Consider the following 458416-nt stretch of genomic DNA (forward strand, 5'->3'; position numbering starts at 1 on the left):
CTGGGGGGCGGGGAGATGTGTAAAAGAGCCGGCCCGGGGGGGCGGGCGGGGGGGCGGCGGCGTGTTCGCGCGTTAGAACGCGCTCAGTGCCGTGTTCAGGTCATGTGAGAACGACCAGTCGGACAAGCGACCACAAAGAGGAGTGTCCGCCGAGCACACGCCGCGGCCCGCCGGCACGCCCTCATGGGTTAGTCGGTAGCGGTGTGGTCGTCTAGTAGCGGCACGAGGAAACCCTTGTGCTGCCCGTAGATGATGTAGATACAGTCATCGCAGACCACCCGGTTTCCGCCGCCCGGATCGTAGATGAATCCGCCGTCACGGCCGACGCCGCGGCTGCACTCGATGCACAAACTGCCGAACTGGTTCCGTTGCATTCGACCGTCCCCTGGCGCTCGAAGATCCTTACCGCGTCTGCCAGCGTAGCGCCGCCCACGAGCCCCTCTGAGGACATCCGACAGGTACGGTTAGGCCATGATTGCGGCGGTCGTGTTCGATGTTGGTGAGACGCTGGTCGACGAGACGCGGGAGTATGGAACCTGGGCTGATTGGTTGGGCGTACCTCGTCACACGTTCGCCGCGGTCTTCGGTGCCGTCATCGCCACTGGACAGGACTACCGCGAGACGTTCCAGGTATTTCAGCCAGGGTTCGACCTTGCTCAGCAGCGGCAGGCCCGCGCTGATGCCGGCCAGCCCGAGCACTACGGCGAAGAGGATCTGTACCCCGATGTTCGTCCGGCCTTGGGCAAACTGCGTGACATGGGCGTTTGGGTTGGCATCGTTGGTAATCAGACGGTGCGATCCGGTCAGATTCTGCGGAGCTTGAACCTCCCTACCGACTTTATTGCGACGTCAGATGATTGGGGCGTGGAGAAGCCGACGCCCGAATTCTTCGACAAGGTCGTAGAGGTTGCGCCCTGCGAAGCTACCGAGATCATCTATGTCGGTGACCGAATCGACAATGATGTTGCGCCAGCGAAGAAGGCCGGAATGCGAACTGCTTACATTGAGCGGGGACCTTGGGGATGGATCCACCGCGATAAGCAGGAGGTCGCAGACCTCTCAGACTGGCGGATCCGCGACCTCACCGAACTGCCGGAGATCGTTGCGGCAGAGAACGATTCAGCCCGCTAGCCGACGAGCGAATTGACGGTGGTGTGCCAGTCGTACAGCCGGTCATCAAGGGCGCGGACAGCGGGGATGGAATCCCACTCGCGCAGTGACTGACGAACGGCTTTCACCCGATCCATCGCCGTCGCGTACCAATTCCGCCCTAGCAAGTTGAGCGCATCTTCGAGGTACGAGCAAGCTGAAGTTGGGTCGCGCTCCAGCACCGCGGCGGCGGCGATATCCGCGAGGTAGATCGATCGCTGTTTGATGGCCTCGTCCGGTAGGTCGGCAAGTACTTGCTCTAACGTCTCGCGTGCTTCGCGGCCGCGCCCGGCAACCATCAGCGTATTGCCCTTGAACCCTGCCAGTCTGATAGGCGAAAACCAATCCAGCCAGGCGGGTGAGGGATTCGATTCTGGGTTGTGCTCTTCGTAGGTTTGTTCCGCATGATGCACGAGGCTCAGTGCCCTTCGTGTATCGCCGAATCGGGTTTCCACTTCCGCCTCTACCGCGTCTAGCCAGGCCACCATCTCGGCGTTGGCATCGCCGCGCCGCGCGAATGCGCGGGCGGCCCTCATCTTATCGCGTGCTTCCTCGGCTCGCGATGGGTCCTCGGAGAACGCGGGTGCAAACGCCATGTGCGCAAGAGCAGCGGCTCCAAGAAGCAAGTCGTCAGCCTGATGCGCTGCTTGGAGAGCAAGTACGAGGCTTGGTTGGGACAGGTCTGGTTGCTGGAGGTCGAAGAACTCGAGACGCCCGGCAAGCAGGCTCGATTCTGAAACAGCGCGAGCCAGAAGCGGTTTCGCCGATTCTGGCACTTGCGGTAGCAAGTCTGCGCCCAAAGCTGCGTGCTCGGCGACTGAACGGTGAAGACGTGCCGCCGGGATGGACCAGTAGAGATGCCGGTGCGCCACAGTCACGGCCATGAAGTCGTTCGCGACTGACCCTGGCAGTGTGGACGTCGGCGCAGTGAAATGCCGAGTTGCCCACGTATCCGTGAATCCTCCGGAGGTGGGTCGACTGGCGCCTGCTTGCTCGGACCACGGCGGGGTGAACCCTAGTTCGGTTACTGGCCGTTTGAACAGCGCTTCCAGTGCAGTCGCATGTTCTGGATGAGGCCAAGGTGGCTCTGCTGACTCCCAGCGACGCACAGTCCTGGCATTGATCGACACCCGCAGGCCGATAGTCCGCGCGGTCTCGTTCAGCGCATCGGCGAGTGCGGACTGGGAGCGATACCCCAGAGCTTGCCGAGCGGCACGTAGCGCGGCGTTTCCTGAAGTCGTCATGGTCGCAGTCTAGCCCTCAATGAGGACCTCGATCTCCTCGGGGTACCTAAAACGGCCTATCTATGTCCTCTAATACGGCCTTTTTTAGGGCGTCCGCCGGAGTGATTCTGCTTACACCAACGTTTTCCAGCCTTTTCACCCTCAAGGAGGTGTTCGGTGGTCAGCAGAGATCTTCCAGTCCCCGATCCACGTGCGGCGCGCGATCTTATCAGCCTGAAGAAGGCCGCTGCGCTTGTCGATGTCGAGCCAAAGACGATCCGAAACTGGATCTCAGCGGGCCTGTTGCAGGGCTACAAGCTCAACGACCAGCTGTGGCGAGTCGACCGGCGCGAAGTGCTCGATCTTGCACGGCCCGTCGCCATCGATGCTTCGGATGGTGTGGCATGAGGCCCCGCACGGCTTTGGCTGTCGTCGCGCTGGTGTCAGTCGTGGTGACGATGGTTGTCGCACCGGGGGTTCTGGCCGTGACTGTGTTCGTCCTTGGGGCGTACCTGCTGTTGCAGGCGCGGCCGCGATTGCGGGGTCGGCGATGACCGCGCCGTGGCGGCAGGACCCGCCGCAGGGGTACACGGTCACGCATTTCGATCGGGGCCGCGGTGGTCACAACCCGTTGCATTCGATGGCGGGGCCGGAGTTCACGGGCGTCGGTGCGGTGTACGCGCCGTTGGGTGTTTTGCCGCCGGTGGTGCGGCTCGGTGTGCTGGTGGCGCTGCTCCTGGTTGCGATGGCTGGATGCACGGCGGCGTGGGTCGATTACAAGCACTACACGCCGTCGCCGAGCATCTGCCGTTCGGTGAACTCCGGAGTGCCAGCCGAACGGCCAGGGATGTGTGTACCCGCGTCCGTTGCGGGGGTACCGCGATGAACGCCTGGAAGATTGAGCAGCCCGAACTGGCGTCGGCGAAGGCCGAGTACGAGCGGATCTCGACTGTGCACGAGGTCCTTTACGACATGTCGATGGCCGCTTCAAATGCCTTGCAAGCCAAGGATTACGGCGAGTATGCGAACGAGGACGCCAAACACGCCCATTGCGACGCGTTCCAGCCGTCGGTGAAGAAAGAGCAAGCCGTCGCATACGACCGAATGCTGGTCGCAAAGTACGGCCGCGAGGTCGCTGATCAGATGCGTGCTCAGGCTGCTGAACGATCTGCAGCTCTGCATGCGGAGCTGGACAGGCGGGTCAAGATGCGCCGGATCGAGCGGTCGCGATGAGTCAGCACCACAAACGGAATGAGCGCTACGGCGCGCTTGAGTTGCAGCACCGCGCGGAGATCATAGGTGGCCTGCGTGATGCCGGCCTGGATTACGGGCGGATTGCTGGCACGCTCGGTGTCTCGTTGAGCAAGGTCGAAAAATGCCTCGGGGAGGCCGCCGCCTTGCGTGCGCAGGGTCTGACCAAGGCCGAGATCGCCGACGTGATTGGTGTCCCTCAGGGGTCGGTGGGCCGGCTGCTCTCGACCTTGGGTAGCGCCACGATCACCCAGCGACAAAATCAAGTTCTCGCCGTGACCTCCGAAATGCGCGGCATGCAGGTCGATCTGATCGCGGACTTCCTTGATGTCGAGCTGAGCACCGCCTATGACATCGTGCGGGTCCTGGTCAGGAACGGATCGTTGTATCCGCTCACGCGCGTTCAGCAGGGCAAGGCGTGGGCTTACCCCAGGCCGCCGATCCCGCAGCGCTACCTGGGGTGGCGACCCAAGGACTGGGCGCCGTCGCTGATGTACGCCAACCACGACCGCGCGGTTGCTCAGGCCCGCATCATGCTGGTCGGTTCCGACCCACAGCGCTGGATCTCGGAGCGGCAGCTGTATCGCCGCGCCGAAGAAATCGCCGCCGCTACCCGGGCTCCGGCGCAATTCAGCTCGGGGCGTGAGCCGAAAGAAGGCCGACCGCACATCCATGACGGATGGGTGCTGCGCCGAGTCGGCGGCGAATTGCAGTGGTGGGCCGTCGAAGTCGAGCTCACCCGCAAAGGACCGCGACACATGGATGTGGCGATGCGGGGCGCAATCCGTGCCGCGCGGGATATTCCCCCGTTTCAGCAGGCCGCCGAGCTTGTGGGTCTGCTCTACCTGTGCCGCACCGCCAGCGTCATGGACGGCGTCTACGCCGCCGCAGACCGGCTCCCGCCCGAGCTCGCCGCTATCGCTCTCGATTTCGAGGCTCGCGACCTCGATGACGACTGGGGTCGATTTCTGACCAAACGAGCCGAGCGCAAAGCGGTCGAAAAGGCCAAGCGCCACAACGCTCGTCGCATTGCCAAGGACGCATCATGAGCAACTCGAATTGCCAACCCATCCTCACCCCGACCGATTGTGATCCGCTCGGCACCAGCACCGCGACCCCCACTTCGGCAGCACCAACCGCTGTGAAGGAGGCACCGGGGACTGGGCTCATCCAGCCGGAGGCGCCGCCGATCAAACAACTCGATGGTGTGCCGCTGCCGGACATGTCAGAAATCGCGCACGCTGCGACAACCGCAACGGTATGCGGGGTGGTGATCGTGGCAATGCTGGTCATGATCGTGGCGGTGGCCGCGAGGTGGCCGCTGGCGCCACATCGGTTGCGTAACTTCGCGATTGCCTCACTGCTGTTGCCCGCGACATCCGTGCTGGCCGGTGGTTCGTGGTCGGTGCCCGCGGTGTTGTTCGTGGCCGGCGCGTCTCGCGTCAGCGACGGCGATTGGGCCGGACTGCGGATGATGCTCGCGCTCGGTGTGCCGTTCGCGTCGCTGATCGCCGCTTATTGGTGGGCGAAGTTCGTGCACAAAACCAACAGCGTTGGTCTGAAGTCGCTCGGTCGTACCGAGCGGGTGCAGCAGGCGATTGCGGCGCGGAAGTTCCACGCCGCGGCCCGCGCGGCGAAGCTCGGCGCTCCCTACAGCGCTGGGGATTCGATTGTGTTGGGGCCGCTGGCCGACCGCACGACGTCGAACCCGTTGGGGGTGTGGTCGGAGCTGACCGCGCGCCATCAGTCGTGGCTGGCGATCCCGCACAAGGAAGCTCGCCGCCATCTCGGGATCTTCGCCACGACCGGTGCGGGCAAGACCGAGCTGATGAAGCGCTACGCGCTGGCGATGTTCAGCTACGAGTGGCGGGCCTGGCAGCAGTGGAGAGACGTGCCAGGGATGCGGCGCAAGCATCCACGCCCGCTGCTGGCGGTGATCTCGTGCAAGGGCGGCGAGGACGACCGCGATCTGGGAATCGAATTGCGCGCCAACGCGATCGCGATGGGCATCAATCCTGAGCGGATCGCAATGATGCCCCTGGCGGACCGTCTCGACATCTGGAACATGCCCGCCCGCGACCTGCGCGCGGTGTTGTCCGAGTTGCTCAGCGCCGGTGAAGCGAGCACGTCGGAAGGCCAGCATTTCGATGAGATCCGGCGTCGCATCGTGTCGCTGGTCGTGGACGCCCCGGTCGGCGCGCCGCGCAATTCGTCGGAGTTCCTGGAGCGGCTGACCGAGGAGAAGCTGCTCGACATCTGGGGCAACGCCCCGGATGTGAAACGCATGATTGACGCCGCGCAGGCGGAGAAGACCCCGCAGCTTGATGACGCGTTGATCAAGTGCACCAACCTGTTCGAGCTGTTGCAGGACCACAACGGACACGTTGTGTTCGACGGCGGCAAAGACATCAACGACCTCGACGTGCTGTATGTGACCGTGCCGGGGCTGGACAAAGACGCCGCCCGCGCCCAGGTCGCAGCGATCCTGCGCCTGATCATGCAGCGCGCCGGACGTACCGCCAAAGATCAACGCCGCTCGGTCACGGCCGTGCTGGACGAGGCAAGCGCGTTGACCACCAAGAAGGGCTCGATCGGGCTGGAGGAAGTCCTCGAACGTGGTCGCTCTCAGGGCGTGGCGATGGTGTTGTCATCTCAGTCGCCTGAGGGCGTGGCCCCTGATCAGTGGTCGCTGAACCGCCTGTTGAAAGCCTGTGCCGGCGGGGTGATCATCGGCTACTGCGAGAACGCCGGGGACCTGTGCAAGCACTTCGGTTCGATCCGCCGGATGCTGCCATCACGGCATTTGATCAAAGGTCAGCGCCACGGCGACGAAGGCCAAGTCAGCGTCGGTGAGATGTGGCTGGTCGATCCTGACCGGGTCCGCCGCTTCGACACCGGCCAGGTCGTGTACGCCAAGGCCGGACGAGCTCAGTGGGGTCAAGTCATCCCCGTCGATCGCAGCGAACTCTCCCCGCTTCCCGGAACCGCCGCAGCAGCTGCTGCGTCCACGTCGGCCGCCAAAGCTGCTGCCTGACCAATTTTCCTGATTCAGCCAATTCGATTGTGAGGCAACCGTAATGCGCATCATCCGTAACAACGACGACAACGACAAAGACCCGGAGGACTTCGAGCCGAACGACCCGAAAGACCAGGGGGAGAAGCTGGCCGATGAGGTCGCGGACTTCCTGGCGGCCGTCGCCGAACGAGCACCGTTCCCGACCGGACAAGACGCACCGGCCCCAGCCGGGCAGTCGGTGAAACCCGAGCTGCGCCTGGTCAAGACCGACGACGTCCCGGATGCCCGTGACGAGGCGATCGTTGCTACTGCCGGCGGGCTGCGGCCGCGGCTGGTACGCGCCGGGGCAGGCGGCTCGGCCGTGGTGATCGTCGTGGCGGTGTTCGCGGCCTGGGGGGAACCACCGGCCGTGGCCGTCCCGATCACGGTCTACGGCGCCGGATGGATGGCCTATCTGTGGTGGAACGCCGCTCTGCGTCCACCGATCCCGCAAGCCATCGCCTTCGTCACCACGGCGACCAGCCGGGCTACCGCAGCCCTCTTCCGTGCCTTCTTCCGCGGCTTGCGGCGGGCCTACGAGCGCGTCGACGCGGCTCGAACCCGGCACGAAACCACCCGCACGGCAACCACATAACCCCATCACCCGAAAGAGACAAATGACGATGTACGACAACCAGAACGAGCCGATCCTGCCCATCCCGTCAGACCTCTACCTGGAGGTGGGGGAGGTCCAGGACCAGCTGGACGATATTCAGCGCAAGCTGGCCGATCTCCAGCATCGGTACCACGAGCTGAGTCGGTCACCCCGATCGCTGGACGTCGACAACCTCGGCGAGCCGACCAGCCCTCTCTATGCAGTCCAGATGACGGAGGGCTGGCTGGCCAGCGCCGACAGCAACCTGTGGCGAGCCAGTGAACAGCTCAGCCGGGCACGCGGCTACGCCAGTCGGTTGAAGCTCACCGAGCAAGCCTGCCAGCAGCGAGAACAGCAACTCGCACAACGCCACCCACCGATCGAACGCACCAGATAACCAGCACCCTGAAAGGACCACAGTCATGTCTGAGATGGACGAAATCGCCAGTGAAGCACGTAGGTTCGTCGCCTCGATGAGTGCTCTGCTGCGCCAGCACTCCCAAGCCTCGAACTGGTTGGAACGCAGCTTGATTCGCCGCGACATCAAGCGGGAATGGCGGGCCAAGCTCAAGGAGCAACGTGCCGAGCGAACCCATCAGTTGAGCTGGACCGGCCACAGTATCGATAACTACCGCATGCATGCGCTGGCCGCCGCGCAGCGTCAGAACGATCCGCGCGTGGACGAGGACCGGCGCCGCCGCGACGCCGACGCGCTGACACGGCATTACGCAGACAAGCGAGACCGCATCCTGGGCAACGAGCACCTCACCGAGGTCGAAAAAGGTATTGCTCTCGATGGTCTGGACGCCGCGACGGTGTTCCCTGAGTACAAGCCGGGCGAGTTGTTCTCCCGGGCGCACAAGGTGCGCGGCATCGAAGCGTTGCGCTACCGCGCGCAGGTCGCACGAGCACGCGACACCGCGAGCATTCCTCGCCCGCAGCCACGGCCGATGCCCCACGTCGACGCCGGATCCCGAAACCGCGACGAGCAACTCGAACGGCTACACACTCCAGCACCGGACCGGGACCCCGCCGTAGTCGATGACCGGAAGCCGTTCGTTGCCCTGGTCGGACCGGCCGACGTGATCCACCTCGAAGAGCACGAGTACGCGTCGGTGCCGCATCAGGACCGGGATCGTTTGCAGCGTTTCACCACTCGCGAGCAAGCCTATGAGTGGACGCTGACTCAACTCGATACCTACCGGACGACCAGCAGCCGTGCCGGGCAGGACTTCACTGCTTCCATCCGCGAGCTCGGGCGCAGCAACAGCAGCCAAATCGTCAGTGGCCCGCTCGGGATGGTCACCGACGAAGTCCGCGGCCTGTACGGCGAGCACCAGCGCCGCCAGGACCACGCACGCCAGGCAGGCCAGCCACAGGCCCGCCCGGCCGGCCAACCGCCCGACACCAGCACGGATCAAGACCGGTTCGCTGAGATCGAGCGCCGACTCAGCGAGATCACCGCCGACCGGGACCGATTGACCAACCGCGTCGGCATATTGCAGCGCGGACTGGACGCGGTCACCGCCGACCGCGACGAGGTCAACCGCAAACTCGCCAACGCCAACGGGCAGATCGAGGCATTGAAAAACCGCAATCTGCGTATGGCCGCCGAGATCGAAGAACTGCGTCAGCAACCAACGGTGGACCGGCTCGCCGCGGAACGGGACCGCTATAAGCGTGAACGCGACGAAGCCGTCGCCAAACTCGCCCAGCAGACCCCACGCGAGCAGCGGTACGGCAGCCGTGAACGGGTCGAGTTCGACAAGCTCGGCAACACCGAGCGCTGGTCACGCCAGGCAGAGACCGCCGACGACCCGCAAGCACAGGCCGACGCGGCCACGCGGCAGGCGTACGGCCGCGCCATCGCCGAGCAGATGTCGGCTGACTTCGCCAAGGTGCATGGCGATATCTACGACGAGCCAAAGCTGTGCGAGTTCGCCCGCGAATGGCTTGCCAACGCCGCAGAGCAGCACCGCGAACGGAAGACCAACGGTACCGAGCGAAACGGGCAGCAGCGCAACGGAACCGAGCGGAGCCGTTGACATGGATAACCGTCCATCACCGCTGGGCATGGCAACCGAAACCATCCGACGTGCTCGGCTTACCGTGGCTCAACACGCCACCGACCGCGCCGACGCCGCCGAACTGCTGAAAATGCTCGGCCTGATCAGCGAGCCGCCGACTCAACAGCAGCCGAAACTGCAGCCGGTGCGGAACCCCGGCAGCTGCGTGAAATGCGGTGTGACGACCGGCGATCCACGTGCCGCCGGTCACGGCGGTGCTCGCTACGGCGGCCGCGGCCGCTGCGACGCCTGCTATCAGCGACTCGTCCGCGCCGAGCGCAAAGCAGCCCAGGGGGACCGGACTCCGCAGCGCCGCGTGATCGAACGGAGCCGCTGAGATGGAACGCGAACACGAAGAAGCCATGCGCGTCGACTTCGCCGAACTGGTTCGGCTCCGCGATGAGGTGTTCCACGCCGAGGACTTGGGACAGCCCGCGAGCGAGATCGACCGACTCGCTGATCAGCGCTACGACATCGATGCACGGTGGCTGGGTAGTCCGCACCACGAGGACTGGAGGTACTTGCACACCGCGTACAACGACTGGGTACGCGCCCCGGAAGCCACGCGGCGTTTCCTCGACTGGATCGAGCACTACCGCGACCTCGGACACGAGCAGGTCTCCCAGGTGCAGCAGCGAAGCCTGGAACAAGCCCGCGAACTGGCCGGGGAGACCTTCCAGGTCGACTACGAACGCAACGCCCCCGATGTCGCACGGTTCACCCCGGACACGCCGGTACCGGTTTTCGGAGCTGCCCGGCAGCGTCGCGGGATCGAGCGGGGGCGGTGAACTCGTGGAACCGCAACAGGCGCAAGGGCGTTCGTGGCAGATCATCACCACCGCGTTGGATCGCACGATGGGTACTGGCAAGGGCTCACAGTCTGGCTGGGTGCGCTACCTATGCCCCGTCCACGAAGCCGACGGGCACCACCACAACCCGTCACTGGGTGTCCGCTACGACCCGAGCCAGTCCAAGACGATCGTGCGTTGCTTCGCCGGATGTGACGACCGGGACGTGCTGGCGCGGTTGGATCTTCGGGTCCGTGACATGTTCGACCGGCTCCCCGAACGCGACCCCAACCGCCGCAGCCCGCGGACTCAACCGCGCACCACCACCAGCGAGCAGCAGCTCGCACCGGTAGAACGGGCGATCCAGGCCGCCCGATTCCCGATTCCAGCACGGCGGGACCTCGGAACCCAGACCGGCCCGGCGGCGAACGTCGACACATACGTCTACCGATGGCCGGACGGACGTGTCGAAGGCGCGGTAACCCGCGTGCACACCCCGCACGAGTACGGATATGCCAAGTCGTTCTGGCAGGCACGCTGGACCGGGACCGCATGGGAGCCGGGAGGTTTCGCGCCGATCCCATGGCGGCTCAACCACATCCGCGAAGCCCTCGACACCGGCCGCGAAATCTTCGTGTGTGAGGGCGAGAAGGACGTGCAGCGTGCCAACCAGGCCGGGCTGATCGCCACCTGCAACGCCATGGGCGCAGGCAGTTGGAAGCCAGAGCACGCGCGCTGGCTCGTCGGGGCGGGGCGGGTGATTGTGGTCGCCGACCGCGACTGTCCCGGCTACCGCCACGCCGCCAAAGTCGCCGACACCCTCGCCGGCCGGGTCGGAGAAGTCCGGGTCCTGCAAGCCCGCAGCGGCAAAGACCTCGCCGACCACTTCGACGCCGGGTACCAGCTCGAAGACCTCACACCTGTCCCGTACCTGGACCGACCACAACAGCCAAGGTTTCGGCCAGCAGGCCGGACCCGCAGCCGCTGAACACCATTCACCGAAAGGAAACATTCTCATGAGCATCGACTACAGCCAGCGATTCAAGGCCGCGGCGAGCAAGCCGCCGAGCGCGTTCGGTAAGAACACCCCACCCAACACCACTATTTACGGCCGCATCGTAGAGATCGGCGAGCAGCCGAAGCTCAAGTTCAACGGCGCCCCCGGTGAGGTCGACAAGGACAAGAAGGGCAACCCAGTCCTGCAGCTGTTCATCACCATCGACACCCCCGCCGGACCCCGCAACCTGTACCCGACCTGGCGGATGGAACAAGCCATCGGCACCGCCCTGGAAAAGGCCGGCGCCGGAGCCTTCGAGATGGGCGCCGTGCTCTCGGTCACCTACGTCGGACAGGACCCGAACGACGAACGCGCCAAGCTCTACACCGCCGTCTACACACCCACCGGCACGAACGGCGGTGCATGAGCCGTGACCGGATATGACTCCGGTGACGAGGCGGGGCGCAGCAACGATGCTGCGCACCGCCGCGCACCCGATGTCAGTGCACACGAGGCTGGTCCGTCGCCGAGGGCGGGGCCGGTACTGCTGTTGGCGTTACCGGCGTTCGTGGCGATCTGGTCCGGTTGGGTCGGGCTTGGTGAGCTGACCGGGTTCGGTCCGGTGCATCCGCTGCCGGGTATCGCCGACGACTTCACGATCAACACCGCGATTACGCTGCCGATCGGGATGGAGGCATACGCCTCCTACGCGCTGTATGTGTGGCTGTCCGGTCGGGTCCGCTCGGACCGAACCCGCAGCTACGCCAAGTATTCGGCGTTCGGCAGCCTCGTGTTGGGTGCGGTGGGGCAAGTTGCTTACCACCTCATGCAAGCCGCGGGAATGAGCACGGCACCGTGGCCGGTTACTGTGCTTGTCGCCTGTCTACCCGTTGTGGTTCTCGGAATGGGTGCGGCGCTGGCGCACATGATCGGCCGTGAGCACCATCATTCACCGACCGTGCGCAGTAAGCCGGAACCGGTGCACAGCTCCGAACCAGTCCGCACCATGTCAGTGCGGGAAGTGCACACCGAAACTCGCTCGACGTCGACGGAACTGACCGAATCCCGCGTAGCGCGCGAACTCGAACCAGTCGAATGCATCGAAATCGAGGCCAGCGCAGCGCCCGATCATTGGTCATTGGTCGCCGACCGCGTGTGCGGAGCAGACCCCGCCGGGCGCCGCGATCCCCGCAAGGTCGCCGAGATTCTGCGCCTGCGCCACGACCACGGCTGGTCACACGCCCGCATCGCCGAGCAAGTCGAACTCAGCTCATCAACCGTCACCCGAACACTCACCGCCGCCCAGGAATACACCAGAACAGAAGGAACCTGATCATGACCGACACCAACGCCCGAGAAGTATGGGAGCTGACCGAGAACGCCTGGTATACAACGGAAGACGTTGCCGCGGTGCTCAAGGTGGATCCGTCGAGCCTGCGACGCTGGCGCACAGCCCGCCCACCGCAAGGCCCGCCATTCGTTCATCTATCCGATCGAGTGACGCGGTATCTCGGCGCCGACGTTCTGGCCTACCTCCAACGCAACCGCATCGACCCGACGGCGGCGTGATGGGCACCGACCCAGTTCGATTGATTCCGCTCGGGGTAGAGATCCGAGCGGACATCGAAGAACGCAACCGCGCCACGCCATTCCGCGCACGAGTGCGATGGACCGATCCCATCAGCAAGGCGCGGCCGTCCAAGTCGGCAGCCTTCGACACACGCGAAGAAGCCGAGGAGTGGGTAAGCAAGATCCGAAGTGCCGCAGCCCGCGGTGTCGACCCGAAGGCCGCGACCGCCACGCTCAAGGACTACGGCGACGACAACTGGGCCGCAGCCATGCGCGGACTTGAAGAGAAGACAGCGGGGGATGCCTACTTACCAGCCTGGAACCGCCGCGTAGTACCGGCACTCGGCCACATCCCGGTCACCATGATTACCGCAGGCCTTGCCGACCGTGCAGTCATGGGCTGGATCGCTGACGGCGTCAGCAAGTCAGCAGTAAAGAACAGCTTGGCAGCGCTATCCCGCGTGCTGGACCAGGCAGTCCGTGACGAAGTGATCGACCGGAACCGAGTCGAGGTCAGCGGTTGGCAACGCCAGTACGAACGATACGAGGACGAACTCGATGACCCCCGATCGCTCGCGCTCCCGGACTGGCTGACACTGACCAATCTCGCCGACGCGTTGGTCGCCGCGTCGGCCGACGGTTACCGGGGCTGGGGCGACGTCGTGATCTTCGCGGCGTGCACCGCGGTGCGAATCGGAGAAGTCTCCGGATGCCGGGTCGACGATATCGACACGACGGAATGGGTCTGGCGGCTGCGTCGGCAGACGTCACCCGGTCCGGGCGGACTGAAAGACAAAGGCACGAAAGGCAAACGGTCGAGGCGGATTCCGATCATCGAGAACATCCGCCCGCTGGTGCTCAAGCGGATCCAGGCCGCCAACAGTCGACCGGACGCGCGATTGTTCGTCGGCCCGCGTGGTGGCCGGATACAAACCGGTGTGCTCCGGAAGGCGACGCACTGGCACGAGGTCGTTGCGAAGCTCGGCTACGAACACCTGCGTAGGCACGACCTCAGGCACACCGGCCTGACCTGGTTCGCCGACGCCGGCGTCCCGCTGCATCGACTCCAGCAGATCGCCGGACACACCGACCCACGGATTACGCAGAGGTATCTGCACCCCGACATCAAGGCGTTGCAGAACGACGGCGATCTGTTGTCGAGGTTCCTCACCGCGCCGCACGGCGGGCCGCAGATTCCGGAGCTGCTGGCGGCCATGGACAGCGAACGGTCCCCAAATGGTCCCCAACTCCGGATCGTCAAATGAGAAAATCCCCTCCGACCGCAGGTCAGAGGGGATTTTCTTGGTCGGGCTGACAGGATTTGAACCTGCGACCACCTGACCCCCAGTCAGGTGCGCTACCAAGCTGCGCCACAGCCCGTTCCGCGCCCATTGCTGGGCGCTCGAAGAGATTACCTCAGGTACCCCCGGGGTAGCGAATCGCCTGGTGAGCGGCGTGGCGAGGGGGGTGAGTGGGGCGTGAAAGATGGTCGGGCGCAGGGGGTGTGACGGAGGAGGGGGGTGGGGGGCGGATTGGTGGCGAGCAGTGGGGGCATTACGCATAGTACGAATGGGCCGTGCGGTGTCGGCGGACCGGAAGGAGAGGGCGGGTATGAGTCGGGAGCGGCGGCTGGTCGAGGCGTTTGTGCAGTTGGCGGACTCGCTGGTGGAGGAGTATGACCCGGTGGACGTGGTGCAGGAGCTGCTGGATCGGGCTGTCGACCTGCTACCTGTCGATACCGCGGCCGTGCTGTTGGCGGGGGAGGACGGGGAGCTGAAGGTGCTGGCTTCGACCAGTGAGGCGACGCGGTGGCTGGAGTTGTTGCAGATCCAGGCGCAGGACGGGCCGTGTGTGCAGTCGTATCGCGACAGCGAACAGGTCATTGTCGAGGATCTGGAGGAGGTGCGCGACCGGTGGCCTGCGTTCGCGAAACAGGCTCTGCTGGAGGGCTTTCGGTCGGTGTATGCGTTGCCGCTGCGGTTGCGGGCGGACCGGGTGGGGGCGCTGAATCTGTTCAGCACCGGCGAGGGACATATGACGGAGGACGATCTGCTGGTGGGGCAGGCGCTGGCGGATATCGCGAGTATCGCGATTTTGCAGGCTCGGCTGCTGGCGGGCCACCGGACGGTCAACGGGCAGTTGCAGTCGGCGCTGCAGAGCCGGGTGGTGATCGAGCAGGCGAAGGGGATTCTGGCCGCGCACGGCGACCTCGATCCGGAGACCGCGTTCGACGCGTTGCGTGGCTATGCCCGCACTACGCGCGGCCGGCTACCGGATCTTGCGCGCGCCGTGGTCGACCGCACCGTCGACGTGAGCAAGATCCTGGATCGCCGCCGCTGAGTTCACAGCCGTTCGTGCACGGTGAGCAGCAGGTGGTCGAAGCGGGTGCGCAGCTCGACCACCTGCCCGTCGAGCGTGTTGACCTCGGAAACGAGCTGGGTGGCCAGGGTGCGCAGTTTGGTGCCGGTCTCCTGGGACCGCCAGGTGAGCACCCGGAACGCCTGGTCGGCGGTGATGCCGTAGATCAGCATCAGGACGCCTTTGGCCTGTTCGATCGCGGCCCGCGCGGTGTACAGCTCGGGGAGCGCGCCGTTGAGGGTCTGTCTGCGGTCTTCTTCGAGCGTGTTGGTGATGTCGATGTAGTACCCGGAGGTGCCGATCACGTGTCCGTCGTCGTCGGCCATGTCGTCGCCGACGACGAGGACGTGGTGCACGCTGCCTCTGGTGTCGATGATGCGGTGTCTGCTGCAGAACGGTTCGCCGGTTTCGAGGGTGCGGGCGAGGGTGTTCGCCACCTGTTCGCGGTCCTCGGGGTGCTTGTGTGACAGCAGCAGTTCGGTGGACGGCCGCACCACTCCCGGTTCGTAGCCGTGGATGAGCGCGACCTCGTCGGACCATTCCCAACGCTGGTCGGCCAGCCAGAAACGGAACGTCCCGGCGTTTTGTGCGCTGCCCGCGCCCAGCACTTCCTCGACCGGCCGCACTGTCTCGGGCCCGATGACGCCGGCGTCGCCCACCAGCGCGGCCGGACCCCCGGCGGGAAAGCCGCCGCCCTCCGGCGTGACTTCCGGAACATCAACAGACTGATCCAACAACCTGCCCCTCTCCACCTCGACCGATATCGGTACTGAAAACGGTCGGCTGACGGGGGCTGGGGCAGCGCGTTCCGGTCGATTAGATTACCCCGGCACACCGACAGCTCGTCGGGAAGGCGCACCGAGTTGGCGCGAGGGCCAGCAAATGTGTCGTGACCTAGGGGTAGCGGTGCCGGCGAGTCGTTCGGGTCCGCCAGTGCGGTGCCGAGCTGGGTTGCGGCACAGTGATTCTCGATCAAGCCCGCCGGGCGACAGTCAGCACATCGGGCACCAGCGCGTCCGGGAGGGGCCTGCGTACCGGTCGCTGCTCGGTGACCCGGAAGCCCGCGTTCTCCACCAGCAGCCGCATCTCCGCAGGCGAGGGGAAGTAGGCGACGTTCTGAATCGGCTGGGGCTGCAACAATCGGGCGAACCGACTGCGCGGATTGTTCAGGACGATCGCGAGTAGCCCGCCGGGTGAGACGATCCGGTGGAACTCCGCGAGCGCTGCCGCATGATCGAAGAAGTGAAAGGCATGGGTGGAGACGACGGCGTCGACCGCCCCGTCGGGCAGACCGAGGTCTTCGGCCCGTCGATTGATCCAATTCACCTCGGGGGAACGCGCTTTCGCCTGCCGGAGCATGCCGGCGGAGGCATCGCAGCCGTACACCACCTCGGCCGCCAGCTCCTGCTGGATGCGCGACGCGAGAATGCCGGTGCCGCAACCGACATCGGCGATCCGGTGGATCCCGGCCCGCCGCAGCTGGTCGATGATCTCGTCCTGCGGCGGCTGGTAGGCGACTCGCTGAACCAGGGGAGTGTTGTAGACCCGGGCAAGCCGATCCCAGCCGGAGGTGACGAGGCTGTTGAAGGCCCGAGTCGGAGCGTGCGGCATGGGCGTCCCTTCTGGGTGACTGGCCTCGATCCTAAATTGTCTCAGACAATTTAGGAAGTCTGGGTCGGATTACCCGACGCGGCGGTGGCGCTCAACGGTTTCGCGATGTCCTCCAGCGAACGACCCTCTGCCCGTACGCCATAAGCCAGCTCGACCAGCCCGGCGGCGAACATCGCGGTGGCGCCGATGGCGAAGGCGAGCGCGGTCTTGCCGGGATCACCCTCGGCGGCCAGCTTGGAGAACACCAGCGGCCCGGCCACACCACCCGCGACGGTGCCGATCGCGTAGAAGAACGCGATGGCCATGGCCCGCGTCTCCATCGGGAAGATCTCGCTCACCGTCAGATACGCCGCGCTGGCGCCGCAGGACGCGACAAACAGCACCGCCGTCCAGCACGCGGTCAACGTCACCGCCGACAACACGCCGGCCTGGAAAAGCCATGCGGTGCCGAACAAGAGAACCGCCGAGCCGAGGTAGCAGCCCGTGATCATCGGCTTGCGTCCGATCGTATCGAACAGCCGGCCGAGCAGCAGCGGGCCGAGGAAGTTGCCGAAGCAGATCACGGCGAAGTAGTAACCCACCCGATCGTCGGCCACATGAAACGACTTCGACAGGATGAGCGCGTAATTGAAGGTGATGGCGTTGTACAGAAACGCCTGCCCGATGAACAGCGCGAGCCCGAGCACGCTGCGCCGCGGATAGTGCCGCACCATCACCGCGGCGATCTCGCGGAAGCTGATGGTGCGTCGCTGGTGGATCTCGATGCGCTGATCCGACACATCTTCGAGTTCGCGACCGGTGTCGGCACGCACCTGCTTTTCGATGTCAACGACGGTCCGCTCGGCCGCGTCCTCCCGCTCGTGGATGAACATCCAGCGCGGACTCTCCGGTACGTGACGACGCACCACCAGAATGACCAGCCCGAACACGGCGCCCAGCGCAAAGGTCAAGCGCCAGCCGATGTTCGCCGGAAACAGGTTGGTGTTCAATGCGACGACGGACAGCAGTGAGCCGCCGACGGCGCCGAGCCAGAACGTCCCGTTGATCACGATGTCGATGCGTCCGCGATATTTGCGCGGGATGAGCTCATCGATCGCGGAGTTGATCGCCGCGTATTCGCCGCCGATGCCGAATCCGGTGAGGAAGCGGAACAGGATGAACCACCACACCGAAAACGACACTGCGGTAAGCGCTGTCGCGATGAGATACACGGCGAGGGTGATCAAGAACAGCTTCTTGCGGCCGAATCTGTCGGTGAGCCAACCGAAGAACAGCGCGCCACAGCCCGCGCCCGCGACGTACATGGCCGCCGCGATGCCGGAAACCTGTGCGGCCGTGATGTTCAGGCCGCTCCCCGGCTCGGACAACCGGCTCGCCACGCTGCCGACGACGGTGACCTCTAGGCCGTCCAGGATCCAGACGGACCCGAGCCCGATCACCACCATCCAGTGCCAGCGCGACCACGGCAAACGATCCAGTCGCGCCGGAATGTCGGTCGAAATCGTCTTCACAGGCCACCCCTCTTCGGTCGATGCGGACCGTTTACCCGGCGAAGAGGCGACTATTCACTCGCGTGTGCGGGTGGCGTTGCTCCAGGTCAGAGTGGTGAGCACCCGCAGACGGGCGGATCGAGACAGGATTGAGCTACCCTGCGCAGAAGTGAAACCTGTTACAGAAAGTGGCCGCGCGATGAAGGTGATGTTCGCACTCTGGGACGCCGGCGATCTGCTCGCCGACGAACTGACCGCACGATTGGCCGCCGCCGGAACTACTGCGCTACAGGTGAACATCGCCGACGCCGAGGTCTCGAACGCCATGCTCCGGCTGACCACCTTCGATGAGCCGGTAGCCGCGGTGGTCAGCGCATGGATATCCGAACCGCGCGAAACCGAAGCCGTCACAAAAGTTCTCGCTGAGGTCGCGAAGCGGGTCGCCGGCTGGCACGTCGAGGAAGCACGCCCGATCGAGCCGCCCGCCGTCCCGCTCGGCCAGCGGGCGCCGGGCCTGGCCAACCTCGCATTTCTCCGACGACCGGACACGCTCCCGCACACCGAATGGCTGCATCGCTGGCGCGACAAGCACACCGAAGTCGCCATCACCACTCAGGCGACCTTCGGCTACGTCCAGAATCTCGTGCTCGACCGCGTCACGAACGACGCCCCCGACATCGCCGCGATCGTAGAGGAACTCTTCCCCATCGAAGCGCTCACCGACCCGCACGCGTTCTATGGCAGTGCCGGTGACAATGCCGAACTGACGCGCCGAATCGGCCGAATGATGAAGAGCGTGGCCACTTTCGGTGCCGACCGCGACATCGACGTCGTACCGACCAGCCGCTACCTGCTGCGCTGAGCCGACCCGGCGGCACTGCCCTGCGCGGCCGCACTGCCCTGCGCAGTCGCACTGCCCTGCACGACCGCGTTGCTCTGCACAGCCGCATTGCTCTCCGTGGCTGCGTTGCTCTGCGCAGTCGCATTACCCTGCGCGGCCGCACGGCTCTGTGTGGCTGCACTACCTTGCGCCACCGAAGCGCGCAGCGCCGAGCGCGCCGCCCGAACAGCCGGATGGTCACCGGTGCCCCGCCGATACGCCAGCAATGTCCGCCGCCGCGTCGTCAACGGCGTCAGCGTGACCTCCGCCGGACACGTCAACGCGCCGAGCTCCGGCACCAACGCCACCCCCTGTCCCGCCGCGACCAGCGCGAGCACGGTGCCGAAATCATCGGCGTGATGACGCACGTGTGGCGTGAATCCCGCTGCCTGACAGGCACGCACGGTCATCGTGTGACACAACGTGTCGGGAGTGCCTGCGATCCACGAGGTTTCGCGATGCGCGCCCAGCGACGCGTCGGACAGCGCTGCCAGATAGATGGTTTCCTCGAGCAGCGGCTCGGTATCGAGCGCCGAATCCGGCTCGACGGGCACATAGTCGTACTCCTGCACCAGCGCTACGTCCAGGGTCTCGGCCCGCAGCGCGGCGGGCGCGGTCGCCGGATCCAGTTCGGTCACCATCAGTTCCAGCCCGGGATGGTCGCGACTCAACGCGACGAGCGCGGGGGACAGGATCGTCCGGACGGCAGTCGGGAAAGCGCCGATCCGCAACGTCCCGGTGAGTTCGGCGCGGCTGGTGGCCAAGTCGGCGGCGGCCTGCTCGAGCACCGCGAGGATCGTCTCCGCGTGCTCGACGAGGGTGCGCGCGGCCGGGGTCAGCGTCACCCGCCGCCCGGTCCGCTCCAGCAGCGGCACACCGGCTTCGCGTTCGAGCGCGCTGAGCTGCTGGGAGACGGCGGAGGGCGTGTAGGCGAGCGCGTCGGCGACCGCCGCGATGGTCTCGCGATGCGCCAGCTCACGCAGCAGCCGCAACTTCCGAATATCGAGCATCAGTTCACCTTATGCTCGAATGTAGAAACGTGAACTGGACCTGAAGGTTCAACGAGGTCACGCTTGTATTCATGACGCTCGCAGGCCTCTTCGTCCCCCTGGTCACCCCGTTCACCGCGGACGGCGCGCTAGCGGCCGATGCACTGGCGGGCCTGGCACATTCGGCACTCACCGACGGCGCGACCGGTCTGGTCGCCCTCGGCACCACCGCGGAAACCGCGACCCTGAACGCCGCCGAGCGCAACCTCGTCGTCGAGATCTGCGCCCGCGCGTGCCGAGAACACAACGCCCCCTTGATCGTCGGCGCCGGATCCAACTGCACCGCTGACTCGATCGACGCACTCGCCGGCCTCAGCTCGCACATCACCGCCGCGCTCACCGTCGTCCCCTACTACACCCGCCCTTCCGAAGCCGGTGTGCTCGCCCACTTCCGCGCCCTCGCGGCCAGCAGCCCGGTCCCGCTGGTCGTCTACAACATTCCGTACCGCACCGGCCGCACCCTCGGCGCCGACACCTTGCGCGAGCTCGCCGCGGAGCCGAACATCATCGGCGTCAAACACGCCGTCGGCGCCATCGACGACACCACCATCGAGCTGATGCGCACGCGCCCAGGCGATTTCGCCGTCCTCGCCGGTGACGACCTGTACGCCGCACCGCTGCTTGCCCTCGGCGCGACCGGCGGCATCCTCGCCTCCGCGACCCTCGCCACCGCCTCGTTCGCCGCCCTGGTGACAGCTTGGCGTGATGGGCCGATCGACGAGGCCCGCGCCATCAGCCACCGCCTCGCCGCGCTGTCCGCAGCCCTCTTCGCCGAACCCAACCCCTCCGTCATCAAGGCGGTCCTGGCCGCCGAAGGACGTATCCCGAGCCCGGCCGTCCGCCTGCCGCTGCTCCCCGCAAGTGCCGCGGCAACAGCGGCCGCCCGCGCCGCCCTGGAATTCTGTTCTGCTGAATCCACCCAGAAATTGCTGGTGTAGGAGGCGAAGAGATGGAACGCTGAAGCGGTGACTCAACCTCCGGATACTCAGGCTACGGGGCCTGATCCGACCGCCGACAAACTCGACGCGGCGGTCTTCAAGGTGGCAGGCGTGGTCGTGCTCGGCGCGATCATGTCGATCCTCGACATCACCGTCGTCAATATCGCGCTGCCTACTTTCCAAGCCGAGTTCGGCACGAGCTACGCCATCGCGGCGTGGACGATCACCGGCTACACATTGGCGCTGGCCACCGTCATTCCGCTGACCGGCTGGGCGGCGGATCGGTTCGGCACGAAACGCCTCTACATGGCGGCGCTGACGTTCTTCGTGCTCGGCTCGGTGCTGTGCGCCACCGCGTGGAACATCGAGTCGCTCATCGCGTTCCGGGTGATCCAGGGCATCGGTGGCGGCATGCTGATGCCGCTGGGCATGACGATCATGACCCATGCGGCGGGCCCGCAGCGGGTCGGCCGGGTGATGGCGGTGCTCGGGGTGCCGATGCTGCTCGGTCCGATCTGCGGACCGATCCTCGGCGGCTGGCTGATCGAATTCCACTGGCAGTGGATCTTCTTGATCAACGTGCCGATCGGCATCATCTCGCTGGTCTTGGCGCAGGTGATATTCCCGGCGGACAAGCCGGAGCCGTCGGAGTCGTTCGACTTCCTCGGCATGCTGCTCGCCTCGCCCGGGCTCGCGCTGTTCCTGTTCGGCGTCTCGTCCATTCCCGGTGAGGGAACGGTGCTGGCGACGAAGGTGTTGCTGCCGGCGATCATCGGCTTGGTTCTCATGGTGGCGTTCGTCTTCCACGCGCTGCGCACCGAACATCCGCTGATCGATCTGCATCTGTTCCGCAACCGCGCGCTGACCTTCGCGGTGCTCACCATGGTGCTGTTCGCCATCGCATTCTTCGGCGGGGCGTTGCTGCTGCCGACCTATCTGCAGCAGATCCGCGGCGAATCGGCACTGATGGCCGGCTTGCTGCTGATCCCACAGGGTTTGGGCGCGATGATCACCATGCCGGTCGCCGGACGGCTGGTCGACAAGATCGGGCCGGGCAAGATCGTGCTGGTCGGCATCACGCTGATCGCGTTCAGCACGGTGTTCTTCACCAAGCTCGGCGTGGACACCTCGTACCCGATCATGCTCGGCGCGCTGTTCGTGATGGGTCTGGGCATGGGTTGCACGATGATGCCGATCATGACCGCGGCGATCCAGACGCTGAGCCATCAGCAGGTCGCCCGCGGCTCGACCTTGATGAACATCGTGAACCAGACCGCGGGCTCGATCGGCACCGCGGTGATCTCGGTGGTGCTGACCAACTTCCTGAACAAGGAGGAGTTCGCCAAGCCGGCGATCGCGGCCAACGCCAACCCGGAGTTCGCGAGCCAGCTGCCGCCGGGCGTGCTGGAGACCGGATTGAGCCAGGCCGCAACGGCATTCAGCCACACCTACATCGTGGCGCTGGTGCTGACCGTGCTCACGCTGGTGCCGGCGTTCTTCCTGCCGCGGACCAAGCCGAAGAATCCGGAAGCGGTCGACGCGATCGCCGCGGTGCACGTCTGACAGCCGCACACTGTCTGGTTTCCCGCACACCGACTTGCCGAACTGACACGCGTGCGGATGTCAGAAGTAGTGCGGCAATGCGGATACCGGCAGCAACGTCTGCGGACTGAGCGGTGGGGACTGACCGGGATCGAGGCGCGATACACATCGCGGCTCGATCCCGGCGTCCGGCGGCTGGGGTCAGCCGGGCAGATCTTCGATGGTTGCCGCTTCGTTCCTGGACAGGTTGATGCCCAGGTTCGCCGCGGCGCGCTCCAGATCCTCGTCGTCGCCGTCGCGCATCTCGATCGCCATGCCGTCCGAGGACAGCACTTCGACGTTGAGGCACAGCGACTGGAGTTCTTTCAGGAGCACCTTGAAGGACTCCGGAATGCCCGGCTCCGGAATGTTCTCGCCCTTGACGATCGCCTCGTACACCTTGACCCGGCCCACGATGTCGTCGGATTTGATCGTCAGCAGTTCCTGCAGAGTGTAGGCCGCGCCGTAGGCCTGCATGGCCCAGCACTCCATTTCGCCGAAGCGCTGACCACCGAACTGCGCCTTACCACCGAGCGGCTGCTGGGTGATCATCGAGTACGGGCCGGTCGAACGGGCGTGGATCTTGTCGTCGACCAGGTGGTGCAGCTTCAGGATGTACATGTAGCCGACCGCCACCGGATAGGGGAACGGTTCGCCCGAGCGCCCGTCGAGCAAAGTGGCCTTGCCGTCCGGACCGACCATCACCTCGCCGTCGCGATTGGGTAGCGTCGAGCCGAGCAGACCGGTGAGCTCCTCGTCGCGCGCGCCGTCGAATACGGGCGTGGCTAGATTGCTGTTCGCGGGTGCGGCGAGCAGTTCCTCGGGCAGTGTTTCGGCCCAGTCGGGTGCGCCTTCGACTTCCCAACCGGTTTTGCCGATCCAGCCCAGGTGGGTCTCGAGGATCTGGCCGATGTTCATTCGGCGCGGCACACCGTGGGTGTTCAGAATGATGTCGACGGGCGTGCCGTCGGTCATGAACGGCATGTCCTCGGTCGGCAGGATCTTGCCGATAACACCCTTGTTGCCGTGGCGACCGGCGAGCTTGTCGCCGTCCTGGATCTTGCGCTTCTGCGCCACGTACACGCGCACCAGCTCGTTCACGCCCGGCGGTAGGTCATCGTCGTCCTCGCGCGAAAAGACCCGAATGCCAATAACTTTCCCGGATTGGCCGTGCGGCATCTTCAGTGAGGTGTCGCGCACCTCGCGCGCCTTCTCCCCGAAAATGGCGCGCAGCAACCGCTCCTCGGGAGTCAACTCGGTCTCGCCCTTCGGGGTGACCTTGCCGACGAGGATGTCGCCGTCACGCACCTCCGCGCCGATCCGGATGATGCCGCGCTCGTCGAGGTCGGCGAGCACGTCATCGGAGATGTTCGGAATATCGCGGGTGATCTCCTCGGCGCCCAATTTCGTGTCGCGAGCGTCGACTTCGTGTTCTTCGATGTGGATCGAGGTGAGCACGTCCTCCTCGACCAGGCGCTGGGACAGGATGATCGCGTCTTCGTAGTTGTGGCCTTCCCACGGCATGATCGCGACGAGCAGGTTCTTGCCCAGCGCCATCTCGCCGTTCTCGGTGCACGGACCGTCGGCGAGGACTTGCCCCGCTTCGACTCGCGCGCCCTCGTCGACGATCGGGCGCTGGTTCACGCAGTTGCCCTGATTCGACCGGTCGAACTTGCGCAGGCGATAACTCTTGCGGGTGCCGTCGTCGGCCATCACCGTGAGGTAGTCGGCCGAAACCTCTTCCACCACACCGGGTTTTTCGTTGACGACCATGTCGCCGGAGTCGATGGCCGCGCGTAGCTCCATGCCGGTGCCCACCACGGGGGCCTCGGAACGGATCAGCGGCACCGCCTGCTTCTGCATGTTGGCGCCCATCAGCGCGCGGTTGGCGTCGTCGTGTTCGAGGAACGGGATCATGGCCGTCGCGACCGAAACCATTTGGCGCGGTGAGACATCCATGTAATCGACCTCGGCGGGGGAGACGAACTCGACTTCGTCACCGAAACGCCGCGCGAGGACCTTCTGCTCGACCAGTCGCCCCTGCGCGTCGACCGGCGAGTTGGCCTGGGCGCGGATATAGCGTTCCTCTTCGTCGGCGGTCAGGTAGATCACCTCGTCGGTGGCCCGGCCGTCGACCACCTTGCGGTACGGCGTCTCGATGAAGCCGAAGGGGTTGACCCGCGCGAACACCGAGAGGTAGCCGATGAGACCGATGGTCGGGCCTTCCGGCGTTTCGATCGGGCACATGCGGCCGTAGTGGCTGAAGTGGATGTCGCGGACCTCGATGCTGGCCCGTTCCCGCGAGAGGCCACCCGGGCCGAGCGCCGTGAGGCGGCGTTTCTGGGTGAGCCCGGACAACGGGTTGTTCTGGTCCATGAACTGCGACATCTGCGAGGTGCCGAAGAACTCCTTGATCGCCGCGCTCACCGGGCGGATATTGATCAGGGTCTGCGGGGTGATCGCCTCGATGTCCTGGGTCGTCATCCGTTCGCGCACAACACGTTCCATGCGGGACAGGCCGAGCCGGACCTGGTTCTGGATCAGCTCGCCGACGGTGCGCAGACGTCGGTTACCGAAGTGGTCGATGTCGTCGACGGTGATCGGAAGTTCGACGCCGTCCGGCGAGTTCATGGCCTTGTCGCCGCGGTGCAGGCGGGCCAGGTACTCGATGATGGTGACGAGATCTGTTTCGGTCAGCGTCATCTGGTCGATGTGCAGGCCGAGCTTCTTGTTGACCTTGTAGCGGCCGACGCGGGCCAGGTCGTAGCGCTTCTCCTTGAAGAACAGGTTTTCCAGCATGTGCTGCGCGGACTCTTTGGTCGGCGGTTCGCCGGGCCGCAGTTTGCGGTAGATGTCGAGCAGCGCTTCGTCGGTGCCGGTCGTGTGGTCTTTCGCCAGCGTCGACATCATGATCTCGGAGAAGCCGAAACGCTCGGCGATCTGCTCCGCGGTCCAGCCGAAAGCCTTGAGCAGCACGGTGACCGGCTGACGACGCTTGCGGTCGATGCGCACACCGATCGTGTCGCGCTTGTCGATGTCGAACTCCAGCCACGCGCCGCGCGACGGAATGACCCGGGCGCTGTGCAGGTCCTTCTCGGTGGTCTTGTCGACCGAGTGGTCGAAGTAGACGCCCGGCGAACGAACCAGCTGCGAGACGACGACGCGCTCGGTGCCGTTGATGATGAACGTGCCCTTGTCGGTCATCATCGGGAAATCTCCCATGAAGACCGTCTGGCTCTTGATCTCACCGGTGTTGTTGTTGATGAACTCCGCGGTGACGAACAACGGCGCCGCGTAGGTCATGTCCTTGTCTTTGCACTCGTCGGCGGAGGCCTTGACCTCTTCGAATCGCGGGTCGGACAGCGACAGCGACATCGTGCCTGCGAAATCTTCGATCGGCGAGAGCTCGGCGAGCACCTCTTCGAGGCCGCCCGCCGAGTTGTCCTGGCCGCGGGTGGCGGCGCGGGCCCGCCACTGCGGCGCGCCGATCAGCCATTGGAATGAATCGAATTGGGGGTCGAGCAGCCCCGGAACGTCGAGCGGCTCACGAATTCTGGCGAAAGACACCCGCTTCGGTGCGCCGGGGACACCGGCGATGACCTGGGCGTTGTGGGTGGCTTGGTGCGGGGAGACTGACACGGTGCGTCCTTCCACGACCTCATGCTGATGAATTGCGTGTGATCGCCTACCCGAACGGAACTCGCACACCATAGGAAGTGAGGACCACGGTATCGGTGGTGATCACAACGGATTGGTTCGTGGGGTCGGACAGGAGGCAGCCAGCGCAACGCATCAAATTACTCGCATATTCGCGGCAGCACAATAGGCATTCGATAATCGGGCACATGGGAGAGCCACTTCGAATGTTTTCCTCTGTGGGAATAGTAACTCCGGGATGTTGCCCGCGTCAAGACTTTCGGCGAAATCAATGTCAGAAGTCGGGCCGCGGCTGGCGTTACGGGCCGACCTCGTCCAGAAAGTCCAGCACGAGCGGGCTTGCGATGGCACGGAATTCGTCGAAGTAGGCGTGCCGTGCGCCGGCGATCAACCGCATGCGAGCGTGCGGGATGCGCTCGGCGAGCAGCGGCGCGTTCGCCGCCGGATTGAAGCGGTCCTCGGTGCCGTGCACGATCAGGGTGGGAGTTGCGATGTCCGGCAGCACATCCCAGGCGTCGTGCCGGTTGCTGGCCATCAGGTGCCGTCGTTTGGCGTAGGCGGGCATGGTGGGATCGCCGACGGTGTTGTACGGGCCGGACGTGCGCGCGAGCCACTCCGGGGTGTACATCAGTTCCAGCAGGGCCTGATCGGCTGCGTTTTGGTCGGGCTGAACGAGCGACCGCCGAATCTCGGGACCGCGTTCGATGCCGTGTCTGCCGCCGGGGGAGGTGCAGCCCAGGACGAGGCCGTGCACCCGTTCGGGATGGCGGGCGGCCAGCCATTGCGCGACCCGGCCACCCATCGACGTGCCGTACACCGCGGCGCGTTCGATGCCCAGGTCATCCAGCACCGCGACCACGTCGTCGGCGAAACCCGCTGTGCTGTAAGGCTCGTCGGGCTTGTCGCTGTCGCCGGTGCCGCGCCAGTCGAGGGTGACGGTGCGATATCGGGTTTCGAAGTCTTCCCGGATGCCGTCCCACCAGTGGTGGTTGTTGGCTTGCCCGGCGAGCAGGAACAGCGGTGCGCCCTCGCCCGCAATCTGATACGCGAGGCGAACTCCATTGGCGGCCTTGGCATATGGCACGGTATCGGTCCTATCGCGTCGGTGGGTCGGTGGGGCGCAGGCCGTCTAGGACCAGTTGCAGGCAGCGGCGCCATGCGGGTGAGCCGGTCGCCTCGCCGAGCAGCGACAGTGCCCACACCAGATGCACCACGTCGTCGTCGGTCGCGTCGGCGCGCACCGCACCCGCCTGCCTGGCCCGGTGCAGCTGCGTCGACAGGTGTGACATGCCGCGGTGGCAGGCCTCGGTGAGCTGGGCGGCGGCGGGATGGTTACCGGTGAAGGCCTCGAGCAGCCCGCGGTCGGCGGTGAACTGGTCCAGCAGCTCCTCGATGAAGCCGCTGAATGCCAGCCACGCGTCCGGTTCGGCGGCTGCTCGCGCGGCGAAGTCTTCCATCGCGGCGAGCCGGGCGGGCAGCAGTGCGTCGATGAGCGCGTCGCGGTGCGGAAAGTGGTTGTAGAGCGTGCCGATGCTGACCCCGGCCCGGCGCGCGATCTCCTCCAGTGAACCGTCGAGCCCTTGCTCGGTGAACACACCCGCGGCCTCCCGCAACAGCTTCTCGCGATTGCGGGCCGCGTCGCGGCGCAACGGTTTGGTCATGGTGACCATCCTACAAAAGTCGAGGGGCTCCTCGATTTCGTGCTAGGTTTTTAAATCGAGGGGCCCCTCAGTTTAGGAACAGGAGATCGTATGTCCAGCACACCCACGGCCGTGATCATCGGCGTCGGACCCGGACTCGGCATGTCCATGGCGCGGCGATTCGGCAGCGAGGGATTCCGGGTCGCGCTGGTGTCGCGCAACGACGCACGCCACGAGGGCTATCTGAAAGACCTTGCCGCGCAAGGTGTCGACGCCACCGCCCACGCGGCCGACGTCACCGACCGGGCTCGCCTGAAGTCGGTTGTCGCCGACATAGCGAGTGAAGGCGACATCGAACTCGCTTACTACGGACCGGCTCCGGCGCATCACCCCGTTCCACTGACCGAAATGGACGCCGATACAGCGCGATCCGCGTTCGACTGGATCTGGCCGGCCGTCGACATGGTGCACGACGTGCTCCCGGCCATGCTGGACCGCGGTTCCGGCGCCTTGCTCTTCGCGGGCGGGCTCTCCAGCGTCCGGCCGATGCCCATGCTCGGTCACCTGGCGCTGCCCTCCGCCGCGCTGCGCAACTACGCCGTCACGCTGCATGCAGCCCTCGCCGACCGTGGCGTCTACGCGGGCACCCTCACCATCGGCGGTCTCATCGAACGCGGGGATATCCACAGCATGGTGACGGCCGATCCGGACCGCTACGGATCGCCCAACGGTCACACCCTCGATCCCGACCGGCTCGCCGACACGGCCTGGGATATGTACCGCAGCCGGGACCGGGCGGAGGAAGTGTTCGACGTGTTCAGCGGCTGAAGGTACCGCTCAGCCGTCGGTGAGGATTTTGGCGGCGGCTTCCAGCCCCTCGGCGGTACCGACGACCACCAGCAGGTCGCCTGCGGCGAAGACGAAGTCCGGGCCCGGTGAGGGGATGACCGCACCGCCCCGCATGATCGCCACGATGGAACACCGTGTCCGGCTGCGCATCTCGGTATCGCCGAGCGGGCGGCCGGCATAGGGGGAGTCATCGAGAATCAGCAACTGCCGGGTATTCACGCCGTCGAACTCGCGGTGCTCGTCCCGTAGCTGCGCGATCAGCTGCGGGGCGCCCAGTAAGTTGGCCAGCGCGGCCGCCTCCGACGCCGACAGCGGAATCTGATCCGTGGCTTCCGGATTGTCGGCTTTGCTGACGATCAGATAGATCGTGCCGTCCTTGTGATCGATGACCCCGATCCGGCGGCGACCGCCCTTGACCGGAAAGTCCTTGCGCACACCGATACCCGGTAGGCGCGTCACTTCAACGTTCACCACACCAGCGTAACCGCGCCGGTCACGTGAGGTGTGGTCATGCTTATTCATCATAACCGATCGGTCGTTCACATTATATTTTTGCAGGTAGCCGGCCCAGGCCTGCGCCGCGCCTGGGCCGTTCGCACCTGTGCGCTCGGGTCAGTCCGAGGGGCCCGCGAGGTGATAACGCACCGTCGGGCTCCAGAGGAAGAAGCCGTTGACGCCCGCGTCGTTCGCGGCGTCGATCTGCGCACGCACCTCGGCGGGTCCGTAGTTCACGCCCAGGCTGAAGTCCTGCAACCACGGGACGATCTGGGCGCCGGTGCCCTGGGTTTGGGTGCGGAAGTCCTGCAACGACCGGAAGGTGATGTCGTAGGGCTGGGCGTTCGGGTTGGCGACACCGTATTCGCCGGGGTTCCAATGGGAGGGGTACACCATGGGGGCGATGTAGTCGACGTACTTGGACATCAGCGGAATGTCCTGGGCGATCTGATCGGGACGGGTGGAGGCGATGCCGAACACGGCGGCACTTTGATCAGCGCCCGCATCACGCACCGGATCGCGGCTCTCCCTGAGGAACTCGGCGATGGAGACGGTCGGCGACACCGTTGCGCCGGGGAAATGCATCTGCGACAGTGCGCCGTCCGGACGCCGGATGTAGTCGTACATGATGCCGTCGAAGCCGAGTTTCGCCCCCTCGACCGCGAGATCGATGTTGTATTTGCGCATCTCGGGGTTCGCGAAGTTGGTGAAGGCGATCGGGCCGTACTTGCTGGAGTACGGCTGACCCGAGGGGGTTTGCACGACCCAGTCGGAACGCCCTGTCTGCCAGGCCCATTCGGCCATCGTCTTGTCCCGGAAAGCGACGATCCGGCCGACTACGCGGATGCCCATGTCGTGTAATTGCCGCAATGCCGTGGGAGCGTCGTAGATCGGGGTGACCGCGCCCGACTCCCGGGCGAGCGGTACTTGGGAGTCGTAGCCCACGACGCCGTCCTCGTCCTTGATGTCGAGCTGCACGGTGTTGATGCGTCCGTCGCGGGCCATGGCCAGCACATCCTCGCGCAGCCCGTCGTCCGCCCAGCCGTATGCCGTCACGTGGACCGCCTTGATCTTGGGCTGTTCCACCGCTGCCGTGATCGCCGCGGTGGTTCGGTTTCCCGCGCCGTCGACGGCAACGACCTCGGCGCCGGTCTGGATCCGGGGCAGGGTTATCTCGAACGCGCCGTCGGCGGCCGGGGTCACCGACTGGGCGCCGACCGAGACGCGTTCGGCGCCTTTTGCCTTGCCGCGCAAAGTAACCGGCTGGCGGTAGGAAGTCACGCCCGCGGGTTGGGTCAGTTCCAGGGCCGGTGGCTCGTTGTCCACCGTGAATGTCTTGGATACGCCGGGGCCGGTGCGCAGGAAGCCCAGCACGCTCGGCGGGATCTCGGCGGTGAATTTGTGCTCGCCATCGGGCAGTGCGCCGGGGCGGTACACCACGGTATTGCCTTCGACGGTGCCGGCGACCGGCGCACCATTGAGCTCGAGTCGCATAGCGGCGGGGTCGTGTTCACCCGCGTCCACCCGCAATGTCGTGGCGGACAGGGTAGTCGCGCCGATCAGCGTGTTCGGGAGGCCGGCCAGGCTCAAGCCCTTGGGTTCGGTACGCACCCAGCTGAGGGTCACAGAAGCGACAAGAATTGATAAGACTGAGATAACCAGGACCGCCGCCAACCGCCGGTGTCCTGTAACGCCTAGTCTTTCTAGCAACGCGCACACCAACTTTCGTCCGAAGATGATCAACTATCGCGGGTTCGGCCCGCGGCCGTCGCTACTTTGCCGGTGTTTCATGTGCAACGAAATGGTCGCGCTCCCGTACTGTTCGCGCGGTGGCGATGAACGCGACCTACGGTGTTCGAGTTATGTTGTCGGTGCTGGTGTGCACGGCCGCGGCCTGCACGGCGGACGCCGAACCAGTCGATCCACAGCGTGCGCTAGCGGAAACGCCGCCGCCCGCGAGCAGTCCGCCGCCCGATCCCGCCGCGGTGGGCGCCAACGAGCTCGGCGTCGTGCCGATACTGATGTACCACCAGCTGGCGGCCGCGCCGGACAGCGAATACGACCAGACGCCAGCCAAATTCCGCGCTGAGCTCGATCGGCTGTATCGCGAGAACTACCGTCCGGTGACCGCCGCCGCGTACATCTCCGGCGCCGTCGACCTCCCGGCCGGCACCCATCCGGTGGTGCTCACCTTCGACGACTCCACCCTCAGCCAGCTCACCTTCACCGCGGACGGTCAGGTCGCGCCCGACACCGCCATCGGCATCCTCGAACAGTTCCGCACCGAGCATCCCGACTTCGCGCCCACCGCAACGTTCTACGTCAACAATGAGCCGTTCGGCAATGATCCGCGCGCGCTGTCCTGGCTGGCCGAACACGGTTACGAGATCGGCGCGCACACCGCGAGCCACGCGAACCTCGCCCAGCTGGACAGCACCGGAGTCCAACGCGAGCTGGCAGACAACGTGCGCGCCATCGGGTCGGCGGCGCCCGGTCGGGTACGGACAATGGCGTTGCCGCTCGGCATTTCCCCGGCCGACCGGGCCCTGGCCACGGCGGGTAGCTGGGACGGCACGAACTATGCGTTCGAGGGCGTGATGCTGGTCGGCTCGAACCCGGCGCCGTCGCACTACGGTGACCTCGATCCCACGGCGGTGCCCCGAATCCGTTCGGGCGCAACGCCGGTCGACTTCGACTCCACCTACTGGCTGGACCGGCTCGCCGCGGATCCGCAGCAGCGTTACACCTCCGACGGTAATCCACAGCAGATCTCCTTCCCTGCGCGCTTATCCGGGACACTGAATTCGCGGTGGTCGGGTCAGGCGAAGCCGTACTGAGTGACTGTCGCTGGTGCCCAGTCCTTTACGTCAGCTGTATGGGTGGGCGGCTGACGTAAAGGACTGGCGGGGGATCACCGCGGCGAACGAGCCGCGAGCTGGTCGAGCGCCGCTACCATCCGGTCGATTTCGGCGCAGGTGTTGTAGAAGGCGAACGACGGACGCACCGTCGCCTCCAGGCCGAGCCGGCGCAGGATCGGTTGCGCGCAATGATGACCCGCGCGGACCGCGATGCCCTGCTCGTTCAACGCCCGGCCGACCTCGATCGGCTCGTAACCGTCCATGACGAAGGAGAGCACGCTCGCCTTGTCGGCGGCGGTGCCCACCAGCCGGACCCCGCGCACCGCGGCGACCCGGGGTGTCGCGTACTCGAGCAGGTGGTGCTCGTAGCGCGCGATGGCGTCCATGCCGAGACGTTCGACGTATTCGATGGCCGCGCCGAGCCCGACCGCGTCGGCGATATTGCCGGTGCCCGCCTCGAAACGTCCCGGTGGCGGTTGGAACAGTGAACGCTCCAGGGTGACGTCGCTGATCATGTTGCCGCCGCCCTGCCACGGTGGAACGTCTTGCAGTATCTCGGATTTTCCGTAGACCACGCCGATTCCGGTGGGCCCGAACAGTTTGTGCCCGGAGAACACGAAGAAGTCGGCGCCGATCGAGCGCACGTCGATGCTGGTGTGCGGGACCGATTGGGCGCCGTCGACGAGGGTGACCGCCCCGGCGCGCTGTGCCTCGGCGACGATCTCGCGCACCGGGGTGATGGTGCCGAGGGCGTTCGAGACATGCGTCACCGAAACGAGTTTCGTTCGATCGGACAGCAACCTGGTGTATTCGCCGAGCAGCAGCTCGCCGTTGTCGTCCACCGGAATGACCTTCAGCTGCGCGCCGGTCTCGGCGGCCAGCATCTGCCACGGGACGATGTTCGCGTGGTGTTCCAGGTGCGAGATGATGATCTCGTCGCCTGCGCGAATGTTCTTGCGGCCCCAGGTCTGTGCGATCAGGTTGATGCCCTCGGTGGCGCCGCGGACGAAGATGATCTCCTCGGCCGAGGACGCGCCGATGAACCGGGCCACGATGTCGCGGGCCTGCTCGTAGGCGTCGGTGGAGCGCGCCGCCAATTCGTGTGCGGCCCGGTGGATGTTGGAGTTCTCGTGCTCATAGAAGCGGGTGATGCGCTCGATCACCGACCGCGGCTTCTGCGTCGTCGCGGCGTTGTCGAACCACACCAGCGGATGGCCGTTCACCTGTTCCCGCAGGATCGGGAAGTCGTTGCGCACCGCGTATACGTCGAACGGTGGGTGCGCGTCCGGCAGGTAGGTCGGCGCGGTGGTGCCCGTTGATGTCGGCGCATCCAGGAAGTAGAAGCTCGGTGTCGCGGACGACGTGGGTTCGGGAAAACGTTGCGGCGACAGCACTTCGCGCAACGACGGTATCGCGGTCAAGAACGGGTCGTTGTGGATGCCCGAGGTACTGACCGGTGGGTGCGCGGATTGTCCCGCCGCGTCGGCCATCGGCACGTCGCGTCCCCAACCCGGCACCGACGGCGCAGGTGTGCTGCCACCGGGCGGTGTGGTGCCCAAAAGCCCTTGTGCACCTGATGATGTGCGGCCGCCAGGGGCAGTAGTGCCGTACACACCCGGGACAGATGGTTCCGCCGTGCGGCCACCGGGCGTAGTGCCCGAAACCTCCTGTGCGCCTGACGTTGCCGTCACCGGCGGATGTCCACCTGGGTGCGGCGCGCCCGAAAACCCGGGTGCACCAACCGCCGTCGCCGTCGGCACCGGAGACGGTACCGGCACGTTCGGCGGGGAGGTCGGTAGATCCGGTTGTGCCACACTCGGGCCCATCGGTGCGGCGGGGAGTCCCGCCGACGCCGACGGCAGCGCCGAGAAGAAGGCTCCGGCAAGGCGATTCAGCGTCGCCTCGTCCGGCAGCATCCACTCGGCGCCGCCATCGTCGGATGGGCGCGAGATGTCAGCTCCGGTAGGTCGGTGCGTAGTCATGGAACTTGCCCACCTCGGCTCCGTCGAGCACTGCTACCGCGTCGTCGGTCAGAATCGCCAGCGAGCAGTACAGCGACACGAGATACGACGCGATCGCGCTGCGATCAATACCCATGAACTTCACCGAAAGACCCGGTCCCTGTTCGCCGGCCAGGCCGGGCTGATAGAGACCGACCACGCCCTGCCTGGCTTCGCCGGTGCGAATCAGCAGGAACTTGGTCTTGCCGCGATCCACCGGAACCTTGTCCGACGGAATGATCGGAATGCCACGCCAGGTCAGGAACTGTGACCCGAACATGCTCACCGTCGGCGGCGGCACACCGCGCCGGGTGCATTCCCTGCCGAAGGCCGCGATGCCCTGCGGATGAGTAAGGAAGAACCCGGGTTCTTTCCACACCTTCGTGATCATATTGTCGAGATCGTCGGGCGTCGGCGGTCCGGCGATCGTCGCCAGCCGCTGCTTTTTCGCGGCATTCGCGATGAGCCCATAGTCAGGGCTGTTGATCAGCTCGCCCTCTTGGTGCTCTTTGATCGCTTCGATGGTGAGCCGCAACTGCTGAGCAATCTGGTCGTGCGGGCTCGAATACAAATCTGAAACGCGCGTGTGCACGTCGAGAATCGTGTGCACCGCTTTGAGTCGATACTCGCGCGGGTCGCGTTCGTAGTCGATAAATGTCTCCGGCAGCGGAGACTCGTCGAAGTTATCGCACTGAATATCGACGGTTTGTTCGTGGGTTACCCGGTTGCGCCGGTAGATACCGGCCTCGACAGGAACCCAGTTCAGCAGATGAACCAACCACCGTGGGGTGATCGACTCCATCTGCGGAACGGTTTTCGTGGCATTAGCCAGTGTCCGGGCAGCATCATCGCCCAGCGCAACAGGCCGTGGAACAGCTTTCGTCATCGAACCACCTCGGGATCGGCAAATCCACCGTTACCAGCTCGATCATGCTAATCCTCGGTTTCCGTAATGCCTGTATCGACCCCATTGCCCGCCTTTCTCCGCGCGGCGCGGGTATCGGCGGGCTTACCGCGTGGTGCGTTCGCCACCATTGACCGCGAGCACCTGACCGGTTACCTGCCGGGCGGCGGGTGAGGCGAGATAGTGCACCGCGGCGGCTATATCGTCGGGAACGCCGGGGCGGCGAGTATGGGTGGCGGCGATCAGGGATGCGCGCCGTTCGTCGGTCAATTTGTCGCGGAAGAACTCGGTGTCGGAGATGTAGCCGGGCGAAACGACATTCGCGGTGATGCCGAGCGGGCCCAACTCGGCGGACAGTTGGGTATTCCACGAGGCGAGTCCGGCTTTGGCCGCGCCGTAGGCGCCCGCGCCTTTGTCCGCGGCGATCGAGCCGATGTGCACCACGGCGCCGGGATTCGTCAGCCGGTCGCGCAGCGCCGAGGTCATCAGCACGGCGCTGATCAGATTGGCGTCCAGGTTGGCGCGCCAGGCGGCGGCCAGGCTCCGCAGATCGGCCGGCGCGTTCAGGTCGAAGTCGGTATTGCCGCCCGCGTTGTTGACGAGCACGTGGATTTCGCGGGGGAGTTGGTCGACCAGCGTCTCGATCTGCGCCGGATCGGTGGCGTCGCAGACGTAGGCTGTCGCGCCGAGTTCCGCGGCTGTGGCGTGCAGCGGCTCGGCCCGGCGCCCGGTGATCACCACCGAGTCGCCCTCCGCCGCGAAGGTGTGCGCGATAGCCCGGCCGATGCCGGTGGCTCCGCCGGTTACCACGATGTTCCGTGCCATGTGACTCTCCTTCATCGGGTATGTTTAGACCTAAACGTAGCCGTTGTTTAGGTCTAAACGCAACTGAGGAGTGGCATGGACGAGAACGATCCCGTCGACGCGATCGCCCTGGCTTGGCGGCGGGAGCGCCCGGGCACGCCGGTCGACGGCATCGGCGTGGTAACCCGAATCTGGCACCTGGCCAAGCTATTCGGCGACGACCGCCGCCGAGTGCTCGCCGCCGAGCACGCCGACACCGCCACCCTGGACCTGCTCAGTGTGCTCCGCCGCAGCGGCCCGCCCTACCGCCTGACCACCCGCCAACTCCAAGACCACACCATGCTCACCGCAGGCGCCATCTCCCAGCGAGTAGCCCGGGCCGAAGCCGAAGGCCTGGTCACCCGCTCACCCCTGGACGACGGCTCCCGCGCAGTCGTCGTCGCTCTCACCCCGGCCGGCCACGACCTCGTCGAACGACTGGTCGACCAGGTCCTGGGCCGAGAAGCAGATCTGCTCTCCGGCTTGACCCCCGAACAGCAGGCCGACCTGACCGACCTACTGCGCATCCTGCACCAGGACCTGATGTCCCGCCTCGGCAACCGGAAGATCACTCAGGTCGGTTCAGCGGATGCGTAGATGTCGTTGAATCTGTTGTGCAGCAGCTGAACCGGTGCGATGCGCCCGACGGTGCGGAGCGTTGGGGTGGTCGGCCAGGTGAGTGCCAGTTTCGCGGCGAGAACTCCGTTCAGCGCAAGGCAAGGGCGAGGAAGAAGTCGACTCGGTCTTCGAGGCGGGAGAGGTCGCGGGCGGTGAGTTCTTCGATGCGCTGGATGCGGTAGCGCAGGGTGTTGACGTGGACGTGGAGGAGGTCGGCGCATTTGGTCCAGGAGCCGGAGACCTCTAGGAAGGTTTCCAGGGTGTGGACGAGGTCGGCGCGGTTGTCCTGGTCGTAGGTGGTGAGGGGGTCGAGGAGGCGCAGGCGGAACATGCGGCGGACCTCGTCGGGGACCGAGGCGAGCAGGAGCATGTGGGTGGCGAGTTCGTCGTGGCCGACGACGCTGGCGGGCTGGAGGCGGCCTGCGGCCATGCGGCGGGCGTAGCGGGCTTCTTCGACGGCGCCGCGCAGGCCTTCGCCGTCGACCACGCCGCTGACGCCCACGGATAGTCGGCTGCCGCGTAGCCCGGGCTCCAAAGCGGTGACGGCGCGGTTGATTTCGTCGATGACGGGGGTGTCCGGTCCGGCGGGGATCAGCGCGATCGCCTCGCCGTCCACGACACCGGCGGCAGGCCTTCTGCCGTAAAGGATTTCGCGCAGCAGCACGCGTAATTCGCCGGGCCGCAGCGTGTCGTCACCGGCGGCTGCGACGGCGATGTAGGTCTCGGCGGGCCCCAATCCGGTGAGTTCCAGCCGCGAAATGATCTCGGTCGGTTTGGCATCCGAGACGATGAGCTCGATGAGTTCCTGCGCGAGCCGACCCTCAGCGCTCTGCCGGTCGTCCTGGCGGGCACGTTCCAGCGACACCACGGCGGCGAGTTCACCGGCCAGTGCGCGCCGCTCCTCCGGCCACTCGGTGTAATCGCCTTCGAACACCAGGAACCAGTCCGCGGCCCGCGAGGTGCGATGCTCGTCCACCGCGAACAGGGAGAATCGGCTGCCCTCATGCAGCAACGCGCACGGCAGGCGACGGGCGCTGAGAAACGCGGTGGTCACCTCGACCGGCGGCGCGGTGGCGGGCCCGGCCACTGCCCGGCCGGTGGAGGACACGACCCAGCAGCGCATGCCGAGGTCGCGTTCGATGAGCTCCAGCACCGAGCCGAGCCCTGCACCCGAGACGAGCTGGCGGTGCCGGTCCAGGATCGCGGTGAGATCCGCGGCCCGTCCGGTCGACAGGTTGCGGGTGATCTGCTCGGTGACCGCGGCGAACGCGACCGTCTCCGGTACCCGGAACAGCGGAATCCGGTGCTTGCGACAGGCCTCGACCACGTCCGGCGGCGCACCGCCGTACCTGGCGTCACCCGCGGCCATACCCGCGACCCCGGCCTGGGCCAGCGCGCGGACGAACACCTCGCTGTCGGCGGGATCGTGGCGCCACTGCATGCCGGTGAGCACGAGCTCGCCGCCGGAGAGGTAGCGGCCGGGGTCGAGCATGTCGGTGGTCACCACCCAGCGCACGAACCGGTCCAGCTCTTCCTCGCCGGTGACGAGCTCTAGTCCCAGGTCCGCCATGGTCAGCAGTGATCGAAGGCGCACGGTGCGAAGGCTAACAGTCGCACCCCTGGTGAAGGCCCTTGGACATTCGCACAAAGAGTTGGTTGTGAACTGGCGCACAGTTCAGATTTCTCGTTTCTAGCTGCGGTGTTCCCCGGCGGGTGTACTTGCGGAACAGATTGGCGAACCCCGACAGGAGGTCAGATGGCAGGCGACATCGGATGGCTCAACTCGTTGCCGCCGGACCGCGCCGTGCAGGAACTACTGACCTGCTGCGCGTCCCGGCAGTGGGCGCAGAAGGTGGCGGCCTCGCGGCCCTATCCGGACGCCGCGAGCGCCACCGCCGCGGCCGTCGCCGCGGTGTGCGAGCTGAGTTGGCCGGATGTCGAGGAGGCGCTGTCGGCGCATCCGCGCATCGGTGATCGGGCCAAGGCCGAGCTGTCCGAGCGGGAGGCCGCGTGGTCGCGCGGCGAACAGTCCGGCGCCGCGACCGCCGACGCCGCCGTGCGGGCCGAGCTCGCCGCGGGGAACCGGGCCTATGAGGACCGGTTCGGTCACGTCTTCCTGATCCGCGCCACCGGCCGCAGCGCCGCGGAGATGCTTACCGAGCTGCGCAAGCGCCTGGCCAACTCGCTGCTCGACGAACGCATCAAGGTGCAGAGCGAGCTCGCCGACATCACCCGGCTGCGGGTGCGGAAGCTGCTGGGGGACAAGTGAGTTTGTCCACCCACGTGCTGAACGCGGTGACCGGGCGGCCGGCTGCCGGACTCAGGGTCCAGCTGTCCCGCGCCGACGGAACCGTGCTCGCCGAACGGCACACCGACGACGACGGCCGCGTCAAAGACCTGCCGGCTCCCGAAACCGGCACGCACCGGCTGACTTTCGACACCGCCGAGCTCAGCCCCTTCTACCCCTCGGTCGCCATCGACTTCACCGTCGCCGACCCGGCGGCGCACTACCACGTGCCGCTGCTGCTCAGTCCGTATTCCTACTCCACCTATCGAGGTAGCTGAACAATGTCGATCAAGCTCGGTCCGAACCGATATGGCAAAGCGGAGACCCATGTCGTCGGCGTGACGAAAAACGGTGGCGTGCACGAGATCCGGGATCTCAATGTCGGCGTCGCGCTGTCCGGCGACATGGACGAGGTGCACCTCACCGGCGACAACAGCGCGGTACTGCCGACGGATACGCAGAAGAACACCGTCTTCGCCTTCGCCAAGGAGCACGGCATCTCCTCGCCTGAGGCGTTCGGTGAGCTGCTGGCCCGGCATTTCGTCGACTCGCAGCCGACCATCCACCACGCGCGGGTCAGCGTCGAGGAGTACGCCTGGGAGCGGATCGTGCTCGGCGCGAGCAACGAGCAGCACTCGTTCGTTCGCTCGGGCCAAGAGGTGCGGACCGCGCGGGTGCACTACGACGGCGAAAAGTCTTGGGTCGTCGCGGGTTTGCAGGGCCTGGTGGTGCTCAACTCCACTGGTTCGGAGTTCCACGGGTACCTGAAGGACAAGTACACGACGCTGCAAGAGGCCTACGACCGCGTCCTGGCCACCGAGGTCAACGCGGAGTGGCGCTATATCGGCGAGCCCAGCGACTGGGACAAGACCTACCGCGAGGCCAGGCGCGCCATGCTGGAGGCGTTCGCCGAAACCTACAGCTACTCACTGCAACAGACCCTCTACGCGATGGGCGAGCGGGTACTCGCCGCCTGCGCGGAGATCGGTGAGGTCCGGCTGTCGCTGCCCAACAAGCACCATTTCGTCGTCGACCTGTCTGCCTTCGGGCTGACCAACGACAACGAGGTGTTCTACGCGGCCGACCGCCCCTACGGCCTGATCGAAGGCACCGTGCTGCGCGAGGACGCGCCCGCCGCCGGACCGGCGTGGGAGTGACGATGGACTTCTTGCGACCCACCAGCTGGGCGGACGCCCTCGACATCAAGTCGAACCGCCCGGACGCCACCCCCATCCAGGGCGGCACCGACATGATGGTCGAGCTCAACTTCGACAAGGGCCGCCCGAGCGCCCTGCTCGACCTCAATCCGTGCCGGGAGTTGTTCGAGTACAGCGAGATCGACGGCAAGCTGCGCATCGGCGCGGGTGTGCCGTACGTTCGGATCATCAACCGGCTCGGCAACCGGCTGCCGGGCCTGGCTCAGGCCTCGCGCACCGTCGGCTCGCCGCAGATCCGCAACCGCGGCACCGTCGGCGGCAATCTCGGTGCCGCCTCACCGGCCGGGGACACCCATCCGGCGCTGCTCGCGGGCGACGCGGTGATCGAGGTCGAGTCGGCCGGACGCGGCACCCGGATGATCCCGATCGACGACTTCTACGTCTGGGTGAAGAAGAACGCCCTCGAACCCGACGAGCTGATCCGCGCGATCTGGCTGCCGCCCGCCGAAGGGCCGCAGTATTTTTCGAAGGTCGGCACGCGCAACGCCATGGTGATCGCCGTGTGCTCGTTCGCCGTCGCGCTGTATCCGGGCACCGGCACCGCGCGGACCGGCATCGGCTCGGCCGGCCCGACGCCGTTGCGCGCGCGGCCCGCCGAGGAATTCCTTGCCGCACAGCTGCCTTGGCACGATCCGGCTCCGCTCTCCGACAGTGTGCTGCGTGAGTTCGGCGCGCTCGTGTCGGCCGCGGCGGCCCCGATCGATGACGTCCGCGGCACCGCGGACTACCGCAAGCACGCCCTGTCGGTGCTGGCCCGCCGCACGCTGGGCTGGGCATGGACCGACTACCTGACAGAAAGGAAGGCAGCCTGATGCGCGTGACCTTCGACGTGAACGGCGCCACGGAGACCGTCGACGACGTATGGGAGGGCGAGAGCCTGCTCTACATGCTGCGCGAGCGGATGGGCCTTCCCGGCTCCAAGAACGCCTGCGAGCAGGGTGAATGTGGTTCCTGCACGGTGTATTTGAACGGCACGCCGGTGTGTTCCTGCCTGGTGGCGGCCGGTCAGGCCGAGGGCTGTTCGGTGCGGACGGTGGAGGGCCTGACCAAGGGCGCGCAGCTCGACCCGATGCAGGAGGCGTTCGTCGAGGCGGGGGCGGTCCAATGCGGTTTCTGCACACCGGGTCTCATCGTGCAGGCGCACGACCTCATCGAGCACAATGCCGATCCTTCCGATGCGGAGATCCGCGAGGCACTGGCCGGAAACCTCTGCCGCTGCACCGGATACGAGAAAATCCTGGATGCCGTGCGGCTCGCGGCACAGCGAAAGGCGGCGGCGCAATGAGCAAGACTGTTATCGAAAACGCGTACATCGCACCGGTCCTCGGGCCGGAAATCCCCTCCGGTTATCTGGTGATCGCCGACGGCAGGATCGAATCTCTCGGTGCGGGACCGGCGCCCATCGTGCCCGACGCGCAACGCATCGACGGCACGGGTTGCCTGGTCACCCCGGGTTTGGTCAACACGCACCACCATCTGTACCAGTGGGCGACCCAGGGCATGTTCCAGGACTCGACGCTGTTCGAGTGGCTGACCGGCCTGTACCGGACTTGGGCGCGGATGGACGCCGACGTCGTCTACGGCGCGGCCTCGGCCGGTTTGGGCTGGATGGCGCTGACCGGCTGCACCACGAGCAGCGATCACCACTATGTGTTCCCACAGGGGCGCGGTGACCTGTTCGACGCCGAGGTGCGGGCCGCGCGCGAGCTCGGCATCCGGTTCCACCCGTGCCGCGGCTCGATGGACCGGGGTCAGTCCGACGGCGGGCTGCCGCCGGACGAGGTAGTCGAGGATCGCGACGCGATCCTGCTGAACACCGCGGAAATCATTGATAAATATCATGATCCGTCGTTCGACTCGATGCTGCGCGTCGCGGTGGCGCCGTGCTCACCGTTCTCGGTGAGCGAAGGGCTGATGACCGACGCCGCGTCGCTGGCACGCAGCAAAGGCGTTCGCCTGCACACCCATCTCGCCGAGACGCTCGACGAGGAAGAACACTGCCGCGAACAGATGGGCTGCACGCCGGTCGAATACATGGAGAAGCTCGGCTGGCTCGGCGACGACGTCTGGTTCGCGCACGCGGTGCACCTGCACGATGCCGACATTCGACGCTTCGCCGAGACCGGCACGGGCATGGCGCATTGCCCGAGCTCCAACGCCCGGCTCGGCGCGGGCATCGCCCGGATCACCGACCTGCTGGCGGCCGGAGCCCCGGTCGGCCTCGGGGTGGACGGCGCGGCCTCCAGCGAATTGACCTCGCTGGCCGGTGAACTGCGCCAGACCATGCTGTTCCAGCGGGCGGTGCACGGTCCGACCGCGCTGACCGCGCGCCAGGCCCTCGAGGTCGGCACCCTGGGCGGTGCCCGGAACCTGGGTCGCCAGTTGGAGATCGGCAGCCTGGAGCCGGGCAAGCTGGCCGACATCGCCATGTGGCGGGTCGACGGGTTCCGGGCCGCGGTCCAGGATCCGGTGTGCACGTTGGTCTTCGGGCCGACGCCGCCGCTGGCTCGGCTGCTGGTAGGAGGCCGCACCGTCGTGGAGAACGACGAGCTGCGCACCGTCTCGCACGACGCGGTCGGCCGGGCCGGCGCGGCCGCGCGGAATCGCCTGCTAAAGGAGGAATCTCGATGACCTCGGCTCGAACCACCCGTTTCCCCGGTGAGGTCGCCGCGCCCGGCAAGGGCGGCGTCGGCGAGAGCCCGCTGCGGCCGGACGGCACCCTCAAGGTGAAGGGCGAATTCGCCTACTCCTCGGATCTGTGGATCGACGGCATGCTCTGGGGCGCGACCCTGCGCAGCCCGCATCCGCGCGCCCGCATCCTGCGCCTCGATATCGGCCCCGCGCTGAAACTGCCCGGCGTGCATGCGGTGCTGACCCACGAGGACGTGCCCGGCCGCAAGATGTACGGGCTGGACCACACCTGGGACCAGCCGGTGCTCGCCATCGACGAGGTCCGTCACCACGGTGAGCCGATTGCCCTGGTCGCGGCCGATCATCCCGAGATCGCCCGGCGCGCAATGGAAGCCATCGTGATCGAGTGGGAGGTGCTGGAGCCGATCACCGATCCGCTCGCGGTGGTCGCCGACCCGGAGCGGCACAAGGTGCAGGAGCGCGGCGGCATCACCCGGTATCAGCCGGTGCGCGTCGGCGACATGGAGGTCGGCCGGGCGCTGGCCGACGTGGTGATCGCCGAGGATTACGAGGTCGGCATCCAGGACCAGGCGTTCCTCGGCCCGGAGTCCGGCCTGGTGGTGCCCGCCGAGGACGGCGGCCTGGACTTCTACGTCGCCACCCAGTGGATGCACTGGGACCTCACGCAGATCGGCCCCTGTCTTGACCTGCCCGAGGACAAGATGCGGATGACGCTGGCCGGCGTCGGTGGCGCGTTCGGCGGCCGCGAGGACCTGTCCATGCAGATCCACGCGGGCATGCTGGCGCTCTACACTGGCAAGCCGGTCAAGATGATGTACAACCGCGAGGAGTCCTTCTTCGGGCACGTGCACCGGCATCCGGCGCAGATGCGCTACGAGTACGGCGTCACCCGGGCCGGGAAGATCGTGTTCGCCAAGGTCCGGATCGTGCTGGACGGCGGGGCCTACACCTCCGCCACGCTCAACGTCACCGGCAACGCGGCCTCGCTCGCGGTGGGTCCCTACGAGATCCCGAACCTCGAGATCGACGCGTACGGCGTCTATACGAACAACCCGCCGTGCGGCGCGATGCGCGGATTCGGCGCGGTGCAGGCGTGTTTCGCGCACGAGTCGATGATGGACAAGATCGCCGAGGCGGTCGGGCTCGACCCGGTGCACGTGCGGCAGATCAACGCCGTGAGCCAGGGCTCCAAGATCGCGACTGGGCAGGTCGTGCACGCGCCGATGCCGATGGCCGAGATGCTCGGGCAGGCGCGCGACATGCCGCTGCCCGCGCCGCTGGATGTCGCCGATATCCGGAACCTGCCCGGTGGCGCCTCGCAGACCACCCACGGCGAGGGCGTTGTGCGCGGCATCGGCTACGGCGTCGGCATCAAGAACATCTGCTTCTCCGAGGGTTTCGACGACTACTCCACTGCGCGCGTCCGGCTGGAAGTCATCGGCGGCGAACCGGTCGCACTGGTGCACACCGCCGCGGCCGAGGTCGGCCAAGGGCTGGTCACCGTCGAAGCGCAGATCGCGCGCACCGAGCTCGGCGTCGAGAAGGTCACCATCCATCCGGCCGACAACCAGGTCGGCAGCTCCGGCTCCTCGTCGGCCTCCCGGCAGACCTATATGACCGGCGGTGCGGTGAAGGCCGCGTGCGAGGCGGTGCGGATGCGCGTACTCGCCCTGGCCCAAGGACGTTTCGGCGCTACCCGCGGGCTCGGGCTGGTCGGCGGCAAGGTGGTCTCGCACACCGGCGAGGTGTATGCCGCGCTCGTCGATCTGCTCGGTGACGAAATCATCGAGGAGACAAGGGAGTTCCATCACAGGCCGACCACCGGCATGGATCCCGTGACGGGCCAGGGCGACAGCCACACCCAGCTCGCCCTGTGCGTGCACCGGGCCGTGGTGGACGTCGACACCGAGCTGGGTTTGGTCAAAGTCGTTGCGCTGGACGCCGTGCAAGATGTCGGAAAGATCATGAACCGCTTGTCGCTGGAGGGCCAGATCCACGGTGGCTCCGCCCAGGGCCTCGGCCTCGCGGTCATGGAGGAAATTCAGGTCCGCGACGGAAAGGTGCTCAACCCGTCGTTCACCGACTACCTGATCCCCACCATTCTCGATATGCCGCCACAGCGGCTGGAGATTCTCGAAAACGCCGACCCGCACGCCCCATACGGGCTGCGCGGCGCCGGAGAGCCACCCACGCTCTCCTCGACTCCCGCGGTCGTCGCGGCCATTCGGGACGCATGCCGTTCCGCGGGAGGAACCGTGCACATCAACCGAGTGCCGGTGCGTCCGGAAGACATCATCCGGAGCAGTTGATCAACAGGGGTTGTGTCTGTCACGCGGGCACCGTGCCGAGAACGGCATCGCCTGCGTGACAACGCAACACAGACCCCACAACAGCAGAACCGAACCACGCGATCCGGCCATGACGGCCGGTTCGTAGGTCGGCTATGCCCCGAGGAGGGCACGCCAATGACCCAAGTCCAGACCCACTCCTCCGTCCCGGAGCCGGTCACCGGAAGATCCCCGCTCGACCGATTCTTTCGGCTGAGCGAACGCAAGACCACCGTCTCCCGCGAAATCCGCGGCGGTATCACCACTTTCGTGGCGATGGCCTACGTCATCCTGCTCGTCCCGCTGATCATCGGCGGGGTCAAGGATATCGACGGCAACACCCTGAGCATCGCTCAACTCACCACCGCGACCGCGTTCTCGGCCGGGCTCAGCACTATTCTGATGGGCCTCGTCGGCAACGTACCACTCGCCCTGGCGGCCGGCCTCGGTGTCGTCCCGGTGGTCGCCTTCCAGGCGGCGCCGCACATGACGTGGCCGCAGACCATGGGCCTGGTGGTGCTGATGGGCGTGGTCATCGTGATCCTGGCCGCGACCGGCCTGCGCACGATGATCATCAATGCCATTCCGCTGTCGCTGAAGAACGCGATCGGCGTCGGCATCGGCATGTTCATCGCGATGATCGGCCTGGTGTCGGCGGGCGTGGTCGGTCACGGTGCGCAGACCGGTCCGCCGGTCACGCTCGGCGCCGGTGGGCACCTTTCCGGGTGGCCGGGAGTGATTTTCTCCGTCGGATTGCTGCTGATGCTGGCACTGTTCATCCGAAAGGTGCCCGGTGCCATCCTGATCAGCATCGCCGTCGCCACGGTGCTGGCCATCGTGGTCAACTCGCTGGCGAAGGTCGATCCGAAGACCTGGGGTCCGGTGGTGCCGGAGACGCCGAAGGGATTCTTCGCCGCGCCGGACTTCGGGTTGGTGCTCGATATCGATCTGCTCGGCGGATTCGCCAGGGCGGGTGGGCTGGTCGCCGGCGTCGTGCTGTTCACGCTGGTGCTCACCGGGTTCTTCGACGCCATGGGCACCGTGTTCGGGGTCTGTGACGAGGCGGGTCTGCTCGACGAGCGCGGCACCATGCCTGGTCTCGGCAAGGTGCTGACCGTCGACGGGATCGGGCAGGTCATCGGCGGGGTGAGCGGCGGCGCGGGCAACACCGTGTACGTCGAGTCCGCGACGGGTGTCGGTGAGGGCGCACGTACCGGGCTAGCCAGTGTGATGACGGGTGCATTGTTCTGTCTCGCAGTGCTGTTCACCCCGCTCGCGGCCGTGGTGCCGATCCAGGCCGCCGCGCCGGCGCTGGTGCTGGTCGGTGCGCTGATGATGACCCAGGCGCGCAAGATCGACTGGGCCGACCTGGAAGTCGCCGTGCCGGCCTTCCTGACCATCGTGCTGATGCCGTTCACCTACTCGATCACCAATGGGGTCGGTGCGGGCGTCATCGCCTATGTGGTGATCAAGGCGGCGCGGGGCAAGTTCAGCGAGATCCACTGGCTGATCTGGGTGGTCGCGGCGGTCTTCGCCGGGTACTTCGGCATCGCGGCCATCGAACTGATGCTCGGCGGATAGAACGGCGGAAACAATGCGTGACCTCGCGGCAGAGCTCCTGCCCTGGCATACGGCGGGTAAGACCTACGCCGTGGCCACCGTGATCGGCGTCAGCGGCAGTGCGCCGCGGCCGCCGGGCGCCGCCCTGGCGGTGGACGCCGAAGGTGTTGTCATCGGCAGTATTTCCGGTGGCTGCGTCGAAGGCGCGGTGTACGAGCTCTGCCGCGAGGCCCTGCGCACCGGGCAGCCGGTGCGCGAAACCTTCGGGTACAGCGACGACGACGCGTTCGCCGTCGGGCTGACCTGTGGGGGCAAGATCGAAGTGTTCGTGCAGACCGTCACGCCCGCCGAGCACGACACGATCGAGGCGTTGCTGCGGTCCGCCGAGCCGGTGGCACTCGTGCGCGACCTGAACACCGGGGCTGCAATGGCTTTGGGGCCGTGGTGGACGCTCGGGGTGAAGTTCGATCCGGTAGTGGTGGCCGAAGCGCGGGCGATGCTCGACCTCGGAGCTACCGGCGTGCGCGTCATCGGTTGCGGCGAACGGGAATTGACGGTCTTCGTGGAATCGTATGTACCGCCGCCACGCATGATCGTGTTCGGCGCAATAGATTTCGCGGCAGCCGTGACGCGGATGGGCCGGTTTCTCGGCTATCACGTCACCGTCTGCGACGCCCGCCCCGTGTTCGCCACGCCGGCTCGATTCCCGGACGCCCATGAGGTCGTCGTGGGGTGGCCAGACCGGTACCTCGCGCGCACCACGGTCGACTCCCGGACCGTGCTGTGTGTGCTTACCCATGATGCGAAGTTCGACATCCCGTTGCTGGAGAAGGCCTTACGGCTGCCAGTGGCCTATGTCGGTGCGATGGGTTCGAGGCGCACCCATGAGGATCGCATGGCCAGTCTGCGCGCCGCCGGTCTCTCGGAAGCCGAACTGGCGGTGCTGCATTCGCCGATCGGACTGGACCTGGGCGGGCGCACGGCCGAGGAGACCGCCGTCGCCATCGCCGCGGAGATCGTGGCGGTCCGGCGCGGCGGCTCGGCCCGGCCGCTCAATACCACCGACGGAGCTATCCATCGGGATCTGGTGCCGACCCGGTGAAGGTATTCGGCTGGAGCATCATACGAAATCGACTTCGGAATGCTCGATCAGCTTTGGGTTGATCTCATCTATCCGAACCACGCGTAATCCACGCATACTTGATGAAATTCGATACAAAGGACCCGATAATGCCGTTGATTTTCCTGAACGGTTCCGCCATGCGCGGAGGGCCGCTCAACCATCTGTTGAACGGTGCGCCGTTCGCCGGTGAGGCGAAAACCGCGCCACGCTACCGATTCTTCTCGGTCGGCGACCGTTTTCCCGGCCTCGACCCGTCGCCGGATGGCGGCTACTCGATCACCGGCGAACTGTTCGACGTGCCGCTCGACGTCCTGCGCGAAAGCCTGCTACCTGCGGAACCGCCGGAGCTGGAGCTCGGCGCGATCGAGCTGGACGACGGCAGGTCGGTCCTGTCGATGGTATTGCGCAGGCCGCCGACGTCGTACCCGGAGCTGATCGACATCACCCGCATCGGCAGCTGGAAGAAATATCGAGAAGGAGCTGAATGAAGCATCACGCAGGGGAGTCCGGTCTCCCGAGATTCGACGTCAATTGCTCTATTCTTTTCACCGATCTGCCGCTGCTGGAGCGTCCGGCCGCAGCCAAGGCAGCCGGTTTCGACGCGGTCGAATTCTGGTGGCCCTTCGGCGAAGATCCCACGCCGGGGGACAAAGAGATCGACGCGTTCGTGCGCGCTATCGACGACGCCGGTGTGCAGTTGGTCGGGTTGAATTTCATCGACCTTATTCCGGTGGGCCGCGGCCTGGTTTCCGTGCCCGGTGAGATCACCCGGTTCCGCGACAACATCGAGGTAGCCGTCGGGATCGCCGAGCGTACCGGTTGCCGGGCGCTGAATGCCCTCTACGGCAACCGCATCGCGGGGGAGGACCCGGCGAAGCAGGACGAACTGGCCCTGGAGAACCTGCGGCTGGCTGCTCGCGCTGCCGCCCGGATCGGCGCCGCCGTCCTGGTCGAGGCGCTGAATGCGCATGAGTCGCCGCACTATCCGATCGTCAGCGCCGAGCATGCCGTGCGCGTGATCGAGCAGACCGGCGAGCCGAACGTGCGCTTCCTGTGCGACCTGTACCACCTGGCGCGCATGGACGAGAACCTGATCCAGGTGATCAAGACCTACGCGCAGCACATCGGCCACGTGCAGATCGCCGACGACCCGGGCCGTGGCCGGCCGGGGACCGGTGAACTCGACTTCGGCACGCTGTTCCAAACCCTCGCCGCCGCAGGTTATGACGGCTGGATCGGCCTCGAATACAAAGACCCCGAGCTTGATTGGAAGTGGATGCAGGCATGAGCAGTATCGGTTTTATCGGCTTGGGGATCATGGGTAGCCCGATGGCGGGCCACCTCGTCAAGGCCGGGCACGAAGTGACCGGCTACGACATCGGCCCGAAGGGACTCGAAAAGCTCAAGGAAGCGGGCGGTTCCGCAGCCGCCAGTGTCGCCGAGGCCGTCCGCGACAAGAACATCATCATCACGATGCTGCCGCAGGACGAGCACATCGAGCAGGTCTTCCCCGAGATCGTTGAGCACTCCGTCCCCGGATCGCTCTACATCGACTTCTCCACCATCACCCCGAAGACCGCCAAGTGGACGGCCGAGCAGGGCAAGAAGAACGGCCTGCGGGTGCTGGACGCCCCGGTCAGCGGCGGGGAGAACGGGGCGATCAACGCGGCCCTGTCGATCATGGTCGGCGGCTCCGAGGCCGACTTCGCGGCCGCCACCCCGATTTTCGAGGCGGTCGGTAAGACGTTCGCGCTGGTCGGCGGCAGCGGTGCCGGCCAATGCGTCAAGGCGGCCAACCAGCTCGTCGTCGGCGGCACGTACGCCTTGGTTGCCGAGGCGATCCTGTTGATGGAGAACCTTGGGGCGGACGCGGCCAAGGGGCTCGACGTGCTGGCCGGTGGTCTCGCGGGCAGCAAGATCCTCGAGCTCAAGCGCGAAACCATGCTGGCCCGCAACTTCGTGCCCGGTTTCCGGATCGACCTGCACCACAAGGACATGGGCATCATCCTGCAGGCCGCCCGCGAGGCCGAGGTGTCGATCCCGATGGGTGCGCTCACCGCGCAGCTGATCGCGGCGGGCCGCGCCATGGGTTACGGCTCGCTGGACCACTCCGGTCTGCTGCTGGTCGCCGAGGCGCTGTCGGGTCGAGGCGAGGCATGAGAATGCCCGCGCCGTCGCCCGCGCGGCACGAAGTCTGCGGCATCCGGCTGCCCGACGGCTGGGTGCGCAGCGAGAAACCTGCCGACCGTGCGAAGTCGCACGCGATGCAAACACGCAATACAAGCCAGAACAAGGAGCGTTGACCATGGCACGGATGCGTACCGTCGACGCCGCGGTCCTGATTCTCGAAAAAGAAGGCGCGACACAGGCGTTCGGGCTGCCCGGCGCGGCGATCAACCCCTTCTACAGCGCGATGCGCGCGCACGGTGGCATCAAGCATGTGCTCGCGCGGCACGTCGAAGCGGCCTCGCATATGGCCGAGGGCTATACCCGCGCCACGGCAGGCAATATCGGCGTCTGCATCGGCACCTCGGGGCCCGCGGGCACCGACATGATCACCGGGTTGTACTCGGCCAGCGCCGATTCCATCCCGATCCTGTGCATCACCGGTCAGGCGCCGGTGGCGAAGCTGCACAAGGAGGACTTCCAGGCCGTCGATATCGCCTCGATCGCCGCGCCGGTCGCCAAGTGGGCGGTCACGGTATTGGAGCCCGCGCAGGTTCCCGGTAGCTTCCAGAAGGCCTTTCGACTGATGCGGGAAGGCAGGCCGGGCCCGGTGCTGATCGACTTGCCGATCGACGTGCAGCTCGCCGAGATCGAGTTCGACATCGACACGTACGAGCCACTCGTGGTGCATCGGCCCGCGGCGACCCGGGCGCAGGCCGAGAAGGCCATCGCGATGCTGAACGCGGCCCAGCGTCCGCTGCTGGTCGCCGGTGGCGGCATCGTGAATGCCGACGCCGCCGAACTGCTCGTCGAATTCGCCGAACTGACCGGTGTTCCCGTGGTGCCGACTCTGATGGGCTGGGGCACGATCCCCGACGATCACGCGCTGCACGCGGGCATGGTCGGCTTGCAGACCTCGCACCGGTACGGCAATGCCACCATGCTCGAGTCGGATTTCGTGCTGGGTATCGGCAACCGGTGGGCCAACCGGCACACCGGTGGCGTCGAGACCTACACCAAGGACCGCACTTTCGTGCACGTCGACATCGAGCCGACCCAGATCGGGCGGGTCTTCGCCCCGGACTTCGGCATCACCTCCGATGCGGGCGCGGCACTGCAAGTGTTCATCGAGGTTGCCCGCGAGCTCGCGGCGGCCGGCGAGCTGCCCGACCGCAGCGACTGGGCGGGGCAGGTCCGGGCGCGAAAGCAGCTCGGCCAGCGCAAGACCCACTTCGACAACGTGCCGATCAAGCCGCAGCGGGTCTACGAGGAGATGAACCGGGCGTTCGGGCCGGAGGTCCGCTACGTCAGCACCATCGGGCTCTCGCAGATCCAGGCGTCGCAGCTGCTGCACGTCTACAAGCCGCGGCATTGGATCAACGCGGGGCAGGCCGGACCACTGGGCTGGACGCTGCCCGCCGCTCTCGGTGTCGCGACCGCCGATCCGGATTCGACGGTGGTGGCGCTTTCCGGTGACTACGACTTCCAGTTCCTCATCGAGGAATTGGCCGTCGGCGCCCAGTTCAACATCCCGTACATCCATGTGCTGGTGAACAACTCGTACCTGGGTTTGATCCGGCAGGCGCAACGCAACTTCTCCATGGACTACTACGTTCAGCTCGACTTCGACAACATCAACAGCCCCGAGGTGGGCGGCTACGGCGTCGATCACGTCAAGGTCGCGGAAGGGCTGGGCTGCAAGGCTATTCGGGTCTTCGAACCGGACCGGATCGGTCAGGCGCTGGAAGACGCCAAGAAGATGATCGTCGAACACCGGGTGCCGGTGGTCGTCGAATGCATCCTCGAACGCGTCACCAACGTGTCGATGGGTTTGGAGATCGACAACATCGTCGAATTCGAGGAACTGGCGCAGTCCGCCGCGGACGCGCCCACTGCCACCGTCGCCATCGAACCGGAGCCGGAACCGGTCGGAGGCGGCAGGTGAGCGGGCCGGACGCGCCCCGCTCGAAAGATGTGCGCGGCGGGTGGCGCGATGGCCATTGCGTCGTCGCCCCCGACAAGTTCAAGGGGTCGCTGACCGCGCCTCAGGTCGCCGCGCACATCGTCACCGGACTCCGCCGGGTACGCCCGGACCTCCCCGTCGTCAGCATGCCGGTGGCAGACGGGGGCGACGGTACGGTCGACGCCGTCGTGGAGTCGGGCTTCGTCCGCTTTCAGACGAGCGTCGCCGGGCCGCTGGGATTGCCGGTGGCTGCTTCGTTCGCGATGAGGGGCGAGGCGGCCGTGATCGAGCTGGCGGAAGCGTCCGGCCTGCGTCGGCTGCCTATTCGGCCGACCTTCCAAACCGCCATGACGGCAACGAGTTACGGCACCGGCGAGCTGATCCGCGCGGCCGCCACCCGCGGCGCGCGCCGGGTCGTGCTCGGTCTCGGCGGCAGCGCGTGCACCGACGGGGGAGTGGGCATGATGTCGGCGCTCGGCGTGCGTTTCCTCGACGACCACGGTCGCGAGCTGCCGCCGGGCGGTGCGGCGCTGAGCCGGTTGGCGCGCATCGATGCCAGCGAGATGCTGCAGGTGCCGGTGATCGTCGCGTCCGATGTGGACAATCCGCTGCTCGGGCCGCGCGGTGCCGCGCACATCTATGGCCCGCAGAAGGGTGCGCGGAGTAACGACATCGACGAATTGGAGTGGGGCCTGGCACGTTTGGCCTCAATCGTCGAACGTGACCTCGGCGCCGACGTCGCGGACCGGCCGGGCGCCGGTGCCGCGGGCGGGGTCGGTTACGCCGCGCTCGCCTTCCTCGGCGCGACGGTGCGGCCCGGCATCGAGCTCATTCTCGAGCTGATGTCGTTCACCGAACAGATCGAGGGGGCCCGGCTGGTGATCACCGGGGAGGGCTCGCTCGATCCGCAGACTCTGCACGGCAAAGCGCCGGTCGGGGTCGCTCGAGCCGCGGCAGGCGCCACCGTGCCGGTCGTCGCGGTGGCCGGCCAGCGCTCGCTCACCGGCGAGCAGCTGCGCCGCGCCCACATCGAGCAGGCGTACGCGCTGACCGACCTCGAACCCGACCCCGAGGTCTGCATGGCGAACGCGGGACCACTGTTGGAACGGCTGGCCGGTGAGATCGCCGGGGCCTGGCTGGGAGCGAGTGCTCATGCATGATCTGGTCATCCGATCCCGGCGGGTCGCGCTGCCGGAGGGGATCCGCGCGGCCGCGATTGCCGTGCGGGACGGGAAGATCGTGGCGCTGGCGGACTACGAGGCGGTGCTGCCCGCGGCGGCGACCACTGACCTCGCGGATCTCGTCGTGCTGCCGGGTCTGGTGGATTCGCATGTGCACGTCAACGAGCCGGGGCGGACCGAGTGGGAGGGTTTCGCCACGGCGACCAAGGCGGCCGCGGCGGGCGGGGTGACCACGATCGTGGACATGCCGCTGAACTCGCTGCCGCCGACGGTCACTGTGCCGTATTTGGAGACCAAGCGGTCTGTTGCGGCGGGGCAGTGTCATGTCGATGTCGCGTTCTGGGGCGGTGCTATTCCTGGCAACCTGGCGTCGCTGCGGCCGTTGCACGAGGCGGGCGTGGTCGGCTTCAAATGCTTTCTGTCACCGTCCGGGGTGGATGAATTTCCGCCGCTGGGGCTCGGTGAGGTCGAGCAGGTGATGCGGGAGCTCGCGGCCTTCGACGGACTGCTGGTCGTACACGCCGAAGATCCGGTGCGGCTGCATGATCCGGTCGACGGGTCGTATCGCGCGTTCCTGGATTCGCGGCCGGGGGCGGCGGAAAAGGCTGCGGTGCAGGAGGTTATCGCACTGGCCGAAGCGACCGGCGTGCGCGCGCACATCCTGCATGTCTCGGCGGCGGCCTGTCTCGAACCGCTGGCCGCGGCGCAGGCGCGTGGGGTGCGGATCACCGCGGAGACCTGCCCGCACTATCTGACGCTGTCGGCGGCCGAGGCGTCGTCCACCGCGTTCAAGTGCTGCCCGCCGATCCGTGACGCGGGTAACCAGGACGCGCTGTGGCAAGGCCTGGCCGACGGCGTGCTGTCCTGTGTGGTCTCCGATCATTCGCCGTGCACGCCCGAGCTGAAGGAAGGCGACTTCGCGACCGCCTGGGGCGGCATCTCGTCGTTGCAGATCGGGTTGCCCGCCGTGTGGACCGCAGCCGCCGAGCGCGGCTTCCGGCTGACCGATGTGGTCCGCTGGATGGCCGCCGCACCCGCCGAACTGGCCGGGCTGTCGCACAAGGGGCGCATCGCGATCGGGTGCGACGCCGACCTGGTGGCGTTCGATCCGTGGGCGCCGATCACGGTCGATCCGGGCGCGCTGGCGCACAAGAATCCGGTCACGCCCTACGGCGGGCGGGAACTGCGCGGGCTCGTGCACGCTACTTGGCTGCGCGGGCGGGTCGTCGGCAACGGTCACCCGCCCGCGGGCAGCCTGATCTCCTTGCACCACAACCGGATAGGGAACCATGTCTGACTTCACCAACCTGCCCGACCTGGCGCTGCGCACGCACCGCGCCGGGGTGGTCGCCGCGAGCGACGAGTCGTTCGAAGAGCGGGAAAACCTGATCAACCCGTGGGAACCGCGGTTCGCCGAGCACACCTTCGGGCCCAAGGGCCAGGAGTACGACGGCTGGGAGACCCGCCGTCATCGCGGGCCCGGCCACGACTGGGCGATCATCCGGCTCGGTATGCCCGGGGTGATCCGTGGCGTTGTCGTCGACACCGCCTGGTTCAAGGGCAACTACCCGCCGTTCACGTCCGTCGAGGCCTGCCGCGCTCCCGGCTATCCGTCACCGTCCCAACTGGATTCGGCCGAGTGGGTGGAGATCGTGCCGCGCAGCGCACTGGGCGGCGACGCGAAACACGAACTCCCCGTTGCCGACGACCGCATCTTCACCCACGTCCGCCTGAACATCTACCCGGACGGCGGCGTCGCACGGCTGCGCGTGCACGGCGAGGTCGTCCCGGACCCGACCCTGCTCACCGGCCTCACCGTCGACCTCGCCGCCCTCGAAAACGGCGCTCGAACAGTGGCCTGCTCCAACATGTTCTACTCCGCGCCCGACAACATGCTCTCGCCCGGCCTGGCCCGCAACCAAGCCGAAGGGTGGGAGACCGCGCGCCGCCGTGACAACGGAAACGACTGGGCTGTCGTCGAACTCGCGGCCCAGGGTGTACCGGCGCTGATCGAACTCGACACCACCAACCTGCTGTTCAACGCCCCCGGCGAAACCCGCATCCTGGGTATCGATCACCAAGGCCCCGAGCCCCTGCCGCCCACCGACGACCCCGCCTGGTTCGAGTTGCTGTCGAGGACAACGCTGCAACCCGACACCCCGCACCGGTTCCGGCTCGCGCCGTCCACCCGCCCGGCCACGCATGTGCGCGTAGACATCTATCCGGACGGTGGTATCGCCCGGCTGCGCGTGCTCGGCGCGCTCACCGCCGCAGCCGAACGTGCGCTGAACGCCCGCTGGTTGTCGAACGGGAACTGAACTCGCGCGACCGCCCCTGACATCAGGGGCGGTCGGCGGCCCGGCACGCGCGGTAGTGTCCGATCATGTCGCACCTTTTTGTCTGTTGCGCACGATGACCGTCTATGACGCGACGGGGCGGACGTATGCGCTGACCCGGCGGCCTGATCCGCGGATTGCCGAGGCTATCGGGGTGGCGCTGGATGGCATGGCGTCGGTGGTGAATGTTGGTGCGGGGACTGGTTCTTATGAGCCGGGCCGGACGGTGCTGGCGGTGGAGCCGAGTCGGGTGATGATTGCTCAGCGGCCGGTGGGGGCGGCTCCTGCGGTGCGCGCGGTTGCCGAATGCCTGCCGGTGGGTAGTGGGGCGGTGGATGCGGCGTTGGCGGTGCTGACTATTCATCACTGGGGTGATCTCGAGCAAGGGGTGGCCGAGATGGTTCGGGTTGCGCGGCGGCGGGTTGCGATTCTGACTTGGGATCATGCGGTGTTCCGGGAGTTCTGGCTGGTTCGGGACTATTTGCCTGCGGCTGCGGTGACGGACGCGAGGCTTGCGGTGTCGCTGGGGCGGCTCACGGGATTGCTGGAGGATCCTGAGGTGCAGGTGGTTCCGGTGCCGCATGATTGCGTCGACGGGTTCGGGGGTGCCTACTGGCGTAGGCCTGAGGCGTATCTCGACGAGACGGTGCAGGCGGGGATGTCGATGCTGGCGCTCACGCCGAAACCGATGCTGCAACAAGGGTTGTCGCGATTGAAGGAGGACCTGGAGACCGGCGCATGGCAGACCAGATACGCCGACCTCCTCGAACGGCCGCACCTGGATCTAGGGTATCGGCTCGTTACCGCGGACCTGCCGGGTTGAGAGGTCACCCGCCAGGTCGCTCGGCGGCAGGGCTCATCGAATGCCGGCCGACTCCAGCAGGCGGGAATGCCCGATCTCGCGGCCGATCCGGACGAGCAGCTCGGCCGTCAAAGCGGGATCGCGCGCGGTGTCTCGATCGGTGTAGTCGGTCAGCGCGTAGACCTCGGCGAAACCTGTTCGACCCCACCGAGTTCGAGGCACTTCGTTGCGCCCCGCGACGGCGATGACGGGTACCGGCCTGGCTCGCCCTGCGACGGCAGCGGGTAACTTTCCGTGCTCGGACTGCGTATCGAGGCTGCCCTCACCTGTGATGACCAGATCCGCTTGGGCGCAATGGCGATCGAAGTCGAGCAGGTCGAGGAAGAACTCGGCCCCGGAGGTCATCCGAGCGCCGAGCAGCATGGCGGCGAACCCGAGCCCGCCCGCGCTGCCTGCCCCCGGGGATGCGGCACAGCGCGCGGCTTCCGGAAAGCTGTTGCGAGCCAATGCGTCCACCATGTGGCGCAGGCCCCGATCGAGCAGGCGTACCTCCGTCGGATCAGCCCCTTTCTGCGGACCGTACACGGACGCAGCACCTTCGGGCCCGGTCAACGGATTGGTGACGTCGGAGGCGAGCACGAGGTCGACCGACGGTAGGCGTACCGCCGCCGAGGTATCGATCGAGGCGATGTCGAGCAGCGCCCGCCCACTCGGCGGCAAGATTCGCCCGGTCTGATCGGTGAACCGAAATCCGAAGGCGGTCAGTAATCCCATGCCGCCGTCGGTGCCTGCGCTGCCACCGAGCGCCAGCACCACGCGGCGCGGCGACAGTCGCAGTGCTTGCCGAATCGCCTGTCCGAAGCCGAGACTCGACGCGTCCAGGGGTCGCATCCGCCCGCCGGGCAGCGTGGCCAGCCCGCAGGTGCCGGCGACCTCGACGATCACCGTGTCGCCACGGACCGCCATGGTGGCACGGCGCGGCGTCCCCACGGCACCGGCGACGGTGCACGCCTTGCGGGAGAACCCGGCCGCGACGGCGGCGTCGACACTGCCGTCACCACCGTCGGCGAGCGGGAGCTCCGTACTGTCGACGCCGGCCCCGGCCAGCCCCTCGGCCAGCCGGCGCGCTACCGCCGCGGCGGTCAGGCTCCCCTTGAACTTGTCGGGCGCGACCAAGACCCTCATGCGTCGAGCACCCTGATCAACGTCGCCGCCGAGATCACCGTGGTCACCCCGCCGATGCGCGTCGAGATCTGCGCGAACGGCATCAAATTCATCCGGTTCGAGGCCGAAAGGATTGCCACATCACCGGTTCCGCCGAGACCGCTGTGGCACACGGTGACCAAGGAGGCGTCGACGGGATACATGCCGATCGCGCGACCGACCCAGAAGCCGGTGGCCGCCATCGCGAGTACCACGGCGACACAGGCCGCCACGTAACCCACCGACAGCACACCCATGATGCTCTTCAACGGCAGATACAGCATGCCGAGACCGATCATGGTCGGGTAGATGAAGTATCGCGAGATGACGGTGTAGATGCCGCGCACACTGTCCTCGACGGCGGGCGGGAAGACATTGAACAGCTTGCAGAACACCGACATGACGATCACGAGCACCGGCGCCGGTAGATGCACGAACTCTTCCAGCAGCGTGGCCAGGACGAACAGGCCACAGATGAGCAGCACGCCGAGCGCGTGGTTGCGGGCGGGGAAATCGGGCTGGGGGATCGGCGGGGCCGCGAGGGGATCGGTGGGCACCTTCACCAATTGACCGCCACCGTCGAGTTGCGGGCGCCGGTCACCGAGTCTGCGCAACAGCCCGGCGGTGATCACCGCGGCGATATTGCCGATGATCGCGGCTGGAATGAGCTCGGCGACATAGCTTCCCGGTGAGCCACCCAACGCCGACGCGTAAGCGGAAGAGAGCGGGATGACCCCCTCGCCGATGCCGCCGCCGATGATCGGCACCACGATGTAGAACAGCGCCCGATGGAAGCTGTAGCCGAAGGCCATGGCGACGCCGATGCCCACCGAGACCGCCGCGGCCGTGCCGAGCACGAGCGGCGCGAAGATGCGGATCAACCCGCCGACCATCACCTTCCGGCTCATCCCGAGGATGCTGCCGACCACCAGGGTGCAGATGACGAAGTAGAGGAAGTTGGCCTCCTTCATCAACGAGTTCACCGCCGCCAAGGTGTTGTCGTTGAACGCGCCGAAGTACACCAGCACCGAGGGCGTCATCAAGCAGATGAGCGCGCCGCCACCGATTTTGGAGATCACCGGCAGCCGGTTGCCCAACGGGCCGAGCAGCATGCCGAGGCCGACGATCACGGCGAGCCCGCCGATCATGTTCTCGGGTATGGCGTCGAAGAGCCCGGCGGCGAGCACCCCTGCGGTCAGGATGACCGGGACGATCAGCGGCATGCCGTCGAGGGTGGGCAGCGCGAACGACCGCGCGGGGCGTGCTTGCAGACTCATGACCGGCTCACGGGCGCCATCGACGTCGCGGACTCGAGCTGCGCACGCACCTGTCCGCCAACGGATTCCGTCGTCTGCGACCCGCCCATGTCCGGCGTCAACGCCGACTCGCCGCGGGAGAGCACTGTTTCGATGGCCGCCAGCACGGCGTCGGCGGCGTCCTGCTCGCCGAGGTGCTCGAGCATCATCGCTCCGCTCCAGATCTGGCCGATCGGATTGGCGATGCCCTGTCCGGCAATGTCGGGGGCCGAGCCGTGCACGGGTTCGAAAAGGCTGGGAAAGAGGCGCTCGGGGTTGATGTTTCCGCTCGGCGCGATGCCGATGGTGCCGGTGCACGCCGGGCCGAGGTCGGACAGAATATCGCCGAACAGATTGCTCGCGACGACCACGTCGAACCAGTCCGGGTGCAGCACGAAATTGGCCGTCAAAATATCGATGTGATACTTGTCGACCTCGATGTCGGGGTAGTCCACCGCCATCGCCGCGACGCGTTCGTCCCAATAGGGCATGGTGATGGAGATGCCATTGCTCTTGGTCGCCGACGTGAGGTGCCGCTTCGGGCGTCGCTGGGCTAGTTCGAAGGCGTACTTCAGTATTCGGTCGACGCCAGTCCTGGTCATCACGGTCTCCTGCAACACCGTTTCCCGGTCGGTGCCCTCGAAAATCTTGCCGCCGATGCTCGAGTACTCGCCCTCGGTGTTCTCCCGGACCACGTAGAAATCGACCTCACCGGCCTGCCGACCGGCCAGCGGGCTGGTGATGCCGCGCAGCAGCCGGACCGGTCGCAGGCTGACGTACTGGTCGAAGTGCCGCCGGAACTGCAGCAGGCTGCCCCACAGCGAGATGTGGTCCGGCACCACCTCGGGCCAGCCGACGGCGCCGAAGTAGATGGCATCGAATCCGGCGAGTTCGTCGAACCAGCGGTCCGGCAGCATTTTCCCCGTCGCCACATAGTATTCCGCGCTCGCGAAGTCGAATTCGGTGAAATCCAGGGTGAAGTCGAATGCCGCGGCGGCCGCCTCCAAAACCCTGACTCCCTGTGGCACGACTTCTTTGCCGATACCGTCGCCTGGAATGACCGCAATTCGGTGAGTTGCACCCATCGTCGCGTGCTCCGATCTTCTCGATAGCGCCCCTGTATTCGTTGTCTCGGGGTCGGTCACAACGGTAGGCTCGGACATTCCGCGGCAAAAGCACGGAACGCGAAAGAGACTGTTTCCGGAATGGAAAAGACGAGGAGGTCGCCGTGCCCGGCGCGTCCACCGACGACGTGACCTTTTTCGATATCGTCGCCCGCTCCCGCAGCCTGACCGAGGCGGCGCGGGAATTCGGCGTCTCGGTGTCGTCGGTCAGCAAACGGCTCGCGCAGATGGAGGCGCGGCTTGGCGTACTGCTGGTGCAACGCAGTACGCGCAGGCTGACGCTGACGCCGGAGGGGGAGCGCTACGCGGCCGGGGCGTCGGTGATCGCCGCCCAGCTCGAGGAGCTGGAGGACTCGATCGCCGAGCAACGGCACGAACTGCGCGGGCGGGTGCACGTCCGGTCGACGATCGGCCTGGGGCGGGCGCACATCTCGGCGCTGCTCGCGGATTTCGTCGAGCGCAATCCCCAGGTGCAGGTGGACCTGGAGCTGTCGGCGCTGCCGCTCAATATCGCGGGCACCGGCTTCGATATCGATATCCGGGTCGGCGTGCTGCCGGATTCGCGATTGACCGCCACACGCCTGTGGGTGAACCGCCGGGTGCTGTGTGCGTCACCGGAGTACCTGCGGCGCAACGGATCACCCGCGACGCTCGACGAACTCGATCAGCACAACTGCATCATCCTGCGCGAGAACGAATCCGACTATGCGCTGTGGCGGTTCGAGAGTGGCGGAAAGGAACTCGCGGTCCGCGTGGCGGGCAATCTGATCAGCAACGACGGCGACGTGATCACCCGGTGGTGCCTGGAGGGGCGCGGATTGGTGATGCGCTCGCTCTGGCATGTCGACCCGCTGCTGCGGGATGGTTCGCTGGTCCAGGTGCTGCCGGATATCCAGACGCCCAGCGCCGACATCTCCGCGCTCTACGCTGCCGCCGCACCGCTGCCGCGCCGAACCCGGGCTGTCATCGATCATTTGAAGGCCGGGCTCGGCCGTCGCATCACCGGCGCGGCGCGGTAGCAGGAGCTCCTGTGCCGCAGCCTGTTTCAGGCGTACAGCGCGACGAACTTGTCCAGCGACCGCTCGATATCGCCCTTGACCGCCCGTGCCACCCCGGCACCGATGGGCCCGAACAGCGGCCTGCCGCCGAGCTCGATATCGACGGTCACCTCCGAGCCGTCGCCCTTCGGCGCCACCAGCAGTTCGAGACCGAGCTTGGTGCCGCCCTTGCCCGCTCCGGTGAGCAGCAGCCGGCGCGGCGGTTCAGCCGCCTTTACCGTCCAGGTCACCCGGTTCCGGAGTCCCTTGACCGAGGCGACACCGACCAGCTGGGTACCGACGGTCAGCTGCTCGGGCACCTCGCTGCGCCAGGCCTCGTGCATCGTCAGCCACTTGTCGAGATCGGCCAGGTTGGACGTGTGCGACCACGCGTCCTCGGGCGAGATCGGCACATCCACGGAGACCTTCAGCTTTGCCATGGCCGCATAGTATCCGGTACCCGGGGTTCGGCGTAGTTGATGTGGGCCGGCGACGGTCCGGGTACCTGCAGACACCTGCTGGCGCACCGTGCGCGGAACCTTCGAACGCGGTCGGGCGACATGTGGGCAATCTTCAGGGTGGTGGCGCGGCGGACGACTCGGGTGCCGCGGGCCTAGAACAAACTGGACAGGCCAGCAAACTTCCGCGCGGAAGTAAACCGAATGCCCTGTTCTGTCAGGCCTTTCCGGACGACATGCCGATAGGCACGGTTGACAGCCTGTCCGTGATATGCGGGACCATTGATAGATCGGATGATGTGTCCTTTACCCCGACATCGGAAACGTCGCTGGTCAACGCGTGGCAAGCGGTCGTGATCGCCAGTGGCGCAGCATTATTGCGCATCGCGCGGCACCCGTCATCTGTTGTCTGCAAACGCAATCATGTGACCCGATCTGGCGAGAACTAGTTGCATTGCTGCTAATGTCGGTCCGTCGGGTTCTGGTAACTGTTCGGACACAATCTGTTGTTCGGCGGTTGCCGGTCCTCCGACGTGGACCAGATCCGACCAGGGTGTGCTGGTCGGCGTCGCGAGGAAGGCGAGACGAACCACCATGACAGACAGTCGATGCGGCCTCGTGCATCCGCACTCGCAAGTGCTCCCAATCCTCGGCGCCAATCGACGACGAAAGAACTGATGAATCAAGATATCGCCGTGGTGCTTTCATGGGTCCTCGCCGCCGCTCTCGTCGTGGTGACAGCGGTGGCGTTGTACGCAGTGCATTACGCCAAACAGCAGCGAGCCAGAGCCGAAGCACTCAGCAGAGAGCAACGAGCCGCCGAAGAAGCCGTCGAACGCTTCGCGACGACCACGATGCCGTCGGTAGCGGAGTCGATCAGACGTTTCGACAGCCCGGCCCCTACGGTCGAAGTGCCGCCGGGCCTGGAGAACTCGCGCATCGCGCAGGTGTTGCGATGGATCGCCGAGCGTTACGCCGACGACCTGAGCCTGTTGCGGTCCGAGACCAGGGAACACGCGAACCACGAGGCGCAGCAGGCGATCAAGGCCGCCGAGGAGGCGGTGCGCGCCGAGGTGTCCAACGCGTCCAGACAGGCGACCAGCGCGGCCGTGCGCTCGTTCGGCACGTCGGTGGTCAGTCTCGGCGCCGACGTCAGCCAGGTGGTCAGCGCCGCGCTGCGCGAGCACCGCAAGGACGAGGTGTACGAGACCCTCACGCGCATCGACCACACCGTGCAGCAGATGATCCGGCAGGCGCAGTCCTACGTGATCGTCTGCGGTGGCCTGCCCGGCAGGCGCTGGCCCGCCCAGTCGCTCACCGACGTGGTCGGCGGCGCGGTCGGCCGCGTCCGCGACTACCTGCGGGTGCGACCGGGCCAGCTCGACCGGGTGGTCATCAGCCGTGCGGTGGAACCGCTCGTGCACACGCTGGCCACTCTGCTCGACAACGCGTTGCGCTACTCCCCGCCAACGTCTTTCGTGGATGTCAGCTTCCAGGAAGGGCACCACGGCGTCACCGTGATCATCGACGACGCGGGCGTGCGGATGAACGCCGAGCAGATGGAGGAGGCCAGGCAGGTGCTCGCGCACGAGCGCTCGGTCGACATCCACCAGCTCGGCCCCGCGCCGAAGGTCGGCTTCCCGGGTATCGCCGCACTGGCCCGTCGCTACGGCTTCACCGTCTACATCGACGGCCCGAACGTCTACGGCGGCATGCGGGCGATGGTCTACATCCCCGAGGCCCTGCTGATGACCCCGCAGCCCGGCCAGGAGGTCGCGCCCGCGCGTGAGGTAGAGGTCCCCGCCGAACCCGTTCCCGCTGCGGTCCACGCGAGCCCCGCGCACAGCGCACCGCAGAGCGAAGAGCCCAGTGAGAGTGAGCCATTCGCCGTGCACGAGATCACCAGCGGCGGCTTACCGAAGCGGCGCCGCCGGACGGTCGCGCTCGCCCCGGTCGGGCCGCGCACCGAACCCGGCCTGGCCCGCCCCGACGTAGCCGCGGCCTGGCACACCGGTTCCAAGAGCGGCCGCGCAGCCGCCACCGATCAGTCCGACAACTCCGATCACACGGAAGGGATGACATCCTGATGGCCACACCCGTGACCGACAGCAGCAACAAGCTGGGCTGGCTACTCGAAGACCTCAATGTCCCGGGCGTCAGATTCGCGGTACTGCTATCCGAAGACGGGTTACGGATCGCGCACTCGGTCGGCATCGAGCGCGACCAGGCGGAGCGTTTCTCCGCCGCCGCGTCGGGCCTGCGGTCACTGGGCAAGGCCCTCGGCGAGTTCTGCGGCGAGGGCGACAACGGTGTGCGGCAGAACATGACCGAGTACGACCAGGGCATGATCCTGATCACCGCCGCCGGTGACGGTGCGCTCCTCGGCGTGGCGACCACCCCGGAGATCGACGTGGCACTCATCGCGCACCGGATGAACGAACTCGCGGGCCGGGTCGGGCACGAGCTGGGGAGCCAGCCGCGCAGGCGTGTTGATGGTGGCGAATTGCCATGACACCACGGTCCCGGCGTGATCCCGATTTGGTTCGGGCATACGTGCGCACCGGGGGACGCACTCGTCCCACCCGCGAGTTGGACCTGGTCACATTGGTCCGAACCGCAAAGGACCCGTCACCCGGTGTCGCGCCCGATGCACGCCGGGTCATGAATCTCTGTAGCCGCCGGGGCACGCTATCGATCGCCGAGATCGCCGCGTACCTCGACCTGCCGCCGTCCGTGGTGAAGATCGTCGCGGCCGATCTGATGGACGGCGGACACCTGGTCACACCTACCCCGGCGGAGAACCTGCCGGAGATCGCTCTGCTCGAGGAGGTACTTAATGGGCTCCGTGCTCTCGCCGTCTGATCGTCCAGTCGACTATGTGCCGGAGACCGTTACCCGTTCTGTAAAGCTGTTGGTGGCAGGCAATTTCGGTGTGGGCAAGACCACCTTCGTGAGCAGCGTCTCGGAGATCGAGCCGCTGCGCACCGAAGAGACGATCACCGAGGCCAGCGTCGGCGTCGACGACATGATGGGCCTGCCCGGTAAATCCCAGACCACCGTCGCGATGGACTTCGGTCGCATCACGCTGAATCCGCAACTCGCGCTGTACCTATTCGGCACCCCGGGCCAGCAGCGGTTCGTGCCGCTGTGGGAAGAGCTGGCCCGGGGTGCACTCGGCGCACTGGTGCTGGTCGACACCAGGCGCATCGAGAAGTCCGACGAGGTGCTCTCGGTGTTGGAGGAGCGCGGGGTGCCGTATTCGGTGGCGGTCAACCAGTTCGAAGGTGCCAAGCACTTTCCGCTCGGCGAGGTCCGGGACGCACTGGATTTGACGCCCGACACCCCTCTTACTTCTCTGGACGCGCGTGACCGGGGCACCTGCTTGCGGTCCCTGATCACGCTCGTCGAATTCCTGTTCTACCGTCAGGAGTCACGTCTTTGAGCACGCCTTCGCGTACTTGCCCGGTTCAGCACGGATCACCGATCGACACCGATGGCCCCCGTGTCTCGCTGTACTCGGAAGAGTTCGCCGCCGACCCGCACCGCGCCTACCGCGAGATGCGCCGCCAGTACGGCTCGCTGGTGCCGGTGAACCTCGCACCCGACGTACCCGCCACGCTGGTGATCGGCTATCACACCGCGTTGAGCATCCTCAACGATCCCGAGCATTTTCCGGCCGACCCGCGCACCTGGCAGAAGGGTGTGCCCGGTGAGTGCCCCATCCTGCCGATGCTGGAGTGGCGGCCGAACGCGCTGCGCAGCGCGGGGCTGGAACACGAGCGCTACCGGCAGGCCAACGTGGCCGCCATCGCCGAGGTCGACCTGCACGGCCTGCACGCCACCGTCGAGCGAATCGCGATCCCGCTGATCAATGCCTTCTGCCAGGACGGTGCCGCGGACCTGATCAGCCAGTACGCTTTTCCGCTCACCTTCGCGGTGCTCAACGCCACGCTCGGCTGCCCGCCGGACATCGGCCAGCAGGTCGCGACCGGGATGGCCGCGATCTTCGAGGGTGTGAACGCGGACAAGGGCAATGCGATGCTCACCGACGCGCTGTTCGAGCTGGTCACCACGAAGCGCAAGGAGCCGGGCGACGACATCACCTCCCGACTACTAGCGCACCCCGCCAGGCTCGACGACGTGGAGATGATTCATCAGCTGGTCACGTTGTACGGGGCGGGGATCGAGCCGCAGCTGAACCTCATTGTGAACACGCTGCTGCTCATGATGACCGATGATCGGTTCGCGGGAAACGTACTCGGCGGCAGTCTTTCGACCCGCGACGCACTGGACGAGGTGCTGTTCACCGACCCGCCGATGGCGAACTACTGCGTGTCCTACCCGCGGCAACCGATCTTGATCGATGGCGTGTGGCTGCCCGCGCATCGGCCGGTGGTGATCAGCATGGCGGGCTGCAACAACGATCCGTCCATCAGCGTCGGCGAGTACGTCGACAACCGCTCGCATCTGGCCTGGAGTGTCGGGCCGCACTCCTGTCCCGCCAGGTCGATGGCCTACCTGATCGTGCAGGACGCCATCGATCAACTGCTCGACGCACTGCCCGAGTTGGACCTTGCCGTACCGGCAGATGAATTGTCTTGGCGGCCAGGACCTTTCCATCGAGCGCTGGTGTCGCTCCCGGTAGTCTTCCCTAGGTCACCACCGTTGAACGTGTTTTAGGAGGACCCCGATGGACACCGAGCCGCTAGTCCTGGACCCGGCCGGCACCGACATCCAGGGCGAGGCCGCCCGGCTGCGTGAGCGCGGGCCGGCGACCCTGGTGGAGCTGCCCGGCGGCGTGCGCGCGTGGTCGATCACCGACGCCGACCTGCTCAAGCGGCTGCTCGTCGATCCGAAGGTGTCCAAAGACGCCAGGCAGCACTGGCCGGCCTTCGCCAAAGGCGAAGTGCCGCAGGACTGGCCGCTGTTCCTCTGGGTAGCGGTGAACAACATGTTCACCGCCTACGGCACCGATCATCGGCGGCTGCGCAAGCTGGTGGCGCCCGCGTTCACGCACCGGCGCACCGAGGCGATGCGGCCGCGGATCACCCGCATCGTGCAGCGGCTGATCGACGAGTTGGCGGCGGTGCCCGCGGGTGAAGTGGTGGATCTGCGTGAAGGTTTCGCGTATCCGGTGCCGATCGAGGTCATCTCCGAGCTGATGGGGGTCCCGGAGTCGCTGAACCCGGGCCTGCGCACCTGCGTCGACGGTATCTTCGACACCTCGCTGACTCCGGAGCAGTCGCAGGCCAACTACATGGAGATGTATCGCATCCTCGCCGAGCTGGTGGCCTACCGGCGGGAGAACCCGAGCGACGACATGACCAGCTTGCTGGTCTCGCATCGCGACGAGGACGACGGCTCGCAGCTCACCGAGCAGGAGCTTATCGATACGCTGCTGCTGGTGATCAGCGCGGGCCACGAGACCACGGTCAACCTGCTCGACCAGTCGATCTACGCGCTGATCACCCGGCCGGAGCAGCGGGCGACGGTGCTCGAGGGCAAGGTGGGCTGGCCGGAGCTGATCGAGGAGTCGCTGCGTTTCGAGGCGCCGGTCGCGCATCTGCCGCTGCGGTTCGCGGTGGACGACCTCGAGATCGAGGGCGTGCGGATCGCGAAGGGCGAGCCGATCCTGCCCGCCTACGCGGCGGCCAACCGGGATCCGAAGGTACACGGGGAGACCGCCGACGAGTTCGATGTGACCCGGGCGACCAAGGACCACTTGGCTTTCGGGCACGGCGTGCATCACTGCCTCGGTGCGCCACTGGCCAGGCTGGAGGCCGCGATCGCGTTGCCCGCGCTGTTCGAGCGGTTCCCGAACATGCGGTTGGCGGCGGACCCGGCTGAGCTTGGTGCTGTGGCGAGCTTTATTTCCAACGGGCACGGCAAGCTGCCGGTGATTCTGCAGCCTGCGGAGTAGTCGAGCGGCGCAACGTTATTCGAGTGAGGGATGCCGTAATCGTGCGGCATCCCTTTCGTATGTCCGGGCTAGGTCTTACGAGCCAGACCGGTGACGATCAGTTGCTCCCAGACCGACAGCGCACGGTCCGGCGCCGACGTGTCGACCGGCACCAGATCGGGTCGCCACTGCGCGCAGGGCACGATGCCGGGGTCGAGGATCTCCAGGTCGCCGAACAGGGCCTCGATCTCCTGGTCGGTCCGCCAACGGCCGCGTCCGAAGGTCGACTGCAGCTTCTCCTCGGCGACGGCCGTCTCCCGGTTGCCGCCCGAGCGGAAGTGCGAGATGTAGATCAGACTGCCCGGCGTCAGCTGCTCGGACCAGTAGCGCACCACGGCGGCCGGGTCCTCGTCGTCGTTGAGGTGGTGCAGGATGGCGCTGAAGATGACGGCGACCGGCTGGTCGAAATCGATCCGGTGGACGACTTCGTTGTGCTCACGGATGGATTGCGGGTCGCGTAGGTCGGCCTGGAAGACGGTGGTATCGGCGTCGGTGGCGAGCAGGGCGCGGCCGTGCGCGAGCACGATGGGATCGTTGTCGACGTAGACGACTCTGGCGTCGGGTGCGTAACGGTGCGCGACCTGGTGCACGTTGTCCGCGGTGGGCAGGCCGCTGCCCAGGTCGATGAACTGCCGCACGCCGTCGCGGGCGATATCGCGGACGGCGCGGACCAAGGCCTGCCGGTTGGTGAAGGCGATGGCCACCGAGCCGGGCAGGTTGTTCTTGAAGTGGTCGCCGATCGCGCGGTCGACGGCGAAGTTGTCCTTGCCGTCGAGCAGGTAGTCGTAGACCCTGGCGATGCTCGGCTTGGATTGGTCGATCACGTGCGTCAGGTCGGTCATTTCGTGCCCCCTCGTCCGATGCTGTTGTCGGTCTCATCGTAGGAGTCCTGGTGCGGCGAGGGACGCGCTTCGGTGCCGAATTGTATTTGACCACAACGTGTTTCATTCAGCGACCGGTTGCGGAGGTATCGCCGGACGTTTGCTTGCCGGGGGCGGCGGGTAGGCGATCAAGGTCCCGAATCCAAGGAGGTCACCCATGAGTTCAGACAGTTTCGTCGGCCGGCTACGCAGTGTGGTGCTGGATTGCCCGGAACCACGCAAGCTCGCGCAGTTCTATGTCGACCTGCTCGGCCTCGAACTGACCGATGACGAGGACGACTCGTGGGTCGTCACCGTCGACAGCGAGGGCAGGCGCATCGTTTTCCAGCGGTCGCCGGAGTACAAGCCGCCGCGGTTCCCGGATCCCGAAGCGTCGCAACAGATTCACTTCGATGTCCTGGTCGACGATATCGAGGCGGCCGAGCCGAAGGCGCTCGCACTCGGCGCGAAACTGGTGCAGCCCAACGACGATGACCAGTTCCGGGTCTACGCCGATCCGGTGGGGCACATCTTCTGCCTCATGTGGCTGTAGCTTTTGCGGGGCTCATCGGCAGCCGGTCAAGGTGGCCGACGCCAGCTCGGCCACCACATCGCCGACTTCTCGACGCTTGCGAAAAGCGTTGAGCTGCCGCATCGCTCCGTTGCCTCGGACCAGGACGGCGGTGAGGGAGTCGGTGACGAGCCTGCGGTCGCCGAGTTCGTCGAGTGCGGGACCGACGTAGTCGATGAACTCGGCGATGAGGTCGCGGGCGGGCACGATGCGGCCACACATCGGGTCGAGCAGGTCGCCGTCGAGTCCGGTGCGGGCCGCTTTCCAATAGGCCGCGCGCAGCATCTCCGCGCTGACGGACGGCGCAGAACGGTGCTGGGCCAACGACATTCGGGCGGTCAGCACCGCCGCGCGGACCAGCGTGGCGAGCAGGACGGTCTCCTCGGTCGTCGCGGGCACATCGCTGACCCGGATCTCCACGGTGGGGAAGGTCGACGAGGGGCGGACGTCCCAATAGACCATCTTCTTGTCGAGGATGCTGCCGCTGGACAGCATGATGGCGACCATGGCGTCGTAGTCGCGGGCCGACTCGAAATAGGGCGGTGGGCCCGCGCTCGGCCAGCGCCGCCACAGGATGCTGCGCCAACTGGCGAAGCCGGTGTCGGCGCCGCGATAGATGGCCGAATTGGCGGTGAGCGCCAGGAACAGCGGCAGCCACGGCCGCAGGAAATTGCTCACCTGCAAGGCGGTATCGCGGTCGGGTACCGCCACATGGACATGGCAGCCGCACAGTCCCTGCTCATGGGCGAGCATGCCGAAGGATTCGGCGATCCGCTGGTAACGCGGGGTGTCGGTGACCGGGAACTTGTTCGGGACGGTCGGCGGAATGGCGACCGCGAGCAGCAGTGCGCCGTTCTTCTCCGCGCAGGCGGCGACGCCGCAGCGTAGGTCGCGCAGTTCCTTGGCCAGTTCGGCCGAGTCGGTGTGCACGCCGGTGCTGGTTTCTACCTGGCAGCGGGTGAGTTCGAGTTGCAGATCGATGCCGAGTTCGGCCGCGGTTTGTGCGACCTCGACGTTCTTAGCGGCGGGCGCACCGGTTTCGGGGTCGGCGAGTAAGAATTCCTCTTCGACGCCGACTGTCGCCGCGGCTGCGTCCATGGCGGGGGAATACCCATCATTCGAGGTCGTACGCGTGTCGCGGTGCTCGCGCAGAGCACCGCGAGACCGCTCGGTCTCGCGGGTCTCCGCAGCAGTACGTGCCGGAGTCGTCAGATACCGATCACGTCTAGCATCAAACGAACCCAGTGGCTGACCATCCCGATAATCATCGGACTTCTCCTTTCACCACCTCGCCGGAACTGCGTCGTAAGCACCAGATTGCCGCAGCGCGGCGCGCCCCAAACGGCGATCGACCGGACGTCCACCGGACAACTCGTTCACCGCGCTGTCAGCTTGCGCCAGCGTTGCGGGGCGTCGCCGTAGCGGCGGTGGAAGGCGCGGCTGAACGCGGCATCGGAGGTGTATCCGACGTCGGTGGCGATGCGGGGGACCGGGTCGGTGGTGGAGCGCAGCAGTTCGGCGGCGCGATCGAGGCGGCGCTGGTGACGTAGGCCGAGGGGGCTCGCCCGAGTAGCCGGGTGAAGCGTTCGGCGAAGGCCGAACGGGACATGCTGGCGGCCCTGGCCAGTGTCGTGACGGTCCACGGCTTGCTCGGGTCGCGGCGGGCACCATCCAGCCCTGAGGGCGGGTGTTTATGCATCGGCGTTTCTCAGGGTGACGCACTCGGGTTTCTCAGGTCCGGTCAGCAGACTGCGTGGGCGTGAGTCATCTGGAGTTGCCGTTTCTCGTGCTGTTCGGCACGATCCTCGCCCAGCCGCTCGGTCGGCGGCTCGGCGTGGCCCCGGCCGTGCTGATGACGGTGTTCGGTTGTGTGCTTGCCTTGATCCCGGCGGTGCCCGATGTGCGGGTCGCGCCGGAGTTGATTCTGCCGCTGTTGCTTCCGCCGCTGCTGTACGCGGCGGCGCGGCGCACCTCGTGGCGCACGTTCGCGCAGAACTGGAGTGCGATCGCGCTGCAGGCGTTCGGGCTGGTGATCGCCACCGCGGTCGTGGTGGCGGTGGTGGTGCATCTGTGGCATCCGGCGGTGCCGCTGGCCGTGGCATTCGTGCTCGGCGCGCTGGTGGCACCGCCGGACCCGGTGGCCGTCGGCGCGCTGGCCGGTCGGCTCGGGCTGCCGCGGCGGCTGGTCGCGGTGCTGGAAGGGGAGGGGCTGTTCAACGATGTGACCGCGATCGTGCTGTACGGGATCGCGGTGCAGGCGGTGGTCACCGGGCAGTTCTCCGCGTGGTCGGCGGCGCTGGACTTCGTGGTGTCGGCGGTGGTCGGTGTCGCGGTCGGGTTGGTGTTCGGCTGGGGCGGCAGCCGGTTGATGCGGCGGCTGGACGAGGCGGCGTGGCAGGTGGCGCTGGGATTGGCGCTGCCGTTCGCGGCCTATCGGCTGGCCGAGGCCTGGGGCGGGTCGGCGGTGCTCGCGGTGCTGGTGTGCGCGCTGTATCTGACCGACGCGGCCAGCGATTTCGGTGACAGCGACTATCGGCTGGTCGGGGACTCGTTCTGGGCGATCATCGAAATGCTGGTCACCGGAATCGCTTTCGGGCTGATCGGACTGGAGTTGGCCACCGTGCTGCACGATGTAGGGCCGGAGTGGCCGCGCTTCCTCGGGGTGTCCGGCGCGGTGATCGGTGCTGTTGTCGGGGTGCGGCTGGTCTGGTTGATGGGGACGTGGGCGGTGTTCGGTCGCTGGTGGCGGCGTAAGGAGGCGGACGAGCCGTATACCTGGCGGGAGACGATGGTCACCTGGTGGGCGGGGCAGCGCGGGGTGGCCACGGTGGCGTTGGCCTTGGCGGTGCCGTTGACCACCGAGTCGGGGGCCGCGTTCCCGTGGCGCAACGGAATCTTGTTCACCGCTTTTGCTTTGGTGTTGTTCACTTTGCTGATTCAGGGGCCGACGTTGTCGCTTGTGGTGCGTGCGACGGGAGTTCGGGTCGATACCGAGTCGGAGCGGTTGATGGAGCGGCAGCTGTGGACTCGGATTCTGCGTGCGGAGCTGGCCCGGCTGCAACAGGTCGCGCAGACGGAGGACCTACCGGACGAGGTGTACGACCGGTTGCACGTCGGGATCGAAAGGCGCTTGGCACGAGCCGATCCCGAAGCGGCCGACGACGCGAAGGCGGCGGCCGAGGGTAGTTTCGGGCTGAACCGCAAGCTCGATCGGATCAATCAGGAGGTGCTGGCGGCGGGGCGTACCGAGGCTATGGCTGCGCGGCGGGAACCCGGGGTGCCGCCGGATCTGGTCGATCGGGTGATGCGCCGGCTCGACCTGCGCTCGCCGTAGCGCTGCGCATTACCATCGGTTGCCTGAGCGGGCGACACGCGGACTTCGGCTGGTCGAGGCGTGTGGGCCGTCTTCGCATCCCTATAGCAAACAGCCCGGCGAAGCTCCCGAACGTCGGCGCGGTCTGCTGCTACCGTCCGACACCGTGACTTCGGACAGCGTGGAAGCAGCCCGATCGGACCGTCGTCTCGGCCTGCGCATGTGGCTTCTGCCGGTGGTTGTGCTGGGCGTGTTCATGGCGCTGCTCGGCACGATGTATCTGGCGTACGTGGTCGATCCGGAAGAGAACATGCACGACTTTCCGATCGCACTGGTGAATCAGGACGTCGGTGACACGATCGGCGCGCCGGGGCAGGAACGGCGGGTGGTCTTCGGGGACGAGGGCACCGAGGGGCTGAAGAAGGCGGGGGCCGCGGGCAAGATCGACTTGCAGCTGGTCTCCGCCAATGAGGCGTCGCTGCGCATGCAGGACAACAAGGTGTACGGCACGATCCTGATTCCGAGCGACTTCAGCAAACGGCTGGGCATCCTCGGGGTCGGTAGCGTGATTCCCGGCGATATCGAGCGGCCGATCATCACGTTGCAAACCAATCCGCGCAGTGGCGCGTTCGTGACCGAGATCGTCACGCAGATCGGGACGCAGGCGCTCGATCAGGTGAACACGCAGGTCGGCCAGCAGTTGACCGAGCAGGTGCGGGCGCAGTTGACACCCCCGCCCGGCGGGCCGCCCGCACCCGAACTGAGTGGCGCCAGCCGGGTTGCGCTCGCCGAGCCGCTGCAGATCGTCACCGAACCGTTCCATCCGTTGCCCAGCGGCACCGGGCAGGGGCTCACGGCGTTCTTCTACGCGCTGCTGCTCCTGCTGGCCGGGCTGGTCGGCTCGATGACCATCCACACGATGATCGACGCGCAACTCGGCTTCGTGCCCACCGAGTACGGGCCGTGGTTCGTGCATTTCCCGCCGACGCCGATCTCGCGCTTCCACACGCTGCTGATCAAATGGGGCGTCATGGTGGTGACCGCGAATGTTGTTGCGGGGGTGTTCCTGCTCGTCGCGAAGGCGCTCGGCATGCCGCTCGATCATCCGCTCGGGCTCTTCCTCTACAGCGCGCTGGCCATCATCGCCGTCGGCGTCACCGGACTGTCCGTGCTCGCGGCCGTCGGGTCGGCGGGCCTGCTGATCAACCTGATCTTGTTCATCATTCTCGGGCTGCCCTCCTCCGGTGGCACCGTGCCGATCGAGGCGACGCCGAAATACTTCAGCTGGCTGGCGTCGTTCGAGCCGATGCACCAGGTGTTCCTCGGGGTGCGCGCGATCCTCTACTTCGACGCGAGCGGTCCGGCGGGGCTCAGCAGGGGTGTCTGGATGGCGGCCCTCGGACTGGCCATCGGTCTCGTGCTCGGCGTGGTGATCACGCGGTGGTACGACTTTAAAGGCTTGCGCCGCAGTGGAACCGGTCGTGCGGTAGCGGAGTAGCACGTCAGGCCGGGATTCCGGGCTGGTGCCGGGCTTGTCCGTTCCTGCCTCGATAGGCGGGGGTTCTGCGTACCCTGGGTCGGCGAGTCGTCCGTCGACCGCAGGTCAGCCGAATCCCTTCGACCAGAGAGCGTTTCGTGACTACTGCCCAGTTTTCTTTTCCGGTCCGCGATGTCGAGCGCAAGGTGCTCGACCGAGTCGCCGAGTTGGCGGAGGGGTTTCGGGCCGTCGCGGCCGAGTACGACGAGCGGGCCGAAATTGCGGTGGGGCACCTGACGGCGCTACACGACGCGGAGGTCGATCGGGCGGTATTACCCGAGCACGTAGGCGGTCTCGGGCTGAGCTACTCGGCGTTCGGGCATCTGGTGTGCGTGCTCGCGAAGGCGGATCCGTCGACGGCGACGATCTGGACGATGCACGCGGGGGCCGGGGTCGCGCTCGCGGAATTCACCGAGGAAACGCTCGGCTCGTTCTTCGCCGACGAGTTCCTCGCGGGCAAGCGTTTCGCCAACGCGCTGTCCGAACCCGCCAGCGGGAACCGGTTTCTCAATCCCCAGCAAGACGCCTTCCCCGTCGCGGGTGGTTGGTCGCTGACCGGGGCGAAGCGATTCGTCTCCGGTTGCGAGATCGCGGAGTATCTGTTGGTGAACGCGCGGGTCGACGACGTGCCCGCGTTCTTCGGGGTGGTGCCCGACGAGACGGTGTCGACCATTCCGATCTGGGACACCCTCGGCCTGCGGGCGACGCGCAGTCAGCTGCTGTCCTTCGACAACACCTTGTTGCGGGCCGAGTATCGCGGCCGGGCACCAGGGTTCGGGGATTTTGCGGTGATCCCGGCCGGACTGCCCGCCATCTCGCTCGGCATCGCCGACGCGGCGCTGGACGCGCTGGTGGAGCACGCGCAGTCGCGGGTGATCCTCGGTAAGCCGCTGTCGCATCAGCAGTGGGTGCAGTACGAGGTTGCCGACGTGCAGACCAAACTGGCGGCGGCGCATGCGTTGTACGAGCGGGCGCTGTGGGAGGCCGACAACGGGGTGCCGAGTTTCTTCCCGAATCTGTCGCGGGCGAAGTATCTCGCCAACAAGGTCGCTGTGGATGTCGCGCAACTGGGTGTGCGGGTGGGTGGTGCGTCGGGTTATCTCAAAAAGTCGCCCATCCAACGCCATCTGCGTGATGCCGAGGCGGGGCAGCTGATGGCGTACTCGACCGAGGTGATCGCCGGTGAGATCGGCAGGTCAGTGCTCGGCGTGCCGGAAGGCGAGTAGCCGGATCCACGGTGCTCCCGTTCGGCGTTTCGATCAGCCGATCGAAGCTGAAAATGCAAGGGCGGCATGCCCGCTGGTGTTCATCGGGCGCTGGTCGAATGGCCTGGCATCGTTCGCCAGGGAGGACACGTCATGACCAGCACCGACACACATGCCAACGAGCCGGCCACACGCGCCAACGGCGCAGGCGCGCGGGCCGACGCCACCGTGGCGTCCCGCGTCGACGAACTGACCACGGTATTCGAGCGTGGTCTGCAGGAGAACCTGGGCGTCGGCGCGTCATTGGGGATACGATTGGAGACCGCGGGGGACGGCTATACGCGGTACTACCTGGATCCGAATCCGGCCACCATCAACGCCATGTTCACCGTGCACGGCGGGGTCATCGCGACCCTGATGGACACGGCCATGGGCAGCGCCGTCTTCACCAAACTCGGTGACGGCGTTGCCTATACGACGCTGGAGCTCAAGGTGAACTTCATTCGTTCGGTGACGCTGGATGGTTCGCGACTCACCTGTGAGGCCAACGCGATTCACGTCGGCAGGCGGACCGCGACGGCCGAGGGCCGGATCGTCGACGGCAACGGCAAGCTGATCGCGCACGGGTCGACCACGATTCTGGTACTCAACCCGGAGAAGTGAGCTGTGCCGAATGGCTCTGCCCCCGAGACACTCTCGGTGGGCAGGGCCATTTCGCTGCTGAGCTCAGGCGACGGTGCGGCACTCCTCGATGAAGTGCACCAGCTCGTCGAGCCGATCGGTGCGAGCGTCCACCGCGCGATCGATCACCTTCACCAGGTGCTCGTACGCCTCGGTGTGGTCGTAGGCCGCCACGTCGGCGATCTTCAATGCCCAGCGCCAGTACCCACGCATGGTGTCGGCCAACGGCATTCGGAAGTTGGCGATCACGTCGCGGATCGGTTCGACCGTCGCGTCACCGTGCACCCGCAGGTACCGGCCGACCACGTCGGCCATGAAGCTGAAATGCCGTGCCTCGTCGCGGGCCAGCCGCGCCAGCACCGAGGCGAGCACCGGGTCGTCGACCACGTCCCGCAGATGCTGGTAGTACATCTGCGTGGCCTTCTCCTGCACCAGCGCGTAAGCGAAGAACTGCACCGGATGGTCGTAGGGCAGGTCGAACGGTTTCTGCCCCTCGATCGCCAATTCCGTACGCAGCGCGCCACGTTCGGCGATACCGGCCGCCTCCTGATAGCGGGTCAGTGCGCGTGCGTGCGTGTCCTCCTCCAAGGCCCAGCGCACGGTGAAGTGGTACAGCTCGCGGTTATGGATGAAGGCGGCCCGGTCGACGGTGTCGTCGACCGGGAAATACCGGTGGTACACCTCGAAATAGCCGGGCAGGTGGTCCTCGATCAGCGTGACGAACTGCACCGCCGACCGCTGCCCTTCGGTGAGCCTGCCCGCGTCCGCGCGGGACCAGTCGAACGCGGTCTCGACATCCCAGGAGCGGGCGGCGGGGGAGGCGGCGAGGAAGCCGTCGACCGCCGCGGTCACCTCGTCGACCGGGATCAGTGTCGATTCGATATCCATGTGCCTCTCCTGACCCTCAGCGGGCGTTACGGCACGTCAGTGCGTAATGTTTTGTGGTGTAGCCCCATCCGGCGTTGGCGATCTCCAGGTAGTGCCGCAGTTTGGCGGCCAGGCCCGGCCCGTGCGCGTCGATGCGGTCGGCGGAGGCGTACACGTTGGCGATCCAGTCGTCGATGGTGCGCCGGTAGTGGTCGGTGAGATCGTCCACCGCGATGATCGAGAAACCCGCGTCCTCGGCGGCGGTCACCAGGTCCGACAGCGGACGCAGATCACCCCAGCCGAAGATGTCCTCGCGCACGAACTCGGTGCCGGCCCGGGTGTCGAAAGCGGTGCGCGCCGAGGCGTTTCGGAAGCAACTCTCCGAGACATACAGCGTGCCGCCGCGGCGCAGCACCGTGCGGGCGCGCCGGAAGACCTCGCCGAGATCGGGCATGTGCACGATCGAACCGAGCAGGGTTACCGCGTCGACGCTGCGGTGCGGCAGGTCGAGCTGTTCGAAATGGCCGACCCGGGTATGGACCCGCTCGGCGACTCCGCGCGCCGCCGCCTGCTCCGCGATGTACTCGTGCTGGCGCGGTGCCGGGCTGATACCCAGTGTGTCGCAGCCGAACTCCTCGGCCATGAACAGGATCAGCGAACCCCAGCCGCAGCCGACGTCCAGGAGTCGCTCGCCGCCGCGCAGGCTGAGCCGGTCGGCGACGAACCGGAGCTTGGTGCGCTGCGCCTGCTCCAGGGTGTCGGTGTCGGCGGTGTACAGCGCGGAGCTGTACTTGCGCAGCGGGTCGAGGAACTGGCCGAAGATGTCCGGATCGAGATCGTAGTGCTGGTTGGTGTCGGCGGTGACGGTCATGCGGCCGCCTCGCTCAGCGTCCGATCCACGACCTCGACGACATCGTTGAGGGTGGACAGGCCGAAGACGTCCTCGTCCTCCAGCTCGATGTCATAGGTGCGCTCGATCTTGGCGACCATGCGCAGCACTCGCACGGAGTCGACGCCCGCCATGCCACGCAGGTCGACGTCGGGCCGCAGGTCGGCCTCGGCGATGCCGGTCTCGGCGGCGGCGATCTCGGTGACGGTGCGCAGGATGTCGGCGGGATTCGTCATGAGTGAACTCCATTCATAGACAAGGTATTCGCGGCGGACAGTGCGTCGGAGAGCAGGGTGACCTCGTCGTCGCCCAGGGTGAGCTGGTGGCGCACATCGTCGAGCGCGAACCGCTGGTAGGTGGCGGTGGAGGTGGCGCAGACGGCGCCGTTGCCGTCGAGGATCTCGGCGGCGGCCTGGATCGGCCGGTCCGGTGCCGGTGCGGACAGTGTTGCGACACAGCGGTATTCGTGGTCCACGAGCAGTGGCGTGAGGAACCGGGTGCGCTGGGACACCGTGAAGGCCGGGTAGTTGCGCGCGAGCACGATGAGATTGCCCATCACCTCGTCGCAGATCACGCCGATCAGGCCGCCGTGCACGACACCGGGATACGACTCGAACGCACGGCCGAGCCGGAAGCCGGCCTGCAAGCCGTCCGGGTGCGGGGTGAAGGCCAACCGGAGGCCGCTCGGGTTGTGTGGTGAGCAGCCGAAGCAGTGGTAGTCGGGGATGACCGACCACGGGACCTGGACGGTCGCCGCGGCCTGCGATGTGGGCTCGGGCAGGTCGACGTCCTCGACGGCAAGGGAGCGGTCCATGGCGCTAAGCGATCGCGTCGGCCAGTGCGCGGCGGACCTTGCCATTGCTCGACAGGTCCAGTCCCGTCATGTTGGCGAAGGTGCGGCGTACCTTGTCGTGCAGTACTTCCAGCTCGCCTTCCGCGGCGACCTGCTCGAGGAACAGCTCGAAGCCGGTGTCGATGGTCTCGTGGTCGCCGAGTTCGCTGATGCCGGCTTTGAAGGTGCTCACCGGATGTTTGATCTTCGCCTCGGAGCTGTACACGTACAGCGTCTCCAGTACCGAGGGCAGCTCCTCCGGACGTTGTGCCAGTCGCTTCGTCGCGTAGTGGATGAACTCGCGTGCGTGGCCCGCTTCGTCGCGACTCGCGCTGAGCAACAAGCCTTTCAGGACCGGCTCCTGCACCCAGGCGGCTACCGCTCGATAGATGTGGTTCACCGTGAGCTCGGAGATGATGTTGGTCGCCAGCGTGGCCGACGGCGTGCTGCCGGGGGCGTACGGCTCGCGCATGGCGTCGACCGCCTTGTCGTCGACGCTCTCGCCGACGGCACCGAGCCAGGCGCGAAACGCGTAGTGGTGCTGCACTTCCTGGTAGCCCCACACCACGGCGAAGGTAGAGAAGTCGTAGTCGTCGACGAACTCGTTCATGAAGCCGTGCACGGCGGCGATGACGTTGGACTCGCCCATCGTCGCGCTCTTGGCCAGGGTCACGTATTCGGGGCGGACCAGGGCGCGGTCGACGGTGTCGAGGTCCAGGTCGGCCAGTTTCCAATGCAGGCGCTCGTAATGGCGGAAGACTTCATAGCTGTGCACCGGTGACTCCAGTTCGGTTGTTGGCGAATAGCCTTGGTGGTCAGTGCTTTCGAGTGGCGACCAGCTCGCGGGCGGCGAGGCGCTGCAGCTTGCCGCTGCTGGTCCGGGGAATGCTGCGCGGTGCGACCGGGTACACCTCGACGGCGGCCAACCCGAGTTCGGCCGCGACCCGCGCCTTGATCCGGTCGGCGAGGGCCGCGGCGGCCGCGCCGGTCAGTTCGGTCTCGGCGATCAGGGCGATCACGTCGGCGCCGTCGGGGTCGGTGGCGGCGGTGCAGCGGCCTTTGAAGACACCGTCGAGGTCGCGGACTGCCGCCTCGACGTCCTGGGCGTAGTAGTTCACGCCGCGCACGGTGATCATGTCCTTGGAACGGCCGGTGACGAAGAGTTCGCCGTCGCGCAGGTAGCCGAGGTCGCCGGTGCGCAGCCAGCCGTCGGTGAACAACCCGGCGACCGTTTCTGGCGCCGCGGTCAGATATCCGTCGGTGACCGATGGGCCCTGGATGAGGATCTCGCCGACCGCGCCGTCGGGCAGTTCGTGGTGTTGGTTGTCTTGCTGACAGTCGGGCTGATCGCTGTGCTGGCCGACAATGCGCAGCCGCAGTCCGTCGACGGCGGAACCGACGCCCGCTACCGCCCGCGCGCCCGGTGCGTCCGGGGAAACACGCTGTGCCTGTGCGTCATCCGCGAGCGTCGCTCGATCGACCCACTCGAACAAGGGTTCTCGGCCCAAGGGCGGAAAGGCGACGGCGAGTGTGGCTTCGGCCATGCCGTAGACGCCGAACATGGTCGTCGGAGCGAAGCCCGCAGGAGCGAAACGTGCACAGAACGCGGTGACCACGTCGCGGGAGATCGGCTCGGAGCCGTTGAACGCGATCCGCCAGTGGCTCAGGTCGTAGTCGGGCACCCGCTCCGGCGGTATCGCGGCGAGCAGCGCCTCGTAGCCGAAGTTCGGCATGGCGGTGATCGTCGTACCGCTGGTGGCGAATTCGGCGAGCCAGCGCGCCGGATCCTTGACGAACGCCATCGGTGACCAGACGTGTGCGGGGATGCCGCGCAGGATGGCCGACAGGGTGCCGAACAGGCCCATGTCGTGGAAGAGCGGCAGCCAGAACCCGCCGGTGTCGGCCAGGTCCAGTGCGATGCCGGTACGGATCGCGGCCAGGCCGCTGAGCACGTTGTGGTGGGTCAGGCGAACGCCCTTGGGTGTGGCGGTGCTGCCCGAGGTGAACTGCACGATGGCGAGGTCGTGCGCGCTGAGCACGGGCAGCGGGACGTCGTCGGTGTCGGTTGCGCTGAGTAATGTTGCAGTGTCGATCAATTCGACGTCGACCGCGTCTCCGAGGAGCGCAGCCAGGTCCGCGAATCGGTGCGACATGAGCACCTTGCGCATGCCCGCGGCCGCGACGATGGCGGCTAATTTTTGCGGGTAGCCACCCAGGTGTCGCGCACCCGCGGGCAATGGCAGGGGAGTGGCCGCGCCGCCCGCCGCCGCGATCCCGAACAGGCTGGTCAAGAACTCGGGTGCGTTGGGGCACAGGATGCCCACCGGCTCGCCGCGCGCGACGCCGCGGCGAACCAGTGCGGCGGCGGCCACGCGGGAGCGTCGGTCGAGCTCGGCATAATCCACGGTCTCCGACACCGACCAGAACGTGGCGGGCACCGCCGGGTGTCCGGCCGCGATCTCGGCCATGCGGCCGTGCAGGGTTTCGACCGATTCCGCAGAATTCATGACTGCCACGACAACAGCGAATTGTGACGGCGCCTTGAACTGATTGTGAATTGCGGTGTTCGATAAAGAAGCGCGATCAACCAATCACAGTGCACGATAAAGGATTTCGACTATTGCTCGATAGGAACGGGTGATCGCCGCAGCTTCCGGCTGTCGGGAAGGCCGACGATGGACGCGAAATTACTTGCACAGCCGGGAATTACGTGGCGCTTATTTTTGCCGGCGCCGTCCTTTCTGTTCAGTTATCCAGCTATCCAGGAGTTGCCGGTGAGTTCCGACCATTCGGCGGTCGAGGAATTGACCCCGGTCCAGCTGGCGGTCATCGAGAGCGTCGCACCGCACATGCGGCACAACCCGTATGGCAGCTATGAGGTGCTGCGCGGTGCGGGTCCGTTCGTACCGGGTCCGCACGACATGCAACTGGTGACCAGCCACCACGAGGCGCAGGCGATCATGCAGGACCCACGCTGGAGCCATGCGGAGGAGCCGCAACTGCTGCACGGTGACAGCGATGTCGAGCTACCCGGGTCGTTCCTGTGGATGGAGCCGCCGGACCACACCCGGCTGCGCGGGCTGGTGAGCAAGGCGTTCACCGCGCGGACCATCAGCGGCATGCGGGAGCGGGCGGAGCAGCTGGTCGAGGACCTGATGGCGAAGATGCTCGCCGAGCGGGATGTCGATCTGCTGGACGCGCTGGCTTATCCGCTGCCGCTGACCATGGTGTGTGAGCTGCTCGGTGTACCGGCGGAAGCGCATCAGCATGTGCGCGAGATCTCCACGAGTATTGCGCGTGGTCTCGATCCGGACGTGCTGCTTTCGCCGGACGAGCTGGCCGCGCGGACGGCCGCCGTGTACGCGTTCCTGGACTTCTTCGGCGAATTGGTGGAGGAGCGGCGTAAAGCCCCGCGCGCGGACCTGATCACGGCGCTCGTGCAGGCCGACGACGCGGGTGCTCGGCTGACGTCCACCGAATTGCTCGGCACGCTGCTGATCCTGGTGGTGGCCGGGCACGAGACCACGGTGAACCTGATCGGCAACGGGGTGCTCGCGCTCATCCGCAATCCGGACGAGTTCGAGCGGCTGCGGGCTTATCCAGAACTGTGTGAGCCCGCGGTGGACGAGGTGCTGCGCTACGACGCGCCGGTGCATCTCACCACCAGAACCGCACACGACGAGATCACCCTCGCCGGCCGCACTTTCGCGCCGGGGGACGCGGTGATCGTGCTGCTCGCCTCGGCCAACCGGGATCCGCTGGCGTTCGCCGAGGCCGATCGCTTTGATATCGCGCGGTACGCGCGGGGCCGAAAGTCCGAGCGGCACTTGTCCTTCGGTCTCGGCCTGCACTACTGCCTGGGCGCGCCGCTGGCGCGGCTGGAGATGCAGGTGGTGCTGCGCGCGCTCGCCGAGCGCGTCGGCGTCATGACTCTGCTGGAAGAACCGCCGTACCGGCCGAACGTGGTCGTGCGCGGCATGTCACAGCTTCGCGTCCGGCTGGAGGGCAGATGAGACCGGGTCGCGCACTGATACAGGAGCCACGAGGAGCACTGCTGTCCCCGCCGATGTCACCTTCGACGCGTTCGCGCCGAGCGAACGGGCCGACCCGTATCCGGCCTATCGCCGGGTGCGGGACGCCGCGCCGCTGTTCCCCTACGCCTTCGGCGATGTCCCGGTCACGTTGATCACCCGCTACGAGGAGTGTGCCGCGATCCTGACCGGCGCCGACTGGGGGCACGGGTACGCGGCGGGCATCAGCCCGTTCCGCGACACCACCGCCGCGATTCCCGGCTCGTTCGTCCGGATGGACCCACCCGAGCACGGCCGCTACCGCAAGCTGGTGGCCAAGGCGTTCACGCCGCGGGTGATGGCCGAGATGGTGCCACTGGCCGGGCAGGTGGTACACGATCTGATCGCGGCGGCGGTGCGGCGCGGCGAGCTCGATGTGCTGAACGACCTGGCCGTGCCGCTGGCCGTGGCGATGGTGCCGGTGCGGCTGCTCGGCGCCGACCCGGCCGACGGCGCGCTGTTCCGGCAGTGGCAGTTGGCGATCGCCCGGGGCAGCGACCCGGATTCGCTGCTCGGCGCGGACGAGGTGGCCGCGCGCGGCACCGCGGCGATGGAGTGTATGGGGTACTTCGCGCGGCTGATCCAGCAGAAGAAGGCGAAGCCGACGCCGGATCTGCTCGGCACCTTGGTCGCGGCGAGTGCGGACGGGCAGCTGACCGAGCCCGAGGTGATCGGCATCGCGCTGCTCACGCTGGTCGCGGGCATGGAGACCTCGATCAATCTGATCGGCAACGGCATGCTCGCGCTGCTGCGCAACCCGGAACAGCTGGCGCTGCTTCGGGACAACCCGGCGCTGATCGGGCCCGCGCTGGAGGAGATGCTGCGCTACGACGCGCCGACGCAGTTCACCATTCGGGTCGCGCTGGCGGACACCATGGTCGGCGAGCATCGGTTCCAGCGGGGCGACGGCGTGGTCGTGCTGACCGCGTCCGCCAGCCGGGACGAGCGGGTCTTTCCCGGCGCCGACACCTTCGACGTCACCCGATACGTCGGAAACCGGCCCGCTCGTAAGCATCTCGGGTTCAGCCTCGGCATCCACTACTGCGTCGGCGCGCCGCTCGCGCGGATCGAAGCCGAGGCCGCGATCGGCCAGCTGCTCGCGCAGGCGCCGAAGCTGGCGTTGGCCACCGAGTCGGTCGAATACCAGCCGAGCCTGATCCATCGCGGCATCATGGCGCTGCCGGTGACGCTGTGACCGAAGGGCGGCACGCGGTCGTGCTCGGTGCGGGCATCGCCGGATTGCTGGCGGCCCGTGTGCTTTCCGAGCATTTCGCGCAGGTGACCATCGTGGAGCGGGACAGCGTCGAAGGGACAGGCGTCCGACGGGGCGTGCCGCAGGCACGGCACCTGCACGGACTGCTCGATCGTGGGCGCACCATCATCGAACAGCTGTATCCGGGATTCACCTCCGAGCTGGCCGGGCGCGGCGCGACCACCGCGGAGGCGCTGGTCGGAACTCGCTGGTACGTGGGCGGATTGCGGATCGCGCCGACGTCGACGGGGTTGACCTCGGTGATCGCGACCAGGCCGCTGCTGGAATCCGTGCTGCGGCAACGCACGCTGGCCACGCCCGGTGTTCGGCTGTGCGAAGGGGTGGCCGGTGGGCTGATCGGCGACGCCGATCGGGTGCGCGGGGTGTCGGTCTCCGGTGCGTACGGCGCGCAGGCGCTCGCGGCCGATCTGATAGTCGACGCGACCGGGCGTGGCTCGCGGGCGCCGATGTGGCTGACCGCCATAGGTGCGCAGGCACCGGCGGAGGAGCGGCTCGAGGTCGACCTGGGGTACGCGTCGCGGATGTTCCGGCGTACGCCGGGGCAACTGGGCGGTCAGTCGTCGGTGATCATCTCTACCGGCGCGAACGGCCGTGGCGGCGGGGCGGTTCGGGTCGAGGGTGACCGCTGGCACGTCACGCTGGCCGGGATGCTCGGTGACCATCCGCCGACCGATCCGGACGGGTTCGCTGCGTTCGCGCGCAGCATTGCGGCGCCGGACATCCATGAACTCGTGACATCATCCGAGCCGCTCGATGATGCGGTGCCGCATCGCTTTCGGGCGCCAGTGCGCCGCCGGTTCGAGCGGCTCGCCGCAGTGCCAGCGGGGTTTCTGGTGCTCGGTGACGCGCTGTGCAGTTTCAATCCGCTGTATGCCCAGGGGATGGCGGTGGCAGCCCAGCAGGCGCTCGCTTTGCGTGATTGTCTCGCGGACGGTACTGGATCGGACGAGTTGCCTGCCAGGTTCTATTGCGCCGCAGGCAAAGTGGTGGACGTCGCCTGGCAGCTCGCCGCGGGCGCGGACCTGAGCCACCCCGGTGTGCTCGGCCCGCGCACCCTACAGACCCGCCTCACCAATGCCTACGTGGCGCGTGTTCACCGTGCCGCGCATGTCGATCCGCTGGTCGCGCGGACATTTTTGCGCGTGGCCAACCTGGTCGAGCCGCCGACCGCGCTGCTGGATCCGCGCATGGTGCGTCGAATCATGCTGCGCGGCAATGGCAAAGCTGCCGGCGTCGCAGAATTCGGCGGGCAGACGTTCGCCGACCGTACCCCGATCCTCATCGAGCCGACGAGGTGACGCTCCGCATCGTCGCGGGCAGGCACCTCCCTATCCATTCCGAACGCTGACGCATTCCGAACGACCGGTGGCACCGTGGCCGGTGCACCGTACAGGAGGGACCACTCGACATGGATTCGTCGCACGCGAGCACGGCTGTCGCGGAACAGGATTCCGTACAGACCGCGATCGCTCACTTGTTCGGCCCCGAAGGCCGAGCCGACCCGTATACGCCCGCTCGGGTGCTGCGGGAGGCCGGCCGACTGCACCAGACCCCGCTCGGCCATCACCTGCTGACCCGCTACGAGGACTGCGTCGCGGTGCTGTCGACCACCGCGTGGAGCCACGCGGAAGAGGCCGCGATGATGCACCCGACGGTGTCGCCGGAGGACGCACCCGAGGAACTGCCCACCTCGTTCCTCTGGATGGAGCCGCCGGACCACACCCGGCTGCGCAATCTGGTGACCAAGGGCTTCACCCCGCGCATGGTGACCAGGCTGCGGCCGCGCATCGAGGAGCTCACCGAGCAACTCGTCGACAAGGCTTTGGCGGCAGGCGAATTCGACCTGGTCGAGTTCATCGCCTACCCGCTGCCGCTGATCATCGCGTGCGAGCTGATCGGTGTTCCGCCGGAGGCCTACAACCAGGTGCACCAGTGGTCGCAGGATCTGGCGCGCGGTTTCGACCACGACTACACGCTGCCGGAGGAGGCGTTGCGGGCACGCAGCGCTGCCTCGCGCGGATTCATGGGCTACTTCCGGGAGTTGCTCAACGAACGGCGCATGGATCCGAAGGATGATCTACTGAGCGTGCTGTCGCAGGTCGAGGACCGTGGCGATGTGCTGACCGAGCAAGAGTTGCTGGCCACCTGCATCACGACTTTCGTGGCCGGGCACGAGACCACCGCGAATCTGATCGGCACCGGCATGCTGCAGCTGATGCGCAACCAAGATCAGATCGCCGCGTTGCGTGCGCGGCCCGATCTGTGTGCCGCGGCGCCGGACGAACTGCTCCGGCTGGAGCCGTCGGTGCAGATCACCACCCGGGCGGCGACCAAGCCGATCACGGTGGCCGGCCACGACTTCGAGCCGGGTGATGGCGTTGTGGCGCTGATCAATTCGGCCAATCGCGACGATGACGCGTACACCGACCCGGATCGGGTCGATGTGGCGCGGTACTCCGATCCGATGAACCCGGCCAAGAAGCATCTCGGGTTCAGCCTCGGCATCCACTACTGCCTGGGCGCGCCGCTGGCCCTGCTGGAGATGGAGGTGCTGCTCGAGGTGTTGCTGCGTAAGGTGCGGGATATCGAGGTGCTGACCGACACGCCGCCGTACAAGCCGAATGTCGTGATCCGTGGACTGGAGTCGTTGCCGACGCGAGTTACGCCTGTCTAGTCGGCCTCGGGTCGAGATGGGAGGCCCGGTGCCGGAGGGCACCGGGTCTTCTCGCTCATGCCCCGGGGCAGAGTCGTCTCGGTGCGTTGTCGGTTTCGAGTTTGGCGTCGACGCAGCCTGCGGGAAGGTTTGCGTAGCTTTGCGTGCCGAAGTTGGCGGTGACCGTCAATGTGCCGTCGCCGAATGTGCTGCGTTGCACCAGATGATCTGCGGTGAGCCACTGGAAGTCGGTCATCGGTGCGGTGCCTGCTGCTTCGTGTAGCGGTGCGAAATACTGTTGCAGGCGGGCGATCTCGGCACCGTGGGTGGTGAGTTGCTCCTGGTCCAGTACCAGGTTCAGCGGGGTGTTGTTCAAGATCGAAGTCAGTGCTCGCATCGTTTGTTGTTGCGGCAGTTTGTAGTACGGCAGTTCCCAGCGGTCCAGGTTGATCACCGAGTCGTGCAGCACGGTTTCGTACAGTGGGACCCGGTAGGCCGGGGCGAACATGGCCTTCGCTACGGCTGCGGGTAATTCGGCGGGCTGGAAGAAGTTGCGTGGGGCGCGCGCCGGGGCCCAGCCGCCCCAGGTTTCCTTGTCTCGCTCCGCCTTCCACAGCAGATCCGAGACCGGTGTCTGGGAGCCGTGGCTGTACGCGAGCACCGTGCTCGCCCATGCGCCTGCGGATTCCGAGCCGAGCACCTGCTTGCGGTCCTCGGCCAGGGCGCGCATGCGGGCCAGCCGGTTGGTGCGGTCCTGCTGCTGGTTCATCGGGTGGTCGGGGGTGTAGTCGTCGAAGAACTCGCCTGCGGCGTCGACGTCGAGGAAGTAGGTGTTCGCGCCGTTGGCGGTGATGCTCGCGTACCTGTCGTCGAGCAGGCGCGGATGCTGTGCCAGGGCTTGGGAACTGAGGTAGCAGCCGCGATTGCCGAAGCCGGTCTGCGGCTTGCCGTCCGCGTTGTGCACGCAGCCGGTCGGCCAGATCGGGTCGGGCCAGCGAGAGCTCGGGTTGTCGGCGGTGGCCGGGTCCTGGGCGTTGGCGTACGAATCGTAGGGCCCGGCAAGGTATCCGGCTTGTTTCGCGGCGTCGATGGCTGCGCGGGTCATCGGGTCGTCGCCCGCGTCGTAGCCGAGCCACATGCGGGTCAGGCCGAGGTCGCGCATCTTGCGGATCGCGTCTGGGGTGCGGCCGTCGCCCCAGAGGTAGGCGTGGAAAGCGCCGAGGAGCTGGGAGATCGCGGGGTTCTGCTGGATCTTGTCGGTCAGGGATTTGAATTGGCCGTGTTGCATGAGCCAGGCGCGATAGTCCTTGGCCGCGGCGACCGGTGACGCGTCGGTCAGGGCGAAAGTGACTGCGTAGTCGCGGGTATCGGCTCTGGCCGCGAAGTCGTGTTCGGCTGTTGCGCGGAGTTTCCCGTCGACTGAGGTGACCGTCAAGGTGGTGCCGATGTCGGTGGGGGCGAGGTAGCTGACGCCGCGGTCGCCGATGCGGTAGCCCCAGAACGGCATGGTCAGCCCGGAGGTCAGGTCGAGGGGGCTGTCGACGAGGGTGGCGTCGGGGGAGTTCCAGAAGGGGTCGTCGACGGGGAGCGACAGTCCCTCGCCGCGGGGGAGCTGGAGGGCTGCCGCGGCGGGGTCGGTGCCGGTGACCGGCCAGGCCAGGCGCTCGTCGCGGTCGCTGTGCAGGACGACGCGGAGGCGGCCGTCGGCGGTGTCGGCGGAGGCGGTCATGCCCTTGTCGGGGTAGGTCCAGGTGGCCAGGTCGCCGGTGATTCGGATCGGACCTGCGGCGCCCAGTCCGGGCGCGCCCGCTGAGATTGTGATGCGCGCGCCGTCGTCGACCAGTCCGGTGATCGCCAGTGATGCGGTGTCCACGTCTGCCTGGCCGCCGGCGATCGGCACCAGTACGTGGTCGCCGCGTTGCTGTGGTCGCGTGTTGTCGGGGTTGCTGTCGCAAGCGGTGATAGTGAGGCCCGCGATCAGTAGAACGGTGGTGAAGGCGATACCTCGGTAGGTGTGTTCGATGCTCCGACGTCTCATGCCCGGCACGTTGCCGAAGCCGGATGAGAGTTCGATGAGACGACATGAGGGTCCCCGGCCTGCGCGGATCCGATCCGTAGTATCCGGAAGATGCGCGTGTTGGTGGTGGACGACGAGGACGCGGTCCGGGAGGCGCTGGTGCGCGCGATGGACAGCGAGGGTTATGAAACCCGCGCCGCGGGGGACGGTGCGGCCGCGCTCGCCGAGATCCAGCGGTGGCAGCCGGAGGTGGTGCTGCTGGATGTGCTGATGCCGTTCATGGACGGGCTGACCGCGTGCAGGCAGCTGCGGGCGCGGGGGGATCGCACGCCGATCTTGATGCTCACCGCCCGCGATGCGGTCGCCGATCGGGTGGACGGGCTCGACGCCGGCGCGGACGACTACCTGGTCAAGCCCTTCGATTTGGAGGAACTGCTGGCCAGGGTCCGTGCGTTGGTTCGGCGCACCTACCCCGACGACGGTGCCGTGCTCTCCTGCGCGGATTTGGTCATGGACACGACCGCGCACGAGGTTCGACGGGGTGCCCGGCTCGTGGAACTCAGTCGCACTGAGTTCGCGCTGCTGGAGGTGCTGTTGCGCAACGAAGGGCAGGCGCTGCCGCGGGAGACGCTGATCGAACGGGTCTGGGGGACCGGGGTGGGCTCGACGTCGAACTCGCTCGAGGTTTACATACGGTATCTGCGGCGCAAGCTGGAAGCCGACAACGAACCCCGGCTGATCCACACTCTGCGCGGGATCGGCTACCGGCTGGCTCCGCCGTGAGGCTGCCGGGTTCGCTGCGCGCCCGTGTCGCGCTGTTCTGCGTGGTTGCGATCGCGGTCGCGCTGGCGGGGATGGGGGTGGCGGCTTATGTCGTGGTCGCGCATGAACTCGACCGTTCGCTCGATCTCGGGCTGCGCCGGGAAGCCACCCGCATCAGCCGCACGGTGGCCACCGACCCAGAGGTGGCCACGGCGTCCGGGCCGTGCCGGTATCTGACCGCGCCGAGCTGCGTACAGGTGGTGGGCGCGGACGGGCGGATCGTGTCCGAGCACGACCCGAACCAGCCGCTGCCGGTCGATGCGGCTACCGCGGCGGTAGCGGCAGGCACGCGACCGGCGTACTTCAGTGATATCCGGCTCGACGGGTATCCGCTCCGGATGTACACCGCGCCACTGCGTTCCGGTAGTGCGGTGCAGATCGCGCAGCGCGCTGATCCCGTGGATACGAGCCTGCGCCGGGTCGCTTATGCCCTGCTGGCCGCGGCGGCGGTCGGGACGTTGCTCGCCATCGGGGTGGGGTTCGTTGTCGCTCGCCGGGCCGTCGCGCCGGTCACTACGCTGACCAGGGCCGCCGAGCGCATCGCGAGGACCAGGGACCCGCGCCAGCACATCACCATCGCCGGGCCCGACGAATTGCGCAGCCTGGCAAGCAGTTTCAACACGATGCTCGACGAGCTCGATCAAGCGCTGAGTGCTGAGCGGAATTCCCGTGCGGCGCAACACCGTTTGATCGCAGACGCTTCGCACGAACTGCGCACACCGCTGACGGCGCTGCGCACCAACATAGATCTGCTGCGCCGGGCCGCCCGCCTCAGCGGCGAGCAGCTCGACGAAACAGTGTCTGCCTTGCGTATTCAGTCCGAGGAACTCTCCGGTCTGGTCACCGATCTCATCGACCTCGCGCGTGCGGACGACCCGGCCGCCGCGCCGGAATCCTTCGAGGATCTACGGCTCGACCTGTTGGTGGTGGACTGTGTCCGGACCGCTGAACGGCACTGGCCGACAGTGACATTCGAGTCCGAGCTGGAGCCGGTCACCGTCAGCGGTGCGCATGCTCGGCTCGTCCGCGCCGTCACCAACCTGCTCGACAATGCCGCCAAATTCAGTCCACCCCAGGGTGTTGTCCGCATTGTGTTGCGGCACAACGCATTGACTGTCCGCGACCATGGGCCGGGCATACCGCCGGAGGATCTCCCGCGGATCTTCGATCGCTTCTACCGCTCCACGACTGCGCGGGCGAAGCCCGGATACGGTCTCGGCCTGGCCATTGTCCAACAGGTAGCGGCTCTGCACGGCGCCGATGTCGCCGCCGAATCCGCTCCGGGCGGTGGCGCGCTCTTCCGGCTCACCTTTCCGTCGGCGGACTGAGCCACCGGAGGATTTCCGCTTCTTCGAAGATCCCCAGATTTGCCGCTGGCGTGCTGGGCTCGGAAGGAGAAATATAGGCGTGCAACCGCCAGCGGGAGCGGCGATTCGAAGCCGGGCCGCGTCCGCTGTTCGCCACGAGATGGGAGCGGACTGTGCACGAGGTCACCGATACCCCTGAGGCGCCGCCCGGTGCGGCCGCGGATGAGCTCGCGGAGCGCTACACCTGGGAGATCGTCCATGACGGGGTGACCGTTGATTCGGGGGAAAGCCGACTAGGCGAACCACATCCGCTGACCGGTAGCACTGCGGGGCAGTACTACGAGGTCGCGTGCGGACTGTTCGAGCAGGCCTGCGACACGGTGGTAGAGGAACATCGGTACGAGGTGATGATGGCGCGCGTCGACGGGAACCCGGAACCGCGCCCGGTCACCGTGGTCACGGTGCTGCTGCGTTATGCCGACGGCAGCGTCGCGATATCCATGACGGCCCATCCGCGGCATCGGCCGATCACCGACAAGGACATGACGGAGTATCGCGAATACCTGGAGTGGGCCGAAGAAGACCACCGCCGCTTTCTCCAGCGCAAGGCACTCACCGACGAAACCTTCGACCTGCCATGGGAATCCACCGAGGAGGAATGGGTTCCGGACGAAACGATCGATCAGACCGACCCGCGGTTGACCCGGATCGCCGAACTGGAAGGCGAAGCCGCCGACATTCGCGCCGAGGTCTTCGATCCCGATCATTGCCGCGAACTTCGATTCCGTGCCGAGGAGAAGCTGCGTGCGGCGCACGCCGCCGCGGTGGAGGCGGAGGCCGGCGGGGACGACGCGGCACTGGCCGCGGCCGAGCGGGAAGTTCTTCGCCGCACCGAACGTCTTGCCCGGTGGACGACCCTGCTTGCCGAAACCACTGCCGCGTACCTGCAGGCCGCGGCGCTCGACGCGGAGGCCGCCCAGGTGCGGCGCGCGATCCAAGCCGACAACCAAGAGGCCGAAGCCGGATCGGTGAGCGAAGGCGAGTAACCGGGCGTGACGCTGTTTCCGGTGCCTGCCGAGCGATCGGCAGGCACCGGGGTCGTTTACAGCGCGAGTAGCGCTCGGTGGCCGATGCGGGGATCGGCCAACGGGCGCAATGCGATTCGCATCAGGGCGAGGGCGTTGTCGTCGCCTGCGATGCGGTTCGCTTTCAGGGCCCCGCAGGCGAGACACTGGTGCACCAGCTGCCATTCGCCGTTGTCGCGGGCGGACATGCTCACCGCTTCCATCCGGCCCCGGCACTGCTCGGCCCGGTCGCCGGGGACGCGTCGGTCCACGTGGCGGCTGGACAGGCAGTGCGGGCAGTGGTTGCGGTGGGCGGTGCCCGGCGCGGTGACCGGTACGTCCATGCGGCAGCCGACGCAGCGGAACGCGTCGCCGGATTCGCCTGCGCGACCGTGCAATACGTCCTTGGTGCGTTGTGGGCGGCGGACCGCCGGTTTCCGTCGTGGCATGTCGCACCTCCCTACAGGTCGCCGAAGACTTCGAGTGGGAACGGAGGTTCGGCGAGCGGGCGGACCGCCATGCGCATCAGGATGAGCTGGTTGTCGTCGCCGCACACGGGGTGCAGCGCCAGCTCGTGACAGCGGGTGCAGCGATGGACCACGGCCCATTCGCCGGTACGCAGCACGGCGATCGACAGCGGCGCCATTCTGGCGCGGCAGTCGGAGGTGCCACCCTCGACGTGGTCATGGGTGTGCCGTGAGTTGAGGCAGCTCGGGCAGTGGTTGCGCCAGCTGTTGTCCGGCGCGAGTGTGGCCACGACGAGGCCACAGCGCACGCAGGTGAAGGTGTCGGTACGCAGCGATGCGCTGGGACCGTGAGAGGTGTTGTCTGACACCCGGATTACTCCTTTGCTGAGGGCTTGATGCAGTTACAGCAGGAGCAGGCCGAGCGCGCCTCGGAAGTATTTAGCGGCGGTTGGCTGTGCGGGCGTGGGCGGAACCGGTGCGGCTCGGCGCCACGCGATGAGGCGCGCTCGGCGCGGTCCGGGTCATAGGCACTCTTTCTTCCGTGGGCCGTCAGCCCGGGCAAACCGATCTCTCGGGCGCTCTACCAGCGCGGCGGCAACCGTAGCAACGGGTCGGTCGCCGTCGCCACTGATTTTGCGGGCGGCCTCGCTGTCCGGTCGGCGATGGTGATTTCGGCCGACCGCTCGGCGACCGTGCGCGGCAATGACCGGGCCGGCCTATATGGAGGTTGCCTGCGGATCAGCGCGGTAGTTCCGGACGACGAGCGTCAGGCTGCCTGCTGCCGCGAGCGCCGCCACGGCGAACATCGAGGGGTAGGTGAAGCCCACCTGCTCGTGGACGAACGACAGCAGGGCGGGCACGCCGAAGCCCAGATAGCTCACCGAGTAGAAGACTGCGGTCAACCCGGCCAGATCGGCTGGGGTGGCGATGCGTTCGATCTCCTGGAGCCCAGCGACCAGGCCGATGCCGTATCCCGCGCCGAGTACGACGGCCGTTGCCAGGGTCGCCCACAGTGTCAGTGCGCCGGAAGCCCAAGCCGCCGTGATCATTCCGCAGGTGACGAAGGCCAGCGAGACGACCGCTGCGCGTGCGGTGCCGGGTTTGTCGATCCGCCGGGCCACGGACTGGATCGCGAAACCGCAACTGAGCGTGACGACTCCGACGAGTGCCGAGAACGCGATCGGTGCGCCGTGGATATGCGGCGCCATCAAGGTGGGCATGACCGCGTACGCGGTGCCGGCGGAGGTGAACAACCACAGCGCGACCGGCAGTGCCACACAGCGGAATCGGCGGTGTCCGGCTGCGGGTACCTTCAGGTCATCGCGTAAGCGGCCCGGGTTCTCTTGGGGGACTACCGTTTCCGCGGCCCGCGCCACCCACAGTGTGGCGACCAGGCACAGCGCGACGTTGATCAGATAGGCGAGGGTGTTGGGCCACGGTGCCCACTGTGCGAGCACTCCAGCGAATCCCGCGCCGACCGCGAAGCCGCCGGTGAGGCTCATGGCCGAGCGACGCGCGCCGGTGCCGCCGGGCAGCGCGGGACCGAACGGTGGTTGCGCGAGTTCCTTCAACCAGCTGCTGCCGACCGCCATGGCCAGTCCGAGCGCAATCCCGCACAGCACCCGACCGGCGGAAAGCGCAGGCACAGAAGCGGATCCGAAGGCGAGCAGCAGCGAGCCCGCCGCACTGATCAGCGGGGCCGGACGCAGCAACGCGCGGCGGCCGTACCGGTCGGACAGCGGCCCGCCGATCAACAATGCGGGCACGATGCCGAGGACGTAGTAGAACAGCAGCAGATCCACTGTGGTGACGGGCAGGCCGTGGTTTTTGTACATCACCAGGAGCGGGGTGAATTCGTTGCCGCCCCAGGCAATGGCGAACATCGCGGCGGCGACACCCCACCACGCCTTCGTCGCGGGCTTGGTGGGGGTGGGCCGGAGGGCGGTGGTCAGCGTCGTCATCACAGCCCCCGTAGCTCTAGCTGGTGCACGCCGGAGAGGTGCTCGGCCAGTGCGGTGGCAAAGCGGTCCACCTCTCCGGCTTCGATCAGATCAGCCAGGTGTGCGTGCTGCTCGATGATGCGGTCGATGTCGATCGGGCCGCGGCGTTGCGCGACGCTGTTCATTCGGCGCTGCCGTTCGCGCAAGGAGTCGTAGAAGCTCGCCAGTAGCGGGTTGCCCGCCGCTATCACGTATGAGCGATGGAAGTCGGTGTCCACCAGGGCGAACTGGTCGAGGTCGCCTGCCGCGGCGAGCTCGCGCTGCCGGTCGAGCGACGAACGGAACAGTGACGTCAGGGCCGTTCGGTCGGTGCCGGCCAGCGCACGCACCGCGGCGGCTTCGACGACATAGCGGGCGTAGGCGACGTGCTCGGCCTCGTCGGGCGGGATCGGCACCACCAGCGCGCCGCGCTTGGGGTAGAGCTTCATCCAGCCTTCGGTTTCCAGTCGCAGAAAGGCCTCGCGCACGGGGGTCCGCGACGTGCCGAGCTCGGCGGCTATCTCGCCTTCGCTGATGAGTTCGCCGCCGGACAAACCGCCGGTCAGGATGCGTTCCTTGACCTCGCGGTAGGCATGCTCAGCTGATGAATACGTCTTAGACACAAGTTGTATCTTAGGCAGGAACTATCGCGAACCGACTGTGAGGTTTGTTACCGCTGGAGTGGGGTGCACCTGGCCGGACGCTTTGCGGGTTGCGCGTGGGACCTCCTACTGAGGACATACGCGAGGCGGAGGGTGGGCGCTGGGCGGAGTGGTGAGCGCGGCGCCCGGGTGAGCGGGGCCGGGAGGTGAGCGCAGGGTCGACGGGGATGTGCGGGCGAGCCTTCAAACAGCTGCGCTCGGCCTGCTGGTCGAACATCTTGCGGGCGAGGCCCGCCAAGGCCGATCTGTTCTGAGGATTCAACCGCATAGCGGCTAATCTAGAGAATTATCTTCATATATCTAGACCTGATCGTGCATGATCTTCATAATTTGACCTGTAACGGTCCATATTATGCGGATCGACTATCGACATCCACTGACATTGACATCCATCGACATTCAGGAGCGCAGGTGAAGATCGGGGTCCCCCGCGAGGTCAAGAACCACGAGTATCGGGTTGCGATTACCCCGGCCGGTGTGCACGAGCTCGTTTCCCGCGGGCACGAGGTGTACATCGAGACCGGTGCCGGTCGCGGGTCGGCGTTCGAGGACGAGGCATACACCGTCGCAGGTGCACGGGTGCTGAACTCCGCCGACGAGGTCTGGGGCACCGCCGAACTGGTGCTCAAGGTGAAAGAGCCGGTGGCCGAGGAGTATTCACGCATGCGGGAAGGTCAGGTGCTGTTCACGTACCTGCATCTCGCGGCCTCCAAGGAATGCACCGATGCGCTGCTGAGCTCGGGCATCACCTCGATCGCCTACGAAACGGTCACCGGCAGGGACGGATCGCTGCCGCTGCTCGCCCCGATGAGCGAGGTCGCGGGCCGGCTGGCCCCGCAGGCGGGCGCCTACCACCTGATGCGCAACGGCGGCGGCCGCGGCGTGCTGATGGGCGGCGTGCCCGGCACCCCGCCCGCCAGTGTGGTCGTGATCGGCGCGGGTGTCGCGGGCGGCAACTCGATCGCCATCGCGCACGGCATGCGCGCCGAGGTGACCGTGCTCGACCTGAACATCGCCCGGCTGCGCGAGATCGACGCGCAGTACAAGGGGCAGGTGCGGACCATCATGTCCAACCGGCTCGAGGTCGAAAAGGCGGTGCGCGAAGCCGATCTGGTGATCGGCGCGGTGCTGGTGCCCGGCGCGAAGGCGCCGACGCTGGTGTCCAATGATCTGGTCGCGCAGATGAAGCCGGGCTCGGTGCTCGTCGACATCGCCATCGACCAGGGCGGCTGCTTCGCGGATTCGCGACCGACCACGCATGCGGACCCGACCTACCGGGTGCACGAGTCGGTGTTCTACTGCGTCGCCAACATGCCCGGCGCGGTGCCTTACACCTCGACCGTCGCACTCACCAATGCCACTCTGCCGTACGTTGTTTCGCTGGCCGAGCACGGCTGGCGCGAGGCGGTGGCGGCGGATCAGGGCCTGGCGAGCGGTCTCAGTACGCATGGTGGTGTGCTGCTGTCCGCTTCCGTCGCGGCCGCGCACGGTTACGCGGCCGAAAGCCTGGTTGCGTAACACGTTTCGCAGGGGCGGCCGACCGGTGGGTCGGCCGCCCTTGTCATGTCGTGGTGTTCGTGCGCGGCCGCATGTGCTCGAAGATGAGGATCGTCTCGGTGGACGCGACCGCCGGATGCTCGCTCAGGTTGTTCAGCACGAACCGGCGCAGCTCGTCGGTGTGCGAGGTGGCGACGTGGATCAGGTAGTCGTCGGCGCCCGCGATGAAGTACACGTTGAGCACCTCCTCGAACTCCGACATCTGCTCGCCGAACTGGGCCAGGTGCTGGCGGGCGCTGGCTCGCAGCCGCACCGCGATCATGGCTTGCAGGCTGCGGCCGAGCGCGGCTGGATCGATGTCGGCATGGAAGCCGCGAATGACGCCGCGCTCGACCAGGGCGCGCACTCGCCCGAGGCAGGTGGACGGGGCGATGCCTGCCGCGGCGGCGAGCGCGTTGTTCGTCATCCGGCCGTCGCGCGCGAGCTGGTCGAGCAGAATCCGGTCGATATCATCGATCGGAACACCGGCCGGCGGGTGGATCGGCGGTGCGGGTGGAGTCGAGCCGCCGGGTGAATCATTCTTCCGCATTCCTCGACGGTACAGAATCTTGTTCGTAAATCCTGCCTTAGTCCTGAATTATCTTCGATAAATCTGAAATGTTACTGTGCTCACTCGCGCCACGAGGTGGCGGGGAGGCCGTTGAAGAAGTCTTTTCCGGGCAGCACGCGTAGTCGCCACGGGCGTAAGCGCAACAGGCTGACACCCGGTGAATCCGGCCCGTTCCAACCCGGAACGCCGATGCCGCCCGGGTCGTAGCCGAGCGGTGGGGGTGTGCTGCGGAAGTGCTCCCACAATCTGGTCTTGGTCTCGAGGTCGCCCACCCATTCGGCGGCGCACTCCGCCAGGCAGGTGTCGTGCGTCGGGACCCAGTAGTTGCAGGACACGTACGGGCTGTGTGCGAGGTGGGCCAGCTTGGCGGGGGTCTGACCAGTGAAGATCCAGCCCGTCAGCTCCTGGCCGTCCCACTCCCAGATCGGATGCAGGACGCGGCTGCGCGGCCGACCGGCCGGATCGGTCGTGGACACGGTGCACCAGACGATGCTGTGCGCGAGCTCCACGAAACGTGGTGCGATATCGCCCAATTCGGTCACATCGGCCACCATAGCCGCCGAACGGTGTTTCAGCCCAGTGGACGGGGATGTGGGCGAGCCTGCTCGAGCTGAGCGGCGACCGTGAGGATGGTCGTTTCGCCATTGCTCGGGCCGACCAGCTGAACCGCCAGCGGCAGGCCGTCCGTGCCGACGCCCGCGGGCAGGGACGCCGCCGGGTGACCCGTCACGTTCCACAGCGCCGTGTAGGCCACCATCGGGATGGACCGCAGTTGCGCGCGCACCGTATTCGCGCCGTCGAGCACACCGATGTGTGGCGGGCGGCCCGCGAGGGTGGGGGTGAGCAGCAGATCGCAGTCGGCGAAGACACGATCGGCCTTGTGCGCCACGGCTTCTCCCTGCCGGATCGCCCATTCCACGACGGGCCGCCGGGCCCAGGCGCCCAGCGCGACGGTCTGGCGGGTGCGGCGTTCGAGCAGTTCCGGATGCTCGACATGGTCGACTTCGGCACGGACCCCGCCGAAGAACTGCGGGAAGAAGGCGTGCAGGGACTCGGGGTAGTGCGGATCCACCTCGAAGACGGAATGACCGAGATCGGCAAGGAGTTTCGCGGTCTCGAGGACCGCGCGTACATGCTCCGGGTCCGGCTTCGCCAGTGGGGAAGGCGATTTCGTGCTGTACCCGATCCGCAGGCCCGTGGTGGTTTGCCGCGCGGCCTGTTCGAATGACATCACCGGATCCGGTGCGGTGAACCGGTCGCCGGGTGTGTTGCCGCGGATCACGTCGTTGACGACCGCGGAGTCGAGCACGCCGCGGGTCAACGGCCCGGTCACGCCCAGCGCCCACCAGAGATGCTCGAAGGGCGCGACCGGCACGCGTCCGCGCTGAGGTTTGAGGCCGAACAGGCCGCAGCAGGCCGACGGGATGCGGATGGAGCCGCCGCCGTCACCGCCGATCGCCACCGGGACCAGGCCCGCTGCGACCGCCGCGGCGGAGCCACCGCTGGAGCCGCCGGTGGTCCGGGTTCGATCCCACGGATTGCGGGTCACGCCATATGTACTCGACTCGGTAAACGGCCACTGGCCGAACTCGGGCATCGTGGTCTTACCGACGATGACGGCACCGGCGGCCCGCAACCGGCGCACGACTTCGGCATCGGCCTGCACGGGGGTCGAGTTGGCGCGGGTGCCGAAGGTGGTCACCGAGCCCGCGACATCGATCTCGTCCTTGATCGCGATAGGAATGCCGTGTAGCGGGCCGACGGCGCCTGCGGCGCGCTCCCGGTCCCGCTCGATGGCCTCGGCGCGAGCCTGTTCGTGGTGCACGCGGGTGAAGGCATTGAGGTCGGCGGCCGCGTCTATGGCGTCCAGCGTGGCGGCGACGAGGTCGTGCGTGGACAGTGCGCCCTGCTCCAGCAGCGCACGCTGTTCAAGCACACCCGCGGATACGACGTCCTCGAGATCCATCTGCCACCGCTCCTCTCGGCCACGCCGCCTCGCGTGACCAGCACGACCGAGCCGTCGTGCCGCAGCCCCGACAGTAGATAGCCGTATGACCATTTCGCAATCAATACGGATGCGAATCACAGAGAGTTCAGTGTTCTGGCGAATTGAGTGCGCGAGATGTCGGACCTGTACCAGGCCTTGTGGTAAAGACCCAGGTCAGAGCGGATTCGGTATGCCGAGCGGGGTTTCCAGAAAAGCGCCGCCGATATGCTGCGGCGCAGTTGCCGCCGCGGCGAGAATCTCCGGAGCGAACTTCTCGGCGTCGTCGAGACTGCGGTAGCCGAGCTCCTCGGCCTCGCGCAGAGAGACGACCGCGCGCGAATTCTTCGACACGCCCCACAACACCCGGAAGCCGGGGCTGTTCGCGCTCAGGCACGCCTCGAACAATCGGGCGCAGTCGTCGGGGGACAGCCACAGCGACAGTCCGCGCACATCATTCGGCCGCTCGAAGCACGAGCCGATCCGGATGCACAGCACGTCCATGCCGAACCGCGAGTGATAAAGGCTGCCCAGGGCTTCGATCGCCGCCTTGCTGAATCCGTAATAGGTGTCCGGTCGCGGCGGTGCCTCGCCGGCAATGCCGCCCGGGCCCGCTTCGCCGACTACCCGGTAACCCACCGCGTGATTGCTGGAGGCCAGCACGATGCGGGAGATGCCCGCTTGGGCCGCAGCCTCCAGAACCGTATGCGTGCCATCGACATTCACCGTGAGCACGCGTTCCCAGCTGTCCTCGCGGCTGATCCCGCCGAGATGGATGATCGCGTCCACGTCCCGGCACGCGGCGGCCATGGTGCCGGCGTCGGTCAGCGACCCGGTGACGATCTCCACTCGCTCTTCTGCGGTGGGAGTAGGGAGTTCGGTCAAATCCAAGAGGCGCAGTATGCGATCGGAGCGACGTAGGCGCGACCGCAGCAGAGTGCCGATACCGCCACCCGCGCCGGTGACGAGAATCCTGTGCGGACTCAAGCGGGACCTCCGTCCGATACGTTGCCGAGAAACAAGCTGGGTGGGTGGCCATATGGCCAACCCACCCAACCGGCCCGAGGAGCTGGCGTCGGTGCCCCTCGGAGTTCCTTCAGATCACCTCGGCTGTCTCCGCCGAACCCTTGCGCTCCAGCTTGGAGTGCGTGCGCGAGTAGGCGAAGTACACCGCGAGTCCGACGACCAGCCAGACCGCGAACCGCGCCCAGGTCTCCCACGGCAGCGACCAGATCAGGTACAGCGAGAAGCCGATGCCGATCAGCGGGACCACCGGCATGAACGGCAGCTTGAACTCCCGCGGCTCATCGGGCCTGGTGCGTCGCAGCACGATCACGGCGATCGAGACGACAATGAAGGCCATCAGGATGCCGATGTTGGTGAGCTCGGCGACCACGGTGATATCGAGCAGACCGGCCATCACCGCGGCGCCGATACCGACGATCCAGGTCACCCTGGTCGGCACCTTGCGCACCGGATGCGTCTTGGCGAACCACTCGGGCAGCAGCCCGTCCCGGCTCATCGCGTACCAGACGCGGGTGACGCCGAGCATGAAGGTGAGCACCACGGTGACGATGCCGACGATGGCGCCGATCGCGATGATGTTCGCGATGCCGGGCATGCCGACCGATTCGAAGGCGGTGGAGAAACCGCTCGTCGGGCTGATCTCGGTGTACTTCTGCATACCGGTGAGCACCAGCGTGGCCAGCACGTAGAGCACCATCGCGATGGCCAGCGAGTAGAGGATGGCCTTCGGCAGGTGCTTCTTGCCGTCGGTCGACTCCTCGGCGGCCGTGCTCATCGCGTCGTAGCCGAACACCGCGAAGAACACGGTGGCCGCGCCGGTCCACACCGCGGCGCCGCCGAACGGGAAGTACGGGGTGTAGTTCGAGCTGTCGATGTGGAAGACACCGAGCACGATGATCAGCACGACCAAGGCGACCTTGATAGCCACCGCGACGGCCTCGAATCGGCCGACGCTGCGGATGCCGCGCGACAGCAGCCATGCGGTACCGAGGCAGAACAGCATTGCGAACACGTCGACCACATGGCCGTCGCCGGTGCCGCTGGCACCCAGCATCCAGTTGGGCAGATCGATGTTCACCTGCTCGAGCAGGAACTTGAAGTAGCCGGAGACGCCGATGGCGACCACCGCCGCCACGGCGATGTACTCCAGCAGCAGATCCCAGCCGATGAACCAGCCCGCGAGCTCGCCCAGCGACACGTAGCCGTAGGTGTAGGCGGAACCGGCCTTCGGCACCATGCCGGCGAACTCGGCGTAACAGAGCGCGGCGGCGGCGCTGGCGACACCGGCGATCAGGAACGAGATCAGCACCGAGGGACCGGTGACGGAGTTGGCTACCGCGCCGGCGAGGGTGAAGATACCCGCGCCGATGATGCCGCCGACGCCGATCGCCGTGAGCTGCCACAGGCCGAGCGACCGGGCCAGCTGCTCATCGGCAGGGCTGTCGTCATCGATCTGCCCCATGGGTTTGCGGCGCAGCATTTGACTGCGCAACTCCGCAATGGACATGTGCTTCCTTTCGTCCTCCGCGCTCCGCAACGATGCGTAACGCAGATCACACACTTCGAGCTGTGGTTACTAAATACGACCACAGCGCGACTGTGATCGGCGAGTTGGCCAAATATTGTTCAGCGTGCTTGGCCAACCGGACGGGCGCGGTGCGACCGCGCCGCCCGTCAGCGCTGACTACCGGGTTTCAGCGAGCGCAAGAAGAACGCCACATTGGCCGGACGCTCGGCCAGCCTGCGCATGAAGTAGCCGTACCACTGGTCGCCGTAGGGCACGTAGACACGCAGATGGTTGCCCTCGTCGACCAGCCTGCGCTGCTCGGCGTCGCGGATGCCGTACAGCATCTGGAACTCGAACTCGTCGGGTTTGCGATGCGTTGTCTCGACGCAGTTGCGCGCGGCCTCGATGAGCGCCGGATCGTGCGTGGCGACCATCGGGTAGCCGTCGCCGAGCATCAGCAGGCGCAGGCAACGCAGGTAGGACTCATCGACGTCGGCCCGGCTCTGGAACGCGACGGAAGCCGGTTCCTTGTAGGCGCCCTTGCACAGCCGGATCCGGGAGCCGGGGCCCGACAGATCGCGGCAGTCACCCTCGGTGCGGCGCAGGTAGGCCTGCAGGACCGTGCCGAGAGTGGGGAAGTCGGCCCGCAGTTCACCCACGATGCCCAGGGTGGAGTCGGTGGTCGTGTGGTCCTCGGCGTCGACGTTCACCCAGACGCCGGCCTCTTGGGCCGCCGCGCAGATTCGGTGCGCATGCTCCAGTGCGATCGCGTGCCCGTCCCGAGGCAGCGACTGGCCGAGCGCCGACAGCTTGAGTGAAACCTCCAGCGGCCGCACAGATTCTGTGTCCGCAGTGACATCGAGTCGAGCCAGTGCGGACAGCATGTGCAGGTAGTGCGTGACCGTGGTGCGGGCCTGCTCGATCTCGGTAGTGTCCTCACCGAGATAGTCGATGGTGACGTAGCGGCCGGAGCCGAGCAGGGTTTCGACCGCGGCCACCGCCTGGTCCGCGGAGTCGCCCGCGACGAATCGATCGACCAGCTTCTTGGTCGTCGGCATCCTGGTGATGGTGCGCTCCATGCGCGGCGAACGGGACGCGGCCAGCATGGCGGGCCGCAGCAGAGCGGAGAAGGCCATCAGAGCTCCTGGTGCGGGTAGCGGTGATCGGTGGCCGGGACGAACGTTTCCTTGATGGTGCGGGCGGAGGTCCAGCGCAGCAGGTTCTGTGCCGAGCCTGCCTTGTCATTGGTGCCGGAGGCGCGCGACCCGCCGAAGGGCTGCTGGCCGACGACGGCGCCGGTGGGCTTGTCGTTGATGTAGAAGTTGCCCGCCGCGAAACGCAGGCCCTCGGTGGCGGTGGCGATCGCCGCGCGGTCGTCGGCGATGATCGCGCCGGTCAGCGCGTAGGGCGAACCCTTGTCGACCAGGTCGAGGGTCTGCTCGAAGGAGCCGCGGGCCGAGTCGTCGTAGACGTGCACGGACAGGATCGGGCCGAAGTACTCGGTGTGGAACGCCTCGTCGGTGGGGTCCTCGCCGAGCAGGACGGTCGGGTCGACGAAGTAGCCGACCGAATCGTCGGCGTGCCCGCCCGCGGCGATCGACAGACCCGGGGTGGCCTTCGCACGAGCGATGGCCTCGGCGTTCTTGTCGAAGGCGCGCTTGTCGATCAGCGCGCCGCCGTAGTGGCTGAAATCGGTGACGTCGCCATAGCTCAGGGTGGCGACCTTGTCGAGGAAATCGCGGCCCATCTTGGCCCACACCGACTTCGGGATGAACGCGCGGGAGGCGGCCGAGCACTTCTGGCCCTGGTAGTCGAACGCACCGCGGATCAGGGCGGTGGTCAGCACGTCGGGATCGGCGGAGCTGTGCGCGACGACGAAGTCCTTGCCGCCGGTCTCGCCGACCAGACGGGGGTAGGCGTTGTAGTCGGCGATATTCGCGGCGACCGAGCGCCACAGGTGCTGGAACGTCGCGGTGGAGCCGGTGAAGTGGATGCCGGCCAGTCGACGGTCGGCGAGGGCGACATCCGAGACCTTCGGTCCCGCGCCGTTCACCAGGTTGATCACACCGGGCGGCAGGCCGGCGGCCTCGAGCAGTTTCATCGTCCAGTACGCGGCGACCGACTGGGTCATCGCCGGCTTCCAGACCACGGTGTTGCCCATCAGCGCGGGGGCGGTCGGCAGGTTGCCCGCGATGGCGGTGAAGTTGAACGGGGTGATCGCGTAGACGAAACCGTCCAGCGGGCGGTACTCGACCTTGTTCCACACGCCAGGGGAGGAGATCGGCTGATCGGTGAGGATCTGGCGCGCGAAATGCACGTTGAAGCGCCAGAAGTCGACGAGCTCGCACGGGCTGTCGATCTCGGCCTGGTACGCCGTTTTCGACTGGCCGAGCATGGTTGCGGCGGCGATGGTTTCGCGCCACGGTCCAGCCAGCAGATCCGCGGCGCGCAGGAACACCGCGGCTCGGTCCTCGAACGACAGCGCGCGCCAGGCGGGTGCGGCGGCGGTGGCCGCGGCGATCGCGTCCTCGACGTCGCTGGGCTTCGCGGTGGTGAGGGTGCCGAGCACGGCGGCGTGCTTGTGCGGCTGCACAACGTTGATCGTCTTGCCCGAACTGCGCCGGTGCTCACCGCCGATGACGTGGTGCACCTCGGTCTGGGTCGCGCCGAGTTCGGCCAGTTTCGCCTGCAACCGTGTACGTTCCGCACTACCGGGGGCGAAGGTGCCGACCGGCTCGTTCACCGGCCGCGGTGTGGACACGATGGCGTCCATGGTTCCTCCTGCTGGATGTGGCACTTGTGAGGTCAGCCGAAGTCAACACCGGAAAAGGTCCCGGGAAATGGGCCGAAAGGACAAAGATGGGATGAGTGTGTTGTCGAGTTGGCCGAAAGGCGTAGACGTGGCTGTTGATAGTGGGCTTGTTGCCGCGGACATCGACCTGTTCGGTTTGGCGCAGATCGTTGCGCAGAATGCCGGTGGCATGGTGTCGATCGAAGACCCGCAGTCTCATGTGCTGGCGTATTCGGCCTCCGATGAGGCGGCCGATCAAATGCGGGTGATGTCGATCTTGGGTAGAGAAGGGCCGCGCGAATACTTGGCGGTCCTGCGGAAGTGGGGAGTATTCGACCGGCTGCGACGGACCGACGAGGTCATCGATGTGCCGGAGCACGAGGAGCTGAACATCAAGCGCAGGCTCGCGGTGAGCATCCGGCATCCCGCCGACGGTGCCGCGCGGGCGCCGCGGGTGCTCGGCACGATCTGGCTGCAGCAGGGTGCTCGGCCGTTCAAGCCGGACGCGGCGGAGATTCTGCGGGGTGCCTCGGCCATCGCGGGCCGTCTTATTTCGCGCAGCCTCGACGCGCCGTCCACCGAAGCGTTGCTCGTGCAACGGCTTTTCGGTGAGGGCGGGTCCGTCGATGTCGCGTCTGTGGCGAGTGCGCTGAACCTGCCGATGACCGGGCCTGCCGCAGTGGTCGGCTTCGCGCTCACCGCCACCGAGAGCGCGCCCGCCACTGAACCTTCCGCGCTGGGCAGCATGCTTCGCCTGCGCGCCAGTTCATTTCGCAACGACTCGGTGACGGCCACCCTCGGCGAACGGGTGTATGTGCTGTTGCCGAGTTACAAAGCCGCGCACGCCGTTACGGCGTGGACGCGCCAGCTGGTCGAGCAGCTCGAATCCAAACGGGGGCTGGCGCTTCGCGCGGCCATCGCCTGCCCGGTGCCCGACCTGAGCAGCGTCGCCGGGGCCAGGCGCGAGGTCGACCGGGTCCTCGACAGCACCATTGCCACCTACCCCCGCGGCCGGGTCACCACCCTGGCCGAATCTCGCACCGCGGTGCTGCTCGGCGAAATCCTCGACCTCGTCGGTACCCGCTCCGAACTGCATGACCCGCGCTTGCGGACCCTCTCCGAGTACGACCGTAAACATTCGGCGAGTCTGCGGGAAAGCGTCGACATCTACCTGCGCGAACACGGCGATGTTCGCAACGCCGCCACCGCACTTCAGGTCCACCCGAACACGTTGCGCTACCGCATTCGTCGCGTCGAGGAGATCCTCCGCATCGACCTCACCGACCCTGCCGACCGGCTACTGCTGGAAATCCAGCTCGCCCTGCACCGTCGTGAACACGGTCGAGAAGGCGGGGCCTCGACTCGCTGATCGGAGGTGATTCGACGTGCGCGAGTTGCCGCGCATGGCCAAGGGCCAGTATTTCGAGGCCCTGCTGGGTGTTTCGCTGGATGCGGAGTTGCTCGATCGAGCGCTGACGCACCGTTCGTTCGGGCACGAGCATGACGTGCCGCACAACGAGCGACTGGAGTTCGTGGGCAGCGCAAGCGTAGGTGTCGTGGTCGTCGAGGCGCTGTACGGTCGGCATCCGGATCTGCACGAGCGGGAGCTGTCCAGGCTGCGGCTGGCGATCGTCAATGAGCACGCGATCGCCGAGGTTGCCCGCCATCTCACCCCGGGTGGGTTCGGCCGTTATCTGCGACTCGGGCGCGGCGAGGCGGCGACGGGCGGGCGCGACAAAGACATCATTCTTGCCGGCGCGCTGAAGGCGGTCATCGGGGCGGTGCAGGCGCAGTTCGGATATAGCGTCAGCCATGCGCTCGTGCTCCGCTTGTTCGAGTCGGCGATCGAGGATGCCGGACGTGGCGGACCGGGGCCGGGGCCGGACTGGAAGACGAGCCTGCAGGAGTTCACCTCGATGCAGGGGCTCGGAGTGCCGGAATACGTTGTGCAGCAGCAGGATGCAGTCCGTGAGCAGCGGTTTGCCGCCACCGTCGGCGTCGGTGGAGCGATGTTCGGCCCGGCGCACGGGCGGAGTAAGAAAGAGGCGCAACAGCGGGCTGCTCAGCTGGCGTGGAGCACGTTGACGCAGAATTCGAGCGAGAAGAACGGTGTGCCGGACAGTGGTTCCGGCGCGCGGGAATCGCGCGGGTAGACGGCTGCGGCGAGCTTGCCTCGCGATGGGCGCGATGCAATACTCGGGGAGTCCTCACCACCTGGTTTTCCCCCATGGGAGTGGGCGTCTGATCCGACGGTCCGTCCACTGTTGTAGGGGATTATCGCAGCTGGTGTTGTTCTTCGTTATGCCAGGAGAACAACGCCATGTCTGCGCCCATGGTTCTGCTGTCCATCACTCCGCTGACACTGTTTGCCGTCGCCGCTCTCATTCGGCGCGGTAGCGAATCCGTCGCGATCGTTCTCGCCACTATCGCGGCTATCTATACCAGCGATGCCGAGCGTGGCCGCCGTGCGCTAGCGGCCCTGCGAATACTGCTTCAGGAGAAGCGAAATCGGCATTCACTCACTAGGCGGTCAGATCGGGGGAACTAGCACTTTCCCTTGGCCGCGTCCCGGATTCCGGCAATGGTCGACTGGCGGTCCGCTTCGCTGAGAGTCGACCATTGCGGGGACTGGGGGAGTAGCGCGATTGTGTCCTCTGCCGTCCTGTTCGCGGACTCCTCGCTGGCGGCCTTCAACTTGCTCAATACCGGCAGGTAGTTCTCGCACGTCTTACCCCGCACCACGTCGTTCGCCGCGGTTGTGGGCGCGGCATCGGTGCTTGTCGTAGAACTACACGCCGACAACGCCAGCGCAACCCCAACGGCCAGCAGGGCAATGCTTTTCATCACGATCTCCTCATCAGAAGGGGGAGCCCCTCCCCGCCCCTACCGCCCTCGTCCACGCGACAGCGGGCTCGCTGCTCGTTCAGTGCGCGACCGTCGCAGAGTCGGTCTGTCGCACGTCGAATGTTCAGGGGACAGACACCGTAGCCGCTGGTTGCCAGACTCGGGTGAATACACGACAGCGGGTCTAGGCGGCGCGGAGAACCACCTCTACACCCCGCGACACGGTGGGAGCGAATATGGCCGACGAGAAGATCTGGCTCGAACGCGAGATCAAGCGGTTGGAAAGCGAGTCGGCGCGGTTGGAAGGTTGCGTACGGCAGCGTCGTGCTGAGGTTCATCGAGCGAGCACCTCCCGCGACAGCCAACATGCGCAGGGACAGTTGGCGAAAGCGGAGGCCGACCTGCGAAACACGAAAACTGCGCTTGCGAGTTACCGGCAGAACCTGCGCCGATACTGATAGGTCGCAAGGGGTTTGAGTGTTTCCCCTTGCTGTGTTCAGGCCTTCAGCAAGCGGTACACGATGAAGGTCGGCACTCCGACGAGTCCAGCAAGTTCGTCGGGCCAGCGTTCGAGCGCCTCGGTGCTCGGTTGAGGTTCGGCTACTCGGTCAACGACAAAGCCAGCCCGGCTGAAGTCCGTGATGACAGCAGACAGCGGGCGGCGCCAGAAGTGTTGGGTGACTTCGACGCCGTTCTTGGTCCAGGTATCGCTGACGAGTTCGGTATCGAAATACCCGCCATGTTGGGTCGGCAGCGCTGGCCCGAACGGATGATCTGCGGACAGCACCATCCAACCTCCCGGACGTAGTGCAGACGCGAACGATCGCAGCGGAATCGTCCAGTCACGTAGGTAGTGCAGCGTGAGCGAGCATGTGATTCCGTCGAACGAATTCGGTTCGACCGGAAGTGGTTCGGCCAGATCGGCCACAAAGAAGCGGCCACCACGCCCTGCACACCGCCGGTCGGCCTCTTCGACCATTCGTGGACTTACGTCGACTCCGGTCACTTCCGCACCAGCATCGAGCAGCCACTCGCATTGTGCGCCGGAGCCACAGCCGGCGTCGAGGACTGCCGCCCCGTCCAAAGGGGTGGGCACCAATGCACGGACAGCCGGCCGTTCCAGTCCTCCGTTGAAGGGCCCCGCGTCGGTCGCGGATGACCACACCGGTGCCAAGCGGTCGTACTCCGCACGGGTGTGGCGGGCATGCGCAACTGGGTCGGATGACAGGGCTGTACTGGACGACAGAGCCGGATCGCACGGCATATCCGAAGACATGGGGACATCATGACAGTCCGGTCGTCCCGGCTGGCGTCGCACTGACGCCAGCCCCGAGCGGCTCACGCAGCGCCGATCAACCGCTGTTCTTGCCGCGTCCGCTCATGCTTTGCATTCTCCTCGTGCTGTTTTCGCTCATAAATACGCGAGAGCGCTTCGGCGAGGAGTTCGCCCGGGCGGTGACGATTGTTGATTTGGGGCCGTCCACTGGGATTGATGTGTGGTGGTCCGATCCACGCGACCCGCCCGGGATGCGCCGATTCCGGTCCGAGGACCACCGTTTTCCAGCCGCCCGGGCCGTCATGAACCAACGCATGGCACTGGTCGCAAGCCAGCGTCTCGTTGCCGATATCGGTCGGCCCACCCTTGTTCCAGTCTGTGACGTGGTGAATGGCGCACACACTCGCAGGAGCATCACAACCGGGACGCGAGCAGCCGCGTACGGCAGCGATCAACGCCAATCGCTGTGCGGCGGAAGCCAAACGTTTGGTGCGTCCTAGATGCAACGGCAGACCGTCGGTGTCGAACACCATCAAGAACGGCTCCGACTCCGCAGCCAGTTTCAGTGCCTCGCTGATCGGAACCATGCCGCCGGTCGCGGTGGTCGCGACCCCGGCGGCTTTCTCGACATCCGCGATGTTCATCGTCAAGATCGTCGAAACCGGAAGTCCGCGATGCGCTCCCAGCTTCTCCGGCGCGACACAGTGCCGCAGCAACGCGAGCAACCCGTCGTGGGTGCGTTGCGCAGCGCTGCGCGCGTCGCGCCGAGCGGCGGCAGCAAGTTGATCTTGATCCACGAACCCGTCTTCTCCCGAGGGGCTTTCGGGATCATCCGGGTTGTTCATGCCGGGTCGGGCGAGTTTCGCCATGCAAGGGTCCAGCAGTGCCCGCAGCGTCGGGGTTATTTCACCCTTGATCGGCGACATCCCGTCCGCACGCTGACGGCCGATGGTGATCCCCCGCATGCGGGCCCGGTCGGTATCGTCGGTGCGTTCCCCGTCCGGGTCCAGGTAGGCAAGAACAGCCTCGCCGACCTTGCCGATGTCATCGGGCGACCCGGTCCGGGCGAAGTCCGCCAGAAGTTGTTCTGCAGCTTCGAATTCCGCATTCGCCGTCGAACCCGGCACGCGCTTCATCACCGCTGCGATCTGACGCGCATGGTCAGCCGAGATCTCACCGTCGACTTGCGCGGCGGCGGTGCTCGGCAAGCGCGGTGCCCGCACCTCGCCGGCCATGTCATGCCACGACCCGAGCGACAACGCCGCAGCTACCCGTGCGCCCGCCTCAGCGTTGGAAAGGCGCAGCGTGTGCATCAGAAACTTCTTAGCGGTGCCGGTTCCCGTCTGGCTGGGCAGGTTTCGGTCCGAGGCTTCCACGATCAGCCGATGCCCGACCGCCACCAGCCTCCGAGTGGCCTGCTCGACATCACACAACAACTCGATGATCTTGTCGTCCGACATGGCGGTCAACGGCCGTTCGAGAAGGTCGGCAACAGCACCCAGCAGCGGATCAGCGACCCGCCCCTGATGCTCTTCACCGCTCGAACTCATGTACTAGACCCTATCGACCCGAGCCGAAGAGGTCCATAGAAAACCGCATCTGATCTGCGGTTTTTCACAAAATGCGTGTGAACACCCCAGCGCCGCCGACCTATTCCCCATTTCGACTGGGGAGCGACGATAGCGGCCTGCCGTGCAATGCTTCGATGGATGTTCGGAAAGTGGTGGCAGACAGCACGGACGATGCGAAGGTCCGGTCCGATTACCGGATCTTTGGTACTAGCCGCCGGTTTGATGATTTCGAGTTCGGCGGCGCAGACCACGGCGCGACCGGATACGCCGGAGGAGTCCGCGCTCACCGTCACCCTGCCTGATCCAACACTCGACCAATCGGTCGAACTCCCGCAGACCGACCTGGGTACTGACACCGGCGACCTCGGCGAAACCGGCACGGGCACAACCGAAGAAGACCCGCTGGCCCTCGACCCACCCATCGAGCCGCTGGATTCCATACCGTCGACAGATCCGCTGGACTCGACGCCGATCGAACCGGTGGACTCGACGCCGATCGAACCCGTGGACCCGGCGCCACCCATCGATCCCGTGGCGACGTCCACCGATCCGCTGGACGCCGCGTCCACAACAGAGGTGCCGACGACCACAGACCCGCCCTCTTCGACCACAACAGAGACGCAGACACCCACGACCACAACAGAATTCCCGAGAATCCCCTTGGAGCTGTCGATCGAGGTGACGATCGACATCCAAGGCAGGCCGGTCCCGTGCGCCACCTGCCCACCGCTGCCCACCTCATCGACTCCCCGTCAGTCAGACCTCTGCCGGTCTACCTCGCCACAGCTGACAACGCAGCGTCCCACCACATCACCATCGACGACTACCACCACACCGCCCCGAACCTCGACCACGACAACAAGATCCACTACGAAGCAGTCGATCGAGTCCGGCCGCACGACGACACCGACAACTAGCCGGACCGTAACCTGCCACCCCACGCCGACGACTACCTCGACAACCAGCCCGTCCCGAACACCCACTGTCACAACAAGTCCCACCCGAACACTGCAATCCACCCCACAGTCGACCCAACCCACCACGCCACGCCGGTGACCTCCCACCCGCCGAACGGCCCGCAGTACAAGACCGCGGGCCGTCGCATCAATTGCGGGACAAAAACATTCAGCAGCTGAACGCGTAGGTCGTACCAGCCGACGTAGCAATGCCGGTCCGAGTGTCGACCACAATCACCGTCGCCGCACGATCCCGCGGGATCTGGCAGCGTACATCGGCCAGCGCCGCGGTCTCCCTGGGCAAGTTGCCGTTTCCATCGGTTTGCCGATCGCCGAGCGCCCGCAAACCATTGGTGTTCACCCCCGCCGCATAGAACTCCAGGCGGGCGTTCGGCGACAGCCCACTGGCCTTGTCCACGAAGAGCCAGCCACCGAGCTGATGCTTCTGCGTGCGCACATGCACCTTCCCAGCCGGCAACTGCGACGCGTCGGCGAAATGCTGTGCGCCCTCGCTGTTCTGGGCCCGAGCGCGGTCCCGGCGGTCGGGTGTCACGCAGACATGGTCGGCAGGCCGCGTCTCCCGCCAGACGAACCCTTGTTTACAAGTATCCGGACCGTAGGCGCCACCGTTCGGCGAACGCCGGGCACCGGCCTGAGCGTTCTCGGCGTACGCGGTGTCCCGGTCGCCGGGGCGCACGCACACGGTGTCGCCGTTGTAGGCATCTCGCCAGACGAATCCTTGCTGGCAGGTGTAGGGCCCGTAGGGCAGCGCGGACGCCGGCGCGGGGAGGAGGGCGCCGAAACCGGCCACCGCCGCGATTCCCAGCGCGATGGGCAGTACGCGCAGGGGGCGAGGTACGGAGGTGCGGAACATATCGTGGTCCTTTCAGGCATTGACCAGCCGGTTTCGGCTGAGAACCACTGTCGCCGCACCCACCAACGGCCCACTAACGACGCACCAACGGCTGACCTCAGTCCGGCGGCACCAGGGTGAAGGTCAGCGCGTAATCCCCGATCCGGATCACCGCACCGTCGGTGAGCGCGACGCTGTCCACGATGCGCATGCCGTCGACGAAAACTCCGTTCGAGGACAGCAGATCCTTGATCACATAGGTGAGCCCGTTGTGCAGGATCGCCGCGTGGTGCCTGCTGACCTTGCCGTGTTCGAGCACGATGTCGTTGTCCGGCAGCCGCCCGATCCGGGTGATCGTGCCCATGATCGCGTAGGTGTCGCCGGAGCGTTCGCGCAGCAGTGCCGTCGGCCCGCCGGAGCTCTGATCGACGATGGTCGTCGCACGCAACGAGGCCACGGCGGCTTTCGCGCGAATGTCCACAGGTTCCTGCCGGAGGATGCGCCCCTCCAGCTCTCGGATGGGCAGGCTGGGGTCGATGCCGAGCTCATCGGCGAGGCTGGCCCGCAACCGGCGCGCCGCGTCGAGTGCGTCGGACTGGCGCCCGTCCACATACAACGCGGTGATCAGCTGCTCCCACAGCGGTTCGCGCAGCGGGTACTCCGCCGCCAGCAGCGCGAGCTCGGAGACGACGGCCTCCGCTCGCCCCTCCGCGATATCGGCCTCCGCCCGCGCTTCGATGGCACTGAGCCGATCGTTGTCGAGCGCCGCCGCATAGGAGTCGGCGAAACCGAGCCCGCGCAGATCCGCCAGCACCGGCCCGCGCCATTGGCCGAGCGCGCTGGACAGCAACTCGCTGGCAGTCCGGAAACGCCCCGCACTCAGCGCCCGCACACCGGCCTCTTTGCGCACCCGGAACCGCTGCACATCACTGGCTCCGTCGGCCACCGCGACCCGGTAGCCCGAACCCACCTGAGCGAGTATCGTGCGCGCGTCGAGTCCATTGTCGCGCAACGGCTTCCGCAGATTCGACACGATCGTGTGCAGACTCACCTTGATGTCCGGCGGCGGGTTGTCCTCCCACACCGCCTGCGCCAGCGCCTCCACCGACACCGGCCGATTGGCGTTGCACACCAGATACGCCAGTACCGCCCGCTGTTTCGGACCACCGAGGGACTGCCCGACCCCGTCGATCGTCAGTTCCACCGCGCCGAGCACGCCGAACCGCGCGCGAGTTTCGGGCATAGCGGCACTCCTCACGACGTGACACCGTCCACACGTCGCCTGTGAGCGTACCGAGCCAACCTGGCCGGCAGAGCGGCAATCACGCAAGAAACGCGCGTCCCGATACCCTTCCGTGCGCGGTGTTATGCCTGGCCCGCAACGTTTTCCGGCGCCACCCGGAGCATCGGGGGCTTGCTCTCCGGTGTCCGATCGGGGATGCTGGATGGTCACGGGATTCGCGATAGCACACTCCACCTCGCGACCGGGGCCGGTTCACCTGCCCGCAACGGTCCCGGCAACATCTGTGCGATCGCGGTTCATCCGGGGTTACCCGACGCCGCTTACCTTTCGGGGTACGCGGAAAAGGAGCCGGCGGCATGGAGTTCCGACATCTGGTTTCATTCATCACGATTGCCGAAGAGCTACATTTCGGCCGCGCAGCGCAGCGCTTGCATCTCACTCAGCCCAGTCTCAGTGCCCAGCTGCAGAAGCTGGAGAAGTCGTTGGGCGTGCAACTGGTCGCACGCAACTCGCACGAGGTCAAGCTGACCCCGGCGGGCCGGGAATTCGAGAGTCAAGCCCGGATCATCGTGGCCCAGATGGACCGGGCCGCCCAGGTCGCGAAGGCGACCGCGGAGGGGCGCGCAGGCACCCTCAACATCGGTTACAACCTGCCCGCCAGCAGACATGTGCTGCCGGACGCGTTGATCAAGATGACCGAGCAACACCCCGATATCGTGGTGTCGCTGTGGGAGAAACGCACCGGGCCGCAGCTCGCTGCGCTCGCCGACGGCTCACTCGACCTGGCACTGGTGTACGGCCACCCGAGCACCACGGATTTCCGGTATCGCCGGCTGCTGCACCGGGTCCCGCTGGTGGCGGTTGTCGGCCGACGACATAGGTGGGCCGACCGGCCCGGCGTGCCGTTCGCCGAACTGGAAGGCCAGGAATGTGTGCTGTTCGCTCGCGAACAGTGTCCGGCCATGTACGACTCCATCTTCCGTGCGGCCGCGGACACCAGGATCACCCTCTCGGTCGCGCAGACCGCGGACGATCCCGGCGCGACCGCGCACATGGTTTCGGTGCGCCCGCTGGTCGGCTTCGCTTCGCTACCGCGGGCGATTTCGATGGGTATGGGTGCGCCGGGCAGCAGCTCGGTGGCGGTCAAATTGCTCGATCCGGTGCCCACCTTGGATTTGTTCGCGGTGTGGCGTGCGGACGAGACCAATCCGGCGGTATCGCTTTTCCTGGAGTGCGTGGCATCCCCGGAACCGGCACGCATCGATATTGCCCGCGCGTTGTCGGCCTAGTCTCGTCGATAGGCCATGACATTCGCGCGGTAGGAACCGCGATATCGTCCGGACGGTAATTCGGTGCGGGCGACCACAATTCAACATTGTGAACACACTGTCTGTCACCGCGGTGTCCAGCACCGAGAATGGAATCGACCTTCCGGACGACGCGAGTTTGTACTCGGTGATTTCCGGTGCGGCCGCCGAACACCCGCAGCGACTTTCGCTGTGCGGCGCGGACGGAACGCAACTCACCTGTGCCGATGTCGACCGGCAATCCCGCGCGTTGGCCTCGGCGCTGGCGGCACGCGGCGTGGCGGCGGGGGATCGGGTCGCGATCCTCGGCCGCACCAGCTTGGAGTGGGCGCTGCTCGACGGCGCGCTGCTCGCCCTCGGCGCCGTCGTGGTTCCGGTATACCCGACCTCCTCGGCGTCGCAGATCGAGCACATCCTCACCGACAGCGGCAGCGCGTTCTTCGCCGCCGAGGACGAGACCGACGCGGTGCGACTGAAAGCGGCGGGCGCGGGGGAGGTGTGGACGTTCGCCCAACTCGCCACCTGGGCCGCCGGTGCGGTAGACCCCGATCTCGCCGACCGCATCGCCGCGGTGCGCGCCGACGACCTCGCCATGATCGTCTACACCAGCGGCACCACCGGAGTCTCCAAGGGCTGCCTGATCACCCACCGCAACATGTTCGTCTCCTCTGTCAACACGGTGCGCCAGACCGGCGCCATGTTCGACGGCACGACCGTGCTCGCCCTGCCGCTATCGCACGTGTTCGGCCAGACCATCCTGTTCGCCTGCCTGGCGGGCGGCAGCCGCACCCATCTGCTGCCCGGCATTCCCGACCTGGTCCCGGTGCTGCCGACGCTGCGCCCGACCTTCCTGGCGCTGATCCCGTTCGGGCTGGAGAAGATTCGCAAATACTGCCGCACCATGCTGTCCGGCACCGAGGAGCAGGAGGCCGTGGCGCGCGGCCTGGACGTCCTGCGCGGGCAGGGCACCCTCGAGCCGTCCGACCATCCGGTCGCGGCCGCGCTCGGCGGCAGACTGCGCCACGTCATCTCCGGCGGCGCGTCGCTCGACGATTCGACCACCGGCTTCTACGCGGGCTGCGGTGTGCTGTTGCTGAACTGCTACGGCCTCACCGAGGCAGCGACCGCGGTGACCGTCAGCGAACCGGAGACCAACCGCCTCGGCACGGTAGGTAGGCCGATCCCCGGCACATCGGTGGCGATCGCCGAGACCGACGGTGAGGTGCTGGTGGCGGGCCCGCATGTCTCGCCGGGCTATTGGGGCGCGGCGGCCGACCAGTCCGTCGTCGACGCGCAAGGCTGGCTGCACACCGGCGACATCGGCGAACTCGACGCCGAAGGTCACCTGCGCATCACCGGCCGCAAGAAGGAGATCCTGGTGACCTCTGGCGGCAAGAACGTCGCGCCCGCACCGCTGGAAGACCGGGTGCGGCTACACCCGTTGGTGAGCAACTGCATGGTCATCGGCGACGGCCGCGACTTCGTCACCGCGCTGGTGACCCTGGATCCGATTCAGGTGCTGCGCTGGCGTGACAATGCCGCCGACCGTGATCTCACCGCCGCCATCCAGTCCGCGATCGACGACGCGAATTCCCTTGTCTCCCGGCCCGAGTCCATTCGAGCATTCCGCATCGTAGACGGTGATTTCACCGTCGAGGACGGATTGTTGACTTCCTCACGGAAACTGCGCCGGGCCGCCATCGCGGCGGCGTATGCGGCCGATATCGATTTCCTCTACCGGTCGCGCCAACCCGCGTTATAGCGCTACCCGATCGGGTGCGGACTGCGTAGATAGCCCACGCCGATCGCCCGATGAATTACGGCTGCCTCCGGTGGTTTTCCCCCTGGGTCGGCCACAGACTCGATTTCAGTATTCGACTACCGGAAAGTGATGCCACCATGTACGACGTCATTGTTGTCGGAACTCGGGTCGCGGGTGCTCCGCTGGCCATGCTGCTCGCCAGGCAGGGCTACCGGGTCCTCGCCGTGGACCGGGCGACCTTCCCCAGCGACACCCCCTCGACCCACTACATCCACCAGGCCGGCCTCGGGCTGCTGCAGTCGTGGGGCCTGCTCGACGAGGTGGTGGCGTCGGGCACCCCGCCGATCCGTCACCTGAACTTCTCCTACACCGACATCGTCATCAAGGGCTTCGCCGATGTGTCGGCCGACGGCATCGACGCCGTGTACTGCCCGCGCCGCACCGTGCTGGACAAGATCCTGGTGGACGCCGCCGGTAACGCGGGCGCCGAGGTGATCAACGGATTCACCGTCAACGAACTGGTTTTCGACGGCGACCAGGTGGTCGGCCTGCGCGGCCAGGTCGGCGACGGCGCCGAGCAGGAGTTCCGCGCCAAGCTGGTGATCGGGGCCGACGGCGCCAACTCGACGGTCGCGAAGGCGGTCGGCGCCGAGGTGTACGAGGGGTCCTCGGCGGCGTGCTTCATCTACTACTCCTACTACGACGGCGTCGACTGGGGCATGCAGCACCGCACCGGCTTCGGCGAGCAGCAGTTCGCCGCCTGGCCGACCAATGACGGGCTTTCCCTCGTCGCGGTGATGCGCAAGCGGGACCGGTTCCGTGAGTTCCGCACCGATCCCGACGCGGGCGTACAGGAGATCGTCTCCCAGATCGACCCGGAACTCGGTGCGCGCCTGCAGGATACGGGCAAGCGGGTCGAGCAGTTCCGGCCGATGCTGTACCCAGACAACTACCGCCGCCGCTCGTTCGGTCCCGGTTGGGCGCTCGTCGGTGACGCGGGCTACCACAAGGATCCGTTCACCGGCTGGGGCATCACCGACGCCTTCAAGTCCGCGCAGCTGCTGGCCGACCTGGTGCACCAGGGCCTGTCCGGTGCTCGTCCGATGGCCGAGGTGCTCGCCGAGTACGAGCGCGAGCGCGACACCCAGAGCGCCAGCACTTACGAACTGACGCTGAGCATTTCGGAGCTCACGCTGACGCCGTACTACGACTCGGTGTTCCGCGCCACCAGCTACGACGCCGAGTACACGAAGGGTTTCTTCGGCTTGATCGCCGGCATCTACTCGCCGGAAAAGTACTTCGGCGAGCAGGAGCTGGCCGACCTGTACGAGAAGGTCGACTTCCCCATGGCCGCACGGCATGTCACCAAGGATGGGGTCACCGCATGAGCATCCCCGGCCTGACGGCCTTGGGGGACAGTTTTGTCGAGGGCCGCGGCGACGCCGCGGCCGGGGGCGGCTACCGCGGCTGGGTACCGAGGCTGGGCGGCCAGCTCGGCCTGCGCCCCGCCGCGGTGCGCAACTTCGGCGTGCACGGCGCGACGACCACCGTCGTCGTGGAACAGCAACTGCGCCGGGCTGTTTCGGCCAGAGCCGCGCTCGTCGGCGTGGTCGTCGGCGTGAACGATCTGGTCAGCGACTTCGACGCCGACCGCTTCGAACGCAACCTCGCCACCATCTTCGCAACGCTGCGTTCCAGCGGCGCAACAGTTTTCACCGCCAGCTACCCGGACATCCCGGCCCGGCTGCCGGTCCCGGACAACTTCCGTGCGCTGCTGCGCGCCCGGTTCGACTTCGCCAACACCGTGCTCGCCGATGTCACCGCCGACACCGGCACCCTGCTGCTGGATATCGCGACCCAGCCCGACTGGGCGTCGCCCGAGGTGTGGACCGCCGACGGCCTGCACCCGAGCTCGCTCGGTCACCACCTGTTCGCCGCGGGCGCGGCCGAGCTCATCGCGTCGCGCACCGCGACCACCGTCGCCGCCTGATCTTTCCATCCGGTTCGAGAGGAACTTTCGTGACAGACGACAGACGCCTGGCGCGCAACCCGATCGCCATCGTCGGGATGTCCGGGCTGCTGCCCAACGCGCACAACCATCGTGAGTACTGGCAGAACATCGTCGACGGCGTGGACTGCACCACCGAGGTGCCCACGTCCCGATGGAGCCTCGACGACTACTTCGACGCCGATCAGGACGCCCCGGACAAGACGTACTCGCGCCGCGGCGCTTTCCTGCCCGACATCGAGTTCGACCCACTGGAGTTCGGCCTGCCGCCGAATCAACTCGAGGTGACCAGCACCATGCAGACGCTGAGCCTCGGCGTGGCGCGTGATCTGCTCATCGACGCCGGTGCGGTGGATTCCCAGTGGTACGACCCGGGCCGGACCGGCGTGGTGCTCGGCACCACCGGTCCGGTGCCGCTCATGCATCCGCTGGCCGCACGGCTGTCCACGCCGGTGCTCAAGGAGGCGGCGCGTTCGGTCGGACTGTCCGATACCGACGCCGACGCGATCGCGGACAAGTTCGTTGCCGCGTTCGCACCGTGGGAGGCGAATTCCTTCCCCGGCCTGCTCGCCAACATCACGGCGGGCCGGGTCGCGAATCGGTTGGGCCTCGGCGGCATCAACTGCACCGTCGACGCGGCCTGTGCGGCATCGCTGGCGGCGCTGCGGACGGCCATCGCCGAGCTGCAGGACGGCCGGGCCGACATGATGGTCACCGGCGGCGTGGACACCGAGAACACCATCTTCATCTACCTGTGCTTCAGCAAGGTCGGTGCGCTGTCGTCGAGCGGGCAGATCAGCCCGTTCGCGGCGGACGCCAACGGCACCCTGCTCGGCGAGGGCATCACCATGCTGGCGTTGCGCAGACTGGAAGACGCACGGCGCGACGGCAATCGCATCTACGCGGTGATCCGCGGTCTCGGCTCGTCGAGCGACGGCCGGGCCAAGAGCATCTACGCGCCGCGCGCCGGCGGCCAGCGGGTGGCGCTCGATCGGGCCTACGCCGACGCGGAGTGCTCGCCCGCCGATGTGGCGCTCATCGAGGCGCACGCCACCGGCACACCGGTCGGCGACAAGACCGAGCTCACCGCGCTGAAAGGCCTGCTGTCCGACGCCACTTCGGAGCCGCGATTCGCCGCACTCGGCAGCGTGAAATCCCAGATCGGCCACACCAAGGGCGCCGCGGGCACGGCGAGCCTGATGAAGCTGGCGTTCGCGCTGCACCAGAAGGTGTTGCCCGGCACCATCAATGTGTCGGCGCCCAATCCGGAGATCGCCGCCGCGGACGCCCCCTACTACGTCAATACCCGCACCCGTCCGTGGATCCGGGACCCGCAGCGCCCGGTGCGCCGGGCCGCCGCGTCGGCATTCGGCTTCGGCGGCACCAACTTTCACGTAGTGCTGGAGGAAGCCGACGCGGCGCGCACCGAGCCGGTGCTGCACCGGACCGCGCAGGCACACCTCTGGCACGCCCCCGACGTCGCTGCCCTGGTGGACGCGGTGCGCAGTGTCGACCCGGTCGACGGTGGTGACATTCCGGAAGACCACGCGCGCATCGGATTCGTATCCGTGGACGACGACAACGCCGCGCATCTGCGCGCACTCGCCGTCGACGAGCTGGTGCGCAGGCCGGACGCGGCGGCCTGGGATCACCCGGAGGGCGTGTACTTCCGGGCCGCCGCGCTGCCGGACCGCAAGGTCGGCGCACTGTTCGCCGGCCAGGGCAGCCAGTACGTCGACATGGGACTGGATGCGGCACTGAACATTCCGGTGGTCGGCGCGGCGTTCGATGTGGCCAACACCGCGTTCGCCGGTGCGCCGACCCGGGTGTCGTCGGTCGTCTTCCCGCCCCCCGCGTTCGACGAGGACACTGCGCGGGAGCAGGAAACCGCCTTGCGCCGTACCAAATTCGCGCAGCCCGCGATCGGTGCGCTGTCGGCCGGGCAGTTCCAGACGCTGACCGGGTACGGGTTCCGTGCCGACGGCTACCTCGGCCACAGCTTCGGTGAACTGACCGCACTGTGGGCCGCAGGCGCACTCGGCACCGAGGAGTTCTTCGAGCTGGCCAGGGCGCGCGGCGTGGCGATGACGCCCGAGGAGGGTGTCGAAGCGGGCACGATGGTGTCCCTCGGCGCCTCCAGGGCCGTCGCCGAGGAGCTGATCGACGGTGTCGAGGACGTGTGGATCTGCAACCACAACGCACCCGACCAGGTCGTCATCGGCGGCGGCACCGAGGGTGTCGCCGCGGTGGTCGCGCGCAGCGCCGAGCGTGGCGTCGCGACCAGGGCACTGCCGGTCTCCGGCGCGTTCCACACGCCCTACGTCGCGCACGCGGTGGCTGCGTTCGCGAAAGCCACCGCGACGGTGTCCATCGGCGTGCCCAACGCACCCGTCTACGCGAACACCCCGGACGCCCAATACGGCGACGACAGCGCGGCCAACCGCACGCTGCTCACCGAACAGCTCAGCAAGCCGGTCGAATTCGCGGCGGCATTGACGGCGATGCGCGCGGCGGGCTGCACGGTGTTCGTCGAGTTCGGCCCGAAACAGGTGCTCACCTCCCTGGTGCGGCGCACCCTCGGCGACGACGTGGTCGCCATCCCGACGGACTCCGGCCCGATCGGCAACAGCGATCTCGCGCTGGTCCGGGCCGCGGTGCGGCTGGCCGTGCTCGGCTTCGGCCTGCACGGGATCAACCGGCATGCGGCACCGATCGCGGTGCGTCACAAGCCGAGTCGCCCGATGACCGTGACGATGTCTGCACCCGAATACGTGCCCGAGAGCCGGCGCACGGCCTACGCCGCGGCGCTCGACGACGGCTACCGGGTCAGCGTGGCGGCGCCGACCACCCCCACACCTATCGACACCGTGGTCGATCACCGGCCCGAAACACCGGCCGTGGCGCAAACGTTCACCGAACCAACGGAGACCACCGTGTATCAATCCCCGCAGCCCTACGATCCAGGCGCGGACGCATTGGACAGTGCGCTCGTGCAGCACCTCCAGACGCACCGCCAATTCCTCGACGGGCAGTTGGACATGGCCCGCGGACTCGCCGGTGTGCTCGGCAACGGGTCGCTCGACGAGGCGACGGTACGCGCTATCGAAGCCGTGAAGGATCACGGTGTCGCGATCAGCGAAAGCCATTCGCGGGCCAGCGATGTGCTCGCGCAACTGGCCGAGCTGGAAAGCGGTTTCGCACCGACGCCGCGGGTGACGGCCCCGGCTACTCGTCGGGTGGCGTCTGCTCGGCAGCCCGCGATCGAGTCCGCTCCGGAGCGTCGGCCGCTCGCCACGGCCCCGGTGGCGGCCGAACGTCAGCCGGTGGCACCGATGGAAAGTGTTGTGGCGCCGGGAGTAACGGATCATCGACCGGTGGAAACCGCTGCGGCCCAGGTCGGCTCGGAGCCGCAACGCAACGGCCACGGTTCTCACACCGAGCCGGCCCAAGCGAACGACCAGGTTACGGCCGCGGCGCTACGGCAGGCGTTGCAAGAGGTGGTAGCTGAAAAGACCGGCTACCCGGTCGAGATGGTCGACCCATCGATGGATCTGGAGGCCGATCTCGGCGTCGACTCGATCAAGCGCGTCCAGGTGATCGGCGCGCTCCAGGAACGTTTCCCGCACCTGCCGAACCTCGGCCCGGAGCAGCTCGGCACGCTGCGCACGCTCGACCAGATCGCAAGCCTACTCGGCGAGACTGCGCCGAACGGAGCCTCATCCAGTCCGAATGGAGCAGCAGCTGCTCTGAACGGAACGACCCAGTCCGACCTTCCCGCCCCTGCGGCGCCAACCGACGCGCCTGCGGCACCGATCGCTACGGGATCGCCTTCCGGTGACATCCTGCGCCGCGCGCTGCAAGAAGTGGTAGCCGAGAAGACCGGCTACCCGGTCGAGATGGTGGATCCGTCGATGGATCTGGAGGCCGATCTCGGCGTCGATTCGATCAAGCGGGTCCAGGTGATCGGCGCACTACAGGAACGGTTTCCGGACTTACCGAACCTCGGCCCGGAACAGTTGGGCACGCTGCGCACCCTGGATCAGATCGTCGACGAGCTCGCCACGTCGGTGGGCGGTGATGTCCACCCAAAAGCTGAGGCCGCGGCCGAAACGCCGCGGCACGCCGTCGAACTGATCACCCTGCCCCCGCTCGACCGCGCCGACGCGCCCTACCGGGAAGGTGCCACGGTCGCGCTGCTGGATCTCACCGGCGCGGCGGAGCCGGACTGTGCCGCACTCGAATCCGCGTTCGGTGCGCTCGGCTGGGTGGTCCACCGAGTCGACGGCTCGGGGGATTTGCCGGAACTCACGTCGGTAGATATCTGCCTCGTGGTCGTCGGTGGTTCCGCCGACTGGGACTCGGCCCAGCGCTGGATCGCTGCAACCATCCTGGCCGCCGGTCAGGCCGTGCCGCTGTTGCGGCAGACCGACAAGCGGGCCAGCTTGGTGACAGTGACTCGCCTCGACGGACAGCTGGGCTTCGCGGGCACGGCTGACCCGGTGAGCGCCCTGCTCGCCGGAGTCGGCGGCATCGTGAAAACGCTTGCGGCCGAGCAGCCGTCGCTGTTCTGCCGCGCAGTGGACCTAGACCCGGCACTGGCGCCGGAACAGCTCGCCGACCTCGTGACGGCCGAATTGTTCGACGCGGCACGAGATACCCTCGAAGTCGGGATCGACGCGACAGGTCAGCGGTCGACGCTGATGCCGAGCGCTTACGCACCTGCCGCCTCCGTCACCATCGTGCGGCCCGGCGCCGAGCAGCAGCCGAGCCTACTGTCGGCAGCGGATGTTCTGCTGGTCACCGGCGGCGCACGGGGCGTTACGGCGACATGTGTCACGGCGCTCGCGCAGCGGTGCGAGGCGCGGTTCGTGCTCCTCGGTCGCTCGCAGCTGAACCCAGAACCCGACTGGGCAGCAGGCGTTTCCGAGGCCGAACTCAAGCCCGCAGCGGTCCGCGCCCTGGCCGGTACCGGCGCGAAACCTCGCGAGATCGAGCGCGCGTGCGCCGAAGTGCTGGCCGCCAGGGAGATTCGGGCGACGCTGACCGAATTGAGTTCACGAGCCGAGTATCTCGCGGTGGATGCCACCGACGAGGCCGCGGTCCGTGCCGCACTCGCGCCGTGGCGAGACACCATCACCGGTGTCGTTCACGGGGCCGGGGTGCTGGCGGATTCGATGATCACGGACAAGACCGCCGAATCCATCGCGCGAGTACTGGAGCCCAAGATCGCCGGACTGGCCACCGTACTGGCTGCCCTCGGCGAACTGCGGCACCTGGTGCTGTTCACCTCGGTGGCCGGCCTGTTCGGCAATGCGGGCCAGGCCGATTACGCGGCCGCGAACGAGGCCCTGTCCCGGTTCGCGGTGAGCTGGCGGCGCCATCATCCCGACTGCCATGTCACCGCGATCGACTGGGGCGCCTGGGACGGCGGCATGGTGACGCCCGCGCTCCGCGGTCACTTCCTGAGCCGCGGTATCGCACTGCTCGACCCCGAGGTCGGCGCGGCGGCGTTCACCGAGCAGTTCACCGCGGACCACCGCGAGGACGTCGTGGTCCTCGTCGGCCCCGCCAACGGCCTGTCCGGTGACACTGCGGTCGAGCCGGGCCCAATGCGCGCTATCCGGAACATCACGGGGCTCACCGACGATCCGATCATCCAGGCCCACCGCATCGGCGACCACATCGTGCTGCCCGCCACCTTCGGGCTCGGCGCGATGATCAATCTCGCCGAGCGCAGCCTGGTCGGACAGACCGTGGTCGGCGTCAGGGACTTCCAGGTCCTGAAGGGAATCGTGTTCGACCACCCGGTGGCGGAACTGGAACTGGAACTGGTCCCAGGGAAAGCCGAGGCGGGCCGGACCGTGATCGAGGCGAGCATCCGCGGCGACAAGATCCTGCATTTCCGCGCCACCCTGTTGCTCGCCACCGAAACCGGCGAGCCGCCGTTCCAGCCGATCCCGAGCGGACCGGCGGGCGAGGGCAATATCTACCGCGACGCCATCCAGTTCCACGCCCCGGCGCTACAAGGCCTGCGCCTGGTGCGGGCCGCCGACGACGCCCTCGTGTTCGAATGCTCGCTCCCGGCAACGCGAGTGGCCGACGGTGCCTACGCGGGCCACCTGCACGACCCGGTCCTCGCCGACCTGATCCTGCAGGGCCCACCGGTACTCGGTCACCGCCTGCTCGGCGGCGCCTGCCTGCCCCTCGGTGTCGGCGGGGCCGACTACTACCGTCCGCTGCCCGCGGACGAGCCCTTCCTGCTCACGGTGGACAACCCGCGCACAGGACGGGTCGACGCCCGCATAGACGCCACTGCGACAACCATGGAGGGCACAGTGCTGCAACGTTTCTCGGACGTCACCGTGGTGACGACGCCGGACCTGACCGCGAAGTTCCAGACCTCGGTGCGGCGGTGGATGGCATGACGATCCTCGAATTCGACGGCATCGCCTTCGATCCGGTGGGCGTTGGCCCAGGGCGGGCCGGTGACGGCACACGCATACCTCGCTCGCCGCGAAACGAGCCGCCGCAGGATGACTCGGCTGTCCGGGAACACGAACCGGTGGCTGGTGCGACGGCGACCGAGAGCTACCCGACCACCGCGGCGATGCCTGACCAGACCGCTGCGTCAGCTGACCGGCGCATCGCCGAGCCGACCGAAGCCGTCGACAGCGGTGCCCGAGTTCCGCACCCGCTCAGTGAGATTCGAACCGGCGTGGTTACCGCCCACCGCGCGGCATTGGCGGCCCAGTTGGCGCTGCAGCGCGCGGTGTGGCAACGCACCGTGCGCTCGGCGTCCCTTGGCGCGATCACCTCCGCCGGTTCAACTGTGGTCGAGGCCGAACCAGTAGCTACCGCATCCGAATCAGCGTTCAAGCCGCTGGCCCGCAGCCGACGTGCCGACCTGGATGCGGCCGCGCTGCAGCGGCTCACCGAGGGCGACGTCGTCGGTGTCTTCGGCACCGACCATCAGCGCCCCGGCGTGACCTCGGTGGCCAGGCTCGCCACGACGGGTCCGCTGATCCTCACCGAAGTCACGACGATCGAACTGCGCGGTGGCACCGGAAAAGGCCGTGTAGTCGCACGATTCGACGGCGACGCCCGCGCGGCGGCGGTGCAGGCGGCGGAGGTGTTCGCCCTGTTCACCGGCTTGCCACTGTGCCTGTCCGGCAGCACCCTGGCCGCGCAGGTCAGTGGTTCGCCCGCCGGGCGGTCCACCGGAACGGTGGACCTCGTCGTCACCGAGATCGACCTGATCCCACGACCACACGTCGCCGCAACGGCGAGTATCGCTGGTACACAGGAGAACTTGCAGGTCACCGTCACAGCAGTCGAGCCGGCGGGCGCCGGCGTAGGCCCGGGCGAAGCCGCACCGGGCCTGCTGCTCAACGAATTCCACATGACGCACCTGTCCCGCGGCGATCAAAGCATCGCCATGGGCCCGGAATTCGCGGAGTACACCGGCGTCCGGGCAACCCGCCTGCCCACCGGTGGACTGCTGCTCGTCGACCGGGTGCGCGAGTTCGACGGTGCGCGAGGCCGATTGGACAGCGCCGCATACCGCACCGAGTACGACTCACCCGCCGACTCCTGGTACTACGGCGACACAGCCAACGAGTCGATGCCGCACTTCGTCTACATGGAAACCTCGCTGCAGGCCGCCCTGCTGATGGGTTACTACGCAGGCCCGACGCTCACCCAGCCCGGCGTCACCCTGAGTCTGCGCAACCTCGGCGGCACGGCGACGGTACTGCGGCAGATCGACCTGCGCGACAAGACGATCGACCAGTCTTCCCGGCTGCTGTCGACCACCATCCTGCCCGGCTCCTCGCTACAGACGTTCGACTACACACTGAGCGTGGACGGCGAACCGTTCTACACCGGCGAGACCATGTTCGGCTACTTCAGCGACGAAGCCCTGGCGAACCAGACCGGCCTGGACGCCGGACAGTCCGCCCCGACCTGGCTCGGCGAGCATCCGGACGCACGGACCCGCACCATCGACGTGGCCACGCGCCGCGCCGACCCGCACGCCCAGCTGTGTGCCCGCCGGACCTTGGCCTTGATCGACCACATCGACGTGGTCGACGGCGGCGGCAAATACCAAGCGGGCTACCTGCATTCGCTGCGCGCGATCGACCCGTCGGACTGGTACTTCGACCGGCACTTCCATCTCGACCCGGTGATCCCCGGTTCGCTCGGTGTGGAGTCGGTCATCCACGCGGTGCAGGAGTGGCTGCTCGATGCCGGATTCGCCGACGAGCTCAGCGATCCGGTCTTCCGCATCCCCGCCGACATCCCCTTCAGCTGGCGCTACCGCGGCCAGTTCCTGCCCACCGACGGCACGGTGGAACTCGAGGCGCACATCAAGGAGGTGCGGCGCACCGCACACGGCGTCACCGTCATCGTCGACGGCTCGCTGTGGAAGCCCGGCCTGCGCATCTACGAACTCATCGACCTCGCGGTCGAACTCGGCGAGCGAGAGGGCGGCCGATGACCACGTCCCGGATGGGTGTCCTCGCGGAGACCGCCGACGACATCACCGCCTTGCTGCTCGACGTGCGGCGGCCGTGCTGGATCGTGCGCCACGACGGCCGGGTGGGCGCGACCTCGGACGAGGGCATCGTCGCCCGCTCGGAGGTGCTCACGGCGGTCGCTCCACTACCGCCGGAGCTGCTCGGTGACAAACAGTTCCACGCCACCCATGGCGTCCGTGCCGCCTACGCGGCCGGCGCGATGGCCAATGGAATCGCCTCTCCGGCACTGGTTTCGGCGATGGCGCGGGCAGGCTACCTCGCCTCCTACGGTGCCGCAGGCGTGACGCCCGCGGCGGTGGATGCGGCACTGGCCGAGCTCAGCGCTACGTCGCGGGGAAAGCCGTTCGCCTGCAACCTCATTCACAGTCCGTCCGAACCGGCGCTGGAGCGGGCGATCGTAGATTCCTGTCTGCGCCATCAGGTGCGGTGTGTGGAGGCCTCGGCCTTCATGGACCTCACCGCCGAGGTCGTCCGCTACCGGGTCGCCGGGGTCGCAGTGGATCGGCATGGCCAGCTCGAGGTCCGGAACCGGCTGATCGCCAAGGTCTCCCGCGTCGAGGTCGCCGAGCCGTTCCTGCGCCCGGCACCGGCGAAGCTGCTGCGCCGACTGGTCGAGGCCGGTGACGTGACGGCCGAGCAGGCGCGGCTGGCCGAGCGGGTGCCGATGGCCGACGACATCACCGCCGAGGCCGACTCCGGCGGCCACACCGACCGCAGGCCGCTGCTGGTACTGCTGCCGGAACTCATCGCCGCGCGCGATCGCAGCACCCTGCCCGCCGCCGCGGCCGTGCGCATCGGCGCCGCAGGCGGTATCGGCACACCAGCCGCCGCCGCTGCGGCGTTCGCCCTGGGCGCCGCCTACGTGGTGACCGGCTCGATCAACCAGGCCGCCCGCGAGGCCGCCCAGTGCGACACCACCAAACAGCTACTGGCCCAGGCGGATTTCGCCGACTGCACGATGGCGCCGTCCTCCGACATGTTCGAACTCGGCGTGCAGGTGCAGGTGCTGCGCCGAGGAACCATGTTCGCCGCCCGCGCGCAGCGGCTGTACGACACCTACCGCGCCTACGCCGGCCTCGATGACATTCCCGCGGATCTGCGCCGCGAGCTCGAGGCGACGCTGTTCCGGCGACCACTGGACGCGGTGTGGCAGGACTGCGTCGGCTACTTCACCGAGCGTGACCCGGCGCAGTTGGTCGGCGCGGCCGAGGATCCGAAACGCAAGATGGCCCTGGTGTTCCGGTGGTATCTGGGTCTGTCCTCCGGCTGGAGCATTCGTGGTGAAGCCGACCGCGTCGCCGACTACCAGGTGTGGAGCGGGCCCGCGATGGGCGGTTTCAACAACTGGGTCGCCGGCACCTATCTGGCGGCGCTCAGCAATCGGCACGTCGCCGATATCGCCGACCAGATGATGCTCGGCGCCGCCTACCTCACGCGCATTGCCCAGCTACGCACGGCGGGCGTACGGCTACCCGCCGGCTGCACCCGATTCGTTCCGCGACCGATGGAGCAACGATGACGACCCTCGAAACCGGGCCGGACACCCGGACCTCCTGGATGGTGTGCCCGTCCTGCGGCACCATGATCTACGCGAAGCGCTATGACCGGGCCGGCCGCGTCTGCCCGGACTGCGACGGTCACGGCGTGCTGACCGCCGACCAGCGGATCGCTTCGCTGGTCGATCAGGATTCGGCCCAGCGCCTCGAACCGGCCGCGACGGTGCGAGATCCGTTGGGATTCAGTGACTCCCGCAGCTATGCCGAACGGCACGCGGAGGCGCGGCGCCGCACCGGGATGGCCGACGGCATCAGCTGCGTGCGCGCGACCATCGGCGGCGCCCCGGTTGTGCTGGCGGTCATGGACTTCCGCTTCCTCGGCGGCAGTCTCGGCACTGCGGTGGGGGAGGCGGTGACCACCGCCGCGGAAACCGCGCTGTCCACCCGCGTGCCACTCGTGCTGGTCACCGCGTCCGGTGGCGCGCGCATGCAGGAGGGCATCCTGGCCCTGATGCAGATGGCCAAAACCAGTCAGGCCCTGCGCGATCTGGACGATGCCGGTGTACTCACCATCTCGGTGATCACCGACCCCACCTACGGCGGCGTCGCGGCCTCCTACGCCACCTCCACCGACATCATCATCGCCGAGCCCGGTGCCCGCCTCGGTTTCGCGGGCCCGCGGGTGATCCAGCAGACCATCGGCGAAACCCTGCCCGCCGGCTTCCAGACCGCGGAGTTCCTGCTCGACCACGGCGTGGTCGATATGATCTGCCACCGCTCCGCGCTGCGGGACCGGCTGGCCCGGCTACTCGCGCTGGCCGCGGACAGCCCACGGCGGATCGAATTCGTGGCGGCCACACCGCCGGTGCGGACAGATCCGGCAAAGCTGCCTATCCGGGACGCGTGGCAAAGTGTGCGCGCGGCAAGGGAGTTGGCTCGCCCGACGACACTGGACTACCTCGCGGCAGCGTTCGACGAGTTCGTGGAGCTGCACGGCGACCGGCTGTCCACCGACTGCCCGGCGATGGTCACCGCACTGGCCCGCCTCGATGGCGCACCGGTCGTCGTGATCGGAACACAGAAGGGCCACACCGCATCCGAGCTGTCCAAGCGCAATTTCGGCATGCCGACACCGGGCGGCTATCGGAAGTCCGCACGGGTGCTGCGGCTGGCCGCGAAGCTCGGCGTTCCCGTGATCACCCTGATCGACACCGCAGGCGCCTACCCCGGCGTGTCAGCGGAGGAACAGGGCCAAGCGGTCGCGATCGCAGAGTCGTTGAAATTGCTTGCCGGACTGCCTGTTCCGGTGGTCGCCGTGGTGACCGGGGAGGGCGGCAGCGGGGGAGCGCTCGCCCTCGGCGTCGCCGACCGGGTGCTGGTGCTGGAGAACGCGGTCTACTCGGTGATCAGCCCGGAGGGGTGTGCATCGATCCTCTGGAAGGACGCATCCGCCGCCCCGCGTGCGGCGGCCGCACTGCGGGTCGACTCGACCTCCCTGCTCGAACTCGGCGTGGCCGATGCGGTCGTGCCGGAACCCGACGGCGGCGCACACCGTGATCCGGCCGCCGCTGCCGCCCACCTACGCCAGGCGCTGCGGCACGCCGTCGCCGGCCTCGGCGCGCTGCCCGTCCGGCAACTACTCGACCAGCGCCACAAGCGCTTTCGGGCCTTCGGCCTGCCCACGAACCATCAGGAGATGTCATGACCACCGCGACGCATCGCGACTCGAGTAGCAGTGGCGAACGGGAGACCGACGCGCCGATGTCCGTGGCACCCGAGCCCGTCGGCCGGGCGCTGCCCGCGACCGACGCCGACCATGCCCTCGCGGTACTGTCCAGGCACGCGCTGTCGGTACGCGCGCAGACGGCACCCACATCGGTGACGGTTGCCAATGGTCCACTGATGCTGCGCATCAGCTGGGACGCGGCGTCCGCGCCGACGGCCGCGACACCGCCCCCGACCGACGCACCTGCCCCCGCGCCCGGCGAAACAACCACGGACGCCACTACTTTCACCGTAGTCTCGGAAACCGTCGGCGTCTTCTACCGCTCCCCGGAGCCGGGTGCCGCACCGTTCGTCACCGAGGGTGACCCGGTGCGCGCGGGCCAGCAGATCGGCATCGTCGAGGCCATGAAGCTGATGATCCCGGTGACCGCGACCCGCGAGGGCCGGGTGGCCGAATTCCTCGTCGACAACGGCGAAGCGGTCGAACACGGCGCACCCCTGCTGGTGCTCGAGGTGGTGCGGTGACCACCCGGACGATCCGCAAGGTACTCGTCGCCAATCGCGGTGAGATCGCCGTCCGGGTCATCCGGACCTGCGCCGAACTCGGCATCGGCACGGTCGCGGTGTACTCGGTCCCGGATGCCGATTCCGCCGCGGTACGGCTCGCCGATCAAGCGGTCCGGATCGGACCCGGTCCCGCCAAACGCAGCTACTCCTACATCCCGGCGATCATCGAGGCCGCCAGGGCGACGGGCGCGGATGCCATCCACCCCGGATACGGATTCCTCTCGGAGGACCCGGATTTCGCGGAGGTCTGTGCCGCCGAGGGGTTCGTCTTCGTCGGCACGCCCGCCGCAGTCATGGCCGAGCTCGGCGACAAATCGACCGCACGCGCACTGATGGCCGGGGCCGGTCTGCCGCTGCTACCGGGCAGCCGCGAACCGCTCGAAACCGCCGAGGAGGCACAGGCACTCGCCGGCGGCATCGGCTACCCGGTGATCATCAAGGCGGTCGCCGGTGGTGGCGGCCGCGGCATGCGAGTCGTGCGCGATCCGGCCGATTTCGCGGGCGCGTGGCAGCAGACCCGCGCCAACGCCACCGCCGTCTTCGGCGACGGCAGGCTCTACGTCGAGCGCTACCTCGATTCCGCACGGCACATCGAGGTGCAGATCCTCGCCGACAGCCACGGTACGGTCGTCCACCTGGGCGCGCGAGACTGCTCCCTGCAACGCCGCCACCAGAAGCTCGTCGAGGAATCGCCCGCTCCCGGCCTGTCCGACGAACTCGTCGCGCGCATCGGCGCCGCCGCTGTGCGCGGCGCGCAAGCTGTGGGTTACGTCGGCGCGGGCACCTTCGAGTTCCTGCTGGACCCCGAGGGCCGCTTCTACTTCATGGAGGTGAATTGCCGCCTCCAAGTAGAACATCCGGTCACCGAGATGGTCACCGGCATCGACCTCGTCGCCGAACAGCTCAAAATCGCGTCGGGGCTACCACTGACCCTGTCCGCCGAATCCGCCACCGCGCGCGGCGTGGCCATCGAATGTCGCATCAATGCCGAGGACCCGACCCGCGAATTCGCGCCTGCTCCCGGCACACTGACCGAGTGCGTCCTGCCCGGCGGCCCGTTCGTCCGCATCGACACCCACGTCGGCCCCGGCTACGCCATTCCACCGCACTACGATTCCCTGCTCGCCAAGATCATCGTCTGGGCGCCGGACCGCCCGGCCGCCATCGCCCGCATGCGCCGTGCCCTGGCCGAAACCCGGATCAGCGGCACAGGCATCGCCACCACCGCCGAGTTTCTGCACGACATACTCGACCACCCGCGCTTCCGCGCCGCCACCCACGACACCGCACTCATCGGCACTGCCACCAGTTCTGGGGGCACCAGGATGGCCAGTTGAATTGCCACCTACGGATCCGTAGGCTCGCGGAGGTTGTCGCGCTGGCGGTCGTGCTCGAGCCAGCGCCAGGTGAGCCAAAACGTCTGAGGGGTAACGCAAATGGGGAGAAATCTCACCCAGCTCGAGCTGCTCACGGAGCTCGAGCCCGTCGCCGAGGAGAACGTCCATCGGCATCTGTCGATGGCGAAGGCCTGGCACCCGCACGACTACGTGCCGTGGGACGAGGGTCGTAACTTCGCCGCGATGGGCGGTGTCGACTGGGACCCGAGCCAGTCGCAGTTATCCGAGGTCGCCAAGGCGGCGATGATCACCAACCTGCTCACCGAGGACAACCTGCCCTCCTACCACCGGGTGATCGCGGAGAACTTCTCGCAGGACGGCGCGTGGGGTACCTGGGTCGGCCGCTGGACCGCCGAGGAGAACCGGCACGGCATCGTGATGCGCGACTACCTGGTGGTTACCCGCGGCGTCGACCCGGTCGAGCTGGAGAACGCGCGAATGATCGCGATGACCACCGGCTTCGATCCGCTGGCCGTCGCCAAGTACGGCACCATCGACCCCAGCGAGGTCCCCGATGCCGGGTTCCTGCTCGGCGTGGCCTACGTGACCTTCCAGGAGCTCGCCACCCGCCTGAGCCACCGCAACACCGGCCGGGTGTGCAACGACCCGATCGCGGACAAGATGCTGCAACGCATCGCCGCCGACGAGAACCTGCACATGATCTTCTACCGCAACATGTGTGGCGCGGCCCTGGACCTCGCGCCCGACCAGGCGATCGAGGCGATCGCGTTGACGCTGATGAACTTCCAGATGCCGGGCGCGGAGAACCCGAACTTCCGCCGCTACGGCGCGCTGATGGCCAAGCACGCCATCTACGACATGCGCCAGCACCTCGAAGACGTGGTGATGCCGGTGCTGCGCATCTGGAAGATCTTCGAGCGCAACGATTTCACCGCCGCCGGCGAGCAGACCCGCGAAAAATTGGCGGAGTACCTTGCGAAATACGAGCGGGACATGCTCAAGTTCGAGGAGCGGCGCGATCGCATCGCGGCGCGCCAGGCCGGCAAGCGCGACTCGGCGGCGCTCACCACCACGCTGCGCTGAATCCGCAGCCGGGTTCACAGACCAGGCACAGTTCGGCGAGGGTGTCGCGGAGCGCTACACCCTCATGCCGCAGCGCTTGAAGGCTGGTCTGCTTTGCCCGGGACTTGAAGGCGCGGCAGGGCGACGAGCAAAACGACGCCGGTGAGGATTCGCCAGACCACGAAAGGATCGATGGCGAGGCGTTCGGCGGTGCCCGCCCCGAGGCCGAGATGGTCCGGGGCGAGGCTGGCGACCATGCCGAAGACGGTGACGACGATCAGCGCGAGAGTGGCTGCGGTGTAAGCGCGATGATTTCGGTAGAGGCGAGCCACCACGAGCATGATCGCGAGCCCGGACAGTAGTTCCAGATAGGCGCCCGCCGGGTGGAGTACCGCGCGTAACTGGTTGCCGCCGGGTACTTCACCCGCACTGCCGGGAAAGGTCCCGACCAGAACGATGCCGACGCAGTTGATCACGGCCAGGTAGGGGATTGCCCGTCCGGCTGGGCTTTTGGGCAGCAAGGGAAGCAGCAGCAGGGCCGCCCCGAGCACCAGCACGCCGAGCAGCACGAACTCAGTGGACATCAGCGCGTGCCACGGTGAACAAATGTAGCGGGGCGTCGTGGCCCCGTATTGCGCCATGTCACCGAAGCATTCGGGCACACCGAGATCGCTGATCATGTTCTCGGACCAGCTGTAGGAGTGCGGTTCCTGCCATCGGCCGCCGACGACGAGCTGAGCGACGTAATAGGTGACGGTCAGGATCAGCAGCGCCGCACCGGCTTTCAACCGGCCGGTCATGCGCGGCAGGTCGTGGCCGGCACGGGCGCACCCGCGAAGCGGTCGTTGATCCACGCGGTCACCAGATCGCCGCGGGCCCGCCAAGCCTCGTGCCCGCCCGGCAGCACATGGTCCACCAGGTTGATGCCGAGCCCACACATATCGGCGACGGCCTGGTTGCCCCACGCGGTGTTGACCAGGTCGTCCTTGTCACCGCGCGAGATGAACGTCGGAATGTCGGTCGCGACCTTGGGCAGGTTCCCTGCGGCTTCGTAGTCGGCGAGCGCCTGCCGAGCCGCGTCGTCGACGAACTGCGCGGCCGCGGGTGTCGCAGCCTGTCCGACGGCGAAGTCCTTCAGCGTGGACTGCCCGGTGCAGAGTCCTTCGAGCCGCGGCGCCGCGGAGAGCAGTGGTCCGTGCAGGACCTTGTCGTAGGAGTAGTCCGGGTCGTCGTAGCGAACCGCCGCCACCAGGTAGGGCAGCAACAGATACTGGCCGATGGTCAGCGTCTGCGACTCCGCGGCCAGCGCCAGTTCGCTGCGCAGCGCGGGGGACAGCAGCACATTGCCGAGAATCTTCAGCTCGGGCGCGTAAGTCTTCGCGGTCTCCGCCGCGGACTCGGTGGCCCGCCCACCCTGTGACAATCCGACGAGCACAACCTCTTTGGACACCGGCAGGCCGAGCTGTTGCGCGGCCCGGACCGAGTCGAGCACGTCGTATCCGGAGGACTGCGCGTGCAGATACGGCGCCGAGCCAGGGCCGTCGAGACCTTGATAGTTGGTCATCACCACAGCCTTGTGGGCGTCGAGCAGGTTGGCGACCGTGACGTCGTTACCGAAGAGCCCGGGATCACTGGTCGGCGCGCAGCCGGTGGCAACCCCGGAGGTGCCGTGCCCGTACGCGACCAGCGGCCAGCCCCCGTCCGGCGCGGTCCCCTTCGGCAAGTACACCGCGCCCGACACCTCAATGGGTGTGTTGTCCGGAGAGGTCGAGACGTACCGGAAATAGGTCGCCGACTCCGCGGCCGCCGAGATCTTGGGACCACCATTGGTCAGCGGCCGCTGCGCGAGCAGCGTGCCCGGCTTTTGCGGCGCTTCGGCCGCGGTATCCGAGGAAGATCCGCAACTCGCGGCGACCAGCACCGCGGCCGCCGCCAGCGAAACCCACGTCAACGCTCTCTTCGGACGCACGTCCCATTCGCTCCTTCGACTCTGCCGCGCACCGTTCTCGATCCCCCGCATAGTCACCGCCGTGCATCGGGCCCGCGCTGCTCGGCGCCGGTCGACGCACCTGCCGTGACAGTCCAGCAAGATCAGGATGTCCTGTGATCGCGGTCTCCGCACCGCCGAGTGACCGGAATCTCAGTTTGCCGATCGATTCGTTACCGACCAGCTGAAACTACTTAAGCCCCGACCGGACGAAGGCGTTCACGATGTGGCGCTGCAATAACAGGTAAAGCACCAGCACGGGCAGACAGGCCAGGCTCGCCAGCGCCATCATCGGCCCCCACTGATCACCCTCGGTACCCATGAAGCTGCGCAACCCGAGCTGGAGAACGCTGTTGGACTGCCGCAGCACCACCGCTGGCCAGAAGTACTCGTTCCAGGCATTGATGAACAGCAGGATGCCGAGCGCGGCCAGCGCGGGCCGCAGATTGGGCACCACCACGGTCCACAGGATGGACCAGGACGAGCGCCCGTCGATCTTGGCGGCGGCGACGAGTTCCTTGGGAAAACTCGCCATGTGCTGCCGCAGCAGCAGCACCGCGAGCGCCGAGCACAGCGTCGGCAGCACGACGCCGATCAGCGAGTTGATCAGGCCCAGCTGGGTGAGCAGTACGTAGTTCGGCAGCATGGTCACCTGGAACGGCACGAGCCAGGTGCCGACGAACGCGAGATACAGGACCTTCTGGAACCGGAACGTGTACATCGCGAACGCATAGGAGGCCAGCAGCGCCACGAGCAGCTGCCCCGCCGCGGACAGCGCCGCGATGATGAAGGTGTTGCCGATCAGCCCGAGCACGTCGACCTTCGCGGCGGCGTCGGTGTAGTTGGCGAACGAGATCGGCCACGGGATCGGGGACAGCGAGGTGACGTCCTCCGGCCTGCGCAGCGACGTCGCGAACAGCCAATAGATCGGGAAAATACACACCACGGCGGTCACCGCGAGCAGCAGATGGCTGCCCGCGCTGCGCAGTCGCTGCGCGGTCTCGGGCAGTCGATCAATCATCATGGAAGGCAACCTTTTCCGAGATCCACACCAGGATCCCGGCGATCACACCGAATCCGGCGAACAACAGCACACCTGCCGCCGCGCTGAGCCCGGCGTCGAAGCTGTGGAAGGCGTAATCCCACAGCAGGTAATAGATATTCGTGGTGGCCTGCGCGGGACCACCCTGTGTCATCGAGTCGATGAGCGGGAAAGTCAGGATGGGACTGAGCAATACGGTGGTGAGGACCAGGAACATCACCGTCGGCGACAGCAGCGGCAGGGTGATCCAGCGCCGGATCTGCGCCGGACTCGCGCCGTCCACTCGCGCCGCCTCGTGGTAATCACCACTGATGCCGGCCAATCCGGCCCACACCACCAGCACCGAGAACCCGAGCAACTGCCAGCCGGTGATGCCGATGATCACCAGGTGCGCGGTGCTCACGTCGTAGACCCAGTTGCGCTCCGAGTCGAGCAGCTGATCGACGAACCCGCTGCCGGGATGCAACAACCACCGCCAAACAGCCGCTGCCGCAACAGGAGCCACCAGAAACGGCACGAAGATGAAGGCCTGATAGATCGTCCGCGCCCGTCCCTGTACCCGCTGGCTCGCCAGCGCGATGAGCACCGGCAGCAGCACGGTGAACGGCAGCATGCCCACGATCAGCGCACCCGTGCGACCGAGCGAGTTCCAGAACGCCGGAAGCTCCATCAGCCGTTCGTAATTGGCGGTACCCACCGGCTTCATCGGCGAGGTCGGCAGCAGATTCCACGAGTAGGTGGACAATTCGAACGCCTGCACCAGCGGCCGGTAGGTCCAGACGACGAGCAGGAACAGCGCGGGCGCCAGATACAGATACGGCACCACGAGCCGCCCCGCCCGGCGGAACCGGGCGAGGCGGCGCGGCGGCGCCGGGGCAGCGACCGGCGCGGCCACCTCCTCGGTGGCGCGGGGGATGTCGAGGACGAACATCGACCTACCCGGCCTCCGCCGCGGCCAACGCGGCGAGCTGTTCGAGCACGTCCTGTTCCGTTCTGTCGTAGAGGGTTTCGGCCGGGGTGGCCTCGATCGCGGTGGCGACCAGGGTCGAGCCGAGCAGATCGATCCGGCTGTAACCGAAGCCGAGCAGCCCGCGGTGCCGTCCGATCGGCGCGATCGGATCGATCCGATACGACAGCGCCGGGCCGATCCAGACCGGGATGCCGCCGAGCGCGGCCGCACCGGTCAGGTGGTTGTGCCCGCAGATGATCAGCCGCACATCCGATCCCGCGAGCACTTCTTCGAGCAGTTCCGGCTGTTCGAGCCGCAGATACTCGGTGGTCGCGATCGGCGACGGGATCGGCGGGTGGTGCAGCACGAGCAGCGTGCCGTGCCGTGCGGGCTGCCGCAGCTGCTCGGCCAGCCAGTCCAGCTGTTCGGGCTCCAGCCGGCCGTCGTGGCGGCGCGGGGTGGTGCTGTCCAACGCGATCACCCGCAGCCCCCCGACCTCGGTGACCTGATCGTGGGTGAAGTCGGGATCTGCGGTGGCGGAGTCGCTATCGAGCAGCTCGGTGCCGAAGGCCGCGCGGTCGTCGTGATTACCCATCACGTACACCGTCTGCGCGCCCAGCTCGGCGGCGACCGGCTCGACCGCGTCGCGCAGCCGCCGGTACGCCTCCGGCGACCCGTTGTCGGTCAGGTCACCGGAGAGCACCAGCGCGTCGATCCGCTGCTGCGAGGCCCGCAGCTGTTGCAGGACGTGCGTGAGGTTTTCGTAGGTGTCGACCTTGCCGTGCACCCGTTCCCCGGCGGGCCGGATGTGGGTGTCGGTGAGCTGGACGATCGTGACCGGCGGGTTCATGACGCGGGCAGCAGTTTGGCGGCCTGCTCACGGGCGGCGCTCAGGGTGGACTGGGGATCCTTGCCCTGGAACACGATCGCCTCGACCGCGTCCATCATGCCGTCGCGGATCTGCAGGTAGTTGGTGCCCGGCATGGAGATCCACGGCTCCATGTTCGCCAGCTGCGCGACGTTCGGGGCCAGCAGCGGATTCTTCGCCGACCACTCCTTCAGCCCGTCCGGATCGTCCATCAGCCCCGTGCGTAGCGGCAGATAGCCGATGCCCTGCGAGATCTTGGTGTAGGCGGCTTCGCTGGTCAGGAACTTGATCAGCTCCCAGGACGCCCGCTGCTTGGCCGGGTCGTTGGACAGGATGTGCAGGGAGGCACCGGAATTCGTCGGCACCGTCGGCTTGGCTCCGAAGCTCGGCATCGGCGCCGAGCGCAGGTCCCACTTGTCCTTGGCGCCGGTGGTGAAGGTGCCCTGGATCGCGCTGGTCTCCAGGATCATGCCGATGTCGCCGCGCGCGAACGCCTCGTACCCCTGCTTCTGGTTCAGCTTCGGCATGCTGCCCGCCTCGACGAGCTGTTGCTGCTGCCGCGCGACCTCGACCACGGGCGCGTCGGCGAAGGTCAGCGTCTTGCGGTCCTCGGAGATCACCCGGCCACCGTTGGACCGGACCAGCGACTGGAAGCACCAGTCCTTGGCGGTCTTGGTCAGGCAGTCGACGTAGATGCCGCCTTTACCGGTCTTCCCGGTGATGGCCGCCGAAGCCTCGGCGACCTGCTGCCAGGTGCTCGGCGGCTTGGCCGGATCGAGCCCGGCCGCGGTGAACAGCGAGGCGTTGAAGTACAGCACCGGGGTGGAGAATACGAACGGCACGCCGTAGGTGTGGCCGTCCCAATCCGCGAGGGTCCTGGCCTTCGGCGCGTACGGGTGCTTTGCCCCGTCGAAGTTGCGCTGTACCTCCTGCTGGGAGACCAGCGTGTCCAGCGGCTTGGCGCCCAGCTGATGGATGGTGTAGTCCAGGTCGCTGAAGCCGAGCTGCGCGACGTCCGGCGGGGTGCCTGCGACCGTCTGGTTCTGGATGCTGGAGATCGTATCCGTGGCCGGGTTCGGGCTGTTGCCCTGCGGCTTCTGCGCCGTCACCTTGATGTTCGGGAACTTCTTGCCGAAGTCGGCGATCAGCGTGTTGAAGGTATCGGTCCACGCGCCGGCGAGCCCGTAATTGTAGGACTCGAACACGATGGACACCTGCTGATCCGGTGTCAGGTCCGGGATCTGCGCGGTGCTGGAGTTCGAATCGGTGCTGGTGCTCCCGAGTCCGCCGCAAGCGCTGAGCGCGACGGTGGTTGCGAACACCATGCCCAAGATGGGCGCGGTGCGTTTCACGGTGTTCTCCTCATTATTGGGGGTGTCGGACGGCGTTGTCACGAGTCAGGCGACAGCGACGGGTTCCTCGACGCTGTCGGCTACCGAATCCCGCTGCGGCTCTTGCCATGTCATGCGCAGGCCGGTTGCTGGATCGAACAGGTGGAGGTGGGCGGGATCGACGCGCAGCCCGATGCTGTCGTCGGCATGCACGTCGGCGGGGCGCGGCGCGCGGACGCAGAGCGTGTGGTCGCCGGTGGTGCAGTGGATCAGTTCCTCGCTGCCCAGGTTTTCGACCATGGTGACCCGGCCGCGGATGTGTGCGGCGGTCGCGTCGATGCGCAGCTGCTCGGGCCGAATGCCTGCGATCACCTCGAGGTTCGCCCCGAAATCAGCAGCGGTGATAGCCAATTCGACGTCGATGCCATCGGCCACCAGGAACAGCCGGCCGTCTCGTTCGGTGACCACCCCGGGGAACAGATTCATCGGCGGTGCACCGAGAAACCCGGCGACGAAGGTGGACCGCGGCCGGTCGTACAGCTCGGTCGGCGTGCCGACCTGCTCCACCTGTCCCTCGTTGAGCAGCGCGATCCGGTCGGCCATGGTCATCGCCTCGACCTGATCGTGGGTGACATACAGGAACGTCGCCCCCAGCCTGCGGTGCAGTGCGATCAGCTCCGCGCGGGTCGCACTGCGCAGTTTGGCGTCCAGGTTGGACAGCGGCTCGTCCATCAGGAACGCGCCGGGATCACGAACCATGGCGCGGGCCAGGGCGACTCGCTGCCGCTGCCCACCCGAGAGTGCGGCGGGCTTGCGGCGCAGCAACTCGTCGAGCCCGAGCACGGCGGCCACCTCGGCCACCCGCTCGGCGATCTTCGAGCGCGGAGTGTGCCTGGCGCGCAGCGGAAAGCCGATGTTCTTGGCCACCGTCAGATGCGGGTAGAGCGCGTAACTCTGGAACACCATCGCCAGATCGCGTTGCTGCGGCGCGCGGTGCGTGATGTCGTTGTCGTCCAACAGGATCAGGCCGTCGGTGGGATCTTCCAGGCCCGCGATCATCCGCAGCAGCGTGGACTTGCCGCACCCGCTCGGCCCGAGCAGCACCAGAAACTCGCCGTCGGCGATGTCGAGGCTCACCTCGCGCACCGCGTAGGTCGCGCCGAATTGCTTCGACACCTTGTCAATTCGCAGTCTTGCCACCAGTTCTCCTCAGCCGGGCAGTTCGCCGGCGACAATCCAGGTCGCGACACGGGCCGCGATCGCCGGGGAATCCTTGACCCAGGTGAAGTGATCGCGGTGCGCGACCGGCGAGTCCTCGTCGATGTGCCACTGGGTGACCCGGGCCTTCGGCATCCGGGAGACCAGGAAGTCGACATTGGACTTCGGGCCGAGCACATCCTCGGACAGCGAGATGACCAGTACCGGCGCCGTCATGTCGCGCAGCAGCGAGTTGTACTTGCGCGCTGAACCTTTCGGCCGGTAGAAGCTGGTCAGCGAGTGCATCGCCCAGTCGCGCATCACGCCGCCCGGCATGGGCGCGGGGATCAGCACGCCGCCAGGCCAGTGGCCCTTCCAGCGCGACACCAGCCCGATCCACTGGATCTGACTCAGCGCCTCGAACCAGCGCCGCGGGCCGAACGCCCACCAGAACACCGTGCCGGTGCCGATGACGGTCACCCCGGCGACACTCTCGGGTTCGGCGGCGGCGAACAGCAAGGCCACCTGCCCGCCGAGGCTGTGGCCGAACAGGTGGATCGGCGCGTCCGGGAAACGCTGCCGCACCGCGCCCACGATCGCGGGCATGTCGATCTCCAGCATCTCCCGATAGCCGAAGTCGCGGTGCAGCCCGAGCTCGGGCTGAGCCTCGCCGTGCGCCCGCAAGTCGCAGGTGGTGACCGAAAGCCCCTGGGCATTGAGCTCTTTCGCCAGCAGCAGGTAGTTCTTCGCCTTCATCGCCATCGCGGGCAGGATCAGCACCACCGGCGCGTCGGCCTTCTTGGCAGGCAGGAAACGGACGGTGAAGGTGACACCGTCGGCGGTCGAGACCGTCGTCGATTCGAGCGCCGCGAACTCGGCGCCTTTCTTTGCCGCCGTAGTCATCGGCCGGACTCCGGGATCGTCACGTCGCAGACGTAGTCGAAGGTGAACTTGGCGACGACCACGTCGCTGTCGTCCACCAGCGCGGCCTTACCGGACAACTCGAAGCGATTCGACACGGTCGCGGCCAGCACCTCGGCGAGCTCGCGCTGGTCGACGGTGGCGATCGCGCGGATCCGGCCGATGGCGGGCTTGCGGTAGGACGCCGTGCCTGCTCGCAGCACCAGGCGCTCGATGGTGGACAGCCGGGGTGCGGCCGCGCCGACGAACGCCGCCGCGCCACCGATGTCGGCGGCGGTGAACAGGGCGCCCGCGTGCACGGTGCCCATGTGATTGCGGACGGAGTCGACGGCCGGGATCTCCACGACGGCCCGCTCCGGGCTGATCTCGGTGATCCGGGTGCCGACGTGGCGGCCGAACGGCACCATGTCCTGCGACACGGCCCGCAGGTATTCGTAGTCGACGGCGGCACCGTCGAGTTCGGGGTAGGCGGCGGCGAAACCGGCTAGCTCTCGTGTGGTCATGCGGTTCTCCCTTCAGCGATTACGCGGTGGCTTGCAGCGCTTGTGCGGTGTGTCATCAGCGATGACGCGGTGTCTTCAGCGATGGCGAAGTGCCGTCAGCGATTACGCAGCGCGCGGCGAGCGATGGACCAGCGCAGCACTTCCGACGGCCCCTCGTAGATACGGAAAGCCCGCGCCTCCACCAGGAATCGGGCGACCAGGTAGTCCTCGCAGACCCCGAGGCCGCCGTGCAGCTGGACGGCGCGGTCGAGCACCCGCCAGACCGCCTCGGAGACGAAGGTTTTCGCGATCGACGCGTCGTGGCGCGCCTGCGACGAGGTGGGACCCTGTGCGTCGATGGTCTCCGCGGCGGTGCGGATCACGCCGCGCGCGGCGGCGATGTCGATCTCATTGTCCGCGACCAAACCCTGAGCCAGGCCGTGCTCGGCGATCGGGATGCCGAAAGATGTTCGGGTACTGATGTGTTCGATGGCGAGCCGGTGCGCGCGCACCGCCAGTCCGAGCCAGTTCATGCAGAACACCAGCCGGGACGGGGCGAGCCGCACCTGGGCGAGCACCAGTCCCTGGCCGACCTCGCCGAGTACGGCGGAGTCCGGCACCAAGCAGTCGACGAAGGTGACCTCACAGTGTCCGCCCGGGGCGCTGGTGTGGTCGAGCGTCGGCATCCGGCGCCCGACCCGCAGACCCGGGTTGTCCTGGTCCACCAGGAACATCGTCGGCCCGTCGCCGGTGCGCGCGACGCAGATGGTGAACGCGGCTCCCTGCGCGCCCGTGGTGAAATGCTTGGCGCCATTGATGACCCAGCCGCCGTCGGTCTCCTCGGCGACCGTCTGCAACATGCCGGGGTCGGAGCCGGCGCCGGGGGCAGGTTCGGTCATCGCGATCGCCGAACGCACCTCACCGGACGCCAGCGGCGCGAGGTAGCGCTCCTGTTGCTCAGCGTTCGCTACGTGGGCGAGCAGATGGATGTTGCCGTCGTCGGGCGCCCAGGCGTTCACCGCGATCGGCCCGAGCAGGCTGGCCCCCGCCGCCTCCAGCACCTGGGCCTGGGCGCGGGTATCCAGGCCGAGCCCGCCGTACTTCGGGTCCGACAGCGGCCCGAACACCCCCGCCTCCTTGGCCTTCTTCTGCAGGTCGAGGCGCAGCGCGTCGTCCATCACCCGCCCGTCGACGATGACCTCGCGTTCCACCGGAACGACCTGGTCACGAATGAACCGGGTGGTCTTGTCCACCAATTGCCCCACAGTCGTCATGGCGCAAGTTTCAGGGCGCCACCCCGGCGGCGTCGGCGGCGATAGTCAACGTCGATTGTGCGAATCGACTGCTGATTCGCCCATCCCGTAGCCAGCCGATGTCCGAGACGGTGAGCGAGAGGACGACCGCAGGTGAGGGGACGAGATGACAGAGTTTCCGGTACGGGTGTCGGCGCGCCGTGACGAGGCCGAGGGAGTGTTCTCACTCGAATTGGCCGCACCCGACGGCGGAGAGTTGCCGAGCTGGACGCCCGGTGCGCATATCGATGTGGCAGTAGGCGCCGCGGGTGTCCGGCAATATTCGCTGTGTGGTGATCCGGCGGTGACCGATCGTTGGCGCATCGCTGTGTTGCACGAGCCGGCCGGTCGAGGCGGCTCGCAGCATCTGCACAGCACTGCGCTACCCGGTAGCATGCTGCGAGTTTCGCTGCCGCGCAACAATTTCGAGCTCGTTGCGCGCGAGAGCTATGTGTTTGTCGCGGGTGGCATCGGAATTACGCCCATCATGCCGATGCTGGCTGCCGCCGACGCCGCGGGCGCACACTGGTCGCTGTACTACGGCGGCCGATCCCGCGGGCACATGGCCTTCGCCGACGAGCTCGCGACCACATATCCGGCCGCGCGGCTGCTGCCACAGGATCAGCACGGTCTTTTACCCATCGCCGACATCCTCGCCGAGCACAGCGATGCCGTCGTCTATTGCTGTGGACCCGAACCCTTACTCGCGGCGGTGGAGGCGGAGGGGGCGCGGTGCGGGATACCGGTGCACCTGGAGCGGTTTGTGCCACGACCGATGGAATTCGCGCCGAACGGCTCGTTCGAGGTCCGATTGGCAAGCAGCGGTAGAACTTTCCGGGTCGGCGCGAATCAGTCCATCGCCGACGTACTGGAGCGGGCCGGCATCGGCCTCGTCACCTCCTGCCGCGAAGGTACGTGCGGTACCTGCGAAACAGCCGTTCTCGCCGGCGATATCGACCATCGTGATTCGCTACTCACCGCGGCGGAGCAGGATCGTGGCGACACGATGATGCTGTGCGTCTCCCGAGCGCGGTCGGACCTGCTCGTCCTCGACCTCTGACCTGCCGCCGCGGGGTTTCGCTGTGTTGCGGGTGTCGATCGGGCGGATTCGTGCTATCGAGGACGGATGAAGCCGACTCGGTCGTCGTATGACGTGGTGGTTGTGGGTGGTGGTCACAATGGGTTGGTGGCCGCCGCGTATTTGGGGCGGGCCGGACGGTCGGTGCTGGTGTTGGAGCGGCAGGCGCGTACGGGGGGTGCGGCGGTGTCGGCCTCGGTGTTCGACGGGGTGGGTGCGCGGTTGTCCCGGTATTCGTACCTGGTGAGTTTGTTGCCGCGGCAGATCATCGATGAGCTGGGGCTGGCGTTCGTGACGCGGCGGCGGCGGATCTCGTCGTACACGCCGGTGAAGGCGGGTGGGCTGCTGGTGGATACCGGGTCGGCGGAGCGTACGCGCGAGAGTTTTGTGCGGCTCACCGGTTCGGATCAGGATTTCGTTGCGTGGCAACGGTTTTACGCGAGGACGGGACGGCTGGCTGAGCGGGTGTTTCCCACGCTGACGCGTCCGTTGCCGTCACCCGCGGAGCTGCGCCGAGTGGTCGACGACGACTTCGCCTGGACCGCGTTGTTCGAACGGCCGCTGGGGGAGCTCATCGAGTCGGAGTTCGTCGACGACACGGTGCGCGGTGTCGTGCTCACCGACGCGTTGATCGGCACGTTCACTCAGGCGCACGATTCGACGCTGCGCCAGAATCGCTGCTTCCTGTATCACGTGATCGGTAATGGCACGGGGGACTGGGATGTGCCGGTGGGTGGCATGGGCGCGCTCACCGATGCGCTCGCGGACGCGGCCCGCGCTGCGGGCGCGGAAATTGTCACCGACTGCCCGGTCACCGGGATCGAAACCGACGGCCGCGCGGCGGAAGTGAGCTACCAGGACGGGGTGGTCGGCGCGGGCCACGTGCTGGTGAACGCCGCGCCGCACGAGCTCGCCCGGCTGCTGGGCGCACCGGCGGAACCGAAACCCGAAGGCGCGCAACTGAAAATAAACATGCTGCTCACCAGACTGCCCCGGCTGCGGGACAGTTCGGTGGATCCGAGGGAAGCGTTCGCCGGGACTTTCCACATCGGCGAGTCTTATTCGCAGCTGGACCGGGCCTACGGCGAGGCCGCGATCGGCCGGATCCCGTCGGCACCGCCGTCGGAGATCTACTGTCACACACTGACCGACCCGTCGATCCTGTCCCCGGAGCTGGCCGCACAGGGCGCCCACACCCTCACCCTGTTCGGATTGCACACACCAACAAAGCTTTTCGCCAAGGACCCAGCGGGTGTAAAGGCCGAACTCGTGAAAGCGACCATCGCCCAGCTGGATTCGGTGCTCGCCGAGCCGATCAGCGAGTGTCTGGCCGCGGACGAGCACGGTGCACCGTGTCTCGAGGCGAAGACCCCGCTCGACCTCGAACAGGAGGTCGGCCTCCCCGGCGGCCATATCTTCCACCGCGACTTGGCTTTCCCCTACTGCCCCGACGACGACGCGACCGATCCGGCCGTGCGCTGGGGCGTCTCGACCGGCCACCGCAATGTGTTCCTGTGCGGCGCGGGCGCGGTCCGAGGCGGCGGTGTCAGCGGCATCCCCGGTCACAATGCCGCCATGGCCGTCCTCGAGCCGCACCCGTAACGTCAGACCTTCGGGGCCAGCGCGATCTTCGCGCTGCGTCCCGGGCTCTCGGTGGCCACGGCCGCGTCGGCCGCCGAATCCAACGAGTAGGTAGCTTCGACATCGAGCCGAAGCACCCCCTGCGCCGCTGCGGACACGAGTTCGCCGATCAACCGCCTGCGGTCCTCGGCCGAGGTCTCCTCGATCCGCTTGGAACCCCAGAAACCCTTCACCACAATCTGCTTGAAGATGAGTTCGCCGGGACCGAGCGTCAACGGCTGACCGGACAGCGCACCGAACGAGATCAGCTGCCCCTTGGGTGCGAGCAAGGCCATCGCATCGCTGGCCGCCCGCCCACCGACCTGATCGACGGCACGTACGATCGGCGCGCCGGAGGTGGCGGCGACGGCCTCGTCCCGCCAGCCCTCGGCCTCCGTGTCGAACACCGGCTCGAAGCCCGCCGAGCGCAAGGCCTCGACCGATTTCGGCCCGCGCACCAGGTTGAGCACGTTGATACCGCGTTGCCGCGCAAGCACATTGACCAGCCGTCCGACCGCGCCGTTCGCCGCGTTGACGGCGATCCAGTCACCCGCAGCCACCTCGAGATCCTCCAGCAGCATCAGCGCGCTGAGCGGCATGGCGAGCAACTGGGCGGCGGTCTCGTCGGACACCGCACCCGGCACCGGCACCACCTGAGCGGCCTTGACGACGAAATAGTCGGCCCACACGTTCTGCGCGCCGGACACGGTAACCCGTTGCCCGACAGTCAATCCGGTCACCCCGGCGCCGAGCGCGTCGACCCGGCCGACCCCTTCGGTCCCCGGGATCGCGGGCAGCGGCGGCTTGTAGCCGTACACCCCGCGCACGATCGCCAGGTCGTGATTGTGGATCGGCGCGAGGACCAGCTCGAGCCGCACCTCACCCTCGCCCGGTTCGGGCAGCGGCCGTTCCGCCACGGTCAGTACGTCTTTGGGCTCGCCGAAACTCTCGATGACTACCGCACGCATGCTTTGCTCCTTCGTTCAGTCTTCGGCGACAACGACGTCGACGTCGATGTTGCCGCGGGTGGCGTTGGAGTACGGGCACACCTGGTGCGCCTTGTCGGCGAGGGCTTGGGCTTCCTCGCGGGACAGATGCGGCAGCGACACCTCGAGGGTGACCGCCAGGGCGAACCCGCCCGCGTCGTTCGGTCCGATGCCGACCTTCGCGCCGACGGCGGAGTCGTCGATGTTCGCCTTGGCCTGCTTGCCGACCAGCCGCAACGCCGAATGGAAGCAGGCCGCGTAACCCGCCGCGAACAGCTGCTCGGGATTGGTGCCCTGGCCGCTGCCGCCCATTTCCTTGGGCGCGGCCAGGTCGACGTCGACCTTGCCGTCGGTGGTGCGCGCGTGTCCGTTGCGGCCGTCGCCGGTCGCCAGGGCTTCCGCGGTGTAGAGGATCTGCATGTCTATTCTCCTTCGTTCGATGAAGCCGGCAGTTCGCTGGCTGCAGCCAGTGCGACGGTGAGCCTGCGCAGCGTTTCGCGCAGCGCCAGGAACTCGTCCATGGACAGGCCGCAGGCCGCGGCCATTTCGGCCGGTATATCGCGGGCCTGGGCCCGCAGCTCGCGCCCGCGTTCGGTGAGCTGGATATCGACGCGTCGTTCATCGGCGGCCGAGCGCCTGCGCTGCACCAGGCCCGCCGCCTCCAGCCGCTTGAGCAGCGGAGACAGCGTGCCGGAATCCAACGCGAGCGCCTGGCACACCTCGCCGACGCTACGCCCGTCCCGTTCCCACAGGGCGAGCATCACCAGGTACTGCGGGTAGGTCAGCCCGAGCCGTTCCAGCTTCGGCCGGTAGACCGCGGTCATCGCCCGGGATGCCGCGTACAGCGGGAAGCAGATCTGCTCATCGAGGGTCAGATGATCGGTCATGTCCAACAACGTAGTCCGCAATTATATTGTGCACAACCAATCTGGCGGTGTTCCCGGTCACTGCCTGCGATGTCGAAGGATGCTGTGTTCCCGGTCACCGCCTGGAACGACGAAAGATGTAGAGTGTCGGAGCCCACTGGGCTGGCGAGAAGCGCCCTCCGCGCGTTCGGCGGAACGCGCGACTCGTGTCCAATCTGACTCTTCGGTGTTTATGTCGTAATTCGCCGACGCGGGCCCTTGGACGCTTGTACAGTCAGCCGCAAGTACCACCTCTCGAGGAGCCGCATCATGGTCCGCGAAAGCGATCGGCTGATCCGCACCGATGTACCGCATTCCGCACGAATCTGGAATTACTGGCTCGGTGGTCAGGACTTTTACGAAGTCGATCGGATAGCCGGTGAGTCGGGGGAATCGGTGTATCCCGAAATCGGCACCATGGCGCGGCAATCGCGCCGGTACTTGATACGGGTGGTGCGTTACCTCGCCGCCGAGTGCGGCATCCGCCAGTTCCTCGACGTCGGCACCGGTCTGCCCACCATGCAGAACACGCACGAGGTCGCACAGGGTGTCGCGCCCGACTCCAAGATCGTCTACGTGGACAACGATCCGCTCGTCCTCGCCCATGCCCGCGCGTTGTTGATCAATACGACCGACGAAGGCGTGACCGCTCTGATAGAAGCGGATTTCCACAACACCGATCAGGTCGTCACCGAGGCGCGCAACATTCTGAACTTCAACAAACCGATTGCCGTGATGTTCATGGGCGTTCTCGGCCACGCACGCACCTGGGACGACGTTATCCGGATCACCGGCGCGCTGCAGGAAGCCATTCCGTCCGGAAGCTATTTCGCGATGTACGAGGGCACCAACGAAGATCCCCGGCTGGTTCGCCTTTCGGATTACTACTCCAAAACCGGCGCCGTTCCGTACTATGTGCGCAGCGTCGACCAGGTCCGCGAAGTCTTCAAGAATCTCGAACTCGTGCCGCCCGGCATCGTTGCGGTCAATCACTGGCACCCCGACAACCCAGAGGCCGCGAACGAACCGCCCTCGGCCGCATGGGGCGGCGTCGGCCGCAAAACCTAGGTGACCCGGCCGCCGATGCGATGCGTGAGGCTGTCCGCGGTGATCCGCACCCGCCCGGCCAGCGGCGCCCAGTCGGCCGGGCACGGCGTGGCCTCGCAGTGATGGCGCAGCGTGACGCTGATCGCCGCGATCGGGCGCTGGTTGTGGTCGAAGACGGGATAGGCCACCGAGGCGAAACCCGGTGTCACATGGCCGTCTTCGCACGCCCAGCCGCGCTTGCGCTCGGTGGCCAGGATGCTGCGCAGCGACGCCAGCGAATTGGGTCCGCGCTCGGTACGGCGGACGAACGACGACGCCGAGGGGAACAGCGCGCGGATCTGCGCGGCAGGCAGGTAGGCGAGGATCGCCCGGCCACAGGCCGTCAGATGCGCGGGCAGCCGCACCCCCACATTGGTGACCAGTGTTTCCGGCCGCGACGGGCGTTCCTTGATGAGATACAGCAATTCGTTGCCGTGCAGCACCCCGAGGTGCGCGTTGTGACCGACCTCCTCGACCAGTTCGCGCAGCAGCGGCCCGGCCAGCCGCTCCAGCGGATCGTGGCGCAGATACGCGGAGCCGAGTTCGAACGCGGCGATGCCGAGCCCGTAGCGGCGCTCGCTGGGCAGCCGGGTGACGAAACGGGCCGCCTCCAGCTCGCCGAGCAGGTGGTATGTGGTGGACCGGGGCAGCCCGAGTTCGCGCGCGATCGTCGAGGCGGAGATGGGTCCGGCCCGGCCCGCGAGTAGTTGCAACACCGCCAAGCCGCGGCGCAACGCCGGGACGTCGCTGCTCGTTCCCATGCCATCTCCTCGGCGAGTCTTGGATATCAGACAGATTCGGACCGACCCTCATTCTCCACTGCCCGCCGCGACGGTGGAATGGTGCCCATGCCCGAAACTGCACAGCTACCGACCGTCGCCCTCGATGGACCGTTGACCGGGGAGCAGGTCGTCGCTGTCGCGCGACTCGGCGCCAAGGTGCACCTGAGTGCGGCCACCGAGGACCGGCTGGCCGCGGCCCGGGCGCACGTCGACGCGCTCGCCGCGGGCACCGTGCCGACCTACGGCGTGTCTACCGGCTTCGGCGCGCTGGCGACCCGCCACATTCCCGAGGAGAGTCGCACCGCCCTGCAGCGTTCGCTGATCCGCTCGCACGCGGCCGGGGCGGGCCGGCCGGTCGAGCGCGAGGTGGTTCGCGCGCTGATGGTGCTCCGGTTGCGCACCCTGGCGACCGGCCACACCGGGATCCGCCCGGAGACAGCGGCCACCCTCGCCGCGCTGATCAATGCCGACATCACCCCGATCGTGCACGAGTACGGCTCGCTCGGCTGCTCCGGTGACCTCGCGCCGCTGGCCGCGGTGGCCCTCGCGCTGATGGGTGAGGGCGAGGTCATCGATGCTGCCGGGAACGTGACGGACGCGGCAACGGCCTTGCGCGCCAACGGCATCAAGCCGGTCGTACTGGCCGAGAAAGAAGGGCTGGCGCTCACCAACGGCACCGACGGCATGCTCGGCATGCTGACCCTCGCGCTCGCCGACCTGCACATGCTGCTCGACATCGCCGACCTCACCGCGGCCATGAGCGTGGAGGCGCTGCTCGGCACCGACCGGGTGTTCGCCGCCGACCTCCAGGCGCTGCGCCCGCACCCGGGCCAGGCCCGCTCGGCCGCGCGGATCGCCGCCGCCCTGGCCGGTTCGGAGATCGTGGCCAGTCACCGTGGGCCGGACTGCAATCGGGTGCAGGACGCCTACTCGCTGCGCTGCGCGCCGCAGGTGCACGGTGCGGCCCGCGACACCGTCACGCACGCCGAGCTGGTCGCCGGCCGCGAATTGGCCTCCGCCGTAGACAATCCCGTGGTGCTCGCGGACGGCCGGCTGGAATCCAACGGCAACTTCCACGGCGCCCCCGTCGCCTACGTGCTCGATTTCCTCGCCATCCCGGTGGCCGACGTCGCCAGCATGGCCGAGCGCCGGACCGACCGGATGCTCGATGTCGCACGCTCGCACGGCCTTCCGGCGTTCCTCGCCGCCGACCCCGGTGTCGACTCCGGGCACATGATCGCCCAGTACACCCAGGCCGCCGTGGTGAGTGAGCTCAAGCGCCTGGCGGTGCCCGCGTCGGTGGACTCGATCCCGAGCAGCGCGATGCAGGAGGATCACGTGTCGATGGGCTGGTCCGCCGCCCGCAAACTGCGCACCGCGGTGGACGGCCTGACCACCGTGCTGGCCGTCGAATACCTCACGGCCGCACGGGCACTGGACTTCCGTGCGCCGCTGCGCCCGGCGCCCGCCACCGCCGCGGCCCGCGCGCTGCTACGCACGAAGGTCGACGGCCCCGGCCCCGATCGCCATCTCGCTCCCGAGATCGCCGCGGCCGAGGCACTGATCCGCTCCGGCGAACTCACCCGCGCGGTCGCCCCCCACCTGGCGTCCTCGAACGGGTCCTGACTTTTCAGACATGTGCCGCGGCGCTGCCCCGCTCGCGGCCGAATTTCATCGGAGGTTGGTTCTATGAGTCGGATAGTCCGGGCGGCGCGCGGCGCGCAGCTCACTGCCAAGAGCTGGCAGACCGAGGCGGCGATGCGGATGCTGCACAACAATCTGGACCCCGAAGTGGCCGAGCGGCCCGAGGATCTGGTGGTGTACGGCGGCACCGGGAAGGCCGCCAGGAACTGGGCCAGCTTCGACGCGATCACGCAGAGCCTGAGCACCCTGGAGGCCGACGAGACGCTGCTGGTGCAGTCGGGTAAGCCGGTCGGCGTGTTCCGCACGCACGAGTGGGCGCCGCGTGTGCTGATCGCGAACTCGAATCTCGTTGGCGACTGGGCGAATTGGCCGGAGTTCCGCAGGCTCGACGCGCTCGGGCTGACCATGTACGGGCAGATGACCGCGGGCTCGTGGATCTACATCGGCACCCAGGGCATCCTGCAGGGCACCTACGAGACCTTCGCGGCGGTGGCGGACAAGCGTTTCGGCGGTACCCTCGCGGGCACGCTCACCTTGACCGCAGGCCTCGGCGGCATGGGCGGCGCGCAACCGCTGGCGGTCACCATGAACGACGGCGTCGCGCTGGTCATCGAGTGCGACCCGGCCCGGGCGCAGCGCCGGGTGCAGGAACGCTACCTGGACGAGATCGCGACCGACCTCGACGACGCCGTGATGCGGGTGACGAGCGCGCGCAGGCAGCGAAAAGCGTTGTCCGTCGGCCTGATCGGCAACGCCGCCGAGGTGCTGCCGGAGCTGCTGGCCCGCGGCCTCGACCCCGAGATCGTCACCGACCAGACCTCCGCGCACGACCCGCTCGCCTACCTGCCGCGCGGCATCGCGGTGGAGGACTGGACCGACTACGCGACGAAGAAACCCGACGAGTTCACCGAGCGGGCCCGCGAATCGATGGCTGAGCACGTCGACGCCATGCTCGGCTTCCTGGACAAGGGCGCCGAGGTCTTCGACTACGGCAACTCCCTGCGCGGCGAGGCCGCACTCGGCGGCTGCGAGCGGGCCTTCGACTTCCCCGGCTTCGTCCCCGCCTACATCCGCCCGCTGTTCTGCGAGGGCAAGGGGCCGTTCCGCTGGGCCGCGCTCTCCGGTGACCCGAAGGACATCGCCGCCACCGACCGCGCCATCGTCGACCTGTTCCCGGAGAACGAGTCGCTGCGCCGCTGGATCCGGATGGCGAGCGAACGTGTTGCCTTCCAAGGGCTCCCGGCCCGCATCTGCTGGCTCGGCTACGGCGAACGGCACCTGGCCGGCTTGCGCTTCAACGAAATGGTCGCCAGCGGTGAGCTTTCGGCGCCCGTGGTGATCGGACGCGACCATCTCGACTCCGGCAGCGTCGCCTCCCCGTACCGCGAGACCGAGTCGATGGCCGACGGTTCCGACGCCATCGCGGACTGGCCGCTGCTGAACGCGCTGCTCAACACCGCGTCCGGCGCGACGTGGGTGTCCATCCATCACGGTGGCGGCGTCGGCATGGGCCGGTCCATCCACGCCGGGCAGGTCTGCGTGGCCGACGGCACCGAACTGGCCGCGCAGAAGATCGAGCGTGTGCTCACCAACGACCCTGGCACTGGCGTGATCCGGCACGTCGACGCGGGCTACGAGCGCGCCACCACGGTGGCCGCCGAGCGCGGTGTCCGCATCCCCATGCACGAGGCGCCGTGAACCACACCGGCGAGCACGGCACGACAGGAGTAGCACGGTGGGCGTGAACGAGCTGATGGGCGAGATCGCCGGCGTCGGACGGGACGCCCGGCGCGGCGGCTACTCCCGGCACGTCTACGACTATGCCGACTTCGAGCTGCGCGACTGGTTCATCGACCAGGCCCTCGACAGCGGACTGGACGTGAATACCGACCGCAACGGCAATATCTGGGCTTGGTGGGGAAATCCAGGCAGCGACGCGGTCGTCACGGGAAGTCATCTCGATTCGGTGCCCGGTGGTGGCGCCTACGACGGTCCGCTCGGCGTGGCCAGCGCGCTCGCGGCAGTGGAGATATTGCAGGGCAAGGGTTTCGCCCCGGCCAAGCCGCTCGCCCTGCTGGTGTTCGCGGAGGAGGAGGGCGGCCGATTCGGCGTGCCGTGCCTCGGTTCCCGGTTGCTCACCGGTGCCATCGACGCCGATCGTGCGCGAAACCTGCGCGACACCGACGGCGTGACGCTCGCCGAAGCGGCCGTGAAGGCCGGTCACGACCCGAAGCGTTTCGGTGCCGACCCCGAATCATTGGCCCAGATCGGCTGTTTCGTGGAACTGCACGTGGAGCAGGGGCGCGGGCTGATCGAGCTGGATAGTCCGGTCGCCACCGGCAGCAGCATCATCGCGCACGGGCGCTACCGATTCTCCTTCTCCGGGCAGGGAAATCACGCCGGCGCCACCCGGCTCGCCGATCGGCACGATCCGATGCTGCCCGCCGCGACGGTCGTGGCGGCCGCGCGCCGGGCCGCCGCCGCGATGAACGACGCACGCGCCACCGTCGGCAGGCTGGTGCCTACTCCCGGCGGCACGAATGTCATCGCATCCACCGTCGATCTGTGGCTGGACGCCCGTGTTTCGGGGGAGGGCCGCACCGCGGTACTGGTCGAGGACATCACCGAGGCGGCGCGCGCGGCCGCCGAGGCGGAAGGATGCGAGCTCACCGTCACCGAGGAGTCCTACTCGGACGACGTCGTTTTCGACGAGACGCTCCGGAGCCGAATGGACAAGGTGCTCGGCGGAGTACCCGCGCTGCCGACCGGCGCGGGCCACGACGCCGGCATCCTCGCCGCGCACGTTCCCTCCGGCATGCTGTACGTGCGCAACCCGACCGGCATCAGCCACGCCCCCGAGGAGTACGCCGAACCCGCCGACATCGACAGCGGCGCACAGAGTCTCGCACGGGTGCTCGAGGAACTGGCCGGATGACCGTCTACTGGGCGGAACACGCGTGGCTGCCGGACGGACCGGCCGCGGCGGTGGCGATCGAGGTGCACGGCGCGGTGATCCGGTCGGTGACCCGCGACGCCGACCGGACGGGCACGGTGCTGCCCGGCCTGACGATCCCCGGCTTCGCCAACGCGCACTCGCACGCCTTCCACCGTGCGCTGCGCGGCCGCACCCAGCACGATCAAGGCACGTTCTGGACCTGGCGGCAACGTATGTATGCCGTTGCCGCCCAACTGAATCCCGACTCCTACTACCGGCTGGCGCGCGCGGTGTACGCCGAGATGGTGCTGGCGGGATACACCAGCGTCGGCGAATTCCACTACCTGCATCACGCGCCCGGTGGCGCGCGGTATTCGGATCCCAACGCGATGAGTGCGGCACTCGCGGCGGCCGCCGACGACGCCGGTATCCGACTGACCCTGCTCGATACCTGTTATATGGCAGGAGGATTCGGTGTCGAGCTGGACGAGCAGCAACTTCGATTCAGTGACGGCACGGTAGACGCGTGGGCCGAACGTGCCGCAGCGTTCACGCCGAAACCGGAGCTGGTGCGGACCGGCGTTGCGGCGCACTCGGTGCGTGCGGTGCCTGCAGCGGCCCTGCCGGTGATCGCCGGTGCGGCCGAGGGTCGCCCGGTGCACGTCCATCTCTCTGAGCAGCCCGCCGAGAACGCTGATTGCCTTGCCGCACATGGCTGTACACCGACCGCACTCTTGGCGGAGGCCGGCCTGCTCGGCCCGCAAACGGTCGCGGTGCACGCCACTCACCTCACGCCCGCCGACATCACCCTGCTCGCCGACCACGGCACCCGCGCGTGTTTCTGCCCCACCACCGAACGCGACCTCGGCGACGGCATCGGCCCGGCCCGCGCGCTCTCGGACGCCGGCGTAGGCCTGTGCCTCGGCACCGACAGCCACGCGGTGATCGACGCCTTCGAGGAGTGGCGCGCGCTCGAACTCGACGAGCGCCTCGCCAGCCGCGCCCGTGGTCGGTTCAGCCCCGCCGAGCTCTACCGCGCCGCCACCGACCACGCGTCCATCGGCTGGCCCGAGGTCGGCCGGATCGCCCCCGACGCCGCCGCCGACCTGGTCACCATCGATCTCGACTCCCTCCGCACGGCGGGCACCGCACCCGCCGCCGCCCTGTTCGCCGCGACCGCCAGCGACGTCCGCTCGGTGCTCGTCGCGGGCCGCCCCGTCGTGTCCGAACACCGGCACCTGCGAGTCGAACGTCCGGAAACCGTGTTGCGCGAAGAAATCGAGGCACTGTGTCGACCCTGATCACCGGTATCGGCGAACTCACCACCAACACCGAGGACGGCCCGCTGCACGACGCCGCGGTCGTGCTCGACGGCGACCGCTTCGCCTGGATCGGCCCGGCGGCCGCCGCCCCCGCCGCCGACGATCGCATCGACCTCGACGGCCGGGCCGCCCTGCCCGGCTGGGTCGACAGCCACACGCATCTCGTCTTCGCCGGTGACCGCACCGCCGAATTCGAGGCGAGGATGGCCGGGCGGCCGTACCGCGCGGGCGGTATCGCCACCACCGTCGCCGCCACCCGGGCCGCCTCGAACGACGAGCTGTCGGTCAACCTGGCCCGCCACATTGCCGAGGCACGCAGGCAGGGCACCACCTGCCTCGAAACCAAAACCGGCTACGGGCTCAGCGTCGCCGACGAACTGCGCTCCGCCCGGCTCGCCGCGGCCGCCGCCGACGAGGTCACCTTCCTCGGCGCGCACCTCGTCCCGTCCGACATGGCCGCCGACGCCTACGTCGACCTGGTGTGCGGCGAGATGCTCGACGCCGTCGCCCCCTACGTGCGCTGGGCCGATGTCTTCTGCGAGACAGGCGCTTTCGACCAGGCCCAGTCCGATCGGGTGTTGCGCGCCGCGCACGACCGCGGCCTCGGCCTGCGCGTGCACGGCAACCAGTTGGGGGAGGGCCCCGGCGTCCAACTCGCGGTGCGCCACGGCGCCGCGAGCGTCGACCACTGCACCTATCTGACCGACGAGGACATCGAAGCGCTCGCCGCCTCCGACACCGTCGCCACCGTGCTACCCGCCTGCGACCTGTCCACCAGGCAGCGCCTAGCCCCGGCCCGTGCCCTGCTCGACGCGGGCGCCACCGTCGCACTGGCCACCAACGCCAACCCCGGCAGCTCCTACACCACCTCGATGGCCTTCTGCGTCGCCACCGCCGTACTGCAGATGGGACTTTCGATAGCCGAAGCCGTGCACGCCGCCACTGCGGGCGGCGCGCGGGCACTGCGCCGCGACGACGTCGGCGTCATCCGGGTCGGTGCCCGAGCGGACCTCCAAGTCCTCGACGCCCCCTCGGTCACCCACCTGGCTTACCGCCCCGGCGTGCCATTGACTTACGCGGTCTGGCGGCTGGGTCGTGCGGTCCGCGTCCCGATGTTCGACTGAAGCGCTGAACGCGAATCCTGTTCGTTTACAACGACTCAGGTCGCTGACCACCCTGCGTGTATCTCGCTGATTCCCGTCCGCTGTGCCACGCACACGGCCACCTGGTGCGGCGCCCGGGACCAGCCGGGGCGCCGCGGACCAGATGGCCGCTGGATCGGTCGCCGCCAACCCGACGCCGACCGATCCGAGAACGCACGAATGGCGATCGGTGGGTAAACCACCGATCGCCGGTCGTGCTTTATGAATACGTCACCGCGAGAGCGAGTTACGCAGATCGGTGATCGTGGCGCGACGCTCGTAGGCGATCCAGGCGAAGATCGCGGCGAGCACCAGCGGGAAGATCGCCATCGCCGGCTTGTCGGCGATGAACGCCTGCGTAGCGGCGGCGAGCACGGTGAGCACGGACAGACCCGCGGCAGCCAAGGCACTGAGCCGCGGCACCATCAGACCGATACCACCCGCGACCTCGACAACGCCGATGAAGATGAGCAGCCCGAGCGGGATGGTCAGGTTCTCGGGGGCGTTCTCCATCAGCTTGTTCGGGATAACGAGCTTCGGCCCGCCCGAGGCGATGATGAAGAACAGGCCGAGCAGGATCTGCAGGGTCCACAGCACCCGGTCACGGACCTTGCCCGGACGGTAGGTGGCGTTGTCGGAGAAGTTGGCGGCGGGGTTCGCGGTGGTCATTTCTGGTCCTTCTGGTCGGTCGCGCTGGGTTGGAAGCGCGTTCAACAGATAGGACGGAGCCCCGCACCAGAACTAATCGCTGTCCGCGAAAAACTTTCTGAAACTCGTTAGGGCCCGGTCTGCGCGCTATGCCACTCCGACGGTTGAGGAACGACCACCGGACCGCTCGGCGTCGGCGGTCACGTGGACGTCAACCTGTCGGATACCGCCCATGCCGGGCTCGCTAGGGATCTGTCGCGGCGGGCGTCCGAGCGAACTCAACCCACGATGTTGAAGAGAACGATGGCCAGCGGGATGCCGAAACCGGAGATCAGGGCGCCGATGGCTAGGTCGCGGTTGTTCTGCTGGATCTTCGGGGTGCGGGTGAGGGCGATGATCGCCAGGGGGATGGCGAGGAAGAAGGCGCCGATGAAGCCGAGTACCCATGCGACGGCGGCGAGAACGTTGGTTTTGTAGCCGAGGTCGCTGGAGCTTGGTGGTAACCGACGGCCCGTTTCGTCCGTGCTGACATCGCGTGGCATTTCTTCGAGCATGAGCCCTGTCCTCCCGACTGCCGCTCATGTGAAACCACGATGACTCCCCGTCGGCAGCTCCCATCGAGACCTTATACCGAGCAGCGGGTTTCGTGTGCGGCGATGCTCAGCGCGCCGGGAAGCGAAGGACACGATCGTCGTTCGGGCCTGGATCACCGCGCCCATCGGTGTTGGAGGTGGTGAGCCAAAGTGCTCCGTCGGGCGCAACCATGACTGTGCGTAGCCGACCGTATTTGTCCTGCAGGACATCTCGGGGCCGACCGAGGGTGCCGTCGCGCAGCGGCACGGTCCACAATCGGGCACCGCGCAACGCTGCGACATAGAGTGTGTCACCGGCGATCGCGATGCCGGAGGGGGAAGCCTCCGCGGTGGTCCACGTCGTCAAGGGTTCGACGTATCCACGATCCGTGCCGCCCATCCCTTCGACCGCAGGCCAACCATAGTTGCGTCCCGGCTCGATCAGATTGATCTCGTCGAATCGGTTCTGCCCGAACTCCGCCGCGAAGAACCGCCCGGTGCGGTCCCACGCCAGCCCCTGCACGTTGCGATGCCCCAGGCTGTACACCGGCGATCCCGGAGTCGGATTGCCTTGCGCAGGTTTACCTTCCGGCGTCAGCCGGAGGATCTTCCCATTGGGGCTCGAGGGATCCTGCGACCGCGAAGTCTGTCCCGCATCGCCGGTCCCCACATACAACATCCCGTCCGGCCCGAACGCGATCCGCCCACCATTGTGATTGCCGGCCTTGGCAATCCCGTCGAACACCACTTCCGGCCGTCCATCGAGCCGAAATCGTACGATCCGATTGTCGGTGTCGCCGGTGAAATAGGCGTACACGTAGCGGTTTTCGCTGTACAGCGGTGACAACGCCAATCCGAGCAGCCCACCTTCACCGCGCGCGACGACACCGGGCACCTCGTAGACCTGTTCCGGCGGGTGCCCCGGCCCGATCCGCAGAATCCGCCCGGTATCCCGCTCGGCCACCAACGCGTTGCCGTCGGGCAGGAAAGCCAGCCCCCACGGCACTTCGATCCCGTGCGCGATCTCCTCTGCGGCTCCGAGATCGGCCGCGCCCGAGGGCTCACTGGGCGCGGTACTGCGCACCGTCGGGGGAGCGGGTTCGGTGCGGTCCGCGCTGTCGCACCCGCACAGCACGCCGACCACCAGAAATACAGCGCCCACCACACCGAAAGCACGCCGACGCGCAAACATGACATTCCTATTACCCATGTGGGCACCTCCGACACCATTTCCAAGGCCCGCGGCGCGCGGGCCGAAGCCGCATCGGTTGGCCGCGCAGCACGGGCGGTAGCCTGACCCAGTCTTGTCCCCGAACCACGTTGAGGTCATGGAACTTCGTCAACTGAGGTATTTCGTCGCGGTGGCCGAGGAGCTACATTTCGGCCGGGCGGCGGAACGACTGATGATTGTGCAATCGTCGGTCAGCCAGCAGCTCGGCCGGCTCGAACGCGAGCTCGGTGTCGTGCTGCTGGAACGCTCGCCTCGTAGCGTCCGGCTCACCGAGGCCGGGGCGGCGTTCCTGCCTGCCGCGAAGAAGGTGCTCGCGGCGGAGAAGCGCGCACGGACCAGCGTCGCCGACTTCCTCACCCCACCGACCGTGCTGCGCCTCGGGACCAGCCGGGGGATGGGTGAACGGCTGGAGCGGCTGCTCGTCGCGCTCAAACAACACGCACCGGGTGTGAAGGTGGAGTTGACCTCGGCGGCTTTGGGTCAGCGACTGCGCAAAGTGTCCGAATACGAATGGGACGCCGCCTTTCTGCGCGGCGAGGTGACGGCGCCGGAGGGCGTGGAGCAGATCCCGGTGTGGTACGACGAACTGGTCGTCGCGCTGCCCGCCGACCATCCCTCGGCCACCGACCGGTGTGTCGATCTCGCCCAGCTCGCCGAGCTGCCGCTCTACCTGACCAACCGGCAGAACAACGCACTGCTCGACGATCTCGTGCTGACCGCCTGCGGCAAGGCCGGATTCGAACCGGTCTTCGGCCCCGAGCAGGTGTCGATCCAGGACACCCTCGCTGCACTCGGCGCGGGCGCCGCAGGCTGGACCGTGCTCTACGCCCCGCACGCTCGCCTGCTGCACAGCAGCCGGGTGGCCTTCCTGCCGGTCTGCACGCCCGGCGTGCTCGCGCTGCCCACTGTGCTCGCTGTGCGCACCAACGCCATGGAGCGGTTGCAGCCGCTGCTGGCGGCCTGCCGGGACGTCGCACTCGGCGATCAAGCTCCGTAATCACCGTCGGCCTTGTGCCGAACGGCGGTCTTGCGCTAGGTTCTAAGAGAACGAAACCGTACCGTTCACGTGGAGGATCTGTGGTCAGGGGCGCGGAACGCGAGCAGGCGATACTCACCGCCACCGTCGAGCTGCTCGGCGAAATCGGTTACGCGGCAATGACAATGGACGCCGTCGCCGCTCGGGCGCAGGCGAGCAAGGCGACCATCTATCGGCGGTGGCCGGGAAAACCGGCCCTGGTGAAGGCCGCGATGGACGCGCACGACGCGGCGTACGTCGCGGAGATACCGGACACCGGGACGGTGCGCGGCGACCTGATCGCGGCCCTGGTCGCGTTGACCGCGCAGGTAGACGACCACTACGTGACCATGATGACGGGCCTGATGCACGCCATGCGCGTGGACACCGAACTCGGCGACGCACTGCGCGCCCACGTTGCCGACGAGGATCTCGGCCCGTTCCGCACCATCGTCGACCGCGCCGTCGCGCGCGGCGAACTGCCCGAGGGCACCGCAACCGAACTGGCACACCAGGTATCGGAGGGCCAGATCATGCGCCGGATGTTCCTCGGCGAGCCGCTCGACCGAGCTTTTCTCACCGACCTGGTCGATGACCTACTCCTCCCGATCCTCACCCGCACGTTTTCGACGAAGGAAGACAGATGACGACCACGCAGGTCCTGATCGTGGGCGCCGGCCCCACCGGGCTGACGCTCGGCTGCGAGCTGGCCCGGCGTGACATCGACTGCCTGGTGGTGGACAAGGCGCCGCGGCTCTTTCCTGGATCGCGCGGAAAGGGTTTACAGCCAAGGACTCTGGAGGTCTTCGATGATCTCGGTGTGCTCGACGCGGTGCTGGCGGCGGGCGCGCCGTTCCCGTCGTTCCGCATGTACCAGGGCACACACGTGCAGTGGACGCGAACACTGCACGACATGCTGGGGATCGCACCGGTCGAGCGTGTGCACGGCGTGCCGTATCCGGACGCGTGGCTGCTGCCGCAGTGGCGCACCGACGAACTACTCAGGGACCGGCTGCTCGAACTGGGCGGCCGGATCGAAATGGGCACGGAGCTGGTCGATTTCGTCCAGGACGACACGGGCGTCACGGCGACGCTCAGCCGCAACGGCACACTCGACCGAGTACACGCGCGGTATCTGGTCGGCGCGGACGGCGGCGGCAGTTTTGTGCGCAAGGCGCTCGGCGTCGGCTTCGAGGGTGAAACCTTCGAGACCGAGCGGACATTGATCGGCGACGTGAGAGCCGAAGGGCTGACCGGCACCTACTGCCATGTCCTGACCACCGGCGATGTGCAGGAACGCTTTTCGCTGTGGTCGATGCCCGGGACCGACTACTACCAGTTCGTCGCTTCGATGACCGCCGACGAGGTGCCCGAGCTGACGGTGGCGGCCGTGCAGAAGATTCTCGACGAGCGATCCGGCCGATCGGACATACGGTTGTTCGACCTGAATTGGATCTCGGTGTACCGCGTGAATGTCCGTATGGTGGACCGCTTTCGGGTGGATCGGGTGTTCCTGGCGGGCGATGCGGCGCACGTGCATTCGTCGGCCGGTGGGCAGGGGCTGAACACCAGCATCCAGGACGCCTACAACCTCGGCTGGAAGTTGGCGGCGGTGCTGTCGGGCGTCCCGGACGGTTTGCTCGACACGTACGAGGACGAGCGGTTTCCGATCGCGGCACAGGTCCTCGACGTGACGACTCACTCGCATCGCCGCAATTTCCGCGCGCCGGAGCCGGGGCAGGGGAGCCCGGACATCTTCCAGCTGAAGCTCAATTACCGTGGCGGGCCGTTAGCGGTGGATATGCGCGAGAACCCCGGCGCGGTGCGGGCAGGTGATCGTGCGCCCGACGCTCAGTGCGCGGAGGGCCGCCTGTTCGATCTGTTCCGCGGTCCCCATTTCACGCTGCTCGGGTTCGGTGCGGATACTGCCTCGTCGGTCGCTGAAGTCGTTCGTGGGCAAGGTGATCGGGTCCGAGCTCGAGTGATCGAGCCGGGCATTGCCACCGACGCCACATTTGCCGTCGGGGCGGCCTTCCGCAACTACGACATCGATCCGGCTGGACCAGGCGCGCTGGTACTGGTCCGCCCCGACGGCTACATCGGCGTTGTGGCAACAGATCCCGCGCCGATCCAGAACTACCTGATTTGGTGACCCGCAGCCCGATCAGCCCAGATGTTCTCCGTACCAACCGAGTACACGCCGCCAAGCCTCCTCGGCAGCCACCGGCGAATAACGTGGCCCGGTGTCATTGAAGAACGCGTGATCGGCATCCGGCGCGACCCAGATTTCGTGCGGCGTGCCCGCCCGCTCGAGTGCGGCCGTGGCGGCCTGGCGGGTCGCGTCGATGCGAGCGTCCTTCGCCGCGTAGACCCCGAGCACAGCGGCTTTCGACGCAGCGAAGTCGCCGTTGTCGGGAAAGGGCCCGTAGAAGGGAGTGGCAGCGGCGAGAGCGGACGGCCCGGCGGTCAACAGGAGCCAGGCCAAGCCACCGCCGAAGCAGAAGCCGGTGGCGCCGAGCTTCTTACCCGGCACCCGCCGCCCGAGTTCGTCGAGACCGGCGCGCAGGTCGGCGAGCAATTGCTGTTGCGGGGTTTTGCTGAGCTCGGCGGTCGCGGCCGCCGGATCGGTGAACGCCGCAGTGCCACCCTTCGCGGACAACAGGTCGATGGCGAGAGCCGAGTATCCGGCTCCGGCGAATCGCCCTGCCACCGAACGAATATGGTCGGTGAGGCCCTTGTTCTCATGGATGACGAGCACGCCGCCGCGCGGCTCCGGACTCCCGGCCCAGGCGCCCTGCAATTCGCGATTGTCCGGTCCAGGGAAGGTAATCGGCGTCGTCGGCAGCGCGGAGCTCGACCCTGGCGGCGCGGATGTCGTTGTGGGAGAAGATGGTTGCAAGCTGGCGGGTTGGTCGTTGTCCCCACTGGAACAGGCGGCGAGCAAGGCGGCCGCCGCCGGAACCCCGAAACCGAGTAGCCCGAGGCGGCGTAGCGCCTCCCGGCGATTCAAGAGGCCGTCGGCATGATCGGCGGCGATTTCTTCCGCGATATAGCGCTGCAGCGGCGTCATGCCCACCAAGGTAGGCCTCGCCGCAGCACTCCGCGTGGCTTTGCGGGCAACGGCGCGACTGAGCCGCACGGGCAGTGTCGGCCCGGCGACATTCTTAAACCCAACCGCTTGGTATCTCCACGCCGAATTCGGGCAAATGCGATATCGCACAACCGGATAGCCGCCCCGCGTCAACCCGACAAACCGGCCGGGCCGCACCTCCCGGACATTTGCGAACAGATTGCTATGTTGTGCCTCGACATTGCGAAGCCCAATCAATAAGTGGCACATCGGTCGAGGAGAAGGATGTTTTCGGGGCAGCAAGTGGCACAACGGTTTGTCCGCGCGGCTCGACTGGCGACGGTTCTTTCGATAGTAGTGGTTGGCGGCGGGTTTGCGGTGGGCTCGGCCACGGCGCACCCCGGCACACACAGCGAACGCTGGACGGCACTGCACGACGGCCCACAGCCGTACGCCGACGTGCACATCGACTGGGACGTGCCGATCCGGATGAGCGACGGCGTGGTACTGAAGGCGAATGTCTACCGCCCGGTGAACGCGGACGGCGTGGTCGAACAGCGCCCACTGCCGACCATCGTGAACCTCACGCCGTACACCAAACTGATCGCGAACCTGGTCGACTCGGCGCTGGCCGCACCCGGTCTGCAGCCGCTCGTGCTGGACGCACTGCGCCGGATGAACCTATCGGGGACGCCGATCAGCGGCTTCGGCGATCTGCTACACGCGCTCGACGGCGGCACCGTGCAGACCGTACTCGGCCTCGATCGGAACCTGATCCGCAGCGGATACACGCTGGTCGTCGCCGATGTGCGCGGCACCGGCTTCTCCCAGGGCACCTGGGACACCCTCGGCGCCCGCGAACAGCAGGACACCCGCGAGGTGCTCGAGTGGGCCGCGGTCCAGCGGTGGTCCACCGGCAAAGTCGGCATGAGCGGCGGCTCCTACGCGGGGATCAACCAGCTCCGCGCGGCCGAGAACGCCCCGCCCGCACTCAAAGCCATCTTCCCGGTGGAGCCGGGCAGCGACCTGATGCGCGACGTCGTCGCGCCGGGCGGCGGTGTCGGCACCCCCTTCCTGCCGCTCTGGCTGAGCAATGTGAACCAGTCGAAGCTGATCCCCGACGTGCGCTCGATGCTCGACGGCACCTTCGACTGGCGCTGGTTGAGCGACCGTTTGGCCGATCCGTCCACCAACGTCGACCTGCTGACCCAGGCGTTGCTCACACCGTCGCTCGACCAGATCCCGCAGACACTGGCCGCCGCGCTCGACGACGACAGCGACTTCCGGCAGGCCATTATGGGCCATCCGGAACGAATCACGGTGCCCACCTTCGTCTATGGCGGCTGGCACGACATCTTCGCCAACAGCGCGACCACCCTCTTCAACGCGATCCCGTTGCCTGCCAACCAGAAACGCCTGCTGGTCGGCGACACCTATCACGCGAACCCCGGCGCGGGCACCGGCGCGCCCGGCGCCCCCGCCCGACTAGACGTCTTGCAGCGCGTGTGGTTCGACAAGTGGCTCAAGGACATCGACCACGGCATCGACGGATTCGGCCCGGTGACCGTCTGGGAGCAGGGCGGCGGCTGGGTCACCATGAAACAGTTCCCGCAGACCGACATGACCCATCGACGGGTCTACCTGTCCGCCGAGCCCAGCGGCACCGCCGAAAGCGTGCACGACGGATCCCTGTCCGCGACCAAGCCCGACGCACCTCGCACGCTGACCGTCTCCCCCGGCCTCACCGCCGTCTGCTCCCGCGACACCGCCCAGGGCGCCGCAGGCATCACCGCGGTATTGGATATGTGCGCCAAGGACTCTCGCATCGCCGAACGCAACGCACTGACCTTCACCAGCCCACCGGTCCCCGAACGGACCACCCTCTCCGGCCCGATCAACGTGCACCTCAACACCGTGCACGACGCCACCGACGGATACTGGGCGGTCACCGTGAACAACGTTGCGCCCGACGGAACTTCGACCGTACTGAGCACCGGCCAGCTCACCGCGTCGATGCGTGCCGTGGACGAGGCGAAGAGCACCCGCGCACCCAACGGCGACTACACCGCCCCCTACAACCCGATCACCCTCGACACCCTGCTGCCCGTAGTGCCCGGCGAACCCGTCACCCTGGACATCGCCGTCATCCCGATCCAAGCCGTACTCCAACCCGGACATCGACTACGCGTAGACGTCTTCGCCGGAAACTCCCCCAAGGGACTGCCTTTCCGGCCCTTGCTCAACAACACCGAACTCAAACCGCAGTCCCTGCAACTGGATCCGGCCGCACCGAGCTTCGTGAACCTGCCGACCGACAGGCCGCTGGTGTGAGGGTGGCGGGGTGCCCCAGGCGGGAGTCGAACCCGCTCCAGGCCGCTTTAGAGGCGGCTGCTCGGCCGTCGAGCTTCTGGGGCTGATATGGGGTGACCGGCACGCCGGGCGGCCGGCCACCCCATGATGACCGATCAGGCGGTGTCCGGATCGTCGATCCGGTCCCGCAGCTCGGCGTTCGCGATCCCGGCCCTGGCGGCCTTGTACTCCTCGGCCGTCAGGTATCGCCCGAGCTCGTCGAGCGTCCGCAGCACGAACCGTTGCGTGACGACCCGGCGGTTCAGCACGTCGAGCGCGGCGGCCTGCCGCAAAACCTTGCGCTGCAGCCAGCGGGTGGCCGTGGGCAGGTCCCCGGCGAGTTGGGCGCGCAACGCGTCCCGCTCAGCGGCGAGCTCGACGAGTTGGGCGCGCAAGTCGCTCAGCTGGGTATCGAGGGAAATAGTCATTTTCTCACCTCCCCTCGTTCAGTAAAGGCGAGAGGGAGGTGGGCGACCAGCCGGCGGGCGGCTGGTTCGAACGCGGCGGCCGTCAGTGCACCGCCGAGGTCGGGCTCGTGCACGCTGACCAGCCGGTGGCCGGCCGCAGCGGCGTCCGCACACAGCCAACCGAGCGACAGCTCGTCAGGTGCGGTGAGCACGACCAACACGTTCGAGGTGGCGTGCCAGTCGACGACCACGTCGGGATACGCGACGGCGAAGTCGAGCGCGGCGTGTAACACCTGCGCGACCTGTATCCCCGGTGCCAGATCGGCGCGGGTGACGAGGTAGAGGCGGTGGGGCGGAACCTAACGGTGTGGCACGAGATCGATGGTAGCCCAGCGAGGTCTACGGCGCGCGTGAGTTTCCGGTCCCGGCGACGACCCAGTCGGCATTGCTTGCCGTTCAACGGGTTTCGGGCCTGAAGGGACTGCCCCACACGACCAGACCGCCCTCGATCGTTGATCAGGTGCGGGCCGCGCGGACGATGCGCGCGTTCAAGAGCTCTGGGTCCGGGCCGACCTCGGTGCGACCGATGTAGTCCGCGAGCAGATCTGGTGCATTGTGGTCGTCCACCTCGGTGAATCCTGCGGCCCGGAGTTCCGCGGTCATCTCAGCGCCGGTGAAGTAGCTCAGCCACGGCTCGCCGAGGTCGGCGACGCGCTCCGACCTGGCTTCGAGCGTCGCCCGATACTCGGGGGCGGCGGCCGATGACGGGCAGAGGTAGTCGGCGACCACGTGCATCGGTGTCGTTTGGTTCCCGAGGTAGCGCAGCGTCTCCCGGACGGTGTCGCGGGCCAGATACATCACGACGCCGAGCCAGACGAAGACCGCCGGCTCGTCGCGTGCAAAGCCTGCTGTCGCCAAACCGTCGGCGAGCGTAGCGGTTTCGAAGTCGACCGGCGCGAATGTGAGCGAAGCTGGGACCTCGATTCCCGCTTGCGCCAAGCGCTCGCGCTTCCACGTCTGCGTCGCGGGATGGTCGACTTCGAACACGCGTAGGTCGACATGCGGGTTGCGGTAGGCGAAGGTGTCCAGGCCCGCGCCGAGGATCACCGCCTGCCGCACCCCGTCCGCCGCCGCTTCGGCGATGGTGTCCTCGGCCAAGCGGGACCGCCCCGCCACCCACAGTCGCCGTAACCGTCGCAGCCCGGCGTCAGCACTCGATTCGCCGGGCGTGGCGACTGCCGCCTCGCTCAGTTCCTCGGCACGCACCCCGGCGATCGCCGCCGCCAGCGGGTCGATCAGCACCCGTGGCTCGGGTGCGACCTGGTGGTAGGCGCGGGCGTAGGCGGTGGCGAGGGCCGTCCGGCTGGGCTGTCCGGTCTCCATGGGGCGTCCGATCTCGCTGCGGTCAGAGCTGCGCTTGCACCTGTTCGGCGATCAACTCGAGGTGGTCGAGGTCGGCGAGGTCCAGAATCTGCAGGTAGATGCGCTGTGCACCGATCTCGGCGTACCGGCCGATCTTGTCGACCACCTCGGCGGGCGAACCGGCCAGCCCGTTGGTCTTCAGCTCGTCCACCTCGCGGCCGATCGCCGCGGCCCGCCGCGCCACCTCGGCATCGTTGGCGCCCACACAGGCGACCAGCGCATTCGAGTAGACCAGGTCGTCGGCCCGGCGTCCCCGCGCCTCAGCCGCGGCGCGAACCCGCCCGAACTGGGCGGCGCTGTCCTCGATCGAGGAGAACGGCATGTTGAACTCGGTCGCGTACTGCGCGGCCAGCCGCGGCGTGCGGGTGGCGCCGTGCCCGCCGATCAGCACCGGCACGGGATCCTGCACCGGCTTCGGCAGCGCGGGGGAGTTGGTCAGCTGGTAGTGCTCGCCGTCGAAGTCGAACTTGTCACCCGGCTTCGTCGACCACAAGCCGGTAATGATCGCGAGCTGCTCCTCGAACCGCGCGAATTTGTCTGCGGGAAAAGGGATTCCGTAGGCGGCGTGCTCCTCGGCGAACCAGCCGCTGCCGAGCCCGAGCTCCACCCGCCCGCCCGACATCTGGTCCACCTGGGCGACCTGGATCGCCAGCGGTCCGGGCAGCCGGAAGGTCGCGGCGGTCACCAGCGTGCCCAATCGGATCCGTTTGGTCTCCCTGGCCAGCCCGGCGAGGGTGATCCAGGCATCGGTGGGGCCGGGCAGGCCATCCGCGCCACCCATCGCGGCGTAGTGGTCGGACCGGAAGAACGCGTCGAATCCCAGGTCCTCGGTGGCTTTGGCCACGGTCAGCAACGTGTCGTAGCTCGCACCCTGCTGCGGCTCGGTGAAGATGCGCAAGTCCATGATCACCATGGTGCCCGAGGACGTTTCCATCCGGTACGGCCGGGGGTGCCGCGATGATGGGGTGCGGATTGGAGAGTGTCGATGAGCGATTCTGTTTCGGGGATTGTGGCGTATCCGGTGACGCCGTTCAGTGCTGACAGCGGCAAGGTCGATGAGGCGGTGCTGCGCGCGCTGGTGGATCGGCTGGTCGACGCAGGAGTGGATGCTGTTGCGCCGCTGGGGAGTACGGGGGAGAGCGCGTACCTCGACGATCAGGAGTGGGCGACGGTGGCCTCGATCTGTGTGGAGCAGGTCGACGGGCGGGTGCCGACCGTGGTCGGGGTCTCGGAGTTGACCACGGCAGGAACGATTGCCCGTGCGAGGCTCGCCGAACGGCTGGGCGCCACAGCACTGATGATGTTGCCGGTGGCGTATTGGCGGTTGACCGAGAACGAGCTGCGCAGGCACTTCACCGCGGTTGCCGATGCGGTAGCGCTGCCGGTCATGGCATACAACAATCCCGGCACCAGCGGCATAGACATGTCGCCGGAGTTTCTGGTGGATCTCGTTGCGGCCGTGGACAACATCACGATGATCAAAGAATCCAGCGGTGATATCGCGCGGATGCGCCGGATCGCGGAACTCGGTGGGATGAGCGTGCCGTTCTTCAACGGCAGTAATCGGCTCGCGCTGCAAGCATTCGACGCCGGAGCGGTGGGATGGTGCACGGCCGCAGCATGTTTGGTGCCTCAACCGATCGCCGAGGTGTGGCGGCTTCTGAAAACTGGCGAAACCGATTTGGCGACAGAGCGTTTCGACCAGATGGAACCGCTGCTCAACGCATTGACCCGTGGCGGACTACCGAGAACCGTCAAAGCGGGACTGCGTTCGCTCGGCATCGATGCCGGCGACCCGAGGCCGCCATTGCTGCCGGTGGACGACGATACCCGCCGATCGATCGCGGAACTCATCGCTGCGGCAACGCGATGACGCCGCGCTGAATCTCGAACGAGCCGGGCTGTGTCTAGCGCCCTCGTACCCTTCGGACTGGGTTGCCGTAGTTCAGACACGCACCCCGGCCGGACTGGTTGTAGTGCCGACGGGCCCCGGCCGGACTGTTGTGGTGCTGGCACGCTTGGTCGGACTAGCTCGTGGTGTCGGTATGCGTGGTTGGACCGGTCATAGTGCCGGCATGTGCGGCTGAACCGTCATAGCGCCGACGCGCCCGACCAGGCCGGGTTGCGCCCGCGCTACTGTCGGATCGGACACGCCGCACCATCGTCACTCGGTGCGCGAAAAGCAAAGGAGCCGATGTGCCGGAACGAGACCTGCCTGTCGTCGTGGTGATGGGGGTGTCGGGGTCCGGCAAGTCGACGGTCGGCCGCGCGGTAGCCGCCGAACTCGGCGTCGAATACGCCGAGGGCGACGACTTCCATCCCGAGGCAAACATCGCGAAGATGGCGGCCGGAATCCCGTTGGATGACGACGACCGGTGGCCCTGGCTGGACGCGGTTGCCGCATGGATGGCCGAACGCGGCGAGCGCGGCGGCGTCATCACCTGCTCAGCACTCAAACGCGCCTACCGTGACCGACTGCGCGCCGCGGCACCCACCGCGTTCTTCTTGCATCTCACCGCGCCTCGCGAAGAGCTCGCGCACCGAATGACCGGCCGCACCGGACATTTCATGCCGTCGAGCCTGCTCGACTCGCAGCTCGCCGCGCTCGAGCCACTGTCCGACGACGAGCGCGGCACGGCTGTCGACGCGACCGAAGATCCGGCGGAGCTGGCACGGGAGACGGCGGCAGCGTTGCACGGGTGACGTGGCAGTCGGACGCGCGTGAGGACGCGGGAGCCGGACGCGCGTGAGGACGCAGCAGTTAGAAGCGCGTGACGACGCGCGGCAGCCGGACGCGCGTGACGACGCGGCCGACTACCCGAGCGCGCGGCCGACTACCCGAGCGCCACCTGATCTACACTTCGCCGTCAACTCTTCGGCAATCGCCCCGCAGAAGTCGGCGAGATCATCGGGATTGCGCGAGGTGATCAGCGCCCAGCCGTTCTCAGCGGAACGCACCACCGGTTGATCGACCCACCGCCCGCCGGCGTTGTTCACATCCGTGCGCAGCGAAAAGTACGACGTCATCGTCTTGTCGGGCGTGAGCTCAGCCTCGACGAGCAACCATGGCCCATGGCAGATCGCGGCAATCGGCTTACCCGCCGCGGCGAACCCCTTGGCCAGCTCGACCGCCCGATCTTCCGCACGCAACTTGTCGGCGTTGACCGTGCCACCGGGCACCACCAGCACGTCGTAGTCCTCGACCTCGATCTCATCGAACGCCGAATCCGGCTGCACGGTGACGTCCTTCTCGGTGTCGTGCTCGAACGTCTGCACCTGCTCGTTCTTGGGCGCGGCATGCACGACGGTGGCACCTTTTTCCTTCAGCTCGCGCTGCGGTACCAGCAGCTCATCGCGCTCTACACCCGTGTTCGACGTGATGATCAGTACGCGCGTCCCATTCAGTTCGTCCGACATGCCGACTACTCCTTTCATTCGTCCCAGGAGTAGGCGTGCCGCGAAAACGGAAAGCTAAACCCGCTGACGGCCACCGAGTCGGGAAAGCACCGCGAAGGCCGCCTCGGTGCTGCGACGCGGACCGCAGGCTGAGCGCAGGTCAGGCACCGCGAACCGCAGGCTCGAGCGCAGGTCGGGCACCGCGGACGGGTCGCGATCGCGATCACGTGCAGGTTCCGCCCGACAAACTCGCCAGGCAGACCCCGGAGATATCCGAGATCAGCAGCCCCGCGCCGACGAGCAGCGAGCCCACCGCGACCACCCCGAACAGCCCGACCCACAACAACCCGGGCAGGTGGGTGAGGCGGGCGAGCTGGTCGGCGTCGGAGGCGACGTCCTGCTGGTAGCGGCTGCGCAACTGCCGGGAGCGTCCGCGCTGCAGTTCGATCACCGGCCGTGCGCCCGCGAGCAACAAGAACCAGGCGCCGAGGTAGGCAAAACCCGCCTGCAGCGTGTCGGTGCCGAACCAGGACACGGCGAACACCGTCGCACCGACCGCGAACACGGTCAGCATGCCGTAGACATTGCGCGTCATGATCAACACCCCGGCCAGCAGCGCGATGGCGGTCCAGAGCATCAGCGTGATCCGGCTCGCGCCGAGCAGCGCGGCGAATCCCAGCCCGAGTAGCGGCGGCGCGGGATAGCCCGCCATCGTCGTGAGAATCATGCCGAGCCCGTAGGGGTTTCCGCTCGACACGGTGAGACCCGAAGGGTCCGAATGCAATCGGATGCTGTTGAGCCTGCGCCCGGTGAGCAGCGCGACCAGCGCGTGCCCGCCCTCATGCGCGATGGTCACGATATTGCGGGTGAACCGCCACAGCGGGCTGTACCCGACCAGTACGAGCGCCACCACTGCGGCGCCTGCCACCAACCACCACGGCGGCTGGGTCTGGGTTGTCGTCAGGCGGTCGACGATGGAGGTGCCACGTTCGCCCCATTCGGCTCTGTCCACCGCCGCACTCTAACGGTTACCGCCGCGCCGGGCGCGCCTCAACCGGCGGCGGACATCTCGGCCTGGAGTTGGCGCTTGTAGATCTTTCCGGCATCGTCGCGGGGGAGTTCGGCCACGATCCGCAGCGCCTTCGGCACCTTGTACGAGGCGAGCTGCCCGACCAGCGCCGCGCGGATACCTTCCTCGGTGAGCTCCGCGCCGGGACGCGGAACAACTTGCGCGGCAACGGCTTCGCCGAGATCGCCGGCGTGCGGGATACCGAACACCGCGACATCCTCGACACCGTCCAGCGCCATGATCGCGTTCTCGATCTCGGCGGGATAGATGTTCACCCCGCCGGAGATGATCAGCTCACTGGACCGCCCGGTGAGATAGAGGAACCCGTCGTCGTCCAGGTAACCGCGGTCGCCGACACCGAGGAAACCCGGCACTGGGCTCGCCGACTCATCGGTGTCATGGAGATAGCGGAACCGCGGCCAGTAATCGGCGCCGCGTACGAACACCTGACCGGTCTCGCCCGCGGGCAGCGGCTCGCCCGACTCATCGACGACCACCACCGCCGCACCATCCGCCGGACGGCCGACGCTACCCGGATGTGCCAGCCACTCTTGGGCGGAGATCCAGGTGATCGTGCCCGCTTCGGCACAGCCGTAGTACTCGATCAGCGCATCCCCGAACCAGTCGATCGCAGCCCGCTTCACCGCGGGCGGACACGGTGCCGATGAGTGAATGATGTGGGTCAGGCTGGACACGTCGTAACGACTGCGCACGTCCTCGGGCAGCGACAGCAGCCGGGACAGCATGGTCGGCACCACCTTGGCCTGATTGATGCGGCGCTCGTCGACCAGTCGCAGGAACTGCTCGGCATCCCAGCGCGTCATGATGGTGAGGTTGGTGCCCACCCGCATCGCCAGCGTCGCGATCCCGTTCGGGCTGGCGTGATACAGCGGCCCCGGGATCACCGCTTGCCCGCGCGGCGTGAGTCCGAGCCGTTTGGCCGCGCTGCCCGCAATCGTCAACCACTGGTGCGGTGTCATCCGTTCGCGCAGTACACCTTTGGGACGCCCGGTGGTGCCGGAGGTATAGATCAGTCCGGTGGAGTCGTCGCGCGCGCCCTCGATGCGGCCCAGCGGCTCGGGGTGACTGTCGATCCACTGTTCCAGGGTCGGATGCCTGCCGGTCGGCTCGGCCAGCGCCACGTCCAGGCCGGCCTCGGCGAGTAGTTCGCGTGGCATGGCGATCTCTAGAATGGTCGTATCGCCCTGCGGCACAGCCCGTTCCACGATATCGACGAACTCGGTGTGCGCGACCACCAGGCAGGCATTGCTGTCGCCGAGCACGTGCGCGACCTCGGGCACCTGCCAGCGCGTATTGATCGGCACCGCGTTCGCGCCGCACGCCGCGACGGCCAGGGACACCTCGAGGAACTCGATGTCGTTGCGGACCATGATCGCCACGCGGTTTCCGGGCTGCACTCCCGCCTCCGCGAGCGCGGCCGCCAGCCGCCCCGCGCGCTGGTGCGCCTCGGCCTGGGACCGAACGCGTCCCGCACAGGTGATGGTCGGGGTCGATGAAGCATCATCCATGATTCGCAGTCTGCCACTCCGTCAGCAACCTCGTAGCACAAGCGGGTCACGAGGTTTTGGTGAGGGTTCCCGTCATGTCGCCGAGTACTCCGTGGGTGGTGTACGACAACGTGCCGTCGGACTGTAGCCGGACGGTGGTGGTCGCCCCTTCGTCGTTGCAGCCGCCGCCGTCCTCGGTGAGCCGGGCGGTCAGCGTGAGTGTGTCCGACGACGCATCCGTGAGTGTTTCTGCTCGTCCGCATTTCAGCCCGATGACATTTCCGGTGTTGGCCGAACTGCCGATCTCCGTGCCGAGCGCTCCCTCGTTGAGCGTCAGGACGATGTCGTAGCTACCGAGTTTGTCCTCCACGACGCCCTTCCATTCGCCGATGAACGCGTCCGGGACGTCGGCGGCGGGAGTGCCGGGGGAGTCGGTGTATTGGGTGGCGGAACCGCCGGGACCGCGGGCGATCTGTTTGGTGATCACGAAGGCGGCGATTGCGACTGTGAGGCACAGGGCGAGCGCGGCGGCGATCAGTGCGGCGCGACGCTTCGGGCGTGGTGCGCGGCGGGCTGCGGGGTGCTGCGAGTCCGGCGGAGTAGTCGAGACATCTTGTGGGCTACGGGAATACGTCTGGCCGGACGGGTATGCCGACTGTCCGGCGGTGAAGGTCGTGTGTCCGTGCGACTGCGCGCTGGGTCCCGACAGGTGTGTTGCCTGCCCTGGCGAGTGCGCGGTCTGCCCTGACAGGTGCGTTGTCTGCCCGGACGGGCGCGCGGTTTGTCCTGGCGGGTGCGTTGGCCGCCCGGGCGAGTGCGTGGTTTGGCCTGGCGGGTGCGCGTTCTGCCCCGGCGAGTGCGCCGCCTGCCCTGATGGGTTCGCAGTGTGCCCTGGCGGCTGCGCCCTTTGTTGCGGTGCACCCGGCTGTTCCGGCGGACGCGCCGCACCCGGCGGCTCGCCTGCATCCTGCCCCCACGACCGCGGTGCGAGTTCCGCCTGCCCGAACCCGGGAAGACTGGTGGCGGCCCGCACATTCGGATCCAGAAACGCCTGGGCCACCGTGTCAGCGGCGCGCGCCGAATCCACGTCCGTCTTGCTCAGCGACTCAGGCACATCGAACGGCCCGGAGTCCAGATCGAGCAATTCCACTGCGCGCCTGCTGACCTCCTCCAGCGCCGGACCGGGCAACCAACCGCCGCGGCCGGGGATACCGAGGGCCTGCAGGTCGGCGATGATCCGCTCGGGGGTCGGGCGCGCGGCCGGGTCCTTGGTGAGGCAGGCCCGGATCAGCGGCCGCAGTCGATCCGGCACCCCGTCGAGCTCGGGCTCCTCATACACCACCCGCCACAGCATCTGCACCATCTCGCCGACCCCGAACGGTCCGCGCCCGGTGGCCGCAAACACCAGCACCCCGCCGAGCGCGAACACATCGCTCGCCGGGCCGACCGGACTACCGGTCACCTGTTCCGGACACATGAATCCCGGTGAGCCGATGACCTTTCCGGTGGTGGTGAGCTGACTGTCCTCGATCGCTCGCGCGATGCCGAAGTCGATCACCTTGGGCCCGTCGAGGGCGAGCAGCACGTTGGACGGTTTGAGGTCGCGGTGCACCAGCCCCGCCGCATGCACGGCGACCAAAGCCTCGGCCAGTCCGTGCGCGAGCACCAGCAGCGAGCTTTCGGTGAACGGCCCGTACTCCTCGACCGCCTCGGTCAGCGAGAACCCCGCCACGTAACCCGTCGCCAGCCATGGTGGGTTCGCATCGACATCGGCATCGAGCACCTGCGCGGTGAACCGCCCGCCGACCCGTCGCGCCGCGGTCACCTCGCGGCGGAAGCGCACCCGGAACTCGTTGTCGCCGACCAGGTCCGGCCGGATCACCTTCACCGCGACGGTTCGCCCACCGGAATTTCGTCCCAGATACACCCGGCCCATGCCGCCCGCACCGAGCACGCCGAGTAGCCGGTAGTCGCCGATCCGGGTCGGATCGTCTGCGCCGAGCGGTCGCATCGCGATGCGGCTCCCTTCGAATGTCGAACATCGAAAGGTTACCTACCGCTTGCCACGCTGTCTGGTGCAGTTGACCGATTCACCAGGCCTGCGTCGCCGTGTCGCGCCTACGTGGCCGTTGCGCTGGACATCGGCGCCGAACGATCGTGCCGCACATACCTGGCCAGCAGGAAAGCCGCGATCGCCGCGGGGATGTTCATGAGCACGCCGTACACCGCGCCCGGCACCGCCATCGCACCGTTGTGCAGCACCGAACTCGCGATGGCGATGGCGATCGCACCGTTGTGAATACCGATCTCCATGGCCGAGGCGATCGCCTGATCAGCATCGATCCCGAACACCCGCGGCACGAAATACCCCACCGCCAGGCTGATCACGGCGAACAACAGACTCAGCGAAGCAAGCTTGCCGATGTTCTCGGTGAGCGTGCTGAAGTTCTTCGCCACGGCGGCGAGCACGACCAGCGCGAGCACCACGATCGAGAGGATCTTGACGTTTCCGCGCATCCGCTCGGCCCACGTGGTGAACCGGCGGTGCACCCACATGCCGATCGCCACCGGCACCAGCACGATCGCGAACACCTGCGCGAACTTGTCCGGCCGCAGCCCGAACGACCCGTCACCGTCCATGAACCGGCTGAACGCGAACGCGACGATCAACGGCATGGTGAACACCGCCAGCACCGAATTGATCGCGGTGAGCGTGATGTTCAGTGCCACATTGCCGCCCGCGATGTGGCTGAACAGGTTGGCCGACGGCCCGCCCGGCGACGCGGCCAGCAACAGCATGCCCACGGCGAGCGCCCCTTCGAGGCGGAACAGATAGATCAGCCCGAGGCAGACCGCGGGCAGCAGCACCATCTGACAGAGCAGCGCGATCACCGCGGCTTTCGGATAGCGCAGCACCCTGGCGAAATCGTCCACGGCCAAGGTCAAGCCGAGCCCGAACATCACCAAGGCCAGGGCCAGCGGCAGGAACACCGCGAAAATCGTTGAACCCATGCGGATCTCCTCCTCAGCCGAGCGGCCGGCCCACACGCAGCCGACACCGAGTGACGACGTTATCGATCCATGGCGCGCGTCGCCAGTCCAAATACTGAGGGCAGAGCATTAGGGTCGCCGCTGATTTACGCGGTGACGACCGCGCCGTCGGCGGCCGATCGGCGCGCGGATTCCAGCACGCGCAGTGTGGCCACGGCGTCGCGCGGGTCGACCGGAACGGGCCCGCCATCGAGCAGTGCGGTAGCCAGTGCTGCGTAGAAGGCCGGGTAGTCGCCCGCGATGGTGGGGACCGGCTCTACGGCGGATTCGGCACCGAAGACACCCCAGTGCTCGGATTCGACTGTGCCCCAAGGCTTGCCGTCGTCCGGGCGGCGACCGGCGCGCAACGCGCTTTCCTGCGGATCCAAACCGTAGCTGACATAACCCGCCTGGGAACCGAGCACCCGGAAACGCGGACCCAGTTGCGGCGCAACAGCACTCATCCAGAGGTGCGACCGAACGCCCGAGGTGTGCGTCAACGCGAGGAAAGCGTCGTCATCGGTCTGCACACCCGCACGCCGCTGATCCAGCTCGCAGTACACCGTTGCCACCGGACCGAACAGCGTCAGCGCCTGATCGATCAGATGACTGCCGAGATCGAAGAGCAGCCCCGCGCCGTCGGCGGCGCCGCCCATCTCCCGCCAGCCGCCCTTCGGCACCGGCCGCCAGCGTTCGAAGCGCGACTCGAACCGCCGCACCTGCCCGAGCCGCCCCGCCTCGGTCAGGGCGCGCATGGTCAAGAAGTCGCCGTCCCAGCGACGATTCTGAAAGACAGTCAGCGCCAGCCCGGCTTGCTCGGCTCGGTTGACCAAGTCCTCGGCCTCGGCGACCGACACCGCGAACGGCTTGTCCACCACGACCGGCAGACCCGCCGCCAACGCCTGCCTGGCCAGCGGAGCATGCGTGCGGTTGGGGGTAGCAATGACCACGAGATCTATTCCAACGGGATCCGCGAACAGTTCGTCGGCGGTAGCGACTACCCGCACGCCGGGATGTTCCCGCTCGGCCTGCGCCTTCCGCTCGGCCGACGAGGTGACCACCACCGCCACCCGCAGCCGCGGATCGGCCGCGATCAGCGGCGCATGGAAAACCGACCCGGCCAACCCGTACCCGAGAACAGCGACCTGGAGCGTCATGTCCTCGACGCTAGCGGATCGTCCCAGGAATCCGGGTCACGCCCCGAGCGAGCGGCGGGCGACCGAGATGGGCGCCGAGTGCTCCCTCACCACTGCCCGTCGGCAACTGTGAAGCAACCTTAGTCTTGCTTACGACCTCGCCCGCCTTGCGACCCTTCGGGCCGACGGGAGTACAGATGCTTCCATTCGGAAATAGGTCTGCCGCAGTGCATTCCGTGACCGCACCGGCCCGTAGCGGCTGGTTTTACGCCGTATTCTCCCCGGAATTATCGGCAATTACCCAGCAAATCTGTGAGCAATCTTAAAGCGTTTCCTAACGGGCAAAACGGAAATAACTCTGCGTGACAGAGGTCACGAACGTGCATTTCACCGATGCGTATTCCCGCTAGTTACCGCCAATTCATGGGCTCTGAGGTGGAGCTTTACGGAATATTTGCAATACACCCAGTGACCTGCTGCAACGTGCCTTCAGTTGCTCGATCTCGGGTTTGCTGTCGAAATACTGGCCAACCTCACCTACGTTTGAAATGTCGCTTAGTCAATGCTGATAAGGCGTTCTATATCGCCCCTTCTGTAGAACCAACGGAGGCCGCACATGCGTGTGCCGCTGATTACGGCGAAGAAAACTCGGACAGAATTGACGTCCCGGATCCCGGGCAAGGTGGTGCCACGCCTGTCCACCGACATGCTCACCCGCCTGCCCGTCTCGGTCGCCAGGCCCGGCTTCGCCCCGCGCAGCCTGACCGCCGGGATCCTGCACCTCGGCTGCGGCTCCTTCCACCGCGCGCACCAGGCCCTGGCAACCCAGCACGCGATGAACGAGACCGGCGATCCACGCTGGGGCATCACCGCCGTCGCCATCAACCGCCCGACGGTCGTCGACGCGCTGCGGGCGCAGGACCACCTGTACACCACGCTGCTGCACGAAGACGGCGCGGCGCGGGTGGAGGTGGTCGGCTCGATCACCGAGGCCGTGCACGCCCCGACCGACCTGATCGGCGTGCCGCAGCGCATCGCCGATCCACGCGTCAAGATCGTGACCCTCACCGTCACCGCGAGCGGTTACTGCGTATCGCCGGTCACCGGCCGGTTGGAGGTGGACTGCCCCGGCGTCCGCCACGACGTCCGGTTCCCGACCAGGCCGATCACCCCGATCGGCATGCTCGCGCAGGGTCTCGAGCTGGTCCGCCGACGGGGCAGCACCCCGCCGGTGATCATCAGCTGCGACAACCTGTGCGCGAACGGCAGCACCCTGCGCCGTGCCGTCATCGATTTCGCCCTGCTGCGCGACGATCACCTCGCCGAGTGGATCGCCAGGCACGTGCAGTTCCCGAACAGCGTGGTGGACCGCATCGTGCAGCCGACCGCGCCCACCGACGCCGCGGTCGCCCGCAACTGGCTCGGCGGCATCGAGGACCTCGCGCCGGTCTCGGCCGAGCCGTTCATGACCTGGACCATCGAGGATTTCGACGGCGAGCGCCCGCAGTGGGAACTCGGCGGCGCCCAATTCGTCGCCAACGTCAAGGATTACGAGCTCGCCAAGCTGCGGCTGCTCAACGGCACGCACATGCTGCTCGCCTACCTCGGCGGCGTCGCGGGCCACCGCACCATCGCCGACGCGACGGCCGATCCGGCGCTCGCGGCACTGGCCTGCCAGTTCATGCTGGACGAGCAGGGGCCGACGCTGGCCCTGTCGACCCCCGAATTGCGCAGGACCGTAGACGATTTGATGCGCCGCTTCCGCAATCCGGCCATCGCCCAGGACATGACGCGCATCGGCCGCAACGGCTCGGACAAGATGATGCCCCGGGTCGTCGACGCCCTACGCGACAACATCGCCGCAGGCAGGCCGACCCCCGGCGCGACCTTGCTGATCGCCGCGTGGATACGGTGGTTCACTGCGAGCCGTGCCCCCGGCGCGGTGATGGAGCTGATCGACCCGAGGGAAGATTCGCTCGCGGTGCTGGTCGACGCCGACCCGCATCGCTGTGCGCAGGCGTTCTTGCAGCGCACCGATATTTTCGGCACGCTACCGGAGCTGGAGAACGTGCAACGGCAGGTCGGTGACGCCCTGGCCGAAATGACCCGCGACGGTGTCACGGCCGCGGTCCGGCGCCGGTTGGCGCCGCAGTCGGAAGGGAGCAACGGGTGAACACCGAAAGCCCTGTTCGCGCAGTAGTTTTCGATATGGACGGGTTGCTCATCGACTCGGAGAGCCTGGCGATGGAGTCGCTGGTCAGCGCCGGCGCCGAGCTCGGCTACGAGATGGCACCGGAGTTCTGTCGCAGCATGATCGGCGTGCCTGCCGACCGCTGCCGCACGCTCGCCGCGGCCGCATACGGCCGGGGATTCCCGCTGGAAGAGTACTTCGACCTGCACGAGGTGCACCTACGCCAGCTCGTCGACGGCGGCAGGCTGACCACCAAGCCCGGAGCGGTCGCGCTGCTCGACGCACTCGACGCGCAAGGCGTGCCGAAGGCGATCGCGACGTCGTCGTCGCGGGAGCGCGCCGACCACCACCTGCAACTGGCCGGCATCGCGGACCGGTTCGACGTGGTCGTGACCCGGCAGGACGTGACCAAGGGCAAGCCCGACCCCGAGCCGTATCTCAAGGCGATGGCCGCGCTCGGCGGCGAGGTGGAAACCACACTAGCGCTGGAGGATTCGACCAACGGCCTACGCGCCGCCTGCGCCGCGGGCCTGCGCTGCATCCTCGTTCCCGATCTCGTGCAGCCGACCGACGAGTCCCGCAGGCTCGCGCACCGGCTGTACCCGGATCTGCATCAGGTCATCGAATACCTCGCGGTCGCCAATGCGGCCTCGACCGCGTCGACCGCATAAGCGAGACTGTTCCGAGCTAACTCGAATCTGTCGGCGGACCTGAAAAGGATCTCTCGTGGTGCGGATAGCTCGACCTGTCTTTGTTCTGTGTGCCGGAATCGTGGTGGGTGTCGCCGGATGCGCCTCCGACGGTGGTGCCGGGTCATCGGAGACCCGCGTGCGCAATGCCGCGCCGACCACCTCGAGCGCGCCCGTCCGGTGCGGCGTCGACCTTTCGGCGCCGGTGATCCAGTCGGCCATCGCCGCGCTGCCCGCCGAGCCGGCCACACACGCGCCGTGGTCCACCGACCCGCGCGGTTTCGAGGGGAACTTCGACCCGTGCGCCACCTTGTCGACCGTGATCATCACCGTGCAAGGGGCGACGGGGAGTTCGCCGAACCAGGCCTTGCTGTTCCATAAGGGCGCCTACATCGGGACCGCGACCCCCGAGGCGCACGGGTTCACGTCACTGGACGTCGACCGCACCACCGACGACACCGTCGAACTGACCTACAAGACGCCCGGCAGCTGCAACGCCTGCCCGGACGGCACCGTCACCCACGTCCAATTCCGTTGGGAAGGGCAGAAAGTGCGGATGATCGGTACGCCGCCGAAGTAGTCGTACGGTTGGTGTGCCGTACATGGCGTGCTGCGCCTATACCGCACGACCTCTCCGCACCCGGTTCGATGTGTCGCATTCGGGGCGCGGTGTGCTCGCACGACTTGATGCGCGGCACTCCTACTGTTTGCCGCACACTTTTTGATTTGCCGCACACAAATTCGCATGCGATTTCTTGTGCGGCAAATCAAAAAGTGTGCGGCAATGGGCTTGTCCCGCTTATGGTTCCGGCTCGTCCGACCAACGCTGCACCCACACCTGTAGTGGTGCGAGTGCTGCGACGAGGTCGAGGCCGTCCGCGCTGAGCTGGTAGCCGTTCGGTTCCGCGGCGATCACCCGCGCCTCGCGGAGTTCCCGCAGCCGATCGTTGAGCACGCTGGCCGATACGCCGCCGCACAGCGTCTGCAACTCCCGGAACGTCACCGCCCGCCCGTCGCGCAACTCCCACAGCACCCGCAGTGTCCACCGCCTGCCCAGCAGATCCAGCAGCACCATGATCGGACGCCCGGTCTGTGACCCGCGCACCGGCCCGCCGACGGCCGGAGTCTTGCCTGCTTCGGATTCCGAAGCTACCATCGCCACCATCCTTGCTCTTGTTTTCGAAGCAAGGATACAACGCAGTCCGACATGAGGATCGACCATGAGCACCGAATCTGTTCCGCGCATCACGCCACTATCCCCGCCATACGCTCCTGATATCGAGGCGCAACTCCGCAAATGGATGCCACCCGGTTCGGCCATCGAACCCCTGGTCCTGTTCCGCACCCTCGCCCTCCATGACGACCTCTTCAGCCGAATGCGCCCCCTCGGCGCAGGCATCCTCGGCCACGGCCGCCTCCCGCCCCGCGACCGCGAGATCGTCATCCTCCGCACCTGCGCCCGCGCCAACGCCGAATACGAATGGGGCATCCACGCCGTACTCCAGGCCCCCGAGGTCGGCCTGACCCCCGAACAGATCGACGCCACCGTAGGTAACCCCGACCACCCAGCATGGTCACCCAACGACACCACCCTGATCCGCCTGGTAGACGAACTCCACGACACCACAACCATTTCCGACACCCTGTGGCCAGACCTGACCAGCCACTACCGCGACGACCAAATCCTCGAACTGATCACCACCATCGGCTGGTACCGCCTCCTCAGCACGGTGATCAACACCGCCCGCCTCGACCACGAACCCTGGGCCCGCCGCTTCCCTGAATGATCCCCGCAGCCCGCATTCGGTTCCAGCCTGGCCAGCCGCCGAATACTCCCGCGCGGACCCCAGGCTCGCCAACCTTCGGCAACAACGTCAAATCCCTCCAAGGACGCTGAGTCAAGTAACCAACCACCCCCACCCGCTAGCCACCCCGGCCAGCGGGTCACCTCCCGCCGACATGACGTGGGTTGCGTGCTCTTGACTGATGTTGCAGCGTGCGTCATGAGAGTGCACGGTGCGTCAAGACCCCCGATACGCTCGCATCGCTGCGCCGGCGCCTACGTTCAGACTGTGTTCACGGCTCGGCTCGTATGTTCTACGGGTGCTTCGAGTTCTGATCCTGTTGGTTGCCACTACTGGCTTGGCTGACTGCCGCTGAGTACTCCTGTTCCGGGCGGCCGGTGCTGCCGTAGCGCAGGCTCATGCGGAGGGTGCCGGTGCCGACGAGGGTGGCGAGGTAGCGCTGGGCGGTGGCGCGGGAGATGCCGATGGCGGTGGCTACCTCGGCAGCGGAGAGGGGGTGGCCTGCTTCGAGGATCGAGTGCAGGACAAGGTCTTTGGTGGGGGAGGCGACGGTGGTGGGGGCGCTGGCGGTGGTGGTCGGGCGGAGGGCTTGCAGGGCGGCGTCGACGCGGGCGTTGTCCACCTGCGGGGCGGTGAGGATGCGGCGGTAACGGGCGTAGGCGGCCAGCCGGGCGGCGAGTTCGGTGTGCGGGAAAGGTTTGACAAGGAAGGCGAGCGCACCGGCGGAGAGCGCGGCGCGCACTGCGGTGCTGTCGGTGGAGGCGGTCAGCACCATTGCGTCGCAGCGTAATTCGCGCACGAAGTCGATACCGGAACCGTCGGGCAGGTAAACGTCGACTAGAGCCAGGTCGACCGGGCCCGCCGCCAGCACCGCACGCGCCGCGGCCAAGGTGTTGGCAGTCCCCGCGACGGCGAAACCCGCTATGGAGTCGACGATTCCGGCATGCAGGTTGGCGACACGAAAGTCGTCATCGACGACGAGAACAGTCAAATCTGATGGAGCCATGACACCTTGCTGTCTACGAGCACTTCGGGAATGCGGGCATTGAATTCGGCCCCGGTCAGCGGGGGAGTATCGCCGCGCGGGCTGGCCAGCCGCACGTCGCCGCCGTGCGTGCGGGCGATCTGGCGAATCAACGCGAGACCGACACCGCGTCCGCCGGGGACGTCACGGCTGTCGCGGGTGGAGGTCCCCTCGGTGAACAGCACATCGATCAGCTCCGGCGCGACACCGTCGCCGCTGTCGGCCACCACGATGTGCAAAGTCGAATCTTCCTGCACAAGTTCGACTTCCACCTGCTTGACCGGATTTTCCGAGGCCAGCACCGCCTCGATCGCGTTGTCGAGCAGGTTGCCGAGCACGGTCGTCACGTCGACGGGATCGACTAGGCTGCCGTCCACCCAGGTGTTCGGCCCGAGGACCAGTTCGACGCCGCTCTCCCGCGCGTGCGCCGCCTTCGCCGCGAGAAACGCTTGGAGATAGGCGTCATGGATGGCATCGATACCGGGCGCGGCAGCCCCGAGCGGCCCCGCACCGATCATCTCGTCGATCGACCGCGACGCCTCCTCGGTCCGCCCACCGTGCAAAAGCCCGCTGATCAGGTGCATCTTGTTGGAGAACTCGTGCCGTTGCGCCCGCAACACCGTGCTCATCGACTGCACCGCATCGAGCTGACGGGTCAAGGCCTCCACGTCGGTACGGTCGCGCACGGTCAGCACCGCACCCAGGTCGCGCCGGTCCCGATGCACGGGCCGCGCGGCCACCACGACGATGTGTGAACCGACGGTCGCCGACGCGGGTTGCTCGTCGAGCCCACGGAAAACCTCCAGTACCCGTGGCGTCAGCCCGATCTCGTCCACCGGTCGCCCGATCTCCGCATCGATCCCGAGCAGCCTGCGCGCCTCGTCATTGACAAACGTTGTACGCCAAGAAGAATCGACCGCAAGCACGCCACGCCCGATTCCGTGCAACACCGCGGCCTGGCCGCGCACGAGCTCAGCGAGTTCCGCGGGCTCCAACCCGAGCGTCAGCCCCCGCCAACGCCGCGCCAGCAGCATTGATCCCGCGATCCCCACCAAAAGCGCTGCACCGACCAGCAAACCGGCGGTCCGCAAGTCGTCGAGCAACTGATCACGCACCGCCTCGGTGGAAATGCCGACGCTCACCGCTCCGACAATGCGGTCCGAATCAGGTTCGAGCACCGGCACTTTCGCCCGCACCGAGTCACCGAGCGTGCCGCGCTCCTCGGCGATCACCTCGCGCCCGGCCAGCGCACCGGAGGGATCGGTGCTCACATGCTCGGTGAGCCGCGCCGCGTCCGGGTGCGCCAGCCGAATCCCGGAGTCGTCGGTGACCACCACGAACAACGCGCCGGTCCGCTCTGTCGTGTCGACGGCGATCCGTTCCAGCGGCCCGGCGGCGAGCCGCGCGCGCAGTAGTGGGTCGGCGCTGATCGCCCCGGGCGCGTACCGGGTCACCTCGTCGCGCACCACGGGATCGGCGGCCACGGTGCGCGCGATCGCGAGGGCCCGCTGCCCGTATCCGTCGCGCAACCGTTGATCGCTGAGGTAACCGAAGACCGCGAAGGCGACGCCGAGGGTGAGGGTGACCACCACGATCTGCAACAGCAGAACCTGCGTCCTCAATCGCACGGCCCGCGCGCCCTCAGTGGCCATTGGCGCAGCATAGACCACCGCGCCGAGCGTGAGCAGAATGCGCAGAACTAACGAATCGGCACTTTGCACGGCTTGTGCGCACAAGCTCCGCGGTGTGACCCGGCCCACGTACGTTCGCTCTACCTCGATCTCGCAGGAGCTACCCCATGACCAACCCACTCATCGAGCTGCGGAGCGCGACGAAGCGTTTCCCCGGCACCGGTGGCGGCATCCACACCGCCGTGCAGAACCTCGACCTTGCGGTCCGCCCCGGCGAATTCGTCGCCGTGGTCGGCCCGACCGGCTGCGGTAAGTCGACCACCCTGTCCCTCGTCTCCGGCCTCGAACCCGCCTCGGCGGGCCGGACGCTGGTGCGCGGCAAGGACGTCACCGGCATCCCGGACGGCATCGGCTACATGTTCCAGCTGGACGCGGTGCTGCCGTGGAAGACCGTGCTGGACAACGTCGCCCTCGGCCCGCGCCTGCGTGGCGCGTCGAAAGCCGATGCGCGGCAGCAGGCTTCGGTGTGGGTGCACAAGGTCGGCCTGGCCGGGTTCGAGACCTACTATCCGCATCAGCTGTCGGGCGGCATGCGCAAGCGCGTCGCGCTGGCGCAAACCCTGGTCAACGACCCGGAGATCCTGCTGATGGACGAGCCGTTCAGCGCGCTCGATGTGCAGACCCGCCAGCTCATGCAGGACGAACTGCTGCGCGTGTGGGCAGGCACCGGTGCGGCCGTCATCTTCGTCACCCACGATCTGGAAGAGGCGATCGTGCTCGCCGACCGGGTGGTCGTCATGACGGCGAGCCCGGCGACCATCTGCGGCGACTTCCCCGTCGCGCTGGACCGCCCGCGCAATGTCGAAGAGGTGCGGCTCACCACCGAGTTCCGCGATATCTACAAAGAAATCTGGGAAACGCTGCGCGACGAGGTCGATGCGGCTCGAGCCAAGGGAGCCTCCCGTGTCGCATGACGTCCTCGAAAAGGATGCCGCCCCGGCGCCGGTGCCGGAGAACGAGACGGAGGAGCAGATCCTCGCGCGGGTGCGCACCAATGCCCGGCGCGTGCGCCTGCGCACCTGGGGTTTGCGCATCGCGCTAGTCGTGCTGTGGCTCGGCTCGTGGGAGCTCACCGCCACGCTGTGGATCGATCCGTTCTTCTACTCGAAGCCGTCGCTGATCTGGGAACGCTTGGTCGAATGGTTCACCGAGGGAACCCAATTCGGTTCGATCTGGCTGCAGATTTTCACCACCGTGCAGGAGGCCGTGCTCGGCTTCTTGATCGGCGCGGTCGCGGGCGTGGTGCTCGGCACCCTGCTCGGCCGCAGCCGGTACTGGGCCGACGTGCTCGCGCCGTTCATCAAGGCGCTCAACGCGGTTCCGCGCATCGTGCTCGCGGCGCTGTTCATCATCTGGTTCGGCCTCGGGCTCAGCTCGAAGGTCGCGACGGTGGTCGTGCTGGTGTTCTTCGCGGTGTTCTTCAACGCGTTCACCGGCGCCAGGGAGGTGGACGGCAACGTCATCAACAACGCGCGCATCCTCGGCGCCGGTAAACGTCAGGTGCTCACCGCGATCGTATTGCCGAGCGCGACCACCTGGATCCTGTCCAGCCTGCACACCGCCTTCGGCTTCGCCTTGATCGGCGCGGTCGTGGGTGAATACGCCGGTGCCAGTAAAGGTTTGGGCCTGCTGATCAGCAACGCCCAGGGCACCTTCGATTCGGCGGGCATCTACGCGGGCATGATCATCATCACGGTGATCGCGCTGCTCGCGGAGTGGGGGATCGGCCTGGCCGAGGGCAAGCTGCTGAAATGGCGTCCCTCGCAGGCACAGTCGAGCCACGGGATCTGAGCGATGAGGTATATCAAGAACTCCGCGATCGTCGTCCTCGCCGTAGCGGCGCTGCTGACGGTCACCGGGTGCCGCGAGTCGCGCACCATCCCGATGTCCGACGGGCGACCGCAGATCACCATCATGGTCGGCGGTTTGGAGAAGGTGATCTACCTGCCCGCCATGCTGACCAAACAGCTCGGCTTCTTCGAGAAGAACGACATCGACGTCTCACTGCTCGGTGAGCAGTCCGGGGCCAACGCCGAAACCGCCTTGCTGACCGGCGATGTGCAGGCGGTGGTCGGTTTCTACGATCACACCGTCGACCTGCAGGCCAAGGAGCAGTGCCTCACCTCGGTGGTGCAGTTCGCCGATGTGCCCGGTGAGGTGGAGCTGGTGGCCAAGGCCGATGCAGGCACCATCAAGTCGGTGCGCGATCTACGCGGCCGCAATCTCGGTGTCACCTCGTTCGGCTCGTCGACCGACTTCCTGACCCAGGCCCTCACCGGGATCGAGGGCATGACCACCAAGGATTACACCAGGGTGCGGGCCGGCGCGGGGCAGACGTTCATCGCGGGCATGAACCACAACGGCATCGACGCGGGCATGACCACCGATCCGACGGTGGCACAGATGGTCAACTCGGGGGAGGCGGAGATCCTGGTCGACATGCGCACCGAGGCGGGCACCCGTGCGGCGCTCGGCGGGCTGTACCCGGCGACCTCGCTGTACATGCGTTGCGAGACAGTCGAATCGCACCCGGACATCGTGCGCAAGCTGGCGGCGGCCTTCGTGCAGACGTTGCAGTGGATCAAGCAGCACACCCCGGAAGAGATCGCCGCCAAGATGCCGCCGCAGTACGCGAACGCCGGAAAGGACCTCTACGTCCAGTCGATCCGTGACTCGATCGGCATGTTCAACGGTGACGGTCTGATGAAACCCGAAGGGGCGCAGAACGTGCTGAACATTCTCGGCAAGTACTCGCGCAATGTGGCGCCGGTGCGTGACCGGATCGAATTGGAGAAGACGTACACGACGAAGTTCGTGGAGGAGGCGCTGCGCACCAACCAATAGCGCGGTAGCTGTTCAGGTCCCGCGCTCCGGTTTCGATGGAGCGCGGGACCTGCTGTTTGTGTCGCCGCAGCCGGCTCTCTGGCTGCTCGGCGCGCGCCGGTGGCTGGTCCGTCGCCTCGCTGCTCGACCTTGCGTGCCGGATGACCCCTTGACGGACGGTTATCGTTTGATAACCTGGAGTCAGAGGTTATCAAACGATAACCATGCAGGGAGGTCCAGTATGTCTACGCTCATCACATCCGGCACCGCGGAAATTCTCTCGGCGCTGCAGGAGTATCGCGGCGACGATCCGCCCGCGCTCACCCTGCCGCCGAGCGCCTACACCTCACCCGAACTGTGGGAAATGGAACGCGAGCGGATCTTCAACCGCTGCTGGTATCTCGTCGCGCACGTCGATCAACTCGCCACCACCGGTGACTACGTCGCCGTCTCCATCGCCGGCGAACCGGTGGTCGTCACCCGCGCGAAAGGCGATGCGCTGCATGCTATGTCACCGATCTGCCGGCATCGGCTGATGCCACTCGTCGAATCCGGCACGGGCCGTACCGACGCCTTCACCTGCCAGTACCACCTGTGGAAGTACGGGCTGGACGGGCGGCTGCGCGGTGCGCCGTACATGAGCGGCAACAAGCAGTTCGAGCCGAAGGACTGCCGGTTACCGCAGTTCGCGGTCGCGGAATGGAACGGTTTGGTCTTCGTCAATCTCGACGCGAATGCCGACCCGATCGGTGCTCACCTGGACCTGACCGCACACCAGTTCGCCAACTATCGGTTGAACGAGATGGTGCAGGTCGACACCTGGTCCTACGAGTGGCAGACGAACTGGAAGAGCGTGATGGAGAACGGCCACGAGAACTACCACGTCATCGGGCTGCACCGGGAGACGCTCGAGCCGTTCATGCCGGGCGGCAGTGACATGTTCGTCGAGCAGTACTCGCCGTGGGTGCTGCATGCCAGGATCCCGTTCGCCGCGTCGGTAGCGCCGGAGGTGTTGATGCTCAACGAGATTCAGCAGGCCAACGGCATGGTGCTGCTGACCTTCCCGTCCAGCGCCTTCATCGGGACCGGTGACCAGGTCGTCTGGTTCAGCTTCCTGCCGACGGCCATCGATCGGGTGCATGTCGTTGGCGGCGTGCTCACCATGCCCGAGCTGGTCGGTGTGTCCGAGGCGGTGACCAGAACTCAGCAGGCGGCCACCGCGATGATCAACAACGAGGATCGGTTCGGGCTGGAAGCCGTCCAGCGCGGCGTCTCCTCGCGGTTCGCCGAACGCGGGCACCTGAGCCCCAAGGAACAACCGGGTGTGCTCGCGTTTTATCGGAACCTGGCGCACGCAATGCTCAGCGACGAACCGAACGGCCGTTAACCTGAACCGTATGCCCGCGGAAACTACCCGATCGAGCCCAGCGGCCGAACGCATTCTGCGCACTGCCGCCGAGCTCATCGCGGTGCGCGGCTTCTCCGCCACCTCCACCCGCGACATCGCGGCCGCGGTCGGGGTGCAGCAGCCCGCCATCTACAAGCACTTCTCCGCCAAGGACGACATCCTCGCCGCGCTGGTCCGGCTCGGGTTGGAACGACCACTGGCGCTGGCCGACGAACTGGCCGCCGTGTCCGCGCCCGCCGTGGTCAAGCTGCACCGTTGGCTGCGGGAAACGCTGCAACACCTGCAGGACTCGCCGTACGTCCTCGCCTCGATCCTCACCTCGCCGGAACTCCAGCGGGAACGGTTCATCGACGAGTTGGAGCTCGTCACGCGGCTCGATCGGGTGGTCATCGCCATGGTCGAGGCGGGGCAGCGCGAAGGTGATGTGCGGGCGATGAATCCGGTGTCCGGAGCCCGCTTGGTCCAAGCCTTGTTCGACGCGCTGGCGCTGCCGGAGATTGCGGTCAGCCCCGCGGAGATCGTCGAGTTCGCGCTGATCGGGCTGCTCGCCGAGCCCGGTCGACTGGCTGAGATTCAACGGGCCGCGGACGAACTGGTGGTGACCGAACCGGTGCCGATGTCCTGATCTGTGGGGTACGTGTCCTTGTGGACATTTCCCGGCTGTTCGAGACTGAGTGCATGGAGTCCAGTGGTGACGTGGTGGTCGCGGTGTCCGAGGGTGTATTGCTGCTCGACGTCGCCGGGCCGGTTCAGGTGCTGCACTGGGCCGGGCATCGGGTGCGGTTCGCCTCGCCCGATGGGCGGGACGTGTGTACCGACATCGGTATGCCACTGAGTGTTTCGGGTGCCGTCGAGGATTTGGCGGGTTCCATCGATACGCTGCTCGTGCCCGGATATGCACCGGAACAGCCGGTTCCGGCCGACCTCGTGCACTCGGTGCGCGTGGCTGGTGCGGGAGCGCGCCGGATCGCCTCGGTCTGCACCGGAGCGCTGGTCCTTGCCGAAGCCGGACTGCTCGACGGTCGCCGGGCGACGACGCACTGGTTGGCCTGCGCTCAACTGGCGCAACAGTTTCCGGCCGTCGAGGTCGACCCGGATGCCATCTTTGTCCGGGACGGATCGGTGATCACCTCGGCGGGCGTCACCGCGGGTATCGATCTTGCGCTCGCCCTGGTGGAAGAGGACCACGGCGTCGAGGTGGCACGCTCGCTCGCCAAACACCTGGTGGTGTTCCTGCGCCGTCCCGGTGGGCAAGCGCAATTCAGTGTGCGGGCCGGCATCGGGATGCCACGCAGCAGTGGGCTGCGCAAGGTCGTCGATGCCGTCGCCGCGGACCTGTCAGCCGACCACAGCCTGGCCGCGATGGCCGGCCGTGCCGCACTCAGTGAACGCCACCTGAGCAGGCTGTTTCGGCAGGAAACCGGTATGACGCCCGCGCAGTACGTCAAGCAGGTGCGTGTGGACGCCGCGCAAGTACTGCTGGAGACGAGCGACGAGCTAGTCGCCGCTATCGCTAGGCGCAGCGGTTTCGGATCCGAAGAGACCATGCGGCGCACCTTCGTCGAGGTGCTCGGCACGACACCGAGCGACTACCGGGGTCGATTCCGCACCACCACTCCCTGACTTCACACCTTCGAAATCCGATCTGTCTCAAGGAGTTCAGCCATGTCCTTATCCCGTCGCGCCGCCATCGGTGTGGGAATCGCCGGAACCGCCGCCGCCCTGTCGCAGACATCCGCAGCGGGCCAACCGAACCCGCTCCCGCTACCGGCGACCCCGTTGGCGGACAAGGCAACCGCGTTGATCGACCGGACCTTGACGCCAGCCCTGCGCAACCACAGCGTGCGCGGCTTCTTCTTCGCCCGCGCGGTCGCCGACCGGCACGGCCTACGCCCCGGCACCGACTACGACGAAGAAACCATGTACCTCATCTGCGTGCTGCACGACGTCGGCCTTGCCGAAACCCCCAGCAGCGACCAACGATTCGAGATAGACGGCGCCGACCAAGCCGCGTTGTTCCTCGAAGCCAACGGTGTCACCGACACCCGAGTCGACACCATCTGGGACGCCATCGCCACCCACACCACCGGCTTCACCGATTCCCCCGTCTACCGCCGTCGCCGTCCTGCGGAATCCTGGCTGGCCGTAGAGGGCATCGGCATCGACGTAGCCGGCAGCCCTACTGACCTACCCCCGGGCTACGCCGACCAGGTCCACGCCACGTACCCCCGCCTGGGTGGCACCCGAGTGCTCACAGAAACCATCGAAGCCCAAGCCCTGGCCGACCCCCGCAAGGCGCCTCCGGCCAGCCTGGCCGGGGAAATCCTCCGGCTGCGTCACCCGGAGATCGCCCAGTTGAGTTGGGACGACATCGTGGCCACCAGTGGATGGGACGACTGATCGGAGCGCGATACCCGGGAAGGCGCTAGTCGAATGGCTTGCAGCGGTAGGCGTTCACGGACGAATCGCAGTCGCGCTCCTTACCGCTCCGACGACTTACTGTCCCGACGTCGCAGCGATTCAATGACCCACCGTCGCTCGACGTGAAAGTGGGGCGCCCTATTGGGCGCCCCACTCAGGTGTGTTCAGTCGTCAGCTGCTCGCCGGTGCGGCGTCGACGGTGTCCTTCGCCTTGAGCTCGGCCTTCCATTCGCGGAAGCCTTCTTCGGTGCGTCCGCGGCGCCAGTAGCCCGAGATCGAGGCGGCCCATTCGGCGGTGACGCCGCGTTCCCGGCGCACATAGCGGCGCATGTCGTGCATGACGGCCTGGGCTTCGCCGTGAATGAAGACCTGGACCTGGCCGTCGCGCCAGGGTGCCTTGCGGACGCTTTCCGCGAGGACTTCACCCGGCGACTGGGTGCCGCGGTGCAGCCAGGTCAGCTCGATGCCCTCGGGCTTCTGCAAGGGGAGCTCGTCGTCGGGGCCGGCGACCTCGACGAACGCGTAGCCGACGGCGGCCGGGTCCATCGCCTCCAATGCGGCGGCGATGGCAGGCAGTGCCGCCTCGTCACCGGCCAGCAGGTGCCAGTCGGCGTCGGCGCGGGGGGAGTAGGCGCCGCCGGGGCCGTACATATCGATGGTCTCGCCGGGCTGAGCCGCCGCGGCCCACGGTCCCGCGATGCCCTCGGCGCCGTGGTACACGAAATCGGCCGCGATCTGGCCTGCGTCCCGATCGACCGAGCGGACGGTGTAAGTGCGCAGCACCTCGATGCCGTCGCGCTCGAAGATGAACTTGACGTAGGCATCGGTGAACTCGTTGGTCTGGAACGCGGCGAAGCCGGGGCCGCCGAGGTGCACCCGGATGAGGTGCGGGCTGAGCCACTCGGTGTGCTGCACGGTGAGGGTGGTGCGGGGTCTGGCCATAGGTAGTCCTCCCACTATCAACAATTAGGGTTACCTTACTTACCCTACTCCGAGTTGATCTCGAACGAAATCACGCGGTGTTCGGCTCATCGTGCGAGCAACCGCTGACGAACCCGCCGCGGCGGTCCAGGATGACGACCATGACCCAGACCGTGCCGACGCCGACCCACCTGGTGCAGCAGCGTTACCGAGACCCCGAGCCTACCGAACCCGCCCGGTGGAACGAGGTATTGCAGGTGCTGCACGAGCATCGTTCGGTGCGGCGCTATCTGGCCGATCCGGTGTCCGACGACACGCTGCGCCTGCTGGTTTCGGCCGCCCAGTCCGCGCCGACCTCGTCGAACCTGCAGGTGTGGAGCGTTATCGCGGTGCGCGACCCGGAACGCAAAGCGCGGCTCGCGGCGCTGTCGGGCAATCAGGCACACATCGTGCAAGCGCCCGTACTGCTGGTCTGGACAGCCGATTTCGCGCGCGTGCGTCAGCTCGCGGACGACCGGAACGCCGCGCTGGACGGCGCCGACTACCTCGAATCCAGCTACGTCGGATTCATCGATGCAGCCCTGGCCGCACAGAACGCGGTCGTCGCCGCGGAATCCCTCGGCCTCGGCACGGTCTATCTGGGCGCGCTGCGCAACAACCCGGAAGACGTTGCGGCGGAACTGAAGCTGCCCCCGCAGGTGTTCGCGGTCTTCGGTCTCGTCGTCGGCCACCCCGATCCGACCGAGGATGCCAGGGTGAAACCGCGGTTGCCCCAGGCTGCGGTACTGCATCACGAGACCTATGACCTCGCCGGGCAGCGCGAACACGTCGCCGACTACGAAGACAGAATCGCCGAATTCTATGCCGAGCAACAACTCTCGCACTCCTGGGCCGAACGTGTACTGGCCCGGCTCGGCTCCGTGGCCGGACTCGGTGGTCGTGACCGGTTGCGCAAGTCGCTGGAGAATCACGGCTTCCACCTGAAGTGACGGTAGGTCTCGCGTGACCTCCGCGAGCAGAGTCGAAGCAGCGGATGGGGTCCGCCATGGTCTTGCGCGTGGCATCCCACCCGGTGGCTGCGCGCGTCACCCGTGGTGCAACCGGCCGCGCCCCGCTGGATCCACGAAGATCACCCGCGCACCGATTCCCAGCAGTGCTGACCCCATAGATCTGCTCGGCGAGTAGCGAGGCACTTGACCTGCGGTGTTCCCCTTATCGACCGCCGGGAACTACGCCCGCGCCCACCGGCACCGGTAGCGTGACGTGCTGATCGGTCCCGAAACATGCGATGATCCCATGTCATGTGTCCGGGGTCACCGACCGACGATCCCGGGCGTCGCGTCGTTGCCGCACGAGAGAAGGACCGCACTATGACAGCCGCCGACAGTCATTTATCGGACGCTGGAACGCACGATTCGACCGGCACCGGGGACTCGGAGGGCTATTCGCGCGGCCTGAGCCCGCGCACCATTCAGATGATCGCGATCGGCGGCGCCATCGGAACCGGCCTGTTCTACGGCGCGGGCGGCGCGATCGAAAAGGCCGGACCGGCCCTGATCCTCGCCTACCTGGCCGCGGGCCTGGCGATCTTCGTGATCATGCGGGCACTGGGGGAGTTGCTCACCTATCGGCCGGTCTCCGGCAGCTTCGCCGAGTACGCGCACGAATTCCTCGGCCGCTACGCGGGTTTCGTCACCGGCTGGTCGTACTGGGCGGTGTGGGTCGCCACCTGCATGGCCGAGATCACCGTCGCGGGCAAGTATGTGCAGTACTGGTTCGACATCAAGCCGTGGATCACGGCGCTGGTGGTGCTCGCGCTCATGTTCGCGGCGAACCTGATCTCGGTGCGGCTGTTCGGTGAGGGCGAGTTCTGGTTCTCCGCCATCAAGGTCACCGCGATCATCGGCATGATCCTGCTCGGTATCGGCGTGCTGACCATCGGTTTCGGCCACGCCGCGAACCCGACCGTCACCAACCTGTGGGCCGACGGCGGCGTGTTCCCGAACGGCTTCGGCCAGTCGCTGCTGGTGTTGCAGATCGTGCTGTTCGCCTACGTCGGCGTCGAGCTGGTCGGCGTCACCGCCGGTGAGGCGCGTGAACCGCGCAAGACCCTGCGCAAGGCGATCAATACGCTGCCGTTCCGGATCGGCCTGTTCTATGTCGGTGCGCTGCTGGTGATCATGTCGGTGTCCAGCTGGCGCACGTTCCGGGAGGGCAAGAGCCCGTTCGTCGAGGTGTTCCAGCAGATCGGCATCCCCGGCGCGGCGGGCATCATCAACTTCGTGCTGCTGACGGCCGCGCTGTCGTCGTGCAACTCGGGCATCTACTCGACCGGCCGCATGCTGCGCACCCTGTCGCTGCACGGCGAAGCCCCGTCCGCGCTCAGGAAACTGAGCTCGCGCCACGTGCCTTACGTCGGTATCTCGGCGTCGGCGGCGATGATGGTCATCGGCGTGATCGTCAACATCATCTCCCCGGACAAGGCGTTCGCTTACATCACCTCGGTGAGCACCATCGGCATCATCTTCGTGTGGGGCATAATCCTGGTCTGTCACCTGATCTACCGCGCCAGGGTGGCCCGCGGTGAGCTCCCCGCCGCCGACTATCGCCTGCCCGCCGCGCCGTACACGACGGTGCTGGCGCTGGCGTTCCTCGCGCTGGTGGTCGTTCTGCTCTTCTTCACCGAGAGCGGCCGCACCGCCGTCGTCGTCGGCGTCGTCTGGGCGGTGCTGGTATCCGCCGGCTACCTGGCTCTGACTCGCCTCGGAAAGACCGGCGAGGCAACGGATCCCGCTCGCGAGTCCGCCGCACGCTAGTCCGCGACAGCCGCATACCTTTCGATTTCCCGCATACCGAATCGCATCCGATTCCGTATGCGGGAATCCGGATGTGTGCGGCTCAGCCCAACTGTCTGGGTTACTCGCGTTCTGCTCGTGATCGCCGTTGCTTCGGGGTCCTAGCAGGTAGCGAGCCCGGCGCGGGAAGGAAGAAGTTCAGCACGAGGCGGGTGATGTCGGCGAGGAAGCGTTCGCGAGTGACCGGCGGCTGATCCAGGACGTACCGGATGGCCAGGTGCTCGACCGTACGGACCAGCATCCAGGACGCCGCCGCAAAGTCCACATCGTCGGGCAGCGAGTCGCGATGCATGGTCAACGCGACCCGGGCCAGGTCGCCGATCTGCTGCTCGAAGGCGAAGACGGTGTTGTCGCCGCTGAGCCGCGGTGTCTGCTCGATGACCGCGCGCAGCAGCGCCGGATGGCTGCCCAGCGCGTCGAGCAGCGCGGAAATCGTTGCCGGAACGGCAGTTTCGGGCGGCTCGTGCAACTGCGCGAGCACGCTGCTGTGCACCCGGGACGCCACCTCGCTGTTGTAGCGGTCGATCACCGCGGTGACGATGGCGTCCTTGCCCGGAAAGTATTGGTACAGCGAGCCGGGACTGATGCCCGCGGCGTCGGCGATCCGGTTGGTGGACGCGCCGTCGTAGCCGTGTTCGATGAGCACGGTCTGCCCGGCATCGATGATGCGCGCCACCATGGCGCGAGAGCGCTGCTGCTGCGGCGTTTTCCGCGTCTTCGGTGGCATCAGAAGACGAATTGAACGCGAGTATTTATTCGTGTCAGCATCGTTTCATGGTTGCACACAATGACGTCGTGCACGAGAGCCCCAGTGCGCCCGTGCCACTCGGTCCGGACTCGTTGACCTGGCGAATCTTCGGTTCCCTCTACTTCGCGCCGAGCGGACTGTTCCTCGGCATGGTGCAGAACATGCATCCCGGCCTCGGCGCGGGCGTGGAGTACCACTCCGCGATCCAGGACGAGTTCTATCAGCGGGTGCTGCGGTCGGCGTACCCGATCGTCGGCGTGGTCTTCGACGGGCCGCGGGCCGAGCAGACCGCACGCGAGATCGTGAACTACCACCGCACGATCAAAGGCACCGACGCGCAGGGTCGCCGGTATCACGCCCTCGATCCAGGCACCTTCTATTGGGCGCACGCGGTGTTCTTCGTGCAGACCCTGCGCGCCGGCGAACTGTTCATGGGCGGCCTCTCGCCCGCACAACGCGAACAGCTGTGGCGCGAGCAGTACCAGTGGTACGAGATGTACGGGATGAGCATGCGGGTGGTCCCGAAGAGCTGGCCGGAGTTCCAGGACTACTGGAAAGACATGTGCGACAACGTCTTGGAGCCGACCCGGGCCGCCTGGGATGTGTACCGCCTGGCCGAGAACGCTCCCGTACCGCCGTTCCCGGTGCTGGACATGCTGCCGAAACCGCTGTGGGAGAGAATGGTTCGCCCGTTCGGCACGCGGTTCTATCAGTTCGTCACCGTCGGCCTGTGCGATCCGTCGATCCGGCGCACCATGGGCTTCACCTGGACCCGCCGCGACCAGTTCTGGTTCGACCGCTGGTGTGCGCTGTTCACGGCGATGAACCGGGTGACCCCGGACGAGATCCGCTACTTCTTCCCCCGCATCCGAGCCGGGCGCCGCCGCGAACGCGGCTTGCGACCCGCGACGTTGCCACCGCCGGAGGCCCCTGAATTGCTCTGGCCCGCAACCGAGCACCGCGACGACCCCAAACACTATTGCCCGGTCCACGCCGATCACGGGTCGACCCCCGCCACGAAATTCCGGCAACTGACAGGATTTTGACCGATGCTGGACGTGAACACCGCCGCGCACCCCAATGACTATTACTACCGCCCCGGCATGCCGCTGCGACCAGCACCGCCGCGCGCCGTAGCCAGCGAATTATGGTACGAGCCAAGGAAATCGATACTGTCGCCGTGGCTCGATGTGCGCCCGGTCCCGGCCGAAACGCCACGCACCAGGCTGATGGCCGACCATCTCTGGCAGGGCGACGAACCGATGGACCGGCTCGTCGCCGCGTTCGGCCGGATCGGCACGGCGGAGGGTCGTCGCTTGCTCGAGCACGCCCTCGACCACGGCATCGATACCCTGGACGACCCGCCCCTGGAACTGGTCGCGTTGTTCGCCACGCTCGACAACCCGCCCGACTGGTACGACCCCGACCTCTGGGAATACGGCCGCCAACTGTGGATCAACGTTTCCACGTCCGGCAAACTCGCCATGGGCGTGCAGGACTTCATGGGCACCTTCGTCGGCGCGGAAGTCGCCTCCGCGACCGGGGCTACCGGCCGGTTCGTCAACGACCCGTATCGGCGAAACCTGGAAACCTCCACCTGGTTCCGCAACGTGACGGTACGTGGCGGTATGGACCGCTGGTCACCGGTCTTCAAAGACACTGTGCGCGTGCGACTCATGCACGCCCAGGTGCGCGCCGGGCTGCGCCGGGCTTGGGGCGCGGATCATTTCGCCGAGCACGGCAACCCGATCTCCAACAGCACCATGATGGGCGCGGCGGTCACCTTCGGACTGTCCCCGATGTGCTTCGACCACGCCCACGGCCGCAAATGCACTGAGCGGCAACTGGATGCGGTGATGCACTACTGGGCCTACATCGCCTACGTGTTCGGCGTCGCGGATGAACTGATCCCGCGCACGGCCCGCGAAGGCATGGAGATGTCGGACTACATGGTCGCGACCGCCGGTGTCGCACCGGAGTGGACGGCGAACATGGCCGGTGCGGCCACCCACCGCCTCGCCGGTGGTACAGGCGTCGTCGACCGGCTGAAAGTGCAAGCCACGGCACCGCTGCTCGGCCTGCTGACCTATTTCAGCAGCGAGTCGCTCGTCCGAGAGTTGCTCCGCAGCACGCCATTACGCGACGTACCGGTCCAACCGTGGGCCACACTGACGGGTGTCGCCGCAGCGCTAGACGTCCGCCTCCGAGCACTCGACGACGCACTCCCGGGCGCCCACAGCCGCATGCAGCGCCGCGCGGCCGCCGACGACCCGGTCTGGCGCCGCAACACCAAGATCGCCGCGCTACTCGCCGCCCGCGTCGGCATCTACGGCACCCCCTACGACCAACACGACAACTCGGCCACCGGCCTGCCCCGCTGCCCGATCCGATGACCCACCAACCCCCACCACTCGTAGTCGACCTGCACCGATCCGGCCGCACGCTCATCGTCCCACCCGCGCTGACCGTCCTCGAAGCCTTGGAGAACGAGGGCGTCACCATCGACTCGATGTGCCGAGCAGGCCTCTGCGGCACCTGCGAAACCATTGCCCTATCCGGAACCGGCACCCGACCCGACTGCTACCCCCACCCACTCCGCCTCTGCACCACCGCCCCCGGCACCCTCACCCACCTGGTCCTCGACCTCTGACCGGAGCAGCCCGGCCTCAGCGGGCGGCGACAGACGCGCGACTCGCCGAGCCGCGCCCGTTCGGTGCGCTCAGGAGCGGTGTTCTGGGCGAACTAGGCGTCACGTCGGCCAGGTTCGCGTGGGCGCGAGCTGCCCGGGATGTGTCGGCCCGTGTGGGTAAGTACGTGACGCTGGCACGTCGAGGTCGTTGTGGCACAGCCATTCCAGCTTCGGCTCAGCGGCACTGCGCTTCCGCTCTGCAGTCGCGAACGGCGGATTGTCAGGAAGCAGCAGGCCGATGGCAGCGNAGCCCCGTCCCCGCCCTACCCCTGCACCTCAACCACACCCCCGCTGCCGCCAGACGCCGCACTCTTTCTCGGGATCGGCACCCTTCTCGGGATCCGCACCGACTGGACATGACACCACCCCACCCGCATTCCGCCGCCATGTCCCACGAGCGACCCGCCCCAGCGCCGAGCGGTACCTGACGGCGGCTCCACTCGCACTTGTCCACCACTATGTCCCGCACGCCGCCCAACCCTGCTTCGTGCGGGACAGGGCGGCGGCACCACTCGCACCTCTCCGCCACTAGGTACCGTTGATCATGAACCCACCTGAGGCTGGGATTTTCAGGTAGTCGACTACGCAAACGCCAACCCGCCAGCAGTACGAGAATAGAGCTGTTGGAATCGTCGGGGCCTGATGAGGATGTGTGCCATGGTCACCGTTCGTATAGCGACGTTCAATCTGGAAAACTTCGACGAGACGCCGAACCCCACCCCGTTCGAGCCGACCCTCGCCGACCGCATCGCCGTGATGCGCCCGCAGATCGACCGCCTCCGCGCCGACGTGCTGTGCTTGCAGGAGGTGAACGGCCAGGAGCGCCCCGGACAACCGCGATCGCTGCTCGCCCTGGCCGAACTACTCCAGGGCACCGCACTGGCCGGCCGCAATGTCGTGTCGACGGAGAAGGCGAACGGTGAGGTGTTCGACGAACGCAACCTCGTGGTGGTCACCTCCCTGCCGGTCACCGCCCGCGCCCAACTGCTCAACGACCTCGTCGCCGCCCCGCTCTACCAGGTGTTGACCGCGAATCCCCCTGCGCTGCAACCACAGACGATCGGCATCGAACGCCCGATCCTGCACGTGGAACTCGACCTGCTGGGCGCCCCGCTGCACGTGATCGTGGTGCACTTGAAGTCGAAACTGCCCACCGACATCGCGGGCCAGAAGCTCGACCGCTTCACCTGGCGCGACGCGGGCGCGGCGGCCGAGGGTTCGTTCCTGTCCGGCATGAAACGAATGAGCCAGGCCGTGGAGGTCCGGCGTTTGGTCGACCAGATCCTCGACCAGGACCCGAACGCTCGCATCGTGGTGGCCGGTGACTTCAACTCCACCACCGACGAGGTGCCGCTGGTCGCGATCCTCGGCAATGTCGAGGACACCGGCAACGGCGCGCTGGCCGGCCGCGTGCTGGTGCCGCTGGAGAACACCATCCCCGAATCCGCGCGCTACTCGCTGTTCCACCACGGCACCGGCTACATGCTGGACCACCTGCTGGTCACCCGCAATCTCCTTGCTCACTACCGCGGCACGGAGATCCACAACGAACTGCTGCACGACGAGTCGGCCGACTTCGCGACGGACAAGAAGTTCCCCGAGTCCGACCACGCACCGATCGTCGCGACCTTCGAGTTCGCCTGACGTAGCCGAATCCCGGCCGGACTTCGGCACTCGGCCTAGCTGACGACGGTCTTCCGACTCGGCATGCACGCCGCAGCCAGCACCATCACCCCCGCCATCACCGCCACCGTGATGAAGACCAGATGCACCGCCGACGACAGGATCGCGGGCACCGGATGATCGGTGTCGCCGACCCGGGCGTTCACGATCGCGCCGAACACCGCGACACCCACCGCACTACCGATCGACCGCGCGAACATATTGGCCGAGGTCACCACCCCCCGCTCGGTCCAGTCCGCGCTCGTCTGCGCCGCGATGAGGGTCGGCGTCGCGACCAGACCCATGCCGACACCGATCACGAAACACGACCCGGCAACCTGCCACAGCGTCGAATCCTCGGTGATCAGCAGCGTCGTCGCGGCACCGATGGTCGCCAGTCCGCTGCCGATCAGCGCCGTCAACCGGAACCCGATGCGCAGGTACACCTTTCCCGCCTGGGACGCGGCGATCGGCCAGCCGAGGGTGAGCGCACCGACGGTGAGTCCCGCGACGAGCGCACCGGTCCCGAGCACGCCCTGCGTGAATGTCGGTACGTACGTGGTCAATCCGACCAGGATGGCCCCGACCAGCACCGAGACCAGGCTGCTCGTGATGACCACCCGCCGGGTGAATACCCACAGCGGCAGAATGGGATTGGCCGCCCGCCGCTCGACCAGACCGAACAGCACGAGCAACACCGCGCCGCCGGCGAAGATGCCGATGCTCGCGGGGGAGTCCCAGGCCCAGGCCTGTCCACCCTCGAGCAACCCGAGGATCAGTGCACCCGCGCCGATCGTCAACAGCGCGGCACCGAGGTAGTCCACCTGTTGCTTGCGGCGCGGCGCGCTCTCGGTGAACTTGCGCAGCAGCATCCACGCGGCCACCGCCGAGAGCGGCAGGTTGATCAGGAAGATCCAGCGCCAGCTGAGGTAGTCGGCGAAGACGCCGCCGAGCAGCGGCCCGGCCACCGACGACATGGCCCACACACTCGCCAGGTAACCCTGCACCTTGGCCCGCTCGGTCAGTGTGTAGAGGTCACTCGCGATGGTCATCGTCATCGGCTGGATCGCACCGGCGCCGATACCCTGCACCGCCCGGAAGATGATCAGCCCGAGCATGCTGGTCGCAAGCCCGCACAGCAGTGAGCCGAGCGCGAACACCGCGATCCCGAACATCAGGACCGGCTTACGACCGACCGTGTCGGCGAGCTTGCCGTAGATCGGCACGGTGACCGCCTGCGCCAGCAGATAGATGGAGAAGAGCCACGGGAACTGGGCGAAGCCGCCGAGCGTGCTGGTGATGGTCAGCACCGCGGTGGCGATGATGGTGGAATCCAACGCCACCAGCCCGGTCGACAGCATCAGCGCGCCGAGGATGGCGCCTCGCTCCGATCGGAAGCCGACGGACGATGCCACTGTCTCGGTCGCCACGCGCGCGGCCCCTCTCGTTTGTTCGACTAACCATCATCACGAACGTATCGCGATGTCAGCTATTCCCGCCTGGAATTTTCCCACCCCTCGGGACCGGCGCGCGGCGGGAAGCGGCAGTGAGCACCATGCGGCCGAGACCGGCGATGTTGGACTGCCGTACATATGGAGTTGGACTACTGCACATGTACGGCAAACAATTAGCAATCAAATTGACGTTACTCGCCGTTCCGCTGAACTGTGCCGAATGTTGCCGGTAGTTGAATGCACTGCGGTGAATGGTTAACGACGTTTGTCCGACCGGGTGAAATCGGGCGAAAAAACGGCGCGAATAGGACGTTCCGCCCGTGTCGAATGCGGAGGCCCTTACTCCGTATAAATCCGGTGTCCCAGCTCACAGGCGCTTCCAGGTGGAAGCTGTAGACAGTTATCTCAGTACGGTTGTACTGTCTGCCGATGTGTTCAGGACGACGCTGTAGGTAGGTGGTGTTAAGGCTCGGGTAGTTGAGCATTTCACTGATGTTTCCTCAGCGTCGAAATGAATCGTTGTCCTAAGCGTGAGGGCGCGGACGACCCCAATCCATTCAATCTAGATACCGACCCGACCGGATAGTGAACGGGGCCTCCCGATGGAAATCTTCTGCATAATTCTGCTTGTCTATCTCGTCTTCGCGGAGCCATTCTTCGAGATATTCTCGGTCCGCGTCTTCACGCGTGAGTTCGGTACGCGATCCGACGCGCGCGTGCGCCTGTACCAGGGCGGCGTCTTCCGGACCTGGGCCACGCTGGCGGTCATCCTGGTGGGGTTCGCGGTGAGCGGCACCTCGGTGCACGAGCTCGGGCTGACCCACTTCGACTTCAGCGTCTTCCGCGGCTTCTCGCTCGCGGAGAAGATCATCAGCCTCGCGATCGTCACCATCTACGTGTCGTATCTGTTTGGCCCCGTGCTGATTCCGCTGCTCGGCGGGCAGCGCGGCAAGGAGTGGATCGCGAGCAAGATCGAGTACGTCGTCTTCATCACGCCGGAGACCTCCATCGAGCGGTTCTGGTGGCTGGCGAACTCCTTCAGCACGCCCGCCGAGGAGGTCGTGTACCGCGGCTTCACCATCTACGCGGTCGCGCTGCTCTGGCCGGACCTGCCGTTCTGGATCCTGATCATCGTTGCCGGTGGCGTCATCGATGGTCTGCGGCACGGATTCCGTCCGGCCGTCTCCGCCCAGGTGATATTCGGTGGCGTCGCGCTGGCGCTCACCTACAAATTGACCGGTGCGATCTGGCCGACCATCGCGGTGAAGCTCTTCCACGACCTGCGCGTGCTGGCATTCCCGCTGGCCCAGGCTCGCCGGAATCTGGCCGCGCGTGGATTGTCCGAAATTCCCGGGAAAACCCTGAGTGACCACAATGTCCCCGCCGTCGCGGACAATACTGAAAATTCAGTAGAGCCACGTACTTCTGTTTCTACGTAGTAGGGATAGTGCTTAGATGTCTGCAGAAATGGCCCGTCGGACGGCCGACGAGATCAGTTTGTTTCTCACCGAAACACTCGGGGATTTATTGGACATTGCCACCGATGATGTCGCGCTGAGTGAGCCATTCGCGAGTTTCGGGCTCACCTCGGCGGTGGCGCTGGTATTCGTGGGCAAGATCTCCACCTGGATGGGTAAACCACTCCCGCCGGATCTGCCCTGGGAGTATCCCACCGTGCACGCCCTGGCCGAAGGGCTCGCGGCGGCGCAGGACAGCACCGAACCGGTAGCGCCGGATGCCAGGGATCGGGAGCCCGAAGTCGGGGGGCGCCCGGTGCGGGACAACACGGCGCAGGAGCCGGTGGCCATCATCGGCATCGGGTGCTCGTTCCCCGGACTGCGCGGACCCGAGCAGCTGTGGGAAACCCTGTGGCACGGCCGGGAATTGGTCGGCGAAGCGCCGGAGGCCAGGCACGACTGGCCGCCGTCCGGCACCGCGCGTGGCGAGCGCCGCCGGGCTTGGTTCGGCGCCTTCCTCGAGGACCCGTACGCGTTCGACGCCAACTACTTCGGCATCGGTGACGCCGAGGCCGCGGCGATGGACCCGCAGCATCGTCTGCTCGCGGAGACCGTGGCCGACGCCTTCGAGGACGCGGGCGTGCCGGTAGAACGGCTGGCCGGCACCTCGACCGGCACCTTCGTCGGCATCACCGCGGGCGATTATGCCCGCGGCATGGGCGAGGCCGCCGAGTCCGGGATGCCGATCGCCGCCGTCACCGGCAATGCCAGCAGCATCGCGGCAAACCGCCTGTCCTACCTCTACGACCTGCGCGGCCCGAGCGTCAGCGTGGACACCGCCTGCTCGTCGTCGCTGGTGGCCCTGCACATGGCGTTGCGCAGCCTGCACGACGGCGACTGCGAGGTCGCCGTGGTCGGCGGGGTGAACATGACCCTCGACCCGCGCGTCACCGAGTCGCTGGCCGACGCGGGCATGATGGCCGCCGACGGGCGCTGCAAGACCTTCGATGAGAGGGCCGACGGATACGTCCGCGGCGAGGGCAGTGCCGCCGTCGTACTCAAGCCCCTGTCGCAGGCGGAGCAGGATGGCGATCGTGTATATGCGGTGCTGCTCGGTTCCGCGATAAACCAGGACGGCCGTACCAACGGCCTGACCGCGCCCAGCTACCAGTCCCAGGTCGACGTGCTGCGCCGCGCCTATCGACGGGCCGGTGTGCACCCCAGCGACGTGCAGTACATCGAGGCCCACGGCACCGGCACCATCCTCGGCGACGCCATCGAGGCCCGCGCGCTGGGCGCCGTCTTCGCCGAAAACCGCAGGAGCGAAGACAAATTCCTGGTCGGTTCGGCCAAGACGGTGGTCGGCCACCTGGAGGCCGCCGCGGGCATCACGGGGCTGGTGAAGACCGCCCTGGCGCTGCACCACGGGCAGGTGCCGGCGAACCTGAACTTCGAATCGCCGAGCAAGCACATCGCTTTCGACGATCTGCCGTTCGACGTGCCTGCGGCGAACCAGGATTGGCCGCACCGTAGTGGCCGCGCGCTGGCGGGCGTGAGCTCCTTCGGCTTCGGCGGCACCAACGCGCACGCCGTCCTGACCGGCCCGCCCGCACCGGCGGCACGCCCTGCGGCGACCGAAAAGCCCTACCTGCTCAGCATTTCCGGCCGTAGCGAGCAATCGACGCTCGACCTGGTCGACAGCTGGATCGATATGCTGCGCGACGGCACGGCCGCCCCGATCGCCGAACTGGCACAGACCTCGACCGCGCGCCGGGCCCAGCACCCGTTCCGGGTAGCCGTCGCCGCACGGGACCACGCGGACCTCGCCGAACAGCTCACCGCCATCTCCGGCGGTTCGCTGCCGCTCGGCGCCGCCGCGGGCCGGGTGCCGCGCAGTGGCCCGGGCAAGGTGGGCTTCGTCTTCACCGGCCAGGGCAACCAGTGGGTCGGCATGGGCCGCAAGCTTATTCGGCACCAGCCGGTTTTCCGTGACGCCCTGCTCGCGGTCGATCGCGAGTTGCGGGTCGAGCTCGGCTGGTCCACCTTCGCCGTGCTGGACCGGGGCCGAGACGAGGAAGCCCTCGCCGACACCGGCACGGCGCAGCCGGTGCTGTTCGCCCTCCAGGTCGCCCTTGCGGCGCTGTGGCAGTCGTGGGGTATCAAGCCCGCCGCCGTGGTGGGGCACAGCGTCGGTGAGGTCGCCGCCGCGCACGTCAGCGGCGCGATCGATCTGCGCACCGCGGCACAGATCATCGCGGCTCGTGCCAAAGCTACTGGCCGCCTGCGCGACAACGGCTGCATGGCCGTGGTCAACCTGCCCGCCGCGGAACTCGAACTGCCGCAACGGGTCTACCTCGCCGGCACCAACGGGCCGAAGTGGACGCTGATCTCGGGCAACACCAGCGCCGTCGACGGTTTCCTGGCCCGCCTGGACGGCGAGCAGGTGATGACCCGTCGCCTGCCCGGCCGCTACGCCTTCCACTCGCCGCTGATGCGCGACTGCCTGCCGGAATTCGCGGCCGACATGCCGTGCATCCAGCCCCGCGAGGGCAGCATCCCGTTCTTCTCGACCGTCACCGGCGGCCGGGTCGACGGCGCACAACTGAACGGCCTCTACTGGACCGATCAGGTGGTGCGCCCGGTGCAGTTCGCGGAGGCGGTGGGCGCGATGATCGACGCCAACGTCGGCTCGTTCATCGAGATCGGCCCGCACCCCGCGCTCAACGGCATGCTGAAAAGCCTGCTGCGCCATCATGACCGGGCCGGGGTGGCGGTGCCGTCGCTGGTCCGCGACGTGGACGACCTCTCGGTGATGCTGGCCGCCCTCGGCGAACTGCATGTCCGCGGGCACGAGGTGCGCTGGGCCGGCGTGGACGCGGCGCAGCGACCGCAGGCCCGGTTGCCGTTGTATCCGTTCGAGCGCAAGTCGTATCGGATCGTCGGCGGCGTGCCGAATGTCGAAGCCGCCCCGGTGTCGCGTGCGACGACGGATCTGTTCACCGCCGACGTCGACTATGTCGCGCCGCGCACCGAATACGAGCAGGTGGTCGCCGAGATGTGGGCCGAGCTGCTCGGCCTGGAGCAGGTCGGCGTGTTCGAGAACTTCTTCCGCATCGGCGGGCATTCGCTGGCCGCCACCCAGTTCGTCCGCAGACTCCGCGAACTCTTCGAGATCGAGTTCGCGCTCCGGCGCATGTTGCAGGAGCCGACCGTGGCTCAGGTGGCGGCGGCACTGGAGGAGCTGATGGTCGAACAGGCCGATGCCGCCCTTTTGGAGAGCGATCATGAACTCACCGGCTAGCAGCCTGGCGTTGGCGCGCCTGCGGGAACGTCGCGCCGCGGGCATCTCCACCACCACTGTTCCGCTGCGCGAGGGCGCGGGGCCGTTCCCGGTGACGCCCGCACAGCGTGGCATCTGGCTGCACGAGCAGCTGGCCGGCCATGCCGCGATCTACCATGTGCCGCTGGGCATTCGGATCACCGGACCGCTCGATGTCGCGGCACTGCACGCGGCCGCCGACGCGGTGACCCACCAGCAGCATGCCTTCCGCACGGTCTTCAAGGAGACATCGGAGGGCTTGCGGGCCGAGGTCGTCGAGGCCACGGGCGCCGACTGGCAGACGCCCGACCTGCGCTTGGTACCCGCGAAAGCGCGCGCGGCGGCGGTCGATCAGCTGCTCGAATCCCTCGCCGTCGCCCCGTTCGACCTGGCGGCCCGGCCGCCGGTGCGGTGGGCGCTGATCCGGCTGGCCGAGCAGGAGTGGATCCTCGCGGTCGTCGCGCACCACCTCGTGCTGGACGGATTGTCGATCGCGCTGCTGATCGATCAGCTGTGGGCGGCCTACGGCGCCGCCCGGCACGACGCGGCGAGCATCCTGCCCGTCCCGCCGCGTCAGTACGCCGACTACGCCGTGTGGAGCGCCGAACATGGCGCGCCCGCAACGCAAGCGGCGGCGGTCGAACGCCGGGCCGCACTGTTGCGTGGCGCCCCGCCGCTGGACCTGTCCATCGGTCGCCGCCCGCGGCGCGTGGGCAACACCGGTGCGCGGGTGGAGACTTCGTTCCCCCGTCAGGTGACCGAAGCAGTCCGCGCCTCTGCCGCGGCCCACGGCGTTCCGCCGTTCGTCTTCCTGTTGGCCTGCTACGAACTGACTTTGGCGCAGCGCACCGGCCAGCGTGACTTCTGCATCGGCATCCCGATGGCGGCCCGCCCGTACGCCGAACTCGCGAAAACCATCGGGCACTTCGTCAATACCGTCCCGGTCCGCGCCGACCTCACCACCGGACAGACCTTCCGCGAGCTGCTGCACCGCACCCGCGACACAGCGATGGCGGCCTACGACGACGAGACCGTCCCGTTCGAGCAGATCGTCGAGGCCATCGGCGGACCGTGGGATCCGGCTTACAGCCCGGTCTTTCAGACACTGTTCGTGCAACAGGTGCTGGAGCGACCTGACCTGAGCGAGTGGGGCCTGACCGTCGAATGGCACACCATCGACACCGGCGCCACCCTCTACGACCTGGTCATGCACGTCGCCGAGACCGGCTCCGAGCTGGTCTGCCACCTGACCTACAACGCGAAACTGCTCGATGCGACGGCGGCAGCGGACCTGGCGCAGGACTTCCTGACCCTCGCCGCCGCGGCGGCCACCGCACCGGAGACACCGGTCGACGACCTGCTCGCCGCACTGCCGGTACGCGAGTACACGATGAACGACGAAGCGGCCGAATCGGATTCGGCCGACTCGGCAGAGGTCGTTTTCGAAGCCCCCATCGGCGAGCGGGAGACCCGGCTCGCGGCCCTCTGGGCACAGGCGCTGGAGCGCACCGACATCGGCCGCCACGACGACTTCTTCCTGCTCGGCGGCACGTCCCTCGCGGCAACCCGGGTGATCTCGCAGATCCTCGACGAGTTCGGCGTGAGCATCTCGCTGCGCGAGCTCTTCGAGAGCCCGACGATCGTGACGGCCGCCCGGCTGATCGAAACGGCGTCCGCGGAACAGGATTCGCTGTCCCCGCTGCAAGCCGCGCCGCGCACCGACGGCGAGCTGCTCGCGGTGTCCTATGCCCAGGAGCGCCTGTGGTTCCTGGAGACCCTGGATCCCGGCAACGCGACCTACATCATGCCCGGCGGCTTGCGGCTGCGCGGCGAGCTCGATGTCGCCGCGGTGGAGAAGGCCCTAGCGCTGGTGGAACAGCGGCACGAGGTGCTGCGCAGCGTGTACCGGACCACCGAGGACGGTCAGCTGCGTCAGGTGGTCCGCCCGTATTCGCCACGGCCGCTGGAGTTCACGGATCTCAGCACCTTGCCGCCCGAACAGCGCGGCGACGCCGAGGCTGAGCTCGCGGCGAGCGTCTACCGTGCCCCGTTCGATCTGGCCGAGGGCCCGGTCTGGCGCTACCACCTGATCAAGTCGGCCCCGAACGAATACCTGCTGGCCATCGCGCTGCACCACATCGTGTGTGACGGCTGGTCCGTTGCCGTACTGAGCCAAGAGGTTTCGGCACATTACCGCGCAGAGGTCGCGGGCGTGGCCGCACCGCTGCCGCCGCTGGTGGTGCAGTACGCGGACTACGCGGCCTGGCAGCGCGGCAATGCCGACCGGCTCGACGGGCAACTGGAGTTCTGGCGGACCGAACTGGCCGACCCGACGGTCACCGAGATCCCCGGCGACCGGCCACGTCCGGCCCGCCGCACCTCCCGCGGCGCGGTCGAGCGGCTGGCCGTCGACCCGCAGGTGATGGCCGAGGTCCGGGCGCTCGCGGCCCGCAGCGGCGTCACCACCTTCGCGGTGCTGCTCGCCGCCTTCTACACAATGCTGAATCGGTATACCCGCCAACAGGATCTGATCGTGGCCTCGCCGATCGCGGGCCGCACCCGGTCGGCCGTCGAACCGCTGGTCGGCTGCTTCCTCAACACCTTGGCCCTGCGGACCGAGATCGACCCGGAGGAGACCTTCACCGCACTGGTGGCCCGCGTCGGCAAGACGGTCCTGTCCGCACATGCCAACCAGGACTTGCCCTTCGAGAAGGTCATCGAGGCCATGGTGCCGACCAGGGACATGAGCCGCACCCCGCTGGCCCAGGTCATGTTCAACTACTTGAACACGCCGCCCCCGTCTCTCGATATGGCCGGCCTCGACGTCGAACTCGTCGACGCGCCCCGCACGACTGCCAAGATGGACTTCGATCTCACCGTCGACGAGACCGACGGCCCGACGAAGCTGACTCTGGAATACAGCGCCGACCTCTACGACGCACCGACTGCGGTTCGGGCACTGCGGCATTACGCGACGGCGCTCGCGAGCATCGTGGCGGAACCCGATCAGCGCGTCGGTGAGATCGGCCTGGCGGACCCCGACGAGGTTGTCGCCGAGGCGGTCTGGGCACTGCCGGGTACCGCGATGGTGCCCGAGGCGGCCCCGGACGAACTGTTGATCGACCGGCTGGACACCGTAATCGACCTGCGCGGCAGTGCCCCGGCGTTGCGGGCGGGGGAGCGCAGCACGAGTTTCGCCGAACTCGACGCGATCACCGCGGTCATCGCCAAGAAGCTCATCGGCGCCGGCCTCGACGGCAGCCGCGTCGCGCTGCTCTACGACCACACGCCGGAGAGTTTCGTCGCCGTCTGGGCGGCCTTGCGTGCGGGTGTCGCCTACGTTCCGCTCGACCCGCGCGCACCGCAGGCCCGGCTGATCGAGATCATTGAGGAGGCCGATGTCTCCGCGCTGCTGTGCGATCCGTCGCTGGCGGAGCTGGGCCGTTCGATCGCCGGTGGGGCGCATGTCTTCCCGGTCTCCGGGCGTGCCGAACCGGACCCCGCCGTGAGCACGATCCTCACCAACGACCTGTCGACCTGGGCGAAATCCCACATCAGCGCCGACGACCTCGCTTACATCCTGCACACGTCCGGCTCGACCGGCCGCCCGAAAGGTGTGGCGCAGAGCCGCGGCAACGCGCTGGCCCACGCGGTCACCTACGCGCGGCGACTACGCATCGGACCCGACGACGTCGTGGCCGCGCCCGCCCGCTACACCTTCGATGCCGGCGTGCTGAACTCGTTCGGCGCCGCGGTGGCGGGGGCCGAGCTGTACGTGATCGACCCGCATCTGTTCAGCCCCGCGGGCCTGCGCGAGGAGATCGAACGCGCCGGGGTCACCGTGCTGCACTGCACCCCAACGCTTTTCCGCTACCTGCTCAGCGACACCGACGGGCCGTGGGTACCCGCCGAGCTTCGATTGGTAGCGCTGGGTGGCGAAGAGGTGGTCCGCGGCGACGTCGTCGACTTCGGCAAGCACTTCACGCCGGCCTGCCGACTGGTCAGCCTGTACGGGCCGTCGGAATGCTCGGTCGCCTTGCAGCACATCATTTCTCCCGAGGACGCCGACCGCGCCGGGGTGCCGATCGGACACCCGGTCGAGGGCGTCGAGGTGGAGCTGGTCGACGGAAGTGGCCGCCCCACCGAGGTTTACGGCGAGATCGCGCTGCGCAGCTCACACGTGGCCATCGGTTACTGGCACCGGCCGGAACTCACCGAAAAGGTGTTCGGCACCGGCCCCAACGGCATTCCGTTCTACCGGACCGGCGATCTGGCGCGCCGGCTGCCCGACGGCACGCTGGTGTTCGTCGGCCGCAAGGACCGGCAGGTCAAGATTCGCGGCCACCGGGTGGAACCGGGCGAGGCCGAGACGTTCCTGCGATCGCACTCGACGGTCGGCGAGGCGGCCGTGGTGCTGGACACCGAGGCCGACGTACCGCGGCTGGTCGCCTACCTCACTCAAGACGGCCCACTGGAGCCCGACTACCTCGAGCTGTCGGCGTTCTTGCGTACCCGGTTGCCGGACTACATGATTCCGTCGGCCTACATGGTCCTCGACAACCTGCCGCGCGGCCTCACCGGCAAGCTCGACCGCGCGAAACTGCCGAAGATCGCGCCCGCCGCGGCACCGGTGTTCACTCCGCCGGGCACCGAGCTGGAGCGGATCGTCGCCGAGGTGTGGGCGCAGGTGCTCGACCGCGAGGTCGGCCTCGGGCAGAACTTCTTCGACCTCGGCGGTCATTCGCTGGCGCTGGCCAGGGTGCGTGGCCTGCTCGAGCGCCGCCTCGGCGTGGAGCTGGCGATGACCGACCTGTTCGCCGCACCGACCGTCGACGGGCTGGCGAAGTCGCTGGCCGGTCGGACGGCCCCGCAGGACGATACGGACCGCGGACAGGACCGGCGCGCGGCCGCGGCCCGTCGCCGGGCACACCGCCAGGCCACCGAGACCCGGCCCGACAGCGTTGGGAGCCAGCGATGACCCACGACGACAGCGAGTTCCGGGTCGCGGTGATCGGCATGGCGTGCCGATTCCCGGACGCGGACACCGTCACCGAGTACTGGCGCAACCTGTGCGAGGGCCGCGAATCGGTGCGCCCGCTCGCGCCGGAAGCCTTGCCGGCCGACCCGCCCGCCGGTTACGTGCACGCGGGCGCGCTGCTCGCCGACGCCGACAAGTTCGACGCGGAGTTCTTCGAGATGACCCCGCGCGAAGCACAACTCACCGACCCGCAGCACCGCCTGTTCACGCTGTGCGCCTGGGAGGCGCTGGAGGACGCGGGCCACATCGCGGCCGAAGATCCCACGCCGGTCGGTGTTTTCGCGGGCGCGGGCATCAGCACCTATCTGCTGCGCAACCTGGTCGGCCATGCGAGCGTGTTCCAGAGTCCCAGTTCGCAGCTGCACGCGTTGCACGGCAACGCCTCCGACTACATGGCCACCAAGGTGTCCTACAAGCTGAACCTGACCGGTCCGAGCGTCGCCGTGCAGACGGCGTGTTCCACCTCGCTGGTCGCCGTGCACCAGGCCGCGCAGGCGCTGCTCGACTTCCAGTGCGACGTGGCGCTGGCGGGCGGTGCCAGTGTGCAGGTGCCGCAGGAAGCCGGGTACATCTACGAGGAGGGCTCGATCCTCTCCCCGGACGGTCACTGCCGAGCGTTCGACGCCGACGCGGGCGGCACCGTCTTCGGTTCGGGCGTGGGCGTTGTCGTGCTCAAGCGGCTCGCCGACGCGCTCGCCGACGGCGACCACATCCACGCAGTCATCCTGGGCTCCGCGGTGAACAACGACGGCGCCAACAAGATCGGTTACACCGCTCCGGGCATCGCGGGCCAGCGCGCCGTCATCCGGGAAGCGTTGTCGGCGGCCGGAATCAGCGCAGACACCATCGGCTACGTCGAGGCGCACGGCACCGGAACCAAACTCGGCGATCCGATCGAGGTATCGGCGCTGAGCGCGGCGTATCGCGAGCACACCGACGCGAACCAGTACTGCGCGCTCGGCTCGGTGAAAGCCAATGTCGGCCATCTCAATTCGGCGGGCGGCGTCGCGGGGTTCATCAAGGCGGTGCTCGCCGTGCGGGAGGGCCGAATCCCGGCCAGCCTGCACTACACCCGGCCCAATCCCGAAATAGACTTCGCGGCAAGCCCGTTCTTCGTCAACACCGAACTGCGGACCTGGTCCGATGACGTGCGCCGGGCAGGCGTCAGCGCCTTCGGTATCGGCGGCACCAACGCCCATGTGATCGTGGAGCAGCCGCCGACGCCAAAGCCTGCCGCCGTGCAACCCGGACCGCGCGCACTGTTGATCTCGGGCCGCACCGCCCAGGACGCCGACCGCATCGCTGTCCGGCTCGCCGAGCACCTGCGCGGCACCGACGCCGAACTCGCCTCCGTCGCTAACACTTTGGCGCAGGGCCGCCGTACCTTCCCGCATCGCCGCGTGGTCGTGGCGAGCACAACCGCAGAGGCCGCAGCTGCACTAGGAAAGCCGGCAGCGGGGGAGGCCATGCCGTCTCCCGCTCTCGCGTGGCTGTTCCCCGGCCAAGGCGTCGCGCTCGGCACCGCCGTCCTCGAACTCGCCACGACCGTCCGGCAATTCGGTGACCGATTCCGCGAATGCGCGGACATCCTGCGCGACCGCACCGGCTTCGACCTGGAGGCCGCGGTGCGCACCGGCGACGGCACCGAACAGACCCAGGTCGCGTTGTTCGCGGTCGAGTACGCACTGGCCGGAATGTGGCGTGAGTTCGGCGCCGAACCACGGGAACTGCTGGGCCACAGTCTCGGCGAGCTGGTCTGCGCCACCCTCGCGGGCGTCTTCGAGCTGTCCGACGCGCTGGCCCTGGTGGTCGAGCGCGGCCGGATCATGGCGGCGGCCCCGCCCGGCGGCATGCTCGCCGTCTCCAAGGGCGTGGACGTGATCGCCGCCCGCCTGCCGGAGGACGTGTGGCTCGCCGCCGACAACTCCGCCACTCGCTGCGTCGTGGCCGGCGCACCCGCGCCGCTGTTCCGGTTGGCCGGTGAGCTGTCGGAGGAGGGCGTGCCGAGCTCGCTACTGCCCGTCGGGCACGCGTTCCACACGCCACTCATGGATGAGGCCGCCGCCCGCTTCGCGGAGCTCGTGCGTGGCGTGCCGCGCCAGGCCCCGCAGATCCCGTTCTGGTCCAACGTCACCGGTGCGCCGATCACCGCCGAGCAGGCGGTGGACCCCGCCTACTGGGCTCGGCAGATGACCAGCACGGTGCGCTTCCGGGAAGCCGCCATCGGCCTGGTCGGCCGAAATCAGGGGACGGTCGCGCTGGAGGTCGGCCCGGGTAAGTCGCTGGTCTCGTTCCTGCGCACTGCCGATCGAGCAGCGGCGGCGGTCGGCAGCCTCGGCACTGGCTCGGCCGAGACCACGATCGTGGACGCGGCGGCACGACTCTGGTTGTCCGGTGTCACGGTGAATTTCGACGCCATCTACGGCGGCGAGACACCGGCCACCGTCAGCCTGCCGACGTATCCCTTTGCCCTGAAACGCTATTGGGTCGACCCGCCGGAAGCAGTACCCACCCGGCGCTTCGACACCGAGCGCCCCGCCCCGGCGGCCCCGGTGAAAAGCGAGGACACCGCACCAGACGACGAGGACGACTTCGTGGTCTCGGTGCGCAACCGGGTCGTCTCGGTCTGGTGCGCGGCGCTCGGTGTCGAGCAGATCGCCGACGACGCGAATTTCTTCGAGGCGGGCGGCGATTCGCTGCTCGCGGTGCACGTGGCGACCCAGCTGCGCGCCGTCTTCCCGTTGGAACTCGCCCTCGGCGAGCTGTTCGCCGCGCCGACCGCCGCGGGGATGGCCGACACCATCGCCGCACATCTGATGCAGCGGTTGGACGACCTGTCCGACAGCGAGGTCGAGCAACTGCTCGAGCAGCCGGGGGCGGCCGAAGAACGGAGCAACAATGCCTGAACTCGTCGATTCGGGTGCGTCCCGCCGCGCGTTGCTGCGCCGCTGGGCCGCCGGTGGCACGCCGCGCGCCGGCATCCCGCGCCGCCCCGATCCCACTGCCGCCGCGCCGCTTTCGGCCGCGCAGCAGCGGATCTGGTTCCTGGAGCAGCTGTTTCCCGATCGGGCGACCTACACCATGCCGCTGGCGCTGCGCCTGCGCGGCCACCTCGACGTCGCGGCCCTGCAGGGCGCGCTGTCGCTGGTCGTGGCCAGGCACGAGTCGCTGCGCACCAGCATCGAAGTGCGCGACGGTGTTCCGGTGCAGGTGGTCGGGCCGGTGGCGCCGCTGCCGATGACCATGGTGTCCCCGGCGCAGCTGGATGCGCAGCGACCGCTTGCCGACGCGATCGCGCAGGTGGAGCAGTTCAGCCGGACCGTGTTCGACCTGTCCGGTCAGTTGGTCGAGGTGCTGCTGGTGCGGTTGAGCGAGGACGATTCGATCTTCGCGGTCGCGATGCACCACATCATCTCCGACGGCTGGTCGCTCGGGGTGTTCGCCACCGAACTGATGTCGGCCTACGCCGACTTGACCGCAGGCAGGCATCAGCCCGAACTGCCCGCTCTACCATTGCAATACCCGGACTACGCGACGTGGCTCCAGGATCTCGCGCAGCAGGACAAGTTCGGCGCCGACCTCGATTACTGGCGCGGCGTGCTCGGCGACGAACCGCCGCTGGTCACCTTCCACCCCGACCGTCCGCGCGCGCTCGAGCCGGAAAACCGTGGCGCCAGAGTGCCGTTCACCCTCCCGGCGCCGGTGCTGTCGGGGCTGCGGCAGCTGGCCGACGAGGTCAGGGTGAACGATCGCCCCGCCACCTTGTTCATCGCGCTGATGGCCGGATTCAAAGCGCTGCTTCGTTATTACACCGGCGCGGAGGACATCACCGTCGGCACGCCGATCGCGGGTCGCAACCGGCCGGAGATCGAGCCGCTCATCGGGTTCTTCGTCAACGCGCTCGCCTTGCGGACGGATCTGTCCGGTGCGCCGACGTTCCGCGAGCTGCTCGCCAGGGAACAGCGCGTCGTCTTCGACGCGTTCGATCACCAGGAGGCGCCGTTCGACCTCGTCGTCGAGCATGTGCGGCCCGATCGGGAACTCAGCCACTCGCCGCTGTTCCGCACGGCCGTCGTACTCCAGAACACCGCACTGCCGGAGCTCGCGATTCCCGGCCTCAGCGCCGAATACGTCGAAGTCCATTCGGGCACCACCAAATTCGATGTGCTGGTGACCCTGCGCCAGGTCGGTGCGGAACTCGTCGGCGCCTTCGAATACGACGTCGACCTGTACGACGAGCCCACCGTCGCCGCCATCGCCCGGCACTTCGTCGCCCTGCTCACCGCCGTGGTCGCCGAGCCCGACACCGCGCTGCCGGAGCTGGACTTCCTCGAGCCGGTCGAGCGGGAACGCGCCTTGGCCGCGGCACTGCCCAGCGAGCCCGCCTTCGAGCCCGCCCGGACGCTGCACGAACTCTTCGCGGCGCAGGCGAGCCAGACCCCCGACGCGGTGGCGCTCACGTTCGGCGACAGCACGTTGAGCTACGCCGAGCTGGCGACCGCCGCCGATCGGCTGGCCCAGCGCCTGCGCGCCCGCGGTGTCGGCCGTGGTTCGTTCGTCGGCATCCACCTCGAGCGGTCCGCCGAGGTAGTCGTCGCGATCCTCGCGGTGCTGCGGGCCGGTGCTGCTTATGTGCCGCTCGACCCGATGTATCCGGCCGACCGGATCGAGTTCATGATCGCGGATTCCGGTGCGCGACTGGTGATCAGCCACAGCTCGCTGGTCTCGGCGGCGGCATCGGGCCCCGAGCTGCTGCTCATCGATCAGTCGCCGGACGAGAGCGTGGCCGATCTGCCATTGGCGACGGCCGAACCGCACGACCCGTGCTACGTCATCTACACGTCGGGCTCGACCGGCGTGCCCAAGGGCGTGGTCATCGAGCACGCCAACGTGGTTCGCCTGTTCTCCACCACCAGGCGCTGGTACGACTTCGGCCCGCAGGACGTGTGGACGATGTTCCACTCGTACTCCTTCGACTTCGCCGTCTGGGAGATGTGGGGCGCGCTGCTCTACGGCGGCAGGTTGGTCGTGGTTCCCGGCTCGGTCAGCCGGTCCACCGCGGAGTTCGCGGAACTGCTTGCGCGCGAACAGGTCACGGTGCTCAACCAGACTCCGTCGGCGTTCACCCAACTGCTGCGTGCGCTGGAGAACGCGCCGAGCACGGAGCTGTCGGTGCGCTGGGTGATCTTCGGTGGTGAAGCGCTCGATCTGTCCACGCTCACACCATGGTTCGACCGCTACGGCGAGTCCGCGCGGCTGGTGAACATGTACGGCATCACCGAAACGACCGTGCACGTCACCTATCGCGAGCTCACCCGCGCGGATGTGGTGTCGGCGGCGGGCAGCCTGATCGGTGTCCCACTGCCCGATCTCGGCGTGCTGATCGTCGATCCGGCGGGCCGCCCGGTACCCGATGGGGTGGCAGGGGAGATGCTCGTCTCCGGTCCCGGCGTCGGGCGCGGCTACCTGAACCGTGACGACCTCACCGCCGAACGTTTCGTGGAAAGCCCGGTGCTGGGCGGACGCCGGGTCTACCGGACCGGCGATCTCGCCCGCCGCAGGGCCGACGGCGATCTCGAATACCTCGGCCGGATCGATCAGCAGGTCAAGGTGCGTGGTTTCCGCATCGAACTCGGCGAGATCGAGGCCGCGATCACCGCGCACCCCGGCGTCGACCAGTCGGTGGTGCTGGCGCGCAAGGACACCGGCGGAAACCTCTCCCTGGTCGCCTATTTCACCCCCGGCGACGCGACCGCCGACGCGGCCGACGCGGAACAGGATCAGGTCGCCAACTGGCAGATCGTCTTCAACAGCACCTACCGCCAAGGCCACGAGGGCGCCGCCGATTTCGATATCTCCGGTTGGAACGACTCCTACACCAACGCCGCCATCCCCGAGGAGCACATGCGGGAATGGGTCGAGGCCACCGTTGCCGCGGTGCGCACGCTCGCACCGCAACGAGTCCTCGAAATCGGCTGCGGCACCGGCCTGTTGCTGTCCCGGCTCGCGCCGCAGTGCGCGGTCTACGACGCCACCGACGTCTCCGCCTCGGCCATCGAGAACGTGCGGACCAAGATCGTCGCGGGCAACCGGGACCTGGAGCACGTCCGGCTGGACCTGTGTGCCGCCGACGAGCTGCCCTACGACGTCGCGGGCCCGTACGACGTCATCCTCATCAACTCGGTGGTGCAGTACTTCCCGAGCGCCGACTATCTGACCCGCGTGCTGGAGTCCGTGGCCGGCCTGCTCGCCCCCGAAGGCGTGCTGTTCGTCGGCGACGTCCGCGACCTCACGCTCAGCGAGTCGTTCCACGCGACCGTCGAGGCGACCAACGCGCCGTCCGCCGGTGCCGCCGAGCTCGCGCCCGCGGTGCGGGCCGCCCTCGACAGGGATGCTGAATTGGTAATCGCGCCACGGTATTTCGAGGAGTTCGTGGCCGCGCATCCGACGCTGACCGGCTCCAGGATCCGGCTCAAGCGCGGCGAGTACCTCAACGAGATGTCCCGATTCCGCTACGACGCGGTGCTGTACGCGGGCGAACGCGGGCTACCGGTGCGGCCGAAACTGCTCGACGCCACGACAACGCCGCAGCAACTGGCGGACCTGCTCGAGCGCGACCGTCCCGCAGCGGTGCTGATCGCCGATGTCCTCGACGCCCGGGTGGCCGGTCCACTGGCGGTGGTCGGCGAGTTGCAGCGCGGCCGGGCCGGCGCGGCCCAGATCCGTGCCGCTCTCGCCGATTCCGGTGGCGTGAGCCCAGAGGACTACTTGGCCCTAGCCGATCAGCTGCCGTACCGCTTCGAGGCGCTGCGCCGGCCCGGCGGCCGATACGACGTCGTGGTGACCGGCTGGGATGTCGCCTTGCCGTCGATCCCGGCGGCCCGCGACGCCGAATGGCCGGACGATCTCTTCATCTCGGATCCGTTGCGCGTCAAGGTACGTGACGACCTGGTCGTCGATGTGCGTGCGCACCTGGCCCGGCGACTGCCGCAACACATGGTGCCCGCCGCAGTGCTCGTGCTGGACGAATTCCCGTTGACCACCAACGGAAAACTGGACCGTCGCGCACTGCCCGCCCCGGTCCTGCGCCGCAACACCTTGGAGTACGAGCCGCCGCGCACCCCGCTCGAACAGCGGGTCGCGGGCGTCTTCGCCCACGTCCTCGGCATCCCGCGGGTGGGCCGCGAAGACAACTTCTTCGACCTGGGCGGCCACTCGCTGCTGGCGGCGCAGCTGATCCTGCGGCTGAAACAAACCTTCGGCGAAGACATTCCGCTCGGCTCACTATTCGCCCGGCCGACCGTGGCCGGTGTGGTCGCTCTGCTCGCAGGGGAGACCGCGGCGGCGGAATCGATCGACCTCGAGGCCGAGGTGGCCACGGCGATCGAATCATGGCCTGCCGCACCGTGGACCGCCACACCGCCCAGCACGGGCGAGGTGCTGCTCACCGGCGCGACCGGCTTCGTCGGCGCCTTCCTGCTCCATGAACTCCTGGCGCGCACCGACTCCCGCGTGCACTGCCTGGTGCGGGCGGACAGCAAAGAAGAGGGCCTGGCGCGACTGGCCGCCACCTTCGACAGCTACGAGCTGCCCCGCGCGGCCATCGACCGGGTGATCCCGGTCCTCGGCGACCTGGCCGAGCCACGACTCGGGCTGTCCGAGAAGCAGTTCCTGCTGCTGGGCCGCACTATCGACGCGATCTACCACAACGGCGCGCAGGTGAACTTCGCGCTGCCGTACCGGGTGCTGGCGGCGGCCAATATCCAGGGCACCCAGGAGCTCATCACCCTGGCCCGAACCAGTGGCGCCCCACTGCATTTCGTGTCGTCGCTGTATGTGCTCGGCCCCGGCGACGCGGTCGACGGCCGGGTCGCGGCACCGCTGCCCGCCCAGGATCCCACCCAGCTGTCGCTCGGTTATCTACAGAGCAAGTGGGTGGCCGAACGGCTGGTCACCGAGGCGGGCGAGCGCGGCCTGCCGGTGAGCGTGTTCCGGCTCGGCCGCATCGGCGGCGGCAGCCGCACCGGCGCCTGCCAGACCAGCGACTTCTTCTGGCTGCTGGTCAAGGCCAGCCAGGAGGTGGGTCTCGCGCCGGAGGTGGACTTCGCCGTCGACCTGGCGCCCGCCGACTTCACCGGCGCGGCCATGGTCGAACTGGCCCGCAATGCCGAACCGGGCCCGCACATCTACCACCTGCGCAACCCGCAGCCGTGCAGCTTCACCGACGCGATCGGCTGGCTGCGCGAAAGCGGCTGGCCGGTGCGCCTGGTCGCCCTCGACCAGTGGCGTGACGCGATCGCCGCGCACGCCGCGAGCGCGGGCCCGGGATCGGCATCCTTCAGCGTGCTCAGCCTGCTGAGCGCCAACGGCGGCCTCACCCCGCTGATCCAGTTCGACGTCGACCAGGCCGTCACCGCACTGGATCGGGTCGGCGTGCAGTGCCCGCCGGTCTCCCGTGACCTGTTCATCCGCTACCTGGATTACTTCCGCAAGGTCGGCTTCCTCGCCGCGCCGTCACCACAGGAGGTCGGAGTATGACCACAACACTGCTCACCGGGGGCGCGCTCGAGTACGACACGTTGGTGCGCGCGCTGACGAACCAGGCCGCGCGGCGACCGGACCGGGTCGCGTACAGCTTCCTGCACTACCCGGATTCGTCGTCCCAGCATGGCGAGACCGAGTCGCTGACCTACGCCGAGATCGACCGTGCGGCACGGGCATACGCGGCCACCCTGCTTCAGGTCGCACGCCCCGGCGACCGTGCGGTGCTGCTGCTACCGCCGGGCCTGGAGTACGTGAAGGCGTTCTTCGGCTGCCTCTACGCCGGGATCATCGCGGTGCCGCTGTATCCGCCGAGCGCACACAACTCCAACGGGCGCATCGACGCCGTCTGTGTCGACGCCGACCCGGCCTGCCTGGTGACCACCGACGGTGCGCTGGCCAATGTGACTGCCTGGCTGGACAATTCGCCGACCGACACCACCCGCCTCATCGTGACCACCGGCGAGGTGGACGAGAAGCTCGCGATCGACTGGGAACCCGTCCTGGTGGACCGCGAGCAGATCGCCCTGCTGCAGTACACGTCCGGCTCCACCCGCACGCCCGCCGGGGTGATGGTGCCGCATCGCGGACTGCTGGACAATGCCAGGCAGGTCTACGAAATGATGTACCACGTCGGCATTTCCGCCGACGAGGAGGTCGGCTTCGTCAGCTGGCTGCCGCTGTTCCACGACATGGGCCTGATGGTCGGGGTGATCATGCCGATCATCAACGGCCATGGCGTGGTGCAGATGTCGCCGACGTCGTTCCTGCGCAGGCCGCAGCGCTGGCTGCAGGCGATCAGCGACCACCCCGCCCAGGTCTTCGCGGCCTCGCCGAACGTCGGCTACGAGCTGTGCGCCGAACGTATCGGCCCCAAGGAGCTCGAAGGCATCGACCTGAGCCGGTGGCGGTATGCGCTGTCCGGCGCGGAGCCGGTGCGGGTGAGCACCATCGAGAAGTTCCATGCCGCCTTCGCCGACCACGGCCTGGCGCGCTCGAGTCTGATCGCCGGGTACGGGCTGGCGGAGTCGACCCTGATCGTATCGGTGAACTGGCGAACCTTGTCCGGCGTGCAGACGCTCACGGTGGACCGCGACGCGCTCGCCTCGGGCCAGGTGGTGGTAGCCCAGGACGGCGCGAGCATCGTCAGCGGCGGTGCCGCGGCACCGGGCACCACCATCCAGATCGTGGATCCGGAGACCAGGGAGCCGCTGCCCGAGGACCGGCTCGGCGAGATCTGGGTCGCGGGCCCGGCCGTCTGCACCGGCTACTACAACCGGCCGGAGGAGACCGAACACACCTTCCGCGGCGAACTCGCGCCGCGCGACGGCAAGTACTACCTGCGCACCGGCGACATCGGCTTCCTGCACGACGGCGAGGTCTATCCGACCACCCGGCTCAAGGACCTGATCATCATCGACGGCCGCAATTACTACCCGCCGGACCTGGAGGACGCCGCCGAGCAGGCCCACCCCTTGGTGCTGCCCGGTCGCTGCTCGGCCTTCTCCGTCGAGGTCGGTGTGCAGGAGAAGATCGTAGTGCTCATCGAGGCCAGGATCCCCGCCGACGACGAAGCCACCGCGCAAGAACTGCGGAACGCGGTGCGCCAGGCCATCTTCACCATTCACGACGTCGGCGTGCACGAGGTGGTGCTGCTCGGCCCCGGCGCGATTCCGCGCACGTCGAGCGGCAAGATCCAGCGTTCGGCGTCGCGCACCGCCTACCTCGACGGCACGCTCCGGGGTGCCAAATGACCACGGCCCTCGCTCCACACGGTGACAAGCTGACCTGCTTCACCGCGGCATTGGCGAGCGCACTGGTGGCCAGGGGCGAAACACAGTGGTGGCGGCCGCTGCTCGCGGGCGGCCCGACGCTCGCGGTGAGCCCCGCCGAGGCCGCCCTGCTGCTGTTCGAGCACGATGCGACCCCGCCGTTGCCCGCGCTCGGCCTCCGGGTGAACGGCACGGACGACTGGGCGACGGCCTATCACGCGCTCGAAGAGCAAGTGGCCGAGCACGGTTCGGCGGTGCTGCTCGCCGACATCTTCCACCTGCCGTGGCAGCACGGTTACCAGCGCTGGCACGCCCCGCACTGGCTGGCCATCGTCGAGACCCTCGACGGCTGGGTCGTGGAAGACCCGCTCACGATGACCACCGAGCTCGGCAAGCAAGCCGGGCAACGGGTCCCGGTGCTCTCGGCGGCGGAACTGCGCGACTGGTCGGTGGGTCTCGGCGCGGACGACACCGTCGCACTGCTGCGGGAACGGGCGATGGCCGGTTCCAACGCGATCCATGCCGGCCGGACCTACCGGTGGCTCGAATCCCATCCGGTCGCGCCACTGTCACCGCGCGAGGACCGTCTCGTCGGCGGCGATGCACTGGTGGCATTGGCCAGCCGCTACCAGTTCGCCTCGACACCAGATGACTTCACACAGCTGGACGATTTGTGGCAGGCGCTTCGCCAGCGTGAACTACTACTGTGGGCGGCCGACCTCGATCCCGAACTGCTCGATGCCGATGGTCGTGACCACTGGGAACGCGCGGTCACGCAATGGCGCAAACTGCCGCCGCTGCTGATGCACGCCCGGATGCGCGCCGCCGGGGGCCGCACTGTGCACACCGCGCACATCGCCGAGACGCTGCTGTCGCTGGCGGAATTCGAGGGTAAGCACCTGGCCTTCGCGCACCGTCCCCGCACGGCGGGGGAGTAGCCATGGCAACCGATGTGGCAGTGCAGCTTTCCCCCGCCGACGGCTACGTGACGTGGACGCAGCGGGCGAAAGCGCTTGCGCGCGAACCGGGTACGCCCGGCGTCGCGGTGCGGATGGCACTGCTGGCCACCTACACCACCGACTTCCTCGCCGAACTGCTGCCCGTGGCGGGCGCCAGGGCCGGATTGACGCCGGAACTGCTGTCCTTCCCGTTCGGTCAGGTCGAACAGGTGCTGCTCGCGCCCCAAACACCGTTCCGTGAGGGCGATTACGTGGTGCTGGCCGGTACCCACCACGACATCACCGGCACGGTGGACGAGACCGTCAACCGCTGGGTCGGCCTCTGGGACGCGGCCGCTCGTTCCGGTGTCCGGGTCGTCCAGCTCGGTTTCGCGCCGCCCGCGGTGGACGCTTACGGCCCGGCCGCCTGGCGCGCACCGCAATCGCTGTCCCATCGGGTGCGGGAGATCAATACGCGGCTCGCCGAGCACGCTGCGGGCCGAGTGCTTTTCGTCGACGTCGAGCAGCTCGCCGCCCAGGTCGGCTTGCGGCAGTGGGAAGACCCGCGCAGCTGGTACCGGGTCCGCCAGCCGTACGCACCGGACAGCCTGCCCTGGCTCGCCGCGGCCATCGCCGACACCATCGCCGCCGACCGCGGCCGTTCGGCGCGCTGCGTGGTCGTCGACCTGGACGGCACCCTGTGGGGCGGCATCCTCGGCGACGACGGCATCGACGGCATTCGCGTCGGCACCGGCGCGGACGGCGAGGCGTTCGCCGACTTCCAGCGTTACCTGCGCGCACTGACCGAGCGCGGCGTGCTGCTCGCGGTGGCCAGCAAGAACGATCGTGACCTCGCACTGCGTGCCATCGCGGAGGCGCCCGGCATGGTGCTGCGGGTCGAGGACTTCACCCACATCGTCGCCGACTGGCGGCCCAAATCCGAACAGCTGCAAGAGATCTCGGACAAGATCCGGCTCGGCCTGTCGAGTTTCGTCTTCGTGGACGACAATCCCGCCGAATGCGCCCAGGTGGTCGCGGCACACCCGGAGGTGCGCGCGCTGTGCCTGCCCGCCGCCGCCGCGAAGTTCGCCCCCGAACTGGCGGCGCTGCCGTGGCTGCACCCGGGCTCGCTGTCCAGCGAGGACTTCACCAGGCAGCGCTCCTACCAGGCCCTCGCCGCCGCCGAGCGGACTGCGACGGACAACCTCGACGAGTTCCTGGCCGGCCTGGAGATGGTGGCCACCATCGAGCCGATCAACAGCACCACCCTCGACCGGGCCGCGCAGCTGATCGCCAAGACCAACCAGTTCAACCTGACCACCCGCAGGCACACCCAGACCCAGGTCCGCAAGATCGCCGAGGACCCACAGTGGTTCGCGGCCACGCTGCGCCTGCGGGACCGCTTCGCCGACCACGGCATCGTCGGTGTGCTGCTCGCCGAAGACCTCGGCGGTGCCGTCGAGATCGATACGCTGCTGCTCAGCTGCCGGGTGATCGGGCGGAACGTGGAGAACAATCTGCTGGCCGCCGCCGCCGAATGGGCGCTGGCACAGGGCAGTTCGCGACTGGTGGGCCGGTATCTCCCGACCGCCCGCAACGCGCTGGTGCGCGATCTGTACCCCGGGCACGGCTTCGCGCTGGACGCGGAGTCCGAGCAGGGGTCGGTGTTCGGTTACGACCTTTCGGGCGGCGTGCCCGCACGCAGCCCGCATGTGCGAGAGGCGCAGGTGCAACATGGCTACTGATCTGATGGAACAGTTGCTCGAGCTGTTCGCCGAGGTGGTCGGCGAGCCGGCCGCGCACGGCCCCGACACGGTGCGCGCGGACATGGACACCTGGGACTCGCTCGCCCAGGTGCGGCTGGTCTACGCGGTGGAACGCGCCTTCGGCGTGGAACTTCCGGAGCGCACGCTCACCTCGGAGCCGTCGCTAGCCGAGATCGCCGCCATCGTGGCGGCCGCACGGCAGGAGCGGGTGTCATGAACAGCAGGGTGTTCCGGGTTACCGATACCGATGTGGCGACCTACGCCGCCGCGGTCGGCGATCGGAACCCGCTGCACGTCGACAACGACTTCGGCCACCGCTCGCCGTACGGCAGGCCCGTCGCGCACGGCGCACTGGTGGTCACCCTCGCCTTGGCCGCGCTGGCCGAGACCACCGATCCGATGGCGGTGCGCGATATCCGGGCGACGTTCCGGCAGCCCACCATCCCCGGTCGTCGCTACGAGGTCGACTGGACGGTGTCGGAGAGCGAGGCTCGCGGCCGGGTCAGCTTCGGCGGCATCGAGGTGGTCGGCATCCGGTGCAGGCTCGGCTCGGTGCTGCCGTGGTGCGGTCCCGCCGCCGAGGACGAACCGCGCCGCGACGCCCCGCGAGTACTCGGATTAGCCGATGTGGCAGGCGATTCCGCGCAGTCACCCGGCCAGGAGCGCGGATCGTACTCCGTGGACTATCCGCTCATCGCGGGTCTGGTGTCACGAGTCATCGGCGGTCGTGTTCCCGAACATGTTGCGGCGGTGCTCGGTTGGGCCAGCTACTGGACCGGCATGTGCACGCCGGGCCGGGACGCCCTGCTCGTCGCCTGCACCGTGGTGTTGCACGGATCCGGTTCCGGCGCCGTGGCATTCGAGACCGCCGAACCTGAGGTGGACCGGCGATCCGGGCTGGTCACCTTGCGCGCGGGCATGCGCTGCGGAGCCAGTGCCGATGTCACGGTGCAGAGTCTGATCAGGGAGTCGGTGCCCGGCCCGGACCCGGCCGAACTCGCCGCGGTGCTGCCGCCGTCGGACGCGCTGGCCGGGCGCACCATCCTGGTCGTCGGCGGCAGTCGGGGGCTCGGTGCCGCGGTATCCCTGGGTTTGGCGAGTCAGGGCGCGCGCGTGCTGGTGAGTTGCACCCGGGCGCCCGAGGTGCTCGCGGCGGCCTCACACGCCTACCGGGATCGTTTGTGGCCGGTGCTCGCCGACGCCAGCGACGGCTACGCGCTGGGCGCCGCACTCCCGGAAGGTCCCCTGGACGGCGTGGTTCTGCTTGCCGCACCGGCCATTCCGACGCTGCCGCTGGCACCGGACGCGGTCGAGACCGCCGCACAGTTCATGGCGGCGAGCACCCGGCTGGTCTTCGCCCCGCTCTCGGTGTGCGTGCCTCGGCTCCGCAAAGGGGCGACGGTGGTGATGATCTCCTCGGAGGCGGTACTCGCGCCACCACGCTGGTGGCCGCACTACGCGGCGGCCAAGGCGGCCGTCGAGGGTCTCGCGGAATACGTTGCGCGACACCATCCCTGGAACGTCGTGGTGGTGCGGCCACCGCGACTCTGGACCGACCTGACGAACACGCCGGGCGGACGTGCCGTGAGCAATCCCATCGCACCGGTCGCCGCCGACATCGTCAACGCGTTCTCCGCGCAAGACGTTGTCGCCGGGGAAGTCTCGGTGCTCGGCGCCGCCGGTTGGGGCGCACCATGGCCAATTCTGAGTGAGGAGGTGCGGGATGCTGGAGATCGCCGACCTGAACAAGTCGTACGGTAAGAAACAGGTCCTCACCGGTATCGATCTGACCGTGCGGCCCGGCGAGATCGTCGGACTGCTCGGCCCCAACGGCGCGGGCAAGACCACGACGGCCTCGATCGTCTCCGGTCTGACCGCCGCCGATTCCGGCACGGTGCGCATCGACGGCATCGACATCCGCAGCAAACCACGTCAGGCGCGGCGCAAACTCGGCCTCGCGCCGCAGGAACTCGGCGTGTACCCGACACTGACCGCCGAGGAGAACCTCATCTTCTTCGGCAGGCTGATGGGCGTCGGTCGCAAGGACCTCACGGCCCGCATCGCCGAGGTCGGCGAGCGGCTCGGCGTCACACCCTTCTTACAGACGCGGGCGCACCAACTCTCGGGTGGCCAGCAGCGGCGACTGCACACGGCGATGGCGTTGCTGCACGAGCCGGATGTGCTGTGGCTGGACGAACCGACGGTCGGCGCCGATGTTTCGGCACGCCAGGACCTGCTCGCCGAGGTGCGCAACCTGGCCGATCAGGGTGCCGCCGTCGTGTACGCGACGCACTATCTGCCCGAACTCGAGGTGCTCGACGCGCGTGTGGTCGTGCTGCACGAGGGCCGGATCCTGGCGCAGGGCAGTGCCGCGGCTCTGGTGGAGCAGTACGCGCAGGCGGCGGTGAGCCTCGAATTCTCGGCGGCCATCCCCGCGAGCCTCGGCGGGTTCCTCGCCGCGCCCGGCGCCGCGGTGCTGGAGTCGAAGCGGTTGAACATCCCGACCAACACCCCGGGACAGCTGCTCGCGCAGTTGTTTGCCACCTTGGACACCGACACCGACCAGCTGCTGGCCGCGGAGATCCATCACCCCAATCTGGAAAACGCCTACTTGGCGATCATGCGCGCGGCGCAGGACGCGGTCGACCAGCCCGTGGAAGGAATCCGAGATGCTGTTGCATGACTCTGCCGTCGATCGGGTACGCGCGTTGTCCTGGGCGGATCTGCGCCGCATCCGTTCCGACCCGGCCCAGCTGATCGTGATGATGGTGCTGCCCATCGGCATGATGGCGTTCTTGACACCCGCGAACCGGGCGCAGCTGCGGTTGACCGGATACTTCGACGCCACCGGCATCGAACAGTCGGGACCGGGCACGATCGTGCTGTTCGCGTTCTTCATCACGACCCTGCTCGGCGCCTCGTTCTTCCGCGAACACGAGTGGGGGACCTGGGATCGGTTGCGGGCCGCGCCGGTCCGCGCGGTGGAGGTGATCCTCGGGAAGTCGTTCCCGTCCGTGCTGTTCTCGGTGTTCCAGCTGACCTTCTTGTGGTTGGTCGCGTTCACGCTGTGGGACCTGCACAGCAAGGGTTCGACCTGGCTGCTCGTTCCGCTCACCGCGTCGCTCGCCGTCGCCACCTGGGGGTTCGGCATCGCACTGGTCTCGTTGTGCCGGACCATCGATCAGCTCGCGATCATGGCGCAGGTCGGCTCGCTGGCCATCGGTGGTCTCGCCGGCACGATCACCCCGCGCGACACCCTGCCCGCCTGGGCCCGCGCGTTGTCGCCGTACACGCCGCAGTACTGGGCGCTGAAGGGATATCAGGACGTCATCCTGCACGGCGCCGGGTTCGGCGACATCGTCAAGCCGTGCCTGATCCTGCTCGCCGTCGGCGTCGCGGGCGGACTGGTCGCCCTGTTCAAGTTCCGGCTCAACCACAGCAAAGTCGGCCGCAGTTGACGCGCTACTCGATCGGCTGGGTGATCGCGTTGTGTTCGTCGTTGATCAGGTGAAACGCGGACGCCAGATCGTCGAGCGCGGTCTGCCAGAGCGGTTCGGTGCCGTCGCCGTGCGGGTTGCCGCTGCTCAGTGAGAGCAGCACCTGCGCGGCCTCGGCGGCCCTGGCCGCGGCGTCGAGCAGCACCGGGGCCTGGTCGGAGGTGTCGCGCGGAGCCAGCGCGTCGATCCGGTTGTGCAGCCAGTGCGCGTCGAAATGGGCCTGTTCGGTGGCGTTTTCGCCGTCCAGCGCGGGCTGGGTGCTCGCCGCGGTCCAGCGCCTGGCCAGCTCGTTCTGATCCGGCGCGTTGGTGACCGCGGTGCGCAGTTCACTGCTGAAGACCCGTTGCAGCAGCGCCGCCAGTTTGGCGCGTTCGACCGCAGTGTCGTTGTGCGCGGGGACATCCATCTCGCCCGGGTCGATATGCAGCACCGCGAGAATTGCCCTCAACTGCGCGATCGTGGCCACTCAACCCCTGCCTTGTCATGACTCGCCGAGCTGCTCTCGGCTACCACCCGACCCCCGGTATACCGAACGATTAACTAAATGATAGCCGCACGGTGTCAACGCGGCACCGCAAACGCCGCGCGAATGCTACGGCCGTGTCGGCGGTCATGGCCTGCTGCACAACCGATCTCGCGCACGCCTAGTTGTGCCTTGAATCACCGCCACCCCGCTGGCTGATATAGAACGATCCCTCTAATATGGATTTATGAGCAATCGGGAAGTAGTAGAAAAGTTCTATCTGGCAACACAATCCGACGACGCGGCCGCGATCCTCGACGCGCTGCACCCGCGGTTCACGGCCCGCATCGCACCCGGGATGCCCAGCGTCACCGACACCGCGCCGGAAGGTCCGATGGCCGCGCTGAACGGGGTGTGGGGGCCGGTGTTCGGTGACTTCGAGGTCGCGCCGTTCGCCGAGACCTGGTACGAGGCGCAGGACGATGCCGTGATCGTCACGGGGCATTACCGCGGCACGGCGCGCGCGACCGGCAAGGCGGTGGATGCCGAGTTCGCGCACGTCTGGCACATTTCGGATGGGAAAATCAGTGCGTTGCACCAGTACACCGACACCTGGTCTTGGCGCACGGCCTTGGCCGAGTGAGGTGTGCCGCGACGGTTGTGCGGACGGCGCTGCATGCAGGGGCCGGGCTGGACCGGACCTCAGGTGTGCCATGGTGACCTCATTCCGAAACAACGATGCCTACACATCTACGTTCGGTTTGGTCCCCCGTCTGGATTGACGGCACGCCGAAGCAATATCGGCGACCTGGTCGCCTCAGCCTTCGGAGTCGGCCGTCGCCACCATGTCGAGCACGAGATCCTGTAATAGTCGGCGCGTCGCATGCGCCTGCGCGATCAACGCCTCCGACGACTCCCCTTCCGCCAAATCGACCAGCTGATTCATCAGATGGCAGAGGGCGACCAGCCTTCGTACGGCTTGCCGCCGCTCACCGCAAGTGAGGTCGGTACGCATACTGTCCCCATCGCGCCACACCGCCCCACCGTTTCGGCCGCCACGCCGTGCGCAACCCCCGCCGCCGAGTTGCTGGTCGCTACTACGGGGTGAGGTCCAGGACTGCGGCTCCGGTGGCGAAGTCCGTTGGTGCCGAGGTGTGGTCGTGCACGATGAGCCACTGTCCGTCGCGCTTCTGGAAACAGGCGGTCCAGCGGAACCAGAGGTCGGTCTGCTGGCCGTCGGCCATGGTGCCCATCATCCGGTTGAGGCTGCGGCTGAAGGCGAGGTCGCCGCCGATGGTGATGTCCAGGTCGCGGATCTCGAAATTGATCGGGCCGGCGAAGTTCTGGAACGTCTCCTCCCACGGTTTGCGATAGGCGTCGGTTCCGACGAAGCGCAGCGGCGGCACGATATCGAACGACACCGTGTCCGCGGAATGGATCGCCATGGCCGCGTCCACATCGCGGTCTCGGAACGCCGCCACCCACTTATCGATCACGCCCCGGATCTGCGCCTCGTCCGTCCCGTTCGCGATGTCGGTCATCATTCCCCTCCAGCTTCCCCGCCGAACCGATCAGCAGGCACGTGTGGTCGAAACCCACCCTGCCAGACCCCACCGACAGATTCGGCCTGCCACTAACCGGGCTGCCAGAACGTGAGGTCATTGCGCGGGTGCGCCGCCACCCACTCGGAAAGGTCGCTGCCGGAACGGAGCCCGCCATCGATGACGGCGCGGTAGATGTCGATGGATGGGCACCGCGGGATCGCTCCGCGCTGCATCAGCGACTTCAGCTCCAGAATCGTGCGCCGGGTTTCCGGGGTCAGCGCGTCGCGCAGCGGACGCACCAGTTGCGCGGCGCACGGCCCGGGGTGGTCGCGGGCCAGCGCCCACATGTCGATCTTCCAGTCGGTGCCGTCGGCGGCGCGGTAGTCGAGCCGCCAGTACAGCCCTTCGTCGGCGTCGTCCAGGTGGTTACCGAACCGCGCCTTGCGCACCTCGTCGAGCATCGCGCAGTCCCGCAACACGGTGAAGCCATCCTCGATCCGTGGTGTGTCGCAATAGATCTCGACGTCGATATCGGGCGCCAGCGCCAACTCGCAGGCCACCGCGCCCACCAGGACCGGCGACCCGAACTCCTGCCAGCGCTCGAAAAGCCGCAACCGGCCGAGGATCTCGTGCGCTTGCCTGACCCGTTCCCGGCTCTGTTCGAGGACATCGGGCGCTTCCGGACTCACGCTGCCGACAATACGACAGCGGCGGGCCACTCAGCGTCGATGGACCTCGACCGCGGCGCGCACGCCACTCTCCAGGGCGCCTTCGATCCATGCGGTGTCGAGGCTGGTGTGGTCGCCGGCGAAATGTGTTCTGCCTTCGACCGTTCGGGTGGCGCCGTGGTGGTCGTGCAGCTGGCCGGGGGTGGGGATGGCGGCCTCGCCGAGTGCGTAGCGGGCACGCACCCAGCTCTGGGTCAGGCCGACGCCGGTGAATTCGGTGTCCACGCGCGGGCCGAAGAGTTCGCGCAGCCCGGCCATCGCGAAGTGGATGCGTTCACCCTCGGTGAGCGAATCCCAGCGCATCGCATCGTCGGCGAAGGTGTAGGACGCCAGCACCACGCCGCCGTCGGAATCCTCGACGTGCGAGGGGAAATAGAGGTTCCGGCTCGGCGAATCGGTGACGCAGCGGCCGCCGCGGAACCCGGTCGGTCCCTGTTCCCAAAACCGAGTCTTGAACTCCAGCAGCACTTTTGTCGCCGCGTCGTGGTGCAGTTCGATGATGGCCCGGCGCTTGCCGTAGGACAGCGGGGGGTCGAAGGTGCAGAACCGGGCGGCGGTGAGCGGGATGGCCACGATCGCGTAATCGGCCTCGAACGACTCGACCGGACCGGTCGGCTGACCGTCGGAGCTTTCGTCGCCGGTCTCGCCGGTGGTCCAGACCCGCACGCCGTGCTCGGTCTGTTCCAGCCGGGTCAGTCGTTTACCCATCAGGATGGCGGGCCCGAGCCGCGCGGTCAGGGCGTCGGTGAGCGAGGCCATGCCGCCCGCCAGTTCCCAGTAGGTGGCATCGGAGGGGATGAGCGTGTGATCGACGAGCGGAAAGACGACGCTGTGCCGCAGCCGGGCGGTCAGATTCTCCAGCGTGCCGACCGCCTCGATACGCTCCTTCGGCCAGCCCTGCTCCCTGAGATAGCGCCGCAGGGAATGGTTTTCGTAGGTGTGCAGCAACTCGGTCCACCCCTCGACCTGCCGCTCGATCGGCTGGTCGGCCGACAGCGCGACCTGACGCAACGCGGCACCGAGGATTTGACGGCTGGCGGTCGTCAACCCGCAGCCGAAGCCCGCGTGCACCGCGCCCGGGTTCGCGGCGTATTCCCCTCGGGTGGTGGTCATTCCGTTGACCCTGAGCAGACCGCGCCCAGCCGAGGGCGGCGGCACGTAACGCTGCCTCGGCCCGTTGGACCACTCCTCGCCGGTGCGCGATCGATAGAACACCGGGGGAGCCGGGGGAGTGGGCGTTTCCACGAGCACGTCGGAGTTGTAGAACGGCCTGCGCAGCACCCCGAGCTTGTCCGCGAGCGCCAACACCATCGGGTGCGCACTGGACAACCGCATCGCCCCCGCCTCGGCGTGCAGGGCGGGATCGGTGAAGACGCCGCGAAATGTCTTGACCCGCCCACCTGTTCGATTCCCGTTGGCCTCCAGCACCGTGATCTGATGTCCCGCCTCGGCCAGCAGGTTCGCCGCGCTCAACCCGGCCGGCCCGGCGCCGACGACAATGATCCTTTTACGCCTGTCCGTCGCGGGCAGACCGCTATCGATGAGGATCTTCAGATAGTCCAGCGTGCGGTCGTTTCCGTGCTCATCGACCCCGAGCAACTGCCGCGCGAGCACCGCACTGCGCTCACGTCCGGCGCTCTCGGAGGAGGTCGGCGCACACGCCGCCGCCGCGAAAGCGCCGGAAGCGACCAAGGTGCCGCGCATCAGACGGCGCCGCGAAACTCCACTCTCTGACAACCCGAACCCTCCCGCACCGTGGAGCCGCTCCGCCATGACGGCCGCAGACGGTACCCGAATCCACAGGTCGCACCGGCGAACTCGACTCCCCGGCCGGTGGCTAGGGCGATTCGCGGCAGCAGATGCACACTGCCAGTCAACTTTTCGCTGATCGGTGATAGAGCATCCGGGCCCGTGCCGCATCGAGCGGTTTGTCGCGGTGCAGTGGCAGGAAGTGCTCCAGCTGCCATGCCTGCGCACCGGCCGCCTGCCGGTTGGTGGTGTGCGCCCACGGCGGATAGACGCGGAAGGCCCGTTTCCCACCGGTGCCCGCCGTCGCGAGGACTCCGCGTTCGTGCAGCACTTGTGTGGGAAACACGAACTGGCCCAACTGGTCTCGCTCCCGAGTGCTGATGACGAAGAGGTCGATGGGATCGGTATGGTCGAAAGGCTGGATCGGCCCACCCGGGGACCGCTTCCACACGGTGACGAATTGCCCGACTTTGGTGGGGGTCGTCTTGGCCGCGCGGAACCGGATCGAGCGGCCGTCGACGGTGAACGAGTGGGCGGCGTACGCGGCGCTCTCTGCTTCGGGGATCGGTTGGGAGCAGGCGAACCCGCAGGGGTCGTAGACGAGCGCTTTCGCGGTGTGCAGGTCGCCATCGACGATGGTCGTCGACCATGGCGTCAGGTCGGCGGGCAGTAGGTCGGTGGCGTGCTCGCCGTTCATGATCACGCGCTCACCTTGGCATGGGCCACCGACAGAACTCGGCGGCCGCCATGGCCGAGCCGGACCGTCTCGAAGCTGGTACAGCAGTCGCGCCATGCTTCGCCAGTGCGGGGGAGTGCTCCCATTCCGGGCGGGTAGCGCTGTCGCGGAATTCAATTCCATTGCGGGGTATGCGTGCGGGCCAGCACTATTCCGGTATGCGTTTCTCGATCAACATTCCGAACTTCGGGGACTTCGCCGATGCCAGGACGGTGGCGATGGCGGCTGTGGCGGCGGAACAGGCGGGCTGGGACGCACTGTTCATCTGGGACCACGTGGTGCACGACAAGGTGGAACGGCGGGGGCAGCCGTTCGGTGATCCGTGGATGCTGCTCACCGCGGCAGCGTTGGCGACGTCCCGGATCGGGCTGGGTACGCTGGTCACGCCGGTGGCGCGGCGGCGGCCGGAGCAACTTGCTCGTCAGGTGGCGACGTTGGACTCGCTCAGTGGCGGCCGGGTTATTTTCAGCGCGGGCCTCGGTGGCCCGGTTGCGGATGAATTCGGCAGTTTCGGGGAGCCGACCGATCCCGTTGTGCTCGCCGAGCGACTCGACGAAGGTCTGGAATTGTTGCAGCGCTACTGGTCCGGTGAACGAGTCGACCATCTCGGCAAGCATTACGAGGTCCGGGACGTCACGTTGCTGCCTGCCTCGACGCAGCAGCCCCGTCCGCCGGTCTGGATCGGCGGGTTCTGGCCCCGTCGGCGTCCGTTCCGCCGAGCCGCGCGTTGGGACGGCGTCGTGCCCCTGTTCACCGGTGCGAGCCACGGGCATGTACCACCCGTCGATGAGTTGCGTGATGTCGTCACCTATGTGCACGAACACCGAAAAGAACATCAGGACAAGCCATTCGAGGTCGTGGTCGGCGGCGTCAGTCCGGGCGATCCCGACAAGGCGCGAGACCTGATCGCCCCACTCGCCGAGGCGGGCGCGACCTGGTGGGACGAACGTCAGCTGATGACCACCGACGCCCTGCACCGCCTCGCGCCGATCATGCGGCGCATCAACCAAGGCCCACCCACCCTCTGACGGGCGGGCCACCAGCCGAGGCGGCCGCCTCCGCCACGGCTACCATCGGACGCGATGCATATCGACTTGATGCTCGATTCACTGGACGGGCTGTCCGTGGGGGACGCGTTGGGTGCGGAATTTCCCGTCATGCGACGGTCGATTCCGGATCTCGGCACCGACAACCTCCCGGCCGGCCCGTGGGGGTGGACCGACGACACCGAAATGGCCTGTTCCGTGGTCGCCGAACTCGGCCGGCACGGCGGCATCGACCAGGATCGGTTGGCCGCCGCGTTCGCGCGACGGTTCGACCCGCGCCGTGAGTACGGCTTCATCGCCGTCAGCACGTTGCGGCGTATTCAGCAGGGTGTGCACTGGCGGGAGGTGTCCGGCGCGGCATACGACAACCAGGGTTCCTGTGGCAACGGTGGCGCCATGCGGGTCGCCCCGCTAGGCGCCTTCTATGCCGGGGACCCGAAAAGAATTGTCGCCGAAGCGGTCCGGTCGGCCCAGGTGACCCATATGCATCGTGAAGGTGTGCTCGGCACGGTCGCGGTGGCGCTTGCGGCCGGGCAAGCCGGGCACGCCCGGTTGAACGGAACTCGGCCCACGCCAGCGGAATTCATCACCGCCGTGCTCGGCCACCTAGACGACGGTGAGACGACCCGCCTGATTCACCGTGCCCGCGCCCTGCTCGGCGCCTCCGTAGCCGAGGCCGCGGCCGAACTGGGCAACGGTTCTCGGGTCACCGCGCAGAACACCGTGCCGTTCACGATGTGGGTCGCCGCAACACATCTGCACGACTATCGGACCGCGATCACGACATGCATTGCGGCAGACGGAGATATCGACACCACCAGCGCCATCGTGGGCGGAATCGTCGCTGCCTACACGGGTACCGCCGGAGTGCCGCAGTACTGGCTCGCCGCACGCGAACCGTTGCCCGACTGGTTCGATCCGCCACGTCGACCCAAACGCTCCGGCATCGGTCGCGTGCGGAACTGGTTGACCGGCGCATCCTGAGGTGCTCGGCTGAGCTGCGGGTCCCGCTGCCGGGTCCGCAGTTCGATTACTCTGACGACGTGGGGTTTACCGAATATGCGCCAGGTGACGTCGTCTACTTCCCGGAGGGGCCGTTCAGCGGTGTCTGCGCGGTGGTCCGGGCGGTCGACACCGGTGGCGCGAAGCTGCGCATCGACTTCGGTGAGGGCGCGGTCCACCGGGAAGGAAATGTGCTCCGGGAGCGGCGGCACAGTCTGACCGTGGGGTTCGACGAGATCGAGCTGGTTTAGGCGCGCGTGTCCGCAAACGCTGCGCGGTCCACCGGCATCTCCGGTCGTTCGGTCGCCGTGCTCGGCACGCTCGCCGTGGGTCTGGTGGCCGCTTTCGTCGCTGCTCCGGGCAAGCTGGCGGCGAACGGCTCGAGCGAAAGCTTCGGCGATGAAAGCAGCCTTCGCGCAGCCCTTCGCGTGGCGTTCGTCGAATATTGGAGTTCCGGCGACCGGGACTTCCCGCCTGCCTTATCGGATGTCGTCGATTATTGGTTCCGCTACCACGTGGTCAAAGCCCTGATAGCAGCCGTTTTGCTGATCGTGCTCGTCGCACTCGCCGTGCTGCTCTGGCGGGCATTCCTGCGGGGTACCCGAAACAGCCCGGCTCTCGCCTCAGCAGGCGGACTTGTCACGCTGCTCGCACTCGCCTCATTGGTGCTGGTAATGGCCAACATCCAGGGTGCGGTAGCCCCCTTCTCCGCACTGCTGCCGATGCTGACGACCGGCGCACCCGACGGACTGCTCGCCGACACGCTCGACCAGATCCGCCTGCAACTCGCCGACTCCCTGAGCGCAGGTGGCCGAACCTCGCCTGCCCTCGACGTGATGATCAGCGACTTCGCGCGCTACCACGTGGCCATGGCCGTGATCGCCGCCGTCGCAGCCCTCGTCCTCATCGCGATGAGCATCGCGTCATGGACAGCGTTCGCGCGAACGACCCTGTCGGACAGACGATCCCGGCGTGTCTGGGGTTCCTTCGGCGCGCTCTTCACGGTGGTGACGCTGGCCCTACTCGTCATCGCCGCGGTGAACACGTCCACCGCCGCCGACTCGGCCCCCGCCCTCCTGGCCTTCTTCGAGGGCGGCTGGTAAACCCCCTGCGTCCGTAAAAGGTTATGCCACAACGCAAGTCGCGGTAAGGCGACAAATTCTGGCACTCGGTGGTGTTGCCGCGTGAAAACCTCATGGCACCAATTCGTCGCCGTCGCCATGATGGCTGTGTGTCTTCGTTCAGCTTGGTCGAGCCGCCGCTGTTCACCCGCCTGCGGAAAGCCTCCAGGGTGCTGATAGCCGGGGCGGGTGGCGGATTCGACGTATACGGTGGCCTGCCGCTGGCCGTGGCGCTCGAGGGGCTCGGCAAGGAGGTGTTCCTGGCGAACCTGTCGTTCAGCGACCTACGCCGCACCCCGATCGATGACTGGCTTGCGCCGGGAGTCGCCGCCGTGCATCCCGACATCGACGGCAATGACGACTACTTCCCCGAACGCACCCTGGCACGATGGCTGGCGAGCACCGGTCGCACACCGATTATCTACGCCTTCCCCAAATCCGGCGTCCGACCTCTGCTGGCGGCGTACCGGGCGCTGATCGATCACCTCCGGGCCGACGCTTTGGTGCTGATCGACGGCGGCACCGACATCCTGCTCCGCGGCGACGAGGCCGCGCTCGGCACACCGCACGAGGACATGACCAGCCTCGCGGCCGCCGCGGCGCTGGCAGACATCGACCGCCTCGTGGTGTCGGTCGGCTTCGGTATCGACACCTATCACGGCGTCTGCCACGCGCACGTACTGGAGAATCTCGCTGCACTGCAACGCCAGAACGCGTTTCTCGGCGCACTCTCCATACCGCCGGACAGCCCGGAGGGCGCGGCCTACCTCGCCGCCGTCCGGCACTCCGTGACCGATACCCCGTTGCGCCCCAGTATCGTTCACTCCCAGATCGCGGACGCGTTGCGCGGCGAATTCGGCGATGTGCACGCCACCACCCGCACCAACGGCACCGAACTGTTCGTGAATCCACTGATGGCGATGTACCTGACCATCGATCTTCCGGCGCTCGCCCACAGCGTCGAATACCTACCGCTGCTTGCGCAGACCGAGCACGCCTACCAGGTGGTGCAGGTCATCGAAGCGCATCTGTCGGCACGCCCGAATCCACGTCCGCACTGCCTCATTCCGCACTGACGCCGGTTCATGACGGGATGGGCAGTGGTCGCCGCGGCACCGGCTCGGCGACGACGATCGATGTGGTCGTCTGCCCGAACATGAGGAACCCGTCGAGTATCTCCTCGAGTTGAGCGATCGACGGCCCGTGCACCTGGAGGAGGAAGCAGTCTTCGCCGGTGATGCGGAAGCACTGCACCACCTGCGGTGTATCGCGAGCCGCCGCAACGATTTTCGGCAGCTGGCCGGGCCCGGGTCGGATGCGCACCAGGGCGGTCACCGGCATGCCGAGGGCGGCCGGGTCGACCTCCATCCGGAAGCCGGTGATCACGCCGTCGCGTTCCAGTCGCTGCACCCGTTCGGTGACCGCGGGCGCTGACATACCGACGCGGCGGGCGAGCTCGGACATGGACAGCCGTGGATCCGCGTGCAGCTCGTTGAGCAGCCGCACGTTCACCGCGTCCAGCAGCCGTGATCGCTCGGTAAAGGAATCTTGGCCATTTTGCCTCGGTTTTCCAGCCAACTCACGCCTTCTTCCTGGAAAGTGCCATTCCGGTGACCGGTGTTTCTTAGGAAGATACTCCGCATGACAACACCGTCCGGGCTCGCTACGCAGCGAACCGCACCGCGGGTGCCGGCGTCGGCCTACTTCGGCATCAGCGCGATTTTCCACTATCTGGGGCCCGCCTTCGCCGTGCTGCTGTTCGCCCGCGTGGACGTGCTCGGCGTGGCCTGGCTGCGAATCGCCGCCGCCGCAGTGGTTTTCGCGGTATGGCGTAAACCGTGGCGGCTGGTTCGTCGGCTCACACCGGAACAGCGGTGGGTACTGCTCGGGCTCGGTGTGGTGCTCGCGACCATGAACGCGACGTTCTACCTGGCCATCGACCGGCTGCCGCTGGCCACCGTCGGGGCGATCGAATTCCTCGGCACGATCGTGCTCGCCGCGATTGGTATACGCAACGGGCGCAACGGGATCGCTCTCGTGCTCGCCATTGCCGGAGTGGTCACGTTGGTCGACATCCAGTTGGCCGGTGCGCCATGGGGTTTCGTCTTCGCCTTCGTGAACTGCGCGCTGTTCATGCTCTATGTGGTCCTCGGTCACCGCATCGCGAACACCGGTGAGGGACTGTCCGGCGTCGACCAGCTCGCCGCCGCGATGCTGATCGCCGCAGTCGTCGCGACACCGTTCTGCCTCGGCGCGGCCATCCCCGCCCTCACCAGCCCGGCGGCGCTGCTGGCCGGCGTGGGCGTCGGCGTCTGTTCGTCGGTCATCCCGTATGTCACCGACCAACTCGCCATGGCCCGATTGCGCCGCCATACCTTCGCATTGATGCTGAGCATCCTGCCCGCCGTCGCGACGGTGATCGGCATCTTGGTGCTCACCCAGATACCCACCCTCCAGGAGTTGACCGGCATCGCGTTGATCGCCGGCGGTGTCCTGATCCACCAAGAAAGCAAGGAGTAACGATGGAGTATCGCCGGTTGGGCACCTCCGGTCTCACCGTGTCCCGGATCTGCCTCGGCATGATGAGCTACGGCAGCCCCGACTCGTGGGCCTGGATGCTCGACGAGGATGCCGCGGCACCGATCGTGCGGCAGGCCGTCGAGTCGGGCGTGACGTTCTTCGACACCGCGGACATGTACTCCGACGGGGCAAGCGAGTTGATCACCGGCCGGTTGCTCGCCCAGCTGTTTTCCCGCCGCGACGACTACGTGCTGGCCACCAAGGTCTACTTCCCGATGGGCTCCGGCCCGAACGACAAAGGCCTGTCCCGCAAGCACATCATGTCCGCCATCGACGCCTCGCTCGACCGGCTCGGCGTCGACTACGTCGACCTGTATCAGATCCACCGCTGGGACAACGAGACTCCCATCGAGGAGACCATGCACGCCCTGTACGACGTCGTCGCCGCCGGCAAAGCCAGATACATCGGCGCCTCCAGCATGTTCGCCTGGCAGTTCGCCAAAGCGCAGCACGTCGCCGAAACCCACGGCTGGACCAAATTCATCTCGATGCAGAACCACTACAACCTCGCCTACCGCGAGGAAGAGCGCGAAATGATCCCACTCTGCCGCGACCAGGGCGTCGGCATCATCCCCTGGAGCCCCCTGGCCCGCGGCCTGCTCACCGGCTCCCGCGAACGAGGCGGCGGCCAGACCACCGTGCGCTCCGGCACCGACCCCATCGCGGACGCCATGTACACCGACGACGACTTCGACGTAGTCGACGCGGTACGCGAGATCGCCGCCGAACGTGCCCTCCCACCCGCCCAGATCGCCCTCGCCTGGCTACTCGGCCGCCCCGGGGTGACCGCGCCGATCGTCGGAGCAACCAAGATCCGACACCTCGAGGATGCAGTCGCCGCGGTCCCGATCCGGTTGAGCGAGAAGGAGATCGCCACACTGCAAGCGCCGTACCGTCCGCACCCAGTACTCGGCCACCAATAGCGTTGCTGTGGAAGGGCGTTCATACCGAGGCTCGGGTGTGCACTTCGCCCGCGCCCGCGCCCGCGCCCGCGCCCGCGCCCGAAAGACGCTGCCGGACCCACACACGTCCCGAGAAACGATGCGAGTCAGCAGACGCTCGCTGCGGCGCGCCTTCCAGCATCGCCGGACAGGCGGGACATGGCACCGCCAAACTCCAGTAACCGCGCCCTGACGTCCCGCTGGGTGGGCAGCGGCCCGCCGGACGCGACATGGCGGCGGCAAACGCGAGTAGACGCGCCCTGACGTCCCCCTCTGCGATGAGCAGCCCACCGGAACGGGACAGGACGGCGGCGAAGCGCGAGTGGCCGTGCCATGATGTCCCGCTCGGTGGTCAGCGGCCCGCCAGACGGGACAGGACGGCGGCGAAGCGCGAGTGGCCCCGCCCTGACGTCCCGCTCAGTGATCGGCGGCCCGCCGGACGGGACATGGCGGCGGCAAACGCGGGTAGCCGCGCCCTGACGTCCCCCTCTGCGATGAGCAGCCCACCGGAACGGGACAGGACGGGCGGCGAAGCGCGGGGTCCGCGTCCTGATGTCCCGCTCGGTGGTCAGCGGCCCGCCGGGCGGGACATGGCGGCGGCGAAGCGCGAGTGGCCGTGCCCTGATGTCCCGCTCGACGATGAGCGGCCCGCGGGACGGGACATTGCGGCGGCGTAGCGCGATTGCCGCTGTGGCTGGCCTTCGGAGCGGGAACGCTACTGCCCGAGTGTCTTTCGAGGCCGAACCGATCGCTTACGTTCGGCTGCATATCCGACCTTCAGGCGCTTGTCGAGGCGCAATCTTGCGCGAGGCGTGACCGACCGCCGATCTCGTCCGAGCAGTGGTCCGCGAGCTCAGTTCTGCAGGGCGTCTAGGTCGCGATGTCCTCGGCCGACTCCAGCGCCCTCATGAAGTGGGTGAGCAAGGGCCAGGGAAGGTTCATCTCGCCGTGCGGGGTCAGCACCACCCGGTCAACCGTGGCCGGAGTGAACGGGCCGTTCGGTGTGCGGTCCGGGACGATAACGTCCAGGTAGTGGTTGGCGTTGGGATCCGGGTCCGGAACACAGAGTTCGTAGCACCATGCGTCGCGATCGCTGAAGTAGAACGAGTTGACCTCGAATCGCTGGTCTCCGTAGTGCCAGGCGTTATTGGTCCGCCTGATATCGCCGACCACCTCAGCGGATTGGTTCTTGGCGAAGATATCTCCGGAGGCTTGCACATAGTCGCGGAACCGGCGCAGGACCAGCCATGGGATCGACCCAGGCCCGAAGCTGACCACAACGTCGCGCTGAGACTTCGGGACGAACAGGCCCTCGTCGGGAGTCTCGTCCGCGATGCTGACATCGAGGTGCGGCCCGGTGCCGGGCGGGCCGGTAATCCCTTGCAGTGCATAGATCCAGGCGTCGTCGGTCAGGCAGTAGTACGAGCTGACCTCGTACAAATTGCCGCCGTGCTCCCAGATCTCCACACCGGCAGCATCGCACGGAACCGTCGGCGGCGCGGGTGGGTCAGTCCGGGCTGCTCAGCGGGAGCCGGCTGACTTGATCAGAGCGAGGGGCGGGAATCCTTGTGCAGGACGCGAATGATTCTCGAAGCGGCGAGTCCTGAGGCGAGCGCGAGCAGTGCTGTGATGGCTCGGCTCCCTCGGTTGCCGATCGAACGGTAACGGGCTGTGCCGCCGCGGATTTCGATGTAGCCCATGGCGCGTACGTCTGCACCGCCACCTTCGGCTCCGTCGCTGGATCCGGTGCGACTGTATCCAATACGTGCGCGCGCGACGGGGATAACTGTGATGCCCTCGGCAGTGACGGGCTCACCGAAAACTGTTGCCGCACGGGCTTGTTCACCGAGAACGCCTGCCCCCTGCTGCCGCAGTCCCGCAGCGATCGCTGCGACATCCGCCCGGTCGATCGCATCGAGCGAGGCGTCAGGCTCCTGTGCTGCCTCCATTGCCGTGAACCCCTCTCCAACCGTCGCAACCTTCCACCGAACAGTAACCGGCAGCCGATGGCGGAAGTCAGCGTGCCGCCCCCGCCGCCTTGAATCTGCGGATACCCCGGCTCAGTAATGGCCTGTCCCACAGGCTCGGTGGCGTGTGTTCGGGATCCATCAGTTCGTTCTCCGCCAGCGGGCTGTCCTCGTCCTCGACGGTCGCCGGCTCGAATCGCACCAGGGTGCGGCCGTCGCCGCGCAACGCCTCAACCGTGCGCAGCAGCGACGACGTCTCAGTCAGAATGGCATCGAACTTCGCGGGTTCGGCACCGAGATGTTCGCAGATGAGCTGGCGCCGGATGCCGAGGATGGTTTCGCGCAGCTGGTCACCGTTCGCGGTGGCGGGGGTAACCTCCACGGCCAGATCGCATTCGGTGTCGAAGCCCATCGAACGGTTGTTGAGGTTCGACGATCCCACCCGCAGCAGTCGATCGTCCATCACCAGCACCTTGGCGTGCACATAGATCGGGGTGCCGGCGTCGGTGACGGGGTAGTAGACGCCGAGCCGGTTCTCGGTATCGGCCTTCCACAACAGGTGCAGTAAGCGGCGGCGAGCACCATCCATCGCCAGTTGCTCGAGCCAGCCGTCGGCGTGCCGCGGCAGCACCAGCACGATCTCCGGACCGTTCGGCTCGCGCAGCCGCGTGGCGATCGCCTCGGCGAGGGTGCGCGAGGCCAGGTACTGGCTTTCGATGTACAGCGACCGCGTGGCGCCCGCGATCGCCGCCAGATACAACGCCTCGATCTCTCTGACCTCAGCGCGGTCGGCGAGCTGGGGGAGGGTGCGCGCGATACCCACATCCACGGACCGCATCGTCGGCTCCAGCCCGTCGGGCCACGGTGTGTCCCCGGCGATGTCGTCGACCGCAGCCAATTGTTGTCCCGTCGCTGCTTTCCACCGGGCCCTGGCCAATTCGCCGATCGCCTTCGCCGCGGCACCGTCGACGGCGGTGGTCGCGTCGTGCCACGGTCCGTACCGGTTGCCGTTCGGCTTGGTGCGGTAGTGGTTGTCGTCGCGGTGGTCGCCGGTGTCCCAGCGGTCGACGGTCATGTCGATGCCACCGCAGAACGCGAGCGCGTCGTCGATCACCACGATCTTCTGATGGTGCGCCGAACCCAGCGGGTGCGCGCCGTCCATTTCGAAGTGCAACCGCCGATCGGTGATCCAATTGACGACGAAGATCGGTGTCATCCCGCGGCTGATCGCGGCGAACGCGCCGACGTTCCATTTCAGCAGGTAGATCTCGAGGTCCGGTCGCACTTTCGGCAGCCAGGACAGGAATCTGCCCAGCCGATCAGGTCCTTCGAGGGTCTTGCCGTGCGGTTCGAACTTGATCCGGGTATCGAAGTCCCAGCCGATCAGCACAATGCGCTTGCGCGCCTGCAACATCGCGGACTTGGCATAGCGGAAATAGTCCGCCGCATCGACAATGCACGCCAGCCGATCGGCCCGGGCGATCTGCCAGCAGGTTTCGCCGGGGGTGAGGATTTGCTGCTCGTCGCTCATGCTGTAGTCGGTCCTCCGTCCGGCCGGACACCCGTTCCCGCAGGTGAACGATTCAGAGTACTGGTAACAGGCGAGAATTCAGGGGCAGGTCAGTCCGGGCTGGTTGTCATGTGGGTGTGCATCTGCTCGAGGATGCTTTGCAGGCTGCGTCGGCGCGCCGGGGTGAGGGTTCCCAGCGCCGCGCGGACGCCGTGCATCCCCTCGCGCAGCTGCTCGGCGATCGCGGCGCCCTCGGCGGTCGCGACGACCTTCTTCACGCGGCGATCGGCTTGGTCGATGTGCCGCTCGACCAGTCCACGCTGTTCCAGTCGATCGATGAGCAAGGTGATGTTCGATGCGTCACAGGACAGGTCGCCGGCCAGTTCACGCATTGCTCGCGGTTCGGCCAGCAGGCAGACCAGCTTGGCTTGGCTGTAGGTCAGGTCCAAGCTCTGCGCCGCAGCGAGAAAGTCCTGTTGGTAGACGCGGCAGAACTCCGAGAGGGTCGCCATGACATCGAGTGCGGTCGGCGCGACCGGTGGCGAGGAGTGTGGCACAGTGCAAAGGTATGCCCAATACTTGACGAACTCAAGTTTCTCAGCGGGTTCTCGCGTCCCCGCCGCTCGGCGGAATGCTTGACAAACTCAAACACTCTCCGATGTACTGTCGATGAGTTGCTTGAGTTGCTCAACTATCTGCCGGCTCGAGCGGCCCCCTTGCTCTTCCCCATACCGCGGCCGACCACGGTGCAGTCACCGGCTCGGCGCCGATTTCGGAGACGATATGACCTCGGTAGTAGACACCACTCGGATCCGGCGGTTGCTGGATCGCCCGTTCACGGTCGGCGACCTGACCGTTGCGAACCGGGTCGCGATGGCCCCGATGACGCGCAATATGTCGCCGGACGGCGTTCCGGGGGCCGACGTCGCCGAGTACTACGCCCGCCGGGCGGCCAACAACGTGGGTCTCATCGTCACCGAAGGCACCTACATCAACCGGCCGGCGGCCGGCGCTTACGACAACGTGCCGCACTTCTACGGTGAACAGTCGCTCGCCGGCTGGGCGAACGTGGTCGAACAGGTGCACCTCGCGGGCGGAAAAATCATTCCGCAGCTGTGGCACACCGGAGTGGCGCGCACCGCGACCGAGCCGCCCGCCGAAAGCCCGTCCGCGGTGGGGCTGACCGGAGAGGCGACCGGAAAAGCCATGACGCAGCGCGATATCGACGAGACGGTCGCCGCGTTCGCCGAGGCGGCGGCAGCGGCGGAACGCCTCGGCTTCGACGGCGCCGAACTGCATGGCGCGCACGGCTATCTGATCGACAGCTTTCTGTGGAGCGGCACCAACCAGCGCACCGATGGCTACGGCGGCGACCCCGCGTCCAGGGCCCGGTTCGCCGTCGAGATCGTCGAGGCCGTGCGTGCCGCCGTCTCGCCCGGTTTCCCCCTCTTCTTCCGGCTCTCCCAGTGGAAGTCCGGGAACTACGAGGCCAAGATCGCGGCGAGCGCGGGCGAGCTGGATCAGCTCCTGGCGCCACTGGTCGACGCGGGTGTGGACGCCTTCCACGCCTCGACCCGCCGATACTGGCTGCCCGAATTCGCCGGTAGCGATCTCAACCTGGCCGGCTGGGTCAAGAAGCTCACCGGCAAACCCACGGTGACCGTGGGCTCGATCGGACTGGACCAGGAGTTCGTCGGTGCCGGCGGCTGGCAGAAGCAGGCCGCCGTCGCGGGCATCGATCAGTTGCTCGATCGCCTCGAACGCGACGAGTTCGACCTCGTCGCCGTCGGCCGGGCGCTGCTGGCCAATCCCGACTGGGCCACCAAGGCGCTGCAGGGCCGCCTCGATGAGACGACCGCCTTCGACCGCGCAGTGTTGAAGTCCCTCAACTGATCTCAACTCGACCACTCGATCAGGACACGTGCCACCGAGAGCGTGAGCGCCGCCGATCACCGCGCCAGCGGATCATCGGAAGCGATGACGGAACACACTTCACCGAAGCTCTGCAATAGCGCGGTGTCCCGATCGGCGCGCCATACCAGCCCCCATTGGAGTGGCCCGGCGTCCCGGATCGGCACATACGCCAGGTCGGGGCGGACATGGAACAGCGCGGTGTGCGCGGAGACGATGACCACGCCCTTGCCGGCTGCCGCGAGCATCATCAGCTCCAGGAAGGTTTCCGAGACCTCGCCCTGCGGGATCCGTCGCCCCGCCGGGGTGTAAACCGGATTCCGGTCCAGCCGAACCGATTCCGGCATCGAGGTCGGCATGCGGAGCAGCTGCTCGTCGGCGAGTTCCTCCAGGGAGATATCCGGCCGCCCGGCGAGGCGGTGCGTGGCCGCGACGGCGAGCAGCCGAGGTTCGGTGATCAGGACCGGCCCGGCGACGATATCCGGATCCGTCACCGGGTACGGCATGAAGGCCGCGTCCGCGGTGTCGGCGCGCAGTCGTTGCATGACGTCGGCCAGCTGGGCCTCACGGATGCGCACCTGACAGTGCGGCGACCGGCGACGGAACTCGTCGGCGGCCGTGGTCAGCAGATGTCCGCCGCCGATGCTGATGAACAGGATGTCCAAGGCGTGCTCGCCGCCCTGGCCCGCCCGGATGGCCCGCGCCATCGCGGCCTGCGCCTGCGACCAGGCGGGCAGCAGGTCCTGATACAGCTGCGCACCGATCTCCGACAGTTTCACGTGCCGGCTCGTGCGATGGAACAGCGGAGTTCCGATGCGCCGCTCCAGCTTTCCGACGGTCTGGCTCACCGCCGACGGTGACAGATGTAGGCGCTTGGCCGTGCGTCCGAAATGCAACTCCTCGGCCAAGGTGAGAAAGATTTCCACTTCGTGCCGTTCGATCACCGGTACCCCCAATCGTTCAGTCCACCTTCATGACCGTGTCGTGATCACGCATTGATCGACCCACCACCGGTATGGGAGGTTGGATACAACCACCGTTCCGGTGGGGCGTGTGTTCTCGAATCTGTTGTGGCACTTCGCATTGCGTGCACATGGCGGGGGATGCGCACCAGCTGTTTCGGACCATTGGAGGGGAATCATGTCCGACACCTTCGAAGAACTGCACTGTGATGCCCTTGTGGCGATGGACATTTCAGTCCTCGACCGGCGAACGGAGCTGCTGCGAACAGCCGCGCGAATGTTCGCGCAGCGGGGATTCGAAGCCACCACGATCCGGGATATCGGTGCGGCCGCCGGCCTCCTCCCCGGCGGCGTCTGCTGCCACTTCGAGTCGAAAGACGCGATGGTGGGCGAGATTCTCCGCGAATTCCTCGAGGACCTGTTCGGTCGTTACAGCGACATCAAGGTCAGCGGCTTCGACCCGGTGGAAACCCTCCGGCTCGTCCTTGCCGCCTCGTTCGAGTCGATCTTCACCCACCACGACGCAGTCGTCATCTATCAGGCCGAAGCGGCCCAGCTGTCCGCGCGGTCGGCGAAGTTCGCCTATCTCGACGATTACGAGCTTGAGTTCCATCGGAACTGGACCGAGCTGCTATGGGGCGGCATAGCGCTCGGCTTGCTGCGGGCGGACCTCGACGTGGACATGACCTACAAGTACCTGCGGGATGCGGTCTGGTCGGCGGTCCGGTGGTACCGACCGGGCTGTGGCAGGTCTCCGAAAGAGCTGTCGGACAAGTACTTCCAGCTCGCATTGCACGGGGTAGGTCGCTCACATCGATAGTCGGCCCCGGGGGAATCTGATCGTGCGCCCTACTCCGTCGGGATGGCCGCCTGCCTCCCTTTGTTCGGCAGCGAACTGCGTGAGCCGGGCGCGGACGTCGTCCGGCATCGCCGCGGTTCTCCTCGTCCCGAGGTCGACGTGCAGGTCCAGCTGTTCGGATACCGCCACCCGCGCTCGGTCGCTGAGATTGCGTACCTCATGGAAGAAATGCAGCCGCTTGGCATCCACGCCCAGTAACCAGGAATCGACGGCCAGCCGTGACCCGTGCAGCACCTCGCGTTCGTAGGTCATGGCGGTCTGCACGACGACTTTCCCGAATCCGGTTGTCCGGACGTACTCGTCGCCGAGGCCGAGGGCGTCGGTGAACGCGGCATGGGCGCGATAGACCACGATCCCGTAGTACTGGGCGTTCATATGGTTGTTGATATCGATCCACGCCGCATCGACGTCACATTCGAGAGTTCGCACACCGCCACCTTCCCCACGCTGTCAGCAGTGGGCCCAGGCTACAACCAAGCGCTTGCTCGGGGCAACTGCTGCGGTGCCCGGTATGTCCGAAATGTGTTCGCGCGGAGGCGCTTTGGTGCACCTGTGTGCTGCTGTTCCGCCATGTCACCACGGCCGCAGTTGATCTTCGGTGACGTGGATCACAGCCGCAGGCGAGCCGTTGCACTTGTTAATTACCTGACGTAATGTCCGAAGAAGGGGCGACAAGACAGCAATCAGTCCGAATCCTATTGCGCCCCAGCGTTTCTCGCATCGCGATGGCCTGACATCGCATGCGGACGGGGGCTTCGAAAATATCGCACGCCAGACGGATTCGATATCCATCCAGGGAAGGGGAGACACGTGCAGCCGACACATTTGTCCACGAAGAGGAAGAACGCGCCGCCGACGAAATTCAAACTCCCGGCCGGGCCGGAATGCTGGCTGGTCACCAGTTACGAGGACGCCCGAAAGGTATTCGCGGACCCCAGCTTCGGTCGAGCCGATCTGTTCTCCGGTGAGCTGCCCGATCTCGTTCCCTCGCCGAACATGATCGAAGACCCGGATAATTTGACGAATCTCGATGGCGCCGACCATCGCCGCCTCCGCGGTTTATTGCAGCGAACATTCACGCCCTCGGCCATCGCGCTCTGGCGACCGTGGATCGAATCGGTCGTCGAGAAGTATGTCTCGTCGTTGCACGAACTGCCCGACGGTTTCGACCTGATCGCGGAATTCACCCATACGCTGCCGGTCTCGGTGATCACCAGGCTGATGGGGCTGCCCGCCGCGCGTGAGTCGGACATGCTGCGCTGGAGCGAGATCTCGTTGACGACCGAGGGCGTTACGCTCGATGACATCCAGCAGAGCAACGCGGAGTTCAAGGATTGGGCCAGGGAACTCATGGCGGCCCGGCGTGCCGAGCCCGGCGACGATCTGATCAGCTACCTGATGGAACGCGACGACGGAACGATACCCGAAGGTCAGCTGACCACCCTCGTCTGTGTCCTGATCATGGCGGGCCACGAAACCACGATGTCGATGTTGGGGAACTTCCTCGTCTATCTGCTGGCCTATGACCGGGAAGCGTGGGCGGCGTTGCGCACAGCGGATGACGAGAAGATGGAGCGGATCGTAGAGGATCTGCTGCGGATAACTCCACTGGGCGATCGAAAGCATCGGCCTGGGCCACTGCGGTATACCAAGTCCGATATCGTCGTCGGCGGGGTGCAGTTCCGCAGGGGTGACGTGGTCGCCATTGATGTAGTGGCGTCCAACCACGACCCGCAATTCCATTGTCCCGTGTCGAAAATAGACACCGAAGCCGATCTTCCGGTACCGCATCTGACATTCAGCTCGGGGCCGCATCTCTGCATCGGCGCCTGGCTGGCACGGTGGGAATTGGGGCTGGCACTGCGTGGTCTCGCGCGCGCTTTCCCCGATCTGACGCTGGCCGATGATATCGACGAACTCACCTGGATCATCGGCATGGTGACGCGTAGCCCCCGCAAACTTCGTGTCAACAAAGGTGATTCGGATGCCGGAGCTTAATTCCATGGAAGGGCGCCGGTTCTACGTCGACCGGAAGTCGTGCATGGGCACCGGACTGTGCTTCGGGACGTATCCGAACTCGTTCGAGCCGGTCGCACCCGATCAAGCGCGTGTTCGCCGCGAATCCGCTGCGTTGTCCGAGCTCGAGGTTGCCATCAGAAATTGTCCGACCGGCGCTATTCGAGAAGCGGATTCGTCTCGGGGCAAGTAGCCGGCAAACGACCGCCGTGCAGCGAGTCGATGGCCGACTCGCTGCACGAGGTCGTCACCACCAGAAAGCAGGTGCGGTGCACCCTCGGACATCCACGATCCATCCGGTCGGCGCCATCACGGCGTTGGCTTTCGGCGTGCTGTCGTACAGCCTGACCCAGACCATGCTGGTCCCGGCCATCGGTGTGCTGCAGCAGGCGCTGCACACCAGCGCGGCTGGTGCGACGTGGGCGGTACTCAGCGCCCCACTGCTGGCCGGCGCGATACTCACGCCCCTGGTCGCCCGGCTCGGCGACCGCTATGGGCGACGGCGGGTGCTGCTGATCGTGCTGACCCTCACGCTGGCGGCGATGCTCGTGGCGCTGGCCGCGCCGGGGATCGGTTGGCTGATCGCCGCGCGAGCGGTTCAGGGCATCAGCCTGGCAGTATTACCCCTCGCCTTCGGTGCGGTACCGGATATTCTGCGGCCCGAACGAGTGCCTCTCGGACTCGCGCTGCTGTCCGGCATGATCGGTGGCACCGCGGGCGTCGGACTGGTCTGCGGCGGGCTGATCGTCGACCATGCCTCGTGGCGTTGGCTTTTCGTGATCGGCGCCGGATTGGCTGGGACCGCACTGGTCCTGAGTTGTCTGTTCGTCCCGGAAGGCAATGCGCACAAGGCCGGGCGGCTCGACTTGATCGGCGCCCTGGTGCTGACCGCCGCGCTGAGCGGAATGCTGTTGGCGCTCACCATCGGACCGAGCAGCGGATGGTCGTCCGTTCCCACGCTCGCACTGGCCGGCGCCGGTGTGGTGTTGCTCGTGGTGTTCGTCCGGGTCGAACGGGTGCTGCGACATCCGTTGCTGGACATGGATCTTGTCTTGCATCGACGGGTCGGCATAGCGCATATCGCGGCATTCATCCTAGGGCTGATGCAGTTCCTGTACTACGTGTTGGTGCCCAAGCTGACCCAATTGCCGCTCGACGCCGGGGGTTTCGGCCGATCGGTGACGGTGGCCGGGCTCGTCATGGTGCCGCACACGCTGGTGATCCTGCCCACCGGTGCTGTCGCCGCGCGGATCGTCGCGCGGATCGGGCCGCGCATCCCGCTGGCCATCGGCCTGCTGGTCACCGCGGCCGGTACGGCGCTGCTGGCACTCGTCCACGCGCAGCCGTGGCAGTTGGCCGTTTACGCGATTCCAATCGGCATCGGCACCGGTCTGGTGATGACGGCCCTACCCGCTCAATTGCATCGGGTCGTCGAGTCTGCGGAGGCTGCCACGGCCAACGGGATCAACACCGTGATGCGCACGATCGGTGGCGCGGTCGGCAGCCAACTGGGTGCCGCACTGGTCGCCGGTGGGTTCCGAACCGGACTCCCCACCGCGTTCTGGGTTGCCACGGCCATCGGAATCACTGGGGCTGCACTGGTTTTCACCGCCCATTCGGCGACCGCGCCGGTCGAGCGCGAGCTGGCACGTAGTTGATGTTTTTTACCAGAGGGAGACGCGATGACGCGAATGGCCGGCAAAGTTGTGCTGATCACCGGCGCACGTCAGGGAGTGGGGCGCTCGTGCGCGATACGACTCGCGGAGCAGGGCGCGGACATCGTGGCCCTGGACCAGCCGGGGCCGGAATCGGATGCCGCACTGGCCGGTCTGGCCGCTGCGGTCCGCGACCTCCTGCGCAAGGTAGTCGTCGCGACCGCCGATATCCGTGACCTGGAAGCCGTCGCCGCTGCGGTGCAGGCAGGCGTAGACGAACTCGGTCCGCTGGACGTCGTAGTGGCCAACGCCGGGATCTTCGACGCCCCCGGGCCTTCCTGGGAGATCGGCGAGGAGGTCTGGGTCCGCTCGATCGATGTCAACGTGACCGGTACTTGGCACACCGTGAAAGCTGGCGTCGCGCAACTGAATCCGATCGGCGGGTCGGTGATCATCATGAGTTCCACGGCGACGGTCAAGTCGCACGCGGGCTCCTCGCACTACTCGGCGGCCAAGAACGCGATCACCGGTCTGGCCATGACGCTCGCCAACGAGTTGGGGGAGCGGTCCATTCGGGTGAACTCGCTCCATCCGGGCTCGGTCGCCACACCGATGATCCTGAATCCCGCGACCTTCGCGCGGTTACGACCCGACCTGGAGCATCCTGCGGCCGAAGACGTGGCGCAGGTCCTGGCGGGCCGGACGCTGCTGCCGGTCCCGTGGGTGGATCCGATCGACGTCAGCAATGCGGTGCTGTTCCTGGCCTCCGACGAATCCCGGTACGTCACCGGGCTGCAGATGGTCATCGATGCCGGTCTGGCTCAGCAGGTGGCGTCATGACGGGACGGCTGGACGGCAAGGTCGCGCTGATCACGGCTGCGGCTGGACGCGTGGGGCGGGAGCAGGCCTTACGTTTCGCGCAGGAGGGCGCGGACATCGTTGCGATCGACCCGTCAGCGCAGGATCTCGCTGAAACGGTTCGCCTGGTCGCGGCGATGAACCGCCGGAGCTGCGCGTTCGAGGCCGATGTCCGCGACCAGCAGACGCTGAACTCCGCGGTATCCGCCGGTGTCGAGGCGCTGGGGCGGCTCGATATCCTCTGCGCCACTGACGCTTTCGGCTCGCCTGGCCCGGCATTGGACGTCGATCCGGAGGACTGGCCGACGTTGCTGGATGTGAACCTTACTGGCGTGTGGCGCATCTGCAAGGCAGGCATCCCACACCTCCTGGAAGGCGGGCGTGGCGGCTCGATCGTGTTGATGAGTTCGACTGCCGGGCTGCGCGGCGTGCCCCTCGCCGGTCCTGCCGCTACCGCCGAACACGGCGTCGTCGGACTGATGAAGTCGCTCGCGAACGAGCTGGCCCAGCACAGCGTTCGAGTAAATACAGTGCATCCGACACCGCACCATGCCGGGCGGGAACTGCACCTGTTGCCGGTAGCAGCCATCGAACCGGTGGACATCGCGAACGCGAGCCTGTTCCTCGCCTCCGACGAGGCGCGGTACATCACCGGCGTCACGTTGCCCGTGGACGCTGGACACTGCGTGAAGTAGGTGCTGCCGCCGGTGGATTCAGCGGCTTCCGACGATGCCGATCTGCTGGGGACTACTGGCGCGCCAGTACAGGTCGCGCGTGGTGGTGAACTTCTTTTTGATGGTGATGGTGGTCGAGGCGCCGCGGGCGACAGATGGAACTCCGATCCGCTGGGCGCGCCTTCCTGCCTGAACCCACGGCAAGGTGTTACCTGGTGTGCCGTGACCACCTCCCCCATACGATCCGCCCGGCACGCGGCGCGGACCTGCCTCGGTATCGTCATCGCGGCCGTTGTGGCCGGGACGTTGCTGGGTGCGGCCCCCACCGCGCACGCCGGACAGTCCAGTTGTGTGGACAGAACCGTGAGCTCCGACGGAAGCAAGGTCGAGTTGCGTCTGTGCCTGCAAACCGATGGGCTGAGCATGGACCTGACCACGGCCCGGGCCGACTGTTCGCACAACGGGACAGCGTTCAGCTCATGCCGAGTCGAAGGAAACTACACCCTGCACCGCGATGGCGACCAGATCGCCTACCCCGGCCTCTACAGTTCGGTGTACTACCCAGGGCCCGGCACATATGAAGTGCGATGGAAGTCCCTGTACGTCACCATGCATCGCGCGGACGCCCTCGGACAGTACCGGGAAGGATTCACGCTCGATTCGCCCCTGGACCCGCTGTCATTCGAACTGACCATGGAGCGAACGAAACTGCCCGCGGGCACCTCACGCATCCAATACCTCACCACCACCGAGCCCGGCCCGGCCCGGGTGCGGCTGACCTTGACCAACGATGGCGAGGGCGCGGCCCGCGACGCGAAAATTTACGTCCAGCTCTACGACAACAGCGAGCCACCCAACCAGGACTACATCATCCTTTCGGCACCGTTCACCACCGACGAGAAGTGTCTCGCCCAGGAAGACAACCAGGATCGGCCCCTCGCTCTGGCGGAATGTGAGATCGGCGATCTCGCACCCGGCCAGTCGGTCGACATCGTGCTGGACGTGCCGCTGTCCATGCTCACCAGCCGCTACAACCTGAACTGGAATCACGGCGACGTCACCCGCAACGACCTCGGCTACGGCGGGCACCGCCTCGCCCCACCCGGCACCTGACTCCGCGGGAATCCGATTGCGCGCCCTGCAGTTCGAATTCCGCAGCCCGCGCACGAGTTCGCCCGAGTTTCGGACGGCACCGCCCGGGTAGATCTTGATTTTCTGCTCCGATCGACAGGTGACGTGCGTAGTGGCGTGGCAACGACGATGACCAATCTCGATATCGAACGCGCGTACCTGATCGCCGGCATCGCATTGTTGTTGGCGGCCACGCTGCCTCGGCTCTTCAAGGATCGGGCGATCACGGCGCCGATGCTCATGTTGGGGGTCGGAGCGGTCGGCGGGCTGGTGATCGGGTCGAACGGCTTGCAAGCAGTGTCTCCGTTGTCGCACCCGACCGTGATCGAACACCTCGCGGAGTTGTGTGTGATCGTGGCGCTGATGGGTGTCGGGCTGGCCATCGACCGTCCGCTGCACTGGCGTACCTGGGGTTCCACCTGGCGGCTGCTGCTGATCACGATGCCGCTGTGCATCGCGGCCATGGCGGTATTCGGGTGGTGGGCGGCGGCGTTGACGCCTGCCGCCGCCGTTCTCCTTGCCGCGGTGCTGGCACCCACCGACCCGGTGCTGGCCTCGGATGTGCAGGTGGAGGGGCCGACGCCCGGCGGCGAAAGCTCCGCAGAAGAGGACGACGAGGTGCGTTTCGCTCTCACTTCGGAGGCGGGCCTCAACGATGCCCTGGCTTTCCCCTTCGTTTACCTGGCGATCTTCCTCGCGACCCAGGGCTCGGTGCAGAACTGGTTCGCCGGTTGGTTCGCCTGGGAGTTGCTCGGCAAGATCGCCGTCGGCGCCCTCCTCGGTGCGATCGTGGGGGACCTGCTGGGGCGCGGCTTGTTCCGATTCCCCATCGAGAACGCACGACTCGCCGACCAAGGCGAACCGATCGCCGCCTTGGCCGCGGTGTTCGCGGTCTACGGGCTCACCGAACTCGTCGGCGGCTACGGCTTTCTCGCGGTGTTCGCTTGTGCGATCGCTATGCGCCGGATCGAGCGCGACAGCGGATACCACGAACAGATGCACAGCCTGGTCGAACAGTTGGAACATGTCCTGACCCTGGTGGTGCTGCTGCTACTCGGAGCGGGTTTGACCACCGGCCTGCTGACCGCGCTGTCCTGGCAAGGAGCCGCGCTCGGAGTACTGCTCGTTTTCGTTTTCCGGCCGTTCGCCGGGTGGCTGGCCTTGCAGCGATGCGACGAGATGGCGCCGAAAGAGCGCGCCGTCACGGCCTTCTTCGGCGTCCGCGGTATCGGCTCGATCTACTACGTCTCCTACGGCTTGACTCAGGCAGACCTTTCCTCGGAGGCCCAGACCCTATGGGCGATCACGGCATTCACGATCGTCCTGTCCGTGCTGGTCCACGGCGCCAGCGCGGGGTGGGTGATGAAACACCTGGAGAACATTCGCGGGAAGGAGACTGCCTGAAGCGGTCCGAATCGCGCGAGACCGAACGACCTTGTTCGCCGTCGTTTGTGCGCCGTCGAGCCGGGTAGGGCGTCGATGGATGGCTATCAGCCCGGCCATCCAAGCCGACCAGGAGGTATCAACCATGGCGACACAACGCATCGACAGCACTGCGGATGTCATCGACTTCCTAGTGGAACAACACAATCGGATTCGTCAGCTGTTCACCGAAACCGCCGCGGCGGTGACCCCGGAGGAACGCGAGCAGAAGTTCTTCGAGCTCCGCCGCCTGCTCGCGGTCCACGAGACCGCCGAGGAGGAGATCGTGCACCCGCGGGCCCGCCGTGCGCTCGACAACGGCGACGCCATCGTGGACGCCCGGTTGCAGGAGGAGAACAAGGCCAAGCAGGCGCTGGCCGAACTCGACAAGATGAATGTGAACTCGCCGGAATTCGGCGTGAAACTCGCCGCCCTGCGCGACGCGGTACTCAACCACGCCGGGCACGAGGAGAGCGAGGAGTTCAAGCAGCTGCGGACCCAGCTCGACCAGAACGACCTCGAGCGGATGCGCGGCGTTGTCGAGTTCGCCGAGAAGACCGCGCCGACCCGGCCGCACCCGGGTGTGGAGTCCGCACCGGCGAACATGTTCGCGGGTCCGTTCGCCGCGGTGCTCGACCGGGTTCGCGACGCGATCTCGAAACCGCGCCAGTAGTAACGCCTTTCGGTATGTGGAGGTAGTACGAGCGGCGGTCGCGGGCACTGAGGCCTCAACCGCCGCTCCTGCTGTTAAACAGGCAACGGCCACTGCATGATCGGTGTGGGAGGGTTGCCGTGTCACTAGCGATTGTGCTCTGCGGCGACGCATCGGCCGAAGACGTTACCGCCGCTAGTGATTCGATGAACTCCGGCTGGGTATCAAGATGCCCAGATCCGGCGTTGAGCAGCGAACGGATCGGGTTCGACACGGCTCTGCTCAGACCAGATCATCGTCTGCCGCTTCTCGGGGGTGTAGCGGGGCCAATTCGAGCCCGGGTCACGGTTTTTGATGAAGGCGACCCAGGATGCGTGCATGTCGTCGGCCAGTGCTTGCGGCGGTGCGTCGCCCTCGGCTTCGGTGACGCCAGGCGCTTTCAGCAGATCGAACTCGAACGGCAGGTCCAGGCAATGCGCCGCCAGCCCGCGGTAGCTCGATGCTGTTGACGTCCAGTCGAATTCGTACAGCCAGGTCGGGAGATTCAGTCCGGCGCGCGCTTCGGCCACCCGATACGACGGTCCCCGAATGATGCTGTCGCTGATGGCTTGACCTGCCAGCTGGGTAGCGTCCGCGCCGGGATAGGCGGCACGGTACGCGTCCATGTCGGCCCCTCGGCCGGCGAGCGCAAGCGGACTGGCGGCCGCCGCTTCCGGATTCTGCGCGAGCATCATTGCCGCCATATTGAATTCGTGCCTGGTGAAGCCGAGCAGCAGCGGAACGTCGCCGCCCGCACCGTTGTTCAACATCGCCGGTGTCGCGTCGGGGATCAGCCGGCCGTCGGCGAACGGTGCCAAGCCCAGCATCGGCACGCTCTCGCTACCCGGTCCCGGCGCCTGGAGCGCATCTTGCAGATCGAGCACCTTGTCCTCGGACAGGGCGCGTAACGCGGCCGCCGTCGCGGGCACCCCGGTGCGCCGGGTGAACAGCTCGGCGACGGCGCGCCCCGCGGCGAGATCGTTCGGTTGGGTCACCGCGCCGGACGCGCAGATGCCGGCCCGGAACAGACCGCGTGCGGACGGCGTGGCCATCAGCGCCCAGACCGCTCCGCCGCCTGCGGACTGACCGGCGATGGTGACCTGAGCCGGATCGCCACCGAACGACGCGATATTGTCGCGAACCCACTGGAGACCCGCGATCCAGTCCAGCACCGCTCGATTGTCCGGCGCGCCGTCCAGGCTCAGGAAGCCATCGATGCCCAGCCGGTAACCGACCGAAACCACCACCACCCCATCACGATTGAACGCGGTGCCGTCATACCAGGGGCTGGCGGGGCTGCCCGCGACGAAGCCTCCGCCGTGGATCCACACCAGCACCGGCAGCCCGCGCGCCGACGGGTCGGGGGTGAAGACATTCAGGTTGAGGATGGCATCGCCGGGAATGCTCGGCTCCGGGATGGTGGTCACCGAACCCAGTGATCGGCGCTGGGCGGTGGGGCCGTACGCGGTGCACTCCAGCGTTTCGGTCCACCGCGCGGGCGGTACCGGAGCGGCGAACCGCAACTCACCGACCGGCGGCTTCGCGAACGGCACGCCGAGGAACGCGATACCGGTGTCGCGTCGGCTACCCCGGACCGGACCGTAGGTCGTCTGGACGACGTCCGACGGTGCGCGCTCGGACGAGCATGCGGCGGCCAAGGCCAGCGCGCCGGCTCCGAGCAGCACCGTCCGGCGGGTCAGGTGGGGCATTGCGACCTCGATTCGTGCGTAGGTGGACCAAGGCATGTTCGCGGTTCCCCTGGAAATAAGTCAACGGTTGAAAAAATTCGCGACCAGCCTATTGTTGGATTGTGGAGACAAGTCCGGCACCCGATTCGGTGGCCGTGCGCCGCCGCAACCTGGGCTCGGTGCTGCGCCACGTCGCCGAGCACGGTCCCTGCGCGCGCACCGAGATCGCCGTGGCCACCGGGCTGTCGCACGCGTCGGTCACCACGCTGGTGGCCGACCTCACGGCCCGCGGGCTGCTGCGCGAAGACGGTGTGCTGAACAGCGGCGGGCGCGGGCGCCCGCGCCGCCTGCTCCGCATGGTCCCGCGCCGCGCGGTGACCGTCGCGGTGCAGATCAGCGCCGAACAGCTCCGCGTGGCCGTCGCCGATCTCGCGGGCACGATCGTGTGGCAGGACGCCGTGCCGCACCACAGTGCCGCCGGCGTGCCCGCCACCATGGCGGACGCGGTCGCCACCGCGGTCCGGCGAGCCGAAGCGGCGGCGCCACCCGGCGCGGAACTGGTGCGCGTCGCCGTCGCGATGGCGGGGCCGGTCGCTGACGATGACGCGCAAACAGTGCTCGTCGCACCGGATTTCGGCTGGCTGCGCCCGGTCCGGCTACGCGCGCTGATCGCGGCCCGGCTGCCCGGGAGGACCTGCCCGATCGACGTGATCAACGATGCGAACGCCGCCGCCCTGGCCGAATATCACGCGCAGCCACGGCGTTCACGCGGCGTCGTGTACATCGCGGCAGGCACCGGTATCGGCGGTGGCGTGGTGCTGGACGGGCGCATCCACACCGGCAGCCACGGCATCGCCGGCGAGCCGGGCCACATGCCCGTCGCCATCGACGGACCGCCCTGCGCCTGCGGTGCGCACGGCTGCCTCGTCTGCTACGCGGGCCCCGAAGCGCTGCTCACCGCCGCCGGTCTCGGTGATCTGTTGCGGCGCAACGGACTCGGCCCCGCCGCCGACCACCTGACCCAGGCACTCGACCGCGGCGACGAACACGCCCGCACGGCAGCCGATCTCGCCGGCCGAGCCCTGGGCACCGCGATCCTGTCCATCACCGCCCTGCTCGACATCGACGAAGTGATCCTCGGCGGCACACTCGCGCAATGGTTCCCATGGTTGCAGTCATCGATCCGGCACCAGCTCGCCGGCCGCCAAGCCCTCGTCCCCGCCATCGAACCCACCGTCACCCCCGCCCGCCTCGGCACCGACGCCACCCTGCTCGGCGTCATCGAATACGCCCGCCGCGCAGCCCTCGCCGACCCCGCCACCGTCCCCCGCACCGTTCCGATTCCGAACCGTTCGGCGTTACCCGCGAGCTAGGAACGAGGACTGTGTGACCACCCCGGTGCAGCATTGGATCAGCGCGGGGCCATTGGTGCTGTTCGACGCTGAGCTGTAGCAGCTTTCCTGCGCGAGCATATACAGCGACTGCGCCACCCCTGGAGGTGGCGCAGTCGGATATTCGGCAGTCAGTTAACTTGTGCGCGAACGCTTTCGGCCCGAGCCTACTGCGCGGCGGCTTCCCGCTTCGGCAACTTCCATCCGGGACGGGGGAAGTGGCAGGTGTATCCGTCCGGGTAGCGCTCCAGGTAGTCCTGGTGCTCCGGCTCGGCCTCCCAGAACGTGCTCGCCGGGGTCACCTCGGTGACCACCTTGCCGGGCCACAGACCCGAGGCGTCCACGTCGGCGATGGTGTCCAGCGCGATCCGCTTCTGCTCCTCGTCGAGGTAGAAGATCGCGGACCGGTAGCTGGTACCGATGTCGTTGCCCTGACGGTCCTTCGTGGTCGGATCGTGGATCTGGAACAGGAACTCCAGCAGCACCCGGTAGTCGGTCTGCGCCGGGTCGTAGCTGATCTCCACGGCTTCCGCATGGCCCGGGTGGTTGCGATAGGTGGGGTTGTCGTTCTTCCCACCGGTGTAGCCGACCCGAGTCGACAACACCCCCGGCTGCTTGCGGATCAGGTCCTCCATGCCCCAGAAGCATCCGCCGGCCAGAATCGCCTTGCGTGTGTCGGTCACGCGTCCTCCTTCGTGAACAGGGTCCGGTACTGTCCGTAACCTTCCGCCTCGAGGTTATCGAGGTGAATGAAACGCAGTGCCGCGGAATTGATGCAATACCGCAGGCCGCCTGCCTCGCGCGGCCCGTCGGTGAACACGTGCCCGAGATGGCTGCCGCCGTGCGCCGAACGCGCCTCGGTGCGAATCATCAGATGGCTGAAGTCTCGCTTCTCGACCACGTTCCCGGCGTCGATCGGCTTGGTGAAACTCGGCCATCCGGATCCGCTGTCGAACTTGTCGACCGACGCGAACAACGGCTCACCGGACACCACATCGACGTAGATACCTGGTTCATGATTGTCCCAGTACTCGCCGGTGAACGCCCGTTCTGTCCCGTTCTCCTGGGTGACGTGGTACTGCTCAGGTGACAGGGCGGCGACGGCCGCGGGATTCCTGTTGTATTCCTGTGCCACATGACCTCCTCATATCGGCCCCACGTATAACCCGCGACCCGGTTCGGAAAGTCCCCGCCCAGCGGGACGTCACATTTGCGTCATAAGTGTGCCGCGTCGACGGCCGCCGCGTCGCCGAATGAGCCGTCGACCAGCACCGGAACCGTCGTGCTCACGTCGATTTCGGTGGCGACGGCGACATCGTCGGCGAACCCGATCGCCGCCAATTCACGCCCGGAGGCGCACTCGGTGACGAGCCGCGGCACGTCGGCGGTCGCGTCGTAGCAAGCCTTGGCCGCCGAAGCCTCCGGCGACAGCGGCCCGGCGCCGTGCTCGGCGAGGGCCGAGATGACCGCGGCAGCGCCGAACCAGTCCTCGATCGCAGGCCGCAGCACGTCCTGTCCCGGCCAGTGCTCGCCCGCGGCGATCACCGCGATCGGCCGCTCCGTGGTGCCCCAACCTCGCTGGACCATCCACCGGGCGACCGAGGACGCGTTCCGCAGGCAGGCCGCGATCACCGGCACGCCACGGACGGACGCCGAAATAGCCGACCCGTTCGGCGACGGCAACACCAGCCGGGCCGGGGCGGGTGCCCGCTGCAATGCCGCGGGAGACAGCGACCACGGCTGCTGAGCGGACGCGGCCTTACGTCCGACCGCCAGCCGCGCGTCCTGGCTCGCCGCGAACGCCGCGGCTGTCTCGTCGCGCCACGGATAAGGAAACACCCGCGTCCCAGCCTCGACCGCAACCGATACCGACGTCGTGAACGACAGCACATCGATCACGACGAGCGCCGCGCTATCGGGCCCGAGCGCTCGCGCGCCTGCCGCGCCCCATTCGATCCGCACTCCCCAAGGGAGTTGCTTCGCCCATTCCGGAATATCCGTCATTCACGCCCCCTCTGCCAGCTGGCCAGTGTCGCGTACGCGGCCCGCATGTGCCAACCGCAGCGGGGCAACACGAACCGGCTAGCCGAGGTGGGCGCGGGTGATCACCACCGGCTCGGCCGGCAGCCCGTCGCGCGGCCCGCGCTCGGTGGGCGTGATGCCGGCGGCGACCATGCGGTCCAGCACGTCCATGCCACGCACGACCTGCCCGAGCACCGAGTAGTTCGCCGGAATATTGGCAAAGGAATGCACGATGAAGAATTCGCTGCCGTTGGTACCCGGCCCCTGGTTACCCATCGCTACGGTGCCGCGCGGGTAGGTTTCGGTGCCGTTCACCTCGTCGGGGAATTGGTAACCGGGACCGCCCTTTTCCACTTCGTAGATATCGCCGCATTGCAGGACGCCGAGGCGAGCACTGTCGGTCAGCCGCCAGCATTGGCTCTGATCGTAGAAGCGCTGCAACACCAGGCTCGCCATGTTCTGCACGCCACACGGGGCGGCACCCGCGCGGTCCAGTCGCACGGTCACCGGGCCGTAGTTGAACTGGAACGTCACGTCCATGGTGCCGACGGCCAGCGCGACCGGCGGCGGTGGCAGCACCGGGCGGGCCGCCGGATTGTCCGGAGTCGGCGTGAAGGCGCACGTCACCACGGGCGGGCCTGCCGAGGCCGGGGCAGCGCCGGCGACCAGGCCGGACAACGATAGGACGGAGATGGCGAGCGCGGCGCCCCAGCGTGAGTTCATAGCGAGCAAGCTAGCGGATCTGACCGAAACAAGTTCGGCAAAGCCGCAATTCGGGCACGTTCTTGTTCGACCGGCTACTACCGCGTGGCGCTGATCAGCGGGGCGAGCCCGTCGGGGGCGAACAGATGCTCCGCGTCGGCGACCTGCTGACCGTTGACGAACACCGACGGGGTGGAGTTGACCCCGCCCGCGAGGACCTCTTTGGTCTTCACCCGAAGATACGAATCGTACTTGCGCTCGGTAATGCATTGGGCCACTGCGGCATCGCCGTACCCGGACTCCCTGGCGATCTCGATCAGCCGGTCGTCGGCGAGGCCGTCACCGCCTTCGGCGGGCTGGTTGTCGAACATCGCGACCAGCCAGCCCTGGTACTTCGACGGGTCGGCCTCGGCGACGCAGAACGACGCGTTGCCCGCCCGGGACGAGTACTGATTGGTGGAGGCCCGGTCCAGGAACGAGATGACGTTGTATTCGACGATGGCCGAACCGCTGGCCGCGGCCTCTTGCAGCACTCTGGCGTTGGCCCGGTCGAACATTTGGCATGCGGGACACTGCAAGTCGGCGACGACGCGGACCACGACCTGCGCGCCGGGAGCGCCGATCCGGACCGCGCCGGTGTCGGTGACGCCTGTGGGAGCGCCAGGGAGTTGCGCGGAGTTCTGCACCGGCTTCGGTGTACCGACGACATCCTTGGTCAGATCTTGCGCCACGATCCCCACGCACAGCGCCGAGACGAGGGCGAAAAGCACACCGCCCGTCACCAATCCGACGAGAACCTTGCGATTGTGTGCGGCGCGCTGCGACTCCGACGGGAGACTCGACCAGTCGTCCTGCGTGGTGTTCACCTATGTGCCCCCGTGCTTCTCGCCGCTCGAACAGTTTCGCTCCGCCACCCTAATGGTTGCCGACCGGGTTTGGGGCGCCGACCGGTCGACCCGCTCCCGAGCCGGAAAAGTAGGGTGGGGCCGGTGATTCGCACAGCCGCGTTGGCCCACGTCAGGGATCGTCGTCTGCTGCAGGCGCGATCGATCGGCAAGGAAGTCTTCTACATGGCGGGCGGGAAGATCGATCCCGGTGAGACGCCCGAACTGGCACTGCATCGTGAGGTCAGGGAGGAGCTCGGCGTCGGCGTCGTGTCCTGCGACGAGCTCGGTGTGTTCCTGGCCGAGGCGTACGGGCATGCGTCCGGCACGCAGCTGCACATGACGTGCTTCACCGCGGAACTCGATGGTGACCCGCAGCCGACCAGTGAGATCGCGGAGCTGCGGTACTTCACGGTGAGCGAGTACGCCGCGATGGATCATGTGGCGCCCGGGTCGATGCTGGTGTTCCGGAAGTTGCATGAGCTCGGTGCGGTCGACTGGTAGTGCGGCCGACCATCGCTCGGCAGCTCGGCTCTCGACGACGTCGCGCTAACCGCTCTGATGTACGCGGGACTCGTTAAAGCCCCTCATCGACCGGGTATCGCGCGTCAAGCGCGGACCGATCGCCGACGCCGAAGTTCATGACGAGGTCATCGGCCACCTGAATCAGCACGTCGCGCCCCTCCACCGTGGACACCCAGTCCATCGGCAGCGCGGAGACACCGTGCATGGCGCCGATCAGGTTCCCTGCCACCGCGCCGGTGGAATCGGAGTCCCCGGAGTGGTTCACCGACAGCAGGAGTGCCGCGCGCACGTCACCGGTCCGCGCGGCGTGCATGGCGCTGTACACCGCGATAGCCAGGCACTCCTCGGCGATCCACCCGCCGCCTATCTGCTCGACCTGTTCGGCGGCGGGCGCGTCCTCGGCCAACGCGACCGCTCGCGTCAATCCGTCGATTGTCTCCGCACTCTCCGGAATGTCGGTGAGTTGAGCGATGGTCTCCCGCACCGCTATCGGCAACTCGATCCCGCTCACCACCCGATCGACCAGTGCCGCGAACGCACCTGCGGCGAGGTAACCCGTGGGGTGTCCGTGGGTCAACTGCGCGGCCCGCGCCGCGGTAGTGAACGCGTGCTCAGGCCCCATTCCGGCCAACCCGAACGGCGCGGATCGCATGACGGTGCCGCAGCCTTTCGAGTGCGCATTTACCGGCCCGTTCGCGCCGAACGGTTCCGGCGCAAGATAACTCAACGCCTGTCTGCGGAGTCCGGACATGCACGCGTTCCCCGGCGCCCGCACCACGTGCAGAAACGGCAGACTCACCAGCCAGCCGTCACTGTCCGCTGCCGGGCCCTCCGCCTGCTGAGTCTGTAACCAGCGCAGATACGCCCGGCGCAGCGCAGGCATGGGGTCGGTGCCTGGCACCGATCGCAACAAACCCTCTGCCGTGAACAAGGTCATTTGCGTGTCGTCGGTAATCTGCTGCGGCGCACCGTCATCGTGCTGCGGCAGAAAACCCGTCACTCCGTCCGCGCCGTATCGGTCGCGAATTTGCGTCAGTGTCTGGAATTCGATGGGCCACCCCAACGCGTCCCCGACCGCCCCACCCAGCAGAGATCCCCGAACCCGGTCGAAAATCATCGCGTAATCCACCATGAGACAACATCATTACCGACCGAGGCGCTGAGTGTCGCGGCGTCGCATAAGTGGGCGCGTCGATCACGGGACGTTTACGCGGTAGCAGATCGGTATCCGCTGACCTCACTTGCCAACCTCGCCGGCGCTGAACGAAGTAACGTCGACTGGTATGGCTGAGTTGGTTTTGGGCCCGGTTTTGCGGCATGTGGATGCGACCTCGGCGACGGTCTGGGTAGAGACGGACGGCGCGTGCGAAGTGGACGTGCTCGGTCGGCGGGCGCGCACATTTCAGGTGGGGGAGCAGCCTTTCGCGCTGATCGTCGTCGACGGGCTGGAACCTGATTCGTCCATTCCCTACACGGTGGTGCTGGACGGCGCGGTCGCCTGGCCGGAGCCGGCCTCCCCGTTGCCGCCGTGCCGGATTCGCACGCAAGTGGTCGAGAAGATCATCTTCGGTTCGTGCCGGGCGGCCAAGGCGACGCCCGAGGAGCTGACGGCGGACAAGCTCGGGCCCGACGCCTTGGACGCGTACGCGATGCGGATGCAGGGCTTGCCCGAACAAGAGTGGCCGGATGCGATGCTGCTGCTCGGTGATCAGGTGTACGCCGACGAGCCGACACCTCGGATGCAGGAGTGGCTGGCGCAGCGGCGCGGCGGGCAGGAGCCGGCGGGCGAGGTGGTGTCGTTCCGCGAGTACGCCGAGCTGTACCACGAATCGTGGTCGGACCCGGAGATTCGCTGGCTGATGTCGAATGTGCCCACCTCGATGATCTTCGACGACCACGACGTGCGCGACGACTGGAATACCTCGCGGACCTGGCGGGAAGGGATGGCGCAAAAACCGTGGTGGCGCAAGCGCATTCGCGCCGGGCTCGCGTCGTACTGGGTGTATCAGCACATCGGCAACCTGGGCCCGGACGAGCTCGCGCGAAACCTGCTGTACAGCAAGGTGACCGAGGCGGGCGTTGACGTGCAGGATCTGCTGGAGGACTTCGCCGAGGAGGCCGACAAGGAGGTGGACGGCCGCAAACCCACCCGCTGGAGCTACCGTCGCGACTTCGGCCGGATCCGGCTGCTGGTGATCGACACTCGCAGCGGCCGCATCCTCGACGGTCAGCGGCTCATGGTCGGCTCCGACGAGTTCGATTGGATCGAGCAGAACGCCGCAGGCGACTACGACCACCTGCTGATCGGCTCGTCGCTGCCCTGGCTGATGCCGCACGCACTGAGCTACCTGCAATCGCTCAACGAGCGCGCGGCGAGCCGGCCGGGCTGGCGCGGCCGCCTCGGTGAGAAGGTCAGGCAGGCAGCAGATCTGGAGCACTGGCCCGCCTTCCGTGCCTCCTTCGAACGGCTGGCGCGGCTGATCCACCGGCTCGGCACCGCACCCGACGCACCGAGCACCATCTGCGTGCTGTCCGGCGACGTCCACCACAGCTACGCCGCCCGCGCCACCTACGCGCAACCGACGAAATCCGAAGTGCTGCAACTGGTGTGCTCACCCGTCCACAACGACCCACCCAAAATCTTCCGCCCCGCCTTCACCCTCTCCTGGGCCACCCCCATCGCCGCCGCCCTGCGTCGCCACGCCGCCCGCCGCGGCATCTCTCCCGACCCGGTCCACTGGCAAAAAGTCACCGGCCCCCACTTCGGCAACTCCATCGCCTCCCTCGACATCACCGGCCGCTCCGCCAGATTCACCCTCGAATCCGCCCGCCCAGACCACACCCTCGTCAAAGCGGCGGAGCTGGACCTCCCTCTCGCCAACCAGAACCGCTAGGACGGATCGTTGACACGGCATTGCTGACCTGTCAACGTATCGAAGGACCGTGAGGTCCCTGATTCGGGTGGGTGCCTCGGTGTCGTCGAATCGGAGAGTGCTCGATGGGGTTTCTGGAACCCGACCTGCCGGTGGTCGATATGGCGGAGTGGAGCAAAGGCACTCGGAGCGAACGGATTCGGCCGATGGCCCGGCATTGGGCCGAGGTGGGGTTCGGGACGCCGGTCGCGCTGCATCTGTTCTATGCGGGCAAGGTGGGCCTGTATGTGCTGGGTGGCTGGCTGATCGTCTTGTCCACCAAGGGCATCGATGGGTTCACGAGCGTGGGGGACTGGTGGTCGGAGCCGATCGTTTTCCAGAAGGTCGTGCTGTACACGTTGCTGTTCGAGGTGGTCGGGCTCGGGTGTGGGTTCGGGCCGCTCAACAACAGGTTCTTTCCGCCGCTCGGTTCGATCCTGTATTGGTTGCGGCCCAAGACGATTCGATTGCCGCCATGGCCTGAGCGGGTCCCGTTGACCAGCGGAACCACGCGCACGCCGGTGGATGTCGCGTTGTACGCGGCGTTGCTGGTGCTGACGTCGATCGTGGTGCTGTCCGACGGGACCGGTCCGGTACCGGAGTTGGGTACGACGGTGGGATTGTTGCCGGTCTGGCAGATCGCGGCGGTGCTCGGGCTGCTCGCGGTCATCGGGTTGCGCGACAAGGTGATCTTCCTGGCGGCGCGAGGCGAGGTGTATGCCACGCTGGCAGTCACTTTCCTGTTTACCGGCGCCGACATGATCGTCGCCGCGAAGGTGGTCTTCGTGGTGATCTGGATGGGCGCGGCGACCTCGAAACTGAACAAGCACTTCCCGTTCGTGGTGTCCACCATGATGTCCAACAGTCCGGTCTTCCGGCGAAAGTCGCTGAAGCGCAAGTTCTTCGAGAACTTCCCCGACGACCTGCGCCCAGGGCGGTTGTCCCGGATCTTCGCCCACGGTGGCACCGCCGTCGAGATGTGTGTCCCGCTGGTGCTGTTCTTCTCGCACGGTGGACTGCCGACCACGATTGCCGCGATCGTGATGATCGGCTTCCACCTGACGATCCTGACCGCCATCCCGATGGGCGTGCCACTGGAGTGGAACGTCTTCATGATCTTCGGCGTGCTGGTGCTGTTCGTCGCGCACGCCGATCGCGGCCTGGCCGGCCTGCACAATCCGGTTCCGGTGGCGGTGCTGTTCCTCGTGATCGACGGCATCGTGATCGCCGGAAACCTGTTCCCGCGCAGAATTTCCTTCCTGCCCGGCATGCGCTACTACGCAGGCAACTGGGATACGACGTTGTGGTGCATCAAACCGTCGGCCGCCGCGAAGATCAGCCGCGGCATCGTCGCGATCGCCAGCATGCCGCAGGCTCAGCTGGAACGGTTCTACGGCAAGGACCGGGCGCAGATCCCGATGTTCATGGGATATGCCTTCCGCGCCATGAACACCCACGGCCGCGCGCTGTTCACCCTTGTGCATCGAGCCATGCCACCCGGGCGCGAGGACGAGTACACGATCACCGACGGTGAGCGCATCTGCAGCACCGCGCTCGGCTGGAACTTCGGCGACGGTCACCTGCACAACGAGCAACTCATCGCCGCGATGCAGGAGCGATGCCGGTTCGAGCCCGGCGAGGTGCGGGTCGTGCTGCTCGACGCCCAGCCGATTCACCAAGGGACGCAAGAGTATCGGCTCGTCGACGCCGCCACCGGCGAGTTCGAGCGCGGCGTCGTCTACGTCGCCGACATGGTGACCCGCCAGCCGTGGGCCGACGACGTGCCGGTCCACGTCCGCCACGGTGATCCTGCCTGACTGGAGACCGCGGCAGCCGCTCGTCCCAGCAATACCTCAGAAACTCGGACCCCGCGCCACCACGCGACTATCGTGACCCCAAGGCATTGTGTTCGACATTCTTGTACCTGAGCCATCGGCGGCTGCGAACCGCCCGTGGCGGTTGGATATTCGAGGTGACTCATGCGCACATCCGCCGTTCCGACTCTCGATCGCTTCCGACAGGACCTGCGGGAATACGCGCGCCTGGCCGAGGCGCGCTACGACCCGTCAGTAGTGGATCCGGTACTGGACACCTTGTCCGACCTGTGGACCGGCTCCGTCGTCGCCGTGCGCACCACCACGCACCCGGTCCCCGAACGTCAGGTCAACGCGCGGGTGATGTACCCCGGCGAACCGACCGAGCTCATCCAGACCCTGCGTGACGCCGGACTGCTCACCTACACCGGCCATCCGATGGAACAGCTGCTGGCCGAGATCTGCGCGGCCATGCCCGTGCGCGCGGGCGTCGATGTCGCGCTCGACGGCGGTGTCGAGAAAATCTGGCTGATCTTTCCCGAACTCGTCAGCGTGGAGCGGATGCTCGCCTTCCCCGGCATGCCCGAATCCGCCCGTGGGCACGCCGCGCACCTGTCCCGCTACGGCGGCCGAATCGGCATCCTCGGAGTGGATTTCGCCGCCCGCACCATGAACCTGTACTCCCAGGTGTTCGAAGCGGGCCAGCTCACCGCCGCCGACATCAGCACCATCCTGGCCGACCTCGACTTCGTGGCCGCCACCGACGAGGAACTGGCGCTGCTCGGCCGCACCTTCAACCTGTACCGCACGTTCTCCTGGACGTCGCCGCGCATGGAACGCATCTGTTTCCCGTTGCGCTGCACGGCCGAGACCTTCCCGACCCACCTCGACCCGGTCCTGGCCCGCTTCGTCGACGAAGCTCCCTTCGCTGACCCGGAAACCCGCGGCTTCGTGTTCTACACCGCCTACGGCGCCACTTCCCGCTACTACAAGGTCCAGGCCGAATATCTCGCCGCCCAACGTCCGACGTTCCCCGGCGGCACCGAACCACAAGTCACTCGGGACTAGGCACCGCGGTCGGGAAGCATCGGCCGCATGAAGGTGCGCTCGTACCGGAGCACACAGCCGCTCTCGTCGCGGATGCGATCGGCCGCGATGAAGTCGGGATCGACACCGAACAGCGCCCGATACTGTTCGTAGGCTGCGAGTCCGGCGAAGCTGAACAAGGCCATCGCCTTGTCGCTGGCGCCTTCCGCGGGCAGGAAATAGCCGTGGTGCGTGCCGCCGTGCCGCTCGACCAACTCCATCCATCGGCGGCCGAAGCGTTCGAACGCGTCGATCTTCGCGGGATCGATCACGTACTCCACAACACAGGTGATCCTGGCCCCCAGGCTACGACCGCGACGGCCGGTGTCTGCCAATAAGTTGCCGGGTCCTGTGTCGTGGGTCACACACTGTTTGGCCTACCGAACCCGGGGCATACAGCCCGTCGGGCGACGCACAGTGCGCGCCGTCGAAACAGTGCTTCGGAAGGGTCGGTATCTGTCGTGGTTCTGCTGCTGGTGGGAATCGCTACTGCGTCAGCCGTCGTGATCGCAACGCATGCCATGGTGGTGGCCGCGCATTTGGCGCAGCGCCGTGCTGCGCCGCGCCGCCGGGTTGCCGTGGACGCCCGCGCCGTGCCCTCGACACGAGTCTCCGCCTAGCCCGGGGTAAGCACGCGCCTCTCTGCCCAGCTCTCCTGTCCGCTGTTCGGCCGATTGTGCGACCTGCCTCGCCCGAGGACTCTGTGAGACGCAAGAAGAACGCGCCGGTGCTCGGGTTTCCGGACTCGCGCAGCTGGAATTGCGAAGAGGTGCAAATCATGGCCGAGCCCATCCCCACGCCCGAATCGGCATCGGCGAACCGGCGAATAGTCGCGTGGGCGGTCGACTTCGCCGCGATCGTCGCGGCGGCCGTCCTGCTCGGTTCGGTGACGCACTACCGGATCGCCGACTATCTGTCCGGCTGGCCCGGCCTCGCCCAGTCGGGCGGCTGGAATCTGTTCCGCGCCAACGGAGATTGGGGTGGAGCGGGCAAGGCGTTCGGCTGGGACGTCTTCGGTGAGGTCCTGCTCCTGATCACCGAGGCGTTCCTCGCGCTCGTATTGATCGTGTTCGTGTATCACTTCGCCTGCCTGCTCTGGAAAGGCCGCACGCTCGGAAAGTTTTTGCTGGACATCCGAGTTCACGCACTCGCCGATCCCGACGGCAGGCTGGGGAAGTGGCAGTCGGCCCGCAGGGCGGTGGCGAGCACCGTGGTGGACGTCGGTCTGTACTCCGCCGCTTGCATCGCCCTGCTCGCCGGCAAGTTCGTACTGTCCCTTGCACTCTGGCACATCGCCGTCCTGGCGCTCGTGGTCAACGCGGCACCGATGGCGAGCGCGAGCCGTCGAACGGTGATCGACCGTATCGCGGGCACCACGGTCGTCCGCGCTGGCTTGTACCAGAAGTCATGGCAGGCCGCCAGGGACGCGGCGATCGTCGAACGCGGCACGCGGGGCGCGCAGGTCGGCCTCGAACGCGTGCAAGCCGTCTCGCAGGCGATGAAGCAACACGCCCAACACCTTTCCGAGGACGAACGACTCCGCGAGTTGCGCGCGTCGACTCAGGCGACACAGCTGCGACGCCTGGGTGAGAGTGCGGGCAGGCACACCGGCGAGACCGCCCGGCAGCTGCTCGATTCCGAACGCGGCCAGCAAGCTCAGGCCACGGCCAAGAAGGTCGGCACGAATCTGCGGGCGGTGTACACGCGGCGCCGCCGCTGATCAGCTTTCGACGGACTACGACCGCGAATCCCATAAGGGTGGGCCGTCGGAACCGTCTGGTATCCACCTGCCCGCGTACCCAGTTCTGCGCGAGCTCGAAATCGTCTGGGGAAATTCCGAACGCCAGATGACGCACCCGGTCGAAGGGCGCGCCGCGGGTCAGCACGAGCTTGCCGAGGCCGGCCTGCACGGTCACCCGATCGGGCTCCGCCGTGCCCGGAAGGCACAGCACGTTCCGGTAGAACTCGGCCGCCGCATCGAGATCTGTTGTGCCGATAGCTACTTCGTGAATATTTATGGCAGTCCCTTCGGCGGCATTCGTTCGGAAACGGCACTGATTCCTCAACGATGATTGAGGCCAACCGCGACGTCCGACACGTGACGTGTGGGTATCCGCCACGCGGACAGCGATTGACAGCCAGACGAACCGGACATAGTGTCCCTCCTCACAGTAATTGGAAACTTTCCTAATAGTTCACCGGCCGCGGTGAGGGAAGGGGCGCCACGTGACCACGCGCCAAACCCTCGCAGGCACGCCCAGCCTGTTGCGCGCGATCAACGACCGCGCCGCGCTGGAACTGCTGCTCGCCAACGGACCGCTGTCCCGCACTCAAATCGGCACGCTCACCGGCCTTTCCAAGCCGACCGCCTCCCAGCTGCTGTCGCGATTGGAGGCGGCCGGACTGGTGGTCCCGGTCGGCACCATGCCGGGTGGGCCCGGCCCGAATGCCCAGCTGTACCAGGTGAATCCGACGGCAGGTTATGTGGCCGGGCTCGACGTGACGGCCTTCCGGATTCGCATCGCCGTCGCGGACATCACCGGCCGGGTGTTGGCCGAACACGAGGTCGCCACCAAGGGCTGGCCCGCCGCCCAGACCATCACCAGGGTGGGCGAGGCGGTCGCCGAGACGGTCACCCTCGCCGAGATCGGCGACGGGGTCTGCTGCGAGGTGGTCATCGGCATCGGCGGCGCGCTCGACCCGGCCACCGGCAAATTGCGTTACGCCACGCACCTTCCCGGCTGGCATTCCCCGCGACTGGTCGCCGAACTCGAAGCGGCCATCGGCTGCTCGGTCTCGGTCGAGAACGACGTCAACCTCGCCGCCATCGCCGAGCAGGCGCACGGCGCGGCGCAGGGCAGCGAGGACTTCGTGCTGCTGTGGACCGGCGTCGGTGTCGGCGCCGCGATTGTGATCGCCGGTCGACTACATCGTGGCTTTCACAGTGGCGCAGGCGAAGTCGGCTACATGCCACTGCCGGGCGCGCCGATCGTGCACGACGTCCGCCGCAGGAATTCCGGCGGCTTCCAGGAATTGGCCGGTGCCCCAGCGGTTCTGGCGTTGGCGAAGAAGCACGGCCTGTCCGCGCCGACGGCCGCGCGGGTGGTCGCCGAGGCATTGGAGACGCCGGGGTCCGGCGACGCGTTCCTGGTCGAGTTCGCCAGCAGGCTGGCCCTCGGCATCGCCTCGATCGTCTCGGTGGTGGACCCAGAGCTGCTGATCCTGGGCGGTGACGTGCCACGGGCCGGCGGCGAGCGGCTGGCCGCGCTGGTCGAGGACGCCCTGACCGAACTGACCTTCGCTCGACCCGCGGTGCGCGCCAGCACCGTACCCGGGTCGCCCGTACTACACGGAGCGCTGGAACGCGCCTTGGCCACCACGAGGGACACCGTGTTCTCGACTCACTGATCCACCGCACCTCGAGCAGTACCCAGGAGAACCGCACATGCGCAGAACGACACGCCGCATCCTCGCCGCCCTCACCGCATGCGCGTCCGCCGCGCTGTTCGTCACCGCCTGTACCGGGCAGAGCTCCACCGGTGGCGACGACGGCTCCGACCAGGGCAGAGAAGTCAGTATCACGTTCTGGCACGGCTGGAGTCAGGACCACGAGGTCAAGGCGATCAACGACAACATCGCCGCCTTCGAGAAACTGCACCCCAACATCCACGTCAAGGCGGTCGCCAACATCGCCGACGACAAGCTCGAACAAGCGCTGCGGGCCGGCGGCCGGGACGCGCCGGACGCGGTCTCGTCCTTCACCACCGACTCGGTCGGCAAGTTCTGCTCGGCCAACGTCTGGGCCGACCTCGACCCCTTCCTGAAGAAGTCGGGCATCGACCCCGCCGCCACCTTCCCGCGCGCGATGCTCGAGTACAGCCGGTTCCAGGGCAACCAGTGCGCGCTGCCGCTGCTCAGCGACTCTTATGGCTTGTACTACAACAAGACCGCCTTCGCTGCCGCCGGAATCACCGCGCCACCAAAGACATTCAGTGAGTTCGAGGCCGCGGCACTGAAGCTGACCATCGCCGAAGGCGACGGCTACAAACAGCTCGGTTTCATGCCGAACTACCACGGCTACGAGACCAGTCCCACGCACTACCTGGGTCAGTACGGCGCGACATACTTCGACGCGAACGGGAAGTCGAACATCGCCACCGATCCCAAGGTCGCCGCGATGTTCTCCTGGCAGAAAGATCTGATCGGCAAGCTCGGCGGGTACGACAAGCTGGAGCGGTACCGCACCACCTTCGGCGAGGAGTTCAGCGCCAAGAACCCCTTCCACACCGGCCAGGTGGCCATGTCCCTCGACGGCGAATGGCGCACCGCGTCGCTGGCCGAGTTCCCGGTGGGCTTCGAGTGGGCCACCGCGCCCTTCCCGGTGCCCGACGACCAGGCCGAGACCTACGGTCGCGGCTACCAGACCGGCACCATCATCGGCGTCGCGAAGTCGAGCCAAAAGCAGACCGCGGCTTGGGAATTGGTGAAGTACCTGGCCACGAACACCGACGCACTGGTCAGCTTCGCGAATGCCATCCACAACGTGCCGAGCACGCACGAGGCCTTGAATTCGCCGAAGCTGACCGCCGATGCGAACTTCAAGACCTTCATCGACATCGCGAAGAACCCCAACTCCTCGACCACGCCGGCCAGCATCAACGGTGGCGCGTACCAGCTTTCGCTGAACAACTTCGGCTACGACTACGAGGCGGGCAAGGTCGACCTCGCCGCGGGACTGGCCGCGACCGCGAAGGAAATCGACGAGGCGATCGACCAGGCGAAGTGATGTAACGATGGCACTGTCGAGCACGTCCGTCCCGGCGGCACTCGAGCCGACGCTCGAGCGCCCCACCCCGGTGGTATCGAAACGGCCTGTTCCGGCGGCACTGAAACACAAGCGCCGCCGTAGGACCTTGCGCACCTTGGCTTTTCTCGCGCCGTGGCTGATCGGTTTCGGCTTCTTCTTCGCTTACCCGCTGCTGTCCACCCTCTATTTCTCCTTCATGAGGTACGACGGGTTCGCCGCACCAACCTTCACCGGCCTGAAGAACTGGAACTACGTCCTCGACAAGTACCCGTTCTTCTGGAAGGGGCTGGGCAACACCCTGTGGCTGGTGTTGGTGATGGTGACGCTGCGGGCGGCCTTCGGACTCGGTATCGGACTGCTGGTCACCAAGATCAAGACTGGGCTCGGTTTCTTCCGCACCGTGTTCTATCTGCCCTTCCTCGCCCCGCCGGTGGCGGCCACGATGGCCTTCGCCTTCCTGCTGAACCCGGGGACCGGCCCGGTGAACCACCTGCTCGGCACCCTCGGTCTGCCGCAGCCGGGTTGGTTCACCGACCCCGAGTGGTCCAAGCCCGCGTTGACCATGCTCGCGCTGTGGGGCATCGGCGACCTGATGGTCATCTTTACGGCGGCGCTGCTCGACGTGTCCAAGGAGCAGTACGAGGCGGCCGAGCTCGACGGTGCCGGTCCGTGGCAGCGGTTCCGATACGTCACGCTGCCGAACATCACGCCCATCGTGCTGTTCGCGGTGGTGACCGGCGTGATCCAGACGATGCAGTACTACACGCAGGCGATCGTGGCGGGCAAGGTCGCCAGCGGCAAGGCGGGCAACTCCGGTGAGCCGTTCGTACCGGGTTATCCGCACGGTTCCACCTGGACGCTGCCGCAGATGGTCTACAACCTCGGTTTCCAGCGCTTCGATATCGGCTCCGCGTGCGTGGTCGCCGTGATCCTGTTCGCCATCTCGATGGCGTTCACCGCGTTGCTGCTGCGGCGCAAATCCGGCTTCCTGCAGGAGGACTGAGCGATGACCATGACTCCCGCCCGCNCGCCTCCGTACCACGCCGACCCCCGACAGCACCCCCAACGCCTCGGCCGCCGCGCCCAGGTTGTTAAAAGGGCCGACCGCAGAGGCCAGGGGCGCCCGCCGCAAGGACGCGCTGCACTGGGTGGCCGTGCACTCGCTCGCCATCGCCGCCGCGCTGCTGTTCCTGATGCCGTTCGCCTTCGTCCTGCTCACGTCGGTCATGTCGGACCGGCAGGCGCTGACCGCCGACCTCTGGCCCGGCGAGTGGCACTGGGAAAACTACGTAAAAGTGTGGGAGACACCGGGTTTCCTCACCTGGTGGCGCAATACCCTGCTGTACGCGGCGGCCGGTACCGCGCTGACGCTGCTGTCCAGCATCCCGGTGGCCTACGCGCTGGCCAAGTTCCGCTTCCGGGGCCGCAATCTCGCGCTGATGGCCGTTGTTTCGATGATGATGCTGCCGCCACAGGTGACGGTCATCCCGATGTACATGATCTGGTCCAAGCAGTTCCATCTCACCGGCTCGCTGTGGCCGTTGATCATTCCGCTGGCCTTCGGGGACGCCTTCTCCATCTTCCTGCTGCGGCAGTTCCTGCTGACCATCCCCGACGACTACCTGGAGGCGGCCCGCATCGACGGCTGCGGTGAAGTGCGCATCCTGCTGCGGATCGTCTTGCCGATGGCGAAACCCGCCGTCGCCGCGGTGGCGCTGTTCCAGTTCTTCTATTGCTGGAACGACTATTTCGGGCCGCAGATCTACGCCAGCGAGAACCCGGCCGCCTGGACGCTGAGCTACGGCCTGGAGTCGTTCAAGAGCGCCCACCACGTCAACTGGAACCTCACCATGGCCGCCACCCTGCTGGTGATGGCGCCGGTGATCCTCCTTTTCTTCTTCGCACAGAAGGCCTTCATCGAAGGCGTGACACTGACAGGGGTCAAAGGCTGATGCGCGCACTGAAACTTTGCATAGTCGGTGGTGGTTCCACCTACACGCCGGAGTTGATCGACGGATTCGCCCGGCTCCGTGACACTCTCCCGATCGGGGAGATCGTCCTCATCGATCCCGCCGTGGACCGGCTGGAGTTGATCGCCGGGCTGGCCCGCCGGATCTTCGCCAAACAGGGACACCGGGCCACGGTCAGCACGGCCACCTCGGTCGCCGACGGGGTGGACGGTGCCGATGCCGTGCTGCTGCAACTGCGCATCGGCGGGCAGGCCGCCCGCAATGAGGACGAGCGCTGGCCACTCGAATGTGGTTGCGTCGGACAGGAAACCACCGGCGCCGGCGGTCTCGCGAAGGCCTTGCGCACCGTCCCGGTGGTGCTCGACATCGCCGAGCAGGTGCGCCGGGCCAACCCGGACGCCTGGATCATCGACTTCACCAATCCCGTCGGGATCGTCACCCGCGCACTGCAATCCGCGGGACACAAGGCCGTCGGCCTGTGCAATGTCGCGATCGGCTTCCAGCGAAAGTTCGCCGCGCACTTGGGCGTCGACCCGGAGCTGATCCGGCTCGACCACGTCGGCCTCAATCACCTCACCTGGGTGCGCGGGGTCACCGTGCTCGACCACCCCGGCGCGGGCACGGGGCACGAGGCGCTGCCCAAGCTGCTCGCCGACTTCGGCCCGGATATCGCGGCCGACGTGCGGCTGCCGTTGCCGCTGATCGAGCGGCTGGGCGTGGTCCCGTCGTATTACCTGCGCTACTTCTATCAGCACGACGTGGTGGTCGAGGAGTCCGCGACCACCGGTTCACGGGCCGCCGAAGTGGCGGCCATCGAGCGGGAGTTGCTGGACATGTATGCCGACCCCACCCTCGATACCAAACCCGAACTACTCGGAAAGCGCGGCGGCGCTTTCTATTCCGAGGCCGCGGTACAACTGCTCGCCGCGCTGCTCGGCACCGGCGGCGGCAGCGTCCAGGTGGTCAACACCCGCAACGACGGCATCCTGCCGTTCCTGCCCGACGATGCCGTGATCGAGGTGCCTGCGGCGGTGGACGCCGCAGGGGTGCGCCCACTGCCGCAGCACCCGATCGAACCGCTCTTCGCAGGCCTGATCGCGCACGTCACCGCCTACGAGCAACTCGCAGTGCAGGCCGCGCTGGAAGGCAGTCGCGACCGTGTTTTCCGCGCACTACTAGCGCACCCGCTGATCGGCCAGAACGAGCTGGCCGACCAGCTGACCGATCGGCTGATCGCGCATAACCGCGCCTACCTGGGCTGGGCGTGATCATGCCGAAAAACACCGTGAACTGTTGGCGGGGGAAGCGTCTGATGAAAATCCCACAGAACGAGCAGATTCCGGGCGTCCTCGCCATCGATGCGGGCAACAGCAAGACCGATGTGGCGCTGGTCGGGATCGACGGGTCGGTGCTCGGCGCCGCGCGTGGCGGCGGCTACCAACCGCACCGCACCGGGGCCCGCCAGGCGATCGAGGGGCTCACGCCGCTGGTCGAATCGGTGGCCCGGCAGGCCGGATTGACCCGCGGCGGGATCCTCACCACCCGGGTGAGCGCGTGCATGGCCAATGTCGATCTGCCGATCGAGGAGCAGCGGTTGCATGCCGCGATCGCCGCGCGCCCTTGGGGTTTGACGGTGGGCGTCGTCAACGACACCTTCGGTCTGCTGCGCGCGGGCACCGACGGGCCGCGCGGGGTCGCGGTGGTCTGCGGTGCCGGCATCAACTGTGCCGGGCTGCTGCCGGACGGGCGCACCGCCCGCTTCCCGGCGCTCGGTGTGCTCACCGGCGACTGGGGTGGCGGCGGCGGCATGGCGGCCGAGGCGATGTGGCACGCGGCCAGGGCCGAGGACGGTCGTGGTGAACCGACCGCGCTGTCCGCCGCCATCGGTGCGTATTTCGGGCTCGCCGGAGCCAATGCGGTGGCCGAGGCGATCCACCTCGGCCAGCTCGCGGAGCAGCGGCTGCACGAATTGGTCCGGGTGCTGTTCGCCACCGCCGAGGCCGGGGATCCGACCGCGCTGCGGCTCATCGATCGGCAGGCCGATGAGATCACCCGGCTTGCGCTGGTCGCTTTGCGCAAGCTAGATCTGCTCGATACGCCGACCCCGGTGATCCTCGGTGGTGGCGTGCTCGCGGCGCGCCAGCCGCTACTGGTCGAGAACGTGAAGGCCCGGCTTGCCGAGGTCGCACCGCTGGCCGAGCCTCGAATCGTCGTTGCCCCACCGGTTCTCGGTGCCGCGCTGCTCGGGCTCGATCATCTCGGCGCGTCCGCGGCTGCCCGCCAACGGCTTCGCTCCGCCTATCCGACACTGTCCGCGTCCGATGGCCGGCCGGAGTTCCCCAGCGAAATGGGCCAGCCTGCTTGAGTGCTGGGCTGCCCGAGGGCGGCCCAGCCTACATTCGGTGTAATGCCCTGTGACGCAGCAGAAGTCGGGTTCGCTCACTCTGGCACGAACTGGTGTGGTGGCTTGCGTTGCTCCTCGGCCCCTTCGCTGGACAGCAGCGGCCAGCCCTTGCGCAGCACGAAGTCCAGCCACGCGCCGCAGGCCTGGGAGGTCAGCACCGCGGTGAGGACGAGCGTGGTGAAGAACGGGGCGTTGATGATGCCCGCGTCGAACGCGACACTGGCCAAGACGATCCCGGGCCCACCGCGGGCATTGCACGTCACGGCCAGGTTGACGATGTCGAGGCGGCGGAAGCCCGCCAGCCGGGCGGCCAGCCCGGTCGACAGCAGCACCACCGCCGAGGAGCCGAGCAGGAACGCGATCAGCATGACCGGCGAGAAGCCCTTGGTGAAGTCGAGCCGGTAGCCGACGACCGCGAAATAGATCGGGATGAACACCGCCGCGGAGACGTGTTCGATCGCCTCCAGCGGGACGCGGAAGCGTTGGTGCTCGGTGCTTTTGATGCCGCCGACGATGCCGAAGCCCGCGAGGAACGCGGCGAAGGCCAGGGTCACGTCCAGCGCCGCCGCGACGCTGACGTAGCCGAGCACGACCACCATGATCCAGGCGATCGGGGTGTGCGCGGCGAGGACGTTCCAGCGGGCGCGGCTGAGCTTGCGCAGCAACGGCGGCAGTATGGTCATCGCGAGAAGCACATACACACCGTTGGCGACCACATGCACCGACACTGTTTCGGCCAGCGCGTCACCGCCCGCGGCCACCGTGGCCGAGGCGATCGCGGTGGCCAGCGCCAGCACACCCCAGAGCACGATGTCCTCCACGACGGCGGCGCCGAGAATGAGGCTGGCGAACCGGGTGTGCAGGATGCCCAGGTCGTAGAAGATCTTGGTGATCACCGGGATCGAGGTGACCGCCGTCGCGACCGCGAAGACCAGGATCACCGCGGGCTCGCTGCCCGCGTCGCCCATGAAATCCTCCAGCGGCAGCAGCGGTGCCACCGCGAGGGCCAGGAAGAACGGCAGCGGCGTACCGAGACCCAGGATCCAGGCGGTCGGCTTCCAGTTCTCCTTGCCGAGCACGTTCCGGGCGCTCGCGCCGGAGACGAACATCAGCAACAGTAAACCCAGGTGGTAGAGGAAGCCGATCACCACCGTGGCGGGGTCGTCGCCGCCGTTACCGAAGATCCGCGCCGCCGTATCGGGCGCCAGCAGCCCGAAAAGCGACGGGCCGAGCAGAATGCCGGCCGCGATCTCGCCGACGACCTTCGGTTGCCGCAGCAGCGCGGCGAGTTGGCCGAACAAATTGGCGCCGGCGATCAGCAGCAACAACGCCAAAGTCAGTGATCCCACCGTATCCGTGGACATACGCTCTCCTTGCCGACCGTGCGGTATCGGATAAGCGCAGTCTCCCAAAGCATCCCGCCGCGCACGAGCGGATCACCCGCACCAGGCACCGAACGCAGTGGCGGATTGCCAAGGCCTACAAGCTGATCGGTGCCGAGCCGTGGTCGGCGCGGCGGGCTGCGGCACTGCGACGTTCATCGGACGCCGGCGGACCGTCGAGCAGGAGCGTCACCTGTTCGTTCAGCATGTCGATCTCCTGTTCGGCGACGAAGCCGTCGCTGGTGACGACCCTGGCGGCGAAACCGTCGAGCAGCAGCATGATCCATTCCGCGAGCCGTTCGGCCGGTACGTCGCCGCGGACGTTCTCTGCCCGTCGCACTATTAGTGTCGAGGGCATGCGTTCGTCCTCGCGTCCGGCTGCCACCGCCAGTAGTGCACGGGAGCGCCGGCGCGCGGTGCTCGCTCTTTTCGTCCTCGCTCCCGTGCTGGGCGAGGTGCTCGGCGCTTCCTTGCGGTTGAGCTATTTCCTGCAGCCGCTGCGGGTGGCGGCCATCGTCTGCTTCTACGGGGCCGGGGTGGTGTTGATCCGCGAGATCGCGCAACGGTGGCGGCTGTCCGGCTGGGGAATTGTGTTGCTCGGCTGTGCCTTTGCCCTCATCGAGGAGGGGCTGGCCTTGCAGACGATCTTCAATCCCATCGGGATGGACGGCGAGCCGGTGCATGGAAACGCGTTGGGGGTCAACTGGTTCTGGGCGGTGGTCGTGTGCGGCTACCACGTCGTGTGGAGTGTGCTGCTGCCGATTACGGTGGTCCATCTGGTCTTTCCGCGCAGCAGTCGCGCACCGTGGCTGTCCCGACGATCTGCCGCAGTGCTCGCTGTTGTCTTTGCTTGCGGCACCGCCCTATTCGTAGCGATCTCGCTGCTGCGCTCCGACTTCAGGCTCCCGCTGGGGCATGCCGCTGTCACGATCGTCGTGGCGGCCGGTCTCGTCTGGGCGAGTAAGCGGTGCCGAGACAATGGACGTGTTGCGGTTGCCGGGCGCGTGCCGGAACCGCGACGGGTCGCGCTGTTCGGGGTGGTGGCAGGCACCGTGTGGTTCGTATTGTTCTTGGCCGCGTTCATCGGCGGGCCGATCTCGTTCGTGTGGTGGACCATTGGGGCGCTGACCTTCGCCGCCGCGGTGGCGCTGGTGTTGCGACGGTGGACCCGGCGCGAGTGGACGCCGCGACACCAGCTCACCCTCTGCTTCGGTACGGGCTTGTCAGCGGCGCTGTTCGGGCTGCTCCTGGTCGCCTTGGACGGACACCTCGCGAACATTGCCTTCCAATGCGTCGTCCTTGGCGCGCTCATCGCGGCCTACATCTGGATGGGGCGGCAGCTGCGTTCATCTGCCATGGCAGAGGGTTGATCTGGCTAGACCTGGTCCCTGCCACCTGATCGGGTCATCGCAGCCCTGCGATCGGGGTGCGGAAAACCGCAGTCCGACTGTGGGGTTGCCAGGCATAGGTCGGGTGGTTGCCGCTACTGTCTGCCGCCCACATCGTCCATAGCGTCGAAATCATGGATATGGCAATAGATTCCACCGGCAGCGAACTCTCCGGGATCGCCGGCTGGGCGGTCGATGTGATGGAAGAACTGGGCGGGTTCGGCGCGGGTGTCGCCATCGCGCTGGAGAACCTTTTCCCGCCACTGCCCAGCGAGGTGATTCTGCCGCTGGCGGGGTTCACCGCGAGTCGTGGCGAGTTCGGTCTGCTCGAGGTGTTGATCTGGACGACGCTGGGCTCGGTGGTCGGCGCGCTCGTCCTGTATGGGCTGGGCGCCGCCTTCGGACGGGAGCGGCTGCGCCGGATCGTGGACCGGATGCCGCTGGTTCGGGTCGCCGATCTCGACCGAGCCGAGGCATGGTTTGCCCGTCACGGTACGAAGGCGGTGTTCTTCGGGCGGATGATCCCCTTGTTCCGCAGCTTGATATCTGTTCCCGCCGGGGTCGAACGCATGAATCTGGTGCGCTTCACCGCACTGACCACCGCCGGTAGCCTGCTGTGGAACTCGATTTTTGTGCTCGCCGGATATTTCCTCGGAGAGAGCTGGCCGGTCGTCGAAACCTATGCCGGGGTGCTGCAGAAGCTGGTGATTCTCGCGGTAGTCGTCGGCGGCGGCTGGTTCGTCGTGAGCCGTGTGCGCACGCTGCGCGCACAGCGGCGCGAGACAATCAGGAAATGAGACCCTCCCTCGACGCCGAGTCCGACGCGCGTGGTCCGAGCCGCGCGCGTCGGGCCGCGACCGTCCTCGGGGGCCTGCTGCTCGGGGTGGTGACCGTGCCGGTCGATCTGGTCGCCGCGCTGGGCAGCCTGGCGTCACCACAGTGTGCCCGCAGTGCGGTCGGGCTGCAGCGGCGTCGTCTGGCTCTGTTCGGTGTGACGTTGCGCGGTACGCCCGGCGGCTACCGTGCGGCGGGCTACCTGGCGGTCCGCGCCCTGATCGGGATGCTGACCGGCGTGATCGGGTTGTTGCTCGGTCTGGGGCTGGTGATCGCGGTGAGCTTGGTGGTCGGCGCAGCGACCGGAGCCGCCGTTCCGATCTTCGACGCGAACGAGCCAGGGCAGGTCAACTGGTCGACCGTCGCGGCCCTCGCACTGCCCGGCGTGGTGCTGTGCTACCTGGCGGTGCAGGGGCTGGCGGGGATCGTCGGCGTCGAAACCCGCGCATGGAATGCCTTCGCCCGCCCCAGCTCCGGCGCGCTGGCGCAGCGAGTGGATGAGCTAACCACGACCCGCGCCGACATTGTCGACGCCATCGATGAGGAACGCCGACGCATCGAACGCGACCTGCACGACGGGGTGCAGCAGCGAGTCATCGCGCTGTCGATCCTGCTGGCCCGCGGTGAACGCGAATCCGACCAGCAACAACAGGCCGAACTGCACCGCCGCGCGCTCGCCGAGACCCGGCACATCCTCGCCGATTTGCGCGAGGTGTCGTGGAGGATCTACCCGGCCATGCTGGCTCGGGACGGACTGCACAGCGCCTTGGTGGCGTTGGCCGACCGGACGCCGCTGCCGACGGCCGTGCACTATCGACTGGCGGGGCGGCCGCCGCGTTCGGTCGAATCGGCGTGCTACTTCACGGCGAGCGAGGCGATCACCAATGCGATCAAACACGCGGCGGCGCAGCGCATCGAACTCACCGTCACCGAGGTCGACTCCGTGCTGATCATGACCGTGCGCGACGATGGTCGCGGTGGCGCCGACCCGGCCGGTCTCGGACTCGCCGGAATCGCCTCCCGGATCACCGCGCTCGACGGGGTCGTCGCCATCGACAGTCCCGCGGGTGGGCCGACGACCATCAGAGTGGAGGTGCCGTGCGCATAACGCTGGCCGAGGATTCCGCCTTGTTGCGCGAAAGCATGGCTCAGCTGCTGGTCGCCGAGGGACACGAGATCGTCGATTCGGTGGGCACGGCGACCGAACTGCTTGCCGCCGTTGCGGTTCGGCCGCCGGAGCTCGTCATCGCCGACGTGCGAATGCCGCCCGATCATGTGGACGAAGGCATTCGGGCCGCCCTGGAGATCCGGGAACGCTGGCCGGCGATCGGCGTGCTGGTGCTGTCGCAATATGTCGAGCGCCGATACGCGACCGAATTCCTCACCGGCACAGGCGGTATCGGATACCTGCTCAAAGACCGAGTGTCGGCGATCGACACCTTCCTCGACGCGATCGAGCGCGTCGGGACCGGCGGCACCGCGTTCGATCCTGAGGTCATCCGGCAGTTGCTGCTGCATAGTCGCGCCGACTCACCGCTGAGCAGGCTCACCGATCGCGAACGCGATGTCCTCACTCGCATGGCTCTCGGGCTCAGCAACGCGGCGATCTCCGCTGAGCTGTTCATCACCCGGAGTGCGGTCGAGAAGCACATCAACGCGATCTTCACCAAGCTCGATCTGCAGGCTGGTGTCGCACACAATCGACGGGTGCTCGCCATCCTCGAGTACCTTCGTACCGACGCTTCCGACGACTGATCGCCGTTTCCCGTTCGCCGCGGAGGGCGCCCTCCAGGTCAGGATCCATGCCTCGGTTGCCGGCCAGCGCTGTGGGAAAACTACTGGCATCAGCGGCTGGATGAGCAGTTCACTGAACAACCATGATCCCGATCGATACCCGACCACTTTTCCGGATCGAGCGACAGGCTCTGCTCGAACTACTCCGGTCGTTGGAGCCGACCGATTGGAAGAAGCCGACGGTATGTCCTGGCTGGAGTGTCGCCGACGTGACTGCTCACATCCTCAACGACTACATGCGACGCATCTCTGGCAGCCGAGACGAACACAGCGGTGCCGCCTTCGGCGATGGCGAAACCTTGCCTGCATATCTAGCCCGGATCAATGAGGAGTTCGTCCGCGCGATGCGGCAATGCAGCCCGCACCTCCTCATCGAGCTGCTGGTCCAGCTGGGCCCAGAGCTGGATCTCCTCTGGGCGGCAACTGATCTCGAGGGCCCCGCACATCTGGATGTCTCCTGGGCGGGGCCGAGTGTCACTCCGGCCTGGCTCGACATTGCCCGCGAATACACCGAATTCTGGGTCCATCAGCAACAGATCCGGGACGCGGTGTATCGCCCTGGGGCCGATGACGTTTCGATGCTGCGCCCAGTGCTGGTCACATTCCTGCACGCTGTGCCGTCGGCCTTGCGCGATCGGATCCGACCTCGCGGTACGACGGTGCGATTCGAGATCACCGGCCCGGCGGGTGGGCACTGGACAGGCGTGTCAGACGGTCAGCACTGGGAGTTGACGACGTCACAGGCTGTGGAGCCGTCCGCCTCCGTGCGGATGGACCAGGACACGCTCTGGCGACTGGCCAGCCGTGGCATCACCGTCGAAACTGCCCGTCAGCGTAGTGAATTGCGCGGTGACCAAGAACTTGCCGAGTCCGCGATGACACTGCTCGCCGTGGTGGCCTGATTCGACCGTCAGGGCTGACGCTCCGCACGGGCGATGCCGACTCCGGAAACTATCTGCGGTTGCGCCCTATGCGCCGGAGCTGGCGGAGATGCTCCTCGACCCCAGGCTGCCCGCACGCTGCCGAGGGAGTACTACTCCCCGAATCGCGGACTACGCTCGTTCGCGTGACTGCCCCGAAACTTCGAGCATCCGACGCGAGCGGACAGACACTGGAGGATCCGACCGACACCCAGGTGCACGACCTCTTCGCGGGCCTGAACGCACGCTGGCCGTTCGCGATCGTGGAAAGGCTCGATCGCGAACCGACGGGCCAGTTCTACTTCCAGATTCACCTCGACTACGTCGGTGACCAGAACCCGGATGCCGACGAAGAGGTGGACATCGATTATGACGTCGAGTTCCGAGACGGCGGCCCGGACAAGCACTACCGAGCCAGGGTCGCCGGCGCATATCGCATCGATGGAATGGATCTCGCATACCTCGTGCACACGGTGTATAGCGCGTGGCGGGCAGAAGACCCCCGACTGGTAGATCTGCTGTCGTGGGAATTGCTGAAATCCGACAGCTGAGCAAACACCGAGTTTGCGGCCTCCAGTTGTCAGCGAAGACCTCGATCTCTAGTCGATCAGCATTTCTCATACCGATCCGCGAGCTTCTGCTCGGCCGCGCCGGGTGTGTAGTCACGAGATGTGCACCCACCTATGGTGATGTTCAGTGGCCCGCCGGGATTTCTGAGGGTGTGGTGGAGCGGATTGATGGGGTTGCCGACGTAGGGGGTGACGTTGTCGACGGCCATGTAGCGGACAGACCCACCCAACTCCGCGACGATCGGGAGATGCTTCTCGGCCAGCAGTTCCACGGTGTGTGGATCGGTTGAGTGCGGCCGCTCTATGACACCGAAGACGGGATTCATCAGGACGGCGTGCGGCAGGCTTTGGTCTTCGTTGAGTCGGTTCCAGACGGAGAGTTCGAGCTCGGTCGGGTACCGGTTGGTCATCGCCAGAGATCCACTCCCGGGGGCCGAGACCCCGAGATTCCATCGAGTCCCGGTCAGATCGCCGACATCCCATCGAGCCCCGGAGAGATCGGGAAACTCCCGCATCAGGCGTCGGTACGTTTCGTCGACCGCGTTGAAGCCGTTCGTGTTCAACAGCTTCAACGAAATATCACCTATCCCGATATCGGCGTTTTTATAGTTGTCCGCCTGGCCGATCCAGAAGAAGAAGGCCCACGTGTGGTTCGTCCACTTCACCGCAGCGCGGGGGAAGGCCTCGTGCAGGGCAAACCAGCGTGCGGCGCGATCCGGTGCCTGGTCGAACCCTGCTTTACCCACCTTGAATGAGCTTTCGGTGGCAGCGTGCCGGACTTCGATGTCGATCTCCCACTGACGGAATTTCGCCCCGGTCGTCTGGTCGCGGAAAGCCTGCACCACTGCCTTGGTCTGGTCTGCCGACGCTTCCTCGGTCAGTACGACTACAGCTGAGAACGTATCGTGGGTATTGATCGAAATCGTGTGGACTCCGGGCATCCGACCGAGGGCGGCTTCGATTTTCGCGGTCTCTCGGCCCAGGGCCGGTCGCTCATCCCATAGCGGGGCAGCCATGAGTGCCCAACTGCCGCAGCAGGTCAAAACGACGCCTGCCAACGCCATCAGTGCCCGATTCAACCGCAGCCGACCCTGAGACCTTGCCATCATCACGCCGGTCGTGACCAGAACGATGATGACGCCGACCAAGGTCACCCAGGTCGCGGAGGACACCTGCGCTTCTCGGCACAGCAGGTAGTCGCAGGAACGGGGCACTGCCGGTGGTGCGAACAGACCGATGACTACCGCAATGGCATAAACGGCCCAGGCCCCGCGGGGGCCGCCACCGATCTGCCGGGGCGTCTGCTTGTGCAATGCTGCGACGGGCACGAGGTTTACCAGTTTTCGTCGAGTCGGGAAGTTCAGGGCGATAGACGCAGCCCGGGAGCGCCGGACCAGTTGGCCACCACCCAATCTATCCCCGAGTACCGGTGTCTGGCATTCCTGAATCATCGCGATGCTGACGTCAAATGTCCTATCTGGCAATATGTCTCGGTTCGTGGTAGCAGCGCCGGACAACCTGGGAGCACGCGGCGATATCCGCGTGGCGCTTGGTTCATCAACCACTGCCGATAGGTTGTCCGGCATGGTTGCGGCTCAGTCGTAGGACGTACGCACAGGCCGCCGAGCGTCGTCGCGTAGGTCCTATTCGGACAGGGCCGTGACCAGCATTCCCGCGACCTCTGACAGGTGCCTATCTGTGTGATGCGTTGAGCCGGTGGCCAATTCGGTGAGCGCCAGGTTCTGGGCCGCCCCGAGAAGCAGAACCGCGGCGGCGCCGACGTCCAGACCGCTGCGAAGTCTCCCCAGTTTCTGTTCGGCGCGGAGATAATCGGCAACACGGTCCACTGCCACCTGTGGACCGGTCCCGCGCTCACCAGAGACCCGGCGGTATTCGGCGCGTAAAGCAGGATCGCTGAGCAGCACCGACATCAACGGCAATGCGCTGCGCTGGAATTCAACCAGTGCCGACAACAGATCAACCAGGTTCTGGTCCAGCGCACCGCTGCCTGCTGCAGCGATCTTGCTCACGACGGTGAGCTCAGGAAGTTCTTCGCACAGTGCGGCGGTGAGCAGAGCGGACTTGCTACCGAACTGCTTGAAGATGTTGCCCTCCGAGCACGCTGCCTCCCGGGCGATCTGCGCGGTCGTCAGCTGACCCCCGTACTCGCGGGTGAGCTTGATGGTGGCGGCGAGCAGTCGTTCCCGAGCGCTGGACGGCATTTTTCTCCCTTGTCAGTGAGTGCGTACGCACTTACCATTCTACGGTGAGTGCACGCGCACTCACCAAAGTTTTTGGAGGCGAACCATGTCCACCGCCCAGCCTCACGAACCGCTCGGATCGCCGACGGCGCCGCTCCGCGACTCGCACATCGCCCCAACAGCTCTGGGCTTCTCGGCATTGCTGGGTGGCGCCTTCGCTGCGACGTGGTTCGGCTATACCGCTGTCCGCGCCGAGGACGGCCGCAATCCGATCACCGACTGGCTCGACCCGCTGCTCGCCGCGGCGACTGTCACACTGCTGGTCGGGCTGCACGCGGTCGTCGTTCTGCTGTGGTCTCAGCTGCCCACCGTCCGAGCCAAGGGCATCGCCGCCGCCGCTCTCGTTGCCGGACAATGGCTTTACATCGTCGGTGAGGTCTTGTCGAACACGGTCACTGTCGGTGAGCCGCCGCACGACATCGGTTCTCTGTTCGAAATCACCGGAGGCGCAATCGGTCTCGTCGCCACACTTGCCTTGGCCATCGTTTGGGCCGGTCGGTCGATGAGCAGCCGAGCCATCCCAGCGATCGGGGCAATTGCCGCAGTCGCCGCACTCGGACTGGTTTGGTGGCTGATGCATCCCATCGACCAGAGTCGACCCGGAGCCCCCGAATGCATACCTGGCAACCCTCTCTACAACCTCACCCACGGCCGCAGTTGCTGACGACAGCGCGATTGCATTGTTTCGGCTGTTACGGCCGGGAGGCGTCGCCATCCCCATGGCGTCGCGCGGCTTCCCGCTGTCGCGGATCCCTCCGTCCAAGACCGGCAAATACACCCAGGCGCCGGGGCCCTGTTCAAGTTATCGGCCACTGAAGTGCTTTCTCGCGCCGAGGGGGAGCGCGCCAGCGTACGGAGTTGTTCGCTACCACGAAGTACGCACGGTCACATATGTCCCGCAATGCCGCGACCCGCGCACTCCCGCCCCTGGGCAGAGCGGCTGCGCCAGTGCCGGGCAAGCTGGAGGTTACTGCTCGCTGTCGCAGCAGCCGCAGGCCTGGGTTCGCTCTTGCGGGCGGGTCGCGAATGATGTTGTCGGGCAGCAGGTGTCACCTTTCCAGGCGTTGCGACCTTCCTTGACCGCGATGGCCGCGATGACGAGTGCCGCGATCGGGTCGGCCCAGGACCATCCGAACAGGCTGTTGAGAACCAGGCCGACCAGCAGCACCGCCGAGAGATAAGTGCAGAGGAGGGTCTGCTTGGAATCGGCTACCGCGGAGGCGGATCCGAGTTCGCGGCCCGCCCGGCGCTGCCCCCAGGACAGCACCGGCATGATCGCCAAACTCGCTGCCGCCAAGCCGATCCCGATCGGCGAATGCTCGGCCTCGCCGACGCCGAGCAGCGACCGGACGGAGTCGACCGTGACGTAGGCGGCGAGGGCGAAGAACGAGAAGGCGATGATGCGCAGCGTGATCTTCTCGCGTGCTTCGGGATCGCGGCCGCTGAACTGCCAGGCCACCGCGGCCGCGGAGGACACCTCGATCACCGAGTCCAGGCCGAACCCGATCAGCGCCGTCGAGGACACCCGCGTGCCTTCGGTGAGCGCGATGGTTGCCTCGATGATGTTGTAGCTGATCGTCGCGGCGACGAACCATCGGATGCGCCGCGACAATGCTTGCTGCCGTGCGGGATTCGGGCCGAGTGTGAGCAGGGGAGTGTCGAGGTCCGACATCAGCAGCAGTCCTCGGTCGCGGAGGCGGGGCAGCAGGTGGGGTCGACTGCGAGCACCAAGCCGACGAGGTCGTCGAGTGCCCGGCCGATGCGCGGATCCGCCAATTCGTACCGGCTCCGCCGACCGTCCGGCACCGCGACCACCAGCCCGCAACCACGCAGGCAAGCCAGGTGATTGGACAGGATCTGCCGCGACACCCCGATCTGGTCGGCCAGCTCGGACGGATACCCGGGCGCGGCCCGCAGGCTCAACAGAATCCGCGTTCGCGTCGTATCCGACAGCGCGTACCCGAACCGGGAGAGCGCGTCACTGTGCAGCATCGTGTCCACATGCTGACTGTACAGAAATATCTGTATTCAGAAAAGAATGTACTGAGAGAGGGTGGTGCTCGAACAACTGAGCCACCCGGCGGACAGCTCGGGTGGCTCAGTCTGGCAGTGCTCGAATTGCCTAGGGCTTCCAGGTGATTCGGCCACCCTGGAACTCCTGGGCTTTACCACCCTCGAAGTCGTATTCGTCACCGGTGGGGTAGCCGTAGACGCCGTCCGCGCCGGCCCTGGCCTCCCAGCTGGTTCGGATCGCACCCCAGACGGCATGCGCACCGGTGCGCGGCGACCAGTAGATCGCGCCGTCGTTGAACAGGTTGTAGCGCCCGTTGTTTTTGGCGGGGGCCTCGTCGGTGATCGGGAACCCGAGCGGGCTGTTCTCCGCGCCGAGCGCGTACCACTTGTCCCGGATGACACCGCTGACCTGGTGTGCCGCGGTGCCCACCGACCAGTAGATCGAGCCGCCCTGGAAGTGGCTGAAACGCCCGGGCTTCACCGGTGTCGACTCTTCGCGGGTCACCGGGTAGCGCAGCCCGCCGGTCTCCGAACCCAGCGCGCGCCACTTGTCCAGGATCGGTCCGCCGATCTGATGGGCGCCGGTGTCGTTGTGCCAGTAGATGGCGGCGTTGCGTTCGAAGGTCTGGAACTTGCCGCCGTTGGCGGCATCCGACTCGGGCGAGGTCGGGTCGCCGAAGACGCTGCCACCGCCGGCCTGGTCGTATTCGACCTCGATCGCGCCGCCGACCTCGAAGGGCCCGATCGGCCGCGCGGCCGCGGTGCCCGCGGTCAAGAGCACCGCCAGTGCGACGGTGGCCGCGGCCAGCGGTGCGGACGAGCGGTGGATACCACGCAGGCGAACCAAAAGAACTCCTAGTCAGGTGTGCCGAGACAGAGCGGAGCGTCGGTAGGCGATGATGGCACGACGACTCGACCTCCGCGCACGCGCCCCGGTCCGAACAGCTCGGTGGTGGGTCAGGGCTGCCAGGTGATGCGGCCGCCCTGGAAGTCCTGGGCTTTGCCGTTCTGGTAGTCGTATTCGTCGCTGGTGGGGTAGCCGTAGCCGCCGTTCACGCCTGCCCGGGCTTCCCAGGTGGTGCGAATCGCGCCCCAGACGACGTGCGCACCGGTGGCACCGGACCAGTAGATGGCGCCGTCGTTGAACAGGTTGTAGCGGCCGTTGTTCTTCGCGGGGGCCTCATCGGTGATCGGGAAGCCGAGCGGGCTGTTCTCCCAGCCGTAGGAGCCCCACTTGTCGCGGATCGCACCACCGATCTGGTGCGCGGCCGTGCCGAGAGACCAGTAGATCGAGCCGCCCTGGAAGTGGTTGTAGCGTCCCGGTTTCGACGGCGTCGCCGCTTCCCGGGTGACGGGGTAGCCGAGGAAGCCGTTCTCCCAGCCTAGGTTGCCCCATTTGTCGCGAATGGCGCCGCCGACCTGGTTGGCCCCGGTGGCCGGGTGCCAGTAGATGGAGGAGTTGCGTTCGAAGGCCTGGTACTTGCCGCCGCGGCCCGCATCGGATTCGGGGATGACCGGGTCGCCGAAGACCGCGCCACCGCCGGCCTGGTCGTACTCGACCTCGATCGCCCCGCCGACATCGAAAGGCCCGATCGGCCGTCCGGCGGCGGTGCCCGCGGTCAGCAAGACGGCGAGCGTGGCGGTGGTCATCGTGAACGCGATGCGGGTGCGACGTAGGCGTGCCAAAAGAAACTCCTCGAGCAAGGTGGTCGGATCCGAGACAGAGGTGGAGCTCAGCTACCAGGGTGCAGCCATTTGCCGATCGGCAGCGACGGCAGGGCGCGCACCGCGAGCATGATCGGGTCGCAGTACAGGTTGTCCAGCGGCGTATCGCCGGTGCCGCAGACGAAGTTCCCCTGCTTGTCGTAGTTCGACGAGTGACCCTTATAAGACCAGGTCAGGCCGTCATCGGAGTGGCTCCACGGACATTCGTTCGGCTGCAGGCCCTTGCACGGACCTTCAACGCCCCACGGCCCGACGGGATAGGCGGAGGCGGCGGGCGCGAGTGCCAGCGTGAGCAAACTCGCAGCGGCGGTACCGACGAACGCGCGTTTCATTGCTGATTTCACGGATTTTTCCCTTCGACGTGGCAGAGCCGGTGTCGTGGTGTCCGACAATCGTTCTATCGGTCGCACCGGCAGCGCCGTTAGCCCGACCGGGTGCGGAGGGGCGCGGGGCTAAGCTCGATTCCATGGTCGAGACGACGCGAATCGTGCTTGCTTCCCGCCCGGAGGGTGCGCCTACCGCAGCGAACTTCCGTACCGAAACCGCCGAGCTGCCGCCGCTCGAGGAGGGGCAGGTGCTGCTGCGCACGTTGTATCTGTCCCTGGATCCGTACATGCGTGGCCGGATGAGCGCCGCGAAGTCGTATGCGAAACCGGTCGAAGTCGGTGGCGTGATGGTCGGCGGCACCGTGGCCGAGGTGGTCGACTCCCGCGCCGCCGAACTCGCGAAAGGCGATGTGGTGCTGGCCTATTCGGGCTGGCAGACGCACGATGTGGTCGCCGCGTCCAGCGTGCGCAAGCTCGATCCCGCGACGGCGCCCGTCTCGACGGCGCTCGGCGTGCTGGGTATGCCCGGTTTCACCGCGTACTCCGGTCTGCTGAAGATCGGGCAGCCGAAAGCGGGGGAGACCGTCGTGGTCGCCGCCGCCACCGGGCCGGTCGGCTCGGCGGTCGGGCAGATCGCCAAGATCAAGGGTGCCCGCGCGGTCGGCATCGCGGGCGGACCGCGCAAGTGCGCGGCCCTGCTCGACGAGTTCGGTTTCGACGCCGCGATCGACCACCGCGCGCCCGACTTCGCCGAACAGCTGAAGGCGGCGGTGCCGGACGGCATCGATGTCTACTTCGAGAACGTGGCAGGCGCGGTCGCCGACGCGGTATATCCGCTGCTGAACACCTACGCGCGCGTCCCGGTGTGCGGGCTCATCGCGAACTACAACACGACCGGCGCCGAGGAAGGCCCGGATCGCCTGCCCGCCTTCTACAGCCGCATCCTGGTCAAGAGTCTCACCGTCCGCGGTTTCATCCAGACCGAGTTCGTCCGCGAACTGTACCCGGACTTTCTGCGTGAGATGGGCGAGTGGGTCGGCGGCGGTCGCGTCCGCTACCTGGAGGACATCACCGCGGGGCTCGAGAACGCTCCCGAGGCGTTCATCGGCATGCTGGAGGGTCGCAATTTCGGCAAGGTGGTCGTGCAGGTCGTCGGCTAGCGCGCGACGGTGCTGCCGCCGATCGCCAGGTAGACCACCATCACCATGAACAGGAACCAGCCCGCGCCCTGCCAGATGGGCCAGGCCTGGCCGCGTCGCCACACGCGGTAGGTCTCGACGAACGCGCCGATACCGCCGAGCAGCAGGATTACGGGGGGTACCACCAGCATTGCGGTTTTCGCGCCGGTGTCACAGAGCAGGGTGTCCGCATCGGCGCAGGCCCTGCGGTTCGCCGTCCAGATGGCCGCCACCGCGAAGGTCAACGCGGCAGCCGCGTTGACAATGAGGACGTAGGTCGCAGCACGCCGATAGGTCTTCGGGTCGCGTTGGCGTTTCCGCACGTCGTTGACCATGCCTGCACCTCACCGGTCTCGGGTCCGCCTGGGGCTCTTCCCGAGATTGCCGACTTGGCGCCGGCCAAACATCGCCTGCTCAGGGCAGGCGCGCTGGTCAGGGCTTGCGGCCGACGCCTGCCCAGTACCACGCGGATTCGGGGTCGACCGGTTCTTCGCCAGGCGTGGGGTGCCAGGTGACCACGGGGACGACGCCCGGCTCGATCAGCTCGGTGCCCGCGAACAGTGCCTCGGTTTCGGTGCGGCTGCGCGGGTGGAAGGTGATGCCCGCGTCTTCCGCGGAGGCGGCCACCCGAGCCATCGCCCGCTCGTCGAAATCGGCGGTGGGGTGGGTGAGTACCAGGTAGCTGCCGGACGGCACCACCTCCAGGAGATTGCGGATGATGCCGTGCGGATCGTCGCTGTCGCGGAAGTACATCATGATCGCCACCAGCATGATGGCGACCGGCTGCTCCAGGTCGAGGGTGGCGCCGAGGGTCGCGTCGCGCAGGATGGCGCCGGGGTCGTGCAGGTCGGCGTAGATGAAGGCCGTCTTGCCCTGCGGCTTGCTCGACATCAAGGCGCGGGCGTGCGCGAGCACGATCGGATCGTTGTCCACGTAGACCACCCGGGCCGCCGGATCGAGCCGCTGCGCCACTTCGTGAGTGTTGCCCGCGGTGGGGATGCCGGTACCGATGTCCAGGAACTGGTTGATGCCCACCTCACTGGTCAGATACTGCACCGCGCGGCCGAGGAACGCCCGATTGGCGCGCGCCATGGTCTGAATGGCAGGGATGTGGCCGGCAATGGCGTCGCCGAGCGCGCGGTCGGCCGGGTAATTGTCTTTTCCGCCTAGCCAATAATCGTAGACGCGCGCTTCGTGCGCGACGCTCGTATCGATCTTGGTGGGTAATGCGGTGGGGGTCTGTGCACGACTGTCCGACATGGGGATTCCCTCCTGTGGTGGTCACGGGAGAGTCGGGCCGGTGACCACCGAGTCGCCGACGGGGACGGCGACTGCTACTGCGAATCTTGCCCGCCAAGGATATTCCAGCGAATGGCTGGCATGCGGTGCTTCGGCCGGATGCGGGAGGGTTTTCGGGGGACCATCCGGTTTTAGCGAACTTTTCCGCAGAGAGCGCACCGGCTGCCTGCGCGGCGGTGGTGATCCGGGCGGCCGACTCCCCCGGGCGGTGTGTCGCCCTGCGGTGTGTCGCACCGCATCCGTGATCTTGATGAGGTTGAATTGCGCAGGTCACGAGTTTTTCCGGCCACGAGCGGAAAGCAGGAGACGACATGGCACGAGTCCGCAGCGACAGCTAGCGCGGTCGTTCCCGTGGTGTCGTCGAATTCTTCGGCGGCGCGATTTCTTCGATATCCGAGTCTTGGTGAGCACACCGCGATTTCTCGTGTCCGGACCCATCCCAGCCTGCGAAAAGGAGCACGCACGTGAGCATGATTCTGGCCGCGCTACACGACACCGTTCTCGCGGAGGTCGGAAATCCGACACCGGAGGCGCCGCCGCTGGCGGACAAACTGCTGCAAATGGGTCGCTATTTCACCTGGCTGGTCCAACTGTCCGGTATCACCGCCATCACCTACGGCGGCGGCCGTTTCGCCTGGGAGAAGTGGAACGGCGGCGGTTTGCAATCGCCGAAGATGATCGCCAGCGCGATGGCCGGCGGCGCGGTCGCGACCAGCGCGGGCACCATCATGAACGCCGTCATCTGATCGGATACTGAGGTCACCGGCTCGGCGAAATCTCTCTCGTTGAGCCGGATTCGGTTGTGCTGTGGCGGAATACGTCGGACAGCGCGCGCCTCGGTGTCGGGGCGCGGCGACTTTCCGGCGCGGCGGTGCCGATCCGGATCAGCACCTGCGGAACCCCGGGGCGGGTGAGCAACTCGGCGACCACCGTGCTGGTCGCTGCGAACTCGGTGAGATGGGTGAGCGGGCAGCTGGCCAAACCACGGCGGGTGCATTCGAGCAGCACCTGCGACAGGGCCTCGCCGGTATCCACCCATTCGCCAGGGGAGTGGCCGTCGGTGCTGAGCACCACCAAGCGCGAGCGGTCGTAAAGATCGGCGCGGCGGTTCGTGTACGGAGGGGACGGAAAGTGCCGCCCGACGCCGACGCGGTCGGCCTCGACCGCGGAGACTCGGGCGGCGACAGGAATGCCATCGAATGAGCCGGAACCCTCACTCCACCAAGCCAATTCGTGCTGGTATGCCCGATCGTGCCGAGCTAGCGCGGCGGCGTGCTCAGTGACAGCAATCAGTCTGCGACGATGCTGCTCACCGATTTCATCGACTGCCACGTGGTGCGGCCGGGCCAACTCGCGCAGCGCACCGAGCACCGTGGGCCAGTCGTCGGGCGGTGCCATCGGCAATCGGTCGGTATGCCGCACTGTGATGGCGCGGACGCGGGCGGCGGTCTGGTTCAGCGCCTCGTGCCACGGCCGGAATTCGAGCACGGCCAGTAGTTCCGGTCGGTCCGCGTCCGGTATCCGGTTGGCGAAGGTGAACCATCCCAGGGACATGAAGGTCAAGCGGGCGTGATCGAGTACCGCTCCGCAACTGATCGCCAGCTGCCTGCCTGCCGGATCCGCGACCGGAAGTTGCCGGTGGTGGTCGCGGTAGAGCAGTAGCTGCTTGCCGTCGAACTCCCACCGCCACGGCTGAGTGTTGTGCACCGACGGCGCTCGGCAAGCCAATGTCAGTGCCCGCCGTATAGTCCCGAGATCGGGTGTACCGGAGTCCCTGTCTGTGACCATGACCCGAGTCTTTGCGTCGGTCACCGCCCGCACCACGGTCTTCGAGCCCTTGTTTCGAGGCCGATGGTCACAACTTCGCCGTCGTCGCGGGATTGTGCACGCCGCATGCATCGGCCCCTCACCTCGGCGGAACATCGCGCGATGCGGACCGATAGCGGATCATCATGGGCGACACCGCGGTAACGGAGCCGGCGTCCCGGCGCGACGATGCGAAATTCGTCGGTAGCAATGCGTACAGTGCAGGTATGCCCGAGGAAGCGCATCCAAATTCCGCGGTGCGTGTCGAACCGGCCGCAGCGCCGGGCACCACCGCAACCGCCGGGGACTCCGATCCCGATCTGCTGTTGTTGGCGAATCAGCTGTGCTTCGCCCTATATTCCACGTCGCGCTCGATGACCGCCGCCTACCGGCCCTTTCTCGAGCAGATGCGGATCACCTATCCCCAGTACCTCGCGCTGCTCGCGCTGTGGGAACGGCCCGGTATGACGATGAAGGAACTCGGCGAACAGCTGAGCCTGGACTATGGCACCGTCTCGCCGCTGATCCAGCGACTACAGGCGCACGGGTTCGTGGAAAGCGTGCGCAGAGCCCACGATCGCCGCGCCGTAGAGCTGCGCGCGACCGAAGCGGGTGTCGCCCTGCAACATCAGGCCAGGGAGATGATCGAGGCGGTGATGGAAGGTGTCGGCTACCCGATCGAGCACCTCATCGAAATCCGCGATCAGGTCAACGCGCTCGGCGAACGGTTGGACGCGATCGCCGAGGCGCGAAAAGAAGCCTGAGCGCACCGGTTACGCGTCGAGCACCTTGACCTTGCGCTGCACCACCGGCGGCTCGGTCGACCACGGGAAGTTGATCCAGCGGTCGGTGTGCTTCCAGACGTATTCGCAGTCGACCTCCGAGCGCGGCTTCTGGTAGATCACCGCGCAGCGGACCTCCGCGACGTGGTGCTCGCAGAAGTCGCGTACCAATTTGAGGGTGGCGCCGGTATCGGCCACATCGTCGGCCACCAGTACGGTGGCCCCGGCCAGGTCGACGGCCTGCGGTACCGGCGGCAACATCACCGGCATATCGAGGCGCTGGTCGATGCCGGTGTAGAACTCCACGTTCATCACGTGCAGGTTCTTCACGTCCAGCGCGTAGCCGAGCGCGCCGGCCACGAACAACCCGCCGCGCGCGATCGACAGGATCAGATCGGGCTCGAACCCGTCGTCCGCGATCATGGTCGCCAACTCCCGGCTCGCCGAACCGAACAACTCCCAGCTCAGCACTTCCCGATCCGCCATGGATGCTCCGTCTCCCTCGATGCGACTGCGCACAGAGCATACGAGTAGCCAGGATGTGGCCGTCGGCACGTACCCGGTCCGCGGTTTCGGTAAACATTGTTTTGTCTGTGACGGCGATTTATGGGTTTGCCGGTGCGTATTTGTGCAATTCCTATCCGGCTTTTCGATGGATAACGATTCGCCCGCGACACCCGGTTTCAAATCGGCCGAACCACCGCTCGATTCGGCTACGGTTCGCGCTATCGCGTGTTACCCGGAATCCTTTTGGCCGCGTCGATCCGCACCGTGCCGGTGCTCGCACGTACTGCGGCCGAATGACCGAATCCAGAGAGAATGGGGATTGTCATGCGCATCAGTCCGATTCGGATCGCAGCTCTCGCAGTCGTCTTCGTCGCGGCGGCCGCCGGTCTGACCTTCCTCGCCTCGGTGGCCAGCGCGGACGAGACGTGGATCTACGTCTGTGACGAGATCGAGGAACCCGAAGACGTCGGCGCGGAGGGCGCCGGAAATTGCCACGCGGAGCATGGTGCGCCCGCGACCGGCCCGATCAAACAGAAATTCAAACTGCATCAGCGCGGCGTGCCACCGAAACCCGAGATGGTGGCCGTCTGTGAGGGTGAATCCCAGAGCGCCTTCGGTGAAGCGGCGTTGCCGGCGAAAGTAGACGGGTTCGGTTGCTACGTCTATGAAATGCGCTGAAAGTTTTACTTCCAGGCGGACTTCATGCGCTTCATCGCATTCATGCCGGCCGCGGACACGTCGGGCCACGGCGGTCGGCGCAGTATGGCGAGGGTGGTGAACACCGTCGCCACCAGCCCGATGAACTCACCGAGCAGCGCCACCCGGGTGACGTCGACCGCGGCCTCCCAGTGCACCTTGCCGTTGTGAATAACGAAGATGCCCTGCGGTGACGCCGCGAACGGACCCCCACCCACCCTGGTAACGGTGATGACGGTCGACCCGTCGGCGGTCTCGTAGGGATCACCGAACACCTGCACACCTCTCGCACTGGGCTCGAGCCGCCGCACCGACCTACCGATGATCGTCATTGTCCCCACTTTCGCCGCGGTCTCCGCAACATCGAAGGCTGCCCCACTGGCTCCCACCGTACCCGCCGGAATCGCGGAGCGGGACCTGGTTTCGCGACGAAAGACGCGCCGCGCCACCACTGTCCGTTCGACGGCAGCTGCCAGCCATGGCAGCTGCCGCCGGGCTCACGGGCGGAGGCGGTGAATGTCGCGGGGGAACAGGGTGGCGTGGCGGATGTTGTCCGCGCCGATCAAGCGGGTGACCCAGCGTTCCAAGCCGATGGCGAAGCCGCCGTGTGGTGGCATGCCGTGCCGCATGGCTTCGAGATAGGGGGCGTACTCCGCCGGGTCCCCGCCGCGGGCCGCGAGTGCTGAAAGGTAATCGGCGTGGTTGTGCAACCGTTGGCCGCCGGTAACCAGTTCGAGTCCGCGGAACAACAGGTCGAACGAGTTCGTCCAGCGCGGATCGCTCGGTTGCGGGTGCGTGTAGAAGGGGCGTTTGACCGCCGGATAGCCGTCTACTGCAAGGAAATCCGAGTCGAACCGCTCCTTTGCCCACGTGCCGAGGAAACGCTCGTGCTCGGGCGCGAGGTCGGGTTCGGTGGGCTCCGCGCCGACCAGTTCGAGGGCTTCCCGGAAGTGGATGACCGGAATCCGCTCGGGTACCACCGGTAACTCCGCCCCTACGGTTTCCACTGCGGCACCGGCCTTTTCGCGAACGGCCTCGACCATCGCGGCGAGTGTGGCTCGCAGCTGGTCTAGTACGTCGCGATGGTCGCGGATGAAGCCGAATTCGACGTCGAGTGAGACGTATTCGGCGAGGTGCCGGGCGGTGTCGTGCGGTTCGGCGCGAAAGACCGGCCCCACCTCGTACACCCGCTCGAAGACGCCGGTGAGCATCTGTTTGTACAGCTGCGGCGACTGGGCGAGGTAGGCAGTCGACCCGAAGTAGTTCAGCGCGAACACGTTCGCGCCGGACTCGGTGCACTGGCCGACGATCTTGGGCGTCGTGACCTCGGTGAATCCCGCCTCGTCCAGGTGGCGGCGGAACCCGGCCATCGAGGCGGCCGCGATCCGCCAGACCGCCTGCCGGGTGGGGTGACGCCAGCTGATCGCGGCGTGGTCGAGCATGGTCGGCAGGGTGACTCCGAGGCCGGGCCGCCACAGCTCGACCGGCGGTGGCTCGGCGGGTGCGCTCAGCGGCAGAATCGTCGGCTCGATGATCTCGACGCCGCCGGGTGCCTTCGCGTTGTCGATCAGGGTCCCGGTCACCCGGACCACGGTCTCCTCCGGCAGCATCGAAACCTGTTCGCGGACTTGCGGATCGGTCACCACCACCTGCGCGACGCCGGATCGATCGCGCAGCACGACGAATGTGACGGTCGCGAGTTGCCTGCGCCGGTGTATCCATCCCTCGACGGTCACCGATCCGGTACCCGCGGGCGTGGTCGGCAGTGCCGAACAGAGCGTGCGTGACATCGGTTTCACCTCCTGGTTGTTATCCCCGGGAGGTGTGGGCGATCGGGTCCGTCGCGGTGCCACCACACCTTCGCAGCGCGATGCGCGCTGCCTCTAGTGGTCGAATTCTCGGTGACCGGCCGACGCGGCTCGGAGTTCGTTACGCTCGTCATCGCCGCATCTGCGAGCTTAACGGGCAGCTGCGACGACGCCAGTGATTATTCGGCCGGGACGGTCAGGGGGTCGGCGCCGGTCGATGACGACATCGCGGTGACGAGACCGCGTTCGTTGAATGCGATGGCGACTTCGATTCCCGGGCCGGCGATGCGCATTGTCGAGCCGTCGACGGTGGACGTGGCGGTCAGTCCGCGTTGCATCGCGTAGCTGTGCAGGGCGCGTTTGTGGTCGGGTAGGTCGAGTTTGAAGACGCCGGTGAGGGCCTGCATGGTGTGCATCAGGTCGGGGGCGGGGAGGGCGAGATCGGGGTGTTCGATCAGCACGGCGAGGCGGGTTCCGCCGCCGACATCGCAGCTGTACCAGGTCCAACTGCCGGATACCGCTTTGGCGAGTTCACCCATGAGCCAGGTGGCCCGATTGGGGTCGGTGGGTGCGCCGGGCAGGTCCGCGAACGGCACCTCGTCGGTGCACAGCGCCGAAATGCCGTGTCGCAGTCCGTAATCGCGCACCGAGCGGGCGAGTTCGGTTACCTCGGGCGGATACCAGTCGTTGTTCGCCCAACTCCACAGCCAACTGCGCGGACCGGGCGCCGCCGTGCCGAGCACATGAAATCGCGTGCACACCAACGGCTTTTCGCCGAAGAACTCGAACCGCGGCGGTTCGTAACTCACCTGCCACCGATGTTCACCCAGCACCTCGATACTGTGCTCTTGATGTTCGAAGGACATCAGTGCGGCATCGTCGAGTAACTGTTCGAGCGTGGGTGATTCGTGGTGAAGATAAGCGGTCACGACCTCCGATACTGTCTTACCGGCGGGTGCGGTGCACCCCCATAGAAATGACGTCCCTGCACGTTTTTGCCAGTTGGCAAGAAAGCGGGCGCTAGGCAACTCCGATACGACCTGGCACGATCATTCGAGTGACCAGCAAACCCGACGCAGCGCAGACCCTGCGCGATCTCGCGCGCTTGCGCCGTGTTCGCGACCGGATCGATCGTGAATACGCCCAGCCGCTCGACGTCGAGGCCCTCGCCAGGGACGCGCACATGTCGGCAGGCCACCTGAGCCGCCAGTTCCGGCTGGCCTACGGCGAGTCGCCATACAGCTACCTGATGACGCGGCGGATCGAGCGTGCCATGGCGTTGCTGCGCCGCGGCGACCTGAGCGTCACCGAGGTGTGTTTCGCGGTCGGCTGCTCATCGTTGGGTACCTTCAGCACCCGCTTCACCGAGCTGGTCGGGGTGCCGCCGAGCACCTACCGGCGCGAGGCGGCGGAGGCGACCGCGGGCATGCCGTCCTGCGTGGCCAAACAGGTCACCAGACCGATCAGGAATCGAGAAGCGCCGGCGAGTGCACCGGAATTAGCCTGATCAGCATGACAATCACCATTCAATCGAGCTTCCTCCCGCAGAACGACCCGGAAGCCGCCCTCGGCTTCTACCGCGACATCCTCGGCTTCGAGGTGCGCAACGACGTCGGCTACAACGGGATGCGCTGGATCACGGTCGGCCCCGCCGACCAGCCGGGCACCTCGATCGTGCTGTACCCGCCCGCCGCCAGCCCCGGCATCACCGACGACGAACGGCGCACCATCGAAGAGATGATGGCCAAGGGCACCTACGGCAGCATCCTGCTGGCAACCAAGGATGTCGACGGCACCTTCGAGCGCCTGCAGGCCGGCGACGCCGAGGTGGTCCAGGAGCCGACCGACCAGCCGTACGGCGTGCGCGACTGCGCCTTCCGTGATCCGGCGGGCAACATGGTCCGAATCCAGCAGGTGAGCTGAGCCGGTCAGCTCACCGAACGCAGCCGGTGCAGGGTGGACGGATCGAGGTCGAGGGCCAGTTCGATCGGCCCGAGTTCGGTCGCGATGCGCGCGAACTCCGTCCCCCAGCGGCTGAGGGTCTCGGCGCGGTGGATCAACCCCCAGCTCAGCGTGGGATTCTCGTCGATCGGCACGTACACGGCCTCGCCACGGTCGTAGTACTTGATCGCCTGCCCACACGCGAAGGCCACCGCGTCACCCGAGGTCACTGACCACAGCACTTCCTCGCGGGTCGGCGCGGGCGCGCCGGCCGGGCGGGCACCTGGTGCCAGCGGCGAGAACGACTCCTCCCAGTACTGCGGGATCGGCAGCCCGGACGGCAGGACGTCGTAGCCGGACAGCTCGGCCAGTGACACCGAGGCGCGCCCGGCCAGCGGGTGCGTCCGCCCGACGACCAGCACGATGGGCTCGCTGAACGCGACGGGCCCTTCGCGCAGGTCGGCTTCGCGCACGGGCAGCGCGAGCAGGGCCACATCGACCTCGTCGCTGCGGATCAGGGCGAACGGGTCATCGATGCGCACCTCGCGCATCCGGAACTCGACGTGCGGGAAACGGTTCCGGAACAGCGCGGTCATCGGTGCGAGGTCCTGCCACATCGGGCCGAGCACACCCAGTGTCAGCGTGTCCGGGCCGCCACGCGCGAGGTTCGTCGCCGATTCGACGCCGTCGAGAATGCGGCGATAACCGGCTTGCAGGTCGTCGCGGAGTTGTTCGCCCAGCGGTGTCAGGGTCACCTTGCGGCTGGTTCGTTCGAACAGTGGCGCACCGATTCGCCGCTCCTGCTTGGCGATCGTCTGACTCACCCGGGGCGTCGAAATATGCAACCGCTCCGCGGTACGGCCGAAGTGCAACTCTTCGGCGAGAGTCAGGAAGATCTCGATGTCACGCAATTCCACTCCGTCATCGTTGCGATCGTTAACCCCGAGCGCAACCGTCGTTTCGTGATTGCTCATTGTTCGCAGGTGGTCGCAACGGAAAACTATGAGTCACAAGGAAAAACGTTCCGAGACGAGAGGGCACGACACCATGGCAGTCGTACGCACGCACCGATACACCGTCGTGACCGGCAAGCTCGCCCAGCTGCTCGAGCAGCGCACGCTGGTGCTGCGCGCCATTCGGTCGGCGAACGCGGCCTTCACCGCCGCCACCTTGATCCGCCAGGAAGACGGGTCCTACCTCGACATCTGGCGCTGGGAGTCGGCCGAGGGCATGCGCGGCGCGACGGCCAGCGCGCAGAGTTGCCCGCTTGCCACGGCGGCCGCCGCGCTGACCACCCACCACAGCGTGGTCGACGGCAAAGTCCTCGACGAGCGATAAACCCGAAACATTCACTGCACGACCTGCGGATCGTGCGCAGCAAAGGAGATCATCATGGCTTGGAGCAAGCGGAACCGTCAGCTGCACCGCCAGCTGTCCATCATCTTCACCACCACCGTCATCGTCGCCTTCATCGGCGCCGCCCTCGGTCTCACCGAAACCGCGATGTGGCTGTTCTACCTGCCGCTGCCCCCACTGTTTCTGCTCATGGGCACTGGCTTGTACATGTTCGCTCAGCCCTACCGCACCAAGCGCCGCGGCGCGCGCCCGAACCTCGCCCAGTAGTCCTGATCAGGTTAGATGGAGACACCATGACCACCGCCACGAAGAAGAAGAGCACCAAGCCCGCGCTGCCGGCCGCCGACAGCCACGACCTGATCCGGGTGCACGGGGCACGGGTGAACAACCTGCGCGACGTCAGCATCGAGATCCCCAAGCGCAGGCTGACGGTGTTCACCGGCGTCTCCGGCTCGGGTAAGAGCTCGCTGGTGTTCAGCACGATCGCCGCGGAGTCGCAGCGGCTGATCAACGAGACCTACAGCTCCTTCGTGCAGGGTTTCATGCCGACGCTGGCCCGGCCCGAGGTCGACGTGCTCGAAGGGCTGACCACGGTGATCACCGTCGATCAGCAGCGGATGGGCGCCGACCCGCGCTCCACGGTCGGCACCGCCACCGACGCCAACGCGATGCTGCGCATCTTGTTCAGCCGTCTCGGCAAGCCGCATATCGGTTCGCCCCAGGCGTTTTCGTTCAACGTCGCCTCGATCAGCGGCGCGGGCGCGGTCACCATCGAGAAGGCCGGCCGGACCGTGAAAGAGCGGCGCAGCTTCAGCATCACCGGCGGCATGTGCCCGCGGTGCGAAGGGCGCGGCTCGGTCTCCGATATCGACCTGACTCAGCTCTACGACGATTCGAAATCGCTCGCCGAGGGCGCGTTCACCATTCCCGGGTGGAAATCCGACAGCTTCTGGACCGTGCGGGTTTATGCCGAGTCGGGCTTCGTCGATCCGAACAAGCCGATTCGCAAGTACACCAAGAAGGAACTCAACGACTTCCTCTACAAGGAGCCGGTCAAGGTCAAGGTCGACGGCGTCAACCTCACCTACGAGGGCCTGATCCCGAAGATCCAGAAATCGTTCCTGTCCAAGGACCGCGAGGCGATGCAGCCGCATATCCGGGCGTTCGTCGACCGGGCGGTCACCTTCACCATCTGCCCCGCCTGTGACGGCACCCGGCTCAGCGCGGAGGCCCGCTCCTCGAAGATCAAGCGCAAGAATATCGCCGACCTCTGCTCGATGCAGATCAGCGACCTCGCCGAATGGGTCCGCGCCCTCGACGAGCCGTCGGTGAAACCGTTGCTCGACTCGCTCGTGCACACCCTCGATTCCTTCGTGGACATCGGACTCGGCTACCTCTCGCTGGAACGGCCGTCGGGCACACTGTCGGGCGGTGAAGCGCAGCGCGTCAAGATGATTCGTCACCTCGGGTCCGCGCTCACCGACGTCACCTACGTGTTCGACGAGCCGACCATCGGGCTGCACCCGCACGACATCCAGCGGATGAACGACCTGCTGCTGCAACTGCGCGACAAGGGCAATACGGTGCTCGTGGTCGAGCACAAGCCGGAGACGATCGCCATCGCCGACCATGTGGTCGACCTCGGTCCCGGCGCCGGTTCGGGCGGCGGCACCATCTGTTTCGAGGGCACGGTCGAGGGGCTGCGGTCCAGCGGCACCATTACCGGCAAGCACTTCGACGACCGGGCCGCGCTGAAGGAGACGGTGCGAAAGTCCACCGGCGCGTTGGAGATTCGTGGTGCCAACCGGCACAACTTGCAGAACGTCGATGTCGACATCCCGCTCGGCGTGCTCTGTGTGATCACCGGCGTCGCGGGCTCCGGTAAGAGCTCGCTCGTGCACGGGTCGATCCCGACCTCGGCGGGCGTGGTGGCGGTCGATCAGACACCGATCCGTGGTTCGCGGCGTAGTAACCCGGCGACCTACACCGGGCTGCTCGAGCCCATCCGCAAGGCGTTCGCCAAGGCCAACGGCGTCAAGCCTGCGCTGTTCAGCTCGAACTCCGAAGGCGCGTGCCCCAACTGCAACGGTGCCGGGGTCATCTACACCGACCTGGGCATCATGGCGAGCATGGAAACCACCTGTGAGGTGTGCGAGGGCAAGCGGTTCGACGCGTCGGTGCTCGAGTACCACCTCGGCGGCCGCGACATCAGCGAGGTGCTCGCCATGTCGGTGACCGAGGCCGAAAAGTTCTTCAGCGCAGGCGAATCGCGTATTCCGGCCGCGCACGCCATCCTGGAGCGCCTGGTCGATGTCGGGCTCGGCTACCTCACCATCGGCCAGCCGCTCACCACGTTGTCCGGCGGTGAACGGCAGCGGCTGAAGCTGGCCACGCACATGGCCGACAAGGGCGGCGTCTACGTGCTCGACGAGCCGACCACCGGCCTGCACCTGGCCGACGTGCAGAATCTGCTCGCCCTGCTCGACCGGCTGGTCGAGTCCGGTAAGTCGGTCATCGTGATCGAGCACCATCAGGCCGTGATGGCGCACGCCGACTGGATCATCGACCTGGGGCCCGGTGCCGGACACGACGGCGGCAAGATCGTCTTCGAGGGCACCCCCGCCGATCTGGTCGCCGCCCGTTCCACCCTCACCGGGGAGCACCTAGCCGAGTACGTCGGCGCCTGAGTCGGACTCGCGGACCGGCGGAGCCATATCGGCTCCGCCGGTCCGTTGCGTTAGCCGTCGGATCGCTTGTAAATGCCGACTGGCCGGTTTTTGAAACATTGCCGTTATTTCTTCGACATATGACATGTCTCGGGCGTAGTCTGGGCCCTGGTAATTCAGCCGGGTGGAGTCGGGGAGAAATGCGTTCAATTCACGGGGGACATCGTTATCGTGGCTGCCTGGAATTCGCTGGACCTGCACTATCCGGCCGCGGTGTCGACCGGGTCGATGCCGTGTGGTGATTCGAGTGGGGATACACGGCAATGCCGCAAGAAGACAGAGTTCAGCAAAGATGTCGAGCTTCGCGACCGTCGAGTGGTGGCTTCAAAAGGGAACTTTCTCCGGAGACGAAAGAGGCCGTCAAAGATATTCATAACAGCAGGGACAATTGGCACGGTCCGCTCGGATTGCTGGCCGACTGGCTGGTCATCATCGGTTCGGCCGTAGTTGTCGTGCACTTCGATTATCAACCGTTGGTGTACCTGGCCGGGGTGATCATCATCGCGGGTAGGCAGCGCGCGCTGCGCAGCCTGATGCACGAGGCCAGCCACCTGAAACTCACTCGTCACGGGCCTGCCAACAAGTGGCTCGGGCGGGTGTTCATCGCGTGGCCGATCTTCTCCGGGTTGTCGGCTTACACCTGTGCGCATTGCGAACATCATCGGCACCTCTGGGACGATCGCCGCGATCCGAAACTGCTCGGCTATATGCGGCTCGGACTGGTGAATCCCCGCGATATGAAACAATTCGTGCGTCGGCACCTGTTGAAGCCGCTCTTGATGACGCATGTGCCGTATCAGGTGACGGCGGATCTCATCGGGCGGGACGAGGATCGTAAGGAAACGCGCCTTCGGTTCCTTTTCCTGGCGGTTGTGTCCGCAGCCTTCTTGGTGGCCGGTGCCGGTCTGGAATTCTTGCTGCTGTGGGTAGTCCCATACGTCACGTTCTATCAAATTCTGCGGTACTGGAGCGATATCGCCGACCACGCCGGATTGCGCTCGGATAATCCGTGGCAGGCGACGCGCAGTTGGGATGCGCCGTGGTTGGTCCGGCAATTCCTCGCACCGCATAATTCCAATTGGCACCTCGCGCATCACCTGTACCCGGCGGTACCGCACTACCGGATTCGCCAGCTGCACGAGACTTTGCAGGCGACACCGTCCTATCAGGACGCCCACCACTGCGACGGTTTCTTGTTCGCCCGCCATCGGTGTCGACCCGCTGTCGTGCAGGACGTGCTCCAGCCGGAACGGCTGGCCGAGATCCGGGCCCGTCATCCGCAGCTCTGCGAACATCGCCGCGAGATGATGGCAGGATGCGCGCAATCCTGCCCGGTGACGGCGCTGCGTCCAGCGGAACCGAGCGAAATCGTATGAGCCTCAGTGTGTCCCGAGCCGCTGAGCAACGATCCGGTGCTTGGCTCGGGACGCTACTGGCCTTGGGCTCCAGTGTCGCGGTCGGCTCCGCGATCGCCGCGACGACGGCGCTGACCGAGTTCCCGATCATGACCGGGCAAGCCGTGCGGTACGGGATCGCCGCCGCGCTGATGTTCGCCCTCTTCTGGGGGCGGCTGCCTCGGGTCAGCACGGCGCAGCTCACCAGGATCGCAGTGCTGGGGGCGACCGGACTCGCCGGCTTCAATATCTGCTTGGTGCTGGCGCTGCAACGGGTCGATGCGGGTGTGGTCGGCGCAGTCGTCGGTGCGGTGCCGGTGGTGCTGGCTTTGGCGGGTCCGCTCATGGCTCGTCGCTCGCCGTCGATGCGGGCGGTAGTGGCCGCGGGCATCGTGACCACGGGTGCGGTCGTCGTGCAATGGTCCGGTGCCGCGGCCGATTCGGTCGGGCTGCTGCTCGCCGCAGGTGCCCTGGCGGGCGAGTGCGCGTTCTCACTCGTCGCCATCCCGCTGGTGCGGGAGATCGGCGCGAAGGCCACGGCCACCTATGCCGCGACCGCAGGCGCGGTTCTCTGCGGAATCGTCGCGGTGCTGATTGATGTGCCGGCCGCCCGCCTGCCCACGGTGGGGGAATCGGCGGCGATCATTTATCTCGCCGTGGTGGCATCGGCCGGTGCCTTCCTCCTCTGGTACGCGGCGCTGGATCGGATCCCGGTGGAAACCGCCGGGGCCTTCGCCGGGGTTGTGCCCGTGTGCGCGTTGGTGACCGGCGTGCTGTTGGGTGTCTCGGAAAGCTCGCCACTGCGTTTCGTCGGTGCGGGGATAGTGGGCGTCGGAGTGGTGCTCGCCGCCCGGGGAACTCGGCAGGTCAGCCAGGGATCCCCTTGAGTAGGCGGGAACCTGTCGGATCATGCGGTCATTCGCGACTGCCTCGGGCGCTCAGGGCGCGGATCGGGCCGATTAGTGTGCGGTAGATGGGGCGTACGAAGCGGCCGGGGAGGTAGCGGTGGCGTTCCTCTTGCCAGACGCGGGCTCTGCGGTGGGCGGCGAGGGGGGACCAGCGTTCCGGATCCACGGGTTCGGTGGTGTGTAATTCGATGCGGCACAGGTGTTTTGTGTTGACGTAGCCGTACTGGTGGGGGCTGACCAGTCGGAGGGGAGCGCCGTGGTCGCTGTTCAACGGCTGTCCGTCGAGGCGGTCGGCGATGAGCACGTCGGCGGCGAGGGCGTCCTCGAGCAGCACGATCGCCCGGTGACCGTCGAGGCCTTCGAAGACGACGTGGCTGATCGTCGCGCCGGACTGGAGCAGCGGTTCGATCCGGGTGCGGTAGAGGGGCTCGAACGCGGTTCCTTCCCACCGCAGGCCGGTGGCCGACCATCCTGCGACACAGTGGAAGTCGGCGTCGAGCTGTGTCCGGGGCATGTTCGCGAGCTCGGCCCGCGACAGTGTGAGGGTCTCGGTCAGGGGTCCGCTGATCTCGATCGTGGGGTCGGCGGGGACCGGCGGCGGTGGGTGATGCAGATGGGTACCGAAGCGGGGAAAGCCGTCGACGGCTCGTTGGCCCGGGGGAAGTGTCATGTCGATCCTCGTTCTATACGACGTTGTATATGCGGGGCGCGTTGGGCGCTATGAGTATTCTGGGCGATAGGCACCTATCAGTGCGCTGTGAGAAACCTAACGTGGGTGGAGCAGTTAGGGATTCGCCGAAGGGGGACTAGGCTTTGTCGTGTTTCGGAGAGATGACTATCCGGCCCGGTGTACTGGCCTATCGTGGCGGTTTGTCGCCGGCGAAGATGCATGCGCACCATTCTGTTCAGGTGCTCATTGCCCGCCGCGGTGAATTCATCGTGGCCGATGCCGATGCGACAATGGTCACCTGCCCGGCGGCGGTGATTCCCGCCGACGCCGCCCACGAAATGGTGCAAGGTGTGGAGCACGGCGAAATGGTGCAGCTGGCTGCCGAATCCGCCGACGGAATCGCACTGAGCCGGACCGTGGCACATCCGGAATCCGCCGAGTCCTGGGCGGCCGCAGGAGCCACGTTGTTGGCTGAGCTCGGCGAAAACCGCTGGTGGGCAGACGGATTGCCCTACGCGAAGCCGACCGCCGCAGCCATGCGACACCCCGCGCTCACCGCGGCGGTGCGCCGATTACCCGAACTCGTCGCGGCAGGCCCGGTCCGATTGCGGGACGTGGCCGCAGCAGTCGGCGTATCCGAAAGCCGACTCGGCCACCTGTTCTCCGCGGAGACCGGACTCCCGTTCCGCCCCTATGTCCGCTGGCTCCGCATGTCCCGCGCCATCGACCACATCGCCTTGGGTCACACCCTCACCGACGCCGCCCACACCGCAGGTTTCTACGACGGCGCCCACTTCACCCGCGTCTGCACGAAAACCTTCGGCCTGTCGCCGGCAATTCTGATCAGCGAGATGACTTTCAACGCAGATTCGTAGTGTTCGACCTCTTGCCGAGACCGCACGATCCAGCCACCTTCTGACTTCACTACGAACGACCAGTGCTGCGCCGATCCCGTCGCACCACCGACGGTTGGCGGATCTGTTACGTGTCGTGTCCAATTTGCTACTCGCCCAACTCAATTGGGATCGGCAGGCTATTCGTTATGAAACCTCTGAAGATCCTGATGGTCGCCGCGCTCGGCGCAACAGTCGCGGCCATGACCGGTACGACCGCGGTTGGCAACGCCGCGAACAACGCGGATCCGAAGCTCGCCAGCATGGGCAGCGGTGGAGCCCAGTGCATGGACTTGACGTCCTACGCCACCGGCACGCCGGTCACGCTGGCGCCTTGCGACTACTCGAACAATGGCAGCAATCGATGGTTGCTCGGCGATGACGACCGTATTTTCAGTACCGGCAGCGGTTATACCCAGTGTATGGACTTGACGTCCTACGCCACCGGCACGCCGGTCACCCTGGCGCCTTGCGATTATTCCAACAACGGAAGCAACAAATGGGGGGTCTACCTCGACACGATCATCTTCAGCGTGGGCAGCGGTGGAGCCCAGTGTATGGACTTGACGTCTTACGCCACTGGTACACCGGTCACGCTGGCCCCCTGCGATTATTCGAATAATGGAAGCAACAACTGGGAGGCGCGTACGTAGTCGAAGACCTCGATCTGGCGTGCCGGGGGGAGTTGGCGGAGTCCTTCTTCGGGCACCGTCACCGCGCGCCAGGTCCAGCCTGCCGAGTTGGGCGGTGAGCGCGGTCTGAAGGATCGTTGCCGTACCGCCCGATTACGCCTGCTTCCGACGCATTCAGAGGTATTCGGACGTATCCGATGTGGTCGTGAACGTGCGGCGGTAGGAGGTCGGTGTGACACCGAGATGCCGGCGGAACTTCGCCCGCAGATTGGCGGCGGTGCCGAGACCACAGTGATGTGCGATGCGTTCGACGGGCAAATCTGTGGTCTCGAGCAGTTGCTGGGCGTGAGTGAGACGTTCACGCGACAACCATTGCTGCGGGGTCATCGAAGTGGCGACCTTGAACCGGCGGATCAGGGTGCGGTGGCTCAGTCCAGCGTGGCGGGCCAAGTCCGCCACGGTGAGGTCCTCAGCGAGACGTGCACGCGCCCAACGCAATAGCTCGGGCTCCGCGGGCGGGTCACCCTGGTGTGCTGAGGCTGGCACGTACTGGGCTTGTCCACCGGAGCGGTGCGGCGGCACCACCATGCGCCGCGCTACTTCGGCGGCGACAGCGGCTCCGTGGTCGCGGCGGATCAATTCCAGGCACAAGTCGATTCCCGCCGCGGTGCCCGCGGAGGTCCAGATGTTGCCGTCCTGGTGGTAGAGCACGTCGGGCGCGACGGTGACGCGCGGGTATTGCGCGGCCAGCGCGGTGGCATGCATCCAGTGGGTGGTGGCGGTGCGCCCGTCGAGCAGTCCGGCTTCGGCCAAGACGAACGCCCCCGAACAGATCGAGGCGATGCGGATCCCGCGCCGGTCGGCCTCGCGCAGCACAGCCAGCAAGGCCTGCGGTGCACCGATCCCGTCTAGGGGGTCCGCGCGCCCGGTCACGATGATGGTGTCCACAGTGGTGAGCTCAGCGAGCGCGCTGGCGTGTGCTGCCAGGAACCCCACGGTCAGCGGAGTGCTCGGTTCGGTGGGATGCACGCTGAACCGGTACCACGGATCAGCCAGGTCGCGGCGATGGATGCCGAAGACCTCACACACCAGCGCCGCTTCGAAGATCGGCGTCTCCGGAATCACGGCCAACCCGATCGAATGCGCCCTGGGGAACTCGGGATCGGCGGTGCCTCGAACGTGTGCAACGGATCGCGACATTCAACCCCCAAACGTCCGAACGCTTACCCATCAACGTGTCAGTACGAGGGTGAAATCGCAACTACACACAACTGGGGTCTTGCTCCCCGCTTCGTGGCTCCGGCGACCGGATTCGTTCCGCCGCTGCGGCTTCGGCCGCGAGCGGCCGACGACCGTTGGATGGGCCGGCTACGAACGTTTCGCTGACTTACGCCAGGCGGACTTCGGCGGTGGCCAAGCCGAAAATTTTGCGGCCTGCGGATTTTGCGACGAGGACGAGGACGGCGGAGCGGGTTTCGGGGTCGAGGGATTTGACGCGGGCGGTGAACTCGACGGTGCCGATGGAGCGGGCGTCGACGACGGTGTAGTTGGAGAGGCGGACGCCGTAGCGGGTCATGGCGCCCGGGTCGCCGAGCCAGTCGGTGAGGTAACCGGCGCCGAGGCCCATGGTGAGCATGCCGTGGGCGATCACGTCGGGCAGGCCGGTCAGGGTGGCGATGGCGTCGTGCCAGTGGATGGGGTTGGCGTCGCCTGCGACACCGGCGTAGTTCACGAGGTCGCCGCGGGTGAGTTGGTTGATGCGGGGCGGGAGTTCGTCGCCGACGGTGAGGTCCTCGAAGCGAATCGTGGTGCGCGGGAGTCGCGTTCGGGAGACCTCGGACAGGCTCGTGCTCGGCGCGACGGTCCGGGTCGATTCGCCGGGGGTGCTGGAGGCGGGCGCGGCGCGGGAGGGGAGTTCGATGCCGTGCATGATCACCCGCTCGATCGCGTCGCCGATCCCGGCGGCGACGTCATTGCCGGTGATGCCCGCGACGGTGGTGTGCATGACCTGCACGACCCGCCCGGTCTGGTCGGTGAAGGTGTTCTTGATGGTGAGCAGGTCGTTGCCCGCGATGCGGCGCACCGACGCGAGTTCGACATCGCTGATCAGCCGATCGCCGGTGACCACCGGCTGATACATCTCGAAGACCTGATCGGTTTGCACGAACACGTCGTAACCGGTGATGACGGTCTCGAAGAGCTTGCGGTTGGCCAGCATCGCGGGGATGGAGACGAACGTGGTCGGCGCGACCAAGCCGGCGTAGCCGAGCTCGTCGGCGGCGTCCTCGCTCCAGTGCGCCGGATGGAAATCCTGCACCGCACGCGCGTACTCGCGGATCTTCTCCCGGCCGACCTCGTAATAGTCGTCAGCACGATAGTGGTGCCCGACCAGTGCGGCCACATCGAACGTCGCTTCCATCAAGCCGCTCCTCGTTGCAGATCCCCGCGCACATCGTAAACGGCGTACGCAGCAGGGAATCCACTGGCGGTCAGTCGAGCCAGATCGCTAGTTCGTCGGCACGCGGGTCGGCCACGGCGTGGGAGCGTGGGGCGTCGAAGGTCATGACGGTCCGGGTGCCTGCGTCGTATGGGGTCCAGCAGGGAGTGCGCCCGTGCGCGAAATCGACCCAGATGTGGTGCATTTCGGAGGCTAGGGTCTGGGGCGGGACGTCGGTGCCGACCAACTTCGGCGTGCCTTCGACGGTCAAGGTATCGAAGACGAAGGCGATTTCGAGGGCGTGGCAGGCGCGCAGGTCCAGATGAGTAGTGGGCCAGGCGAATTCGTAGACGTGCGCGGTGGCGGCAGCTTCGGCCACCCGGACTGCGGGGATCCGGAAAGCCCAGTCGGTGAGGATGGCGGCCATCAGGTCGCCAGGGCTCGCATCGGGGCGGTTGGCCGCATAGATGTCGGCGATGGCCGGGTCGAGTCGCCGGGCGGTCAGCGTTTTGGCGAGTAGTTCCGGAGTCAGCGTCGCGGTGAGTCCCGCAGGCGCCAAGTACAGGCGGAATTCGTCGGCGTTGCTGCCGACGATGAGCGGAATATCGTCCGCAGCACCGCCGGCGATGGCGTCGAGGGGGAGTTGCGTGAGGCTGTGGCCGTCGATCGTGGGCACGAAAGCCATCAGACCCAGCCCTGCGTCGATGGAGGACTCACCCCAACGGCTGGGGAGCTGTTGGACCATGAAGTCGAGCGCCAGGTTTCGCTCAGCCTCGAGCAGCGCGGGGATACCGGCGTCTTCGGGAGCGGTCTTCAGTCGCCCGACGAAATCGGCGGCCACCAGTCGCGCGTCGTCGAGAGTCGATGCGATGGTTCCGTTGCCGCTTTGAATGATCGCGCGCTGGAACAAACCCTTCGTCAAAGGCGAGGCGATCAACGTGGTGACACTCATGGCACCCGCGGATTCGCCGAAGACGGTGACTCGCTCGGAGTCCCCGCCGAACGACGCGATATTGTCGCGAACCCACTGGAGTGCGGCGATCTGGTCGAGCAGACCGCGATTGGCGGGAGCCCCGTCGATCGCCGCGAAACCGATGGCCCCGAGCCGATAGTTGATGCTGACCAGCACCACCCCGTCACGGGCGAACGCGTGCCCGTCGTAGACGGAGACAGCGCTGGAACCGACCCGGAACGCCCCACCGTGAATCCACACCATCACCGGCAGGCCCGAGGCCGTCGGATCGGGCGTCCACACGTTGAGGTTCAGAAATTCGGGCCCGTCGATGATCGGGTTGTGCAAGATCGAGCGCAGGGGCTCCGGGTAACCCAATTGCGGCGCGGTCGCCCCGAAGCGGGTCGCATCCCGCTCTCCGTCCCACCTCGGTGCCGGACCCGGCGCCTGAAACAGCGCCGCACCCAATGGTGCTGCCGCATAAGGTATTCCGAGGAACGCGCTCACCGACCCGGTGGCATTGCCACGGACCTTGCCTTGGGATAGCGCGACTACTGACGCATGCATCAAGATTCCTCACCTCGCCGACGACACCTTGAACGTCTCACACCCGACCGGGTCACTAGGGTGGAATGATGCGGATCTTTCTGGCCGGTGCGACCGGCGTCATCGGAACACGGTTGGTCCCGCTGCTGGTAGAGGCCGGACACGACGTCGCGGGCATGACCCGATCGGCCACCAAGGCCGACCAGGTACGCGACGCCGGAGCGGTACCGGTGGTCTGCGACGTCTACGACCTGGACGCATTGACCACGGCCGTAGTCGACTTCCGCCCCGACCTGGTGATGCACCAGCTGACCGATCTACCCGACGACGCCACCCTGCTCCCGGAACGCGCCGACGCGAACGCCCGCATCCGCACCGAGGGCACCCGCAACCTCATCGCCGCCGCCCGCGCCGCCGGAGCCAAACGGTTCCTCGCCCAGAGCATCGCCTGGGAACCGGCGGGCGGCCGCGGCCAGGTCATCCAGGACCATGAGGCGGCCGTGCTCGACATCGATGGTGTCGTCGTGAAGTACGGCCAGTTCTACGGCCCCGGCACCTATTACGAAGACCAGCATCCACCGCACCCCCGCGTGCACGTGTATGACGCTGCGGTACGGACGATTCCGCTGCTCGAGGCATCGACAGGAGTGATCATCGTCGCCGACGTGGCGTAACCCGCCGAGCCTCGCGTAGCGGCCTCGGGAATCCGTTGTCCGCGTCAGGCGATGGGTTGCGGCAACGCGCGGCGCGCATAGGCGCGGACATCGGCATCCACATCGTCGACGGCCCGCTCCAGCGCCGCGAGTGCCTCGCCGCTGTCCGGCCAGGTGGACAACGCGAGCACCGCCGCCTTGCGTACATCGAGATGCGGGTCTCGCAAGGCTTCCGCCAGGACGGGCACGGCGGCCTCGGCGCTGGCCCCGGCCAGGCCCCGGGCCGCGCCGACCCGAACCTGCCAGGCCGAATGACGCAGTGCGGCAGACAGTTCGGTGATATCGGCCGAGCCCGCGCCGAGCACGGCGAATGCCGCGAGCGCGGCAGCACGGACGAGCGGATCGTGGTCCCCGGCCAGCCTTCGGATGACCTCGGTACCGCCGTCACCGATGGCGGCCAGGCCCTGCGCCACCGCGATCCGGACCTCACGGATGTCATCACCGGCGACGGACGCGACCGCAGTCCGATCATCGAGCGATACGAGCGCACGCACCGCTTCGATCCGCACGCGATGGTCCGAATCCGACAGTGCCGCTGCATAGTCTGGCGCCGACCCGGCGCGCAACGCACGCAACAGATCGATGACGGTGGCACGCACGACGGGATCCGGCGACCCGAGCCGGGCCGAAAGCCCGGCCGCCGAGGGCAATACCTCGACGAGCTCCCGCAGGCTCGCCGCGGCCGCCCGGCGGACCGAGGCAGCGTCATCGTCGAGCGCGTCGACCAGCACCGCCGCGAAACCGTCCGGTGTGTTCTCGGTGAGCACGGAGAGCGCCGCGACCCGCACGCCGCTGTCCTCGTCGGTGAGGTAGCTCGACAACTCCGGCACGGTCGGCGCATCGAGGGCGAGCAGCGCGACGTGGCGCGGCGACGGGGGAGCCACGGTTTCCCGAGCCGGATCGACCACATCGGCCTGCTGTGGCGCACGGCCGCCACGCGGGGCGGGCTGATGTACCGGGATGATCGTGGCATCGGCGGAGGTCAGATCATCGAGCTCGGGGACAGGAACCAGGTACGGCGCGACGGGACGCTTGTGGAATTCCATTGCGCCGTCCGCGTTCTTGCGAAGGTTGAGGTGGTACCGCCACGCCACATCGTCGCGTTCGGGCAGGTCGGCCCGCTCGTGATAGAGCCCCCACCGGGACTCCGTGCGGGTCAGCGAGCTGCGGGCGGCCATCTCCGCGCAGTCGCGGATGAACGACACCTCGACGGCCCGCATCAGCTCGTGCGGGGTCTGCGCGCCGATCTCGGCGATCTCGCTGCGCATCCGGTCGAAGGTCTCGACCGCGATCGAGAGTTTGGCGGCGGTCTTCGGCGGCGCCACATAGTCGTTGACGAACCGGCGCAGCTTGTACTCCACCTGCGGCTGCGGCGGACCCGCCGGATGGCGCAGCGGCCGATAGATCAGCTCGTGCGCTTCGGCCAGTTGATCCTCGGGCAAAATCTCGGGTGGCGCGACATCGGCGAGCGTCGACGCGGCATGCGCGCCGGCGAGATCGCCGAAGACGAACGCGCCGATCATGTAGTTGTGCGGCACGCACGCCAGGTCGCCCGCCGCGTAGAGGCAGGGCACCGTGGTGCGCGCATGCTCGTCCACCCACACGCCCGACGCGGAATGTCCGCCGCACAAGCCGATTTCGGAGATGTGCATCTCGATGTCGTGCGTGCGGTAGTCGTGCCCGCGGTTGGCGTGGAAGGTGCCCCGAGTCGGCCGCTCGGTGGTGTGCAGAATCCCCTCGAGCGTCGTGAGCGTCTCGTCGGGCAGATGTGAAACCTTGAGATAGATGGGTCCGCGCGCGGACTCTATCTCCCGCTTGACCTCTGCCATCATCGCGCCCGACCAGTAATCGGAGTCGACGAATCGCTCACCCTGCGCGTTCACCTGATAGCCGCCGAACGGGTTGGCCACATAGGCGCAGGCCGGCCCGTTGTAATCCTTGATCAGCGGGTTGATCTGGAAGCACTCGATCCCGCTGAGCTCCGCGCCCGCGTGATAGGCCATCGAATAGCCGTCGCCCGCGTTCGTCGGATTCTCGTAGGTGCCATACAGATAACCGGAGGCGGGTAGGCCGAGCCGACCGCACGGGCCGGTAGCCAGGATCACCGACTTGGCACCGACTGCCACGAATTCGCCGGTGCGCGTGTGCAATGCGGCCGCGCCCACCGCGCGTCCACCGTCGGTGAGCACGCGGACCGGCATCAGCCGGTTCTCGATCCGGATCTTCTCCCGCATCTTCCGTTGCCGCAGTACGCGATACAGCGCCTTCTTGACGTCCTTGCCCTCCGGCATGGGCAGCACATAGGAACCGGAGCGATGCACCCGGCGCACCGCGTATTCGCCGTACTCGTCCTTCTCGAACTTCACGCCGTAGCGCTCCAGCCGCTGCACCATGGCGAAGCCGCGGGTCGCGGTCTGATAGACCGTGCGCTGGTCGACGATGCCGTCGTTGGCCCTGGTGATTTCGGCGACGTAGTCCTCGGGCTCGGCCTTGCCGGGGATGACGGCATTGTTCACCCCGTCCATTCCCATCGCCAGCGCCCCCGAGTGCCGTACGTGCGCCTTCTCCAGCAGCAGCACATTCGCGCCTGCCTCGGCGGCGGTGAGCGCGGCCATGGTGCCCGCGGTGCCGCCGCCGATGACGAGCACATCGCAGTCCAGCCGGATCCGATCGGACAGCTCCGGAATGTTCACAGCTCCTCCAAGATTCGGGCCCGCACAGCACTTCGGTCGACCTGCTGACGTGGGCGCGGCACCTCGACGACCGCGCGGAGCGTGCCGCCGCCGAGCACGGCGATGCGATCGCCGAGCAGCAGCGCCTCGTCCAGATCGTGGGTGACGAAGACGATGGTGGTGGGATGTGCGCGCCAGGTGTCGATCAGCAAGCGCTGCATGGTCGCCCGGGTCTGTGTGTCGAGGGCGCCGAACGGTTCGTCCATGAGTACCGCGCGGGGCGCACCGGCGAGGCTGCGCGCCAACTGCACTCGTTGCCGCATGCCGCCGGACAGATCCCGCGGCAGGAAGTCGGCGTAACCGGTCAGCCCGATCTCGCGCAGCCAATGCTCGGCCCGCTCTCTGCGGCTGCCGCGCGGCAGACCACGCAGCCGCAACGGCAATTCGATGTTCTGGCGCACGGTGCGCCACGGCAGCAGCGCGTCGTCCTGGAACACCAGCGCGCGATCGGCCGACGGCCCGGTGACCGTCGCATCGTCGGCCAGCACGGTACCGGCCTGCGGGGTGCGCAATCCGGCGAGCGCGCGCAACACGGTGGACTTGCCGCAGCCGGACTTGCCGACCAGAACCAGTATTTCGCCGGGCGCGACGTCGAGCTCGAGCTGATCGATGACGGTCCGGTCACCGTAGGAGATTCGGATACTGTTGAGACTCAGCCGCATTCCGAGCGTGTCGAGCGGAGCGGTCGTTGTCATGCGGACACCTCTCTGGGAAGCCAGCGGGTGATTCTGCGGCCGGTCAGCTCGACGATTCCCGAGGTGCCGAACCCGAGAATGCCGATGGTGATCATGCCTACGAACACGGCCGGATAGTCGACGATGGTGTAGGCCTGCCAGGTGCGGTAGCCGACGCCGAGCCGCCCCGAGATCATCTCGGCCGAGATGAGACAGATCCACGCCACGCCCATCCCCACCGAGAGTCCGCTGAACACACCGGGCAGGATTCCCGGAAAGACCACGCGCACAAGGACACCCGCACGCGAAGCGCCCAGCGTGCGCACCGCGTCCTCCCAGACGGTCGGCAGCGCGCGCACCGCATGCCTGGTGCTGACCAGTACCGGGAACACCGACGCGGTGAAGGTGATGAACACCATGCCGGATTCGTCGCTCGGGAACATCAGGATCGCCACCGGGACCAGCGCGATCGCGGGAATCGGGCGCGCCAGTTCGGTGAGCGGCCCGAAGATGTCGGCCAGCAGCCGGGAGCGGCCGAGCCCGATCCCGGCGAGGACGCCGACCGCCGCCGCGAGACCGAAGCCGGTCACGATCCGGATCAACGATTGCGCGATGTCCAGGTAGTACTGGTGCGAGCCGAGGTGTTCGCCGAATTCGGCGATGATCTCGGTGACGGTGGGCAGCGTGTCGAAACGCAGGCCGGCGCGGATGTTGTTGGCGGTGAGCAGTTGCCACAGGCCGACCGCGGCGGCAACCGAGGCCACCCGGAGCACGCGGGACCGCCAGAGGGGGAGGCCGGCGCGCGAGTTGTCCGTGCTGTGGTCGATCGAACCAGGAGTCACTACGGGGTTCGTCGGAGGGGCTTGCGCGCTCACTGCGTCGGTCGCCGGGCGGGCTTCGACTTTCGTCGGCACCTCATCCACGTTCGCCGCGATGACATCGGCGCCGGTGCCCGGGCTGTCGGTCGTCGGGGCTTCGGTGGTCATCCGTGAACTTCCGCGACGGCTTGGTCATAAGAAACAGTGACCGCGCCCGGATGCCCCTGCCGATACCGCTGCACGGCAGCCGGTGTCGTGAACGGCAGGAAAGCGGCACCGTCGCGCACCCAGATCGCCTTGTCGGCGAACCACCGCGTACCCAGTTCGGCATCGGGGATGTAAGCGGCCCTGATGGCCTTGCCTTGTACCTTGGCCGCCTGCACCGCCCGCAGCAGGCATCCCGCATCGGCGGCCGGTTGCGGCCGTTCGGCACCATCGAGCCAGATCTCGCCCGCCGAGGCCGAATCCGTCACCGCCCGACCGCAGATCGGATCGGTGCGGCTGACCTGACTGGGATTCGTGGTCGACGCCACCGACTTGTCGTAGTCGCCGAAACCGTCCTCGGCGAACGCCTTACGCAGCGGCGCACTGTCGACGAACCCGTCGATGTCCAGCTCGGCGAAGTCGCCGATCGACTTCAGGTACCGCACATCACCTTTGAAGGCGTCGATCAAACTCGGCTTGAGCGTGGTGTCGAAATGTGTTCCGCCCGGCCCGTTGTAGAGGTAGACGACCTCCTGCGGCAGCCCCGAACCGTCCGCGACGATCTTCGCGGCCTCGAACGGCTTATCCCGCAGGAACGCGGTCGCATCCAGTTGTGCCGCCAGAAACGCCTGCAACACCTCCGGATGCTCGGCCGTATATGCCCGGCGGGCAACGACGCCGTGGAAGGTCGGCACACCCAGTTCCGCACCGTCGTAGAGCAGTTTGGCCTTGTTCTGGAACACCAGCAGCCCCGGCCACGCGACGAACTGCGAAAGTGCCTGCACCTGATGCGATTCCAGCGCCGTCGCGCCGATCTGCGGCTGCTGATTCAGCACCTCGACACCCTTGCTCGCATCGATGCCCGCCCGGGTCAGCGCCTGCACCAGCGTGCCGTGCCCGGCCGAGCCCACGCTGGCCGAAACCTTGTGCCCGGCCAGGTCATTGATGCTCGTCGCGGCCGAATCCGGTGGCACGACCACCATATTGAGCGCGCCCTTCGGGTTGTACCCGGTCACCGAGACGAACGCGGTCTTCGCTCGCTCGTTGGCTTGGGTGCGAGATCCGTTGATCAGCAACGGATAATCGCCCATCGACCCGATATCGATCTTCTCCGCGACCATCTGCGCGGTGATCGGCGCGCCGGTGTCGTAATCCTGCCACTCGACGTGATACTTCGCGCCACCCCGGTCGGTGAGCTGCTGGAGTCGCCGTTCCAGATAACCCTGCGCCTTCAGTAGGGTGCCTGCGGTAACGGTGTTGATGGTCTTGGACTGGTAGCCGATGACGACCTTGACGGTGCCGGACGGGGGGTCGCCGGAGCTGTCGAGTGAGCAGCCCGCGACAGTGAGCGCGGCGGCGAGGAGGACGGGAACGAGGCGTACTTTCATCAGACTTCCAGATCAGCGGAGCAGGTAGGGCATGTTGACGGTGACGGCGCCGGTCGGACAGCGGGCGGCGCACGGGCCGCAGTACCAGCACTCGTCCACGTGCATGAAGGCCTTACCGTTCTCGGGGTTGATCGCGAGCGAGTCGAGCGGGCAGATCTCGACGCACAGCGTGCAGCCCTGAATGCACAGCGATTCGTCGATGGTCACCGGGATATCGGTGCGCTGGTTCACGAGTGCCATCTAGCGGACCTTCCATTCGGGGGTGCTTCGGGTCAGGTTGCCGCGCATGGTGATTCGGTCACCGCGCAGGCGGATGTCCTCGAGGTCGACCGGGCGGCCGTCGTCGAGGTGGGTCAGCCGTTCGAGCATCAACAGCGGTGCGCCGCCGGGGATGTCGAGGGTGGAGGCGGTGTGCGGGTCGGCGGGAACCGCCTCCAGTGCCAGCTCGGCGTGCCCGAGCGAGTGGCCGCTGATCTGCTCGAGCAGCACGAAGATGTCGGTGTGCGCCAGGTCGTGGCCGAGGATTTCGGTGCCGATATCGGGCGCCAGGTAGGTGAGATCCAGGCTCAGCGGTAGATCCGCGAGGTAACGGAGCCGTTCGAGGTAGACCACGCGTTCCCCGGGAGCCAGCTGTAGTCGGCGCGCGACGGCAGCCGGCGCGGTGACGTGCATGGCGGCCCGCACCTCGTTGCGCACCGTGCCGTGGCCCTTGAACGTCTCCTGCAGGCCGAGCAGCGCGTCGAGGCCGTGATCGTACTTGCGGGTCGCCACCCGGGTGCCGACCTTCGGCAGCCGGTCGATCAGCCCCTCGTCCTTGAGCAGGGCGAGCGCCTCACGCACGGTGTTACGCGACGCCTCGAACTCTGTCGCCAACTGCTGTTCGCTCGGCACCCCGTCGTCGAAGGCGCCCGCGTGCACCTGATGCCGGAGCAGATCGGCGACCCGCCGCGCTTGATCGGCGCGGGAGCGCCGCATCGGCGTGGGTTCCGCCGCCTTTCCATCGCTGACCTGCATGGACAGCGACGATAGTGTGGATTCGGCGGCTCGATTCCCGGCGCGGGGCTGAGCGAAAATCAGGGGATGTTATTGCGCCGTGCGCTCCGTCGCTCCGACCTGGTGAAATGTCCGGTCCGCACGCTATTACGCCACCTTGGCGCGACGGGACCGGATTCGGATCATGCCGATCGGAATGCGGCAAACGAGTGCGCGTTACCGGGGACCGTACGTATTGAGGAACAGCACCGGCCCCGCACCGAAAAAGTCAGCGGTATCCAGGTGCAGTGCCGCGGCCAATGCCTTGGCGGTGTACACAGTTTCGAGCTGGAGCCCGTCCTGCGCGGCGAGGGTCTGCGCCTCGTGGGCGGCGGGGGTGGGGTGACCGTAGCCGGGGCCGAGCCAGTCCGTGGTGATGGTCAGGTCGTCGGGGCGTAGGCCGGTCGGCTCGAATCGTGCACCGCGCGACCGCAACAGCCGCTCCGCACGCTGGGCCAGGCGGACGATGTGCGGGGCATCGAGGGGGAGTGCGTCGTTCACTACGACGCCGACAACCCGGGTGCTGAGCCCGGCCAGCCGCAGGCCGAGCGCCAAACCCGCTGCCGTGCCGCCGGATCCGACGGCTGTCACGATGTGGCTCGGCTCCGGCATCGCACCCGCGGCAACTTGCTCGGCCAATTCGAGCGCCCCTTCGACATAACCGAGCGCGCCGATCGGCGACGAGCCACCCACCGGCAGGTAGTAGGGCCGCTGACGGCCCCGCATGTGCCGCAGGTACAACCACGGAGCCGTCAGCAGGGTGCGCCGCTTGGTGTGCGTGAAATGCACTGTGGCGCCCGAGTTCTCCAGTCGCCGCAGTTGCACCCGGACATGGTCGTCCATCGGCTGGTCGACCAGCGCGAGCACCGTCTCGATGCCCTGCTCCCGGCCGTAGAGTGCGGTGGCGAGCCCCCAGTTGGTGCCGGTGCCACCGACGGTGAAGATCGTCCGTGCGCCGCGCCGATGCGCCTCGGGCAGTAGCCATTCCAGCTTGCGGACCTTGTTGCCGCCCCAGCCGCCGTCGCCGTAGCGTCCGTCGTCCTTGCACCACAGCGCAGCTCCGGTGCCGACGTCGAGCCGGCGGATCGGGGTCGGCGCGGTACCGAGCCGCACATAGGGCAGCGAGTCGGTGAGGTCAGGAAAACGCTGGTGCAGCAATGCGTCCGACATGTCAGCTTCCCGTGGCAGGTCTCGTAATCGCCTCGGGGATGCCGAGCAGCGCGGCCTGCACCTCGTGCAGCCGGTCGACATCCCCGCTGATGCCTGCGACATTATCGTTGTACAGGAACGCCTCGCCGAGCCGGACCAGTGCGTAGGCGAGCAGGTCCGGCTCGACCGGCGGTCGGTAGCCGTCCTCCCGCTCGGCTCGGGCGATCAGCTCGCGCACGGTGGCGACCACCAGTGGCTGCACCGGTCCCTCGGTCGCGGTGAGGATCCGCAGTCCGGACAGCGGCTCGTTCTCGAAGTACCGCCGGAACGGCACGTTGTCGGTCATCCAGCGATTGACCCGATACAGCACGTCGAGGATGCGCCGGGCCCCGGTCGAGCGCCGCCGGGCGTCGGCGCGGGTGAGCAGCGCGGCGAACTCGCCGGCCAGCACCGTGCCGAGCACTCCCTCGCGGGACCCGAACCAGCGGTAGACCGAGGCGCGGCTGAGCCCGAGCTCGGCCGCGATGGCCTGGATGTCCACCCGTTCACCGGCGAGGAAGGCCTGGCGGGCCAGCGCGATGACCTGTTCGCGGGTCGCCGACGCCGGTCGTCCTGGTGGGCGGGTGGTTCGCTGGCTCGGGGTGGTCATCGAAAAATGGTACATCCTCCCATGCGTGTACCGAATCAGAACCAGGCGTCGCGCATCTCGAGGGTGGTGGTGTCGAGGCGGGCCAGCAGGTCCAATGCCGGTGCCGTCTTGGGCAGTTCGAACCGGTAGAAATACCGCGCCGCGTGCCGCTTGCCGTCGTAGAAGTCGCCGGTGTGCCCGGCGGCGGCCAGCAGCTGCTCCAGCCAGATCCAGGCCAGCACCAGATGGCCGAAGGCTTCGAGGTAGACCGAGCTGTTCGCCAGCGCGGCCTCGACGTCACCGCCGGCGAACAATGCCGCGGTCACCTCGACCAGCCGCTGCCACGCCGCATCCAGCTGCGCGGCCAGCTCGGCCGCCTCGCCACCGGCCGCGCGGGCGGCGGTCACGGTGTTCTGCACCCGGCCGGCGAGCGCGATCAGGCTCGCACCGCCCTGCTGGGTTACCTTGCGCCCCAGCAGATCCAGGCCCTGGATGCCGTGCGTGCCCTCGTGGATCGGGTTGAGGCGGTTGTCCCGGTAGTGCTGTTCGACGTTGTACTCGCGGGTGTAGCCGTAACCGCCGAGCACCTGGATGGCGAGGTTGTTCGCCTCCAGGCACCACTGCGACGGCCAGCTCTTGGCGATCGGGGTCAGGATGTCGAGCAGCAGGGTGAGCGCCCGCTTCTCCTCGTCCGAGTCGGCGGTGTGCTGCTCGTCGACCAGCCGGGCGCAGTAGAGCACCAGCCCCAGCGCGCCCTCGGTGTAGGCCTTCTGCGCCAACAACATTCGCTTGACGTCGGCGTGCTCGATGATCGGCCGCTGCGGCGCCGACGGGTCGGCGGGCAGCTTGGCCCGGCCCTGCGTGCGCGTGCGGGCGTAGTCGAGGGATTCGAGGTAGCCGGTGTAGCCGAGCGCCGTCGCGACCAGGCCGACGCCGATGCGCGCCTCGTTCATCATGTGGAACATGTAGGACAGCCCGCGGTGCGGTTCGCCGACCAGGTAGCCGACGGCGCCCGCCGCGCCACCCGGGGTCCAGCGGCCCTCGCCGAAGTTCAGCACGGTGTTGACGGTGCCGCGGAAGCCCATCTTGTGATTGAGTCCGGCCAGCGCGACATCGTTGCGCTCACCGACCGCGCCGTCGTCGTCGACCAGGAACCGCGGCACGACGAACAGCGAGATGCCCTTGGTGCCCGCCGGGCCGCCGGGGATCTTCGCCAGCACCAGGTGCACGATGTTCTCGCCGAGTTCGTGATCGCCGCCGGAGATCCACATCTTGGTGCCGAACAGCCGGTAGGTGCCGTCGTCCTGCGGTTCGGCCCGGGTGACGATATCGGCCAGTGACGAACCGGCCTGCGGCTCGGACAGGCACATCGTGCCGAAGAACCGGCCCTCCAGCATCGGGCGCACGAACCGCTCGGTGAACTCCGGACCGGTATGGCTGAGCAGCAGGTTCGCGTTCGCGACGGTGAGGAACGAGTAGCCCGAGGTGCCCGGGTTGGCCGCCTGGAACCAGGCATAACTGGCCTGCGCGACGGTGACCGGCAGCTGCGCGCCGCCGAGGTCGTAATCCATTGCCGCCGCGGGCAATCCGGCCTTGGCGAAGGCGGCCAGCGCCGTGGCCACCTCGGGAATGATGGTGACCCGTTCACCGTCGAAGGTCGGCTCGTTCGCGTCGTTGAGTTTGTTGTGCGGCGCAAAGTATTTGGTGGCCAGCTGCTCGCTGAGCTCGAGCACGGCATCGAAGGTCTCGCGCGAATGATCGGCGTAGCGCCCACGTTTGGTGAGCTCCTCGACGTTCAGCCACTCGTAGAGCAGGAAATCGAGATCGCGCCGGGAGAGCAGCGTCGAGCGCATCAGCCGTCCTTTCGAGACATGTGCCGACCACTGTATCTTACGGTTCGCGCGGATGCAGTGGCCCGGCCATGGATCGAAGGTAGCGGACGGGAAGGCGCTTCGAGTCGAACTCGGATCAGCTGGTCACCCGTTCGATATGGTCGGCGTGAACGCCCCAGCCGGACAGCAGCTTTCGCACCTGCTCCGGGTCCGAGCTGAGTGGAGCGGGCGGGTCGACCGGGGTGCGGTCGAACCGCGGCGCCGGTGCGGGCTGGAGTACGCCGTCGACCTCGATGAACGCGTTGCGGGCCTGGTTGTGCGGGTGCTCATGGGCTTCCCACGGACTCAGCACCGGCGCAACGCAGGCATCGGAACCGGCGAAGATCTCGGCCCACTCGTCCCGGGTGCGTTCCTTGAACTTCGCGCCGAGCACCTCCTTGAGCTGCGGCCAGCCGTTCTTGTCGAGCTGGAACGGCAGCTCCGGATCGTCGATGCCGAGGAGGGCGGGCATCTGGTTGTAGAACGGGATCTCCACGCAGCCGACCGCGAGGTACCCGCCGTCGGCGCACTCGTAGGTGTCGTAGAACGGAGCGCCGCCGTCGAGCATGTTCTCGCCACGCGGGAAGTTCCACAGGCCGAGGTGGTGCAGCCCGTGCATGGACGCGGTGAACAGGGCGGAACCGTCGACCATGGCCGCGTCGATCACCTGCCCCTTGCCGGAACGTTCCCGTTCGTACAGCGCCCCGAGCACGCCGAGCGCCAGCAGCAGGCCACCACCCGCGTAGTCGCCGAGCATATTGGCCGGCGGTACCGGCGGCTCCCCGGCGCGGCCGACCAACCCGAGCGCGCCGGAGATCGCGATGTAATCGATGTCGTGCCCGGCGGTGCGGGCCAGCGGGCCGCCCTGGCCCCAGCCGGTCATCCGGCCGTAGATCAGGCGCGGGTTACGCGCGGCGAGCTCGGCGGGGCCGAAACCGAGGCGTTCGGCGACACCGGGACGGAACCCCTCGATGAGCACATCGGCATGGTCGGCGAGCGCGAGCAGCGTCTCACGATCCGCGGGTTGCTTGAGATCCAGTGTGATGGCGTGCTTTCCGCGATCCAGCGGTCCCTCCGGCGAGACGATGCCCGCGCCGGGTGCGCCGCCACGGTCCACGCGCAGCACCTCCGCGCCGAGATCGGCCAGGATCATCGCGCCGAACGGGCCGGGCGCGAGACTGGCGATCTCGATGACTTTCACTCCGTGCAGTGGTCCCATGTCTCCGCTCTCTGTCGTCCTCGACGAGGGCACGCGGCCACGGCCGAACCCCGCCCGTCCGGATCGGTGTTCCCGAGGCTAGGCCGGTTGCGGGGTACGGCCAATGACCGTCGCGCTCGGAAGGGGATGACCGTAGCGCTCAGTTTTCGTACGCCTCCCCACCGAGCAGTAACTCCAGCCGCGCGACCGCCACCGCCGACAGGTCGCCCATGTCGAGGTAGCTCGATATCCGGAGCAGCGCGACGGAGAGCAGGACCGCGCCGAGGATCTCGTTGTAGCGCAGCCGCCGGACCGGGCGGCCGGTGGCGGCTTCGTAGCGTGCGATGGTGTGCGCGCGGGTCGGTGTGCCGGGCAGGCGCGGCTTGCCGAGGTATTCGCTGGACACCCAGTCGGTGAGCAGCAGCCAGGCGAGGTCGGCTTCGGGGTCGCCGAGGTGGCCGACCTCCCAGTCGAGCGCGCCGATCACCGCGTAGTCGTTGTCGTAGAGCATGTTCGACAGCCGGGAGTCGCCCCAGCAGAGGGCGAGGTGCTCGGGGTCGTAGCGGTTGTCGCGGAGCCAGGTGATCGCCCGCTCGATGGTGTCGGGGATGTGCGGTGCCGCCCAGTGCACCGCCCAGTCGAGATAGTTGACGGCCTGTTCGACGGGGTGGCTGCCGAACCGGGGGAGGCGCAGGAAGTCCAGCCGCAGCGCCGCCGGATCGAGTTGGTGCAACCGGGCCATGGTGTCGACGCAGCCCCACCACATCGTCGTTCGCTCGTGCGGTGCGGCCGCCAGGTACATGCCCGATTCGTGGTACGGCGGTACATCGCTCGGTGTCCGGCCGCCCTCGATGCGGTCCATGATCAGGTAGGGGCTGCCGAGGTCGGCGGTGCCGGTGTCGACCCAGCGCACCGCCGGCACCGGAATGCCGGTGGGCGCAAGGCGTTTCATCACGACGAACTGACGGCGCAGATCGTAGTCGGGAAACAGCGGCACCTCGGGCGGCCGTCGGAACACCAAGCCGAGCGGTGCGTCCGCGCCATCGATACCGTCGACGGTGAAAAGGTAAGTGTCGGAGGCGAAGCCCTGCTCCGCGCGCTGCCAGCCGACGATGGTGGCCTGGTCGGCGTGCGGAATGCGCTGGCGGATCACCTTTTCCAGCAGTGGGGGCAGCTGGTCCGGGGTCGGACGTACGGTCATCGCGGTCACCATCCGGTGTAGCCGTAGCGCGGATAGCTACCCACGCAGACCATCTCGACCAGGCCGTGCCCGACCTTGTCGCCCATTCGTACCGTGCACAGTGTTTCGCTGAGCAGGCTGACCGGCCCGATCTGGTCGAGATCGGTGAGGTCGACGGTGAATCCGTCGCTGAACGCGGGGCCGCGCCACATGCCGGAGGCGTAGCCGCGGTATTCGTTGTATCCGGCGAGGCCGGGCCAGAAGCGGCAGCTGGGTTGCACCTCGATGGTGGTGCTGGTGCGGTCGGCCTGGTGCACGGTGAAGGTGCCGCCGGATACCACCCGCAGGTCCGGCTCGAAGGTCAGCTCGTGCTCGACATCGATGATCGGCGTCGGGGCGCGGCCGGTGGCGAGCGGGTACAACACCTCACCCTCGAACTGCCAGCGCTGTCCGGTGCTCGTCTCGCGCTGCGCGAAATGCACCAGCTGGTCGTCGAATTGGAAGATGCCCATGTAGTAGAGGACGCCGTCGGGCACCTCGGTGGGTTGCAGCCCCGGCCCCTCGTTCAGGCTGCCGCCACCCGGACCGTGGCGCACGCCCCAGGAGTGGTCGCGGCCGAACCACCACTGCTCGGGGTCGATCTCGATGCGCCGGCCGTTGAGTTCGATCCAGCCGGTGACGACGCCGTTCTGGTAGTAGCGCCTGGCATCCTCGCGTACCCGGCCGCGGGACCGATGAAACGCCGGGGTCTGCTCGTAGGCGGGGAAGGTCCCGTGGAAGTCGAGGTGCAGGCTCAACCCATGCTCGTTGCCGCCCAGCGTCGCTCGGGTGCCGAGCAGCGGTTCGGTGACCGCGTAGGTGTAGGGGCCGACCGTCCATGCGTCCAATGACGTTCGGGGAGCGTTGAATTCGGTGGACAGGCGGACCACTCGCGCTTGCTTGCCGCCGATCGTGACCATCGCGTAGGCGTCCATCACATTGCGATTGGGGTAGCGGGCGAGGCCGGTCATCACGCTCACCTCGCCGGAGGTGTCGAAACCGTACATCACCACCCGCTCGGTCCAGCGCAGATCACTCTGCGCCACATGGTCGAACGTGGTTGCCAGCTGGTGGCACAGCATTTCGTCGTCGGGTACGAGCACCGGACTTCCCTTCATAGAACTGATGCCGGTCAATATAATACGTTGCGCCTCGCAACGTATTTGTTTTGCCGATTCTCGCCCGGTACGCTTCGCCGTGTGACGTCCACCGACCCCGCCCGCTCCGCCGCGGGCCGCCCGCGCGACAGCCAGATCGACCACGCGGTGCTCGACGCCACCCGCGCGCTGCTCGCCGAGGTCGGCTACCAGGACGTCACCATCGCCGCGGTCGCCCGTCGCGCCGGCGTCGGCACCGCGCCCATCTACCGCCGCTGGCCGGGCAAGGAGGCGTTGATCGAGGACGCGGTCTTCGGCTCCGAAAACCTGTGGCTGCCAGCGGCAACCGAGGACCTGCACGCCGACCTGATCGCCTGGGCCCGCGTATTTCTCGAGCGGGTCGCCGAGCCCGCCACGCGCGCCGCCGTGCCCGGGCTGATGTCGGCCTATCACCACGACCCCGCCCGCTACCGCGCACTACACGATCGCGCCGATCTTCCCGCCCGTAAAGCCCTCGCCGACCGGATCGCGCCCGCCATCCCCGAGGGCGCCGACGAATCCGCCACCACCGACCTAGTTTTCGAGATTCTTGTCGCGCGTACCCTTACCCGCGGCGTCACGCACGGCCTCGACGGCGCCGAAACCTTCTGTCGCCGAACGGCCGACGCCCTGTACGCGATAATACGTGCCGGAACCTGACGGCGAGTCGCCTCGCGGAACCGTCTTCGGTGTCATAGTGATTCGATGGGTCGGCTTCGTGGCTTTGCCGCCATCGCCAGTGTTGTTTGTGTGCTCAGCATGTCGGCGTGCTCGGACTCGTCCGCGCCGGAGGACACACCGACTGCTCAGCCGCCACCGTCGACTCCGCTCAGCACCACGGGCAGTACCGATCAGGATCGGACCATCCGCCTCGAATTCGGTGGTAAGCAGCGGACTTACGTGGTGCATACGCCGCCGCGTTATCAGGAGAGCGCCGCTTTGCCGCTGGTCGTTGCCATGCATTCCTACCCGGGTGACGCGGCGCAGATCGCCACCACCTCCGGCTTGAATGCCAAGGCGGACAAGGAGAACTTCCTCGTCGTCTATCCGGAGGGGTATTCCCGCGCGTACAACGCCTTGATCTGCTGCGGTACGGAAGACGACGTGGGCTTCATCCGGACGGTCGTCGCCGCGATGGTCGCCGAGTGGAAGGCCGATCCGAAGCGCGTCTACGCCACCGGTATGTCCAATGGTGGCGACATGTCTTTCAAGCTCGCGGTGGAACTACCCGGCACCTTTGCCGCCATCGCTCCGGTCAGCGGCGGCTTCATCGGCGCGAAGGCCGAGGAGGAGTCCTACAAGCCTGCCGTACCGGTTTCGGTGATCACCTTCCTCGGTGGCCGTGATCGCTACAACGACCAGTTCGAAAGCGGAATCACGCGGTGGCAGCAGCGCCTTGCGTGCGCGCCCGCGGAACCGGCCACCCCCTTGGACAAGGGGATCACCCGCACGACTGCCAGGTGCGGCGACGGCAGCGAGGTCCAGGTCTACCGGATCCCCGAGATGGGTCACGGGTGGGCAGGCGCGGCGCAGGGCACGCTGTCCGAGCCGGACGCCGGGGTGAACGCGACCGATCTGCTGTGGGAGTTCTTCGCGGCGCACGCGAAATAACCGCTCGTCAGCGCTCGTTCGCCACCAACTGGTGCGTGTGGGCGGCGGCGGCCGCTTCGGTGCGGGTGGCGACGCCCAGTTTGGTGAGGATGCGGGAGACGTGCACGCCCGCGGTGTTGCCGCTGATGAAGAGTTCGGCGGCGATCTGACGGTTGCTCAATCCCTTGGTGACCAGGCGTAGGACGTCGAGTTCGCGCGGGGTGAGGCCGAAGGTCGACGGGCTTGCGGTCGACGGTTCGGTCGACTGGTCGGTCAGGGTGAGTCCGGCTCGGTCGGCTATCTCACGGACCGTCGCGAGCAGGGGAGTGGCGCCGAGATCAGTGGCGATAGTGGCGGCTTCACGCAGGGCTTCTTTCGCCGTGGGCCGGTTGCCTTCCGCTAGTTCGGTTTCGGCGGCGCCAAGGAGGCTGCGGGCTAGTTCGTAGGGCTGGTTCAATGCCCGCCAGGCTGATACGGCTTCGGGCCATGCGGCGGTGCGGTCGGCGCGATGGGCGGCGTCGACGGCGGTGATGACCGGCAAGGAATCGGCGATCGAGTCGAGATCTAGTGGTAGTTCATCTATTCGGGCCGCGAGGGCGAGCAGTGGCCACGCCTCATGATGGTGTGCGGCGAGATCGTCGGCGGACAGCGTCTCCACGGCAATGTCGGCCGCGCGCTGTGGTTGGCCGATGGCGAGTGCGTTCGCGCATTGCACGGTGCGCAGCTGGATTTGGTACTGCCGGGCCCACGGTCCGTCGCTCAACAGGCCGGCGGCGGTATTCGCGCTGGTGTCGGCTGCGGTCGAATCACCTTGCGCCAGCACAATTCTGGCGTGCGAGAGCAGCAGAGCCGCCTTACTGAGCGGCGGCAGTTGGTCGGTCAGGGATTCATCGATGAGGGTGAGCGCTTCCGGCCAGCGGCCGAGCGCGGTCAGCGCCTGCGCCCATTTGACCAGCAGGATAGGGCTGGCCTCGGCGAAGCGGAAGGTTTCGTGGGCAGCCCGCAGGCCCTGCTGAATCGCCGCGATCGCCGCCGCGTAGTCCCCCGCCGCGACGAGCACCGCCGATTCCCACAGCACCACGGCGATCAGTGTCTGCGGGTCCGCTGCGGCCGTGGCTGCGGCGTGGGCCTTCTCGAAACAGGCGATGGCGCTGTCCTGTTGGGCAAGGGTGTTATCGCGTTGCGCGGTGTCACTACCGGGTTGACCGTTGCTGACGGTTCGGCCGGTGGCGCTGCCGGGTTCTGCGGCAGTGCCGTCGGATCGGGCGGTGGCGCTGGTGGATTGGGCGGTGGCGAGCCCGAGGTAGGCGTAAGCGCGGGCGGTCAGGTGCATGGCGCCGAGCTGTTCGGCCACCTCGGTGGCGGCCAGCGCGTTGCGTTCGGCCTCGGCCGTGTCGCCGCTGAAGACCTGGGCGATTACGAGCTCGGCCAGCACCTCACCGCGCAGCAGGATCGGCGGATGCACGGGCAGCAATGCCAAGGCGCGCAGCAGATCGTCGTCACATCCCTTGCTGCTGTGGTTCTTCAGGGTGGCCCGGCAGTAGAACAGCCGGGCGGCACGCTCCGGTGCGCTGTCGGTATCCACCAGCAGTAGCGCTTCGTCAGCGGCCGCGATGCCGCGTTCGACGATGTCACCGCGATAGCAGGTCTCGACGACCTGTTCGAGCACTTGGAGCCGGTCGACGGCGATGCGTCCGGCGGCACCCGGCACCCTGTCCCAGAGTTCGAGCACTCGATCGAGATGGTGCAGCCGTTCAGTATGCGCGCCAGCGCTTTCCCCGGCCGCACTCCACGAGGCGTCCAGTGCTAGCGGCAACTCACCGGCGGCATGCGCGTGATAGGCCAGTGCGGCGGTGCTCGATGTTTCAGGATCGCTGGTAAGGGCTTGGGAAAGCCTGGCGTGCAGGCGTTTCCGTTCTGCGGGCAGCAGATGGTCGTAGACGGCGTCGCGAATCAGGACGTGCCGGAACTCGTACCCGGTGTCGTCCGCAGTGAGGATCTGCTGATCGATCAGCTGACGAAGCGCGCGATGCAAGGCATCCTGGTCGAATTCGGTGGCCGACTCGAGCAACGTGTGCCGCACCGGCGACCCCGCAACCGCGGCAAGCCGCAGCAGCGCCTGCGTCTCCGGCGGCAGCCCGGCCTGATAGCCGAGCAACAACTCCGACAGATCGGCGGGCGTGTCCTCGGGCGACGTGCTGAGCGCCTCGACGAACAACGGAATCCCTTTGCTGCGCGCGTAGATTCGTGCGATCGTCCCCGGTTCGGGTTCATGACCGAGCAGCGCGGCGAGCTGCCTGCCCACCTCGTGCCGGGTCAGCGGCTCCGGAACGACCAGCCGCACACCAGGATCCCGCCGCAGCCCCGCGATCAGCCTGCGCGTCTCCGCTGAATCCGCGGGTCGATATGTACCGACCAGCAGCAGATCACGCTGTGCGGAATTGGCCACCAGGAACGCCAGCAGTTCCCGACTCGAATCATCGGCCCAGTGCAGGTCTTCCAGCACGACGACCACCGGCCGGGCCACCGCGAGCTGCTCGAGCACGGTGAGAATCTCGCCGAACAACTGAATCCGATCGGCCTCCCCGTCGGCCGACCCGGTGTGCGCCGCCAGTTCGGGCAGCCACCGCGCCAATGCCGGCCGGGTCACCGGAAGCAAGGTGGCCAGCCGATCCACCCCGAGCTGCCGCACCAGCGTGCGCAGCACCGATACGAACGGCGCATACGGCACACCATTGCCGAATTCGGGACACCGCCCGGTGAACACCACCGTGTCCGCGCTGAGCCGCGACGTGAACTCGGCAACCAACCGGGACTTGCCGAGCCCGCCTTCCCCGGCGATCAGCACGGTGTGCACCGCCGGATCCTCGGCGGCCGCCAGCAGTGCCGATACTTCCGCGGCCCGCCCGACGAAGGCACCGCAGACGGGAAGGCTCACCACTCCGCGATCATGCCCGGACCGCGCGGTTTGTGCCAACCCCGTAAAGACCTTTGTCCCCACCGAAATAACGAATTCTTGTGATTCGCAGGCCCCCTCGTTACCCGAAGTATTAATGGCATGACAAGCACCGAGATCAGCCCCTTCCGCATCGAGATCCCGCAGGCCGCCCTCGACGATCTGCACGACCGGCTGGCCCGCACCCGCTGGACCGACGACCTGCCCGGCACCGGGTGGGAGCGCGGCGTGCCGACCGACTACCTGAAGGACCTGGCCGGCTACTGGGCGGCGGAGTTCGACTGGCGCGCCATCGAGGCGGAACTGAACAAGCACCCGCAGTTCACCACCACTATCGATGGGCAGAACGTGCATTTCCTGCACATCCGCTCGGCCGAGGCCGACGCGACCCCGCTGCTCCTGCTGCACGGCTGGCCCAGCTCGGTGGTCGACTTCCTCGACGTGATCGGCCCGCTCACCGACCCGAAGGCGCACGGTGCGCCCGACGCACCCGCCTTCGAACTGGTCATTCCGTCGCTGCCGGGATACGGGTTCTCCGGCCCGGTCACCGAGGCGGGCTGGCACGACGACCGCGTCGCCGGCGCACTGGCCGAACTGATGGCGCGGCTCGGCTACGATCGGTACGGCGTGCAGGGCGGCGACCACGGCGCGTTCATCGCACCGCGGCTCGGCCGGGTGGACGCCGACCATGTGCTCGGCGTACACGTCAACGCATTGGTCACCTTTCCGAGCGGTGATCCGGGCGATATGGCCGCGCTGACCGAGGCGGAACGGCAGCGGCTGGGCCGGATGAAGCAGTTCCAGGACGACGGTGCGGCCTACATGAACCTGAAGGGCTCCCGCCCGAACACCATCGCGCAACTGGTGGCGGATTCTCCGGCCGGGCAGCTCGGCTGGATCGTGGAGAAGTACAAGGAGTGGGTCGACCAGTCGCACGAACTGCCCGAGCAGGCGATCGCCAAGGATCGCATCCTGGCCAACGTCAGCATCTACTGGTTCACCGAGACCGCACGCAGCGTAGCCAATTTCTACTATGAGCGGTTCCACGACACGAGCATGTTCGCCCCCGCACCGAAGGGCAGCGTGCCGACGGGCGTGGCGGTATTCAAGGACGGCGACTACGCCATCCGCCGTTTCGCCGAGAAGGCGCACAACATCACGCACTGGTCGGAGTTCTACTCCGGCGGCCATTTCCCGGCCCTCGAGGTGCCCGACCTGCTCACCGGTGATATCCGGGAGTTCTTCCGCTCGCTGAGCTGAAGCACGAATGGCGAAGGGGCAGGCAGCGATCCGCTGCCTGCCCCTTCCTCGTTACCGAGTGTTCGTTCAGTCGAGACCCGACAGCCGGGCGAGAACGGTGGCCGCCATGGCCGCCGGATCACCGTCGTCGGGACGCAGCACCAGTTCCGCCTCGGTGGGGGACTCGTAAGGGTCGTCGATGCCGGTGAAGCCGCGGATCTCGCCCGCACGGGCCTTGGCGTACATGCCCTTCGGGTCGCGGGCTTCGCAGATCTCCAAGGGCGTGTCGACGAAGACCTCCACGAACGGGATGCCTGCCGCCAGGTGTGTCGCACGGACGCGGTCCCGATCGGCGCGATACGGGCTGATCAACGAAACCACCGCGACCACACCGGCTTCGGCGAATAGCCTGGCCACCTCACCGACCCGGCGCACGTTCTCGACCCGGTCGGCGGCGCTGAAGCCGAGATCGGCATTCAGTCCGTGCCGCAGGTTGTCCCCGTCGAGCAGGAAGGCGGGGCGGCCCGCCGCGACCAGTCGGCGTTCGAGTTCCACTGCGACGGTGGACTTTCCCGAACCGGACAGGCCGGTCAGCCACACGGTGAGGCCACGGGTCGCCCGCTCGTCCCGGCCGACCGCGGTGGAATGCCAGACCACCCGCGACGACGGCAGGCTCGGGCCGGTGATCATGCCCGCGCCGACGGTGTTGTTGGTGGTGTCGTCGACCAGGATGAAGCTGCCGGTGAACCGATTACGCCGATACGGATCGAAGAGCAGCGGCTGCCGGGTGCGCAGCTGGACGCGGCCTATCTCGTTGAGCGACAACGACTCCGCTTGCTCGTCACGGTGCAGGGTGTTGACGTCGAGCCGGTAGTCCAGCGTGCGCACCTCGACGGTGGCGGTGCGCGTGGTGTGCCGGATGGTGTAGGTCGCGCCGGGGGTCAGCTGCGACTCGTCGGCGAACCAGCAGACCATCGCGTCGAGATCGCGACCCGCGGTGGGGCGGTTGTTCGGCCGGCAGATCATGTCGCCGCGGGACACGTCGAGGTGGTCGGCCAGCTGCATGGTCACCGCTTGCGGCGGAAAGGCTTCCGTGACGGGCTTGCCGCCCGGACCCCAGATGGCCTCGACAGTGGTGGTGAAACCCGAAGGCAGCACCGCGACCTCGTCGCCGGGCTTGAACACACCACCCGCCACCGTGCCCGCATATCCACGGAAATCCTGTGCGTGACTGCGGGTTACGTACTGCACCGGGAACCGCGCGTCGATGAGATTGCGGTCGGAGGCGATGTGCACCTCTTCGAGGTGATGCAGCAGGGGAGTGCCCTCGTACCACGGCATGCTCGCGCCGCGGTGCACGATGTTCTCGCCGTCCAGCGCCGACATCGGTACGAAGGTCAGGTCGAAGATGTCGAGTTTCGAGGCGAACTGGGCGAATTCGGTACGGATCTCCTCGAACCGGGCCTGCGACCAGTCCACCAGATCCATCTTGTTGACGCACAGCACCAGGTGTGGAATGCCGAGCAGGCTGGCCAGGAACGCGTGCCTGCGGGTCTGCTCCACCACGCCCTTGCGGGCGTCGACCAGGATCAGCGCGAGGTCGGCGGTGGACGCGCCGGTCACCATGTTCCTGGTGTACTGGATGTGGCCGGGGGTGTCGGCGATGATGAATTTGCGCCGGGGCGTGGCGAAGTAACGATGGGCCACGTCGATGGTGATGCCCTGTTCGCGCTCGGCGCGCAGCCCGTCGGTGAGCAGGGCCAGGTTCGGGTAGTCGTCGCCGCGGTCGCGGCTGGTCCGCTCCACGGCGGCGAGCTGGTCGGTGAAGATCGTCTTGGAGTCGAAGAGCAGCCGGCCGATGAGCGTCGATTTGCCGTCGTCGACGCTGCCCGCGGTGGCGAGACGCAGCAGTGTTGCGGTCATCAGAAGTAGCCCTCTCGTTTGCGATCTTCCATGCCCGCCTCGGAGATTCGATCGTCGGCGCGGGTGGCGCCGCGTTCGGTGACCCGGGCCGCGGCCACCTCGGTGACCACCTCAGCGGGGGTGGCTGCGGTCGACTCCACGCAGCCGGTGCAGGTGGCGTCGCCGACCGTGCGGAAGCGCACCGTGGTCTCGTGCGGCTGCTCGCCGTCGAGCAGTTGCAGGAAGCGGGTGTGCGCCAACAGCATTCCGTCGCGCTGTACCACCGGGCGGCGGTGCGCGTAGTAGAGCGGCGGCAGGTCGATGCCCTCGGCGGCGATGTAGGTCCAGATGTCGAGCTCGGTCCAGTTGGACAGCGGGAACACCCGAATATGCTCGCCCGCACGGTGTTTGCCGTTGTAGAGGTTCCACAGTTCTGGGCGCTGGCTGCGCGGATCCCACTGGCCGTACTCGTCGCGGAAGCTGAACACCCGCTCCTTGGCCCGGGCCTTCTCCTCGTCGCGGCGCGCGCCACCGAAGACCGCGTCGAAGCCGCCCTCCTGGATCGACCGCAGCAGCGTGGTGGTCTGCAATCGGTTACGGGAGGCGCGTGGTCCGGTCTCCTCGACCGCCCGGCCCGCGTCGATGTCGTCCTGCACGCTGCCGACCACCAGCCGCAGCCCGAATCGCGCGACCGTCGCGTCGCGGAAGGCGATCACCTCGTCGAAGTTGTGTCCGGTATCGATGTGCAGTACCGGGAATGGCAGCGGCGCCGGCCAGAAGGCCTTGGCCGCCAGGTGCAGCATCACCACCGAGTCCTTGCCGCCGGAGAACAGCAACACCGGACGCTCGAAAGTTGCCGCTACTTCACGGAATATATGTGCCGACTCGGCCTCGAGCACGTCCAGATGGGGCAGCTCGTAGGTGCTCGCCGTCGACTTCGCGTACTGGCTCACACCGCAAAACTAGAACACGTTTCGGTCGTTGGCAACAGCTCGCCGGGACCGCGGGCGGGTTTGCGCCCGCCCGACGCGGCGGTCACGGCGTCCGCCGCCGCGGCCAGAGCCGTTCCGCGCCGGTCGATTTCGGCACCGGTGATGGACGCGCCGACGTACATGGTCAGCACCATGTTCTGCCTGCCGTCGCCGCCGTAGGTCGGTGCGGCGAGCAGGCTGACCGGGTGCTCCTTGCGTGGCCGCAGATCGGTGCCGAGGTACACCCGCTCGCCGAGGCTGGTGACCAGTTCGCCGACCAGTTCGCGCAGCTCATCGGGCAGATCGTGGGCGGCGAAGCCGGCCAGCATGGAGTACAGCCTGCGGCCCGCCGCGGTCAGGCTCTCCACCAGATAACCGCGCTCGCGGCATTCGGCGACCACCTGCCGCAGCCGCGCCTCGTCCTGCTGCAACGGCACCGTCGAGGGCTTGGCCAGCCAGGCGTCGAACGCCGCGTCGGTGTCCCACAGCACGTACATCAGGCCGACCGGCGGGGCGAAGTGGTAGGCCGCGCCCACCTTGACCATCCCCGGCCCGGTGCTCTCCAGGACCATGATCTGCTCGCCGACCACGGCGGATGCGGTGCAGGTGGTGCGGTATCGCGCGGTGAGTCGCTCCAGCTCGGTGCGGGCGAGCGCGGAGATGGCGAAGCTGTCCTGGGCGACCCGGCCCGCGGCGATGAGCGCGGGCCCGAGGCCGTAGGTCAGTGTGTCGGCGTCGCGCACCAGATAACCGCCCGCGGTGAGCTCGGTGAGGATGCCGAGACAGGTCGGTTTCGCCAGGTCCAGCGCCCGCGCCAGCTCGGACAGGCCGAAGCGCTCGCCGCGCTGCTCGACGAGGAAATCCAGTACCTGCACCACCCGCACCGTGGGTGCGGACCTACGGCCGACCATTGACCACTCCTAGAACACGTTCTAATCTTGCCTCACACGGAATGTACCAGACCGGTACATATTTGGAACACCGCGCCCGATCCACTGGAGACCCTTTGCTGACACAGCCGTTCGCGGATGCCATCGCCGCCGCCGAGCAGATCATCACCGGAGCCGCGCACATCCGCACCGAGCAGGACCTCGTCGAGGGCTACGACTATCTGGCGGGCAGCATTCGCGCCGCCTTACAGATGGCGTGGGCCTACGAGCGGGACTTCCCGTTCTTCGTCCAGTCCACCGGGCCGTACACGAAGATGGGCCTGGACAACCCGGACACGCTCTACTACCACTCGTATCTGCGCCCGGACGCGGAGTATGTGGTTACCGGAAAGCGCGGCACCACCAGGGATTTGAGCTTCCAGGTGCTGAACGGGAACTACTCGCCGGTGGATGTGCCGGACAGCCTCACCGCCTTCGACGACCGTGCCCTGGAGGTCGGGGCGGACGGTTCCTACGAACTCCGCCTCGGTCCCCGCGAAGCGCGGCCGGGCTATGTGCACCTCGCCGCCGACTCGGCGATGCTGGTGGTCCGGGAGGTCTACAGCGACTGGGCCGCCGAGAAGCCGGGCACGATCCGGATCGCGCGGGTCGACGGCATCGGTGACGCACCGCCGCCGCTGACGAAAGACCAGCTGACCAAGCGCTACGGCGTCGCGGGCAAGATGCTGATCTCGCGGATCAAGACCTTCCTGGCCTTCCCGGAGTGGTTCTACCTGAACCTGCCGGTGAACACGATGACCGAACCCCGGTCCACGCCGGGCGGTCTCACCACGCAGTTCTCCTCGGCCGGCCACTACGAGCTGACCGACGATCAGGCAATGATCATCACCGTGCCGAAATCCGATGCGCCGTATCAGGGTTTCCAGCTCGGCAGCATGTGGTACCTGTCGCTGGACTACATCAACCACCAGACCAGCCTCACCGCCGACCAGGCGCACGTGGACCCCGACGGGATGATCCGGCTGGTGGTCAGCGAGCGAAACCCCGGACTGGCGAACTGGATCGAACGCACCGGGCACGACCGCGGCTATCTCCAGTTCCGCTGGCAGCGGCTGGCGCGCGACATGAAACCCGAGGACGGGCCGACCGTCGAGGTGGTGCCGGTCGACGAACTCGCGCAGCGCCTGCCGTTCTACGACCAGGCGCGCGTCACGCCGGACCAATGGCGCGCACGAATCGCAGTACGGCAGGCTGCCGTCGCGGAGAGGATGCTCGGCTGATGTTGTTGCAGGACAAGGTTGTTGTGGTCTCGGGGGTCGGCCCCGGGCTCGGTCGCGCCATCGCGGTGCAGAGCGCGAAGGCGGGCGCCGACGTCGTGCTCGCGTCCAGGACCGAATCGCGGCTCACCGAGGTGGCCAAGGAAATCACCGAGCTCGGCAGGCGCGCGGTCGTCGTGCCGACCGACATCAACGACGAAGCCGCCGCGGCGAATCTGGTGGCGGCCGCGCACAGTGCGTTCGGCCGGGTGGACACCCTGGTGAACAATGCCTTCGCGATTCCGCCGATCGTGGACCTCGCCGACGTGGACCTGGACCAGGTGCGCGCCGGATTCGAGACCAATGTGCTTGCGGCGCTGCGGTTGACGCGGCTGTTCATCCCCGCGCTGGACGAAACCAACGGCTCGGTGGTGATGATCAACTCGGCGGTGCTGCGGCATTCCCGGCGTACCTTCGGCCCCTACAAGATGGCCAAGGCCAGCCTGCTCGCGCTGGCGCAGAGCCTGGCCACCGAGCTCGGGCCGCGCGGCATCCGGGTGAACACCATTGCCCCCGGCTACATCTGGGCCGACAACCTGAAGTGGTACTTCAACTACCTCGCCGAGCAGCGCGGCAGCACCGCCGAGGCGGTCTACGCCGAGACGGCGAAGACCATCGACCTGCGCAAGCTGCCCGAACCCGACGAGATCGCCGACGCCGTGGTGTTCTTCGCCTCGCCGATGGCGCGCGCGATCACCGGGGCCTGTCTGGATGTCAACGGCGGCGAATACCACCACTGACCGGGTGCTGCTGTCCAGCACCATTATTGAGGAGATGACGTTGATCGGTAGGGATGATGTCGGGACCATCGATGATCTGCACGCGTCGGCGACCAAGGTCGTCGGGCTGGATGATTTCGGGGCCGACGACTACCGCGCCGGGCTCGAGGTGCTGCTCGAGTCCTATGCCAAGGATGCGGAGCTGACGCCGTTCGGCAACAAGGTGAACCGGGCCTTCCTGCGCGGCGCGCTGATCGCGCGGCTGCTCAGCGAGGCCGCGTGGCAACGCTTTCCGGAGCACGCCGACGTGGCGATCGAGCGGCCGATCTTCGTGACCGGCCTGCCGCGGTCCGGCACGACGGCGGTGCATCGGCTGCTCAACGCCGACCCAGCGCACCAGGGCCTGGAGATGTGGCTCACCGAGATGCCGCAGCCGCGTCCGCCGCGCGAGACGTGGGCGAGCAATCCGGTGTACCAGCGGATCGAGGCCGCGTTCGAGCAGCACCACGTGGAGCATCCGGAGTTCATGGGCGTGCACCACATCTCCGCCGACCAGGTGGAGGAGTGCTGGCAGTTGCTGCGGCAGTCGGCCATGTCGGTGTCCTACGAGTGCCTGGGCTACCTGCCCACCTACTCGGAGTGGCTGCGCGAGCAGGACTGGACTCCGGCCTACCGCAGGCATCGGCGCAACCTGCAGCTGATCGGCCTGCCGGACGCCGGGCGCCGCTGGGTGCTGAAGAACCCCAGCCACTTGTTCGCACTCGATGCCATTTTCGAGGTGTATCCGGACGCGCTCGTCATTCAGATGCATCGCGATCCGCGAACCATCATCGCCTCGGTGTGCAGTCTCAACGAGCAGGCGTCGGCGGGCTGGTCCGACAAGTTCCGCGGTTCGGTGGTCGGCGCGACTCAGCTGGACCTGTGGGCGCGTGGCGCCGATCGTTTTTTGGCAGACCGCAAGCAGCACAACGCCGCCCAGTTCTGCGATGTCGACTACGACGACTTCGTCGCCGATCCGATCGGCACTGTTGCCTCGATCTACCGGCACTTCGACCTGCCGCTGACCGAGGATGCGACCGCGGCGATGGCGGCGCTGCACGCCGAAAGCACTTCCGGGGCGGCACGTCCCGCGCACCGCTACACGCTTGCCGACTTCGGTCTCACCGCCGACGAAGTCGATGAACGGTTCGCGGCGTATCGGGAGGCGCATTTCCCGGGGCGTTGATCGTTGGCCGGAGAGTAAGTCAGGCAAGGCGTTTCGTGCATGCTTGCACGGTGCGCAGTTTTCGGGCCCGTGGGCGGCAACTGTCGTCCCACGGGCCCCGAATTCGGAATAGTTTGGCTAGCAGAGCATCTCGTGCATGGATGCAGCGTGCGCAATTTCGAGGGCGCACGCCGCATCCGCTCGGCGCTACGGCTGGCCGGGTTTGAGGACGATGAACAAGCCGTGCGCTTCGGCGCAGAGGCGCTCCCCGTCGTGCAGGGTGGCGCGGACGTAGACCTTGCGGCCCTCTTGGCGCTCGGCCCAAGCGTGCACTTTCAGCTCCGTATTCAGCGGAGTGATGGAGCGGTAGTCGACGGTGAGCGAGGCGGTCCTGGTCACCGCGCCCGCGTGCACGGCGGCGGCCAAGCCGAGCAAGTCGTCGAAGCCGATCGCGATCTGACCACCATGTGCGGCATTGTTGCCGCCGAGGTGGAAGGTGCGGAAGGTGATGCGCGCGTCGACGCCCTCGCGGTCGGCGTGATCGACGACGAACGGCGGCAGCGTGATGTTGCCGCGGGCAGGCAGATCGTGGCGGGTCCAGGTCGGCGTGGACCATTCGTCGACGATCGCGGCGTCCAGCTTGTCGTTCAGCTGCTTGAGAATGCCGATCGTTTCCAGGGCCTGCTCGTCCGACGGGCAGGCGAGCCGCGCGCGATCCATCAGTCCGCGCACCTGCTCGACGAACTCCCCGTAGTGCGGCCCACCCCGGGTGATGTCGATGGTGCCGTCGTCGTGCGCGTTCATCAGCTCGGTCATCGGCCGGAACGCGCCCTCATGGTGCTCCGCGTTCGGTAGCGAGTCACCGGCCTGCTGTTCGTTCATGCGGAACACGTTATCGGTTGCCCACCGAATGCTCTCGTCACGGGCGTCCGGTGCATCGGCGGATCGGGCCGAAACCATCGGAGTGGCCTAGGCTGGTTCGCGATCACCGAGCGCGTGACGCGCCGGGAATCAGCAGGTGGGTGGCGCAGCTCGGCCGCTCGGAGCAATCACGAGTCCACTGGCGAAAGGCTTTGAGTAGATGGGTATTACGGCAGTTGTCTTCGATATGGACGGCGTACTGATCGACTCCGAGCCGGTGTGGGAGCGGGTGCGCCGGGACTATGTCGCGGAGCGGGGCGGGCAGTGGCTGCCCGACACTCAGCAACGGCTGATGGGCATGAGCACCCGCGAATGGTCGGAATACCTCAGCACCGATCTGGGCGTCGACGCACCGCCGGAGACGGTGGCACAGGAAGTGATCGAGCGGATGGCCGCGCAGTACGACCGCAAGGTCCCGCTGCTACCCGGCGCGATCGACGCCGTGCAGCGCATGAGCGAGAAGTGGCCGCTCGGCGTGGCCAGCTCTTCCCCGCGCACGCTCATCGATGTCGTCCTCGGGCGCACCGGCCTGATCGAATTCTTCACCGTCACCTTCTCCACCGAAGAGGTCGACCGCGGCAAACCCGCCCCCGACGTCTACGTAGCCGTCGCCGCCTTCCTCCGCCAACGCCCCACCGACTGTGCCGCAGTAGAAGATTCGAGCAACGGCATGCGCTCCGCCCACGCCGCAGGCATGCGCGTCATCGCCGNGGGTGGGGGAGTGGGCGTGGCGGCGTAGGGCGGCGTAGGGGAGGTCTACTACGGCTCGGCTGATTGCGTCGATTTCGCGGTCGTCTGCGCGGCCGAAGCGGGCTAAGGCGATGCGGCGGAGGTGGTTGAAGAGGGGGGCGTTCATGGTGGTCAGGCGGGCGCGGAAGTCGTCGTCGGGGCCGCCGTCGAGGAGGTCGCTGGGGCGCAGGTTCAGGAGAAGTCTTGCGTCGTCGGGTAATTCGCGTCCGAAGGTGAGGGCGGCGCGGACCATGGCGACGCCTGCTTCGATCGCGTCGGGGTGCTCGGCGGCGGTGATCACTCCGCTCTGGAAACGTTCGAGGGCGCGCAGCCAGGCGGCGGTCAGTACTCCGTTGCGGTTGCCGAAGCGGTGGTACAGCGTGCCGACCGGCGCGCCACTGGCCTCGGCGATCGCCGCGACACTGGCGGCGCGGGGTCCCTCGGCGAGCACTAGGGCGCGTGCTGCGTCGAGGATCACGTCGGTGTCGTGCTTGCGGGGAGGTGCCATGTACTAGTACGTTCCTTCTATATGGAGCGTTTGTCCTATATTGATGAGCATGCCAGATCCGTTGACGCGAATCGCGACCGGGCCTGGAAGGCACTGCTGAAAGTCGTCTGCAAGGGACCCGGCGGATCCGTCCACCGTACCGAGCGGTTTCGAACTCGAGGCCGTGGAAGTCCCCGCCCGGCTGGCAATGAAAGGGCGGCACTGGTTTTCGGAGTACGCCCTAGTCTTCGAACTAGAGGATGAGGGGGCGAACCGGACCCGCGTCCGCGCGAAGTCGTGGGGCAATTTCCCTGGGCTGCACGGCAAGATCTACCGCGCGCTCGTCATCGGCAGCGGCGGCCACAAGATCGTGGTCCGTCGGCTGCTGCGCCAGATCGCGGCCGCCGCATGATCCCCGGGCTGGTCTGGGGCGCCACCGACGCCGAGCGCGAACACCCACTCCCGTGTGACGCCCTGCAGCCCGCCGGGGTGCAGGCGGATCGAGCCATCAGCATCGACGCACCCCACGGCCTGGTCTATGCCTGGCTGTGCCAATTACGGGTCGCGCCATACAGTTACGATCTGCTCGACCGCTGGGGCCGCCCCAGCCCCCGGCACCGCGATCCGCAACTCACGGAACTCGAAGAGGGCCAACGCTTCATGGGCCAGTTCGACCTGGTCTCCTTCACGCTGAGTCAGCACATCACCCTGGTCAGCGGGAAAATCGCCGTCACCTACGCGGTCCGTCCCGAGGGCGACGGCACTCGCCTGGTGGTCCGGGTGCGCATGGGCGGACCCCGAATTATCGGACGCCTGTTGGCTTTCGGCGACCTCATCATGATGCGCAAGCAACTGTTGACGCTGAAAGAGCTGGCTGAAGCCGAGGATCGCGCCGAGCCACGGGTCGAACTGCAATAGGGCTGTGTCGCGATACACAGTGCGCCGGGTCTGGTTCATACGATCTACCGGCGTTCGAGGATGATCAGTTCATGGCAAAAGATGTTCAGCTCGGCGCCGTCCGCACCTGGTACGACGAGACAGGCGACGGCGATCCGGTGCTGTTGCTGCACGGCGGTTTCGTCGACTCCCGCTCGTTCGAACCCGCCGTCGCCGGCCTGACCGAGCACTTCCGCGTTTACCGCATGGATCGCCGCGGCCACGGCCGCACCCCCGACGTCGCGGGACCGATCTCCTACGACCTGATGGCGCAGGACACCATCGCGTTCCTCGACGAGGTCGTCGGCGGCGCCGCGCATCTGGTCGGTTACAGCGACGGCGCGGTCGTCGCCCTGCTGGTCGCGCTCCGTAGACCGGATCTGGTCCGCAAGCTCGTCTCGATCAGCGGCGACTTCCACCACGACGGACTGTTGCCCGGCGTGCTCGACGGTTTCACGCACGAAGAACCGATGCGGCGCTTGGCCGCTCGGTACGGCGAGGTGTCACCCGACGGCGAGGCGCATTTCCGGGTGGTCGCCGAGAAACTGCTCTCGATGGCGCGTGCCGAGCCCACTCTGACGGTCGAGGAACTCGCGCGCATCACCAGTCGCACCCTCGTCATCGCCGCCGACGACGACGCGATGAGCCTGGAACACACGATCGCCCTCTACCGCGCCATCCCCGATTCTGAGCTCGCCATCATCCCGGGCACCTCGCATCTGCTGGTGGTGGAGAAGCCCGTCGAGGTCTACCGCGTCGTCGGCACCTTCCTCACCACCGACGCGACCCGAACCTGGCAGCCGATCCGCCGCGCTTGATCGGGAATGTCCCGAACGTTTCTATTCGGTAGCAGGATCCCGGCAGCGCAAGATATTTCGGCAAACTATGTGCTAACAGTATCGCTGCTGGGCATCCGACCAGTCATGCTGAACACATGGACTTCATGAAACCAGCCGAGCAACTATTGGCGCAGGTCGCGGCGAAGTTCGGCTCTGCGGAAGCGTTCCTGGACCGGTTGGCCGACGTGCGCGCCGAATATATCGACGACACCGTCGAGATGCCGCGTGTCGTCGGCGGGTTGCCCACTATTTACTGAAACTGGTGAAGTTCGGCTACATCGAACTTCCACAGCTCGAATCCGTCGGGCACGGTGTCGCTGACCGAAATACGGTCGCGCGCCCACAGGCCGGCCAATGCGTGCGGTTCGGCGCCGCCCTCGGCGGTGAGAATAGGCAGGGGATGGGTGCGCCGCCGTCCGGCCTGCTCCACCGCTGCCGCCTTGTCCACGTAGCCGAGCTGATCGTGATTGAGAATGTATCGCCCGGTGCAGCCGTGCTCCGGCGGCCGCAGCGCCGCGACGGAGGCCGCCGCCGCGTACAGATTTTCGTCGCCAAGCTGCCGCCGGGCCCACACCACCCGGGCGGGCACGGACAGCAGTCGTTCGATGCCCTGCACGCTGTGATTGCCGATCCAGGCGTGTTCCACCAGCCGCGCACCGGGCTCCACATATCCGATCAGCCGATAGTCGTCGTCCAGGAGCACTGCTCGATAGAACTGTCGCACGCGGCCGGATTCCTTTCGGAGGTAAGCGGTTTCGTAGCATGCTCACATCCGATTGCGGTGTAGCGATTACCACGGCGTTACAACCGAACTAGCGGGCCCCGCTGTCCTGCGCGCGGTCGAGCAGCAGCGCCCGCTCGGCCTTGTTGCCGGTCAGTTCGGCGGCGCGGATGAATTCGGCACCCGCTTCGCCGTGCCTGCCGAGCTGGCTGAGCAGATCGCCGCGCACGGCGTAGTAGAGGTGGTAGGTGTCCAGTGAGCCCGCGAGTGCGTCGACGAGGTCCAGACCTGCCGCCGGACCGTGCACCTTGCTCACCGCCACCGCGCGATTGAGCTCCACGATCGGCGATGGAAAGCGTTGGGCGAGAACGGCATACAGTCCGGCGATGCGCCGCCAATCGGTGTCCTGCGGTGTCGCCGCCATGGCGTGCACGGCGGCGATCGCGGCCTGCAACGCGTAACTGCCCGGCAGCAGGCCGCGGTCCCGGGCGACCGCGTTGGCGCGCCCCAACGCCGCGAACCCACGCCGGATCAACAGCCGATCCCACCGTGTCCGGTTCTGATCGGCAAGCAGCACAACATCATTGGCCGGACCGGTGCGTGCGGGCAGTCGCGAGGCTTGCAGTTCCAGCAGCGCGACCAGCCCGTGCACCTCGGGTTCGGCGGGCAGCAACTCGGCCAGGATACGGGCCAACCGCAGGGCGTCCTGGCACAGCTCGACGCGGATCCAATCCTCGCCCGCGGTCGCCGCATATCCCTCGTTGAAGATCAGATAGACGACCGCGAGCACCGAGGCCAGCCGCTCGGTCAGCGCCTCGCCGCTGGGCACCTCATAGGGCACCTGCTTGGCGGCGATGGTCCGCTTGGCGCGCACAATGCGTTGCGCCACCGTGGATTCCGCGACAACGAAGGCGCGGGCGATCTCCTCGGTGGTCAAACCGCCGAGCAGCCGTAGTGTCAACGCCACCCGCGCCTGCTCCGGCAGCACCGGATGGCAGGCGGTGAACATCATCCGGAGCAGATCGTCCGCGACGGCGGCGTCCGGTTCCGGTTCAGGCGCCTGCTCGGTCACCAGCTGGTGACCGAGCAGTGCGAGTTTGCGGGCGAAGGTCTGATTCCGCCGTATCCGGTCGATCGCCCGATGCTTGGCGGTGAGCATCAGCCAGCCACCCGGATTCGGCGGCACCCCGTCGCGTGGCCACTGTTCCAGCGCCGCGACCAGCGCGTCCTGCGCCAGCTCCTCGGCCGCGTCGATATCGCCGACGACGCGGGTGAGCCCCGCGACCAGTCGCGGCCATTCCATCCGCCACACCGTTTCCACGGCGCGGTGGGTCTGCTCGGGCGACCGGTCCGGGCTCATCATCCGCGGTGGCCGATCAGGCCTCTTCGGCGATCTGCCGGAGCTCGACCTCGATATCCCACTCGGGGCCGTGCACGTCGAGGAAGCGTGAGGTCCACTCGACCGCTTCCTCCTTGGTCTTCGTCTGCAAAATGCAGTACCCGCCGACTACCTCTTTGGACTCGGTGAAAGGGCCGTCGAGCACGGTCTGCTTGCCGCCGGACTGCCTGATCGTGGTGGCCTCGGCCGCCGGGCTCAAACCATTGGTGTCCAGCAGCACGCCGGACTTGGTCATCTCCTCGATCACCTTGTCCACCCGGTCCATGAGCGCCGCGTCCGGCTCGGGCGCGGTGGTCGGGTCGACGTGGATCAGCATCATGTAGCGCATATCGGGTCCTTTTACTCGTCGTCGTCAGGATCGTCCGATCCTCACCTCACTGCATCGAACGACCACCACCCGGATCGACACTCCACCGAAAATTCTTCTCGAGTATTTTCGGCGCTGGACGGCAGGCCACGGTTTCCGCGGTATTGCGGGGAGCATCCGCGGCAGGGAGCATGGCTGTGGAGGGATGTCATGAAACCTGGTGGCGGTGATACTTTCGCATCGATCCCCGGGCCCGGCGGCGCGGGCGACGGCCTCGCCGACATCGTGGCGGCGGGTGGGCTGCACAACTACCAGCTGACACTGCATGCGAAGTACGGTCCCGTCGTCCGTTTCCGGTTACCGGGCGCGGAGACGGCGGTGTCGATCGCCGATCCGGTGCTGCTGGAGGCCACTGCGAAGGTCGACAAACGGCCCGAGAAGCTGTTCGAGTTCCTGGCGCCACTCCAGGAATCGGACAATTTGCAGACCCTTTCCGCCGCAGAGCACACCCCGTGGCGGCGGGTGTTGCTGTCGGTGCTGGCCGGACGGCGCTCGCACGAGGCGCATTTCGGGCAGTTCGTCACGCTGACCTGCGACCTGGCCGATCGGTGGGCGGCCTCGGACGAGCCTGTTGCTTTGCAGCAGCACCTCAGTGAGCTGTCGCTACGGATGATCTGTGATTACGCGCTCGGCGCCGGTGCGGACTCGCCGGAGCAGGCCGGACGGATCGTGTCGGCCTTCGAGGATGTGCTGACCGACCAGTTGGCCCGGCTGTATCAAGCCGATCTGCCGGGAACGGACGCCGAACGCGGCGCTCGCGCGCAGCAAGCGCTGGTCTTTCTTCGGACGACCGTGGACGATGTGCTCGCCGCGCATCAGAAGGTCGATGTCGCGCATCAGGATGTCGCGGGGCAGGGCGCTGCGTGGCCGGGCAGCGCGCACCAGGGCGACGCACGGCGGACCGACACGCGCCGGACCGACAGCAGCGACCTGATCTCCGCACTGGCCACGGCAGGCCAACCCCCGGCGCGGATCCGCGACACCGTGCTGATGACCATGCTGGCCGCACACCACACCACCGGCGTCGCGATCTCCTGGACCTTGTATCTACTCGCACAGCACCCTGAAGTCGCGGACCGCGTCGCCGAAGAAGTCGCGGACGTACTGGGGAACCGGCCCGCGCCCGACTACGCGGATCTGAAGCGCCTGACGTATCTGAAGATGGTGCTCGAGGAATCGATGCGGCTCTACCCGCCGGGCCCCTACGGTGCCCGCGAAATCTCGGAAGACCTTCGCGTGGGCGACTATACGATCCCGGCCGGGACCACGATCTTCTACCCGATCTGGGCCGTGCACCTCAACCCCGAATACTGGCCGCAGCCAGAGGTTTTCCGTCCCGAACGTTTCTCCGCCGCGGAATCCGCCGGACGTCCCAGGCTCGCCTACATCCCCTTCGGCCTCGGCCCACGCAGCTGCGAAGGCGCCGCCCTGGCGATGGTCGAAGCCCAACTGGTGCTTGCGGTTCTGGTACGGCGCTTCCGATTCGAGCTTGCCCCTGGGCATTCGGTCGTTCCCGTCGAACGCTTCGTTCTGTGGGCGGCCGATGACATCCGGATGAACCTCACGTCACGCGTTATCTAGATACACGCGGTTGTGCTGCGGCTGAGCGCTATTCGCCAGGCCAGACCGCTCGAGCGTGTGCGGCCCGCGCGGTCCACCGACCGTCGTAGCGGACTTCGACAGGGTGAGCGAAGGCGCTGGTGACGTTCTCGGTGGTGAGGATGTCGCGTGCGGGACCAGCGGCGACGGTATGGCCGTCGGCGATCAGCAGCGCATGCGTGGTGGTGCTAGGCAGCTCCTCCAGATGGTGGGTAACCAGCACCGACGCGACCTCGGGATGGGTATCGCCGAGGGTATCGATGGTCTCCAGGAGTTGTTCGCGGGCAGCGAGATCCAGACCGGTGGAGGGTTCGTCGAACAGCAGCAGACGGGGCTCGGCGATGAGCGCGCGGGCGATCAAGGTGCGGCCGCGTTCACCCTGCGAGAGCGTCGGCCAAGTGTTGTCGGCCTTACCGGTGAGGCCGACCGTATCGATCATCGCGTCGGCACGGCCGAGCTGATCGGGCGTCGGCGTCCAGCGCATCGGGGTATCAATGGTCGCGGTGAGACCGGTCAGCACCACCTCACGGATGGTCAGCGGATAACGCAGCGGGTGGCGCGGATTCACATGCCCGATCGAATGACGCAGGCGTTGCAGTTCGACGCGGCCCAACTGTTCACCGAGTACCCGAACCGTGCCCGAGGTAGGGAACATGACCGCACCGCAGAAACCGAGCAGGGTGCTCTTACCCGCGCCGTTCGGCCCCAACAGCGCCCAGTGTTCGCCCGCGCGCACGGTCAGCGAGATACCGTTGATGATCTTCTTGCCCTCGCGACGGAACGTCACATCCGTCAGTTCGAGCACCGGTGCGCCGGTCACCTGCATCCCTCCTTCGGAAAGGGGCAGTTTAGCCAGCACGGGCCCCACCGCCGCACCCGGCATCTTCCGGCAAAACGCCCGGGGGCCACGGCCGTCCGTGCGAAGGTAATCGGCGTGGCGCGGCACGTGACAGGAAACCTCCCCGCCGAAGTGACCAGCTTCGTCGGGCGGGGCAGCGAAGTCGCCGCCGCCAGGAAACTGCTGTCCAGCACGCGGTTGCTCACGCTGACCGGGCCGGGCGGTGTCGGCAAGACCCGGCTGGCCCGGCGGGTGGGCGATACGGTGCGGCGCGCCTTCCCGGATGGGGTGTGGCTGGTCGAGGTGGCCCACGTCAACAACGGTGAACTGGTGGCGCTCAGCGTCGCCCAGGCGCTCGGCCTGCGCGACGACACCAGCGCGCCACTGGCCGGCCTCACCGACTACCTCGGCGGCAAGCATCTGCTGCTCGTCCTCGACAACTGCGAACACCTCATCGACGCCTGCGCCGAACTCGTCGACCGGCTGATCGCGAGCACACCCGAGGTGCGGGTGCTGGCGACCAGCCGGGAGCCGCTCGGTGTGCTGGGGGAGCAGGTGCTGCCGATCGCGCCGCTGCCGGTGCCCGAGCTGGACGAGGACTCCGGCGAAGTCGACGCCACCGACAACGCGGCACTGCGGCTGCTGATCGACCGGGCCACCGCCGCGAATCCCGAATTCCGGGTCAGCGCCGCCAATCTCGGCGCGCTGGCCGGGATTTGTCTTCGGCTGGAGGGCATTCCGCTGGCCTTGGAGCTTGCGGCGTTGCGGCTGCGGGCTTTCACCCCCGACCAGGTGCTGGAACGCCTCGACGACACCATGCGCCTGCTCACCACCGGACTGCGCACAGCACCGGAGCGGCAGCAGACGCTCGAGGCCGCCATCCGTTGGAGCTACGACCTGTGCACCCCGGACGAACAACGCCTCTGGGAGCAACTCGCCGTATTCGCGGGGGGCTTCGACCTGGCCGCCGCTGAGGCGGTGTGCGTGCTCGAGCCGCCGGGCGCGCTGGTGGACGCGCTCACCGGTCTGGTCGACAAGTCGGTGCTGAGCCATCGCCACGACAGCGACGGCACCGGCCGCTACACCGTGCTCGAGCCACTGCGCCAGTTCGCGCTGGCGCGGCTCGTGGCGCACGGCGACGAGTACGCGGTTCGTATCCGGCACCGCGACCACTATTACCGCGTCGCGCAGCGCGGGCGCACCGAATACTGGGGTGCGGCCGACGTCGTCTGGTTTCGTGACGTCACCCGTGAACACGCGAATCTGCGTGCGGCCCTACAGTTCGCGCTCGCCGACCCGGACGGTGCGCACCGAGGGTTACAGATCGCCGCCGAGCTGCGGCCGTTCTGGGAGCACTATCGGTTCCTGCTGGAGGGTTACCGCTGGCTGATGGACGCGCTCGGTAAAGATCCCGCGCGCACCAGCGATCGGGCGCGGGCGCTGACCGCCGCGTCGATCATCGCAGCCATGCTGTCGGACACCGAGTCGGCGAACGAGTATCTGCGCGAATGTGTGTCGATAGCCACGGAATTGGGTGCCGAGGAGGTGCTGGTCGAGGCGACCCTGCTCTCGGCGGTACTGGCCTTCGCCGAGTCGGGTCCGGTGCGCGCGCTCGAAGTCGCCGAGGAGGCGGCCGTGCGGGCGCGGGCGTGCGGACACCACGGCACGGAGATGGAATGCCTTGCCTTCGCTTACGTCTGCGCGATGGTGCTGGCGGATGAGCGTGCGGGGGCGTTGGCCGAGCAGTTCCTGGCGAAGTCCACCCAGCACGGTTCGCATCTGCTCGGCGGACTCGCCTCGTGGGCGGTCGGGACGAATCATTGGCGAAATGGTGACGAGGACAAGGCGATCGAGGAGTTGCGGCGCGCCCTCGAGCTATTGCGACTGTTCGATCGGTGCGTGTGGACCGCGTCGGCGTTCGATGGGCTCGCCTGGGTCGCGGCGGCCGGTGGTGACCTGAACCGCGCTGCTCGGCTGATGGGTGCCGCGTTGACTGTGCGGCACGGCAGCACTCAGCGGCTCGCGCACGCGATGACCGACGTGGTCGGTGACAAGGTTCGGTTACAGGTCTATGAGGCCATGGGGGACAAGGATTTCCGGGCCGCCTTCGACAGCGGTGCGGCGCTCGGCCTCGACGAGGCAGTGCGGTACGCCCTCGGTGCCGAGCAGGCCGTCGCGCCGCCGAAATCCATTGCCGTCGAACAGCTCACGCGCCGCGAAAGAGATGTAGCGCGATTGGTGGCCGCCGGTTACAGCAACAAACGCATCGCCGCCGAACTGGTCATCTCGATTCGCACCGCGGAGAGTCACGTCGACCACATCCTGACCAAGCTCGGCTTCACCTCGCGCGCCCAGATCGCGGCGTGGGTCAGCAGGCACAGCCCCTGATCCGGTCAGTCGCCGGTCGCGCCGTCGATGCGTTCGCGCAGCAGGTCGGCGTGCCCGTTGTGCCTGGCGTACTCCTCGATCATGTGCAGGTAGACCCAGCGGAGGTTGTACTCCAGATCGGGCCGCCTCGGATGGTGGAAAGTGTGGTCGAGCGGCAGGTCGGCCACCGCGGCATCGGCCAGTTCGATCTCGCGCCGCAGTGCCGCGAAATCGGTGGCGGGATCAGCGGTTTCGGTGTCGTCGAAGTCGCCGTCCAGGTTGTCCTCGCTGCCGTAGACGTACGGCACCGGCTGGGCCGCGGCGGCGAGCCGGAACCAGCCGCGTTCCACCTCGGTCATGTGCCGGACCAGGCCGTGCAGTGACAACGTGGACGGCTCGACGGAACGTCGTTTGAGCTGTTTCGCATCGAGGCCTGTGCACTTGAGCAGCAGCGTGTCCCGGTGAAAATCGAGCCACGCCTGCAACATCGGCCGCTCGTCGGCGATCCGCGGTGCGTCGGTGCGGATGAGGTCGGGCGCGATCCAGTTCACGCAGCGACTCTAACGCCGCAAGGTAATCGGCGCCCCGCGATTATCGCGTGCCCTGGCTCGAGCGGGTGAACCTCTGTGCCTCGGCCCCATGCAGTGTCCCGGCGGGCAGCCTGCGCCCGCACAACACCAACAGCAGATCCTGCGCCGCACCGGACACCACCTCGCCGGAACCGTAGCGCCAATCCAAATCATCAGCGCGCAACTCGATCCCCTTCAGATCGACCCCGAAGAACTTGACACTCTTCGGATCGATCGCCTCCAGCACCATCCGCAACCGATCCTCCGGTACTTTCCGCCCCAACCCCAGCCCCACCGTGATATCCAGCCCATGAATGACGTCATGACTCAACGCCCCCGCGAACCCACCACCCGGCGGCTTCCACGGATGAGCAACGTTGTCCCAGAGCGACTTCAACAGATCCTCCGCCGTCATCTCCGCCGCATCCCGCCGCGCCACCCGATCCGCCATCCGATGAAAACTCCCCGCCGCCCGCACCATCTCGACCGCGAACCGCGCCCCCGACAACCGATACGGCATGGTGATATGCGCAACCACCTCCCGAACCCGCCACCCCCGGCACAACGTCGCCCCATCCCACCTCTCGGCCTCGAGCCCCGCCAACAACTCGGCAAGCTCGGTCCGCTCAGCAGTAATCGCCCTACGCACCCCGATATCGCTCATCGTCTCTCCTCGCCGCAGATCATCCCTCCTACCGCCCCGAGACGCCAGAGGACGAGCGAATTCGTCGGCGGAACGGGATCGCCAACGCCAAGATTTCGTCTGGCCAGCCAGACACTCGGCCAAAGTGGTTGGCGGAGAAGGGATGCGGTGAGCGCAGACTCTCGTTATATTGATTCCCGCCGACCATCGACCTTGTGCGGGCTGCCTGAACCGTGTGCGAGCGCAGGGACGGAAGCGTGGGAAAGTATCGGCGACAGGGGTTGTGCGGGAGTTGGACGAGTGGCAGTGCGCGCTCGTGCACCTCGATGATAGGGATGTTCCAGGGACTGGTGGATCGCACTGATATTTGATGATGGGCATGCAGGAACCGATGGTTTTGTTGCGAATTTTGCGAGCGCTGCAGGCTCGATTGATCCGGCGCAGCCAATTCTCCGAAACGCAACGCCGATGCGATCAACTCATTGCGGACCTGCAGGTATCGGCACCGTTTCATATGGAGACGTTGATCCAACGCGTCAGCGAGCCGCTGGACAGACCTATAATTCCGATACCCCCAAAGATGAGCAAATACTCGCGCAGCTGGAGAAAGTCGCAGAATTACAGGCGCTCCTCAATTCGATGGTGGAGATCGATGTGGAGCAAACACTGGTCCGCATGTCGGAGTTGTCATCTAAGAGTCTGCGCAGAGTGCGGGAAATTATAGAAACGCTTCATGAACTAGAGGAGCGGACCGGCAAGTGACGATGGACATTTTAGGAATCTGGTGACTCTCTTACGTCGTGTGCGAATAATTGCTGGTCGATTGGCGGGCGGCGGAGACTTCGCCGAGATGCGACGCAGATGTGATCAACTCATCACAGATCTACAAGTGTCTGCGCCATTTCAATTGGAAGTCTTCATAGCGCGAGTCAGTGACTCGCTGGACAAACCTATCGTCGCGATCCCGATGAACTTGCCGCCTGAGGGGCCCACTGGATTACTGATACAAACTGGGACCGAAAACTTAATCATCTTCCGGAGTAATACCTCGCGAATCCATCGTGAGAACATCGTTCTTCACGAGATAGCTCACATTTTGTGTGGTCATACCGGACTCCAAGCGATTGACCGAGGCAAATCCGCAATGTTGTTCCCGGACTTGGACCCTGACATGGTAATCAGCATGCTCGGCCGCGCTGGCTATACCGATACGCAAGAGCGAGAGGCTGAGCTGTTTGCCTCCATCATTCGTACGAAGCTGGGCACCTGGACTTCGGGCACTTCGTGGACGCTACCCGATGATATCGCACCGATCATCTCACGGATCGAGCGCGCTCTAAGCTTGCGTATAGGATAGATATGAATACGAATCTGTATTCGACATGCGCGATCGTTGGGTCGATAGCATTACTTCTTCGATTGCCCGCGTTCATCCGGAAACCCGAGCCCGGAACCGGGGCGCTTTGCATCTATTTTGCTCTCGTAACGTTCACCTTCGGGCTGTCGGTTCCTGCTGTTTGGAAAGTGGTAGATCGAACACTCGGTGTGCCGAACCTCGCAGGAATGATCGCCCAGTGCGGCGCTCTGACCATAGTCTTTGCCAAACTCTCCGTGGTACTCATCTGGACCAACAGCTGGCCTGATGCGAAGCGCAAGATCCGCGTCATCATCGCGGTACTGGCATCGCTGCTTGCAGTGATGTCTGGCCTGTTCTGGATCGCAGTTCCAGAAATGACCTCCAACCCGAAGAATTTCGCTGCCGCGTCGGCAGGGATAACCGAATATTCGATATATCTTGTCGTATACCTGACGGGTAGGGTAGTTGTAAATATCGAAGTCGGACGTCAGTGCCTGCGCTACATGAGAAGAGCTGCTCCGGGCTGGCTTAAATGGAGTTTACTCACCGCTGCGATCGGCTCAGTTATGGGACTCCCATACGCCGGAGCCCGCCTCGCCGACATCTTCGCCGCCCATATGGGAGTCGACAACAAGGCGTGGGAACCGGTCGCACAATTGAGTGCATCCTTCGGATCATTGATCACGGTCACCGGGTGGACGATGCTCATGTGGGGACCAGCGGTGTCCGAAACATTGGCTCGGCTCGGTCGCTACCGCACTTACCATCGGCTCCGACCTCTGTGGGACGCGCTGTATGAAATCCTGCCCGACATCGCCCTGACTTCCCCGCAACGCCGTCGCATCACGGACTGGCCTTGGAACATCACCTTTCACCTCTACCGCAGACTCGTGGAGATCCGCGACGCACGAACGACGCTACTGCCGTTTTTCGACCTCAACTTCTCCGACGCTGTCCGAACGCGCGCAGAGGCCCAAGGTCTAACAGGCCGCAGGCTCGACGCCGTCGTGGAAGCCGCCAACCTCGCCGCAGCCATCCGGGCTAAAAAGCTATCCGGTCCTGGTGTCCCAGCATCGGTCACTATCGATGACTACTTCGCCACCCACGATGAAACCGGCCAGAGCCTCCATGACGAGCGAGACTGGCTGGTGATGGTCGCGCAGGCATTCGACCGATCGCCAATGGTCGCTGACGCTGTAGCTACCCTGCCATCGCCGACCGGGCCCTAAGACGCCATCTCTTCCCAGATGGTGATCGGTGACCTCCTTGCTATCTATCCCAATCCCCAATCGGGATTCGTTCCGAAGATGGGGGGCCAGCTCCCTGCTTGCGCCTGACCCTACAATGAGCTACCAAATCGGCTGCTCACCTGCGTTATTGGTGTGTCGCTCCACTAGCCGACGTCGCGCTAGTCATCGTGCCGGGAATGGCTGAAGAGGGATTGCCCAGCGCTCGAAGGTGCGGGACTTCCCGCGCATCGAGCTGGCGATCCCACGGGACGAAATACGCTGGCGTTCCTCGTTCCGGGAACATGGCCTACAGGCGTTGCCGGTAACCCTCGGCGTCTAGACCGGGAGGTGGCGGCGGTGGCGGCCGCGTTGGCCGGCGCGGGTGAAGCGGTTGGCTTTGAGGCCGTGTAGGGAACCGTCGGGGAGGATGCGGCCGCAGAGGACGAGGAGGAGGTTTTGGGCTGGGCCGGAGAGGATTTCGCCGGTGCCGTAGTGCCAGTCCATGTCTTCGGCGCGGAGTTGGAGTCCGTCGAGGTCGACGCCGAAGAAGTCGAGGCACTGGGGGTTGATGGCGTCGAGGACCGGGCGTAGTCGGTCTTCGGGGACTTTTCGGTCTAGTCCGAGGGCGACGGTGATGTCGAGGCCGTGGACGACGTCGTGGCCGAGGGCGGCGGTGAAACTTCCGCCGGGGGGCTTCCACGGGTGGGCGACGTTGTCCCACAGGGATTTCAGGAGATCTTCGGGGGTGAACTCGGCGGCGTCCTGGCGGGCGGCGTGATCGGCCATGCGGTTGAAACCACCTGCTGCCCGGAGCATTTCGTAGGCGAAGCGGGGTTCGGAGAGGCGGAAGGGGAGGGTGATGTGGGCGAGGACCTCGCGGACCCGCCAGCCGCGGCACAGGGTCGGTGCGTTCCAGCTGTCGGGGTCGAGTCCGGTGAGTATTTCGGCGAGGTCGGTTCGTTCGGCCGTGATCGCCCTGCGCACGTCGCTATCGGTCATTGTGTCTCCTCGCCGTGGTCTCCCCCCACGCCGTGAGATGCCACCCGACCGCGCCCGTTGTCCGGCCGAGCGGTACTCGGCGGTGGACTGAGCTGCGAATTGTCGGGATTGTCCCGTTCGGGTGATGTTATGCCTCGACGGCGCGGAGTGGGTTCTCGGCGTTTCACACCGGCGTGTCGCGCGGGAGATCAGGCGGGTGCGAGGAAAGTTCCGGCGTGCAGGGTGCTGCCGAAGCCGGGAGCGAAGGTGCCGTACTCGTAGACGACCTGCCCGCCGACCAACGTGGCGGCGACGGCGCGGTCGTTGCGGTTGACCATCCGGTCCAGGCCCGCGATACCGGGGAACGGAGCTTCGGCATAGGCGGCACTGGAACCGTCGAATCCCGCCGGGTCGATCACGGCGATATCGGCGCGGGCACCCTCGTGCAGGCGGCCGGTATCGAGCCCGTACCAGTCGGCCAGCTCACCGGTGAGCCGGTGCACCGCCGCCTCGATCGGCATGAACTTGCGCTGGTGCACCCGCTCGAGCATGCGCAGCCCGAAGTTGTAGAAGGCCATATTGCGCAGGTGCGCACCGGAATCGGCGAATCCGACCTGGACGTGCGGGGAGCGTTGCAGCCAGTCGAGCACGTCGTCGCGATCATTGGCGATGACGGTGCGCCAGCGCAGCTTCGCCCCGTGCGCGACGGCGAGATCGAGCAGCGCGTCGGCCGGATGGATGCCGCGCTCGTCGGCCACCTCGCCGAACGACTTCCCGACGACATCCGGCTCGGGGCAGGACATGATCTGGGCGTCGTACAGATCCCGATGCCACACCCGCGGACCGTATTTCTTGGCGAGGTCCTTACGGAACTGCCTGCGGTAGCCCTCATCGGCCAGCAACTCGCCCCGTTTCAGCACATCGCGGATGTTGAGCGCCGCGACCCCCGAGCCGAACTCCTCGAACACAACGAGATCGACGCCGTCGGCATAGACCTCGAACGGCACTGGCAGATGCTGCCAGCGGAAAGCGGCCTTGCCCAGGGTGTTCGCGATCCACGCCGCAGTGGTCGCGGCGCGTGCGGTGGTGCGATCGGCCTTCACATCCATGCCCGCGATGAGCGTCGTCTTGAGCGGTTTACGGAATCGTCCGGCACTCTGCGCGAAGTAGCGGGCGATCTCCAGCCGGGAGGTGAGGTTCGGCGTGCTCTGATGAATCCGATTCCGTTGCCGCAGAATGTCGTTCAATGCCGCGTACTCGCGCCAGCTCGCGTAGGTCGACGGCAGCTGCCTGGTGGGGAAGCGCGTCCCTTCCAGCTTGGAGAACGAGCTACGGATGGTGGACAGGCCGAGGAATCCGGCATCGAGCGCGTCGGTCAGCATGCGACGCATGCGATTCAGCTCGTCGCCGGTCGGCCGCGCCTGGGGATCCGTGGCACGACCGAGACCCATGACGGCCACCCGAATGTCCGAGTGTCCGAGCAGCGCAGCCACATTCGCGCCGAGCGGGCGCGCGGCGAGCGACTCGACGTAGGCGCGCGGGCTGTCCCAGTTCTTGTGCTCCTTGACCGCCGAGTGCACCGCGTCCCACGGCAGCGCCTCGACCCGGGCGAACATATCCGCGCAGTCGTCGGCCTCGGCGTAGACCGTGGACAGCGAGCAGTTCCCGATCACCACGGAGGTGACGCCGTGCCGCACCGACTCGCCGAGGCCGGGACTGCCAAGCACTTCCGCGTCGTAGTGGGTGTGCACGTCGAGCATGCCCGGAATGACCCACTTGCCCGAAGCGTCCAGGTTCCGTGCGCCATCGGGCAGCGGCTCGGCGCTGACCGCGACCACCTTGCCGTCCTTGATGCCGACATCGGCCGTGCGCGGCGCGGAACCCGCACCGTCGAAGACCGATCCGCCGCGAATCACCACGTCACATGGTTGCATCTGCGCTCCCTCGACAAACCGCCGGTATCCAGTACTACCGGTAATGACTACATCGTCGCACGGGTTCGCCGACTTGTTCAGCCCGATCAGTCATGACCGCGTCGCCGCCCTCGCCGTCGCGGCACATGCGTCGCCACCCCCATGCTCGACGAGCCGTACAGATCGCCGTGTGCCCGTTGATATTCCGCACGGATGCGCCGACCGATCGCGGGTGCGGCGGGGGCCGGGATCTCGGCGGCGGTCCGGGCGGGCCAGGTCGGTGGCTCCGCCGCACCACTGAGCGCCCAAGCCGCCTGTCTGGCCGCACCGAGCGCGACGTATTCGATCGGCTGCGGCACGGTGACGGGGACACCGAAGATCTGCGCGGCGATCTCGGCGACCAGCGCGGACCGGGCGGCTCCGCCGATCAAGAGAATGCGCCGCACACCGGTGCCGCGCGAGCGCAGATGATCGAGCGCCTCGGCCATATTGCAGACCATGCCCTCGAACGCGGCCCGGGCGATGTGGCTGGGCCGCATGGTTTCCGGCCGCAGACCGTGCAGGCTACCGGTGGCGTGCGGCAGGTTCGGGGTACGTTCGCCGGACAGATAGGGCAGTAGTACGAGCCCGTCGGCGCCCGGGGGTGCCTGCGCGGCAAGCGATTCCAGCGTGACCAGGTCGACGCCGAGCAGATCGGCGGCGTACTCCAGCACGCGTGCGGCGTTCAACGTGCACACCAGCGGCAGGAATGCCCCTGTCGCGTCCGCGAATCCGGCCACCGCGGCGGTGGCGTCGGCGCTGGGCACGGCGCTGCGGGCGAAGACGGTACCGCTGGTGCCGAGGGACACCACCACGTCACCGTCGCCGATGCCGAGACCCAGTGCGGCGCCGGCATTGTCGCCGGTTCCGGCCGCCACGAGCACACCGGTGGGGGTGCGCCCCGCGACCTCGGCCGACTCGAGCACCCGCGGCAGTTCCGGCGTGCGCCCGCGGAAGCCGAGGGCGAGTAGGTCTTTGCGATATTCGCAGTCGGCCGGCGACCAGTATCCGGTGCCCGAGGCGTCGCCGCGATCGGTGGTCGGTTCGGGCTCGGGCATCCCGGCCCCGCCGCCCCGCAACCGCCACGTCAGGTAGTCGTGCGGCAGCATGATCCGGGCGGTGCGGTCGGCGAGTTCCGGCTCGTGATCGGCCAGCCAGCGCAGCTTCGCCACCGTGAAGGCCGCGACCGGCACGCTGCCGACCGCGTCGGCCCACGCCTGCGCACCACCGAGCTCGAGAATCAGCTCATCGGCCGCCGCGGCGGAGCGTGTGTCGTTCCACAGCAACGCGTCGCGCACCGGACGCCCCGCGGCATCGAGGGCGACCAAGCCGTGCTGCTGACCGGCCACCGCGATCGCGTCGACCCGGTCCAGTAATCCGTCGCCCGCCGCGCGTAGGGCGTCCCACCAGGCCTCCGGCGCCACTTCGGTGCCGTCCGGATGCGGCGCGTGCGCCTGGTGCAGGATCTCGCCGGTGTCCGCGTCGCAGACCACCACTTTGCAGGACTGGGTGGAGCTGTCCACCCCGGCCACCTTCGCCGCGCACATAGCTCCACCTTGCACCCGAAGCGGTCGCGCTCGGCGCATTTCGGGCAATCGACGGCCGGATCGGGCACACTGGCCCGGGTGACCGACGATCCGGACCGACCTGCCGACGTGCATGTCCGGACCGGCGCCGGAACCCCGGTGCCGGAGCTGACCGACGACGTGCTCACCGGAATGCTCGACGAGCCACCCGATCCGGAATGCCCGTGCATCGTTATCGACCGCGGCGACCACGACTACATCCAGACCCGTCTGCTGCCCGACGGTGTCTACGAGATCGAGCATCGCGGCGGCGGGTCGGACGAGCTGTTCCAGATGTACACCTCCGACGCTCGCCTGGTGCGTGACGTGATGTGGGCCTGGGTGGACGACGACCCGTGGTGGCGTGACACGGTCGCCTGGTATCGGGTCGATCCGGCCGTCGCCGAGGTGCAGTCGGTGCTGCACGACTTCGAGGATCTATTGGGCGGCGTGTCGGTGCTGGACGGCATCGAAGCCGCCATGGACGACGCGATGGCCCGCGCGGACGAGTTGCTCGCCATGGACTTCGACGAGTTACCGGCCGAGCCCGGCGATCAGCCCGGCGGCACGGCCTGATACCACCACGCGGTGGTGGCGATCTCCGCATCCTCCAGCGGCAGATAGGTTTCGGAGTCCCGCCAGCCGAGCGCCTGCACGGTGACGCGCAGGTCCCGCTCGAAGCAGATGGGATCGCGCACATGCCAGCGGTACATGCCGTAGCGCTGGTGCGGTTGGTAGATCTCGTCGGCGGGCAGCACCTGTGGCAATCCGAGGTACTGCGTGGAGTACGGCTGATACGCCCCGTTGACGTCGAAATTCCAAGCGCCGCCGAAGTAATCCTCGGTGCCGGTGCCGCACAGGGTCGGGAACTCGGTATCGCCGTCCATATAGAACTTGAACTCGCCCTCGCCCCACCAGCGTGGGGCGTTGGGCCGAATCGCCTGGTAGGTACCGACATAACGCCCGGGACCCGGCACCGTGTCCAGGACGGTGTGGATGGCGGGGCTGCCTACCGGAGCACTGCGCGACCACCGAGCGTGCAGGTAGCCCGCGTCCGCGGGCACCTCCTCCTCGCTGTAGGTGATCTGGTAGTACACCGGAACCGTTCGGCCGCAGTTGTTTTCCAGCGTGATCCTGGCGTGCCCGCGAAACGGCATGGGCCAGTAGCTGTTCAAGCCGCCCGCCGGGGCGACCACGATCATCTCCGAGTCGATCAGGGCCAGTTCGTCCCAGCCGTTGCAGAACAAGTCGCCGAGCGGCGCCTCGATCGCGGGTTCGGCGGCCTCGTCCCAATACATCCGTAGCGTGATGGCCCGCAGGGCGGTGCGGTCGGTGGTCAGCCAGCAGTGACGGAGCACGCCGGGGCCGGAAATGTCTGCCAGGGTGGCGGTTTCGCCATCCGCGAGCAAGATCGAGGGCGAGATCTTCCAGCCGATACCGAGCAGCCGCGCCGCGTGCGCGCCGGTGCCGGTGGTCGCGCGGGCGCCGCCGCCGGGAGCGCCCGTCGGATTCTCCGCGCTGATCGACCGCGTGCGCGTGCCGTCCAGCCGCCATAGCTCCGCCGGGCGCTCGGGGGTCATAACCCGGGCCAGCCGTATCGACTCGCGGTGGCCGCCAGACCCGCCTGCCGCGAACCCGGACCGGGTGCGGCCGGTGGTGCGGGTGCGTTGGCCGGATATTGCGGTGCGTCCATTTGCTGGGCTACTTCACGGCGCAGCTTCTCCATATCCAGCCATTTGATGTTCTGGACCAGCTCTTCGAGGGCCTCGGGCGCGAGGTAACCCGACTCGTTGTACACCAGCAGGCCTTCCCGGTACGCCATCAGCGTGGGGAAGGCGGTGATCTGCGCCGAGACCTTCATCGCTTCCTCCGCGACGGCGTCCACCATGCCGTGCACGACGTCGGGATGTCGTTCCGCCGAGGATTCGTAGACCGGGGCGAATCGCGTACACCAGCCGCACCAGTCGGCCCACCAATCGACGAGCACGATGGGGTGGCGGGCGATGACAGCATCGAAATTGTGCGGGGTCAGTGTGACAGTGGGCATGAAATCCTCGTTTGAGTCCGACAGAGCAACCCTGCATCCTCGCATGATCGGCGAGGATCAGGAAAACACCCCCTTGCGGTGCTGTTCGGCCGCCAGGAAATGCGTGATAGCAGTGCTGCATTCATACAGTTCGCGGTAGTGCCGATAGTACGAATCGTATTCTCCGGTACGTCCAGGATAGGGCTCGACGGTGCTGATCACCGGATTCCATTTCGCGGTGTCGACACCCGCCGCCTCGGCCGCCAGTAGGGCATCGCCGAGGCACGCGCCGATCGTCTCGGCCGGGAGTTGTTGCGGCAGCCCGGTCACATCGGAAACGATCTGCGTCCACAGCCCGCCCTTGGTGCCGCCGCCGACCGCGACCAGTCGCCCGGCCTCGCCACCGGCCTCGGTCATGGCCGCGAGGTTGTGCCGGACGCCGTAGGCAATGCCCTCCAGCACCGCCCGGTACAGCTCGGCGCGTCCGTGGCCGAGGGTCAGGCCCGCGATGATGCCGCGGGCAGCCGGATCGAACAGGGGAGTGCGCTCGCCGGCGAAATAGGGCAGCACCAGCAGTCCTCGGCTGCCCGGTGGCACCCGGGCCGCTTCCGTGACGAGGTCGGCGAACTCGCCGCCGACCAGAGTGCGCAGCCAGTCGGTCACCGCGCCCGAGGTCGCCATGCCCGCGGCGAGAGTGTATGTGCCGGGCCAGGTTCCGCAGGTGCCCCACAGGCCGGGATGCGGGCGTGCATCTTTCAGCACCTGCACCAGGAACATGGTGGTGCCGTACATGATCATCGCGTCGCCCGGTGCGCGCACGCCGACGCTGGCGGCCTCGGCCCAGGCGTCGATGGTGCCGGTGGTGACCGGAAGGCCGACGGGCAGACCGGTACTCGCCGCCGCCTGCGTCCCGACCCGCCCGACCACCTCGGTCGGCCAGGCGAGTTCGGGCAGCCGCAGGCCGGGCGCCACCTGTTCGGCCCAGTCGGTGGCCCACTCGCGGCGCCGCAGGTCGTACATCGGGACGCACTGGCTGGCGGATTGGTGATCGAGCACGTACCGGCCGGTGAGCCGGTGCACCAGAAAGGAGCTCGCCATCAACAGCATGCCGGTGTCCGCGGCGACCTGTGGTTCGTGGCGGGCGAGCCAGCGCAGTTTCGGCCCGACGGCTTGGCTGGTGATCGGTGACCCCGCCCGCGCCAGCACGGCTTCGGCGCCGAACTCTTCGGTGAGCTCAGCGATTTCGGTGGTCGCCCTGGTGTCGACGCCGTAGAGGATGGCGGGACGCAGGGGACGGCCGTGGGCGTCGGCCGGCAGCAGGCACGGACCGATCCCCGAGACCGCGAGCCCGTCGAGGGTCGCGCCGTCCGCCGCGGCGACGAGTTCGCCGACGATGGCGACGAAGTCGGCCCACCACACCTGCTCCGCATCGTGTTCCACCCAGCCGGGACGTGGCGTCGAAACGCCGTGCGCTCGTTCGGATCTGGCGAGTACCGCACCATGTTCATCGGTCAGCACGCCCTTCGAGCTGGCGGTGCCGAGGTCGACGCCGAGGAACCGCATCACCGGGTGAACTCGTCGAGGGCGACGCCGAGCAGGTCGCACGCCGCCCGCAGCGCCGCCCGGTGATCGCCCGGCACCGCGTGAATGTGGTTGGCGCCGAAGCGGGACAGGAAATCCTCGGCGCGGGCATCCAGCCGGGCGAACGCGTGCGGCCATTCCCAGGTGGACTGCTTCATCAGCGCTTCGTTGGTCTGGTCGTCGTAGGTCTCGAAGTCGCCCAGCATCAACTGCATTCGATAGTCGCCGTCCTTCCGGGTCAGCCGGGCCAGTGTCATGGCGCCCGGTGCGGCGAGGTGATGCACCGAGGCGCCGCCCGCCGGAAAGAAGAACACCTCCGGATACAGGTGCACCTTGGCGAGGTTCTCCGCCGGGTCCGCGCTGCGGGCCGCGAACCACGTCGCGTGCTGGCCCGAATTGCACAGGTCCCAGATGTCGCGGTCGGCGTGATAGTGCCGCACATCGGCGAAAAGCACCGGGGTGCCCGCGATCTGCTTGAGCAGCTGCATGGTAAGCGCACCGTCCATGTCCGCCTCGGTGGCGCACACGTGTGTTTCCTTCGGCCCGTTCCAGTCGTAGGGGTCGTTGAGGAAGGCCTCGGTGATGTCCATCGTGGCGAAGTACTGGGTGAGTTCCGGCTGGCCCTTGATCCCAGAGAAGTCCAGGCGCCGTTCGGCGATCAGCTCACGCACCGCCAGGTACGAGCGAATCTGGCGTTCGAGGATGTCCGGTGTCAGCTTCGCGCCGTCGTAATGCACGCCGGCGGCATGGCGTTCCAGCCACTCGCGGGCCGCCTTCGCCTCGCCCGCGTCGGCCAGTTCGGCACGCCGCACGATCTCCCACTGATCGATCTCCTCGACGTCGATACCGAAGATCCGTTGCCACTGATCTGTATTGGCGACTGCCGTGTTCATCCCCATCGGCCGCCCGCCGAACCGCCCGAAGGTACTGCCGCGCAGGCTCGCCACCGCCGCGGCCGCACGAGCCCGCACGCCGATCTCCTCGATCAGCACGGGATCGTCCGGGTCGCCCCACAATCGGGTATGGCCGCGTCCGATCTGGTCGAGTGCGCCGCCGGCGGCGAGCATGCCGACCATGCCGGGCTGCACCGGGTCGATATTCGACAACAGCAGCAGCGGGCCGGGCGTCGCGCCCGCCGCGAGCATGGTGAAATGCGGGAAAGCCCAGACGGCGTAATGGAATACGGTCAGATCGACGTCGGCCCCCGCCACGCTGCGCGCCACCGAGTTGGCCAGCGCGTTGTCGCTGACGGCCGCCGCGCCGCACACCACCTCATGGCCGGCCCGCGTCAGCGCCGCCACCAAGTGATCCTCGGTGGTGCTGATGAAGTCCGCGATCCCCGCGTGCACATAGTCGCGACCGTCGGACATGCTGATTACACCGATACGGGCCATGCCGGTCCCTCCGCGCGGGTGGGTGGGTCGGATAGACGGTTCCACTCCAGAAATACCAGGCTGAACAGTGCGTTCGAGGCGATTCGCGAAATCGGGCCACCAGGCCGGTGGATGGCGTGCGATTTGCTAGGGTCGCCGGATGGGAACGGACCCGGCGGGGCGGGCCGATGCCGCGACCTCATCGAACAGTCGGCAGCACCGCACCGAGGTGCTCGTTGTCGGCGCCTACTTCGCCGATCTCGTTTTTCACGGTCTGACGCGGCCGGTTCAGCCCGGTACCGAGGTGTTTGCCAGCGGCTTCGCGATACTGCCCGGCGGCGCGTTCACCCCCGCGATGGCGATGCGCAGGCTGGGGCACGACGTGGTGTGGTCCACCGACTTCGGCACCGACCTGTTCAGCGAACAGGTCCTGGCGGCGGCCCGCGCGGAGGGCCTGGACGACAGCGGCTTTCGTTTGCATACGATGCCGGTACGCAGTGTCACCGCGGCGTTGTCGTCCCCCGAGGACCGGGCGATGGTGAGCTACCAGGATCCGGTGACCGCTTTTCCGCTTGCGACGTTGCTGCGCGAACATCGAGCACGGGTGGTGATCCTGCCGCAGCTGCTGTACGGCGCGACCGTGTACGCCGCCCTCGACGTGGCACATCGGCTCGGGACCCAAGTTTTCATGGACTGCCAGGATGTACCGTGCACGCTCGACACACCGACGGTGCGTGAGATCCTCGCTAAGGTCGACATTTTCGCGCCGAACGCCGACGAGGCGTTGCGGCTCACCGGTGCGCCGACCCTCGACACGGCCATCGATATCCTTGCCGACCTGGTGAAGACGCTCGTCGTCAAACGGGGGAGCGGCGGCGCCATCGCGGTCCGGGATGGTGAGCGGTGCGAGATCGATGCGGTCGCTGTCGAAGTCGTCGACACCACCGCCGCGGGTGACTGCTTCAATGCCGGCTTCCTGCACGCGCACCTGGCCGGACACTCGCTGCCGGACTGCCTCGCCACCGCCGTGGCCTGCGGTGCGGCCGCGACCACGGCACTCGGCTCCAGCGCCGCGCCGGACCTGACCGAGCTGCCCGGGTGGCTCGCCCGGGTGCCGCGCGCCCACCAGGTCTGAAAATTCCGCACGGTTTCATGATGCGTTCCTGCTATCGTTGCGTAGATGGCAACCGGCGATGGTCCCAAATCTGTTGAGCCGGAAGCAAGTTCACCCGGCGAACGATCCCGCGGGGTAGTCCGGAGGTTTCTCGTCACCGATCTCGACGGCACCCTGCTGGGCGGCACCGCCACCGATCGGCTGCGACTACGCAACGCGCTGACCCGGCATCCCGAGGTGACGGTGGTCTTCGCGACCGGTCGCGGCCTCGAATCGATCCGGGCGGTACTGCGCGATCCTCTTGTCCCGCAGCCACGGTGGATCATCGCCGACGTCGGCGCCAGCCTCATCGACGGCGCGGACCTCACCCCGGTCACCGCGCTGCAAACAGCGCTGCGCGCAGGCTGGCCGGGTGCCGACCGCATTCGCGTTGCCCTGCGCCATTTTCCGGCGCTCACCTATCAACACGGTGTGACGCAGGACGGACGCTGCTCGTTCCATCTGCCGCCCGCGGGACTGACACCGGAACTGATCGACGCCGTGCACGCGCTGGGTTGCTCGTGGCAGTACTCGGCCGACACCTACTTCGACGTGCTGCCCGCCCACGCGAGCAAGGGCAACGCGCTCGTCGCCCTTGCCATGCAACAGGGCTGGTCGATGGACGCGGTGCTGGTCGCGGGTGACTCCGCCAACGCCCGCTCGATGTTCGGCCGTGGGGCCCACGGTGTGATCGTCGGCAACGCGGAACGCAGCCTGCTGAGCGCGGTGCCCGCCGCGGACGCGGCACATCGACCTGCGCTGCCCGGCGCCGCCGGAATCCTGTCTGCCCTACAGGATCTGGGCTGGATCGAGCCCGACTACCCACTGGTGGTCGGCTACCATCGCGCGCCGATCACCTGGACCCCCGACGGTTGGCGCAGCCCATCGAGCCCCAACGGCATCCTGCCGACCCTGCACAGTGTGTTCACCGGGAACCTCCGGGCGGTGTGGGCGGCAGGCGTCGTCATCGAACCCCACCAATCCGCCGCGCACCTCGACGACCATGGCACCGGCCTGCCCCTGGCCTTTCTGCCGCTGACCTCGGCCGAATGGAGCGGATACTTCCACCGGGCCTGCAAGGAAGCGCTGTGGCCCGTCCTGATGTCGCAACCGCACCGCGCGCGTTTCGATCCCGCCGCCTGGGCCGAGTACCGTGCAGTTAACCGGCGTTTCGCCGACCACATCAGCGTGCACGCGGCGCCGGGCGCGACCGTGTGGCTGCACGACTACAACCTGTGGCTGGTGCCGGGCCGGCTGCGCGAGACGCGACCGGACCTGCGGCTCGGCCTGTTCCACCACACACCTTTCCCCGATCCGGATGTCTTCGCCGCGCTGCCACCGGCCGCCGAGATCCGCGCCTCGCTCGGCGCGCTGGACTGGGCGGGTTTCCACACCGAGGTCTTCGCCGACCGCTTCCTCGGGTCACTCACCGACCACGCCCGGCGTCCCCTGGTCGGCGTCCACCCGCTGGGCATCGACCGTGCCGCGATCGAGCAGCTGGCCCGGAGCCGCCCGCTCGGCCGCCGAAAACACGAGGGGCCCGTGGTGCTTTCGGTCGAACGCCTGGACTACATCAAAGCCCCGGTACAAAAGGTCGACGCGATCGCCGAGCTGCTGGCCCGCCATCCAGAACTGCGCGGCGCGCTTCGGTTCCGGCTCGTCTGCCCGCCACCGGAACCCGGCCTCACCGCCTACGACGCGACCAGGCAGCTGCTCGAGCGCCGTATCGATGAGGTCAACCGCGCCTGGGCGAGCGGCGGCTGGCAACCCATCGAATACTTCCCGGAGTTCCTGAGCTTTCCCGAGGTCGTCGACCACTATCTCGCCGCGGACGTGTTCTGGGTGACCTCGCTGCAGGACGGCATGAACCTGACCGCCAAGGAATTCATCGCAGCGCAGGCGGCCGTCGGCGGTTGCGGTGTGCTGGTGCTCTCGCGGCACACCGGCGCCGCGGCGCAGTTGGCGGCCGGAGCCTTGCTCACCGAACCGAATTCGCCGACCGACCTGGTCGACACACTGCGGCGTGCGCTGAATCTGGCGCCCGCGCAACGCAGGGAGCGACTGGTCTGCCTGAGTGAACTACTCGGGCAGCACAATCCGGCCGAATGGGCCGCCGAGATCATCGCCGCCATCCAGCTCGCCCGGCGGACCGAGTCCACCGGCCGGGCTGCCTGAACCGAATCAGGCTATCTCGGTACGGCATTCACCGAATGCGGGTCGCGTGGCCGGGGGAAGCTGAGCCGAGCGAGGTGGACGCCACCCTGCCCCCAGCCCGCGCTGGTCACCCACCAGCGGAGGTCGTCGTGCACCACCTCGGCAGCGTGCGCGGCGATATGACCGATCTTGTCGCCGATCCGGAAGCGAAAAGGGCTGTCGCTACGGAACACATCGGTACCGACGTAGCGCGGGCGCGGGCCGATGAACAGATACCACCAGCCGTTGTGCTGGACGACGAAGGGGGACTCGGTATTTCCCGCCTCGGTGCCCTTGGTCGGGTCGGTGTAGGCGATGTGCCGTTCGCCCCAGTGCACGAGATCGGTGCTGGTGCGGTACGCGACCACATGATGACCGCCCGCGGGTGTGCTGGTCGCGCAGTAATACATCACCCACTGGTCACCGACCCGGGCCACCATCGGGTCGCGTGCGTCGTAGCCGTCGCGGAACAGCGGGCCGGAACGTCTACGCGCCCAATGGAACAGATCGGTGGAGGTGGCCAGGTTGATCACGGCGGCGGTCCGGTCCGTGCCGCCGCCCGCATAGAACATGTAGTACCGCCGGTGCGCCGCGATGACGAACGGCGCCCACAGATGCGTCTCCCCATAGTCCGGGTCGACGTGCAGCGCGGACGGCTGTTTGGTCCAGGGCCCGAACAGGTCGTCGGCGGTCGCATGCGCGAACTCGGTCTCGTCGAACGGATCCGCGGGCTCCGGATGTGTGATCCCGAACAGATGCCACCGCCCACCCGCGGCCCGAACGATGGTGTGATCGTTGATGTACCACGGCTCCGGCTCGCCGAGACCGGGATCGTAGATCCGGGTGAAGGCGCCCGCACGCACCACATCGCGTATCGCCATGCCCACCATCATCCTCGTCATGGTCGCGTCGCTGCGCTGATCACCCGCACCGATGCGGTTCAGTGCCGGGTGCGCAGTGCGCCCACGCCCGCCGCTGCCGCCAGGACGAACAGCACCGGAATCGCGAGTCCGACCGTGAGACCGTGACTTTGGGCGACGTAACCGATCAGCACCGGGCCGGTGAAGAAACCGAGGTAGCCGACGAACGATACGTTGGCGATGGCACGGGCGGGTGCGACGCCGGCCACGGTGCCGGTCGCGGCGAAGGCCAGCGGCAGCGTGTACGAGATGCCGAGGCCGAACACCGCCAATCCGATCAGTGCCGCGGTGGTATCCCCGATCAGCAGTGCCGTGCCCAGGCCGAGTCCGGCCGTGAGGGTGCCGATCAGAAATGGCCGCACCGGGCCGGACCAGGCGACGAGCCGATCGCCGAGCAGCCGCCCGGCGCACATCGACCCGGCGAACAGCGCGAAGCCGAGGGCCGCGACCGTGGTGCTGGCGTGCGTCTCGTCGCGCAGGTAGACGGCGGTCCAATCATTGGCCGCGCCTTCGGCCAGCGCCACGCAGAACGCCAGTACGCCGAGGACGATCAACCTGGTCGGCCAACGCGGCCTGCCCCCACCGGCGACTTCCGCGCCACGCACGGTGCGGTCGGTGGCCGACGGCAACATCCCGCGCGCGCCGAGCACGGCCGCGACGGCGACCAGCGCGCTGACACCGAGGAAGTGGCCTGCCAGCGTCACCTGCGCCCGCTCGACCGCCGCACCGACCAGCGAACCGCCGATCATGCCCAGGCTGTGACAGGCGTGGATGCCGGACAACAGCGGCCGCCCACTGGCCTTTTCCACGGCCACCCCGTGCGCGTTCATCGCGACGTCCACCACACTGTTGAGCACCGCGAACACGAGCAGCGCCGCTGTCAGACCAGCCAAGTTCCCGGCGACCAGCAGGCCGGACAGCGACAGCGCGAACGGCGGCACCGCGAGGCGCAGCGTGGCGCGGCTACCGAACCGCAGCGTGACGAACTTGCCGAGTTGCAGGCCGAGCACCGCACCGATGTTCAACCCCGCGAATGCTGTTGCCAGCCCGGCTTCATCGAGCCCGAGCTCGTCCTTGATGGTCGGCGTGCGCGCAACCCAGGTGGCGAACAGCGACCCGGTGAGAAAGAAGATCAACCGAACCGACCAGAGCGCCGACCGGATCTCGGTGGTGGATGGGCCCGAAGTCAGCATCGGCACCGGTGCGTGCTCCTCTCAGCAGACCCTCGCGAGGTCACGAAGCGGCCAGCGAAGCACGAAAGCCAGCGCCCGGCAACACCTTTACGCTGTGCTCGCCGTAGACTGGTGTTGCGAGCCCGGCGAGCGTTGATCCGGGCCTGCGGAGAGTCAGTCATGGATAGCGACCGCACCGCGCGCCGGTGGGTGACATTCGCCGAGATCGACAATGCGCGTGATCTCGGTGGTCTGCCCGTGCAGGGCGGCGGCGCAACTCGTTTCGGTGTTGTCTATCGATCCAGCACACCCCAGCAGTTGTCCGAATCGGACCTGGCCCATCTGCTCGGGCCGGTAGGTTTGCGGACCCTCGTGGATCTGCGGACGCCATCGGAGGTTACGCGAGAGGGGTACGGCCGCCTCGCGAAAAGCCCCGTACGGCTGGTCAATCTGCCGGTGTGCAAGGTGGCGAGTACGGCAGCGCCCAGCGAACTGGTGCCGGATGCGCACCGGTTCGATCTACGGCGGCTCTACCACGAACTGCTTTCCGGCAGTGCCGACTCCGTGGTGTCCGCCGCACGATTGATCGGTGATGCGCGCCGGCATTCGGTCGTCTTCCATTGCGCCGCAGGCAAAGACCGCACCGGGATCCTCGCGGCCATGCTGCTCGACGCGGTGGGCGTGCACGCCGAGGCCATCGTCGCGGACTACGCGCTCACCGCGGAACGCATCGTCCGCATCCGCGCCCGTCTCGACGCCATGCCTTCCTATCGAGGTCTGCCGCCGGTCCGCACCGGAATCCTCGACGTCGACCCGGCCCCGATGCGCCGTTTCCTGCGCGACCTGCATACCGACCACGGCGGCGCCGCCCGCTGGCTGCGGGCGAACGGCCTCACCGACCTCGAACTGGCCGCCCTGCGCCGCGCGATGGTCGAGCAGTCCTGAAGCGCACGGATCCGGCGCTGCGACCAGAACCTCCTACGCGGCATCGACCAGGCTGCGCCGCAGATAATCGGCGGTAATCGAGTTCTCGGCGGCGAGCAGCGCGGCGGGCGTGCCCGTGAACACGATCTCGCCACCGTGCTTACCGCCGTCCGGACCGAGGTCGATGACCCAGTCCGCCCGTTTGACCACATCCAGGTCATGCTCGATGACGATCACCGTATTGCCCGCGTCCACCAGGCGGTCGAGCAATGCCATCAGCGTGTCGACGTCGGCCATATGCAAGCCGGTGGTCGGCTCGTCGAGCACGTAGATGCCGCCGCTGCGGTGCAGATGGTCGGCCAGTTTGATGCGCTGGCGTTCCCCGCCCGACAGCGAACTGAGCGAGCGGCCCAGGGTGAGGTAGCCGAGCCCGACCTCGTTCAGCGAGCGCAGCGGCTTCCGAATCTTGCTGTCCGCGTGCCCGTCCCAGAAGTCGAGGGCCTGTTCGGCGGTCATGTCCAGCACGTCGGCGACCGACGCACCATGCACCGTGTACCGGAGCACCTCCGGCCGGAATCGCCTGCCGTGGCAGACCTGGCACACGGTGGTGATCGGATCCATGTACGCCAGATCGGTGAAAATGACGCCCGCGCCGCCGCATTCGGCACACGCGCCGTCGGAGTTGAAGCTGAACAGGCCCGGCTTCACCCCGTGCTCCCTGGCGAACAGCTGCCGCAGCGGATCCATGATGCCGATATAGGTGGCCGGGCTGGAGCGCCGGGACGCATGAATCGCCGACTGGTTCACCGCGATCGCGTCGGGGTGCGCGGCCAGGAACGCGCCGGAGACCAGCGTGCTCTTGCCCGAGCCCGCGACACCGGTGACCGCGGTGAGCACACCGGTCGGGAACCGCGCGGTGACGTTCTTCAAGTTGTGCAACGCGACATCGGTGACGCTCAGCCACCCGGTCGGCGCGCGGGTCTCGTCCTTGACCGGCTGTACCCGGCGCAGCCGCTCACCGGTCAATGTTCCCGAGGCACGCAGCTTTTCGACCGTGCCCTGGAACATCACCTGTCCGCCGTGCCCGCCCGCGCCTGGGCCCATGTCCACCACATGGTCGGCGACCGCGATGACGTCGGGGGAGTGCTCGACCACCAGCACCGTATTGCCCTTGTCGCGCAACTGGATCAGCAGGTTGTTCAACCGGCCCACGTCGCGCGGGTGCATGCCGACGCTCGGCTCGTCGAAAATGTAGGTCATGCCGGTCAGGCTGGAGCCCAGGTGCCGAACGACTTTGAGCCGCTGCGCCTCACCACCGGACAGCGACGAGGTCTCCCGGTCCAGCGACAGGTAGCCCAGACCCACCTCTTCGATCCGGCGCAGCCGGGCGATCGCGGCCCCGGCGATCGGCTGGGCGATCGGATCACCGAGGGCGCCGAGCACCTCGATCAGGTCCGACACCTCGAGCCTGCCGTAGTCGGCGATGCCGAGCCCGTCGATCCGGCTGGCCAGCGCGGCGGCGTTGAGCCGCGCACCGCCGCAGGCCGGGCAGACCTCCTCGGTGACCACTTCACGCGCGGCCGCCCGGTTCTTGTCCGAGAGCGCGTCGAGATCACGCTTGATGTAGAGGCGATCGAACCGTTCGAGCAGACCCTCATAGGCGTTGTTACCCATACTGCCGGTCTTGTTCGGCCGCGGCACCCGAAACCCGTTGCCGCGCAGAAACAGCTGCCACTCTTCGGCCGTGAAGTCGCGCAACGGCTTGTCCGGATCGAAAAGCCCCGACTCGGCGTACAACTGCCACTGAAAGGTGCCGATGGCGAACGGCCGGAAGGTGATCGCCCCTTCGTTGAGCGACTTGTCGGTGTCGAGCAGCTTGTCCAGGTCCGGCCGCACCACATGGCCCAGCCCGCCGCATTCCTGGCACATGCCGAGCGGGTCGTTGAACGAATAGCTGGTCGCCTCACCGGCACTCGGTTCGCTGTGCCGGGAGAACAACACCCGGATGATCGACTGGATGTCGGTCATGGTGCCGACGGTGGAGCGGGAGTTGCCGCCGATCGGCCGCTGGTCGACCACCACCGCGGGGGCCAGATTGTCGATCGCGTCGGCCTCCGGGCGTTCGTACTTCGGTAGCCGGTTGCGGATGAACCAGGTGTAGGTCTCGTTGAGCTGGCGCTGCGACTCGACCGCGACGGTGCCGAACACGATCGACGATTTGCCGGACCCGGACACGCCCGTGAAGACCACGATCTTGCCCTTCGGGATCTCCAGCGAGATGTTGCGCAGGTTGTTCTCGCGGGCTCCGACGATCTGGATGGTGTCTCGCTCTGCATTCACAAACGCCACGGTAGGTGGCAATGAGGTCAGGATCGGTCCTCATTGCGCGCAATACTGGAACAGTGACCGAGACCGCCGCGCGACTGCTGCAATTGCTGTCGCTGCTACAGACCCGCCGCGAATGGACCGGCCCTGAGCTGGCCGAACGCCTCGGCGTCACCGTGCGCACGGTGCGTCGCGATGTCGAGCGGCTGCGTGAACTGGAGTATCCGGTGCACGCCAGCCTCGGCGCGGTCGGCGGGTATCGCCTCGAAGCCGGGACCGCGCTGCCGCCGCTGCTGCTCGATGACGAGGAGGCGGTGGCGATCACTCTCGGTTTGCGCAGCGCCGCGCAAGGTTCGGTTGCCGGCATCGAGGAGTCTGCCGCGCGGGCTCTGGTCAAACTTCAGCAAGTGCTGCCGTCGCGGCTGCGCGGCCGGGTGGACGCCATCGACTCGGCAACCGTCTCGCTGGGTGGCCCGGGCACCGGGCCGCGCGTCGACCCGCAGACCCTGGTCGTCCTGGCCGCCGCGGCCCGCGACGGCGAGCGGATCCGCTTCCGCTATCGCGACAAGGGCGACGCGGAGAGCAAACGATTCGCCGAGCCACACAGCCTCGTCTCGGCGGGCCGCCGCTGGTATCTGGTCGCCTGGGATGTCGACCGGGCCGATTGGCGGACCTTCCGCCTCGATCGGGTCGAGGCTCCCTTTCCGACCGGAGTGCGGTGCGCACCAAGGGAATTACCCGCCGCCGATGCCGCGGCCTTCGTCACCGCTCAACTCGCCCACTCCCGGCCGGCACGAAGGGTGGTCATCCTGGTGCACGCCTCGGCCGAGCAATTAGCCGAGATTTTCCGCGTGCGACCCGAGGAGGTCGAGCCGATCGACGATCGCAGCTGCCTGATCCGCACCAGCGCCGACTCGCTGGAGTGGACCGCCCTGCGGATCGCCCACCTCGGCGTGGAGTTCGAGGTGCGGGAACCGCCGGAGATGCAAACCATGCTGCGTGATCTCGGCGCCAAACTCCTTCGGGCGGCGGGAGATCCGCAGGAGGACGCGCCGAAGTGACGCCCGCGGGTTGCCGGGGGCGGCCGCAAACTGAAAGGCGACCGGTACCCCTGTTTTCAATACCCGTATACAACCGGGCGTGCGTTGCTATCGTTCCGCCATGTCGAACACGGCGGGCGAGCGTTTGGATGCCGAGGCGCCCGTGGAAGATCGGCCCTCCTTGCTGGAGGTCGATGATGAGGAGAAGCCCGCCCGGGTCCTGACCGGCTGGGCCGAGCGGATAGTCGCGGTGACGTCGTTCGTCGTCGCGATGTTGGTGGTGTGGCAGGTATTTCGGCCGTTGCCGCAGGGCAGCCAGTACTACCTGGTGGTGTTCCTGGCGGCGACCTTGCCGATGGTGTTCCTGGCGTACCGGTCCGGCGTGCGGTTCCTCGATCGGGCCGACGGACCCGGCATCTTCGATTGGCTGCTCGCCGGCGTTGCCGTACTGGTGTGCCTGTATCCGGTGCTGCCGTTCACGATCGGCTCCGGCGGCGGCGGATACAACGCCTTCCTGGATCGGCAGGGGCTGCTGGACCCGGTCGACGTCGGCATGGGCGCGGTGCTGCTGATCCTGGTGCTGGAGGCGTGCCGGCGCACTACGGGCTGGGTGCTCGTCGCGGTCTGCCTGGTGTTCGTGGCCTACGGGTATTACGGCGGGTTCCTGCCGCAGGACTGGACAATCGCGCACGCGGGCTTGGACTTCGGGCAGATCATCGACGCGCTGTTCAACTCGGGCAGCGGGTTCTACGGCACGCCACTGGATGTCGCGGCCACCTATATCGTGCTGTTCACGCTGTACGGAGCCGTCCTCGAATTCTCCGGTGCGGCACAGTTTTTCGTCGACCTCTCGGTGGCCGCGTTCCGGCGCTCGCGCGGCGCCGCCGGACGGACCGCCGTCGCCTCGGGTTTCCTGCTCGGCACCGTGTCGGGCTCCGGCACCGCGACGGCCGTGACGGTCGGCGCGGTCACCTGGCCGATCCTGAAGCGGGCGGGTTATCCACCGGAGCAGGCGGGCGGCATGCTCGCGGCCGCCGGTGTCGGCGCGATCCTATCGCCGCCCACGCTGGGGGTCGCGGCGTTCATCGTCGCGGAGTATCTGGAGGTCTCCTACGTCACGGTGCTCGGCTGGGCGTTGATCCCCACCGTGCTCTACTACCTCGGGATCCTGCTGGCCGTGGAGATCGACGCGCGCCGGTTGGGCACCAAACCGGTGGAGACGGACGGTGTTTCGGCCTGGCGGTTGCTGCTGCGTTTCGGTTACCACTTCCTATCGCTCATCGCGATCGTCGTGCTGCTGCTGATCGACGTGAGCGCCACCCGCGCGGTCGTCTACGCGACGGTGCTGGCTTTCGTGCTCTCCTTCCTGGACCCGCGTACCCGCGCCAACGCACGGTCGCCGCGGCGAGTGTTCTACGCGATCGGCAGCGGTGTGCGCGCCGCCCTGCCGGTGGTCGCGGTGTGTGCCTCGGCGGGCGTGATCACCGCGATGACGACCAAGACAGGACTCGGCGCGCAACTGGCCGCTCTGCTGGTGCGGGCGGCGAAAGCGTTGTCCGACAACCACACCGTGGTGCTGGCCTGCACTGTCGTGCTCGCCGCTATCGCGCTGGCCCTGCTCGGTCTCGCGGTGCCGGTGACCGCGTCGTTCATCATCGGCTGGGCGATCATCGGGCCCGCGCTGCTCGCGCTCGACGTGCCACCGCCGGCAGCCGCCATGTTCGTCTTCTACTACTCGGTGCTGTCGGAGGTGACGCCGCCGACGGCACTGGCCGCGGTGGGCGCGGCCGCGGTCACCGGCGCGCGCACCGTGCCGACCATGTGGCAGGCGCTGAAATACGCGCTGCCCGCGTTCCTGGTGCCGGTCGTTTTCGTGCTGACCGAGCCGGGCGAATATCTGCTCGGCCGCGGCCCGCTGCTCGGCATCCTGTGGGCCACGGCCGCCGCCTGCCTCGGTGTCGCGGGCCTCGCGGTCGCCACCGGCGGCTGGATCCTCGGGGTCGGCCCCGCCCGGCCGGTCGCCAGGGTGCTGGCCGGTGTGGGCGGTCTGCTGCTGCTGTACCTGGAGACCGGCGCGCTCATCGCCGGACTGGTCGCGTTGTCCGCGGCCATCGGGATCACTCTGCTCACTCGAAGGAGGACGACATGAGAAGAGTCGCCGTAATTTTCGCGGTAGCCGCGGTATCGGCCGGTCTGCTCACCGGCTGCGGTGGCCGGCGGGATGCGCCGCACCACGACGCCGGGGGCGCGATCACCTGCGAGGTGAAGCAGGAGACCCGCGTCGGCATCGCGACCGGCAACGCGACCGGCGTGTACTTCGCGCTGGGCAACGCCTACGCCGATCAGATCGCGCAGGCGACCAACGGCAAGGTGAAGGCGACCGCCTCGGAAACGGGTGCGTCCGTGCAGAACATCCAGCAGCTCGTCGCGGGCAACTACCAGGTGGCGTTCTCGCTCGCCGACACCGCTGCGGACGCCGTACTCGGCACCGGCAGTTTCGACGGCAAGAAGCAACCGGTGCAGGCCCTGACCCGCCTCTACCCGAACTACACCCAGGTGGTGGTGCGCGCCGACGCAGGCATCAACTCCGTCGCCGACCTGCGAGGCAAGCGTGTGTCCACCGGCTCGCCCAAGTCCGGCACCGAGGTGATCGCCCAGCGCGTGCTGCAAGCCGCGGGCCTGAATCCCGACAGCGATGTCTCGGCCCAGCGCCTGGATCTCACCAAAACCGTCGACGGTATGAAGGACGGCTCCATCGACGCCATGTTCTTCTCCGGTGGTCTGCCGACTCCCGGTATCACCGACCTCTTCACCTCCTCGCGGGACAAGGTCCGCTTCCTCGACCTCCCGGCTCAGCTCGACGCGATGCGCAAGGTGAGCCCCGTGTACGAGGCAGGCACGATCCCCGCCGCCACTTATGGCCTGCCCGCCGACGCGAAAACCATCGTGGTGCCCAACGTGCTGCTGGTCCGCGACGACCTCGACGCCGATCTGGCGTGCGTGCTGACCAAGTCGCTGTTCGACCGCAAGGCGCAACTGGAACAGGCGAACTCCGCGGCCAAGGGCATCACTCGCGACACTGCCCGCAACACCGATCCGGTCCCGCTGCACCGCGGCGCCGACCACGCACTGACCAAATAGAAACCCGACCACCTCGCGAAGGCGGCCGGCTCGAGTCCGTGGCGAGCCGGCCGCCGGTGGTGGTCGACCAGGCGGAGCACACGGTGTTGGTGCGGAGTGGGTCGCGGCCGCTGTGGTCGCCGGCGCACGCCAGGGAGGATGAGATGAGGAAAGTGGCGATCGTTGTCGCCGTGGTGTCGGTGTCGGCCGGGTTCGTCACCGGATGTTCCAAGAGCCAGGAGAGAACGCCTACCGACTCGGGAGCGCCGGTCACCTGCACGGTGCAGGAGGAGACCGAGCTCGGCATCGCCACCGGCAACGCGACCGGTGTGTACTCGGCGCTGGGTAATGCCTACGCGGACCAGATCACGCTGGCCACCGGCGGCAAGGTGACGGCGACGGCCGCGGAGACGATGGCGTCGGTGCAGAACATTCAGCAATTGGTGGCAGGGAAGTACCAGGTGGCGTTCGCGCAAACCGATACGGCCGCCGACGCGGTGCTCGGGATCGGGACTTTCGACGGGGCGAAGCAGCCGGTGCAGGCGTTGGCGCGGTTGTACCCGAGTTACGCGGCGGTGGTTGTGCGGGCCGACTCCGGCATCACCTCTGTTTCGGAGCTGCGCGGTAAGCGGGTGTCGACCGGTTCGCCGAAATCCGGTACCGAGATGTTGGCACGTCGGCAGTTGCGGGCGGCCGGGTTGAACCCGGACAGCGATATTGCGGTTCATCGCCTGGATCTCACGAAGGCAGTCGCCGGGATGAAGGACGGGTCGCTCGATGCGCTCTTCTTTACCGGGGGCCTGCCCACGCCGGGCCTGGTAGAGCTGTTCAGCTCCGGCGGGGACCGATTCCGCTTCCTCGATACATCCGATCTGCTGGCCGGTATGCGCATCCTGAGCCCGGTGTACGAGTTGGGCGCCATTCCCGCCGCTGTTTATGGACTGCCGGAAGACGTGCCGTCCATCGTCGTGCCCAATGTGCTGTTGGTGCGGGACAACTTGGATGCGGACGTGGCCTGTGTGCTCACCAAGGCGCTGTTCGATCGCAAGGCTCAGTTGGAGCAGGCGAACTCAGCGGCCAAGGGGATCGTGCGGGATCACGCGCGGGAGACGAATCCCGTGCCACTGCACCGCGGGGCAGAGCACGCACTGGCCAACTGACAGGGGCCGTGGCTAGGCCGGCGGGCCTCGTTCGGATGAAGTTGCGGTGGTCTGAGTCACATTCGTGTGATTCAGGCCGATCTTCGCCCGATGCCAGGGGTCTTGACCTGCGAATTCTCGGGCTGCGCAGGCGATTTGACGTGGCGTTCTCCGCCGCGTAACTTTATCCAAGTCAGAGCGACACGGACACCGACCCGGAGCCGAGAAGCACAGTGGAGACGCTGCGCGGATGGACCGGGAAACGAGGTAGGACGAGGAGCGCCTGACGCTCACACTAGCTCTACCGGTACCCCGATTTCACGTCGGGTTCATGGCTGAGCTAAGCTTGATAAGTTGCCTCACCGATCGACCGGGCCAGCCCCGCGAGATGGCGTGTGCGTGTGTTCTTTGAGAACTCAATAGTGTGTCGATGAATGTCAGTGCCAATTATTTAATTGGTTCCGGCTTCTCATACCCCCCGGTTGAGAGGTCGGACATTTAGTCAGCAAATCTTTTTGCTGGCGTTTTGTTTTGCTAGGTTTTCGGACTCTAGTTATTCTTCTGATTAGCCCTTCGGGGTAAGTCAAGAGTCTTCAACGGAGAGTTTGATTCTGGCTCAGGACGAACGCTGGCGGCGTGCTTAACACATGCAAGTCGAGCGGTAAGGCCCTTCGGGGTACACGAGCGGCGAACGGGTGAGTAACACGTGGGTGATCTGCCTCGCACTTCGGGATAAGCCTGGGAAACTGGGTCTAATACCGGATATGACCATGGAATGCATGTTTTGTGGTGGAAAGATTTATCGGTGCGAGATGGGCCCGCGGCCTATCAGCTTGTTGGTGAGGTAACGGCTCACCAAGGCGACGACGGGTAGCCGACCTGAGAGGGTGACCGGCCACACTGGGACTGAGACACGGCCCAGACTCCTACGGGAGGCAGCAGTGGGGAATATTGCACAATGGGCGAAAGCCTGATGCAGCGACGCCGCGTGGAGGATGACGGCCTTCGGGTTGTAAACTCCTTTCGACAGGGACGAAGCGAAAGTGACGGTACCTGTAGAAGAAGCACCGGCCAACTACGTGCCAGCAGCCGCGGTAATACGTAGGGTGCGAGCGTTGTCCGGAATTACTGGGCGTAAAGAGCTTGTAGGCGGTCTGTCGCGTCTTCTGTGAAAACTTGGGGCTCAACCTTAAGCTTGCAGGCGATACGGGCAGACTAGAGTACTTCAGGGGAGACTGGAATTCCTGGTGTAGCGGTGAAATGCGCAGATATCAGGAGGAACACCGGTGGCGAAGGCGGGTCTCTGGGAAGTAACTGACGCTGAGAAGCGAAAGCGTGGGTAGCGAACAGGATTAGATACCCTGGTAGTCCACGCCGTAAACGGTGGGTACTAGGTGTGGGTTTCCTTCCACGGGATCCGTGCCGTAGCTAACGCATTAAGTACCCCGCCTGGGGAGTACGGCCGCAAGGCTAAAACTCAAAGGAATTGACGGGGGCCCGCACAAGCGGCGGAGCATGTGGATTAATTCGATGCAACGCGAAGAACCTTACCTGGGTTTGACATACACCGGAAACCTGCAGAGATGTAGGCCCCCTTGTGGTCGGTGTACAGGTGGTGCATGGCTGTCGTCAGCTCGTGTCGTGAGATGTTGGGTTAAGTCCCGCAACGAGCGCAACCCTTGTCCTGTGTTGCCAGCGCGTAATGGCGGGGACTCGCAGGAGACTGCCGGGGTCAACTCGGAGGAAGGTGGGGACGACGTCAAGTCATCATGCCCCTTATGTCCAGGGCTTCACACATGCTACAATGGCCGGTACAGAGGGCTGCGATACCGTGAGGTGGAGCGAATCCCTTAAAGCCGGTCTCAGTTCGGATCGGGGTCTGCAACTCGACCCCGTGAAGTTGGAGTCGCTAGTAATCGCAGATCAGCAACGCTGCGGTGAATACGTTCCCGGGCCTTGTACACACCGCCCGTCACGTCATGAAAGTCGGTAACACCCGAAGCCGGTGGCCTAACCCCTTGTGGGAGGGAGCCGTCGAAGGTGGGATTGGCGATTGGGACGAAGTCGTAACAAGGTAGCCGTACCGGAAGGTGCGGCTGGATCACCTCCTTTCTAAGGAGCACATCTCCACGGACACCCACACAGGTGGGATGTTAAACGTCTTGTGGCAGAGACCGTTTCGGATGCATACGTCATCCGGCGGACGCTCATGGGTGGAACACTGACAACTTCATCGCACTCGGCCGGCCCTCTGTGGTTGGCCGCGGTGATATACCGACACACTATTGGGTCCTGAAAGAACAGACGCGAGTCTTTCTTTCTGGATATCGACATACGATCCGCTCGGATCTCCTGGATACCGCTGGCCTTCGGGCCGGTTTGGTCGAGGAAACGGGTTCGAGTGGGTGTGTTGTTTGAGAACTGCACAGTGGACGCGAGCATCTTTGTTAGTAAGTGTTTAAGAGCGTACGGTGGATGCCTTGGCACCAGGAGCCGATGAAGGACGTAGGAGGCTGCGATAAGCCTCGGGGAGCTGTCAACCGAGCTGAGATCCGAGGATTTCCGAATGGGGAAACCCAGCACGAGTGATGTCGTGTTACCCGCATCTGAATATATAGGGTGTGTGGAGGGAACGTGGGGAAGTGAAACATCTCAGTACCCACAGGAAGAGAAAACAATTGTGATTCCGTGAGTAGTGGCGAGCGAAAGCGGATGAGGCTAAACCATGTACATGTGATACCCGGCAGGGGTTGTGTATGTGGGGTAGTGGGGCTCATTTTCCTATCACTGCCGTGGTAGGCGGGAGTCAGAAACCGTTGTGTTAGTCGAAGTGGTCTGGAACGGCCTGTCGTAGAGGGTGAGAATCCCGTAGACGAAAACTCAACGGCTCTCGTAGTGAGTACCCGAGTAGCAGCGGGCCCGTGAAATCTGCTGTGAATCTGCCGGGACCACCCGGTAAGCCTGAATACTCCCTGGTGACCGATAGCGGACTAGTACCGTGAGGGAAAGGTGAAAAGTACCCCGGGAGGGGAGTGAAATAGTACCTGAAACCGTGCGCTTACAATCCGTCAAAGCCTGCGAGTCGTTTGGTCGACTGTGGGTGATGGCGTGCCTTTTGAAGAATGAGCCTGCGAGTTAGTGGCATGTGGCGAGGTTAACCCGTGTGGGGTAGCCGTAGCGAAAGCGAGTCCGAATAGGGCGATCCAGTCGCATGTTCTAGACCCGAAGCGGAGTGATCTACCCATGGCCAGGGTGAAGCGACGGTAAGACGTCGTGGAGGCCCGAACCCACTTAGGTTGAAAACTGAGGGGATGAGCTGTGGGTAGGGGTGAAAGGCCAATCAAACTCCGTGATAGCTGGTTCTCCCCGAAATGCATTTAGGTGCAGCGTCACGTGTTTCACGCCGGAGGTAGAGCTACTGGATGGTCTAGGGGGCCTACAAGCTTACCGAAATCAGCCAAACTCCGAATGCCGGTGTGTGAGAGCGTGGCAGTGAGACTGCGGGGGATAAGCTTCGTAGTCGAGAGGGAAACAGCCCAGATCGCCGGCTAAGGCCCCTAAGCGTGTACTAAGTGGAAAAGGATGTGAAGTCGCGAAGACAACCAGGAGGTTGGCTTAGAAGCAGCCACCCTTGAAAGAGTGCGTAATAGCTCACTGGTCAAGTGATTTTGCGCCGACAATGTAGCGGGGCTCAAGTACACCGCCGAAGCCGCGGCATTCACACAATACGTCCGCCACTCTCTACGGGGGGTGGTGCAGCGGTGTGGATGGGTAGGGGAGCGTCCTATAGCCATGGAAGCAGCAGGGTGACCTAGTTGTGGAGGCTATGGGAGTGAGAATGCAGGCATGAGTAGCGAAAGACGAGTGAGAAACTCGTCCGCCGAATGACCAAGGGTTCCTGGGCCAGGTTAATCCGCCCAGGGTGAGTCGGGACCTAAGGCGAGGCCGACAGGCGTAGTCGATGGACAACGGGTTGATATTCCCGTACCCGTGTATCCGCGCCCATGATGAATCAGTTGTGCTAAGTGTCCAAAACCTCCGAGAAGACCTTCGGGTCTCGAGTGAGGGGCTGCACATGACCCCGGCTGGTAGTAGTCAAGCGATGGGGTGACGCAGGAAGGTAGCTGGGCCAGTCAGTGGTTGTACTGGTGTAAGCCTGTAGGGCGTCCGGTAGGCAAATCCGCCGGACATGTAGCCTGAGAGGTGATGCGTAGCCGATTGAGGCGAATTCAGTGATCCTATGCTGCCGAGAAAAGCCTCTAGTGAGTTGGTACACGGCCCGTACCCCAAACCGACACAGGTGGTCAGGTAGAGAATACTAAGGCGATCGAGAGAACTGTGGTTAAGGAACTCGGCAAAATGCCCCCGTAACTTCGGGAGAAGGGGGACCATTTCTGGTGACGGAATTTACTTCCTGAGCTGGGGGTGGTCGCAGAGACCAGTGAGAAGCGACTGTTTACTAAAAACACAGGTCCGTGCGAAGTCGTAAGACGATGTATACGGACTGACGCCTGCCCGGTGCCGGAAGGTTAAGAGGACCGGTTAGCGCCTTCGGGTGCGAAGCTGAGAATTTAAGCCCCGGTAAACGGCGGTGGTAACTATAACCATCCTAAGGTAGCGAAATTCCTTGTCGGGTAAGTTCCGACCTGCACGAATGGCGTAACGACTTCTCAGCTGTCTCAACCACAGACTCGGCGAAATTGCATTACGAGTAAAGATGCTCGTTACGCGCGGCAGGACGAAAAGACCCCGGGACCTTCACTATAGCTTGGTATTGGTGTTCGGTACGGTTTGTGTAGGATAGGTGGGAGACTGTGAAGCGGGCACGCCAGTGTTCGTGGAGTCATCGTTGAAATACCACTCTGATCGTATTGGACTTCTAACCTCGGACCATGATCTGGTTCAGGGACAGTGCCTGGTGGGTAGTTTAACTGGGGCGGTTGCCTCCTAAAATGTAACGGAGGCGCCCAAAGGTTCCCTCAGCCTGGTTGGCAATCAGGTGTCGAGTGCAAGTGCACAAGGGAGCTTGACTGTGAGAGCGACAGCTCGAGCAGGGACGAAAGTCGGGACTAGTGATCCGGCACCGGCAAGTGGAAGCGGTGTCGCTCAACGGATAAAAGGTACCCCGGGGATAACAGGCTGATCTTCCCCAAGAGTCCATATCGACGGGATGGTTTGGCACCTCGATGTCGGCTCGTCGCATCCTGGGGCTGGAGTAGGTCCCAAGGGTTGGGCTGTTCGCCCATTAAAGCGGCACGCGAGCTGGGTTTAGAACGTCGTGAGACAGTTCGGTCTCTATCCGCCGCGCGCGTCAGAAACTTGAGGAAGGCTGTCCCTAGTACGAGAGGACCGGGACGGACGAACCTCTGGTGTGCCAGTTGTTCCGCCAGGAGCACCGCTGGTTAGCTACGTTCGGAAGGGATAACCGCTGAAAGCATCTAAGCGGGAAGCCTGTTCCAAGATGAGGTTTCTCACCACCTTCGAGTGGTTAAGGCCCCCCACAGACCATGGGGTTGATAGGCCAGAACTGGAAGCCCGGTAACGGGTGTAGGTGACTGGTACTAATCGGCCGAGGACTTACCAACAAAGAAGCTACGCGTCCACTGTGCAGTATCTGAAACAACACACGACACCGTGTTCACGGGTTCGGAGTGAGAGTTTCAGAGGCTTGCGCCTCTGCGAAGATCTCACACGCTCAACGGTTTCAGGGTCAGCCCTGCGAACCTGCGACCGGGGTGGGGTTTTCAGGGGCGAAGCCCCTGAAACAACTCTCCTGGTGAACCTGGGACACGGAGTGTGACAGTTTCATAGAGTTACGGCGGCCATAGCGGCAGGGAAACGCCCGGTCCCATTCCGAACCCGGAAGCTAAGCCTGCCAGCGCCGATGGTACTGCACTCGACAGGGTGTGGGAGAGTAGGACACCGCCGGAACATCATTCACGAAAGCCCCCAGCTAACGCTGGGGGCTTTCGTCGTTTCCAGACACCCCGCTACACCAACCAACCCCGCTACTGCGGAAATCCGCACCCTCTCTCGGGATCTGCACCGATTGCGGGGGTCTCGAGTCAGGCGGATTCAGGCGGTCATTGCAACACCGGGTGGGTTGGTGGGGTTCGAGAGTAGTTCATCGAGTGCTTCGGCGGGTTTTTTCCAGCCGAGGGTTTTGCGGGGTCGATTGTTGAGCTGGGCGGCGACGTAGTCGAGGTAGTCGGCGGGGAACACCGACAGGTCTGTTCCCTTCGGAAAGTATTGGCGTAGCAGGCCGTTGGTGTTCTCGTTGGTGCCGCGTTGCCAGGGTGAGTGTGGGTCGCAGAAGTAGATGTCGAGATCGGTGGCGGCGGCGATCTGGGCGTGGTTGGTCATTTCCCGGCCCTGGTCCCAGGTCAGGGTTTTCCGCAGGATCGCCGGCAGCCGGCTCATCTTGGCGATCATCGCTTCCTGCACCGCGAGCGCGGAATGATCGACGGGTAGATGGAGCAGGATCACGAACCGGGTCATGCGTTCGACCAGGGTGCCGATCGCTGAACCGTTGTGGGCGCCGGTGATCAGATCTCCTTCCCAATGCCCGGGCACGGCACGGTCTTCGACCTCGCCAGGGCGGTCGCTGATGTTGACCATGCCCGCGATGGGTGAGCCTCGTTGCCCGACCGAGCGCCGCGGCCTGCGTAGTGCGCGCCCGCTGCGTAGCTGTTGATGCAACTCCCGGCGCAAACCGCCGCGGCCCTGGACGAACAGTGACCGGTAGATTGTCTCGTGAGACACCCGCATCTCCGGATCGTCGGGAAACTCGGCTCGCAGCCGATGACTGATCTGCTCTGGACTGTACTTCTCGGTCAGCCAGTCACCGACCTGGGCGGCCAGCCTCGTATTGTCGGCCAGCTTAGATACTTTCCCGCGCCGGGATCGATACTCGGCACGCTGCTGAGCGGACACGGCCCGATAGTTCACCCGCTGCTCGGGGCCACAGCGGCGCGCCCCGATCCGATGCTTGTGCCGGTAGGCAACCCTGCGACCGTGCCGATGAGTCTTGGCGTTACGCGCGATCTCACGAGTGATCGTCGAGGGCGCACGCCCCAACCGGGCCGCGATCGAGCGCGCCGACTCCCCCCTGGCGATGCCGATCGCGATCTCCTCCCGCTCGGCAAGGGTCAACCTGGCCTTGTTCTTCGACGAATCGGGCTCACACAGGCACGGTTTCACCCCACCAGCCTCAGCGAACAACCGATTACCAGTGCTCGCCGACACCCCTACAACAACACCAGCAACCGCCGGTGCCACACCCGCACCCACAAAACCCCAGAACCTCCGCAACACCGCACGCGACACACGCAACGCCATAACACTCCCAGATCAGGGGTGTTGCATTCACTCCTTGAATCCGCCTCAGTGCGGATCCCGAGAAAGAGTGCGGCTGTGGGGATTACGTTGGACTGGACGGCGGTGAAGAAAGCTCGGGCTACTTGCGAAGGGGGCGGCGGGCTCCGAGTTCGGCGGTCTCGGCTGCTGCGCGTCCGTCATCCCAGCCGTTCGCATTGGGAATGGAGACACCGCGATTCCGTACTTCCGGAAACAGCGAATCGAATGCCTTGTCCACCTGCAACTGACGGGAAGCGAGCACCGGCAGCAACCGCGCAGAGTCGACTGATTTTGCGATAGTGCTGTCGTTTGCTGCCACCAGCCGTTCACCGATCCGCGTGGCATAGGCGATGAGGAACGACTTCCGATACGAACGACTCCGCGAGTCGGCACTACGTTCAGCCTGATTACCGCTGGCGATCATTGCCCTGGTCGCCTGGACGAGCAATGAGGTCGTCAACAGCTCCACGACATCCAGATCGTTCTCGTCCCCGACGACCGTCATGAACCCCCAGGCCGAGGAGAAAATCGCCCGGCAACGGTTGGCTTTGGTGACCACATCGACCAACAACGCCTTGGCATCTACATACGGCGTATCCAGCCAAATCCTGCGCGCACCGGGCAGTTCCGGCACTGAAGTGTCCGCGTCGACCAGCACGCGATCCACCGCGTACTTGGTCATCAACTCCTGCGCCTTCGCCGACAGCGTCTCGGCCTCCTCCGGAAACGACGTCGACTCGGCTTTCGCCAGCAACCCCCGCACCCGGCTCAATATCTTCTCGTCCACATGGTGATGACCCGCGGCACTCGGTCGCGCAGTCCCGGGCAGCGGCCGGATGAGCTCCAACTTCGGCAGCCGAATCAACAACGCCAGCGCCTCGACCACGGTGGTGACCGCTTCCTCGGCGGTCAGCAAATGCTTCACCGCCCATTGACCGAGGTGCGGCGCCGACTCCGACCACCACACCACAGCATCGAGCTCCTCGAGCTGCGCACGCCACGTCTCGTCTACCGACGCGGGCGTGAACGGGCGCATATACGCGGCGATCACATCGCTCAGCAGCGCCACCGCATACTCGTCGAGATGCCGCCGCGCAGCTTGGTGCACATCCTCGGGCAGCCAACCGTACTGAAAGATCCGCGAAATGATGTGCTGCTCCGCAAGGTGCGCACCCTGCTCCACCTGCGGGGTCAGCGGACCGCGACCGACCAGCGCTGTCGCGCAACGCCCTGCGGCGACTGAAGCGCCTTGCGCGAACTCCATCGCGGCAGCCATCACCGCATTGGCGATCTGCTCCGAGTCCGCCGGCGAGCTGGCGGCGGACCGCTGTTGCGCAGACCAGAAGGCCGAAGTGCCGGATGGGCCGGTTGGGCCGCCTTCCGCACGGCGGCCTGTACGCCGCCGGCGATTCTCCTTGCCCATGCTGGCCGCTCCTCGTCGCAGTGTTCCGGTGCCGATGTCTTGCAACGATAGGTAATCCAGCGGGAACGATATCGCTCGGGTGCGACCGCTCCGGCCGCCTATAGTCCGTGCGCTCGGGAAGGTGAATCCTGAGTGCTGGGCGGGCGCCGAACGGATGGGCACAGATCGTGTCGAACGCTGATCGACAGCGCAGTCAGATAACGCCATAGAGCTCAGCGATGTGTCTTACCCGAAAGAGCTGCCGTCAACTGCCGCGCGGCATCGAGAGTGGCCGAAATATACTCGTCCCGTTCAGGTTTGGCTACCTCTGCGCGAAGCGGCCCGAGCTGCACCTCGTAGGCGGCGGTACCTGTGGCATCGAAAACCGGGGCCGCCAGATAGCTCAATGCCAGCGCGTCCTCGGAATCCAATTCACTCCTGGTGAACGGCCGCGACGTGAGTGCCGCGAGCTGGCGGAGTGCGCGCGTGCGCAGGTGTGGTTGCAGTAGTTCGGATCCCACGGCGCCGAGTAGATCGGCCAGCAGGTCGACCAGGCCCGCGTCGTCGGCGCGCGGTCGGAAGACGGCGACTCCGCGCTCTCGGACGACAGCGAGCAACGTGCTTGCGGTGCGCCGGTCCGCACCGGCGGCGGTCGCGGTCCATGCGTTCTGTTCGTTCGCCGAACGCCACGGCATCACGCTCGCTCCGGCCGGGAATTGCAGCGGAATGCGATGCCCGACCGGGATGCCGGGGACCACGCGGTCGGTGCCGTGCCGGACGTCGAGAACGGTCAGGCGATCGGGCTCGATGCGACTGAATGTCGCGCCCGATCCGGTCCGTTCGGCAAGTGCCGCAAGCACGGTGCCGACACCGGAGGGGAGTGCCGCGCCGTGCAGGCCGGCGAGGGCAGGGCCGATTGCGTAGCCGCGATGCGGATCTCGGCCGACCCAACCGGCGGCATCCAGCTCGGTGAGGATCGCGGTTGCGGTGGCGCGGGCGATGTCGAGGCGTTCGGCGATGCCGGCGACGCTGATCGGCTCGGTCGACGTCGCGAGCAGCGACACGATGTCGATGACGCGGCGCGTCGGCGGTGACGCTGAGCGGTCCGGCATGACGGAACCTCTTGTTCTGCTCGGGTGGGCGACCTACGATGTGTCGAATATTAGAGCATTAGTCGTCGAATATTCGACACCTGACCGGTGGGGATCGGTGGGAGTCGGTGACGGCGCGGATGGAGCGCGAATGATTCTGGATCGATTCCGCATAGACGGGCAGGTCGCCGTGGTGACCGGCGCGGGCCGCGGGCTGGGCGCCGCGATCGCGGTGGCCTTCGCGGAGGCGGGCGCGGATGTCGTCATCGCCTCGCGCACCAAGAGCCAGTTGGACGAGATAGCCGAAAAGGTGACCGCGGCGGGACGCCAGGCGCATGTGGTCCCGGCGGACCTGAGCGATATCGAGGCGATCGCGGCACTGGCCGGGATCGCGGTGGAGCGCTTCGGCAGGCTGGACATCGTGGTCAACAATGTCGGCGGCGCGATGCCGTGCCCGCTGCTCGACACCACCCCGCAGGCCCTGGTGGACGCGTTCAACTTCAACGTCACCAACGCGCACGCACTCGTCCGCGCCGCGGTGCCGCATATCCTGGAAACCGCCGGTGGCGGTTCGATTCTCAACATCACCTCGACCATGGGCCGGTTGCCGGGCCGTGCGTTCGCGGCGTACGGCACCGCCAAAGCCGCACTGGCGCACTACACCAAACTCGCCGCCCTGGATTTGAACCCGCGCATCCGGGTGAATGCCATTGCCCCCGGCTCGATCCTGACCTCCGCGCTGGAGATCGTCGCGAGCAACGACGCGATGCGTACCGAACTGGAAACCAAGACACCGCTGCACCGCCTGGGTGAGCCCGAGGACATCGCCGCAGCCGCGCTCTACCTGGTTTCCCCGGCGGGCAAGTACCTCACCGGCAAGGTGCTCGAACCCGATGGCGGCCTGATCGCCCCCAACCTCGACCTCCCGATCGGGGACCTGTGACATGACGTATCGCGTAGTGCAGTGGGGCACCGGCAATGTCGGCAAGCACGCCCTGGCAGGTGTCATCGCCAACCCCGATCTCGAGCTGGCCGGTGTCTGGGTATCAGGTCCAGCCAAGGACGGAATCGACGCGGGAACCCTTGCGGGACTAGGTCATCCGGTAGGCGTCACCGCGTCGATGGATACCGACGCGATCCTCGCGGCCCGCCCCGATTGTGTCGTCTACTGCTCGATGACCGACAACCGCCTGATGGAGGCCCTCACCGACCTACGGCGAATCCTCAGCGCCGGAATCAATGTCGTCGCGTGCGCCCCGGTATTCTTCCAATACCCGTACGGCGTCCTGCCCGACGATCTGCTGAAGCCGGTGCAAGAGGCTGCGGCACAGGGCAATGCGTCGCTGTGGGTGAACGGCATCGATCCCGGTTTCGCGAATGACCTACTGCCGCTGGCACTCGCGGGCACCTGCCTGCGCATCGATCAGCTGCGCTGCATCGAGATCGTGGACTACGCCAGCTACGACAATCGCGAAGTCATGTTCGACATCATGGGTTTCGGCAAACCACTGGACGACATCCCGATGTTGCTCCAGCCCGGCGTGCTGTCGCTGGCCTGGGGCGGCACCGTGCGCCAGCTCGCCGCGGGCATCGGCGTCACCCTCGACGCGGTCACCGAGACCTACCAGCGGATCCCGGCCGACCGCTCCTTCGACATCGCCACCGGCCACATCGCCGAGGGCACTGCGGCCGCCCTGCGTTTCGAGGTGCGCGGCATGGTCGGCGACGAGCCCGTCACGGTCCTGGAGCACGTCACCCGGCTGCACCCCGACCTCTGCCCGGACTGGCCGCAACCGGCCCATCATGAGGGCTCGTATCGGGTCGAGATCACCGGCGAACCCAGTTACGCAATGGATCTGGTCACTTCGAGCAGCAACGGCGACCACAACCACGCCACCCTGCTCGCCACCGCCATGCGCATCGTCAACGCGATCCCCGCCGTAGTCCGAGCGCCCGCGGGCATCCTGACCGCCTTGGATCTGCCGCTGATCACGAATCCCGCACAGCGTTAGGGCCTGTCGCAAAGTCCCATCCGCCGGGGCTGGAGCCGACCGGATTTTGCGACAGGCGCTAACGCTGTTCGCGCGGGCGGTACCGCTCGAGCAGGCGCACATGCCCCGGCTCGAGCTCCTCGACCGAACCGACGCCGAGCAGCTTCATGGTCCGCACGATCTGCGTACGAAGAATGTCGACCGTGCGGTCCACGCCCGCCTCGCCGCCGGCCATCAACCCGTACAGGTAGGCCCGTCCGACGAGGGTGAACCGCGCGCCGTGCGCGAGGGCGGCGACGATATCGGCGCCGTGCATGATGCCGGTGTCGAGGTGGACTTCCAGGTCATCGCCCACCTCGCGCACCACCGCGGGCAGCAGGTGCAGCGGGACCGGTGCGCGATCCAGTTGCCGCCCACCATGATTCGACAGGATGATGCCGTCGACGCCGAGCCCGGCGAGGCGCTTGGCGTCGTCGACGGTCTGCACGCCCTTCACCAGCAGCTTGCCTGGCCATTGCGCCCTGATCCAGGCGAGATCGTCGAAGCCGACGGTCGGGTCGAACATGGCATCGAGCAGTTCGGCCACCGTGCCCGACCAGCGGTCCAGCGATGCGAAGGCCAGCGGTTCGGTGGTCAGGAAGTCCCACCACCACCATGGCCTGCGCAATGCGTCCACCGCGCCGCTCAGGGTGATCGAGGGCGGCACCGTCATGCCGTTGCGGACATCCCGCAGCCTGGCCCCGGCGACCGGCACGTCGACCGTAACGACGAGGGTGTCGAAGCCGGCCCGTGCGGCGCGCTCTACCAGCGCCAGCGACCGGTCGCGATCGGTCCACATGTAGAGCTGAAACCAGTTGCGCGCGTTAGGCCCAGTGCCTGCGGCGACATCCTCGATAGCGGTGGTCCCCATGGTGGACAGCGTGAACGGGATGCCCGCGCGTTCGGCGGAGTGCGCCCCCGCCAGCTCGCCGGCCGTGTGCATCATCCTGGTGAACCCGGTGGGCGCGATACCGAAGGGCAGCGCAGCCGACTTACCGAGTACCTGAACCGTGGTATCAGCGCTGCTGACGTCGCGCAGGATCGCGGGCCGGAACTCGATGTCGGCGAACGCTTCCCGGGCACGGGCGAGGCTGATCTCCGCATCGGCCGCGCCGTCGGTGTAGTCGAACGCGACCTTGGGCGTGCGTTTGCGGGCCAGCTCGCGCAGCTCCCAGATCGTCTGTGCCCGAGCCAGTTTGCGTTCCCGGCCACCGAACGGGCGCTCGAACTTGACCAGTGGTGCGAGGTCTCGTGGTCGCGGCACCCTGCGCGCGGTCATCGGCGCGCCCCCGCGACTTGCGCCGCCGACCGCAGCCGTAGCGAATGCATGCCGCCGTCGACCTCCAGCATCGTCGCGGTGATGGACGCCGCCGCCGGCCCGGCCAGATACGCCACCGCACTCGCGACTTCCGCGGCGGTGACGAGCCGCCCGTGCGGCTGACGTGCTTGCAGCGCGGCCATTTCCGCGCCGGGATCCGCGCTGCTCGCCAAAAGCCGCTGCACCCAGGGCGTGTCGACGGTCCCCGGATTGACACAGTTCACTCGGATGCCGTCGCGCAGGTGGTCGGCGGCCATCGCGCGGGTCAGCGACAGTATCGCCCCTTTGCTCGCGCTGTAGACGGCGCGATCCGGCAGCCCGGTGGTGGCCGCGATCGAGCAGATGTTCACGATCGCGGCGGCCGGTGACCGGCGCAGGTGGGGGAGCGCGGCGCGGGAAACGCGTACCGTGCCCAGGACGTTGACCTCGAACACCCGCCGCCATTCGTCGTCGGTGTGGTCGGCGATGGTGCCCTGCGCGCCGATGCCCGCATTGTTGACGAGGATGTCGAGCCGGCCGTAGGTGTCGATGACGCCCGCGATGGCACTGCGGACCGATTCGTCATCGGCGACATCGCAGCGCAGGGCGGTCCCCGGGGTGTTGCCAGGGTGCAGATCGAGCACCGCCACCCGCGCGCCCGCCGCCGCCAAGGTCTCGGTGACGGCCATGCCGATGCCGGACGCACCACCGGTGACCACTGCTACCAGCCCGTCGAACGTGCTTTGTACCGACATACCGCCCACCTTCTCACCTCGGTTCCGGTGCGATAGCTCGACCCGGACAGATCCGATGTTTAACACTGGCGAACATAACACCGATCGCGGGTGTTCGCGCGAGATTGCCACTGCGCAACCAGGATTGACGGATTTTCCATCTCCCATTGCGCCGACAGACATCCGATGTATAGTCGTGACCCAGATCACTATCTGGAACGAGGATCACCCATGGCGCACCTCACGGCGCTGGACACGCTAGACGTCCGGTTCCCGACCTCGCGCGAGCTGGACGGCTCGGACGCGATGAACCCCGACCCCGATTATTCGGCGGCCTACGTGATCCTGCGCACCGACGATCCGGCGGGCCCGCAGGGCCACGGCTTCGCGTTCACCATCGGCCGCGGCAACGAGGTCCAGCGTGTCGCGATCGAATCGCTGGCCCACTTGGTGGTCGGGCGATCGGTGGCCGAAATCGCCGGGAACCTCGGAGGATTCGCCCGATCGCTCACCGCGGATTCCCAGCTGCGCTGGCTCGGCCCCGAAAAGGGCGTCATGCACATGGCGGTCGGTGCGGTGATCAATGCCGCCTGGGATCTCGCCGCGAAGCTCGCCGGAAAACCGGTGTGGCAGTTGGTCGCCGAGCTGTCCCCCGAGCAGATCGTCGACCTCATCGACTTCCGCTACCTCACCGATGCGCTCACCCCGGCCGAGGCGCTCGAGATCCTGCGCCGCGCCGAACCAGGCAGGCAGGAACGCATTGCTCGGTTGCTCGACACCGGGTACCCGGCATACACGACCTCGCCGGGCTGGCTCGGCTACTCCGACGAGAAGCTGTCCAGGCTGGCCAAGCAGGCGGTGGCCGACGGTTTCCGCACCATCAAGATCAAGGTCGGCCGCGATGTGGACGAGGACGTGCGCCGGGTCGAGGTCGCCAGGGCGGCGATCGGACCCGACATCGGACTGGCGGTCGACGCGAACCAGCGCTGGGACGTCGACGTCGCGGTGGACTGGATCTCCCGGCTGGCGCCGGCGAACCCGGCCTGGATCGAGGAGCCGACCAGCCCGGACGACATCCTCGGCCACGCCGCGATCCGCCGCCGCGTCGCGCCGGTGCGCATCTCGACCGGCGAGCACGGCCAGAATCGGATCCTGTTCAAGCAGCTGTTGCAGGCCGGCGCCGTCGATCTCGTGCAGATCGACGCGGCCAGGGTCGCCGGTGTCAACGAGAACCTGGCAATCCTGTTGCTGGCGGCCAAGTTCGGGGTACCGGTGGTGCCGCACGCGGGTGGCGTCGGACTCTGCGAGCTGGTCCAGCATCTCGCGATGATCGACTACGTGGCGATCACCGGCACCACCGAGGACCGCGCGATCGAGTTCGTGGACCATCTGCACGAGCATTTCCGCCATCCCGTGCGCGTGGTCGGCGGCCGCTATCGCGCGCCGCGCGAGCCCGGTTTCAGTGCCGAGATGCTGCCCGCGTCGCTGCGCGACTACACCTATCCGTCCGGCGCCGCGTGGCAGGCGGATTCGCAGGCCCGCTCGATCCAACCGCAGGAGAACTCATGAAAACCGCCAGCATCATCGGCGTAGCCCTCGGCGCGACGCTGATCATTTCCTCGGGCGCCGCCTGTTCCAGGGAGCCCACCGGTACCGGTGACAGCATGCCTGCCGTCACCGTCGGCACCGGCGCGGACAACGGCGTCCTCGTCGGTGCCGATCAACCCCGCTCGGACTCCGACTTCTGGAGCGCCTACGCCGGTTACCTAGGGCCGAAAGCCGCTGCCGCAGGGGTGAAGCTGGAGAACACCTCCTCCGACAACGACGCCAACCGGCTCAAGTCGAATGTCGACACCTTGCTGTCCAAGAACGTCAAGGCGCTCATCATGGCCCCGCAGGACACCGCCGCGGTCAAGCCCGCCCTCGCCGCGGCGGCCGCGAAGGACGTGCCGGTGGTCAGCGTCGACACCCGGCCCGACAGCGGCGGGGTGTACATGGTGGTGCGGGCGGACAATCGGGCCTACGGCACCAAGTCGTGTATCTATCTCGGCGAAACGTTGAAAGGCACCGGCAAAGTCGTCGAATTCCAGGGTGACCTGAGTTCGATCAACGGACGCGATCGGTCCGAAGCGTTCGCCGAGTGCATGAAAACGCGGTACCCCGGCATCAAGGTGATCGAGATCCCGACCGACTGGAAGGGCGATCGGGCCGTCTCGGGCCTGCAGGACAAACTACTGACCGATCCCGACATCAACGGCATCTACATGCAGGCGGGCGGCGTATTCCTGCAGTCGACGCTGGCGTTGCTGCGGCGCAGCGACAAACTGGTGAAAGCCGGTGCGCCGGGCCACATCACGATCGTCTCCAACGACGGCATCAAGGCCGAGCTGGACGCCATCGAAGCCGGCGAGATCGACGCCACCATTTCCCAGCCCGCCGACCTGTACGCGCAATACGCGGCCTTCTATGCCAAGGCCGCCGTCGACGGCCGCAAGTTCACCCCGGGGCCCACCGACCACGGGTCCACGATCATCGACACCGGCGTCGGCGGGACCCTCGAAGATCAGCTACCCGCCCCGGTGGTCACCCGAACCGGCGGCAAGGTAGGCGAACTCGACACGCTGAGCACCTCCGCGCCCGGCCTGTGGGGTCACGGCGGATGACCGGCGAACCGATCGCCGAGGCGATCGACGTGTCGAAACGCTTCGGCCGCAATGTGATTGCACTCGACAAGGTGGGGCTGCGGGTGGCGGCGGGCCGGACCCACGCGCTGGTCGGCCGCAACGGTGCCGGTAAATCGACCCTGGTATCGATCCTGACCGGGCTCACCGCGCCCGACGCGGGGGAGGTGCGGTTCAACGGTGTTCCGGCGCCCTCGCCCGCCGACCGGGACGCGTGGCGCTCCCGGGTGGCGTGCGTGTATCAGAAGTCGACGATCATTCCCGATCTGTCGGTGGCGGAAAACCTGTTCGTCAACAGTCAGGCGTTCGGCGGCCGGATCATCAACTGGCGCAGAGTACGTGGCCGGGCCCGTGAGCTGCTCGACACGTGGTCGGTGCCGGTCGATGTGGACACCGTCGCCCGCGATCTGTCCGTCGAGCATCGGCAGCTGGTGGAGATCGCGCGTTCCCTCTCGCACGGTGCGCGTTTCATCATTCTGGACGAACCGACCGCCCAGCTCGACGGCCCCGCGATCAAACGGTTGTTCAGCAGGATCACCGACCTCCAGGAGCAGGGCGTCACCTTCCTGTTCATCTCCCACCACCTCGACGAGACCTATGAAATCTGCCAGGACATCACCGTTTTCCGGGATGCCAGGCACGTGGTGACCGCGCCGGTCGCCGAGCTCGGCAAGAAGGCGCTCATCGCGGCGATGACCGGCGATTCGGTCGAACTCGCGACGCCGGTCGCACGGCGCGATCCCGAGGCCGCGGCGACACCGACGCTGCGGGTCGAAGGACTCTCGCGGGCAGGCGAATTCGCCGACGTGACGTTGTCGGTGAAGCCGGGGGAGATCACCGGCCTCGCGGGTGGTGGCAGCAGCGGCCGGATCGAGGTCGCCGAAACCATTGTCGGACTGCGCAAGGCGGTCACCGGGGCCATCCTTGTCTGCGGTAATCGGCTGCGCCGCAACGGGGTGCACGCCGCACTCGAAGCCGGCATCGGCTTCGTGCCGCGAGACCGGCACGAGGAGGGGCTGATCCCGGAGATGAGCGTCGCCGACAACGCCACGCTGACGGTGCCACGCAGGCTGGGCCGCCTCGGGCTGCTGTCCCGGCGTACCCGGAACACGGTGGCGGGCAAGGCCATCGATGACCTCGGCATCAAGACCGAGGGCCCGGACCAGAGCGTCGCCGAGCTGTCGGGTGGCAACCAGCAGAAGGTGGTCTTCGCTCGCGCGCTGGCCACCGACCCCGCCGTGCTGGTGCTGATCACGCCGACGGCGGGGGTCGACGTGCGGTCGAAGGAGACCCTGCGCGGTGTCGTGCGCGACGCCGCCGACCGCGGCACCGCCGTCCTGGTGGTGTCGGACGAACTCGATGATCTGCGCGACTGCGACCGGGTACTGGTGATGGTGCAGGGCCGGATCGCGCGGGAATTCGAGAAAGGCTGGGGCGACAAAGAACTCGTCGCCGCGATGGAAGGACTGTCATGACCCCGATCGCTACCGGGCGCGAACCCGCGACCAGCGAGTCCACCGCGACCCGGCGGTGGCCGGGGACGGTGCGCTGGGGTGCGCTCCGCGACTTCCTGCTGGTGCCGCCGATTCTGCTAGTGCTGGTGGTCGGCTACTTCATCAATACCAACTTCGTCTCCTCGGCCAACCTCACCAATGTGCTGACGGCGATGAGCGGTATCGCGCTCATCGTGCTGGCCGAGGTGCTGGTGCTGGTGGTCGGCCGGATGGATCTGTCGCTCGAATCGACCTTCGGGCTCGCCCCCGGCGTCGCCATCTGGGCGACCATGGGCACCGCGAAGGTGGGGGCCTACACCTGGACCTCGCCGTGGATGGCGATTCCGATCGCGTTGCTCGTCGGTCTCGCCGTCGGCGCGCTCAACGGCGTGCTGATCGTCCGGTTCGGCTTGAACGGGTTCATCGTGACGCTGGCGATGCTCATCGCTCTGCGCGGCCTGCTGACCTTCCTCACCGAAGGCTTCACGCTGACCAAGATTCCGCCGTCGGTCGAATGGCTCGGCAACACCGATGTACTGGGCGTGCCGGTGGACGTGGCGGTCTGTCTGGCCTTGTTCGCCCTCGGCTATTTCGTCCTCACCTATACGACGGCCGGGCGTGCCCTCTATGCCGTCGGCGGCAACGAGGCCGCCGCGCGGGCCGCCGGTATCCGCACCGACTATGTCGTCATCGCCGTGCTGGTCGTGGCGGGCGGGCTCGCCGCGGTCGGCGGGCTCATGTACTCGGGGCAGTTCGCCAGCGTGCAGGTCAGTCAGGGTGACGGGATGATCTTCCAGGTGTTCGCCGCCTGCGTGATCGGCGGGGTGGCGCTCAACGGCGGGCGCGGTTCGGTGCTCGGCGCGTTCTTCGGTGTGCTGATCCTGACGCTGATCCAGAAGCTGCTGTCCTACGGTGGGGTCAGCGCCGACTCGCTCAAGTTCATCAATGGCGCGCTGATTCTGGTGGCCCTGGTCATCACTCGCATCGCCAGCGGACGACGGCAGGAGTGAGCGTGCGAATCGCGTTGCACACCAAGCTGAAACCCGGTGCCGAGGCCGCATACGAGGCGGCCCACCGGGCGGTACCCGCCGAACTCGTCGCGGCTATCAAGGAGGCCGGGGCTACCTCCTGGACGATCTGGCGTAGCGGCACCGACCTGTTCCACGTGATCGACTGTGCCGCCTACGATCTGCTGCTCGGCCGGTTGGCCGGGTTACCCGTCAACGTGGCGTGGCAGTCTCGGATCAACGAGTATCTCGAAGGGACACACGACTATTCGGCGACGGGAGCCGACGCGGCGCTGCCGGTGGTGTGGGAGTTGAATCCGGCGGGTGACGCCGATGAATGACGTAGCCGACATCGTCCTCGGCGGCGCGGGCTACGCGGGTCTGTTCCGCGCGGTCGGCGAGGCGGAAGCCCAGGCGGGCATCGCGGCCGCGTGGGACGCGGGCATTCGCGCCTTCGACACCGCACCGCACTACGGCGCGGGCAGCAGCGAGGAGCGCCTCGGGCGGTTCCTGCGGTCGCGGTCGGAGTACACGGTATCGACCAAGGTGGGGCGGCTGCTCTACGAGGACCCACTCGCACCGGACGGTGTCGACGACTTCTATGGCGCACCGAAACGCGCACGCCGCCGCGACTATTCGGCCGCGGGCGTACGGCGTTCACTGGAGGACTCGCTGGAACGCCTCGGCCTGGACCGGATAGATCTGCTGCTGATCCACGACCCGGACGACCACCAGGAGCAAGCCCTTGCCGAGGCAGCCCCAGAACTGGAGCGGATGCGCGCCGCAGGGATCGTCTCCGCGATCGGCGTCGGCGTCAACGACGTGGACGTCGCACTGCGCTTCGTACGGGAAACGAGTATCGACCACGTACTGATCGCCGGTCGATACACATTGCTGGATCGGCGTGCCGAAGTCGAGCTACTCCCCGAGTGTGCCCGCCGGGACGTACGCGTGCTGGTCGCCGGTGTGCTGAACAGCGGAATTCTGGCTGACCCCTGGCACAGAACGACTTTCGACTATCGGCCCGCGCAGCAGCACATCGTCGAACGGGCACAGGCGATGGCGCGCATCTGCGCGAAATACGATGTCGCGCTGCGCGCGGCGGCATTGCAGTTCGCCCGGCGCAACCCGGCGGTCGCCGCCACCGTCGTCGGCGCGGGCACCGCCGCGGAGGTCGCGGACACCATCGCGATGCTGAATACGAGAGTGCCGGAAGACCTCTGGCACGAGTTGGACCGGTGCTCGTGATCGGCCGTCAGCGCTCAGCCTGCGGCGCGACGCAGCCACTCCATGACACCCGCCACATGGGCCAGGGCCCTGGCGTGCGCGAGTTCGGGGTCGTGGGCGGCGATCGCGTCGCAGATGCCGCGGTGCTCGGCGACGGTGCGCTCGAAGGCGCGCTCCTCGGTGATGCCGCGCCAGATCCTGGCCCGCATGGTCGGCAGCGACAGCGACTCCAGCAGGGAGGCAAGCACTTTGTTGCCGGAGGCGGCGGCGATGGCGGCGTGGAATTCGAGGTCGAGCGTCACGAGCTCGGTCACCGACGACGTCTCGGGCTCGACCAGGGTCCGCAGATGCGCGATCTCCTCCTCGGGCATCGCGCGTGCGGCGAGCGCGGTGGCGGCGGGTTCGAGGATGCGCCGGATGGCGAGAATGTCGAGAACCGAGTCGTCCTGGTGGAATTCGAGCAGGAAGCTCATCGCGTCGAGCAGCGACTTCGGCTCCAGGCTGGCCACGTAGGTGCCGTCGCCCTGCCGTACGTCCAGGATCCGGACCAGCGAGAGCGCGCGGACCGCCTCCCGCAGCGAGTTGCGCGAAACGCCGAGCTGCGCCGCGAGGTCCGCCTCGCGGGGCAGTCGCGCGCCCGGCTCCAGATCGCCCGAGATGATCATCGCCTTGATCTTCGCTATCGCGTCGTCGGTAACCGACACCTGTTTCCTTCGCCCTCGAGGATGTGAACGTATGCCTCCGATGACTGTAGACTCACATGTTCATGTTTGGCGGGTAGACGGTGGAGAATTCGGCGTCGAGTACGACTGGCTGACCGAGACATCGGATGTTTTGTACCGAAATTACGCGCTGCCGGATGTCGAGCCGGAGCTGTCGGCGCACGGGGTCGGCGCGGTCGTGCTGGTGCAGGCCGCCGATTCGCCGACCGAGAATCGCGCGCTGCTGGCCGCCGCGACGGCAACGCCGCACCCTGCGGCCGTGGTCGGCTGGCTGCCACTGCACCGGCCCGAGGTCGTTGCCGCCGAACTGCCCGCGTTGCGTGCCCATCCCGAGTTCGTCGGCGTCCGGCACATGATCCACCGCGACCCGGACCCGAAATGGTTGCTGCGGCCCGAGGTTTCGGAGGGCCTCGCGCAACTGGCCGAGGCAGGCCTCGTCTTCGATGCGGTCGCCGAACGACCGGACCTGCTCGCGCAGGTGCCGGTGATCGCGCGCGCACATCCTGAACTGACCATCGTGCTGGACCATTTGGGCAAACCGCCGATCGCGACCGGCGACTGGCAGCCGTGGGCCGATCTGCTCGCCGAAGCGGCCGCGCAGCCGAATGTGGTCGCCAAGATCTCCGGTCTGGCCACGGTGTCCGGCCCGGAGATCAGCGCGAAAGCGTGGCAGCCCTACGTCGACCACGCGCTCGCGGTCTTCGGTCCCGGACGGCTGATGGTCGGTGGCGATTGGCCGTTCACGCTCACCGCCGCGTCGTACCGGACCGTGTGGCGCACCACGCTGGACACCCTCGCCCACCTCGCTCCCGCTGACCGCGTCCAGGTGCTGACCGAAGTCGCCTGGCGCACTTACCAACTACCGCTCGCACCGACCTGGATGACCGAAGGAGAACTCGAATGAAGTTGCAGCGCATCGGCGAAGTGGGCGCGGAGCGGCCGATCGTCGTCGACGGCGAGCACGCCTACGACCTGCGCGCACTCACCGGCGACATCGACGGCGACTTCCTCGCCGCGGGCGGCATCGCGGCCGTCGCCGAAGCGCTTGCGGCGGACCGGCTTCACCGCATCGACATCGCCGGCCAGCGCATCGGTGCCCCGATCGCGCGGCCGCAGGCGGTGTGGTGCGTCGGCATGAACTACGCCGCGCACGCCGCCGAATCGGGCTCGGCGCCGCCGCAGACGCCTGTCGTGTTCTTCAAGACGCCGAACACGGTGGTCGGCCCTTACGACGACGTGCTGATCCCGCGCGACTCGAGCAAGACGGACTGGGAGGTGGAACTCGCGGTGGTGATCGGCCGGCGCGCCCGCTATCTCGACTCGGTCGAAGACGCCGCGAATCACATTGCGGGATACACCATCTCGAACGACGTCTCCGAGCGCGCGTTCCAGCTCGAACAATCGGGCGGCCAGTGGTCGAAAGGCAAGTGCTGCGAGACCTTCAACCCGCTCGGCCCCGCGCTGGTGCCGCGCGACCGGCTCGACGCGGGCAACCTGCGCTTGCGGTCTTTCGTGAACGGCGAACCCCGCCAGGACTCCAGTACCGCCGACCTGATCTTCGGCGTCGACTACCTGGTCTGGCATCTGTCCCAGTACGCGGTCCTCGAACCCGGCGACATCATCAACACCGGAACGCCTGCGGGCGTGGCACTTTCCGGTCGTTATCCATACCTGCGCGATGGTGACGTGGTGGAGGTCGAGATCGAGGGGATCGGCCGGGCCAGGCAGCGCTGCCGCGACGCCGTGTGGGCGTCCGCGGCAACGCCGGTGCAAGCCTGAGACCGCTCGGTCACTCGGCGGCAAGGACCGCCAGTGCCTGGTCGACCTCTTCAGCGGTGTTGTACAGGTGGAACGCGAACCGCAGTCCGCCATTGCGCGCGGAGGTGATGACATCGGCCTGCTCCAGGCGCCCTGCCGCGTCAGCCGCACCGGGAAGGCTGACGATCGGCGAACGGGTGGGCACCGATGGCAGGCCGAGCTCGGTCAGTCCGGCGCGGAAGCGGTCGGCCAGCGCGAGGTTGTGCGCGTTGATCTTGTTGACCGTCAACTCCTCGATCAGCGAGAGCCCCGCGCTCGCCGCCGTCACTCCCAGCCAATCGGGGGTGGAATCGAAGCGCCGAGCGGTCTTCGGTAGCTCGACCGGGTTGTACAGTTCCGCCCACGGGTCCGCGGCCGCGTACCAGCCGGGCCCGACCGGCCGGATCGACTCCAGCGCCTCGGGTCCCGCGGCGAAGAACGACACGCTGCGCGCGCCGATCAGCCACTTGAACGTCGCGCACACCCAGTAGTCGGCGTCGGCGAAGCTCAGCGGCAGCCAGCTGGCCGCCTGCGTGGCGTCCACCAGCAGCCGGGCACCGTGCGCCCGGGTGGCGGCCCGCAGCGTGGGCAGGTCGGTCATCCGGCCGTCCGCCGACTGCACCACGCTCACCGCCACCAACGCGGTCTCCGGCCGCACCTCCTCGGCCAGCCGCTCCAGCGGCACCACCCGCACCGCGAGATCACCCCGGTGCAGGAACGGCATGGTGACCGAAGCGAACTCGCCCTCGGCCACCAGCACCTCGGCCCCCGGCGGCAGCGCGACCGCGATTGGCCCGATCAGCTGCGAAGCGGCACCACCGAGCGCGATGTCGTCCGGGGTAGCACCCGCCAGCAGCCGCGCGAACCCCTCCCGCAACCTCGGCACCAGTACGTCGTTCGACATCGGACCACCCCGCCCCGCCGCCCACCGCTCACTCGCCTCCTGAACGGCGACCAGCGAACGCGCGGACGGCAGCCCGAACGAGGCGGTATTGAGATAGGTGACTTCGGTCGAGAACTCATTGGGCGCAAGGGAGGACATAGTAGGAGCATCCGCCGCCGAGCCACCCCAGTACAGCGCCAGCACCCGGAAACTGGACCGATATTCGTGGTCGAACAGGCCGCTCATATCGAAGACCGCACCGAGATCGGTCAGTGCCGCGACCGCCGCCTGCCCGCCCGCGTTCCAGCCGGGGCGCGCGATGTGCGCCGCCCCGCACCGCCGCAGTGGGCTGCTGCGGCGTGCGCCTACTCCTTCGGCGGATCGGCGAGCAGGCCGCTGCGTGCTTCGGCGACGCACTCGGACCAGGGGCGGTCGCCGAGTTCGATGACACCGTTGTCGCTCATGAAGGCGCTGGAAACGATGACGTCTGGCTCGAGTTGGGCGAGGGCGTCGAGGGTGGTGAGGAGGGTGTCGCGGTCGCTGTGGCCTTCGATGTACCCGGCCCACCACTTGCCGTTCTCGCCGAGGACGAGGGTGTCGCCGGTGAAGAGGTAGCGTTTGTCATCGATGGTGGCGAGGTAGCAGGCGCTGCCGGGGGTGTGGCCGGGGGTGGGGATCACCTCGAGGCCGGCGATCGCGGTGTGGCGGGTGTCGAAGGCGTCGTCGACGGGGGTGTCGGTGACCATGACCGCGTCGGCCTTGTGGATGTGCAGCTTCGCGTCGAAGCGCGTGCGGACCGTGGACAGGGACGAGGCGATCTCGTCGCGATGGCTCAGGTAGTGGTGGGCGACGCCGCCGAGTTCGGCCATCTTGTCGAACTCCTCGGGGATGGTGGTGTTGTAGAACAACACATTTCCCTCGGGGGTCGTCCAGAGGTAGGCGTGGGTGTTCAGGCCGGGGAACGGGCTGAGGGTCTCGGTCTCCCAGAGGTTGGGGACGATCTGGTGCATGGTGTGCTCCTTCCGAGTGTGGTCTCTACTGGGAAGGCGCTAGATCGGATCTCGCGGCGCTAGATGAGCCGCCAGCGGATCTCACGGTGCGGCTGATACCGGCAGAGCAAACCCAAGGAGACCGCGGCGCGCAGGTGTTCGGCGAGTTCGGGGTGCAGCCGATCGATCCGGCGCAACGTGTCGCGGACCCGGGCGGAGACGGTTTTGCGGGCGCGCTCCGCGTCGTCGCCGAGCCGGCGGGTGCGTCCGGCCAGCCCTGAGGTGCGGCGTAGCTCGTCGAGCAGCGCGGCGCGTTCCTGGTCGAGTTCGACCGCGCGAGCGTCGTTTCCGACCGCGACGGCCCGATCGATCTCGGCGTCGAGGGTGTTGAGCCGTCGCTGATACTCGGCTTTGGCGCGATCGTCGAGCACCGGATCGCTGCCGAAAGACTGTGCCGCGTGCTGGGTTCCGGCGTCGGGTGCACCGAACAGTTCCAGCGACGGGATGTCGTGTCCCGGATGTGCGAGCAGCACGTGCAGATCCCGGATTCCTTTGGCGTCGGGCAGGTGGACGGTGCGATCGGCGAACCGCAGCGTCCACACCGCGCCGTCGAACCGGAACTCGTTGTCCGGCGGTGGTGCCGGTGCGCGGACCGGCGGTGGCTCCCGATGCGAAATCAGCCGCAGGTGGTGCCGCGCTGCCTCGACCCACGGCTGCGCCCGCATCCGGTGTGCCGCATCCGCTGCGGCCGTGAGATGTTCGGCTGCGGCGTCGAGGTCGCCGTCGGCCGCCGCCACCCGCCCGAGCCAATAGGCGTACGGACCGTAGACGGCGCCGCCACCCGCGACCACCGCCCACCACCCGGCCAGCGGAACCAGCTCGGCGCGCACCGTAGCTCGCAGCTCCGGATCATCGAGGACGAGCGCGGCATACACCTGCGCGATCAGGATGGCGGGGTGGAAGTGCCGGGGATAGAACTCGTACAGCGCCGGAAGGTCGCCGACGCCGCGCCGGACTCGCTCGACATCACCACGCCGGGCCGCCGTGATCACGTCCACGATCGCCGTGTACTCGCCCGCCAGCTCGCGATAGCGGTCCACGAAGGCATCGGCTTCCGCGAGATCGCCTGTGAAAAGAGCAAGGGCCCAACGCTGTTCGAGCCAGAGCGGCACCCGATCGACTTCGCCGAGTCGTTCCGCCAGGGCGTACGCATCATCGATGGCCGTGCGCGCGTCCGCGAATCGACCGCTCACCATGGCCAAGGCACCCGTTCGCGACAACGCGATGAAACGGAAGCGGGGATGCCGGGCCCGGTCCGCCAGTGCGCGGAACGCGGCCAACTCCGTGTGCACGCGCGGGTCCCCGAGCTCCAGCAATGCGGCGAATCGCAGCAGGCGGCCTTGCAATTCGAGCTCGTCGCGGTGCATCCGGCGGCCGACCCGGGCGAGCTCGTCGGCCAGCGGCAGCCGGTCGCCGGCGGCGCCGGGTCGCCAGATCGCGTCGTGCCGGGCGAGTAGGCTCGCCGCGAGGGCGTCATCGTCCCCGGATTCCCGTGCCAGGCGCAGCGTTTCGGCACTCGCCCGGTCGGTGGCGTCGGGCCGCAGCGCATGCCCGGTATGCACCCGCACACGTGTCGCGGCGGCAAGCACCTGCACGGCAAGGGGATCGGTGGGCGGGCGTTCGGCCAGCAGCATCCGGTGCGCCTGGTCCATGATCTCGATCTCGCGCTGTGCCTCCCGTTCCGGATCGGGCATGCCCAGCACGTGCAGCCCGAGCGCGGCCCTGGCGAACAGCTCTGCCGCCGAGCGTGCCCTGGCGGTGGTCAGCAAGGCCTCGTAGGTGTGGCGCGCGGCGGCCAGCTCACCCGAATCGCTCTGTGCCGCAGCCAAACCGAGTCCGACTGTGTCGCGCAGCTCGGCCTGGTTCTCGGGAATCCGGGTGAGCGCGTGCCGGTAGTGCTCGGCGACTTCACCTGCGGCCAGCCGGCCGCATGCGTCGGCCGCCGCGTCGAGCAGATACCGCAGCGTCCGGTCATCGTCGATCGCGTCGGCGGCGTCGTAAGCATGGTGTGCCAGGTCGCTCGGGGTCGCCCCGGAGACCTCTCGTGGCAGCTGCTCGAGCGCGGCGAGGATGGCGGCGTGGCGTTTACGGGCCTCCGCCTCGCCGATCCTGGCGCGCAGTGTCTCGCGGACCAGATCGTGCACGAAGGTGAACCGCTCGCCGGACAGCGGGGTGACCAGCCTGGCGCGTACGGCTGCGGCCAATTGTTCTTGCACGACGGCGATATCGCACCCGGTACTGGCCGCCACCACCGCCGCGGCGAACTCGCGCCCGACCAGTGCGGCGGTCGTCAAGATATCAATCGCGGTGGCCGGCAGCGGTGCGAGGCGTGCGTCCAAAGTTTCCCGCACACCGGGAGCCAAGGTGTTGAGCGGACTGCCCGCCTGCCACAGGCGCGCGGCCTGTTCGACGAGGAAGGGATTGCCGCCGGACAAACTGTGCAGCGTGTGCACGACCTCCTCGTCGGCGTGCGCACCCGTCACGCTGCCGACCAGCGCCGCGACCCCGTCGACCGGCAGACCGGTCAGCTCGATGGTGCGCGCGGCAGTCAGCAACTCACCGAACACCTTTCGCAGTGACGCGTCGATATCGGTGTCGCGCACGGTGCCGACGATCGCCAACCGCTCGAACCACGAATGCCGGGCGACGAAGGCCACCAACCTGATCGATGCCGGATCGGCCCGGTGCAGATCGTCGATCACCACGAACACCGGCCGCAGCGCGCTGGCCGTGACGAGCGCCTCGGTCACCGCGTCCCCGATCCGGAACAGTGACCCGGCCGCGGGGTCCGGCTGTTCGGCCTCACCGATCAGGAAGGACAGCGCGTTACCCGCCGCATCGTCGACGGCGGCCCACTGCTCAGGGGTGGCGGCGCGCCGGAGTCCGCGCAGCACCTGCACCCACGGCCAGAATCCGGGGGTGCCGTCGCCGCGCCACGCCGTCGCGGTGAGCACCAGCACCTCGCGGTCGTCGAACTCGCCGACGACCTCGGTGACCAGCGTCGTCTTCCCGATGCCCGCCTCGCCGGACACCACAACCAGCCCACCGTGACTGGACACCGTGCGGCGCAACGCCTCCCGCAGCAGTGCCGCCGGGTGGTCTCGGCCGATCAGCCGCGTTCCCGCCACGCACCCAGCTTAATCGCCGCGCCGAGCCGCCTATTTCGCTGTGGGCGCCGCCCACATGTTCGACAGCAGTTGATGGCTGGGCGTGTCGGCGAGCGACTGCATCGATTCGTAGATCCGCTGGTAACTGGTCGAGGCGATGCGCCAGCTGCCGTCGGCGTCGAGCCGGTAACTGTCGGTGTAGTACCCGGCACCACGGATCAGCACGTTGTATTCGGTGGCGATCACCGTGTCCTCGAAAGCCCATGAGCCGGTAGCGGTGTCGCCGTGCACGGTGATCTCGGGATGGTTCGCGATATGGACCGTGACGACCGCGGGCCCGAGGTTCTCCCGCATGAACGCGGTGATGGCGTCGCGGCCGTCCAGGGTGAGCGGTTCGCCGAGCGCGTGCGTGCCGTAGCGCCCGGCGGCGTCGACGGCGAGGGTGTCGCCGAACGCGTCCCACTGTTTGAGATCGAGCGTCCGGAAGTATCGGTACTTGAGCTGACGGACGGCTTCGATGGCGGCGAGATCCATCCGACCAGCGTGGCATGTCACCACTCAGTAAACAATAACCTGTTCTAATTTGCTCCGTTACGGTCTCGAATGTGTTCCGAGCCGACCGATGGGTACCTATCTAGCGAGGCATGTCGCAGCCAGTACATGTGCTCACCGCACCGAAAGTCTCGTCACGATCGGGAGTCCGCAGTGAACGACAGCCCTGTTACCACGCCCAACCCGCACGATCCGTCCCTCGATCAGGCGGTCGCCCTGCACGCGGCCGCGCTCCGGCTCGAAGAAGAATTCAACGGTCTCGTCGACGACCAGGCCATCGAACAGTTCCTTCGCTCAGCGTATGAGCACGTCGCCGACCACGCCACCATCGACAACTTCCTCCCGCTGCTCGCCGAGCGCTACACCCGAGAGTGGTTGTCCGCCATGGTCGAGGAGCAGAGCAGCCGCGCATAGTTGTCAACATTGGCTCCCGGCTACCGAGAAGATCCGTAGTGCTCTCCGTAGTTTCCGGGATGTCACCGCGCGCCCACCGAGGCACTGTGATGGGGCACACAAACGAGTGCGCCGGAAACGTACATGCCTATTAGAAATACTTCTAAGCTCTAGGCGAGCACACAGTGGAGGTGAGCCATGGCGGTCGAGGCGGTGACCCCTCCCGAATCCGGAGAGTTGTGGGCGGGATCGGCGCCGATGCCTCGGCCGTCCCAGCCGCCGGTCTCCATGATCGAGCGAATGACGTTGATACTGGACGCTTTCGACGGTGCGACGCCGACGCTCACCTTGCTCGGACTGTCCGAACGCACCGGCCTGCCCCGCTCGACGGTGCATCGCATCCTGGATCAGATGATCCGGCTGCGCTGGCTCGCGCACGCCCCAGGCGGCTATCGACTCGGCATGCGCACCCTGGAGCTGGGCGGACTTGCCGCTGACCACAACGAGATTCGCGATGTGGTGAGCCCGCTGCTACACGACCTCTGTCAACGCACCGGCATGGTCGGACACCTCGGTGTGCTGGACGGTCGCGAGGTGCTCTACCTGGACAAGGCGGGCGGCCGGTTCGCCGCCAGCATCCCGACGCGCCTCGGCGGCCGCATGCCCGCGCACAGCACCGCGCTGGGCAAGGCGCTGCTCGCATCCCTCGAACCGAGCATCGTCGAGACCTCGTTCCGAGATCATCTACCGCAGCTGACCGCCCGAACCATTTGCGACAGAGCCGAATTGCATCGTGAACTCGCCCGCGTCCGGCAGCGGCAGGGCGTCGCGGTGGACAACGAGGAGTCGGTGGCGGGCATCGCCTGTGTGGCCGTCCCGCTCCGCGGTCGCGGAGCCGCGGTGGCCGCCCTGTCGTTGTCCGGCCAAATCGGCGGCGAGCGAACAGTTCTGGATACCGCCCGGCTGGCACGGGTGCTGGTCGAGGTCGCGCACGAGGCGGGTCGTTCGCTTTTCCCGCGGCACGCCCGCTGGCGCTGAGCCTGCGGGTCAGTGCGGGATCGCGTCGATGATCGCCCGCGCGCCTTGGCGCAGCAGATCCGCGCCGACGAAGAAACCGAGCGCCTGCGGATCTTCCGGGACACCCCATTGACGGGAGTCCAGCCACTGGGCACCGTCCGGGCTGAACACCTTGCCGTGCAAGGTCAGTCGGCCGGTGCGTTCGGTGGTGGCGTAGCCGGCGATGGGGGAGTTGCAGTGCCCCTGCAGGGCGTGCAGCATGGCGCGTTCGGCATCGGCCTGGCGGTGTGTGTCCGGGTCGTCCAGGCGGGCGCCGAGTTCCAGCAGTTCGGTGTCGGTGGTCCGGCACTCCAGCGCGATGATGCCCGCGCCGATCGGCGGGCACATGGTCTCGAGATCGAGGGTCTCGGTGATCCGATGCGCCTGCTCGACGCGGTGCAGCCCGGAGACGGCCGCGATCAGCACATCGACGTGGCCCTCTTCGAGCCGAGCCAGTCGAGTATTCACGTTGCCGCGCAACGGTTTCACCGTCAGGTGCGGGTAGTGCAGGAGCAGCTGCGCGGTCCGGCGCACCGAGCTGGTGCCGACCACGGTGCCCTCCGGCTGCTCGGCGAGCGGTGCGCCGTTACCGGTGATCACCGCGTCGTGCACGTCGTCGCGCGCCAGATATCCGGCGAACGCCAGTCCTTCGGGCACCGGGATATCGCCGGGAATGTCCTTGAGGCAGTGCACCGCGAGATCAGCCTCGTCCACCAGCAGCGCGTGGTCGATCTCCTTGACGAAGGCGCCCTTGCCGCCGAGCTTCGACAGATCACCCATCCACCGATCCCCGGCGGTAGTGACCTTGACCAGCTCACTCTCCACCCCGAGCCCCGCAAGCAACCCGGCAACCTGCTCCGCCTGAGCCACCGCCATCGGACTGGACCGAGTAGCGATCCGAATAATGCGCGCACGCGACATGCCGAGCACCCTACGCCACCCCCAACCGCCCTCCGCCGCGCAGCCGCACACTTTCTGATTTCCCGCACAAGGAATCGCATGCGATTCGGTATGCGTGAAATCAGAAAGTGTGCGGCCGGATCGGGGACGCCGGGGGTAGGGCGAGCATGCTGCGCCAGCCCCCTGAAATATGCCTGAGCGATATAGTTCTACTGGTGACCGACGCGCAGGCTGTTTCGGCGAAAGCCGAGGTACCCGACCTTCCCACGACCAGCTGGGCCGTGCTCGGAATGCTCTCGCATGCGGACGAACTATCCGGTTACGACCTGAAGAAGTGGGCCGACGGCAGCGTGCAGTTCTTCTACTGGAGCCCGTCGTTCAGCCAGATCTATGCCGAGCTGAAACGGCTGGAGAAGTACGGCTACGCGACCTCGCGCACGGTGCTGCAGGAGGACGGCGTGCGCGGCAAGCGCATGTATGCCATCACCGCGAACGGCCGTGCGGCAGCGGCGCATTGGGTGAACCACGCGCCGGTGGAGGCGCCGGTGCTCAAGCACAGCGTGATGCTGCGCGCCTGGCTGGGCCACCTGGCGGAGCCGGATCGGCTGCGCGAAATCCTCACCGAGCACATCGGTTACGCCGACCGGATGCGGGGGCTGGCCGAGGCGGACGCGGCGGGTGCGGGCGACGATCCGGCTCAGTCCTATCCGGCCGCTGTATTGCGCTGGTGCGTGCGCCATTACGAGGCCGAGGCCGAATTCGGCCGGGAACTGCTCGCCGATGTCGACAAGATCGCCACCAAAGCTCTGCCGAAAGCGAAGCGCCGCGCCTCCTGACCGGTTGGCGTCGCCGGGGGGTGCGGCGCGACCGGATGATTTCCGGTGGGCTGCTGGAGTGTCCAGCAGGATGCTGGGCGTTTGCCCCGTGCTTGCTGAAGCGCGAGCCTTTCACTGCGGAGAATTTTCGTTCGCCGTATGGGCGGGCCGTCCGACTGCTTTCCTGATGGACGTCAGGATGGACAGTCCGTGAAGGAGCGCAGCGAGCGAACCATCTTGCAGCGCGTCCGGCGCGTGACGCAGCCGAGCGCTCGCGAGGCAGTCACGTGCAGGTGAACCGTAGTCGGGGAGCGATGCACCGGATACCTATCAATCAACGACACGTCCGTTCGGGGTGGCTGTGGTCTGCGATCGGTTTGGTCGCGATCGCGGGTGCGGCGGTCTGGCTGACCCGCCCCGACCCGCTGCACTGTGAGACGCCGAGCGCGCTCACCCAGTCGTCGACCGCGCGAATGCCGGTGGACAACAGCGGTTTCACGCCGATCACCGCCCCCGTGACGGACCCGCAGCCGGTGGTCTCCGGTGAGGCGCGGTTCTACTCGTTCAGTCAGGGCGTCTCGTGCTCGTTCGCCGGACTGCCGCTGGACGGCTTCTATGTGGGGATGTCGACGCCGGAATTCGGCAGGGCCGATCCGTGCGGTGCGTACCTCGACATCCAGGGGCCGCGGGGCGACGTGCGCGCGCTCATCGTCGACCGTTGCCCGGCATGTGCTCCGGGACAACTGGATCTGAGCGTCGCCGCCTTCGCGCAGCTCGCCGACCTGTCCGACGGGGTGGTGCCGATCCGCTACAACGTGGTGCACAACCCGGAGCCGCCGCCGGAACTGTCCTATCAGGTGAAACCGGATTCCAGCAGCGCATGGTTCGCCATGCTGGTCAGCGGTGCCGGAAACCCGTTGCAGGACATCGCTATCCGGCATGTGCTCGGCGGCGACTGGCGGCCCCTCACCCGCGGCATGGACAACTACTGGACCATCTCCGGCGCCGGGGCAGGCCCCTTCGTCGCGCGGGTCACCGACGTGCACGGCAACCAGGCCGAGATCCACGACATCGACCTGGAGCCGGGCGTGCACCCGACCGGTACCCGGCTCTACAGCGGGGCGCCGCCGGTCGCCGCGCCCGTGACCACGCCACCGCCGATCACCTCGCCGACCACGCTGGCCGCCGCGCCGCCACCGTCGTCGAGCCTGGTCTCCGCGGCCTGCCGCCCCTAGACGCGGCTTTCGACAGGGCCTAGCCGAGTTTCGCGGCCAGGGCCTTACCCGCGGCACGCCCGGAGAAGATGCACCCGCCGAGGAAGGTGCCCTCCAGCGCGTTGTATCCGTGCACCCCGCCGCCGCCGAACCCGGCCACCTCACCCGCCGCGTACAGGCCGGGGAATGCGGTGCCGTCCTGGCGCATCACCTGCGAATCGAGGTTGGTTTGCAAGCCGCCCAGCGTTTTCCGCGTGATGATGTTGAGCCGGACCGCGATGAGCGGGCCTGCCGCCGGGTCGAGGATCCGGTGCGGCTTGGCGACCCGGCTCACCTTGTCGCCGAGGTACTGGCGCGCGTTGGTGATCGCCATCAGCTGACTGTCCTTGGTGTACTTGTTCGTCACTTCCCGGTCCCTGGCGACGATCTGGCCTTCCAGCGCGTCGTAGTCGAGCTGCGGGCCGCGCGCGATCTTGTTCATTCCGGCGACCAGCTCGCGCAGGTTGTCCGCCACCACGAAGTCGGCGCCGTGCTGCTTGAACGCCTCCACCGGCCCCGGCGCGCCCTTGGCGAGGCGGCTCTTGAGCGTGAATTTCCAGTCCTTGCCGGTGATGTCGGGGTTCTGCTCCGAACCCGACAGCGCGAACTCCTTCTCGATGATCGACTGGGTGAGCACGAACCAGGAGTAGTCGTAGCCGGTGGCCAGGATCGCCTTCATCGTGCTGATGGTGTCGAAACCCGGGAAACACGGTGCGGGCAAGCGTGTTCCGTTCGCGTCGAACCACAGCGACGACGGCCCGGGAATGATCCGGATGCCGTGGTCGGGCCAGATCGAGTCCCAGTTCTTGATGCCTTCGGTGTAGTGCCACATCCGATCCCGGTTGACCAGGGCGCCGCCCGCGGACTCGGTGATGGCGAGCATCCGCCCGTCCACGTACGCGGGCACGCCGGAGATCATCGTCTCCGGGCACTTGCCGAGCCGTTCGGTGGGCCAGTTGCGCCGGATCATCTCGTGGTTGTGCCCGATGCCGCCGGAGGTGACGATCACCGCCTTCGCCCGGAACTCGAACTCGCCGACCACCTCTCGCGACGAGGCCTTACCGCGGTCGAGGTCGGTCTCCGCGAGGACGCTGCCCCGCACGCCGACCGCGGCACCGTCCTCGATGATCAGTTCATCGACCCGGTGCCGGAAACTGAAGCCGACCAACCCTTTTCGTTCCCCTTCGAGGACCGGCTCGGCGAACACCCGAACCACCTCCGGCCCGGTGCCCCAGGTGAGATGGAAACGCGGCACCGAATTGCCGTGCCCGTCGGCGAAACTCCCGCCGCGCTCGGCCCACCCGATCACCGGGGTGATCCGCAGCCCGAGCTCGTGCAGATAGTCGCGCTTCTCGGTGGCCGCGAACCGCACATAGGCCTGCGCCCACTGCTTGCCCCAGAAGTCCTCGTCGTCGCGGTCGAAACCGGCCGAGCCGAGCCAATCCTGCAGCGCCAAGTCGTAGGAGTCCTTGATGCCGAGTCGCCGCTGCTCCGGGGTGTCCACCATGAACAGCCCGCCGAGCGACCAGAACGCTTGCCCGCCGAGGTTGTTGCGGTTCTCCTGGTCGAGCACGTGCACCTTGCGGCCCGCCTTGACCAGCTCGTGCGTCGCGACGAGGCCGGCCAGCCCGGCGCCGACGACGATGACATCTGCCTCGGTGGCGAATGCGGAATCGGACATGTTCATCCTTCGGTTTCGGTGCTGTAGGCCAGCACGACGTGGTAAAAGAGGTCGGTGCGCCTGCGTCGCACGACGCGGCTGCGTGGTTCCATCAGCACCTGCACGCTGGTGCCGTCGTGCACCGCGACGAGGGCCTGGCCCAGGGCTTCCGGGTCGGGCACGGTGCGGCCGATCTTGGCCAAGCCCGCGACGACGGTCGGCATCAGGGCGCCGACGATCGCCTCTTCGCGCGCGGCCATCACCCGCCGCAGTTCGGGATTGCGCAGCGCATGCGTGGTGAACTCCGCGGTGATGCGGTACCAGCCCTCATCGATCGGTACCGCCCGCTCCAGCCGCTCGATCGACGTGCGCACATCGGTGCCGCCGACCGGGATATCGTCGAGCAGGCGTTGCACGTCGGCGAGCATGGCGGCCGAGCGCTGCTCCCACATGGCCAGGAACAACTCGTCGAGCGAGCCGAAGTTCGAGTAGAAGGCGCCGCGGGTGAATCCGGCGCGCTCGCAGACGCGTTCCACGGTGGCCTTGCCGAAGCCTTCCTCGGCGAAGGCTTCGTAGGCGGCGGTGAGCAACCGCTCCCTGGTCTCGGCGCGGCGGCGGGTGACGCGGGTCGCCGAGGTTCTCGCGTCGGTGGACGACAACGGGCACCTCCTCGAGCGGGACCGGTGCGGACCGGCCGAATGGATACAGAAATGTATTCAATACATAAATGTATCAGATTCGGCGCTGTGACGTGGTGAAATCAGACGAGTAGGGTGACCGCTACTCGATACGACCGTGCATCCTGGTGACAAAGGAGAGATCGGTATGACCGAGGTCGATCGGCCGACATCGATGACCGGCTGGCGCGTGCGACGCCCAGGCCCGATCGATGCGGCACCGTTGGAGCAAGTGCGGGAGCCGGTGCCCGAGCCCGCCGCCGACGAGTTACTCGTGCGCGTGCTGGCGTGTGGTGTGTGCCGGACGGACCTGCACGTGGCCGAGGGCGACCTGCCGGTGCATCGGGTGGGGGTGGTACCCGGACACGAGGTGGTCGGGGAGGTGGTGGCCGTCGGGCCCGGGGTCGGCGCGGTGGCCGAAGAGTCGCGGTTCACCCAGACCTTCGCCGTGGGTGATCGGGTCGGCATCGCCTGGCTGCGACATACCTGCGGCGCCTGCAAGTACTGCTTGCGCGGCGCCGAAAATCTCTGCCCCCGTTCGACTTACACCGGCTGGGATGCCGACGGCGGCTACGCCGAATTCGCTACTGTGCCAGCCGATTACGCGCTGCGACTACCGGACGGCTACGCCGATACCGAACTGGCCCCGCTGCTGTGCGCGGGCATCATCGGTTACCGCGCACTGGAACGCGCCGCACTGCCACCCGGCGGCCGTCTCGGTCTCTACGGCTTCGGCGGCAGCGCGCATATCGCTGCCCAGGTAGCGCTGGCCCGCGGCGCGGAGCTGCACGTGATGACCCGCGACCCGGCCGCACGGGAGCTGGCCCTGGCGCTCGGCGCCGCCTCCGCGCAGGGCGCCGCGGATCCGCCTCCGGTGCAACTGGATTCGGCGATCATGTTCGCGCCGGTCGGCAGCCTGGTGCCGCCCGCGCTCGAGGCGCTGGATCGCGGCGGCATCCTCGCCATCGCGGGCATTCACCTCAGTGACATCCCGGCGTTGAATTACCAGCGGCACCTGTTCCAGGAGCGGGAAATTCGCTCGGTCACCGCCAACACCCGCGCCGACGCCCGCGAATTTCTCTCCCTCGCAGGCGAACACCGCATAGAAGTGACCACCCGTGGGTACTCCTTGGGAGCGGCAAATCAGGCCCTCGCGGACCTCGCGCACGGACGTTTCACGGGCGCAGCGGTTCTCGTGCCATAGAAAAAGCCCGGCAGGACACGATTAGGTTCTGAGTACGCATCGTTCGGGTCCTTTTGCTTGACGGCCCGCTCCGCCGTTCTTACCTTCGCAGATATAGCCGAGTGGCACTTGTCTATGACAAGTGTCACTCGGCTTCTCACAACGGCGTGAGCGGGTGATCACGATGGCAAACCGGAAGGTAATTCATTTCGAAAAGTGGCGGGTGGTGCAGGCATTCATTGTGCTACTGCTCGTCGCGGGATTCGGAACGACGACAGGATCGAGTGCGTGGGCGTCGCCCTGTACAGCGGTCGAGGTGGTGGTCGCACGAGGTACCAACGAACCCGGATATCTGGGTTCGGGGGTCGGCGATCCACTGTATGCGACGCTGCAACAGACGCTTCCGGTGAGCTCCAGCGCGTACCGCGTCAATTATCCTGCGGACCTGATGGATCCGACCTCGATCAGCCGGGGCACCCAGGACATGACCGCGCACATCATGTGGCAGTCCTCGATCTGCCCTGATCAGCGGTTCATCCTGGTCGGCTACTCGCAGGGCGCGGTGGTGACCCACGGCGTGCTCGGGACCGGCATCGTGACCGCGCTCGGTGGCATGCACACCCTCCCGTTCGATATGGAATGGCGGGTGGCGGCGGTGCTGCTGTTCGGTGATCCGGTCCGGCTGGTCGGCTGGAACGTGCCGGATCTGTACGGCTGGCGCACCGCGAACTACTGCACCGGTGGCGATCCGGTGTGCGGTGCCGGCTTCGACTTCGGCGCGCACGGCAACTACGGGTGGGCCATGTGGCCTGCTGCGGAGTTCGCCGCTTCGCGAGTCTGAGTCCTCCACCGGGAAATCCGCGGCGGGGCCGACCCTAGGGTCGGCCCCGCTGTCGGCTGTTCGCGCCAGGTGCGTCGGTACCACCGACGGCCCTTTGTTCGCCATGCGCAGCAAATTCTCTGAAACACCGGTGGTCCTTTTCGATTCGGACACGCTGCGGCGAAATCCGGTGGAACGCGGGGAGTTCCGGTGGTGCCGCCCACGGAACGCGTGATAGGAACAGCGAATGTCCGATGATTCCGACATCGCACAAGCCCGGGTCTTTCTGGACTTGCTCGCCGCACACGCCCGCACCCTCGCGCGCGCCATCAATACCGCCGAAAGGACATTCCAAACACAGCGACTGCGCGACCTACACGCGGAGCTGCACACAGTGCGCCACTGCATCGCCCGAATCCACTACCGCTACCCCCATATCACCCCACCCAACCGCGCCCGAATCTGAACACCCCCGCCCCGATCGCCCCCAATTTGCGAAATATGGCACGGTGGCGCGGGTTGTGAAAGGAAGGTGCACACCTTTTGAGTAAGCCGCACACCCGGTATAGGGGGTGTGCGGCTCGAACAAAGGGGGTGGAGTTCGTTGCGGGTCAGCGGGTTCGGCGCACGCCGCGGCGCCAGACGTCGGCGATCGCCGAGGTTGCGGTGATGTCGGCGGTCGGGTCACCGTCGACGAGCAGCAGATCCGCGCGCAGGCCCGGGGCGATCCGGCCGCGGCCGGTGAGCCCGAAGTGCTTGGCGGGCAGGCTCGTTGCCGAAGCGAGGGCCTGTTCGTTGCTCAGGCCCGCTGCGGTGAGGAGCACGAGTTCGCGGTGCAGATCGACACCGTGGGCGGGCACGAACGGCGTGGCGTCGGTGCCCGCGAGCAAGGGCACACCCGCTCGGTGCAGTGCGCGCGCGACCTCGGCCGCGCCGTCGGCCGTGCCGGGTACCACGCAGTCGGCGGCGGCCCCGGCGTGCTGGGTGATGGCCTCGAAGTAGACGAGCGTGCTGACGACGAAAATTCCCTGTGCGGCAACCTGTTCCACGAGTGCGTCGGAGTCGGAGCCGGTCTCCGTCCAGACATGGGCGAGGCCGTCGACTCCGGCCTCGACCGCGACGCGTACCTCCGCCGCGGTGAGCGCGTGCGCGATGGTGATCAGCCCCGCCTCGTGCGCGGCGGCGACCAGCGCTGCCACCGTGTCCGCCGACAGCACCGGAAGTTCGGTGCCGTGTACGCCACCGTCATCGATGACGATCTTGAGGTAGTCCGCGCCCTCGGCTTGCCGGGCCCGCACGAAATCGGCGGCCTGATCGGCAGATCGGATCATGTCGAACGGTTCCGCGCCGAGGGTGTCCATGCCGGGCGCGGACAGCAACTGACTCGGATGACCGCCCGGCGCGGTGGCCAGGGTGCCCGCGCTGCGGAAGTCGGCCACATCGTCACGTTCGGCGGCCAGCACGCGCCGTGCCGCGAGATTGGTGGGCAGGCAGAACATGTCGAGTTCGGTGGTCACGCCGTGGGCCAGTGCCGTACGCAGGTCGTCGCCGAAGATGTGGGTGTGCGCGTCGATCAGGCCGGGCAGCAGGGTCCGTCCCGCGCCGTCGATGTCGATATCGGCCGGGCCGCCGTCGTATGCGGCGATCCGGTCATCGACAATCAATACGGTGGCGCGGGATTCGGTCTGTTCGCCGTTGAACACACGAACGTCGTGGATCGCAGTGCGCATGGCAGCCTCCTGGTTTCGGGTCGGGCGGCAACGGTGCCGCTTACCCAGATCAGGAGGGAACTGCGCGGCCCGAACGTAACGCGGGGGTGAGATGGATCACCATCGGGCACCGAAAGTGTTATCGCGGTGGGCTTCCGGCGCTCTGATGATCGACCCGCCACCGAAACAGGAGCCGCCCCATGATCGATCCGGACCGCGCACGCACACCCACGGCGGCGGAGACCGACGCCGCGACAGCGGTGTTCCTGCGACACCGGGAACTGCTGTTCTCCGTCGTCTACAACATGCTCGGCAGCATCGCCGACACCGAGGACGTGCTCCAGGAGACCTGGCTGTCCTGGGCGCCGCGCGGCAGCGTGCCGATCGAGAACCCGCGCGCGTATCTGGTTCGCGTCGCGGTGAATCACGCACTCGGCAGACGGACCGCGATGAATCGGCGCCGGGAGACCTATGTCGGACAATGGCTGCCCGAGCCGGTGGTGCACGAACCCGCGGGCACCGAAGACGCGGTGATCGACGCCGAGTCGTTCTCCATGGCACTACTGGTGGTCTTGGAATCACTCACACCGATCGAGCGCGCGGTGTTCGTCTTGAACGAGGTCTTCGCGTACTCGTACAGTGAGATCGCGGAGTTGGTCGACCGCAGCCCGACGGCGGTGCGGCAACTCGCCTACCGTGCGCGCCAGCACGTGCAGGCCCGCCGGCCGCGACAGCAGGCCGATGCGCGGCTGCGTAGAGCGGTGACGGAGCGGTTCGTGGCCGCCGCGATGGGTGGCGACCTGGCGGAGTTGCTCGCCGTATTGGCGCCGGAGGTGACGTTGTGGACCGACGGCGGTAGTAAGGGGCCCGCGACGAGCTTGCGCCCGGTGCACGGCTGCGCGGCCGTCGCCGAACTCTTCCTGAACGTCGCCCGCGGCCTGCGCGCCGACTACCAGATCAGCTACCGCGCGGTCAGCGGCGACCCGTGCGCCGTCGTGTTCGACGGCTCCGGTCCGCTCGCCGTGGTCGTGCTGGATGTGCTGCCGGACAACACGATCGGCGGCATCTATTCGGTCACCAACCCGGACAAGCTCACCCACATCCGGTAACGATCAACGCCGTCGCCCTGTCGGACGACGGCGTTGATCAGCTCGCGACTACCACTGCAGGCCGGGCACCACCCGGGCCACTCGGGCGGCCGGGCCGGGCAGTGCCATGAAGGGCATGAGGACCGGGGAGAGGACCTGCAGCGGGCTGCGTCCGGCGTCGGCCTTCGCCGCTGCCTTCTTCTTGCCCTGTGCCGCAGGGGATTCCCCGAAGAGGCGGAAACCCTGGTGCAGGATGGTCTGCTTCACCGACGGCATCAGGAGGTCGACGGCCTGGGCGAAGGTGCCGACGGGGGTGTCGATGCGGTGCGGGCGATCCTCGAGTGCGCGGACCACGATGGCGGCCGCCTGGTCGGGGTCCGGGACGGGCAGCGACTTGTAGAGGTCGGTGGGGGCGATCATCGGGGTGCGCACCAGCGGCATCCGCACCGAGGTGAAAGTGATTCCGGCATCCCGGTTTTCGACGGCCGCGATCTCGCTGAAGTTGTCCAGCGCCGATTTGCTCGCCACGTAGGCGGCGAACCGCGGCACCTTGGTCTGGACGGCGATCGAGGAGATGTTGACGATGTGGCCGAAGCGCCTGGCCCGCATGGAGGGCAGCAGCGCCAGGATCAGCCGGACCGCGCCGAAGTAGTTGACCGCCATCGTCCGCTCGAAATCGTGCATGCGGTCGGTGGAGTTCAGCACCGACCGGCGGATCGAACGGCCCGCGTTGTTCACCAGGTAGTCGACGTGGCCGTGCTCGGTGAGCACGACCTGCACCAGCGTCGCGACCGCGTCGGCGTCGGTGATGTCGCACGGATAGTCATAGGCCACACCACCTTCCGCGCGCACGGAGTCGGCCGCGTCGGCCAGGTCGTCCTTGCCGCGGGCCACCATGAGGACGGTGGCGCCGCGGCGCGCGACCGCATGCGCGGTGGCCAGGCCGATGCCCGACGACGCACCGGTGATGAGCACGATCCGACCGTTCAGCGGCTCGTTGGCCACGGCAGGCTGCCCGCGATGCGGGTCGAGGTTCTCCCGCCAGTACTGCCAGAGCCGGTCGGCATAGCTGGCGAAGGGCGGCACCGACAGCCCGGTGCCGCGCAGCTGCGCCCGAGTCGAGTCCGAGATGAACTCTGCGGAGAAGGAGGTGTGCGGCGCGACGGCGGCCGGAATCCCCAACTGCTCCAAGAGGAAATCGCGCACCGCGGGCACACCGGGCAGCTGGGAGAGCCCGCTCAACGCGCGAGCGCTCAGCGGCACGACGCCGATACCCGACGGGGCACCCGCGGCTGCGGCCAGCGCGCTGTACACCTCGCTGAACGGCTGCGGCTCGGGATTGACCAGGTGGAAGGTGCGCCCGTCCAAGCCGGGCTTGCGCACCAGGGCGGCCATCGCGGCGGCCACGTAGTCGACCGGCACGATATTGGTCGCGCCGAGATCGGGCAGCGGCAGCGGCAGTTCCGACGGCAGTGCGGCCAGCTTGGCGATGGCCGAGAAGAAGTAGTACGGGCCGTCGATCTTGTCCATCGCGCCGGTCCGCGAGTCACCGACCACGATCGCGGGCCGATACACCCGCCAGCGCACCCCGCGCGATTCGCGGACGAGTTTCTCCGCCGCGAACTTGGTCCGGTGATACGGCGAGGTCAGTCGCTGACCGAGGTCGAAATCCTCCTCGAAGAACTTGCCCTTGTGGTCGCCCGCCACCGCGACCGACGAAACATGATGCAGCACAGCGCCGGTCGTGCGGGCCAGGTCGAGCACCGACCGGGTGCCCGCGACATTGGCCGCGTGCGCGGTGTCCTCGTCGGCGGTCATGTCGTAGACGGCGCCGAGATGGATCAGGTGATCCGCCGCGGGCGCCTCCCTGGTGAGTCCGAGCCCCTCGGCGGTGAGATCGCCGACCAGCGAGAACACCCGCTCGCCGCCGTTCCATCCGGTGGCGAGATCGGCGAACTTCTGCAGCGACTCCTCGCGCACCAGCACGTGGATGACGGCCTCGGGGTCATTGTCCAGGAGTTCCTGAACGACCCGCCGTCCCAAGAATCCGGTACCGCCCGTCACGATGTAAGTAGCCATCGCCTCTCCTGCTCTTCATTCGAACCGTGTTGTCGCACAAGTCATCCGGCATGCAACGGTGAATGCGGAGATTTTGGAAAGCAGGAACCCCTTCGTCCTGACTTATAGGAAACAGTAATGATCCTGATCATTTCCGGCAAGCCTTCCGGACTGGATCACTATGTGGGACTGGTCACCCATCGGCGCAGGTCAAAGGGTAAGTGTTACAACAATTTCCAGGTATCGCTTAACTGGTCGGACGTCCAGTAAGGCGTAGCTACCGACCGGCTATCGCTTCTCGATCCGGGCGGGTGGCACCTGGACGGGAGGCTTGTCGCGAAAGAGCGCTTCGAGAGCGTCGAGATCGGTGGGGCCGGGGACCTTGTCGGTGCCCTCGGTGAAGACCGTGAAGCCGTCGCCGCCACCGGCGAGGAAGCTGTTGGTGGCGATCCGGTAGGTAGCGGCGGGGTTGAGCGGCTGTCCCGCGATCCGGACGCTGTCGCCGATCACCTTGCCGCCCTTGGGCGCTGCGTCGGCGTAGGCATAGGTGAGGCCGGCGAGGGAGAGCACCGCGGGCTTGCTGGTGTTGTCCCACTGCTGCTCGAGCAGGCGCAGGACTTGCTGCCCGGTGAGTGTCAGGGTGACGACCTGATTGCCGAACGGTTGCACGGTGTAGATGTCGCCGTAGGTCACCGGCCCCGCCTTCAGATCGGCGCGCACGCCGCCCGGATTCATGAACGCCGCGACGGCACCGGCCGATCCCGCGGTTGCCGAGAGCATCGAGTCGGCAATGACATTGCCCAGCTGCGAGGCGCCCGAGGCGTCCGGCTCGCGCGGCAGCACCTCGGCCGCCGCACCGACCACCCGGGCCGCGCGCGGGCGGGCCTGCTCGGCGTAGAAGTCGACCAGTGCGGTGGTGGCCGCGTCCGGCGTCACGTCCCGGGTCACCACCCGGTTCACGGCCGAGGCCTGCACGCCCTCGGGGGCGAAACGCAACGTGAGATCGGTGATCAGCCTGCCGAAGGAGGCCGCCTGGCTGACCACCTTGCCGTCGATCGTGCACACGTAGGACTGGTGGCTGTGCGCGGTGAACAGCGCCTTCACCATGGGGTCGACGCGCTTGGCGAGCCCGACGACATTCGGGGTGAGATCGGCGCATCCGTTGTAGTCGATCGGCGCGTCCTTCTCAGCACGCTGACTGCCACCGTCGTGCATGAGCGCGACGACGGTCTCGGCGCCCGCCGCCCGCATCTCCGGCACGTACTTGTTGATGGCGTCCACCCCGTCGCCGAACTGATATCCCCGAATGCCCTCGGGGAAAACAAGATTCACAGTGTCGGGGGTGACCGTGCCGACCACGCCGACCTTGTGCCCGCCGACCTGCAGGATGGTCCACGGTGTCAGCGCGGGTGGCAGTTTGCCCTCGGCGTCGGTGACGTTCGCGGCCAGGTAGGGAAACTTGGCCCCGGTGAACGGTTCGCCCGGCGAACACCCGTCCGGCGCGCAGCCGCCCTGCTGAAGCCGGGCCAATTCCAGGACGCCGTCGTCGAATTCGTGATTGCCGACCGAGGAGGCGGCGACGCCGATGTTGTTCATGAACGTGATGGTCGGCTCGTCGTGGAAGAGCCCGGACACCAGCGGGCTGGCCCCGATGTCGTCGCCCGCCGCGACCACCGCGCTCGCCGGGTAGGCCGCCTTCAACCGCGCCAGATGTGTCGCCAGGTAGGCGGCCCCGCCCGCGTCGTAGTTGGCGATCTTGCCGGTCGAACCGGCCGGTGGCTGCAGGTTGCCGTGCAGGTCGTTGAACCCGAACAGATGCACCTCGTCGGATTTCGCCGCGGGCAGATCGTTCGTCGAGACCAAGGGGATGGCGCCCGGCGTGGCCGACGTGGTCGGCGCACTGCCGTTGTTGTCGGCGGTGCCGCATCCCGCGATCAAGACGATGCTCACGAACCCGGAGAAAACAGCGGCAAAGCGGCGGCGCGCGTTCATGCTCCGACTGTCCCATGTGCGGCCGGTCGCTGCCACCGCACACGCGCGCCCGCGCCGGTGTTCGCGCGGTGCTCTCGCTCAGTTCACCGGGTATTCCGATGGCCTGGCTAGGCACGAAGGCGAACGAGGTCCCGCTGTGCAGACGATCGGAGTGAGGTCACTATGACGAGTTCGATGACGCGACGCGATGCGATGAAGGTGCTCGGGGTGGCGGGCGGTGTGCTGGCCGCCGGGGCCGGACTGCCGGTGGCCGCCGCGGCGCCGGGGGAGATCCGGGTGCTGGCGATCAATATCTGGTTGGGCGGGAGCAAGATCTCCAACGGGATAGGGCTGGTCGCCGATCTGATCATCGATACGCAGGCCTCGATCGTGCTGCTGTCGGAGGCGAACAAGGCGACGAACGCGATCGCGGCCGCGCTGGAGAAGAAGGGGCGTAAGTTCACCGCGGTGTCCTCCGGTGACACCGGCCTGCTCACGGAGTTCCCGGTCGAGGACAGCGCCGATCAGCGGTGGATGGTCAAGGCGCGGTTGAACATCGGCGGAAAGCGGGTGACCGCCTACGCCGCCCACCTCGAATACCGTTGGTACGCCACCTATCTGCCGCGCGGATACGGTGCGGGCGTGCCCGCGCCGGGGGAGTACTCCGAGTTCGGCTGGAACAAGATGCCGGGTGGGCCGGTCACCGATCCGGTGGCGGTGCAGCGGGTCAACCTCGCCTCGGGCCGCCCCGACGTACTCAGCGCCTTCATCGACGACGCGAAAGCCGAAGCGGCAGCGGGTAGTTCGGTACTCCTGGGCGGTGACTTCAATGAACCGTCTGTACTGGACTGGACGCCCGCGACGGCGAATCTGTTCGACCATCACGGCGTGGTGCTGCCGTGGGAGAGCACGCGGCGCCTGCAACAGGCCGGTTTCGTGGACGCCTACCGCACGACCTACCCGAACCCGGTGACCCATCCCGGATTCACCTGGCCCGCCAGCAATCCGGACGCGCGGGTCGACCAGCTCACCTGGACACCCGAGGCCGACGAGCGGGACCGGATCGATTACATCTTCGCGGGCCCCGGCTCCGCGCTGAACCTGACCGGCGCCGGAATCGTCGGCCCGCGCGGCTCGATCGTGCGCAACGTCCGCCAGGACGAGAACACGCAGGACAATTTCATCGCCTCGCCGCCGAAGTGGGTGACCGACCACAAGGCTGTGCTGGCGACCTACCAGCTCGGCTGACGTTCCCCGGCTACGGCACCCCGACGGGTGCGGGGTGCCGTAGCCGAGTGGTCGTCCCGTTCGATCAACGAAGTGTGTAGCCGCCATCAGGGTAGAGAGTGGACCCGGTGGTGAAGGTGTTGGTGAACAGGTAGACGACCGAGTGCGCGATCTCGTCCTCGGTCGCGGGCCGGCCGAGCAGCGTTTCGCGACGGTACTGATCGAAGGCGGCCGCCCGGGCGACGTCCGGCCGGTTCGACCACAGGTGCCCGTCCACCGTGCCCGGCGAGAGGACGTTGACCCGGACGGGCGCGAGTTCGACGGCGAGCCCACGACCCAGCCCTTCGATGGCGGCATTGCACGCGACGTATGCGGGGGCGAGGCCGGCGGGACGAGCCGACGCGGCACCCGACATCAACACCACCGATCCGTCTGCGGCGAGCTTGGGCGCGGCCAACCGGATCGCGTGGTACTGGCCCCAGAACTTGGACTCGAACGGTGACGCCGCGTCCGCCGCGCTGAGCTCGCGCATCGGCCCGACCTGGTAGGACGCCGCCGTGGTGAACAGATGGTCGACGCGGTCGATGCCGTCGAAGAAGGCGGCGAGCGAGTCGGTATCGCCGGTGTCGACGGTCTGCCACCTGGCCGCGTCACCGAGTTCGGCTGCCGCGGCGGTCAACCGGGCGGCGGTGCGCCCACCCAGTACGACTCGCCCGCCGGCCGCGACGACCCGGTGCGCGACCCGCAACCCGATGCCGGAGCCGCCGCCGATCAGCACGACCGTCCGCCCGCGTAGCTCCCCGGCATCGTTCGGTGCGCCGGAACCGTCGGCGGTGGTGTCGTCCCTGACCTGCGACATACTGCTGCCTCCTTCGCGCACGCTGCTTACTCGACCATCGGCCGCAACCAGCCGGCGACCGGTCCTATTCCCGCACCATCCTCGAGGCGCGGTGCGGGTCAGCGCACAAACCGGGCGACGGTGGCGGCCACATCGGCGCGGAACGCGGCAGGGGAGAACGTCTCGGCGTGGGCACGGATAGCGACCGGGCTATAACAGGCGGGGTCGAAGTCGACCATCGCCTTGGCCAGGTGCTCGACGACCGCCGCGTCGGGACCGTGCGGTATGTGCTCGCCGGTCGTGCCGGGCACGACGGTGTCCAGCGCGCCACCATGCCCGACCGCGAGAATCGGTGTGCCACAAGCCATTGCCTCGACCGGGACGATGCCGAAGTCCTCCACGCCGGGCATGAGCAGCGCGCGGCACCGGCGATAGGTGTCGAGCAGCACGTCATGGGAGGTGGCGCCGAGAAAGGTCGTTGCCGGTCCGGCGAGCGTGTCGAGGTGGGTGCGGAACCGCCCGTCGCCGAGAATGACGAGTCGGCAGCCCGCTCGCTGGGCGGCGCGGATGGCGAGGTCCGGGCGTTTGTACGGGACGAGCCTGCCCGCGAAGAGGAAGAAGTCCTCGCGCGCAATCGTCGGTTCGGGCGTGAAGCGGTCGATCTGGACCGGCGGATAGGTGACTGTCGCGGGCAACCCCCACCAGTCGTTGACCCGGTCGGCGACGGCTCGAGAATTCGCGATGACATGCGAAAGCCTAGGGGCAGCACGCAATTCGGACCGGCGAGCCAGCGACCCCAGCGCGGTGAGCGCTAGCTGACCCGCACGACCACCGGCCTCCTGCGCACGAAAATCCTTGTCCCAGGCCCACCGTGCCGGACTGTGCACATAGGCGATCACCGGCGCGTCGGTGGCGAAGGCGGCTTGCGTGGCGAAGGCGTGATGGCTGACGACGACAGCGTCGTAGCGATCCCGTAGCGGGAGGCGGCGCAGAGCACGCGGGACGAACGGCAGCAACGGCGCGTGCGAGCGGCCACCCGAGACGGCGTAGGCCCGGCTCAACCAGGTGTCGTGCACCGTGGTGAGCGGAGCCCGCACGCCCGCGGGATCGACGATCGGCGCGAAAACCTCGGTCCCCGGCCACGTTTCGGCGAGCGCACCGACGACCGCCTCGGAGCCGCCGAACTCGGTGAACCGTTCGTGCACGATGGCGATGCGCGGCTGCGTCATGCGAGCTCGGACGAGATGCGCCGCGGCGCCGCGTGGCGGCGGATCGCGGGGGCGACGGCGCGACCTTCGAGCAGACCGCCGACACCAACCTGCTCGATCGCCTTGCGGTAGACGGCCGCCGCTTCCCGGCAGGCCGCGATCGTCTCATCGATATCGGCGTCGGTGTGCGCGGCCGAGGTGACGAAGGACTGCCCGAGCACACCGCGGTGCAGCAACTCCTGCAGGAACAAGGTGCGGAATTCCTGGGAGGGCTGACCGTCCGGGTCGCGGGTGACGAAGATGAGGCAGGACGGTCGGCCGAGCACCTGGAGATACTCGGCGATGCCGAGCTCGGCGGCCACGGCGTTGACACCGTCGGCGAGCCGGCGGCCCGCGCGCTCCATTCGCTCGACGGGATCACTGGTCCGATACTCGTGCACCACGGCACGGAACGCGGCCAGCGCACCGGTCTCCGGTCCGTGCGTGGTGGACAACAGGAAGACCCGGTCCTGATCGGTGCGCAGGCCACCGAGTTCCATGAACTCGCGCCGGCCCGCCAGGGCCGAGAGCGGAAACCCGTTGCCCATGGCCTTACCCCAGCAGGACAGGTCGGGCCGCACACCGTACACCGCCTGCGCGCCGCCCGCGGACCAGCGGAAGCCGGTGATCATCTCGTCGAACACGAGCAGTGCGCCGTAGCGGTCGCAGAGCGCTCGAACACCGGCCAGGAAGCCGGGTTCCGGTTCGGCCAGCGCGGTGGCGGCCTCCAGGACGACCGCCGCGATCACCCCGGAATCCAGCACGGCCGCCAGCGACGGCAGATCGTTGTAGCGGAATCGCACTGTGCCCGCCGAAGTTTCGGCGGGGATGCCGCTGTTCATCGTGGTGGTGCCGATGAACCAGTCGTCCACCGAGAAGAACGGTTGATCGCAGACGGCGACGGCGGTCCGGCCGGTGGCGGCTCTGGCCAGCCGGACCGCGGCGGTGGTCGCGTCGGAGCCGTTCTTGGCGAACTTCACCATGTCGGCGCCCGGTACGAGGCTCAGGAAATCTTGCGCCGCAAGCAGTTCCAGTTCGGTCGGGCGACTGAAACTGACGCCGTCGGCGATGGCGCGGTGCACGGCGTCGAGGACCGGTGGGAAGCCGTGCCCCAGGGTGACCGAACGTAAGCCCATGCCGTACTCGACATAACGGTTGCCGTCCGCGTCCCAGACGTGACAACCTTTGCCGCGCACCAGGATCGGTGCCATGTGCTCGGGGTATTGGTCGGCGCCTCGGGCATAGGTGTGTGCCCCACCGGGAATCAGGTCGTGCAGCCGCGCTTGGAGCTCGTTGCTGCGGGTGAAGCGGCGCGGTGCCGCCGGATGGTCGGAAATCGGCTCCATGGTCGGGCTCCTGGAGGGTCGGGTCGTGGTCACTGCGGGTCGGCCGGGCCCAGCGGCCGTCTGATGGACGGCGCGGGGGTCTCCGGCCCCGCGTCGGCGGCCGTGCCCATGGTGACGGCCCACAGGTCGTGGTCGCCGCGACGGCCGGTGGCGCCGACGTAGCCGCGCATGCGCCCCTCGAGGGTCAGGCCGACGCGCGCGGCGATATCGGCGGAGCGGGCATCGTCGGGTTCGACGGCCGTCGAGACCCGGCACAAGCCGAGCGGGCCGAACGCGTGGGTGAGCAGCAGCCGGGTGGCGGCCGTCCGGATATCGTCGCCGTGCGCGGGATCGGTCCAGACGAACATGCGGGCATTGCGGTCGAACATGTCGAGATCGAACAACCTGGCCTCGCCGACATAGTCGCCCTTGACCTCGATCGCCAGCACGAGCCCGCGCGCGGACCGCAAACCTGGCCGCGCATAGAGGAATTCGCGTAGCCACCGGTACCAGGTGTGCCTGCGGGCCCAGGTCTCGGCCGAACTCGCCGTATCGGGGTCGAGCACCGCACGACTGCGCAGCCGGGTCGCGCGCCACCGGCCCCAGTCGGTCACGCGCCGGTTCCGGATGACCACCTCCTGCCTGCCGGGATCGGCGAGCCGGACCCGTCGGGGGGGACGCAGCGGGTCGAGCAGATGCAGCACCCGCCCGGCGTAGTGGCGCGAGGTCGCGGCGAGCACCGTGATTCTCGGCAACGGTGCCTCGGTCGCCTCGCCGGCCGCGGTGGGCGGCGGCGAGGTGGGGTGGGCGTCGTAACGGTCGATCCAGTGCCGCACAAAGCCCCGGGGCGGAACATCGGCCTTGGTGAGCCCCCACAACTCGTGGTCGCGGCGGGCACCGCCCACGTCGAAGTATCGGCCCATCAAGGCTTCCCGGCGGAAACCGAGCCCGGCGGCGCCCCGCGCGGCGGCGACATTGGCCGGTGAGATCGGCGCGGTGATCCGCTGCAGGCCGAGGTGTTCGACGCCGTAGTCCATCAGCATCGCCGCCGCCATACCGCCGATCCCGTGCCTGGCGACCTCGGCGTCGACCCAGATGCCCAGTTCGGCCGACGCGGCGGCGGTGTCGATGGAACCGAGCTCGACCTGCCCGGCGAACCGGCCGTCGACCTCGATCACCGACGCCAGCCTGCGACCGGTCCGCGCTTCCGCTTGACTGGTCAAACATTCACGCACCCAATGGGTTCCGCAATGTCGCGCCGCCCAGTCCAGGGTCGAGCTGTACCAGAACGGCTCGATGTAGTGCCGATCCCGCAGTCGGATGCGCCGCCAGTGCGGGTAGTCCGCGATCCGCGGCGGCCGGACCACGACACTGTTTCCGTGCAGCAGTACCGGACCGAGAGTGATGTGCGCCAACGATCTGGGAGTTGTCGTCATGGCGGTTACTCGCGCGGTCGCGTTTTGCCCAGCGACATCGTCTTCAGCACGCCCTCGGTGGAGACGGACAGCCGCCAGTAGGTGCCGGTAGCGTCTTTGAGCACGATGCCGCCTTCGGTCTGCTCGGAAAGCCAAGTCCCGCTGGCCAATACGGCCGAGCGCAGCGCACCGTCGGGCGATTGCGCCTGGAAGACGTCGGCATCACCGCGTCCGGCCTTGGCGACGATGGTCCCGGTGAACGACGGTGCGTGCGTGCTGGTGCGGCCGAGCACATGCCATCGTGGCGGAAATAGTGTCGGATTGAGATCCTCTGCCGCCGTGGAGATCAGGTTCACCGCGGTCCCTTCGGGGCAGCCGGCCGGGTCGATCCGCAATTCGATGGGCGGCTGGTCCAGATCCCGGTCGAACTGGACGTTGGCGAGATAGGGCTGGCGGCAGTAGATCAGGTCGACGGCGACGGTGCGCGCGGCGACCTTGCAGTTGGTCATGCCGAACTGCGCGGGCCCGCCACGATCGGCCCGGCCGATGGACAACGCGATGTCGGCGCCCTCGAACCAGACGTTGGTGAGCCACCAGTCGTTGGCCGCACCGTCGACGAGGATGTGCTTGTCGGTGGTGCGCGGGTCGGCGTCGGAGACGAATTCGACGTTGGTGAGCGCCAATCCGGCGTTGTGGTCGTTGCCGGTGCCGAGCACGCCGACGAAGTTGCTGGTGAGCTTGGACGAGGTCACATAGTTCTGGATGCAGGAGGTGACGATGCCGTAGCCGAAATTGTTGATGTCGCAGTTCAGGAATGCGGTGCCGCCGGTATTGCCCTCCAGCACCACCCCGCGTTGCCCGAGATAACGCGGATGGTTCTCGGCGATGTGGTTGCCGCGGATCACCACCGAGTCGAACGAGCAGCGGAAGCACTCCGAGAGCAGCACGGCGGTGGCCTTCGGCCCGGTCAGGTAGAAGCCGAGCCGAGCGAACCGCACCCGGCTGCGCTTGCGTAGCGCAACGAGGGTTGTGTCGGTTTCGCAGACCACGATGGTGATGTCGGCGCCGTCGCCGAGAATCGTGGCGTAATCGCCGAGTTCGGGCCACGCCGTCACCCGGTAGTGGCCCGCGGGTAGGTACATCACCAGCGGAACGTCGCGTACGGCGGCCGCCGCGGCGATCGCGGCCGTGTCGTCGGCGACGCCGTCACCGACCGCGCCGAAGTCACGAACATTGCGTGCCGCGGGTGCGTCGCTGACGTGCGGGGAACGGAACTCGACGTGGGGAGTTCCGGAGGTGCTGGAGCCGGTGCTACAGGCCGCGAGCATCGGGGCGGCACCCGCCGCGCCGAGCGCCGCGGCGAGCATGCGCCGTCGGCCGACCGCATCGTCGTTCATCGCCGCAGCCTCCCGCTGAGTCGCTGCAGCCGGTTGCCCGGCTTGCTGTACGCTACCGCGCCGGTGAGCTTGTTGTCGCCGAATGTAGCCAGCGCACCGCGCAATTCCGGTGCGCTGGTCTGGCCGAGCAGCACGACCGCGATGGCGTGATCGCAGAGCGGGGCCACGGCGATGGCGTCGGCGGCGTGCGCGACGGGTGCGGCCTGCACCACGACATGGTCGTAGTCGGTGGTCAGTTTCGCGACAACGGCTGCGAACCGGTCCGAGGCGAGCAGATCGGGTGTGCGCTCGTCGGCCGCGCCGAGCGGCAGCACGGTCAGGCCGGTCTCCGGCCACGCGATCAGTGCCTCCGAGATCGGCGCGGTGCCCTGCAACACCGTCGCCAGACCGACGCTCGGCTGCTCGGCCAAGGCGCGCGAGCTGCCCTGCCCCGAGGTATCGGCGTCGATCAGCACCACCTTGCTGCCGGTGTCGGCGAACGACTTCGCCAGTGCCACCGCTACTTCCGGCTCGGACCGGGATGAAAAGCTGGTCAGCAGCATGCTCCGGCTCTCGCCCTCCCGGAGCAGCCGGGTCCGTAGCCTGCGTGTCTCGTCGGGGGCGCCGGGCCGATCCGCGTCGATGATGCCCAGGATCGGCACCGGCAGCACGGCCGCCAGATCGTTGGACGTGCGCAGGGTGCGGTCGGTGCGATCGCGAACGAAGGCAGCCGCGCAGCCGAGCGCGATCCCGGCGAGCAGGCCGAGCGCGAGGATGCGGGTCGACTGCGGTCCGCTCGGCGCGGCGGGCACCTCGGCGCGGTCGACCACGGTGATGCGGGCGGCCGGCGCCGCGTCGCGTTCGATGGTCTCCAATTCATCTACCAGGCGCCGGAATTGGGAAACCACCGAGTTGGCCAGGTCGCGCGCCCCCTCGGCGGTCGAGGACTGGACGGTGAGGATGATGTTCGTCGTCGCGGGCGGCGAGAACACTTTGATGGTGCCCTGCACCTCGCTGACCGACATCTTCAGGCCCAGATCATCGATGACCCGTTTGGCGACGGTGGCGCTGGTGGCCAGGTCCAGATACGAGCGGACCCGCTGCTGGGCGGCCAGTCCACCCTGGTAGGAGTCGTTGACCGAGGTGCCGGTGGCCATCGACACGTACATGCTGCTGGTGGCGACGTAGGTGGTCGGGAGGGTGCTGAGGTATCCGGCCGACGCGCCGAAGCACAGCACCAGCACCGCGACGATGATGACCCAGCGTCGGCGCGCGATATGCCAATAATCGATCAATCCCATGGGGATTCTCTCTTTTCGGTAGTGACAGCCCCGACGACAACAGGTTCCGCGGCCGGTGGTGGCTCCGCGAAGGGTGGATCAGTCTGTGTGCGCCTGCGGTACTCGCGCACGACCAGCGAGATGAGCCAGGCGAGCACGGCGGCTTGCAGGAATTTGCCGAGATTCTCCATGCTGCCGAGAATCCCGCGTTCGAACAGCGCGGAGGAGCCGGTCATCGCGAGCCCGAGCACCACGATCGGGAATACCCGCGAATACAGCGCCCTGGCCCAGGCGAGCAGCAGCAGGAAGGTGAACACGGCACAGATGACCACGCCCGGATAGCCGCCCAGCACATAACCTTCGTTGAGGTTGCCCTCGGCCAGCGACACCGACACCTTGGTCATGTCGACCGACGCGCCGCGCACATCCTGCGCCCACGCGGTGCCGGACTGGAACTTGGCCGTGCCGAGCAGCTGACTGGGGACCAGGCTGGCCGCGGCATGCCGCAGCGTCTCGACGGGCGACAGCCACAGGCCTGGCTGGTGGAAGTAGGCGTCGGTCGCGGCCTCGAGAAGATCGAACCGTCGCAGAATGCTCAGGAAGGGCTGGACGACCGGCGGATAACTCGAATCGACCAGTGCTGCTTCGGCTTTCGCGTACTCGGTCTGCTTCAGCGACTGCAACCAGCCGAACCCGCCGACGCCGAGCACCGCGATGGCGCCGACCGAGATCGCTTTGGTCTTGGTCCACCCGAGGATCGCGAAACGGACCGCGATGGCGAGTGCGGCACCGATGATCGGCGTCTTCGACTCGACGACGGCGGTCCAGGCCAGCTCGCCCATGAGCAACCCGCCGATGATCAGGGCGGTCAGCTGCGGGCGGGCGGGCCGGACGAAGATGATCAGCCCGAGGGCGGAGATGGTGGCCAGGATGGCGACGAAGGACAGGATCGGATTGGCGCTGCCGATCTCGCCCGCGCCGCCGACCGAACCGGAGGCGACGGAGGCGGCCCGGCCGAACAGGCCGACGCCGTAGGTGGCCACCAGGGTCGGCACGAAATTCGGATCGCCGGTCAGCGCGGGCAGCTTGACGGGTGGGTGCCGCCGAGCCCAGAACGCGTAGGCGACAACGAGTCCCGCGTAGACCCACAGGCCGAAGGCGACGTGCTCCAGCACCAGCGCGATGCCGCGGTCGTAGCCGAACTGGGCCAGCCGCGGGTCCGCCACATTGTCACCGAAGTGCGGTTCGGGCTGTACCCACAGCAGCACGAGCGGGCGCGCCAGATACGACAGCGACCAGAACGCTGCCTGCGCGATGAGGAACACTCGCGCGACGCCGGGAATCGTGCTGGCCGCCACCACGATCGTGGCCAGCGCGAGCGCGATCAGCAGGACCTCGGTGGTGGCTGTCATGACGACACCTCGCTGACGCTCGGCGCCGTCACGCCAGCCAATGGCGCTGTGTCATCTGTTCGCTCGCTGCGCTCGCTCATGCGCGGTCACTGACCGCACGCACGATCTCGCGGGCCCGGTCGACGTAGCGGTGCTCGCTCGCGACGATGCGCTGATACCCAGCCTCGGCCACCGCGGCCGCCTTGTCGGGTTGCGCGGCGCACCAGTCCAGGATGGCGCTCAGCTCGTCGGCCTCGCTGAACAGGAAGCACTCGCTGGTGTCCTGGAGTAGTTCGGCGTGCTCGTCGGTGCGTTCGCCGACGAAAAGCCCACCGGCGGCGGGCACTTCGAAGGTGCGGCAGGTGTGCGTATCGCGGTTGTCGGAGTTGAGCAGGACCAGGTTGGCGGTGACGCTCGCGACCACCTCCGAGTAGCGTTCGCCGTACACGGCGCCGCCGACTTCGGCGCCGGTGGCGCGCAATTCGGGCACCCGGCGCCAGCCCGGCCCGCGCACCAGCATGCGGGAGCCGTGGGTGCGGGCGAGCCCGACCAGCTCGGCGCGGCGGTCCGGCCGGCAGACGCCGATGAAGCCGACGAGGAACTGCCGGGTGCCGCGCCGCGCGGTGGGATGGTGCCAGGCCGGGTCGTAGGCGCTGCGCACGAAGGTGACCGCGCGGGCGCCGCGGTCGCGCAGTTCGGCGACATTGTGGTGTTTGGTGGTGACGATGTGGTCCCAGTCGGCTTCGTGCGCAAGGTATTCCGCACTGACATTCTCGGGGTTCGCGACGTCGTCGGGGCTGTAGTGCACGTGCAGCCGCGCCGGGACGTCCAGCAGCCTGCGCTGGTCGAGGTGAATGCTCTTGAACGCGAACAGCATGTCCGGCCGGAACTCGGCGGCGGCCCGCTCGATGTCGGCGTGCAACCCGGCCACGTTCCAGGGCGCGCGCCTGTGGGCCAGCTTCGAATAGACCCAGGGCGGCGAGAGTCTGGCCGGCAGGGTGACCCGGGTGGTGTCGATGACCACCACGTCGTGCCCGGCCTGCCGGAAGCCGCCGGCCAGCGAGTGGGCGTTGCTGCCGACCCAATCGTCGCCAAGATAGAGAATTCTCATGTCCCGCCGTCCTCCCGCATCAGCACAATCGCGGGATCCGGAGCGGGTGTTACCCGCTCACGGCGCACGAGTGTGCGGATCCTGAGCAGATACCAAGCGGCGACGGTGAATTCGACGATCACGGTGCCGTAGACCAGCGTCCACACCGAGTGGGTGCGGAACGCGATGGCCAGTGCCGTGGCCGCCACGCAGGTGCCGAGCACCGCCCCGATCAGTACGCCGGTGGTGTCCTGGCGCACCGGGAGCACGGCCGTGGTGACGAACGAGGTGATCGCCGTCGCGGGCAGCACGAACGTTTCGACTCGCAGCAGGTCGATCGCACCGGTGAAGTCCTTGCCGAACACCAGGTGGATCAGCATCGGCGCGGCCAGCCATACCGCGGCGGCCGCCACCGTCGCGGTGCAGACGCAGGCGGCCAGTGCCTGGAGTGCGTGCCGCCAGAAGTTGTCGTCGGCGCTCTTGCGCGCCATCCGCGGTAGCAGGGCGAAACCGATGGGGTCCAGGGTCGATTGGATGGCGCGGACCAACCGATCGCCCGCCGAGTACAGCCCGAGCGACACGGCGTCCAGCACCCCCGAGTACACCGCCGCCGCACCCTGTCCGTAGGTGGTCACCAAGAGACGGGAAGTGAAAACCGGTGCGCCGGTACGTAACACGGTCCGCACGTCGCGCGGCCGCGACGGCAGCCCGAAGGTGCGCAACGAATCCCACCAGGTCAGCAGGACGGTCGGAATGGACGAGACGAGCAGGCACAGCACCGCGACCTGGGCATTGGGCACGCGGGGGAGCACCGCCACGAGCAGCACGAGGTACCCGATGCGGCCGACGGCCTGATAGGCGGTGGAGGCGCCGAAGCGCCCCTGCCCGATGAGCAGCCAGTCTTCCGACACCGACCAGAAGCCGCCCGCGAACAGCCCGAGCAGGATCATCTCCAGATGAACGGGTGCGCCGAGCGCGTAGCTGAGCAGCAGTGCGATCCCGAGGACGCCGAGAGTGCTCGTGCGGATGGCCAGGTAGTCGCCGCGCAGCTGGTTGATGTGCGCCAGGCGGTCGTCGCCGAGGCCCGCGTCGTGCACCCGCGCGGCCAGATATGAGGTGATGCCGAGATCGACCAGCAATGAGCCGATGAAATAAGCCGACATACCGATCGCGAGCAGGCCGAGACCGTGCGCGCCGAGCACGCGGGCGATCAGCGGCACCGTCACGATGGTGACGACGTACTGGCCGTACTTACCGAAGCTGACGTAGCCGATGTCGCGAACAATCCCGAGAAAGCCGTGGCCGCGCTTGATGTTTCGGCGGTGTGCTCCGGGTGGAGCGGGTGAACGGTCCGGGTCGTCCGGGGCCGCGTGTTCAGCCATGCGGGGCTCTCTCTGCTGAATAGGGGGTGCCCGCCGCGCCGTTGCGTTGTGCGATGTCGAAGAGGAAGGCGGCGACCGTATGCGCCGTTTCGGTGATGTCGAAGTCCTTTGCGCGGGTGCGGCCAGCCTTGGCCAGCCTGGTGCGCAGTGCGGGGTCGCCGATGAGGGTGTCGAGTGCGGTCGTGAGTTGTCGCTCGTCGCCGCCCGGTACGAGTAGCCCGTCGACACCGGGCCGGACGATCTCGGTGGGACCACCCGGCGTGCTGGCGATGACGGCGCAGCCCGCGTGCATGCCCTCCACCACCACCTGGCCGAACGGTTCGGGAAGGACCGAGCTGTGCACCAGAATGTCGGTGTCACGCAGATATTCGGCCGGGTCGTCGACGTGGCCGGTAAAAGTTACCGGCAACTGGAGGTCGCGGGCGAGACGTTCGAGTTCGGCGCGGTACGGCTCCTCGTCGAAGAACGTGCCGCCGATCAGGAACACTTGGCGCGGACGGACTTTCGTGGCGGCGAGGGCACGCAGCAGTACGTCCTGGCCCTTCCACGGTGACAACCGGCCGACCACGGCGACCACGGTGTCGGCGGGCGGACGCTGATCCCGACGCGGGAGATCAGGGCCGAATTCGACTCCCGGATAGGCCACCAGTGCGGGCCTGCGGCCGACCGGCAGGGTGGCCAGCGTGACGCGGCTGTTGGCGAGATAGCCCCGGCTGCACAGCCGCCCGAGCAGCCGCAGCACCAGGGTGGGCAGCCGCCCGAAGTAGTCGCGGGCGAGCCGATCGTGCACCTGCCAGACGAGCGGAACGCGAGCGCGCCGCGCGGCCACCGCACCCATCACCAGCGCCTTGCTGCTCTCCGCCACCACCACGTGCGCGCCGAGCTCCCTGGCGGTCGCGCCGAGCGACCAGCCGAGCCTGAGCAGACCGGCGAACCCGGCGATCAGCCGGAGCGGGCCGGAACCGATGGTCATCGCCCGGCTGTCGAATCGGCCACGCAGCACGCGGGTTTCGATCCCGCGTGCGCGCATCCGTTCGACCATGGGGCCGTCCTCTGTGTAGACCATGGCGACGCCGAGCCGCCCCTGGTCGCGCAGGGCCGACACCAGTCGCAAGGTGGCGAGCTCGGCGCCGGACGGCGCCGCGGTGTGGGCCACGAACAGTGCCGTGGTCATTGCCTGATTGCCCGGTACATCGCGAGATGCCGCTCCGCTGTGACATCCCAGGAGAACGTCTCGGCGTGTGCACGGCATTGCGCGGGGGTTGGCACGGTGCCGTGCAATCCGGCGACCAGGCGGGCCCCGAGCGCGTCGGCGTCACCGGCGGGCACGATGAGCGACGCATCGAGCCCGCGCACCGAATCCGGTAGTCCGCCACAGTCGGTGACGATCGGCGCGCGGCCCGCCGCCAGCGATTCGAGGGCGATCAGGCCGAAGCCTTCCAACGCGGTGGTGGGCACGACGGTCAGCTGCGCCTGCTCGTAGAGCTCGGTGAGCCGCTGATCGTCGACGTGCCCGGCGAACTCGACGGTGTCACCGAGTGGTGCTGCGGCGTCACGCAATTCGGTCTCGGCCGTGCCGGTGCCGACGATTATCAGCCGCGCCGTCGGATGCTCATCGAGCACACCGGGCCAGGCGCGCAGCAGGGTGTCGATCCCCATCCGGCGTTCGAGCCTGCGCACGCACAGCACGGTTCGCGTCTCGGGCCGGATAGGGGAGACGTGGAAGCGGGTCAGGTCGACGCCCGGCGGGATCACCGCGATACGGTCCAGGGAAACCCGGTAGTCGGTATGTAGTACCTCGCGAAAGTGGTTGGACAGCACCACGAATCGGTCGGCGCCGAGGTAGCGGAGGCGTTCGATCAGATACTTCGCGCGCGCCGCCGCCGCGCTCTGCCCGGTGAGCAGGCTCTCCGCTGCCCACGGCCCGTGGAAATGGACGACCAGCGGCAGCCGTCCGTGCCGGGCGACGGCGGCGGGCCCGTAGAGGCAGAAGTGCCGGTCGAGCACCGTGCCGGGGTGCAGGCCGTCGCGATCGAGGAAGGCGGTGCGGGCCCGGCGCACTGTGGAACCGCCCAGCCCACCCCATGATCGGGCACCGGGGGCGGCCGCACCGAACGCCGCGGCGGACACCTGCGCACCGGGTTGCCTGGCGAGCGCGTGGAATAGCTCGGTGAAGTACCGGTTGAGCCCACCCGGCGCCGACGCGAACCACTCGGATCCCGTCATGTGCACCCGGACGATCTCGGTACTTTCCGTCACCCATGCCCCCTACTGGCGGTGATGGCGGACGAGTCGCTGTCGGTGAACCCGTCTCTCCCGCAAAAGTCTAGGGGACCGAGGCTTTTCTGGCGGGCAGTCGGCGAGCAACCGAAAATTCACCCCAGATCGAACAGATTCGGCTGCCCCGCGCGATAGCGAGCGGCATCCATCTGACGCAGTGGTTCGAAGGCGGGAATCGAGTCGCGGGTGAACAGGGTGGCCCGTTGCGCGGTGGATCCCGCGGCGTCCAGCAGCGCGTTCACCGCGGCGCGGCCCGCCTCGTTGGCGCCCTCCATGGTCGCCAGGTCGAAATTGGTCCGCACATAGTCGGCGGCGAGGAAAAGATTCGGGATCTTCGTGTATGCGTTGGGCCGTGCCGCCCAGGAGCCGATCGTATTGACCAGCAACGGTTCATCGTTGTGGTTCCGGCCGTCCTGCCAGCTGATGCCTGGATCGAGCAGCCAATCCCGGACGATGCCGTCCTTCAACTGAATTCGGCCGTCGTCGTTGAGCGCGGCGGTGAGCTGTGCCCAGGTCTCCTGGTAAATCTCTTCGCGGGTGCAGTGTTTGGCGGTTTTGCCGAACAGAATGCCCGGGGTATCCCAGTCGGCGATGTCGATGGTGAGGCCGTCGAGAACGGTGCCGTCGCCGTACTTCGCCGCGTAGTCGACCTCCCAGAACGCGCGCTGAGAGTACGACGTCAGCCGCCACGGCGAATCCAGGTAGATGTTGTATCCCGCGCCGAGTTCCAGCTTTTCGCTGACGAACATCTGCAAGCCGGTCATCCAGTCGAGGGTGAGCTCGTCCATCCGCGCGAGATCCGGGTCCAGGCCACGGATTTCGGGCGACCACAGCCGCCGCGCACGGTCGGTCGGTACCGCGCAGACATACCAGTCGGCACGGTGTAGTCGAGTTGCGCCGTCCGGCAGCCGGATTCGCGCACCGGCGAGCTGGTCGCCCGTCACCTCGAAGCCGTCGAGGGCATGGCCGGGCCGGAACTCGACGCCCATGTCGCGCAGCAGCGTGATCCACGGATCCAGCCACGCCTCGTTGGTCGGGCCGTTGAGCACCTCGTACACCTTGGGACCGCCGGTGAGCTCCTGGAGCAGGGCGATGAAGAAGCCCTCCATCATGTTGCCCATCGTCCGCGTACTGGCGACGTACTCCTTCGCGGCGACCAGCGCGCGCGTCAAACCCGTTGCGGCGAGGGCCTGGAACTGTGCCGACCGAGTCCCGGCGTCGACGAAATCCCACCAGCTCACTTGCTCCCACTGGCCGAACCTGCGCTCTTCGCTGGAGGTCAGGTAGGTGACGACCCGGCCCGCCATGTGGATCGCCTCGGGCAGCGGGATGAGGTTGTTCTTCAGGAAGACCTCGACGAGTATGCGCTGCAAGCCATCCGGCGTGAGCGCCTGCCGTGGATCGAAGTAGAAGCCGAACATGAGCGGAAAGCCGTCCGGCAGATTTCCGGCGCGCGGGTAACGCGGGTCATTGACCGAGAACGGAACCAAGTTGTCGTGCACCGTATTCCGCGTGCCCGGCAGCGGAATGCGGCGCATGGTGTCGTGCACGTGGTGATAGAACGAGGTGAAGCCGCGCGCGCCGTGCTCACCCGGGAGTGCGGCGCGACCACCGCCGCCGGTGCCGGGCAGCGGGATGGTGCGTGACTTACCGCCCAGCTCCTTGCGGTCGAACACCGTCACCTGGAACCCGCGCTCGGCCAGCTCGTGTGCGGCGGTCAGTCCGCCGATGCCCGCTCCCAGCACCGCGACCGTATTGCGCGGCGGACCGTTTCGCCTGCGTGCCCCCTGTGCCGCCGCCGGACCCGCCGTCGCCGCCAACCCGGCCGCGCCTGCCAGACCCGCCGCGCCACGCAGCACCGATCGCCTGCTGACCGCGCTGTCCCGATTGTGAGCTGTCACTGCACGACCCCGTTCGCAATTCTGACTATCCTGATAGTCATATTTAGCAGATGGTTGCTCGCCATGGGAGACAATGCGGAGATGACGGGAAAGGTCCAGCGATGAGTGGCGACGCCAAACAGCGCCGACCGGTGCGGCCCTACGGCGGCGTCGGCGCGGCGGATCGGGTCGCCGCGCGGCGCGGCAAACTGCTCGACGCCGGCTTGGAACTGTTCGGTACCCAGGGTTATGCGGCGACCGGCGTCAAAGACCTGTGCCGGGCCGCCGGGCTCACCGACCGGTACTTCTACGAATCATTCGGCGGCACGAAGGAATTGTTCGCCGCGGTCTTCGACCGCGTCATCGATGAGCTGTTCGAGGCGGTCGCCCATGCCGTGGGCGCCGTGCCCGCCGAGGGGACCCGTAAGTTGCGTGCGGGCATCGGCACCTACCTGACCGCGCTGGCCGAGGACCCGCGCACACTGCGCATCGTCTTCGTGGAGCCCACCGGCGCGGGCGCGGAAAATCGGATGCGCGAGGCACTGTGGCGATTCGCGCGATTGGTGGCCGCGACCGCCACCGAGGCCAGACCCGAAGCGCGACCGCCCGCCGAACTGGTCGACATCTACGCGCTCTCGGTCGTCGGCATGCTCGAGCGGGTCCTGGTGGAGAAGCAGGGCGGGCGGGTGACCGTGCCGATGGACGAGCTGGTGGACTATTGCACGGCATTCGCCGGTGCGTCGCTCGGCGCGCTCTACACCGGGCGGATAAGCAAACAATCCGGTCGGCACGAAGCGGCTTCGCGCGCAACGGAGTAAGTAGCTCGGCGCTGGCGGGTAACCCTCGGTCCGGTAGCCGCGATGCATAGCGTGAGGTAGATTTCACAACGAGTTCGTGCTCGGCACGGACCGACCCGCGGGGGACTGGCGGGAGGACATGGACAGTGGGGACCGTAGGTTCCGAGGCCGAGCGCGCCGCTATCGCCGAGGGCGATATCCGAGTGCTGGTCGAGAACGGTGAGTACTGGCTGCGTAACCGCGGCGACATCGCGATGATGGCGGTGACCGTCGAGCGGTTACGGGCGCGCTGGCCGCGCGCCAGGATCGGCGTGCTCACCCATCAACCCGGCATCTTGCAGGCACTGCTGCCCGAGGCGGAACCGCTGTGCGGGCCCGACTGGGGCTGGGGCCGCGACGGCTGGCCCGGCCGCCTAACCCGTACGGCCGGAACACGATTGGTCGGTCCGGCGGCGCTGCGCTGGCGGGCCGCGACCGACGGGCCGAAGGACCGGCTGCGGGCGCTGCGCTCGGCCGCCCGGCGCCGCGCCGACGGCCCCGGCCGCACCGAACACGTCGCGACACCCGAGCAGACCGAGTTTCCGGTGGAGATCCCGGCCGCCGTCGAGCAAGCCTCCCTGGTGCTCGCCCTGGGCGGTGGCTACATGACCGACGTCGACCGCTATCAGGCGCACCGGACGCTGAACCTGCTCGAACACGCGCGGTCGCGCGGCATTCCGACGGCCCTGGTCGGCCAGGGCCTCGGGCCGCTGCGTGATCCGGCGCTGGTCCGGCGCGCGGCGGAGGTGTTGCCCGGCGTCGATTTCGTGGCGCTGCGCGAAGCCAGGCGCGGCCCGGAACTGTTGTCGCGCTTCGGCGTCGCCCCGGAGCGGGTGCTGGTCACCGGTGACGACGCGATCGAGTTCGGCTACCGCCTGCGGCAGGCCAGGATCGGCGCGGATATCGGGCTGTGCCTGCGGGTGGCCGACTATTCGCGGGTCAGTGCGGCCGCGCAGGCCACGCTCGGCCGGGTGGTCCGCGCGTGCGCCGGCCGGCTCGACGCCGGGGTGGTGCCGCTGATCATCTCCGAATACGCCTCCGAGGATCGACTATCTACCTTGCCGCTGCTCGCCGGAGCGGAGTGCGCCAGGCCTGCCATCGGCCGTGGCGGCACGCCGGAGGATGTCGCGCGTCAGGTCGCGGGCTGCCGGGTGCTGGTCACCAGCGCCTACCATCTCGCGGTTTTCGCGCTGTCCCAAGGCATTCCGGCCGTCGGCATCACCGCCTCGGAGTACTACGACGACAAGTTCCACGGGCTGCGCCAGATGTTCGGCACCGGACTGCGGATCGTGCACCTCGACGACCCGGCACTGGACCGGACGCTGACCGCGGCCGTCGAAGAGTCGTGGTCCGAAGCGCCGACAGTGCGGGATACGTTGCAGCAGAAAGCTGTCCAGCAGATCGACGCCAGCCGGGCCGGGCTCGAACGGGTCTTCCGGCTGGTGGAAAGCGGACCGGTGCGGCCGGGCCATCAGCTAGGGGGATAGATCATGGCTAGTTTGTCGGTTTGCGTGCCTGCCTACAATTCGGGACGCACGCTGGCCACGACACTGCGCTCGGTGCTCGACCAGGACGTGGACTTCGAACTCCTGGTGCTGGACAACGCCAGCACCGACGAGACGGGTGATATCGCGCATTCGATCGACGATTCGCGAATTCGCGTGCTGCGCAACGACACCGTGCTGCCGATCGGGGACAACTGGAACAAGGCGATCACCGCGTCGACCGGGGACCTGATCAAGGTGGTCTGTGCCGACGACGTGCTGCGGCCCGGTGCGCTGGCCGCGCAGCTCGCGGTGATGGCAGGCGATCCGTCGATCGCCATCTCGTCGAGTCGTTTCGAGGTGATCGACGAGGCGGGCGAGGTGCTCGAAACCGGCCTGGGGCTGGCCGGCTTGCTCGGCAAGCAGACCGCGCGGGCCCTGGCCAGAGTGATCGTGCGGCGCGGCCCGGCCGATTTCGGGCCGACCGCAGCGGCGATGTTCTACCGCAAGCACTTCGACCTGGTCGGCGGGCTGCGCGGCGATCTGGTGTTCCCGATGGACGTCGACCTGTTCGCCAGGGTGTCCTCGTTCGGCGCGTTCTTCGGGATGTCGGAAATCCTTGCGGCCTGGCGCAATTCGTCGTTCAACCTGTGCAGCCGCACCTCGACGGTGAGCAAACTGACCGACATGTACCGGTTCCATCACCGCATCGCGGGCGACTATCCGTACCTGGTGAGCCGCGGCGACGTGCTGGCGGGGGATACCCGCTTGGCGCGGGCGGCGTTGTACCGCTTGCGAGTTCGCACGGTGGCCACCGTGCGGAACCGGCCGGATCTACTGGTCTGAACAGCGTCCGATCAGTGGTCTGAGCACGTCCGAGGAATATAGAAACCGCCCCGCACTGCGGGGCGGCTTCTATATTGAACGATCACCTGATCGCGATCATCTCAGATCGACCAGAGCCGCCCATAGGTGTACACGGCGTCACCACTGGAACTGACCACCTTGACGAACGGCCGGATCGTGGTCTGCCCGACCACACCGGTGACGGTGCCGTGGAAGCCCGACATGCGCAGGAAGCCTGCGGCGCCGGAAACATCGCCGCCCGCGCATTCCACCGTCTGGATGCCGGGGCCGAAGCCGACCTCGATCTCGACGCCGGCCCGGGGGATCAGCCCCTCCAGCTTCAAGGTCGCGCCGTCGCTGCCGAGGTCCACCCCGAGACCCGGCGTCGAGTAGTTGAACTTCAACCGCCCGGTCAGCGTCGCCGGATAGCCGACCTGGTAGCCGATGGTGATGTGCCCGCGCCAGTCCTCGGCGTTCGGCCCGGCGATCTTGTAGGCCGCCTCGCCATTGTGGAACCACTCGCGGGTCAACGCGTTTCCGTCCAGCGGCGGCACGAAGTCGATCCGCGTGTCGGACTGAATCGCCTCGATCGAACGATCCTTCTGATCGACGATCTGGTTACTGCTGTCGACGACCGCTCCCGCGGTGCCTATTCCCAAAGCCAGCCCCGACGCCACCACGGTGGCGATCGCGAACATACGAACGCAACGGCTGCATTGCTGCGTGATATCCCTCATCAGTTTTGTCCCCTCTGCACACACACCTGGCCGAGCGTGGTCGTTCGCTCGACGCCCGCTCCCCGACACGCGGGAGCGAAGAACTCATCGATCATCTGTGGCGATCAGGTGTTCGGTAAATCGAATCATGTCAGATCAAGCGCATCGAGCAAGCGGGCGAGAATGCGCTGGAGGACAGCGAATTCGGAGCAACTCAGCCTCCTCGTACGGTGGTGTCGGCCGGGTCGTCGACGATCCAGCAGCCGTCCAGTTCCGGGTAGCGGGCGCGGACCTCCGGCAGCAGATCGGGCAGCGTCAGCAGCACGAGATCCGGCCGGGCCGTGACCAGTTCGTCGGGCGCGATGATGGGCACGTCGGTGCCCGGCATCCGGCGCCCCTGCTTGGCCGGTGACGCGTCGGCGACGGCGGCGATCAACCCGCGATCGACACCCGCCAGACTGAACAGCGCCACCGCACGCGAGGCCGCGCCGTAGGCGAACACCCGATCACCCTGTGCGGCATGCCTGGTGAGCCAGCGGCGCAGTGCCTCGGCATGCGCGTCGGCAGCCTGCTGAAGGCCGCGGACGGCGGCGACCTCGGTGTAGGCGGACTCCTGGGTGAGTATTTCGCGCACCGCCGCGTCGGGGCGGTGCGTGCCGTGGCGCGCACCGACCAGCACGGTGCCGCCGTACAGGTCGAACCGCCACGCGGTGGTGACACTCATGCCCGCGGCGGCCAGCAATCGGCTCAGCGCGGACAGCGAATAGTAGGCAAAGTGCCCGTGCCGCAACGCGTTCCATTGACGCGAGGCGACGATGGTGGCCAGCGAGTGGAATTGGATCAACAGCAGGCCGCCGGGCGCGGTGGCCGCCGCCCGCTCGGCGAACGCCGCACGCTGGTCGGGTTCGTGCATGAGGCCGAAGCAGTCGAGCACCACATCGGCGACACCGTCGGCGGGGGTGTAGCCGCGCTCGGTCAGCAGCGGCACCCAGGTGCCGCCGTGCGGGCTGCCGAACTCGCGCACGGTGTTCCCGTGCAGCAGACCGGATTCGGCGACCCGTGTGACGGCGTCGGCCGCTTGCTCGCGCAACGCCGCGGGCTCGATGCCGCGTGGTTCCTGCGTTCGGGTGTCGTCCTCGGCCAGTTGCGCGAGCGCACAGCGCGCGCACTGATCCATGCGCAGCGGATGCGCCGTCTCGGCGAGGCCGACCGGGGCGGCCACCGGCGGGAAGTAGTCCGCGGCCGGGACCATACCCAGATCGAGCACCGTCCTGAGCTCGGTGCCCCCGCAGCCCCGGCAGGGGCGGCCGCTATCGAGGGGAACCATCACCGGCCCTTTCGTTGTGCGCCGGTGCGGGCCGCAGGCATGGCACGGTGGCCGACCGCCGTCGGCGCTGTGCCGGTGTCGCCGGCCTAGGTGGCTGGAACACGAGCGGGTCCGGGCTGTATCCGGCGCATCGACCCGTCGAGCACCCCGCTGTCGCGTAGCTTCTCCAGGTGCGGCAGCCGGGTGAACTTCTGGAAGAAGTCGTCGTAGGTGAGGCCACGCGCGGTGTACTCCTGGAACAGCTCGTCCGCCCCGGCCTGCACGGTCCACAGCGCGCGAAATCCGATGGCGGCGCGGGCAGCCGAGAAGTCGACGCGATAGGAGCGCGGGTCGGCGCCGCTCTCGCCGGTGATGTTCAGCCGAGAACCGGGCACCGCCGCCACCACCGCCTGCGCGATATCGGCGACGGTGAGGTTGTTGGCCTCGGTGCCGATGTTGAAGGCGCGGCAGTGGATTGCCGCCGGGGGAGCGGTGAGACAGTTGGCGAAGGCCCACGCGATATCGCGCGCATGCACCAGCGGCCGCCACGGCGTGCCGTCGGAGAGCACCTTCACCTCGCCGGTCAGCGTGGCGTAGCCGACCAGGTTGTTGAGCACGATGTCGGCCCGCAACCGTGGCGAGAAGCCGAATGCCGTTGCGTTGCGCAGGAATACGGGGGAGAAGCCGGAGTCCGCGAGCGCGGCGACATCGTCCTCGACCCGCACCTTGCTCTCCGCGTACGGGGTGATCGGACGCAACGGTGCGTCCTCGGTGACCAGGTCCGCGCCCGCGGCGCCGTAGACCGAACAGGTGGAGGCGTACAAGAACCGCCGCACCCCGGCCTCTTTGGCGAGCCGGGCCAACCGCACCGACGCGTGATGGTTGATGGCGTAGGTGATCTCGGGCGCCAGCGCGCCGAGCGGATCATTGGACAGCGCGGCGAGATGGATGACCGCGTCGAAGCCGCGCAGCTGGTCGACGGTCACATCGCGCAGGTCCACGGCCAGGCCGGGCGGATCGCCCGGCAGGTCGCCGAGGACGCAGTCGGCGAAGAAGCCGGCGTCCAGGCCGACCACCTCGTGCGCATTGGCCCGCAGGACCGGCACCATGACGGTGCCGAGATACCCCTGGTGTCCGGTGACGAGTACCCGCATGGCTTACGAACCTCCGAAATCGATGACGGCCTTGTCGAGCACGAAAGCCTCGGCGTGCCCGGCGTGGCATTGCACGCCGCGCAGCCGGGTCAGGCCGGTGAACGCCTGCTCGTCGAACCAGTCCCGGTGGGCCTGGGACGGATAGTGCTTCAGTAGCAGCCGGGCCTTCTCCTCGGCGAGCGCCGCGGTGAGCCGGTGGTACACGCTGGGCGCGGGAGTGTCGCTCTCCCACTTGAGGATCTCGTAGCCGAGCACGAGGTGATCGCGGAACTCGGTCGGCACCAACTCGGCCAGCAACCGATGATCCTGATGGGCATCGCCGCGCTGCGTGGCGAAGACCAGATCAGGTTCGGTCGTGGCGCGAAAGGTGTTGAGCGCGTCCTTGATTCGGTCCCAGTGGGCCGGGGCCCGGCCGTCGGGTAGGTCGAGCACGGTCAGATCGACCTCGGCACCCGGGCAGAACGCTTCCAGCGCAAGGCTTTCCTCGTCCGCCCGTGCGGTCCCGCCGCCGGACAGGACCAGGGCGCGCACCCGCAGACCCGGGTGTGCGCGAGCCAGCGTCAGCAGCGTCGCGCCCATGCCGATGGCGATGTCGTCGCAGTGCGCGCCGAGAACCGCGATCTCGGCGACCGCTCCGACGCCGAGTCGGATCACGCGTGCTCCCAGACCATCCAGGGCCGGTCGCCGCTGCGGTAGCCCGCGTCGAGTTCGGCGCGCTCCTTGAACGTGTCGGCGGGCTTCCAGAAGCCGAGATGCTGATAGCCGTACAGCCGGCCCTGCCCGGCCAGCGTGCCGCACGCGTCCGCGACCAGATCGCCGCCCGGCGGCAGCAGATCGAAGATCTCCTGGTTCAGCACGAAGTAACCGCCGTTCTCCCACAACGGCATTCGCGACACCGGCATGATCTCCTTGACCTCGCCGGTCGGCTTCATGTCCACGCAGTGGAACGACGACTGCGGCGGCACCACCATCATCGACGCGGCCGCGCCGGACTCGGTGAACTTCTCGATCATGTCGTCCAGCGGTGCGTCGGTGAGCACGTCGGCGTAGTTCGCCAGGAAACGCTCGTCACTGCCGACATGTTCGCGGACCCGGCGCAGCCGCTCGCCGATGGGCGATTCCACGCCGGTGTCGACAAAGGTGATCTGCCAGTCGCTGATATCGGACCGCAGCATTTCTACCCGGCCGTCCTTGATGACGAAGTCGTTGGACACCGATTCCTGGTAGGTCAGAAAGAAATTCTTGATGTGCAGACCGCCGTAGCCGAGGCACAGGATGAATTCCTTGTGCCCGTAGTGCGCGTAATAACGCATCACATGCCACAGCAGCGGTCGTGGGCCGACCAGCTGCATGGGCTTCGGAATCATGTCATCGGTCCCGTCACGCATCCGCATGCCGTATCCGCCGCAGAACAGCACAACCTTCATCGCGCTCCCCTCCCTGTCTTTCCTGAATGTGTAGCGCTGTTCACTTCGTTGTGACTGGTGAGATCGGCACGATGCAGTGCCGGAAGCGGGTAGACCAATTCGGCTCCCCACGAGGCGATGTGGCGCAGTTGCGCGGTGATCTCGGTTTCGAGATTCCACGGCAGCACCAGCACGACGTCCGGACGATCGAGCTCGATCCGGTCGGGTGCGTAGATCGGGATCCGGGTGCCCGGGGTGAAGCGTCCGTGCTTGTACGGATTCCGGTCGACGGTGTATTCGAGCAGGTCGGTGCGGATGCCGCAGTAGTTGAGCAGGGTGTTGCCCTTGCCCGGTGCGCCGTAGCCGACGACGCGTTTGCCCGCGGCGCGCTGGTCGAGCAGGAAACGCAGCAGGTCGTGGCGGACCGTCTCGGTGCGCGGGCGCAGCTGGGTGTAGCCGTCCACCTGATGTAGCCCCGCATCCCGTTCCAGCCGGAGCACGTCGGCTACCCGGCTGGCCGGCGTGGCGCCGAGCGCCGTCGGGCGGGCCCACAGGCGTAGCGAGCCGCCATGGGTGTCCAGCAACTCGACATCGACGACCGACAGACCGGCGGACGCCAGCGCCCGCTGCGCCGAATGCACGGTGTAGTACTGGAAGTGCTCGTGGTAGATCGTGTCGAACTGGCCGAGTCGCAACAGGTTCAGCGCGTGGTGCACCTCGATGGAGAGCCAGCCGTCGTCGGCCATCAGCTCGCGCAGCGACCTGGTGAAGCCGCGCAGATCGGGCACGTGCGCGTACACGTTGTTGGCGACCACCAGGTCCGCGGGCCGGTGTGCCGCACGGATCTTCGCGGCCGAGTCCTCGTCCAGGAAGGTGGTCTCGGTGGGTACGCCCGCCGCCCGCGCGGCGTCGCCGACGTTCACCGAGGGTTCCACGCCGAGGCAGGGGATGCCCGCCGCCACCGCGTGCCGCAGCAGGTAGCCGTCGTTGCTCGCCACCTCGACGACGAAGGATTGCGCAGTCAGGCCGAGCCGGTCGATCGCCTGTGCGACAAAGGTTTGCGCGTGCCGCACCCAGCTGTCCGAGTACGACGAGAAATACGCGTACTCGGTGAACGTGTCCGCGGGAGTGATCAACGCCGGAATCTGCAACAGCAGACAGTCCGTGCACAGCCGGAGATGCAGCGGGTAGGTTGGTTCGGGAAGGTCGAGTTCGTCCGGTGCGAGAAATTTCTCGCACGGCGGCGTCGCTCCCAAATCGAGCACGCTCGTCAAGCGCTCGGAATCACACAGTCGACATAACAACGAAGCCCACCTTCTGCCGAGAGCCGTACCTCCGGCGCATTGCCGGCGCACCCCTGAAGTCGACCCGATGCAGTGAGACGTTACAACGAATGCCCCGCGTGTCGTAGCTGAAATCGGCTGGTCTCAAAGTAATTTCCGGTAATTTTCCCCTGTTTCCGACGAGTAGCTTCCGGATGGCTACCGGGTTGCTTGGTGGTTCCGCCCCCATCGGATGAATTCGCCTGCGGATAGCGAAGGTTCGCGACCTGGTCTCCTGTGCCGCCGAACGCCCGAAACATACCGGGGCGGAAAACCGACCGTTACCCTGTCGGCTACCACGTGGAACACTTTGCGGCCCTGATGATTCGACATGTGAAACGGATTGTGTTCTGTAACAATCGGGCTCTGGCCGCCGAAGGACGGGACACCGAGGCGTCAGGATGATGTCGCGGGGACCGGTCAACGCAGATCGGGGGGCTTTCTTTTTTCTCTCCTAGGGGGAGGTGCGTTTCCATGAGCTACGAGCTCGCCGACGACGACGATCTGGACTATCGTCGATCGCCGCACAGCATGCCGCGCTCCGAGCGTGAACGATGGCAGGCCGAGTATGTAAAACGGATAGGCGCAACAGATTTCGCCGTGATCGTGGTTGCGGTGGCGCTGGCGCAGATCATCCGGTTCGGCGGGCCCGCCGCGCCGCCGCTGGCCTGGCACCTGCCCTACGAAGTGGGGTACACGGTCGTCTCCGGCGTGCTCGCGCTGAGCTGGGCCGGCTTCCTCGCGGTGGGCAACACCCGCTCACCGCAGGTGGTGGGCAGCGGCAGCGAGGAGTACCGGCGCTTGGTCGCCGCGACGCTGCGACTGTTCGGTGTGCTCGCGATCTTGTCGCTGGTGTTCCAGATCGAGTTCGCTCGTGGCTATTTGGCGATTGCACTACCGCTCGGTCTGTTCGGGCTGATGCTCAACAGATTGCTGTGGCGAATCCACGCACGGCAGCTGCGCGCCCGGGGGGAGTACCGGACCTCGGTCCTCGTCGTCGGTTGCGCGGAGGCGGCACAGGCGATGGCCAATGCCTTCGCCCGCGACCCGGCCTCGGGCTACCGGGTGGTCGGGGTGTGTATTCCGAACGGGCTCAACGAGATTACCGAGTACATCCGGGAACCCTCGGGGCACACGTTCTCCGTGGTCGGCAGCGACCGCACGGTGCTCGACGCGGTGCGCCGCAGCGGCGCCGACACCGTGGCGGTCACCGCGACCGATCACCTCGGCCCGGTCGAACTGCGGCGGATGGCCTGGGAACTCGACCCGCTCGGCGTCGAACTGATCGTCGCGCCCGGCGTCGTCGATATCGCGGGCACGCGGCTGACGAATCGTTTCGTCGCGGGTGTGCCGATGCTGCACATCGCCAAACCGCAATACGACCGCGCCAAGTCGACCGGCAAGGCGGTGTTCGACATGTGCTTCGCGGCCGCGGTGCTGGTGGTGATCGCGCCGACCATGCTGGCCATCGCGCTGGCGGTGAAACTGACCAGTCCGGGACCGGTGTTCTACCTGTCCGAGCGAATCGGGCGGGGCGGCAAGCCCTTCCGGATGATCAAGTTCCGCAGCATGTACATCGAGGCGGAGGCGGGCGTGGACACGCTCATCGCGCGCCACGGCGGCAATCCGGTCTTCTTCAAGATGAAGGACGATCCGCGAATCACGCCGGTAGGCAAGATCATTCGCAAGTTCAGCCTGGACGAGCTGCCGCAGTTCTTCAACGTGCTGCGCGGTGAGATGAGCGTGGTCGGGCCGCGCCCGCAGGTGCAGCGTGAGGTGGACAGCTACGACGGCGAGATGCGGCGCAGGCTGCTGGTCAAGCCGGGGGTCACCGGGCTCTGGCAGGTCAGTGGCCGGTCGGACCTCTCGCTGGAAGACTCGGTGCGACTGGACCTTTCGTACGTGGAGAACTGGTCCATGGTGCTGGATCTACTGCTCATCGCCCGGACGATCGGCGCGGTGACCCGTGGCGCGGGAGCTTACTGAGCGGCCGGAAACTCTTGCGCGAGTTCTTGGAACAGCGCGGTGTTCATCGCGAACGCGCGCTGTCCCTCGTCGAGGACGCGGCGGCGCTCGAGATCGTCGAGCGGCAGCTGGTCGAGCAGGCTGCGGTATTCGCGCTTGAACGCGGCCGGGTTGCCGACGCCGTCGAAGACGTAGAAGCGGACGCCGTCGCCACGGTGCGGCAGGTTCCACAGCTTCTCGGCGGTCCCGCGGATGACCTGTCCGCCGGAGAGGTCGCCGAGGTAGCGGGTGTAGTGGTGCGCGATGTAGCCGGCGGGCCAGTCCCGGGCGCACTCGTCGATACGCGCGGCGTAGGCGGCGGTGGCGGGCAGCGGGTCGAGTCCGGCGCGCCAGTCCGGGCCGATGAGGTGGGCGAGGTCGCGTTCGAGCTCGGCGGTGCGGGCCAGTTCGGGCCGGATGAACGGACCGGCGATCGGGTCCTCCCTCAGCGTGTCCCAGCGGCTCTCCAGTGCGCGGTAGATGAACCAGAGTTGGCCGGTGTAGCGGTGATACGAGTCGACCCCGAGCGCCCCGCCGAGCATGTCGCTCATGAACCGCGAGTTCTCGGCCTCCGCGTGCTGCTGCTCGGTCGCGCTACGGATCTGTTTCGAGAACGGCGTTGCCTCCGACATATGCGAACCACCTCACTCGCGCACCTGCGGGTCGCCTTCTAGTATGGCTACCCTAACTAACTCGTATGACCATACCGGGTTCACGTGCGCGGCGCACGTACCTGCCTCACTCAATGGGCTATTGGATCGGCGGCGGCCTGCGGCGCCCGCGCGGCCGGATCCGGCGCACGATCGGCCGGCGCAGCGAGCCGAAGCGGCGCAGGATGCGCGGCCGTCGAACGGTACGGTCGAACCATTCGCCGAGGGTGACGCCGGCGGCCAGCGCGCAGCCGACGCCGAAGGCGAGCAGCAGCTGATTCGCGCCGAGCACCAGTTCGTCGTTGAGCACGGCATACAGTCCGCGGTAGAGCTTGAGACCGGGCAGCAGCGGGGTGATGCCTGCGATGGCGACGACCAGCGGGGGAGTGAGCGCGCGGCGCGCCATGAGACCACCGGCCATGCCGATCACAGTTGCGGCGACACCAGAGGACAGCACCGGGCCGAACCCGATCTCCTGAACCACCAGATAGCAGATGGTGCCCGCGGCGCCACTGCCCGCCGCGGCGGTGAGCGCGCGTTTCTCGGCGTAGCAGGCGAGCGCGAAGGCGAGCGACGCGACCGCACCGGCCACGATCTGCACCGGCAGATCGATGATGCCGCCCGCCGGTGTGGTCAGGATCGGCGGCACCGTGGCGCCGAAGAGCCAGCCGATACGCAGCGTGAGCGCGATGCCCGCGATGATGCCGCCGGTCATCATCATCACCTCGAGCATGCGGGCCGTCGAGGTGATCGGCGCCCCGGTTATGCCGTCCTGCACCGCGCCGACCAGTTGTAATCCACTGAGCAGCACGGTGATTCCGGCCGCGATGATCAGCGCCGGATCCACCTGGATGCCTAACGGCTCGGCCAGGGTGGCGAGCACGACGGCGGGGGTGGCGGCGATCGCACCACCCACCATGTGCTGGAAGAAGAACGGTAATCCGTAGCGGTTGAGCACGCGGTTGGACCGGTCGATGGCCAGCGTTGTCACGAAACTGACTGCCGCGACGACGATTCCGCCACCGAGCAGCGCGGCGATCGCCGCGGCCAGCAGCGACCAGCCGAAGGTAGCCGTCCAGCGGTGGTAGGGGTGCGGCGCCGTGGTGATCGTGTCGAGTGCGGCGCGCGCGTCCTCCGGCGCGACCACCTCGTTGCGGATGCGGCGGGTCAGCCGGTCGACCGCAGCCAGCCTGGTGAAGTCCAGCGACCGGTAGGTCACGATCCGCATGGAACTGGCCGGCGGCAGTCGCGGGCCCCGATCGGCCCAGATCCTGATCGAGTCGTAGGTGACGTCCACATCGCAGCGCGCCAGCCCGTAGGTGGCGGCGATGAAGCGCACCTGGGTGGTCGTATCGATCACGCCCGTCCCCGAAGCCAGCACCACCTCGCCGACGCGCACCGCGAGATCCAGTACCTCCGCCACCCGCGCGTCGTCGGTGAGGTCGATCGGTTGCAGCGGCGAAGGCGCCGCCACGATCGTGTCCGCCGTAGCCGGCCGATCAGCGACCAGCTTCCCGACCGCCTGACTCACCACCGGCATGCGCCGCCCGCGCCGGAACAGCCGCCGCCGACCGAGATGATCGACCCGCGTCTCCGTGCTGTCGCCTCCCGGCAGCGTGTCTGAATCCATGCACGCGAACGTAGTCACCTCCCCGCGACCTTCGCATCCGGGCTGGCACAACGGCCCGCCGACCGCGTGTCGGGCGGCCTGGATGATCATTCGCCGCCCGGCACGCAGCAGGTGACGCCGCGTGGTACCTGGTCGGTCAGCGGGTGAGTTGGAGGATGTCTACGCCTCGGTTGTTGTCGGCGACGTAGGCGTAGCCGCGGTGCCAGTAGGGGGCCCAGGCGGCTGCGTCGCCGGGGCGGTAGTAGGCGATTTGTTTGGGGTTGGTGGGGTCGCTGACGTCCAGGAATCGGGTGCCCTGGGCATAGAAGGATTGGACGAGGACCTTGTCCTGGACGTCGAAGTAGTGGGCGGAGCAGTCGGCGGAGGCGGGGTTGCTGCCTTCTTGGCCGGCGACGCTCCAGGTGCCGATGGTGTTGAGGCGGTACGGTTTTTGCGGGGTCGAGCGCCAGCCTTCGCCGTTGTAGGACCCTTCGAGGGATGCGATCACCAGCACGCCGTCACCGGCGCAGCCGTCGACGAAGCTCTCTTCGGTGGCGTAGATCAGGTTTCCGTTGCCCCAGGGGCCGGTGCCGCCGCCGCCGTCTTTCGCGCGATTGCCGATCGGGCGGTAGCTGTTGTGCATGAACTTGGACGGCGCGGCCGTCTCCTTGATGCCGCCGCCGGCGTAGGGGACCGGATCGTTCGGCGCGGCCATCCGGATTTTGCCGGTCACCGGGTCCTTGTGCATGCCGTCGGTCCAGTACCCGCGCACGCCGCCGCGGCCCGACGCCCAGGCGACGCCCGTCTGGTCGACCTGGACGTCGTGCACGTAGTCGGTCTTGCCGTCGTTGCGCGCCAGTTCGATCGGGGTGGGGAAGACCTTCGGCTTGCGCGGATTCCTGATGTCGGTGACCCAGATCGGGCGACCGCCCCACTCGGCGGGCATGCTGTCGGCCTTGGCCGGGCCACCGGTCCACAGGTATTGGCAGTCGTTGATGCAGGTGGTGGTGTGACCCGCGGGTACCTTGACGTAGCTCATCACGGACGGTTTCGCCGGATCGGCGAGGTCGACCACGTAGATGCCGGACTCGCCGGTGCGGACGTTGCCGCCGAAGGCGCGCGGGTCCCTGGCGAGGAAGACGCGTTTGCGCACCGGATCGACCTCGGTGTCCTCGGTCTCCCACATGCCCGGCATATTGAGCTGCCCGATGAGCTTCGGGGCCGCCGGGTTGGCGGTGAGGTCGTAGGTCTTCACCCCGAACTCGCCGGCAACGACCATGACGTCCCTGGCGCCGTACTGGAGGAATTGCAGCGAGATCGCACCCTGTGCGTCCGGCACGCTGCCGACGGCTTTGACATTCTTTTCCGCGGCAGGCGCCGCCGTGGCCGACCGTGCCGCGGCTGGTGGGCCGTCCTCCTCCCCGCAGGCCACGGCGGGCACTGCGGTGGCGGTGAGGGTCGCCGTCACGGCGATCAACAGCAGGGACGACCGGAAGAACAAGCGGCGCACAACTACCTCCCAGCGAGGCGTGACCAGGGGATTCCTGGTCGCCGAGATGCCTCACTGTAAGGGTCGGCGAGGCCGCACGCGATACCCATGTCGCCAGATCGGGAACTGGGGAGCAACTTTCGCGTGGTAGTCGACGTGATGCCCGGTTCGGCGGTGTGATTCGCGCGCTGCTCGGTGAATGATGTTGTTATGCCAGGTGATCCGTGCCCGAACCGGCCCGCTGCTCGCAATAGCCGGTGGGCTGCTCGTGGCGTGCGCCTTGTTGCCGCGTTCATCGTCCTGCTGCTCGGCGTCACCGGCTGCGCGGCGTCGGCGGAGCGCCCGGAGCCGGGCGTGATCACGGTCGGTGTCCGCGAACCGGCCGGCCTGCTGCCCGCCGATCTGCGGGACCAGACGGGCCGGATGATCGTCGGCGCGCTGTGGACACCACTGGTCGACTACGACGCGGCGACCGGGACGACCACCCTGCGGGCCGCCGAGGCGGTCTCCAGCACGGACCAGATGACCTGGGAGGTCAAGTTACGCAACGGAAACCAGTTCCACGACGGGACACCGGTCACTGCGAAGTCTTACGTGGACACCTGGCGCACCGTGGCGGCGGAGCGGTGGACCGGCTCGGGCGCGCTCACCGAAGTGTTGCGCGCCAACCAGATCAGCGCGCCGGACGAGCACACCTTGCGGATCGTGCTCGACCGGCCGTTCGGTCAGGTGCCCGCCGTGCTGGCTGCTCCGGCGTTGCTGCCGCTGCCCGCGTCGGTGCTGGCTTCTCGGGATTGGGCGGGCTTCGCAGTCAATCCGATCGGCAACGGACCGTTCCGGCTGGCCGAGCCATGGCAGCCGAACTCGGGCGGCCGACTCCTGCGGGTGGGGGAGGCGGCCGGCAACGTCCGCGAGATCCAGCTCGAGGCCGGCGATTCCGTCGCGCAGTACGCCCAGGTGCGGGCGGGCTCGCTCGACCTGGCCACCGAGGTGCCCGGCGCGCGGCACCACGCCATGCACCAGGATTTCGCCGACCGGCACGCGATGTGGCCACTGCCGGAAGCCAGCTATCTGGCATTCCCGGTGTCGGACAAGCGATTCGAGGACGCGGCCGCGCGCCATGCGTTCGCGATGGCGCTGGACCGCGCGGCCTTGGCGGCGGGCCCGCTCGCGAACCAGGTCGATCCGGCCGGCGCGCTGCTACCGCCCGGCATCGCGCCCGGCGAACGTTCCGCCACCTGCCGGCCGTGCACGCACGACCAGCTCGCGGCGAAGTCGCTGCTCGGCCAGGTCACCTTCACCGGGCCGGTCACGCTGTATTTCGGTGCCGCACAGGAGCAATGGGCCCAGCCGCTCGCCGAGCAACTGCGCGCCGCCCTCGCCTTGGAGGTGACCGCCCGATCACGCGGCGACCAGGCGACCCAACCCACCGACGCGCCCCTCCTGCTGACCTATACACCGAGCACCGCCAGCCCCCATGAACTCCTCACCGCCCTCGCGAAAACCGCGGGCCTCCCCGACGAAGGATTCACCCAGCTGCTCGCCGCCGCCGATGCCGCGGCCACCGCGGCGGAGAGCGGTCAGCGCTACCGCCTCGTCGAAAACCACCTGCTGCGCGACCTCCCGGTAGCCCCACTGTGGTCCGGCCACGGCCACGCGGTCTGGACGCCGCGGGTACATCAGGTCATCGCCACACCGTTGCGCGGCATCGAGCTCGCCTCCATCTCGCTGTGAGCGGTTGCCGTGCCGAAATGTCGGACTCGGCGGTGCGTGCTGAGTCATAGTCGTACAGGGCAATTCGGCACGAGCGAGGGGCTGTGATGACGAGTGAACCGGCGGCGACTTCCGGGGCGCGATTCGCGCGGGTGGTCGCGGCCAGCGTGGCGGGCACGACGATCGAGTTCTACGACTTCTTCCTCTACGGCCTGGCGGCGGCGCTGGTCTTCAACAAGGTGTTCTTTCCGGCCGGTGATCCGTTGGTCGGGGTTCTGCTCGCCATGGGGACCTATGCGGTGGGGTTTCTCGCGCGGCCGCTCGGCGGGGTGCTGTTCGGCCACCTCGGCGACCGGGTCGGACGGCGGCGCACCTTGTCCATCACGTTGATGCTGATGGGTGCGGCGACGGTGGCGATCGGGCTCCTTCCGTCCTACGCGACGATCGGAGTCGCGGCGCCGATGCTGCTGGTGCTGCTGCGGTTGGTGCAGGGGTTGGCGCTCGGCGGGGAATGGGGCGGCGCGGTGCTGCTGGTGGCCGAGCACGGGTCGGCGGCGCACCGGGGGTTCTGGAGCAGCTGGCCGCAGACCGGCGGGCCATTGGGGAACCTGCTGGCCACCGGGGTGCTCGCCGCGCTCGGACTCGGTGTCTCCAACGCGGAATTCGAGGCCTGGGGCTGGCGGATTCCGTTCCTGCTGTCGATAGTGCTTGTCGCGGTAGGGCTTTGGCTACGGCACGCGGTGGAGGAATCACCGATCTTCGTGGCGGCACAGCGGCGCGGGGCGACGCGGCAGGGGCACGCGCCGCTGCGGGTCGTAGTGGGCCGTTATCGCAAGCAGGTGCTGATGGCGGCGCTGGCCGACGTCGGCGAGAAGGCGACGTATTACACCTTCAGCATCTTCTTGCTCGCGTATCTGACCCAGGTGGTGCACGTGCCGAAATCCACTGCGCTGACCGCGATTACCATCGCCTCGGTCTTCCAGGCGACCGCGATCGTGCTGGGTGGGGCGCTCGGCGACCGGTTCGGGCGACGGGTGACCAGCGTGCTGCTCGCCGTGCTGGTCGCGGTGTGGGCGCTGAGTGCGCTGCCCATGGTGGACAGCGGAAGTGCGGTCCGGATCACCGTGGTCATCACCGTCGGACTGACCCTGCACGGCCTGCTGACGGGCGCGCAGGCGCCGTTCTTCGCGGAGCTGTTCCCGAGCGAAGTGCGGTACACCGGAGCGTCATTGGGCTACCAACTCGCGACGATCGTCGGCGGTTCACTGATTCCGCTCATCGGTCTGGCACTGCTGCAACGCTTTCCGTCGACCGTGCCCATCACGCTGCTGCTGTGCGCGACGCTGGCCTGTACCGCGAGCGCGTTCCTCTGGGCCGGCGAGACCCGCGGGCGCGATCTGCGCGACATTGCGGGGGAGACCGGCTCACCGACCGGCTCGCGCCGCTCGACCTCCGCCTCCTGAAGCCGCTGTCGGGTGTTCGGCGGACAGACGGCGTAAGTCCTTGGTGCAACACTCATCTGGACGGCACCGAACGATGAGTGCCGTCTCGACACAGCACGCGAGGAGTGCGTTATGCGACTGGTGGTGAACCGCAGCCAGACGGCGGTCAAGGGCAGGCTCGGCGGGCACAAGGGCATCGAGTTCAATCTCACCTGCCGGCTCCAGCTCACGGACGAGGAGAGCAGGCTCGTCCAGCAGTACACGCTGCTGGAATATCCGCTGACCTGGCGCACCTTCCAGGGCACCCAGCTGGTCGGCGACACCATCGGCAGTCTGCTGAACGGCTCGAGTCAGACGGTGTCGGACGTGAAGACGTTGCTGTCCAACGAAGCCGTGATCAAGGATGCGATCGACGAGTTGCCGACGCTGTTCGAGGTCTGCCGGACCTTCGGCGGCAACGAGATCATCGACTACCCGCGCGAGAAGAGTGCGTGACCGCGCGCGGGTAGTCGAGGTGTTCTAGCCTCGCTCGAACACGCTCGCGTCGTCCAGCATCGCGGCGTGCAGCATGGATTCCGGCACGCCCATGCCCTCGACGAGGGTGAGCGCTTCCGGCCGGAGCCGGTCGACGAGCTCGTTGACGCCCCGGCGCACCGCCTTGGCCCGCTCGACGGACATGAACCGGTGCATGATGTACCACGCCTGGTTCTCTTCCAGCGTCGAGTAGACGAAGAGATCGCAGACCGTCTCCGCGAGGGCGCGCGCGTCCTCGTCTTGAATGTCCTCGATGCCCTCGATGAAGGCCTCCAGCACCAGGCGATCGATGTGCGCGGTGCCC

411 protein-coding genes, 1 tRNA gene, 3 rRNA genes and 4 pseudogenes (1 of these 419 only partly in view) are annotated in these 458416 nt (G+C 67.2%); 223 read left to right on the forward strand and 196 right to left on the reverse strand.

Annotation, left to right across the window (positions count from 1 at the left end; translation table 11 throughout):
* Positions 1-188: 188 nt before the first annotated feature.
* The gene (locus DBO33_RS17730; protein ID WP_107656029.1) at positions 189-374 is read right to left on the reverse strand and encodes a hypothetical protein; all 186 of its coding nucleotides are present in this window, start codon (positions 372-374) and stop codon (positions 189-191) included.
* 97 nt (positions 375-471) lie between these two features.
* Here DBO33_RS17730 and DBO33_RS17735 point away from each other — a divergent pair, with 97 nt between their 5' ends.
* Complete coding sequence (locus DBO33_RS17735; RefSeq protein WP_107656030.1) at positions 472-1131, forward strand: HAD family hydrolase; 660 nt, start codon at positions 472-474, stop codon at positions 1129-1131.
* On the opposite strand, the gene DBO33_RS17740 is transcribed toward DBO33_RS17735, so the two are convergent.
* The gene (locus DBO33_RS17740; RefSeq protein WP_107656031.1) at positions 1128-2393 is read right to left on the reverse strand and encodes a transcriptional regulator; all 1266 of its coding nucleotides are present in this window, start codon (positions 2391-2393) and stop codon (positions 1128-1130) included. The two genes, DBO33_RS17735 and DBO33_RS17740, sit on opposite strands and share 4 nt — an antisense overlap.
* A 156-nt stretch (positions 2394-2549) precedes the next feature.
* On the opposite strand from DBO33_RS17740, the gene DBO33_RS17745 reads away from it, so the two are divergent.
* The 15 genes from DBO33_RS17745 (at position 2550) to DBO33_RS17815 (ending at position 13958) form a co-directional block, all read left to right on the forward strand.
* Positions 2550-2780: a helix-turn-helix domain-containing protein gene (locus tag DBO33_RS17745; RefSeq protein WP_107656032.1), complete on the forward strand. Its 231-nt coding sequence runs from the start codon at positions 2550-2552 to the stop codon at positions 2778-2780.
* 142 nt (positions 2781-2922) lie between these two features.
* A complete protein-coding gene (locus DBO33_RS17750) occupies positions 2923-3258 on the forward strand; it encodes a hypothetical protein (protein WP_107656033.1) in 336 nt (111 codons plus the stop codon).
* The gene (locus tag DBO33_RS17755) at positions 3255-3605 is read left to right on the forward strand and encodes a hypothetical protein (protein ID WP_107656034.1); all 351 of its coding nucleotides are present in this window, start codon (positions 3255-3257) and stop codon (positions 3603-3605) included. Before DBO33_RS17750 ends, DBO33_RS17755 begins: the two co-directional genes overlap by 4 nt.
* Positions 3602-4672: a hypothetical protein gene (locus tag DBO33_RS17760; RefSeq protein WP_107656035.1), complete on the forward strand. Its 1071-nt coding sequence runs from the start codon at positions 3602-3604 to the stop codon at positions 4670-4672. Before DBO33_RS17755 ends, DBO33_RS17760 begins: the two co-directional genes overlap by 4 nt.
* A 248-nt stretch (positions 4673-4920) precedes the next feature.
* A complete protein-coding gene (locus tag DBO33_RS17765) occupies positions 4921-6657 on the forward strand; it encodes a type IV secretory system conjugative DNA transfer family protein (RefSeq protein WP_159080343.1) in 1737 nt (578 codons plus the stop codon).
* 43 nt (positions 6658-6700) lie between these two features.
* Positions 6701-7273 (forward strand): hypothetical protein, encoded by a 573-nt coding sequence (locus DBO33_RS17770; RefSeq protein WP_107656037.1) that lies wholly within the window; start codon positions 6701-6703, stop codon positions 7271-7273.
* 22 nt (positions 7274-7295) lie between these two features.
* Positions 7296-7670 carry a hypothetical protein gene (locus tag DBO33_RS17775; protein WP_107656038.1) on the forward strand — a complete coding sequence of 125 codons (375 nt, stop codon included), beginning with the start codon at positions 7296-7298 and terminating at the stop codon, positions 7668-7670.
* Between the two features lie 25 nt (positions 7671-7695).
* Positions 7696-9318: a hypothetical protein gene (locus tag DBO33_RS17780; protein ID WP_159080344.1), complete on the forward strand. Its 1623-nt coding sequence runs from the start codon at positions 7696-7698 to the stop codon at positions 9316-9318.
* Position 9319: 1 nt separating this feature from the next.
* Complete coding sequence (locus tag DBO33_RS17785) at positions 9320-9676, forward strand: hypothetical protein (protein WP_159080345.1); 357 nt, start codon at positions 9320-9322, stop codon at positions 9674-9676.
* 1 nt (position 9677) lies between these two features.
* Positions 9678-10127, forward strand: a complete 450-nt coding sequence (locus DBO33_RS17790; RefSeq protein WP_107656041.1) for a hypothetical protein — start codon at positions 9678-9680, stop codon at positions 10125-10127.
* A gap of 4 nt (positions 10128-10131) precedes the next feature.
* Entirely contained in the window at positions 10132-11115 is a 984-nt protein-coding gene (locus DBO33_RS17795; RefSeq protein ID WP_107656042.1) for a toprim domain-containing protein, read from the forward strand.
* A 28-nt stretch (positions 11116-11143) separates the two neighbouring features.
* Entirely contained in the window at positions 11144-11551 is a 408-nt protein-coding gene (locus tag DBO33_RS17800; protein WP_107656043.1) for a hypothetical protein, read from the forward strand.
* A 3-nt stretch (positions 11552-11554) separates the two neighbouring features.
* Positions 11555-12457 carry an RNA polymerase sigma factor sigma-70 region 4 domain-containing protein gene (locus DBO33_RS43595; protein ID WP_199856677.1) on the forward strand — a complete coding sequence of 301 codons (903 nt, stop codon included), beginning with the start codon at positions 11555-11557 and terminating at the stop codon, positions 12455-12457.
* A 2-nt stretch (positions 12458-12459) separates the two neighbouring features.
* Positions 12460-12693 carry a helix-turn-helix transcriptional regulator gene (locus DBO33_RS17810; RefSeq protein ID WP_107656044.1) on the forward strand — a complete coding sequence of 78 codons (234 nt, stop codon included), beginning with the start codon at positions 12460-12462 and terminating at the stop codon, positions 12691-12693.
* The gene (locus DBO33_RS17815) at positions 12693-13958 is read left to right on the forward strand and encodes a tyrosine-type recombinase/integrase (RefSeq protein ID WP_107656045.1); all 1266 of its coding nucleotides are present in this window, start codon (positions 12693-12695) and stop codon (positions 13956-13958) included. Before DBO33_RS17810 ends, DBO33_RS17815 begins: the two co-directional genes overlap by 1 nt.
* A gap of 38 nt (positions 13959-13996) precedes the next feature.
* Here the strand turns inward: DBO33_RS17815 and DBO33_RS17820 are convergent.
* A tRNA-Pro gene (locus DBO33_RS17820) sits at positions 13997-14073 on the reverse strand.
* A 231-nt stretch (positions 14074-14304) separates the two neighbouring features.
* Here DBO33_RS17820 and DBO33_RS17825 point away from each other — a divergent pair.
* The gene (locus DBO33_RS17825) at positions 14305-15033 is read left to right on the forward strand and encodes a GAF and ANTAR domain-containing protein (RefSeq protein WP_107656046.1); all 729 of its coding nucleotides are present in this window, start codon (positions 14305-14307) and stop codon (positions 15031-15033) included.
* A 2-nt stretch (positions 15034-15035) separates the two neighbouring features.
* Here DBO33_RS17825 and DBO33_RS17830 read toward each other — a convergent pair whose 3' ends face one another.
* The 3 genes from DBO33_RS17830 to DBO33_RS17840 all read right to left on the reverse strand — a co-directional run bounded on the left by DBO33_RS17830 (position 15036) and on the right by DBO33_RS17840 (position 18173).
* Complete coding sequence (locus tag DBO33_RS17830; protein ID WP_107656047.1) at positions 15036-15785, reverse strand: PAS and ANTAR domain-containing protein; 750 nt, start codon at positions 15783-15785, stop codon at positions 15036-15038.
* 238 nt (positions 15786-16023) lie between these two features.
* Positions 16024-16662: a class I SAM-dependent methyltransferase gene (locus tag DBO33_RS17835; RefSeq protein ID WP_107656048.1), complete on the reverse strand. Its 639-nt coding sequence runs from the start codon at positions 16660-16662 to the stop codon at positions 16024-16026.
* A gap of 50 nt (positions 16663-16712) precedes the next feature.
* Positions 16713-18173 carry an MFS transporter gene (locus DBO33_RS17840; RefSeq protein ID WP_107656049.1) on the reverse strand — a complete coding sequence of 487 codons (1461 nt, stop codon included), beginning with the start codon at positions 18171-18173 and terminating at the stop codon, positions 16713-16715.
* 148 nt (positions 18174-18321) lie between these two features.
* Here DBO33_RS17840 and DBO33_RS42855 point away from each other — a divergent pair, with 148 nt between their 5' ends.
* Positions 18322-19014 carry an EthD domain-containing protein gene (locus tag DBO33_RS42855; protein ID WP_159080346.1) on the forward strand — a complete coding sequence of 231 codons (693 nt, stop codon included), beginning with the start codon at positions 18322-18324 and terminating at the stop codon, positions 19012-19014.
* 164 nt (positions 19015-19178) lie between these two features.
* On the opposite strand, the pseudogene DBO33_RS17850 reads toward DBO33_RS42855, so the two are convergent.
* Positions 19179-20042 (reverse strand): annotated as a pseudogene (locus DBO33_RS17850) (LysR family transcriptional regulator); the annotation flags it as partial.
* Between the two features lie 71 nt (positions 20043-20113).
* Between DBO33_RS17850 and dapA the strand changes: the two are divergent.
* Together dapA and DBO33_RS17860 are read left to right on the forward strand one after the other, a co-directional pair.
* Positions 20114-21019 (forward strand): 4-hydroxy-tetrahydrodipicolinate synthase, encoded by a 906-nt coding sequence (gene dapA, locus DBO33_RS17855; protein ID WP_107656052.1) that lies wholly within the window; start codon positions 20114-20116, stop codon positions 21017-21019.
* Positions 21020-21046: 27 nt separating this feature from the next.
* Entirely contained in the window at positions 21047-22582 is a 1536-nt protein-coding gene (locus tag DBO33_RS17860) for a DHA2 family efflux MFS transporter permease subunit (protein WP_107656053.1), read from the forward strand.
* A gap of 180 nt (positions 22583-22762) precedes the next feature.
* Here DBO33_RS17860 and rpoB read toward each other — a convergent pair whose 3' ends face one another.
* The 3 genes from rpoB to DBO33_RS17875 form a co-directional block, all read right to left on the reverse strand.
* Entirely contained in the window at positions 22763-26311 is a 3549-nt protein-coding gene (gene rpoB / locus DBO33_RS17865; RefSeq protein ID WP_107656054.1) for a DNA-directed RNA polymerase subunit beta, read from the reverse strand.
* A 244-nt stretch (positions 26312-26555) separates the two neighbouring features.
* Complete coding sequence (locus DBO33_RS17870; protein ID WP_107656055.1) at positions 26556-27341, reverse strand: alpha/beta fold hydrolase; 786 nt, start codon at positions 27339-27341, stop codon at positions 26556-26558.
* Positions 27342-27351: 10 nt separating this feature from the next.
* Positions 27352-27918: a TetR/AcrR family transcriptional regulator gene (locus tag DBO33_RS17875; RefSeq protein WP_107660363.1), complete on the reverse strand. Its 567-nt coding sequence runs from the start codon at positions 27916-27918 to the stop codon at positions 27352-27354.
* Between the two features lie 90 nt (positions 27919-28008).
* Between DBO33_RS17875 and DBO33_RS17880 the strand changes: the two genes are divergently transcribed.
* The gene (locus tag DBO33_RS17880) at positions 28009-28725 is read left to right on the forward strand and encodes an SDR family NAD(P)-dependent oxidoreductase (RefSeq protein WP_107656056.1); all 717 of its coding nucleotides are present in this window, start codon (positions 28009-28011) and stop codon (positions 28723-28725) included.
* 9 nt (positions 28726-28734) lie between these two features.
* Here the strand turns inward: DBO33_RS17880 and DBO33_RS17885 are convergent, their stop codons facing one another.
* Positions 28735-29217, reverse strand: coding sequence for a cation:proton antiporter regulatory subunit (locus DBO33_RS17885; RefSeq protein WP_199856678.1), 483 nt, complete (start codon positions 29215-29217; stop codon positions 28735-28737).
* A gap of 141 nt (positions 29218-29358) precedes the next feature.
* Entirely contained in the window at positions 29359-30852 is a 1494-nt protein-coding gene (locus tag DBO33_RS17890) for a putative glycoside hydrolase (protein ID WP_234390898.1), read from the reverse strand.
* Between the two features lie 224 nt (positions 30853-31076).
* Here DBO33_RS17890 and DBO33_RS17895 point away from each other — a divergent pair, with 224 nt between their 5' ends.
* Positions 31077-32078 (forward strand): polysaccharide deacetylase family protein, encoded by a 1002-nt coding sequence (locus DBO33_RS17895; protein WP_234391372.1) that lies wholly within the window; start codon positions 31077-31079, stop codon positions 32076-32078.
* 74 nt (positions 32079-32152) lie between these two features.
* Here DBO33_RS17895 and DBO33_RS17900 read toward each other — a convergent pair whose 3' ends face one another.
* The 3 genes from DBO33_RS17900 to DBO33_RS17910 form a co-directional block, all read right to left on the reverse strand.
* Complete coding sequence (locus DBO33_RS17900; RefSeq protein ID WP_407670614.1) at positions 32153-34015, reverse strand: family 2A encapsulin nanocompartment cargo protein cysteine desulfurase; 1863 nt, start codon at positions 34013-34015, stop codon at positions 32153-32155.
* Positions 34016-34052: 37 nt separating this feature from the next.
* Complete coding sequence (locus DBO33_RS17905; RefSeq protein WP_107656060.1) at positions 34053-34985, reverse strand: family 2A encapsulin nanocompartment shell protein; 933 nt, start codon at positions 34983-34985, stop codon at positions 34053-34055.
* 123 nt (positions 34986-35108) lie between these two features.
* Positions 35109-35828, reverse strand: coding sequence for an SDR family NAD(P)-dependent oxidoreductase (locus tag DBO33_RS17910; RefSeq protein ID WP_107656061.1), 720 nt, complete (start codon positions 35826-35828; stop codon positions 35109-35111).
* Positions 35829-35903: 75 nt separating this feature from the next.
* Here DBO33_RS17910 and DBO33_RS17915 point away from each other — a divergent pair, with 75 nt between their 5' ends.
* On the forward strand, positions 35904-36443 hold the full coding sequence (locus tag DBO33_RS17915) for a MarR family winged helix-turn-helix transcriptional regulator (protein WP_107656062.1): 540 nt from the start codon (positions 35904-35906) through the stop codon (positions 36441-36443).
* A gap of 109 nt (positions 36444-36552) precedes the next feature.
* On the opposite strand, the gene DBO33_RS17920 is transcribed toward DBO33_RS17915, so the two are convergent.
* Complete coding sequence (locus DBO33_RS17920; protein WP_107656063.1) at positions 36553-38058, reverse strand: PucR family transcriptional regulator; 1506 nt, start codon at positions 38056-38058, stop codon at positions 36553-36555.
* A 162-nt stretch (positions 38059-38220) separates the two neighbouring features.
* Here DBO33_RS17920 and uraD point away from each other — a divergent pair, with 162 nt between their 5' ends.
* The 18 genes from uraD (at position 38221) to DBO33_RS18005 (ending at position 56099) form a co-directional block, all read left to right on the forward strand.
* The gene (gene uraD, locus DBO33_RS17925; RefSeq protein ID WP_107656064.1) at positions 38221-38733 is read left to right on the forward strand and encodes a 2-oxo-4-hydroxy-4-carboxy-5-ureidoimidazoline decarboxylase; all 513 of its coding nucleotides are present in this window, start codon (positions 38221-38223) and stop codon (positions 38731-38733) included.
* Entirely contained in the window at positions 38730-39029 is a 300-nt protein-coding gene (uraH, locus tag DBO33_RS17930; RefSeq protein WP_107656065.1) for a hydroxyisourate hydrolase, read from the forward strand. The genes uraD and uraH overlap by 4 nt, the downstream gene beginning before the upstream one ends.
* Before the next feature lie 3 nt (positions 39030-39032).
* Positions 39033-39908, forward strand: coding sequence for a factor-independent urate hydroxylase (gene pucL, locus DBO33_RS17935; protein WP_107656066.1), 876 nt, complete (start codon positions 39033-39035; stop codon positions 39906-39908).
* Positions 39909-39910: 2 nt separating this feature from the next.
* Positions 39911-40780 carry an FAD binding domain-containing protein gene (locus tag DBO33_RS17940; protein ID WP_107656067.1) on the forward strand — a complete coding sequence of 290 codons (870 nt, stop codon included), beginning with the start codon at positions 39911-39913 and terminating at the stop codon, positions 40778-40780.
* A complete protein-coding gene (locus DBO33_RS17945; protein ID WP_107656068.1) occupies positions 40780-41253 on the forward strand; it encodes a (2Fe-2S)-binding protein in 474 nt (157 codons plus the stop codon). Before DBO33_RS17940 ends, DBO33_RS17945 begins: the two co-directional genes overlap by 1 nt.
* Entirely contained in the window at positions 41250-42599 is a 1350-nt protein-coding gene (locus DBO33_RS17950) for an 8-oxoguanine deaminase (RefSeq protein WP_107656069.1), read from the forward strand. Before DBO33_RS17945 ends, DBO33_RS17950 begins: the two co-directional genes overlap by 4 nt.
* Positions 42596-44929, forward strand: a complete 2334-nt coding sequence (locus DBO33_RS17955) for a xanthine dehydrogenase family protein molybdopterin-binding subunit (protein ID WP_234390899.1) — start codon at positions 42596-42598, stop codon at positions 44927-44929. Before DBO33_RS17950 ends, DBO33_RS17955 begins: the two co-directional genes overlap by 4 nt.
* Positions 44930-45085: 156 nt before the next feature.
* Positions 45086-46528: an NCS2 family permease gene (locus DBO33_RS17960; RefSeq protein ID WP_107656070.1), complete on the forward strand. Its 1443-nt coding sequence runs from the start codon at positions 45086-45088 to the stop codon at positions 46526-46528.
* Positions 46529-46541: 13 nt separating this feature from the next.
* Positions 46542-47609, forward strand: coding sequence for an XdhC family protein (locus tag DBO33_RS17965; protein ID WP_107656071.1), 1068 nt, complete (start codon positions 46542-46544; stop codon positions 47607-47609).
* Between the two features lie 128 nt (positions 47610-47737).
* Positions 47738-48118: an allophanate hydrolase-related protein gene (locus DBO33_RS17970; RefSeq protein WP_107656072.1), complete on the forward strand. Its 381-nt coding sequence runs from the start codon at positions 47738-47740 to the stop codon at positions 48116-48118.
* On the forward strand, positions 48115-48918 hold the full coding sequence (locus DBO33_RS17975; RefSeq protein ID WP_107656073.1) for a hydroxypyruvate isomerase family protein: 804 nt from the start codon (positions 48115-48117) through the stop codon (positions 48916-48918). Before DBO33_RS17970 ends, DBO33_RS17975 begins: the two co-directional genes overlap by 4 nt.
* A complete protein-coding gene (locus DBO33_RS17980) occupies positions 48915-49790 on the forward strand; it encodes an NAD(P)-dependent oxidoreductase (RefSeq protein ID WP_107656074.1) in 876 nt (291 codons plus the stop codon). Before DBO33_RS17975 ends, DBO33_RS17980 begins: the two co-directional genes overlap by 4 nt.
* The gene (locus DBO33_RS42860; protein ID WP_159080347.1) at positions 49787-49933 is read left to right on the forward strand and encodes a hypothetical protein; all 147 of its coding nucleotides are present in this window, start codon (positions 49787-49789) and stop codon (positions 49931-49933) included. The genes DBO33_RS17980 and DBO33_RS42860 overlap by 4 nt, the downstream gene beginning before the upstream one ends.
* 2 nt (positions 49934-49935) lie before the next feature.
* The gene (gcl, locus tag DBO33_RS17985) at positions 49936-51741 is read left to right on the forward strand and encodes a glyoxylate carboligase (RefSeq protein WP_107656075.1); all 1806 of its coding nucleotides are present in this window, start codon (positions 49936-49938) and stop codon (positions 51739-51741) included.
* Positions 51738-52919: a glycerate kinase gene (locus tag DBO33_RS17990; protein WP_107656076.1), complete on the forward strand. Its 1182-nt coding sequence runs from the start codon at positions 51738-51740 to the stop codon at positions 52917-52919. The genes gcl and DBO33_RS17990 overlap by 4 nt, the downstream gene beginning before the upstream one ends.
* On the forward strand, positions 52912-54237 hold the full coding sequence (gene allB / locus DBO33_RS17995) for an allantoinase AllB (protein ID WP_199856679.1): 1326 nt from the start codon (positions 52912-52914) through the stop codon (positions 54235-54237). The genes DBO33_RS17990 and allB overlap by 8 nt, the downstream gene beginning before the upstream one ends.
* Entirely contained in the window at positions 54230-55258 is a 1029-nt protein-coding gene (alc, locus tag DBO33_RS18000) for an allantoicase (protein WP_107656078.1), read from the forward strand. The genes allB and alc overlap by 8 nt, the downstream gene beginning before the upstream one ends.
* Positions 55259-55352: 94 nt before the next feature.
* On the forward strand, positions 55353-56099 hold the full coding sequence (locus DBO33_RS18005; RefSeq protein WP_107656079.1) for a class I SAM-dependent methyltransferase: 747 nt from the start codon (positions 55353-55355) through the stop codon (positions 56097-56099).
* 33 nt (positions 56100-56132) lie between these two features.
* Here the strand turns inward: DBO33_RS18005 and DBO33_RS18010 are convergent, their stop codons facing one another.
* Genes DBO33_RS18010 through DBO33_RS18020 form a run of 3 tightly spaced genes read right to left on the reverse strand, consistent with a single transcriptional unit; the run spans position 56133 to position 59661 of the window.
* Positions 56133-57263, reverse strand: a complete 1131-nt coding sequence (locus DBO33_RS18010) for a glycerate kinase (RefSeq protein ID WP_107656080.1) — start codon at positions 57261-57263, stop codon at positions 56133-56135.
* Positions 57260-58558, reverse strand: coding sequence for a 2-hydroxycarboxylate transporter family protein (locus tag DBO33_RS18015; protein WP_107656081.1), 1299 nt, complete (start codon positions 58556-58558; stop codon positions 57260-57262). The genes DBO33_RS18010 and DBO33_RS18015 overlap by 4 nt, the downstream gene beginning before the upstream one ends.
* On the reverse strand, positions 58555-59661 hold the full coding sequence (locus tag DBO33_RS18020) for a tartrate dehydrogenase (protein WP_107656082.1): 1107 nt from the start codon (positions 59659-59661) through the stop codon (positions 58555-58557). The genes DBO33_RS18015 and DBO33_RS18020 overlap by 4 nt, the downstream gene beginning before the upstream one ends.
* A gap of 143 nt (positions 59662-59804) precedes the next feature.
* On the opposite strand from DBO33_RS18020, the gene DBO33_RS18025 reads away from it, so the two are divergent.
* A complete protein-coding gene (locus tag DBO33_RS18025; RefSeq protein ID WP_107656083.1) occupies positions 59805-60719 on the forward strand; it encodes a LysR family transcriptional regulator in 915 nt (304 codons plus the stop codon).
* A 26-nt stretch (positions 60720-60745) separates the two neighbouring features.
* On the opposite strand, the gene DBO33_RS18030 is transcribed toward DBO33_RS18025, so the two are convergent.
* Complete coding sequence (locus DBO33_RS18030; RefSeq protein WP_107656084.1) at positions 60746-61177, reverse strand: type II toxin-antitoxin system Rv0910 family toxin; 432 nt, start codon at positions 61175-61177, stop codon at positions 60746-60748.
* A gap of 713 nt (positions 61178-61890) precedes the next feature.
* On the opposite strand from DBO33_RS18030, the gene DBO33_RS18035 reads away from it, so the two are divergent.
* From DBO33_RS18035 to DBO33_RS18060, 6 genes are read left to right on the forward strand one after another with little or no spacing between them, the layout of a single operon-like run.
* Positions 61891-63282 (forward strand): ATP-binding protein, encoded by a 1392-nt coding sequence (locus DBO33_RS18035; protein ID WP_325050720.1) that lies wholly within the window; start codon positions 61891-61893, stop codon positions 63280-63282.
* Positions 63282-63707, forward strand: a complete 426-nt coding sequence (locus DBO33_RS18040) for a roadblock/LC7 domain-containing protein (RefSeq protein ID WP_107656086.1) — start codon at positions 63282-63284, stop codon at positions 63705-63707. The genes DBO33_RS18035 and DBO33_RS18040 overlap by 1 nt, the downstream gene beginning before the upstream one ends.
* Positions 63704-64057 carry a DUF742 domain-containing protein gene (locus DBO33_RS18045; protein ID WP_107656087.1) on the forward strand — a complete coding sequence of 118 codons (354 nt, stop codon included), beginning with the start codon at positions 63704-63706 and terminating at the stop codon, positions 64055-64057. The genes DBO33_RS18040 and DBO33_RS18045 overlap by 4 nt, the downstream gene beginning before the upstream one ends.
* Positions 64032-64637: a GTP-binding protein gene (locus tag DBO33_RS18050; protein WP_107656088.1), complete on the forward strand. Its 606-nt coding sequence runs from the start codon at positions 64032-64034 to the stop codon at positions 64635-64637. The genes DBO33_RS18045 and DBO33_RS18050 overlap by 26 nt, the downstream gene beginning before the upstream one ends.
* Positions 64634-65875, forward strand: coding sequence for a cytochrome P450 (locus DBO33_RS18055; protein WP_107656089.1), 1242 nt, complete (start codon positions 64634-64636; stop codon positions 65873-65875). The genes DBO33_RS18050 and DBO33_RS18055 overlap by 4 nt, the downstream gene beginning before the upstream one ends.
* A 10-nt stretch (positions 65876-65885) precedes the next feature.
* Positions 65886-67115, forward strand: a complete 1230-nt coding sequence (locus tag DBO33_RS18060; RefSeq protein ID WP_107656090.1) for a cytochrome P450 family protein — start codon at positions 65886-65888, stop codon at positions 67113-67115.
* A gap of 68 nt (positions 67116-67183) precedes the next feature.
* Here the strand turns inward: DBO33_RS18060 and DBO33_RS18065 are convergent, their stop codons facing one another.
* Complete coding sequence (locus tag DBO33_RS18065) at positions 67184-67996, reverse strand: SAM-dependent methyltransferase (RefSeq protein WP_107656091.1); 813 nt, start codon at positions 67994-67996, stop codon at positions 67184-67186.
* A 196-nt stretch (positions 67997-68192) separates the two neighbouring features.
* On the opposite strand from DBO33_RS18065, the gene DBO33_RS18070 reads away from it, so the two are divergent.
* Positions 68193-68567, forward strand: coding sequence for a VOC family protein (locus DBO33_RS18070; protein ID WP_107656092.1), 375 nt, complete (start codon positions 68193-68195; stop codon positions 68565-68567).
* 12 nt (positions 68568-68579) lie between these two features.
* On the opposite strand, the gene DBO33_RS18075 is transcribed toward DBO33_RS18070, so the two are convergent.
* Together DBO33_RS18075 and DBO33_RS18080 are read right to left on the reverse strand one after the other, a co-directional pair.
* Positions 68580-69683 carry a glutamate--cysteine ligase 2 gene (locus DBO33_RS18075; RefSeq protein WP_107656093.1) on the reverse strand — a complete coding sequence of 368 codons (1104 nt, stop codon included), beginning with the start codon at positions 69681-69683 and terminating at the stop codon, positions 68580-68582.
* A 278-nt stretch (positions 69684-69961) separates the two neighbouring features.
* Positions 69962-70230, reverse strand: a pseudogene (locus DBO33_RS18080) (helix-turn-helix domain-containing protein); the annotation flags it as partial.
* A gap of 114 nt (positions 70231-70344) precedes the next feature.
* On the opposite strand from DBO33_RS18080, the gene DBO33_RS18085 reads away from it, so the two are divergent.
* From DBO33_RS18085 to DBO33_RS18100, 4 genes are all read left to right on the forward strand, one after another.
* Complete coding sequence (locus tag DBO33_RS18085) at positions 70345-71919, forward strand: Na+/H+ antiporter (protein ID WP_107656094.1); 1575 nt, start codon at positions 70345-70347, stop codon at positions 71917-71919.
* A gap of 199 nt (positions 71920-72118) precedes the next feature.
* The gene (locus DBO33_RS18090; protein ID WP_199856985.1) at positions 72119-73396 is read left to right on the forward strand and encodes a YhgE/Pip domain-containing protein; all 1278 of its coding nucleotides are present in this window, start codon (positions 72119-72121) and stop codon (positions 73394-73396) included.
* Between the two features lie 137 nt (positions 73397-73533).
* Positions 73534-74661: an acyl-CoA dehydrogenase family protein gene (locus tag DBO33_RS18095; protein WP_107656095.1), complete on the forward strand. Its 1128-nt coding sequence runs from the start codon at positions 73534-73536 to the stop codon at positions 74659-74661.
* A gap of 132 nt (positions 74662-74793) precedes the next feature.
* Positions 74794-75303: a PaaI family thioesterase gene (locus tag DBO33_RS18100; RefSeq protein WP_107656096.1), complete on the forward strand. Its 510-nt coding sequence runs from the start codon at positions 74794-74796 to the stop codon at positions 75301-75303.
* A gap of 63 nt (positions 75304-75366) precedes the next feature.
* On the opposite strand, the gene DBO33_RS18105 is transcribed toward DBO33_RS18100, so the two are convergent.
* The 6 genes from DBO33_RS18105 to DBO33_RS18130 are packed head-to-tail and all read right to left on the reverse strand — an operon-like array spanning position 75367 to position 80416.
* Positions 75367-76209, reverse strand: coding sequence for an acyl-ACP desaturase (locus tag DBO33_RS18105; protein ID WP_107656097.1), 843 nt, complete (start codon positions 76207-76209; stop codon positions 75367-75369).
* A gap of 16 nt (positions 76210-76225) precedes the next feature.
* The gene (locus DBO33_RS18110; RefSeq protein WP_107656098.1) at positions 76226-77059 is read right to left on the reverse strand and encodes an SAM-dependent methyltransferase; all 834 of its coding nucleotides are present in this window, start codon (positions 77057-77059) and stop codon (positions 76226-76228) included.
* Entirely contained in the window at positions 77056-77313 is a 258-nt protein-coding gene (locus DBO33_RS18115) for an acyl carrier protein (RefSeq protein WP_107656099.1), read from the reverse strand. Before DBO33_RS18115 ends, DBO33_RS18110 begins: the two co-directional genes overlap by 4 nt.
* Positions 77310-77891, reverse strand: coding sequence for a PaaI family thioesterase (locus DBO33_RS18120; protein ID WP_234390900.1), 582 nt, complete (start codon positions 77889-77891; stop codon positions 77310-77312). The genes DBO33_RS18115 and DBO33_RS18120 overlap by 4 nt, the downstream gene beginning before the upstream one ends.
* A 4-nt stretch (positions 77892-77895) precedes the next feature.
* Entirely contained in the window at positions 77896-78684 is a 789-nt protein-coding gene (locus tag DBO33_RS18125) for a ferritin-like domain-containing protein (RefSeq protein WP_107656100.1), read from the reverse strand.
* A gap of 40 nt (positions 78685-78724) precedes the next feature.
* Positions 78725-80416 (reverse strand): AMP-binding protein, encoded by a 1692-nt coding sequence (locus DBO33_RS18130; protein ID WP_107656101.1) that lies wholly within the window; start codon positions 80414-80416, stop codon positions 78725-78727.
* Positions 80417-80683: 267 nt separating this feature from the next.
* On the opposite strand from DBO33_RS18130, the gene DBO33_RS18135 reads away from it, so the two are divergent.
* From DBO33_RS18135 to DBO33_RS18150, 4 genes are all read left to right on the forward strand, one after another.
* The gene (locus DBO33_RS18135) at positions 80684-81922 is read left to right on the forward strand and encodes a cytochrome P450 (RefSeq protein WP_107660368.1); all 1239 of its coding nucleotides are present in this window, start codon (positions 80684-80686) and stop codon (positions 81920-81922) included.
* A 115-nt stretch (positions 81923-82037) separates the two neighbouring features.
* Complete coding sequence (locus DBO33_RS18140) at positions 82038-83174, forward strand: cytochrome P450 (protein WP_107656102.1); 1137 nt, start codon at positions 82038-82040, stop codon at positions 83172-83174.
* On the forward strand, positions 83171-84550 hold the full coding sequence (locus DBO33_RS18145) for an FAD-dependent oxidoreductase (RefSeq protein WP_107656103.1): 1380 nt from the start codon (positions 83171-83173) through the stop codon (positions 84548-84550). Before DBO33_RS18140 ends, DBO33_RS18145 begins: the two co-directional genes overlap by 4 nt.
* A 110-nt stretch (positions 84551-84660) precedes the next feature.
* Positions 84661-85926, forward strand: a complete 1266-nt coding sequence (locus DBO33_RS18150) for a cytochrome P450 (RefSeq protein ID WP_107656104.1) — start codon at positions 84661-84663, stop codon at positions 85924-85926.
* Between the two features lie 55 nt (positions 85927-85981).
* On the opposite strand, the gene DBO33_RS18155 is transcribed toward DBO33_RS18150, so the two are convergent.
* A complete protein-coding gene (locus DBO33_RS18155; protein ID WP_107656105.1) occupies positions 85982-87943 on the reverse strand; it encodes a glycoside hydrolase in 1962 nt (653 codons plus the stop codon).
* A gap of 90 nt (positions 87944-88033) precedes the next feature.
* Between DBO33_RS18155 and DBO33_RS18160 the strand changes: the two genes are divergently transcribed.
* The 3 genes from DBO33_RS18160 (at position 88034) to DBO33_RS18170 (ending at position 91097) form a co-directional block, all read left to right on the forward strand.
* Positions 88034-88705: a response regulator transcription factor gene (locus DBO33_RS18160; protein WP_107656106.1), complete on the forward strand. Its 672-nt coding sequence runs from the start codon at positions 88034-88036 to the stop codon at positions 88703-88705.
* On the forward strand, positions 88702-90072 hold the full coding sequence (locus DBO33_RS18165) for a HAMP domain-containing sensor histidine kinase (RefSeq protein ID WP_199856680.1): 1371 nt from the start codon (positions 88702-88704) through the stop codon (positions 90070-90072). The genes DBO33_RS18160 and DBO33_RS18165 overlap by 4 nt, the downstream gene beginning before the upstream one ends.
* A 152-nt stretch (positions 90073-90224) precedes the next feature.
* Positions 90225-91097 (forward strand): hypothetical protein, encoded by an 873-nt coding sequence (locus DBO33_RS18170; RefSeq protein WP_107656107.1) that lies wholly within the window; start codon positions 90225-90227, stop codon positions 91095-91097.
* A gap of 56 nt (positions 91098-91153) precedes the next feature.
* Here the strand turns inward: DBO33_RS18170 and DBO33_RS18175 are convergent, their stop codons facing one another.
* The 4 genes from DBO33_RS18175 to DBO33_RS18190 form a co-directional block, all read right to left on the reverse strand.
* Entirely contained in the window at positions 91154-91564 is a 411-nt protein-coding gene (locus tag DBO33_RS18175) for an RNHCP domain-containing protein (protein WP_107656108.1), read from the reverse strand.
* 11 nt (positions 91565-91575) lie between these two features.
* Positions 91576-91950 (reverse strand): RNHCP domain-containing protein, encoded by a 375-nt coding sequence (locus DBO33_RS18180; protein ID WP_107656109.1) that lies wholly within the window; start codon positions 91948-91950, stop codon positions 91576-91578.
* Positions 91951-92298: 348 nt separating this feature from the next.
* Positions 92299-93543 carry an MFS transporter gene (locus DBO33_RS18185; RefSeq protein WP_107656110.1) on the reverse strand — a complete coding sequence of 415 codons (1245 nt, stop codon included), beginning with the start codon at positions 93541-93543 and terminating at the stop codon, positions 92299-92301.
* Positions 93543-94184 (reverse strand): GntR family transcriptional regulator, encoded by a 642-nt coding sequence (locus DBO33_RS18190; RefSeq protein ID WP_107656111.1) that lies wholly within the window; start codon positions 94182-94184, stop codon positions 93543-93545. The genes DBO33_RS18185 and DBO33_RS18190 overlap by 1 nt, the downstream gene beginning before the upstream one ends.
* Positions 94185-94634: 450 nt before the next feature.
* On the opposite strand from DBO33_RS18190, the gene ald reads away from it, so the two are divergent.
* Complete coding sequence (gene ald / locus DBO33_RS18195) at positions 94635-95741, forward strand: alanine dehydrogenase (protein WP_107656112.1); 1107 nt, start codon at positions 94635-94637, stop codon at positions 95739-95741.
* 43 nt (positions 95742-95784) lie between these two features.
* On the opposite strand, the gene DBO33_RS18200 is transcribed toward ald, so the two are convergent.
* From DBO33_RS18200 to pruA, 7 genes are all read right to left on the reverse strand, one after another.
* On the reverse strand, positions 95785-96309 hold the full coding sequence (locus tag DBO33_RS18200) for an Lrp/AsnC family transcriptional regulator (protein WP_107656113.1): 525 nt from the start codon (positions 96307-96309) through the stop codon (positions 95785-95787).
* Positions 96310-96389: 80 nt separating this feature from the next.
* Entirely contained in the window at positions 96390-96872 is a 483-nt protein-coding gene (locus DBO33_RS18205) for a pyridoxamine 5'-phosphate oxidase family protein (RefSeq protein WP_407670517.1), read from the reverse strand.
* A gap of 29 nt (positions 96873-96901) precedes the next feature.
* Positions 96902-98296, reverse strand: a complete 1395-nt coding sequence (locus tag DBO33_RS18210) for an amidase (RefSeq protein WP_107656115.1) — start codon at positions 98294-98296, stop codon at positions 96902-96904.
* 195 nt (positions 98297-98491) lie between these two features.
* Entirely contained in the window at positions 98492-99301 is an 810-nt protein-coding gene (locus tag DBO33_RS18215; RefSeq protein WP_107656116.1) for an NAD-dependent epimerase/dehydratase family protein, read from the reverse strand.
* A 109-nt stretch (positions 99302-99410) separates the two neighbouring features.
* Positions 99411-100847 (reverse strand): amino acid permease, encoded by a 1437-nt coding sequence (locus DBO33_RS18220; protein ID WP_107656117.1) that lies wholly within the window; start codon positions 100845-100847, stop codon positions 99411-99413.
* A 167-nt stretch (positions 100848-101014) separates the two neighbouring features.
* Positions 101015-101983 carry a proline dehydrogenase family protein gene (locus DBO33_RS18225; protein ID WP_107656118.1) on the reverse strand — a complete coding sequence of 323 codons (969 nt, stop codon included), beginning with the start codon at positions 101981-101983 and terminating at the stop codon, positions 101015-101017.
* Positions 101983-103620, reverse strand: coding sequence for an L-glutamate gamma-semialdehyde dehydrogenase (gene pruA, locus DBO33_RS18230; RefSeq protein WP_107656119.1), 1638 nt, complete (start codon positions 103618-103620; stop codon positions 101983-101985). The genes DBO33_RS18225 and pruA overlap by 1 nt, the downstream gene beginning before the upstream one ends.
* 127 nt (positions 103621-103747) lie before the next feature.
* On the opposite strand from pruA, the gene DBO33_RS18235 reads away from it, so the two are divergent.
* Together DBO33_RS18235 and rnc are read left to right on the forward strand one after the other, a co-directional pair.
* A complete protein-coding gene (locus DBO33_RS18235; protein ID WP_107656120.1) occupies positions 103748-105007 on the forward strand; it encodes a PucR family transcriptional regulator in 1260 nt (419 codons plus the stop codon).
* A 16-nt stretch (positions 105008-105023) separates the two neighbouring features.
* The gene (gene rnc, locus DBO33_RS18240; RefSeq protein ID WP_234390901.1) at positions 105024-105791 is read left to right on the forward strand and encodes a ribonuclease III; all 768 of its coding nucleotides are present in this window, start codon (positions 105024-105026) and stop codon (positions 105789-105791) included.
* Between the two features lie 391 nt (positions 105792-106182).
* Here the strand turns inward: rnc and DBO33_RS18245 are convergent, their stop codons facing one another.
* Complete coding sequence (locus DBO33_RS18245) at positions 106183-106482, reverse strand: hypothetical protein (protein WP_107656121.1); 300 nt, start codon at positions 106480-106482, stop codon at positions 106183-106185.
* Between the two features lie 236 nt (positions 106483-106718).
* Here DBO33_RS18245 and DBO33_RS18250 point away from each other — a divergent pair, with 236 nt between their 5' ends.
* Positions 106719-106940 (forward strand): hypothetical protein, encoded by a 222-nt coding sequence (locus DBO33_RS18250; RefSeq protein ID WP_107656122.1) that lies wholly within the window; start codon positions 106719-106721, stop codon positions 106938-106940.
* A gap of 38 nt (positions 106941-106978) precedes the next feature.
* On the opposite strand, the gene DBO33_RS18255 is transcribed toward DBO33_RS18250, so the two are convergent.
* The 3 genes from DBO33_RS18255 to DBO33_RS42865 form a co-directional block, all read right to left on the reverse strand.
* On the reverse strand, positions 106979-107647 hold the full coding sequence (locus DBO33_RS18255) for a class I SAM-dependent methyltransferase (protein WP_234391373.1): 669 nt from the start codon (positions 107645-107647) through the stop codon (positions 106979-106981).
* A gap of 173 nt (positions 107648-107820) precedes the next feature.
* Positions 107821-109308: an HNH endonuclease signature motif containing protein gene (locus DBO33_RS18260; RefSeq protein WP_107656124.1), complete on the reverse strand. Its 1488-nt coding sequence runs from the start codon at positions 109306-109308 to the stop codon at positions 107821-107823.
* On the reverse strand, positions 109305-110021 hold the full coding sequence (locus tag DBO33_RS42865; protein WP_159080348.1) for a hypothetical protein: 717 nt from the start codon (positions 110019-110021) through the stop codon (positions 109305-109307). The genes DBO33_RS18260 and DBO33_RS42865 overlap by 4 nt, the downstream gene beginning before the upstream one ends.
* An 18-nt stretch (positions 110022-110039) precedes the next feature.
* Between DBO33_RS42865 and DBO33_RS18265 the strand changes: the two genes are divergently transcribed.
* Complete coding sequence (locus tag DBO33_RS18265; RefSeq protein WP_107656125.1) at positions 110040-110246, forward strand: hypothetical protein; 207 nt, start codon at positions 110040-110042, stop codon at positions 110244-110246.
* A 208-nt stretch (positions 110247-110454) separates the two neighbouring features.
* Here the strand turns inward: DBO33_RS18265 and DBO33_RS18270 are convergent, their stop codons facing one another.
* Together DBO33_RS18270 and DBO33_RS18275 are read right to left on the reverse strand one after the other, a co-directional pair.
* On the reverse strand, positions 110455-111159 hold the full coding sequence (locus DBO33_RS18270) for a hypothetical protein (protein WP_107656126.1): 705 nt from the start codon (positions 111157-111159) through the stop codon (positions 110455-110457).
* A gap of 97 nt (positions 111160-111256) precedes the next feature.
* Complete coding sequence (locus DBO33_RS18275; protein ID WP_107656127.1) at positions 111257-112381, reverse strand: BTAD domain-containing putative transcriptional regulator; 1125 nt, start codon at positions 112379-112381, stop codon at positions 111257-111259.
* A gap of 356 nt (positions 112382-112737) precedes the next feature.
* On the opposite strand from DBO33_RS18275, the gene DBO33_RS18280 reads away from it, so the two are divergent.
* The 11 genes from DBO33_RS18280 to DBO33_RS18330 all read left to right on the forward strand — a co-directional run bounded on the left by DBO33_RS18280 (position 112738) and on the right by DBO33_RS18330 (position 132224).
* Positions 112738-113670 (forward strand): LysR family transcriptional regulator, encoded by a 933-nt coding sequence (locus DBO33_RS18280; RefSeq protein WP_107656128.1) that lies wholly within the window; start codon positions 112738-112740, stop codon positions 113668-113670.
* A gap of 88 nt (positions 113671-113758) precedes the next feature.
* A complete protein-coding gene (locus DBO33_RS18285) occupies positions 113759-115450 on the forward strand; it encodes an AMP-dependent synthetase/ligase (protein ID WP_234390903.1) in 1692 nt (563 codons plus the stop codon).
* A gap of 137 nt (positions 115451-115587) precedes the next feature.
* Entirely contained in the window at positions 115588-116838 is a 1251-nt protein-coding gene (locus DBO33_RS18290; RefSeq protein ID WP_107656129.1) for an NAD(P)/FAD-dependent oxidoreductase, read from the forward strand.
* Positions 116835-117440 (forward strand): GDSL-type esterase/lipase family protein, encoded by a 606-nt coding sequence (locus tag DBO33_RS18295; protein WP_107656130.1) that lies wholly within the window; start codon positions 116835-116837, stop codon positions 117438-117440. The genes DBO33_RS18290 and DBO33_RS18295 overlap by 4 nt, the downstream gene beginning before the upstream one ends.
* Before the next feature lie 29 nt (positions 117441-117469).
* The gene (locus tag DBO33_RS18300; protein ID WP_107656131.1) at positions 117470-123883 is read left to right on the forward strand and encodes a type I polyketide synthase; all 6414 of its coding nucleotides are present in this window, start codon (positions 117470-117472) and stop codon (positions 123881-123883) included.
* Entirely contained in the window at positions 123880-125955 is a 2076-nt protein-coding gene (locus DBO33_RS18305; protein WP_107656132.1) for a hotdog family protein, read from the forward strand. Before DBO33_RS18300 ends, DBO33_RS18305 begins: the two co-directional genes overlap by 4 nt.
* Positions 125952-127514: a PfaD family polyunsaturated fatty acid/polyketide biosynthesis protein gene (locus DBO33_RS18310; protein ID WP_107656133.1), complete on the forward strand. Its 1563-nt coding sequence runs from the start codon at positions 125952-125954 to the stop codon at positions 127512-127514. The genes DBO33_RS18305 and DBO33_RS18310 overlap by 4 nt, the downstream gene beginning before the upstream one ends.
* On the forward strand, positions 127511-129196 hold the full coding sequence (gene accA, locus DBO33_RS18315; RefSeq protein WP_107656134.1) for an acetyl-CoA carboxylase carboxyl transferase subunit alpha: 1686 nt from the start codon (positions 127511-127513) through the stop codon (positions 129194-129196). The genes DBO33_RS18310 and accA overlap by 4 nt, the downstream gene beginning before the upstream one ends.
* Entirely contained in the window at positions 129193-129741 is a 549-nt protein-coding gene (locus DBO33_RS18320; RefSeq protein WP_107656135.1) for an acetyl-CoA carboxylase biotin carboxyl carrier protein, read from the forward strand. Before accA ends, DBO33_RS18320 begins: the two co-directional genes overlap by 4 nt.
* Positions 129738-131120 carry an acetyl-CoA carboxylase biotin carboxylase subunit gene (locus DBO33_RS18325; RefSeq protein ID WP_107656136.1) on the forward strand — a complete coding sequence of 461 codons (1383 nt, stop codon included), beginning with the start codon at positions 129738-129740 and terminating at the stop codon, positions 131118-131120. The genes DBO33_RS18320 and DBO33_RS18325 overlap by 4 nt, the downstream gene beginning before the upstream one ends.
* Before the next feature lie 99 nt (positions 131121-131219).
* Positions 131220-132224, forward strand: coding sequence for an acyl-ACP desaturase (locus tag DBO33_RS18330; RefSeq protein ID WP_107656137.1), 1005 nt, complete (start codon positions 131220-131222; stop codon positions 132222-132224).
* Between the two features lie 62 nt (positions 132225-132286).
* On the opposite strand, the gene DBO33_RS18335 is transcribed toward DBO33_RS18330, so the two are convergent.
* The 10 genes from DBO33_RS18335 to DBO33_RS18380 all read right to left on the reverse strand — a co-directional run bounded on the left by DBO33_RS18335 (position 132287) and on the right by DBO33_RS18380 (position 142254).
* Positions 132287-133003, reverse strand: a complete 717-nt coding sequence (locus tag DBO33_RS18335; protein ID WP_107656138.1) for a DUF998 domain-containing protein — start codon at positions 133001-133003, stop codon at positions 132287-132289.
* Positions 133000-134172: a lipase family protein gene (locus DBO33_RS18340; RefSeq protein ID WP_234390904.1), complete on the reverse strand. Its 1173-nt coding sequence runs from the start codon at positions 134170-134172 to the stop codon at positions 133000-133002. Before DBO33_RS18340 ends, DBO33_RS18335 begins: the two co-directional genes overlap by 4 nt.
* Positions 134173-134380: 208 nt before the next feature.
* Complete coding sequence (locus tag DBO33_RS18345; protein ID WP_234390905.1) at positions 134381-135214, reverse strand: carbohydrate ABC transporter permease; 834 nt, start codon at positions 135212-135214, stop codon at positions 134381-134383.
* On the reverse strand, positions 135204-136163 hold the full coding sequence (locus DBO33_RS18350) for a carbohydrate ABC transporter permease (protein ID WP_107656140.1): 960 nt from the start codon (positions 136161-136163) through the stop codon (positions 135204-135206). The genes DBO33_RS18345 and DBO33_RS18350 overlap by 11 nt, the downstream gene beginning before the upstream one ends.
* A 4-nt stretch (positions 136164-136167) precedes the next feature.
* Positions 136168-137031: a metallophosphoesterase gene (locus DBO33_RS18355; RefSeq protein WP_107656141.1), complete on the reverse strand. Its 864-nt coding sequence runs from the start codon at positions 137029-137031 to the stop codon at positions 136168-136170.
* Positions 137028-138401, reverse strand: a complete 1374-nt coding sequence (locus DBO33_RS18360) for an ABC transporter substrate-binding protein (RefSeq protein ID WP_107660373.1) — start codon at positions 138399-138401, stop codon at positions 137028-137030. Before DBO33_RS18360 ends, DBO33_RS18355 begins: the two co-directional genes overlap by 4 nt.
* A 45-nt stretch (positions 138402-138446) precedes the next feature.
* Positions 138447-139580: an ABC transporter ATP-binding protein gene (locus tag DBO33_RS18365; protein WP_107656142.1), complete on the reverse strand. Its 1134-nt coding sequence runs from the start codon at positions 139578-139580 to the stop codon at positions 138447-138449.
* Between the two features lie 9 nt (positions 139581-139589).
* Positions 139590-140480 carry an alpha/beta hydrolase family protein gene (locus DBO33_RS18370; RefSeq protein ID WP_107656143.1) on the reverse strand — a complete coding sequence of 297 codons (891 nt, stop codon included), beginning with the start codon at positions 140478-140480 and terminating at the stop codon, positions 139590-139592.
* Positions 140477-141001, reverse strand: coding sequence for a YiiD C-terminal domain-containing protein (locus DBO33_RS18375; protein ID WP_107656144.1), 525 nt, complete (start codon positions 140999-141001; stop codon positions 140477-140479). Before DBO33_RS18375 ends, DBO33_RS18370 begins: the two co-directional genes overlap by 4 nt.
* 95 nt (positions 141002-141096) lie before the next feature.
* Positions 141097-142254, reverse strand: a complete 1158-nt coding sequence (locus DBO33_RS18380) for an acyl-CoA dehydrogenase family protein (RefSeq protein WP_107656145.1) — start codon at positions 142252-142254, stop codon at positions 141097-141099.
* A gap of 145 nt (positions 142255-142399) precedes the next feature.
* On the opposite strand from DBO33_RS18380, the gene DBO33_RS18385 reads away from it, so the two are divergent.
* Both DBO33_RS18385 and DBO33_RS18390 read left to right on the forward strand, forming a co-directional pair.
* A complete protein-coding gene (locus DBO33_RS18385; RefSeq protein WP_107656146.1) occupies positions 142400-143332 on the forward strand; it encodes a PDR/VanB family oxidoreductase in 933 nt (310 codons plus the stop codon).
* Between the two features lie 66 nt (positions 143333-143398).
* A complete protein-coding gene (locus DBO33_RS18390) occupies positions 143399-144952 on the forward strand; it encodes a phytoene desaturase family protein (RefSeq protein ID WP_107656147.1) in 1554 nt (517 codons plus the stop codon).
* 2 nt (positions 144953-144954) lie between these two features.
* Here DBO33_RS18390 and DBO33_RS18395 read toward each other — a convergent pair whose 3' ends face one another.
* From DBO33_RS18395 to DBO33_RS18405, 3 genes are read right to left on the reverse strand one after another with little or no spacing between them, the layout of a single operon-like run.
* Complete coding sequence (locus DBO33_RS18395) at positions 144955-145938, reverse strand: zinc-binding dehydrogenase (protein WP_107656148.1); 984 nt, start codon at positions 145936-145938, stop codon at positions 144955-144957.
* Positions 145939-145953: 15 nt separating this feature from the next.
* Complete coding sequence (locus tag DBO33_RS18400; RefSeq protein WP_107656149.1) at positions 145954-146376, reverse strand: organic hydroperoxide resistance protein; 423 nt, start codon at positions 146374-146376, stop codon at positions 145954-145956.
* A gap of 2 nt (positions 146377-146378) precedes the next feature.
* On the reverse strand, positions 146379-146843 hold the full coding sequence (locus DBO33_RS18405; protein WP_107656150.1) for a MarR family winged helix-turn-helix transcriptional regulator: 465 nt from the start codon (positions 146841-146843) through the stop codon (positions 146379-146381).
* Between the two features lie 288 nt (positions 146844-147131).
* Here DBO33_RS18405 and DBO33_RS18410 point away from each other — a divergent pair, with 288 nt between their 5' ends.
* A complete protein-coding gene (locus tag DBO33_RS18410; RefSeq protein WP_107656151.1) occupies positions 147132-147929 on the forward strand; it encodes an SAM-dependent methyltransferase in 798 nt (265 codons plus the stop codon).
* Here the strand turns inward: DBO33_RS18410 and DBO33_RS18415 are convergent.
* On the reverse strand, positions 147926-148708 hold the full coding sequence (locus tag DBO33_RS18415; protein ID WP_107656152.1) for an IclR family transcriptional regulator: 783 nt from the start codon (positions 148706-148708) through the stop codon (positions 147926-147928). The two genes, DBO33_RS18410 and DBO33_RS18415, sit on opposite strands and share 4 nt — an antisense overlap.
* Positions 148709-148795: 87 nt before the next feature.
* On the opposite strand from DBO33_RS18415, the gene hutH reads away from it, so the two are divergent.
* The 5 genes from hutH to hutI all read left to right on the forward strand — a co-directional run bounded on the left by hutH (position 148796) and on the right by hutI (position 155754).
* Positions 148796-150355 (forward strand): histidine ammonia-lyase, encoded by a 1560-nt coding sequence (gene hutH, locus DBO33_RS18420; RefSeq protein WP_107660374.1) that lies wholly within the window; start codon positions 148796-148798, stop codon positions 150353-150355.
* Positions 150356-150418: 63 nt separating this feature from the next.
* Positions 150419-152071 carry a urocanate hydratase gene (hutU, locus tag DBO33_RS18425; protein ID WP_107656153.1) on the forward strand — a complete coding sequence of 551 codons (1653 nt, stop codon included), beginning with the start codon at positions 150419-150421 and terminating at the stop codon, positions 152069-152071.
* Positions 152072-152108: 37 nt separating this feature from the next.
* Entirely contained in the window at positions 152109-153308 is a 1200-nt protein-coding gene (locus DBO33_RS18430; RefSeq protein ID WP_107656154.1) for an allantoate amidohydrolase, read from the forward strand.
* Complete coding sequence (locus tag DBO33_RS18435) at positions 153305-154609, forward strand: formimidoylglutamate deiminase (protein WP_107656155.1); 1305 nt, start codon at positions 153305-153307, stop codon at positions 154607-154609. Before DBO33_RS18430 ends, DBO33_RS18435 begins: the two co-directional genes overlap by 4 nt.
* Positions 154597-155754, forward strand: a complete 1158-nt coding sequence (gene hutI / locus DBO33_RS18440; protein ID WP_107656156.1) for an imidazolonepropionase — start codon at positions 154597-154599, stop codon at positions 155752-155754. Before DBO33_RS18435 ends, hutI begins: the two co-directional genes overlap by 13 nt.
* Positions 155755-156003: 249 nt before the next feature.
* On the opposite strand, the gene DBO33_RS18445 is transcribed toward hutI, so the two are convergent.
* From DBO33_RS18445 to DBO33_RS18455, 3 genes are all read right to left on the reverse strand, one after another.
* A complete protein-coding gene (locus tag DBO33_RS18445) occupies positions 156004-156441 on the reverse strand; it encodes a DoxX family protein (RefSeq protein WP_107656157.1) in 438 nt (145 codons plus the stop codon).
* A 257-nt stretch (positions 156442-156698) separates the two neighbouring features.
* On the reverse strand, positions 156699-156962 hold the full coding sequence (locus tag DBO33_RS18450) for a hypothetical protein (protein WP_159080349.1): 264 nt from the start codon (positions 156960-156962) through the stop codon (positions 156699-156701).
* Positions 156963-157080: 118 nt separating this feature from the next.
* A complete protein-coding gene (locus tag DBO33_RS18455) occupies positions 157081-158184 on the reverse strand; it encodes a PQQ-dependent sugar dehydrogenase (protein ID WP_107656159.1) in 1104 nt (367 codons plus the stop codon).
* A gap of 136 nt (positions 158185-158320) precedes the next feature.
* On the opposite strand from DBO33_RS18455, the gene DBO33_RS18460 reads away from it, so the two are divergent.
* The 3 genes from DBO33_RS18460 (at position 158321) to DBO33_RS18470 (ending at position 161390) form a co-directional block, all read left to right on the forward strand.
* Positions 158321-159220: a LysR family transcriptional regulator gene (locus DBO33_RS18460; protein WP_107656160.1), complete on the forward strand. Its 900-nt coding sequence runs from the start codon at positions 158321-158323 to the stop codon at positions 159218-159220.
* Between the two features lie 80 nt (positions 159221-159300).
* Positions 159301-159885 (forward strand): TetR/AcrR family transcriptional regulator, encoded by a 585-nt coding sequence (locus tag DBO33_RS18465; RefSeq protein WP_107656161.1) that lies wholly within the window; start codon positions 159301-159303, stop codon positions 159883-159885.
* Positions 159882-161390, forward strand: coding sequence for an FAD-dependent monooxygenase (locus DBO33_RS18470; RefSeq protein WP_107656162.1), 1509 nt, complete (start codon positions 159882-159884; stop codon positions 161388-161390). The genes DBO33_RS18465 and DBO33_RS18470 overlap by 4 nt, the downstream gene beginning before the upstream one ends.
* 12 nt (positions 161391-161402) lie before the next feature.
* On the opposite strand, the gene DBO33_RS18475 is transcribed toward DBO33_RS18470, so the two are convergent.
* Positions 161403-162308: a dienelactone hydrolase family protein gene (locus tag DBO33_RS18475; protein ID WP_107656163.1), complete on the reverse strand. Its 906-nt coding sequence runs from the start codon at positions 162306-162308 to the stop codon at positions 161403-161405.
* 285 nt (positions 162309-162593) lie between these two features.
* On the opposite strand from DBO33_RS18475, the gene DBO33_RS18480 reads away from it, so the two are divergent.
* The gene (locus DBO33_RS18480) at positions 162594-164639 is read left to right on the forward strand and encodes a CocE/NonD family hydrolase (RefSeq protein WP_107656164.1); all 2046 of its coding nucleotides are present in this window, start codon (positions 162594-162596) and stop codon (positions 164637-164639) included.
* A gap of 134 nt (positions 164640-164773) precedes the next feature.
* Here the strand turns inward: DBO33_RS18480 and DBO33_RS18485 are convergent, their stop codons facing one another.
* From DBO33_RS18485 to DBO33_RS18500, 4 genes are all read right to left on the reverse strand, one after another.
* The gene (locus DBO33_RS18485) at positions 164774-165085 is read right to left on the reverse strand and encodes a hypothetical protein (RefSeq protein WP_107656165.1); all 312 of its coding nucleotides are present in this window, start codon (positions 165083-165085) and stop codon (positions 164774-164776) included.
* Positions 165082-165357 carry a hypothetical protein gene (locus DBO33_RS18490; RefSeq protein WP_107656166.1) on the reverse strand — a complete coding sequence of 92 codons (276 nt, stop codon included), beginning with the start codon at positions 165355-165357 and terminating at the stop codon, positions 165082-165084. The genes DBO33_RS18485 and DBO33_RS18490 overlap by 4 nt, the downstream gene beginning before the upstream one ends.
* A gap of 223 nt (positions 165358-165580) precedes the next feature.
* Complete coding sequence (locus DBO33_RS18495; protein WP_107656167.1) at positions 165581-166447, reverse strand: class I SAM-dependent methyltransferase; 867 nt, start codon at positions 166445-166447, stop codon at positions 165581-165583.
* 22 nt (positions 166448-166469) lie between these two features.
* Positions 166470-167390: an LLM class F420-dependent oxidoreductase gene (locus DBO33_RS18500; protein ID WP_107660375.1), complete on the reverse strand. Its 921-nt coding sequence runs from the start codon at positions 167388-167390 to the stop codon at positions 166470-166472.
* Between the two features lie 81 nt (positions 167391-167471).
* Between DBO33_RS18500 and DBO33_RS18505 the strand changes: the two genes are divergently transcribed.
* The gene (locus tag DBO33_RS18505) at positions 167472-168359 is read left to right on the forward strand and encodes a dihydrodipicolinate synthase family protein (RefSeq protein ID WP_107656168.1); all 888 of its coding nucleotides are present in this window, start codon (positions 167472-167474) and stop codon (positions 168357-168359) included.
* A 323-nt stretch (positions 168360-168682) separates the two neighbouring features.
* Positions 168683-169189 (forward strand): gluconokinase, encoded by a 507-nt coding sequence (locus DBO33_RS18510; RefSeq protein WP_407670519.1) that lies wholly within the window; start codon positions 168683-168685, stop codon positions 169187-169189.
* 111 nt (positions 169190-169300) lie between these two features.
* Here DBO33_RS18510 and DBO33_RS18515 read toward each other — a convergent pair whose 3' ends face one another.
* The 6 genes from DBO33_RS18515 to DBO33_RS18540 form a co-directional block, all read right to left on the reverse strand.
* Positions 169301-169903, reverse strand: coding sequence for a type 1 glutamine amidotransferase domain-containing protein (locus DBO33_RS18515; protein WP_107656169.1), 603 nt, complete (start codon positions 169901-169903; stop codon positions 169301-169303).
* A gap of 202 nt (positions 169904-170105) precedes the next feature.
* A complete protein-coding gene (locus DBO33_RS18520; protein WP_107656170.1) occupies positions 170106-170894 on the reverse strand; it encodes a M50 family metallopeptidase in 789 nt (262 codons plus the stop codon).
* A gap of 38 nt (positions 170895-170932) precedes the next feature.
* Positions 170933-172480 (reverse strand): AMP-binding protein, encoded by a 1548-nt coding sequence (locus DBO33_RS18525; protein ID WP_107656171.1) that lies wholly within the window; start codon positions 172478-172480, stop codon positions 170933-170935.
* 46 nt (positions 172481-172526) lie between these two features.
* On the reverse strand, positions 172527-174470 hold the full coding sequence (locus tag DBO33_RS18530; protein ID WP_107656172.1) for a serine/threonine protein kinase: 1944 nt from the start codon (positions 174468-174470) through the stop codon (positions 172527-172529).
* 107 nt (positions 174471-174577) lie between these two features.
* On the reverse strand, positions 174578-175471 hold the full coding sequence (locus DBO33_RS18535) for a bile acid:sodium symporter family protein (protein ID WP_107660377.1): 894 nt from the start codon (positions 175469-175471) through the stop codon (positions 174578-174580).
* 125 nt (positions 175472-175596) lie between these two features.
* Positions 175597-176646: a Gfo/Idh/MocA family protein gene (locus DBO33_RS18540; RefSeq protein WP_107656173.1), complete on the reverse strand. Its 1050-nt coding sequence runs from the start codon at positions 176644-176646 to the stop codon at positions 175597-175599.
* A gap of 595 nt (positions 176647-177241) precedes the next feature.
* On the opposite strand from DBO33_RS18540, the gene DBO33_RS18545 reads away from it, so the two are divergent.
* From DBO33_RS18545 to DBO33_RS18555, 3 genes are all read left to right on the forward strand, one after another.
* On the forward strand, positions 177242-178798 hold the full coding sequence (locus DBO33_RS18545) for a mannitol dehydrogenase family protein (protein ID WP_107656174.1): 1557 nt from the start codon (positions 177242-177244) through the stop codon (positions 178796-178798).
* Positions 178795-179487 carry an HAD family hydrolase gene (locus DBO33_RS18550; RefSeq protein WP_107656175.1) on the forward strand — a complete coding sequence of 231 codons (693 nt, stop codon included), beginning with the start codon at positions 178795-178797 and terminating at the stop codon, positions 179485-179487. Before DBO33_RS18545 ends, DBO33_RS18550 begins: the two co-directional genes overlap by 4 nt.
* Positions 179488-179590: 103 nt before the next feature.
* On the forward strand, positions 179591-180085 hold the full coding sequence (locus DBO33_RS18555; protein ID WP_159080350.1) for an LppP/LprE family lipoprotein: 495 nt from the start codon (positions 179591-179593) through the stop codon (positions 180083-180085).
* A gap of 219 nt (positions 180086-180304) precedes the next feature.
* Here the strand turns inward: DBO33_RS18555 and DBO33_RS18560 are convergent, their stop codons facing one another.
* Positions 180305-180661 carry a winged helix-turn-helix transcriptional regulator gene (locus tag DBO33_RS18560; protein ID WP_107660378.1) on the reverse strand — a complete coding sequence of 119 codons (357 nt, stop codon included), beginning with the start codon at positions 180659-180661 and terminating at the stop codon, positions 180305-180307.
* Positions 180662-180725: 64 nt separating this feature from the next.
* Between DBO33_RS18560 and DBO33_RS18565 the strand changes: the two genes are divergently transcribed.
* On the forward strand, positions 180726-181292 hold the full coding sequence (locus DBO33_RS18565; RefSeq protein WP_107656177.1) for a carboxymuconolactone decarboxylase family protein: 567 nt from the start codon (positions 180726-180728) through the stop codon (positions 181290-181292).
* Positions 181293-181602: 310 nt separating this feature from the next.
* On the opposite strand, the gene DBO33_RS18570 is transcribed toward DBO33_RS18565, so the two are convergent.
* Together DBO33_RS18570 and DBO33_RS18575 are read right to left on the reverse strand one after the other, a co-directional pair.
* Positions 181603-182316: a response regulator transcription factor gene (locus tag DBO33_RS18570; protein WP_107656178.1), complete on the reverse strand. Its 714-nt coding sequence runs from the start codon at positions 182314-182316 to the stop codon at positions 181603-181605.
* Positions 182298-183986: an ATP-binding protein gene (locus DBO33_RS18575; RefSeq protein ID WP_199856682.1), complete on the reverse strand. Its 1689-nt coding sequence runs from the start codon at positions 183984-183986 to the stop codon at positions 182298-182300. The genes DBO33_RS18570 and DBO33_RS18575 overlap by 19 nt, the downstream gene beginning before the upstream one ends.
* A 146-nt stretch (positions 183987-184132) precedes the next feature.
* On the opposite strand from DBO33_RS18575, the gene DBO33_RS18580 reads away from it, so the two are divergent.
* The 7 genes from DBO33_RS18580 to DBO33_RS18610 all read left to right on the forward strand — a co-directional run bounded on the left by DBO33_RS18580 (position 184133) and on the right by DBO33_RS18610 (position 190656).
* Positions 184133-184939: an ABC transporter ATP-binding protein gene (locus DBO33_RS18580; RefSeq protein WP_107656179.1), complete on the forward strand. Its 807-nt coding sequence runs from the start codon at positions 184133-184135 to the stop codon at positions 184937-184939.
* On the forward strand, positions 184929-185816 hold the full coding sequence (locus DBO33_RS18585) for an ABC transporter permease (protein WP_199856683.1): 888 nt from the start codon (positions 184929-184931) through the stop codon (positions 185814-185816). Before DBO33_RS18580 ends, DBO33_RS18585 begins: the two co-directional genes overlap by 11 nt.
* Before the next feature lie 3 nt (positions 185817-185819).
* On the forward strand, positions 185820-186869 hold the full coding sequence (locus DBO33_RS18590) for an ABC transporter substrate-binding protein (RefSeq protein ID WP_107656181.1): 1050 nt from the start codon (positions 185820-185822) through the stop codon (positions 186867-186869).
* Positions 186870-187089: 220 nt separating this feature from the next.
* Complete coding sequence (locus tag DBO33_RS18595; RefSeq protein ID WP_107656182.1) at positions 187090-188235, forward strand: aromatic ring-hydroxylating oxygenase subunit alpha; 1146 nt, start codon at positions 187090-187092, stop codon at positions 188233-188235.
* Between the two features lie 10 nt (positions 188236-188245).
* Positions 188246-188881, forward strand: coding sequence for a TetR/AcrR family transcriptional regulator (locus DBO33_RS18600; RefSeq protein ID WP_107656183.1), 636 nt, complete (start codon positions 188246-188248; stop codon positions 188879-188881).
* Between the two features lie 53 nt (positions 188882-188934).
* The gene (locus DBO33_RS18605; protein WP_107660380.1) at positions 188935-189879 is read left to right on the forward strand and encodes a GlxA family transcriptional regulator; all 945 of its coding nucleotides are present in this window, start codon (positions 188935-188937) and stop codon (positions 189877-189879) included.
* 42 nt (positions 189880-189921) lie between these two features.
* Positions 189922-190656 (forward strand): HD domain-containing protein, encoded by a 735-nt coding sequence (locus DBO33_RS18610; RefSeq protein ID WP_107656184.1) that lies wholly within the window; start codon positions 189922-189924, stop codon positions 190654-190656.
* Positions 190657-190848: 192 nt separating this feature from the next.
* On the opposite strand, the gene DBO33_RS18615 is transcribed toward DBO33_RS18610, so the two are convergent.
* Positions 190849-191619, reverse strand: coding sequence for a siderophore-interacting protein (locus DBO33_RS18615; protein ID WP_107656185.1), 771 nt, complete (start codon positions 191617-191619; stop codon positions 190849-190851).
* A 140-nt stretch (positions 191620-191759) separates the two neighbouring features.
* On the opposite strand from DBO33_RS18615, the gene DBO33_RS18620 reads away from it, so the two are divergent.
* Positions 191760-192587, forward strand: a complete 828-nt coding sequence (locus DBO33_RS18620) for an NADPH-dependent oxidoreductase (RefSeq protein ID WP_107660381.1) — start codon at positions 191760-191762, stop codon at positions 192585-192587.
* Positions 192588-192968: 381 nt separating this feature from the next.
* Complete coding sequence (locus DBO33_RS18625) at positions 192969-194414, forward strand: amino acid permease (RefSeq protein ID WP_107656186.1); 1446 nt, start codon at positions 192969-192971, stop codon at positions 194412-194414.
* A 100-nt stretch (positions 194415-194514) separates the two neighbouring features.
* Here the strand turns inward: DBO33_RS18625 and DBO33_RS18630 are convergent, their stop codons facing one another.
* A complete protein-coding gene (locus tag DBO33_RS18630; RefSeq protein ID WP_234390907.1) occupies positions 194515-195180 on the reverse strand; it encodes a TetR/AcrR family transcriptional regulator in 666 nt (221 codons plus the stop codon).
* Positions 195181-195227: 47 nt separating this feature from the next.
* Here DBO33_RS18630 and DBO33_RS18635 point away from each other — a divergent pair, with 47 nt between their 5' ends.
* From DBO33_RS18635 to DBO33_RS18650, 4 genes are all read left to right on the forward strand, one after another.
* Positions 195228-196247 (forward strand): oxygenase MpaB family protein, encoded by a 1020-nt coding sequence (locus tag DBO33_RS18635; protein ID WP_107656188.1) that lies wholly within the window; start codon positions 195228-195230, stop codon positions 196245-196247.
* Between the two features lie 3 nt (positions 196248-196250).
* A complete protein-coding gene (locus DBO33_RS18640) occupies positions 196251-197594 on the forward strand; it encodes an oxygenase MpaB family protein (RefSeq protein ID WP_107656189.1) in 1344 nt (447 codons plus the stop codon).
* Positions 197591-197851, forward strand: coding sequence for a 2Fe-2S iron-sulfur cluster-binding protein (locus DBO33_RS18645; protein ID WP_107656190.1), 261 nt, complete (start codon positions 197591-197593; stop codon positions 197849-197851). The genes DBO33_RS18640 and DBO33_RS18645 overlap by 4 nt, the downstream gene beginning before the upstream one ends.
* Positions 197852-198547: 696 nt before the next feature.
* Positions 198548-199534, forward strand: a complete 987-nt coding sequence (locus tag DBO33_RS18650) for an endonuclease/exonuclease/phosphatase family protein (RefSeq protein ID WP_107656191.1) — start codon at positions 198548-198550, stop codon at positions 199532-199534.
* 35 nt (positions 199535-199569) lie between these two features.
* On the opposite strand, the gene DBO33_RS18655 is transcribed toward DBO33_RS18650, so the two are convergent.
* Positions 199570-200982 (reverse strand): MDR family MFS transporter, encoded by a 1413-nt coding sequence (locus tag DBO33_RS18655; RefSeq protein WP_107656192.1) that lies wholly within the window; start codon positions 200980-200982, stop codon positions 199570-199572.
* 626 nt (positions 200983-201608) lie between these two features.
* Here DBO33_RS18655 and DBO33_RS18660 point away from each other — a divergent pair.
* The 12 genes from DBO33_RS18660 to DBO33_RS18725 are packed head-to-tail and all read left to right on the forward strand — an operon-like array spanning position 201609 to position 227295.
* Entirely contained in the window at positions 201609-202445 is an 837-nt protein-coding gene (locus DBO33_RS18660) for a CPBP family glutamic-type intramembrane protease (RefSeq protein WP_107656193.1), read from the forward strand.
* A 16-nt stretch (positions 202446-202461) separates the two neighbouring features.
* Positions 202462-205764, forward strand: a complete 3303-nt coding sequence (locus tag DBO33_RS42870) for a type I polyketide synthase (RefSeq protein WP_159080351.1) — start codon at positions 202462-202464, stop codon at positions 205762-205764.
* Positions 205748-210760, forward strand: coding sequence for a condensation domain-containing protein (locus DBO33_RS18680; RefSeq protein WP_159080352.1), 5013 nt, complete (start codon positions 205748-205750; stop codon positions 210758-210760). Before DBO33_RS42870 ends, DBO33_RS18680 begins: the two co-directional genes overlap by 17 nt.
* On the forward strand, positions 210757-213726 hold the full coding sequence (locus DBO33_RS18685) for a type I polyketide synthase (protein WP_107656195.1): 2970 nt from the start codon (positions 210757-210759) through the stop codon (positions 213724-213726). Before DBO33_RS18680 ends, DBO33_RS18685 begins: the two co-directional genes overlap by 4 nt.
* Entirely contained in the window at positions 213719-219358 is a 5640-nt protein-coding gene (locus DBO33_RS18690) for a non-ribosomal peptide synthetase (protein WP_107656196.1), read from the forward strand. The genes DBO33_RS18685 and DBO33_RS18690 overlap by 8 nt, the downstream gene beginning before the upstream one ends.
* Positions 219355-221115 (forward strand): fatty acyl-AMP ligase, encoded by a 1761-nt coding sequence (locus tag DBO33_RS18695; protein WP_107656197.1) that lies wholly within the window; start codon positions 219355-219357, stop codon positions 221113-221115. The genes DBO33_RS18690 and DBO33_RS18695 overlap by 4 nt, the downstream gene beginning before the upstream one ends.
* The gene (locus tag DBO33_RS18700; protein WP_107656198.1) at positions 221112-222071 is read left to right on the forward strand and encodes a hypothetical protein; all 960 of its coding nucleotides are present in this window, start codon (positions 221112-221114) and stop codon (positions 222069-222071) included. Before DBO33_RS18695 ends, DBO33_RS18700 begins: the two co-directional genes overlap by 4 nt.
* A gap of 2 nt (positions 222072-222073) precedes the next feature.
* The gene (locus tag DBO33_RS18705; RefSeq protein WP_107656199.1) at positions 222074-223816 is read left to right on the forward strand and encodes an HAD-IIIC family phosphatase; all 1743 of its coding nucleotides are present in this window, start codon (positions 222074-222076) and stop codon (positions 223814-223816) included.
* Positions 223806-224054, forward strand: a complete 249-nt coding sequence (locus DBO33_RS18710) for an acyl carrier protein (protein ID WP_159080353.1) — start codon at positions 223806-223808, stop codon at positions 224052-224054. Before DBO33_RS18705 ends, DBO33_RS18710 begins: the two co-directional genes overlap by 11 nt.
* Positions 224051-225598 (forward strand): SDR family NAD(P)-dependent oxidoreductase, encoded by a 1548-nt coding sequence (locus DBO33_RS18715; protein WP_107656201.1) that lies wholly within the window; start codon positions 224051-224053, stop codon positions 225596-225598. The genes DBO33_RS18710 and DBO33_RS18715 overlap by 4 nt, the downstream gene beginning before the upstream one ends.
* Positions 225561-226520, forward strand: a complete 960-nt coding sequence (locus DBO33_RS18720) for an ABC transporter ATP-binding protein (protein WP_107656202.1) — start codon at positions 225561-225563, stop codon at positions 226518-226520. Before DBO33_RS18715 ends, DBO33_RS18720 begins: the two co-directional genes overlap by 38 nt.
* The gene (locus tag DBO33_RS18725) at positions 226507-227295 is read left to right on the forward strand and encodes an ABC transporter permease (protein WP_107656203.1); all 789 of its coding nucleotides are present in this window, start codon (positions 226507-226509) and stop codon (positions 227293-227295) included. Before DBO33_RS18720 ends, DBO33_RS18725 begins: the two co-directional genes overlap by 14 nt.
* Positions 227296-227299: 4 nt before the next feature.
* On the opposite strand, the gene DBO33_RS18730 is transcribed toward DBO33_RS18725, so the two are convergent.
* Positions 227300-227782, reverse strand: coding sequence for a hypothetical protein (locus DBO33_RS18730; RefSeq protein WP_159080354.1), 483 nt, complete (start codon positions 227780-227782; stop codon positions 227300-227302).
* Between the two features lie 262 nt (positions 227783-228044).
* Here DBO33_RS18730 and DBO33_RS18735 point away from each other — a divergent pair, with 262 nt between their 5' ends.
* Positions 228045-228440 (forward strand): nuclear transport factor 2 family protein, encoded by a 396-nt coding sequence (locus DBO33_RS18735; protein ID WP_107656205.1) that lies wholly within the window; start codon positions 228045-228047, stop codon positions 228438-228440.
* Positions 228441-228614: 174 nt separating this feature from the next.
* On the opposite strand, the gene DBO33_RS42875 is transcribed toward DBO33_RS18735, so the two are convergent.
* The 5 genes from DBO33_RS42875 to DBO33_RS18755 all read right to left on the reverse strand — a co-directional run bounded on the left by DBO33_RS42875 (position 228615) and on the right by DBO33_RS18755 (position 232515).
* Positions 228615-228812 carry a hypothetical protein gene (locus tag DBO33_RS42875; RefSeq protein WP_159080355.1) on the reverse strand — a complete coding sequence of 66 codons (198 nt, stop codon included), beginning with the start codon at positions 228810-228812 and terminating at the stop codon, positions 228615-228617.
* An 82-nt stretch (positions 228813-228894) separates the two neighbouring features.
* Complete coding sequence (locus tag DBO33_RS18740) at positions 228895-229338, reverse strand: YybH family protein (RefSeq protein WP_199856684.1); 444 nt, start codon at positions 229336-229338, stop codon at positions 228895-228897.
* Between the two features lie 92 nt (positions 229339-229430).
* Positions 229431-230030, reverse strand: a complete 600-nt coding sequence (locus DBO33_RS18745) for a hypothetical protein (protein ID WP_159080356.1) — start codon at positions 230028-230030, stop codon at positions 229431-229433.
* 30 nt (positions 230031-230060) lie between these two features.
* Positions 230061-231773 carry a flavin monoamine oxidase family protein gene (locus tag DBO33_RS18750; protein WP_234390908.1) on the reverse strand — a complete coding sequence of 571 codons (1713 nt, stop codon included), beginning with the start codon at positions 231771-231773 and terminating at the stop codon, positions 230061-230063.
* Between the two features lie 169 nt (positions 231774-231942).
* Entirely contained in the window at positions 231943-232515 is a 573-nt protein-coding gene (locus DBO33_RS18755) for a MepB family protein (RefSeq protein WP_107660383.1), read from the reverse strand.
* A gap of 197 nt (positions 232516-232712) precedes the next feature.
* Here DBO33_RS18755 and DBO33_RS18760 point away from each other — a divergent pair, with 197 nt between their 5' ends.
* The 5 genes from DBO33_RS18760 (at position 232713) to DBO33_RS18780 (ending at position 236799) form a co-directional block, all read left to right on the forward strand.
* Complete coding sequence (locus DBO33_RS18760; RefSeq protein WP_107660384.1) at positions 232713-233582, forward strand: LLM class flavin-dependent oxidoreductase; 870 nt, start codon at positions 232713-232715, stop codon at positions 233580-233582.
* Positions 233583-233636: 54 nt separating this feature from the next.
* On the forward strand, positions 233637-234584 hold the full coding sequence (locus tag DBO33_RS18765) for an ADP-ribosylglycohydrolase family protein (protein ID WP_234390909.1): 948 nt from the start codon (positions 233637-233639) through the stop codon (positions 234582-234584).
* Positions 234585-234643: 59 nt separating this feature from the next.
* Positions 234644-234853 (forward strand): hypothetical protein, encoded by a 210-nt coding sequence (locus DBO33_RS18770; protein WP_107656208.1) that lies wholly within the window; start codon positions 234644-234646, stop codon positions 234851-234853.
* A 6-nt stretch (positions 234854-234859) separates the two neighbouring features.
* Positions 234860-235705: a hypothetical protein gene (locus tag DBO33_RS18775; protein ID WP_199856685.1), complete on the forward strand. Its 846-nt coding sequence runs from the start codon at positions 234860-234862 to the stop codon at positions 235703-235705.
* Between the two features lie 128 nt (positions 235706-235833).
* Positions 235834-236799, forward strand: coding sequence for a DUF1152 domain-containing protein (locus DBO33_RS18780; RefSeq protein WP_199856686.1), 966 nt, complete (start codon positions 235834-235836; stop codon positions 236797-236799).
* 7 nt (positions 236800-236806) lie between these two features.
* Here the strand turns inward: DBO33_RS18780 and DBO33_RS18785 are convergent, their stop codons facing one another.
* Positions 236807-237301, reverse strand: coding sequence for an Lrp/AsnC family transcriptional regulator (locus DBO33_RS18785; protein ID WP_234390910.1), 495 nt, complete (start codon positions 237299-237301; stop codon positions 236807-236809).
* Positions 237302-237364: 63 nt separating this feature from the next.
* On the opposite strand from DBO33_RS18785, the gene DBO33_RS18790 reads away from it, so the two are divergent.
* Complete coding sequence (locus DBO33_RS18790) at positions 237365-238243, forward strand: EamA family transporter (protein WP_107656210.1); 879 nt, start codon at positions 237365-237367, stop codon at positions 238241-238243.
* Positions 238244-238245: 2 nt separating this feature from the next.
* A complete protein-coding gene (locus DBO33_RS18795; protein WP_107656211.1) occupies positions 238246-239226 on the forward strand; it encodes an aldo/keto reductase in 981 nt (326 codons plus the stop codon).
* An 888-nt stretch (positions 239227-240114) separates the two neighbouring features.
* Here the strand turns inward: DBO33_RS18795 and DBO33_RS18800 are convergent.
* From DBO33_RS18800 to DBO33_RS18815, 4 genes are all read right to left on the reverse strand, one after another.
* A complete protein-coding gene (locus DBO33_RS18800; RefSeq protein ID WP_107656212.1) occupies positions 240115-240711 on the reverse strand; it encodes a hypothetical protein in 597 nt (198 codons plus the stop codon).
* Between the two features lie 77 nt (positions 240712-240788).
* On the reverse strand, positions 240789-241193 hold the full coding sequence (locus tag DBO33_RS18805) for a GerW family sporulation protein (RefSeq protein ID WP_107656213.1): 405 nt from the start codon (positions 241191-241193) through the stop codon (positions 240789-240791).
* A gap of 67 nt (positions 241194-241260) precedes the next feature.
* Positions 241261-242742, reverse strand: coding sequence for a phospholipase D-like domain-containing protein (locus DBO33_RS18810; RefSeq protein WP_107656214.1), 1482 nt, complete (start codon positions 242740-242742; stop codon positions 241261-241263).
* Between the two features lie 89 nt (positions 242743-242831).
* On the reverse strand, positions 242832-243278 hold the full coding sequence (locus tag DBO33_RS18815) for a MarR family winged helix-turn-helix transcriptional regulator (protein ID WP_159080357.1): 447 nt from the start codon (positions 243276-243278) through the stop codon (positions 242832-242834).
* Between the two features lie 226 nt (positions 243279-243504).
* Between DBO33_RS18815 and DBO33_RS18820 the strand changes: the two genes are divergently transcribed.
* Positions 243505-244614 carry an NADH:flavin oxidoreductase gene (locus DBO33_RS18820; protein ID WP_107656216.1) on the forward strand — a complete coding sequence of 370 codons (1110 nt, stop codon included), beginning with the start codon at positions 243505-243507 and terminating at the stop codon, positions 244612-244614.
* 56 nt (positions 244615-244670) lie between these two features.
* On the opposite strand, the gene DBO33_RS18825 is transcribed toward DBO33_RS18820, so the two are convergent.
* On the reverse strand, positions 244671-245576 hold the full coding sequence (locus tag DBO33_RS18825) for a LysR family transcriptional regulator (protein WP_159080358.1): 906 nt from the start codon (positions 245574-245576) through the stop codon (positions 244671-244673).
* Between the two features lie 196 nt (positions 245577-245772).
* Here DBO33_RS18825 and DBO33_RS18830 point away from each other — a divergent pair, with 196 nt between their 5' ends.
* Positions 245773-246414: a TetR/AcrR family transcriptional regulator gene (locus tag DBO33_RS18830; RefSeq protein WP_234390911.1), complete on the forward strand. Its 642-nt coding sequence runs from the start codon at positions 245773-245775 to the stop codon at positions 246412-246414.
* Here the strand turns inward: DBO33_RS18830 and DBO33_RS18835 are convergent.
* Positions 246403-246882 (reverse strand): thioesterase family protein, encoded by a 480-nt coding sequence (locus DBO33_RS18835; protein WP_159080359.1) that lies wholly within the window; start codon positions 246880-246882, stop codon positions 246403-246405. The genes DBO33_RS18830 and DBO33_RS18835 overlap by 12 nt on opposite strands.
* Positions 246883-247263: 381 nt before the next feature.
* Here DBO33_RS18835 and DBO33_RS18840 point away from each other — a divergent pair, with 381 nt between their 5' ends.
* The 8 genes from DBO33_RS18840 to DBO33_RS18875 all read left to right on the forward strand — a co-directional run bounded on the left by DBO33_RS18840 (position 247264) and on the right by DBO33_RS18875 (position 254882).
* Positions 247264-248451, forward strand: a complete 1188-nt coding sequence (locus tag DBO33_RS18840) for a cytochrome P450 (protein WP_107656219.1) — start codon at positions 247264-247266, stop codon at positions 248449-248451.
* Between the two features lie 4 nt (positions 248452-248455).
* Complete coding sequence (locus DBO33_RS44705; protein ID WP_407670615.1) at positions 248456-248662, forward strand: ferredoxin; 207 nt, start codon at positions 248456-248458, stop codon at positions 248660-248662.
* Positions 248663-248738: 76 nt separating this feature from the next.
* Positions 248739-250127 carry an MFS transporter gene (locus tag DBO33_RS18850; protein ID WP_107656221.1) on the forward strand — a complete coding sequence of 463 codons (1389 nt, stop codon included), beginning with the start codon at positions 248739-248741 and terminating at the stop codon, positions 250125-250127.
* Positions 250128-250151: 24 nt separating this feature from the next.
* On the forward strand, positions 250152-250964 hold the full coding sequence (locus DBO33_RS18855) for an SDR family oxidoreductase (protein ID WP_107656222.1): 813 nt from the start codon (positions 250152-250154) through the stop codon (positions 250962-250964).
* Entirely contained in the window at positions 250961-251677 is a 717-nt protein-coding gene (locus DBO33_RS18860; protein ID WP_107656223.1) for an SDR family oxidoreductase, read from the forward strand. Before DBO33_RS18855 ends, DBO33_RS18860 begins: the two co-directional genes overlap by 4 nt.
* A 342-nt stretch (positions 251678-252019) precedes the next feature.
* Complete coding sequence (locus DBO33_RS18865) at positions 252020-252769, forward strand: COG1361 family protein (RefSeq protein WP_234390912.1); 750 nt, start codon at positions 252020-252022, stop codon at positions 252767-252769.
* Positions 252770-252916: 147 nt separating this feature from the next.
* Positions 252917-254191: a cation:proton antiporter gene (locus DBO33_RS18870; protein ID WP_107656225.1), complete on the forward strand. Its 1275-nt coding sequence runs from the start codon at positions 252917-252919 to the stop codon at positions 254189-254191.
* 124 nt (positions 254192-254315) lie between these two features.
* On the forward strand, positions 254316-254882 hold the full coding sequence (locus DBO33_RS18875; protein WP_107660389.1) for a hemerythrin domain-containing protein: 567 nt from the start codon (positions 254316-254318) through the stop codon (positions 254880-254882).
* A gap of 203 nt (positions 254883-255085) precedes the next feature.
* On the opposite strand, the gene DBO33_RS18880 is transcribed toward DBO33_RS18875, so the two are convergent.
* Positions 255086-256645 (reverse strand): carboxylesterase/lipase family protein, encoded by a 1560-nt coding sequence (locus tag DBO33_RS18880; protein WP_234390913.1) that lies wholly within the window; start codon positions 256643-256645, stop codon positions 255086-255088.
* Positions 256646-256710: 65 nt separating this feature from the next.
* On the opposite strand from DBO33_RS18880, the gene DBO33_RS18885 reads away from it, so the two are divergent.
* Positions 256711-257961, forward strand: coding sequence for an ROK family transcriptional regulator (locus tag DBO33_RS18885; RefSeq protein ID WP_107656226.1), 1251 nt, complete (start codon positions 256711-256713; stop codon positions 257959-257961).
* 185 nt (positions 257962-258146) lie between these two features.
* Here the strand turns inward: DBO33_RS18885 and msrA are convergent, their stop codons facing one another.
* The 5 genes from msrA to DBO33_RS18910 form a co-directional block, all read right to left on the reverse strand.
* Entirely contained in the window at positions 258147-258662 is a 516-nt protein-coding gene (msrA, locus tag DBO33_RS18890) for a peptide-methionine (S)-S-oxide reductase MsrA (RefSeq protein WP_199856687.1), read from the reverse strand.
* Positions 258659-259114 carry a peptide-methionine (R)-S-oxide reductase MsrB gene (gene msrB, locus DBO33_RS18895; protein WP_107656227.1) on the reverse strand — a complete coding sequence of 152 codons (456 nt, stop codon included), beginning with the start codon at positions 259112-259114 and terminating at the stop codon, positions 258659-258661. Before msrB ends, msrA begins: the two co-directional genes overlap by 4 nt.
* Before the next feature lie 80 nt (positions 259115-259194).
* A complete protein-coding gene (locus tag DBO33_RS18900; RefSeq protein WP_107656228.1) occupies positions 259195-259983 on the reverse strand; it encodes a 2-phosphosulfolactate phosphatase in 789 nt (262 codons plus the stop codon).
* Positions 259984-260061: 78 nt separating this feature from the next.
* Positions 260062-260724, reverse strand: coding sequence for a peptidylprolyl isomerase (locus tag DBO33_RS18905; protein ID WP_107656229.1), 663 nt, complete (start codon positions 260722-260724; stop codon positions 260062-260064).
* Between the two features lie 77 nt (positions 260725-260801).
* A complete protein-coding gene (locus DBO33_RS18910; RefSeq protein WP_107656230.1) occupies positions 260802-261569 on the reverse strand; it encodes a DsbA family protein in 768 nt (255 codons plus the stop codon).
* A 123-nt stretch (positions 261570-261692) separates the two neighbouring features.
* On the opposite strand from DBO33_RS18910, the gene DBO33_RS18915 reads away from it, so the two are divergent.
* A complete protein-coding gene (locus tag DBO33_RS18915) occupies positions 261693-262091 on the forward strand; it encodes an NUDIX hydrolase (RefSeq protein ID WP_407670520.1) in 399 nt (132 codons plus the stop codon).
* Positions 262092-262164: 73 nt separating this feature from the next.
* On the opposite strand, the gene DBO33_RS18920 is transcribed toward DBO33_RS18915, so the two are convergent.
* Complete coding sequence (locus DBO33_RS18920; protein WP_107656232.1) at positions 262165-263244, reverse strand: ADP-ribosylglycohydrolase family protein; 1080 nt, start codon at positions 263242-263244, stop codon at positions 262165-262167.
* Between the two features lie 151 nt (positions 263245-263395).
* Between DBO33_RS18920 and DBO33_RS18925 the strand changes: the two genes are divergently transcribed.
* From DBO33_RS18925 to DBO33_RS18935, 3 genes are all read left to right on the forward strand, one after another.
* Positions 263396-265006, forward strand: coding sequence for an alkaline phosphatase D family protein (locus DBO33_RS18925; RefSeq protein WP_107656233.1), 1611 nt, complete (start codon positions 263396-263398; stop codon positions 265004-265006).
* Between the two features lie 104 nt (positions 265007-265110).
* Positions 265111-266841: a DUF3556 domain-containing protein gene (locus tag DBO33_RS18930; protein WP_107656234.1), complete on the forward strand. Its 1731-nt coding sequence runs from the start codon at positions 265111-265113 to the stop codon at positions 266839-266841.
* A gap of 162 nt (positions 266842-267003) precedes the next feature.
* On the forward strand, positions 267004-267906 hold the full coding sequence (locus DBO33_RS18935) for an aromatic prenyltransferase (protein WP_107656235.1): 903 nt from the start codon (positions 267004-267006) through the stop codon (positions 267904-267906).
* Here the strand turns inward: DBO33_RS18935 and DBO33_RS18940 are convergent.
* Positions 267903-268205 carry an NIPSNAP family protein gene (locus tag DBO33_RS18940; RefSeq protein WP_107656236.1) on the reverse strand — a complete coding sequence of 101 codons (303 nt, stop codon included), beginning with the start codon at positions 268203-268205 and terminating at the stop codon, positions 267903-267905. The two genes, DBO33_RS18935 and DBO33_RS18940, sit on opposite strands and share 4 nt — an antisense overlap.
* A 497-nt stretch (positions 268206-268702) precedes the next feature.
* Here DBO33_RS18940 and DBO33_RS44710 point away from each other — a divergent pair.
* Positions 268703-269284, forward strand: a pseudogene (locus DBO33_RS44710) (RDD family protein); the annotation flags it as partial.
* Here DBO33_RS44710 and DBO33_RS44715 read toward each other — a convergent pair.
* On the reverse strand, positions 269238-269876 hold the full coding sequence (locus tag DBO33_RS44715; protein WP_407670617.1) for a hypothetical protein: 639 nt from the start codon (positions 269874-269876) through the stop codon (positions 269238-269240). The pseudogene DBO33_RS44710 and the gene DBO33_RS44715 overlap by 47 nt on opposite strands.
* Here DBO33_RS44715 and DBO33_RS18950 point away from each other — a divergent pair.
* The 7 genes from DBO33_RS18950 (at position 269772) to DBO33_RS18980 (ending at position 277066) form a co-directional block, all read left to right on the forward strand.
* The gene (locus DBO33_RS18950; protein WP_107656238.1) at positions 269772-269996 is read left to right on the forward strand and encodes a hypothetical protein; all 225 of its coding nucleotides are present in this window, start codon (positions 269772-269774) and stop codon (positions 269994-269996) included. The two genes, DBO33_RS44715 and DBO33_RS18950, sit on opposite strands and share 105 nt — an antisense overlap.
* 154 nt (positions 269997-270150) lie before the next feature.
* The gene (locus DBO33_RS18955) at positions 270151-271332 is read left to right on the forward strand and encodes an ROK family transcriptional regulator (RefSeq protein WP_107656239.1); all 1182 of its coding nucleotides are present in this window, start codon (positions 270151-270153) and stop codon (positions 271330-271332) included.
* 37 nt (positions 271333-271369) lie between these two features.
* Positions 271370-272710 carry an ABC transporter substrate-binding protein gene (locus DBO33_RS18960; protein WP_107656240.1) on the forward strand — a complete coding sequence of 447 codons (1341 nt, stop codon included), beginning with the start codon at positions 271370-271372 and terminating at the stop codon, positions 272708-272710.
* Positions 272711-272717: 7 nt separating this feature from the next.
* Positions 272718-273734, forward strand: a complete 1017-nt coding sequence (locus tag DBO33_RS18965) for a carbohydrate ABC transporter permease (protein WP_107656241.1) — start codon at positions 272718-272720, stop codon at positions 273732-273734.
* A gap of 145 nt (positions 273735-273879) precedes the next feature.
* The gene (locus DBO33_RS18970; protein ID WP_234390914.1) at positions 273880-274683 is read left to right on the forward strand and encodes a carbohydrate ABC transporter permease; all 804 of its coding nucleotides are present in this window, start codon (positions 273880-273882) and stop codon (positions 274681-274683) included.
* The gene (locus DBO33_RS18975; protein WP_199856688.1) at positions 274683-275969 is read left to right on the forward strand and encodes a 6-phospho-beta-glucosidase; all 1287 of its coding nucleotides are present in this window, start codon (positions 274683-274685) and stop codon (positions 275967-275969) included. Before DBO33_RS18970 ends, DBO33_RS18975 begins: the two co-directional genes overlap by 1 nt.
* 44 nt (positions 275970-276013) lie before the next feature.
* The gene (locus tag DBO33_RS18980; protein ID WP_107660393.1) at positions 276014-277066 is read left to right on the forward strand and encodes an N-acetylglucosamine kinase; all 1053 of its coding nucleotides are present in this window, start codon (positions 276014-276016) and stop codon (positions 277064-277066) included.
* Between the two features lie 74 nt (positions 277067-277140).
* On the opposite strand, the gene DBO33_RS18985 is transcribed toward DBO33_RS18980, so the two are convergent.
* Both DBO33_RS18985 and DBO33_RS18990 read right to left on the reverse strand, forming a co-directional pair.
* Entirely contained in the window at positions 277141-278469 is a 1329-nt protein-coding gene (locus DBO33_RS18985; RefSeq protein WP_107656243.1) for a cation:proton antiporter, read from the reverse strand.
* A 115-nt stretch (positions 278470-278584) separates the two neighbouring features.
* Entirely contained in the window at positions 278585-278845 is a 261-nt protein-coding gene (locus tag DBO33_RS18990; protein ID WP_159080362.1) for a hypothetical protein, read from the reverse strand.
* Between DBO33_RS18990 and DBO33_RS18995 the strand changes: the two genes are divergently transcribed.
* From DBO33_RS18995 to DBO33_RS19020, 6 genes are all read left to right on the forward strand, one after another.
* Positions 278844-279857 (forward strand): hypothetical protein, encoded by a 1014-nt coding sequence (locus tag DBO33_RS18995; RefSeq protein ID WP_107656245.1) that lies wholly within the window; start codon positions 278844-278846, stop codon positions 279855-279857. The genes DBO33_RS18990 and DBO33_RS18995 overlap by 2 nt on opposite strands.
* Before the next feature lie 152 nt (positions 279858-280009).
* Positions 280010-280672 carry a DedA family protein gene (locus DBO33_RS19000; RefSeq protein WP_107656246.1) on the forward strand — a complete coding sequence of 221 codons (663 nt, stop codon included), beginning with the start codon at positions 280010-280012 and terminating at the stop codon, positions 280670-280672.
* A complete protein-coding gene (locus tag DBO33_RS19005; RefSeq protein ID WP_107656247.1) occupies positions 280669-281817 on the forward strand; it encodes a sensor histidine kinase in 1149 nt (382 codons plus the stop codon). Before DBO33_RS19000 ends, DBO33_RS19005 begins: the two co-directional genes overlap by 4 nt.
* Positions 281808-282464 (forward strand): response regulator transcription factor, encoded by a 657-nt coding sequence (locus DBO33_RS19010; protein WP_107656248.1) that lies wholly within the window; start codon positions 281808-281810, stop codon positions 282462-282464. The genes DBO33_RS19005 and DBO33_RS19010 overlap by 10 nt, the downstream gene beginning before the upstream one ends.
* 122 nt (positions 282465-282586) lie before the next feature.
* On the forward strand, positions 282587-283405 hold the full coding sequence (locus DBO33_RS19015; RefSeq protein WP_107656249.1) for a maleylpyruvate isomerase family mycothiol-dependent enzyme: 819 nt from the start codon (positions 282587-282589) through the stop codon (positions 283403-283405).
* Between the two features lie 164 nt (positions 283406-283569).
* Positions 283570-283974, forward strand: a complete 405-nt coding sequence (locus DBO33_RS19020) for a hypothetical protein (protein WP_107656250.1) — start codon at positions 283570-283572, stop codon at positions 283972-283974.
* Positions 283975-284030: 56 nt separating this feature from the next.
* Here DBO33_RS19020 and DBO33_RS19025 read toward each other — a convergent pair whose 3' ends face one another.
* Positions 284031-285320, reverse strand: a complete 1290-nt coding sequence (locus DBO33_RS19025) for a heavy-metal-associated domain-containing protein (protein WP_107656251.1) — start codon at positions 285318-285320, stop codon at positions 284031-284033.
* A 315-nt stretch (positions 285321-285635) separates the two neighbouring features.
* Positions 285636-286214, reverse strand: coding sequence for a TetR/AcrR family transcriptional regulator (locus tag DBO33_RS19030; protein ID WP_107656252.1), 579 nt, complete (start codon positions 286212-286214; stop codon positions 285636-285638).
* Between the two features lie 85 nt (positions 286215-286299).
* Between DBO33_RS19030 and DBO33_RS19035 the strand changes: the two genes are divergently transcribed.
* Entirely contained in the window at positions 286300-286917 is a 618-nt protein-coding gene (locus DBO33_RS19035; RefSeq protein WP_107656253.1) for a hypothetical protein, read from the forward strand.
* A 303-nt stretch (positions 286918-287220) separates the two neighbouring features.
* Here DBO33_RS19035 and DBO33_RS19040 read toward each other — a convergent pair whose 3' ends face one another.
* The 5 genes from DBO33_RS19040 to DBO33_RS19060 form a co-directional block, all read right to left on the reverse strand.
* The gene (locus DBO33_RS19040; protein WP_107656254.1) at positions 287221-287925 is read right to left on the reverse strand and encodes a cation transporter; all 705 of its coding nucleotides are present in this window, start codon (positions 287923-287925) and stop codon (positions 287221-287223) included.
* On the reverse strand, positions 287925-288245 hold the full coding sequence (locus tag DBO33_RS19045; RefSeq protein WP_407670618.1) for an ArsR/SmtB family transcription factor: 321 nt from the start codon (positions 288243-288245) through the stop codon (positions 287925-287927). The genes DBO33_RS19040 and DBO33_RS19045 overlap by 1 nt, the downstream gene beginning before the upstream one ends.
* Positions 288246-288375: 130 nt before the next feature.
* Entirely contained in the window at positions 288376-289113 is a 738-nt protein-coding gene (locus tag DBO33_RS19050) for an LGFP repeat-containing protein (protein WP_234390915.1), read from the reverse strand.
* 110 nt (positions 289114-289223) lie between these two features.
* The gene (locus tag DBO33_RS19055; protein ID WP_234390916.1) at positions 289224-289952 is read right to left on the reverse strand and encodes an LGFP repeat-containing protein; all 729 of its coding nucleotides are present in this window, start codon (positions 289950-289952) and stop codon (positions 289224-289226) included.
* 47 nt (positions 289953-289999) lie between these two features.
* Positions 290000-290335, reverse strand: a complete 336-nt coding sequence (locus DBO33_RS19060) for a hypothetical protein (protein ID WP_107656256.1) — start codon at positions 290333-290335, stop codon at positions 290000-290002.
* 122 nt (positions 290336-290457) lie between these two features.
* On the opposite strand from DBO33_RS19060, the gene DBO33_RS19065 reads away from it, so the two are divergent.
* Positions 290458-291477, forward strand: coding sequence for an NADP-dependent oxidoreductase (locus DBO33_RS19065; protein ID WP_107656257.1), 1020 nt, complete (start codon positions 290458-290460; stop codon positions 291475-291477).
* Here DBO33_RS19065 and DBO33_RS19070 read toward each other — a convergent pair.
* Both DBO33_RS19070 and DBO33_RS19075 read right to left on the reverse strand, forming a co-directional pair.
* Positions 291474-291830: a hypothetical protein gene (locus tag DBO33_RS19070; RefSeq protein WP_107656258.1), complete on the reverse strand. Its 357-nt coding sequence runs from the start codon at positions 291828-291830 to the stop codon at positions 291474-291476. The two genes, DBO33_RS19065 and DBO33_RS19070, sit on opposite strands and share 4 nt — an antisense overlap.
* Before the next feature lie 97 nt (positions 291831-291927).
* Positions 291928-292755 (reverse strand): SAM-dependent methyltransferase, encoded by an 828-nt coding sequence (locus DBO33_RS19075; RefSeq protein ID WP_107656259.1) that lies wholly within the window; start codon positions 292753-292755, stop codon positions 291928-291930.
* A gap of 509 nt (positions 292756-293264) precedes the next feature.
* Here DBO33_RS19075 and DBO33_RS19080 point away from each other — a divergent pair.
* Entirely contained in the window at positions 293265-293540 is a 276-nt protein-coding gene (locus DBO33_RS19080) for a hypothetical protein (protein WP_107660396.1), read from the forward strand.
* A 13-nt stretch (positions 293541-293553) separates the two neighbouring features.
* Here DBO33_RS19080 and DBO33_RS19085 read toward each other — a convergent pair whose 3' ends face one another.
* Positions 293554-294582 carry an Acg family FMN-binding oxidoreductase gene (locus tag DBO33_RS19085; protein ID WP_107660397.1) on the reverse strand — a complete coding sequence of 343 codons (1029 nt, stop codon included), beginning with the start codon at positions 294580-294582 and terminating at the stop codon, positions 293554-293556.
* Between the two features lie 245 nt (positions 294583-294827).
* On the opposite strand from DBO33_RS19085, the gene DBO33_RS19090 reads away from it, so the two are divergent.
* Entirely contained in the window at positions 294828-295364 is a 537-nt protein-coding gene (locus tag DBO33_RS19090; protein ID WP_107660398.1) for a MarR family winged helix-turn-helix transcriptional regulator, read from the forward strand.
* Positions 295365-295373: 9 nt separating this feature from the next.
* Here the strand turns inward: DBO33_RS19090 and DBO33_RS19095 are convergent, their stop codons facing one another.
* Positions 295374-295868 (reverse strand): phosphoribosyltransferase, encoded by a 495-nt coding sequence (locus tag DBO33_RS19095; protein ID WP_107656260.1) that lies wholly within the window; start codon positions 295866-295868, stop codon positions 295374-295376.
* Between the two features lie 345 nt (positions 295869-296213).
* On the opposite strand from DBO33_RS19095, the gene DBO33_RS19100 reads away from it, so the two are divergent.
* Positions 296214-296567 carry a hypothetical protein gene (locus DBO33_RS19100; protein ID WP_107656261.1) on the forward strand — a complete coding sequence of 118 codons (354 nt, stop codon included), beginning with the start codon at positions 296214-296216 and terminating at the stop codon, positions 296565-296567.
* A 5-nt stretch (positions 296568-296572) separates the two neighbouring features.
* On the opposite strand, the gene DBO33_RS19105 is transcribed toward DBO33_RS19100, so the two are convergent.
* The 3 genes from DBO33_RS19105 to DBO33_RS19115 all read right to left on the reverse strand — a co-directional run bounded on the left by DBO33_RS19105 (position 296573) and on the right by DBO33_RS19115 (position 299322).
* Positions 296573-296917 carry a hypothetical protein gene (locus tag DBO33_RS19105; protein WP_107656262.1) on the reverse strand — a complete coding sequence of 115 codons (345 nt, stop codon included), beginning with the start codon at positions 296915-296917 and terminating at the stop codon, positions 296573-296575.
* Between the two features lie 165 nt (positions 296918-297082).
* Positions 297083-298375, reverse strand: coding sequence for an aspartate--tRNA(Asn) ligase (aspS, locus tag DBO33_RS19110; RefSeq protein ID WP_107660399.1), 1293 nt, complete (start codon positions 298373-298375; stop codon positions 297083-297085).
* Positions 298376-298572: 197 nt separating this feature from the next.
* Positions 298573-299322: a DUF6882 domain-containing protein gene (locus DBO33_RS19115; RefSeq protein ID WP_199856690.1), complete on the reverse strand. Its 750-nt coding sequence runs from the start codon at positions 299320-299322 to the stop codon at positions 298573-298575.
* A 128-nt stretch (positions 299323-299450) separates the two neighbouring features.
* On the opposite strand from DBO33_RS19115, the gene DBO33_RS19120 reads away from it, so the two are divergent.
* Both DBO33_RS19120 and DBO33_RS19125 read left to right on the forward strand, forming a co-directional pair.
* Positions 299451-299900 carry a helix-turn-helix transcriptional regulator gene (locus DBO33_RS19120; protein WP_107656263.1) on the forward strand — a complete coding sequence of 150 codons (450 nt, stop codon included), beginning with the start codon at positions 299451-299453 and terminating at the stop codon, positions 299898-299900.
* 5 nt (positions 299901-299905) lie between these two features.
* A complete protein-coding gene (locus tag DBO33_RS19125) occupies positions 299906-300316 on the forward strand; it encodes a VOC family protein (protein WP_107656264.1) in 411 nt (136 codons plus the stop codon).
* 5 nt (positions 300317-300321) lie between these two features.
* On the opposite strand, the gene DBO33_RS19130 is transcribed toward DBO33_RS19125, so the two are convergent.
* Entirely contained in the window at positions 300322-301251 is a 930-nt protein-coding gene (locus tag DBO33_RS19130) for a LysR family transcriptional regulator (protein WP_199856691.1), read from the reverse strand.
* Positions 301252-301336: 85 nt separating this feature from the next.
* Here DBO33_RS19130 and DBO33_RS19135 point away from each other — a divergent pair, with 85 nt between their 5' ends.
* The 5 genes from DBO33_RS19135 (at position 301337) to DBO33_RS19155 (ending at position 306697) form a co-directional block, all read left to right on the forward strand.
* Positions 301337-301672, forward strand: a complete 336-nt coding sequence (locus tag DBO33_RS19135; RefSeq protein ID WP_159080363.1) for a hypothetical protein — start codon at positions 301337-301339, stop codon at positions 301670-301672.
* A gap of 54 nt (positions 301673-301726) precedes the next feature.
* Positions 301727-301957 carry a hypothetical protein gene (locus tag DBO33_RS19140; RefSeq protein WP_107656266.1) on the forward strand — a complete coding sequence of 77 codons (231 nt, stop codon included), beginning with the start codon at positions 301727-301729 and terminating at the stop codon, positions 301955-301957.
* Between the two features lie 26 nt (positions 301958-301983).
* Complete coding sequence (locus DBO33_RS19145) at positions 301984-304377, forward strand: ATP-binding cassette domain-containing protein (protein ID WP_107656267.1); 2394 nt, start codon at positions 301984-301986, stop codon at positions 304375-304377.
* 446 nt (positions 304378-304823) lie between these two features.
* Complete coding sequence (locus DBO33_RS19150) at positions 304824-305792, forward strand: fatty acid desaturase family protein (protein WP_159080364.1); 969 nt, start codon at positions 304824-304826, stop codon at positions 305790-305792.
* Positions 305789-306697 carry a DMT family transporter gene (locus tag DBO33_RS19155; RefSeq protein WP_267897886.1) on the forward strand — a complete coding sequence of 303 codons (909 nt, stop codon included), beginning with the start codon at positions 305789-305791 and terminating at the stop codon, positions 306695-306697. Before DBO33_RS19150 ends, DBO33_RS19155 begins: the two co-directional genes overlap by 4 nt.
* 28 nt (positions 306698-306725) lie before the next feature.
* Here DBO33_RS19155 and DBO33_RS19160 read toward each other — a convergent pair whose 3' ends face one another.
* Positions 306726-307388 carry a molybdopterin-dependent oxidoreductase gene (locus DBO33_RS19160; RefSeq protein ID WP_107656270.1) on the reverse strand — a complete coding sequence of 221 codons (663 nt, stop codon included), beginning with the start codon at positions 307386-307388 and terminating at the stop codon, positions 306726-306728.
* Positions 307389-307627: 239 nt separating this feature from the next.
* Between DBO33_RS19160 and DBO33_RS19165 the strand changes: the two genes are divergently transcribed.
* Both DBO33_RS19165 and DBO33_RS19170 read left to right on the forward strand, forming a co-directional pair.
* Complete coding sequence (locus DBO33_RS19165) at positions 307628-308263, forward strand: helix-turn-helix transcriptional regulator (RefSeq protein WP_199856692.1); 636 nt, start codon at positions 307628-307630, stop codon at positions 308261-308263.
* A gap of 167 nt (positions 308264-308430) precedes the next feature.
* The gene (locus DBO33_RS19170) at positions 308431-308934 is read left to right on the forward strand and encodes an RICIN domain-containing protein (protein WP_107656272.1); all 504 of its coding nucleotides are present in this window, start codon (positions 308431-308433) and stop codon (positions 308932-308934) included.
* A gap of 153 nt (positions 308935-309087) precedes the next feature.
* On the opposite strand, the gene DBO33_RS19175 is transcribed toward DBO33_RS19170, so the two are convergent.
* The 3 genes from DBO33_RS19175 to DBO33_RS19185 form a co-directional block, all read right to left on the reverse strand.
* Positions 309088-310113 (reverse strand): GlxA family transcriptional regulator, encoded by a 1026-nt coding sequence (locus tag DBO33_RS19175; protein ID WP_107656273.1) that lies wholly within the window; start codon positions 310111-310113, stop codon positions 309088-309090.
* A gap of 187 nt (positions 310114-310300) precedes the next feature.
* Positions 310301-311332, reverse strand: a complete 1032-nt coding sequence (locus DBO33_RS19180) for a fused (3R)-hydroxyacyl-ACP dehydratase subunits HadA/HadB (protein ID WP_107656274.1) — start codon at positions 311330-311332, stop codon at positions 310301-310303.
* 70 nt (positions 311333-311402) lie between these two features.
* A complete protein-coding gene (locus DBO33_RS19185) occupies positions 311403-312869 on the reverse strand; it encodes a carboxylesterase/lipase family protein (protein ID WP_107656275.1) in 1467 nt (488 codons plus the stop codon).
* A 68-nt stretch (positions 312870-312937) separates the two neighbouring features.
* Between DBO33_RS19185 and DBO33_RS19190 the strand changes: the two genes are divergently transcribed.
* A complete protein-coding gene (locus tag DBO33_RS19190; protein ID WP_107660402.1) occupies positions 312938-313522 on the forward strand; it encodes an NAD-dependent epimerase/dehydratase family protein in 585 nt (194 codons plus the stop codon).
* Positions 313523-313566: 44 nt separating this feature from the next.
* On the opposite strand, the gene DBO33_RS19195 is transcribed toward DBO33_RS19190, so the two are convergent.
* The 12 genes from DBO33_RS19195 to DBO33_RS19250 all read right to left on the reverse strand — a co-directional run bounded on the left by DBO33_RS19195 (position 313567) and on the right by DBO33_RS19250 (position 327577).
* Entirely contained in the window at positions 313567-316254 is a 2688-nt protein-coding gene (locus tag DBO33_RS19195; protein WP_107656276.1) for a fumarate reductase/succinate dehydrogenase flavoprotein subunit, read from the reverse strand.
* Positions 316251-316988 (reverse strand): ABC transporter ATP-binding protein, encoded by a 738-nt coding sequence (locus DBO33_RS19200; protein ID WP_107656277.1) that lies wholly within the window; start codon positions 316986-316988, stop codon positions 316251-316253. The genes DBO33_RS19195 and DBO33_RS19200 overlap by 4 nt, the downstream gene beginning before the upstream one ends.
* Positions 316985-317953, reverse strand: coding sequence for an ABC transporter permease (locus tag DBO33_RS19205; RefSeq protein WP_107656278.1), 969 nt, complete (start codon positions 317951-317953; stop codon positions 316985-316987). The genes DBO33_RS19200 and DBO33_RS19205 overlap by 4 nt, the downstream gene beginning before the upstream one ends.
* Positions 317950-319377 (reverse strand): ABC transporter substrate-binding protein, encoded by a 1428-nt coding sequence (locus DBO33_RS19210; RefSeq protein WP_107656279.1) that lies wholly within the window; start codon positions 319375-319377, stop codon positions 317950-317952. The genes DBO33_RS19205 and DBO33_RS19210 overlap by 4 nt, the downstream gene beginning before the upstream one ends.
* A 12-nt stretch (positions 319378-319389) precedes the next feature.
* Positions 319390-319617, reverse strand: coding sequence for a 4Fe-4S dicluster domain-containing protein (locus DBO33_RS19215; protein WP_040734564.1), 228 nt, complete (start codon positions 319615-319617; stop codon positions 319390-319392).
* A complete protein-coding gene (locus DBO33_RS19220; protein WP_107656280.1) occupies positions 319618-320391 on the reverse strand; it encodes a GntR family transcriptional regulator in 774 nt (257 codons plus the stop codon).
* A 195-nt stretch (positions 320392-320586) separates the two neighbouring features.
* Complete coding sequence (locus tag DBO33_RS19225) at positions 320587-321579, reverse strand: 1-aminocyclopropane-1-carboxylate deaminase/D-cysteine desulfhydrase (protein ID WP_107656281.1); 993 nt, start codon at positions 321577-321579, stop codon at positions 320587-320589.
* Position 321580: 1 nt separating this feature from the next.
* Positions 321581-322207 (reverse strand): QsdR family transcriptional regulator, encoded by a 627-nt coding sequence (locus DBO33_RS19230; RefSeq protein ID WP_234390917.1) that lies wholly within the window; start codon positions 322205-322207, stop codon positions 321581-321583.
* A 35-nt stretch (positions 322208-322242) separates the two neighbouring features.
* Positions 322243-324039 (reverse strand): acyl-CoA dehydrogenase, encoded by a 1797-nt coding sequence (locus DBO33_RS19235; protein WP_107656283.1) that lies wholly within the window; start codon positions 324037-324039, stop codon positions 322243-322245.
* Between the two features lie 115 nt (positions 324040-324154).
* A complete protein-coding gene (locus DBO33_RS19240) occupies positions 324155-325276 on the reverse strand; it encodes a CaiB/BaiF CoA transferase family protein (protein WP_107656284.1) in 1122 nt (373 codons plus the stop codon).
* Between the two features lie 139 nt (positions 325277-325415).
* Complete coding sequence (locus DBO33_RS19245) at positions 325416-326456, reverse strand: phosphotransferase family protein (RefSeq protein ID WP_107660403.1); 1041 nt, start codon at positions 326454-326456, stop codon at positions 325416-325418.
* Between the two features lie 5 nt (positions 326457-326461).
* Positions 326462-327577 carry a hypothetical protein gene (locus DBO33_RS19250; protein WP_107656285.1) on the reverse strand — a complete coding sequence of 372 codons (1116 nt, stop codon included), beginning with the start codon at positions 327575-327577 and terminating at the stop codon, positions 326462-326464.
* 96 nt (positions 327578-327673) lie between these two features.
* Here DBO33_RS19250 and DBO33_RS19255 point away from each other — a divergent pair, with 96 nt between their 5' ends.
* Together DBO33_RS19255 and DBO33_RS19260 are read left to right on the forward strand one after the other, a co-directional pair.
* Positions 327674-328270 carry a TetR/AcrR family transcriptional regulator gene (locus DBO33_RS19255; RefSeq protein ID WP_234390918.1) on the forward strand — a complete coding sequence of 199 codons (597 nt, stop codon included), beginning with the start codon at positions 327674-327676 and terminating at the stop codon, positions 328268-328270.
* Positions 328271-328315: 45 nt separating this feature from the next.
* The gene (locus tag DBO33_RS19260; RefSeq protein WP_234390919.1) at positions 328316-329221 is read left to right on the forward strand and encodes an extracellular catalytic domain type 1 short-chain-length polyhydroxyalkanoate depolymerase; all 906 of its coding nucleotides are present in this window, start codon (positions 328316-328318) and stop codon (positions 329219-329221) included.
* Between the two features lie 7 nt (positions 329222-329228).
* Here the strand turns inward: DBO33_RS19260 and DBO33_RS19265 are convergent, their stop codons facing one another.
* Positions 329229-332141, reverse strand: a complete 2913-nt coding sequence (locus DBO33_RS19265) for a helix-turn-helix transcriptional regulator (protein ID WP_159080366.1) — start codon at positions 332139-332141, stop codon at positions 329229-329231.
* A 117-nt stretch (positions 332142-332258) separates the two neighbouring features.
* Here DBO33_RS19265 and DBO33_RS19270 point away from each other — a divergent pair, with 117 nt between their 5' ends.
* Positions 332259-333416, forward strand: coding sequence for an epoxide hydrolase family protein (locus tag DBO33_RS19270; RefSeq protein WP_107660404.1), 1158 nt, complete (start codon positions 332259-332261; stop codon positions 333414-333416).
* A gap of 66 nt (positions 333417-333482) precedes the next feature.
* On the opposite strand, the gene cysC is transcribed toward DBO33_RS19270, so the two are convergent.
* From cysC to DBO33_RS19285, 3 genes are read right to left on the reverse strand one after another with little or no spacing between them, the layout of a single operon-like run.
* Entirely contained in the window at positions 333483-335318 is a 1836-nt protein-coding gene (gene cysC, locus DBO33_RS19275) for an adenylyl-sulfate kinase (protein WP_107656289.1), read from the reverse strand.
* Positions 335318-336250 (reverse strand): sulfate adenylyltransferase subunit CysD, encoded by a 933-nt coding sequence (gene cysD, locus DBO33_RS19280; RefSeq protein ID WP_107656290.1) that lies wholly within the window; start codon positions 336248-336250, stop codon positions 335318-335320. The genes cysC and cysD overlap by 1 nt, the downstream gene beginning before the upstream one ends.
* Positions 336247-337179, reverse strand: a complete 933-nt coding sequence (locus DBO33_RS19285; RefSeq protein WP_107656291.1) for a helix-turn-helix domain-containing protein — start codon at positions 337177-337179, stop codon at positions 336247-336249. Before DBO33_RS19285 ends, cysD begins: the two co-directional genes overlap by 4 nt.
* A gap of 95 nt (positions 337180-337274) precedes the next feature.
* On the opposite strand from DBO33_RS19285, the gene DBO33_RS19290 reads away from it, so the two are divergent.
* From DBO33_RS19290 to DBO33_RS19300, 3 genes are read left to right on the forward strand one after another with little or no spacing between them, the layout of a single operon-like run.
* Complete coding sequence (locus DBO33_RS19290; RefSeq protein WP_107656292.1) at positions 337275-338438, forward strand: hypothetical protein; 1164 nt, start codon at positions 337275-337277, stop codon at positions 338436-338438.
* Positions 338438-339214 (forward strand): SDR family oxidoreductase, encoded by a 777-nt coding sequence (locus DBO33_RS19295; protein WP_107656293.1) that lies wholly within the window; start codon positions 338438-338440, stop codon positions 339212-339214. Before DBO33_RS19290 ends, DBO33_RS19295 begins: the two co-directional genes overlap by 1 nt.
* Before the next feature lie 40 nt (positions 339215-339254).
* A complete protein-coding gene (locus tag DBO33_RS19300) occupies positions 339255-340418 on the forward strand; it encodes a sulfotransferase family protein (RefSeq protein ID WP_407670619.1) in 1164 nt (387 codons plus the stop codon).
* 186 nt (positions 340419-340604) lie between these two features.
* On the opposite strand, the gene DBO33_RS19305 is transcribed toward DBO33_RS19300, so the two are convergent.
* On the reverse strand, positions 340605-341279 hold the full coding sequence (locus DBO33_RS19305) for a PaaI family thioesterase (RefSeq protein ID WP_107660406.1): 675 nt from the start codon (positions 341277-341279) through the stop codon (positions 340605-340607).
* Positions 341280-341505: 226 nt separating this feature from the next.
* Between DBO33_RS19305 and DBO33_RS19310 the strand changes: the two genes are divergently transcribed.
* Complete coding sequence (locus tag DBO33_RS19310) at positions 341506-342057, forward strand: HAD family hydrolase (protein ID WP_456093895.1); 552 nt, start codon at positions 341506-341508, stop codon at positions 342055-342057.
* Here DBO33_RS19310 and DBO33_RS19315 read toward each other — a convergent pair.
* Positions 342040-342555, reverse strand: a pseudogene (locus tag DBO33_RS19315) (TetR/AcrR family transcriptional regulator); the annotation flags it as partial. The gene DBO33_RS19310 and the pseudogene DBO33_RS19315 overlap by 18 nt on opposite strands.
* Before the next feature lie 163 nt (positions 342556-342718).
* Between DBO33_RS19315 and DBO33_RS44590 the strand changes: the two are divergent.
* From DBO33_RS44590 to DBO33_RS42880, 4 genes are all read left to right on the forward strand, one after another.
* The gene (locus tag DBO33_RS44590) at positions 342719-342946 is read left to right on the forward strand and encodes a hypothetical protein (protein ID WP_325050722.1); all 228 of its coding nucleotides are present in this window, start codon (positions 342719-342721) and stop codon (positions 342944-342946) included.
* On the forward strand, positions 342943-343452 hold the full coding sequence (locus DBO33_RS19325; RefSeq protein ID WP_107656295.1) for a hypothetical protein: 510 nt from the start codon (positions 342943-342945) through the stop codon (positions 343450-343452). The genes DBO33_RS44590 and DBO33_RS19325 overlap by 4 nt, the downstream gene beginning before the upstream one ends.
* 71 nt (positions 343453-343523) lie before the next feature.
* Positions 343524-344288, forward strand: a complete 765-nt coding sequence (locus DBO33_RS19330; RefSeq protein ID WP_107656296.1) for an alpha/beta fold hydrolase — start codon at positions 343524-343526, stop codon at positions 344286-344288.
* 116 nt (positions 344289-344404) lie between these two features.
* Complete coding sequence (locus tag DBO33_RS42880) at positions 344405-344566, forward strand: hypothetical protein (protein ID WP_159080367.1); 162 nt, start codon at positions 344405-344407, stop codon at positions 344564-344566.
* Here the strand turns inward: DBO33_RS42880 and DBO33_RS19335 are convergent.
* The 3 genes from DBO33_RS19335 to DBO33_RS19345 form a co-directional block, all read right to left on the reverse strand.
* The gene (locus DBO33_RS19335; RefSeq protein ID WP_107656297.1) at positions 344560-345033 is read right to left on the reverse strand and encodes a hypothetical protein; all 474 of its coding nucleotides are present in this window, start codon (positions 345031-345033) and stop codon (positions 344560-344562) included. The genes DBO33_RS42880 and DBO33_RS19335 overlap by 7 nt on opposite strands.
* Before the next feature lie 88 nt (positions 345034-345121).
* A complete protein-coding gene (locus DBO33_RS19340; RefSeq protein WP_107660407.1) occupies positions 345122-346390 on the reverse strand; it encodes an RNA polymerase sigma factor in 1269 nt (422 codons plus the stop codon).
* 16 nt (positions 346391-346406) lie between these two features.
* The gene (locus DBO33_RS19345) at positions 346407-346757 is read right to left on the reverse strand and encodes a YciI family protein (RefSeq protein ID WP_107656298.1); all 351 of its coding nucleotides are present in this window, start codon (positions 346755-346757) and stop codon (positions 346407-346409) included.
* A gap of 189 nt (positions 346758-346946) precedes the next feature.
* Here DBO33_RS19345 and DBO33_RS19350 point away from each other — a divergent pair, with 189 nt between their 5' ends.
* Positions 346947-348377, forward strand: coding sequence for a cytochrome P450 (locus tag DBO33_RS19350; protein WP_107656299.1), 1431 nt, complete (start codon positions 346947-346949; stop codon positions 348375-348377).
* Positions 348378-348405: 28 nt separating this feature from the next.
* On the opposite strand, the gene DBO33_RS19355 is transcribed toward DBO33_RS19350, so the two are convergent.
* Entirely contained in the window at positions 348406-349215 is an 810-nt protein-coding gene (locus tag DBO33_RS19355) for an ABC transporter ATP-binding protein (protein ID WP_234390920.1), read from the reverse strand.
* A gap of 126 nt (positions 349216-349341) precedes the next feature.
* Between DBO33_RS19355 and DBO33_RS19360 the strand changes: the two genes are divergently transcribed.
* Entirely contained in the window at positions 349342-351621 is a 2280-nt protein-coding gene (locus tag DBO33_RS19360; protein ID WP_234390921.1) for an ATP-binding protein, read from the forward strand.
* A 5-nt stretch (positions 351622-351626) separates the two neighbouring features.
* Here DBO33_RS19360 and DBO33_RS19365 read toward each other — a convergent pair whose 3' ends face one another.
* Both DBO33_RS19365 and DBO33_RS19370 read right to left on the reverse strand, forming a co-directional pair.
* A complete protein-coding gene (locus DBO33_RS19365) occupies positions 351627-352151 on the reverse strand; it encodes a DinB family protein (RefSeq protein WP_107656302.1) in 525 nt (174 codons plus the stop codon).
* Positions 352152-352191: 40 nt separating this feature from the next.
* The gene (locus tag DBO33_RS19370; RefSeq protein ID WP_107656303.1) at positions 352192-352833 is read right to left on the reverse strand and encodes a maleylpyruvate isomerase family mycothiol-dependent enzyme; all 642 of its coding nucleotides are present in this window, start codon (positions 352831-352833) and stop codon (positions 352192-352194) included.
* A gap of 447 nt (positions 352834-353280) precedes the next feature.
* Here DBO33_RS19370 and DBO33_RS42885 point away from each other — a divergent pair, with 447 nt between their 5' ends.
* A complete protein-coding gene (locus tag DBO33_RS42885; protein ID WP_159080368.1) occupies positions 353281-353574 on the forward strand; it encodes a hypothetical protein in 294 nt (97 codons plus the stop codon).
* A gap of 597 nt (positions 353575-354171) precedes the next feature.
* Positions 354172-355398, forward strand: coding sequence for an MAB_1171c family putative transporter (locus DBO33_RS19380; RefSeq protein WP_159080369.1), 1227 nt, complete (start codon positions 354172-354174; stop codon positions 355396-355398).
* 336 nt (positions 355399-355734) lie between these two features.
* On the opposite strand, the gene DBO33_RS19385 is transcribed toward DBO33_RS19380, so the two are convergent.
* The 3 genes from DBO33_RS19385 to xylB all read right to left on the reverse strand — a co-directional run bounded on the left by DBO33_RS19385 (position 355735) and on the right by xylB (position 359875).
* Positions 355735-356397: a maleylpyruvate isomerase family mycothiol-dependent enzyme gene (locus DBO33_RS19385; protein WP_107656306.1), complete on the reverse strand. Its 663-nt coding sequence runs from the start codon at positions 356395-356397 to the stop codon at positions 355735-355737.
* Between the two features lie 188 nt (positions 356398-356585).
* Entirely contained in the window at positions 356586-358310 is a 1725-nt protein-coding gene (locus DBO33_RS19390; protein ID WP_107656307.1) for an N-acyl-D-amino-acid deacylase family protein, read from the reverse strand.
* Between the two features lie 86 nt (positions 358311-358396).
* Positions 358397-359875 (reverse strand): xylulokinase, encoded by a 1479-nt coding sequence (xylB, locus tag DBO33_RS19395; RefSeq protein ID WP_107656308.1) that lies wholly within the window; start codon positions 359873-359875, stop codon positions 358397-358399.
* Between the two features lie 78 nt (positions 359876-359953).
* Between xylB and DBO33_RS19400 the strand changes: the two genes are divergently transcribed.
* Positions 359954-360469, forward strand: coding sequence for a hypothetical protein (locus tag DBO33_RS19400; RefSeq protein ID WP_107656309.1), 516 nt, complete (start codon positions 359954-359956; stop codon positions 360467-360469).
* Here the strand turns inward: DBO33_RS19400 and DBO33_RS19405 are convergent.
* The 4 genes from DBO33_RS19405 to DBO33_RS19420 are packed head-to-tail and all read right to left on the reverse strand — an operon-like array spanning position 360448 to position 364894.
* Complete coding sequence (locus tag DBO33_RS19405; protein WP_107656310.1) at positions 360448-361473, reverse strand: glycoside hydrolase family 172 protein; 1026 nt, start codon at positions 361471-361473, stop codon at positions 360448-360450. The two genes, DBO33_RS19400 and DBO33_RS19405, sit on opposite strands and share 22 nt — an antisense overlap.
* Positions 361470-361940 (reverse strand): thioredoxin family protein, encoded by a 471-nt coding sequence (locus tag DBO33_RS19410; protein WP_107656311.1) that lies wholly within the window; start codon positions 361938-361940, stop codon positions 361470-361472. The genes DBO33_RS19405 and DBO33_RS19410 overlap by 4 nt, the downstream gene beginning before the upstream one ends.
* A 57-nt stretch (positions 361941-361997) precedes the next feature.
* Positions 361998-363482, reverse strand: a complete 1485-nt coding sequence (locus DBO33_RS19415) for an FGGY-family carbohydrate kinase (RefSeq protein WP_107656312.1) — start codon at positions 363480-363482, stop codon at positions 361998-362000.
* The gene (locus DBO33_RS19420; protein ID WP_107656313.1) at positions 363482-364894 is read right to left on the reverse strand and encodes an L-fucose/L-arabinose isomerase family protein; all 1413 of its coding nucleotides are present in this window, start codon (positions 364892-364894) and stop codon (positions 363482-363484) included. Before DBO33_RS19420 ends, DBO33_RS19415 begins: the two co-directional genes overlap by 1 nt.
* Positions 364895-365033: 139 nt before the next feature.
* On the opposite strand from DBO33_RS19420, the gene DBO33_RS19425 reads away from it, so the two are divergent.
* On the forward strand, positions 365034-366008 hold the full coding sequence (locus DBO33_RS19425) for a carbohydrate kinase family protein (protein WP_107656314.1): 975 nt from the start codon (positions 365034-365036) through the stop codon (positions 366006-366008).
* A gap of 45 nt (positions 366009-366053) precedes the next feature.
* Positions 366054-368201, forward strand: coding sequence for a trehalose-6-phosphate synthase (locus tag DBO33_RS19430; RefSeq protein ID WP_107656315.1), 2148 nt, complete (start codon positions 366054-366056; stop codon positions 368199-368201).
* A gap of 11 nt (positions 368202-368212) precedes the next feature.
* Here DBO33_RS19430 and DBO33_RS19435 read toward each other — a convergent pair whose 3' ends face one another.
* Positions 368213-369100: a glycoside hydrolase family protein gene (locus DBO33_RS19435; protein WP_234390922.1), complete on the reverse strand. Its 888-nt coding sequence runs from the start codon at positions 369098-369100 to the stop codon at positions 368213-368215.
* Positions 369101-369159: 59 nt separating this feature from the next.
* The gene (locus DBO33_RS19440; RefSeq protein ID WP_107656316.1) at positions 369160-370332 is read right to left on the reverse strand and encodes an MFS transporter; all 1173 of its coding nucleotides are present in this window, start codon (positions 370330-370332) and stop codon (positions 369160-369162) included.
* A 159-nt stretch (positions 370333-370491) separates the two neighbouring features.
* Between DBO33_RS19440 and DBO33_RS19445 the strand changes: the two genes are divergently transcribed.
* Positions 370492-371256: a tyrosine-protein phosphatase gene (locus DBO33_RS19445; RefSeq protein ID WP_107656317.1), complete on the forward strand. Its 765-nt coding sequence runs from the start codon at positions 370492-370494 to the stop codon at positions 371254-371256.
* Positions 371257-371289: 33 nt separating this feature from the next.
* Here the strand turns inward: DBO33_RS19445 and DBO33_RS19450 are convergent, their stop codons facing one another.
* Positions 371290-373575, reverse strand: a complete 2286-nt coding sequence (locus DBO33_RS19450; RefSeq protein ID WP_107656318.1) for an ATP-binding cassette domain-containing protein — start codon at positions 373573-373575, stop codon at positions 371290-371292.
* A gap of 62 nt (positions 373576-373637) precedes the next feature.
* On the opposite strand from DBO33_RS19450, the gene DBO33_RS19455 reads away from it, so the two are divergent.
* The 7 genes from DBO33_RS19455 to rrf all read left to right on the forward strand — a co-directional run bounded on the left by DBO33_RS19455 (position 373638) and on the right by rrf (position 384790).
* On the forward strand, positions 373638-374621 hold the full coding sequence (locus DBO33_RS19455) for a helix-turn-helix transcriptional regulator (protein ID WP_107656319.1): 984 nt from the start codon (positions 373638-373640) through the stop codon (positions 374619-374621).
* Positions 374622-374721: 100 nt separating this feature from the next.
* On the forward strand, positions 374722-376749 hold the full coding sequence (locus DBO33_RS19460; RefSeq protein WP_107656320.1) for a TRAP transporter permease: 2028 nt from the start codon (positions 374722-374724) through the stop codon (positions 376747-376749).
* Positions 376746-377741, forward strand: coding sequence for a TAXI family TRAP transporter solute-binding subunit (locus tag DBO33_RS19465; protein ID WP_107656321.1), 996 nt, complete (start codon positions 376746-376748; stop codon positions 377739-377741). Before DBO33_RS19460 ends, DBO33_RS19465 begins: the two co-directional genes overlap by 4 nt.
* Before the next feature lie 143 nt (positions 377742-377884).
* Entirely contained in the window at positions 377885-378880 is a 996-nt protein-coding gene (locus DBO33_RS19470; protein WP_107660409.1) for a TAXI family TRAP transporter solute-binding subunit, read from the forward strand.
* A 572-nt stretch (positions 378881-379452) separates the two neighbouring features.
* Positions 379453-380971, forward strand: a 16S ribosomal RNA gene (locus DBO33_RS19475).
* 336 nt (positions 380972-381307) lie between these two features.
* Positions 381308-384444 (forward strand): 23S ribosomal RNA (locus tag DBO33_RS19480).
* A gap of 229 nt (positions 384445-384673) precedes the next feature.
* Positions 384674-384790 (forward strand): 5S ribosomal RNA (rrf, locus tag DBO33_RS19485).
* The 16S, 23S and 5S rRNA genes sit together here, the layout of an rRNA operon.
* Before the next feature lie 144 nt (positions 384791-384934).
* On the opposite strand, the gene DBO33_RS19490 is transcribed toward rrf, so the two are convergent.
* The 3 genes from DBO33_RS19490 to DBO33_RS19500 form a co-directional block, all read right to left on the reverse strand.
* The gene (locus DBO33_RS19490) at positions 384935-386197 is read right to left on the reverse strand and encodes an IS30 family transposase (protein WP_234390923.1); all 1263 of its coding nucleotides are present in this window, start codon (positions 386195-386197) and stop codon (positions 384935-384937) included.
* Positions 386198-386315: 118 nt separating this feature from the next.
* A complete protein-coding gene (locus DBO33_RS19495; RefSeq protein ID WP_107656322.1) occupies positions 386316-387638 on the reverse strand; it encodes a DUF2786 domain-containing protein in 1323 nt (440 codons plus the stop codon).
* A 212-nt stretch (positions 387639-387850) separates the two neighbouring features.
* Positions 387851-388729 (reverse strand): helix-turn-helix domain-containing protein, encoded by an 879-nt coding sequence (locus DBO33_RS19500; RefSeq protein WP_107656323.1) that lies wholly within the window; start codon positions 388727-388729, stop codon positions 387851-387853.
* A 130-nt stretch (positions 388730-388859) separates the two neighbouring features.
* On the opposite strand from DBO33_RS19500, the gene DBO33_RS19505 reads away from it, so the two are divergent.
* A complete protein-coding gene (locus tag DBO33_RS19505) occupies positions 388860-389651 on the forward strand; it encodes an SDR family oxidoreductase (protein ID WP_107656324.1) in 792 nt (263 codons plus the stop codon).
* 1 nt (position 389652) lies between these two features.
* Positions 389653-390720 carry an NAD(P)H-dependent amine dehydrogenase family protein gene (locus tag DBO33_RS19510; protein ID WP_107656325.1) on the forward strand — a complete coding sequence of 356 codons (1068 nt, stop codon included), beginning with the start codon at positions 389653-389655 and terminating at the stop codon, positions 390718-390720.
* A gap of 58 nt (positions 390721-390778) precedes the next feature.
* Here DBO33_RS19510 and DBO33_RS19515 read toward each other — a convergent pair whose 3' ends face one another.
* On the reverse strand, positions 390779-392017 hold the full coding sequence (locus DBO33_RS19515; protein ID WP_107656326.1) for an alpha-hydroxy acid oxidase: 1239 nt from the start codon (positions 392015-392017) through the stop codon (positions 390779-390781).
* Positions 392014-392790: an SDR family NAD(P)-dependent oxidoreductase gene (locus DBO33_RS19520; RefSeq protein WP_107656327.1), complete on the reverse strand. Its 777-nt coding sequence runs from the start codon at positions 392788-392790 to the stop codon at positions 392014-392016. Before DBO33_RS19520 ends, DBO33_RS19515 begins: the two co-directional genes overlap by 4 nt.
* A gap of 210 nt (positions 392791-393000) precedes the next feature.
* On the opposite strand from DBO33_RS19520, the gene DBO33_RS19525 reads away from it, so the two are divergent.
* From DBO33_RS19525 to DBO33_RS19550, 6 genes are read left to right on the forward strand one after another with little or no spacing between them, the layout of a single operon-like run.
* Positions 393001-394338 carry an L-fuconate dehydratase gene (locus DBO33_RS19525; protein ID WP_107656328.1) on the forward strand — a complete coding sequence of 446 codons (1338 nt, stop codon included), beginning with the start codon at positions 393001-393003 and terminating at the stop codon, positions 394336-394338.
* On the forward strand, positions 394335-395432 hold the full coding sequence (locus tag DBO33_RS19530; RefSeq protein ID WP_107656329.1) for a sugar ABC transporter substrate-binding protein: 1098 nt from the start codon (positions 394335-394337) through the stop codon (positions 395430-395432). The genes DBO33_RS19525 and DBO33_RS19530 overlap by 4 nt, the downstream gene beginning before the upstream one ends.
* Positions 395429-396925 carry a sugar ABC transporter ATP-binding protein gene (locus tag DBO33_RS19535; RefSeq protein WP_107656330.1) on the forward strand — a complete coding sequence of 499 codons (1497 nt, stop codon included), beginning with the start codon at positions 395429-395431 and terminating at the stop codon, positions 396923-396925. Before DBO33_RS19530 ends, DBO33_RS19535 begins: the two co-directional genes overlap by 4 nt.
* Positions 396922-397953 (forward strand): ABC transporter permease, encoded by a 1032-nt coding sequence (locus tag DBO33_RS19540; protein ID WP_107656331.1) that lies wholly within the window; start codon positions 396922-396924, stop codon positions 397951-397953. The genes DBO33_RS19535 and DBO33_RS19540 overlap by 4 nt, the downstream gene beginning before the upstream one ends.
* A gap of 2 nt (positions 397954-397955) precedes the next feature.
* Positions 397956-398291: an L-rhamnose mutarotase gene (locus tag DBO33_RS19545; RefSeq protein WP_107656332.1), complete on the forward strand. Its 336-nt coding sequence runs from the start codon at positions 397956-397958 to the stop codon at positions 398289-398291.
* Entirely contained in the window at positions 398284-399198 is a 915-nt protein-coding gene (locus DBO33_RS19550) for an aldo/keto reductase (protein ID WP_107656333.1), read from the forward strand. The genes DBO33_RS19545 and DBO33_RS19550 overlap by 8 nt, the downstream gene beginning before the upstream one ends.
* A 14-nt stretch (positions 399199-399212) precedes the next feature.
* On the opposite strand, the gene DBO33_RS19555 is transcribed toward DBO33_RS19550, so the two are convergent.
* Positions 399213-399881 (reverse strand): FadR/GntR family transcriptional regulator, encoded by a 669-nt coding sequence (locus DBO33_RS19555; protein WP_107656334.1) that lies wholly within the window; start codon positions 399879-399881, stop codon positions 399213-399215.
* 40 nt (positions 399882-399921) lie between these two features.
* Here DBO33_RS19555 and DBO33_RS19560 point away from each other — a divergent pair, with 40 nt between their 5' ends.
* Both DBO33_RS19560 and DBO33_RS19565 read left to right on the forward strand, forming a co-directional pair.
* A complete protein-coding gene (locus DBO33_RS19560; RefSeq protein WP_107660411.1) occupies positions 399922-400803 on the forward strand; it encodes an amidohydrolase family protein in 882 nt (293 codons plus the stop codon).
* A complete protein-coding gene (locus DBO33_RS19565) occupies positions 400800-401678 on the forward strand; it encodes a fumarylacetoacetate hydrolase family protein (RefSeq protein WP_107656335.1) in 879 nt (292 codons plus the stop codon). The genes DBO33_RS19560 and DBO33_RS19565 overlap by 4 nt, the downstream gene beginning before the upstream one ends.
* Positions 401679-401688: 10 nt before the next feature.
* Here DBO33_RS19565 and DBO33_RS19570 read toward each other — a convergent pair whose 3' ends face one another.
* Genes DBO33_RS19570 through DBO33_RS19585 form a run of 4 tightly spaced genes read right to left on the reverse strand, consistent with a single transcriptional unit; the run spans position 401689 to position 407269 of the window.
* Positions 401689-402996 carry an aminotransferase class V-fold PLP-dependent enzyme gene (locus DBO33_RS19570; protein ID WP_234390924.1) on the reverse strand — a complete coding sequence of 436 codons (1308 nt, stop codon included), beginning with the start codon at positions 402994-402996 and terminating at the stop codon, positions 401689-401691.
* Positions 402945-403589, reverse strand: coding sequence for an MBL fold metallo-hydrolase (locus tag DBO33_RS19575; RefSeq protein WP_107656336.1), 645 nt, complete (start codon positions 403587-403589; stop codon positions 402945-402947). The genes DBO33_RS19570 and DBO33_RS19575 overlap by 52 nt, the downstream gene beginning before the upstream one ends.
* Before the next feature lie 59 nt (positions 403590-403648).
* Entirely contained in the window at positions 403649-406756 is a 3108-nt protein-coding gene (locus tag DBO33_RS19580) for an ATP-binding protein (protein ID WP_107656337.1), read from the reverse strand.
* Positions 406757-406786: 30 nt separating this feature from the next.
* Positions 406787-407269, reverse strand: a complete 483-nt coding sequence (locus DBO33_RS19585) for a nuclear transport factor 2 family protein (RefSeq protein ID WP_107656338.1) — start codon at positions 407267-407269, stop codon at positions 406787-406789.
* Positions 407270-407440: 171 nt separating this feature from the next.
* On the opposite strand from DBO33_RS19585, the gene DBO33_RS19590 reads away from it, so the two are divergent.
* Both DBO33_RS19590 and DBO33_RS19595 read left to right on the forward strand, forming a co-directional pair.
* Positions 407441-407701: a three-helix bundle dimerization domain-containing protein gene (locus tag DBO33_RS19590; protein ID WP_107656339.1), complete on the forward strand. Its 261-nt coding sequence runs from the start codon at positions 407441-407443 to the stop codon at positions 407699-407701.
* A 177-nt stretch (positions 407702-407878) separates the two neighbouring features.
* Positions 407879-408718: an IclR family transcriptional regulator gene (locus tag DBO33_RS19595; RefSeq protein ID WP_107656340.1), complete on the forward strand. Its 840-nt coding sequence runs from the start codon at positions 407879-407881 to the stop codon at positions 408716-408718.
* Between the two features lie 9 nt (positions 408719-408727).
* Here DBO33_RS19595 and hemC read toward each other — a convergent pair whose 3' ends face one another.
* A complete protein-coding gene (hemC, locus tag DBO33_RS19600; protein WP_107656341.1) occupies positions 408728-409657 on the reverse strand; it encodes a hydroxymethylbilane synthase in 930 nt (309 codons plus the stop codon).
* A 194-nt stretch (positions 409658-409851) separates the two neighbouring features.
* Here hemC and DBO33_RS19605 point away from each other — a divergent pair, with 194 nt between their 5' ends.
* The gene (locus DBO33_RS19605; protein ID WP_199856693.1) at positions 409852-410472 is read left to right on the forward strand and encodes a PadR family transcriptional regulator; all 621 of its coding nucleotides are present in this window, start codon (positions 409852-409854) and stop codon (positions 410470-410472) included.
* Between the two features lie 293 nt (positions 410473-410765).
* The gene (locus tag DBO33_RS19610; protein WP_107656343.1) at positions 410766-411686 is read left to right on the forward strand and encodes an expansin EXLX1 family cellulose-binding protein; all 921 of its coding nucleotides are present in this window, start codon (positions 410766-410768) and stop codon (positions 411684-411686) included.
* Between the two features lie 19 nt (positions 411687-411705).
* On the opposite strand, the gene DBO33_RS19615 is transcribed toward DBO33_RS19610, so the two are convergent.
* Entirely contained in the window at positions 411706-413391 is a 1686-nt protein-coding gene (locus DBO33_RS19615) for an FAD-binding dehydrogenase (RefSeq protein WP_107656344.1), read from the reverse strand.
* Positions 413388-414023: a TetR/AcrR family transcriptional regulator gene (locus tag DBO33_RS19620; protein WP_107656345.1), complete on the reverse strand. Its 636-nt coding sequence runs from the start codon at positions 414021-414023 to the stop codon at positions 413388-413390. The genes DBO33_RS19615 and DBO33_RS19620 overlap by 4 nt, the downstream gene beginning before the upstream one ends.
* Before the next feature lie 193 nt (positions 414024-414216).
* Between DBO33_RS19620 and DBO33_RS19625 the strand changes: the two genes are divergently transcribed.
* The 3 genes from DBO33_RS19625 (at position 414217) to DBO33_RS19635 (ending at position 416510) form a co-directional block, all read left to right on the forward strand.
* Positions 414217-415245, forward strand: a complete 1029-nt coding sequence (locus tag DBO33_RS19625; RefSeq protein WP_107660413.1) for a zinc-binding alcohol dehydrogenase family protein — start codon at positions 414217-414219, stop codon at positions 415243-415245.
* Between the two features lie 163 nt (positions 415246-415408).
* Complete coding sequence (locus tag DBO33_RS19630; RefSeq protein ID WP_267897887.1) at positions 415409-416065, forward strand: cutinase family protein; 657 nt, start codon at positions 415409-415411, stop codon at positions 416063-416065.
* A gap of 226 nt (positions 416066-416291) precedes the next feature.
* On the forward strand, positions 416292-416510 hold the full coding sequence (locus tag DBO33_RS19635; protein ID WP_107656347.1) for a hypothetical protein: 219 nt from the start codon (positions 416292-416294) through the stop codon (positions 416508-416510).
* A 145-nt stretch (positions 416511-416655) separates the two neighbouring features.
* On the opposite strand, the gene DBO33_RS19640 is transcribed toward DBO33_RS19635, so the two are convergent.
* Positions 416656-417774, reverse strand: coding sequence for an amidohydrolase family protein (locus tag DBO33_RS19640; protein ID WP_107656348.1), 1119 nt, complete (start codon positions 417772-417774; stop codon positions 416656-416658).
* Between the two features lie 179 nt (positions 417775-417953).
* On the opposite strand from DBO33_RS19640, the gene sigJ reads away from it, so the two are divergent.
* Positions 417954-418862: an RNA polymerase sigma factor SigJ gene (sigJ, locus tag DBO33_RS19645; RefSeq protein ID WP_107656349.1), complete on the forward strand. Its 909-nt coding sequence runs from the start codon at positions 417954-417956 to the stop codon at positions 418860-418862.
* 48 nt (positions 418863-418910) lie between these two features.
* On the opposite strand, the gene DBO33_RS19650 is transcribed toward sigJ, so the two are convergent.
* Positions 418911-420920, reverse strand: coding sequence for an SDR family oxidoreductase (locus DBO33_RS19650; RefSeq protein WP_107656350.1), 2010 nt, complete (start codon positions 420918-420920; stop codon positions 418911-418913).
* 267 nt (positions 420921-421187) lie between these two features.
* Positions 421188-422891: a bifunctional metallophosphatase/5'-nucleotidase gene (locus DBO33_RS19655; RefSeq protein ID WP_199856694.1), complete on the reverse strand. Its 1704-nt coding sequence runs from the start codon at positions 422889-422891 to the stop codon at positions 421188-421190.
* A 174-nt stretch (positions 422892-423065) separates the two neighbouring features.
* On the opposite strand from DBO33_RS19655, the gene DBO33_RS19660 reads away from it, so the two are divergent.
* Positions 423066-424118 (forward strand): endonuclease/exonuclease/phosphatase family protein, encoded by a 1053-nt coding sequence (locus DBO33_RS19660; RefSeq protein WP_234390926.1) that lies wholly within the window; start codon positions 423066-423068, stop codon positions 424116-424118.
* Positions 424119-424182: 64 nt separating this feature from the next.
* On the opposite strand, the gene DBO33_RS19665 is transcribed toward DBO33_RS19660, so the two are convergent.
* The 12 genes from DBO33_RS19665 to DBO33_RS19720 all read right to left on the reverse strand — a co-directional run bounded on the left by DBO33_RS19665 (position 424183) and on the right by DBO33_RS19720 (position 439622).
* Entirely contained in the window at positions 424183-424956 is a 774-nt protein-coding gene (locus DBO33_RS19665) for an SDR family oxidoreductase (protein ID WP_107656352.1), read from the reverse strand.
* 98 nt (positions 424957-425054) lie between these two features.
* Entirely contained in the window at positions 425055-426164 is a 1110-nt protein-coding gene (locus tag DBO33_RS19670; RefSeq protein WP_107656353.1) for a glycosyltransferase, read from the reverse strand.
* Positions 426161-427528, reverse strand: a complete 1368-nt coding sequence (locus tag DBO33_RS19675; protein WP_107656354.1) for a glutamate-1-semialdehyde 2,1-aminomutase — start codon at positions 427526-427528, stop codon at positions 426161-426163. The genes DBO33_RS19670 and DBO33_RS19675 overlap by 4 nt, the downstream gene beginning before the upstream one ends.
* 29 nt (positions 427529-427557) lie before the next feature.
* Positions 427558-428943, reverse strand: a complete 1386-nt coding sequence (locus tag DBO33_RS19680) for a GNAT family N-acetyltransferase (protein WP_107656355.1) — start codon at positions 428941-428943, stop codon at positions 427558-427560.
* A 5-nt stretch (positions 428944-428948) separates the two neighbouring features.
* Positions 428949-430319, reverse strand: coding sequence for a glycosyl hydrolase family 28-related protein (locus DBO33_RS19685; protein ID WP_107656356.1), 1371 nt, complete (start codon positions 430317-430319; stop codon positions 428949-428951).
* Positions 430316-431599 carry a GNVR domain-containing protein gene (locus DBO33_RS19690; RefSeq protein WP_107656357.1) on the reverse strand — a complete coding sequence of 428 codons (1284 nt, stop codon included), beginning with the start codon at positions 431597-431599 and terminating at the stop codon, positions 430316-430318. Before DBO33_RS19690 ends, DBO33_RS19685 begins: the two co-directional genes overlap by 4 nt.
* Positions 431590-432990, reverse strand: coding sequence for a hypothetical protein (locus DBO33_RS19695; RefSeq protein WP_107656358.1), 1401 nt, complete (start codon positions 432988-432990; stop codon positions 431590-431592). Before DBO33_RS19695 ends, DBO33_RS19690 begins: the two co-directional genes overlap by 10 nt.
* Before the next feature lie 76 nt (positions 432991-433066).
* Complete coding sequence (locus DBO33_RS19700; protein ID WP_107656359.1) at positions 433067-434080, reverse strand: CgeB family protein; 1014 nt, start codon at positions 434078-434080, stop codon at positions 433067-433069.
* Complete coding sequence (locus tag DBO33_RS19705; RefSeq protein ID WP_107656360.1) at positions 434077-435441, reverse strand: lipopolysaccharide biosynthesis protein; 1365 nt, start codon at positions 435439-435441, stop codon at positions 434077-434079. Before DBO33_RS19705 ends, DBO33_RS19700 begins: the two co-directional genes overlap by 4 nt.
* Positions 435434-436615: a glycosyltransferase family 4 protein gene (locus DBO33_RS19710; RefSeq protein WP_107656361.1), complete on the reverse strand. Its 1182-nt coding sequence runs from the start codon at positions 436613-436615 to the stop codon at positions 435434-435436. Before DBO33_RS19710 ends, DBO33_RS19705 begins: the two co-directional genes overlap by 8 nt.
* Positions 436612-437667: a glycosyltransferase family 4 protein gene (locus DBO33_RS19715; RefSeq protein WP_107660415.1), complete on the reverse strand. Its 1056-nt coding sequence runs from the start codon at positions 437665-437667 to the stop codon at positions 436612-436614. The genes DBO33_RS19710 and DBO33_RS19715 overlap by 4 nt, the downstream gene beginning before the upstream one ends.
* Before the next feature lie 149 nt (positions 437668-437816).
* Positions 437817-439622, reverse strand: a complete 1806-nt coding sequence (locus DBO33_RS19720) for a hydroxysqualene dehydroxylase (protein ID WP_234390927.1) — start codon at positions 439620-439622, stop codon at positions 437817-437819.
* Positions 439623-439723: 101 nt separating this feature from the next.
* Between DBO33_RS19720 and DBO33_RS19725 the strand changes: the two genes are divergently transcribed.
* From DBO33_RS19725 to DBO33_RS19735, 3 genes are all read left to right on the forward strand, one after another.
* Positions 439724-440419, forward strand: coding sequence for a TetR/AcrR family transcriptional regulator (locus DBO33_RS19725; protein ID WP_107656362.1), 696 nt, complete (start codon positions 439724-439726; stop codon positions 440417-440419).
* A gap of 125 nt (positions 440420-440544) precedes the next feature.
* Complete coding sequence (locus DBO33_RS19730; protein ID WP_107656363.1) at positions 440545-441924, forward strand: polysaccharide pyruvyl transferase family protein; 1380 nt, start codon at positions 440545-440547, stop codon at positions 441922-441924.
* Between the two features lie 3 nt (positions 441925-441927).
* Positions 441928-442767 (forward strand): glycosyltransferase family 2 protein, encoded by an 840-nt coding sequence (locus tag DBO33_RS19735; protein ID WP_199856695.1) that lies wholly within the window; start codon positions 441928-441930, stop codon positions 442765-442767.
* 101 nt (positions 442768-442868) lie between these two features.
* On the opposite strand, the gene DBO33_RS19740 is transcribed toward DBO33_RS19735, so the two are convergent.
* The 6 genes from DBO33_RS19740 to DBO33_RS19765 all read right to left on the reverse strand — a co-directional run bounded on the left by DBO33_RS19740 (position 442869) and on the right by DBO33_RS19765 (position 448653).
* Positions 442869-443504 (reverse strand): MspA family porin, encoded by a 636-nt coding sequence (locus DBO33_RS19740; RefSeq protein ID WP_107656365.1) that lies wholly within the window; start codon positions 443502-443504, stop codon positions 442869-442871.
* Between the two features lie 193 nt (positions 443505-443697).
* Positions 443698-444810, reverse strand: a complete 1113-nt coding sequence (locus DBO33_RS19745; RefSeq protein WP_107656366.1) for a class I SAM-dependent methyltransferase — start codon at positions 444808-444810, stop codon at positions 443698-443700.
* A gap of 86 nt (positions 444811-444896) precedes the next feature.
* Entirely contained in the window at positions 444897-445943 is a 1047-nt protein-coding gene (locus DBO33_RS19750) for an NAD-dependent epimerase/dehydratase family protein (protein ID WP_107656367.1), read from the reverse strand.
* Between the two features lie 3 nt (positions 445944-445946).
* A complete protein-coding gene (locus DBO33_RS19755; RefSeq protein WP_107656368.1) occupies positions 445947-446597 on the reverse strand; it encodes a PIG-L deacetylase family protein in 651 nt (216 codons plus the stop codon).
* Positions 446594-447370: a glycosyltransferase family protein gene (locus tag DBO33_RS19760; protein ID WP_107656369.1), complete on the reverse strand. Its 777-nt coding sequence runs from the start codon at positions 447368-447370 to the stop codon at positions 446594-446596. The genes DBO33_RS19755 and DBO33_RS19760 overlap by 4 nt, the downstream gene beginning before the upstream one ends.
* Positions 447367-448653: a class I SAM-dependent methyltransferase gene (locus DBO33_RS19765; protein ID WP_107656370.1), complete on the reverse strand. Its 1287-nt coding sequence runs from the start codon at positions 448651-448653 to the stop codon at positions 447367-447369. Before DBO33_RS19765 ends, DBO33_RS19760 begins: the two co-directional genes overlap by 4 nt.
* Before the next feature lie 492 nt (positions 448654-449145).
* On the opposite strand from DBO33_RS19765, the gene DBO33_RS19770 reads away from it, so the two are divergent.
* Complete coding sequence (locus tag DBO33_RS19770) at positions 449146-450657, forward strand: sugar transferase (RefSeq protein ID WP_107656371.1); 1512 nt, start codon at positions 449146-449148, stop codon at positions 450655-450657.
* On the opposite strand, the gene DBO33_RS19775 is transcribed toward DBO33_RS19770, so the two are convergent.
* From DBO33_RS19775 to DBO33_RS19785, 3 genes are all read right to left on the reverse strand, one after another.
* Positions 450651-451307, reverse strand: a complete 657-nt coding sequence (locus DBO33_RS19775) for a biliverdin-producing heme oxygenase (RefSeq protein WP_107656372.1) — start codon at positions 451305-451307, stop codon at positions 450651-450653. The genes DBO33_RS19770 and DBO33_RS19775 overlap by 7 nt on opposite strands.
* 118 nt (positions 451308-451425) lie before the next feature.
* Entirely contained in the window at positions 451426-452865 is a 1440-nt protein-coding gene (locus DBO33_RS19780; RefSeq protein ID WP_199856990.1) for a threonine/serine exporter family protein, read from the reverse strand.
* A 226-nt stretch (positions 452866-453091) separates the two neighbouring features.
* A complete protein-coding gene (locus tag DBO33_RS19785; RefSeq protein ID WP_199856696.1) occupies positions 453092-454444 on the reverse strand; it encodes an LVIVD repeat-containing protein in 1353 nt (450 codons plus the stop codon).
* A gap of 189 nt (positions 454445-454633) precedes the next feature.
* Here DBO33_RS19785 and DBO33_RS19790 point away from each other — a divergent pair, with 189 nt between their 5' ends.
* The 3 genes from DBO33_RS19790 (at position 454634) to DBO33_RS19800 (ending at position 458073) form a co-directional block, all read left to right on the forward strand.
* Positions 454634-456157 carry a peptide ABC transporter substrate-binding protein gene (locus tag DBO33_RS19790; RefSeq protein ID WP_107656374.1) on the forward strand — a complete coding sequence of 508 codons (1524 nt, stop codon included), beginning with the start codon at positions 454634-454636 and terminating at the stop codon, positions 456155-456157.
* Between the two features lie 86 nt (positions 456158-456243).
* Complete coding sequence (locus DBO33_RS19795) at positions 456244-457599, forward strand: MFS transporter (protein ID WP_107656375.1); 1356 nt, start codon at positions 456244-456246, stop codon at positions 457597-457599.
* 111 nt (positions 457600-457710) lie between these two features.
* Positions 457711-458073 carry a hypothetical protein gene (locus tag DBO33_RS19800; RefSeq protein WP_107656376.1) on the forward strand — a complete coding sequence of 121 codons (363 nt, stop codon included), beginning with the start codon at positions 457711-457713 and terminating at the stop codon, positions 458071-458073.
* A 24-nt stretch (positions 458074-458097) separates the two neighbouring features.
* Here the strand turns inward: DBO33_RS19800 and DBO33_RS19805 are convergent, their stop codons facing one another.
* Positions 458098-458416 carry the final stretch of an acyl-CoA dehydrogenase family protein gene (locus tag DBO33_RS19805; protein WP_107656377.1) on the reverse strand. It continues 1613 nt past the right edge of the window, so only the last 319 of its 1932 coding nucleotides appear in the window; its start codon lies beyond the right edge, outside the window — the gene reads right to left on this strand; the stop codon is at positions 458098-458100.

Source organism: Nocardia suismassiliense (assembly GCF_900269665.1).
Classification (GTDB): Bacteria; Actinomycetota; Actinomycetes; order Mycobacteriales; family Mycobacteriaceae; genus Nocardia; species Nocardia suismassiliense.

Bases quoted from the DNA above. Each gene is read 5' to 3' on its own strand.
- DBO33_RS19420 (WP_107656313.1), bottom strand. From the start codon at position 364,894: ATGGCCCGTATCGGTGTAATCAGCATGTCCGACGGTCGCGACTATGTG.
- DBO33_RS17875 (WP_107660363.1), bottom strand. From the start codon at position 27,918: ATGACCAAACCGTTGCGCCGCGACGCGGCCCGCAATCGCGAGAAGCTG.
- DBO33_RS18525 (WP_107656171.1), bottom strand. From the start codon at position 172,480: ATGGATGATGCTTCATCGACCCCGACCATCACCTGTGCGGGACGCGTT.
- DBO33_RS19800 (WP_107656376.1), top strand. From the start codon at position 457,711: ATGCGACTGGTGGTGAACCGCAGCCAGACGGCGGTCAAGGGCAGGCTC.
- DBO33_RS19470 (WP_107660409.1), top strand. From the start codon at position 377,885: ATGAGGAAAGTGGCGATCGTTGTCGCCGTGGTGTCGGTGTCGGCCGGG.
- DBO33_RS18930 (WP_107656234.1), top strand. From the start codon at position 265,111: ATGGGGTTTCTGGAACCCGACCTGCCGGTGGTCGATATGGCGGAGTGG.
- DBO33_RS17950 (WP_107656069.1), top strand. From the start codon at position 41,250: ATGAGCAAGACTGTTATCGAAAACGCGTACATCGCACCGGTCCTCGGG.
- DBO33_RS19185 (WP_107656275.1), bottom strand. From the start codon at position 312,869: ATGCATGCGTCAGTAGTCGCGCTATCCCAAGGCAAGGTCCGTGGCAAT.
- DBO33_RS18710 (WP_159080353.1), top strand. From the start codon at position 223,806: ATGGCTACTGATCTGATGGAACAGTTGCTCGAGCTGTTCGCCGAGGTG.
- DBO33_RS18995 (WP_107656245.1), top strand. From the start codon at position 278,844: ATGCGTTCGTCCTCGCGTCCGGCTGCCACCGCCAGTAGTGCACGGGAG.
- DBO33_RS18130 (WP_107656101.1), bottom strand. From the start codon at position 80,416: ATGAATTCTGCGGAATCGGTCGAAACCCTGCACGGCCGCATGGCCGAG.
- DBO33_RS19325 (WP_107656295.1), top strand. From the start codon at position 342,943: ATGATCCCCGGGCTGGTCTGGGGCGCCACCGACGCCGAGCGCGAACAC.
- DBO33_RS19070 (WP_107656258.1), bottom strand. From the start codon at position 291,830: ATGGTCAACGACGTGCGGAAACGCCAACGCGACCCGAAGACCTATCGG.
- DBO33_RS18260 (WP_107656124.1), bottom strand. From the start codon at position 109,308: ATGAGTTCGAGCGGTGAAGAGCATCAGGGGCGGGTCGCTGATCCGCTG.
- DBO33_RS17780 (WP_159080344.1), top strand. From the start codon at position 7,696: ATGTCTGAGATGGACGAAATCGCCAGTGAAGCACGTAGGTTCGTCGCC.
- DBO33_RS18385 (WP_107656146.1), top strand. From the start codon at position 142,400: ATGACAGAGTTTCCGGTACGGGTGTCGGCGCGCCGTGACGAGGCCGAG.
- DBO33_RS18380 (WP_107656145.1), bottom strand. From the start codon at position 142,254: ATGACGACTGTGGGGCAATTGGTGGACAAGACCACCCGGTTCATTCGT.
- DBO33_RS19345 (WP_107656298.1), bottom strand. From the start codon at position 346,757: ATGCGCTACATGATGCTGATCCACGTCGACCCGACCACCGCGCCCGAG.
- DBO33_RS18275 (WP_107656127.1), bottom strand. From the start codon at position 112,381: ATGCCCGAAACTCGCGCGCGGTTCGGCGTGCTCGGCGCGGTGGAACTG.
- DBO33_RS19510 (WP_107656325.1), top strand. From the start codon at position 389,653: ATGACGTATCGCGTAGTGCAGTGGGGCACCGGCAATGTCGGCAAGCAC.
- DBO33_RS19770 (WP_107656371.1), top strand. From the start codon at position 449,146: ATGAGCTACGAGCTCGCCGACGACGACGATCTGGACTATCGTCGATCG.
- DBO33_RS18090 (WP_199856985.1), top strand. From the start codon at position 72,119: ATGTGGCTTCTGCCGGTGGTTGTGCTGGGCGTGTTCATGGCGCTGCTC.
- DBO33_RS19690 (WP_107656357.1), bottom strand. From the start codon at position 431,599: ATGGGATTGATCGATTATTGGCATATCGCGCGCCGACGCTGGGTCATC.
- DBO33_RS19405 (WP_107656310.1), bottom strand. From the start codon at position 361,473: ATGACCCCCGAGCGCCCGGCGGAGCTATGGCGGCTGGACGGCACGCGC.
- DBO33_RS18685 (WP_107656195.1), top strand. From the start codon at position 210,757: ATGACCCACGACGACAGCGAGTTCCGGGTCGCGGTGATCGGCATGGCG.
- DBO33_RS18960 (WP_107656240.1), top strand. From the start codon at position 271,370: ATGCGCAGAACGACACGCCGCATCCTCGCCGCCCTCACCGCATGCGCG.
- DBO33_RS19735 (WP_199856695.1), top strand. From the start codon at position 441,928: ATGGCTAGTTTGTCGGTTTGCGTGCCTGCCTACAATTCGGGACGCACG.
- DBO33_RS42875 (WP_159080355.1), bottom strand. From the start codon at position 228,812: ATGCGTACCGACCTCACTTGCGGTGAGCGGCGGCAAGCCGTACGAAGG.
- DBO33_RS18600 (WP_107656183.1), top strand. From the start codon at position 188,246: ATGCCCGCGGAAACTACCCGATCGAGCCCAGCGGCCGAACGCATTCTG.
- pucL (WP_107656066.1), top strand. From the start codon at position 39,033: ATGTCGATCAAGCTCGGTCCGAACCGATATGGCAAAGCGGAGACCCAT.
- DBO33_RS19675 (WP_107656354.1), bottom strand. From the start codon at position 427,528: ATGGAGCCGATTTCCGACCATCCGGCGGCACCGCGCCGCTTCACCCGC.
- DBO33_RS18790 (WP_107656210.1), top strand. From the start codon at position 237,365: ATGACAACACCGTCCGGGCTCGCTACGCAGCGAACCGCACCGCGGGTG.
- DBO33_RS17730 (WP_107656029.1), bottom strand. From the start codon at position 374: ATGCAACGGAACCAGTTCGGCAGTTTGTGCATCGAGTGCAGCCGCGGC.
- hutU (WP_107656153.1), top strand. From the start codon at position 150,419: ATGAGTCGGATAGTCCGGGCGGCGCGCGGCGCGCAGCTCACTGCCAAG.
- DBO33_RS19135 (WP_159080363.1), top strand. From the start codon at position 301,337: ATGAGTCACAAGGAAAAACGTTCCGAGACGAGAGGGCACGACACCATG.
- DBO33_RS18005 (WP_107656079.1), top strand. From the start codon at position 55,353: ATGACCGTCTATGACGCGACGGGGCGGACGTATGCGCTGACCCGGCGG.
- DBO33_RS17750 (WP_107656033.1), top strand. From the start codon at position 2,923: ATGACCGCGCCGTGGCGGCAGGACCCGCCGCAGGGGTACACGGTCACG.
- DBO33_RS17835 (WP_107656048.1), bottom strand. From the start codon at position 16,662: ATGCCGCACGCTCCGACTCGGGCCTTCAACAGCCTCGTCACCTCCGGC.
- DBO33_RS19445 (WP_107656317.1), top strand. From the start codon at position 370,492: ATGGATAGCGACCGCACCGCGCGCCGGTGGGTGACATTCGCCGAGATC.
- pruA (WP_107656119.1), bottom strand. From the start codon at position 103,620: ATGGACGCCATCGTGTCCACACCGCGGCCGGTGAACGAGCCGGTCGGC.
- DBO33_RS19270 (WP_107660404.1), top strand. From the start codon at position 332,259: ATGACAAGCACCGAGATCAGCCCCTTCCGCATCGAGATCCCGCAGGCC.
- DBO33_RS19515 (WP_107656326.1), bottom strand. From the start codon at position 392,017: ATGACCGCGCGCAGGGTGCCGCGACCACGAGACCTCGCACCACTGGTC.
- DBO33_RS18595 (WP_107656182.1), top strand. From the start codon at position 187,090: ATGTCTACGCTCATCACATCCGGCACCGCGGAAATTCTCTCGGCGCTG.
- DBO33_RS18610 (WP_107656184.1), top strand. From the start codon at position 189,922: ATGTCCTTATCCCGTCGCGCCGCCATCGGTGTGGGAATCGCCGGAACC.
- DBO33_RS18715 (WP_107656201.1), top strand. From the start codon at position 224,051: ATGAACAGCAGGGTGTTCCGGGTTACCGATACCGATGTGGCGACCTAC.
- DBO33_RS18590 (WP_107656181.1), top strand. From the start codon at position 185,820: ATGAGGTATATCAAGAACTCCGCGATCGTCGTCCTCGCCGTAGCGGCG.
- DBO33_RS18905 (WP_107656229.1), bottom strand. From the start codon at position 260,724: ATGAACTCACGCTGGGGCGCCGCGCTCGCCATCTCCGTCCTATCGTTG.
- DBO33_RS19725 (WP_107656362.1), top strand. From the start codon at position 439,724: ATGAGTGGCGACGCCAAACAGCGCCGACCGGTGCGGCCCTACGGCGGC.
- DBO33_RS19100 (WP_107656261.1), top strand. From the start codon at position 296,214: ATGCGCATCAGTCCGATTCGGATCGCAGCTCTCGCAGTCGTCTTCGTC.
- DBO33_RS19780 (WP_199856990.1), bottom strand. From the start codon at position 452,865: ATGCCGGTGGTGAGTCAGGCGGTCGGGAAGCTGGTCGCTGATCGGCCG.
- DBO33_RS19140 (WP_107656266.1), top strand. From the start codon at position 301,727: ATGGCTTGGAGCAAGCGGAACCGTCAGCTGCACCGCCAGCTGTCCATC.
- DBO33_RS19665 (WP_107656352.1), bottom strand. From the start codon at position 424,956: ATGTCGCAGGTCAGGGACGACACCACCGCCGACGGTTCCGGCGCACCG.
- DBO33_RS18335 (WP_107656138.1), bottom strand. From the start codon at position 133,003: ATGACCGGCCGGTTGAAAGCCGGTGCGGCGCTGCTGATCCTGACCGTC.
- DBO33_RS18750 (WP_234390908.1), bottom strand. From the start codon at position 231,773: ATGCGCGGCACCTTGGTCGCTTCCGGCGCTTTCGCGGCGGCGGCGTGT.
- DBO33_RS42865 (WP_159080348.1), bottom strand. From the start codon at position 110,021: ATGTCGATCGTCACCTCGATCGACAGCTCCAAGGGGATTCTCGGGAAT.
- DBO33_RS18630 (WP_234390907.1), bottom strand. From the start codon at position 195,180: ATGCCACCGAAGACGCGGAAAACGCCGCAGCAGCAGCGCTCTCGCGCC.
- DBO33_RS18330 (WP_107656137.1), top strand. From the start codon at position 131,220: ATGGGGAGAAATCTCACCCAGCTCGAGCTGCTCACGGAGCTCGAGCCC.
- DBO33_RS19680 (WP_107656355.1), bottom strand. From the start codon at position 428,943: ATGACGACAACTCCCAGATCGTTGGCGCACATCACTCTCGGTCCGGTA.
- DBO33_RS18045 (WP_107656087.1), top strand. From the start codon at position 63,704: ATGACACCACGGTCCCGGCGTGATCCCGATTTGGTTCGGGCATACGTG.
- DBO33_RS19505 (WP_107656324.1), top strand. From the start codon at position 388,860: ATGATTCTGGATCGATTCCGCATAGACGGGCAGGTCGCCGTGGTGACC.
- DBO33_RS19775 (WP_107656372.1), bottom strand. From the start codon at position 451,307: ATGTCGGAGGCAACGCCGTTCTCGAAACAGATCCGTAGCGCGACCGAG.
- DBO33_RS17945 (WP_107656068.1), top strand. From the start codon at position 40,780: ATGCGCGTGACCTTCGACGTGAACGGCGCCACGGAGACCGTCGACGAC.
- DBO33_RS19565 (WP_107656335.1), top strand. From the start codon at position 400,800: ATGAAGTTGCAGCGCATCGGCGAAGTGGGCGCGGAGCGGCCGATCGTC.
- DBO33_RS18455 (WP_107656159.1), bottom strand. From the start codon at position 158,184: ATGTTTGCGCGTCGGCGTGCTTTCGGTGTGGTGGGCGCTGTATTTCTG.
- DBO33_RS19005 (WP_107656247.1), top strand. From the start codon at position 280,669: ATGAGACCCTCCCTCGACGCCGAGTCCGACGCGCGTGGTCCGAGCCGC.
- DBO33_RS19145 (WP_107656267.1), top strand. From the start codon at position 301,984: ATGACCACCGCCACGAAGAAGAAGAGCACCAAGCCCGCGCTGCCGGCC.
- DBO33_RS19210 (WP_107656279.1), bottom strand. From the start codon at position 319,377: ATGAAAGTACGCCTCGTTCCCGTCCTCCTCGCCGCCGCGCTCACTGTC.
- DBO33_RS19370 (WP_107656303.1), bottom strand. From the start codon at position 352,833: ATGAGCGATATCGGGGTGCGTAGGGCGATTACTGCTGAGCGGACCGAG.
- DBO33_RS19705 (WP_107656360.1), bottom strand. From the start codon at position 435,441: ATGGCTGAACACGCGGCCCCGGACGACCCGGACCGTTCACCCGCTCCA.
- DBO33_RS19630 (WP_267897887.1), top strand. From the start codon at position 415,409: ATGGCAAACCGGAAGGTAATTCATTTCGAAAAGTGGCGGGTGGTGCAG.
- DBO33_RS18305 (WP_107656132.1), top strand. From the start codon at position 123,880: ATGACGATCCTCGAATTCGACGGCATCGCCTTCGATCCGGTGGGCGTT.
- DBO33_RS42885 (WP_159080368.1), top strand. From the start codon at position 353,281: ATGCGATCAACTCATTGCGGACCTGCAGGTATCGGCACCGTTTCATAT.
- DBO33_RS19760 (WP_107656369.1), bottom strand. From the start codon at position 447,370: ATGAAGGTTGTGCTGTTCTGCGGCGGATACGGCATGCGGATGCGTGAC.
- DBO33_RS18620 (WP_107660381.1), top strand. From the start codon at position 191,760: ATGACCCAGACCGTGCCGACGCCGACCCACCTGGTGCAGCAGCGTTAC.
- DBO33_RS19085 (WP_107660397.1), bottom strand. From the start codon at position 294,582: ATGGTCACAGACAGGGACTCCGGTACACCCGATCTCGGGACTATACGG.
- DBO33_RS19460 (WP_107656320.1), top strand. From the start codon at position 374,722: ATGTCGAACACGGCGGGCGAGCGTTTGGATGCCGAGGCGCCCGTGGAA.
- DBO33_RS19350 (WP_107656299.1), top strand. From the start codon at position 346,947: ATGAAACCTGGTGGCGGTGATACTTTCGCATCGATCCCCGGGCCCGGC.
- DBO33_RS18830 (WP_234390911.1), top strand. From the start codon at position 245,773: ATGTCCGACACCTTCGAAGAACTGCACTGTGATGCCCTTGTGGCGATG.
- DBO33_RS18990 (WP_159080362.1), bottom strand. From the start codon at position 278,845: ATGCCCTCGACACTAATAGTGCGACGGGCAGAGAACGTCCGCGGCGAC.
- xylB (WP_107656308.1), bottom strand. From the start codon at position 359,875: ATGTGCGCGGCGAAGGTGGCCGGGGTGGACAGCTCCACCCAGTCCTGC.
- DBO33_RS18250 (WP_107656122.1), top strand. From the start codon at position 106,719: ATGGCCGACGAGAAGATCTGGCTCGAACGCGAGATCAAGCGGTTGGAA.
- DBO33_RS18460 (WP_107656160.1), top strand. From the start codon at position 158,321: ATGGAACTTCGTCAACTGAGGTATTTCGTCGCGGTGGCCGAGGAGCTA.
- DBO33_RS19530 (WP_107656329.1), top strand. From the start codon at position 394,335: ATGAAAACCGCCAGCATCATCGGCGTAGCCCTCGGCGCGACGCTGATC.
- DBO33_RS19160 (WP_107656270.1), bottom strand. From the start codon at position 307,388: ATGACACTTCCCCCGGGCCAACGAGCCGTCGACGGCTTTCCCCGCTTC.
- DBO33_RS18150 (WP_107656104.1), top strand. From the start codon at position 84,661: ATGGATTCGTCGCACGCGAGCACGGCTGTCGCGGAACAGGATTCCGTA.
- DBO33_RS17905 (WP_107656060.1), bottom strand. From the start codon at position 34,985: ATGACGAAAGCTGTTCCACGGCCTGTTGCGCTGGGCGATGATGCTGCC.
- DBO33_RS18875 (WP_107660389.1), top strand. From the start codon at position 254,316: ATGGCGACACAACGCATCGACAGCACTGCGGATGTCATCGACTTCCTA.
- DBO33_RS18110 (WP_107656098.1), bottom strand. From the start codon at position 77,059: ATGACCGTCACCGCCGACACCAACCAGCACTACGATCTCGATCCGGAC.
- DBO33_RS19065 (WP_107656257.1), top strand. From the start codon at position 290,458: ATGGTCGAGACGACGCGAATCGTGCTTGCTTCCCGCCCGGAGGGTGCG.
- hemC (WP_107656341.1), bottom strand. From the start codon at position 409,657: ATGTCGCGTGCGCGCATTATTCGGATCGCTACTCGGTCCAGTCCGATG.
- DBO33_RS19340 (WP_107660407.1), bottom strand. From the start codon at position 346,390: ATGAGCCCGGACCGGTCGCCCGAGCAGACCCACCGCGCCGTGGAAACG.
- DBO33_RS18355 (WP_107656141.1), bottom strand. From the start codon at position 137,031: ATGAACCCGCCGGTCACGATCGTCCAGCTCACCGACACCCACATCCGG.
- DBO33_RS18445 (WP_107656157.1), bottom strand. From the start codon at position 156,441: ATGACCACCGCGAACCCCGCCGCCAACTTCTCCGACAACGCCACCTAC.
- sigJ (WP_107656349.1), top strand. From the start codon at position 417,954: ATGATCGATCCGGACCGCGCACGCACACCCACGGCGGCGGAGACCGAC.
- DBO33_RS18720 (WP_107656202.1), top strand. From the start codon at position 225,561: ATGCTGGAGATCGCCGACCTGAACAAGTCGTACGGTAAGAAACAGGTC.
- DBO33_RS19655 (WP_199856694.1), bottom strand. From the start codon at position 422,891: ATGAACGCGCGCCGCCGCTTTGCCGCTGTTTTCTCCGGGTTCGTGAGC.
- DBO33_RS18015 (WP_107656081.1), bottom strand. From the start codon at position 58,558: ATGAGTCTGCAAGCACGCCCCGCGCGGTCGTTCGCGCTGCCCACCCTC.
- DBO33_RS19035 (WP_107656253.1), top strand. From the start codon at position 286,300: ATGTCCACCGCCCAGCCTCACGAACCGCTCGGATCGCCGACGGCGCCG.
- DBO33_RS17910 (WP_107656061.1), bottom strand. From the start codon at position 35,828: ATGGCACGGAACATCGTGGTAACCGGCGGAGCCACCGGCATCGGCCGG.
- DBO33_RS18225 (WP_107656118.1), bottom strand. From the start codon at position 101,983: ATGGCCTTCTCCGCTCTGCTGCGGCCCGCCATGCTGGCCGCGTCCCGT.
- DBO33_RS17960 (WP_107656070.1), top strand. From the start codon at position 45,086: ATGACCCAAGTCCAGACCCACTCCTCCGTCCCGGAGCCGGTCACCGGA.
- DBO33_RS18705 (WP_107656199.1), top strand. From the start codon at position 222,074: ATGGCAACCGATGTGGCAGTGCAGCTTTCCCCCGCCGACGGCTACGTG.
- DBO33_RS18070 (WP_107656092.1), top strand. From the start codon at position 68,193: ATGAGTTCAGACAGTTTCGTCGGCCGGCTACGCAGTGTGGTGCTGGAT.
- DBO33_RS18880 (WP_234390913.1), bottom strand. From the start codon at position 256,645: ATGCCTTGGTCCACCTACGCACGAATCGAGGTCGCAATGCCCCACCTG.
- DBO33_RS18505 (WP_107656168.1), top strand. From the start codon at position 167,472: ATGAGCGATTCTGTTTCGGGGATTGTGGCGTATCCGGTGACGCCGTTC.
- DBO33_RS19500 (WP_107656323.1), bottom strand. From the start codon at position 388,729: ATGCCGGACCGCTCAGCGTCACCGCCGACGCGCCGCGTCATCGACATC.
- DBO33_RS19075 (WP_107656259.1), bottom strand. From the start codon at position 292,755: ATGTCGGACAGTCGTGCACAGACCCCCACCGCATTACCCACCAAGATC.
- DBO33_RS17810 (WP_107656044.1), top strand. From the start codon at position 12,460: ATGACCGACACCAACGCCCGAGAAGTATGGGAGCTGACCGAGAACGCC.
- DBO33_RS17940 (WP_107656067.1), top strand. From the start codon at position 39,911: ATGGACTTCTTGCGACCCACCAGCTGGGCGGACGCCCTCGACATCAAG.
- DBO33_RS18660 (WP_107656193.1), top strand. From the start codon at position 201,609: ATGGAAATCTTCTGCATAATTCTGCTTGTCTATCTCGTCTTCGCGGAG.
- DBO33_RS19230 (WP_234390917.1), bottom strand. From the start codon at position 322,207: ATGACCACCCCGAGCCAGCGAACCACCCGCCCACCAGGACGACCGGCG.
- DBO33_RS18020 (WP_107656082.1), bottom strand. From the start codon at position 59,661: ATGGGTGCAACTCACCGAATTGCGGTCATTCCAGGCGACGGTATCGGC.
- DBO33_RS19200 (WP_107656277.1), bottom strand. From the start codon at position 316,988: ATGACAACGACCGCTCCGCTCGACACGCTCGGAATGCGGCTGAGTCTC.
- DBO33_RS18805 (WP_107656213.1), bottom strand. From the start codon at position 241,193: ATGGAGGCAGCACAGGAGCCTGACGCCTCGCTCGATGCGATCGACCGG.
- DBO33_RS17825 (WP_107656046.1), top strand. From the start codon at position 14,305: ATGAGTCGGGAGCGGCGGCTGGTCGAGGCGTTTGTGCAGTTGGCGGAC.
- DBO33_RS42860 (WP_159080347.1), top strand. From the start codon at position 49,787: ATGAGAATGCCCGCGCCGTCGCCCGCGCGGCACGAAGTCTGCGGCATC.
- DBO33_RS17880 (WP_107656056.1), top strand. From the start codon at position 28,009: ATGTCCAGCACACCCACGGCCGTGATCATCGGCGTCGGACCCGGACTC.
- DBO33_RS18855 (WP_107656222.1), top strand. From the start codon at position 250,152: ATGACGCGAATGGCCGGCAAAGTTGTGCTGATCACCGGCGCACGTCAG.
- DBO33_RS19190 (WP_107660402.1), top strand. From the start codon at position 312,938: ATGCGGATCTTTCTGGCCGGTGCGACCGGCGTCATCGGAACACGGTTG.
- DBO33_RS19330 (WP_107656296.1), top strand. From the start codon at position 343,524: ATGGCAAAAGATGTTCAGCTCGGCGCCGTCCGCACCTGGTACGACGAG.
- DBO33_RS18985 (WP_107656243.1), bottom strand. From the start codon at position 278,469: ATGTCCACGGATACGGTGGGATCACTGACTTTGGCGTTGTTGCTGCTG.
- DBO33_RS19525 (WP_107656328.1), top strand. From the start codon at position 393,001: ATGGCGCACCTCACGGCGCTGGACACGCTAGACGTCCGGTTCCCGACC.
- DBO33_RS18175 (WP_107656108.1), bottom strand. From the start codon at position 91,564: ATGCCACGACGGAAACCGGCGGTCCGCCGCCCACAACGCACCAAGGAC.
- DBO33_RS19715 (WP_107660415.1), bottom strand. From the start codon at position 437,667: ATGACGGGATCCGAGTGGTTCGCGTCGGCGCCGGGTGGGCTCAACCGG.
- DBO33_RS17760 (WP_107656035.1), top strand. From the start codon at position 3,602: ATGAGTCAGCACCACAAACGGAATGAGCGCTACGGCGCGCTTGAGTTG.
- hutH (WP_107660374.1), top strand. From the start codon at position 148,796: ATGCCCGAAACTGCACAGCTACCGACCGTCGCCCTCGATGGACCGTTG.
- DBO33_RS18345 (WP_234390905.1), bottom strand. From the start codon at position 135,214: ATGATGATTGATCGACTGCCCGAGACCGCGCAGCGACTGCGCAGCGCG.
- DBO33_RS17975 (WP_107656073.1), top strand. From the start codon at position 48,115: ATGAAGCATCACGCAGGGGAGTCCGGTCTCCCGAGATTCGACGTCAAT.
- DBO33_RS19240 (WP_107656284.1), bottom strand. From the start codon at position 325,276: ATGGGACCACTGCACGGAGTGAAAGTCATCGAGATCGCCAGTCTCGCG.
- DBO33_RS19425 (WP_107656314.1), top strand. From the start codon at position 365,034: ATGGGAACGGACCCGGCGGGGCGGGCCGATGCCGCGACCTCATCGAAC.
- DBO33_RS18310 (WP_107656133.1), top strand. From the start codon at position 125,952: ATGACCACGTCCCGGATGGGTGTCCTCGCGGAGACCGCCGACGACATC.
- DBO33_RS18735 (WP_107656205.1), top strand. From the start codon at position 228,045: ATGAGCAATCGGGAAGTAGTAGAAAAGTTCTATCTGGCAACACAATCC.
- gcl (WP_107656075.1), top strand. From the start codon at position 49,936: ATGGCACGGATGCGTACCGTCGACGCCGCGGTCCTGATTCTCGAAAAA.
- DBO33_RS19430 (WP_107656315.1), top strand. From the start codon at position 366,054: ATGGCAACCGGCGATGGTCCCAAATCTGTTGAGCCGGAAGCAAGTTCA.
- DBO33_RS18690 (WP_107656196.1), top strand. From the start codon at position 213,719: ATGCCTGAACTCGTCGATTCGGGTGCGTCCCGCCGCGCGTTGCTGCGC.
- DBO33_RS19410 (WP_107656311.1), bottom strand. From the start codon at position 361,940: ATGCCCACTGTCACACTGACCCCGCACAATTTCGATGCTGTCATCGCC.
- DBO33_RS18810 (WP_107656214.1), bottom strand. From the start codon at position 242,742: ATGAGCGACGAGCAGCAAATCCTCACCCCCGGCGAAACCTGCTGGCAG.
- DBO33_RS19465 (WP_107656321.1), top strand. From the start codon at position 376,746: ATGAGAAGAGTCGCCGTAATTTTCGCGGTAGCCGCGGTATCGGCCGGT.
- DBO33_RS18400 (WP_107656149.1), bottom strand. From the start codon at position 146,376: ATGCAGATCCTCTACACCGCGGAAGCCCTGGCGACCGGCGACGGCCGC.
- DBO33_RS19660 (WP_234390926.1), top strand. From the start codon at position 423,066: ATGACGCGACGCGATGCGATGAAGGTGCTCGGGGTGGCGGGCGGTGTG.
- DBO33_RS17900 (WP_407670614.1), bottom strand. From the start codon at position 34,015: ATGCTGCCGGACGAGGCGACGCTGAATCGCCTTGCCGGAGCCTTCTTC.
- DBO33_RS19045 (WP_407670618.1), bottom strand. From the start codon at position 288,245: ATGCTGCACAGTGACGCGCTCTCCCGGTTCGGGTACGCGCTGTCGGAT.
- DBO33_RS17955 (WP_234390899.1), top strand. From the start codon at position 42,596: ATGACCTCGGCTCGAACCACCCGTTTCCCCGGTGAGGTCGCCGCGCCC.
- DBO33_RS18010 (WP_107656080.1), bottom strand. From the start codon at position 57,263: ATGAGGGTCTTGGTCGCGCCCGACAAGTTCAAGGGGAGCCTGACCGCC.
- DBO33_RS18605 (WP_107660380.1), top strand. From the start codon at position 188,935: ATGGAGTCCAGTGGTGACGTGGTGGTCGCGGTGTCCGAGGGTGTATTG.
- DBO33_RS18220 (WP_107656117.1), bottom strand. From the start codon at position 100,847: ATGTCCATTGCGGAGTTGCGCAGTCAAATGCTGCGCCGCAAACCCATG.
- DBO33_RS18030 (WP_107656084.1), bottom strand. From the start codon at position 61,177: ATGGCAAAGCTGAAGGTCTCCGTGGATGTGCCGATCTCGCCCGAGGAC.
- aspS (WP_107660399.1), bottom strand. From the start codon at position 298,375: ATGTCACGCACGCTCTGTTCGGCACTGCCGACCACGCCCGCGGGTACC.
- allB (WP_199856679.1), top strand. From the start codon at position 52,912: ATGCATGATCTGGTCATCCGATCCCGGCGGGTCGCGCTGCCGGAGGGG.
- DBO33_RS19795 (WP_107656375.1), top strand. From the start codon at position 456,244: ATGACGAGTGAACCGGCGGCGACTTCCGGGGCGCGATTCGCGCGGGTG.
- accA (WP_107656134.1), top strand. From the start codon at position 127,511: ATGACGACCCTCGAAACCGGGCCGGACACCCGGACCTCCTGGATGGTG.
- DBO33_RS19490 (WP_234390923.1), bottom strand. From the start codon at position 386,197: ATGGCGTTGCGTGTGTCGCGTGCGGTGTTGCGGAGGTTCTGGGGTTTT.
- DBO33_RS18470 (WP_107656162.1), top strand. From the start codon at position 159,882: ATGACGACCACGCAGGTCCTGATCGTGGGCGCCGGCCCCACCGGGCTG.
- DBO33_RS18075 (WP_107656093.1), bottom strand. From the start codon at position 69,683: ATGGACGCAGCCGCGGCGACAGTCGGCGTCGAAGAGGAATTCTTACTC.
- DBO33_RS18535 (WP_107660377.1), bottom strand. From the start codon at position 175,471: ATGGGTTCAACGATTTTCGCGGTGTTCCTGCCGCTGGCCCTGGCCTTG.
- DBO33_RS18500 (WP_107660375.1), bottom strand. From the start codon at position 167,390: ATGGACTTGCGCATCTTCACCGAGCCGCAGCAGGGTGCGAGCTACGAC.
- DBO33_RS19745 (WP_107656366.1), bottom strand. From the start codon at position 444,810: ATGGTTCCCCTCGATAGCGGCCGCCCCTGCCGGGGCTGCGGGGGCACC.
- DBO33_RS18350 (WP_107656140.1), bottom strand. From the start codon at position 136,163: ATGTTCGTCCTCGACATCCCCCGCGCCACCGAGGAGGTGGCCGCGCCG.
- DBO33_RS17735 (WP_107656030.1), top strand. From the start codon at position 472: ATGATTGCGGCGGTCGTGTTCGATGTTGGTGAGACGCTGGTCGACGAG.
- DBO33_RS19670 (WP_107656353.1), bottom strand. From the start codon at position 426,164: ATGACGCAGCCGCGCATCGCCATCGTGCACGAACGGTTCACCGAGTTC.
- DBO33_RS19535 (WP_107656330.1), top strand. From the start codon at position 395,429: ATGACCGGCGAACCGATCGCCGAGGCGATCGACGTGTCGAAACGCTTC.
- DBO33_RS17770 (WP_107656037.1), top strand. From the start codon at position 6,701: ATGCGCATCATCCGTAACAACGACGACAACGACAAAGACCCGGAGGAC.
- DBO33_RS19790 (WP_107656374.1), top strand. From the start codon at position 454,634: ATGCCAGGTGATCCGTGCCCGAACCGGCCCGCTGCTCGCAATAGCCGG.
- DBO33_RS18295 (WP_107656130.1), top strand. From the start codon at position 116,835: ATGAGCATCCCCGGCCTGACGGCCTTGGGGGACAGTTTTGTCGAGGGC.
- DBO33_RS19225 (WP_107656281.1), bottom strand. From the start codon at position 321,579: ATGTCGGACGCATTGCTGCACCAGCGTTTTCCTGACCTCACCGACTCG.
- DBO33_RS18290 (WP_107656129.1), top strand. From the start codon at position 115,588: ATGTACGACGTCATTGTTGTCGGAACTCGGGTCGCGGGTGCTCCGCTG.
- DBO33_RS17965 (WP_107656071.1), top strand. From the start codon at position 46,542: ATGCGTGACCTCGCGGCAGAGCTCCTGCCCTGGCATACGGCGGGTAAG.
- DBO33_RS18410 (WP_107656151.1), top strand. From the start codon at position 147,132: ATGGTCCGCGAAAGCGATCGGCTGATCCGCACCGATGTACCGCATTCC.
- DBO33_RS17775 (WP_107656038.1), top strand. From the start codon at position 7,296: ATGACGATGTACGACAACCAGAACGAGCCGATCCTGCCCATCCCGTCA.
- DBO33_RS19090 (WP_107660398.1), top strand. From the start codon at position 294,828: ATGCCCGAGGAAGCGCATCCAAATTCCGCGGTGCGTGTCGAACCGGCC.
- DBO33_RS18270 (WP_107656126.1), bottom strand. From the start codon at position 111,159: ATGTTCCGCACCTCCGTACCTCGCCCCCTGCGCGTACTGCCCATCGCG.
- DBO33_RS18515 (WP_107656169.1), bottom strand. From the start codon at position 169,903: ATGTCGGACGAACTGAATGGGACGCGCGTACTGATCATCACGTCGAAC.
- DBO33_RS18375 (WP_107656144.1), bottom strand. From the start codon at position 141,001: ATGACCACACGAGAGCTAGCCGGTTTCGCCGCCGCCTACCCCGAACTC.
- DBO33_RS18950 (WP_107656238.1), top strand. From the start codon at position 269,772: ATGACGCACCCGGTCGAAGGGCGCGCCGCGGGTCAGCACGAGCTTGCC.
- DBO33_RS18060 (WP_107656090.1), top strand. From the start codon at position 65,886: ATGGACACCGAGCCGCTAGTCCTGGACCCGGCCGGCACCGACATCCAG.
- DBO33_RS19380 (WP_159080369.1), top strand. From the start codon at position 354,172: ATGAATACGAATCTGTATTCGACATGCGCGATCGTTGGGTCGATAGCA.
- DBO33_RS18645 (WP_107656190.1), top strand. From the start codon at position 197,591: ATGACCCACCAACCCCCACCACTCGTAGTCGACCTGCACCGATCCGGC.
- DBO33_RS18650 (WP_107656191.1), top strand. From the start codon at position 198,548: ATGGTCACCGTTCGTATAGCGACGTTCAATCTGGAAAACTTCGACGAG.
- DBO33_RS19560 (WP_107660411.1), top strand. From the start codon at position 399,922: ATGACTGTAGACTCACATGTTCATGTTTGGCGGGTAGACGGTGGAGAA.
- DBO33_RS18965 (WP_107656241.1), top strand. From the start codon at position 272,718: ATGGCACTGTCGAGCACGTCCGTCCCGGCGGCACTCGAGCCGACGCTC.
- DBO33_RS17970 (WP_107656072.1), top strand. From the start codon at position 47,738: ATGCCGTTGATTTTCCTGAACGGTTCCGCCATGCGCGGAGGGCCGCTC.
- DBO33_RS18925 (WP_107656233.1), top strand. From the start codon at position 263,396: ATGGCTGAGTTGGTTTTGGGCCCGGTTTTGCGGCATGTGGATGCGACC.
- DBO33_RS19740 (WP_107656365.1), bottom strand. From the start codon at position 443,504: ATGAGGGATATCACGCAGCAATGCAGCCGTTGCGTTCGTATGTTCGCG.
- DBO33_RS19615 (WP_107656344.1), bottom strand. From the start codon at position 413,391: ATGAACATGTCCGATTCCGCATTCGCCACCGAGGCAGATGTCATCGTC.
- DBO33_RS19440 (WP_107656316.1), bottom strand. From the start codon at position 370,332: ATGCTGACTTCGGGCCCATCCACCACCGAGATCCGGTCGGCGCTCTGG.
- DBO33_RS18935 (WP_107656235.1), top strand. From the start codon at position 267,004: ATGCGCACATCCGCCGTTCCGACTCTCGATCGCTTCCGACAGGACCTG.
- alc (WP_107656078.1), top strand. From the start codon at position 54,230: ATGTCTGACTTCACCAACCTGCCCGACCTGGCGCTGCGCACGCACCGC.
- DBO33_RS19575 (WP_107656336.1), bottom strand. From the start codon at position 403,589: ATGCACCAGATCGTCCCCAACCTCTGGGAGACCGAGACCCTCAGCCCG.
- DBO33_RS18980 (WP_107660393.1), top strand. From the start codon at position 276,014: ATGAAAATCCCACAGAACGAGCAGATTCCGGGCGTCCTCGCCATCGAT.
- DBO33_RS17755 (WP_107656034.1), top strand. From the start codon at position 3,255: ATGAACGCCTGGAAGATTGAGCAGCCCGAACTGGCGTCGGCGAAGGCC.
- DBO33_RS18050 (WP_107656088.1), top strand. From the start codon at position 64,032: ATGGGCTCCGTGCTCTCGCCGTCTGATCGTCCAGTCGACTATGTGCCG.
- DBO33_RS17815 (WP_107656045.1), top strand. From the start codon at position 12,693: ATGGGCACCGACCCAGTTCGATTGATTCCGCTCGGGGTAGAGATCCGA.
- DBO33_RS19390 (WP_107656307.1), bottom strand. From the start codon at position 358,310: ATGCAACCATGTGACGTGGTGATTCGCGGCGGATCGGTCTTCGACGGT.
- DBO33_RS18760 (WP_107660384.1), top strand. From the start codon at position 232,713: ATGCGTTTCTCGATCAACATTCCGAACTTCGGGGACTTCGCCGATGCC.
- DBO33_RS19170 (WP_107656272.1), top strand. From the start codon at position 308,431: ATGAAACCTCTGAAGATCCTGATGGTCGCCGCGCTCGGCGCAACAGTC.
- dapA (WP_107656052.1), top strand. From the start codon at position 20,114: ATGACGCTCGCAGGCCTCTTCGTCCCCCTGGTCACCCCGTTCACCGCG.
- DBO33_RS18485 (WP_107656165.1), bottom strand. From the start codon at position 165,085: ATGACTATTTCCCTCGATACCCAGCTGAGCGACTTGCGCGCCCAACTC.
- DBO33_RS18795 (WP_107656211.1), top strand. From the start codon at position 238,246: ATGGAGTATCGCCGGTTGGGCACCTCCGGTCTCACCGTGTCCCGGATC.
- DBO33_RS19155 (WP_267897886.1), top strand. From the start codon at position 305,789: ATGAGCCTCAGTGTGTCCCGAGCCGCTGAGCAACGATCCGGTGCTTGG.
- DBO33_RS18435 (WP_107656155.1), top strand. From the start codon at position 153,305: ATGACCGTCTACTGGGCGGAACACGCGTGGCTGCCGGACGGACCGGCC.
- DBO33_RS18540 (WP_107656173.1), bottom strand. From the start codon at position 176,646: ATGACGCTCCAGGTCGCTGTTCTCGGGTACGGGTTGGCCGGGTCGGTT.
- DBO33_RS19650 (WP_107656350.1), bottom strand. From the start codon at position 420,920: ATGGCTACTTACATCGTGACGGGCGGTACCGGATTCTTGGGACGGCGG.
- DBO33_RS19435 (WP_234390922.1), bottom strand. From the start codon at position 369,100: ATGGCGATACGCGATGTGGTGCGTGCGGGCGCCTTCACCCGGATCTAC.
- DBO33_RS17740 (WP_107656031.1), bottom strand. From the start codon at position 2,393: ATGACGACTTCAGGAAACGCCGCGCTACGTGCCGCTCGGCAAGCTCTG.
- DBO33_RS18495 (WP_107656167.1), bottom strand. From the start codon at position 166,447: ATGGAGACCGGACAGCCCAGCCGGACGGCCCTCGCCACCGCCTACGCC.
- DBO33_RS19495 (WP_107656322.1), bottom strand. From the start codon at position 387,638: ATGGGCAAGGAGAATCGCCGGCGGCGTACAGGCCGCCGTGCGGAAGGC.
- DBO33_RS18100 (WP_107656096.1), top strand. From the start codon at position 74,794: ATGACCAGCACCGACACACATGCCAACGAGCCGGCCACACGCGCCAAC.
- DBO33_RS18640 (WP_107656189.1), top strand. From the start codon at position 196,251: ATGCTGGACGTGAACACCGCCGCGCACCCCAATGACTATTACTACCGC.
- rpoB (WP_107656054.1), bottom strand. From the start codon at position 26,311: ATGGTGTGCGAGTTCCGTTCGGGTAGGCGATCACACGCAATTCATCAG.
- DBO33_RS18625 (WP_107656186.1), top strand. From the start codon at position 192,969: ATGACAGCCGCCGACAGTCATTTATCGGACGCTGGAACGCACGATTCG.
- DBO33_RS18765 (WP_234390909.1), top strand. From the start codon at position 233,637: ATGCATATCGACTTGATGCTCGATTCACTGGACGGGCTGTCCGTGGGG.
- DBO33_RS19520 (WP_107656327.1), bottom strand. From the start codon at position 392,790: ATGTCGGTACAAAGCACGTTCGACGGGCTGGTAGCAGTGGTCACCGGT.
- DBO33_RS19260 (WP_234390919.1), top strand. From the start codon at position 328,316: ATGGGTCGGCTTCGTGGCTTTGCCGCCATCGCCAGTGTTGTTTGTGTG.
- DBO33_RS19750 (WP_107656367.1), bottom strand. From the start codon at position 445,943: ATGCGGGTACTCGTCACCGGACACCAGGGGTATCTCGGCACCGTCATG.
- DBO33_RS18155 (WP_107656105.1), bottom strand. From the start codon at position 87,943: ATGAGACGTCGGAGCATCGAACACACCTACCGAGGTATCGCCTTCACC.
- DBO33_RS17915 (WP_107656062.1), top strand. From the start codon at position 35,904: ATGGACGAGAACGATCCCGTCGACGCGATCGCCCTGGCTTGGCGGCGG.
- DBO33_RS17980 (WP_107656074.1), top strand. From the start codon at position 48,915: ATGAGCAGTATCGGTTTTATCGGCTTGGGGATCATGGGTAGCCCGATG.
- DBO33_RS17895 (WP_234391372.1), top strand. From the start codon at position 31,077: ATGAACGCGACCTACGGTGTTCGAGTTATGTTGTCGGTGCTGGTGTGC.
- DBO33_RS19015 (WP_107656249.1), top strand. From the start codon at position 282,587: ATGATCCCGATCGATACCCGACCACTTTTCCGGATCGAGCGACAGGCT.
- DBO33_RS19585 (WP_107656338.1), bottom strand. From the start codon at position 407,269: ATGGATCTCGCCGCCATCGAAGCCGTCCGTCAGCTCAAGTACCGATAC.
- DBO33_RS18615 (WP_107656185.1), bottom strand. From the start codon at position 191,619: ATGGCCAGACCCCGCACCACCCTCACCGTGCAGCACACCGAGTGGCTC.
- DBO33_RS19000 (WP_107656246.1), top strand. From the start codon at position 280,010: ATGGATATGGCAATAGATTCCACCGGCAGCGAACTCTCCGGGATCGCC.
- DBO33_RS19125 (WP_107656264.1), top strand. From the start codon at position 299,906: ATGACAATCACCATTCAATCGAGCTTCCTCCCGCAGAACGACCCGGAA.
- DBO33_RS19095 (WP_107656260.1), bottom strand. From the start codon at position 295,868: ATGGCGGATCGGGAAGTGCTGAGCTGGGAGTTGTTCGGTTCGGCGAGC.
- DBO33_RS18280 (WP_107656128.1), top strand. From the start codon at position 112,738: ATGGAGTTCCGACATCTGGTTTCATTCATCACGATTGCCGAAGAGCTA.
- DBO33_RS18570 (WP_107656178.1), bottom strand. From the start codon at position 182,316: ATGGCTCCATCAGATTTGACTGTTCTCGTCGTCGATGACGACTTTCGT.
- DBO33_RS18635 (WP_107656188.1), top strand. From the start codon at position 195,228: ATGGTTGCACACAATGACGTCGTGCACGAGAGCCCCAGTGCGCCCGTG.
- DBO33_RS19040 (WP_107656254.1), bottom strand. From the start codon at position 287,925: ATGTCGGACCTCGACACTCCCCTGCTCACACTCGGCCCGAATCCCGCA.
- DBO33_RS18900 (WP_107656228.1), bottom strand. From the start codon at position 259,983: ATGACGGATATTCCGGAATGGGCGAAGCAACTCCCTTGGGGAGTGCGG.
- DBO33_RS18370 (WP_107656143.1), bottom strand. From the start codon at position 140,480: ATGACTACGGCGGCAAAGAAAGGCGCCGAGTTCGCGGCGCTCGAATCG.
- DBO33_RS19700 (WP_107656359.1), bottom strand. From the start codon at position 434,080: ATGAGAATTCTCTATCTTGGCGACGATTGGGTCGGCAGCAACGCCCAC.
- DBO33_RS19215 (WP_040734564.1), bottom strand. From the start codon at position 319,617: ATGGCACTCGTGAACCAGCGCACCGATATCCCGGTGACCATCGACGAA.
- DBO33_RS18245 (WP_107656121.1), bottom strand. From the start codon at position 106,482: ATGAAAAGCATTGCCCTGCTGGCCGTTGGGGTTGCGCTGGCGTTGTCG.
- DBO33_RS19295 (WP_107656293.1), top strand. From the start codon at position 338,438: ATGTTGTTGCAGGACAAGGTTGTTGTGGTCTCGGGGGTCGGCCCCGGG.
- DBO33_RS18740 (WP_199856684.1), bottom strand. From the start codon at position 229,338: ATGACCGACATCGCGAACGGGACGGACGAGGCGCAGATCCGGGGCGTG.
- DBO33_RS19030 (WP_107656252.1), bottom strand. From the start codon at position 286,214: ATGCCGTCCAGCGCTCGGGAACGACTGCTCGCCGCCACCATCAAGCTC.
- DBO33_RS18575 (WP_199856682.1), bottom strand. From the start codon at position 183,986: ATGGCCACTGAGGGCGCGCGGGCCGTGCGATTGAGGACGCAGGTTCTG.
- DBO33_RS19105 (WP_107656262.1), bottom strand. From the start codon at position 296,917: ATGACGATCATCGGTAGGTCGGTGCGGCGGCTCGAGCCCAGTGCGAGA.
- DBO33_RS19640 (WP_107656348.1), bottom strand. From the start codon at position 417,774: ATGCGCACTGCGATCCACGACGTTCGTGTGTTCAACGGCGAACAGACC.
- DBO33_RS18860 (WP_107656223.1), top strand. From the start codon at position 250,961: ATGACGGGACGGCTGGACGGCAAGGTCGCGCTGATCACGGCTGCGGCT.
- DBO33_RS18390 (WP_107656147.1), top strand. From the start codon at position 143,399: ATGAAGCCGACTCGGTCGTCGTATGACGTGGTGGTTGTGGGTGGTGGT.
- DBO33_RS18975 (WP_199856688.1), top strand. From the start codon at position 274,683: ATGCGCGCACTGAAACTTTGCATAGTCGGTGGTGGTTCCACCTACACG.
- DBO33_RS19695 (WP_107656358.1), bottom strand. From the start codon at position 432,990: ATGACAGCCACCACCGAGGTCCTGCTGATCGCGCTCGCGCTGGCCACG.
- DBO33_RS18320 (WP_107656135.1), top strand. From the start codon at position 129,193: ATGACCACCGCGACGCATCGCGACTCGAGTAGCAGTGGCGAACGGGAG.
- DBO33_RS18580 (WP_107656179.1), top strand. From the start codon at position 184,133: ATGACCAACCCACTCATCGAGCTGCGGAGCGCGACGAAGCGTTTCCCC.
- DBO33_RS19180 (WP_107656274.1), bottom strand. From the start codon at position 311,332: ATGGAAGCGACGTTCGATGTGGCCGCACTGGTCGGGCACCACTATCGT.
- DBO33_RS18545 (WP_107656174.1), top strand. From the start codon at position 177,242: ATGCGTGTGCCGCTGATTACGGCGAAGAAAACTCGGACAGAATTGACG.
- DBO33_RS19305 (WP_107660406.1), bottom strand. From the start codon at position 341,279: ATGAACGAACAGCAGGCCGGTGACTCGCTACCGAACGCGGAGCACCAT.
- DBO33_RS18040 (WP_107656086.1), top strand. From the start codon at position 63,282: ATGGCCACACCCGTGACCGACAGCAGCAACAAGCTGGGCTGGCTACTC.
- DBO33_RS19245 (WP_107660403.1), bottom strand. From the start codon at position 326,456: ATGACCGTACGTCCGACCCCGGACCAGCTGCCCCCACTGCTGGAAAAG.
- DBO33_RS18450 (WP_159080349.1), bottom strand. From the start codon at position 156,962: ATGCCACGCGATGTCAGCACGGACGAAACGGGCCGTCGGTTACCACCA.
- DBO33_RS19385 (WP_107656306.1), bottom strand. From the start codon at position 356,397: ATGACCGATAGCGACGTGCGCAGGGCGATCACGGCCGAACGAACCGAC.
- DBO33_RS17800 (WP_107656043.1), top strand. From the start codon at position 11,144: ATGAGCATCGACTACAGCCAGCGATTCAAGGCCGCGGCGAGCAAGCCG.
- DBO33_RS18920 (WP_107656232.1), bottom strand. From the start codon at position 263,244: ATGGTGGATTACGCGATGATTTTCGACCGGGTTCGGGGATCTCTGCTG.
- DBO33_RS17790 (WP_107656041.1), top strand. From the start codon at position 9,678: ATGGAACGCGAACACGAAGAAGCCATGCGCGTCGACTTCGCCGAACTG.
- DBO33_RS42880 (WP_159080367.1), top strand. From the start codon at position 344,405: ATGGACTTCATGAAACCAGCCGAGCAACTATTGGCGCAGGTCGCGGCG.
- DBO33_RS18530 (WP_107656172.1), bottom strand. From the start codon at position 174,470: ATGCGACCGCTCGGCGCAGACGATCCGACCCGGATCGGCGACTACCGG.
- DBO33_RS18395 (WP_107656148.1), bottom strand. From the start codon at position 145,938: ATGCGTGCGGTAGTCATCGAGAGTTTCGGCGAGCCCAAAGACGTACTG.
- DBO33_RS18680 (WP_159080352.1), top strand. From the start codon at position 205,748: ATGAACTCACCGGCTAGCAGCCTGGCGTTGGCGCGCCTGCGGGAACGT.
- DBO33_RS18695 (WP_107656197.1), top strand. From the start codon at position 219,355: ATGACCACAACACTGCTCACCGGGGGCGCGCTCGAGTACGACACGTTG.
- DBO33_RS19710 (WP_107656361.1), bottom strand. From the start codon at position 436,615: ATGACCACGGCACTGTTCGTGGCCCACACCGCGGCGCCGTCCGGCGCC.
- DBO33_RS18065 (WP_107656091.1), bottom strand. From the start codon at position 67,996: ATGACCGACCTGACGCACGTGATCGACCAATCCAAGCCGAGCATCGCC.
- DBO33_RS18405 (WP_107656150.1), bottom strand. From the start codon at position 146,843: ATGACCGATCATCTGACCCTCGATGAGCAGATCTGCTTCCCGCTGTAC.
- DBO33_RS19550 (WP_107656333.1), top strand. From the start codon at position 398,284: ATGAATGACGTAGCCGACATCGTCCTCGGCGGCGCGGGCTACGCGGGT.
- DBO33_RS18725 (WP_107656203.1), top strand. From the start codon at position 226,507: ATGCTGTTGCATGACTCTGCCGTCGATCGGGTACGCGCGTTGTCCTGG.
- DBO33_RS44705 (WP_407670615.1), top strand. From the start codon at position 248,456: ATGGAAGGGCGCCGGTTCTACGTCGACCGGAAGTCGTGCATGGGCACC.
- DBO33_RS19540 (WP_107656331.1), top strand. From the start codon at position 396,922: ATGACCCCGATCGCTACCGGGCGCGAACCCGCGACCAGCGAGTCCACC.
- DBO33_RS18480 (WP_107656164.1), top strand. From the start codon at position 162,594: ATGTTTTCGGGGCAGCAAGTGGCACAACGGTTTGTCCGCGCGGCTCGA.
- DBO33_RS19285 (WP_107656291.1), bottom strand. From the start codon at position 337,179: ATGGTCGGCCGTAGGTCCGCACCCACGGTGCGGGTGGTGCAGGTACTG.
- DBO33_RS19625 (WP_107660413.1), top strand. From the start codon at position 414,217: ATGACCGGCTGGCGCGTGCGACGCCCAGGCCCGATCGATGCGGCACCG.
- DBO33_RS42870 (WP_159080351.1), top strand. From the start codon at position 202,462: ATGTCTGCAGAAATGGCCCGTCGGACGGCCGACGAGATCAGTTTGTTT.
- DBO33_RS19175 (WP_107656273.1), bottom strand. From the start codon at position 310,113: ATGTCGCGATCCGTTGCACACGTTCGAGGCACCGCCGATCCCGAGTTC.
- DBO33_RS18105 (WP_107656097.1), bottom strand. From the start codon at position 76,209: ATGGATATCGAATCGACACTGATCCCGGTCGACGAGGTGACCGCGGCG.
- DBO33_RS19080 (WP_107660396.1), top strand. From the start codon at position 293,265: ATGATTCTGGCCGCGCTACACGACACCGTTCTCGCGGAGGTCGGAAAT.
- uraD (WP_107656064.1), top strand. From the start codon at position 38,221: ATGGCAGGCGACATCGGATGGCTCAACTCGTTGCCGCCGGACCGCGCC.
- DBO33_RS19610 (WP_107656343.1), top strand. From the start codon at position 410,766: ATGCACCGGATACCTATCAATCAACGACACGTCCGTTCGGGGTGGCTG.
- DBO33_RS18475 (WP_107656163.1), bottom strand. From the start codon at position 162,308: ATGACGCCGCTGCAGCGCTATATCGCGGAAGAAATCGCCGCCGATCAT.
- DBO33_RS18200 (WP_107656113.1), bottom strand. From the start codon at position 96,309: ATGCGGAAGAATGATTCACCCGGCGGCTCGACTCCACCCGCACCGCCG.
- DBO33_RS18565 (WP_107656177.1), top strand. From the start codon at position 180,726: ATGAGCACCGAATCTGTTCCGCGCATCACGCCACTATCCCCGCCATAC.
- DBO33_RS18820 (WP_107656216.1), top strand. From the start codon at position 243,505: ATGACCTCGGTAGTAGACACCACTCGGATCCGGCGGTTGCTGGATCGC.
- DBO33_RS19235 (WP_107656283.1), bottom strand. From the start codon at position 324,039: ATGCGCTCGACGCTGCTCTCCCGGCGCGATCTCGATTTCCTGCTCTAC.
- DBO33_RS18700 (WP_107656198.1), top strand. From the start codon at position 221,112: ATGACCACGGCCCTCGCTCCACACGGTGACAAGCTGACCTGCTTCACC.
- cysC (WP_107656289.1), bottom strand. From the start codon at position 335,318: ATGACCGCAACACTGCTGCGTCTCGCCACCGCGGGCAGCGTCGACGAC.
- DBO33_RS18210 (WP_107656115.1), bottom strand. From the start codon at position 98,296: ATGGATCTCGAGGACGTCGTATCCGCGGGTGTGCTTGAACAGCGTGCG.
- DBO33_RS18415 (WP_107656152.1), bottom strand. From the start codon at position 148,708: ATGGGAACGAGCAGCGACGTCCCGGCGTTGCGCCGCGGCTTGGCGGTG.
- DBO33_RS18870 (WP_107656225.1), top strand. From the start codon at position 252,917: ATGACCAATCTCGATATCGAACGCGCGTACCTGATCGCCGGCATCGCA.
- DBO33_RS19205 (WP_107656278.1), bottom strand. From the start codon at position 317,953: ATGACCACCGAAGCCCCGACGACCGACAGCCCGGGCACCGGCGCCGAT.
- DBO33_RS18560 (WP_107660378.1), bottom strand. From the start codon at position 180,661: ATGGTAGCTTCGGAATCCGAAGCAGGCAAGACTCCGGCCGTCGGCGGG.
- DBO33_RS19595 (WP_107656340.1), top strand. From the start codon at position 407,879: ATGGCGGTCGAGGCGGTGACCCCTCCCGAATCCGGAGAGTTGTGGGCG.
- DBO33_RS18160 (WP_107656106.1), top strand. From the start codon at position 88,034: ATGCGCGTGTTGGTGGTGGACGACGAGGACGCGGTCCGGGAGGCGCTG.
- DBO33_RS19415 (WP_107656312.1), bottom strand. From the start codon at position 363,482: ATGCGGTTCCTCGGCGTCGACCTCGGCACCGCCAGCTCGAAGGGCGTG.
- DBO33_RS19220 (WP_107656280.1), bottom strand. From the start codon at position 320,391: ATGCAGGTCAGCGATGGAAAGGCGGCGGAACCCACGCCGATGCGGCGC.
- DBO33_RS18115 (WP_107656099.1), bottom strand. From the start codon at position 77,313: ATGACGAATCCCGCCGACATCCTGCGCACCGTCACCGAGATCGCCGCC.
- DBO33_RS18120 (WP_234390900.1), bottom strand. From the start codon at position 77,891: ATGGACCGCTCCCTTGCCGTCGAGGACGTCGACCTGCCCGAGCCCACA.
- DBO33_RS18185 (WP_107656110.1), bottom strand. From the start codon at position 93,543: ATGACGACGCTGACCACCGCCCTCCGGCCCACCCCCACCAAGCCCGCG.
- DBO33_RS19685 (WP_107656356.1), bottom strand. From the start codon at position 430,319: ATGAACGACGATGCGGTCGGCCGACGGCGCATGCTCGCCGCGGCGCTC.
- DBO33_RS18755 (WP_107660383.1), bottom strand. From the start codon at position 232,515: ATGAACGGCGAGCACGCCACCGACCTACTGCCCGCCGACCTGACGCCA.
- DBO33_RS17785 (WP_159080345.1), top strand. From the start codon at position 9,320: ATGGATAACCGTCCATCACCGCTGGGCATGGCAACCGAAACCATCCGA.
- DBO33_RS19635 (WP_107656347.1), top strand. From the start codon at position 416,292: ATGTCCGATGATTCCGACATCGCACAAGCCCGGGTCTTTCTGGACTTG.